This is a genomic window from Paenibacillus sp. 2KB_22 (genome assembly GCF_052115745.1).
Taxonomy (GTDB): Bacteria; Bacillota; Bacilli; order Paenibacillales; family Paenibacillaceae; genus Paenibacillus.
The window spans coordinates 1,095,601-1,556,973 of sequence record NZ_JBFRHG010000002.1 but is presented as its reverse complement, the minus strand read 5'-3'; the positions used below and the strand labels follow the sequence as shown (position 1 = coordinate 1,556,973).

Here is a 461,373-nt window from a genome sequence, read left to right as displayed (position 1 = left end):
TGGCACCATCAGGATTTGATTGAATATAGTCCAGGGCTTGCTCGATGGAGGTGACGAAGCGCTGGGTGAGGTCAGGATTCTCCTCAATGAAGCTTGCGGTTGTATTCATCGTTGCAAAGGCGAAGTCAGGATAATCCTTCGTGAAATCATGGACGATATGCAGCCCCTCTGCGACGCCTTGATCCAGTTGGGGTTCGTAAACGATAGCAATATCGGCTTTGCCGGCTAATACAGCACCAAGCTCGGAGCCATTCTGAACCTCGGTGATCGTCACGTCTTTGTCGATATCAATGTTGTTGTCAGCGAACAGCTTCCGCAGTAAGCTGTTGGAGCTTGTAGGTGCCAAACCTACAACAATGGTTTTACCTTTGAAATCCTCTGTTGAGTCCACCGTTACTCCTTCTCGTGCAACCGCCCAAACAGGAGCACTGCCGGACAGAAGGACCAGTGAGCGAGCATCGCCGCCCTTTGCATTCGCGAATGCGACATGCTCAGGACCGTGGAAGGAGAATGCAGACTCGCCTGAGATGACCGAAGACAATGCTGTTGGTCCACTTCCGGCAGCACGGATGGAGGTTAGCTCAATGCGATTCTCCTTTAGAAATCCTTGGTTATTCGCTACATAGAGCGGAAGGTAGAGCAGATTGTGATACACCTCGGACACCATGATTTTATCCACCTTCGTAGCATCTTGCCCCTCACTACTGGATGTACCTCCGCCACTCGCAGGTGTTGTAGCATTGCTTCCGCATGCACTGAGTAGTGTGGTCAATATCACCGTCATCGTTGCTAGGATAGCTATCTTTTTGAATGTACGCATTAGTCATCAGGCCCCTTTAATGGTCGTAGTTAAGTTAGTCGTTGTGGGTCAGCTTAGACAGATGTAGATTTGCTGCTGGTCTTGTTGTCATTCCATGGGAGGAGACGAGATTCGATATAACCGACACAGGTGTAAAGGAACATGGCAACCAGCATCAGCATGAACACGCCAACCCATACGGCTGGAAGGTTGAACAGGTTGCCTTCGACGAATACCATATGTCCGAGTCCTTTGTCAGAAGAGATAAACTCTCCGCCTACAACAGACACCAGTGCCAATCCGATATTGATCCGGAAGGCTGAGATAATCCATGGCAGAGAGGAGGGAACAATAATTTTGCGGAAAATCTGTGATTTCTTCGCACCGAAGGATTTCATCAGATTAATCTGGGATTCGTCGATCTGATGAGTCGCTTGGTAGGCGGATAATAGCGCTACGATAAACGTTGCGACAGAGGCGAGAGCAATCTTGGAGAAGATGCCTGAACCGAACCAGATAATAATCATGGGGGCAAGGGCAATTTTCGGGATACCATTCATGGCTACAATGAAGGGATCGAGTACACGGGCAACAGATTTGGAATACCACATGAGCAATCCTGCCAACGAGCCGATTAAGCTTCCGGCTACGAAGCCGATAACGGTGGCATTCACCGTTGCAAAAGCGTCTTTGAGCAGTTGCCCTGAGCTGGCCATCGTGATGGCGGCATCCAGAATGGCGCTCGGTGATCCCATGAGGAATCCGTTAACGAGCTTCAATCGAACGGCGGATTCCCAGATCACCAGGATGACTGCAACAATAATGAATCGCCACAGCATCGTGATCGCCCATTCTTTGGAGAATGTGGACTGTCTACGTTTACTCTTGTTCTTCGCAACTCCGGCAGACTTCCCGGCAAGGGCGATTTTAGGTGATGTGCTCTTCATTAACTGATCCTCCCCATTTGGATATCAAGCTCTGCCCAGATCGATTCAAAATACTGTTTAAACTTCTGGTCGGAGCGGGCTTTCAGTGCTGAACCGTATTTCGAGGCGAGACCAATGTCATACACCTGCTTCACGGTCGTTGGTCGTTTGCTCATGACAGCAATGCGGTCGGAGATGGCGATGGCTTCCTCAATGTCATGCGTGATAAGCACGCCTGTCTTGCCCTCGGATTTCAGGATGGACAAGATTTCATCTTCCAGAATGAGTCTGGTCTGATAATCAAGTGCGGAGAAGGGTTCGTCCAGTAGTATAGGTAACGAGGGTACGTATGAGGGCTACACGTTGGCGCATACCGCCTGATAGTGTGGAGGGATAGGCTTCTGCGAATGAGGCCAGGCCATAACGATCCAGATAATCCATGGCAATATCGCTGCGATCTTTTTTGGACATTCCCTTCACTTCCAAGCCTAGCGTGACATTGTCCAGGATGCTTCTCCAAGGCAGCAGCAGATCCTTCTGCATCATATAGCCGACATGCCCGGTGGTCTGATCAATCTCTTCGCCACAGACGATAACCTTGCCATTCGTTGGCTTAAGCAGACCCGCGATAATATTGAAGATCGTACTCTTGCCACAGCCGCTCGGTCCCACGATACTGAAGAACTCCTGCTTCTTGATTTGCATCGAAACCTCAGCGAGTACTTGAATATCTTCTCCGGTTGCACTGACAAATGATTTGGATACGCCTTGTATCTGTATAGCCATGATAGGTAGCCCCTTTCCTACAGCCTGATGATGGTTTGTTTCTTGATGTGAATTGATGTTAATTAAAGTGACATTGATTAATATATCCCTAATCATATAGACTGTGGGTTCTGTTGTCATTAGTTACTTTGAACATAAAAATACAATTAAATCAGTTAAAATGAACAATTGAAGTTTGGATATGAAAAGAAAAACAAAAGAACGTGTCATTATATATGACACGTTCTGGGTTCAAGACGTATGATTAACTTCACTGGGAGGTGGATTAAGCTTCAGAAGGGACTCAAGTGCAAAGGCAAGTCGAAAGCGAAGACTCTCCATCGGGTCCTTGATGTTTCTGCCGGTTAGTTTTTCACATTTCTCCAACCGATAGATCACTGTATTGCGATGTACAAACAGCTCTTTCGCTGTATCCACGATCTGGCAATGATTCTCATAGAAGGAGGACAAGGTCTTCATAAGCTCGCTGCGCTCGTTTGGATCTCGGCCTTCGAAGGGTTTAAAGGTTTCTTGATGAAACTGTAACATTTCATCGTGGGGAATCATACGCAGCAGGCGACTTATATCCATCGTCTGATAGGAATGGGCGAAGCGGGTCTTTCGCATCTGATAGCCGGATTGAAGTGCCTTGACTGCTTCCTTATAGGAAAGCCCGATATCCAGTACATTCGTGTAGGGATTGCCTATTCCAAAAGAAAGACTCAGCTGCGACTCTATATACAGATTGCCCGCAATCCACTCAAGCTGTTGAATAACGGTGTGTTCATCCCAAGACGATTCGGCCAAAAAGACGAGTATGCCGAACTGGTCATTCTTCGTGAACATGACAAAAGAAAGATCCAGTTTGGAGAACTCCTGCTTGATCAGCTCGTAATTAGCGTCTCGTTCCGAGATGAACCGCTCTTCTCCTGAGGGAGTGAGAATGTGATTAGGTTTGTTCGTTAAAGGTTCATCCATCTTGGCGATGATGAGAACGGAACTTCCTTTTGCCTGCAGCCCGTATTTCTTGCCGCGATGCAGCGCTTCTTGTTCCGAACGAATGAAGCCTTGAATGAGATCGGAGAAATATTCATTTTTGTAACGACGGGAACGCTCTTTGACCGCTTGCTTCTTGGTTAACTCCAGACCGATTACATTGACGGCTTGCTCCAGAGCCAGAGTGGAGAGCTTAGAGCTTGCGGAACTGTCGTATCGTGCGATCAAATAGCCCTCGTGTCGATCCGTGAAGATGGGATGAAACTCGGCATGTCGATATTTCTCAGCGGTAAGCAGACAGATTGAGATTGTGGTATGGAAGGAAGGGTGCTCATCTATAAATGTCAGTAAGGGTGCGGCGAGAGACTGGTCATCCATCTGTTCTGCATAATGGGAGCTAGCCGTAATCTGCTTCTTGGAGCCAAGCAGCAGTACAGGTGAGGATAACAACTGAGACAACGTATCTACGATAGAGGGGATGCCTTTTCCTTGCATCACCATCGTGGAAAATTGCTTATGAATAGACAAGGCATAGTGGAGCTCATGGGTTTTGTTCTGTAGGATAGCACTGATCGAATGTTGAAATATTTCACCGAGTGTATTGTCTATCTCAGACAGCTCAATGATCGGGAAGCCCAGCCTGTCGGCTGTCTCGAGCAGTTGCGGAGATAATTCAAGAGAGAAGCGCTGTGTCTTGACAGCAAGCGCCGCACAACCAATCGCATGCATGTCAGTAATGAATCCAAGATGAGCTTCGGGTCGGTCTTTCAGGATATAACCGTTGGTCAGCAGCATATCTCCGGGTTTCAGGAATTGTACAATATCTGGCGCGTCCATAATATTAATCGATTGCACCAAGCGATCGAGGCCACGATGTCCGGCAATAACCTTTGCTTTGGAGAGAATGGGGATAGTCAATAACTGTTGCAGATCCATCTTCAACCCACCGCTTTCGTCATAATATGTTATAAAATCTAACACTAAGTTAGGTGGGCGTAAAGAAGAGTTTGGATAAAGAGGCTAAGCCTTCGGAAATCCAATGCAAACAAATTTCTCATAAATATAAAAAATTTCCAATAATTCAATGCGTTATACTAAATAGATATAAAGAAAATTTGCTCACTATTACCAACTTTATCACTAAAAAGGAGTTCTCGAACCATGACAGGGAAAAGAATAGTATCGCTTTTACTTGCTGGTGTTATTACTGGTTCTATCTTAGTTGCATCGACTACAACTGCGGAAAGAGTCATAGCCCAAACTCCGATGGAAGCCGCAACTGAGTACTTTGATGCTTACATTGCTAAGGATGTAGAGGGGATGATGTTCTATGCTAAAGATACAAATTATTTGGATGAGAAGAGTCGTGAAGAAGGATATGTAAAGGACTTGAAGACCAATCCAACTACAGGGTATGAAATTGTGGAAACCAAACAAATCAACACGGATGAAGTTCAATTTTATGTAGTTCAAAAGTATGCAGGACAAGACTATGAACAGTCACCACCACTCCCGTATAAAATTTTCAAAAGCGAAAATGGATGGAAGGTTTTAGTAGAGCCACTAGAAATCAATACATTGACAGGTGAAGTCACGAAAGGTACACCGATTCACGCTTGGCAGTATACAGATCATTAGTTGTTTTATGAATGCATACTATAGAAATGATTGAGGAGTGAGTGACATTCAATGAAAAAATTATTGGTTAGCACGGCATTAATAATGACTGTTTCGGCAGTGACTGCTTTAAGTATTTATGCGAGTAATTATTATGATGATGCTAAAGCGGATAACCCAAACTATCCGGATTTTGGTCCTGCAGTACAATTATCAGAAGAGGAAATTAATAGAGCTCTAGAAAATGTAAGTAGTATAACGACATCTTTTGGAACATTTAATAGGGTACCCGAGAAAGACGCCTTCATTTCCGAAAATGAAACGGTTGATAACTTAGATCATTTAACGGCCGATACCAAACAGATTCTTTCTCACGGTAATTATTTTGTGAAAAGCGAATCAGAGGAATAATTTTGTCATAAAAGGAAGTTAGGAAAGGCGGTGTAAAAATGCCAGATACTTGGACATTTAGTGCAAATAGGACAAGAGACATTAACCCTTTTAAGAAACAATCTTAGACAAAGGGATGGTTGTACAATGAAAATTTCAGACCGACTATTAAGACAATATTTAGATCACGTTTATTGGATATGTGGAGGCCCTTGCGGCGGAAAAAGCACGATGACAAAGTTGCTTTCTTCAAAATGGAATATGAATTATTATTCTTCAGATGACCACACGTTCGATTATCAAAAAAAGGCTAATCCGCAGGATCATCCCGCCATATTACGACATTTCATTGATTGGGAATGGTTCTTTTTAGGACGAGGGAATGATAGAAGTCACTGGTTAAATTCCGTGTTTGACGAGAGTGTGGAATTTATCATCCTGGATTTGTTACAGATGGGGAAAGAGAAGCCGATCGTAGTAGATACTTTTATGGAACCTGCTTATCTAAGGGAGATTGCTGACCCCAACCGAGTGATTTATATGTTTGCAGAAGATGACCTCATTCGAGCAGATTATCTGGATCGAGATCATCTGAGAGGCATGGAGGGTTTGTTTCCTAGTTTATCAGATCCACAACGTGCACGGGACGAAACGTTAAACACGGTGGTTAGAGCATCGAATCATTACCTGCAACAAGCGGAGCAGTATCAATTAAAATGGTTTATGAGAACATCTCAATCCAATAAAGATCAGATGTTAATGGAAATTGAGAAGCACTTCGGTTTTTCGAGAGACTGAAGGGTTAAATTATATCAGTCGTCGTTACACTTAAGGAATACGATAGGTCAATAAACCACAGAAAGCAGCTGATCCATGTGATCAGCTGCTTTTTTTCAAATGGGCAGGTTAATTTATATAGAATGCAAAGTTAACTTGACACAAAATGCAAAGTGAACTATGCTAAAAATGCAAAGTAAACATTGCAAGGACGTGATTACATGAAGACAAGAATTGCAGAATTGCGTAAGCAGCATAGACTGTCACAGGAAGAATTGGGACAAATTGTTGGCGTTACCCGGCAAACCATCACTTCTCTAGAAAGGGGAAAGTATACGGCTTCCCTTATTCTTGCTTACAAAATTTCTAATTTTTTTGGACTCGCTATTGAAGATGTTTTTGATTTCAGCGAAGTGGAGGAGATATAAGTGGACAAGTACAAGATTAAAGTAGAAACTCGCAAAAACGCACTGTCCCTGGTAGCTGTTGTTACGATATTGATCTATGTAGGACTTATATTTTATAGAGGTGGACTACCCGATCTGCCTAGTTTTATAAAAGGATTTCATACTGGAGCTTTTATCGGGGTTGAAGTGGTCATCACTTATTTTCTCGTCAGGTATATAAAAGCCAGCAAAAATGAAGCCGAGCTGAAGAAGCAGTTTATTGAGGAGAATGACGAGCGGAGTGTTACAATACTCCAGAGTGCCGGCACACTCAGCGTAGCAATCATTCTTATTAGTCTGGGTATTGCCTCCGTGATTGCCGGTTTCTTCAATCCCATGATATTCTACACCTTACTAACTTGTTTGTTTTTTGTTTTAATCGTATTTTTGGCACTATGGATGTATTATGCGAGAAAAATCTAAGGGGCAGGTTCATGATAAAATAGAGTATCTTACTAAATTTGGAGGTGGTGGCGAGATGGCTGAAATTCTTGACAAAGGTCCTTTTTATCATGGGACACGAGCAGATTTGCAGATTGGAGACTTGCTCACAGCTGGCTTTCGCTCAAATTACAATCCGGATGTGGTGATGAATCACATTTATTTTACAGCTTTGCGTGATGGGGCCGGGTTAGCTGCGGAGTTGGCAAAAGGCGGTGGTGAACCGCGCGTGTATCTCGTTGAGCCGACTGGCGAATGGGAAAATGACCCAAATGTGACGGATAAGAAATTTCCAGGGAATCCGACGCGATCATATCGCAGCAAAGCCCCACTAAAAATTGTTGGCGAAGCGAAAGATTGGGTGCGACAAACGCCTGAACAACTTGCAGTTTGGCATAAACGCTTGGCGAAAATAGATAAAGGCGAGATTCTAAATTAGTCTAACAATTGAATAATCGGTAGACTTCTATATAAATACTATATTTGATGCTGATGTCCGGCATGGAACTAACGGGAAACGAAAGCTCAATAATACAAAAAAAGTAGCTGATCCATGTGATCGGCTGCTTTTTTTGAAATAACGGACAGGTTAGCGCAGCATAGTATAAAAGTAATTAAACAAGGGTTCTAATGGTTGGCGAAGTAAAGGCTGAATGGATATCTATCAATACACTAGTAAACAAGATGAATTGACTTATGCTAGACAGGGGTTAAATTCATATAAATAAAAAGACGAAACCATTTACGGCTTCGTCTTTTGTAGGTTTGCAACCTTTTTAATCCTAGATAAAAAGGATCTTTTTACAGCTGTACTATTGCACAGAAAGTACAGTCTCTAGCTCAGGGATGTATTTCTTGACCATACGTTTGTCTTCCCACCGCCCTATAACCCCAGCTGGGGCTTGACCTTCGGATACGACTAAGTACGGTTTGATGGTTACGGTACGCGGTAGCGTCTTGAAGGGTTCAAAGCGAATATTATAAGATTCGCTAATGGGGTGAGAACCGATGGGCTTCAGTTGAACGCCATGTTCATCCACAATATCATATTGAAGAGCGATGATGCCCCCGTTAGCACCCTTGTATTCCGAAGGGATAGAAGCGAGCATCTTCTCTATGCTCTGGCCCGGATTGGTTTTGTACTCAACGGATAACTGCGTTGTGATAGGGGTGATTTCCAGCTTACTGATCTGCAAGTTAATGTTATCATGATGCTTGGTCTCCTCTGAAGTGAGAACGGTAACGGGCGTAGTTTTTGTAACAGGCAGAACGAATTGGAACGGGACATCGTAACCCTTTAACGTTACATTTACATTCAAGTCAAACTGATCAGGGAACTGGACATTCTGGTCTGTGACAGTAGTGTTGGTAACCTGAACGATTAAGCTGGAAGCATTCTTACCGTCCATAAAATCGGAATTCCAGCTCAGAGGCTGGCCTTTATAGAGGACCTCTAACGTATCCACTGCCCCTCTATTGGCATCAGAAGACAGCGAATTGGGCTCCGAATCCAGGCGATTTCCAGGAGTGGTTACGTTCATAAGAATGCGGGTTCCGTCAAATAACAACGTTGGAATATTCATAGTCACGTTGCCATGGGTCACGCTTTGATTTACGTTTGTGATGAAATCATCAGCTTGTTGAAGACCGGGATCTAAGTTGTTTTTTCCCCATAATGAATAGATTTGCCCTAGGACCGGAATTTGCTTAAGTGCATCAGCCATTGCGGGCGATACAAAGCCGGAAGCAATGAGTGTCACACCAAGAATTGTAGCGGCTGCAGTGGAAACCCACCATTTATTAAAAGTTCTTGAACCCTTTGTTTTTCTCTCAATCGAGGAAACGGAATTATCGGTTTCTCTGATGATTTGGTAAGTCTCATTCATCTTGGAGCGGGCAACATCCGATAACTGATTGGGAAGTAGGCTTTGGCAGCTCCTTAATTGTTCTTCTAACTTAGTGTTCAAGATGTCGCAACTCCTTTTTCTTGATTGATTTGAGATAAATGTTTTAGCTTTTTACGGGCGCGATGCAGCCGGGTCTTCACGGCTACCTTAGAAATTTCGAGAATGTCTGAAATTTGGCTGATCGGCATGTCCTGCAGGTAATGAAGCAGAATCACAGTCCGTAGATTCTCCTCAAGATGTTGAACGGCATCCCACAATTCGATTTTCTCATAATCCTTGGAAGTGGAAGTGACTTCGGGAAGCTCTCCGTAAGGAAGCGTTCTGGAGCTGCTTTTGACCATTCTGTTGCATTCATTAATCAGAATCCGGAAGATCCATGTTTTGAAAAAAGCGGGCTCTCTGAGTGTGTGGATGGACTTAAAGGCTTTAAGCATTGTCTCCTGCAGGGCATCTGCACAATCTTCTTCATTGTTGACGATGGACCTTGCAGTTCTATATAAAGGTAACTCCATCTCTAGCATCAACTGCATGAATGCTTCAGGATCCCCAGCTTTGGCTTTGACGACAATAGAATCTGTATGCAAGGGTTCACCTGCTTTCTTACTAAAAGTATTAGAATGTTCGTAACGTTACTTATATATTAGATCGGGTAGGTAGCTAAAAGGTTACATGGAAAAAACGTATTCTAGTAATTCATCCCGTTTAGGAGACAGGTACCGAACAAGGGTTAGACAAGCAAAATTACGTCAAGTCTAAAACTTCCCCCCAAGCATGCTGCGATGCGGACATTGAACCAATGGTAAACGATATTTCAGGGAATCAATGAACGAATTGAGCAACCCTCTCCATATATCATTCGTTAGAGTATGAGAGAGGTGATTACTATTAATAAAATGAGTAATAGCATCTTAATGTTAATATCAGTGGTATTCATGATGTTATCTGGGTGTTCATCAACAGAGAAAATTGAAGATACAGTTACTGAACGTGTGGTAGCATCTGATTTTGTTCTCGAAGTCACAACACCAACTGTTATAGGCACGGGTGAGAAAATGAAAGTAAAAGGGACTTTAAAATATACAGGCATTAAACCCGTTGAAGTTGCCCATGGAAAACCAATCGTTCGTTTTTTCTTTTCCGGTGGTGACGAGGAGCGTAGTTATACGGATGTGGGATATGTAACTGAATTTAAGTCGGGTCAAGTGGTTGAGGTTGAAGATGAATTTTTGGTATCCAAAAAAGGGGCACAAAATCTCTATGTGGATATGACCGCGGATATCTCTTTAACCATGAATCCAATTGAAATTCTTGTGAAGTAATTTTGATAAGTACTATTAGCTGATGATAAATCCACAATTTCGCATACAAAGTACAGTATACAGACTGTTGAACCGTTGATAGACTTGGTTTATCTAAGACTAAGAATCAGCCTGAAAGTTAAAAGGCTTTTACCTCAGACGTATTAATGACGTGTTTTGGTTTTGAGGATATCATGCTTATGATCTGCATGATTGGAACCTGGATAAACTTTAAACGACAAAAAATTAATGACTGAATGAAGTATCATTAATAGAAATGGGTTAATATACCTATTTTTTCAGGCTGTGAAGTGGTAGAATATTCTTATTATTGACAAGTTTGATTGGGATTTAGGATCTGTAAGACCTATGCATAATAGAAAATTGAGTTATGAATTTCATAATCAAAGTTAATTCCAAAGAATACATAGCTGAGGTATTACAATACACGTGTAGAATTTGAATCATTTTCGGCCAGAGTGACTAAAGATACAACAGAAACGAAGTAAGTTTATGTGTTTAAGGATTGCACCGGTAACTGGGGTCGGATATCGTTATCCCTTAGATTTATTAACGTAAATAACGATTTATATATATATCCTTATTTGTTAATTAGGAATTTAGAGATTGACATAAAGGGAGAAACTGTATTCTTGCTTTATGTGAACTTCTAACTAGAAGTTTTCAGTAGGTTTACGCAAAACCATAAATGCGAAAATAGAAAAAGGGGATACCAGCAATATGAGGAAAGCGAAATTCAGTAAGTTATTATCATTAGTTTTATCAGCTAGCATGTTAGTAGCAAGTGTACCATTTGGGGAAGGGAAGGTTAGCGCTGCGGACACGAATACTGTCACTTCTGAAGGGGTGCTATTATCGAGCCCAGCTAACTTACAAGTAACAACAACAGATCATGAGATCAATGCCACCTGGGATGCAGTAGAAGGGGCGGAGCAGTATGTTATGACCATAGATGGAAACCCTGCTTATAAAGGTAAAGAACCTAGCTTCGTTACTTATATGGCTCCGGATACATCCTATGAAATCGCAGTTTGGGCCATCGATCATGCCGGCACACCAAGTGAAAAATCTATAGTGATCGTGAAAACTAAAGAAAAGTTAATACCTTCATCTCCGAAGTTTAATGTCACTACAGATGAAACATCCCTTACTGTAAGCTGGGAAGAGGCAGAAAGGGCAACAAGTTACGTGGTTCGTGTAGATAACAAGGAAGTTTATCGTGGAACTGATCTATCATACACACTTACAGGGTTAATACCAAAAACGAGCTATGTTGTAGATATATGGTCTGAAAATGAGCATGGAACTAGTGGTTCACAACGTAATACTGTAACAACAAAAGATCCAGACAAACTACCCGCTCCCAAAGGTTTGAAAGTGGAGTCAACTTGGAATACAATTAGACTTTCATGGGATCCCGTTGATGGTGCGAATACATACAGAGTAATTAAAAACAATACCTTCCTGTATGAAGGACCGAACACAACCTACACGATAACTGGTTTGGACCCGGATCATCCTTATTCCCTTTATGTGTACGGGTTAAAGAAATCCCCGTCAAGTATAACTATAGAGGGAGAGCAAGGCAGGATTATGGGGGTAACAAAGAAATTACCAGAACCGAATAATTTTGTAGCCATTCCTAAATCAACTTCAGTTGATCTATCTTGGGATGCTGTTGAAAAAGCAGACAATTACAAGGTCTTGCGTGGAAAATTAATCATTTATGAGGGTCCTTTAACTACATTTGTAGATACTGGTTTAAATGAAGGTGAAACCTACAATTACTCTGTCTTAGCAATGGATGATTTCACCTCTGGTTTACCTGCGTATACGAGTGTAAAAACATTGATTCCACCTCAACTTCCGTATCCTGAAAACTTTCGAGTGACGGAATTACAATATAATAAAATTCGTATTGATTGGGATGCTGTTGATGGAGCGGATGAATATGAGATCTCCCGTGACGGGATGACTATTGGTATTCCGATGGGTACATGGTGGACAGAGGATCTTGAAGACATCTGGTCTGGCGCAACTTATACCTACAGAGTCGCTGCTCTTAGAAAAGGTGTTAAAGGTAAAGTTGCGATGAAGGTCGTCACCATTCCGAATGAGCCAGTGCAAGGTCAAGCACCGAGTGGTGATCTGGCCCTGAAGGCGAATAGAGTCTACCATGATCGGGTTGGACTGAGTTGGGCTACAGTTACAGGCGCGACGTATTACGATGTACTTCAAGATGACACAAACAAAGTATGGACCGGTTCAATAAATTCAATGACAGTGGGGAATGTGGGTCCGGAAGAAAGCCACACCTATAAAGTAGTTGCTGGAAATGCTGATGGCACATTGGAATCGAACGTCATCGAAGTAACCACACCAGCAGCACCGCAGCCTATTGTCATCACGCCTTCGCAACCAATGGAAGGAACGATTACTTTTAACTTTAATGCCATCGAGGGTGCTGTAACATATGTAGAGCGAAACCCACAAACCACCTACACACCTCTAGGTGACGGGACCTATCGGAAAACATTTGTTAACTCTGCAACCGGTGAGAGCCGTGACGATGGAATTGTTTCCCCAGTCAATGGCAAGCTGAATTTTAGCGAGACAGACGTATATCCTAACAGGACATACAACTATGAGATCGTTGCTGTTGTGAAGAATGCTGATGGAACGGAATCTGTTGTAGCTAAAGAAGAAATCAGTGTAACCGCACCAGCAGATGGTGGTGGGGCGACTGTTCCTGGAACGATTGTCGATCCGGGTACTGGCACACCGACCAACCCAGGTACTGGTAATGGTGGTGGCACCACGCCGACTACTCCAGCAACACCAGGAACTGGTGGGGCGGTTACAAATCCACCGTCCGGAGGGAGTACGCCAAGTGGAACCAACGCCAATGTAGGAATTGAGGTTAATGGAACCGTAACAGTTCCAGGACCCCAAGGTGATAATGACGTTGAAGTTATTCCTGAAGAAGAAACAGAGCCTAAAACCTATTCTGATATAGATGGTAGTTATGCAAAGGAAGCAATTCTTTCTCTAACTTCCAAAGGAATTGTTAAAGGTTACGCCGACGGGACTTTTGGGGTCAAGAAGCAAGTAACCAGAGCTGAATTCGCAATCATCTTAAATCGTGCCATGGGATACACATCATCATCACCGTATGCTGGAACGTTTAAAGATATTGATCCTGAAGCTTGGTATGTGTCAGAGCTTAACTCGGCCATTGAACATAAGATTACTAAAGGGTTCGATGATAATACCTATCGTCCAAATGAGGTCATTTCAAGAGAGCAAGCTGCAAGCATGCTTTCGAACGTGTTGCTGAGAAACGGATCATCACTGTCGTCTGCAGGTCATTATAAAGATCAAGCAAACATTGCAACTTGGGCCAAGGAGAGTGTCGAACTTGTGACCCAAGAGTCCGTGATGAGTGGATACCCTGGTAACAAATTTATGCCGAAACGTTCCTTAAGCCGAGAAGAAGCGGCACAAATGATCTATAATTTGATTAGAATCACGAGCTAATAAAAAACCTCCCGTCCCGCAGAACATCTGGGATTGGGAGGTTTTAACTATAATGCTAATTCAACGTTTATCGTACAAACCATCCAGTGGGCTGAGGGGCAATGTCTGCGCTATCTCGTAAATCATGGACTTTGACATTGCTGCCGTAGATCATGGAATCACTACTCAGTCGGAACGAAGGGAAGCTGTGCTCGGATTGCAGACGCAGACAGGGTTCGAAGTAAATCTGCTGTTGTTTGTTGATTACAAAGGGAAGCGACCCCGCTTCTACGGTAACATCATCGCTATCCGGTTCGTTTAAGATCAGAAGTACCGCAATTCCGTCACAACCGCATCCATCGGTATCATAAAACAATTTGAAATAGCCTGGTCGATCTCCCAGCTTTTCAGTAAGTCTTGCTTCTGCCAGCGGACTGACTTGAATGATCATGACGTTGTTCACACTCCTCTAATCTCCAATGAATTCGCTTACAATTTAATATATGGACCATAAACGCAGATTAGAAGGTGAAATAAAGAAAAGCAAACATGTCCTATGACAATAATGACGCTAAAGCGTAAAGCATTCAACAACTCACGCATGATGTCATACCTGGAACTGCTATTGGTCCAGTATAAAATCATTCGCCCTTCAATGAAACCCATTTCATCGCCATTCCTTATCTGGTATGATAAGCAGGGAAAATAGGGAAAATTAGAGAAAAAGGAAGGTTCCGTTATGACACCGATCACCATATACGACATCGCCAAGGAAGCAAACGTATCTGTAGCGACAGTCTCCCGAGTGCTGAATGATACGGCACCTGTGCGTGCAAGCACCCGAGAGAAGATTATGTCCATCATCGAAAAACACCAGTTTCAGCCCAACGCGCAGGCGCGCAGTCTGATCAAGAAAGAGACGGGTACCATCGCCATCATCCTGCCTGACATTACGAATCCCTTTTTCCCCGAAGTCTTCTGGGGCGCGGAGAATGAGGCTCGCGGATTAGGGTATACATTCTTTCTGTGCAATACGGCAGGGGACTACAACAGGGAATCTGAATATTTGTCCATCCTGCGAGAGAAGCGGGTAGACGGGATTATTTTTCTTGGCGGGCGAATCAACATGCAGGTCTGTCCGGATGACATGGCGCAGGAATTGATTGATATGGGCAAACGCATGCCAATCGTGCTGGTCAATGGCAATATTGCCAAAGGTGGGTTCCACCGGGTGTACACGGATGAAGGGGCAGGGGCGGCCCTTGCAGCTGAGCATTTGCTTGAACTGGGGCATCGCGATATCGCCTTTGTCGGCGGGCTAAAAGAGTTATCCACCACCATGGTCAAGGTCAGAGCTGTGCAGAAGAAACTTCGGGAGCATGGGCTCGAAATACCGAAAGAACGGCAGCTGCTCGGAAGCTTCTCCATCGACGATGGCAAACGGGAAATGTCCAAACTGCTGGATCGGGACAATCCGCCAACTGCGGTCATATGTGTGAATGACAACACGGCCATTGGTGCGATCAAGTCAACGATTGAGCATGGGCTCTCGATTCCGAAGGATATATCCATTGTGGGTTTTGATGATACACCTCTCGCCAGTGCCGTTATACCGGAACTGACAACCGTATCCCAGAACACATACCAGCTTGGCAAACAGGCTGTGGACGTGCTGCATGAGCTGATTAACCAAGGCAAACCGAAGAAGCAGATTATTCTGCAACCGGAGCTGATTGTGCGTCAAAGTACAGGACCTGCTGCAAGATAAAGGGCCTGTAATTGGAAAAGAAAGCGTTGACATTTCCTCGAAGGGTGAAATATAATGAGTGCGTGAATGAAACCCCTTTCATAAAGTGGAACGGGTTTTATGTTTCAGCTTAATGAAACCCATTTCATGAAACGGGTTTCAGTGTGGTCATCCATTCATTAGTTCAAGGGGGCGTAACGTATGAGAAGAAGTTTAAAGGTCATTTCGTTATTGATGCTGGTCATGGTAATGGGTCTGACAGCCTGCAGCAGCGGGAGTAAAAGTGGTTCCTCCGGCGAGTCCGGTGGCAAGGTTGATTTGAGCATGACGATCTGGGGCTCGGAGGATGAGAAGAAAATTTATCAGGAGCGACTCGACATCGTGAAGCAGACGTATCCCGATATTAATGTGAAACTCAACGTGGTTGCAGGAGATTATGACCAGAAGGTACAGACCATGATCGCCGGAGGAACAGCACCGGACATCATGATGATTGCCGAGAACTATCAGGCCTACGCCTCCAAGAATCAGATTATACCGCTGGATGACATGATTAAGGCGAACAATGTGAACATGTCTGAGCGATATTCCGATGATATTGCGAACCTGATGAAGTATGATGGCAAGCAATTCGGGTTGCCGGATCGGGCAGGCGCAATGGTCCTCTTTTATAACAAAGATCTGTTTGACAAAGCCGGGGTGGAATACCCAACCAAAGATTGGACGCAGGACGATCTGATGGCGGCTGCTCAGAAGCTGACGGTGAAGGAGAACGGCAAAACGACTCAATGGGGCTACTACCCGGGTAGCTGGTGGCCACAATGGATGCAACTGATCTACCAGAATGGTGGCTCGATATTCGATGAGAGCGGTAAACCGACATTCAATACAGAGCCTGTGCGTAAAGCATTGCAATTCATGAATGATCTGACCTTCACCCACGGTGCAGGACCAACGCCAACCGAGATTGCAGACATGGGAAATATCGGAGCCGATCCGCTGTTTGCGCAAGGCAAGATCGCTATGGAAACAACCGGTTTCTGGAACATTGGTTCGCTTGCTAAGGTCGAAGGCATCAACTGGGATATCTCTCCGGTATGGGGCGAAACGAACGCATTCTTTAACGGTTTAACGATTACCAACGCTTCCAAACACAAGGAAGAGGCATTCAAAGTGATTGAAGCAATGACGACACCAGAAGCGCAGATGCCAATGGTCAAAGCCGGTCAGGATGCTCCCGCAACCAAAGCAGGTCTGTCCAGTGATGAATTCCTGAATGCCGAATATGGCGGCAAGAAAATCAACATGGCTGCGTTCAGTGAATCGACAATCTACGCAGAACCGTTCAACCCGCAATGGAATGAAATGATGAAGCTGATTAACGACAAGCTGGGTGTGTACTTCAACAACAAAGCTTCGCTTGATGATACCGTAACTGAAATCCAGAGTGGACTGGAAAGACTCTACAAATAGAGGTTGTTCAAATAGCATCGACAGGAGGACAGGTGGAATTCGGCATGATTGCGGGTTCCATCTGCTCTCTGCGTCATGGGAGGGCTTAACGTGAGAAAAAAGGACGGGAAATGGTTCTACATCTTCATCTCGCCTTGGCTGATCGGGTTCCTGGGGCTGACCTTGGGTCCGATCCTGTTTTCCATCTATATGAGCTTCACGAATTGGGATCTGTTCCAGTCCCCTGAATTCATCGGTATCGACAATTACAAAACGTTGCTGACCGATGATCCGATCTTCTGGAAATCCGTCGGCAATACCTTCTTCTATGCGCTGATATCCATTCCACTGGGCATGTCAATTTCGCTCTGGATTGCATATTACCTGAATAAGAAGATCAAAGGAATTACCTTCTTCCGGATTCTGTTCTACCTGCCTTCCGTCGTTCCAGTGGTTGCAAGTTCATTGCTCTTCATTCACTTGCTTGCACCGACGGAAGGATTGATCAACCAAGCACTCGCGATCTTTGGTATTGAGGGTCCTGCCTGGCTTCTTGATCCCAACTGGGTTAAGCCTGCATTGATTCTCATGTCCTTATGGGGTGTAGGTGGCGGCGTGGTATTGCTGCTTGCAGGGATGAAAGGCATTCCGCAGGAACTGTACGAGGCCGCAGCCATCGATGGTGCGAAAAGTACACAATCGTTCTTCCATATTACATTCCCGATGCTGACTCCCGTCATTTTCTTCAATCTCGTGACCGGTATGATCGGAGCGCTCCAGACCTTCGCGCAGGTCTTCATCGTCACTGCCGGCGGACCTGATAATTCAAGTCAGATGGTCGTTCCTTACTTGTTCCAGAATGCATTCCAGTTCTACAAAATGGGATATGCATCGGCGATTGCCTGGGTACTATTCATCATCATCATGGCGTTGACACTGGTTGTATTCCGTTCATCGGCGCTATGGGTGCACTACGAGGAGGGAAAAGCCAATGAGTAATCCATCGACTGTGGAGAAGACGATATCCTATATTTTTCTGATTCTGGTCGGGGTGCTGCTTGCTTCGCCTTTCCTGTACATGATCTCCATTGCACTGGCCAGTGACGCAACAACCGTCAAATCAGCTTTTACCTTCGTTCCAATGGAGTTCCAGTGGTCGAACTTTTATACGATTTTCACGAATAACAATCTCGGAACATATCTCAAAAACTCCGTCATCATTACCATCTTTACAATTGTTGGATCGGTATTGTCAGCTTCAATCGTGTCTTACGGCTTTGCCCGAATCAAGGCGAAAGGCAGTCGTTTCCTGTTTATCGTGTTGCTCAGTACGATGATGATTCCGGGTGAGGTGACGATGGTACCGCAGTTCATCATCTTCCGTCATCTGGACTGGATTAATACATTCTACCCGCTGATCGTACCGAGCTTCTTCGCCGGAGCGTTCAACGTATTCCTGATTCGGCAGTTCGTCATGAGTATCCCCAAATCACTGGATGAAGCCGCCATGATTGACGGTATGGGACACCCGGGAATCTACTGGAAGATTATCATGCCACTGACTTATCCGATTCTGGCCGCTATTGCCATTTTCTCGTTTTCCTATAACTGGGGGAACTTCATGGGGTCGCTCATCTATATCAATGATCCGGAGAAAATGCCGCTGGCACTTGGTGTGCAGCTGTTGACTACAGTAGGTGGCGGACAGATGCCGCCATGGAACCTCGTGATGATTGCTTCCCTGTTCCTCACCATTCCGATGGTACTGGTATATCTGTTCGGACAACGTTATGTCTATGAAGCGAACATTAGCGGCGGAAGCAGCGGAATCAAGTAACAGAAGGTGTGTAGCGTGTATGTATTGAACCTGTTGTTCAAGGCCAATGAAGTCATTAACGTACATGGAGAAAGGATTGTTTAGCCCATGGCGCATAAAGAACAACGCAGCAGGAGCAAACGGAGTTACATTCTCATGGGTGTGGCCCTGGTTGCCCTGCTGGCAGGAGGAGGAATTGTTATCAATCATTTTGCCAATGAATCATCCAAAACACTTGAGTTCCAAGGGGAGCCTGTACGTCTGAAGCTGGATCAGTCCTACGATCATTTTGAAGGCTGGGGCACGTCACTTGCCTGGTGGGCCAACGATCTTGGCTTATGGAAGGATCAGGCGAAGGTTAGTGAAGTGATGGATCTGGTCTTTGACCCGGAGAAAGGATTAGGTCTGAACATCGTTCGTTACAATATTGGCGGTGAGGAAAATCCGGAGATGAAGGCCCTTCGTCCCGGTGGGGATGTACCTGGCTTTCAGCCTGAACCTGGAGAGTGGGATTGGAATGCCGATGCAGGCCAGCGTGCTGTATTACAGGGCTCGATAGAGCGCGGCGTGAACATTGCCGAAGCTTTCTCCAATTCACCACCCTACTGGATGACGATTAGTGGATCGGTCACTGGAGCCGTAGATGGCGGTAATAACCTGCGTGACGACCAGTATGATGCGTTTGCCGATTATCTGACCGAAGTTGTGAAGCATTATCGGGACGAGTGGGGGATCACTTTCCGTACACTGAATCCGCTTAATGAACCTTCCTCCGACTGGTGGAAGAAAGGCAACATGCAGGAAGGCAGTCATTTTACCAATGAGAAACAAGCCGAGATTATCAAGAAAGTCGCTGCATCGTTGAAGAGCAAAGGACTGGATGGAACCGTCATTAGTGCCGCAGATGATAACAGCATTGATGAGACGGTGTTCAATTTCAATCTCTACGATCAGGACACACTGGACGTAATCCAGCAGATCAATACCCATTCCTATAATGGCAGCAAAATGGAAGAGCTGCGCACGTTGGCAGAACGCCATGGCAAGAAGCTGTGGATGTCCGAGTACGGAACAGGCGGTAGCGAGCCACACAGTCATGAGGATATGACCTCGGTCCAAGAGTTGGCGGAGCGCATCATGTTTGATTTAAAAATCATGCAGCCATCCGCCTGGGTATATTGGCAGGCCGTTGAAGATGAAGGCGCCAATAATAACTGGGGCTTCATTCACGCCAATTTTAACGGAGAAGAGCAGTATGAGATGACCAAACAGTATTATGGCATGGCCCAGTTTACGAAGTTTATTCGTCCTGGCGCTACGATTATTCCAACGGATGATGGTCGCACGTTGGCTGCCTATGACGCGGAACGTCAACGACTGGTGCTGGTGATTCGTAATGAATTGTCGGCTGGAACAACGGCGTTTGAACTGGAAGGGTATACGTACGGAAAATCATCCACCGCGCAGGTGTATCAGACTTCACCAGAGCGAAATATGGAGCAGCTTGAAGACATTCCGGTGTATGCCAACGGACTTGAAGTGCCTACGGCAGACAATTCCATTACAACAGTTGTACTGGAAGGCGTAACGTTGCAGAAGAACTGATGATTAAGGAATATGAATTCAACTACAGATTTACACAGAAACGGAGAGGACAGAAAAAACCTGAAAAAGCGAAGCGTTCGCCTTTATCCCCGGATTTTCCCTTTGAGAAAAGGGAATCAAAAAAATCTGGGGATAACAGCGATTGGAAGGTTATTCTGTCATCGAAGTGTCAGTGTAAATATTCATCAGTTGAACTTATATTTTTAAAAGAGTTATAGGACATATGAAACTATATAAATTGAATTAAACATTTACACCAAACGGAGAGGACAGAAAAAACCTGAAGAAGCGAAGCGCTCGCCTACAAGCTTTCTGCAAGAAAGCTACATCGGAAGCATACGCTATCCCCGGATTTTCCCCTTTGAGAAAAGAAAATCAAAAAATCTGGGGATAACAGCGATCGGAAGGTTATTCTGTCATCGAAGTGCGCAGTGTAAATAAGCTTTAGTTCAATTTATATAAATACAGAGAAGGAGGGGATATCTTTGACAGAGAAAGCATCCCTTTTGCTGCAGGAACAGGAGAAGAACATCGCCAGGGCTGAGAATGGTGTTCAATCCGAATTAACGTACGATGCACGCAGTTTTTTCCTGAACGGAGAGCGTGTATTTCTGAACAGTGCCACGATCCATTATTTCCGTATGCCGAAGGAGGAATGGCGTGAGGTTCTGCTGAAGGCGAAGTTGGCAGGCATGAACTGCATCGACACCTACTTTGCGTGGAACGTGCATGAACCGGAAGAAGGACAGTGGTCCTTTGAAGGGGACAACGATTGTGGGGCTTTTCTGGATCTGTGCGCAGAACTGGGCATGTGGGTCATCGCACGTCCGGGTCCGTTTATCTGTGCAGAATGGGATTTTGGCGGTTTTCCATATTGGCTTGGTACGAAGGAAGGCGTGAAGTTCCGGGAGAATAATGAGACGTATCTGCACTATGTGAACCTGTACTTTGACCGGATTGTGCCGATCATTCGGGAGCGTCAGTTATCTGCCGGGGGCACGGTCATTCTCGTTCAGGTGGAGAATGAGTATGGGTACCTGATGGATGACGCCGCGGCAAGTGACCATATGAATACGCTGAGGGATGGATTGTTGCAACGTGGCATTGACGCTACGCTGATTACTTGCGTTGGCGGGGCGGAAGGCACGATTGAAGGGGCTAATTTCTGGTCGGGTGCTGACGGGCATTATGAGAAACTTCGAGCCAAACAGCCGGACACCCCGAAGATGGTCACGGAATTCTGGACCGGATGGTTCGAGAACTGGGGAGGGCCTTCGGCTATTCAGAAGACGGCGCCTTTGCTGGAGAGACGCATCATGGAGATTCTGCGTGCCGGGTATACCGGAATCAGCCATTACATGTTCTACGGCGGCACAAATTTTGGTGGATATGGCGGCAGAACGATGGGTAGCAGTGACATCTTCATGATTACGTCTTATGACTATGATGCACCGCTAAACGAATATGGACGGGTGACACCGAAATATGCGGTAACCAAGAATCTGTCTTACTTCGTCCATGCTTTTGGGGCACTTCTGATGGAAACAGAGGAAATTCCAGAAGAACAGATCGTTGTACGTCATCCTGAAGGCATATCTGTACGAGGCAGACAGGCAGACAACCAGAAAATGTGGTTCCTAGAGAGTCACAAGGATGAACGCGAGACGATGCACATTACGCTTGAAGAAGGGCGTACTCTTCCCGTATCGCTGAATCCGGGCCAGATTGTTCCATTGCTGGATCGAGTACAGATTGCTGAACACGTATACCTGACTGCGGGTACGATGATAACGGGCAATGAAATGATCAATGGAGAATTGAATCTGTTCATCGTGGCCCCAGCAGGGCAGCGTTCCATAGTTGAACTGGAAGCCGTGGACTTGAACGTCATGGACAGTTCGGTGCAAGTGCTGGTCGAGCATGATTCATCAAGGAATGTACACCGCTTCGACCTGTTCCATTTCCAAGAGCCGGGAATGATCCAACTGGAAGCAAACGGCACACCGATCCGTTTCGTCATTCTGGATCAAGAGATGATGAATCGAACATGGCGATTGGAAGCAACGGATCAGAAGGGACTACGTTATGTGATCGGTTTCGATGACGTGGACGTGATGTCATCTGGTCAGGTCAAGGGCATGATCACGGATCCGGATCGCACGATTACGCTGCTTGGTGACTGGACAGATGGAGAACGGACATTAACAGGTCACGAATTCTTTGCCAGCGAGGAGTCTATTGCAGGTATGCAGAAGCAGCTTCCGTGGAGATCACCGAGTGCGCCGACGTTATCTGCTTCGCCTGAGCTGTCTCGTATTACGTTAACTGCGAAGCAACGCTCGGCGAGTGGACAACCGGAAGACTTTTCCCGGTATGGACAAGATTATGGTTATCTATTGTACGAATGCGATTTCGAGAGTGCAACCGAAGGAATCACCAGTCTCATTTTGCCTGATATTCAGGATACCGCCAGGATTATTGTCAATGGAGTACAACAGGTACTGGTTCGTCAGGTAGGTGCCGCAGGAGTTCAGTTACAAGTAGCCCAAGGGAAGAACACACTTCAGATTCTGGTGCAGCATATGGGCAGATTGAACTTCTCTCCGTATTTGGGTGAGAGTAAAGGTCTGGCTGGTGCTGTGTATCTGGATGGCAAGGTTCAGGATATTCGTCGGGATTGGCATACGGAAAGTGGACTTGTGCATCTGGATGAGGTGAACTCTCTCCAAGGATCGCCACTTCTGAGCAGAAGCTTTACGCTGGATCGTATGGATCGGGCGATTCTGGTAGGTGCCTTGAGTAAAGGCCTCCGTATCAATGGCATCGAAGTTCCGATGGAAGGATATCAGGATTGGTTTGCTTTCCAGACGCTAGACATTTCCTTGTATATCAAGCCTGGAGAGACGAATACACTGGAAATGCCGTATAGCCGTTCCTCACTGAATCGACTGGAACTGATTACGTATCCGAGTCAGGGAGAACTGAAGGATTGGCGTATGGCAGGAACGGACGCCTTACTCCCGGAACATTGGGAGAGCACCGAGACAGGGCAAGAACTGGCTCAACGTAGCGTACAGGGGTCAATCCTGCGTACGGCACAGCCCGATGTCGCCAAAAGTGGCAATTGGAATGCCAACCCGGTGGCCGATACCTCAGACGGTGGAGGCTCACGTGCTGCGGTGAGCGAGAAGTCTCAACCCACATCTAATGCTTTTCAAGCACAAGGCTCGCATGGTCATCCTGTCTGGTACCGCTGGCATTTCACCAAGCCTGTATTATCCGAGCATCATAAGGTGAACTTGATGCTTCGCCTGACTGGTATGAGCAAAGGAACCATTCACCTGAATGGACATCATCTGGGCCGTTACTGGCAGATTGGTCCGCAAGAGGATTACAAGATTCCAGTAGCATGGCTACAGGAAGAGAATGAATTACTTTTGTTCGATGAAGAAGGTAGAACACCAACACGTATACGTTTCCTGCTGGATGCATTATCCTGTTATCCGTGGGTTATGGTGGAGTAGTTCATGTATGAGTCGGTAGCTGTCTTACCAATATCCAACTATGGTTCGGAACGATAATTGAACCGGGAGAGTTCAAGTTGGAGCATTTTTTTGAAGAAATGGATTAGGACTAGAAATCAGCATCACATACCGCATAAGTTTACCTTTTATCGCAGCCATAACACCTCATTTTCTTAGCCAAATTGACCTGGGTTTGTGAGTCATCTGATTCAGTCCTTTGAATGAATTAGGCTAAGGGAATGGGGAAACTATGGTCATCAGGTTTTTACAATAAGCATAGGGAACATTTGTAGCAACATTTTTTGTAACCGTTTACATATAAGGTGGTTGTTCATCCATGATCTGTGAAGGGAGTGATGCTTCATGTAATTGGAATTTGAACAGGTAGTCGTAAGGTGTGCTTATAGAGGGATGACTCCAAGATAACGTTTAAATCGGCTGTAAGGTATGTTAAGTCTAATTCATTATTCCTTTCAATCCTGGATAAGGAGATGACCTGATGTTAACGAAGAGGAAAGACAGAGCAAGAGGACTCAGCGGTTTCAAGGCCGGAATGATCCTGCTGCTTGGAACATTGCTTCTATTAACCGTGGTATTCCCCAATACAGCCAGAGCAGCGACAAGTGTCTATACGATATCCGCCTTCACGAACACAAGTGAGTCCAATATGTATATCTATGAATCCTATAATGCGACACACTATGGTTTGCTAAAAGGGCCAACCTATACACCTCCGGCCAATCTGATCCGCGATCCAAGCATCATGAAGCACACAGATGGTCTATATTACGTCGTCTACACCACGAACTGGTCGGGTAACACCATCGGCATCGCCTCCAGCCCGGATAAGGTAAACTGGACATTTGTTCGTAACATTACATTATCCACACCTGCCACAATCGCACACACCTGGGCACCGGAATGGTTCAAAGACAGCAACGGCAGTCTGAACGTTATCGTGTCCCTCTCACCAGGCAACTATGAGAATTTCAAACCTTATGTCATTACCGCTTCAGGCAGCAATCTAACATCTACCTCATGGTCTGCACCTACTGAACTGGCAGGCATTGCTCCCAATTATATCGACACTTTTATTGTGAGGACAGGCTCAACCTATCATGCGTTTACCAAGAATGAGACCACCAAGTACATCGAATATGCGACATCCACTTCGCTAAAGGGTCCTTATACCTTCAAAGGTACAGGGGATTGGGCAGGTTGGGGATCCTGGGTAGAAGGTCCGGCGCTTGTTCAGCTGGATAATGGTTCATGGCGAATCTACTTTGACGGCTATGCGACACAAAAATATTATTACAGCGACTCTGCTGATAACTTCCAGACCTGGGGTGCCAAACAAGAGATTGCGGGTCTTACCGGACTGGTCCGGCATATGACCGTATTGAAAGAGTCCGGACAGCCGGGTGATATCCGCAAGTTGGAGTCATTCAATGTGCCGGGTAGCTTCATTCGTCACTACAACTATCAGGCACGGATCGATGCCAGTGTTAGTCCGGCGGAGGATGCACAATTCCGTATCGTTCCAGGGCTGTCGAATGCAACAGGAATTTCGTTTGAGTCCATGAATTACCCGGGTTATTTCCTGCGCAATACTAATGGCAACATCACACTCGTAAAAAATGACGGCAGCGCTACGTTCCGAAATGACGCCACGTTCAAACGTGTCAATGGACTTGCTAACACCAGTTGGACATCGTATGCCTCGTTTAGTAACCCAAACCTGTATCTGAGACATTACAACAATGTGCTGAAATTGGAGGCTGTCGTTACTGCACTTGATAAGTCAGACGCGACCTTCCGAGAGGTTGCACAATAATGGGTGTTCGTGTTCCGGAAAATACAAATATAAATTTACACGACAACGGAGAGGTCAGAAATAACTTGAAGAAGCGAAGCGTGCGCCTTTATCCCCGGATTTTCCCCTTTTAGAGAATAATTAAAAAAATCTGGGGATAACAGCGATCAGAAAGTTGTTCTGACATCGGAGTGCAAGTGTAAAATCACAAGGAGTGAAGCGGATGAAGTGGTTAAAACGAATGAGCTCGCTGCTGCTGGCAGGAAGTCTGCTAACAGGCAGCTTGGGTCTAGGCACAGAGGTATCTGCTGCAGGAGCATACACGGCTGTTGCCGATCCATCGAAGCAATATCAGACTATGGAAGGATGGGGAACATCCCTCGCGTGGTGGGGCAAAGTGGTTGGAGAATATTCCAATCGGGATGAGTATGTGGAGAAAATGTTCAACGCGAATACCGGACTGGGGCTGAACATCCTGCGGTACAACATTGGAGGCGGAGATAATCCCTCATCCAATGTCCTTGAATATCGCAAAGCCGTTCCTGGGTACCAGCCTTCTCCAGGCGTGTATGATTGGAATGCAGATGCAAACCAACGATATATGCTGCAGGCTGCCAAAGCGCAAGGCGTGAATATCATCGAAGCTTTTGCGAATTCCGCACCTTACTGGATGACGATCAGTGGCAATGTGTCCGGTTCGGCCAATGGTGGGAATAACCTCAAGCCCGATTACTACGATGATTTTGCCGATTATTTAACCGAGGTTGTGAAGCATTTTCGAGATAACTGGGGGATCACATTTGATAGTGTAACTCCGTTGAATGAACCGATCTCGACGTGGTGGAAGCAGGGCAATGATCAGGAGGGCATGCACTTTGACCGGGCGGATCAGAACACCATTCTGAGTCAGGTACAAGCTTCGTTGAATGCGAAGGGGCTGTCCACGAAGCTGAGCGCACCGGAAGAATACAGTATTGATGATACCAATGTGTCGTTTAACAGCTACAGCAATGCGGTTAAATCAGCGATTACTCAGATCAACACCCATACGTATGGCGGGAGCAATCGTACTGCTTTGCGCAACACAGCGACGTCTGCGGGCAAACATCTGTGGACCTCGGAATATGGGGATGGGGATGCAAGTGGACTTACGATGTCACGTACCATCCTCAAGGATATTCGCAATATGGGCGCAAGTGGATGGGTGTATTGGCAAGCCGTGGATAGTGCAGAAGGATGGGGATTCTTCAAGAACGTGTTGAACAATACGCAGACGTCCAGTTACACCGTGAACCAAAAATATTATGTCATGGGCAACTACAGCAAGTTTATTCGTCCTGGATACAAGATTATCGGTATGAGTGATGCCAATACCCTTGCAGCCTATGATGCAGCTTCTGGCAAAGTTGTACTGGTTACAACCAATTCGGAATCGACGGATACAACGGTAACCTATGATCTGAGTCGATTTACGAACACAGGCACGTCTGCTCAGGGATATCGGACCTCTTCGACGGAGAAGTTGCAGCAACTGACCAATATTTCCGTGCAAAATAAAACCTTTACCGCTACAGCCAAAGCCAACTCGGTTACAACTTACGTCATTTCAGGTGCAACCTACAATGGTAGCACGGGGTATGAAGCCGGGGCCATCTACAAATTAATCAACCGCAACAGTGGACTTGCACTTGATGTTAACGGTGCTTCTTCTACGGGTGGGGCAACGATCATTCAGTGGAATGATAATGGAGCAGCCAACCAGCAGTGGAAGCTGGAGTCGGCAGGTAACGGATATTACAACATCCGCAATGTAGGCAGTGGGCTTTTGTTAGACGTGAATTCGAGTTCCACACAAGGCGGAGCCGCTCTGATTCAGTGGCAGGATAACGGGGGCAACAATCAGCAATGGCTGCCCATTGATGTGGGAGGATATGTGGTACTTGCGAATCGTAATAGCGGCCTGACGGTGGATATCAATCAAGGGTCCCTGACCGCGGGTGCCTCCACCATTCAGTGGGCCGACAATGGCGGAGCCAATCAGCAATGGAGACTCGTCAAAGTGAATTAGGCTTGTGGACATGAAATAACGTTCTTATGTATCCTTCTTTCTTGGAGGTGCAGTGTTCTAAGTAACACTGCATCCTCTAGGAAAGTGGCTATTTTATACATATAATGTTCATCCATCTGGCGTGTACTTAACGAAAACGGGATAGGCTGAATCTGCTAATATCCTGATCCGTGTGCCCTGTTTGCACCAAATCGGACAGAATTTGCCCAATAGCACTTGCGAACTTGAAGCCATGACCGGAGAAACCGCCTGCGAGCCACACACGTTCATGGGCAGGGTGTCGGTCGATAATAAAATCTTCATCCGAAGTGAATTCATACTTGCACACACTGCCACGCTTCAACTCTCCAGCTGCTTGCGGCATATGAAGCTCAAGCAATCTTCGAAGATCACCCTCATCGGACTCTTCCGTACCAAAAGCAGCCATTGTACTTCCAGGTGTCCACACCTGACCTGTATCATGACGCCCCATCTTCAGTCCTGATCCGCCAATGCTCGGGAATCCATAATATGTACCTTCTTTTCCTGCCAATGTGAATCCGGGGAAATGTGTCTCACCATACAAAGCCTCTGGTACATCAAACCATCCAACCGTCTTGCGTACGGCCTGAATCGGGAGATCCACGAAGGGCTTCAACGTCTGGAACCAGGCACCAGCGCTCAGGATGATGTGATTCGCATGGTATGTCTCACCACTCGAAGTCTGAACTGCAACGGAATGTGATCCGCATTCAATATGCTCCACACGAGTGTGAGTTAACAAGGTTGCACCATGAGACTCGGCTGCTTTGCGAAAGGCACGAATACAGGGTTCACTATATAAATAACCTGCATCAGGCTCATACATGCCCTCGTAATGTTCAGGTACAGTAATCCCTGGCCAGCGTTTCATCACCTCGGCTGCATGCAATGTTTCATAACGAATGCCTGCATCATCTGCATGGCTCAATCGGTCGTGGAAGGAATGAATCTCCGGATCGACCACATTCAATACACCGGAAGGAACAAACAGTTGGTCCCCAGTCGTTTCCTCCAGCTCATGCCATAACTTCTGCGCAAGCAATGCCATAGCGATATAGTCAGGCCCGCCACTATACACATGGCGCATCAGTCTTGTATCTCCGTGATGACTTCCTTCCGTATGCGGAGGATCAAAGGCATCCAATAGTAAAGTTTTGCATCCACTGCGAGATAGATAATATCCTGCACTCATGCCCATGGAACCGGCTCCAACGATAATAACGTCATATGATGATGTGATGATAGCACGTCCTCTCCGTATGTATCCTTTTCTACAGCAATGCCTTAATAGAATATATTAATCGTAAAAGCTCGATGGTGGCAAGTGTAGTAAAATGGACTTCTATAATACATGTTGCAAAGGAGACCAGACATGAATGAACAATTTACATTTGATCTATTTCCATTAATTCATACAGAACGATTCATCCTCCGGTCGGCAGAGGCTAGGGACAACCATGATCTGCTCGCGTTATATTCGGATGAAGCTGTGGTTCAATATATGCCATTCACTCCCTTTGAATCCGTGGAGGATGCACAGGGTGAGATGAACTGGTATATGAAGATCTTTAAGGAACACACGGGTTTACGCTGGATGATTGAAGACCGTGAAACTCGTAAAGTGATCGGAACCTGTGGGTTCCTGAACTATGAAGATGTACATAACCGTGCTGAGATCGGATACGACTTGCGTTCGGCTTCCTGGGGCCGCGGAGTCATGACGGAAGTGGCTCATGCTGTGCTGCATTTTGGATTCATGAGCTTGCAGCTCAATAAGATCGAAGCGAAGGTCGAACCGGAGAACGAGGCGTCAATTCGCCTGTTACACAAGCTAGGTTTTCAGAAGGAAGGCGTACTTCGACAGCATGAGTTCGAGAAAGGCAGATATATTGACCTTGCGGTGTTCTCCAAGTTACGAAGCGAAATATAGGCAAACTTCATCTCATTTCCAGGTCGTGAACCTTGTCCCCTCGAATTCGTCCGTGCTATATTGGAGAGATGTGAGGAGATGAGGATATGAAGCTGGTGTCCTGGAATGTGAATGGCTTAAGGGCATGTGTGACCAAAGGATTCATGGATTATTATCAGGAGAGTCAGGCGGATATTTTCTGCCTTCAGGAGACCAAATTACAAGCTGGACAGATTGAGATGGACCTGGGGGAAGACGTTTATCAATATTGGAATTATGCGATCAAAAAAGGATATTCCGGTACAGCTGTATTTAGCCGAATCAAGCCTATATCCGTTCGTTACGGGATGGAGGAGGACAGCGAGCCGGAAGGGCGGATGATTACGCTGGAGTACGATGAGTTTTATCTGGTGAACGTGTATACACCAAATGCCAAGCGGGATCTCACCCGGCTGCCCTACCGTCTGGAATGGGAGGACCGATTCCGGGGTTATATTCTGCAACTGGAGCAGATCAAGCCGGTTATCATCTGTGGTGACCTGAATGTGGCTCATCAGGAGATCGATCTGAAGAATCCGAAGCCCAATCTGGGCAATTCCGGCTTTACCCTTGAGGAGCGTGGCAAGATGACCGATTTGCTTGCTTCCGGTTATGTGGACAGCTTCCGCCATCTGTATCCGGATCGTACGGATGTGTACAGCTGGTGGTCTTATATGCCGAAAGTCAGAGAACGGAACGTGGGCTGGCGGATTGATTATTTTCTCGTATCCAATCAATTGGCACCTAGGGTGGCGGATGCACATATCGACTGCCATGTGATGGGCAGTGATCATTGCCCGGTGGGTCTTACATTGCAACTATAGGTAAGGATCAGCGTGAGATGGATTGTGGTATTAAGCTTAGAATACAAGTATAGATGAACTGCAAGTTTCCTGAATGGGAGATTTGCAGTTTTTTTGCGTCACAGGTAGGGGAATGAGACTGGACTTTAGTTGGGGAAAGGACTGGACTCGGGATTGTTTCAATCCCGCTATTTCTTGGGTACGATTGAAGCATACATATACAGATGAACCTTGGGGATAAGGGGTAGAGAAGATGAAGAAGGGGTTACGGAGAGGGTTGAAGGTGCTGGGAGGCATGATGTTTGCCACAGGACTTTTGCTGCTGGCAGGTACAGCGTATGAAGCGTATCAATCCACGCAGGATATGAAGTCCTATCCCCCGCCAGGCAAGTATTATGAAGTGAGTGGTCGCAACATGCATCTCTACACCGCTGGCAAAGGAGAAGCTACGGTGGTTTTTGCCTCAGGCTGGGGTACACCCAATCCGTACGTGGATTTCAGTCCGCTGTATGACAAGTTGAAATCAAAGGTGAAAATTGCGGTATACGATCGGTTTGGGTACGGATACAGCGACTATACGGATGAACCCCGTGATGTCGATACGATCTCGGAAGAGATCCACCAATTGCTGCGAACATCCGGGCAACGTCCACCTTACATCATGGTAGGTCACTCTCTGGGTTCGCTGGAGACACTCCGGTTTGCGCAAAGGTATCCTGATGAGGTGGCTGGCATGGTCATGATCGATGGAGGCAGTCCTGAATATTACAGTACGGTGGAGATGGATACGCCCGAATGGTATTTTGCTTCAGCTCGATTCCTGGTGAAAACAGGCGTAGCGCGTGCACTGCTTCATTCGGATCGGATGATGGCAACGCTGGTCATTGACCCGAAGTTGGTTTCTACGCCAATGAAAAAAGCCGCCACTATCTCTACATTGAAGCATGCTTACAATGATAATGTAATGGATGAGATGCGTCACTCCAAGATCAATGCATCACGTGTGCTGGAGAACAAAAAGCAGTTTTCTTTTCCTCTGACAATCCTGACAGCAGGATCAGATCAACCAAGTGAGGGGAGTCGGGCATGGCAAGCAGATCAAGCAAAATTTGCTTCATGGTCAAAACAAGGAAACCAGCAACTTGTTCCTGACGCCGAGCATTATATTCATAACAGTCAGCCGGATATTGTTGCTGCCGAAATCATGAAATTAGTGCCAACGTCGAGTGACCTATGAGTAAGATGATCCCACAAACACATGATGAACAGGATGAGGAGGAGGGATGGATGAAAAAGTTTAGAGTGATCACCCGATTCCTGTCCATACTGGTAGCCAGCTGTCTATTGTCTTTAAGTGTATTATCTGTATCTGTGATATGGGTCAAGAATAACGTTCATGCGGTGCCTGTAATCCAGTCGTTTGAGCGTGATTAGCACATAAAGCGAACAAGAAGGAGTGGTATCGGATGGTGAAGAGGAGGAGTTATGTATTGGCCTGTGTGGCACTGGCGATGATGGTGGCCTTGAGTGCCTGCAGCAGCGCAGCAGACGAACCGACAGGTGAAACGGAGAAGGTGGACACCGAAGTTTCCTCCGGAACGGGTGAACAAGCGACTAATGAAGGTGCAAGTGAAGCAACAACAAGTGGAGTGACCGAAACGGAGGGTACAACTGCGCCAGCCGAATCGGATTCAGATAGCGGTGAGGAGGCCGCTGCTGGAACGAATGAATTGCCGGAGAACTTGCCAAGTGATTTCCCGTTGCCGGAAGATGCAACGATTCGTTTAGCCAATTCCGGTGAGAATGAAGGCAAGCAATCGGCCATGGTGATTTTCTCCACAGAACAAGATATGAAAACCGTATCCGAGCTGTATAAAGAGTACTTCAATGCCAAAAAGTTGACGGATGCGGGTCAGACGATCGATGACAAAAATATTATTATTCAGGGAACTGACCCGGATACGCAGGATGTCTGGTCCTTGATTGGAGGAACATTGGCTGGGCAGGAAGGCGTGATTGAACTGACGTTGACCTGGACAGAATCATAAGCACCAGATAAGGGCTATTGTTGATTCCTGCTTTCTTCCTTCCTAAAATAATGAATGAACGCCATAATACCTTGCATGCGGAGCCGCATTATTGCTGCACCGCTGCAAGGTATTTTTATTTCGAACTGGAAACCTGACAGGTTACATGGTATGTTATATCTTTATAATAGAGTAATAGACAACTATAGAAGAAGACAGGAGAGGATTGAACATGATTAGAGTGGGTATTGTTGGTTACGGTAACTTGGGTAAAGGTGTAGAAAAAGCCATTTCCCAGAATGAGGATCTTGAACTGATTGCTGTGTTTACACGTCGTAATCCGGAGCAGATGGTCGCTGAAAGTACAGAAGTTCGCTTTGAGCATATCTCTGCAGCGGAGCAATACATAGGCAAGATCGATGTTATGATCCTCTGTGGTGGCTCGGCAACGGACCTTCCGGAGCAGACACCAGCCATCGCCAAGTTGTTCAATACGGTAGACAGCTTCGATACACATGCCAAGATTCCTGAATTCTATAAGGAAGTGAATGCTGCGGCAGAGCAAGGCGGTCATGTAAGTGTCATTTCCACAGGTTGGGACCCAGGCTTGTTCTCGATGAACCGTCTGCTTGCACAGTCCATCCTGCCAGAAGGAAAAGAGTACACGTTCTGGGGCAAAGGTGTGAGCCAAGGTCACTCGGATGCGATTCGTCGAGTTCCAGGTGTTAAAGCGGGCGTACAGTATACTGTTCCTGTTGAAGAGGTTATCAACCGCATTCGTGCAGGGGAAACACCAGAGCTGTCTACACGTGAGAAGCATCTGCGTCAATGTTATGTGGTAGCTGAAGATGGTGCTAATCAGGATGAGATCCGTGAGACGATTGTGTCGATGCCTAACTACTTTGCAGATTACGATACAACGGTAACGTTCATTACCGAAGAAGAACTGAAATCCGAGCATGAAGGCATGCCGCATGGTGGATTTGTAATTCGCAGTGGGGTTACAGGTGCCGGTCAAAAGCAAATTATTGAATTCGGTCTGAAACTCGACAGCAATCCTGAATTTACAGCGAGTGTACTTGTAGCGTATGCCAGAGCCGCACAACGCTTGAGCGTGGAAGGACATAAGGGTGCAAAAACGGTATTTGATATTCCGCTCGGTCACCTGTCCCCGAAATCGGCTGAAGATCTTCGCCGCGACTTGTTATAATTCTGCTTCGTTCCTGTAGTTCGTTTCAATAAAAAAACAGCTCGTCCCTGGATATCCAGGCCGAGCTGTTTTTTTATGTTTTTGCTACACCCAGTGTGAGGGAATGTTGAGATGATCAGGTAACTTGGTATTCACATTACCTTTGGCTGCATTAATCTGCGATTGCGTCAGGAAGATGCCACCTCTCAGGTCTGCACCGCCCAGATCCGTATCCCGCAAGTCTGCACCGATCCAATCAGCATTTCGTATATCTGCATTTTGGAGATTGGCTGCGATCATTAAAGCCCCCCGGAAGCTTGCGCTCCGCAGGTCAGCTCCTTTTAAGTTGGCACCAAAAAAGTCACTTCCGCTACGTTTTTTACTCTTCTTCGACTTCCCTTGTCCATGAGCGGCGGGTGGCACATTCGCGCGTACCATTTCACTGGCCTGAACCAAGAGTTGATTCACCGAGGAGCGATAATGGGTGATGTCCAGACGGAGGAGGGCCGCAGGCTCCAGATTGCTCAAGCGTTCGATCTCCTCATATAACTCACTGAATGCGGAGTGAAGGGATGACGTCTCCGGTCTCATCATCATTTCCTTCATATAACTGAGCAACTCGTGAAGTTGTCGCAAGGCAGGCAGACAATCGAACATCTCCTTTGCAGACTCCGGATGATCACGCCAATCCTTGCCCGCGTAGGTTACTTGGGACAGCTTCTGTCCAGCTCCAAAACAGTCATATACGGTACAGCCTTTGAACCCTTTCTGCCGAAGCTGGGTATGGATACCGCAGCGATTGTCCGTGCGCAGATTGGGACAGGGTGTGCCGCTGGCCTTATCAAAAGCAAAGTCAGATGACTTGCCGTATGGCAAGGCAACACAGCACAGGCCAAAACATTGCTCGCAGTCTGCGCTCAGATGAGGACTCGCAGTGCTGGCAAATGGTTGGTTAGACAATGTAAACACTTCCTTTAATAGTACAAAAAGATGGAATTACGTCAGTACCACTTTACCATTGCCCTGCGATTAGAGCAATTGAAGATAATGAAAAAAGGGCGATTACCCAAATTAGATGGGAACGCCCTTTTTCGTGGAGAATCACGTATTTAAATCAGACTACACCTTGAGCGATCATGGAATCAGCGACCTTGAGGAAACCGGCGATATTTGCTCCGGCTACGAGGTTGCCTTCACAGCCATACTCTTCAGCAGCTTCTACACAGCTGTTGTAGATGTTCTTCATGATGTCATGAAGCTTGGCGTCTACTTCTTCAAATGACCAGGACAACCGCATGCTGTTCTGTGACATTTCAAGAGCAGACACGGCTACACCACCAGCATTAGCCGCTTTGGCTGGACCAAACAATACGCCCGCGCCGTGGAAGACGTCAATTGCAGCCAGGGTGGAAGGCATATTTGCACCTTCGCCAATGGCCTTCACGCCACCTTTGACCAGAAGGGCAGCAGCTTCTTCATCGATCTCATTTTGCGTCGCACATGGAAGAGCGATATCACAAGGAATAGACCAGATTCCTTCACAGCCTTCGGTATATGTAGCATGCGGATGTTCTTTGATGTATTCGCTGATGCGAAGACGATCAACCTCTTTCAGACGTTTCACGGTATCCAGGTTGATGCCTTGTGGATCGTATATATAGCCGCCTGAGTCACTGCATGCCACGACTTTGGCTCCAAGCTCTTGGGCTTTCTGAATAGCATAGATGGATACATTACCAGAGCCAGAGACAACGACTGTGCTGTCTTGGAAGCTGAGGTCTTTGGATTGCAGCATCTCCTTCACGAAGTACACACAGCCGAAGCCAGTGGCTTCCTTGCGTGCCAAGCTTCCTCCGTACAGCAGACCTTTTCCTGTCAAGACGCCTGCTTCATGCCCACCATGGATACGTTTGTATTGGCCGAACATGTAACCGATTTCCCTTGCGCCTACACCAATGTCACCTGCCGGTACATCGGTATCGGAACCGATATATTTGTACAGTTCTGTCATGAAGCTTTGCGTGAAACGCATAACTTCCATATCCGATTTTCCTTTGGGATCGAAGTCAGAACCGCCTTTACCACCGCCAATAGGCAGACCGGTCAACGCATTTTTGAAGATCTGTTCGAAGCCAAGGAACTTGATGATGCCCGAGTATACAGAAGGGTGGAAGCGAAGTCCGCCTTTGTAAGGACCAATGGCACTGTTGAATTGCACCCGGAATCCACGGTTAACCTGAACTTTGCCCTGATCATCTACCCATGGGACACGGAATGTGATTACACGCTCGGGTTCGACCAGCTGTTCCAGCAGACTATGGTTCCGATATTTCGGGTGTGCTTCAATAACAGGAATAAGGGAATCCAGAATTTCTTTGACAGCCTGATGGAACTCATCTTCGTGCGGATTTCTGGCGACAACCGACTCATAGACGGAATGAACATATTCTGCGGCAGTAACTTGAACGGACTCTGTAGTTTCTTTTGTTATCGTGGACACTTTTTCGATGCACTCCTTTATTGTGTTAAAGTCTGTAGATGCTTATTTGCATAAATTGAATAAAAGTTTGTAGTTAAATATACAGTAAAGCAAATAAAAATACGAGATAAAAAACCATAAAATGTTTTTTATGCAGTAATTAAAATGTTCTATGGATCTACCACATGATGTGAAGAATTAAGTTATTAAATGGAAGATATGACCACAAATGATAATAAAAAAGCAAGTTAGACGAATATACTGGATTAAAATATTAGTTTTGGTAAGATGGTAAGAAGGTCTCGTATCCCGGGGCCTTTTAACAATCAGAAGGAGGACAACAAGATGATGAAGAGAAACATGCCAATCAACATGGAGAACAAGGCTTGTATAGGGGGTGAAATCTATTATGAACCATAGGACTTCCCGCCATAATTGCAGAGAGAAGCTGGTGAGCCAGCTATTTACATTCGGTGAAGAGAAAAGAACATTTCTCGACGCCTATTTCGACGTGCGCGATCCAGAGCGAATACAAATGGAAAAACAACTGCTGGCATATACGGAGTATGTGGAAAAACTGCTTCTGGGCCCTGATGAAGATCTGGACTCAGCTGTATTGATCGGCAGTCATATTGATTTCGAATATATCGATTTTCATACGTCAGATTCATTCATGATTGTCATGCCAGAAGATACGGATCCGGATGAAGGTCGCATTTCCTTCCTCTCTCCAGTGGGGAGTCAATTGCTGCTTGGCCGCAAAGGGGAAGTTAGGTCTGTTCATACACCATCAGGTTCCATGAGGATACGCATCACAGGCATTGAACTACGGGGCGAAACCTTGAACGAGTCGGCCTTAGGAGGTGCAGATCATGCACTTTAAAGAGACAGACTTACCAGGGATTGGACGTAAATACTGGTTGCATACCCGTAGTGGTGAGCACTTGGTCATTGTGATTCATAATGACGAAAGGCGTGACCTGTTCCATATGGAGTCAGGGGATACACCTGAAGAGGTGGGCGATATGGTATCTCTTGTCACTCTGGACGATGATGAAGCCCGGGCGGTAGCCGCCATCGTTGGTGGTATGACCTATAAACCGAAGTTTCAAGATGAGCGTGAAGTGATGCTTGAAGGGTTGTTAATCGAATGGCTACGAATTGAACCTCACGCAGCAAGCGTAGGCATGACGATTGGTGAACTGGATATCCGTCAGGCTACGGGCGCTGTTATTCTTGCTGTGGTGACCAAGGATAAGGAGAAGCATTTTAATCCAGGTCCGGATTATGCTTTTACCGCGGGAGCTACAATTGTCGTTGCCGGTGAACGGAATCAGATTAAACACCTCAAACAATTGTTGACTGATGGACGGACTTAGCCTATGGATATGCTCATATTCGAAGTGGGAATTGCCGTTGCGCTGATTACACTTACTGGGCTGATATCTTCACGATTACGATTTTCGGTCATTCCTTTCTATATCCTGATTGGTATGGCTGTTGGACCACATGCACCACAGATCGGCATAGTGGACTTGCGTTTTATCGAAAGTTCGACCTTTATTGAATTTATGGGCAGGCTTGGAATTTTGTTTTTGCTATTTTACCTGGGTCTGGAGTTCTCGGTCTCCCGTCTATTAAAGTCTGGTAAAGCCATTCTGACCGGAGGCATGTTCTATGTAGGGCTTAATTTTGTCTCTGGATTACTGTTGGGGTGGTTCATGGATCTGCCCCTTCAGGAGACTCTCGTTGTCTGTGGGATCATGACCAGCTCTTCTACAGCCATTGTAGCCAAAGTGCTCGTTGATCTGAAACGCACGGCAAACCCTGAAACAGAGATCATTATGGGCATGATCATGTTTGATGACTTGTTCATCGCGATTCATATCTCCATCCTGACCGGGCTTGTGCTCAGCGGGGCAACCTCATTCTTAAGTGTTCTGTTGGTATCGCTGTCTGCCCTGCTGTTTATTGTGCTGTTCCTGATTATTGGCAGGAAAAGCATCAAATATATTGATAAGGCACTGAATATCAAGTCATCAGAGTTGTTCCTGCTTACCGTCATGACACTGCTCTTCCTGGTGGCTGGTTTCTCGGAGACATTGCATGTAGCGGAAGCCATTGGAGCGTTGATGATGGGTCTTGTGCTGGGCGAATCAAGACATGTCAGTCGGATTGAGCACCAGATCATGCCTTTCAAAGATTTTTTTGGTGCCATTTTCTTCTTCAGTTTTGGTCTGACCATCGAGCCGTCTTCACTTGGCGGAGCGATTGGCATGACGATCATTGCCGTTATTCTGACGATCGCTAGTAACTATGGTGCAGGCATGATCGCTGGCAGATTGGCTGGAATGAGCCCTAAGGCCTCGTTGAATGTGGGCTTCACCCTAGTCTCGCGGGGCGAATTCTCCATTATCATGGCGAATATTGGCAAGGCCGGAGGGCTGATGGCATCCATCCAATCGTTTGCCGTATTGTATGTGTTAATTCTGGCTGTGCTGGGGCCTATCCTAACGAAAGAATCTCCGCGGATCTACGCACAGTATGAGCGACTAAGGAAGCGGGTGAAACGAAGGGAGACAGGATGAGGCGGTGTAGCTGTCCTTGGACAGTCAGGGAATTCTGACCGCAAGGCCTAATAAGCGTCACACGGTTTGGAGTGAGAGATCACTCCAGGGTGTGGCGTTTTTTTATTAATGGAAATGGACCGAATATCGGCTTGTAATCGTGCTCAATTCACCAATTTATGGTATGTATCCATATCTTGTGCGTGGTCGTGAATGTTCAAGTCCAGAGGCAGGACTTTGGATGTGATTTGGCTGAAATGGATTGAAAATAAAAAGTTATTATGTAAAATAATGTTATATTTAAATCTAGCAGTTGAACGTACTTTTTACACGAGAACGTAGAGGACAGAAGAAAACTGAAGAAGCGGAGCGTTCGCCTTTATCAACAGATTTTCACCTTTGTAAAATTGAATCAAAAAATCTGGGGATAACAGTGATCGGAAGGTTATTCTGTCATCGGAGTGGCAAGTGTAAATATACTTTAGTTCAACTTATGTTTCAATGTAACAGAAGGTAGAATGACGAGGAGGAATAGCTCATGAACAAGAAAAGTAGATTTCAACGGTTAAAATGGGCCAGTACAGGGATTTTGCTCAGTCTCGTATTATTTGCTCTACCTGCATCTGCTGCATGGAACGATACATATCAGGGTTATGCGACGTATACAGGCTCAGGTTACTCGGGAGGTGCGGTGTTGCTTGATCCCATCCCGGCGGACATGAAGATTACTGCACTTAATCCGTTTCAGCTCAATTATAACGGTGTCAAAGCCGCTCTAGCGGGAGCTTACCTTGAAGTTCAAGGTCCTAAAGGCAAAACAACCGTCTATGTAACAGACCTCTATCCAGAAGGTGCCAGTGGAGCGCTCGACCTCTCCCCGAATGCCTTTAACCTGATTGGTGACCCAAAGGCAGGCAAAATCAATATCAGCTGGAAAGTAGTCAAAGCTCCCATCCAAGGCAATGTCTCCTATCGGATCAAGGAAGGCAGCAGTCAGTGGTGGGCAGCCATTCAGGTCCGCAACCATAAGTATCCGGTACTGAAGTTCGAAGTGAAACAGAAGGATGGTACGTGGCTCAATCTTGAAAAGCAGGACTATAATCATTTCCTCGGAACCGGATTGGGCAAAGAAAAACTAAATGTTCGTATTACCGATATTCGCGGTCAGGTATTAAATGACACGATCCCGGCTTTGCCTAATGATGGATCGGGTGGTGCGTACATCGTACCAGGCAATGTCCAGTTTCCGGATTGACAGATATACGAAGGTGTTATAAAAAGAAGTATGTTCATTGACGTATTCTTAACGAAAAGTCGTACATTGTACGGCTTTTTTGGGTACATGAAAAGAGGAGAATCAACCGTATGAAAAAAAGTTTGCCTTCATATCAGACAACACATCCCTATTGGAAGCAGTATCAGGGCTTTTTCCCGGAAGAAGTGAGACTAGGAGAGCATACAGCTCCTCAGGAAGAATGGTGGACGTTGAATGGGGTTCATCTGCATATGGATCGCTTACCTGCACCGGAGTCTTCAATCAAAATTCTGTTCATTCATGGCGCGGGAGGCAATGGCAGGTTGCTCGCTCCGTATGCCCGCATGTTGCAGCGACATGGATACGAGGTGGTATCGCCAGATCTTCCGCCGTATGGGTTAAGTTACGCAATGTCTGGTACACGTATCAACTACGAACTATGGATAGAGCTACTTGTGTCACTCATCGAACGGGAATACAAGAAAGATGGCAAGCCCATCGTTGTATTGGGAAGTAGCATCGGAGGTATGCTTGCCTACCATACCAGTGCACGTAGCAAGCTCGTTAAGGGTCTGATCACAACTACATTTGTAGACACGAGTAATCAGGAAATGCGTGATCAGCTTGCACCGAACCGTCTGGTGAGTCGTGTGGGAAAACGTATGATGGATCTGTTCCCTGGTCTACTGGACCATATACGTATTTCGGTCAAGCAGGTATCCCGGATGCAACTGATTACCAATAACCAGGACTTAACCCGGCTTATTATGGATGATCCACAAGCGGCAGCTACACGTATTCCGTTGGAATTATTAAGAACATTCCTTAATAAAGAACCGGAAGTAAGCCCGGAACAGTTCAGCCAGTGTCCGGTCCTGTTGGTTCACCCCGAATTGGACCCCATGATACCGATCAGGTTCAGCCAACCTTTTTTTGATCGTTTGGTGGTAGATAAGGAATGCATCATTTTGGAGGGTGCAGGCCATTTTCCTATAGAACAGCCAGGACTGAAGCAGTTGGAGGTAGCGGTGTTACGATTTTTACAAGAGATTGAATGATATAAGGTTATGATATGGCTTCAAAAATACATAGTTCTCATATCTTTAACACGCCAAACACCTCCCATTAAGGGAGGTGAATTTGAATGTTTTTGATATGAATTGCACGACCGCCAACCTGAATCTGTGTAATTTCATTGGAGCTGTCCAAAGTTAACCTGGCTCGGATTTCGGAGGGGCGGTTCATGGTGTACCCTTGTCTGATCGTATACGTGAGATGATGAGGATCTGTAAGCTGGTTGTAATGGTGTAAATAACAGAGCATGGCACCATTCGAGGTGCCCGTTGCACTCTCTTCCGGTATATCATACAGTGGTGCAAAATTACGACATTCGGTCAGAACGTCCATAACATCTGATTCGAGTGTAAACACGTGATAACCTATGGCATGATGAGCCTTGCTTATTTCAGTGATACGCTGGAAGTCAGGATCGATTTTGGTCAGAACATCAACATCTTTAACAGCTATCATGATATCAGGTAGCCCGGTAGACACAATCTGTACAGGAAGTTCGGCATGTAAATCCTCCGTAGAAATACGTAATGAATCGGCAATCTGCTGACGATCCACGATCTCCCCAAACTCCGGCAATGTCTGTGCCAGATAGACTTCTCCATTGACTTCAATAACGACTTTAAGAATTCCGGCGAGTGTCTCCAGTGTATATGTACCAACATCAACGAGGTGTTGTGTCTTCATTAGATAAAATAAAGCAATTGTGGCATGCCCACAAAGATCAACTTCATCACTTGGAGTGAAGAAACGTACTTTGAAATCAGCCTGATCCGATGGCATAACAAATGCAGTCTCTGAAAAACCGACTTGTCTGGCAATCTCCTGCATCTGAGATTCAGACAAATGCGCTGCTTGTAAAACAACACCTGCGGGATTTCCGCCAAGAGCCTTGTCCGAAAATGCATGTAATGTACTCACTTCAACTTCCATATCGTTACCTCGCTTGTTCAAGTATTGGATTAGGTATTGGATTAAGGTATAACATAATCGATAATCGACATTATATCACGATTGTTGAACTGGATAGTGAATCCCAGATTGCTATGATTTTTCGAATGAATAGGTCAAGTGAATGCTGGGAAAGGGTAATGAAGGGAGAGAGAGCATAATGATAATGCAATAGAAAGGCTGGGATCTCTAATGAAAGCAATTGTGATTGAGGAATTTGGTGGAGCGGAACAATTGAAGGAACAAGAAGTAGCCAAGCCAGCATGTGGAGTGAATCAGGTGCTGATCCGAACCCATGCCACGTCGGTCAATCCGGTGGATTTCAAAATCAGACAAGGTGATATGAAAGAAGCAGCGGGGAATTTTCCGTTAATTCTGGGCGGCGATGTTGCGGGTACTGTGGCTGAAGTAGGCTCGAATGTCACGCGATTCAGAGAAGGTGACCGGGTATTTGCACGTCCGCGCCAATTCGGAACCTATGCAGAATATGTTGCCGTCGATGCAGACATTATTGCCCGTATACCGGAGAGCTTGACCTTCGAGGAAGCAGCAGCGATCCCGCTGGCTGCGATGACGGCCTGGCAGGCCCTTGTGGATCATGGACGTTTAGCCAAAGGGCAGAAGGTACTCATCCATGCTGGTGCAGGTGGTGTGGGAACGTATGCCATTCAGATTGCCAAGTCTCTCGGCGCTGAAGTGGCTTCAACGGCCAGTGATTCAAACGAGGGGTTACTTCGCTCGTTGGGTGTGGATCATTTTATCAACTATAAAAAAGAAAATTTCTCGGAGATTCTCTCCGGTTATGATGTTGTACTGGACACCATGGGTGGTGATATTCAGCGCGACAGCTTCAAGGTGTTGAAGTCCGGCGGGCATTTGGTATCCTTGGTGGAGCAACCGGATGAGAAGCTTGCCAAGGAAGCTGGAGTAACGGCCAATGTCTTTATGATGGAGCCCAAAGGGGATCAACTGGATCAGTTGGCTGAACTGGCTGCGGAAGGCAAGCTCAAATCGGTTATTGATGGAACCTACCCGTTAACTGAGCAGGGAGTAAGGGAAGCACACGAGAAAAGTGAAACCCATCATACGCGTGGGAAACTCGTTATTCAGGTGCAATAGAGTTCATTAACTCATAGAAGTATGTTGACTCTTGAGTCCGATACAGATTGTACCAGGCCTGTAATGTTTCTGGTGCGAAGACATCGAGCTTCTTCAGTACATGCATCGTAAATTCTAACGGAGCTATTCCAGATGCAGTAACTACATTTCCATCGGTTACTGCTGGCTCCGTTTGATAATATGTTTCTCCGGTATAATCTGGACATATCATCTTCAGGTATTCCAGATCATTGCTTGTATGCTGTATGGAGTCTAGTAACCCCATCTTTGCAAGTCCCACTGTGGCACCACAAATTGCTGCGATAACCGTACCTTTTTCTATAGCGTCAGTAACTTTTTTCAATAGAGGATCATGGGTAGCTTCCATCCATGTATTTCCTCCTGGAAGAATGATGACGTCGTTATTTTTCAACGTACATTCATCAATCGAAATATGGGGAAGGATGTTCAATCCGCCCATGGTAGTTACCGGATGTTGATCTACACCTACTGTTACAACCTGTAAAGGCTCAATAGCTTTCTTAAAATATCTTCCCGAGTTCAGTTCAGCAGTTAAATAACCTACCTCCCAGTCTGACATCGTATTAAATACATAAAGATATATATTCTTCTTTTGCATTATACACACCCCTTTTGTTATTCATCATTGAATGGATTACTCTTGTATTATAAAAAAACTTCACTGACATTTACCGTCAGTAAAGTTTTCAAACTTGATAATAATCAATGAGGTCATGCAGAACTTCCACCATTTTTTGCTTCAAACTTATAGGTTCAATGACTTGAACAGATCTGCCATAGGGTAAAAGCAGGATAGGAACATATAGATGGATATCTTCTTTGTCGAGTGAGAAAGTTGCTTTTTCAGTCGTCCGTTCTTGGAGATGGTGTCCCAAAAACCAATGCAGGCACAGGCCATCCAGTGTGCTTGATTTACCTGTAAGCACCAGAGGAATAAATGATGTCGGATTTTGTGCTTCCGGAAGGAGGCTACTCCTGAAAAATTCACTTGCCGAAAAAAGTGGTGGTCGGTTGAACGTCATTTCTGTCTGGTTAGCACAAATGATTCGATCCACTCTAAAACTGCGAATGTCATTCCGAAAATGACAAAAGGCTATAACATACCAATGATGATTCCAATAGATCATTCCATAAGGGTCCACGATTCTACACTTGGATTGCTCTTCGTGACTGGTTAGGTAATCGATTTCTACAGACGACTTTTGGAGTACACTTTGCTCTAATGTCTTTAATATGATCTCAGTACTGGGCTCTATTCTTGGCTTCCCAAGGGAACCGATCACTTCAACCCCTTCAAATTGTTGCTTAATCATATTCTCCTGTTCTTGATTGGAGTGCATCATAAGCTTTGAAGTTGCGCTATCTAATGCCTCTCCTAAAAAATACCCAGCTTCTTTGGCGAATATGGCAGCATGAAGTAATGTCGTTTTCTCTCCTACATCCAAAAGAAGAGGACTTTTAATGAATTGATTCAAGAGAGTATACCCGCCATGATGACCCGTGTCAGATATTATCGGTACACCACTGGCGCAAAGTGCATCCATATAACGGTAAACGGTTCGTACATTCATTTCTAATTTTTCAGATATTTGATTGGCTGTAATTTTTCGGCCTGAGTTAAGCAGCCATAGGATGGCCAACATGTTATCCAGCTTAGACATTAATTTCACCTCAGAGATTAATCTATCATTTATTTTCTGGTGCAATAGGATATAATAGGAGAAATTTATTCCATTCTGTGCATGAGGTGATATGGATGTCCAACGAACTCATTCAAGCTATTCAATTGTTAAAAGAAAAGAAGTGGGTGGATCTGACCCATACATTTGGACCGGAATCTCCACATTTCTCAGCTTTTGAAGAAGCCCAATTTGATACGCTGTTTAATCACGATCAAGGTTTCTTTGCTCAGAGCTTCAAGTTCCCCGGTCAATACGGTACACATCTTGATGCGCCGATTCACTTTGTTCGGGATACCCGGTATCTGGATGAACTAGGTTTGAAGGAGCTTGTGCTCCCGCTTATCGTCATTGACCAGTCAGCCGAAGTGGCGAATAACCCGGATTTTACACTGGATGTAGAGCATATTCATGAATTTGAAAGAGAACATGGCATGATTGAAGCAGGAAGCTTCGTAGCTTTACGTACGGATTGGAGCAAACGTTGGCCGAGTCATGAAGCATTTGATAACAAGGATGATGAGGGCAACAGTCATGCACCTGGATGGTCGGTGAGTGCACTTATGTTCTTATTTGAGGAACGAAAAATAAAGGCTATTGGGCACGAAACCTTTGACACAGATTCAGCCGTAGATTATCAGAAGAATGGGGCACTCCTGGCAGAATATTATGTGCTTGCTCAGGATACATACCAGGTTGAGCTGTTAACGAATCTGGATCAGGTGCCAGCTAAAGGCGCGGTCATCTTCAATATTGTACCCAAGGCGGAGAAAGCCTCCGGCTTCCCGGTTCGATCTTTTGCCATTCTGCCGTGAAAAGGGGTAGATCCAAGCATCATTCCATCTTCTTGGTATTGAAAACCGACCGTTTTGAACGCGCACTAATAGATCAATCAGGTACTAACTAGATTAACTGATCCACATATGTAAGTAGCATGGGAGGCGTAATACGCCTCCTTTTTTATGTTGTTACTTTTGATCCGAGTGGGGATCTTGATTAAATCTTTGAGAGATTTTCTTCTCCGTTTTCTTACGCCGTATCCAGCGTTTGAGTACACCTTCTTCTTTGCGTTCTTGAAGTGTCTCCTTCAAACCTTGAATCATAAATTCCGATCTTCGTCTGTCATCCCGACTAATCTCGCGTAATTCTTTAATAAATTTGTCGTCCATATCTGCCTCTCGCTTATTCAGGATAACTCCATTATACCGAACGTACGTTCTTTTATCAAGTTTTACCATTATGAATGATTTTCGAGACCAATATAGTGAAAAGAAGCACAGGAACAATGCACGGCATGTGTGAGAATGGTACTAGAGGGTTTGATCATCATCCTTCTAAGAATGACTGTATGAGGCTGAGAAACGAGAGGAAGAAAGGAGCAATTCATGATGAAGCAGAGTGAAGGCAGATCGTGGTTACTCATTTTGATGCATGGAATTCTGGGAATTGGGGCGATCGTTGGAGGAAGCATTTTAATCATCGATCCAACTGGAAATATGGTGAATTTGCCTGAATCTTTGTTGCTGAATTCTCCGTTTTCCAGTTTTTTGTTTCCGGGAATCATCCTATTGCTGGTTCTTGGTGTGATGCCTATAATGATTGCTATTGCACTCATACGCTACACTCCTTGGGCGCCGGGTGAGAGATTGAATCTCTATCCTGACCGCTACTGGGCCTGGACTTTTTCCTTATACACGGGGTTTGCCCTCATCATCTGGATTATGGGGCAGGTGTATTGGATTCAGGATGTCTCTATCATTCACTTGGTCTATTTTGCATGGGGAGTGGGTATTCAAGTTGTGACTTTATTGCCTGCTGTACAGCGAACATATTCGAAATAAACTGCTTGTATATGTTATGGGCATCGAGCGGAAACGTGTTGTTGTAGTTGACAAAGAACGGATATCCTCGCATACTTACATAATAGACTTTATAAAGTTTATTTATTAATAAGGAATAAGCATATGTATGAGTCTTGCAAAGTCATAAATTTGCAGGAAACAGGGAGGTGTGCATGGATGGTATACGTTATTATGGCAGTTATAATATGGGCTGGTACCTATGCAAATATGGCCTTGTCAAAACAGCCAATTGAAGTGAAGCCTGTGAAATCGATGGATGATTTGTTTGAGTGAACAGAGCTGCTCTTCCGATTTCGATCCGTCCCGGCACGATGGAACTCATGTGTTCGAGTAAGGTATTATGTTGTGCTATGATATGGAGTGAAATGACATCCATACCATTGCTTTGGCTCCATTGAACCAGAGTGGAAACGAGAGGGTTATGAAAAAAGCCAATGCTACAATGATGAAATACATCAATTTGAATAATGTGCGTGAAGTCATGCAGCAGATCGAGACGGCAACCAAACCGCAATTAGCTAAATTAACTAATCTTAGTGTGGTTACCATCAATGCGCTGATCCAGGAATTATGTGATGGCGGAGAGTTGTTCCAGGATAAAGTGGTTCCCTCGAATGGCGGTCGTCCTGCTCAGGCATATCGATATAATTATAATTTCAAGCTTGCTTTGGTTCTTTACATCAAAGAGATGAAAGGCCAGGAGTTGATTTCGGCAACGGTCATGAATCTGGAGAATAAGGTTGTGTTGAAGGAAGAGAGCATCCTGCCTGCTTTTGATAAACAACATGTGCTGCAACTTATCGCGCGTTTCGTTGCGGAGTACCCCTCCATTGATATGATTGGCATCGGAATTCCAGGACAAGCCGTGGACGGGGACATCACCGTGAGCAGTCATGAAGAGCTTATCCATTCCCATCTGATTAGGGAGATCGAGAGCGAGTTCCAGCTGAAAGTTCTCGTGGAGAATGATGTGAATGCAGCGATTAGCGGGTACTGTGCACAGCATGCTGATCTGAAGGAACAGAGTGTAGCAGGAATTTATTTTCCTAACCGATACCCGCCGGGTATGGGCATGATGTTGAATGGACAGATGATCCGCGGGAAAAACGGGATGTTTGGTGAGGTTAAGTATCTTCCTTATTCACCAGATTGGAAACGTGACATGAGCAAAGACGACTTTGTAGTGCAGGTATGTCATATTCTGCAAACGATCAATGCCGTCGTTGCCCCGCACCAGATTGTCATTTATCAGGAACGTGTGGAGAGAGAAGAACTGGACTTGGCGTGGAAACAGTATATGGAGCATCATCCCATGCCGTCATTGCCCGAGATCGTACATCAGGACTCGTTTCAACATGATTTTGATGCTGGGTTAAGGGGAATGGTTCTTCAGGCGTTGAAATCAAGCATTCTATCAGAAGCTGTATAACCTCACAGGCCATGTCTGTGGCTTTTATTTGATAAGCTAACTCGTGTTGAGGAGGATTCATGATGCGTGAAGAAGAGAGGATCATGAAGGGCATATTGTTTAGTCCAAGTGATCCGGAATTAAAGACTATCAAAAGGCGGGCCCATAATCTCAGTCAGCGGTACAGTCAGACCTTTGAGGAACAGACGGAGGAAAGGGATCAGATATTGCAACAGCTGCTGGGTCAGATCGGTGAAGGTGGATTCCTGCAAGGCCCCATCTTCTTTCATTATGGTGTGCATACCCGGATAGGCGATCACTTCTTCGGTAATTACAATCTGACGATACAAGACGATGCGCAAGTGACGATCGGGGACTATACCAGTTTTGGTCCCAACGTTACGATTGTCACTCCTGTTCACCCCATGATTGCCCGTGAGCGGAGACAGATGGTGGATCAGAACGGTGATGTGAAGTCGCTATGTTATGCCAAACCTGTCACGATTGGAAACGATGTATGGATCTCGGCGAACGTCACGGTGTGCGGAGGCGTAACCATTGGAGATGGATGTGTCATTGGAGCAGGGAGTGTCGTGACTCGTGATATTCCACCGCATTCATTTGCAGCAGGCGTACCGTGCAGAGTTATTCGCAAAATCACAGAAGCGGACAGCATGCGAAATTACCCCGATGTTCTGGCAGATTGCCGTGTGCTGGAAGAATAAAAAGGCTGTCACCAGGATCGGTAGATGATCCAGTGACAGCCTTTTTGGTATACGTTTATTTGGAGGCGTTATAGTTGCTCAAGAATTCTTTTACTTTTGCAGGATCAGCTTTCAATTCATTCCCGGTCGGAACGAGCGGGCTTACTGTGGAGTATGCTTTGAGTTTGTTATTCTTGTAGAAACTCAAAATTTCATCCTGATTAATGGAGTACAGTACGGCTTTTCTCAAATCACTACTCTTGGCCACATCACGGTTGGCCGTGTTGAACAAGAGATAAGAAACGGCGTTGCTCGGAATGCTTTGCAGATGCAATTTGCTGTCATTTTTGATGATGTCATACTTGGTTTCAGGCACACCGTAGTATAAATGAATTTCACTGCTGCGAAGAGCAGAGAGGGCGCTGTCTGCATCCGCGATGAACCGGACATTGACCTGAGCAATTTTCGGTGCATATTCAGTGCCTTTGCGGTATCCCGGATTTTGCAAGAATACAGCTTCATAGTCATTTTTATAAGATAAAATATAAGGTCCGCTAGTATAAAGGGTGTTATTGTATGATGCGCCTTCAGTCACCGTGTTCTGATCACCGTAAGGAATATCTTTGTTTACATCAAAGGAAGCTACATCATAAGTGTTGATGCTCTCCACCTGTTTTTTGGACACGATCCCGGCAGATTGGTGAGCCAGGTAGTTCAGTACTTGTGGGAAAGGTTCCGTTGTTGTCAGTTTAACGACCTGATATTTACCTGCACTATTATCTGCTTTGGTTTTGTCAGTTACGAGTTCTGTAATTTTGCTGCCCAGTCCTTGTTCTAATGCTTCGAGGATTGTGCCGTTACCACTGGATTGTTTAATGGATTGCAATGCACTCAGATCCGTTACAACTTCAGCTTCTTTGATGTGTTCATGCAGACTGTATGTCCGGTGATCTGGAACGGAATCTTTGTTTTTCGCACGATCCAGGGAGAAGATGACATCATCTGCACCCACACGTTCGCCTGTATCTACCGCTTTTTTGTTATCAATCTTCGCAAAGTTGATGTCGTCTCTGAGAATGAAGTAATAGTCCGAATTACCTTCAGCAATGCTGAAATTATGGGACAGTGATCCTTCTGCTGTCAGCTGATCGTCATCCGTCAGGTTAACGAGACGTACATACATATTGGTGTTCAACTGGTTGATGGAACCGTCGTTTCCTTTGATTGGATCAAGGGAAGTCAGTACGGATGCGCTTTGCGTCAGAATCAACGGATCTTTGGCATTTTTGGAGCTGTCCTTGAACTCAATTGGTTCCCAAGCCATCGCGCGGGATTTGGAGAGACGGACGGTTTCGACATTCAGAATGTCTTTGTTCACAGCCTGACTTTTCAGGGAAATATACAGAGGAGCGATATAAGCCTGATCCGTTACCAAGCGATCTTCCAATTGTTTGTACGTGTCTTTGTATTCGTCTGGTGTTTGGGTAGCTGCCTGATCGATGAGCTTATCAATCTCCCCATCTGCGAGGATACTGTAATCTCCACCTGTTTTGAAAAGAGAACGTACGGCATAATCGGGATTTCCCGTTACCGTTGTCCAGCTGGACAAGGCAATGTCATAATTCCCTGCATCCTGCTGGGATTTGAAGCTGCCGTAATCTGGTTGCAGGTTCAGCTTCACATTGAAGCCGTTTTTGGTCAGCTGGTCGCGGATAATATTCACGTCATTTTCGGAAGAACTCATGGCAAGTAGCTCAATGTCTGCCGGTTTTTGTGCAGTTTCTGTTGTGTCTGATGGTGCGGTCTCCGCCTGTGATTCGGTTTTCGTTTTTACACTGCAGCCGGAAATCACAATGACGAGAATTAATAACAATGAGATCAGTGTACGTTTTTTCATGGGATTACCCTCCATATCTTGAATGTGTGATGTGTGATTTTTTTTTCTCTATATCATTCATTTCAACGAATCATTTAGGCCTTTTCCAGCTTGGGATCGAGCGCATCACGCAGACCATCACCGAGAAAGTTAAAAGAAAGAACCAGCAGAATAATAGCCAAGCCTGGATAAATCGCCAGATAAGAGTGAGTTTCCAGGTATGTACTGCCGAGCTTCAGAATGTTACCCCATTCCGGAATATGCGGCTCCACGCCGAGTCCCAGATAACTCAAACTGCTGGTAGCAATAACGGCTCCACCAATCGTGAGTGTAGACTTGATGATCATGGGCGCAAGGGAGTTGGGAATAATGTGTTTGAAAATAATCGTACGATTGTTGTACCCGAGTGCACGTGCAGCTTCCACAAATTCAAAAGTAGATACATAGAGTACACTGGCTCTCATGGTACGGGCGTACGTTGGGATGGAACCCAGACTCAGCGCCAGAATGAGATTGACCGTATTCGCTCCGAACGCTGCAATAATGGCAATGGCGAGCAGAATTCCCGGAATGGCATAGAGAATATCAAGCAGCCGCATGATGATGTTATCCGTATGCCTGCCGTAGAAGCCGGAGAGTGCTCCGAGGATTCCACCAATCAATACAGGAATGATTGTCGACATGCAACCTACGATCAAGGAGATCCGGGCACCGAATACAATCCGGGAAAATAAACATCGTCCGAAGTCATCCGTTCCCAAGGGATAAGCGAGGGAAGGGGGTTGAAGCAGAGCGGAATAGTTATTTTCCACAGCCATGCTGTAGTCAAAGGTAAAGAAGCTGCAGATCGATATCGAGAACAGAAAAATGATAAAAAACAAACCGGACATCGCAGTCATATTCGGAGCAAGGCGTTCCCACAGATCGTTCCAGAAGTTTGATTTTTGTTTCCCCTGTCTGCGAATGCGTCCAATAATGGAAACGCCGAGCAATAGTGCGAATACATTACCTGTGATCGAGGTCAACATCAGCACTACACTGACACCGATCATCCAGCGAGGAAGGATCGAGGTCGCGTTATATCGGGATACGATAATCAGTACGACCAGGTCGATGACCAGAATTAAGATCAGCACCGCCATGGCTGGCAGAAAGTTGTCAGCCACATAAGGTTTGAAGATATTTAACGCGGATACACCGATTACGAACAGCTGGGTTAACAGCATGTACACCGCAAAGGTATACTCCACGTTCCTGGATTTTCGAATCAGATGAAAGGCTGCCGTTACGATAAATATATTGCCTGAAATGATAGCAAGTAGCTGAACCCAGGCTAACCTGCGAGTCAGAGCAGAGACTGTACCGGTACGGATCAGGTCTTTTCGAATCCGAATGGTGATGACACTTTGGACCAGTGTGAAGAATAAGTAGATCCCAAGGATCGTTAGCAGAAATGGTTTGAACGTCCGCTCGCTCCAGTCATAGCTGTTGAACAGGAACAATGCAGTCAAGAGAAGGGACGTGACCCAGGCAAAACTGGCCTGACTGTATTCTCGAGAAGACTTAAGCCGAAAACGCATTTCTTGTGTTAAAGACGAGTTTGTCATAGTACACCTGCTTTAAGAGGTAGTTCAAAAAGTTCACACATTAATATTGTTTCATCTTGGAGCGCACTCTTGGATCAATAAAAGCATACAGCAGATCAACCGCTACATTAATAATGGAGATCGTTATGGCTGTGTAGATTACTCCGCCCATGATACTCGGAATATCGGGGATGAATTGTTTATCCACAATGTAGCTACCGAGACCGCTGATATTAAACACTTTCTCCGTTACCGCTGCTCCACCCAACATGGCTCCGAATTGAAGTCCAACCACCGTTACGATTGGGATCAATGCATTACGTACAGCATGTTTCAGCATGACTTGGCGTTCGCTTAATCCCTTGGCACGGGCGGTCATGACATAGTCCTCATGAATGACTTCCAGTGTAGAAGAACGGGTCATCCGAGCCACCGCAGCTGTGAGTCCCGTACCCAGCACAATGGTTGGCATAATGATCGACAGCCAGTTCTGCGGGTTGAAGGTGGCGGGAAGCCACTGCATTTTGATCGAAAAGTTCAGAATGAAAATAAGTCCTTGCCAGAAATTCGGGATCGATAATCCAATCAGAGCAATAAACATGAAGGTGTAGTCGAACCACGAATTAGGCTTAATTGCTGAGATAATGCCAATGGGTAATGCAATGACGAGTGCTAACAGCAGGGAAATGACCGCAAGCGTCAAGGTAATGGGAAACTTCCTTGCAATCGTTGCTGTTACGTCTTCATTTCCTGCAAAAGATTTGCCAAGATCGAAGAAGGCGACGCCCTTGATATTGTTCCAGAGCTGTGTAAGATAAGGCTGATCCAAGCCATACACCTGATTGAATGCGGCAATCTGTTCTTGTGTTGCTGTCTCTCCCAGAATGTTAGCTGCTGGGTTGAACGGAGACAGATACAAAATTGTAAATACGAGTGTAGCTACGCCTAGAATGACAAATACCGTCATCAGTATTCTTTCAAATATGTACTTTAGATAAGGATTACCATACAAAAACAGGATGCTGTACATTAGACAGCCTGGAATAATGGATATCGCCAAAAACCATGGTTTGTCGATCAGTGAGTGGAACGTATCGGCCATTGTAAGACGTTGATTTCCTTGTTCCTGAAGTATGCGGGATGTCCGCTCCTTCAACTCTGTCTGAACACTTTCCTCCAACCATTCCTCGGTCTGACGTTTGAATTCTCCATCACTGACCTGCTGCTGGAAAAAACGATGCTTGCGACGCAGTTGTTCTTCTACTTCCAACTTCAGCCTGTTCCGGTAGGAAGAAGCGAGCAGTTCTTGCTCAGCCGCCTGTCTGGCAGCTGCCCAGCCGTCATTTTTTCGATGTGAACGCCATATTAGAAACACGACCAGATTGATCGGTAATCCAAGAATGAACAAAACATATCGGTAGGAAGGATGAAGCAGCATTTTGCCATAAATAAAGCTTAAATTGTGTACCAACCGCGAGATTCTGCTGCCTTCTGCAAGATTCAAACCAAGCGTACCTCCTTTCATTCAGGTTTAAATTGCATTATTCCGATTGATATAGTATATATTATTTAGGGTCTAAACAATTGTCAAGGTAATAATTGTATACATATGGATATGTGAAAAAACGGATGAGAGCTGGTGATGGCATGGAACCTTTACTGAAAGTTAATGATCTATCTGTCTCTTTTCACTCAGGAGAGAGTGAGTTTCAGGCAGTGCGAGAAGTAAGTTTTGAAGTACGAAAAGGTGAGACGCTGGGCATTGTAGGAGAATCGGGAAGTGGAAAAAGTGTAACCGCACGTTCCATTATGAGGCTGCTTGCATCGCCGCCTTCACAGATGAAAAAGGGAGAGATTCTATTTAAAGGTGTCGACCTTGCCAATAAAACGCAGAAAGAGATGGAGAGCATCCGTGGACGTGATATTGGCATGATCTTTCAGGACCCGATGAGTTCTCTTAATCCGACAATTAAAGTGGGGAAACAGATTTCCGAGAGTCTGATCAAACACCAGAAGGTGTCCAAAAGGGAGGCCAAGAAGCAGGCGATTGCCATGATGGAGCGGGTGGGGATAACTCGCAGCGAAATACGCTACAACCAGTATCCGCACGAATTCTCTGGAGGCATGCGTCAGCGTGTCATGATCGGTATTGCACTCGCTTGTCGTCCTGAATTGCTCATTGCGGATGAGCCGACAACCGCTCTGGACGTTACGATTCAGGCACAAATTCTTCATTTAATGAAAGATATGCAGGACCAACTGGGCACATCGATTATCCTGATCACGCATGATTTGGGCGTAGTAGCAGGCATGTGTGATCGGGTTGTTGTTATGAAAGAAGGACAGATTGTGGAAACCGGAACGACGGCAGAGATTTTTGCTAATCCCAAACACCCGTATACGATCAGGCTTCTGAATGCATTACCACGTCTGGATCAGAAGAAAAAGCCAAAACCGGTATCCCTGGTCCCGAGAGATCTGGAAGACGATCAGCCATTGCTTGAGGTGAAGTCGCTCAAACAACATTTTAATCTGGGCAAAGGCAACACCTTAAAGGCTGTGAATGATATCAGTTTCCATATTCGGCAAGGAGAGACACTCGGCGTTGTGGGAGAATCCGGTAGTGGTAAATCGACCACGGGGCGTGCCATTCTGAGATTGCATGAGCCAACGGGCGGGGATGTCCTGTTTAAGGGAGTTCCGCTTAATCGTCTGTCAGCTTCGGAGATGAAAACGATGCGCAGACATATGCAGATTATTTTCCAGGACCCCTATGCATCTCTGAATCCCAAAATGAGAATTATGGATATCATTGGAGAAGCACTTGATATCCATCAGCTTGCAGGTAATGCCGCTCAGCGGGAGAAGCGGGTGGAGGAACTGCTGGAGATGGTAGGTCTTGATCCTACCCATGCGCAGCGTTATCCACATGAATTCTCGGGTGGACAGAGACAGCGGATCGGTATTGCACGAGCTCTGGCTGTGGAACCTGAATTCATCGTATGTGATGAGCCGTTGTCTGCACTGGATGTGTCGATACAGGCTCAGATCGTACAATTGCTTGAAGAGTTACAGCAGCGACTCGGATTGACGTATCTCTTCATCGCGCATGACTTGTCCATGGTTAAACATATCAGTGATCGAGTGGCTGTCATGTATAATGGGAAAATTGTGGAGCTGGCTGAGAGTGAAGAACTCTACTCCAACCCGCAACATGCTTACACCAAGGCATTGCTGTCTGCTATTCCTGTGCCTGACCCAGCGGTAGAAGCGAAGAAAAAGAGACATGTTGTCAAAGAAACAGCAAGAGAAAATGTTGAAGTAGAGGACCGTTATAATCTGGAACATTCCAAGTGGGTAGAAGTCACGGAAGGACATTGGGTCGCAATATCTAGTTAGTTAGTGCAAGATATAGTCTTTTTCAAATACAAAAGAACCCCGACGATGATCTCCACAGATCGTTATCGGGGTTGAGTTATATCTTCGTATAATGGCAGTAATCAAAAGCGATTATTTGAATTGAACCGATTTTTTGATGGTATCAATCTCGGCTTTGGTCTTATCATCCATGTAAGTGAAGATGAAGTTGAAAGCATATCCTTCAATAATTGTACTATAGTAATCTTGAGTAACGGTTGAACCGTCACCTGGATCCATCGTGATTTGCATCAGATCCATCTCTTTACCACCGATGGTTTCCGTTGTCATTTCTTTATAATCGTAAGGGAACTGGCTATCCACCATGAATTTTTTTGTTGCTTCCAGGTAGTCTTTACCTGTACGAATGCCTTGCAACAAGCTTACTTTCTCAGCAATGGCCATAGCGGATGGGCCAACTTGACCTCCGTCCAATGGGTACTTTGAAGCCATAAGCAGATTCAATGTTTTGGTCTGAGACAGTTCAATTTGTTTTTTCTTCGTTTCATCATCACCAGCAATCGCTTCGGATGAAGCACTTGTCAGCTCATTCATGCCTGCAGCATCCTGGAACTCCCATGCTTCCGGGAATTTCAGAGATACGCCGAAATAGTCATTGGTGTAAGAACCTTTTTCCGTAGTCCCCAGCTCAACGTCTTGGGAATTATCAGTTTCCTTGGACTCTTCGCTTGCTGGTTCTGTGTTCTCCGTTTCTTCTGTATTCGCTGGTTCAGAATCAGTACCCGTCGTTGTTTCTGTCGGGGTAGGCTCTTCTGTTGCGGCTGTGTTATCTGCTTTGTCACCGCAAGCGGCGGCAACCAGCATAATCATAATGAGCATGGCGAATAAAGAAACTTTTTTTGGAATTGTCATATTACCCTCCTGAAATGTGTGTGTGTTTGTTTTTCTCTCTCTACATGTTGCCTGTTTCCTAAATTGTAGCACAAACGTTCTCATATACTACCTATAGGAATCTATAGGGGTCTTCTATACATAAGACATTCGGCTGGCAATTGAAACAGCTTCTGTGCTGGATTGCACACCTAATTTGTTAAAAATCACTTTTTTGTGATGATTCACGGTGCATTCCTTGATCTTTAATTTCAAAGCAATGGCTTTTACCGTGAGGCCTCCGGCTATCATCTCCAGGATGGTTAACTGACGCTCGGTGAACTCCACTGCCGGTTTGTCGCACAGTTCAGCAGTCTGTTGACTCTGATAACAGTTCTGCATATATGCAGGAATCAACTTGGCAATAGCAATCAGTTCACCCTGCATATCCGCGTTAATGGTGGACACATCCAGATAACCAAAATGTTGCGATCCCATGGACAGAGGTGCGGCGTAACAATGCCAGCTTTGAAAATAAGGACTTTCATGCTGCTCGGGCAGCAGCAGTACAGGGTTATTGTTATCCATCGTTTCTGATATGGCGTTAACTCCACAGCTCTTTGCAGTGAAGAACATGCCCGGACGAATGGGGGAATGTTCTACTACAGCTTCAAGATCTGAACTGTAATCCATGGTGAGTAACACACCGTCCGTATCTGTGAGTAGAAAAAGATAAGTGCCCGTTAAATTCTCTTGGATAACCGAGATACTGTTCTGGAATGCATGAATCAGGAAATGATTGTTTTTACGAAGCCTGTCCAGACTGGATTTTGGTAAATAGTCGAACGGAGCCGTTCCTGCTGCATGCGAACAAGTCGGGGACTCTTCGTGTCTTGTAGAAAATCTAATGGCAGGCATTTTGTTCCTCCTTGCTGCACAGTCGTTAGATAGAAAGGTAGTTCTTATATCGAACTTGAGAATGTTCTCATCCAATCGTTTGAATGACGTGTCCTTCTTGGTCCTTGATTTCTGTTCTAACAATCTGAATGATAATATGATCCAATGAAGTTATCTCGAATGTTCCTTCAACCGGGCGAAGGTTCTTTTCCAGCTCCTCAACAATTTGTTTGTTCACCGTCAGGGTAACTTGTCTGTCCGATTCCAATACGGCTGGTTGTTCTCCTGCTTCAAACAGAATATTAGTATCAGGTCCGATCAAGGATAGAGAGGCACCTTTCGAAATTCGGCTACGAAGGATGGTGCCAACTAATACAGCTTGTTTGGCTCCGAGCTGGAGTTTGGCCGGAATCGCTTTTTGCAGCAATTTTTTGCGAGGAGACTCCCAGCCCAGTTGTTGTATGAATAAAAACGCTGTGCTGGACCCGTCCTGTTCAATTCCATCCTCAACCGCTTGTATAACCGAAGGAATATCTGCGTACGAATTTCTCATCAGATCAGTCACATATTTGGGCATGAACATGGAGGAGGCAGACAGGAATCCACGAGCATTCCAGCTTTGAATCATTTCCAGTTCCCGACTTGTAATGCCTACCATCTGAATAAATTGCACTGAACCATTAGGCGTAGAGATTGCGGGTAGATCCGGGTCTTCTATAAAGGAGAGCGCAGTCAGCAAAGTATCGGACTCCAGGCAGATGGGGCCATTAGCGTCCATGTAATCTCCTGGCTGAAAGATATTTCCACTGTTGAAGACGTATCGTCCTACATTCTGTAACAGATTCAGCGCCCAGGCTGGCGGTTCAGTTTCTTCTTCAGTGCGTGTAAGACGAAATGTGAGTTCGAATCCATACCCGCTTTTGGATGCATCCTGCATCTCTTTTTCATATAATTCAGAGAAACCATAGGTGACAAAATGCCAGTGAGGCATAGGTGTGTTCACTTCATAAACGCTAATGCCATCGAGTGGATCAGGACCACCGAGCATATACGGAAGGGCAGTGCCGTAGTGTTTTGGCTCTTGTTCCCCATACAATTCACGCATGGATTGATCAATCGCATCCCAACCAGCTGTGTTATCTTCATGAGTCATTATTGAATCCTCCTAGACTGTTCTTTCCCCCGAAAAACATTTAAAATTAAGTCTACCTGTTACTGAAGTGGTTTCAAGCGGCTTAAGGATGAATTGTGTTAAATAGGACCACAGGGTTACAAATGGCGATATGGGGAGTGAAATTACATGAGTATGAAAGGTATTTATTCAAGCGAGTTTGATCAGACAAGCTGGGACTCATTTTCCGAACTGTTTGAAGAACTTGGACAAAAGTTGGACCCCGCGTGGGTAGAACGTGCGCGATTACAAGGAATTCCGGCGGATATAAGTCGGGTGCTTTTGTGTGAAATGGGGGAGTACGCTTTTGAATGGATGGCGAAAGATATCCCGGCTTTAGGGGACCAAAGTCCCGCTGTTTACCTGGAAACGGAGGAAGGAGCGCAGGCATTAAGGGCAGCGATTATGCGTATGCCGCGTTGATTTTTTCGATGTTGAGAGTGTGCAAACGATCATATGATCCAGTGAAGTTGATTTTGCAAAATAGATATGTTACGCTTACATTACAAGAGCAAACACAACAGAATATGCAATAACATCTTTTGATGGATTGTAACTGTGAAGACAGGCAAAACCTAAACTGATGGTGAAATGAAGGCTCCTTTTTTTGGTGCTATTTTACCTTGAGTTTAGGTTTTTCTTGTTTTCTGCTCTAAATTACACAATGTTTTACCTGGAAAAACCAAAATAAATTTCGAAAAGAGGTTGTTGTTCATGACCACGGCAAAAAAAGGATTCCCCGAAAACTTCCTATGGGGCGGCGCTACAGCTGCCAATCAATTGGAGGGTGCATTCGATAAGGACGGCAAAGGCCTCTCCACAGCGGACATGATCGCTCATGTTCCCAAGGAGAAGCGTACAGGCGGACATGCCATGGAAATTTCCTCTTCCCGAATTGAAGAGATTCTCTCTGGCAAAATTGAAGAACGTTTCCCAAAACGTTTTGGTATTGATTTCTACCATCACTTTAAAGAAGATATTGCATTGTTCGCTGAGATGGGCTTCAAAGTATTCCGCTTGTCCATTCACTGGGCACGTATTTTCCCGAACGGTTATGATCAAGAGCCAAATGAAGCAGGTTTGAAATTCTACGATGAAGTATTCGATGAATTGTTGAAATATGGCATTGAGCCACTCGTTACATTGTCTCACTACGAGACTCCGCTTGGCTTGACGCAAAAATATAACGGCTGGGCTGGTCGTGAAGTGATCCAGCACTACGTTCGTTACGCAGAAACGGTATTTAATCGTTATAAAAACAAAGTGAAATACTGGCTGACGTTTAATGAGATTAATGTCATGCTGTTCAGCCCGTACACTGGCGGCGGCATTCTGATCGATAAAGTGGACAACAAGTTGCAAACAACATATCAAGCGCTTCATCATCAATTTGTAGCAAGTGCCATGGTTACGAAGCTTGCACACGAAATTATCCCTGGTTCCCAAGTCGGCTGTATGCTTGCTCGTATGGAAACTTATGCAGCAACTTGTAATCCGGTAGATGTTCGTCTGGCTCAGCACGAGAATCAGATTAACCTCTTCTTCACGGACATGCACGCTCGTGGTAAGTACCCGAACTACATGGCTCGTTATTTTGAAGAGAATAACATTGTCATTCAAAAAGAAGCGGGCGATGATGAAATCCTGCTTAACAATACGGTTGATTTCATCTCTTTCAGTTATTATATGTCCGTAACCAAATCGGCATCTGCCAGTGAGGAAGAAACCACAGGTAACCTGACTGGTGGCGTGAAAAACCCTTATCTGGAAGCGTCTGACTGGGGTTGGGAGATCGATCCGATCGGTCTGCGCGTAACCCTGAACAACTTCTGGGATCGTTATCAGAAGCCATTGTTCATCGTTGAAAATGGCCTGGGAGCGTATGACCGTGTTGAAGAAGATGGTTCAATCCATGACTCCTATCGTGTGGATTATCTGAAGAAACACATCGAACAGATGAAAGAAGCCATCAAAGACGGTGTGGATCTGATTGGATTCACAGCATGGGGCCCGATTGACCTTGTGAGCATGTCCACTTCCGAAATGTCCAAACGTTATGGTTTCATCTACGTGGATCTGGATGACGAAGGTAACGGAACATTGAAACGTTCCAAGAAAGATTCATTCGACTGGTACAAAAACGTAATCTCCAGCAATGGTGAGCAACTGTAATTCTCTCGTTCACAGGATTGTTACCGCACAGGAAGCGGGCAAAACCTAACACGAAAGTTGGCAAGCAGGGAATCTAATGTCCCTGTCGCCCTTTTGGTTAGAGATTGTCCGCTTTTTCCTGTCGGAAAAGGATAGAGGTAAGCATTTAAACAAAGAATGAAAATACCGTTAATTAGAGAGGAATGATTGACATGACAACACCATTTCCGAAGGATTTCCTATGGGGCGGCGCTGTAGCAGCCAACCAGCTTGAAGGAGCTTATAATACAGATGGCAAGGGCCTGTCTGTTCAAGACGTAATGCCACACGGGATTACAACGCCCAGAACGGAAGCACCTACAGAAGATAACCTGAAACTGATCGGGATTGACTTTTATAATCGTTACAAAGAAGATGTTAAACTGTTTGCTGAAATGGGCTTCAAAGTGTTCCGTACATCTATCGCATGGTCCCGTATCTTCCCTAAAGGTGATGAATTGGAGCCAAACGAGAAAGGTCTGCAATTCTATGACGACCTGTTCGATGAGTGCCATAAATACGGTATTGAACCACTCGTAACCATCTCTCACTATGAGACACCGCTGCATTTGTCCAAAACATATGATGGCTGGGTTAATCGTAAAATGATTGAGTTCTACGAGCGTTATGTAACGGTGTTGTTCAACCGCTTCAAAGGCAAAGTGAAATACTGGCTGACGTTCAACGAAATCAACTCCATTCTGGAGGAGCCTTTCATGAGCGGCGGGATCTATACGCCAAAAGCAGAACTGTCCAAACAGGATCTGTACCAAGCAATCCATCATGAATTGGTAGCCAGTGCGTTAGCAGTGAAACTGGGACATGAAATTATGCCTGAAGCCAAAATCGGCTGTATGGTACTGAGCATGCCTACGTATCCGCTGACTCCGAATCCGGATGATGTGGTTGCAGCGATGCATGCTGAACAGCGCAATGATATCTTTGCTGATATCCATGCACGTGGTTACTATCCGAAATACATTAATCGTTATTTCAAAGCCAATAATATTAATATCAAGTTTGAAGACGGTGATGCCGAAATTCTGAAGCATACCGTGGACTTTATCTCGTTCAGTTATTATGTAAGTATCTGTGAGACAGGTGATCCCGAGAAACGTATCGAAGGAAAAGGCAACTTGTTTGCAGGGGTACAAAACCCTTATCTCCAAGCGAGCGAGTGGGGCTGGCAGATCGATCCGCAAGGACTGCGCGTAACCTTGAACAAATACTGGGACCGTTATCAAAAACCATTATTTATTGTCGAAAATGGTCTGGGTGCAGTAGATGAGCTAATTACCGACGAAAATGGCAATAAAACGGTGAATGATGATTACCGTATTCAGTACTTGAATGACCACTTGGTACAAGTGGGTGAAGCTCTTGAGGATGGCGTGGAAGTGATGGGTTATACGTCATGGGGCTGTATTGACCTGGTGAGTGCTTCAACAGCAGAGATGAAGAAACGATATGGTTTCATCTATGTAGACCGCAACAACGACGGTTCGGGAACATTGGATCGTTACAAGAAAAAATCATTCCACTGGTACAAAGAAGTTATTGGTACAAATGGCGCAAGTCTTAAACGTAACACTAAGTGAATACTAGTTCTTCAGGCATGGTTGTTATGCACCTTCTTATGTCATATTAACGCACATTAACCGCTTTCACAAAAACATTGTCATATGGATAATTATATGGTAAGATGGGCCTAAGGCTAATGAATACTGGATTGTTACTGTTCAATCAGGCAAAACCAGAAGCGGGGCATATTTCGTGACCTGCTTTGGTTTTGCCTTTTACTACTTTGACGGTGCAAGGTGATGTGAAGAAATGAAAATTGAGAAGGTGCTGAACAACAACGTAGTCACTGTAATTGATCCGGGAGGAAACGAACTGGTCGTTATGGGACGTGGAATTGCCTTCAAAAAGCATACTGGTGAATCGATAGACGAGAGTCTCGTCGAAAAAATATTCTCGCTTGAAAGTAAGGAAGTATCACAGAAACTTAAAACGCTTCTGTCTGATATCCCGGTTGAATATGTCGAGTGCTCGGATGAGATTATCCGTTATGCCGAGACGGTGTTAGGTGAGAAGCTGCATGAAAGCATCTACATTTCACTGACGGATCATATTCATTTTGCCATTGATCGACATCGTCAAGGATTGCAGATCCGTAACGCATTGTTCTGGGAGATCAAGCGCATGTACCGGAAGGAATATGCCATTGGACTCAAGGCGCTACAGATTATCGAGGAAACGTTAGGTGTCCTGCTTCCCGAAGACGAATGCGCATTCATTGCGATGCATCTGGTTAATGCCCAGATGAACGGTGAGATGAGGGAAACGATCAGTATTACGAACATCGTTAAGGACATTCTTAATATCGTAAGACGTAGCTTTGTGATTGAACTTGATGAAGATTCATTGAGTTATTATCGATTTTTAACTCATCTAAAGTTTTTTGCCCAACGTGTGTTGCAAGGAACGGCGATTGAAGATAAAGAAGAAGATAATCCGCTTCATGACTTGGTGAGCAAGCAGTACCCTGAAGCACATGCATGTGCAGTAAGGATCAGTGACTATACGCGTAAGATCTATAATCGGGTGTTGTCCAAGGAAGAAATACTGTATCTGACCATTCATATTGAACGAATTGTCCGAAATGAACAAACAATTGAATAAAATTAGGATTGTTACTGCTAAAAAGGCAAAACCTAAACGTTGAATAATGATAAGCTTTTCTGCTTTGTCATTATTCAGTGTTTAGGTTTTTTTTTAACCTTCATTACACATAAAAGGAGCAAAACACAATGGATAAACAACAATTGTCCAAGGATATTTTGAAGCTTGTTGGTGGCGAAGAGAACATTGATCAAGTCACACACTGTATGACAAGACTCAGATTTAACCTGAATGACAACCAAAAAGCGGACAAAGCGACGCTAAAAAATACACCAGGCGTGATGGGCGTGATGGAGAACGGCGGACAGTTCCAGGTTATCATCGGTAACGATGTACCTGTCGTGTATAACGCACTTGTTGGCAACATGTCCAAATCACCAACCGCAGATAATGCATCATCAGCTGCTTCCACTGGAGAAAAGAAAAAGAGAAATCCAATAAGTGCGCTGTTCGACTTCATCTCAGGAGTATTTACTCCAATCCTGCCAGCCATTACGGGTGCAGGTATGATCAAAGGGATCGTGGCGATCCTTGTAGCCCTGGGCTGGTTGTCTGATACCAGCTCAACCTATATCATCTTGTCTGCAATCGGGGATGGTGCCTTCTACTTCCTGCCAATCATTCTGGCAATTAGTGCTGCACGTAAGCTGGGTAGTAATATGTATATTGCTGCAGCGCTCGCAGCGGGTATTATGCATCCGACGATTACAGCATTGCTTGCCAATGGTGACACCACATTTGTGGGAATTAAGGTTATAGCAGCGACATATTCTTCTACGGTAATTCCGATCATTCTCGCCATCTGGATTGCTTCTTATGTCGAGAAAGCTGTTGATCGTGTTACACATGCTTCATTGAAGCTTCTGATTGTTCCGACGGTTACCCTGTTGATTATGGTTCCACTGACGTTGATGACTGTTGGACCATTGGGTACGGTTCTTGGTAATGGTTTGTCCGGTGGTATTTCATGGTTGTTCGACAATATGTCCATCTTCGCAAGTATCCTGATTGGTGGTACGATGTCACTGCTGATCATCACAGGTATGCACTATGCACTGTTGCCGATCATTGTCGGTTCAATGACATCACTGGGTTACGACTTTATTATTCCACTGATGTTTGCAGCTAACTTGGCACAAGGTGGTGCAGCATTTGGTGTAGGTCTCAGATCGAGAAATAGCAAAACTAAATCCCTTGCCTATTCCACAGGTCTTACGGCTATTATGGGAATTACGGAACCAGCGATGTATGGTATCAACATGAAGTTCAAAAAACCATTTATTGCAGCTCTGATTGGTGGAGCTATCGCAGGCGGATTCATGGGGATCGTCAATGTTAAAGCTTATGTACTTACAGGTCTAGTGGGTCTGCCAAGTATCGCAGCATTTATCAGTCCGGCAATTAGCACACTGCTCTATGCACTGGCTGGTGGTCTGATTGCTATCGTAGCTGCGGCAGTTCTGACATATATTCTTGGATTCGAAGAAGAAAATGCATCGGAGCCAGCTGCACCAGTAGCTGAGCCTGCAACAGCAGCAACAACTACTGCTGGTGTAACTGAAGAAGCAAAAGCACAAGATGAGCAAATCTTCAGCCCAATAACGGGTGAAGTTAAACCGCTGAGCGAAGTGCCGGACCCTGCATTCTCTGAAGAGATTATGGGTAAAGGATTTGCGATTCAACCATCTGAAGGACGTGTGGTATCTCCAATCAACGGTACAGTATTCTCATTATCGAAGAGTGGACATGCCATTGGTCTGGTAAGTGATACTGGCGCTGAGATGTTGATTCATATCGGCATTGATACCGTGAAGCTGAAAGGTCAATTCTTCTCGCCTAAAGTACAAGCAGGTGCGAAGGTTACCGTAGGTGATGTACTGATGGAGTTCGACCGGGAACAGATCGAAAAAGCCGGTTATACAACGATTACACCCGTTATTATTACAAACATGCATCAATATGAGTCTATTGAGTCTGCTGGTCGCACGACGATCAAAGAAAAAGACTTGTTGTTCACAGCGAAAGCTTAATCAAAAGAATAAAGCAGCAACTTTACCGGATTCAAACCCGGGAAGTTGCTGCTTTTTTTTGTTCTACTTGTGTTACACCACAGGAAGCATACCCTGCACTAATTGCACAAAGTGTTGTGCAGGCTTGGACAGATAACGGTTCTGCAGCCAGACCAGCGCCGAGCCGACAGTTGAATGCTGATCCTGAAGGCGGTATACGTGGAAGGGGTGCTCTTGGTATAACTGCAGTACCGTATGAGGCACGATGGAACTGGCGAAGCCGAGTCGGACCAGCTCCAGCAACATATTAATGTCTGAGCACTCACCCATGATGGAGGGGGTGACCTGATGCTCACGGAATTTGTCCAAAATTAGCTCGAACATACCGAGTCCTTCTGTACTTGGAAGTAGTAGCGGGATTCCTGTAAGCCGCTCAAAATAAGTCCCCATCTCCGCTCCTGGGACCATCTCTGTCGGGCTATCCAGTGGTGTTGAAGAAATATAGAAAAGGGGCTCCTGTGGCAGGTGAAGCACCTCATAGCGTTCGGTCTGGACAGGCATGCGTACACAGGCAAGTTCAACTTTGCCATCTTCCAGCAATCGGCATAATTGCGCCGATTCATTTTGTTGAATTTTATAGGTAACCTGTGGATGGGTGGTGCGGAACTGCTGTAGTGCTTGCGGGATCAGACGATCCGATATGGTATTGATGCCGATGGCGAGTTTGCCGCGTATGCCGTGACGGAAACTTTGCATCTCCATGACAGCTTCCTCCATATATTTGGTCAAGGTGACCGCATAATCATAGAAGCTGCGACCAGCCTGCGTTAGTTCCATCATGCGCCCTTTGCGTTCAAACAACATGACGCCAAGCTCTTCTTCCATTAACTTAAGCTGCTGGCTTAAGGGCGGCTGAGCCATGTGAAGTCTTCGGGCTGCTGCTGTAATCTGTTTCTCCTCAGCAATGGCAATGAAATAGCGACATTGTTTGATATCCAAGTGGTTGTCTCCTTTGCCTTCAATCTATATGTAATTCGTATGGAAAGCCAACAAAACATGTATTTTTAATATACTACGTTCTTATGTTAACATACATTAGATTTGCATACCTGACTAAAAGCGCTTGGTTTCTCTAAGAAAGTTACTGCATGAGAAGACGTTGAATTGGAGGATGAAATAACGTGGTTAGAACAATACATGACGCCGCTCAAGCAGGGCATACCGATGAGGTTATTCGGTTTATCACCCAGGGTAGCCAGTTGAATGAACGGGATGCATTGGGGCGAACACCTCTGATGGCTGCCGTGCACGGTAAAAAGATGGACACGGCAAGAATGCTAGTGGACGCCGGAGCAGACATTAATCTCCAGGACAGACGATTGGATAACCTGCTGTTATACGCGAGTGCCGAGGGTATGTATGACATGGTTGAACTGGCCATTGAAGCAGGTGCAGATACAAGGTTAACAAATCGTTTTGGCGGCACAGCCCTTATTCCAGCAGCTGATCGGGGCCATGTGGACATTGTGGAGCTTCTGCTGACACGCAGTGATGTGGATGTGAACCATATCAACAATCTGGGATGGACAGCCTTACTGGAAGCAGTCATTTTGGGAGATGGCGGTCCACGGCATCAGCAGATTGTTGCCTTGCTTTTGCAATATGGTGCAGATCCAAAGATCGCGGATCGGGACGGAATTACACCGCTCGTACATGCGCGTCAGCATCACTATGCAGAGATGGAACGGTTATTAACCGAAGTCTAAAGGCACTTATGCGTTTATGATACAGAAGAGTGAAAGGATATTGCTAACAAATGAATAGACATCAAGAGCATTTTTCACAAAAGAATATGAAAGACGTATCTTCAATGATTTTAGCGGGCATACAGTGGTTTTTCTTCCTCTTTACCAATACTGTTGTGGTTCCGCTATCTATCGGACATAATTTTCATCTGTCCCCGGATGCTATTGCTGCCTCCATGCAGCACGCATTTATCCTTACCGGAGCGGTGTGTATTCTTCAAGCAGTATTTGGTCACCGCTATGCAGTCATGGATGGTCCTTCAGGACTATGGTGGGGATTGACGTTGAGCTTGACTGTATCTGCTTCATCGGCAGGTATGAGTCTGGAGCGCATTGGTGGTGGCCTGGCTGCAGGTTTTTTGTTAGCGGGGCTGACGATGATGATATTGGGCTGGCTAGGCGCGGCGCAAGTGCTCCAGAAGCTGTTCACGCCGATGGTGAAGAGTGCCATGCTGTTTCTGATGACCATTCAATTAACCATGAACTTTTTTAAAGGCATGATTGGATATACGGAGTTTGGTCGCTTCGATCTGCCGGTTGCCGCGCTATCCGTTGTCATTGCATTTCTGGTGGCATGGATTCAACTAAAGGGTAAGGGGAAACTGGGGAACTACGCGATCTTAATTGGAATTGTGGCAGGCTGGATTGCCTATAGTCTATTGTTTTCGGGGCAACATGGTGGACAGCCAAATCACACATCAACAGGCCTAACGCTGTTTCCATGGGGAGCACCAAGATGGGAACCGGGAATCGTCATTACTGCATTTTTTGTGGGACTGGTGAATATGACGAATTCGATCACCACATTAAGCACGGTAGAGAAACTTTATCAGGCAGAGACGACCAGTCAGCAATATCGACGCTCATACGCGCTAACGGGTCTGTTCTCGATGTTGTCAGCCTGTGTAGGTGTGCTGCCATTTGGTTTATTTGCATCATCAATCGGCTTCCTGGAGAGCACTCGCATTCTGCGTCGTGCTGCCTTTATTATTGGAGCGGGGTTGTTATGTATGATGGGGCTTACACCTTCGGTTACAGCCTTTTTTGCACAAATACCACCAAGCGTGGGTAGCGCCGTTCTGTTTGTAGCCTATCTGCAGATGTTCGGTACAGCATTAAGAACGCTTGAGGGCACGACGTTTAATTCTAAAACGATCTATCGTGTAGCGTTGCCGGTACTCACTGGAGTTGCTGTAATGAATATTCCTGCTGAAGCCTTTCAAAACTTGCCCATGTATCTTGTTCCGATTATAAGCAATGGTCTCGTTATTGGCGTATTGGTATCATTACTTCTCGAAAAAACCGTGAACTGGTCCAAAATGGAACAACCAGCGACAGTCAGTAAAGCGGCATAATGTGTTTCATCTCTTAACAGTCCAATTTGATTGGGCTGTTTTTTGTTTTGGTTACCAACCTATATGGCCACTCGCTATTTCACAATAATTTTGCCTTGTCCTGCAAGCATTCGCATCTCTCGGGAGAGACGGTCCTGGTTACCGTCCTGCATTTCGAGTTGGACACCGTAGTGCCATGAGGTATTTTTTTCTTGACCCCAGCGGAGAGTACCTTCCATATATAAAGGGTCTTCAAAGAGCAGCATATTCATGCCAATCCGAATATCGTTATTCTCGACAGGAAGGGATAGCGGAAATGATAGCTGACAGCCGGACCGACTGATATCACATAACTCAGCCTGAATGGGTTTCGGTGGTGCATTGACTCCGTTGATGCTGAGAATATAGATCTCAAAGTTGATTGGTTCCTTCAATGTGTAGCGAAAGGGTTCTTTTCTATTATTCATTGACATGGCTTGGCTTCCTCCATCAAGTTCAAAAAAGTCAGTTATGCTTATATCGACCGTTTGGAGCGAGAAATGAAGAGTTGCGAAAGCAGAGATGGTCCAAGGGTTCCTTTTACACGTGAATTAGGCTTGATATAATGATGGAATATATTTCTGAGGTCAGACCTTAATCTGACAGAAGGGACGGGGGAATATGAGAGGAACATTTCAAATGGTTACAGATACGGCAACATTGTGCCTGTATGATCTGGCAGCGTTAAAGCATCGTTTCGAGGATACTTCGGATTGGTGGTCCATTCCGGAAGATGAGCTGACTGAGGTGAATGCAGGCCATTGTCTGTTCCTGAATCTGGGTGCGGATGGAGTGTATGAGGTGGAATGGAGCTTGGAGGATGCAGAGGTGGAATCAGATTCAGATGACGTAGCTAAACGGGAAAAGGTATATCATCTGCAAGTTCCGTCAGGGCACGTCTATCTGGGAGCGGCTGATGATGTCACTGGTGGTGAACTGGAGCCGGATGAGACGTGTGAAGGGGTCCTGTTTCAGTTAAAGCCCGGAAACTATGCGTGTATCATCTCCAGAGAAGCCAGTCGGATCGCTATTGTCATGAAACCAAGTATTCAGGGGAAGAACACGTTGGATCAATTAATCCGGATATAGTGTACATAGGTGAACAGGAGGGATTCATATGCAGAATTGGAATGAGACAACGATGATGAGTGCAGATGCCCTGCGTAAACGGATGAGAATACTTGCCGCACTGGATATCATATTTTCGGAGGAAGACTGGCTGCGTGTACATCATTATGAAGAAGAACTTCAGCCAGGAGTGGCCTGGGGAAGCATCGATAACGGCGCAGGTGATCATCTGCATGTATTATTTACGAATTCAGGCACGTTGATCAAGGGATTCGATCATGAGTCACCTTTAAGTCCGCATGCTCGTGAGGATGGAGAGATCTACCCAGGCATGTACGATGAAGTGCCGAAGACATTGATGGCTGTTCTGCGGGATCATGAGGAGACATTGGATCTGGAGAATGTGACCTTTTGCCTATGGCAGGAAGGGAACGGCTTGTCATGGAAGGTTGGTAACTGGATTCAGATGGCGATGGCCGAGGAAGGTGAAGCGGACGCCAGAGGTGGTGCAGAATTTTTGCTGGAGTACTTGAATAAAGACTCGGAAGATTACGTGGATTGGGCCAAAGGGTATTACGATATCCAGGATGTGCCGTTGGAAGCTGTAGCTGAGATATATGAAGAAAAACCGGTGACCATGAGCCTGATTAAGCAGTTATGTCCTGAGCGAGATGCAGCAGCCGCACTGGATGAGTTGCAGCAACGCGGATATGCCGTGGAACAAACGTGATGAAGTGGCAAAGGAGGGAAGTAGGCCATGTACACTGAACAATTAGGACGTATGCGTGAAAAGTTGATCACTCTCCGAAGTATGGACTTGGATCTGGACCTGTTCGGCGCAGAGAACCATGAATATGAATTGGCATCTGTGTGGACGCAGAAGGATATTGCTCAATTTGAACAGAAATGGCGAATTGAGTTGCCAGAGAACTATAAGGTATGGCTTCTTCATATGGGTACGAGTGGTGCAGGGCCTTATTATGGTCTGGAGAACCCGGATGATGGTGTATACGCTGTGCTTGGTTATGATGATGAGCTGAATGCGATCTCGGACCCTTTTCAATTCACGGAAGCATGGAACTGGAACTATGACTGGTTTGATGACAGCAAGGAAGAAGAGGAATGGGAATTGTTGGAACATGAATATTTTGATCCGAAATGGTCAGCAGGCATGCTGCGCATCAGTGATTTTGGGTGTGGCATCTCCATGAATCTGATTGTTAAGGGAGCCTCCTACGGAGAGATCTGGGTGGATGACCGGGCTAACCGAAATGGAATCTATCCTGATCAGTATTGGGGCAATACGAATCGACTGCATTTTTTGGACTGGTATGAGTTGTGGTTGGATCGTTCGATCGATCAAATGCACGAACAAAAGCAACAATCTGGAGCGAACGAAGTCTGAAGGAGGTTGTACATATGGGCTGGGAATATGGGATTAGAACAACAGAGCCTGCCATTTTACCTGAAGTTGTGGAACGTCTGGCAGGTGCACTAACGTTTACCGAAGTATATAGTTTGGAACACCAAGCCAACGGCTTTGTATTAAAACGTGAAGATCCATCCTGGCCGAGAGCCCTGGAAGTGTGGGTAGAAGAGGCTTCCGGGTTAGAAGAGGTTGTGGATGGGGATTCGTATATCTACTGTTTGTTTCATATCTGGGGTGAAGAGGCACGGAGCTGGATGCAACAGATGGAGCGAGAAACCAGGCAGGTAGATGGCGTTTTAACCTGGTTTGAACTCTGATTAGTAGTGAAATTGCATGAACAGGAGTGACCCTATGGCTAAACAATCAAAGAGAACGATTCCTGCGCTCATCTATCAGTATCAGGGTCCGCAGCGAAATGTGGGTTTTGTATTGTCCCCTTTATACATACACGAATCGGTCGAAGTAGAGATGGAAGACATGCTGTTTATATATAATGAAGACTTTGACTACATTCGACCTGCATTGGATCGCATTTTTCCACTGATTGACCCGCGAACTGGAGAAGAGATGAAGGCACTTGATCCCTGCTGGGAGAATCCCATTATAAAGGATGTATGGACGGAGATTTTGTCAGCGCTGGATCAACAGCTGGTTACAGATCCTGAATTACGGATTTTTCTGAATCGGTTTACCGTGTGGGTGAGAAACCATCTGCAATGGGCTGACGGGATCGAAGTTATCGGTAATTTATAAAAGGGTTAATCTTGTTTGTATTGTTCATATGTGTACGTCATTCGGTATTTTGGCGATGAAACTCTTATGTAAAAAGCTCCCTCAGGTGATGGCGGAGCTTTTTTTGATGAGCCAATAATAAAACCGTTTGCTTCACTCACCCGTCTTATACCACAGAAAGAGAGAGAAGGAGGGATGCGGGGTGGAAACAAAAGCAGAGCTGAACCAGAGGATCTATGTACAGACCGAAGATGAGACGGTATTTGTGCAATCCATTATGGAACATCAAGATACGCTCATTTCCATTGCCTACAGTTATCTGCGTAACCAGCAAGATGCGCTTGAAGCGGTACAGGAGATGACGTGCCGGGCTTGGGTCAAACGTCGTACGCTGAACAATGAGAAGGCGTTCAAGTCGTGGATCATTCGAATTCTGATCTATATCTGCATCGATGAACAGAGGCGCCGTAAGCGGGCGACACCGCTGGCAAAGGAAGACATAGAGAACAGCATTCCAGCCTCTTGGATGATCAGTGTTGATGATAATCGAATTGCGATGGAATCTCTTTTGCAAAAGGTGAAACCGAAATATCGCCATGTATTATTGCTGAAATATTATAACGACATGACACTTACAGACATTGCCTCCATCCTCGGCAAACCGGAAGGTACGATCAAGACCTGGCAGCACAAGGGACTCCAGCAGTTGCGCAAGTTGATGAAGAACAGGAGGGATTGGCATGACCACTAACCCGGAGGAGAAAGCACTTCTTGCAGACGCATATCAGGTGAAAAGAGAGAAACAGCACTGGAATCCGGCGGACACAACTGCTGCCATTCAACGTGGTCTCGCGAAGGCCAGAACCAGACGATCAGGTTGGAGCGTTCGTATCAAATGGATTACGGGAGTGCTGGTCGCGGTCCTGGCTGCAGGATGGTTTCTTATGGGCCCGCTTGGGAGCTATGGGCAAGAACAGGCAACATATACTGAGCCTATAGCCAACTGGGGCGTACTTGAACCCTTTCGTGGCCTGCTAAATTCGGATATGGACAGTGCTACGATTACTTCAACGCTCAATAACGGTTATGTGCAACTTGTAGATCAGACGGTTACATCGGGCATATATGCGTTTACGGTGAATGCAGTTATGGCAGATGAGAATCGAATAACGGTATTGTATACCGCCAGAACGGATGCTTCGCAGCAGATGTATTCGACTGTCGATATGAAGATGATGGACGCTTCGACAGGAGACTTGCTTGACAATGGCGGTGCAGGAGGTATTCATCTTTCCAAGGATAAGCATACCATTTATGGCCGGAATACAATTGAGCGAAGTCGAAATAAACCGCTGCCTGAGCAAGTGAATCTACAATTCCAGTTGTCCTCAGTTGTACCAGATGTGGTGAATCATGCAGATAAAGGGGAGAAAGAACGAAAGTATAAATTTTCCAAAAAGATGAATATTTCTTTCCCACTGGACCCCAAGTTTTCTATCCCCAAAACGGAAATCATTAACGTTAATCGGACTTTTACTCTCGGAGGTTATGAGATCTTGTTGTCGGAGGTGGAGGTGTCTCCTCTAGTAACTCGGGTCAAATTTGTCCATGTACCTGATCAAGAGATTGATTACAAAACGAAGTTGTCGCTCAACGAGATCGTTCGGCCTATCGAGATCATTTCGATCTCCAGGAATGGGAAGCAGACCAAGTTATCCATGGTAGGCGGGAGTGGAACGGAAGACGGAATGATGTATTCTTTCGGCAGCAATCTGCTGGATAATCCGGAGTCGATGGTATTAAAACTTCATGGCAAACCAGGTAAGGTCTATGATGATTTGCAGGAAGCCAAGAAGGATGAACTGGGGATCAAAATCAAATAAGATAAGATCGTTTTGGTGAGATGAAGTCATGGCAATAGTCGTGGCTTCATCTCATTTTTTTGTTTTTTCACTATATCTGATCTGCTGTTGCATAAAAGTGAGATTTGTTGTCTTTTTGCAGTTTTTGTATTGTCACAACCAAAGTTACACGATATAATCGAGTTGTATTTCAGGATAATATTATAAAGGATGGTGAAATTTTGAAGAAATTTTCGATGCTTTTACTCGCGGTAACTCTATTGTTGTTAACGATCTCAACGGCTCCTTCTACCTATGGCGCGGCCAGTTATCCGAACACGGGTACGAACGGGTTGACCGGTTTTGCAGGCAGTGCCAAGAATGAAAATGGCGTATCCAAGTCAGCCACGACAGGTGGCAAGAATGGTCAGGTGGTTTACGTTAGTAATCTCAATGACCTGAGAACACATATGGCGGGCGCTACAGCCAAGATTGTCGTCGTTGAACAGAATATTTCTTCCTCTACGTTACAAAAGGTTGAATTCGGAGCGAATAAGACTCTCATAGGTTCCTTTGACAAACATACATTAACGAATATTCATTTCAGATCCACAAGCAGTTCAAGCAATGTGATTTTTCAGAATCTGACTTTTGAACACGCTTCCAATATTAATGCCAATGATGATATCCAGATGTATATCACTTCAGGCTCCAATTACTGGATCGACCATGTGACGTTTGCTGGTCACAGCTACAGCTCTGGCGGTAGTGATCTGGACAAACTGCTGTACATTGGTGATCGCGCCGATTATATTACGATTAGCAATTCCAAATTTGCAAATCATAAGTATGGCGTTATCCTCGGTCATCCGAATGATGGTAACAGCAGTTACAATGGCGTGCCTCATGTGACGATGTCCAACAATTACTTTGAAAATTTATATGTACGTGGTCCTGGACTTTTAAGATATGGTTACTTCCATCTCAAAAACAACTATGCAAACAACTTTAATCAGGCCATTACCATTGGTGAAAAAGCACGGATTTATTCCGAAAACAACTACTTTGGTGCAGGCGCTGAAAAGGGCGGCATCCTGGATGACAAAGGAAAAGGTGAGTTTACGGATACGGGCAGTACACCGGCCCTGAATAGCCCTACTTCTCCTAAAACGAACTGGAGACCAAGCTCCAATTACAGTTATCAGGTAGAGAGTGCCAGCTACGCGCGTGAGTTCGTCACCAAGTATGCAGGTTCCTCCAATACGACACTTGTGTTCGGTAAATAAGAGATTGTATTATGCATTCGCATTATGCCAAAAAGCCTGTCCTATACGCCAAAACGTATAAGACAGGCTTTTTGTTTGTAAAGTGATATGTCTGCATATCACTTTACAATTCATATTAATTTTTAACTAACAATACCGATATACATAAAGTAGCGCTGGTTTCATACTTATGAAGTCAATATGTACTATGTTAAGGCGCTGCACATTTGCGGTTTGCGCATAAGCAGGACCAAAGACTAATAGATGTAGTACAGAAAGGCCCTACAACACACATTTAACCTACAAAAAGGACGGGGTATGCATGGATCGTATGGACGAAATTATTTGGAAAAGGAATAAATTAATCGGTATCATTTTGTGGATTATTATTGCCATTGGTATGGGTCTGGCCTTTACGATGCCGAAGTTACTTGTGTCCAATGGTGTAGCTCTGATCTTTGTAGTTTGGATTACATACGCTAATGCGAAAAAGAAACATATTCATCTCATTCCATGGCTGATTACCGCATTACTGACAATATGTGGAGTCTATGTCGGTTGGGGAACAGTCAATTTTGCGTTAAGTTTGGTCATAACCGCAGTTCTACTGTTATTTCCTAACAAGAAATTTTTTGTGGTTGGATTTTCGGTATTACTAGTCAACAGTGTTCTTCAGTTATTTGTTATGAATACCGCTGACTCTGTTGAGCTAATAGGTAATATCGTCAATGTGGGACTATTTGCGCTCACGGGAGCCATTTTGATGCTGGTCTCACAGCTGAATCAAAGGCTCTTCCATGAAAGTGAAGTACGCCAGAATGAGGTGGAGCATTCTAAGCAAAGAGTGGAAACCATGCTGGAGCGTGTGAAGGAATCGGTCGAAGGATTATCTCGTTATACGGATCAATTGAAGCAAAAGGTGGATTCAACAGGTTCCATTACCAATGAGGTGACGCTTGGGTTCAGTGAAGTTGCCAAAGGCGTAGAGTTCCAGGCGACCAGTGTAGCCGAGATCTCGGAATCCTTGTCTGTGTCGGATCAGCATATCAAGGACGTTGCGTTGTATTCCCAACAGATGAAAGAGTTGTCCGCAAGTATGGCAACGAGCACGCGAACTGGAAGCACACAGATGGACCAACTGAATAGTCAGATGCAAGAGTTATATGAAACGATCAATACAACTGCTAATGACATGCGAAAGTTCAACGAGGAAAGTGAATCCATGACGCTTATGCTGAACAGCATAGCGGATATTGCAACTCAGACCAACCTGCTTGCGCTCAATGCTGCCATTGAAGCGGCTCGTGCGGGTGAGCATGGACGCGGGTTTGCCGTTGTATCCGAGGAAGTTCGCAAGTTGGCCGAGAGCTCGGGTCAGTCCGCAAGTGATATTGCAACCATCCTGTCTCGGTTAAAAGGACAAACGCAGGCACTGACGGATCGATTCGAACGTATTCGTCTTTCGTTACAACAAGGAAGAGACAGTGTGCAAACGGCAGAGGAAGTATTCCGTACGATTAACAGTAACTCTCAGCATGTATTGAATCAAGCGACTGATATCGAGACTAGTTCGGCGACCATGAAGGAATCTTCCACCAGAGTGGTGAATGAGGTTTCCGAGATTTCGAGTGTAACGGAGCAATCCAGTGCAGCGACAGAAGAGATTCTGGCAAGCATGGAAGAACAACGTAACTTGACAATGAAGATGGTGGAAAGTTTCGGAGAACTGGAGCAACTGATTGTGAACCTGAATGAGTTAGTCTCGGATCATCAGGCTTCTTCCGTTGAGAATAAACTTTAATACTATATCGATGAAAGTTCGTCTGTACGTATTTATCGTGCAGGACGGGCTTTTTTCATCTGCAATACAGCTTGATGCCGACATTTTTTTCCTATACAGTGTTGGGTAGAGTATGTAGAGAGTAGAACTGTAACTGTAAATAGTAGTTAAAAGAAGATGTTATCTCATGGGGGAGTAAGAGGTTGAAGAATAAAGTAAGGGAAGACAGATCGAGTTACGATGACCGTACATATCAGCATAGGAATGATAAATGCATTGAACGCGTGCGTCTTTATGATCAGCATTCGCTCAAAGACATGGACTGGCCCGATACGGAGGATGGCGTATATGCCAGAGCTTATCTGGAACCCATGATGCAGCAAGGGTCCCGGAGCTATATGTCCAACGTGGAAACGATATTGCTGCTCGCCCGGATCGATGATCTCGTTATTCCGCTAACGGTGAATGATACAGAGTATGATAATGCTTACGTCTGTTCGCCATATACGCATTACGTGAGTTACGCCAAACAGGAATTGAGCATGTTGCAGAAGCCCATATTGGAAAAAGGACTTTTTGCGCTGCTCAGTCTAATCGGTTGGGGAATGAAGCAATCGCAGATCAACAAAGTCGTGCATGTGAACAACTGGCTGTTGTCCACCAATCTCTATCCAGCCATGTCCGGTGAACAGGCAGAATGTTTGCTTGCAGCGGTACAAGAGCGATACCCAGAGCATGTCATTGTGTTTCGCTCCTTGTGTCCGGGACTTTATCCCGAACTGACGACGAGGCTAACCGAAGTGGGGTGTCGACTGATTCCGAGCCGACAAATCTATCTGTACCAAGCGTATGATCCGAATTTTGGCAACTCGAAATCGCGCTGGCTGTTGAAGCGGGATTACGAATTGTTGGCCAAGCACGACTACGAATTCGTTTCCGAATTAGATATGACAGATGCAGATATTCCGCGAATCGTGGAGTTGTACAAGCTGTTATACCTTGAAAAATACTCCTATCACAATCCCCAATTCACCGAACGGTTCATTACTGCTGCGCTGGCATCAGGAACACTTCGGCTGTATGGACTGCGAAAGGAGGGGCGCTTGGATGCGGTCATGGGTTATTTCTGCCGAAATGGAGTCATGACAACGCCACTGTTCGGTTACGATACAGCGGTGTCCCAGTCCGTCGGACTATACCGCATGTTATCCGCTTGTCTGATCAGACAGGCTCGCGAGAACGGCCATCTGTTGCATGAGAGCGCGGGGGCAGCGCAGTTTAAGCGGAATCGGGGTGCTGTGGCGGATTTTGAGTATTCGGCTGTGTATGAGCGCCATCTTCCATGGGGCAGACGCTGGTGCTGGCTGCTGCTTGATCGGTTGCTGAATCGCATAGGTGTTCCGCTGATGCGCCGTATGAAGCTGTAAACAGACATAATAACGTTTTACGCTGCCCTAGGAGGGGGTGTGCATACAGGTTTGACAACACACATGTACAAACAATTGGTTCTCGTGATACGCACACTCATTTCACAATCGCCTAATTAAACATGCTCTGCGAGTTGTACCTCGAAGCCGTCTGGATCTGTAATGTATATAAACCGCAGGTGCGGATTGGGCTGGATGGGGCCGCGTACTATCGGAATATTCAGCTCTGCTAGTCGTTCCATGGCTTCATCCAGCGAGTTCACCTCATAGCCGATCGACATGCCGGCCTCTGGTTTAAGAATGGATTCACTGCCCTCAATCAGTTCCAGCTTGGCTTCATTCTCCGTGCCGAGCATGGCAATCTGCCGTCCGCGGCTTTCGAATCTGCGCTGAATTGGAAGTCCAAGCATGTCGTGATAGAACCCGAGCGAAGCTTCCAAACTACTGACCCTCAGCGTGATCCAGTTTAATTTGATCAACATGGTTGATTCTCTCCTTTGTTGTATCCTATTCATCATCATTACGTTCATTATACGATAAGCGGGGACAGGCACCTACTCCTTATCAGTAAACAATAAAATAGCTGCCGAAATATTCGGCAGCCAAATCGTGTAATCTCCGGTCTTTCCGGTAGTTTTAATGAATGAGTTATTGAATGAGATCCACTGCACCTTGTGGAACAAATGCCTCTACACCGTTATAGACAATGACACCTTCCAAGGCTGTCTTTTTGCCGTTTACCAGAGCAATATTTTTGTAGATTTGCAGTTCCAGCTTGGTGTTGCCTTTGGTAACGAGGATCTTCGGATTTTTGGCGTCAGTGAGATCCAGCTTATATGTTGCGCCTTTGGCCGTAAATGCCTGTTTGGCAGGTACAAACAATTGTTTGTTCACGCTGTCCAGATCGAGATCCAGTACACGTGCCATATATTTGGCGACATCCGTGTTGTCGATTACCCCGAATGGACGGTCATTGTTGGGAGCATACGTGTACAGCACGACATCTCCACCTGTATGACCACCGGTTGTCCAACCAATCCCTGCGCGTTTGCTGATCATTGGACCGATTGCATAGTTAAGACTACCCGGCTCAGCCGTTTTAATTGTGGCAATCTCCTCAGAAGTCAGATCGGTAATGCCATAGTATTGTTTCATCACTGCTTTGATGTTTGTACGCTTGGCATTCAGCTTCGCTTCAACACCCTCACCTGTCAGCTTGGCTTTTTTCAAAGGTCCGATAAATGTAGACAACGGCTCTTTATCATATGTGCCAGTTGTGGAGGCATTACCAATCGTGAGTCCACCGTTCTGATGGTCAGTTACAGCGACAACGGCAGTCTCTCCATCTGCTTTAGCAAAATCAATGGCTACTTTTACGGCATCATCAAAAGCCAGCACATCACTGATAATACCAATTGGATCATTGGCATGAGCTGCCCAGTCTACTTTGCTGCCTTCAACCATCAGGAAGAATCCATCTTCGTCTTTGGACAGAACTTCAATGGCTTTGGATGTCATCTCAGCAAGACTTGGTTGCTTCGCAGGATCACGGTCCATATTGTAAGCCATGCCTGCTGGTGCGAACATACCCCATAGCTTGTTCGAATTCGATGCTTTCATTGCTGCTGGTGTAGTGACGTAATCGTAACCTAGTGCTTTGATAGACGAAACCAGATTCTCGCCGTCTTTACGTCCGGCTGGCTCAAGGTATTTGCTACCTCCACCCAACACAACATCCATGCCATTATAGACTTGTTGTTTACTGAGGGCATCATAGTTTTTGCGATCCGGGTAGTGAGCGGAGAAGTCGGCGGGTGTGGCGTGCATAATCTCGGATGTGGCTATAATACCTGTTGCTTTGCCAGCTAGTTTGGAAGCCTCCAGTACGGATGCGACCGGTTTTCTTGCATCTCCAGGTGCAATGGCCTTTTGCCCAGGCATTGTAGCCTTGTCCGGCAGTACACCGACGAATCCGGTATGCGATTTGTACCCTGTTGCAAAAGCGGTTCCAGCAGGAGCCGAGTCCGCAATCGGCGCATCTGCAGAGTGAGTACGAACCATGCCGCTTGCCATGGAGTCCAGCGTCAGGGACGAGCCCTTATACCAACGAGCCAGAGCAGTGGCATCGTTAGCCATGCCGTCGGGAATGAGGATAATCACATTTTTAATCGGTGATGCAGATGTCGTTGAGGTGGTGTCTTCCACAGCCCACGCTGCACTGCTTCCTCCGAGTGTAGCCGTAACAATTGTTGTCACCGCGAGCATCATTTTGGCTGCACGGACATTAAAACGGTTTAACATGAATGCATCCTCCTAGAAAATATGTATAGTTTGTTTTGTATCCTGAACCCAGTGTATACAACCAATGCTAAACCAATGTATGAAATGGATTAACTATATGTAAAATTTACGATTAAATGAAAAATGATAGACTTCAAGCAAACTGACAGGAATAGAGACCCATTTATTCAATAAGTGTGGTGCTTGCTAAGTCATGTGATAAGCAGTGCTGGTCGTAGATGAATCACCTGTGATCTGTTTTGTTATATCGTCGGTTCTGTATATAATTAAAACTTATAACCCACGGAACATTCGGAGCGATATGATCTATGTTGAATTGTGGAGTGAGAGAAGGAGGGGTGTAGATGTATCGGATCGGAATCGTAGGGCCAAGGCCATCCATTGAGCGAACCATGCGTGCGTTGCAGGGACACAATCTGGGGGCGAGCTACGAGCCATATGCCTATGAACATGCAAGAGAAACAGGAGACATCATTAGACGAAGTCGGGAGAAAGTACACGGATGGGTATTTACGGGACCGATTCCTTATCTGAGTGCCCAAGCTGAACTTTCGGAAAAAGAACATGCGATATACTGCCCTCCTACTGGGGCCAGCTTGTACAAGGCGATGCTTCAGGCCGTCTACACCTTGGACAGTCCGGTGAAAGATATCTCCATTGATATGACAGACAACGAGAGCTGGGGATTGATGGACAGTCTGGAAGAGCTGAATATCTCACAGGAGCAATTACGTAAATACGTGTTTTCCATCGATTACAATGTGGAAGAAATGATCGGGTTCCACGTGCGGCATTGGCAAGAGGGGATTACTAAAGCAGCGATTACCTGTCTGTATGCGGTGTATGAAGGTCTGGTGGAACGCGGGGTACCCGTCTTCAAAATTGATTCAACCAAGCAGGAAACGGTACAAGCCGTACGTATGCTGATTGAACAGATTCGCAGTTCCGCGTTCAAGGACAGTCAGATTGGTGTGCTCATGATCGAGATTGATCGATTGCATGAAGCGGGAGAACTGTCGACCGAGCGTTATCAGTTGCAGTATATGGAGCTGAAGATCAAGGGAGTGCTGCTGCGACACTGTGAACAAATCGATGGATCACTTCATCAGGACGGCACCGGAAGGTACCTGATGTATGGTTCGAGAGGTGTGATGGCTCGTAATATGGACTCACTGCATTCGACCATGCATCAGTTGGAGCTGGATACAGACTTGCCTTCCTTTGCCGGGATCGGGTTCGGGGAGACGGCGTTTGATGCCGAACGCCATGCACGTAAAGCTATTCAGTATGCCAAGGATGATGAGGCTGGACAGATCATTATCTATGAGACGGATGGAACCATTGTCGAGGCGGCAGGAGAAGACCACGAATTATCCTACGAAACTTATTCAAGTGATATTGAATTGCTGGAACAATTGAACAAGGCAGGCGTGAGTATTCGTACATTCCAGAAAATAAAGGCATACATACGCCGAATGGGCAAAGAAGAATTTACAGCCGGTGAGCTGGCTTCTGGGCTCTCCATGACCATCAGGCACGTACAACGTATTATGGGCAGCCTTACTGCTTTTGCGCTGGCCGAAATTGCTGGCAATGAGCTGAATACAAGGCGCGGAAGGCCTAGTAACCGTTATCGTCTCTTGCGTTAGGTTAAGGAACATAGAATAAAATTATAAAACCGATGATGCGACCTTATGTCTCATGTCCGTGTGGAGAGGACAAGATGACAAGGATGGCTCAGCGGTTTTTTTATTTCGAGTGTTAAAATACATAACACAGGTATTGAACTATGTGCGGGGATAATTATATAATGTCCTAAAATTACGACATTTTCGTTAAATGTACGTTAATGATCTGCTAACGGGGACAAGACCTTCATCAGACTTGTTCAGTCTATCCAGAGGCAGTTCCATCACAGTCAGGGGGTAGTTTGCATGGTCAAAGCGGACAGACAGGAGAACACAGGACTTTTTGGTTGGGTAGAGAAAGTAGGGAACAAGCTTCCCAATCCGTTTTTATTGTTTATCTATCTCATTGTCGCCCTGATGGTTGCCACACTGGTGTTATCGCTCTTTAATGCGACGGCACATAACCCGATTGATGGGGAACAGGTACATGTCAAGAACTTGCTGAGCAGGGAGGGAATTCAGTGGCTGTTGCCGAATGTGGTCAAGAACTTTGCTGATTTCAAACCACTGGCTTCCATCCTGGCTCTGGTGCTGGGCATTGGTCTGGCGGAGAAAGTGGGTCTTCTCGAAGCGGTTATGCGTAAAATGGCTGTTCGGGTACCTGCGCGTTACGCCAGTTATCTTGTCATTTTCATCGCTTTTTTCAGCCATGTGTCCTCGGATGCAGCGCTTGTAATCATGCCTCCACTTGGAGCGCTGATTTTTCTCGCGGTAGGCAGACATCCGGTTGCCGGATTGATTGCCGCCATTGCAGGGGTTGGGGCTGGTTTTACAGCCAATATGCTCATTGTGACCACCGATGTATTGCTGTCAGGCATTAGTACTGAGATTGCGACCTCTGTAGATCCCAATGTGGGCGTTACGGTTCTGGATAACTGGTACTTTATGTCCGCTTCGGTTATTGTGCTGACTCTCGTTGCCGGGTTCATAACGGACAGATTCCTGGAACCACGTCTGGGCCGTTACGAAGGGGAGCGGGTCTATAAGCTCGAAGCACCTACGCCTGAAGAAAACCGGGCACTACGTGCATCGGGGATTGCTGCATTGCTTTTTATCGCAGTCATTTCATTCATGGTGATCCCTTCGAATGGCGTTCTTCGTAACCCGGAAACGGGAAGTGTCATGGGTTCGCCTTTCCTGGCCGGGATTGTTCCTGTCATTTTACTGTTCTTCTTTACCGTAGCGCTGACTTACGGCATTAAATTGAAAGTGATCCAAAATCAGAACGATCTGCCGAAACTGCTCATTGAACCGATCAAAACGATGGCTGGTTTTATCGTGATGGTGTTCCCGTTGTCCCAATTCGTGGCGATGTTCAACTGGAGCAACATGGGCAAATTTCTGGCACTTACAATTACAGATTTGCTGGAAAAGACAGGCATTAACGGTATTCCGGTAGTGATCGGATTAATTTTCCTGTCGGCATTGCTGACGATGTTTATCGCAAGTGGATCAGCAATCTGGTCCATTCTTGCCCCGGTGTTTATTCCAATGATGATGCTGCTCGGATTCCATCCGGCATTCACTCAGGTTATTTTCCGGGTATCCGATTCGGTCATTATTCCATTGGCTCCGGTATCGCCTTTTGTACCGCTGTTCGTAGGATTTCTGCAGGAGTACCGTAAAGATGCGAAGCTGGGAACGTATTATTCACTGATTTTGCCATATTCGATTGCGTTCTTCTCGGTGTGGGTGGTTATGGTCATTCTATGGTACGCCTTCAACTTGCCGCTTGGTCCGGGAGTAAACGCAAGATTGTAGGAGATCAGCAGGAGCAAGCTTAGTGACGTATAAGGTTGAATGAGTCGTGTAGGACTGTATACAAGATCAAATAGATAGAGGTTGGAGAGAGGGGAAAAAACATGATGGATATTATCGCGCTTCGCCGGGACCTGCATGCACATCCTGAATTGGGATTTACGGAATTTCGTACTGCGACCAAAGTGGTGCAAATCCTGACGGAACTGGGGTATAGCGTCACTTACGGAAAAGATGCAATTGATGACACATCACGGCGGGGGATGCCGAAGCCCGAAGTCTTGGAAGATGCATATCAGCGTGCCCTCCGTGAAGGTGCAGATTCGGTGATCGTGGAGCAGATGCGAGGAGGATTCACCGCCGTTGTCGCTGAAATTCAAGGGGAGCAGGAGGGGCCAACGACGGCGTTCCGCTTCGATATGGATGCATTGCCGATCCGTGAGAGCGAGTTGGAACAACATGCGCCGCAAGCGGCACTATTTCGTTCCCGTCATGAAGGCATTATGCATGCTTGTGCACACGATGGGCATACAACGATTGGACTAGCGCTTGCAGAACGGTTGAGTAACCGGAAGTTTGCCGGCAAGATCCGGCTGTTATTCCAGCCTGCCGAAGAAGGTGTGCGCGGAGCATATGCTATGGTCGAAAAAGGAATGCTGGAACAGGTGGATCGCCTGTTCTGTATGCACTTGGGTACTGGTGTGCCATCCGGCCATATTAGAGGTGCGTCTGCCGGATTCCTGGCAACGACCAAGCTGGAAGCACATTTCACCGGTGTATCTTCCCATGCAGGGGCTACACCGGAGGAAGGACGGAACGCGCTGCTGGGCGCAGCGACCGCCATGCTCAACATTCATGCACTTCCCCGGTTCAGCTCGGCAGATACCCGGATTAATGTAGGCATTCTGGAAGGTGGGACAGGGGCCAATATTATTGCTGAGCATGCCCGCATGGTTATTGAGACACGTTCAACCAGTGAAGAGACGAATCGAGAGCTGGAGCGCCGCGTGCGGAACATCATTGAGCATAGCGCAGCCATGCACGAACTAACCGCTACCGTTGAGGTGGTCGGAAGTGCTATTCCGATTCGATGTGATATGGAACTTGCAGAGCTTGCGGTTCAGCAAGCAGAAGGCATCGCTGGGTTCACTGATGCGGAGGCCATTTCGGATAGTGCTGCTCTCGGCAGCGAGGATGCCAGCTATATGATCCGGCGAGTTCAGGAGCAAGGCGGCAAAGCCACGTATATGATTGTTGGCAGCGAGTTACCTGCCCCGCATCATCATCCCGAATTTGATATTGATGAAGCGGTATTGGCCCCTGCGGTGGAACTGCTGGAGAAGTTGGCACGTACGCTGTAAACAACAGATTTATAGAATGGTCGATATCCATGATTAAGAGTTAGCAGTCTGGATCATCATGATGGAAGTTAAGTTCAGGCCCGCATGAAAATGCGGGTTTTTCTGGTTAGTCCCTTCATGGAGAATATGAAGATAATTTAAAAAAAAGATATTGCGAACGCTTACATTATGTGCTAACATCACCATAACAACAGGATTGTAACCGTGTTTAGGGCAATACCTGTGTCAGTTCATTCGTTGGTTCTTTGTTCATCAGACGAATGATTGCGTTTACATTATTATATGGAATGAGCCTCATTCCTCAGGGTTGTTACTGATTGCAGGCAAAACCTGAATTGAGGGCAGCAGATCGCGCTAAAGCGATGTCTGTTTGCCTTCGGTTCAGGTTTTTTTATATAAAAAAATGCCTGATAGCATGACCGCAAGCGCCGTAGCACATATTTCAAGCAGAAAGGAGCGCAGCAGATTTAAGTTTTCCTAAATAGAGAAATAGACTCATCCAGACATTGGAATACTGATTCAAAGATGCACATTTCCAATGCAATTATCCCATCACACACTATTCGACAGCGAGGAGATTTATGACATGAAAACCATTAAACGTTCAATTGCCATTGCAACAATTCTGGGGTTATGTGTATCCGGGTTACCGGCATATGCAGCAGGCAATACAGCAACCTCTTCTTCAGCAGCGATGGACAAGCTGATCCAATCGGAGCTTATTCGTGGCAGTGGTCAAGGGGTTAATGCGGCTTATCTGAATAAAAAAGCTACACGTATTCAGGCCGCAGTACTTTACTTGCGTTTGTCCGGATTGGAGAAAGAAGCACTCGCTTATCAGGGATCGGAAACGTATGACGATGCAGCTCAGGCAGGCAAAGTATTACAACCGGTCGTTGGTTACTTGAAGCAGCATCCGTATGTGTCTGAGATTGTAACAGGAACGGAGAAGTTTGAACCTAATGCACCACTGACAGCGGAAGGTTATGCGGAAATGCTGCTGAAGGTGCTTGGCTATGAAGCGGGTACGGATTATGAGCAGGGAGCGGCGTCCACCTATGCGGCTGGGAAAGGAATCAAGGCACTTCAAGGGAAGGGTGCGAGTGAACTTACCAATCGCCTGATGGCGGAGGCAACCGCGCAGGCTTTGCAAGTGCAGCTCAAGAATGGCAGTGGAACCTTGGAACAGAACTGGTTGAAACATAAAGAAGCTGGTGCGTTCCAACCTCAAACGGTGCAACAGACCAAATATGGCACAATTGATGGAATAACCTATGAGCAATATGGCACGCTCGGCTGGCTTGGTGTTCCATACGCCGCACCTCCGGTAGGTGAACTGCGTTGGAAAGCCCCACAAGAACCAGAAGCTTGGACAGGAACGAGATCGGCTAAGGAATTTGCAGCGAACAGCTTGCAGATCTCTGGCAAGAATACAGCAGGCAGCGAGGATTCACTGTACCTCAATATCTGGCGTCCCGACACAACCAGTTCGAAACTTCCGGTGATGGTGTTCCTGCACGGCGGCGGGAATATGACCGGATCAGGCAAAGATTTTCAAGGTGAACAGCTTGCACGGAGCACCAACAGTATCATCATCTCCGTGAACTACCGTCTGGGAGCCCTTGGATTCTTCCAGAATGCAGCGTTGAAAACAGGCAATGCCCTGGATGACTCAGGTAACTATGGTCTGCTCGACGCATTCCGTGCATTAGAGTGGGTGCAGGATAATATTGAAGGTTTTGGCGGAGATACTGGCAATGTTACGTTAGCAGGACAATCTGCTGGTGCACGTGATGTGCTGGCAACACTGATCTCTCCACTTAACAAAGGACTGTATCAAAAAGCAGTTGCTTTCAGCGGAGGATTGACGACAGCATCACCGGAAGAAGGTGAGCAAAAATCTCAGGATGTACTCGTGAAGCTACTCGTACAAGAGGGGAAAGCGGCTAATGCAGAAGAAGCAAATGCGTGGATAAGCAAGCAATCTCCGGCACTGCTGGAGAGTTACCTGCGTGCACTGCCTGCGGACAAGCTGGTCACTGCGTTTGGTGCAACTGCAATCCGTATGGAGCCATTCCCGCATCTGTTCCGGGATGGTACAGTGATTCCAAAAGAAGGATTTGACGCCATCCTTAAAGGCAATTACAAGAAAGTACCTGTGTTGCTGGGCAGCCTGGAAACGGAGTTCTCCGGATTTGCCTTTGGTGATCCAAACTTCGCTCCAGCTATTGCGGATGGAACCCTGTTCACTGATAAAACCAAGGCGGAGCAATATGCTGCTGCTCTGAAATATGGTAGCGAAGCTTATGCAGGCTTTAATGCAGAGCGTGTAGCGGAGCAATTGACCAGTGAAGCAGGTCAGCCGCCGGTATATGCTTATCGTTTCGCTTGGGGAACACAACCTGGGGTCATCTCTGAGCGTTTGCTCACGTTACTGGGCGCACCACATGGTGCGGATATGGACTTCTATACAGGACACGCGGACGGAATTGCTGCCTATTTCCCTGAGGGGTACTTTAGCGAGACGAACAAACCAGGACGTGATGAGTTGTCCACCGCGATGGCAGCATACCTGAAACAGTTCCTGTACACAGGCAATCCAGGTACGGGTGGTTCCCCTGAGCTTGCGGCATGGACACCTTGGACGAAAGATGCACAAGCACCGATCATGCGTCTGGATGCAAGCAATACAACCGCAGAGATTGGCATGTCCACACAATATAATCAAGGCAAAGAAGCCGTAATGGCGAAGATGAAAAAAGAATTGCCAGAAGAAACATACAAACTGTTGACGGAAAAAGTGTTCGCAGGCCGTTTCTTCTGGGAATAAGGATCACCGGATAGGAAGGTATATATAGATAAAAGGTATATAGATAAATTGAAAGCCAAGGGAGCATATTCTCTTGGCTTTTGTACTGTTCGTCATGCTTAAATATGGTATTGTTGTAAATATAAATTAATAACATAGAGAGGGGAGCGTGTACATTATGAGTAGCTCTTATGGAATTGCGGGGATTATAACTCTATTGATTTTCTTCATCATGATGGGTCTCGTATTATATCTGGTGTTCTATCTTGTGATGAAGAGGTCTGGCGTCAAAGAGGAAGTATCTGCATTAAGGATGGAAGTACGAGTATTGCAAGAGGAGGTAGAGCGGAACAGGCGGGCTTTGGAGAATATAAAGTCTCGTTAACCGTCTGTACATACCATATGTGGATACGTGGAATAGCGTGTTCAACAGTATGAGAGGACAGGGGCTCTTCGCCCCTTCCTCCTCAATACAGCCTGAAACTGTTTATTTCAGCCTTTGCTGGCCATGGACACGCCATCTATTTCTTGGCAAAAAAACTAAGTGTTCCGGTGCTTTCATCAGCACTAACAAACAGGCTGCGTCCGTTAACCCGATGGATTCCTTCTGGTGATTCTCCGGCTGTAGGAATCAGACCCAGGTAGTTCGGATTGACCGGATCAGCAAGATCGAAGAACAGAATGGCATCTGCCCGTTCGGAAGCTACCGCTGCATATGTTGTACCGTCCACAGTAGCAACGGTCAGATTCTCCACTTCGCTGCCTTTGTTGGGACTGCGATCATCCGGGTACAAGCCAACCATGGCGGTTGCCGTGTCAATGAGGTTCTGGCTATCGTACATCCGCTTGCCTTGCAGATCCCAAACAGCAATATTGCGTCCGCCTGCTTTTACCCCATCCTCAAATTCATTCTTGCCCAAGTCTCCTTCATTAGCTGTCAGCAGGTATTTACCATCTGCCGAGAAAGCAATTCCATCCGGTTCATAACGAGCTGTCAATGTCTCTTTGAACTGAACCATACCGTCATCTTTCAGATCCGCTTGATGTGAGGTGGTACCGAGAGCGAAGATGGAGCTGATCTTTTTGGTCTCCAAATCTACGATGGCAACGACGTTGTTCTCCTGTAGCGTGATGGCTGCTGTTTTGCTATCCGGACTAATGGCAACATACTCCGGTTGTGGATCATGAGGATAGATGGCGCCTTCAACATGGTCCAGTGATACCGGCAAGTTCGTGATTTCACCCTCCAATACGTTCCCGCCAGCAAAAGATACAACCATAATGCTACCCGGACGTTTGGCGTTGGCATAGTCAATTTCATCGGTAGCTTTATTCAGTTCTTCGTCTTCTATGGCAATCACCGCATGCAGACCATCAGGTGACAGAGCAATCGAGTCAGGACCAATACCAAGTTCATATGTTTTTACAGTTTTGTAGGTTGTCAGATCCACTATGGCAAGCAATCCTTTATTTGCTTCACTGTCCGTATCCCCTGTACGAATAACAGCCAGACCGTATTGGCCATCTTTGGACACCGTTACACTGGTGACTTCAGCTTTGGCGGAGAGGTCATGGAAGCTGACCGTTTTCAATACGTTGATGTTTTTTAAGTCAGCAATATCCAATACAGAAATACTGCCATTGTCTGCTTCGGTGACGAGCAGGCGCTGTCCATCTGGCGTAGAGGCTGATATTTCTGCTTTGCCACCGGGCATCTGAAACGATGCGGTCCGCTCAAAACCGGTTTTATTTTGTTTCAGGATCAGTTGATCCGTAATTAATTTTAGCGTTTGGGAAGATACATACGTTGTACCTTTGGTGATATAGCTTTTACTGTCCAAAGGCGTTTTTACACCGTTGATGGTTGCTGAGGACGTTCCTATAGGAAGTTGGACTTTAGTATCTGCGATCTGGATATCAACACTGCGACTGCTTCCGTTCCATGTGACCGTACCTTGCATATTTTGGATGGCTGTACGCAGTGCAACATGATCGTTGGCAGGTTTAGTTGCGTCAGCGGCATGAATCATTGATGTGTAGCTGGTTGCTCCTGCACTAAGAATGGCGGTCATCGACAGAACGGCAAGCCATTGATTTCTCTTTTTCAATGTTCCAGATCCCCTTTATCGTTTCGTGTGTGATGGTGTGTGCAATTGTTTTAGTATAGAGATGAAATGTTAAAAAGAAATAAGAGAAGCCAGCAAGTTATGTAAAACATTCATTCGTTATAGTCAGACAAAGTCAGAAAGTCAAAAAAGGTCAAAATAAAAGAAAAAAAGGATCTATTTTAAAATAGTGAACCATGGTGAAAGAAAATCGTTTTTTTTCGTCTTTTACGGACTTTGAGCCTTATTTGCACGAGTATTATAATAATCCATGTAAGCAACACCAATAAACCAACCACACAAAAGGAGCTGATTTTCATGTTTGATCTGATTCCGTTTCGTAAGCGAAATGAAGACCCGTTCGGACACATGTTGAAATCCTTCAATGACATGGTTGAGAACTCATTCCTCTCCCCTTTTGGGACTGGCTCCCAGCCATTTCGTACCGACATTCGTGAGGAAGAAGACAAATATTTGGTAGAAGCCGAGCTTCCGGGCATTGCCAAAGAGGATATAGACATTCAAGTTGAAGGTAAAGAATTGATTATTCGTGCCAAACGTAATGAGGTGCTGGAACAGAAGGATGACTCCAATCGGATCATTCGGCAGGAGCGTCGTTCAGGCGAATTTATCCGGCGTTTCTATGTAGATCATATTGATGAAGAGCATATCAGGGCCAGATTGGAAGATGGTGTGCTGAAGCTTGAGATTCCAAAACGCCCTGGTGATGATCAATCTCGCAGACGCATTCAAATTAACTAAAAACCATAGGGAATAGAAAACAATTGTTTCCTTATATGGTGAAAAACATGCAGGAGACATCCATAAGGATGTTTTCTGCATGTTTTAATTTAGACTGAATTGGAAGAGGGATCGTTGAATATCAGATTTAATATCCATTTTGCTGATTCTAATTTAATTCTCGGCTGCGGCCTGCATTAGTGCATATATCTTACGTGTGGTATTCACGTTTCTTACGGTCATATAAGCATAGACTTTGGAACCCACAAGCTTGTTCATGCCACTTTTGGATGCATCCTCTCTGCTGACTGAATACAAAATGGCTCCGGGAACATAAATCAGTGTGCCGATTTCCGGTTTAATGGGCAATTGGTCCAGCACGGAGGGCTCATTGACCTCATCCCAGAGGAACATTACATCACTTTTGGCCGTGTCATCATTAGTCCATTCTTCCGGGATTGCTTCAATAACACTCTGAATTTCATCCATATTCCGCACCATCACCCTGATCTGTAAGCCGAAGTCGGCGGCGATAGCCTTTTCCAACACAAGGGATATCTCCCTATTCGCATCGGCACGTTCTTGATGATCAGCAAAAATAATATTGCCAGAGTTGATGTATGTAACGACATCCAACATGCCTGCTTGTTCAAACGTTTCTTTCAATTGCTTCATATTAATTTTGTTGTTCCCGCCTACATTAATACCCCGTAGCAAAGCCACATAGATCATAGGGATGCCCCTCCAATTTCTTCAATTCAACGGCTTAACAAAATGACAGATACTCGAAGAGATGCGCAGTATATTCCTCTCCCAATAGATCCTGCAATAAAGGCTCCACATGCTCCAGAACCTCGGGCTTGGTCTCATAGGTTTCTTCATCTTTCAATTCTCCGGCATAGGTGCGTGCCGCTTCAATCAGGAAGGTTAGTGCACTGAAAAAGTCTGACAGCGAATTAGCAACACGGTTTGGCTCTCCCCCTGTAAAGGCGGCATATACGGGAGAGTTCGGTGCATCCACATCTACAATTAACGGATCATCATTAAAGTTTGCGATGACGACGTGGTTTGTTGGCCAAGTGGAAGACTCCTCATAAGGTTCATTCATACCAATCCAGCGGTAACCCAATTGCTGACGATGCAGATGTTCAGGTGCGACAAAGAAGATCAATGCAGCATCACCGATCTCAACGGCGGCATTTTTCATTTTGAGTGTACCTTCAGCTTGGGCATCTACCATTTCATAGTGACTGTACAGATACTCAAGTTCTGGAGAAAGAGTTATTCGTGTATCTACTTCCACCTGGTGTTGTTGTTCACGAGGGCGCAGATCATGATTTTTGAAAAGTCCGTAAGCTTTATTATATAAATCCTGCTGTTCTATAAAACGGCTCAAGGCCGCATCCAGTTGTTGCATGATGGCTGATTCCTCCTGATAACATTATGTAGTATCATGCCAATTCGTTTGATTCTTTTGTTCGCTATAGGCATTATACAATATCAAAGATGAATTCAAAAACATTTGAATACGTTTACATTCATTGTTGAACATGATATACTTTCACTCAAATAAGGATTGTTACTGCTTCGGGCAGGCAAAACCTGAGTATCATTATGCGTGGACTTGATCCCATTCATAGTGATGTTCGGGTTTTTTTGCATTTTACGGTCCATATTAACGATAGAAAAACAGAGAACGTACGTATCCCAACACTTACAACACGCTTTACAGAAGAAAGGGGAGCATTATGAACAAGAAAACATGGTTAAAAGGATTGGCCGCAGGTTGTCTCAGTTTAATTCTGGTGATTAGTGGATGTGCATCCAAAGCACCAGAGACTGCGAGTGACACACGAAATCCGGCGACAGAGCAGACCGAAAATGAAACCCAGAAACCTGCAAATGACCAAGCTGCCAAAGGCAGAACGGTGATTACAACCGACGGTGAAGTGGATGATATGAACTCGGTTATTCGGTTCCTCTTGTATTCCAATGAGATGGACCTCGCCGGGATCGTACTGACCAGCTCAGTGTACCATTATGTAGGAGATGAGGAAGCAGGGATCAAACCGTTCCGCTGGACAGGTACACAGTGGGTGTACGACATGATCGATGCCTATGGCGAGATCTATCCGAACTTGTCCAAACATGCGGAGGGCTACCCGGAGCCGGAACAGCTTCGAGCGATGACCAAGATCGGTAATATCTCAGATAAAGGGGAGATGGATAAGGAAACCGAAGGTTCCGAGTTCCTCAAAACCCTTTTCCTTGACAATGATTCCCGAGACCTGATTGTTCAGACATGGGGTGGCACCAATACCACAGCCAGAGCGCTGAAATCAATTGAGGAACAGTACAAAGACACGGCTGAGTGGGAAACGATTCGCAAAAAAGTGAGCGACAAACTTGTCCTGTATATCATCCTGGATCAGGATGACAGCTACAACGAATACATTGCGAAAAATTGGCCGGATATCCGCATTCTCAACGACCAATCGAACTTCTGGCATTTTGCCTACGCATGGAAGATGCATGCCGAAGAAGTGAACAGCAAGCTTCATGGTGACTGGATGGTCAAGAATATCCTGAACGGACATGGCAAGCTGATGGATATGTATGCGTCGATGGGTGACGGCAAAATGATCGAAGGCGAACTAGCCGAAGAACAGCGGGGAAGTGCTGAATATCTCAAGAACAATCCGCAGTATGACAAATACGATTTCATATCCGAGGGTGACTCTCCATCCTTCTTTTATCTGATCGATAATGGGCTGCGCAGTATGGAAGACCCTTCCTACGGCGGTTGGGGAGGACGCTTTGGCGTTGTGAACGACAAGCTGTATAGAAACAATGTGCTTGATTACGATCCTTACACCAAACGATATGAAGCCGAATATTCTTTGATGAGATGGTTTGACGATATCCAGGATGATTTTGCAGCACGTGCAGATTGGGCAGTTGCAGACACTTACGAAGGTGCCAACCACAATCCATCCATAACAATTAAGGAAGGGCTGGATCTAAGTGTAAGTCCTGGGGAAGAAGTTACTCTTCACGCAGAAGGCACGGACCCGGATGGAGATCAACTGACCTATACGTGGTGGAGATATTTCGAAGCGGACACCTATAAGGATTCCAAAGTAGAACCGAACAAAGTTCAGCCCGAAATGGGGGGTGATCTGCAGCTTGGCTTGCATCGTGAACTTGCCAAGGGCGAGCAGGTGGATACGATAAAATTGCAGGGCAGTGATACCGAAACGGTGACATTCACTGTTCCTGACGATGCCAAATCGGGCGATACCATTCATATCGTTGCTGAAGTACAGGACGATGGAGAGCATCAGTTGAAGCATTATCAACGTGTGATCCTAACTGTGAAATAAAGAATTAGAGGGGCTGTCCCAAAAGTCATTAACATGGCTGACGGGGCACCCCTCTTATTTGTGTAGTCTCATCGTATCCATCGGTTAGCGTTGGATGCCTGACCAGAAGACATTCCAGGTGGTCGCCAGAGCTTGTTCATAGGATTGCCGTGTCTCATACACGAGCTGTACATCCAATCCATCCATCATGGTAACAAAGGCTACTGTGGCTTCTTCCGGACTCAGGCGTATATCGGGATGTTTGGTAAAGACGGCTGCTAACTCTTCCTTCAGTGTTCCGAGGTACGTTCGATATTGGGCCAACACAAAATCATGCACCTCCAGTGGTGTGATAAATGACAGGATATACATAAAAGCGACGTTCGGATGGGTCAGGAAACGATTTTTGTGTTCATGCAAAAAGGCATACAGTTGCTGATCCAGAGTTTGGGTAACAGACTCACTGAAAAATTGGCGTACAAACTGCTGTTCCTCCTGCACAACTTCCTCGTATAACTCCAGCAATAACGCTTTTTTGGATGAATAATGATAAGCCAGAGATTGCTTGCGAATGCCTGCTTCTTCGGCAATCTGCGCCATCTTGGTCCCCTCGTAACCCAGACGATTAAAATGTTGAATGGCAATTTCCTTGATTCGTTTTTTACTCAATGTCTACCTCCAGTTGGCGAGCGGTATACCTCTGCTGTTTTTGGGAGTATACCGAATGTAACAAGATATATACCACAAAAATACCTATAGAGATAGCATACACCACCGTATAGGAAAATGCAGAAGCCACCACGCCCAGGATCAACGAACCACCGCCAATCCCGAGGTCAAAAAAATTAAAGAAGGAAGCCATCGCATTTTCATGCTCATGTTCCTCGACAAGATTCACACACCAGGTCTGGATAGCCGGGAATATGGCACCAAAGCCAAAGCCGTATAACGCGCCAGCTGTCAGGAACTGCACATCATTCCGGGCGATCGTCAGAACGAGTAGTCCTGCGATTGCAAACACGGCAGAAGGCAACAACACGGAGCCTGGACCGTGTCGATCAAACATTTTCCCGGAGAACAATCGGACGGCGAAGCTGGCAATAGCGACGATAAAGAAAAACCAAGCGACATTGTTGAACTCTCTCTCGGCAGCAAATAAAGCCACAAAGGACATGATGGAGCCGGCAGCAATGCCAACCAGCATGATCAACAACGAAGGAAACAGTACTTTCTTTTCGATCAACTTAACGGTTGCGGCAGGAAGTTCAGCGTTTTCGTTATCAGGTAACCCCTTGGGCTTTCTGGATACAAACACTGCCATCAGGAGAGCTAGCAGCAAAATGCACATGCCTCCCATAAACAGGCTCTGATAGTCATACTTAAACAACAGACTGGTACCAATCAAGGGACCGATGGATATGGCGACGGTCTCGCCTACCCCAAAATACCCCATGCCTTCTCCTCGGCGATCTCTTGGAATGTTTTCTGTAGCAATCGTCGCAAAATAGGTTGTTGCCAAACCAAATCCGAATCCATGGATCACTCGAAATACAAGAATCATCCCAATACCTGACGATAGGTAGTATGCGCCTGTCATGAATGCACAGATGGTTATGCCGATAATTAACAGATACTTTTTATCTATTCGTGTCGCTAAAACGGACGTGAAGGGTCGAATCAAAATGGCAGAAAACATAAATATGCCGGTAACAAGACCGATCTGTGAAGCTTCTCCCCCCAAACTGGAAACGAACAATGGCAAGGTGGGAAGTAACATCTCAAAGGCCATAAACAATAGTGCGTTGGCTAACATGATGAAAATAAATGATCTTCCCCAGAGTTGCTGAGGTGTAGGGCTGGTAGTAGAAGTGCTCATAGGGTCCTCCGTGTATATTGATCTCTGTCGGCCGACATGTTGAAATGATCTTACCTGACGATAGTCAGATTGTAAAGTGCGTTTCGATATGCAATCATGATTTTTTTGGAGCAGGAGAGAAGTATTTATTAATTTTCAACCCCTATCCCAACATTTTCCGATATAATAATCTGATAAAATGATTCAAGTGAATACTACCTCGGAGAGGTGATATGAAATGACGGTTAATGTACTTGTAAGAAATAATGTTAAAGTGCTTGGCTCGGGTAGCCAAACGATTGTATTTGCTCATGGTTTTGGGTGCGATCAGGATATGTGGCGTTACATTGTTCCAGGTTTTATGGACAACTACCGTGTGGTGTTGTTTGATTATGTTGGATCTGGCGAATCTCAAATTAACTACTATGATGCTGTCAAATATAGCAACCTTCAAGGATATGCTCAGGATGTGCTGGAAATTATGGAAGCGCTTGAGCTAAGGGACACCATATTTGTCGGGCATTCCGTCAGCAGTATGATTGGTATGCTGGCATCAATTCAGAACCCCCAATATTTCAAACAAATCATTATGTTGGGGCCCTCCCCGCGTTACGTGAATGATCTGCCGAATTATTATGGAGGTTTTGATCGGAATGATATCGATGAATTGCTTGAGATGATGCAGATGAATTTTATTGGATGGGCGAGTTATCTGGCACCCATTGTGATGAACAATCCGGAACGGAAAGAACTGACGGAGGAATTGGAGAAAAGCTTCTGCTCCAGAGATCCGCATATTGCGAGACAATTTGCCGAGGTGACGTTTTTATCGGACTGTCGTATTGATCTGAAGCAGGCAACTGTGCCAACATTGATTCTTCAGTGTTCCGAGGACAGTATTGCCCCGGTTGAAGTAGGGGACTATTTACATGCTCATCTGAAAAATAGCAGGTTACAACAGATGACGGCCAAGGGACATTATCCGCATCTAAGTCAACCGGAAGAAACGATCCGAATGATTAAGAATTATTTGACTGGCGCATAAAATTCGGGAGAAAGGCTGTTATTAATGGATACTCAACTAGATTCAGCGCCCTGTGGATACTTCTCTATCTCTGATTCGGGCATTGTACAATCGATTAATCAAACTTTTCTGACGATGCTTGGATATGAACGCGATCAGCTTATAGGGCATCATATTGAGTCAACCATGTCGGTGAGCAATAAGGTATTTTTCCATACGTACTTCTATCCTTACATCCAGTTATACGGACATGTGGACGAGATGTATTTCACGTTTCGTACCCGTGATCAGCGGGCTGTTCCCGTGCTTCTTAACGGTGTTCGTCAGACACGTAACGGGGAGAGCGTGGTAGATTGTGTCGTGGTTGTCATGCGTAAGCGAATCGAACATGAGAAGGATATTTTGCATACCAAAACCAAGCTGCAAGAGCTGTATCAAGCGACGCAAGAAGCGAACAAGGAGCTTGAACGATTACACGAGGAATATAAGATCAAAGAGCAGGCGTTAATCAAAGTGAATGATCAGTTGGAGACACTGGCCTCCACAGACTTGCTGACAGGATTGAAGAACCGCAGGTTTTTCCAGGAAAAAATGCTTGAAAGTTTGGCATTGTTCCGTGAGAAACAACGTTATTTCTCCCTTCTGGTTGTGGACATTGATCATTTCAAAAGCATTAATGATACGTACGGGCATCCCATTGGAGATCTGGTACTCGGCAATTTGGCGGGGCTGCTGCAATCGTTGTCGCGAAGTACCGATGTGGTTGCACGTTATGGCGGAGAGGAATTTGTTATCATTCTTCCAGATTGTGAAGAGGAGCAAGGGATGGGTATTGCAGAAAGATATCGTTCACAGGTTGCTTCAGCCGACTGGGGTGAATATAACATTACCGTGAGTATCGGTGCGGCCACTGTCGTAGAGGAAGATACGGAACAGTCCTTGTTCCAAAAAGCGGACAACGCCCTGTATGCCTCCAAAACCGGAGGACGAAACCGGGTGACACATTCAGCCCAGATGGTAAAAAGTTAAGGATGGCTGAATTGCATCAAAAGAAACGAGAAGGAGCCTGTGCACAATGGGGGAAATGATCCCACATAACACAGGCTCCTTTTATTTGTGTGATAATAGGCGGGGCTAATTCCACCTGAATAGCATCAGAATAACTTTACCGCGGAGCAAGGTAGCCATACGACTTCACGGGAGAATTCGCCTGAAGACGGAAATCTTCGCTCGGTTCATTCATAAATGCCGGATTCACATATATGGAGTGCGCATCGTTGCCAGATCCCTTCATGTAGGCGGCGATGCCGGAGTAGGCTTTATTTTTCCAAACCCACAGGGCATCTTCCTGTTCTCCTGGTGAATAATAGACATTATGGTCAAACACATTGCCGGTATTGCTGGTATATTCATTGTATATCAGTACTTCCGAGCTGCCCGATACGAGAATGTTGCGCATGAACGTATTGTTCTTCGTCCGTGACTGTATGAATAACTGTCCATTGCCCGCATTCAGGGTATCATTCCCTACAAGCGTATTGTACATAATCTTGCTATCCTCGGTAGCTCCTCGTTCCTCGTCATAACCTCCCATGGCAATGCCCGTCAATCGGTTGGAATAAATCAGGTTATCACGCAAGGTAATGTTGCTGGTTGACCGCCCGGCATGCTCTGAGGCTATCTCAATTCCGATGTCGCTCCGGTATACCCGGTTCTGGTCGATGATATGATCTTTCCCGCCATCGACATAGATGCCACCAGCCGAGTTGCTATCATTGGGCAGGTCTGTTCCATAGGAAGGATTGTTATTGGACGTAATATCGTATACTTCGTTGCCTCGTACAATGCCGTTCCGAGCCTGATCGTATGTGTCGTCCTCGGACGTACCCTCGTACCCGATCAGATCAATACCAATATTGTCGGAATCATGGATGATATTGTTCTGTATGGCAAAGGTATCGACATTACCGTTGACTGCAAGTGACTCGCTGGAACCAAGGGTAAGATCATACAAATCATTATCCTTGATGATGATATCGCGTAATGCTTGAGGGTGCTCTGTGCCATATATGGCAATACCGTGGGCATCCCTGCCCATCAAATCGGGACCCTCAGGAGGTGCATAACTAGCGATCGCGTGTATGGTGTTACCCAACAGTTGAATATGCTCACCTGCCCCGTGGACATAGATCCCGGTTGGAACCTGGCCCCCCAGTGTGGTCGTGAAGTTACGAATTTCGAGATTTTGAATGGTGATATAACTGGCATTATCAATTTCAATCAGTCCTTCGATGCCACGGACAGCGAGGCCTTCACCATCAATGACGACATTCTCTTGCGGATAGCTGGAAAATAGGGTCGGATTACCGGAGGAATGGCCACTCCGGGTGATTTTGACTTTCTGATGATAGACACCTTCACGCAGATAGATCGTGCTTCCTGGCGAAGCATGGTCGGCAGCGTGCTGCAACGTTTTCCAAGGAGATTGAATGGTTCCTTTATTCGCGTCGTTTCCTTGGGGTGATATGTAATGGATGACCTGGGGATCAGACTTTTGAACAGAAACGGGTTCCTTCATGGCAGATGTATGATTCTGACAACCGGATACGAGCACCATCAGAATCGGAATCATAAGTATAACTACGCGAATCAAATCGTTTCCCCCTTGAATTTAGCTTTGAAGATAGATTATAGCAGATTTGAACGGGTTAATAAGCCATGATATGCTTCTTATCAAATCAGGGAGGAGACTGCTCATGAATACATTAACTGTAGCTGAATTAGTAGATCGGGAGAATCACGCATGGGAAGAACTCAAGGAACTTCTGGATAGCGGGCAAAATACATATGTGTATGTTCCAACAAAGCAGGAGATTGGAGAGGATGTCCTCTATCGTCTGCAAATAAGCACCAAATCCTATTTGGGAGTTGTTGCTTATGAGACAGAAGGTATTGTACTGGACCATGGCTGGATCACGCTGCTTGGTGCGGGTGGTGACAGTACATATGGAAGCCTCACCAGTTGGAATGGTGTGAGTGAGCAACCTTGGGTAGATGTTCTGGAAGGTATGATGGTCGTCGCATATGATGTGGCAGGTGGTTTCTTCGGACTGGATACAGGCAAATATGGCCGCACAGGAGAGGTCTATTATTTTGCACCGGATACATTGGAATGGGAATCGACAGAACTGACATATTCAGGTTTCGTCAACTGGCTCGCAAATGGTGACCTGGAGCAGTTCTATCAGACGTTTCGCTGGAAAGGTTGGCAGGAGGATATGGCACAGCTCCAGACAGGACAAGTATTCGCGTATTATCCACCACTTTGGACGCAGGAAGGTGGCGGGGAGAGCAGCAGCAAATCCCCAATTAGCATCATGGAGGCCTGGAAGTCAGCACTGGACGGGAAATAGTTGGCATGCTGCTTGAGAAGGATAAGGAGCGGTGGCGATTTCACGGAATGCATACTCATTTTTGAAACTGAAACCTCCTGTCCCAATTCGAAAAAAAGGCTCGCGCTAAGGCGCGAGCCTTTTACCTGTGGAACAATTTAACTACCGGATGCAAGATGTTCAATGCCTGAGCGTGAAGCTCTGCTATGCCAGACGGTCAGACCCAGTGAAACAATGCAGACGAGCAACAGACAAGCGTATACCACATGATAAGCTTCCTCTACTGATACTCCCGGAATGCTGTGCAACAGCAACCCGCACACGGCTACAGATACCGATCCACCGAAGAACTGAATCAATTGTAACATCCCCATTCCTGAACCAATCTGTGCCTTGGGCAGCACACGTGACGCTTCATTATTCAATGAAGCCATGGATGCCGAAAGTGCCGGTGAGAAAAAGAGATAACCACTGGTAATGATCAGGGCGGATTGATCAAGTCCGAGCATGAATAAGGCAAGTACCGCTGCGAGCAGAATGTGTCCGATGATCATAAACCGCATATTGCCATAACGGTCGATCCAGCGTCCGACGAAACGGGTGCAGAATGCTGCAACAATGGCTCCTGGAGCAATCAGCAAACCAATGGCGAGCGATGAGCGTCCATATAGATCTGCGAGCACAAGCGGCATCAAAAACAGATTGCCCAGATTCACGACCAGCACGCAGAATCCGATAAGGATTAAGCGGGTGTATCCTGGTGTTCGAAACACTTGTGGATTCACAAACGGAAGACTCGCTTTCCGAATATACAGGAGGTGTGCAACAAGTGAAATAACGCCAATGGCGAACCATAACCAGGACTGCTGGGTGATCGCGACGAGAAGTGTAGTGGCATTAATGACGGTTAGTATGGCACCAATAACATCAAATGGCTGATCCGTTTTGACGGATTCACGTGGGAGAAAATAGAGCAGGACAGGCAGGGCGAGCAGGACAAGCACGGTTATGGCAAAAAGCCCGTTCCAGCCCCAGTACTCGCTAATGAGTCCGCCGACAATAGGGCCAAGTCCAAAAGCCATGGCGCTGCCTGATGAGATGAGTGCGATGGCAGCTCCGCGCCGTTCCACAGGGATGTAACGACTCGCGATGACGAGACCAAGACCGGCCATCACCCCTGCACCTGCAGATTGCAGAATACGTGTGAGCAACAGGATTGCGAAGTTATGTGCGAACAACCCCAGCAATGAAGATAACCCAAGGATCAGGAGCCCGACCGTGAGCAGTTTGCGTACCGGAATACGGTCTGATAATCGACTGTATATCACCGTCGACAGGGCGTAACCAATGGAATAGCTTGAGATGACCCAAGAACCCAGGTCTGAGGTAATCTGTAGATCATGAATAATGACGGGCAACGAAACATTGAACATGGTGGTGTTCATCACAACGATGAACAAGCAGCACGTCCAGAGTGGCATGACAATTTTATCTTTCACGTGACCATTCCTGTCTTATCTATGAATGTGAATTCGGATAGTACTTTGATGAAAATGTGATGAAAAGCAATATATCATTTTACACTCCATTTTAATATATGGCAATAATGTCATACTGAATATCAGTTAAATTTAAGTGATGTAGAATTTTAATTTATAGACTAGTTTCCTGAAATTGGGTAAGATGATGGTTGGAATACATAACTAGTTTTGATTATATTCTAAGGAGTTTACAGGATGAATCACTTATTATTGATGTCCCACAGCGTATTTCCGACGCTGGATATGAAGCGAACCGCGCAGTTTTATGAAGAAAAGATAGGCTTTCGGGTCGTTGAATATCTCGATGCCGCGGAACCTCATATCTGCCTGTATCGTGATCTTACCGAGATTATTTTAACCCAAAGTAATGGACAGAAGGTCATTCCCAACAGAGAATTATATGGTTATGGATATGATGCATATTTTATTACCAAGAATCAGGAAGAGCTTCAACAGGAATTGATCAACGCAGATGTGAAGATTGTTCGTGCCCTCAATCATACAGATTATAATAACAAGGAGTTTGTGATCGAGGATATTGATGGACGATGGATCGCTTTTGGCATCAAACAGGGGTAATTAGATACAGTACAGAAAACGGACTTATTAAATGCTAATAATGCTCAAATTGATAGCGGAGTATGTGAGGGAGTTATCTACATGGTAGAAGGAATTTTGTTGTTGTTTGCCCAGATCGGTTTAATTATTGGAGTGGCGTTAATAGCATCCGGATTAACAAATGGTTCAAAAGGGAAAGAAAAGTTCAATTGGTCGGCGACCTTCCCCACGGTATCCTGGGGAATATGTATCCTGATCCTGTCCATCTGTTGGTTGGTATATAGATATCAACTTAATGCTTAGCAATTTCGAGGATGCCTTAGAAAACATAAACATCAGTATGGATGAGAAGTGTATTCTTTGACTGTGTAAAAAAATACGGTAAACAAACAGGCGCTCCGATAACGGGCGCCTGTTTGTGCATACGTACGATATCTGCAGATCTTATGCCGCAGTAACTTGTTTGCCGCGATTGCGAACCCACTTGATGACATCCATCAGAATGACGGCAGCAAGAGCGAGTCCACCTGCAATCAGGAACTCATTCCAACCGAATGTATCCGGGATGGCGAAGACGCCGCGTACACCTGGAATTAGTGTGATTGCATAGAGACAGAGACATACTAGAATGGAACCAAGCACGAATTTATTGGTCATGAAGCCTACCTGGAAGATGGTTTGTGTATTGGAACGTGCTGCAAAAGTTTGCAGACTGCGTGCCAGAATCAAGGTGGTGAAGGCCATAGCTACGCTGATTTCCTCTGAGATGCCAAGCCCGATATATTGAGATACGATAACAGCTGCACCAATCAGGACACCACGTGTAATTACAGCCTGCAGGGTTCCGCCTGCGAAGATTCCCTCGTTAATGTCACGTGGTTTACGCCGCATGACATCTGGCTCGGGCTTCTCTGTGCCCAAAGCGATGGCAGGCAGGGAGTCGTTCACCAGATTAATGAACAGCAGCTGAAGAGCCGTAAATGGATTAACCCAGCCGACGATCAAGGCAAATAAAATGGCGATAATGGCGCCGAGGTTACCCGCGAATAGGTAAGCAATTGCTTTTTTGATATTATCAAATACCATCCGCCCAACGCTGACTGCATTCACAATGGAGACAAAGTTATCATCCGTCAGAATCATGGCAGCGGCATCCTTGGCGACATCCGTTCCGCTACCCATCGCTACGCCGATGTCGGCCTGTTTCAGCGCAGGTGCGTCATTGACTCCATCTCCGGTCATCGCTGCAACCTTGCCTTTGCGTTGCCATGCACGCACGATCCGGATTTTATTCTCAGGTGATACTCTGGCGTATACCGAGATGTGTTCCAGTTTTTGATCCAGTTCCTCATCGGACATTTTGTCCAGTTCGGCGCCGGTAATGGCGAGATCATCCGGTTCGGCAAGGCCGATATCCACACCGATGGCCTGGGCCGTCGTTTTGTGATCTCCGGTAATCATGATGGTGCGAATGCCCGCTTTTTTGGACTCTTCAATCGACCCGTATACCGCTTCACGCGGTGGGTCAATCATCGCTGTCAGGCCAACTAGTGTCAGATCATGCTCGTCATCAATAGTGACCTGGTTTTTGTCATCAAATTTTTTGTACGCATAGGCCAGTACGCGGAAGGCACGTTTGGAGAAGGCCTCATTTTTCTCTTCAAATTGTGTGCGAATCTCGGGTGTGAGGGGCTGAACTTCACCATTGATAAACACATGACTACAGCGGCTGAACAGCACATCCGGTCCACCTTTAGTTAGCAAAGCCGTCTGTCCTTCAAATGTATGAACGGTACTCATGAGCTTTCGATCCGAGTCAAAAGGAAGCTCGGCTTCACGTGGGAACTGGTCACGGATTTCATTGTAATCCTTGTTTACCCGGTTGCTGAAGGCAATGAGGGCCACTTCGGTTGGATCACCCAATTCCTTGCCTTCCTGGTTAATATTCGAATCATTGCAGAGTACTGCAATATGTAACAAACGTCGTTCCTCTTCCGACCACTGATCGGGATCATCGGGGAATTCGTCTTTGGTACCATGGGGAATGTAATAATCGACGACAGTCATTTTATTCTGAGTAAGTGTTCCTGTTTTATCCGTACAGATGATACTGGCCGAACCGAGCGCCTCCACGGCAGGCAGTCTGCGAATGATCGCATGTTGTTTGGCCATCTTATTCGTACCAAGTGACAATACGATCGTCACAATGGAGGAAAGCGCCTCAGGAATGGCAGCAACCGCAACAGCTACAGCAAACATCAGTGCATTTACGATGGATGGCCCGATATTCTCCGTACCTTCGGTCAACCATACACGACCGGCTTCAATACCAAAGATGAGAATCGACAACCCCAAGATGAAAAAGCCCAATTTTTTGCTGAATGATTCCAACTTGCGCTGTAACGGCGTGTTCTTGGCTTCGGCATTTTCGATCAGTTCGGCAATTTTACCAATTTCCGTCTTGAGAGCCGTACCTGTAATAACAAGCATGCCTCGTCCATATACGACCAGTGAGCCACTGAAGGCCATATTGCGACGATCTCCGATTGGAGCTTCATCCGGGATGGTATCGGCGTGTTTCTCCGCAGCTTCGGATTCTCCGGTCAGCATGCCTTCGTTGATTTTCAGACTTCCTGACTCCAGGATACGCCCGTCTGCCGGGACATAATCACCTGCATCCAGCATAACAATATCACCGGGAACGAGTTCCCTCGCTGGAATGGTTTTTTTCTGCCCGTCACGAATGACTTTGGCTTCGGGTGCAGACATTTGTTTCAGCGCGTCAAGCGAACTCTCGGCTTTTTTGGTCTGAACTACGCTGATTACCGCGTTGAGCAATATAACCAGGAATATGATCAACGATTCAATCAGGTGTCCAAGTACAACCTGTACCGCGGCTGCAATCAGCAGCACGATGACCATCGGATCTTTGAAATTTTCGAGGAACAATTTCCAGACAGGTGTTGCATCTTTCCCTTTTAACTCGTTATATCCTTCCGTTTCAAGTCTCTTTGCAGCCTCGGAGGTCGTTAGTCCCTTGGAGGAACTCTGTACATCCTGAAGGGTTTCCTCCGCACTGTGTCTATAATGTTGCAATTGACCAGCTCCTTGAATATTAGATTTCTCTCTGTGTATTACCCTTACGGGCAAAATCTAGAATCGTTTCATTTCCATATCTTTTTAGATTATAGAATTTATATGTTTTCAGCGGAGCTGAAGGATTCGATAGTCGCAAGAATCGTAACTGCTAAACCACGAATTTATCACCATCGAAAGTGCTTCGATCAGAAGTTTTTCTTATGTACACAGTATTTTTCATAATGAGTCGAGATATGCTTCTTTTCCAATATTATTATTTCCAGTTTGGAGGATAGTCTCAGAGAACCATGATATAGATGTTTGATCAAAAACTGTGTGCACCATCACACTAGCGCATATCAGGGTCTGTTACGCTATTACATAACGAACGGCGTTTAATCTAAGTTTGGAGGGGAATCCATATGTTTTGTTATCAATGCGAACAGACGCCGAGTGGCGGGTGTACCGTGGTAGGGGTTTGCGGCAAAAACGAAACAATCGCAAGCTTGCAGGATACGATGATCTTTGCGTTAAAAGGCATCGCTGCTTATGCGACACACGCACGCCAGTTGGGATATTCTGATCCTGAGGTGGATCGGATTACACATGAAGCATTATATATGACATTAACGAACTCGAATTTTAATGTACAGGAACATCTGGATATGGCAATGAAGGTAGGTAATGCAGCAATCCGCATTATGGACGTGCTGGATCGTGCGCATACGGACCGCTTTGGTGTACCGCAACCGATTACGGTCAGCCAGAATCAGATCGAAGGACAGTGCATTGTGGTGACGGGACATAATCTGTATGCATTGGAGGAGCTGCTGCGTCAAACTGAAGGTAAAGGAATCAATATCTATACCCACTCGGAAATGTTACCTGCGCACGGTTATCCGGCACTGAAGAAATATGCCCATCTGAAGGGCAATATCGGTAAAGCCTGGTACGATCAAAGAAGACTCTTTGAACAATTCCCGGGTGCCATTCTCGCAACGACCAACTGTGTCATGCCGATCAAAGGCACATATGCAGACCGCTTTTTTTCATACGAAGTGGCGGGTCTGGAGGGTGTGGCCAAGATTATGAATGATGACTTCTCACCTCTGATTGAGCGTGCATTGTCACTGCCTGCGGCTGATGTACAGTCGGAGCAAGTCTTAACGACAGGATACCACCATGAGACCGTGATTGGGCTTGCGCCCGAGATTATTCAAGCGGTGAAAGACGGCCATATCCGTCGATTCTTCGTTATTGCAGGCTGTGATGCACCAGGCAAAGGCGGCAACTACTATCGTGAACTCGCGACATCATTGCCAAATGATACCGTAATTCTGACAACATCCTGTGGCAAGTTCCGCTTCAACGATGTGGATTATGGTACGGTTGGAGACACGGGTATCCCGCGTTATATCGATCTGGGTCAATGCAACAATTCCGGTTCTACGGTGAAAATTGCATTGGCTTTGGCGGATGCTTTTGGCTGCACCGTCAACGAGTTACCTGTCAGCATCGTCCTCTCCTGGTTTGAGCAAAAAGCAGTTGCGATCCTGCTCGGCCTGTTCAGCCTCGGCATTCAGGACATTCGGATTGGACCGAAACCGCCTGAGTTCATATCGGAAGGGGTCCTGGATGTACTCGTGGATATGTTCGGGCTGAAGTTAATTACAACAGCAGAAGAAGATATGAATGCCATGTTGGCACTGTCATAAGTGGATAAAATGGAACATATAGAAGACGTGTTAGAGCCTGCGCTTGTGCAGGCTTTTTTGCTACGTAAACAATGTCATAGGTCAATATACCTTGTATAAATAAACATGTAATGTCAGGGAAATTAGTTTTTTTATCCTATTGAAGTTTTTTCGTGGAAATGTGTATATAGATAGAGGCAGATTGGATCATAACACATCACAAAACACGGGTTTACCGTAACATGAGGAGATTGTACATCATGCATGACAGACAGATTGAAGATTGGTTGAAACTCGCAGGTGGCAAGGAGAACATCAAGCTTGTAGAACATGATAAGGGTACAACGACGCTGGTACTGAAGGACAGCACACGATTGAACCTGTCGGTTCTTACCACCACAGATGATATGGCAGATATTCGGGTAACAGGTGAGCAGTGTCATCTGGCAATAAGAGATGAATCTTTACTTATCTACAATACGTTACTGGGTGTGGGTATTGGGGAATCGACAGGGGCAGTTTTGCAGGAAGCAGGACATGCGAAGAAGAACAGATTCTCGATCTTACATTTTGTATCCGATGTATTCATGCCCTTGATGCCTGTAATTCTCGGAGCCGCTGTTATTAAAATTATAGTCGCCATTATTGCGTTAATGGATACGTACAGTTCTGCGGATTCTTCTGCTTTGATGGATAGCCAGACCTTTACGATATTCAGGATCATTGGAGACAGTGTATTTTATGTACTGCCTGTATTGGTAGCAATCAGCACAGCGTATCGGCTGAAGAGCAACATCTATGTTGCTGCATCTATTGGCGGACTCATGTTTTATCCGGAGATGACCATGCTGATGTCAGGGGAAAAAGAGGTTCATTTCCTGGGTATGCCACTGGTGTCCCAGCCTGCTTTTTACTCTACGGCCATCTGGATCATTCTCACGATCTGTGCAGCGGCCTACCTGGAAAGAATCGTTGATCGATGGAGTCCAAAATTCGCCAAAGGCATGCTTGCTCCATTCCTGACGTTACTGATTGTTGTTCCATTAGTATTGATGATACTTGGTCCAGTTGGAACCTGGATGGATGAATATCTGCCGGAAGCATTGGATTCACTAGTAGCTAATGCTCCAGTGATATCGGTGATGTTACTGGGGGCAGTCTTCTCCCTGATGATTATTATGGGGTTACACTACTGGATGCTTGCCATCATCATGAATGATATGCTCATGAATGGTTCCTCCATGGTGATTCCTGCTATGTTAGTGGCGATTGTAGGACAAGCCGGGGCCGCGCTCGCAACCGCTTTGCGTTCGAAAGAGTCAGCTTCCAGAAGAGTTGCTTTCTGGGCAACGGGAACAGCCCTCCTTGGAGTGGTAGAGCCTGCATTGTATGCAGTCAACATGAGAAAGAGATCCTCCTTCTATGCGACATTGCTGGGTGGAGCTGCGGGTGGACTGTATTTCGGTTTGTTATCTGTCAAGGCTTTCGCTATCGTTGGGAATCCGAGCTTGGTCAGCCTCCCGCTCTTCAGCGAAGAGGGTAGCCTGAATCTGTTACACACTTGCATCGGTGTAGTCATTTCTCTCGGTGTCTCAGGTGGACTGACGTATTGGATGGCAGGAAGAAAACTGAAACAGGGATAGACCTCGCCAAAAGCTAATTTTGAGTAAGACGTAGAAACGTAGTATTGAAGGAGTAGAAAGAGTAGAAAGAGTAGTGTTGCCGTTGTAAGAAAGAGCTTGTACCTGATGGTACGGGCTTTTTTTGTTTTTTTATCCCAATGATATATGTATGAAATGTATAATAGCTGTTTCATCATTTTATCATGCCATAAGTTGTTGGATATGTAGATGTCATGTATTTTGATATAGTGAAACGTAATAAATCAGGATGATAGATCCTTTAGAAAGGATAACGATATGTCTGACAACATGGAATGGATCGCTCAGTGGAAGTCAACGAAGGCATTAACCAATGCGTGGATAACGAAAAGCGAACTGCACCACTTTTTCAACCACACGTTGATATTTATTATTGATGGCAAAGCGACCTGGAATATCAATGGACACCGGGTACACGTCTCCTTTGGCGAATTAATTGCGCTTGAAGAGAACTCCGTAATGGAGGTCATTGAAGGTGGCAACCTGGATCTGGCAGGCTGGCATGTTCAGTTCGATACATATTCGGTGCTGCATGATCGACGGGAAGCTGAGAAGTTCGAATGGAGGTTACCGTCAGGCAAGGCGTACCAGAAAGTGCAACTGTCCGGTGGAGCTCTGGCAAGTATGATTCAGCATTGGAGTGAAGTGCATACAGCGGATCAGCGTGCAGGAAGGGTTGGTCATCAGCATTTGTTGTATGAGATGTTAAGTAATCTATATCGGAAACAGCCGGATAACGAGTTGAAGCCAGAACACGGTATACTTCGCTCCATTGACTACATGCAGCAGCACTATGATCAGGCCATTACACGTACGCAGTTAGCGCAGATTGCCGGTACGAGTCCATGGCATTATTCCCGCAAATTTAGTGAACGATATGGTAAGCCACCCCTGGATTATCTGGCCCACTACCGGATCTATCGCGCACAGGAAGAACTCATATTAACCGCAGCAACCTCTCAGGATATTGCCAAAAAGTCTGGATATGAAGATGCTCATTATTTCAGCCGACGTTTCAAACAATTGACTGGCGTATCACCCAAAATGTATAAACAGACGATGACGCAGCGAAAGATCGTGACATTGTCTCCCATTTGCGGTGAAATCATGATTCATCTGGGTGTCATCCCCCATGCGGTAGTGGTCACCCCGATCCTGTTGTCCCCACATCATCGGGAACAATTTATAGCGCATGGAGTAAAGATGCTGGAGGTAACACAGTATGAGGTGGAGATAGAACTTGTTCGGCAAGTTCAACCGGAGATGTTGATTGGAAATGTATTAACAGAAGAGGTCAAAAGGGAGCTGTGCACAATTGCACCGATTCTAACCGGACTTCATCAAGATGTGGAATCCATGCTCGATCAATTGGCAGCCTGGTTTCTTAAAGAAGAAGAGGCTCACAGACTGCATCAGCAGATGAAACACGAGGTCAGTGTCGCGAAGCGACAGTTGCAACCCATCATTAAATCTGAATCTACAGTTATGCTGCTTAGGGTAGAAGCATTTGGTTATCGATATCTGGGAGGGCATTCCCACGGGGTTTCCCACTTGTTATATGAACAGCTTGGATTAGCACTGCCGCAAGCCCTGGATTCAGGTGCAGCCTGGTTTAATCCTTGTTCGCTTGAACTGCTCACACAAGCCAATCCCGACTACCTCTTTGTGGAGAAGCGGATTATGCAGCACTTCAGTGCTGAAGAGAATATGAGGGAACTATGGGAGAGTCCACAATGGAATGACCTGAAGGCTGTGAAAAATAATCGGGTATTATACGTGGATACTAACCTGTGGGTGGACGGTCACGGAATTACGGGACATGCTTTGATTCTAGATCAGATCATTCGCCATCTTACGGAATCTCATCATGAGAGAGCACAATAATCCAACTGAATACGCACGATATGCTATGGAAGCGACACTTCTTATTTGATACTATTTGATAATAATTATCATTATCAATATACATAAGGGGCGAAGTATATCATGTTACGAAGATTCAAAGGATTAGGCATCATGCTATTGGTGATTAGTGTAATGCTGGCGGCATGTTCCGGTGGAACAAAAGAAGAAAATAATCCAGCTGGGATTGCAGAGAAACAGACGGAAGGCGCAGCAACTGCAACGGAAGAAGCAGGGGATGCGAGCGGAACTAAAGTGGTTCAGGATCAGTTTGGAGAAGTTACGATTCCTGCCAAGCCTCAAAATTTAATTGTGTTCGATTCGATCTATGCTGAGTATCTGATTGAGATGGGGGTTACACCCCAAATGGTTTTGTTAACTCCCGGAGTTGAAGCGGAATACCGTCCTGCTTATTTTAAAGAACATGGCGTTCAGGTCATCGAAGTGGAGCAATACCAATATAACTATGAGCAGTTGCTGGCGCTGTCACCGGATATGATCCTTACAGCTGGTGAAGGTATGGAACAGGGCGTATATGACGAGTTGTCCAAAATTGCTCCAACGGTGGCGTTGGATGCGAACAGTGAAATGAAACGTGCCATGCCGAAGCTGGCAGCCCTATTCGACAAGACCGAGGAATCTGCCAAAGTACTGGCTGAATTCGACGAGAAGGCAGCCCAAGCCAAAGAAAAAATTGCAGAAGTTCTTGGAGACAAGACCGTATTGGTTCTCCGTGTAGAGCACAATCGTTACCGTTTCATGGGTCCCAAAGGAGGAAGCAGCAGTGTTTTCTTCTATGATATCCTGGGTCTGAATAGCCCAGAAGCTATTAAAGATTCTACAGATTGGTTTAGCCAGTTCTCACTGGAATTCTTGCCTGAGATGAATCCGGATTATATTTTCCTAGAAGACAGAACCCTCGTAGGTTATGACACGAAGAAATCTATGGAAGATCTGAAAGCAAGTCAGGTATGGGCGAATCTGGAGGCTGTGAAGAATGATCATGTCTTCCCACTGAAGACGAGTGAATTTGTATCTGGTGTAGGCCCGATTGGTTCTGTGAAGTTAATGGATTATGTTGTAGAAAAGTTGGTGCCATAGATGACTACAGCAAAGATGATTACAGCGAATCAACTGGATATTTATGATATTACCATCGTTGGCGGGGGACCTGCTGGAATGTATGCCTCCTTTTATAGTGGCATGAGAGCCATGCGTACCAAGATCATTGAAGCCAAGCAGGAACTGGGTGGATTCATGCGTACGTATCCGGAGAAGCTGATCTGGGATGTGGGCGGGGTTGATCCGATACGCTGCGAGAAGCTGATTGATTCACTGGAAAGACAAGCGAGAACGTTCGATCCAACGATTGTGTTTGGGCAGGAGATAGCCGAGCTTGAACGACATGAGGATGGTGTATTTGAACTCATCTCCAAGACAGGCGAGCATCACTACACACGTACCATTCTGTTATGTGCGGGCAGAGGCATGACCCAGGTGCAAAAGCTGGATATCGAGGGTGCCAATCGGTATGAGCTGACGAATCTGCATTATACGATAACCGATCTGTCCCGATTTGCCGGGAAGCGTGTTCTGATCTCGGGTGGCGGCGATTCCGCAGTCGACTGGGCGAATGAACTGGGCAAGATAGCAAGTGAAGTTACGGTAGTACACAGACGCCATGAATTCACCGGACACGAGTCACCTGTTGCCCAGATGAAAGCTCAATCCACAGTCATGACACCATATAGCATCTCTCGCTTATACGGTACAGGTGACCAAATCGATCGGGTCGAGTTGGTCCATGTAGAAACCGATGAGATCATGCATGTTGAGGTGGATGAAGTCGTCGTAAGCCATGGGTATGATCGTGATTTTGGCAACCTCGTGCAATGGGGACTGGCGCGTGAAGACTACGGTGTATCCGTTGATCAGCGTATGCGTACCAATATTCCAGGCATATTCGGTGCAGGTGATTTCATCACCTATGGAAGCAAAGTCAGGCTAATTGCAGGTGCATTTAACGATGCGGTGCTCGCAGTCAACAGTGCCAAGATGTATCTTGAGCCTGCTGCTTCCGATATGGCAGGTGTATCTTCTCACAATGCACGATTCTATGAAAAAAATAAAGAACTATTGTAAAATAAGAAGAACCTGTGTGAAAGGGATAAGCATAGTAAAAGCCAGTCAAACATCGAGATTATCTCGTGTGTTCGACTGGCTTTTTTTAATAGTAAAGTAACCATGTCTTCCCTGTTATGCTTGTCCCGCTACAAGGGATGTTATCTTACTTTTTATGACTTTTTTATCTGCATTTTATATTGAAAATTGGTCTATGCATTCATGTTGTAGACCGGATTCAAAGACCAATTTTCTCATTATGGGCACTATAATTTTCTAATTTATAGTTAATAGTCTATGCCCCTCGTGATGGATACACATAGTATGGGGAGAAATATCACGGAGGTGAGTTCATTGTTAAATCGTCATGGAAAACGCATTTGTAGACGTAAATTTAAACATAGCATGCATTGTCGCGTTAAGGTTAAGGTGGTAAAGGTTAGACCTAAGGTTGTTGTTAATGCACCGCAAGGCGCTCAAGGAATTTCTGGACCAGTAGGACCGATAGGTCCAAAAGGGGCAACTGGCGCTCAAGGGATACCGGGACCACAAGGACTGCAAGGGATTCCGGGTATACAAGGGCCAGTCGGGCCAGCAGGGGCGCTCGGAGCAGTGGGTCCAGTAGGTCCAGTAGGTCCAGTAGGCCCAGTAGGCCCAGTAGGTCCAGCAGGAGCAACAGGAGCAACAGGAGCAACAGGAGCAACAGGAGCAACAGGTCCGGCCGGTCCAGTTGGGGCTGGAATATCCGATTTCCTAAGTGTTTTCCGAGCAGATCCTGGCACAGGCACAGACACAGTACCTGGCAACTCACCCATAACTCTAACCGGGGTTTTGGCTAATGTTGGAGGTGCATTCACATTCGTGCCGCCGTCCTCCACGATAACAATCAATGAAACAGGAAGTTACTTGATCTCTTTTAGCATTCATAATCAGGGCGATGCAGATTTCAACCTCACGGTAAATGGAACGCCCATAACACCTGTGCCTTTCACAGGTAATGGAGGAGGACCTATATCTGCTGAAGTTATTGTTACGGTAACAACGGTTCCGACGACGATCCAGCTGGTAAATGCGAATGCAACTCCTGCACAGTTGCATAACAATCTAAATACCACTATGACCATTCTAAAACTGACTCCTTAATTCCGATTCTCAATATAGTGTATGTAAGCATTAAAATAAGGTTTATGTCTTTTATCCAGTCAATAAGTCTTTTTATTCAAAAAAATAGTCTGATTTATCGGGGGCTTGAGAGTAGTTGGACGATGACATTAAAGGACATCGCCGCTACTCTCTCCGTTTTCGAAGCTAAGCCCCCAAAGTCTGGGTAAAAGAATCATGGTGCTAGTAGCTACCGAAGGTATGGGGGCACTAAGATTACGACTGTCTTTATGTTCAAGTTGGACAAGATACTTAAGCAAGAGGATAGTTACTTTACAGCTCTGCATAAGGACGGATACGACTTTTTCATCCAAATTGATGAGGATGGCATTTGGATGGAATGTTTGAAGAGTATGTCTTTGGTTATGGGGCACTGTACTTGCTTGCCAATTCAGTGAAGGAAGATGGACAGATCCCATCGCCGGATTTTGGCAGTACTCGTAGATTGAAAATAAAACCAACATAAGTTGTCCATGTTGTTGATTAACATCTGGTGAATAAACAGATCCATACTTAGCTATCGGTTATCCCACAAAAGCCTGTCCATTTGCTGATTGAAAGAGCTTTCATTTCATCCGTATACTAAAGGTGTTAGCAGGTTGGGTGTCATAATGAGGCATTCATTGTAATAGGAAAGGATGATATGGAATGGGCAGATTAACTGGAAAAGTTGCAATTATAACTGGAGCCGCAAGTGGCATGGGATTGGCAGGTATTCAATTATTTGCAAGAGAAGGAGCCAAGGTAGTGGCTACCGATGTGGCAATCGAAGCTTTGGAGGAACAGGTTAAACAGATTGTAGCTGGTGGCGGGGAAGCCATTGCGTTGAAGCTGGATGTGTCCAGTCCAGAGTCATGGAACGCTGTTGTGGAAGAAACCGTATCGAAATACGGCAAAATAGATATTCTGGTCAACAATGCTGGAATTCATATGGCCAAAGGCATTTTGGAAGCTGAGCTAGAGGATTGGGACAAGGTTATGTCCATTAATGGAACAGGTGTATGGCTCGGAATGAAGGCAGTTATTCCTTATATGCAGAAGAATGGACAAGGTTCCATCGTTAATACCTCTTCCATTGCAGCGATCATTGGTGGAATTGCGGATGCCCAGGGCGCCGCTTATAGTGCTTCCAAGGGATCTGTGCGTTCATTGACCAAACACGGGGCACAATGGTTTGCCAAAGACAATATTCGTGTGAACTCCGTACATCCGGGTGCTGTGTTTACAGGTATGGTGGAGAAAGCAGGCATCAAATCCCAGGTAGAGATGGGGGAGCATTACAAAAATCTTGCACCACTGCCTCCACATGCTGGTGAATCTATGGATATCGCTTACGCCTACCTGTTTCTGGCATCCGATGAATCCAAATTCATTACAGGTGTTGAGTTGCCTGTAGATGGTGGCTGGATCAGCAACTAATTAAAGTAAAATTTTCGACATAATAAAGAGGTACTGTATTTCAAGCTTCAAGGGAGACAGTACCTCTTTTTAAGATCAGATACCACAACAGAGTTATGGCGTAACATTATCTTGAAGGACTCGTTGCAGAATGGAGATTAGACCGATAAATCTCTTGGGATCGGTTCATGCGTGTAAATTCCAACAGTTGTTCCGCCATATAGGAGGCACTGTATTTGAAGTTGCTTTGCACCCAACCCGTAATTAAACCAAGAACGGCATTAGCCTGATAACAGGCGAGAAGTTCTTTATCCAACCGTGGATCAGGCGACAGATCGGTTACATCCTCCAGATACAAGTTCTTAAGTGTTACATAGAGTGTATCCCTGAAATCCAGTAGCACGTTAGAATGAACCAATATTGTATAGAAGGAGGCATGAGCCAGCACATGGTCGAAAATTTGAATTGCTGAGGCATTAAGGTCCTTAATATCGAAATCTCGGAAATGCTGATAGGGTGCTCGATAGGCTGATTTTAGATCGTCAATCACGTCATTTAACAATTCATCAAACAGGTCTTCCTTGTATACATAATGTTTATAGAATGTGCTGCGATTCAGATCAGCGGATTTGACAATATCGGTGATAGTTATGCTGGCCAATGGTTTTCGGGACATCCATTCCAGAAGGGCTTTTTTCAGAGCCAGTTTGGATTTATGTACTCTTCGATCAGTGTCAGATACGGATGGAGACTTAAGCATATATACACAACCTCCCTTACTTATCAATGATACAGTGCACAGTCTGCAGATAACTCGTACTACAATACAAAAATGTGAATATATGGTGACTTTGGTGTCGTAAACTGTCCGTATCACTGTGTTCTCCCTTATAATAAACCAAAACGGACGAGGAGATGAACTCCAGATGAGAAAACAAATATGGATTATTGCAAGTGTTGCAATCGTCATTGTGATCGGAACCTACCTGTTTGCAAGCAATACGGGCAAAGAAGAGGCAGGTACAGCCAATGCGCCCAATATCAGAAAATTGGTGGAAGATATCAGTACAGGAAAAGAGACGCCGGAATCTGCTTCCATTAATGCCAAACAGTTAATCGTCACCGATCAAGATAAACATACGACTACATATGATTTGCCTGAAAAAGAATTCTTCCTTTCCATTGCACCCTATGTGGACCAGACCCATCCCTGTGCAATTCATAGCTTGACCGGTTGTCAGGGGGAAATGAGCAATAAGGAATTCAGCGTTACCATTCACGATTCTCAAGGCAACACGTTTATGAAAGATGAAGTGATTAAATCTGGTGCGAACGGATTTATGGACTTTTGGGTGCCAAGAGACAGAACCTATCTGATTCGGATTGTTCGAGATGGAAAGGTTGCAGAAACGCAATTGTCTACATACGAAAATGATAATACGTGCATCACTACGATGCAGTTGAGTTAATGCAAACAGACAGTAATCGGAGGGAAGGATGGCCGTTGAGCTATCCTTTTCCTTTTTTTATTTCATAAAAGAGTTGAAATAAGGTACTTTTCATTGACAAAAATTCATTCCTACGGCATAATCCAATAGTGATAATGATAATTGTTATCATATAAATACATACAAACAGGGGAGATCAAGATATGAAAAAAGGGTTAAATGCACTGTTGATCATGCTGGCATTTGTGCTGGTTTTGGCGGGTTGTGGTAAAACCACGACTACAACAGACACAAGTCAAGGTACTAATTCGGGCAGTGCTCCCGCTGAAGAGACAGCAGGTCCTGTTACCGTGAAGCATAAACGTGGAGAGCTTAAGCTGGACAAGCCAGCAGAACGTGTCGTTACGCTTGAATGGACATATACGGAAGATGTTGTTGCCCTGGGGGTTCAGCCAGTAGGTAATGCAGATAACGCTAACTATAAAGTGTGGGTAACATCCGAAGCAGCACTGGATGACAGTGTAACGGATATCGGTACACGCGGTGAGCCGAACCTGGAAGCTATTGCTGCATTGAAGCCGGATCTGATCATTGCTAACGCAGATAATAATAATGCCGTCTACGATCAGCTTAATGCTATCGCACCAACCATTGAATTCGATCCGTATGATGGCGATGGCTATAATTATGACAAAATGACAGAGATCTTTAATACCATTGCAACAGCTCTTGGTAAAGAAGACAAGGCTAAGCAAGTGCTTAGTGATCTCGATCAGCACTATGTAGAAGCCAAAGAAAAATTGGCAGCTGCGGGTAAAGAGAACTTCAACTTTGCATTGACTCAGGCATTCACGTATCAAAATGCAGTCAGCCTGCGTATGTTTACGGATAATTCGGTTGTTATCGGTACATTGGACAAAATTGGTCTGGTGAACGATTGGAAGCCGGACAAACTGGAAAACTACGGCTTCTCGACAGTAGGAATTGAGTCGTTGACCGCTGTTAAGGACAGTAACTTCATTTATATTACTCAACCAGACGATGACGTTTTTGGCACAGCCATGAAAGATAACTCGGTTTGGAACGGACTGAACTTCGTGAAGGACAAACGCACCTATCAACTGGCCAGCACCACATGGACTTTTGGTGGACCGATCTCCTCCAAAGTATTGGTTGACGGAGTTGTTGAGGCGATTACCAAATGAGTTCGGTTCAAAGATCCAAGCCAACGATGAATTGGCGCACAATAAGCATATATGGGGGCGGTTTGACCGCTCTCATCGTGCTTTTTTTTGTAAGTCTAATTTATGGAGAGGCATCCATTCCTTTGCATGTCGTTTGGGACTCGCTCACAGGCAGACAGGATTCATTAGAGCATAATATGGTCTGGGATTTGCGGATGCCGCGTACGGTGATTGGTATTCTTGCAGGCGGTGCATTGGCTGTTGCAGGCGCTTTGCTTCAGACGATTACGCGTAATCCACTGGCTGCTTCGGATACGCTGGGCATTAATGCAGGAGCGTACTTTGTGGTGGTGTTGGGAGCTATCGCTTTTCCGGGTTTGTTAAGTCAGTCTCCGTTTCTTTTCGCAGCTCTTGGTGGTTTACTGGCAGCGTTTGCAGCTTATTTCATGGGCGGCGGACGAACATCAAGCCCGGTTCGACTGGCATTGTCAGGTATGATTGTATCGATGGTGCTCGGTTCATTTACAAGTGCATTACATATATTTTTCTCCATGGAGACACAAGGGTTATTTCTCTGGGGCTCTGGAACACTTGTCCAGAATGACTGGAGTGGTGTATCTTATGCGTGGCCTTGGGTAATTGGCATCATCCTTCTAGCGTTACTCTTGTCCAGACAGTGGGATATGCTGGAGCTGGATGAATCAACGGCTTCTTCTTTGGGGCAAAAGGTTGGTTTGGCTCGTACGGGTGGTTTAATTCTCGCCGTATTGCTGGCTGCAGTCATCGTCAGTGTTATTGGACCGATTGGCTTCGTGGGATTGGTAGCACCCCATCTGGTGCGATTGAGTGGCGTACGTTCCAACCGATTACTGTTACCCGGTGTGTTTATATGGGGAGCAGCGCTCCTTGTTGGGGCAGACGTCCTTGCCAAGATGGTGCATAACTCCAGTATGGAGTTGCCAACAGGTGCTGTTATGGCGATCATTGGTGCACCGTGGCTCATCTGGCTTGTGCTCAAACGAATGAAGGCTGCGAATGGATCAGGCATGTCCACTTCAATGAGCACGGGAGCAACTTCACGTCGCTTTGCATTCGGCCCCGTGGCCGTCTTATTTTCAATCATTACTGTCGGACTTATTTTGCTCAGTACAATGTTTGGCGGGATGCGGATTCCACTGGCTGATCTGTTGCCGAGTCTGTTCCAGTCGGATGGACTGTTCTCCGCCTTGGTTCAGCTTCGGATTCCGCGTACCCTTGTTGCCGCTGGAGCGGGTGCAGCACTGGCTATTAGCGGCGTGCTGATTCAAATGGCGGTTCGGAACCCGCTGGCGGATGCTTCAATTGTGGGTGTCTCCTCTGGTGCAGGTCTCGGAGCGATGATGGTCATTATTTTATGGCCGGGTCTTCCAAGTTACTTGCTGCCGATTGCAGCAATCATCGGTGCTGCCATTGCCGCAGTAGTTGTGTTCTCACTTGCCTGGAAGAAAGGGCTGAACCCGTCTGCAGTGGTGTTGCTGGGGATCGCGATGTCTGCCATTGCCGGAGCAGGTATTCAAATCCTGATTGTACGAGGTGCGGTATACGGTAGCAGTGGATATATCTGGCTGACAGGCAGTACCTATGCTCGTACCTGGGATCAGGTGAGGGTTATCGGATTATTTTTGGTGATTCTGGTACCGGTGGCTTGGTGGCTGGCACGCAGATTCGAACTGCTGGTATTTGACGATAACAGTGCATCCGGACTTGGTCTGGGTGTACGTCGTACACGATTATTGGCCATGGCAGTTGGTGTTTTGCTTGCAGCAGGTGCTGTTGCTTGTGTAGGAACCGTCGGTTTTATCGGTTTGATTGCACCCCATATGGTACGGCTATTGACGGGGAATAAATTAAGACGATCCATGTTCCTATCCGCATTAGCGGGTGCAGTCATGCTGGTGCTCGCTGATACCATCGGCAGAACCGTCATGGCACCGACAGAGATTCCATCAGGTATACTCATTGCGATCATAGGAACACCGTACTTCCTGTATCTTATGTATCGTTCTAACTGGCGCAAGTCTGTATAAACGGTTGAAGAATGAAGCCTGCTCCCAGAGCAGGCTTTTGCTATCGATTGGCAACATTTAGCTACCAGCTTAGAATTCCGTTGAACTGATAACTGATGTTCATCGATAATGGTTTTTCGGACCCTGGAAGGCAAGGCACAACACAAGTAGCATCATCCAATGAATATCTGGTCCCGCACCAAATGATAAAATCCCCTCAGGTCTACAAGAAGCAGAGATCACGTTATCAAACGTGAAGCTTATACTCCTTGTAGAACATGAGGGGATTTATGGTTAAACTCATGATAACGTTGTTCCTGTTAGCTGGATATCAGTATCCCGCTGTGATTGACTGATTCCACAGCTTGCTGCAGTACTTCAACATCCTGAACAAGCGCGAATCGAACGTAACCTTCGCCAGAAGGACCAAAGGCACTGCCTGGGGTTGCAATGACACCCGCATGTGTGACCAGATCCATGGCAAATTGCTCCGAGCTGTCGTAGTGAGCCGGAATGCGGCTCCAGACAAACATGGTTGCTTCCGGTTTGGCAATAGGCCAACCGAGTTGGCTGAAGCCCTCACAGAGGATGTCTCTGCGCTGTTCATATATAGCTCTGACCCGTTCAACCTCGGATTGATCTCCGGTAATGGCAGCAATTGCTGCTTTTTGGATGGGCAGAAACATCCCGTAATCCATATTGGATTTTAGCTTTTTCAGCATGGAAACCATGGTTGTATTGCCCACACAGAAGCCGATTCGAGCTCCGGCCAGGCCATAGGTCTTGGATAAGGAATTGAATTCTACACCGACATCAATGGCGCCAGGGAACGCAAGGAAGCTTCCACAGGACATTCCGTCAAATACGAGTTCACTGTACGCATTATCGTGAAGCACGATAATATCATACTTCTTGGCAAAGGCTATCAGGTCAATATAGAACTGATCCGGTGCCATCGCGGTTGTCGGGTTGTTAGGATAGGAGACCAGCATGAATTTCGCTCGTTGGGCGATATCTTCCGGTATATCCTGAAGTTGAATAACATACCCGTTTTCTTCTTTTTGCGGCATATAATACAGTTCAGCACCTGCCAGTAGCGGTCCATCCGCGAAGACGGGATAGCAGGGGTCAGGGACCAGCACCAGATCACCTTCATCTACAATGGAGAGGGATATATGTGCAAGCCCTTCCTGTGAACCGAGCAAGGAACAGATCTGTGATGCCGGGTCCAATTCGACCTGATAGCGCTGCTTGTACCAATCGCTAGCAGCTTGCAGCAACTCACTCTGATCATTCACAGCATATATATAATTAGCCGGATCTGCTGCGGCCTCGCATAGTGCAGTGATGATATGCTGTGCAGGTGGGATATTCGGCGTACCCACACTGAGATCAATAACCGGCTGTCCGTTCTCCAGTCTGCGGCGCTTGATCTCCAGCAACCGGGTGAAAATTCCTTCGTTGAAATGATCCATTCGTTTGGCAAAGTTCATGATGATGATTCAGCCTCCAATCCTCTTCGTACACATATTCATTAATAATAAATGGACAGCGACGAAAAGAGAAGAGCAGGGGAAAGCTTGTGGATCATGACTTCACTTTAAACTGGCTCAATTCGTCTTGCAGTTTGCCAGATAGCTGGTTCAACTGTTTCGACAGATCAGCTACCTGTTCAATACTATCCAGCTGTTCCTGCGTGCTGGCGCTTACTTCTTCCGTCGATGCCGAGTTTTCCTCTGTGGTGGAAGAAATAATCTCCAGTGCCTGGAATATCTCATCTTTGTGTTTGTGTACATTGGAGGTATTGTTGGTAATCTGCATCATACGCTGCTGCAGATCTTTCAGGTCTCTGTTAATGCTGAAAAATACATGCTTGGTATCTTCCACGGATTTGGCATTTTCCTCCGCAATCTTCATACCGCGCATGGTATGTTCAACCGACAGGGTTGTTTTCTCTTCAATCACATTCACTTTTTTGTTGATTTCTTCTGTTGCCTGAGCGGTCTGTTCTGCAAGTTTGCGGACCTCTTCGGCAACAACGGCAAATCCTCTTCCATGTTCGCCAGCACGTGCGGCCTCAATGGAGGCATTCAAGGCGAGCAGGTTCGTCTGAGAGGCAATCTGTTTGACCGTATCCACAAAACTGGATATTTCATTCCGGCTCAGATCAATCTCCTGAATAATAGAGGACACCGCTTGGGTGGACTGATGATTTTCCTCCGACCATTTCGATAATTGTTCCACGACCGCAAGCCCTTGGCTGCTCTGATCGGCAGATGTCTGTACGACTGATCCCATAGCCTGTGCATCGGTGGCAATTTCATCGATCTGGCTGGACAACGAGCCTGTTTTGCGTAAGATATTTTCCGTTTCGATGGACTGATAATTCGTTGCATTGGCAATCTCGTTAATCGCTGTCGATGTGTCATTCATGGTCACAGCCGTTCGTGAGGAGATGGCTTGCAGATCATTCGACGACTGGTTCAGGATTTGCGCCGAACTGCCAACCATTTGCAGCATAGATTGAATTTTCTGTACCATAGAATTCAAGCCTGTGGCGATCTGTCCAATTTCATTATTGGATTTGATATCCAGTTTGACAGTGAGGTCACCTTGTTCAATCTGTTTGATCTTGGCCAGCAGCTGTGGTATGGAGCGTAACAGACGGCGAAGGGTAATGTAACAGATAATCACAAGCAGAAGGGTGGCTGCAGCAAAGCCGCCAAGCGTAATCCACGTGAACGTTTTTAATTCACCCAGTACTTCTTTCTCTGTTATCGTCAGACCAACGGACCATCCCGTATCCTTGCTGGTAGCGTAGCCGATATAACGACGTTCCCCATTGTCGTTCATAAGCTGTATGCCGTGTTCACCGGCAAGCATTTTCTTGCCGATCTCTCCCATGTCCCCCGTACTGTCCAGGATGTTCTCCTTCAGCACCTTCTCTTGATCAGGATGGTACAGAATTTCCCCGCTCTTGGACAGCAGCATGGAATAGCCCGTGCTACCAAGCGAATAACTCTCCATGATGGCTGGAATATCCTTGAACGCAATATCCGCTGCAGCGAAGCCGATCATGTTATTGTTGTCGTCTTTGATGGGATAAAAGATCCCCATAAGTACGTCGCCTGCTGCAACGTCAATGTACGGATCGGAGAAATACAGCCCGTCTGCACCGGTAACAGGCTTGTAGTATGGACGTGACTGGATATCAAAGTCCGGTGCAGAGACGACACCATCATTCTGAATCCAAAAACCTTTTCCATCCAGACCCGCGACCCAAGCATCGGCAAATGAAGGCTCTGCCTTAACAATTTCAGCCAGTGTCGCCTGTGTTTCAGCAGCGTAGGTTGAACTTGCCGCATCTGCTGCAGAGGTTGTTGTTTCTATGTATTGCTTAAATAATGTGTTCGTGGACATTTGTTTGACCAGCGCGCCCTTTTCTTTGAATAGCGCATCAAATTCACTAACAATGGCCTGTGTCTTAGTCTGGAGCATGGATTCCTGCTGCTTTACCAGAATGTTTCGTGTGCTTGCAAACATAAATGTTCCCAGCACGGAAAAGACGACTACGATGATGACGAGCAGCACAATGGACAACGTATTTGCCATACTGGATGTCCGTGCTCCCTTTTTACCCCACTTATTCAACATGTTCGACATATTCCATCTCCCCAGATGAGTAATAAAAAGCTCAAAACGCCTAAGTTATATGTCGGTATATCCTATAGTTTTATGTAGATTTCTGTCGAATAATCATGGAAGCAACGGGAAGGAAAGGGACATGAGAAAAATGAAAGGAAGGGTTGAAAAGAGGATAGGAATGAAAAAAAACAGGGTTAAGTGGTGGTTCATCCAGGTCATGTTGTTTATAATGGAATGAATTGGAATTATAGGGGTATAAAAAGGGGGATTATCTGTGAGTGAGGTATGGCATGCTTCGATACAGGGGGCTCCATGGAATGCCGAAAAGATGCACCAGGCGGTGCATCTGTTGCGCCGCAGAGCAACGGTTCATTTTCGTGTTGGCGCGGATACATACGAGGACCTTGCCGAGCTAGATGCTAAAGTGTTCTTTGCCCGGCCGGATCTAATTCTACACATATCGCATGTGGACCCTAAAGGGGTATATTCATCGGGATTTTTGGGGCGACTGGCCCAGTTAAAGCATGTGTCTGCCTTGCAGCTTGATCTTTCGCAGGCACAGGATTTGACGATTCTGGGTGCCATGGAGCAACTGCAGTTTCTAAGATTGAATTCACCTGCAAAGGCAACCCGGCTCAATTTTATTGAACATTACAGACAATTGACCTTTCTTGAACTGCGTGGCAAATTCAACGGGTTGACTTCCATTGCAGCATGCCTCCAATTGCATACGCTCATTCTGAACTGCACGGTCGAAAGTCTAGATGTGTTAGCAGAACTGCCCATGCTTCAATATCTGTCCCTGGATCATGGCGAGTTAAAAGGTGGACTGGATGTATTGACAGAGTCGACCATCTCGATGTTGAAGCTAAGCTCTGTTCGCAAGCTGACGAGTGTTCAGGGACTCGAACAGATGCATGGGCTGGAATATCTGCATCTGTCCTTGCCCAAGCTGGAGCAGTTATGTGACTTTTCCCATATGTCCTCTCTCAGACAGCTCGAACTGGACTATATGAAATCATTGCGGGATATCGAATATCTATGGACAGCCCGCATGTTGGAGGCCATTGAGCTGAAAGAAATCAATACTGCGCTCAAGGCGGATTCTTTTGCTGGACTGACCGGGCTGGAGCACTTGCGCCAAATCGATTTTCGTTTTATTGATGTTAATAAAGGACGGATTGCAGCTATGCGTGATCACCTGGCCAAGGCAGGAAAGTCTCATTTATTATATGAAAATATCCCTGAGCATGAACGCATGAATTCCATAGGTATTGCGCACTTGTCGCATGTATTAATGTAGACGGTCTTCAGTCCAGCGTATGTATACATAGCGACCCCGCACTGAACGAACCGGTTGTGCGGGCAGATGTCATTACTATTTAAGTGTTCTTATCCGTTAATGCGGGTATGTTGATCTCTTTCACACAGGCCGCTTTGGACAAGCTGATAATACATCGAACGATGGCGACCATGTCCTGCAGGGGAATACGGGTCCCGTCATACTCGGCGAGTGCACGTTCCATTCCGTCTTCATAAGGGATTGCTGCCGCCAGTTCGCCCGGGTTGATACATGTCACTGCGATGCGGTCCTCTCTCGTATGCTCTCTTAGAGCTTCCGTAACACCCCGTATGGCAAATTTGGAGGCGACAAATGAAACCTGGCTGTTGCCTGCATTGCTCAAACCGGCTGTTGAACCGATCAGGATGATCTTGCCTGCCTCTGACTGGCGAAGATGAGGCAGTAAAGCCTGTATACATACAATCGTTGAGGTCACATTCACATGAATTAGCTGACTGATATCTGCGGGTTCATCCCGATCAAACGTATAGTGCTCTTCAAATCCTTCCTTCTCCCAGATCCCCACGTTACAAATAAGCACATCCAACGTCTCGCCTTGAAGCTGGTTGGCAATATGCTCCGCGGCTTGAAGTTCGGAAAGATCGGCCTGAATCCATATTCGCTGGACGCCATCCTCCACGTTCAGACTTTCCGGCTTGCTGCGGGAGACCACCCAGACTTTATCACCGGACTGTGGCACGCCTCTAACGAATGCGTCACCCAATCCTTTGCTCGCCCCGAAGACAATCATATTTTTCATAAGGAACCCTCCTTGTTGAATAGAATGTAGTGAAATTACATTAATCTATATCTTACTACAGAGGTGATATATGGAACATGAAGTTTGAATGAGCTTTGCTTCATCCTTGGCAATGAAAAACCACCCCTGTCCCGCAGGGACGGGAGAGAGGTGTTTGAACAGATCATGATGACATTAATGGTAAAGTTTTAACTCGGCAATGGACCACCACCACTCGGGAGTGTCCGCGGTCAAAACCAGTTTAATGTATCGCGCCGTTTGTTTGGAGAACGTATGTGAGATGGCTGGGCCTGTTCCCAGGACTTCCGTAACCCCATTCCAGTGCTCGCCATCATCAGAAGTGAAGAGCTTGAAACTGCGAGCATAATCGTTACTACTGCTGCCCGAGTCCATGGTCAAGCGGCTGAAGCTCTGCTTGCTTCCCAGATCAATCTGGACCCATTGATTGGCAAGTTGACCAGTTGAAGAGGTCCAGCGTGAATTCAGATCGTCGTCCAGCATTGCCGCAACATCTTCAGAGGAGGAGGCAGTCGCTGTCCATGATGTTCGATCCAGTTCAGCAGGTAACAGATGATCCTGTTCCCCGGATATCCAAGGTGTCTGATCAGTGGTATAGACCTCTAATTCAGCTACGGACCACCAATGAGAATCAGTACCCGTCTGTACGACCTTAATATAACGTGCCTCTTGCGTTGCAAAGGGGATAGAAACCAGCGAATCTGATCCTTTACCCGAAGCCAGGGCATCTCCCCAATGCTCTCCATCCAGAGAAGTAAATACTTCATAACCGCGAGCAAAGTCTTCCCGGCTGTGCGCGCTGTCCAGCACAATCCGATTCACTGACTGCGAGGTTCCCAGATCAATCTGAATCCATTCACCGCCTGTTTGAGCCTGACCGGAGGTCCAGCGTGTTTGGTCCGAGCCGTCGAGTATAGCGGCTGCATCATCTCCGGTGGAAGTGGTCACGGACCAGCCGTCTGCCAGCAACCGCTTTTGTTTGCCTGTTCCATTATGATGAACAAACAACTCGGAGATCGACCACCATTGATCGGAATCCCCGATCTGTACCACCTTCACATAACGTGCCTGCTGTTCAGGGAAGGTGATGGACATGTGTCCAGGCGTGCCTTCGCCACCTGCAATGGACGTGCCCCAGTGTTCACCGTCATCCGAGACATAAATCCGATACTGTCTCGGATAGTCTTCTTTCGCATGACCCGGGTCCAATTCTATGGCATCGAAAGAACTCTTTTGGCCGAGGTCAATGGTAATCCATTGTCCTTCGATTTGTTTCCTCCCATTAGTCCATAGGGTATCTGAACTTCCGTCCAGCATATTGGCCGTCACATCTGCTCCTTGAGTAGAGGAGGCGGTTACGATCCATGAAGAGCGATCTGGAAGCGGTACGGGCTGTGGGAGCTCCGGTGTTGCTTCAAGTTTGCCAAATCGGGCAAGCTTGAGTTCAGAGATCGACCACCAGCTGTCCGCAGAGGAAGTCAATACAATTTTGACATAACGGGCGGTTTGCATGCCCAATTCCACGGACAGACTTGGAGATGTTCCAGCGCTCTCTGCGATAGGCTGGCCCCAGTTCTCGTTATCTTTGGATACGTAGATTTCGTACCCGTGAGCATAATCACTGCCGTTGTTGCCGGAGTTCATGAATACCGTATCCATAGACTGTTCGCTACCCAGATCGATATGCAGCCAATCGCCAGGCTGCTGGAGCTGTCCGGATGACCAGCGTGTAGTCAGATCACCGTCGACCATGCGCTCTACCGGCTCTGAACTGGAGGATGCCGTAATGGACCATTGGCTCCGATCGAGATAGACTACTCCCTGAGAGGCATCCGGCTGTTTAACAACGGAATGTTCCAGCGGGTTAACCTTTACTTGCGCTTTGGCATAAACGGTAGCTGAACCCAAAGCGCCATTGGCATTGTAGAAATGCACTGTTTTGACAGTGTTGGACGGATTCCAGATTTGCGCTGTATAGACGCCGTCTTTTTCATACACGGTTGCTGCCGGATCATCTGCCCATATTTCCATCGTGCGTGTTCCCGTAGAAGCCATGCTGTGCATGAACCAGTACGCGTTAAAGACTTCATTTTGCTGCATCTCGCTCGTATTCCATTTGGCTAGAGCACCTTGCGGGTCTCCAATGGACTGGAACGGCCAGATAATATGCTGCCATGTGCGTTCTTGCTGACCGCCCAGATCCTTGATGAGACCATTGTAGAGAGCCTTAGTATTCTGCGGATCACGTCCATAATAGGTCATCCATTCCGCTGGCGGCAGCCAGTGAATACCGTAAATGTGCTCGGCCTCATTCGAGAAGTACGTTCCATACAGGTAGGCGCTGCCGTACACATGACCTACCGTAGCGTGTTGGTAATCCTCCAGCCAGTTATCCCCGTCATAGTTAAACCAGTATTGCTCGGCAGCCTTCTCTTCGGTCACGAAGCCCCAGATCCCGGTGTCGCGATAGGTTTTATTGCCTGTCACCTCACCCCACATATATTGGCCGACCCAACTAAAGAGGGCTTCACCTGCGGCCTCCTGGTTATTCCCGCTGCGATTATCGGCGTAACCACCTGCCCAGGAGTGACCTGCGTACGCATCGAAATTGCGAAGCCTTGGAAACTGTTCATCTGTCCGTGAAGGATTGGCGTAGTCCCGAATCAGAAGCTCAACCATGTCGCCGTAATCTTGCAAGAATGTCTGGTCATATGTGGCCAGTACAGCCGATGCAAAAACGTAATAGCCGTAGGTGAAATGATGATCTGTCAATCCGGTATTAACACCAAATCCGCTACCGTAAGGGAAAATGGTTCCCCATTCATCCGAATAATAAAAATAATACGAGTGCAAAGGTTCATCCGGCGAATAGGTATACCAATCTGTCAAAATGGTTCGAAGCAGGGACAGATAGTGGTCTCGTCGTACCGTATCTCCGATCTGGTCGCTGATGAGTACACCCAGTGCAAGCGGATGAAGCTTTTTCCCTTGCCAGTAAGGGTCCTCGCTCATCAGATTGCCTGCCGTATCCGCGTCAAGCTGATCCAGATAGCTGATTAATTGTGCACGCGAGTAGGTTGGATCATCCGGCTCCACAAATTGTGGGATAATGCCATAGAATCGATCCTGTGTCGTTAACGTATTGCCTTCACTTACTTTCATCATGCCGCGAATGGAAGGGTAAGCAAGCTCCGTTACGGGAGTAGTCGCCAGTTTCCATTGGTGCGGGAACAACGCCATCAGTGTCTCGGAGGAAAAGCCTGCCCGCTTCGTCTGGGTTACCGAGCTGAAGGTAGTCGTTACCAGTGAAGTGCTCTCGTTATAATTGTAGTCCACTTGTGTATCGGTAACAAAGGCGTAGGCATGCCGGTAATAAAAAGGCAGCTCTGCCGCGGACGGCAGGGTAGCCAGTGACAGATAGTTTCCGCTCTGGCCCAGCTTGATCTTGAGCGTATTGCCAAGTTTCATAAATACGGTTCCTTCAGGTGCATAGATCCCGTAGTTTCTTGTAAAGGTCTGAGGCGTGGGCGCTCTGTCCTGATTGGTTACTTCAACGCCGATATGATCGGCCGTCAGCGATTCTCCATCATTCAGAACAATTTCACGGTTCTGATCATCGAAGAGACGTGTGATGTTGGGAGAACGAACAATAATGGTATCCGGGTTATCGAAGGTGTTGTACAGGAAAGGGGAACCCTTCACAAAGGTGGTATTCATTTTGGCCGTGTCATCATCACTCATGATGATCGTGGCAGAATAATCCCCGTATCCCGCCACCTTGGTATTGACCTCCGCCGGGTTCATATTGCTGGTGGTCATGATCAGATCCGGTTCCCCGTCAGCGTCCATAGAACCGCCATCAGCCGAAACGTAACCAGCTCCGGGATTCAGAAGTTGAAGTCCTTGTTTGGTATATCTGCTTTTGAGCGGGAGTGTGACCAGACTGTTGCCATCCCCCAGATCGGATACAAGAATAGACTGCCACCAGTCATTGGAAGGGAGAGGCGCCGTAATATCAGCCGTACGATTTTTCGGGTTTTTCGGCTGCAGCATCGTGATGTCATTTACAGCGTAACTGCCGGAACCCACCTGTACCGAGGACGGTTCAGGGATATTCGGAATGGTATGCACAGGTTTGGCATCGCCTTCGATATACTCGTACACATCGAATGCGTACAGGGAGTATCCGTTGGTTGTTCCTCTGCCATGTCCGGCCAATTTCACATACCGTGCTTCGGCGTATACCGGAATTTCATCCCGTCCACCGTTGCTGTGCAGTTCCCGGTACAATGTAGTCCATTGCTGTGCATCATTGGATACTTGAATATCGTATGCACGTCCGAAAGCGTTTTCCCATTGCAGGGATACATTCCCGATTTTCCGGCTTAGTCCAAGGTCTACAACAATCCATTCCTGATCCTTGTAGATGGAAGACCAGCGTGTATCCGGATTACCATCCGTCACATTCCGGGCTTCGTAATTCTTTTTTTCCATTTTGGCTTTATCCTCGGCTGAACGGCTGGGCTCATCAATTTCTTCCGAGGACGCTGTAACCGGTTGTCCAAGTGCAAGGTTCATTGCTGCTGGTTTGGGAGGTGGATTTGCTCCGCCCGTCCCGTATACATTGAATTCGTATACAGAGATGCCATAGGCTGGCTGCACTCTTTGATGACTGAACAAGCGCACATATCGTGCCTCCGCTGTGACCTCAATTTCGGCCAGGCCGCCTTGCCCTTTTGTTGTGGAGTAAACAGACTGCCAATGGATCTCGTCGTTGGATACTTCCAGATCAAAGCTGGAAGCATACGCATTTTCCCACTGGATGGAGATGCTCGAGATGGAGGCAATTGCGCCTAAGTCAACATAGATCCACTGCGGATCTTGCTGCCATATGCTTTCCCAGCGGGTGTTTTTGTTACCGTCAACTACATGCTCTGCCGTATTGCCGCCCAGAGATGAGGAACTGTACACCGGCCGGTTCAGAGATAACAGATGATGTTCCTCATCCGCGGCATGCACTTTTGAGATCGGCCACAGCGGGATGCTGCTAATCAATAACAGAACAGATAACATCAAGTTGATGTAGATGTGGCGTGTTTTTCCTTTTTGACTCGTTCTTACCTTCATATGACTCTCCTTTGTTAGCCCTTTCCATCTCACCAGATAGAGCTTATCTTTTTCCCTTACTCGCTACCGTATGTATCATTCTGCTATCCCGTGTTGCCTTTGTGAGATGTGAATCCAATGCTCAACACGGGATATTTAGGTGTCCCATTTTGTATATCGATCATTTGGTCTGGAATATAAAGGTTTTTTAATCGTTTTCGTGGAAAAAGAGACATATGTCCTACATAATATTTGGGGGATGTGCAACTGTGAAATCAAGATTCGGGATGGTTGTTCTCCAACAATACAACGTCTTCGCCCCGCTGTTGTCTGAGAGCAATATTGTCCTTTCCCCAAGCACACATGACATCCACGATGGTGTTGGCGGTCACGCCATATTCTGTAAGCCCGTATTCCACTTTGGGAGGCATCTGCTGGTAGACATGTCTGGTGACAAGGCCGTCCCGCTCCAGCTCGCGCAATTGTTGAATTAACACTTTTTGTGAAATGCCCGGGATGCTTCGCTCTAATTCGCCCGTTCTCTTTACCCCGGACATCAATAAACAGATGATCAAGGCTTTCCACTTGCCACCTATAATTTCGAGCGTCGCTTCAATGCCCAGATTGTATTGTTTCATATCCTGATTCACCTCAAGTTAAATTTTACGTGTTATATAGGGTGTAACTATTTATTTTCTCACAGTTCTGACACGGAAGTCCATACACACTTTGAGGTAAGTATCTTACTTCATTGTGTGTATTTTCTTTTGAAAGGATGTAGTCGATAATGGTCCATATTCAAATATAGAAACTAACACCCTGGATGGGAAGAAAGGAACTTATGATGAAAACACTTGTTATTCTGGCACATCCCGATATGGAAAGTTCGAGAGTCAATCGTCGCTGGAAGGAGAAGCTGCTGCAGTATCCAGATGATATTGCTCTTCACGAATTATATACGACCTACCCCGATGGGAAGATTGATGTATCCCGAGAACAAGAGCTGCTGGAGACGCATGATCATATTATGTTGCAGTTCCCGTTATATTGGTACAGTTATCCACCCTTGCTGAAAAAATGGTTTGATGACGTGTTCACCCATGGATGGGCGTACGGATCGAAGGGCAATCAGTTGAAGGGAAAACGGATAGGACTAGCGATGTCCATAGGGGATAAGCAGGAGAATTATGCGAAAGATGGTTCTATCGGTTATAGCGTTGAGGAACTTGTGGCACCTTTCATAGCAAGCATGAATCATGTAGGGGCTCAGGCGCTGCCGCATTATGCAGTCTATGGTGCCTCGTTCCAGACTACGGATGAAGAGATTAACCGAAGTGCTGAAGGATACATGCGTTATATAAAACAGTTCCGGGCTTTTTGAAGTTACAAAGAGGAAGATCTTCATAAGAAATGTACTGAAAAGGACCTGGCTCCACACATGGTGAAGTTACAGGTCCTGATTAATAACCGAAAAATTAATAACCTAATAAAACCACATTTATTCTACGCGGAAATAATCAAAATCTGCATATCCTCCGGTAGCCTTCGTTGCATAATTGAATAGTGCAAACCGGTATCCCATAAAGTGTGGCAGGGTGTAAGACATTTGAAGTGTATTGCCAATGGTTGTCCAGTTGCTACCATCCAGACTATAAGCAAAGTAGGCTTTGTCAGTCTGGTTCGTAAAATCACAGATGACGCGAAGATAGATTCTGTTCTGGTTTAATGGCATAGTTGCTACTTCGGTCATGGTGCCGGAACTGGCATTAGCCATAACGATGGATTTGGTGCTGCCCGTCATCTTTACGCCGACAAAGCCATATCTGGCCTGAAAAGCAGCGAGTCCAGCATAATCACCATCCTTCATGCCTGCTGTATCCAAAGCGGTAATGCCCGTGCTTTTTGGACCAAAGGTTCGTTGTGTCAGTGTGTTGCGTGCTTCTAACAGGTTTTTACTGATTTTGCCGGCAGTTAACCGCATGAAACCGGGCCTCTGGAGCAGGGACCAGTTGGCAGCATCGGGGTTATGATTCCACTGCCAGAATGTGGCTAGTCCAGATGTGCCGGAAGGTGAATTACTTGTCAGGGAGACGTCATCCACATAAAACGCCATCAGATCATTGGTCGAGTCCGGATTCGAGTTATACGGTGTTTCCACAAAAATAAAGCTTTGGGACAGGTCTGCATTCGACGGAACGGTATACGTACCTTGAAGAGTGCCCCATTGTCCGCGGGTTAGCGTCGCACTGCCCATAATGGAAATTCCGGTATAACTTGTACCGTTCTGGATGCTAAGATTAAACGTTTTGGTTGCAGGACCAGTCGTGTATTTGATTTTTGCCGAAAAAGAGTACGTTTCTCCCGGTACCAGCTTGCCTGTAACCATCTGTTTGGCACCACCAGCTGTCTGTTGTCTGCCGCTGACGAGCAGGCTTTTGGTCCCGCTAAACGCTTCGGCATTCGTTAAGTTGATGGTTGCCGTATTGTTGCTGGACCACGGCTGAATGGTGCTCTCCTCAAAGCCCCCGTTCACTAACAGTTGCGTTACTGAGGGTGTGCCTGATGTGGTTGTGTTGAACTCATCGGACCCGTAGATTTTGGCAACAGGCTGACCTTCAACGGGCATATTCATGTTCAGGGGAACCTTGCCGTTCACCCCAAACACAGGCCAGTTATCCGACCACGTCACCGGAACAAGATAGGGGATGCGCCCGATGGCCCCGCTATCTCGAAACAGCAATCCGTACCATGCACCGGATGAGGTATCCACGATACCTCCTTGGGCAATGCCCGAGTCTCTGAGTACAACTTTACCTGTGTATGGCCCTGTCAATGTGTTTGCACGATAGGCAAGCTGAATGCGGCCATCACCCGAAGGCCAGGCAATCAGGAATACATAGTACATGCCATTGATCTTCTGAATATGTGCTCCTTCTGCCTTTACAATCATGTTAGAGCCAGCTATACTGCTCGCGTTTGGAATCAGGACCTGACTCAGCCCGCCGGACTTGACGGCCTTGGCATCAGGTGTCAGCTCGACGATACTGATGTTATCACTGCCATGAACAAGAAAGGTTCGATTCCCGTCAAACATAAGGGAGGGGTCATGGTAATAACTGTTCAATGTGTAAGGTGTCCATGGCCCTGTTTCAATATTGCTGGTCTGATAAATATACGTATTGCCCGTGGAAAGTGAGCCAAAGGCCACATAATATATCCCGTTGTTGTACCGCAAGCTGCTTGCCCAGGAACCGCGTCCATACTCGTTTTGTCCGTTGTTCAGATTTTGTATATCCCCGTTTCCAAGGGTATCGTACACATAGTTTACGATGCTCCAGTTGACCAGATCATAAGACTTCATCACAGGTACACCCGGATTCATATGCATCGTTGTACTGGTCATATAAAATGCATTGCCCACCCGGATGACATCACTATCAGGAACATCCGCATAAATGACCGGATTGCTGAACGTCGCTGCGGAAGCGGTAGGGCTTGTCGCAGACAGCGATGCCACAAGTAACGGAAGAGAGAGCAGAAGCGTACAGATTTTTTTCCACATATTCTATCCTCCCGATCGATCATGTCCTATGAATTAAAGCGAGTACTCCAGATAATCAATATAAGCATCCCAAGTGCCATTATCCGTTGTTACGACCAGCTTGATTTCCTGATTGCCTGTAGCGTGAGTGATGCCGGTAAGCGTTTGAACGGTCGGCTCTGTTCCCGTGAAGTAGAATGACCCTGCGGTTATACCCCCGATGACCAGATCAACACGGGCTGTATTATTGTTGTTGGAAGCACCGCGGACAGAGAATTGATGGGTTGGGAATGCAAAATATTGATTGTATGCTGCATAATCATTGTTCGCGTAAAGAGCGACTCCATTAAAAGGGGAACTGATTACGCCAGCGTATTGGCCGCCAAGCGTCATGTTATCGGCTTCGTAACGGGTGACGTTTGGATTGGGGTTGCCGCCCGAACCGGATGTAAACTGCCAGTAATCCAGTTTGAACAGGTTTCCATTTCCTGAGCCTGTAAACACCAGATACAAACGATGTACGCCCGTAGCGTTGGTTACATTGGTCTCCATCTCGCGCCACGTTTGCGAACCGCCGGTTGAGCTTACATTAAGTGTTCCAACCAGAGGACCTGTCGGACTGTCCAGTCGTACCTCGATGTTGCCATTTCCGGTAGAAGCGACATTAGCCTTGAACTTGGAGGCTCCAGCTGAGCCAAAATCAACATTGCCGACCGCGATCCAATCTCCATTATGAATATTAGTGACATTCTGATTGGCTACAGGTCCACCGCTCGCTTGACTCGGCTCGGTGTTAATGCCCGCTTGCCAGCCAATGGTCTCCGCTTCCACCCGGACATATGGGTTGAGGTTGGTCGTTTGGGATACACCAGTCATGTTACCCTGCACTTCCTGGATGGAGCCATCCGCGTTGTGGGTCAGCTTGTTGATGTGGGTGGAACGGTACCCTTTGCCATCCCCGAGGAATGCCTTACTTACCGTTTGTGCATGGTACGCCACATACCATTCGTTGTTGAACTGAAACACGGCATGGTGGTTATTGCCGCCTACCCCGAAGAACGTACCAGGATTTTTCAGAAAGTGTCCTTTATACGTAAAAGGCCCCATCGGGCTGTCGCTTACCATGTATCCGATCTCACCTTTTGGATATGCAGCGGGATGTGTTCCCGCGAAGTTGATGCAGTAGGAGTAGTAATATTTGCCGTTATACTTATGAATACCAGAATCTTCGAACATATAAGGAGAATCAATCGTAACGGCACTGCCCACCACGCTGACCATGTCGGCACCGAGACGAATGACGCGAGCTGTTTTGGGATTGGCAATGGAAGCAGCATTGGTATCATTCGGAATTCCGCCTCCAGCATACAAGTAAGCAGAGCCATCATCATCGACAAGTACAGCCGGATCAAAGAGCCAGGTTACACCAGACATACCCGGTGTTCCGTGTGTTAGAAGGGCACGTCCGATTGGGTCGGACCAAGGACCGATGGGAGAATCTGCTGTGAGTACCCCGATACCTCCGCCCGAGTTGGCAAAATACAGAAAAAACTTTTCTTTGCCAGCAATGGTTTTCTTCGCCATGGCAGGAGCCCAGGATTGGGTAGCCCATTTGGCAATACCTTGTCCATTATTGGCATTATTCGCACCCGCTACAGGGATGGAACCATGGTCTGTCCAGTTCACCATGTCAGCTGAAGAGATGACGTTAATTTTCCCGATGGTGCTGTACTGGTTCTCTCTGACAGAGCCGTCACTGTTGTACAGAAATGCATCACCTGTCATGTAGACATAGACCCTATTGTTATGGACGAGCACATAAGGGTCGGCTCCAAGTTTGTGATCGATGAGAGGATTAGAATTTCCAGGAAGTTTGGCAACGGCTGCATTGGCTGCATGGCTCGATTCTACGGGTAGGGTGACAAAGATTAGCAGACACGCCAACAACAAAACTAGCGGTTTACGGATCATACGTTTCGCCTCCATGAGATTGGATTAGTGGTGAATCGAAATTCAGAATAGCTGAGATGATGAAATGTCGAAAAAATGAAGAGTGTCCCTCATGTCACCCCCTTTTTGACTAGTTATTAGGTTGGCTGCTAGGTAAGTCTTCATGTTGTTTTATATGGTTTAAGCCAGGCGACCTCTACACCGTGTACGTGGTCACGGTGACAAGGGAGTGGCTATAACCCGAAGTAAGCCTGTATCTGTGTGTGGGATTAGAAAAGCTATAATCCGTCAGGTTTCTTTTTGTAATCGCTTTCAATAAAATAGGTTAGAACACTGGAAGTTGGCGAAGAAAGAGGTTTGGTCACATTTAAATGTAATTATTTTTCATATTTTCTTTTAAATGTTTATTAACTTGACGATATCATATCACAATTTTAAGATAATACAATCTTTTTCTCTTTGCTGGAGGATGAAGTAGATTACTATTTTATCGCTAACATTCAAAACGGTTGGTTCAGCATCAACTGTACTATTATGGGTGGATATGGAGATAAAGCTTCGTTCCAGAGCCAGAAGGGGTGAAGGGCTTAGAACGAATCATTATTTGGAGTTGGAGGTAGATGAGTTCCTGAACCTAAGCCCGTCATTCTGTTCATAACCTCATCAAATAAGCACGAATATAAACACGTCTTAAGCAGTGGCCGTTTCCCTGGGATCGAATGGGGGATCGGTCGTTTTTTTTTGCTGGAATCGAATTGGCTTTAAACCAAATACTCGCCTACTTGATACTCAACTTTCACTAGCATAATTTCTTCTCCCTGTTGTACATATTTCATTCATTGTATAGATAAGCACGGGTCGTACAAGGTTGTTGTTTATTGATAATGGTGAAATTGCCCCCTGTGTTTTGTCCACACCGTCGGTTGAGTTTTTGAATATTACTATCAAGTGAGCTTATGCCAAATAATGCTAGAGTATGAGTTTCATAAAAAGGTGGGATGGGGAAAAATGTCTATTTTATCAACAGGACCGATTGAAAACAATCCGGTTTCCGGAGTTAGACCAACACAAAAGGTAACGATTAAATTGGTAAGTCAGACTGATGTGGATTCTGTAACAGTATCCATTCAGGGTTATGTGCTAAGCACAACGAGAACGTTGTATGTCAGTGAAGTGATTAGTGTAGCCCCTAACGAAGCAGTGACCAGAGATTATTTTGCAGATTTAGATGCGTTTGAGTTTGTATTTGGAACAGATGTGGCAGGTGTGAAGGAAGTAGGGATTTCAGTGTGGGGCAAACAAGCCTCTGGACAATTGGTTGATGCACACCGGGTGGTGGAGCACGAAAATACAGTTAATAACATCTAGCAGATAAGAAATAACCAAAATAGGAGATGTAGCGATGAGCTTTTTATCAACAGGGCCGATAGAAAATAATGCTGTTAGCGGTGTAAGACCGACTCAGACAGTTACAGTCAGAATTGATAACCGTAGTGATGTGACAGCCTCAACCGTACAAATACAAGGGTATTACATGAGTGGTGGAATAAGAGTACTGTATGTCAGTGAGTCTTTTGACATCGTACCCAATCAAGTAATAACCAACAACTATTATGCCAATTTTGATGCCTTCGAGTTTACTTTTACAACACCAGCGGTAGTTAATGATCCTGCTCAAATATCCGTATGGGGAAAGAGCAGCACAGGAGCTTTGGTAACAGCCCATCGTTTGGTTTCTTCCGAATTGCTGGGTGAAATTCCAAGCATCACTGGGGCCACAGGTGCAACGGGAGCAACAGGCAACGCAGGTACAACCGGAGCAACAGGAACAACAGGTACAGCAGGTGTAACCGGAGTAACGGGAGCAACAGGCACCGCAGGTACAACCGGAGTAACGGGAGCAACAGGCACGGCAGGTGTAACCGGAGTAACAGGCACGGCGGGTGTAACCGGAGCAACAGGCACAGCAGGTGTAACCGGGGCTACTGGTGCGACAGGTTCTGGAGCAATTATTCCTTATGCATCAGGACTTCCGGTTGCGTTGACTACGGTATTGGGCGGCCTTCTGAATACCTCCAGTTTAGTTGGTTTTGGCAACAGTGCTACAGGGGTAAGTGTTAGTGGAGGAATTATTGATCTCACAGGCGCTGCTGGAACGTTGCTTAACTTTGCATTCTCCGCTTCGCGTACAGGAACGATTACTTCACTGGCTGCATATTACAGCACGACAGCCGGACTGAGCTTGGTTGGATCTACAGTAACCATAACTGCACAATTATTCCGCTCCACTACACCGAATAACTCCTTTACAGCTGTACCTGGTGCATTGGTCACTTTGGCTCCCCCACTCACCGGAATTCTGGCACTGGGCACAATATCCAGTGGATTGACTACAGGACTGAGCATTCCGGTAGCCGCAGGTGACCGCTTGCTTATGGTCTTCTCGGCATCAGTAACAGCTGGTCTTGATGTAGCTACAACCGTGGGCGGATATGCAAGCGGCGGTCTGACCATCACTTAACGGAAAATTATATATCAAGTTGTTAGACAGGGGCCCTTGCCAATATGACGAGAGGTCCCTGTTTATATGTGAGCACATCGGTAACGGGATAGCTACAAAATGCTATCATAGATTATTAAGACCGCTTTTTAAAAAAGGTTGGAAACAGTCTTTCACTCTTAACCTACCCCAAAGGATACGTATATAAAATTGGGTTGGGTAGGAGAACAGATAAGTCTGATGAGCGCCGTGTTCATAGTCTTCCAAAGGTTACGATCAATGCCAGAACTATAAAAAAGATATTCACGCCAAGCTCCCGATACTCTTTACGCCGAATATGAAACAGCATTCCAAGAATTACGACCGCTGCCAGAGCCATCGCCGCGATCGGCGTAAGCAACGGAGCTATGTTCAGCGCCGACGGCAAAACAAGGCCCAGCGCTCCGAGTAACTCCGCGATTCCGATCAGAACAACCAGACTTTTTGGCACATCATCGACCCAGGCCCACATCTTTCTTGATGACTCGATACGAATGGTTTTCATCCATCCCGAATATACGAAGCCTGCCGCTAATATGAATTGTACGATCCATAACGTTATATCCATCGTTTCTTTACCCCTCACTTGTTCAATTTTGATGTCTGCCTCTATACTAAAGTGAGAAAGTCCAATCAGGAAGTAGGCACTTAAACCTAACCAGGTAACCAAAAGTAAACCCTCGGATGACTAGAAAGTGAGGAATGCAAATGACGGTGTATTGCAAATTCGGAACGGCGCTGGATATCCTTACGGGCAAATGGAAATCTTTAATTCTTCTACGCCTGCTGAGCAACGGCACAATGCGGTTCAGCGAATTACAAAAAGCCATTCCGGATATTTCGAAAAAGATGTTAGCCCAGCAGTTGAAAGAACTGGAGTATCATGATATTGTGCATCGCGAAGTGTATGCACAGATTCCTCCTAAGGTTGAATACTCGATTACGGAGTACGGACAGCTCATGAAACCTGTGCTTCAGACAATGAGTGACTGGGGAGCCGGCCATATGCAGCATATGGAGAAGCTGTACGGTGAAGCAGCCGAAGCAGAGGCAGACCCTTCCGAATTTCGGGAAATCGATTCCTTGGGGTAAACATTCCGGTATGAAGCGCATGTTAAAAAAGCCCGCAAAGATCTCGGGCTTTTCCTTTTATACATATACAAATAACTAAAAAATGCTTAAACCTTCTACTCCTCCCCGGTAACAAACGGATTCTTCACTTACCTGATCCAGTTATTTCGGCTTTTTTTGCACCTTCTCATGTTTGCAGTCATCAGCAGTTGGTACTTCCAGACTAACCATTGATCATTCATCTACCTGTGAATCTCGCTAGCAGACTTGGCACCTTGATTCTCAAGCCACGGGATCAGTTCAACCCATAAATGTCGTTTGGCTGTGTCCAGTGGAGTCATTCCATCCCAGGTGGCTATCCAGTTCAGTTCGGCGCCTCGGTCAAGCAGGTATTCAGCTGTTTCTCTACGACCTCCATGGCAAGCACACCAGAAGGCAACGGTTACTGCATTGGGAGGAGAAGGGGAGCTGCTTGTTCCCCAAGGATAACGTTCCGGGAGTTTGGCTCCTTTAAAATGTTCTTGTATGGCGTGAATATCTCCAAGGGCGGCCGCATGCCAAAGGGCAAAGATCGCGCCGCGTTCAACCAAGCGCCGTGCTGCATCCCATTGTGCAAAAGCAATAGCATCGTCTAGCGGGGTGCCACCGGCGATGACTGCGCCAGGGGCTTCAATGTCTGCGCCAGCGTCAAGAAGGGCATCGAGCACTTGAACATCATTGGAGCTTGCAGCCCAATGCAAAGGTGTCTCGATGTTTGGACCGACAAAAGGAGCGTTCACTTCCGCACCGAACTTGGTCAATACTCGCACGGTATACGCTCCATTAGGGAAGTGCCCCGGCCAATCCGTCACCACGTGCAGCAGTGTTCGAGAGATAGTAGAGTCTGAATCTACGTTGTCAGGCTTTCTTTCCAATATTCTTATATTTGCCAATCCCGAATTCTCTGCCAGCAGTTGCTGTAACGATGGGATATCTCCAGTATGAATGGCTTGAATAACGCTCACGGCGAGTTGTTCATCTTCGTAAATAAATTCCATCCTCAAATCTCCTTCCAGAGTTATATCCATATTCATGTGTATGGTTCTTATCACATAAGCATCTGAACTGCGCATCTGGCATGATACTTCGCGAGACCTATAGCGAATTGCTGATCGGGGAATTGTCTGTGAAGCAGTTTCAATCCTCCTGATATCAGGGACAAATGATGGCAGAATCGATAAAATGTCATCCGCTCCGGGTCGAGATCGTTACTTTTCAAGTAATGATAAAAGTTTCCGAATCGAAACTCCAGAAAGCTATGCTCATGTTCGAGATCGAAAAATCCTGCGCCATCAATATCAATAAGGCATGGTTGCATCGCATGATCTATCCATATATGATCCGGACCTAGCTCTCCATGAATGAAACTATAGAGATCTCTCGGTTGAATGGCTGCTTCCAATTCGTAAAGTTTCTCAAGCAGCCTTTCGTCATTTTTCCTTATATCTGTCATGTGCTTGGATGCATAGGATAAGGCTGTTTCGGCATCCAACCGCTGAACTTTGTAGCAAGGTTCGGCCTTTTTTCTGTTATCGTTGGCATTACCATAAACATTTCTTTGGATGTTATGCATATGAGACAACATATTCTTGATCCGTTGAAACAACTCATTCCGATCTATGTGATTTTTATGCTGGAAATAGGCTTCGGCCTTCTGTCCATCCACATACTCAACAAGAGCAAAATCATAAGCGTACTGGTCTCTATCGTTATTCAGATCATATAAGGTTGGTGTTCGAATTCCATGTTGAGCGAGAAAGCGAGTGTTTAAAGAGAAAATTTCGCTGCCATAGGAACTATGGAAAGTGGCTTCATTCAATATTTCTTCCTGAAAATAATTGCTGGAAATATCCCAAACGTACAGCATACAAGTAAAACCATTCTTGAAGTCAATTTTGTAAATGACTTTTTGTGCGCCACCATGAATTCTTTCGCTCTGCGTTATATGGTAACTGGCACCAAATACATTGTACACATAATCCTGTAATTCTTCACGAGTAAGATGGTTGTTGGACATCATTGATTTATGCTCCGTTTCATCTGTAGTTTGCCGGCCAGCAACCTAAATATATAGAATATTCTTCCAAAAATATAGACTGTTTCTTTTCGATCTGTTAAAGTGTTGATTAAGGTCTGTATATTCATATGTATATTAAAGTAAGGGGCAGGGTACTCATGTTCATGAGTAACCCGGCCCCTAATTTGCATTTTGCATGCAAGTTAACATTGTATTGACATCAACTTAGACACTTCGAATGTAGCCACCGATTCTATACACTAAGTCCACCATCTACAGGCAAAACGACCCCGGTAACGAAAGATGAATAATCACTAAGCAACCAAGCGGCTGCGTTAGCGATCTCAACAGGTTCAGCTGGACGTCGAAGAGGTGTCTTAGCACTAATTTGTTCAACAATGTCAGGGTTAATAGAAACCCATTGCTGAATCATATCCGTCATTGTGGTTCCCGGAGCAATGGCATTAACACGGATACCCGCTGGCCCATATTCGACTGCAGCCGTTTGAGTCAGACTGTTTACCGCTCGTTTAGATGCCCCGTACGCCCCCAGCCCGGGATTCCCCTTCAGACTGCCCACGCTGCTGGTATTAACAATAGACCCTGACCCTGAAGTCTCCATCATAGCTTTAATCTGGGCTTTCATGCACAGCCAGACTCCTTTATAATTTACGGACTGAATCAGGTCGAAGTCTTCTTCTCTTTCATCCACCAGCGATGATACCGTGACTCCGATGCCTGCGTTATTAAAAGCAGCATCCAGACGGCCATATCGTTCCACTGTAGCCTTGACAGCTTCTTCAACATTGCTTACATCTGACAGATCAGCTGTAAAATATGCAGCATCTCCGCCCGACTTTACAATTTCATCCCTGACTTTACGCAACTCAGACTCTGTTCTTGCGACGAGCATCACAGAAGCTCCTTGTTGTACAAACAGCCTTGCTGCCTCAGCTCCAATGCCTCGCCCCGCACCTGTAATCATCACTACCTTGCCCGCCAACATTTGTCCTGCAATGGTTGTCATATTCATTCTCCTTGCCTGGAATTGTTGATCTCATCAACTGGCTTAAGTATACTTTGACTATTAATGGTCACGAGAACCTGCTTGATGGTGGGTTTGCAAGTGATAGGATAAGGGGGAGCTTTTACTTGAACGACAGTGAGCGCCGTTTAGCGCTAGGCAATTTCTTAAGAGATTTACGCTCCTCTCTATCTCCCCTTGATGTCGGCCTTTTGCCTGGGAATCGTCGTCGCACACGAGGTTTGCGGCGAGAGGAAGTCGCCGGGATCGCGAACATAGGACTTTCATGGTATACACGCCTTGAGCAAGGTCGTGATATCCGCCCATCGGTAGGTGTACTGGAAAGCTTGGCTTCGGCGCTCAAGCTGACACCCAATGAGCGCAGACATCTCTTTCTGCTTGCTGGAGAATCACTGCCTCCTCAATCGACTATAAGGGAAGAGAAAATCAACTCATCCATTCAGGACATGATGAATGAATTGAATCCTAATCCGGCTTATGTCATCGGGAAAAAGTGGGATTTTCTTGCTTGGAATAAAGCGGCAGATGATGTATTTACGATTAATAGGGTATCACCTCCGCATGATTATAATTTGATCTGGCGCCAATTTACGGATCCTGTGTGGAAAGAGGCATCGGAGGATTGGGAGAGTGTCTCACAGAGAATGATTGCCGAGTTTAGAACGTCAAGAGCACGCTATCTTAACGATGATTCATTCGACAAGTTAATCGAAGATTTGAAGAGGACAAGTGCTGATTTTACGAGGATGTGGCAGTATCATGAAGTGCCAGGTTCCCTTGACGGCTACAAGAGGCTTGTGCACCCCACTTTTGGAGTTGTTGAATTTGAGCATGTTACCCTTCAATTTCCCAATGAACCAGATCAGCGAATCATGATTTATATGCCTCATCCAGCAACAAAATCCCGTTTAGAGCATTACTTCACGCACGAGTAGACAACCGTAAAGATTGAGAGGCACTTCATCCGGAAAGGATACATCACTCTTTGAACTATTATTTTCTAGAATCTCAATATCCACGTAGAGGGTTTATTAGTGGTGGAACGATTTTCACTCCCCAATTAGATATGAATTATGTGGCGATAGAGAATCCGTTGCCAGAGGGGACAACCGCAGAGGTTGAGTTACTGTCCTCGGTGCGCAACCTGAATGTAGATTATTTTGAGACGATCACAGGCACAAGACACGTATCAGATCGTTTCAAAATACTGTTGGAGGAAAAGCAAACAAACATCCAGTTTATTCCGACAACGTTGTGTTACCACGACGGTCGTTCGGTTGAAAAAACCTATTGGACTGCACATCGGTTTGATCGTTTGGATGTTTTCGATTATGAACATTCGGAATATGGGCGCAAAGCAGTCATTGCTGCATCTGTAGAACAGCCTCCACGTAAGGTCGTCAAAGTTGTATCTCGAATCTGCTTTCATGAAGAGCGAATTGGCGAGCATGAATTTTTTATGCTGGATTATATCAATATCTTCAAACCCATTGTTTCAAAAGATTTTTACGAAATATGCCGAAAACATAAGCTGAATCTAAACGTTACAGAAGTCGGAGAGGTAAGCTCCTGAAATGCATGGATATAATTAAAGCAGAAAGAAGCCCGCGACAGACGCGGGTTCTTCGTCTTTATTTTCCCCCGTAGCCACCGGATTCTCCTCATAACTACTCCATTCGCTCCAGCTTCTGGAATACAACTTCACATTCGGATATCCCGCTTCTTCCAACGCAATCACGTGTGGACAGGTGTTTATGCCTTAACCGGAGTGCAGTAGTATTCCTACTGCGGGATCATACACATGCAAGAAATACATCATTTTTCTGCAACTTAATTTCGTTTGTTCAAATCTCTGAAGGAGGATCCTCACGTTTACTAAAATGTATTTAAGTTTTCCGTAACTTATGTATGATAGGTATATTGACATTTTTATTTATGGTTATAAGATTAATCTTGAAATCAAGCCCTATTATGTTACTTTTACTGACAAAAAAATATTGTTGTAAATGTATTTATATGTTAGTGTGTATTTATGTTAGGTAATGTTACATAGTATAAAGGGGGAACGTTATGTTTATTAACCGAACCATTAGAAGATTTGGGGTTTCACTAGGGATTATAGGTATGTTTACATTTGCTCTACCTTCATTGGGCTTTGGTATGCCGCTGCAACCAACAACCTTGGATAAGGTAGAAGGTGATTATTATGTAACGTCTGCGATTGAGAACATTCGCTGGGGATCACTGCCTAATCGAGACAGCTCTCCGATTCTCACTGTACCATCAGGAAGTGCGGTAACATTTGACACGGTATCGCATGAGGGACTGATGGAGGATCAAGGGAGAAATCCAGTGGAGTACTTCGGCAAATTTGGTATCTCATCCGATGGCGTGTTGGATGATGCGAAGGCAATTACAGCTTCTGAGATTAAGCATGATTTTGTAAAAGACGGACCTCATATTATCACTGGGCCAGTAGCGGTTGAGGGAGCAGAGCCGGGAGATGTTCTTAAAGTAGAAGTCCTTTCGTTGCAAACGCGAGTTCCCTATGGTGTCATTTCTAACCGCCATGGGAAAGGGGCCCTCCCTAACGAATTTCCAGAAAATACAGGCCCACAAGAGGGAGCTAGCGCAACAAAACCGGAATTATATAATAATGTATCTATATTTACACCTATAGAAGAAATCAACGGCAATTGGTATGGGGTATTACCAACAAAAGCCGGCAAAAATGTACGTTTCCCAATTAACCCGTTTCTAGGTGTGATGGGGGTTGCGCCAAATACCAGCGAGGTTGTGAGTTCGATCCCGCCGATCGAAACAGGAGGGAATATGGATATTAATGAGTTGGGTGTTGGTGCAACTATTTATTATCCAATTCAAGTTAAAGGCGGGTTATTTTATACTGGTGATCCGCACTTTGCGCAAGGAGATGGAGAAGTAGCGTTAACTGCATTGGAAGCTTCCTTAAGGGGCACAGTTCGGTTAACGGTGTTAAAGAAAGGTGATCCATCACTGCCACACAGCGGAGAATTCACGCAACCCTTTGCTGAAACAGAGGATTATTGGATTCCCATTGGTCTGGACCCTGATTTGGATGAAGCAATGAAAGAATCAGTACGTGAATCGATTCAATTCTTATCCGATAAGCTTGATATGGATAGAAGTGTAGCTTATGCGTACCTATCGGCCGCAACGGATTACGAAGTATCTCAGGTCGTGGACCGAACCAAAGGGGTTCATGGACTCATTCGAAAGACCGATTTCCTTGAATATGTTGACGTTGCCATGAATGTAGGGGGTACGACAATCAAACCGGTTGTTCATAACGAAGAGTTCTATGTACCGATTCGAACCATTTCGGAGCTATTGGGCGGCACAGTAGAATGGGATCATAAGACGCGTACCACGCAAATCAAATTAGGCACGAAAAATATAAGTGCTCAAATTGGTTCAGATGTGTATTCAATCAACGATAAACTGGTGTTCAATAGTAAAGTACCTAAGCTTTTAAATGGCGAAACTGTAGTTCCGGTTTCTGTTATTAATGAAATACTGGGTGCTTATGTAAACTGGACGACGATCGACAAGACGTTAACAGCAAATGTATCTTTAAGTAAAAAGCAATAATAGATTTCATATTCAATCGTGGTGGACGGACGTCCATCACGGTTTTTTCTGTTATCATAAATCCAAACATAGAAAAATACATCGCCAGGTGGCTTATCTGCCCCGGCGATGTACTCAATGTCGATACACTTCTATATGTCTTGGTGCTCTTCCGCATTACCTATAGCCACAGGATTCCCCTCATAGCTAATCCAATCGCTCCAACTTCCGGAATACAATCTTACATTCGAGAATCCCGCTTCCTCCAGAGCAATCACATTCGGGCAAGCCGAGACGCCAGAACCGCAGTACACGATAATTGCACCATCCTTGTCCAGCTTACTGAAACGTTCTTCTAACACCTCAGTACCTGTCCAACGTCCATCCCAATCCAACACATCTTTCCAAAAGTAGTTCAACGCACCCGGTATATGTCCGGCTTTGGCATCAATGGGTTCCTCCAGACCCGCATAACGGCGGGTATCGCGGGAGTCGATCAACACAGCGCTGCCAGTTACCGAGGCTTGTTGCACATCTTGCACACTTGCCAGCATCTGCGGCTGTAGGTTCACCTCAAAGGAAGACGGGATCTGCACGGGCACATCCTGGGTCACCGGGAACTTGGCATTTTGCCAAGCAGAGAAACCTTCGTCCATGATATACACCTGTTCATGACCGATATAGCGAAGCAGCCACCATAACCGTGAAGCATTCATCCCGCCTTGATCATCATAAGCAACGATTCGACTATTGGAGCCAATGCCCGCTTTGGCGAGACGATTTGCGAGCATATCCGGATCAGGGAGCGGGTGACGTCCTCCGTGCGCAGAGACAGGAGAAGACAGGTCTTTTTCCAAATCGAGATAGACAGCTCCTGGAATATGTCCAGCTTCATAAGCTTGTCTTCCGGCCTCCGGCTGACCGAGCAAGAATCGGCAATCGGCAATGACCACATCCGGTTCATACATTCTGGCGAGCAGCCAGCGCATGGATACAATATTTTTCATCAAAATACACCGCCTTAGGAGAGTGGTAGAGTCGTTTATAACTATGCATTACGAAAAAATACGTTATACCGTAGTAGGTTCAACAGGCCCTTTGCCAGCGATAGGAGCATCGGCAGGAATGGGTTGAGGTTTGGTTTTGCCATATCGAATGAAGATCCATACCCCGAATATGATGACGACCCCGGCAGACATCTGTACAGCACTGAGCGATTCGCCGAGCAGCATCCAGGCCAGTAATGAAGAGAATACGGGTTCCCCAAGTACGCCCATGGATACGGTCGTGGCATTCATATATTGAAGCAGCCAGTTGAAGAGATAATGTCCGAAGATCGTTGGTACAATGGCGAGCAGCAAGAAGATTCCCCACTCTGACGCAGCGTAACCCCCGAATGGGTGGCCCATAATCAGATTATATACCGCCAGCGTACAAGCAGCCACGAAGAATACCCAGAAGTTATACGAAAATGCACTAAGTCCCGCTCGCAAAAATTGACCCAGCAGCATATGAACAGCGACTGCAATTGTGCCAAGTAAAGACAGGATATCACCTTGCAGGGCAGTACCTGCCAACTGGAAATCTCCTGCACCAATGACAATTGAGCCAAGCAGGGCGATGCCCATGCCGATAATCATCATGCGGTTAATTTTGGCTTTGAACAGCCATACCGAACCTGCAAGAATCAGTATAGGCTCCAGTGCGAGAATGACTGTGGAACTGGCAACACTGGTGAGCCTAAGCGAACCCATCCATAGTAGAAAGTGCAGGGCGAGCATCACACCGGATGCAAGCAGCAAGCCCCACTGTCGTGCATTCAGACGCATCATCTCATGTCTATATTTCCAGACAAAAGGGAGCATCAGCAGGTTGGTCAGAAATAGGCGGTACATAGCAATGACCGCAACATCGGCGGTAGACCAGCGTACAAAGATCGAAGAGAAAGAAATAGCGATAATGCCGACAAAGAATAACAGATAGATGGATCTGCCGGCACGGTTCAAGCTTGTCATGGGTGTAGCTCCTTCTTGAAGTCTGATGGCGTAAATCACTTCATTATACAGGAGAAGGTAACCGCAGGAAAGATAAAGAGAACAAAGAGATAAGTAGATTGTAACCGGGCTTGTAACTATTCTGTCATTCTCCCGATCCACTTTTCTATTAATCTTCTATATAGAGACATGAAACGAGATAATATACCAATAATCGGGAAAAAATGAAAGTAAGGAAGTGGCATGACAGTGAGAGTCCAACAAGAGAGAGCGGGAGAACGTGGAAGTATTCCGCCCAGCACAAGTCGCACGAAAACACATAAACGAAGAAAAATCCGGTATGGAAGGATTAGTATAGCTCTAATGCTACTGGTATTGTTCGTTACCGGTATAACATATATATTCCTTGGCATGACGCATTGGATCAAAAGCGTTGTGGCGCCGCCTCCAATGACTGTAATCGAACAGCCCGCCAAGCTTGGCATGATACAAGTTACTCCGGATGCGAAAGAGGAGCCGGTACGGTTCCAGGGCCAGGTTCGCAAATTGGCATACATAACGTTTGATGATGGCCCGACGGAGTATACGGAACAACTGCTGGATATTTTGAAGCAACACGAAGCGAAGGCTACCTTTTTCATGATCGGACGACAGCTGAATCAGCATCCAGATGCAGTGAAACGGCTGTTGAAGGAAGGCAGTTATCCTGGACTTCATAGCATGACGCATAACTACAAAAAGCTGTATAAGAGCGGCAGTTCTGCAAACTTTGTGAAAGAGTTCAAAAAAGAGCAGAAGATGGTGCAAGACCTGATTGGTTTTACACCTCATCTGATTCGTGCACCTTATGGCAGCAGTCCACAGATCGGTGAGACGTTCAGAGGTGATATTGCTGCGGCCGGGTTCAAAATGTGGGACTGGACGACAGATTCACTCGATTGGAATCTTCCCGGTCAGCCAGACAAGATTGTGGCCCGGGTGAGCAAAAGTGTACATCGGGATAAGGAAGTGATTCTGATGCATGAGCGCGAGCAGACGGTTCAGGCTTTACCACGTATTCTGAAGTTACTCGAAGATCGGGGTTACGAGTTCGAAGTATACGATCCGGATGCACACTGGGTAGCCAATTTTAGCGGAGATACACGCTTGTAGTATAACAACAAGATGATGTAAGAGAGGAAGGGCTTGGGTGCTAACGAGTAAAAAAGTGGCGCTCGCAGCAGTTAGTGTATTGCTAATTTTGCTGGTGAGTGGTTGTGGAGATCCGCAGGAGCCTGCGGCAAATCAGGTAAACCAATTGGTGCTCAGCGGTCAGAAGATTGATCAGAGTTTGAACAATCTGACCAGTCATGAGCAGGAAGATATGAAGTTATACAAGTCTATTTTAGACAAAGGCAAGAACAAAAACAGTGATCTCGAAGCACTGCTGGATCAGGCGGCAGATCATATTCATGAACGAAGAACGTTGTTGGAACAGGCGGAAGGGGCCATGAAACAGACCAACGAGAAGACGGTAGCCCTGCGCAGTTCATTGAAAGAACTATCATTTGAAAACAATGAAACGTTGGCACAGGCTGAGAAGGTCCTGGATCAATATGAAGCAAGAGCACGCGCATTGGAGAATTTTGTTGCTTCGTATCAGCTGAGTCTGAGTGCTGATGAGCAGTTGTATGATCTGATGAGAGAAAATGCTGAACCTAATCTGGTTAAGATCAAACGAGCCATTCGGGTACGGAATAGCGAATATGCGAAGCTTGCTGAATTCCGCAAGCAATTTAACCTTCAGACCAAAGCATTTAACGTAGCCAATGCCAAACTGGTACAGATGGATCAGGCCAGTTAGGTTGGGGACCCCAATAATCGTTCAAATATTTTGCATGATTGAGCTGCCTTTCTCCCGTGTAAGTACTAGTATACAGCCAAGCCAATGGATGAGAAGCAACATGGACAAGCATCATTGCGTATAAGCTAACGGAGGTGTTCATATGCGAAAAGGAAATACAATGAAAGTCAGTGCATCATTCCTGGTTTTACTTATGGGATTCTCGCTTGTGGCCTGTGGGAACAGTAATCCTGCTGCACAGCCACCGGTGAATAATACGGAAGAACAGTCACCAGCACCGGAGCAACAACCGAATGAAAGTGCTGTAATAGAAGCGGAAGGTATTCTGACCGGCTGGGCTGATCCGCATACCGTTGAGATTCGAGTGAATGAGGAGCCAATGTCATTCCAGGTGAGCGAAGATCTGCAGAAGTCTCTGGATGATATCGATGACGAAGATTCCGTTCGTTTCAAATATGTAGAGAAAACGATTGATGCAACAACAAAACAGTTGGTACTTACAGAGATTGCTAAGATGGAATCGAGTGATAACAATAACGGTTCCAATGCAGGTGGTACTGTAACGTCAGATCGTCCGAAGACAGCAGAGCTGGAAGTGACGGTAGAAGGTATGACCGAGAAGCGACCAGTGACATTGGCACAAGCGAAAGGTTATTCGCTTTATGTGTTTGAACCGATGGCTTTTGACGCGGAAGACCATGAATTAACCATGAAGATTGATCCGGATTATGAGGTAGAGATTGAGAAACTGCCGGCGGATTACAATCTGGATGTGCTGAAGATGGATGCCAAGGAAGAGTTGTCCGAGACCGGAGAAGTGAAGCAATTGACGGCTGAACAACTCAGTAATGGGCCGATGAAGGACGCAAAATTGTACATGATGTCCCAGAATGATAAGAAAACAGAGTACTTTATTGTGAAAGAACTGGACGGTAATGGTTTCGTTTTCCATATTCATGCACCGATTGGTGAACCGTCTGAAGGTTTCCTGCCCATGGCATATGCATCCCTTAACTCCATCATGAATGAGTAGAGAATGGATGGGTTCCACAGTTTAGCTAGCCGAACGACTATGTAAATTAAAAAGATTCCCTAAACAGCGTATTTCCTTGAGAGAGGAGAGCGCTGTTTTATTAGCTATACTACAATATAGAGTGTACTGTGCCATGTGAAGACAAGAAGCCGGAAGAAACGATGCCCATGCATAGGTTCCTTCCGGCTTCTTCACCGTGTCTATATTCAGTTTGCGGGATCAAACCAATAACCTGAATAGGAATGATTGGCATAATCAGGTTAGTATAGTCGATTCCTTACGCCCTCTGAGTTCCTGATAGTTGGCGATTACATTCTGATGAACGGGATGTTCGTCGGGAATTCCCATGCGTTCACGGATGAAGGCGGACACGCCATCTTCGTGAATCATGTGTTGTAGCTGCATGGCTTCCTCGTCGCGCTTGTCATTGAACAACATTGCGGCCGCCATAGCAGAAGTTAAATGAGGAATTTCAATTCCGAATTCAATGGCCTGCAGCGCTGGGCGAACAAGCCGATCATGAGGCGAAAGCTTGCGAAGGGGGGAACGTCCGACCCGGGTGACCTGATCCGTCAGGTTGGGATTGGCGAAGCGCTCCAGTATGGTGTCAATATATTTGTTATGCTTCTGTGCGTTGAATCCATGCTTCTGGATGAGCATCTGACCCGTCTCTTCCATAACATGGCGTACCTTGGCCCGAAGGGTGGAGTTACTCATCACCTGGCGAATCGTCTTGAATCCTTCGAGATAGCCGAAGTATGCAGCGACACAGTGGCCTGTATTGACCGTAAACATTTTACGCTCGATATAAGGTTCAAGCGAATCCACATAGTGGACGCCGTTTATTTTCTTGAATCCATCCAGAAGTGCTGGACGATGAACGACCCATTCGTAAAAAGGTTCAACAGTGACCTGCAACGGGTCTTTGTGGTTTTGGGCCGGAACAATCCGATCCACAGCTGCATTGGGGAAAGAAACATAACGTTCGGCTTTATTGCGAGTCTGTTCATCCAGGAATGGATAGATGCGTTTCTTCAGCCGGGTGCTGCCACCGATGGCATTCTCGCAAGCGATGATATGCAGTTGCGCCTGATTATTGTTTTTCATGCGAAGTTGAATGCCTTTGGCGATAGGCTCCGCAATATCTCCAAGTGCAGATACACCCACGGCGGTTGTGATCAGATCGGCTGAAGCGATCTCTTCAGCAACCAGATTCTGCTCATTTACGTTGATCGCTGTCACGTTGTTGACAATCGTTGTATCCTGTTCGCTATTGGCAAGTGTAATCGGGTATTCCTGTCTTTGTTGAAGCATGGAGATTTTCTTCGGGTTACGTGCGACAAAGCAGACTTCGTAGTCGGAAGCGGACAACATATGACCGATAAAACCGCGGCCTATATTGCCCGCACCAAAATGTACAGCTTTCATGTGTGAACTCCCCCTTTAAGGATTGAATCGCGAAATTCGTGCAGACCTTAGACGGTAGTGACGAGTGGCTTCGAAATCAAATCGTTAAATGCAAGGTCAGTCAAGCAAGATAGCCGTTGGTGAGGCATATCGAATTCCAGTGTTCCAGTGATGGTATTCGAGATGACTACGCAGTGCATACCAGCCGCAGCAGCTGCACGCGCGCCGTTAGGTGAATCCTCAATCGCTACGGCTTCGTCTGCAGTTACTCCAAGGGCTTCAAGCGCTTGATTGTAGAGTTCCGGGTCTGGCTTCACATTCGCCACATCATCTGCTGTACGAATGACTTCAAAATAATCTTTCAGTTTCAGTTGTTCCAAATGCTGTTCAACCCACTCCCGTTTGGAGCTGGATGCTACAGCGAGTTTCAAACCGGCTTCACGTGCCTGCTCAAGATACTCCTGAATACCAGGACGCACCTTCTCTTTGTTCATCAATGCAGCGTGCTGCAACTGAACGGACTCCCTGAACGCTTCCCGATCGATCGGAAGATTCAAATCTGTGATGAGGTACTCATACGGATTAAATGTTTTCAGACTGGTCCCGATGCATTGTGAGTACATCTCCAGGGTTAGATCTACGCCGTGTTCCTTGTAGGCATCACGAAAAGCAATATACCATGCTGTCTCTGTATCAATAATCGTTCCGTCGAAATCAAATACCAGTGCCTTAATCATAAATTTGTTCCTCCTGTTTCAGAATTAGTTTGGGAATGAAATGAAAATTTTCTGCAAATTTATTTCTGTATATTCATTAACCTGCGGAATGTTATCTGACACATTTTATCGTTAATGAATATTAATTTGGGAAAAAATATGCTTTTGAAGCTAATAAAACCGTAACATAGGACAAACTTAGGGGTCAAGTACGTCATGATTGTTTACATTGAAAATTTTCACATGTATGACTTGTTTTCAGAAAAGAATGAACGTTGCAAACCGTTAACCCTTTTGCATGTAAGCGGTGTACTGAATAAACTGTTTTTACAGCTCAAAAAAATAAAACTTTTTTTATGAAAATGTGAGGATCTGGCCGTTCAACAGCTTTCGACACTTTTATAATAGAAGAAATGGAGCTTTATTGATTGGATTTTATTAGCTTTACGCCAGATCAGGCCCTGTGGGAGAATGGAAGAAAGATTCTGAAAGTATATGGACTAAGGGAGGAAGACAAGCATGCTGCAAAGAGACCGTTTCAATGGCTGCTTCATTGGGCTTGCAGTGGGTGATGCGCTCGGAACTACCGTGGAATTCAGCAGTCCGGGCACATTTGAACCTGTGACGGATATGCTGGGAGGCGGCGTATTCGGGCTAGAAGCAGGACAGTGGACAGATGATACCTCCATGGCTCTATGTCTGGCAGAAAGTTTGGTGCGCAAGGCAGACTTTGATCCTGCGGATCAGATGCGCAGATACACGAATTGGTACAAGGTCGGGTACATGAGCAGTACAGGCGATTGCTTCGATATCGGTGGGGCCACGCGAAGTGCCTTGGAGAGGTTTGAGATCACTGGAGAAGCCTACAGTGGATCAACTGACCCGATGACGGCGGGCAATGGCTCTATTATGAGGCTTGCACCGATCGCGATGGCTTATGGCAATCAACCGAACGAGGCGATCCGCTATGCCGGGCTGAGCTCTCGTACAACACATGCTGCAACGGAAAGCGTGGAGGCATGTGAAGTGCTGGCTGCCATACTTGTTGCTGGTCTGCACGGAGCGGACAAAAACGTCATGCTGATGCCGGAGACCTGCCGACAGTGGAGGGAGGAGGCTTCTTTTTCACCCGCCATTGAAGAGGTGGTTAGGGGTTCCTATCAGAGCAAAGAACCGCCCGAAATTAAGGGCAGTGGTTATGTGGTTCGTTCACTCGAAGCAGCATTATGGGCATTCCATAAGTCGGCTAGCTTTGAAGAAGGTGCTTTGTTGGCTGTTAATCTGGGTGATGATGCGGATACTACGGGTGCGGTGTATGGGCAGATTGCAGGTGCTTATTATGGACTGAGTGGTATACCGGTACACTGGCGGGACAAGCTGGCTATGCGTGAAACGTTCGAACAACTAACAGAAGCCTTGTGGTTGAAGGCGATAGAAAATCGTTGATTAAGAGACAGGAGAAGAGAACATCTATGAGCACGACTGGACACAAAACAGGACTAGAGGCTTCGCAGTCTGGTAAACGAGGGGCATTTCCATTGTCCCTGTTATGTCTGACGATTGGAGCTTTTGCGATTGGTATGACTGAATTTATTATTATGGGCCTGCTGCCCAATGTGGCAACAGACTTGAATGTAAGTATTCCACAGGCAGGACAACTCATTACGGGATATGCGCTTGGTGTAGCGGTAGGTGCGCCGATTTTGACCGTATTTACACACAAGATTCCGCAGAAAAAACTGCTGGTGCTGCTGATGTGTATTTTCATTATCGGAAACGCATTGTCTGTCATTGCTCCCACCTATGGGTTGTTAATCTCAGCACGAATATTGACGGCATTTGCCCATGGTACGTTCCTTGGTGTAGGTTCAATCATGGCAACGCGGCTTGTTGCGCCCGAGAGAAGGGCAGGAGCGGTATCGGTTGTTCTCGCGGGGCTAACGATTGCCAACATCATTGGCGTTCCGTTTGGTACGTTTATCGGGCAACAGCTTGGATGGCGGTCATCTTTTGGGGCAATTACGATCTTGGGCATTATTTCGTTGATTGGCATCATTCGTTTCATTCCCGTTCTCCCGCAAGGCGCACCTGCGAACCTGGCACAGCAATTTCGGAATTTGGTTCGTCCCCAAGTATTATTGGTTCTGCTTGTTGGCGCGATGGGCTGTGGAAGTCTGTTTGCCGTGTTTACTTACATCACGCCGATGCTTGTGGACATTAGTGGTTTTGCCGAGCAGAATGTGACCTGGATTCTGGTGCTCTTCGGATTTGGTGTTACGTTGGGTAACATGGCTGGCGGCCGTCTCGCGGATTGGAAGCTAATGCCTTCGTTGATCGTCAATTTTGGAGTACTGGCGGTGCTTCTGGCTGCACTTACGCTTACGCTAGAGAATCCATATCTCGCGGTGATCACGATATTCTTCTGGGGCGTTGCGGCCTTTGGTATTATGCCAGGATTGCAGATTCGAATCATGAATATGACCCGCGAAGCGCCGTTGCTGGCGACAACATCAAGTCACTCCGCATTTAACCTGGGGAATGCAGGTGGTGCCTACCTGGGTGGGTATGCAATTACCCATACGGGTCTTATTTCCGTGCCTTTATATGCAGCAGTTATTGCCGGATTGGGTTTGCTAGGACTGCTCTTCAGTCTGTACATGGAGCGTAAACATCATGGGCCAGAGGTTGCCCAAGTTGCAGAGGCAGCGTCGGCAAGCTGAACATAGAATACTTTCGCCTCAATTCTTCCGTTGAACACGGAGAGTTGAGGCTTTTTTATATCATGATGAGTACCGGAGCACGGAAGCAAATAGGGGGTCTGGTGGTGTGTAAAAGTATACTTTTTAAACGATAAGATATAGTTATTTAAGTTTTTTGATGATTTACAGGTCTTGTGAGGTGATATAATAAAGATGCAATTGGAATTGTTTGTAAATTATGGATCGCGGATATGTACTTCCGTATTGAGTAAGGGAAGGTAAGTGGTCCGTGTTCTTGCTTAGAAAGGAGGAACTTTACCTTAAAATGTAAGGGCTTTCAATTTGGGCTTGTTTGTATCTGAAAGACCTGTTATGAGGTTCGTACACGATTTAAAATCATATTCCAAAGGAGATTGATATTGATGAAAAAAGGTCTGTCCAAGATTCTGAGTCTCTCCATCACAGCAGCACTCCTTGTACCTACAATGGCGTCTGCAGCCGATATGCAGGAAACCGCAGCCCCTACCCCCATTCAGGCGGTGGTAGATCAGGGAACAACCGGTACCATGGATAATTCCGGGCAAAATGCGCTGGCTAACACTCCGGTTGTGCCTGCACCGCCGGGTTATGATGCCTATCGCAACAATATTCCGCACGGCATTACCAATCTGATCTCCTATTATTCCACAACGGTAGGCAATACACGGAAAGCGACGGTGTATACACCGCCAGGATATTCTCCGAATAAAAAGTATAACGTTCTGTATCTCCTGCACGGCATCGGCGGGGATGAGTATGAGTGGGTTAACGCTATGAAACCGAAGAATATTCTGGACAACCTGTATTCCGAAGGCAAGCTGTCAGATATGATCGTTGTTATGCCGAATGGCCGCGCCATGAAGGATGACCGTCCAGTGGGTGACATTTTTGCTCCGGATAAAGTGGCTGCGTTTGAACGATTCGAGCAAGACCTGCTCAAGGATCTGATTCCTCATATCGAGGCCAATTATCCGGTGTACAAAGACAAGAATAGTCGTGCGTTGGCCGGTCTGTCCATGGGTGGTGGGCAGTCGCTTAACTTCGGATTGAAAAATCTGAATACCTTCGCCTGGGTAGGGGCCTTCTCGGCTGCACCAAATACACAATCCGTATCGCAGCTGGTGTCCAATCCGGGACAAGTCGCTAGCCAACTCAAATTGTTGTGGATCTCCTGCGGATCGAGTGATGGCCTGTTATGGGTCAGCCAGAACTTCAAAAACGGCTTGAGCAGCATGAACATTCCGCATACGTTTTATCTGGATGTAGGTGGACACGAGCCATCTGTCTGGAACAGCGGATTGTATCAGTTCTCTCAACGCATTTTCAAGTAATTAACCGGTATTCCTAGGGGTTAGAGTTTAAAGGATATTTACTAGGAATCATATTGGATGAGCTGCAACCTCAGTTCTGTTTCATATAGAGCTGGGGTTGTTATGTTTTTATGATGAATCAAGTCATCTGAATGGAACATATAGGGTATTATTAATTTTGTAGTTGGGGTTAATGAGAGTGTAAGTATTGGTTTAATTTATTATTACATAGCTATAGGTACTGTGATGAAGGAGAGGAATATGATGTTTTATTACAAAGGTGCGTTCCGTGAAACGGACAATGTGATCTATTTTAAAAGCGATGTTTCATTAGCCCAGAATGATGTTGTCCTATTTGGTGAAAAGAAGTATTTTATCGAAAGTGTGGAAAAAGAATTTCTTCTGCTTCAGCGGGTTGGTTCCATTGTTTCTGTGAGCCTGTGAAATCTTCGCAAGATCATCCCCTTTTTCACGTGTACGTGCACTTCTGGGCCTCTGCCTACATACAATAGATCGACCCTGTTCCCATACGTGCTCAGGCCAGATCGTTGTAAAACTGCAGGAGGTGTCATCTGTGCCCGGATTGTTTACCGCAATTGCTCTGTTCATTAAAGAGTTAACGTTACTCGTCTCGTATGTCAAAAATAATGCGTTCCCCCAGCCACTGGCTGAGGATGATGAAGCCAAACATTTGCGCCTTATGGCTGAAGGCAATGCTCATTCCCGCAATCTGCTCATTGAACACAATCTGCGCCTCGTAGCGCATATTGTCAAGAAGTTCGACAATACGGGTGAAGATCAGGAGGACCTGATTTCCATCGGAACCATTGGTTTGATCAAAGCCATCGAAAGTTTTCAACAAGGCAAAGGTACTAAGCTTGCCACATTTGCGGCGAGATGTATTGAAAACGAGATACTTATGCATCTGCGTTCCCTGAAGAAAACACGCAAAGATGTATCCCTGCACGACCCTATCGGTACGGACAAAGAAGGCAATGAAATTACATTGATCGATATCCTTGGCACAGAAGCTGATGATGTCGTAGATCGGGTACAGCTCAAGATTGAGAAAAGCAAAATTTATCGCAATCTAGATATCCTGGATGATCGGGAGAAGGAAGTTGTCATCGGTCGATTTGGTCTGGAAGCAGGCGGGGAGGAACGAACTCAACGCGAAATTGCAAAGGAACTGGGCATCTCACGTTCTTATGTATCACGGATTGAGAAACGGGCGTTAATGAAGCTGTATCATGAGTTTTATAAGCAAAAATAGTTATTTTAATAAACCAGAGGGCGCCTTTATCGGGAGCCCTTTTTACTGTGAGGAAGCTTGAAATTTGGATCTAAATCGTATTGATTATTTGGGATTATGACCTAAATAAAGGAATTTATATCTACGTTGAAGAATATCTTCTACACAGACCGATTTAATATATAAGGAGTACATCATAATGAAGCAGCTTTTTCTGAAAATTCCACTTTGGTTTTGGCTCATCTGGATCGTAGGGATGATTATGATCGTGTTCAACTCATTTCATTCGTATTCGAGTGTTATTAATTTGATTGCGCTAGTGATGATTAGTGTTGCTAATGCGATTCGAATTTGGAAAAACGAACGACCATTAGCAATTGCCTTTTTATTCGTTTCCGTTCTATGTTTGGTTTATATTTTAATATATTTCATTAGGTATGTATGATAAATGGTTAACGAACCTACCGCACCTTAAATGGCAGATTATCAACGGTTGCAAGATTTAACGAACCTCAGTAACGCTATATCTTCATATAAGGGCTCCCAAACCTAAAAAATCTAGTGAATCGACGAAATAGCGTCTTTCTGATTCGTTAGTTTCAGATCTGGGCAAATGGGAGCGAATAGCGTGTGTCAGGTTCATTAAAACAAAATAACACAGCAAAGAGGGTGTCCCCCGTCATATCCATGACTTATGGGACATCCTCTTTGCTGTTCAAAAAAATATATAAAAGAGGGATATGTATTCTGGGCAGATTATTATATGATGATTAATATTATTTTTCATCGTAGAGAGCATGTGCAGAAAGAGAGTGGTGTTGATCATGCAGCAAGAAACGTTAACAAGGGGATTAAAGAACAGGCATGTGCAGTTGATGGCAATTGGTGGTGCGATCGGTACAGGTCTGTTTCTGGGAGCAGGCAAAACAATCCAACTGACAGGGCCATCCATCTTGCTGGCCTACATCATTACGGGTGTTGTGCTGTTCCTGATCATGCGTGCATTAGGGGAGCTGCTGTTAAGCAACTTGCAGTATCATTCCTTTGTCGATTTTGTGCGTGATTACCTGGGCAATATGGCGGCATTTATTACAGGCTGGACCTACTGGTTCTGCTGGATCTCCATTGCCATGGCTGATATTACGGCCGTTGGATTGTATACGCAGTTTTGGTTTCCAAATGTACCTCAGTGGATGCCAGGGTTAATTGCGTTGGTCATTTTGCTAATCATGAACTTGGCAACGGTCAAGTTGTTTGGTGAGATGGAATTCTGGTTTGCCCTGATTAAAGTGGTGGCTATTCTGGCACTTATTGTGGTGGGTTTATATATGATTTTCAAAGGTTTTACAACGGATCAGGGTCCTGCGAGCTTCACCAATCTGTGGAGTCATGGGGGATGGTTCCCGAATGGACTGCATGGCTTCATCATATCGTTCCAGATGGTGGTGTTCGCCTTTGTGGGCATGGAACTGGTGGGACTCACAGCGGGGGAGACGGAGAACCCGGAGAAGGTTATTCCGAGAGCAATTAACCAGATTCCGATCCGGGTACTGCTCTTCTATGTCGGTGCACTGCTGATTATTATGAGTATCTACCCGTGGAACGCCATTGTGCCTACTGAAAGTCCGTTTGTACAGGTATTTGCCGCTGTGGGAATTGCGGCTGCCGCAGGCATTGTGAACTTCGTGGTATTGACTTCCGCAGCGTCGGCGTGTAACAGTGCCATTTTCAGTACAAGCCGTATGGTGTTCTCCATGGCAAAGGATCGCAATGCACCCGAGTCATTTGCACGTCTGAATAACAGGAAGGTTCCTTCCAACGCGCTGTTTTTCTCCACGATTGTTATTTTGATCGCGATTGTTCTGAATTATATCATGCCGGAGGGCGTATTTACGCTGATCACGAGCGTGTCTACCGTGTGCTTTATCTTTGTCTGGGGCATCATGGTGATCTGTCATCTCCGATATCGTCGTACTCAGCCGGAACTTGCGAGTCGCAGCCGTTTCAAACTGCCACTTTATCCATTCTCGAACGTTTTGATTTTGGCTTTTCTGGCGTTTGTGCTGGTAGTACTGGCATTGGCCGAGGATACGCGAGTAGCGTTATTTGTCACTCCGGTGTGGTTTATCCTGGTCGCAGGGATTTACCTTTTTAAAAAGAGAAGCTAAAACCGTAACAGACCGTAGAACTTGGCTTTGTTAATAAGCAGACCCGCCCAATCCAATTGGGCGGGTTTTTATGTTTTTTATATTCTTGAAGCCTCTTTGCTTTCACGAATGCCTGCGTAGATGGCATCACAGATATCGGTAGTATACTTTCCCGACATCCCTTCAAGTGCCGTGTTGGTGAATGCTGCAACACTAAGTTCTTCTTTTGGATCAACAAACCAGGAATGGCCGTAAGTTCCACCCATCCGCCACGTTCCCGGGGATTCCGGTGTACCAGCTGCAACAGGGTCTTTAAGTACTGTAAATCCAAGGCCAAACCCTCTGCCTGGCCAGTATGGCATCACGAGATCACCGATTTGATTGGTAGACATCTCAGCCGCAACAGCTTCTGTAAGGAGAGGCTGTCCTCCTTGTCGCAATGCTTCAAGTAAAGTCAGAAAATCTCCGGTACTTCCAACCATACCCGCTCCGCCTGATGGATAAGCCGAAGGTTGATTTGCGCGATTGGGGGCAAGCCGGAAACCGGCAGTCCCTTCAATAAAAGGAACCTGCTCCAATTGATTATGGAGAAGACGCGGTTCTTCAGATCCATCAGCGTATGCAGCAGTCAATCGATCCGAATCCACTGCAACAAAGTCAGTGTCCGTCATGTGAAGTGGATGAGTAACCAGTAATTGAACAGATTCTCTTAAGGACATTCGGGTTACCTTTTCAATAACGGCTCCGAGTACATCTGTCGCGATGGAATATCTCCACATGTCTCCTGGCTCATATATAAGAGGAACAGAAGCAAGCCTTTGGAGATTCTCCTCCAGACTTAATTCAGATAAATCCATTCCATCCGAGACCCCTGCACGCTCATAGGTTCCTTGCTCTTCTTGGAAGAACCGATAGGTCAAGCCAGCGGTGTGCGTCATCAGCTGATGAATTGTTATTTGGGCGTCCTGACCATTGGCAAGCTTGGGTCGGAATGCAGGTAGCCAGCGAGTTACCGGATCATGCAGACTCAGCTTTCCTTGTGAGACCAATGCCAGAGCTGCTGTGGACACAATGGGTTTGGTTACGGAAGCAAGTCGAAACAGAGCGTTTTCTGCCATGGTACGCTTTTGCTCCCTGTCTGCGAAACCAGCAGCCCGGCTATATACCAGTTCCCCTCCTAATGCAACCTGTACAACTGTTCCTACGATTCTTTTTTCGCTTAGAGCGCGGTCAATTGCTTGATCCACATAAGTATGCAATGTTTTCATATTTTCTTTTTCCATTCCAATCTTCCTCTCTTCAGGTGAAGTGCTTGATTAATGATTGTGACTGTGTATATTATATAAATGATTTATCTTGTATCACATAAGGTGTTAAAGGTATTGTGATTAATTAGCGAATATATTTAAGGTAATATTTAATCCTATCTTATAGTTTTAAAGGAGTGCATTACATGGACGAAATTGATCAGCATATTCTATTTCACTTGGAGAATCAGGCGAGATTATCCATGACCGAATTAGGGAAATTAGTAGGATTATCTCAACCAGCTGTGACTGAACGAGTCAAACGAATGGAAGAAAAGGGGGTTATCGAGGAATATCGAACTGTGATCTCCCCATCCAAATTGGGCAAGCAGAACACGGCATATGTTCTTTTTCGTACACGGGATTGTTATCCCTTCCTGGATTTCTGCCGTGCGTCCCCTGAAGTCGTGGAATGTTATCGGATTAGCGGGGAGTACAACTACTTGCTGAAAATCCTTACAGACACGATCCAGGGACTTGAAGAGTTCGAGAACAAGTGTGACCCGTATGGCACTTATATGACCTTGATTACGATGTCTTCTCCGATTGCACATAAAAATCTCATGCAAGGACCGAATTTGCTGGCACAGACAGAATAAGACCACAGTCTATATAACTTTAAAATGAAATGCAGAAGAGGAGTTCACATCAAGTGAACTCCTCTTCTGTCCTATGCGTAACTCATGGTGTATCACATGCAAAAAATGCCTTCCTGTTATTTAGCTTTGGGAAATCCATATTTATAAGACCGCATCGTTATGAGTAATGCAGGAATGAGCAAGATAAACAGCGACCCGGCTAGGTATCCTGCTCCAAGTACTTCAAGAAGGATGCCCCCGATGATGCCTCCTCCGCCAATTGCCAGATTCCATGCTGTAACCAGCATCGATTGGGCGACATCTGTACTTTTGTCTCCGGCTTGAGCAATGGCAGTTTGCAGTAGTGTGGCAGCCCCGCCAAACGTGATTCCCCAGATCATGATGCCAAGGATAATCATCACAGGTTGATGAGTACCGATTCCCATCACGACAGACCCCAGAGCGAATGCTGCCAGACTGATAATCACTAATCTACGCAAAAATCGGTCAATGAGCATTCCGGTTAACCAGATTCCCACAATGGAAGTGATACCGAAAATGAGCAAAATCAAGTCTACTCTGTTTGCAAATACGGTCTGGGCAAGGTATGGGGAAATATAGGTGTAAAGGATATTATGGGCCAGCATCCAGGCTAGAACAACAAACAGAATGGGTCTGACTCCCGGAATTACAAATACTTTATGCAGGGGAAGACGTTCCCCGGCTGGCTCTCCTGCAAAATCCGGCATTTTCCAGAGAACCCATACGATTAAGGCTGCGGTCAGAAGCGATACAATCCCAAAGATGAGGCGCCAGCCGATATAAGAACTGAGAAAACTACCGATGGGGACACCCAGGGCTAACGCCACCGGAGTACCGACCATAGCCACCGCCATGGCCTTGCCTTTTAACGAATCCGGGACCATCCGACGAGCATAACCTGCTGTCATTCCCCATAACACACCCGCAGAGACCCCGGCCATAAAACGAGCAGCAAGTGTCAGGATATAATCTGAGGATAAGGCGGTAACGGTGTTAAAGACAAGAAAGCCGCCGATGCATACCAGCAGAAGAGGTCGGCGTCTCCATCCACGTGTAGCAGCAGTCAAGGGAATGGCTGCAATAAGTGAACCAATGGCATAAAGAGTCACCAACTGTCCAGTGAGGGATTCGGTGACCCCCAAGTCTTTTGCAATTTGCGGCAGCAGTCCCGCAGGCAGGCTTTCAGTGAGGATGCAAATGAATCCAGCCATGGCTAAAGCAAGTAGCCCCGCCCACGGAAGGCGTCTAGAAGATATGGAAGGCAGCTCCCTTTGCTTGGGGAGGGATGTGTTAATGGCCATGAATTAAAACCTCTTTTCTTATCATTTAATCCTATCCAGAACTATGCATATAAGCTTATCTAAAAAAAACAAACTTTTGCATACAGGATTAAAGGTAAGAAGGAGGTCTTAACATGGTATTTATTTTATTTTGTGAGTTTTTCCGTTAATTCAAAAGGGTGCTGTCTGTTCAACCATTCCAGAATGAGTTTGACAGGTTCCAAGTACCGTTGGCCTACCAGTAAACCCGTATGGGTTGTATCCCAAAGTCCGGCATATGCAGCGCCCAGCTGCTTGGCAGTTAATTGACCTCTTTGATCTTCGTCTTCACAGGAAACAGCCTTGATCACCAAGCTGGGGCAACGGATCAGATCGCCATTAATAGATACGCCATCGGCTCCTCGCAGGGCTGAAAAGGTAGCAAATGCCTTCGCAGACTCCGTTTGCAGATATTTACGCTGAAAAGCAATGTCTTCTGCCGTCTCATCGATGCTTGCAAATTCCTGCCGAACAGGTGCAGGCATGATGATGTCCGATACGGTTTCACGATCTTTTTCAGGATAAGGCACGGCGTCATGGACTTCCTTACTTATACTGGCATCAATGACAACCAGGCCTGCGAGAGTAACGGTTTCGGCAATCTTTTGACTGAGAATCCCGCCCATGCTGAAGCCAATAAGAACGGGAGGTTCGTTGATCCCGGCTAACACTTCACGAATATCCTCCAAATAATCGTCAAACGTAATCTTTGTCATGTCCATGACCCGACTCATGTAATGACTTCTCAAGTTCATGACATAACAGGTCCAACCATGCTGGACAAAGTGGGGGATGTATTTGCTCCACATCCAGCTGCCTGTGTAGGCACCGTGAAGGAACAGCAGAGGGGGCTTCTTGGTCACTGTTTCGGCATCATAAATCGGGGGTCCTTTGAATATTTCCAAGTGTAAATCATGTTCTCCGATCTTCTTGACCTCATGTTTCGGTAATAATTTTGTGTAATCTGTCATACTAAAAACCTCCTCCAAGATATTGGTTTGATATCAAACTATTTCTCCAAAAAAAATTAGAAGTTACCATGAATTTTCATTAAAATTCGAAGCAGTTCTTTTTTCTCCGCTTCCGTCACGTCCGCATAGAACGCGTCCAGCATGCGCTGCGATATCTCTTCAAAGACCGGCTTTAATTCTTCGCCTTTTGCAGTCAAAGCCACATGAACAACGCGTGAATCTGTTGCATCACGCTCTTTGACGACGTATCCTGTCCGCACCAATTTGTCCACAAGTGCAGTCACCGTGGATTTATCCTTGCCAATTTTTTTGGCGATTTCAGCCATGGTCATCCTGTGATTGTTATACAGGGCATAGATAATATCCCCATGGGACGTGGCGAGATCTTGGATTCCTTGCTCAGCCATCTCGGCCAGGATGAAGCGGTTGACCTTCTCTTTAATTTTGGATATGAGTGAAATAGCGTCTCTTGTTTTCATATGTGTAATATAGTTTGTTATCAAACTAATGTCAAGCTTTGATCCAGGATTTATTGCATGGGCAGTATAGTAAAAGAGCAGTGAGAACTTCTTCTCCTGCTCCTGTGCTCCAGTCACTACTTGATTGGATTAGCTTTAAGTTCCTGTCCCATTTTCTCTATACCATCCAGAATTTGATATCCATAACCCCAGAACTGGCTGAAATCTGTGACATAGATCTGTTTGTTCTTGATTGCATTCATACTTTGCAGGGCAGGATTGGCATACAGATTTTGAATCAGCTTGTCAATATCCGGTGAACCGGCATACGCAGACAAGAGCAGATAGTCCGGGTTCGCTGTGATCAATTGCTCAACACTTACCTCACCTTGCACGCCATCAAACGTATTTTTCAGCTTCAACAGTCCCAGTGCATCAAGCTGATACGTATCGTTTTGCATGCTGCTTACCGTAATGGTGTCTTCCGTAGCAGGTACGATGTAGGCAAAAGAATGTTCAGGCTGATCGGCTACACTTGCTTTAATGGCTTCAACACGAGTCTTCAGACTTTCGGTGAATGTTGCGGCATTTTCTTGAACGTCGAAGATCTGCCCAAGTTGTGCGATATCGCTATAGAGGCTTTCGAGTGTGCCTTTGTGATTCGTCGTTTGCAGGAATGTGCGGATATTCATGTCATTCAATCCATCGACGGTACCCACACCCCAGTCTGCATCAGCGAACAGGTCACCACGTCCGAGTACCAGATCCGGGCTTGCACCTACAACCAGCTCTTTACCTACGTAATCCTTGGACAATACCGGAATTTTGGCAAAATCATCAGCCACATCCGGTGTAACGGAACCGTATAGAGCAGCAACACCGACCATTTTATCGGTCAGACCCAACTTGATGAGCATCTCTGCCGCAGATTGGGTATTCGCAACCACACGTTCCGGTGCTTTATCGAATACTTGCACTTTTGGTTTCCATTCGCCGCCCTCACCCGAGATCGTGAAATTCTCAATGGTGAGCGGGTACGTCGTTTTATTTGTATTCTGCGCAGAAGTTGAGGTTTCTGTCGTGTTCGTGGTTGTAGTTGTTTCTTCGGCAGTGGAGGAGGTTGAAGCATTCGAACAGGCTACAAGCAGCAGTAACAGGAGACTTAGAGCAGCAATGCCAATCGTTCTGGATGTAAATTTCATGGAATGATGGACCCCTTTTCGATGTGTTTTAAATTGACAAAGATAATCATTCTCAATTATAATCCGATAAAATGCTTTGTAAATAGCTAAATTTAATATGATCTACATTTTACATGAATTGATGGGGGAAGAGATGGCACAGACGGTTAAGGTCCAGACGCAGCGTATGGGGAAAAGAGAGTCTCTGATTCATAGTAAATCCGGTTTTGCTTTACTGATTGCAGCTTTAATCATGATTACGCTTATTTCTGTAGGGATCGCGGTTTCCATTGGACAGGTTCGTATTCCGCTGGCGGAATCATATCGTATTCTATTGTACAAATTAACGGGATTTCAGTGGGGGACAACACCCATTGAGGCAGGTTCCTTTACCGATATCATCTGGCAGATTCGTTTCCCGCGTGTGCTGATGGCGATGTTTATCGGTGCAGGTTTGGCCTTGTGTGGTGCTGTTATGCAAGCTGCTGTGCAGAATCCGCTGGCTGATCCATACATACTGGGTATATCCTCAGGTGCTTCACTTGGAGCAACCTTTGCGATTCTCATTGGATTCGGTGCAATTGGGTGGCTTGGTCAGACCGGAGTTGCTTTCTGGGCTTTTGCCGGAGCGATGGGCGCGTCCTTACTGGTCCTGACTTTGGCAGGGATTCGTGGGAAAATGACATCGGTCAAGCTGGTGCTTGCCGGAATGGTAATTAACGCGCTCTGCAGCGCATTTTCGAACTTTATTATTTATTTTGCTAACAATGCTGAAGGCATCAAAACGGTGACATTCTGGACCATGGGCAGTCTGGCGTCTTCCGGATGGAACAAGCTTCCACTCGTAGGTATCGTCGTGCTGGTGGCGATTCTATTCTTCCTTTTACAGTCCAGAGTTCTCAATACGATGTTATTGGGGGATGAAGCAGCTGTCACACTGGGCATTAATCTGAGTGTGTACCGCAGGGTGTACATGCTGTTAACGGCTTTGGTGACAGGTGTCATGGTGGCGAGCTGTGGCATGATTGGTTTCGTGGGACTCATTATTCCGCATATCGTCAGAGGTCTGGTGGGTTCCGACCATCGTAAAGTGATGCCTGTATCCGTGCTGTTTGGAGCCATTTTCCTGATTTGGACGGATGTGATCGCAAGATCCCTGATATCTAGCGTGGAGCTGCCAATCGGTATTATTACAGCCATGATTGGTGCACCCATGTTTATGTATATGCTGGTCAAAAAAGGCTACGGTTTTGGAGGAAATTAAACATGAAGCTGAACGTAGAAAATGTATCCATCTCTGTGCTGAACACGGACATCATCAAGGACATATCTTTACAGGTGGAAGGCAAACAGTTCGTTGGACTGATTGGACCGAATGGTTGTGGCAAGTCAACGCTGCTCAAGAGCATCTATAAAGTGATCAAACCGCAGCAAGGCAAGGTTTTTCTGGACCATACCGATATTCTCAAATCCAGTCCGAAGGTTGTTTCCAGACATATGGGCGTTGTTGGCCAGTTTAATGAATTGAGTTTTGATTTTACGGTGCGCGAGATGGTCATGATGGGGCGTACCCCGCACAAAAAAATGCTGGAGACGGATAATGAACGGGACCACGAAATCGTGGAACAGGCTTTGGAAAAAGTACATCTGACTGGACATGCAGACCGCAATTACGTGTCTCTGTCGGGTGGAGAGAAACAGCGTGTCGTATTGGCGCGTGTCCTGGCACAGCAACCTCAATTCCTGATCCTGGACGAGCCGACGAACCATCTGGACATCAAATACCAACTTCAAATTCTAAATATTGTCCGTGGACTCGGCATTGGCATATTGGCAGCGCTGCATGATCTCGAACTCGCCGCAGAATATTGCGATTATCTCTATGTGGTGAAGAAGGGCCAGATTGTGGTCCATGGCAAACCGGCTGATATTCTGACTCGCGAGATGATTGGTGAGGTATTCGATGTAGACTGTGAAATCTATAAGAATCCGGTTACGGGTGGCCTGGGTATTGCTTACCTGAGTACACGATGATATGTCTAGTGTTCCAATGAACTGTCTTTCGAGCTGATTTTCAGCTTGAAGGCAGTTTTTTTGCGTTTAGCTTTCTCAGAGGAGGTTGGTCAAGTTAGCCCCGGCTCCTGAACAGACAGGTCAGGAATGAGGGGAGCGTGTATCCTGAGGCTGCGCGCCCATGGCCGTGTAGACACCTAGTCGGGCAAGACGGGTAAGCTGCAAAGCCATATGATGGGGAGAGTATACTTTGTTGTTTTCAAGCCATTTGTGAATAATTCCGCTGGTGGAGAAGCTGAGATGATCGAGTAGAATGTCCAGCGGTACCTGAACCTTCTGATCCATCCCGAGTTGGGTAATCCGTTGAAAAAAATAAGCTATAATCACTTCGTTCAGCCGGGTACTGAAGTTGCCAACAGGATTGATCAGTAGCATGACCCGGTAGAACTCATCATGCTCAAAGATGTGCTCAAACAGGACCGCAAAGATCGGGTCAGGCTCGGTAAAAGAAAGGGCCACATCCATGGCAGCGGAACGCTCACTGAGTACATGTTCCAGCAACTCCAATTTCTCGTTGACCATCTTGTCCAGTAAATCCTCTTTGTCTATAAAGTGGGCGTAGAAGGTTGAACGGTTGATGTTCGCTTGTTCAGCAATGTCCACGATGCTGATTTCCACGTAATCCTGCTTCTTCATCATTTTCAAAAAAGCTTCAGAGATCATGACACGGGTTCTGTAAATTCTTCGGTCGACACCTCGAGTTTCCTTCATTCCATATCACCTCAAAAACAACAGATTAGGATTCTTTGTTGGTTAAGCAACATCGTCTGGATCCGTATTTAATGCATCCATCGGAATGCGCTTAAGATGCAGGCACCTTCAAATCAAGCCGGATTGTAGTTTATTTTGACGTTGCCCGACAGATCAAGCATTTGTGTTTGTTAACCGTCAAATGTGGACTCATTGATTGTTGATATCCAATGGATATTAGCTATGATAAACAATAAAACATAGCAAATCAATCGGAAAAATAAAATTTAATTAAGGGGTGACATTTTGAGGGGAGATACTTTCATATCCAGTCTGGAGGATGGACGACGTGTCTGGCTGGAAGGGCAGCAGGTGAAGAATATTTCCGAACATGAGGCTTTTAAAGGCACACTATCCACCATCAGGCAGTTGTTTAATATGCTCGATGATCCTCTTCAACGGGAGCAAGTGGGCTATGTTCCCGAGGGACAGGAGCGATATGCACACAGCTCATTTCTTATCCCGCACACAGCAGCCGAATTGAGCAAACGCAGTCAGTCCTTTTCAGTCTGGTCTTCCAGCACCAATGGCATGATGAGCCGGTTATCCGACTATGCACGTTCCATGGTCACCGGATGGTTTGCTGCTCGGCACGAATTATCCGATTTAGATCCCCAATTTGCGGATAAAATCAGCACCTATTACTACGAGGCGAGAGACCGCGACCTCTTTCTGACGACAGCCATTATTGATCCCCAGATTGATCGTTCCAGCGGGCTGGATGATCAGCGGATCGCAGAGCGATTTCTGCATGTGGTGAAGGAAACTTCGGAAGGGATTGTGGTTAGGGGAGCCAAAATGATTGCGACAGGTGCACCGTATACACATGACTTTCTGATCTTTTCGTTCCTGCAATTTCAGACCCGACATCAGAAACATGCGCATGTCCTGATCGTACCCGCCAATTCACCAGGACTGCATATTGTGTGCAGGGAGTCGTTTGCTGATGGAAGAGAACGTAATCATCCGCTCAGTGCAAGGTACGATGAGATGGATGCCGTCCTTTTTTTCGATGATGTCCTGATTCCTTGGGAAAGGGTGCTTCTCTACGGCGATTCTGACAAGGTACTGAAGCTTCGCGGGAACCGTACAGCCAATGGACTGGCTTTCCACCAAAATGTCGTGCGTTTTGTAGCCAAGCTGGAATTTGTCACGGGTGTGGCGTTTGCGGTGGCTGAATCGATTGGCGTAACCGGATTTCTGCATATTCAGGAGAAACTGGGGGAGTTGCTGACACAGATTGACGTAATCAAGGCGCTGATCATTGCAGCGGAGGCCAAAGCCGTGCCTGATGCGGCAGGCGTGCTCGTTCCTGATCTGACGTATGTTGAGACGGCGCGAAGTTTGGGAACCAAATATTATCCACGGGCTGTTGAGATACTTCAACAAGTCGGCGCAGGTGGCTTTGTTCAGACCCCTTCCGGAATCGAGGATTTCTACGGTCCAATCTCCGAATTTATGCATTTGTATTTTGAGGGAGCTGCGGTAAGTGCAGAGAAAAAAGTGGAGCTGTTCAAGCTGGGTTGGGATCTCATCGGCAGTCCGCTTGGCGCAAGACATCTGTTATATGAAAAATTTTATGCAGGTGATCCAATCCGGGGGCTTGCATCCCACTACAGTCGACATGACAAATTGTCGTTAACAGGTCCTGTCTGGAAGCTGATTCAAGAGAACAGCAAGGGCAGAGTAGCTACCATATGAGCAGGAGGAGAGAGAAAAATGGAATTGTTCTGGTTTATCCCGACACATGGGGATGGAAGATTTCTGGGCACCCGAGAAGGTGCAAGGGCAGTGACCTATCATTATTGCAAGCAGGTTGCGCAAGCTGCAGATGAGCTTGGGTTTGCCGGGGCGCTGCTGCCTACGGGAAAATCATGTGAAGACGCCTGGGTCGTTGCTTCCTCGCTGGTGTCGGTAACGGACAAGCTGAAGTTTTTGGTCGCTGCACGTCCGGGCCTGATGCTTCCGACCACGGCGGCACGAATGGCGAGTACACTGGATCGCTTCTCCAAAGGAAGACTATTGATCAATGTCGTAGCCGGAGGGGACCCGATCGAGCTTGAGGGAGACGGGGTGTTCCTGAATCACGATGAACGTTACGCATTGACGGATGAATTTCTAACCATATGGCGCAAGGAGCTGGCGGGCGAAGAAGTCGATTTTGAGGGCAAATATTTAAAGGTCAACGGTGGATCGGTTCTGTATCCGACCATTCAGAAGCCTTATCCTCCGCTTTATTTTGGAGGCTCCTCTGATGCTGCCATGGAGGTGGCTGCCGAGCATGTAGACGTATACCTGACTTGGGGTGAGCCACCTGACCAGGTAGAGGCCAAGATCAACCGAATGCGAGATCTTGCTGCCAAAAAGGGAAGAAGTCTGCGCTTCGGCATCCGGCTTCATGTGATCGTTCGTCCAACCGCAGAGGAGGCCTGGCAGGCCGCGAATGACCTGATCGCTCATCTGGATGAAGAGACGATTGCTTCTGCCCAGAAGATCTATGCTCGCATGGATTCCGTTGGTCAACAGCGAATGGCGAGACTGCATAATGGGGAGCGTTCCAATCTGGAGATCAGCCCAAATCTGTGGGCAGGCATTGGACTGGTCAGAGGCGGTGCAGGTACAGCGCTTGTAGGTGATCCTGACCAGGTTGCAGCTAGAATGAGGGAGTACGAGGCACTGGGGATTGAGACCTTCATTATGTCGGGATACCCGCATTTGGAAGAAGCCTATCGTACTGCTGAGCTGTTGTTTCCGAAGCTCAATTATGCGCAATATGGCGACAACGGCGAGCGCTCGTTTATTAGCCCATTTGGCGAGATCATCGCCAATAATAACATTCCTGATCATATGGTAAAAGCGCCTGCGGCTTCCAAATGATGCTGTCTGCTTTTTACGATATCTCCATTGAAAACATCATACGTTCTTGCCGATTAGACGAACTAAAGGCACCTCAAACTTATAGGTTGTAGGTGTCTTTTTTAGTTGCATTCCACTCCGGTAGATAGGGCCTTGGCCCTTGCCTATACATCATTCCATTGAAGAGGTGGTTCAATATGTCCATGCAATTCGCTTATTGGGTTCCTAATGTAAGTGGGGGTCTGGTGATCTCCAACATCCCGCAAAAAACAGGCTGGTCATATGAGGATAACGCGAGGTATGCCAAGATCGCAGAAGATGTGGGCTTTGATTATGCGTTATTGCAAACCAGATTTATGGCCAGCTATGGGGCTGAAAATCAACTGGAAGCCATTGCTCTTGCCTCCGCACTGGCTGTGGTTACCGATCGCTTGAAACTGATCGCAGCCATATTGCCTGGATTATGGCACCCCGGTCCTGTAGCGAAAGCGATCACGACGATTGATCATATCAGCAAGGGACGAGCTGCCGTAAATATTGTCAGCGGCTGGTTCAAGGGAGAGTTTCAGGGATTTGGAGAACCGTGGCTGGATCATAATGAGCGTTATCGGCGCTCGGAAGAATTCATCCGTGTGCTGAAGGAGCTGTGGACGCAAGAAAAAGCCAATCACCAGGGAGACTTTTACCGTATTCATGAAGCCCCACACAAACCCAAACCGGTTTCCCTCCCCCCTGTGTTCCAGGGAGGAAATTCGGCGGCTGCACGCGACATGGCTGCACGAGTCTCGGATTGGTATTTCATGAACGGGAATAACATCGAAGGCTTCCGTACCCAGATCGAGGATGTGACCGGGCGGGCTGCGTCCTACAACCGTAAGCTGCAATTCGGAGTCAATGCTTTTGTCATCGTGAGGGATACGGAAGAAGAAGCATTGGAAGTGCTACGCCAGATTATTCTGCATGCTGACCCCGAGGCCGTGGAGGGCTTCCGCAGTCAGGTTCAATTTGCAGGCAAAGCTTCACCTGAACAGGAGGGCATGTGGGCGAATTCCAATTTCGACGACCTGGTGCAATATAATGACGGGTTCAAAACCGGCTTGATTGGTACACCGGAGCAGGTGGCAGACCGCATCATTGCATTGAAAAAGGTTGGAGTAAATCTCATTCTTACTGGCTTTCTTCATTACGATGAGGATATTCAGGCCTTCGGTGAGAAGGTGATCCCGCTGGTTAGAGAGAAGGAGGCTGCGCTAAGCCGGGTAGCGGCTACCTGATCAAACGATCGATCATCAATACACGGAATGGATTGGCATATCTGTATCACTGTTATTGAGGGATATATCACTATTCGAATCAGAGGAGAGATGACGCAATGAGTATTGAAGCAAATACCATTCACACCCAGCCAGACTATGAGCAATTGAGAGTTGAAATTCGGGGGATTGTCGACGAAGTCATTAAACCACATGCTGAGCTGATTGACCGTGAGGGCCGTTTCCCGCGTGAGAATCTGTCCGCCCTTGCTGAGGCTGGATGGAATGGGGTGCTGATTCCCGAGCGCTTCGGTGGACGCGGCCTGGATCATGTGGCCTTTGCGATTGCAGCAGAAGAAATTGCCAAGGGATGCCCTTCGACTTCCCTGGTGTATGTCATGCATATTGGAGCTGTTCAGACGATTGCCCTCTATGGAAATGAGGATCAGAAGGAGCGCTGGCTGAAGCCGGTACGTCATGGCGCTATCGGCACATATTCCACAAGTGAGCGTGCTTCGGGAGGTCACTGGTGGTTTAATTTCAGCGAGGCTTCCCGAGACGGTGAGGATTATATTCTCAATGCCGAAAAGTCGTTCACGACAAGCTCGGGACAGGCTGATTTTTATGTGACCCAGACTCGCACGCCAGGAGCGCAAACCCCGACAGATGTGAGTTTCTTCCTTGTCGATGGTCAACTGGAAGGCATTACTTCCGGCGTGTGGGATGCGCTCGGTGTTCGTGGTAATCACAGCGGACCCATTAAATATGAAGGCGTCCGAATTGCAGCTCGGGATAAGCTCGGAACCGAGGGGCAGGGTCGCGAAATTCTGGAGAGTGGTGTATCTCCCGTATATCTGATCGGACTGGGCTCGACCTGGCTTGGAGTTGCGGAGGCGGCACTTGAGGCTGCATCTGAATATGTGAAGGGCATGGTCCATCGGGATTTTAACAAGCGCTTAGCCGATTACCAGATTATCCGCCAGCAGTTGGCTGAAGTGAAGGTGCTAATCTCCAGCCTGAAGCCTTGGCAGTTATCACTTGCGCGGCAGCTGGACGAACTTCAGGCACAGGGGAGACCGCAAGTTGAGCTGTTCCTGCCGCTGGTTGAATTCAAAATTCATGCTGCCGAAGTCGCGAATAAAGCGACCAAAGCAGCGCTGGATGTTACCGGAGGTTATGGTTATAAAAAAGGCGTGTTTGAACGACTCTTCCGTGACGCGCGTGCAGGCATCGCCATGGGTCCCTCCAACAACATCGCCAGAGAGTGGATTGGCAAGTCTCTTGTCGGTCTGCCGCTGGAGCTATGGTACGAGGGAGGCGATTAATTCACACATAAGCTGAAAAAGGAAGAGGATGTCCCATAAGTCATGATTATGACGGGGGACATCCTCTTTGCTGTGTTATGTTGTTTTAATGAACCTGACACACGCTATTCGCTCCCATTTGCCCAGATCTGGTGCGGTAGGTTCGTTAGCCATTGGAACGAGGCGGAATTCCTTTTGAGACAGCCTTTTCTTTTTCTTTTGTCACGAGGGACAGGTGGTAGTTATTCAAGTTTGGAGTCCAGCGGACGAGAGTGTCCATCCTGGATGACCTCCTGGAACAGTCCTTTGGATTCCGTGGGCCACGTACCTTGCTTTAGGAGTGCTTCCAAATCGCCTATGGTTACTGGACGTGCGTGCCGTTTGAGCACATAACCGAGTTGCCCGTTTGGTTCCATCGTGGCTGTTTCCAGATCGGTAATACTTGTAATCCCTTTTTCCCGCAACTGCATCTCCAATTGGTCCACGGAAAAGCGCATATGTTTCAAATTCGATAGATTCAACTTCCCATCTTCCACGACAACCTTGGATTTTCCGCTCATCAATGTTTCAAACCAATTAAACTTCAACTGTAATTGTTCAACGATCAGAAGCATGAGGATAAATACCGCCGCTGACCCGATTGCTTTGCCTAACTCATGATTCGCAATTGGCTGCACGATCGTTGTTCCTATCGAGATAATAATGACCGTCGTGGCTACACTCATTTGCGAGATGGATTTACGTCCGGCTATCCGTAGCAGAATCATGCCAATCAGTACAAGCAAGATGGATTTCCATATCCAGTCCATTGGTTGTATTCCTTTCTGTACCAGTTCATGTATCGTATTGCTTAGCTTGGACGAACAACTTAACTTTCATTCACCCCTCCCGATCGTTTACAATAGGGTATTGATGAAGTAAACAAAGGAGCGGGTCAACGTGGCAAAACAGAAATACTATGTTGTCTGGGAAGGCAAGAAGCCAGGCGTGTACGGTACATGGGCAGAATGCAAAGCGCAGACGGATCAGTATACCGGAGCTAAATATAAATCGTATGAATCGAAAACGGCCGCAGAAGAAGCGTATCGTGCCGGATGGAAAGGGAACTGGGGTTCAAGTGCCGGCGGAGCGTCGAAGAAGAAGTCAACGGGTAGCGGAAGAAGCGCAGGCATGGAAACGTCGGAAGAAGTGGATTATGACAGTATCTCTGTTGATGTGGGCACACGTGGTAACCCCGGACCTGTAGAATACAAAGGGGTAGACACCCGCACCGGTGAGATTATTTTCTCTGTTGGACCTATCTCCAAAGGCACGAACAATCTGGGCGAATTCCTGGCCATTGTACATGCCCTTGCCCATCTGAAAAAAGAAGGCAGTACCAAAACGGTATATACCGACTCGGTCAATGCCATGAAATGGCTGAAGCAGAAAAAAGTAGCCACGACGTTACCAAGAGACAACTCCACGGAAGAGATCTGGCTGATGATCGACCGTGCGGAGCACTGGCTACAGACGAATACGTACAGCAATAAAGTATTGAAATGGCAGACGAAGCAGTGGGGCGAAATCAAGGCCGATTACGGCCGGAAATAACGATTTGTCCGTATCAATCTCATAATACCTTTAGCTGCTTCAATCCAGGCTAGATATAGATCATTGCGGTTCAAATTGTCTATATCTAGTTACAGAAATCCATTTTTAGAGAGTTTTGAAATTGATTTATACAAAGGATGCCTCCTTTATTTCTGGTCTATTAGAATCGTTATTTACAATTTCCAGTTTCCGCTCTATAATCATCTGAATATGATTAGTTAAACATATGGAGGAGCCTGTCATCTGCAGGCCCTCTTTATCTTTTTGGTCCATTGGTTAGCAAGTCCATTTGCTAGAATCAGTTATTTTGAGTATATATTGCAGGAGGCAGACATGAGTTCCATTTATAGAAGTGAAGAAGGCAAGAGCAGCATACTTGAAGAGTATGAGATTTATTTGAACGAGTTGGGTGAGGAATTTACTCGGGAGTATGTAGAGACACGTTTTGGAAAGACGCATGTTCTACTGACCGGTCCTCTGGATGGCAAGCCGTTATTTATTCTCCAAGGCGGTAACTGTGTGAATCCGATGACATTGTCATGGTTCTCTTCTTTATTTAAAGAATACCGGATTATTGCTCCTGATACGATTGGTCATCCTGGTTATAGTGAGGAAGCGAGCATCTCGACACGATTTGATAGTTTGGCATTGTGGGTGTCGGATCTGCTTGACCACTATGAGATTGAAAAGAGTGCGTTTATCGGCCCATCGTTTGGAGGAGGCATCATTCTCAGACTGGCTACCTATATCCCGGAACGCATCTCGTGTGCCGTGTTGGTTGCTCCTGCGGGTCTTGCGGTCAACTCCAAAATCAAAACAGCTCAGGATATCACGCTGCCGCTCGTCAAGTATCGTATGACGTCTTCACCATCTTCTTTGCAAAAAATTACGGACACCATGTCGTGCAACTGCATGAAAGAAATGGATAAAAACATTATCGGCAAACTTTTCAAATACGTCAGTATAGATCAGGATCTGCCCAAACTCGCAGAGCGGGAAGAACTGGTTAACTATACGTCTCCAACCCTGTTATTGGTGGGGGAGAAGGATGTATTTTTCCCTGCGGATAAGTGCATTGAACGTGCTCAAAAGATTATCGCGAATGTGCAAGCCATCAAATATGATACAGGACATTTTCCTTCACAGGACGTATTGGTGCAGATGAACGAGGAAATCGGGCGTTTTTTACAGAAAAATTATTAAATAAAGCTGCAATAGAAGGCTGAGAAATGTTTTTCTCTAGTTTAATAAAGTAATTACAACCATTTGTCGATACTGTATATACGAGAATCTTTATCTTCTATAGAATAGTGTAGATAAGGATTAGCAGTAGATCGTAGAAGGCTTGATATCATTTATATTTAAATATTTCGCGTTAAGGTGTTTCAAATTGCATCATTTGGTTTATATATATGGTTGGCGATGAATTGCTAACTGGTTGAACCAAATGATGCATTTACGCGGAAAGTCCTTCCGATCGACAAGGTTGAAAAGAGGTCTGTTATGAGAAAAGACAATTGCAAAATGGCATTGCAACGCAATGTGATTATAAATGATACATATCAGGTAAGACAGGTATTGGCCAGCAGTGAGTTGGCTATTGTATATGCAGGGCGAGATCGTAACACGGGGGCCAAGATAGCCATTAAGGAATTTTTCCCACAGAGACTGGCTGAACGTCAGGCAGACAAGCGTAAGGTGTTCTGCTCTTCACGAGGATACGGTGGGCAATATCAGGAGTTACTGGCTGCATTTCTGCTCGAAGGTGAATTGTTATCGAAACTGGATCATCCTCATATTGTGTCGTATTTGGATCATTTTGAAGCGAATGATACAGGGTATCTGGTTATGGAATATTGCACGGGAATCACATTGACCGAGTATTTGAATGAACACAATCATGCGCTTGATGCCGCCTTCATAACGGAGACGCTACTTCCACTGGTGGATACATTGGATTACATACATAAGCAAGGCATTCTTCACCGGGATGTGAAACCTTCCAACATTATGGTCATGGAGGACGGTACACCCAAGCTTCTGGACTTCGGCTCAGCTACCCGTTGGCCTATGCAATCCGGAGAGAAACAGGTGATATTTACCTCGGCAGGTTATTCTCCGCTGGAGTTCTATTCGGAGAAATCCAGTCAGGGACCAATGTCGGACATCTATAGTTTGGCGGCTCTGCTCCATTATTGGACTTGCGGGCAACCCCCTATGGACGTGAAACAGCGGTTGTTCCAGGATGAATTGCCATCTGTTCGTTCACATAATGAGTATGTGAATCCTTGGCTCGCTCGTGTTATTCATTGGGGGCTGACGGTTCGTTCCGAGAAACGCTGTGCTTCCCTGGCCTGGGTCAGAAGCTCGCTGCGAGTTCAAGCCTGGGTGTGGAAAGTGCGCAAGCCAGGTACAGTGGAATGGTCTTTAGCCGAGAATGAACATACGCAGGTCTATGAAGTGGAGTCGAAAAAGCAACATGAAACGGCGTAAGCAGTCATCACCTATGTTCATAAAGTAGAGACGCATCAATGAGAGCATAGCCGTTAAATAGGTGTAAAACATAAACAAGCCAGTTCGTACCCTCTCATCCGGGGCGAGCGGGCTTGTTTTTTATATTTTCAGAGAGGTGCCCCGTTAAAAATTGGTGTATCCAAAATCGTGACTTTCCGTTAGGGTGTGATCTTTCAAAATCTCAATCTCTCTGAGTTCATATTTGTTCAATTTCAGATTTAAAACTATATTTTCCCATGTTGGAACTCCAAACAAAGGCTCGAGTCTTTTTTGATCATACTCTCCAATTGTCATATCACTGTTGGTGTTCTTAGATGAAAATAATAAAAAATACCTTCCAGCAGGAACATTATCAATGTTATAAGAACCATAACCGTCAGCTTTAGCGGTGAAGATTCCATTAGTACCTTTTGAAGAGAACGTAATTCCGAAAATTGTGTCGTGAATTCTAGAGTATTTTGGTATGTCTCTTGGAATCAGAACAATTTTAGCATTTACATCGGGCTTAGTTCCTATGTATTTATTGTACTGCCAAATAAGAACACCTTTTATATTCCCGACGCTGGCCATATCATAATTCCCGAAATTGATAATTTTCTTGGATTCAGTAATTGAAAGTTTTTCTTCTGTAACTTCAGAAAAGAAAAGAGGAGTAATTAGTGTCTTATTATTAATGTAAATAGGAGGTTCTGTTGTTGTGTGTTTTTCAGAGTTTAAAGTATATTTTTTTTCTCCAGTTTTGAAACGAATTGTTTTTTGACCTGTATTGTAAGCTTTATCTATAATATATGTTTTTTCTTTAGTATCAAAATAATACTTATATTGGGCAGATTTAAAAACCTGTTTCGCATCGAAATAGAGTTTCCCTTTGTAGTTAATAGGGATGACATCAAGCTTAACTTGATTAAAAAAGATAGAATAAGTAAGAGGGGCAGCAGCTACATGGCTCACGGTTGTTAAAATTAAAAACGAAATAATTGCAAAAAAAGAAATAGCTTTTTTAGCCATAAAATCACTCCTAATATTTTTTTATAGGATAATAGTAACACCTTTAATAAAGTTGGAATAGTTAAAAATTACTAATAAATAGGAAGCTAAAATTTGATGTTCTTTCACAGATGTAAAATGGGAGTTTAATAAAATGGAATTAGTGAAGTTAACGCTTTTCTAAGAACATGACACGGGAAGTGATGTTAATTATTAAGATGCTTTGTTTTGGCAAGAGCAGCCAGAAGAGAATTTGAAACGAATACCCCAACTCCGATACAATGTTTTCATAGAGTTTAAGAGAATGGATCAAATACGGTGCAGAAATGGAGAAAACCAATATGACTGAATTTATTAACGCTGATGATATTAATGATGTAATTCTCGGTGCGGCGGCAAACGAACTGGAGCAGATGGTGGACAAAATGTGTGAGCTGATTGGCACCCCTTTGGAACAAACGAGTGAACTGGAGCGTCAGGTAATGGCTGCTTTTGGTTTTGGCGCGGTGTATGGCATCACTCATCGGGATCAGCTGGCGGAGCCACAGGCCCATGCCTTGAGCATTCGTATGCTGATCAAACCGTTTAATTACAGTGAGCAGCAGGCGGTTGATTTTGCCGATGATCTGATCCGGGTGGCTTCCGATCGTGAGGTTCATCCGGTGATGAATACCATTATCCAACGTGGGATTGATGGACACCGCCAGTTCAATCAGGAAGACGATGAAGGATTGGAACGTAACATACAGGAGATTTTAACAGCGGTTCAATCGTAAAATAACCGGTTTTATTAGATGTGGGAGATGATCACAATGGATCTGATGAAATTAAGCAAGGAACTCTCATACGCTCTGCGACATGCACCATGGGAGTATGAGCTGGAGCTGGACGAAGAGGGTTGGGTGGAAATCTCGCAATTGCTGGTGGCTTTACATGAAAGTCCGCAGTGGAAGGAAGTCACGCAAGTCGATCTGGAGCAGATGATTCAAGCCTCGGAGAAAAAGAGACATGAAATCCATTCTGGCCGCATCCGGGCATTGTATGGACATTCGACGCCACATAAGATATCCAAGATCGCTGCTGAGCCACCGGAAACCCTTTATCATGGGACACCCGCACGTGCTGTGAATTCGATTATGGAACATGGCTTACAGCCGCGGCAAAGGCAATATGTACATCTGTCTGCAGATATGGATACGGCCAATCAGGTGGGTCGAAGACGTGATGATCAGCCTGTCATTCTGAGAATCAACGCTGCACAAGCGTTCATAGATGGAATCCTCTTTTATCATGGAAACGAAAATATTTGGCTGGCCGATCATGTTCCCGCACGTTATATTCTTAAGCCATGATAAACACCCACATCGCATTGCTGCAGTCGCAGTGAATGGGTTGAGTGTGCAGTCATCCGTTCGTTCAAAGGGTATATCATTGTATTGATCGTTAGCTACACCAAAAAGGGACGCATCCAACATTCGTTGGTGCGTCCCTTTCTCATATCCAAAACTTACTTGCCTACAATCGCTTTAATACCTTCGCTAAGAGGCTGAGCCGGACGGCCAAGCAATTTCTCTAATGTATCACTCTCTACCGCCAATGCACCTTCACGAATAGCACTTTGCATATCAACGAGCATGGATACGACAAAGTCTGGTAGACCTGCACCTTTCATGATGTCAGCGTAAGCGGCATCGTCCACGTTTTGCACGTTGATTTCCTGTCCAAGCACTTCACCAACAATGGCAGCCAGTTCAGCTTGCGTGCGCAGCTTGCCGGACAATTCATACACGGTGTTCTCATGTCCTTCGCCTGCGAGTACAGCTGCAGCAGCATGGGCATAGTCACTGCGGGTAGCCCAGCCTACTTGGCTGTCATTGGTGGCATGAACCCAAGGTGCGCCTTGCGTAGCGGCTTGCACACTGCCTGCTTCATTTTCCAGGTACCAGTTGTTGCGCAGGAAGGAATACGGAATGCCGGATTCACGAATCGCTTTTTCTGTAGCGCGGTGAACTTCCGCCAGGGAAAGGGTGTTTTGATCTGCATTCACAACGCTTGTATAAGCGATGAATCCAACGCCTGCTTTCTTGGCAGCGTCCACGGCAGCCTGATGTTGGCGAATACGCGTTTCATTGTCACCATCGGTGGAGATGAGCAACAGACGGTCTACACCGGCAAAAGCTTTCTCCAACGTCTCCGGTTGATCGAAATCACCCTGACGCACGTCAACGCCTTGAGCGCGGAGTGCTTCCGCTTTTTCTGGATTACGTACACTTACAGTCAAATCCTTGGCAGAATCGTTTTTTAACAATGCCTCTACAACCAGTGAACCCAATTGACCTGTTGCGCCAGTAACCAAAATTTTCATCTTCTTTTCCTCCTATGATATGTGTTGTTGATTGGATACAACTTGCTTAACTCAAGCCGTATAGTCGTATACGGTTATTGCTTGCATATGGATGTAATCAAAAATGTTATAACAGGTGTGATTACAACGAGAGGATTAAAAAAAGCTCACAATGAGCTTTTTTATTCAGAGACATGAATCTGATCCATCATCTGCTGTATGGTTACACGATTCAAGCGCTGTTCCATGGCTGTCTGAGCCTCAATGAGTTCGGCACGCAAGGTGTGTTCAATCATGTTGCCGACCGGACATTTCGGATTCGGATGTTTGTGAAAGTTAAACAATTCCCCATCCTCCACGACCTCAAGCGCTCGATATACATCGAGCAGGGTAATGTGTGCCGGATCTTTCAACAGGGAAGCACCGCCCACACCGGGTCTGACGTCAATCAGACCAGCCTGTTTCAGCTTGGACATGATCCGCCGAATAATCACGGGATTTGTATTCACACTCTGCGCGATTACATCTCCGGTACATTCATTGGGCATAACAGCGATCAGGGACAGCGTATGAACCGCAATGGAAAAGCGACTGCTGATTTGCCTCATGGGATGATCACCACCGTTGTAACTATAATAGTTACAAAAGGATTTGTTGTCAACTATAACTTTTACCCCTTCACCGCCCCTGAAGTTAGTCCTCCTACAATATACTTTTGCCCAATCAGGAACACAATTAACACAGGCAATGACGTGAGCACAATATCGGCGCTGACCAGATTCCATTGGGCACTGAATTGTCCGAAGAAGTTATATACAGCAAGCGTCATCGGCCACATCTCGACTGTATTCAGCATATAGAGTGGGGCGGTGAACTCGTTCCAGATACTCAGAAAATTAAGAACAAATACCGTCACCAGCACGGACGTGAGCAGAGGTACAATAATTCTCAGGAACAGCTTGATTCCGTTACATCCGTCCATGATCGCGGCTTCATCCAGCTCCTTCGGGATGTTGGACACAAACGCATACGTAATGAACAGCGAGATCGGAATGCCCATGGCCGTATACAGCAGAATCATGCCGAGATGTGAATTGATCATGCCCATCGACTTCATGACTTCCATCAGCGGAATGTAGTTGAGCGGAAGTGTGATACCAAGAATCAGGAAGAAATACAGGAACTTGCTGAGCCTCGAATGATTGCGGGATAACGTGAAGGCCGAGAAGGCCACAACAAACACCAGCAGCAGGGAAGAGGCCCCGGAGTGCAGCAGACTGTTGAAAAAAGAACCGCCCAAATGTCCCTGTTCATAGACGATTTTGTAATTTTCAAAGATAAACTTCTCGGGCAGCGTCAGTTTAAGCACTTTGGCCTCGGCGTCCGACTTGAACGAATTCAGTACAATGACGACAAAAGGAATCAAGACCACCAGGCTAAGCAGCCAGGCGATTACATTTAATCCGATGGAAGCGAGTCTTTTTCTCAATCGCATGTTAGTATTCCACCTTTCGATTCATCAAACGAATGATGAAGAAGGAGATGATCGCCATGATGACAAACAGAATGGTAGATAGCGCACTCCCCAGTCCCCAATATCCTTTAGCAAAAGAGGAATAGACCGCGGTGTTAATGACATCTGTCGCGTTACCGGGGCCACCATTGGTTAGCACGTATACGGCATCGAATACTCTCAGCCCATATGTAATATTAAGCACCGTGGCGATGGTAATCGTAGGCATCAGCATCGGAATGGTAATTCGGAACAGCTTCTGCCCGAAGCCGGCGCCATCAATGGAAGCTGCCTCGTAATAATCGCGGGGAATCGCGAGCAGTCCGGCGATGAACAGCACCATGATGTACCCCATGCCTTTCCAGGTATCCACTGCCATGATGGATGGCATGGCCCAGGTCAAGGAGCCCAGCCAGTTCTGGGCCAGAACGTCCAGTCCCATGGAACGCAAGGTCACGTTAACGAACCCGTTGTTGGGGTCAAGCAGACTTTTGAACACAAGGCCAACAATGAGAAACGACAGCACCTGCGGGGAAAAAATGATCATCCGATGCAGATTGGCGGCCTTTACACCGCTGACCAGGAGCAGAGCCAGAAACAAACCCAGAATAGTCTTGGCAATGGACGTAACGAGGGTGAACAGAACGGTATTTTTGATAAAAAGAAGATAGGTAGGATCACCCGCCAGAATGGTACGGAAATGCTCCAGACCGATAAAGTTCTTCTCCGAACTATAACTGTTCCAGTCGGTGAAGGAATAATAGATGCCCAGCAGGGCGGGAGCGACGATAAACAGCAGATATAATACTATTGCTCCAGATGAGAAATACCAGGGATAGATTTTGTTCGCATTCATAACTGGTAACACCTTTCCTTCCTGCCAAAATACATGAGCGGGCAAATGCCCGCTGCATGTAACGCTGTTCAGCGTTTATGTTTATCTGCAATATGCGCTGTTACTGCCACTTCTCATCTTTCAGCACTTTGGCTTGTTCAGCACGGCGTTTATCAATGTTTTGCAGAATCTGATCCGGTGTCATGGCTCCGGCGAACATGCCCGACAAGTCTTTGCCAATATCCATCCATTGTGGATCAATATATTTCACAGCAGCCTGCATGACCGTACCTTTTTCATGGTTTTTCTCATAATCAATATAATCCTGTGTCAGCTTTGGTTCGATTTCCGGCCAGCAAATGGTCAGGTTACCTTCACCTTCATCGAACACACGTTGCAGATGATCATGCTCGGTAATCCAGCGGAAGAATTTCAGCACTTCTTCGGGATGTTTACTGTTTTTGTTACCGAACATCGCAGCTGAACCGCCCGGATTCACACCAATCGTCTGATTATCTCCCCACGGCATCACGAAGAACCCCATATTATCTTTCATTGCCGGGTACGCTTCAGAGACTTCTTTTTCCGTCCCTGGAACCCGCAGCAACATCGCTGCTTTCTCCTGACCAAACGCTTCAATTCCTGCTTCTACCGTATTGGACAAGAAGTCTTTGCCGAAATAGCCGAGATCCGCAAATTCTTTCAACTGTTCAATGACCGTCTTGAGTTGTGTCATATCTGCGATTTTCATCTCATTGTTGTTTAGTTTCTCGTAGGTTCCCGCTGCCGTTTGCTCATAGTTAGGCCCTGTTTCGAACAAAGGCAGAACCTGATACCACCCGCTGGCGGGTGCTTGATAGAACGGAATAATGTCTTTATCCTTAATTTTCTGGCTGATCGCCTTGAATTCGGCATAGGATGTAGGAGGCTCTATACCAAGCTCTTGGAAGATACGTTTGTTATAGTACACATACCAGATTTTCGTTGGCGCAAAAGAAACCCCGTACACCTTGTCATTGTGACTGACGGTTGGCAAAATCTCTTCGGACATCCGACCTGTGAATTCCTCATTGGTCAGGTCAATGGCATTTTCCTCCGGCCTTACGTTAGCCGGCATGCTCAGTGGGTCCACATCGACATTGAAAATGTCAGGTGCTTCGCCAGAGGCCAGCTTCACCTTGATCAGGTCACGCCACTGTGCGTCAGGTACGACCTGAAAGTCAATTTTGACACCGGTCTCCTGTTCATATTCCTTGGCCATCGTCTGCATGATGCCTGTACGTGGAATACCGGATTGGCTAGTTCCAAACGTAAGTGTAACCTTACCGGAACCTTCCGTACTTTTACCTGAGTTGCACCCGGCAAGCAGCAGAGTGGAGAGCAGGAGCACACTTGCAAGCGAAAATATAAATCGTTTTCTCATCATTGAACCTCCCGAAATATAAAGAAAATTGTCACTTGCTGAAACGCTTAATGTAAGCGTATTCTTATGTGGATAACTTTACTGTGAACAGCGAATACGCTCAATAGACAAAAACGTTCTGTTGGGTGGACATTTTCGAATGATGTGACAGATATCATCATAGGACGAGGTGTGTGGGGATTGCGGTATCGATTTGGAACGCTTCAGCAAAGTCTGTTTGCCTATTACTCTGCGGTATTTATTGTCTTTTCCCTCATTGTGGCAGGACTTCTGTATGTTTTTCTTGCGAGTGACATTCGTCATCGAAGTGAAGAACAGCAGAGACAACTGGGGGTATCGATCGTCAGTAATCTGGATCAGGAAGTCGTAAAAATGAACAACTTTTCCATGAATATTGTGTATTCCAATCTGGTAAAAGAACACTTCAGTCACTACTTGGCACCAGCGGAAGAGAGTGAGCAGACACTGACGAGTGATCCGGCATTGTATAAGGATACAACCACACTAATTGATGTCATTCTGGCGATTATCAGCAGCTCCAATACAGCCAAGCAGGCCAATATCTATGATGTGAACGGCAAGATGCTGGGAGCGGGGGCATTCAACGGTCAACTATCGGTAGACCTGACTCAGCGACCGTGGTACAAGGAAACCTGGGAGCGGAGTGGCTGGAGGGTGATCCAGTTGTTACAGGGGGGAGCTTTGCCCATGCCAACAGGTCAGGGGAAGTCAGATCAACCCTACATTTCCCTTACCCGGGTATACAAAGATGGTAATTATGTTAGTCAGGGCGTCGTTGAAATTTTGCAGGATGCCGGAACCCTGTTCCAGCATTTGAATGATTTGCAGGCGAGTAACGAGAATCTTCGCATCTATGTGATGGATGAGCAAAATACACGGCTGTATCCACTTTCACCGGATGGTGATAATTCTCAGGCAGTCCACTTCGATGATGTGGACTTGATTCAGAATCTTTCATTTCCACCGGATACGATGCAGGAGATCACCGATCCTTTGAATCATTCCAAACAGATGATGACGTACATGACGTCACAGGAGACAGGGTGGACCGTTGTTGTCATGCAGTCCAAACAGTCCCTTTTCGCGAGTCTCAACCGGATGGCAGTGATGTTTATCGGTGCCACGTTAGCTACGTTAATGCTGATTCTGGTTCTCTCATATCTGATTTCCAAAAGGGTCACTTTGCCGCTGCATCGCTTGCAGCGCATTATTCAGAAAACGGGTGAGAACGATCTGGTATCAGGCCAGGATTCGGCGCATTTGTTCAAGTTGGAGCATCCGGGTTCCATCCGGGAGATGGATGAGCTGAATGATACGTTTATTCGGCTGAATCAGCAGCTTGTGCAATCTTTTCAGGACAGACTGGCGATGAAATCCCAGGAGACAGAGGCGAGATTACTCGCACTGCAGTCCCAGATGAACCCGCATTTTCTCTACAACAACATCACGAATATCAGCATCATGGCGGAGGAAGGCATGAATGAGCAGATTGTCGCGTTCTGCGGTCATATCGCGTCCATGCTTCGTTATATCTCTACTCCCGGCAAAAACGGGGTTCCACTGTCTCAAGAACTGGATTATTGTGAGCGATATCTGGAGTGTATGAAGATTCGGTTTGAAGATGATCTGCACTACGAGTTTCATATTCCGGAAGAGATGCAGCATATCCATGTTCCGATGTTGATGGTACAACCACTACTTGAAAATGCCATGAAATATGGACTGGGTGATACCCCTCCGTGGAAACTGAATATTACTGGAGATATGGATGCGGTACAGCAGACCTGGCAGATCCATGTGGAAGACAACGGGCCTGGCATGGAACCCGAGGCACTTGCCAAGATCATGCATTACATCGAACAATCGCAGGAGTGGGAGCGTATGCCTGACCTCGAAATTAACGGGATGGGTCTCAAAAATATATGGGTCCGATTGAAATTATGGTATGGCCCGGCAGCCCGCATGCAGATTACGAACAAGCCTTCCGGCGGTGTCCAGATTACAATAGGTGGTTCCATTGGAAAGGAGCATAACTAACCCATGCCAATCAAATATAGAACGATTATTGTGGAAGATGAGGCCCTAATTCGCCGGAATGTCTCGCGCAAATTCAGAGAGCTGGACACCCGGTTCGAGGTGATTGGTGAAGCGAGGAACGGTCAGGAAGCGTTACAGCTCATTGAACATTCCGTACCTGATCTGGTTATAACGGATATACAGATGCCGGTGATGAATGGATTGGAACTCGCCAAACATCTGTACTTTGCCTATCCGCATGTGAAAATTGTCATTCTGAGTGGTTATCATGAATTTGAATATGCACGGCAGGCGATCAGTTACAAGGTGGAGGATTATCTGCTCAAACCATTATCGGAAGAACAGCTTCGCACACTGCTGGATGCGATGGAATTGAAGCTTGGGAGCGCTGTGGATTCGCTTGCCCATGTCAGTGCCGTGCTGGATGAGCAGGTGAAGCCGGAGGATATCGCAGAGGCTGTTAAGCTGTATTTGAAGCAGAATTACATGCATGAGATAACACTCCAGGACATGGCGGGACAGATGCATTTTAGTGTGGACTATCTAGGGAAGTGTTTTAAGAAAGTAACGGGGGAGACTCCGCTGAAATATATGACAGGTCTGCGAATGAATGAAGCGAAACGCATGCTCGTCACCCATGAGAATATGGATATCAAGACGATTGGTGGAGCTGTAGGGTATAGTGATTCCCACTATTTTAGCCGGATCTTCAAAAACAAAACGGGCATGTACCCTAGCGAGTACCGACTGCAATTGCTGGAACGCAAAAAAGCCCTGTCCATGGATGATGAGAACCATGTTGACTTGAGCTGATTACTGGGCCAGAGCTTCTTCGGTTATTTTGCGAATATCAAACGGGGAACGAATACCTTCTTCAATCATGTCGGGGAGAATCTGTTCCAGGAAATACTGCACACAGTGGAGGTCGATATTTTTGATTTTGACCAAGGCATAACGGTACATGACAATAAATTCTTTCTCCGTATTTCCACGTTGGAGTTCGGCAAAGGCTTCGTATACCTGATCCATTTTGTCTGCGACTTCCAGAATCAGTCCTTCGACCGATTGGTCTTTGCCTTCACGCAGCTGTCTGCGGAAGATAGACTGGAACTCCTCAGGAATATTTTCGTTAATAAAATGTTCAACCATGCCTTCTTCCACCTTTTGCAGCATCGATCGTAGTTCCAATGAATAATGTTTGACTGGTGTTTTAATATCACCGATGAAGATTTCACCGTAATCATGACTGCTCGTAATTTCGTATAACTTCTTCCAATCCACGGTGACTCCATGCTGCTCCTCAATATCTGCAAGCGTTTTGGCGTACTGTACCACTTTCCAGGAATGAGCGGAGACGCTGTGTTCTTCGAATTTGAATTTGCCAGGTGTACGAATAATACGTTCGAGATCATTCAGTGACCTGAAGTACGTATGGATTCCCATATAAGCGATCATCCTTTGCTGATTGAGTATAAGTGTGAGTATCCATCGACTATACACCAGTTATGTCAACTGTGGATTAACGCGGATAGCGACGAAGGTAAAATGAATTTTAATTCTCTATAGAAGGATGAGAGGGTGAAAGGGAACCATACGAGAGAGTACGCAGCTTATCGACAACATAAAAAGCCACGATGTATGACTGAACGTAAGTTCGGCATCCATCGTGGCTTTAATGTGTAGATGTTGTGTTACCTAGCACTACATAGTTGCTGTTGAATGAAGAATTATGATTTTTTACGTACCGGTGAAGTATACCAGTAAGCCATTCCGACAAAGAGGGCACCGCCGATGATATTACCAAGCGTCACCGGGATCATGTTATGAAACCAGCCTGCCAGCGTAATGGTATCCGGGTGGTTTGGCAACAGCCAAGACAAGGACAGCAAAGTCATATTGGCAACACTGTGCTCATACCCACTTGCAATAAAGGCGTACAGACACCACCAGATGAGCGCAATTTTGGCGATATCCTCTTTCGTGCGAGCAGCCATCCAGATCGCCAGACAGACGAGCCAGTTACAGAGAATGCCGCGAAAGAACAACTCCGATACGGGAGCGGCCATCTTTTTGGCAGAAGCGACGAATAACAGATGTTCAGGCGCAGCCGTTTTGAACAGGCCGCTGCCTACAATAAGCAGACTGAGCAGGATCGCCCCTAGCAAGTTGCCGAGGAAGACGAGTCCCCAGTTTTTCAGTGTATCTTTAACTGTGGTCCGGCCTGCGAGCGTGCTCATGGTGAAAAACATGTTGTTGCCTGTAAATAGTTCCGAGCCGGCAAAGATGACCAGCGTGAGGGCGAGTCCGAAGGACATGCCCATCAACATGGTTTGCAGTGGTGACTGTGCCGCAAGGAGCGGAGCACCGATACTGAAGATCAGCACGATGCCAAGTCCTACATAGGCACCCGCCATTAAGGCGGCAACCATGTAGCGTGAAAGATTGGAGTTCATCTGATCCCGTTTTTTAACCGCAGCTTCAATAATTCCCTCAACACTTGGTGTATACATCACGGTTCCCCCATTATTTGCATCAATCTATGAACGTTTCAATGGAGCTATATTTCGATCCAGACCTGGCCGTTCTCTACCTTCACCGGATACATCTGCACTTGCCCATTGTCCGGCGCTTGCACAACACCGGTAGTGAGGTCAATTTTCCAATCATACAGCGGATCGTACAGATAATGTCCTGACACGATGCCTTCTGCAAGCGGCCCACCCTTGGGGTGGGGATTGTGATTATCCACAGCGAAGATGGTGCCATCCGATGCACGAAAGACAGCAAGCTGACGGTCCTGAATCTCAACTACTCTTCCGATTCGTGGCAGGAATTCTTCAACTACTCCGGCAGGGAAGTAGGTGGCTGATTGTTTTGTCGTCATCTTAAACCACTCCTTATCTATTTAACATTCTCCAGTGTTATTCTTGCAAGCTTGCTTATGGACGAGCCGACACTTCGATACCATGGAACATTTTACTTTGGCCTTCCTCATTGCGAATCGCTTTTTGCCAAGGTTCTTCAACATGCTCAAGTGCGAATTCAATCCGCTGCATCAATGCTTTGCGTTCCTCAAGGTTATCCACGACAACCGAACGAATATCCTCCAGACCCATGCGTTCCACCCACTCCGAAGTCCGTTCCAGGTAGTTACCTGTCTCGCGGTAATATTGCATGATCGCTCCGCACAGTTCAATCAACTCTTCATCCGTTTTCACTTTGCATAGGGAATCAGCCAGTCTTGCTTTAATACCGCCGTTACCACCGATGAAGATTTCCCAGCCGCCGTCGTTACCAACAATACCGATATCTTTTGTACATGCCTCTGCACAGTTCCGTGGACAACCGTTGACGGCATATTTAAACTTGGCTGGCAGATCGAGGCGTTCAAATTTACGTTCGATGCGAGCGCCCATTGCCATGGAATCCTGTGTACCGAATCGGCAGAATTGGGAGCCGACACATGTTTTGACCGTACGCAGCGATTTGGCGTATGCATAACCTGAAGGCATATCGAGTTCTGCCCAGACTTTGGTCAGATCTTCTTTTTTGACACCAATCAAGTCGAGGCGCTGACCGCCGGTAACTTTAACTGCTTTAACATCATATTTGACTGAAACATCAGCAATGCGTTTGAGGTCCGCTGGTGTAGTCACCCCGCCATACATCCGAGGTACAACTGTATAGGTCCCATCTTTTTGAATATTTGCGTTCATGCGTTCGTTAACAAAACGGGATTCCTTCTCATCTTCATGTGTGTCTGGTGCAATCATGCCAAGATAATAGTTGATTGCCGGGCGACATTTGGAGCAACCCTCAGGCTGACTCCAACCCAGTACATTCATAACTTCTTTGGTCGTTTGCAGTCCTTTTTGACGAATCTCGGCTACAATCTCATCCCGTCCCATGGAAGTACATCCGCATATGCCTTGTTTGGCTCCACTGCTGAAGTTATCACCAAGTACATATTGCAGAATCTGTTCCACAACCGGTTTACATCCGCCGCAAGAGCGGGTTGCACCCGTACAGGCTTTGATTTCATCTACGCTGGTAAGTCCTTGGTTCGTGATGACATCGACAATCGTGCCTTTAGTTACACCGTTACATCCACAGACAATCTCGTCTTCCGCCATCGTTTCTACAGAGGTGGTTTTCTTATGACCGCCGCAGCCTGTCCCCATGAGTGAGCTATACAATTCTTCGGTCATTTCGGTCTGTTGTTTGATCAGTTTCTGCAATTCGGCAGAATCCGTAATGTCACCGAATAGAACGGCACCGACCATTTTATTATCGCGGAGCAGAATTTTTTTGTAGGTCCGTTTCCAGTCGTCTTTGTGTGAAATGACGGTGTGTTCCGGACTGTCGATGAATTCACCAGTTGAAAAGACGTCCACACCCGAAATTTTCAATTTCGTGGATACTACTGAACCTTCATAAGGAGCCGTCTCTACACCACAGATATGTTTCGCGAGAATCATGCCCTGCTCGAACAATGGGGCAACGAGGCCGTAACATACACCGCGGTGCTCTGTACATTCCCCAACCGAATACACATTGTCAAGTGAAGTCTGCATATAGTCATTTACGACAATACCCCGGTTTACTTCCATACCGCTTTCGCGAGCTACAGCCGTATTGGGTTTAATGCCGACAGCCATGACAACAAAATCAACATTCAGTACAGAATCATCGGCAAAACGAATTCCTTCAACCCGTTCGCCGCCCAGCAGTTCGGAAGTCTGTGCACCCATTTTGAAGCGGATACCCTGACGTTCAAGTTCCGCCTTCAACATGGCTGAAGCTTGCGGATCAAGCTGACGCTCCATCAGATCCTGCATCAGATGCACTACGGTAACTTCCATGCCGAGTTGTACCAGACCTTTGGCAGCTTCAAGACCAAGCAGTCCGCCCCCGATCACGGCCGCTCTTTTGTACTGTTTGGCAGCGTCCAGCATGACATTACAATCGGCGATGTCGCGGAAACCGACTACGCCTTGCTTGTCATGTCCCGGTACGGGGAGAATGAAGGAGTTGGAGCCTGTTGCAATGATAATTTTGTCGTAAGGAACACGAGTCCCATCTTCAGTCACAACTTCGTGTGTCTCGGCATCGATTCGTGTAACTGTTGTGCCTGTGTGCAGCGTAATACCGTAATCTTCATACCAGTGTAGGTCGTTCAGGACGATGTCGTCGAGCGTTTTGCTTCCTTCCAGTACGTAAGACAACATAATGCGGTTGTAGTTGGGATAGGGCTCTGTGCCAAAAACGGTAATATCAAATCGCGTAGTTAATTTTAGAATTTGTTCAACGGTACTGATTCCTGCCATACCGTTACCAATGATAATGAGGTTCTCTTTTTTTCCGTTCATGTGTGTATGCCTCCTTGATTAGACGCTGTACAGTACCCAAAATTTTAATGGTTTATATTTGAAATTATACAAGTAGTTAACGATAGTTTATGTGATTTAATTCACTAATAAAGATAGTTCAGTCATAAATTCTTTGGTGTGAGCCCCATCACAGAATTTTATTTTTATTTTCAAACAAATAAGAAATACGAACTATTGTTCTTGTTTTGGTTTCGTTGTACTATCAAAAGTGGGCTATGTATGTTCCCTATCTCTTCGAAAGGACGTTTTTGCATCATGATGGGAAGATCCCACCTTATTATCGGGACAGGCGTATCGCTATCTTTGCTGCAGTTGGCTGGTATGCCGGTGACTGCACCGGCAGTTACGGTTGCTCTGATTGGTTCATTATTGCCTGACATCGATGAGCCGAATTCGCTGCTGGTATCGAAAGCCTTGCCTAACAGTCTGATCAGGTTGTTACAGACGATTCTGTTGCCTACAGCTGTCTTCGTGTATTTCTATGTTCATGCCAAACCATGGAACCTGTTGCTTGCGATCCTCATTGCGCTCGTGTCATTCCTGCCTTCGCGTTCGCTTCGCAAAGTGTTGATGTTCGCCATTGGACTCGGTCTGGTGTTCTACGGTCACGCATTTGCCCCCTGGAATCTGATTGCAGGCAGCCTGCTTATGCTGTGCACCACGCTAACGCATAGGGGATTAACGCATACCCTATACGGCACTGCGATATGGGCTGGTTTACTCTACAGTACGACCCAGCAGCAGGGACCGGAGATCTGGGTAGCGGGAGGTACAGCGTATGCGATGCACCTGTTGGCCGATTCATTAACCAATCGGGGCATTCGTCCGTTACCACCGCTTAAATGGCGTATACGGGTGAATCTGATGAGTACAGGAACCAAGCGTGGGGCTGTCGTAGAGAATGTCTGCATTGTGCTTACCCTTATTTTGGCCTGGATTGCATTCTCACCGTTATTTCTGTAATGATCAAAGGGGCTGTCTCAAAAGGAATTCCGCTTTGTTCCAAGCGCTAACGAACCTACCGCACCTTAAAAGGCAGATCTTCAAATGTTGCAAGATGTAACGAACCTCAGTAACGCTATTTCGTCATAAAGGGCTTCAACACCTAAAAAATCCAGTGAATCGACGAAATAATGTCTCTGTGATTCGTTAGATCTCAGATCTGGCAGATGGGGCGATTAGCGTGTGTCAGGTTCATTAAAACAAAATAACACTAAATGAGGATGCCCCCCGTCATATTCATGACGTATTGGGCATCCTCTTTATCTTTTTTTGTTTTTACCTTTGAGCCATGAGAAGAGAAAAGAGTTACAGAATCAAGTTGCTGTTGGAGTGCTGGATAAACTTTCAATATCTGAGGAACCAAACACAAATAAAACAACAAGAATAAGAACAATTAACAGTTCCGCAAACCCGGCTCCGTCAAACTCGGACATGATGTCCACCTCATTTCTTGGCGATTAAGAATTGATTCTCTGTTGAAATGCCTGTATAACATCATTTAGCGTCATATCGCCGCCAGTTTCATCCAGGAATTGTACCAGTTTGTCTGAATTGGAGGGTGTGACCTTTTGAAGTGTTTTATATTGACCAACCAATTCTACTACCAATGTAGCCTCGCGAAACAACGTGACAGCATCCACTCTCAACTTTCCGCTCACCAATAGCGCTGCTACAATCAGTTCGAGATTTTTCCCTTTGAGGCTTCCGTTAAGGAGGGTATTAGCAGCGTTTGGTTTTTTGTTAGAACCTTTATTTGATTTTCCGTTCCTTCCCACTGCCATAACAGATCCCCCACTAGTTGGTGTTTGGTTATTGATCTTCCATTATCCTATATCTTATGTGGCGTTCGCCATAATGTTCGACCTATTAATCTAGTTGATTGAACCAAAAAAAGAGACATCCCGGTCTAACGGGACATCTCTTTCAGGCATAAATATTTAAGGACTTTCCATTTAACCAAACTACGCGTTATCAATAATGGTATTCATCGTTGTCCGATCAAGACCTTTAACCAGTTTAACAATCAGTTCTTTGGCCGCATCGTAGTCATCCGTATGAATGATGGAAGAAGAGGTGTGGATATAACGTGCACAGATACCAATAACTGTTGATGGTACACCGATACCGCTCAGGTGAACTTGACCTGCATCAGTACCACCTGGTGAGATGAAATACTGCATTTTGATCTGATTGGATGAAGCCGTATCTTGAACATATTCCACCATTCCGCGATGAGTGAACATACCCGGGTCAAAAATACGTAGTAATGCTCCTTCTCCGATATGTCCAAATGACTGTTTGTCACCTGTCATATCATTCGCCGCGCTACAGTCAAGTGCGAAGAAGATATCAGGCTGAATCAGATTGGCCGCCGTACGTGCACCGCGAAGCCCTAGTTCTTCCTGAACCGTTGCACCAGCATAAAGTGTGTTTGGCAGCTTTTCCTTGTGTAACGCTTCAACCAGTTCAAGTGCAAGACCTACGCCGTAACGATTATCCCACGCTTTGGCCATGATTTTTTTCGGGTTCGCCATCGGCGTGAATTCACAGATTGGCACAATCTGCATCCCTGGATGAATGCCCCAGGATTCTGCTTCGGCACGGTTGTCTGCTCCAATATCGAGATACATGGAATTCAGATCAACAGGTTTGTTTCGCTGGGACTCTTCCAGCAAGTGTGTAGGTGTAGAACCAACAACTCCGGTAATCCGACGATCAGGTGTGATGATTTCCAATCGTTGAGAAAGTACAGCCTGACTCCACCATCCACCCAGTGGACGAAATTTGACCATACCTGTTTCGGTAATGCCCGTAGTCATAAAACCAACTTCGTCAAAGTGTCCGGCTACCATAACTTTAGGACCGGATTCCTCTCCCCGTAAAACACCAAATAGACTCCCCAGGCGATCCTGGACGAACTCATCCGTATAAGCGGAAAGCTGCTCTTTCATCCAGCCGCGAAGCTCACGTTCAAAACCGGATGCGGAGGGAAACTCCGTCAAAGTGCGAAACATTTCCATCGTTTTTTCATTCATGTGTCAACAACTCCTCTGTTGGTATGTATTTCAGGTCACAGTAGAACGGCTACCTGCCTGTTGTCCTTTTAGATGTAGTTCAAAAAGTCGACTATCTTCATCTCAACTTCTCGGTACTGAAAACCAGATTTTTTGAACACGCACATTAATATGTTGAGGACTTGTTATTTAACCACTGGTCACATTACAGTATGAACCTTGCGCAAGTGATTGTCCATGTTTATGTCACGTATTTAAGGCATGTTTTGGACGCTTGCCTTATCCATGTTCCATGACTTTATCCGCTGTAGCCGCAGTCCCGATGCTACTTCAATGAATATGAATATACAGAGGGAATGTCATCATTTTATGACGTTTTTTGTACTCCATATTTCCTTGTCTTCACACAGGAAGGAGCTAAATATCAAATGAAGCCTCCAGAAGAGGGCACGGAAAAAGTACTTTTCATCGTTCTTTTTATCTTGCTCGTGATTGTTCTTCTTTATTTATAGAACGTATCTATGAGCCCGCAGATCCGGCGTATTCCCAACCTGTTTCCACCGTATGAGCTTGTTGGAAACATATGCTGTTCGTCGCCGGATACATAACCTTCCGATGATTAACAAACAATGAATATAGGATTACACACATTGGCATTCAGCCGTAGCTTTGAACCATTTTGACATAGAGGAGGTCTTGTATCTTGCCAGCTCAATCTGCATCCGGAAGCGAAAAGAAATCGTCGTCCCTGTCCATGGATGAAAAGGAGTACAAAAAAGTTGCAAAAAAACATGAGCCGCCTCGTCCAATCCTGAAAAACTGCCTCAAGGCATTTTTGGTAGGAGGTACCGTCTGCTTGATTGGACAGGCCATTCAAGAGGCTTTCATGGCCGGTTTCGACATGACATCGAAGGAAGCTTCTAATCCTACGGTGGCGGTCTTGATTCTCATATCGGTTATTCTGACTTGCCTTGGTGTATACGATAAAATGGCTCAATGGGCAGGAGCAGGAACGGCTGTGCCGGTAACCGGATTTGCCAATTCCATGTGCTCTGCTGCACTTGAACATCGTGCTGAAGGGCTGGTACTTGGTGTTGGGGCCAACATGTTTAAACTTGCTGGTTCCGTTATCGTATTCGGTGTCGTGGCAGCCTTTATTGTAGGCATCGTGTACGCCTTTTTGGGATTTGGAGGTGGGCACCTGTGAAGCGATTGGGTCGCCAAACGTGGCAATTTGAGAATCGTCCGCGAATTATCGGCAGGGCGGCAGTAGTAGGACCTGATGAAGGCAAGGGTCCCTTGTCATCTGATTTTGATTACATCTATGACAACCTTGAGATCGGCGAGAAGACGTGGGAGAAGGCAGAACGCAAACTTCTCGAACAGGCCTCCCAGCTAGCTTTGATTAATGCAAATATCACCAAGGAAGAACTTCACTTTTTTGTGGGTGGAGATCTGATGAATCAGATTATCAGCAGTTCCTTTTCCGCGAGAAAATTGGGTGTGCCTTACCTTGGTGTCTTTGGAGCTTGTTCAACTTCTATGGAAACGTTGGCGCTGGCGTCCATGATTGTAGACTCGGGAGCTGGCGATTATGTCCTTGCAGGTACGGTAAGTCACAACTGCACGGTTGAGAAACAATTTCGTTATCCGACTGAATATGGCTCTCAGAAGCCACCTTATGCGCAATATACCGTTACGGGTTCAGGGTGTAGTGTGGTGTCCCGTACGGGTGATGGTCCAGTAGTTACCAAGGCCACCATTGGACGAATCATGGATTTGGGAATCAAAGATCCCTTCAACATGGGTTCAGCGATGGCACCGGCAGCAGCCGACACCCTGATCTCTCATTTCAGGGATACGGGGCTGGAGCCTGGATATTATGATCTCATTGTGACCGGGGATCTGGCTTCTGTCGGTCTGCCAATTACGAAAGAAATTTTGCAAAAAGAAGGCCTTCCCATGGAACAGACGGTATTCAATGATTGTGGCCTGATGATCTATGATCGGGAGAAACAGCCTTATGTTGTTGCCGGGGGAAGTGGCTGCGGGTGTTCTGCCACGGTAACCTACGGTCACATTTTGAATCGGATGCAGAAGGGTGAACTCAAACGGGTGCTCGTGGTTGCTACTGGAGCGCTCTTGTCTCCGCTCTCGTACCAGCAGGGTGAAACTATTCCCTGTATCGCACATGCCGTAGCTATAGAAAAGGAGGGATAAATGAAATGCAGTTCTTGTGGGCATTTATCGTTGGTGGTTTGATCTGTGTTGTAGGACAGCTTCTAATGGATGGTGTCAAGCTTACACCGGCACATACCATGAGTACACTTGTTGTGGCAGGGGCGGTTGCGGATGCACTCGGTCTCTATGATCCATTGGTCAAGTTTGCAGGTGCAGGTGCTTCCGTGCCCATCACAAGTTTCGGTAACTCTTTGGTGCATGGAGCATTGACTGAACTTGAGAAAGAGGGATGGATTGGAGTTATAACCGGGATCTTTGATCTGACAGCGGCGGGAATATCGTCAGCGATCATCTTTTCTTTTCTGGCGGCATTGGTGGTTCGTCCAAAAGGCTAACATCATATGGCAAATTCATTTGAACATAATTTTGATTCACCAAAGGCTTCGGATTACTTCTATCCGGGCCTTTTTTGTCGTATTCATGCGTGAACTGCGGTGAATCTGACGGGTTGGAAACAAATTGTGAGTTCCTTCGAGTGTACTCACGCCCTTGGATCATGTACAATAAAAGGAAATCTGTATGCTTTTTTAGGAGGTTAGACCACATGCCTGTGCGCAAAGAGTCGATCCAAATCATATCCGCAGTTCGTTCGAATCTGGAATCCTGTATTATGGGGAAATCCTTTGAAATTCAACTTTTACTTACAGCTTTGCTTGCAGGCGGGCACGTTCTGATTGAAGACGTACCGGGAACTGGCAAAACGCAGTTGATCAAGGCATTATCGAAATCCATGCGCGGAGAGTACCGACGCATTCAATGTAATCCTGATATTTTACCCAGTGATATTACGGGCGTATCCGTGTTCCACCCGAAGGATGAACGTTTTTATTTCCGTCCAGGTCCCGTGATGACCAACATCTTGCTGGCTGATGAGATTAACCGGGCCACAACGAAAACTCAGTCGGCGTTGCTTGAAGTCATGGAGGAGCGCAGTGTAACCGTGGATGGCGATACGTATGATCTGCCACATCCGTTCATGCTCTGTGCAACTCAGAATCCGATTGATTTTGAAGGCACATACACATTGCCGGAAGCACAATTAGACCGATTTATGTTGAAAATAAGCCTTGGTTATCCGGATAAAGAGATTGAGAAAACCCTGCTGAAAACGCATCAGTCGGGTCAACCTGTTGATCGTCTCGAATCCGTAACCCATATGGACCAGATCTCGGCAATCCAGCAGGAGATCAAGGAAGTCTTTATCGGTGATCCGGTCATGGACTATCTGCTGGATGTTGTTCGCCAAACCCGCTCCCACCCATCTGTATTGCTGGGTGCCAGCCCACGGGCAGCCATATCCTTCATGATGGCGGTAAAAGCCTTTGCTTTCTTACAGGAACGTGATTATGTGCTTCCGGATGATGTGAAGACGATGGCCCCTTATGTGATCTCTCATCGTATTGTGCTTCGTCCCGAATCGAGACTGGACAGTATGAGTTCCGAAGCTGTTCTGAATGCCGTACTGCAGCAAGTGCGCGTGCCCGTCTCCATGGGGCAATAGTTCATGAAGCCGCTTTTGAGTACAGTCAATAAAGGGCTGCGCCACCCACGCGTATGGAGCATCGCAATGGTGTGGATGTGCTGCCTGGCTTATGTTTTGTTTCAGGGCGGGAAGACATCACTTATGTTACTTTCGATGGTGACCCTGCTCTGTGTGTATCTTGCTATCGCTGGATTCAGCGGAGTACGACGTGCTCAGGGAGTGCGTAGGCTATCTTCTGGTCCGGACCATGAAGAACTGCTTCATGCAGGGGATCAGGTTCAAGTACAGTTGAGTCTGACCATTCCGGGATTCCTCCCGCTTCCCTATGTGGTTGTACGTGAAATGCTGCATCGGCATAATGGAGAATCGTGGTCGTTCAAGGAAAGTTTGATTCCCAATATGCGAGGCAATGGCGAGTTGTCATTTCAGACACCGCCTCTTGAGCGGGGGAAGTATGTTTTTTCAGAAACGGAATGTGCCAGTGAGGACATATTTGGACTGATTGAACATCGAGGAAAGTTTAAGGCCAAAGGTGAGTTTCGCGTACTGCCAAGAACGGTATTTATTCCATATTGGCAGCTCTACGACCGCAAATCACGGTTATCCGGTCCTCAGACGGCGTTAACCCGTTCACGAAGAGAGACCACTCAGATCAATGGTGTCCGTGACTACGTTTACGGAGATCGACTTTCCCGCATTCACTGGAATGCAACGGCAAAGACAGGGAACTGGAAGTCCAAGGAGTTTGAACATGAGTCTGTGCCCAAAACCATTCTGGTTCTGGATGCGCTGGCATCAAGTTATGAACATGGGGATGCATTCGAAATTGCCGTGTCCACGGCTGCTTCTCTGCTAGAGTATGGTGCCAGGGAACGAATGGGAATGGGATTGTTGACATTGTCAGACGAGACCTCCTACATGGCCCCCAGTGAAAGTCAGCTGGAACGACAGAAGATGATGCATCATCTGGTAGACATTCAATACAACGGTCAGGATACTCATCTGCTGCCTGGCGTGGAAAAAATCGCACGTCAATTGCCTCAGGGAGCTTACTTTGTTGTGATTTCTCCCCAGAAGGATGAAAAAATATTGGAACTGTTGCGCTGGGCCGATACGCGGGGCATGACGCCATGTCATATTTTGATGGATACCAGTGAATCCCGCCGGAGTGCGGAGTGGAATGCCATGTTGCGTGGAAGAGGCACGAGGTCATTCACTGTTTCTCATTTGCAGGAGCTTCCAACGGTGATGGGGGGAGGTTCTGTATGAGTACAAAAGGAAATGAAAGTGTTGCAGGCAAACGATCCTGGTATCATGCAGCGTCATTGCTCTGGATTTTCCTGATTGGAATGCAGTGGATTTCATTTACGCAGGAAACGTGGTACACGGAGACAACTTCTCTGGTGTTATGGACACTTGCAGCGGTCAGTGTGCTGGAGGTTATTCTGCCCTTCAAAACAATGTATCGGGCGATCATCAAGGCGGTCGTTGTTGGTTACATTTTGCATAAAACGCTGATCGATTATACGGTGTACATCCCTTACGGTTCATTAACGGACCGAGCGGAGCAATTCATATTGCATATGACGCCGTACATCTGGTTCTCCCTGTGTGCATGGGTGATGCTTGAAGCTGCGCTTCGACTCGTGACCACAACACGTCGAATTCTTGTTTTTCTGGGTGTTAACATCATTTCGATGGGGATTCTCGATTCTTTCACTCAGATTCCACTCTGGATTGAAATCGCGTGGGTGATGTTTGCGGGAATGGGATGGCTCGTATGTCAGCATTTCCGTAACTATCAGCTACAGTATCCACAAGGTTGGAAACGAATCATCCGTTATCCTTATAAAGTCCTGGCCAATATTGCCATTATCTTTTCTTTGATTATTGTAGCCAGCGTCAATATGCCGGAGATTCCACCCACCTTGACGGACCCGTATACGGCGTGGCGTAACTATACCGGAACTTCCACAAGTCAGGCTGGTAACGGAAACCTTGATATCCCGGCGGCTACCGAATCGGGATACAGCAGGGAAGACAATCAGCTTGGTGGAGGATTCAACTTCGACTATACCCCTGTCATGTCTGTCACGACCAATGAGCGTAGTTACTGGCGTGGTGAGACACGTGCAGAGTATACAGGCACAGGCTGGGATGACCGTGGACGGGGTGCAACAGAGAATGTTGCAGCCGGACAGCCTCTGGAGAACGTTGAATCCGGAAATGTGAATACCAAACAAGTGACTCAGAACGTAACGATGCTGAATGACAATGTCTATCCGATTCTCTTTGGTGCTTATTCGATCTCGGAAGTGAGCTCGATTAATGGTGAGGACAGAACAGAACGGATGTTGTGGAATGCAGAACAGGCTGAACTACATGTGGTGACAAACCGTCAGCAACCGCAGTATCCGAAGACGTACACCATTGTCTCTGAAGCGCCTGTAATTGTGGAAGATGAGCTTCGTACAAAGTCTTTTGAAGATCTGTATAACAGTAACCCCGCAGATGATATGTACTTGCAGTTACCATCCCGTTTCCCTGACAGGGTTTCGAATCTGGCAGCCGAGATAACGGCATCTGCTAATACTCCGTATGAAAAAGTGGCATTACTGCAAAACTATCTACAAACTAATTTTGAATACACGAACAATCCGGATTTATCTCGAAAAGTAAGCAGTGACTTTGTGGAAGGCTTCCTGTTTGATATTATGGAAGGCTATTGTGACTACTTCTCCACTGCACTGGTGATGATGGCGCGCTCGGAGGGCATTCCTGCAAGGTGGGTTAAAGGTTATGCGCCTGGACAACTGTCCCTGAATTCGGACATGCAGGCTCCGCGTCAACCCGGTGCGGAGATTGAGACGACCTACACCGTTACCAATGCAGATGCACACTCCTGGGCAGAGGTCTACTTTGGCGAGTATGGCTGGATTCCTGTTGAAGCAACACCGGGCTTTGATATGCCGCTGCTCACGGAACAACCTGATGTACAGCCTGTAGATGAGCCTGAAAAACAGCCAGAAGAGGAGCCGGTCCAAGAGGAAGAGCAGACCCCTGCACCTGAGCAGACATCGTCTGCCATCCCGACATTTGTCATCTGGGCTGCAGGAGCCATCATCGTATTGTGGGTAGCATACATGTTCTGGCGTAATCGTTTCTCCATGAGATTCTTCCTGCTTCGTCTACGTACAGGTGGACCACTCACTCCTGAACAGAAGGTGGTAGCGGAGACTGAGCGTTGGATTCATTATGTGAAACGCAAAGGACTGACCCGGAGCGGAGACGAGACACTTCGTGAATCGGTAGCCCGCTGGAGCCAGGCCAAACCTGCTGCAGAAGCTACATTGTATGAGCTTCTCACGAAGTTTGAACAGACTCGCTACAGTCCGGCGTCCGTAACTGCCGACGACTGGAAGGGCGTCTACCAGACTGCCTTGAAGCTGCGAAAAGAACTGAAAGCGGAACGGGCATAGTTGTTGCCCGTCCCGTTTTTCCTTTTTTCCTATGCCATCAGGCACTGTATGCATTTTCAGGAAAGACGGATTTGTGATATAGTGTGTCGTATGAAACTGAGGTGACTTCTTTGTTTAAAATGTTAATGCCCAAGCTGCGTGTAGACACGGTTTTTGACATTAATCTGGAAGAGCTGTACGCTCAAGGCTACCGTGGAATTATAACTGATCTGGATAACACACTCGTTGGAGCCAAAGCCCCTGACGCTACGCCCGAACTGATTGAATGGTTTGCACGTGTGAAAGAGGCCGGTTTCAAGCTGATGATTGTGTCCAATAACAATTTGAATCGTGTATCCCTGTTTGCGACCCCGCTGGATATCCAGTTTGTGCATAGTGCACGCAAACCATCGAATGTACCGTTTCGTAGAGCAATGAAAATGATGGAGTTATCTCCTGAAAACACGATTGTAGTAGGCGATCAGATGCTTACGGACGTCTATGGAGGGAACCGAATGGGGTTATATACCGTTCTGGTACTGCCAATCTCCATTGGTGACGAAGGATTTATGACCCGCTTCAATCGGCGCGTGGAACGGATTGCTCTAACGAGTTTACGCAGGAAAGGCTTATGGCTTGAGGAGGAAAAGAAGAAATGACAGAACCGCATAACGGCAATCTTGCCGTAAGGTGCAGCGGATGCGGCGTGCATCTGCAAACAGAAAATTCGGAATTACCAGGGTTCATCCCCGAGAAGGCACTGGATCGTGAACCGGTTATATGCCAGCGCTGTTTCCGCATCAAAAACTACAATGAGTCATCATCCGTTACGGTGGATCAGGACGAATTCCTGGCGCTGCTTAGCAAAATCGGGGATAAGGATGCGCTTGTCATCCATATCGTTGATTTGTTTGACTTTGATGGCAGTATTATCTCCGGTCTGCAACGTTTTGTAGGCAACAATCCGGTATTGCTTGCTGTGAACAAAACGGACTTGCTTCCAAAAGTAACCAACTGGAACAAGGTCCGCAACTGGGTGCAGAAGCAAGCCAAAGAACAAGGTTTGCGCACAGTGGATGTCGTCTTGTGCAGTGCGAAGCAAAATCAGGGCTTCGACCGACTGCTTGAGCTTGTGGGAACGTATCGCGAAGATCGTGACGTGTACGTGGTTGGCGGTACCAATGTGGGTAAATCCACACTGATTAACCGTCTGATCCGTGATTACAGCGATCTGGAGCAGGAACTGACCACATCCCGTTATCCGGGAACAACGCTGGATATGGTGAACATTCCGTTGGATGATGGGAAGTATATTATAGATACGCCCGGAATCGTATATCCATGGCGTTTCAGCGAGATTGTTTCACGTAAGGATCTCGCTGCCATCATGCCGGAAAAACCGCTTAAACCGGCTGTCTATCAGTTGAATTCCGGTCAGACGCTGTTCTTCGGCGGCATGGCTCGATTTGACTTTTTGGAAGGTGATCGCCAGTCGTTCACGTGTTTTATCAGCACTGCGCTTGATATTCACCGGACGAAGCTGGAGCGTGCAGATGACCTGTACCGCGATCATCTGGGAGAATTGTTATCTCCGCCAACCCGTGAGAATGCAGCTGAGATGGCTGAATGGACCAGACATGAATTCCGCATCAAACGCGGCAGTCAGTCGGATGTTTTCATCTCTGGTCTGGGCTGGATTAAGGTCAATGGTGATATTGGAGCGCTGGTTGCTGTTCATGCTCCAAAAGGCATTCGTGTACAGATCCGTCCATCATTGATCTAACAAATTCTCAGAACCTGTACATCAGATGGATCGGAGGCGGACCTATGTCTGAGCAGAAAAAGTTCAACCCTTCACTTCCCGTGTTGCTTGGTGTCATGGGTGATCCTATTACTCACTCCAAGTCTCCGGCAATGCACAATGCGGCTCTGCTGGCTGCAGGAGTGAATGGAATGTATATGCCACTGCATGTTCATCCGGATCAACTGGAAACGGCAGTTCGGGGAATTGTGGCACTTGGCTATCGTGGAGTCAATGTCACCATCCCGCACAAAGAACAGGTAATGCAATATCTGGATGTGATCGATGAAAGTGCTCAGCTGATTGGTGCGGTGAATACCATCGTCAATGAAGGTGGAACACTGACAGGGTACAATACGGATGGGATAGGCTATGTCCGATCCCTGAAGGAAGAGGCTGTACCTGAGCTTGCGGGCAAACGTATTGCTGTACTGGGAGCAGGTGGAGCAGCAAGAGGTGTCATATACGCCCTTGCACTGGAGAAGCCTGAGCAGATCCACATTCTGAACCGTACAGCGGACAGGGCTATTGCACTTGCTTCGGATTTACGGGGCCATGGTCTGGGAGAAATCTCGTGCAGTGGCATGGAAGACGTTGCAAGGGTACTGGCTACGGCTGATATCGTTATTAATACAACGTCTGCCGGAATGCATCCGCATGTTGATGACGTACCGGTTGACCCTTCATTGATTCGTGAAGGTGCAGCGGTAAGTGATCTGATTTACAATCCGCTGGAAACCCGTCTGCTTCGGGAGTCACGGATGCGTGGATGTACGGTGCACGGTGGTCTGGGTATGTTTGTATACCAGGGCGCAGTGGCCTTTGAACATTGGCTCGGCATTCCGGCTCCAGTGGAGACGATGAGACGAGCGGTACTAAACAGTTTTGAAGTGTAAATGATATTAAGAGTACATGCAGACGACGAGTGCAGAACCAATCTGAAGAAACGGAGTGGTCGCTTAAAAGCTTTCTGCAAGAAAGCTGCTTCGGAAGCATAGGCTATCACCGGATTTTCCCTTTGTGAAAGGGATCAAAAAAATCTGGGGATAACAGCGATCGGAAGATGGTACTGCAATCGGAGTCACCTTGTGTACTCAGTGATCATTTTCACCATTGAAAAATAATAATTGAACGGTCAGGTCCGGACAGTCTTTGAGCTGTCGAAGGGCCTGCTCAACATAAGGAGTATGGAGTATTCATGTTAAACGGTAAACAAAAGCGCTTTTTGCGGTCACAGGCACATCACCTGACCCCTGTATTTCAGATTGGTAAAGGTGGAACGAATGAACACCTGTTCCGTCACATCGAAGATGCGATTGAGAAGCGCGAATTGATGAAAGTGCAAGTGCTCAACAACAATGACGAGGACAGAAAAGAGATGGCCGAAGAAGTTGCCCGTGAAACGGGTAGTGAGCTTGTACAAGTCATCGGTAACACAATCATCCTGTACAAAGAATCGCGGGATAACAAACAAATCGAACTACCTAGATAAGGGAGCGTGACGCGGGTGAAGATCGGTATCATGGGTGGTACGTTTGATCCGATCCACATGGGACACCTCCTGGCAGCTGAAGCGGCAAGGGATTCGCATGCACTGGATGAAATCTGGTTCATGCCTTCCCATGTTCCACCTCACAAACGTGGCGCCGGAGCTTCGGGACAGCAACGTCTCGATATGACGGAAGCGGCTGTGAAGGGTGTGCAGCAATATGAGGTGCTGGGTATCGAGATGGAACTTGGCGGAGTGTCTTATACCATTGATACGATGAAGGAACTGTGGCGTCGCCATCCTGAACATGAATTTTATTTTATTATCGGGGCGGATATGGTGAACTATCTTCCCAAATGGGAGCAGATTGAAGAACTTGCAGAACGCCTAACCTTTATCGGGGTTGGTCGGCCAGGTTTCCAGTTACATCTGGATGATCTACCAGACGAGTTACAGGATCGGGTCCTGCTGGCCGAGATGCCCTTGGTGGATATTTCATCGACAGCCGTACGCAGACGTCTTGCCAAAGGTCATTCGGTACGTTTCATGATTCCTGATGAGGTGCACCAATACATTGTAAGGAGCGGTTTATATGGGACTAAGCCGTGAGAAACTAATTCAAGCCGTATCCGGGCAAATGCCGGAGAAACGCTGGAAACATACACTTGGCGTGATGGAGTCGGCCGTGATGTTGGCTGAAAAATACGGTGCGGATCCTGTAAAAGCGGATCTGGCAGCGATATTGCATGATGTGGCGAAATACTGGCCGGTAGCGGAGATGGAAGCTGTCATCCGCGATAACGGATTAAACCAGGAACTTCTGCAGCATGACAAACAGCTCTGGCATTCCGAAGTCGGTGCTTTTGTAGCCGAGCGTGATTACGGTGTAGAGGATTCCGAAGTTATTAATGCCATCCGGTGGCATACCTCGGGTCGGGTAGGCATGAGCCTGCTGGACAAAGTGGTATGTCTTGCCGATTACATTGAACCGGGACGAGATTTCCCGGGAGTGGATCACATTCGCGAACAGGCTGAACGTAGTCTGGAGGAAGGTTTAATTGCCGGATTCGATTCGACGATCAGCTTGCTGATTTCGCAGCGCCGTGTTATTTATCCTTTGACCATGCTTTCGCGGAATGACTTGATTGCACAATTATAGAGGTTATTCAAAAAGTCCACTTTTGATTACGAAGGATCTTTTTGAACACACAATTATAGATTATGGAGGTTGGTTCATGACAGTATCATCGAAAGAACTTATGAATATGGCGGTTGCTGCCGCTGACGACAAAAAGGCATCCAATATTGTAGCGTTGGATCTAATTAATGTTTCCCTGGTGGCAGATTATTTTGTTATTTGTCACGGGAATTCCGATACACAGGTACAGGCCATTGCCACTGAGATTCGCAAACAGGCTCATGCAGCCGGAGCGACGATCAAAGGTATCGAAGGTATGGATTCCGCACGTTGGGTACTGATGGACATGGGCGACGTTGTTGTTCATATCTTCCACCGCGACGAGCGTGAATACTACAACATTGAGCGTCTATGGTCTGATGCCAAAGTGGTGGAAACTGTATGAGTTTGATTGCTGGAACAGTCGTCTCTTTGCCGGTTTCACGTGAAGTGTCTCCGTTTGGTTTCTTTTTGACGACAGGATCGGAAGATGTACTGCTTCACTACACCGAGTTAACGCGGGATATTAAGATTGGCGAGACGCTTGAAGTATTTGTATTCTTTGATACGGAAGATCGTCTGGCCGTAACGATGAAGAAGCCTTATCTCATGCTTGGCGAAATGGCACGACTGGTTGTGGCTGATGTTCACCCAAGACTGGGTTGTTTCCTGGAAATGGGACTTGGGCGGCAATTGCTGCTTCCTATTCGTGAACTGCCTGAACTGGAAGAACTGCGTCCTCAAGTGGGGGATGAAGTCTTTGTAATCATGGAACATGATAAGCAAGGACGTCTGCGTGCCAAATTGGCCGGGGAACGTGAACTTTCACCATTGGCTTTCCATGCGCCAACTTCATGGTTAAACGAGTGGGTTGAAGCGACGGTATACAAGCCACTGCAGATGGGTACTTTTGTACTTGTAGAGGGCGGTGTACTTGGCTTTGGGGCGATTGGTATGATTCATTCATCTGAACGTAGTCATATGCTGCGTCTTGGTGAGAAAGTGAAATGTCGAGTGACACTGGTACGTGAAGACGGACGTGTGAATCTGGCCATGACTCAGCTCAAACAAGTTGGACGTAACGAAGATGCAGACAAGCTTCTCGCCTTTATGAAAGAGCGTCCTATGGGCGGCATGCCTTACTCGGATGCAACTCCGCCGGATATCATCAAGCAGCGCTTCGGCATCAGTAAGTCTGCGTTCAAGCGTGCCTTGGGTAAATTGATGAAGGACGGATTGGTGGTTCAAAAGGAAAGCTGGACGTATCTGTCCGAATCTGCTCCTGCGAATCAGAATGAAGATAAGTAATTTTCTTGATTGAATATTTCGTAATATGGAACGCGGAGAAGGCAGGGCTAGGCTGGGTAAATACCGGATGCCCCTGCTTTTTCTTTTGTTAGCTCAGGATTGGAAAATGAAATTGAAAGTGCGGTGCCTGACATGTCTTACCGGAAATTTGCCTATGTCTACGATGAATTAATGGAAGATATGCCTTATCCGGACTGGATAAGGTTTGCAAGAACAGCATGGGAAAAACATGGAATGCCCAAAAGTGTCGCTGAACTTGGCTGTGGAACGGGCTCTATTACAATCCCGCTCGTGAACTCCGGTTTCGAAGTTACGGGCATTGACCTGTCAGCAGATATGCTGTCGGTTGCGCGCAGCAAGATGGAGGCTACGCCTCAGGGTCATCGCTTGTATCGGGAAGGCAGCGTACGTTGGGTGCAGCAGGATATGCGAGACTGGCGAGTTCCGGAACCTGTGGATTCGGTGATATCATTCTGTGATTGTGTCAATTATCTGCTCGAACAAGAAGATGTTGTTCGAACCTTCCAGCGGACCTATGAGATGCTGAAGCCTGATGGAACGTTTTTGTTTGATGTGCATCATCCCAATACGCTTATCCGTTATGATGAGGAGCAGCCTTTTGTGCTGGATGAGCGCTCTGTATCTTATATTTGGACTTGTGATTTGGACCAGGATCGCTGTGAAATTGAACATCATCTCAGTATTTTTTCGCGTGTGGATGATGGCAGCAAGGATATGTACCAGCGGTTTGAAGAAGTTCATGTCCAGCGTGCATACAACCCAGACTGGATGAAGCTGGAGTTATCCAAGGCAGGCTTTAGAGATGTGAAGGTATATGCGGATTTTGAATGGAAAGAGGCCGGAGACAGCGCACAGCGCTTGTTCTACGTTGCTGTGAAGTAAGAATGATAGATCAAAACTGTCCCTTATGTTGCATAAGGGCAGTTTTTTTAATTTTCCATAAAGATTAGTTGACTTGTTCCTGTAATCGGGCAAGGAAATGCTAGGAAAGACTCAATAGCGTGACAAAAAGTATTGCCAGCTGAAGTAAAGGAGGCGATAATAGTCGGATGGAAAGCGTTTTCTATGAAAACCAATAGTCGAGGTGAGGTGTAGAAGTGGAAAGTACATATAAAACAAGACTTACGTCAGAACAACTAAATGCCATAATAGACCAGAATTTCTCTGCAAAAATACAGGACTACAAGGAAATGGTGGATGGCTGGGCCAATCATGCATATCTCATTACATTGAGTGACGCACAGCAAGTGGTACTCAAAATTGCCCCTTCAGCTTCGACAAATCTGATGCGCTGTGAACAGGACCTGATGATTGCCGAGGTTGAGGCACTTCGTCTCATCAGCGAGCTGCAGGATGTTCCCGTACCCAAAGTTCTGGTTTATGATGATTCGTTAACCATGGCTTCAGCCCGGTATTTTATCATGGAGTACATGTCTGGAACACCCTATAATCAGGTCAAGGATCAGTATTCTGCGGAAGAGCAGGAAGCCGTTGAACAACAACTGGGGTGTTACAATCGTCGAATTAATGAAATCAAGGGCGAGAAGTTCGGATATTTCTCGGAGCAAAAACAGCGTTATTCCACTTGGAAAGAAGCATTTATGAATCTGATGGATGACATTCTTGCCGATGGGGAAGAAGCCGGGATTACATTTTCGATGGATTACCCTGAATTGAGACGCTTGATTGAAGAGAAATCGGATGTGTTGGATGATGTAAAAGAACCTGTTCTTGTCAGCTGGGATCTATGGGATGGCAATGTTCTAGTAGACAAAGGTCGCATCACAGCGATTATTGATTTTGAACGTTCACTGTGGGCAGACCCTCTGATGGAGCACTTTTTCAGTCATTTTAACTATACACCCGGTTTTGTGAAAGGTTATGGGCATGCGATTACGACTGAAAGTGAGCTAAAAAGAAGAAGTCTGTATGACTTGTACTTTGATCTGGTGCTGCGCATTGAGTGCGCTTATCGTCAATATGATCATCAGGAACATGTGAATTGGACCATTCATAACCTGGAGGAAGGCATTGAGCGTTTTCGGTTATCCTGAACAGCAACCAGCGTTATGAAGGGTACAAACTGTGAGCTTCAAGATGGCGATTATAACATGTAATATTGACTTTGGGCTTGCTTTTTTATATAATGGTCCCGATATTGTATACATATTTCGATGATAAGGATCAGTAGTAATTCCTGTACATAACAGAGAGCCGGCGGTTGGTGCAAGCCGGTTGACAGTGATTTGCGAACTCGCCTTGGAGAAATGCGGTGATTACACCATTTTTGTCTAACCTGCTTAGTAGAAGCTGGAATTCAGGAATGGAAATCCGCATCGGTTAACCGCCGTTACAGGTCCAAAGGGAGTGGATGACGAAGCACGTTCGTCCGCTAACTAGGGTGGTACCACGGGAATTCAACCTCTCGTCCCTAGCGCTGCAAACGCTACGGGATGCTGAGGTTTTTTTGTTGCAATTAAAGCTAAAGCGAATACCTGAAGGAGGAACAATAGATGAGTGAGAATAACCAGCCGAAACACGGCTATCAGCCACAAGTCATGGAAAAAAGTTGGCAGCAATACTGGGATACAAATAAAACGTTTAAAACGGGTGAGGACCCTGCTAAACCGAAATTTTATGCACTGGATATGTTCCCTTATCCATCCGGTTCAGGTCTGCACGTAGGTCACCCCGAAGGATATACGGCAACGGATATCGTTTCCCGTTACAAACGTATGCGCGGTTACAACGTATTGCATCCGATGGGTTGGGATGCTTTCGGTCTGCCTGCTGAGCAGCATGCATTGGATACTGGTGAACATCCACGGCATATTACATTCCGCAATATTGACAATTTCCGTCGCCAGATCAAGTCGCTTGGTTTCTCCTATGACTGGGATCGTGAGATCAGCACAACGGACCCTGAGTACTATAAATGGACACAATGGATCTTTATCCAGTTGTACAATAAGGGCCTCGCTTATGTGGATGAAGTCGCAGTTAACTGGTGCGAAGCACTTGGAACGGTACTGGCTAATGAAGAGGTTATTGATGGCAAGAGTGAACGTGGTGGACATCCGGTTGTACGTAAACCGATGCGTCAGTGGGTCCTGAGAATTACCGAGTATGCAGAGCGTCTGTTGGAAGACCTGGAAGAGCTGGATTGGTCTGAAAGCATCAAGGATATGCAGCGTAACTGGATCGGTAAATCGACAGGTGCAGAAGTTGTTTTTGCCATTGAAGGTCGTGAGGAAGTTATTAAGGTGTTCACTACCCGTGCGGACACATTGTTCGGTGCAAGCTTTGCAGTACTTGCTCCGGAACATGAATTGGTAGAAGCAATTACAACGGATGACCAACGTGAAGCTATTCAGGCTTATCAGGAACAGGCTTCTCGTAAGAGTGATCTGGAACGTACGGATTTGGCGAAAGACAAAACAGGTGTATTCACTGGCGCTTATGCAATCAATCCCGTTAATGGTGCAAAACTGCCGATCTGGATCGCTGATTACGTTCTTGCAGGTTACGGTACAGGTGCGGTTATGGCTGTTCCGGGTCATGATGCACGTGACTGGGAATTTGCGAAGCAGTTCGGTCTGGATATCATCGAGGTTATTCAGGGTGGCGACGTTACACAAGAGGCATATTCCGGTGATGGCGCGCATGTGAATTCCGATTTCCTGAACGGACTGAACAATGAAGAAGCGGTTGCCAAGATGATTGCTTGGCTGGAAGAGAACGGTAAAGGACAAGGGAAAGTGACCTATCGTCTGCGTGATTGGCTGTTCAGCCGTCAGCGTTACTGGGGTGAGCCAATTCCGATTCTGCATCTGGAAGACGGAACGATGAAGACCGTACCGGAGGATCAGCTTCCACTGCTGCTGCCTGATATCGATCAGATCAAACCTTCGGGTACTGGAGAATCACCACTGGCGAATGTTACGGAGTGGGTGAATACGGTAGATCCGGAAACGGGAATGAAGGCACGTCGTGAGACCAACACCATGCCACAATGGGCGGGTAGCTGCTGGTATTACCTGCGCTTTATCGATCCGCACAATGACAAGGAACTGATCTCCAAGGAGAAACAGCAGCAGTGGCTGCCGGTGGATCTGTACATTGGCGGAGCAGAGCACGCGGTGCTTCACTTGCTGTACGCTCGTTTCTGGCACAAAGTGCTGTATGATCTGGGTGTAGTGGATACAAAAGAGCCGTTCCACAAACTGGTGAACCAAGGTATGATTCTGGGCACGAATAATGAGAAAATGAGTAAATCCCGTGGTAATGTCATTAACCCGGATGAAATCGTGAATGAATTCGGTGCAGATACATTGCGTCTGTACGAGATGTTCATGGGACCATTGGAAGCGACAAAACCGTGGAATGCTAACGGGGTTGAAGGCATGCACCGCTTCCTGTCACGTGTATGGCGTCTATTCATTAACGAAGACACAGGAGCCATCAATGACAAGATTACGGTGGACGGTGGAACGGATGAGTTCAAGCGAACTGCTCACAAAACGATCAAAAAAGTGACGGAAGATCTGGAACACCTGCGCTTCAACACATCCATCAGCCAGCTGATGATTTTCATCAACGATGCATACAAAGCCGATACATTGCCTCGTGAAGCAATGGAGAACTTTGTGCAACTGTTGTCACCACTGGCACCGCATATGGCAGAGGAGCTGTGGAGCCGTTTGGGTCATGAAGGTGGAATCTCTTACGTGGCTTGGCCTGAATATGATGAGTCCATGACAGTGGATGCAGAAGTAGAAATCGTTGTTCAGGTAAACGGTAAAATCGTAACTCGTGCTACGATCGCGAAGGATCTGGATGCACAGGGGATGCAGGACTTTACGATGGAGCTGGCACCTGTTAAGCAGGCGCTGGAAGGCAAGACCATTCGCAAGGTCATTGCCGTTCCAGGCAAACTCGTTAATATTGTTGCCGGTTAATCTCACCGGCTCGGAATAGTTCATCCAGCTTTAATAAATCTTCATCATATTTGTCATGTGTTGTGCGGATCAGGCTGTCGAAAACACCGTCGAGACTAACCTTCAGCAGTGCAAGTGCCTGAGCGGTAATACCGCCAGGTACAGCGACACGAGCTTGAAGCTCTTGCGGCGTGTATCCTCCTTCGGTGAGCAGCTTGCCTGTTCCCAGAAGCATTTCGCCAGCCAGAGCGCAGGCATCTGCCCTTTTGATGCCTGTCAGCTTCACGGCACTTTCGATCCACTGTTCCAAAAAGAACGATATGAATGCAGGTCCGCAGCTGGAGAAGTCGGATGTGATTCGTGTACAGGCTTCGTCCACTTGGTACGGCCTGCCTATATGACTAAGAAGACTTTCCAACACAGCGCGGTCTTCACTGGTCATTCGTTCGCCGTGTATACACAGGGACGCGCCGCTGCCAACCTGGTGTGTGACGCTGGGAATAACCTTGGAGACTTTGCAAGGAAGTGAAGATTCCAGATGGCGCAGCTGCACGGGACTGGTGATCGAGACAATTATATGATTGGGATTCACGACAGGCAGGATGTCGTCAATGACATGTTTGAATTCAAGCGGCTTCACGCACAGGAAGATGATATTACTTCGGATCACCGTTTCCCGATTGCTCTGGGATTCATGCAGACCGGGGTAACGGAGGGATAACTGTCGTACTTTGGACGGGGTTCGATTGCTGGCCGCGATCTGACGGGGCTCGAGTGCACCCGATTGAATCAGGGCATAGATCAGCAGGCTGCCCATGCTGCCGGTTCCGATAAATCCAACCTTCATTGTTTCAGGCCTCCTTTCATGCTTTACGGTACTGGCGCAGTTCATTCCCTCTATTCTATGCGTGTGGACCTGGTTCACATGACATCAAAAATACACAACTTGTTTCATCAAGGAATTTTAACGGTTCGGAAGCACCGCCCGTGTTCGGAATGAATGATTTTGAATTAAGGGAGAGGTGTGGAAGAAATGAGATGGAACAAAGGAATGACCATTGCTGCTGCGGTGGTTGGAAGTATACTCATATTATGGTCGGGCAAAAGTGAACAACCACCTAGTGGCTGGGAACCCTTGCAGCTCGGCACCGAGAAGCCGACGATAGAGCAGGAACTCCCTGCTGTACAGTCGGCTACTTCGGTTCAGGGCAATACAGGAACATCTTCGGGAACGGATGCAAATGGGATGCAGACTGGGAACGATGCAAAGCCAGGAGAGTCTAAAGAGATCTTGAGTGGTGCAGTTGAAGGTGATCCAGTAGCCCAAACTCCAAATCAGACGAACGATATTCCATTGGTTACTGCTGCTTCGACTGAACCGGTAGTGCGAGATACGAAATCCAATCCTCCGGTTACCTCCGAGACGGCATCAAGTAGTAATTCATCTATAGTTCGTGAGGAAGCAAGCGATAATGGCAAGATTGATGTGAATACTGCATCTGTCTCCAAGCTTACAGAGCTTCCTGGAATCGGGGAGAAGAAGGCTCAGGCTATTGTGGACTATCGGAATACACATGGTCCTTTTGCGAAAGTTAGTGATCTGACAAAGGTCAAAGGAATCGGAATGAAGATGCTGGAGAAGATGGCACCGTATGTGCAGATCCGGTAATATGAGAATAAAAAATGTGTTGAGCGGGAGGAAAGCAGCATGAGTACAGTAGAGGTACGCAAGGACTGGGATACGTATTTTATGGACATCGCGTATATGGTTTCCACCCGTTCCCGCTGTTCGCGTCGTCATGTGGGTGCCGTGCTAGTTCAGGGAAAGAAACTGCTGGGAACAGCCTATAATGGCGCACCCACAGGCGTCCCGGACTGTTCTGAAGCAGGTTGCATGATATCGGAAGAATACGAGTTGGTCGTGACCGAGGGGTTAGAAGAAATGGTTAAAAAGCAACGTTGCATTCGCACAATCCATGCGGAGCAAAATTTGCTTTTATTCACAGATCGAATCGACCGCGAAGGCTCGTCTGTGTATGTGACCGATGAACCTTGCTGGACATGTGCCAATATGCTGGCGAATAGTGGTATTACAGAAATCGTGTTTCATCGTTCTTATCCTAAAGATACCGGCAAGGTTACGAATATGATGGAACAGAAGGGCATAACGTTCCGCAGGCTGGAGAATTACCAGCCCCCGCGGGAAACGATGATGACTGTGAGCAATTAATATGAATAGGATTTAATACGCGAGGAAGAACCTCCGGCAAGCCTGAACTGGCTTTCCGGGGGTTTTTCTGCGTTCAACGGGTGACATGAAGGAGGGAGACGGATGAAAGGCAGACCTTTGTTGACTTTTACGATTTGCTGGTTATGCGGTAGCGGGATGGCCTGCGCGTTAACAGGCTGGACGTTAATCTGGGGAATGATTGGAATGCTGGCATGTCTGCCACTTCTACTTCGTTTCATAGATATACGTGGGTGGTCTATTTTATTTTTACTCGCTGCCTTTATTGGAGGTGCTGCACATTGGGATTGGAATGACGCACGCAATCATAGCGGACTGCCCGAGACTACCCATATCGCTACTAAAGAGTTTGACGGTTTGGTAGCCGAAATTCAGGGTGAGCTTGTGTCAGATGTACGTATTGATGGAGATCGGGCTGACTTTAAGATGCAGATGTCTGCAATATTGCCCTTATCGGATTCATCAGCAGATACAGATCTGGCAGCATCATCAGCATTCCAAATAGATGAACAATTGATGGTACAAGTTAGACTATTAGAGGAAGAAGAGCAACAGGTAGCAGCGGACTGGAAGAGGGGCGATGCAATCACGCTTAATGGTTCATTTGCCCTTCCTGGCGAAGCAAGGAACTTTGGCGGGTTTGATTATCGCAGTTATTTGCGAACCCTGCATATCCACTGGTTGTTCAAAGTGAAGGGAGCCGGCTCGGTTACAGCTACGCCTCCAGAGGGGGTTGGACAATTTAACGTACTACGGTGGACGGATTGGACGAGGCATACGTTGGGTTCGGCGGTCGAGCAGTTATTTCCTGAGCCCCATGCAGGGTATATGAAGGGCCTGATTATCGGGATGGCTAATGATATTGATCCAGGTACCTATGGTCAGTTTTCACAACTGGGTCTAACGCATATCCTGGCGATCTCCGGAACTCATGTCGCTGTATATGTAGCCTCTCTTCTCCTTATTTTATCCTGGTTAAAGCTTACCAGAGAGACGGCACTCACGATTGTTCTGACCCTGGTGCCAGCTTATGTACTGTTGTAGGTCACCACACGAAATGATAATAGCTCCATAGGAAATGATAAAAAAAACAGCGCAAAGCCTTATAAATCAAGGGCGATTCCCACATGAAATGATAAAACGTATATTTAAGAACTAATGTTCCTGTTTTTGAAAAACCATTATCACCATTCATTTTGATAAACGCCGAATTATGGCGTTTTTGCTTCTTATCATTACCATGGAAATGATAATGGTCAAAGAGTCACTGAAATTCTCACATTTAATGATAAAATATCCATAGTAAATGATAATGAACACTCGAAAAAAGCTTGATACCTCAAGCTTTTTCTTTAATTAATGATAAACAGCGATCTGAATTCTCTTATTTGTTGATAAGCAGGAATATCTGATAAATGAACCTTATGTAGATTTAAGAAGTCGTCGGTAAGGAAAATGTTGATAATTCTTACAGAACCTATTGACAATAGCGGAACAAACAGCTTACGTTCTTCGTAACAAAGAATATGGAGGAAAGTACATGACGTCTAACAAAGTAATCAACCAGCATACCGTATCCCAAAGCTATCTTCGTTTTTTTGCTAATAAGCAAGAACAGACTTATGTTTTTGATAAGTTGCAGAGTAAAGCCTTCCCTACTCATATTCGTAACGTTGCAAGTGGAAGGTATTTCTACGATTTTCCCGAAGGGATTTCACCAGATGAAGAAGTGAAACTTCCGGATCAATTTATAGAGAAGCTTTTCTCCGAAATCGAAGGGGAGTACCCAAAGAAGATAAGAAAAATAATCTCATCGTACTACATGTCGCATCCCGAAAAAGTATACACACTTCCCGTCTTTAGCGGGGATGATAAATTGGAGATGGCAGAACTAATGGCTCTCCAAATCCTTCGAACGAAAGAATATAGAGCTGGCATTATAGAACTATATGAAAAATTTAATAAGTCTCTGCTGGATGAATTTATACAGGAAGAAGATCCCGATTTCGATCATAATAGTTATGAATTGAAATTCAATGACGAGTTTTCATCAGTACTACATGCAACGCAACTGTTGAATCCAGAGTTCATAGATAACATGGCTCAGATATTGGAGAAACATATTTGGTTAGTTTTGGTGAATAAAACTGAGTTGCCTTTCTATACTTCTGATACTCCGGTTGTAAAGCGAGCTAACATTGAGAATGAATTCATTAGCTACGGGGGATATGCTTCAGAGGGAATTGAGATTCATTATCCACTGAATAGTAAATTCACATTATCTTTGGTAGAGAGAAGTCATTTTAAAGACTTAGAATCAAAGGAGAATTGCTTTATTCCTTTAGACGACGTTGAAACGATAAAATATCAAAATAGTCTGCAAATATCGCAAGCTTATCGCCAGGTATTTTGCGCTGAAAACAAATTTGATATGGCGTTTGATTTCTGTAGAGAGTATCCAGATATCTGCAATGATAAAAATCAACAACGTGTAGATGTACATGCTTTTGGACGAAAGTATTGAGATGAATGCGAATGATCTTAGAATGTGGTTTGTTTTCCTTGAAAAAGAGAGACGGCTGTGTACCTGTATCTGAAGATATAGTCGCAGACTGCCACTTTTTTTGAAGTGATATAGTTGTAGTATCAAATTATCAAGATTAGGGAGACAAAGAGTGTGATATTATCTATAAATCGAATGGAGAAAATCCCTGAATTTGGGTTTATAAAGATTTCCCAATATCGTGGATACGATGTGATTATATGTGATGAGATTGAACATGAAGCCATGTTATTAACATTTAATGATGGAAAGCCTCCGAGGATTGTAGTAGGAAAGTCATTCTTTACATATCCTGATGAATCTCAGGAATTTATGTTACTCCATGAGATGGGACACGATGTTTATAAGCACAGTAGCACGTCGGCAGACGGACTTGGTTATTCGTCAGAAGAATTGATAGCAATATACGAATATGAACGTCGTCTTGGTAAAAAATTGCCTGATGAGTTTGAAGCGGATCAATATGCAATAAGCATAATTGGAAAAGAAGCAGCGCTACTTACATTCAATTTGTTTGCAGATAAATATAAGCAAAAATCATTTGATGCTAAAGATACTGATGCTATTGAAGCTTTACAAATTACATTGGATGAAATAAGCAAGAGATCTGAGGGTGTAAGTAAATAGAATAAGAAGGAATGAGAAATTTGTGAGCTGTTCGGTTTATCTAAGCAGCAGCGCTTTTCATCGCCATACTTTTGCCCTGTTCATGAGCTAGTAAATACGTTAAAGTTGCTTTAACAATATGAGGCTGAAGGGATGATATGATGAATAAATATAGAGTTGTACTTACCACTATTTCAAGCATTAATATTGCACATGACGGAAAAGTAGTTAACAATTTGTCTTTTCCCTCAGAACATAGTCACGTAAAACTGCGTAGAATCCAGACAGAGGAAGATATAAAAATCACTGGGGAGAAGTTTGGTTGGTTGATAGAGATTGATATCGAAGAAGTTGATATTGATCATGCTATTAGTCAGGCGTATCAGATGTCTGAGCTTTTCATTACCATGATGTGCCTTACGTCGGGAGTGGAAGCTTCTCCATCTAAGATCATTCTGTCCTATGATATAACAGAGGGAAAAATGGAACGGGAATTTGTGCAATATTTTTATGATCTCCCAATAACACGACCGCAGACTGTTGATATTCAAATATTTGCTAATACTCTGGAGAATGTTGTAGGTATAGACAGTGATAAGAAAGATCGATTAGCACGTTCAATTGGATGGCTAAGAAAAGGTATTAACGAAAAAGATTCGCTAGATCAGTTTCTCAATCTATGGCAGGGTCTTGAAACTTTAAACCCGCTTTTAGCTAAACACTTTAATTGCGAAAGCAGTGGCAAAGAGGTTGTTGAACAAAAATGTGTAAAATCAGGGGACACATTTTATGTGGAAAGAACCACGAAGCAGGGTCTTGAACGTTTGGTTGAAGAGACGGGTGTAACCAGAACAGAGTGGAAAAAACTCACCAATACTCGTAACGGGATTTCACATGGTTACCAAAAGATGAACACTCTTTTAGCTGAAACGTTGCAGTACTCTCCCGAAATTGCAGTATTACTTTACAAAGGTATATGTCTTATTGTTGATCTGCCAGTAGATAATGCGGTTGTAAAGCATTTAAATAATGTAGCACCTGTAAAGGTCGGGGAAAACAGTTCTAGTCGGCATATATTGGTGGAAGAGGACGTGAGTAAACTGGCTAAGCAACCAGCGCTATACCCTTACTTCATATCAGAGATTAAAACAAAGTCTCTTCCTGATCAGAATGGGTTTGAGGTAGAACACAAATTAATACCAGTTATGGGATGCAAAAAATATGGTTCACACGAGATAGGTGTCGCCGGACGCGAATTGAAAATAGAATTGGTATCAGTAGAATAATAATGCATTGATATGCTAAAAAAAGAAGTACCCGATTATTTTAATCGGCTACTTCTTTTTAGGCTTTAACCGGTGAAGTAATTAATTATATCGGCGAGTACAAAAATCTTAAATTTAGGAATTATTTCCCACAAAACAATTGTTTTCTTGATATAATCGAAATGGAATCGAGGTGATGGGTATGGAAGCGACACAAGAAGTTAAAATCCTAGATTGTGCTATAAATCAAATTTATTATGACAAAGAAAAGGGACAAACTTTCGTTTTGCTCCATGCCGAAATTATACTACATTCCAATCGGAGGTTGAGGAAAGTAAAACTTGTTAAGACTGATTCCGAATTCGAAATTTGCTCAATTATTAATTTCGGCACAAAACGAAACGTACTGCCCCAAATGAAAGATAAGTGGGTAAACGAGGTTCTTAAACAGCTTCTTAATTATCCACGAATTCGAATCAAATTGATTTTCATCTAAATTTAAATAAGTGAGGTTTATTTGATGGCGAAAACTGAATACACAAAAGTCAATCTTCCAGATAACTTAAAAACAATGTCCAATCTTAGCGAAGAAGGGCTTGAAATTCCAATAAACTTGGCGCCTTCAGGTTTTTTGAAAGTTACATTTCTTGGTAAGGAGTGGTTAGAACCCGTTTATGAGGTTGAATCATGCATCGTCAAAAGCATTGAAACACTAACTCTCAACAATGTTGGTGAAGCATTAATGAGATTAGTAAGTATGCTCGATGACAAGACTTTAGATCAAAATGCCCGACAAGAACTGACTGATTTAAAAGCTAAAGTATTTGAGAAGCTTTTCGCCAACGGGCAGACAGAAGTGTTAGGACTCAAAAAGAGTGGCACTTCTACTTCAAATACACTTAGCTTTAAAGTTGGGTATTTTGCTTTCGAACGCCCCGCAACTGATTTAGAAGTGAAGGAGTACAGTAACACTCTCGCTAGAATTGTTACCCCTGTTCGTGGACACGAGCACCTATTATATACGCTGGAACAAGCTCACAAGTTATTACAACGTTACCTAATGGATTAACAAAAAGTTCGCCTATGATCGGCGAGCTTTTTGTTTTTCTAATGCTGATACTCCTTATCTGTTGGATATTAATTCGATTGAGACACCCGTTTTATCTGTAATAATACTCGTGTATCTGAGCTCTTAATACAGGTCAGACATTGTTTGAGTTTTTATTGAACCACATCAATCTTATCTAAAAAAGTTAATCCCCTATTATTTTCATAAAAGGTAATAAGGATAGACACAACTAATTCTGCTAAAATAGTGATTGAAAGATTTTCCAACACTTAAAAAACAAAGGTGAGGTTATTATGTCTTTTTAACGATCCATAAAAGCAAAGGACTTGCTTTTAATAATGTCTTTGTAATCGGTGTACATGACGGGGCATTACCTTCTAATCGTGCAGTAGCATTGAGCAGCGTAGATATGAATGAATGCAAGGAAAAGGCAGAACCGCCGACCACACATGAGGAAGAACGAAGATTAATGTATGTGGCTGCAACCAGGGCGAAGAATAATCTCTATGTTACGTTCCCAAAAACGATTCAAGACAAACCAAGTAAGAGGTCTATTTTTATTAAAGAGTTAAACAAGCCGTTAAAGAACGGCTAAATTTCCATCAATCATGGATATGGGTCCTGCAGTTTTCACTCGTCAGACAGTGAGGGGAATATTGAGTATGAATAAGAAAATTAAAGTATCACATGCAGTAATTGTGCTAATTTTAGCCATTGCCGTCGGATACGGCATTGCTGCAAATAAAGAAGAGACATCTTCCCATGTATCCAGCACATCCGCAGTAACGCCTTTCAAATTTACCGCCAGTGCCATGAAGAAATCATTGATTGATGGCGGCTATGAAGTTCGTAATGAGCGTTTAGAAACGCTTGATGCGTACGTTGGGATCTATAAGCAAGACAAGCTTGAAGTTCGATTCGATATCTACCATACTCGCGATAATGATCAGATTGATTGGGTAGAAGTTCTTGTGGATGCATCAGGGTATATTGATCTAAACAATCTTGACGCACCGATGAACCCAAAAGTAGTTGAAGCAACGACAAAAGCAGCTGCGGAAGTTTAATAAGTTCCCTTTCTTTAGTAAGGATTCAGAAGAGTTTAAAACTTTGACTGCGTGGGTGGATTCGAATGTTTCAAAAGCAACAAAGCAAGGCAAAATCGTTGAAACGAAGATAGGGGACTTATACTTCACGATGTATGGACAACCGTATATGCGATTTTTAGAAATTACAACAGAACTGAAAGAATAAAATAGGATGAGAACTTGGAACTTAAGTTAAAAATAATCCAGATTTAGGAGGGTAATTGTGTTGCTTATCATAAATTCAAGCAATTCAGATGGTGAGCCATTTAATAAGCTCTTAGAAAAGGTTATGGCTACTTATAAACTCTCAACGCAAACTTTGAGTAAAATGTCTAATTGTAGTGAAGATATGATTTTAGGTTTATTAAATGACACTTTAGATATAACGAAATATTCCCAAAGTGTGATCTCAGAATTTCAGCAATTCATAGTATTGTTATCTGTAGGTTTCGAAAGCATAGGATCTAATGAAAGAGTCAGGGGAGTAGTAGACCATTTAATTCAAAATATGAATTTTTCTGCGGATACCCTGGCTCTATTTTCAAAATTAGAAACACAAGATGTTCACCATTTTCTCGAGAATCCAGAGTCTCTTTCATTTGAGAAACGTTATAATTTAGCGACCACTACTTTGTTTCTTCACTATGTATGTAAGCCCTAAATACAAATAAGTGATAGTGGAATCTTGTTCCACTATCACTTATTTTAGTTTATACAGGTTTGATGTGCGTTTTTTTCATCAATTATACTCACAACCGTCTAGTAGGTGGCAAGGACTCTTGTTGGTCAAACTGGGATAGTCGAAACGTCAGCTTCTGGAGAAGAAAATCTGTCAATTACAATTAGCAAGCGTTGGTCAATGTTGCACTTGTTTTATTTGATCCTGGCACAGTTACGAAAAGTGGGTACTAATCAAATGGGGTTAAGGATTGTCCGATCTTAACCATGTACTCTATTGCTTTATCTTTACCGATAACACTGACTGAATTAACATTATTGATTGATTTAACATTCTTCTTTTCAATAAGAATCATGTAATTTCTACCTCCTTTATCAAAATTCAATGAATAAAGGAAGTTGTTTTCCTTATACTCAGCCCTTGTTTTATCATTTATGATTATCGTCCTACGCTTGCTTAAATCTGACCGGTCTATTTTTGGATTAACATGAATTCGAACTTTCAGATCTTCTCCTACGTATACCGTTGTTAGAACATCACCACCAAGAATGCGTATGCTTTCCAAATATGATTCACTGGGTAACCATTTTGGTATTAATACAGAATTTGTAGATGTTAGATTTTGATATTCTTTAACTGCTTCATTTAGTGAATCAAAATACGTTATCGGATAGTAGCCATCCTTATCAACTTTAGGTAATACAGCTTCAGAGTATGCGCTAATGTAAGGGATTATCCCTGTGATCCCAAGCCCAATAAGTACTAATAGGCACTTCATCATTATTATTTTCATAAATAGCCTCCTTGAAACTACTCAAACCTTATTTAACTTAGTTATCTACTTTTCTTGACTCTTTATTCAGGGCGCTAAAAAAGGATTAAGTATCTGAAACCCGTTCCGGAGGTAATGCCACCGGCTCACGTCTCCACAAGTATCACCGGTAAGAAGTCAATTAAGCATATGGAATAAATTCCACATTCCCTGCTTATTTCAAGGTACCGATGCTCTCACAATCAAGGCAGAGGATTTGATTCACACACTTAGTAATGAGTATCCAATGGTAGGAGACGCTGATCCATGAACTGGATTTTCTTTTGCAATTCCCGAACTTGAATTGAGCTTCTGGCGGGAAGGCATAATGAATGATGACATCATAAATGATCCAGTTTTTCTGGAAATGAGCGAGGAAAATCAGGAGCTGGAGAAGCGGTATTTCTATTTTACGACCGTCTCGATTGGAGCACCGGGATATTTTGATTTCATGAGTTTAATGCTAGGTTATAATTTAAGCAATCAGAAGAAAAAGGAGATAGAGAAACGAGCCATGATAAAAAAAATATTACAATTAACTATACTATCAACATTAGTGTTAACCCTTGTTACTTGTTCTGTTAAAAAAGAGGGTGAACAACTATCAAGCGAACAAGGTCAAACATATGAAAATGTAGCCGCTACGGATTATACGAGGCTTTTCAAAGGTAGAGGACAGACTGTTGTCTTTGCTAATGGAACCTCTCTGCACTATGAAATTGCAGAAAACCATACAGACGCCATGGGTAGCGAAAACGATGGCGATTGGGTAGTCAAAGAGTCCTCAGAACAGCTCATTGTAAGTGTCAACAGCGAAGAAATCAATATTACGGATGATCTGAAGGGAAAAGGGTATTTTTACTATGGCTATCGGGATGCCGATAACATTCTGCATCGACTATATATCGTTAGAAATGCAGGCGGTACCAAAGATTATGCAGAACGCTGGTATTCTCAAGCTGAGCTGCTACCTGAGCTTGGTATGAGTGGGGGTTCAAGAGGACTCAGCGGACCTTTAGGAACGGCAATCATGTCTGCCGAAGTTGAAGTGGAACATGATAATGCTGATCTTGATTTTGCGCTACAAAAGCATTTAAAGCAGTATTGGAATGAATATGGGCAAGACTCATTGTAATCCATAAGTACTTCAAAGGAATCTCTATTAAGCTAACGGGCAGGTTAGTTTCGGTATGTGGTATTATTTGTTTGATGGAGTAAACTAAAGGGTGAGACAAACATGAGTCAGCGTTTGCCAACAAAGGTAAGCATAACGATCAAAGGCTTAAAAGGGGAGTGAACTATATTGAATATACAGCATCCCTATTTACGACAAATTCAGCTTAAAAGGCAACAAGTACCTACCTATACTCGTTATCCCTTTGATTTGGCGGTCATTCGAAACCTAAATACTCTTGATTTTCACTCTAAGGTAACCTATATTGTAGGTGAAAATGGAATGGGCAAATCAACACTGATGGAGTCCATTGCTGTCGCATGGGGATTTAACCCGGAGGGCGGGACGGTCAACTTTTCTTTCTCAACCCAGGCTACTCACTCGAGTTTATATGAATATATACAATTGATCAGAGGTTCGCGACGCCCGAAGGATGGCTTCTTTTTCCGGGCAGAGAGTTATTATAATTTAGCCACGACGATCGATGAATTGGACAGCCAACCTTCATTCGGTCGCCTTATTCCCCCTATCAAAGATTCGTACGGCGGCAAGTCTTTGCATGAGCAATCGCACGGAGAGTCGTTCTTTTCCACTTTCATTCATCGGTTCGGGGAGAATGGATTATATATTCTGGATGAACCTGAGGCAGCATTGTCTCCCCTTCGCCAAATGGCGATGCTGACACGAATCCATGAACTTGTTTTGCAAAACTCCCAATTTATAATTGCGACCCATTCCCCGATCCTTATGGCATATCCAGATTCGATTATTTACAATCTAACGCCAGATGGTATCGAGGTACAAGTAATGGAAGAAACCGATCATTTTATAATTATGAAAGAGTTTGTGAATAACAAGGATAGAATGCTCAAAGAGTTGTTCGAAGAAGCTGAAGATTAAACTAACGGGCAGGATAGCATAATAAATTCTCTTCATTTAGTGAAAACTACCCTTAAAAATGCTGAAAATGAGGGGTATAGAAATGAAAAGATTTATTGGATCGTTGCTAACAGTCATCATTTTCTTGATGGCAATCGAGCCTGTTTGTGCAAAGCCAAACGATGAACCATTGAAACGGTTAGTACTTACTTTGTTAACTCCAAAAATACAGGAACAGATTAACCATTACTACAAAAATAAATTAACTGTATTACCTACGTTTACGCCTTTTTTGGATGGAACTGATGTAGATGTTAAATATCATTCTTCACATATTGATGTTAAGGTTAAAACAATCCCTTACGTAGGACCTCATTTGGATGTCGGACTCGACTCGATGAGGTTTAGTATAAATAACTCCGGATCAGTAGTGGTTCTTGACTATCAGCACATTAAGGATTATGACTTGCCTCCTAATTGGCAAGAAATTATTAAAACTCGTTAAACTAAAGTGAAAGGTTAGCTCAATAAAACAAAAAAAGCAACTTGTTTTGGAAAAGGAAAGGGATAGATCACATTAGAGAACAACACGACGATACTTCTGCTACAATAATTAATTTTTTTGAAAATAATTTTTCAATATGTTGATGTGCAAGAACGATAATTGAAGTGTTCATTGGAGGATGGAGCGAATGAAACGTGTTAAAATTACCCTGTTTGGAGTTCTTGTCATTATCTTTGTTTTATTATTGGGGATTACGTTCATAGGTTTTCCGGTCCCCATAGTTATTGAACATTCAAATATCCCAGTAGAGAACGAAATAAAGTATTATGAGGAAGGAAACTCGAAGGCTCAAATAATCTGGTGGGGAGAATAGCCGATATATCAAGGACACTAGATACTGCTGCTGTTTCAATTTATGTGGTAAGATATTTTTAGGGTTTTAATAGGGAATATACATAATGAAAGAAGTACATTTAAAAAAGTGGCTGGTTCTACTTCTAGCATTGCTTATTGTTCCAAAGAAGAGAAATCATCGGAACCTAAAAATGAAGAGGAGGGGTAATGTAACTATCGAATTTTCAATTAGAGTGGATCTCATATAAATGATAAGAATATGGCGAATTAAAATTTTATATGCCGATAAGCAACAGATAAATCTCAGAGTAACTTACTCTGAGATTTTTTGTATTTATCCAGTAGCTAACGGTCAAATATTGATTATTTCAATGGCTCGATTCTCAAGGTGTGATTCATTCTTTTCAGTGGTTATACGAAATTCCGTTATCATGTTGATGGAAATAATAACAGTCATAAAATAAAAAAAATTTATATGTGTGATGAAAAACTTCCTGAAATTATATTACATATGCTGTGATATGAATTGTTAATTTTAATGAAGTGCATATAATCTATTTGTATATAACCATTATTAATGAGTTGAGAAATATTAATGATAATTTGCTACTTAACAAAAAAAATTACAATAAATTCTTTACATAAATAGTTACGTATGTTACTTTATACATAGATAATGACTTGTATTAATATGGATCTGAAAAGATTAATTAACTCAGATAGGAGGTTAATGGGATAACGTTATCTAGAATATAATCTACATAATTCCAGGAGGTTCAATTTACTATGAAAAGAAACGTAAAAAAACTATCAACTATGTTATTAACTTCAGCTTTGATGCTATCATTTGCTATTCCTGCAAATGCAGCGACAGAAACTGAACCTTTAAGTGTGGTACGTGAAAGCTCAGTTAGCTCAATAGTGTTAACCCCATCTCATGATATTCAAAACAAAGAAGATTGGAACCCAACAACTGAACTTTCAACTAATAATAGCGAAAATGTATATTCAACTATGGCGCTTCTTCCTGATCAAGTAAGAAATCTTAGCAATTACAACACTGATGGAAAAAAAGCTAGTGCTCAATTAGCAACAACAGTTACTGCACCTTATTTTGAAACTAAAGCTACTTTTGTCGGAAACTCTCAAGTTAGATTTTTAGGAACATCACCCTTATATGCTGATGAACTCTCAATCGGAGAGACTTACCAAGTCAAGGGTCTTTCAATATCAGCTGGGTTCCCCAGTGGTGTTGGTTTTAGTGGAGCCAATGAGACAGTGACTTACAGCAAAAGTTATAAACATGAGTGGGCTATTAACCACAGCTTTAATGGAATCACTTTTACAGGTGCTGTAATTTACAGCGTTAATCAATCTGTTAATGCTACAGCTTCAGTTGGAACTAACATTTACACAGCTGTCGCATACGACTCTTCAACAATATAATTAACAGGGGATAACATTATAAAATGTTATCCCCTAACTTTAACTTCAAAGAAGTTCAGTCTAAGGAGTTGCGATAATTGAGAAGCAAAGTAACTTGTTTGATAATTTGTATGATTTTTGTACTTGTTGCATGTAGCACACAAAATAATGATAAAGAAGTAGATAAAAGTATATTATCATTTATAGATGGTTATAAATCTTATGTCGAAGAAGATACTCTAAAACTATATTCCTTATCCAAAAATGATAAGATTGATCCTAGTACAACTTATTGGTTTCAGGAAATTAGTGCTTTAGTAAACAATCAGATTCCAAGAATTCAAGATCTTAATTGGTTAAAGCAATATCGAAATCCGCATGGTTATGACTTTTCTGGAAATAAAACATTAAATTTAAATGATACTTTGTTGGCTACTAATTTTTATTCTGTAGTAGATGAATCAATTCCAGAAAAGGAAAAAATAATTGATAGTGTCCTGTCCATTAAAGATAAAAATGGCAGGTTTAATGATGAGGTTTATAGTGATTATATATACGCAACAAATATTGCATTAAGTATTCTAACAAATTTAGACTATAATCTGGATGAATTAACAAGCACAAAAAATCAGTTGATCAAAGACTTTGAAAACATTAGAGACGAAGATAAGAATCTATCGAGTAATGATAAAGATTATCTAAGAACTTTAATTCTTATTCAAAATCTTCAATATTTTAAATATTTTGATGAAAATTCTGAGGTTGATAAGTCAGCATATATAAGGAAACTAGTAGATGGTTTCGATTTGACTCTAGATCTAAATCTCACAAATCTTAATCAACTTTATAATTTGGTGTCTATAGATAACAAATTAAAGTTGAATCTTGATTTCACCGAAATAAAATCAATGGTTAATCAAAGTAAACCAAAGGATGGAATATTTTATTTTAATAATGCGATTTCAGCTCAAGGGACATATGAATATACGTATATTGACAACAAGCTGATGCTTAACAATCAAAATGCTAGTAAGGATTTATTAAGTGTATTAAATGATTATAAACTTGACTATGGATGGAAAAAGCCGGTTAATAATTCACCTAGTTATGAAGCAACATACTATGCTTTAGATACGATAAGAATCACGACAGATGACAAGACTACGAAACCTGATGTAAATAATGTGGATCTTATAGAAATAAACTCGCTTAAAGAATATTATTATTACTTGGAAAATTTGAGAATTTTAAATATAGATAACAAAGCTCCTCAGAATTTTACTATGGAGCAAATAAGTAACGAAGCCTATTGGTTTGTCGAAATTTCGAAGATATCAAACGTCGAAAATAATGATTTCATTAAAGATGAACTGAAAAAAATATACAAAAAGGAAATCTTTAATGAAGTAATTTCTAATGATAAAATTGATTTAGTTTCTTTATATAGAATATGTGAAGTATATGATTTCTTATACGGTAAATGGTATGAAAGTCATTCGGAAAAATTAATTAATTTATTAAATAATTACCTTAAGAAAGACGGCGGGTATAGTATTCAAAAGGGAACAGATGAATTTGATGTAATTGGTTGTTACTATATGACTAAATTTAATGAAAAATTAAACTTGAAGGGTTACAATAAAGAGAAAGTAAAAGATTTAGTTATGTCCGTTCGAAATACTGAGGGAGGGTTTAGTTATACAAACGGATTGGATCCGGAATTGCAGTCTACATGGATGAGTTTGACTTTATTGAATGGAGCGATGGAATGAACAATCTCATTTTAATATTATTAATTTTCATTGTATTACTTGTAGTGCTTATCATTAAATCTAAAAGTTTAAAGGTAATATCACCTATATGTCTTGTAGTATTGTTACTGTTTATAATTTTAGAATTTCCCACCTACTTAAATCTACTAATGTTATTTGTTTACATGATTACACTCATTCTCAACAAAAAAAATAGATGATTTGGGAGTATCATAGAGAAATTTCCCGACGGACCAATCACTTCTAAGGAAAGTGGCGCATCAAAATAAGCCTTCACAAAACAAAAGACTATATGTCTAAATAATTTTTCACTGAAAGTCGCTAATTTAGCGACTTTTTTGTTTTAATTTTGGTTAAGTTACTCTGAAGTTGATTGCGATCTAATGTTCTGTATAAGGGGACTATCTTGGTTTAGGTTTGAAGAAACCGAAGAAGAATGCCAATACAATCAACGACAATAGTAAACGATACTTAACTTCTTCTTACAGTCACTCATCATTTGCATAGATACCGTACAGAAACCTCCGTATATCAAGCGTCGAGGAGATGAAATTAATTCATCGAAGTAAGGAATTCATTTTCAATCCATGGCTCGATCTCCCCTGAATTCTTAAATACCTTCTTGGGCATATCATTCACGAGTAGGTAAAATTCATAATCCAAATCATTAATTTTTATATCAATGATTTTTTCACCAATCGAAAGTCTTATCTGGAATCGGTGTAATCTTTGATAATCAAATCCATGTCTTCTTGCCCAAGTATTTAAGTGCAAGAAATACGATTCTGCTACTTCCATTGACTCAGACCCGAGTTCGGCTAGGTTAGCGCAGAAAGCTTCATAGATAGAAGGATCTCCTTGGTTTTTCCACCAAGAAAAATTAAGGCGCACTAGCTCATTAACCATTTTGCCTATATCTTTTTTCTTTTTATCAATCGGACCTAAATTAAAATCCATGTAACTTTCTCCTTCCATATGGGCATTTTATTTTTTGGAAACTATCAAAATCAAACTTCCGTTTTTATCCTGATAATTTTAGTATGTGCTATTTGTGTGGAATATATTTCAATTTCACTATAATAGTTTAAACATGTTTAATTCATTTGCAGAAAAGTGGATAGTATACGTGGAACTTCTATATAAAGCTTCGCATTTTGAAAAAGCCATTCAAAGAATATGGCATATTATCGTCTATCAGCAAGATGAGGTTCTGGATGAAGGGGCAATCATTGAACGTCAGACATTGAAAACGGTTGTTATTGGTGGGAATCACTACATCAAAGAAAGTTGTCAGTTTATTGTTAGAAGTTAGCTAAAATGTACCTAATGGATAATTCTACGATAACGATATAACATTGTTGAGAACAAAAAAGAGCCGCAACCGCGGCTCAATTCAATTAGAAATTAAGATGTATTAATGGTTTAATATGCTCAGAAGCTTTACTAAACTGATCCGAAAATTCTTTCGAATTCTCGTATTCGTTTGGCAAGTCAGTCAAGAATAATTTGACCTGTTTGACCACTTTCATGAGAACTTCAGAATCTGCACGACTACCTTTTAATTGATCTCTTACAAGATAACCGTATTCACCCCTGAAAATTAAAAAGTCATTGATAAGAACATCTAATTCGGGAAAAGTTTTAGTATTTTCTTTCAAGAGAGTTAATTGGTCATTCACTAAAATAATGGATGTATACACTTCAAACATTTGCTCAACTTCAATCTTAGTCTCTATCTCACTGGTTTGAGAAAGTGTATCATCCAATTTCTGTACTCTCGCAACAAAACCAGTATAATACTGCGAATTAACCTCAACTTCTTTCTTACTAATTGAGTTTTCAATTAAAATAAAAGTTGAAACAATAATCAAGAGAACGACAACAACTATCATGATTTTAGAGTATTTTTTCTTCATCATTAATTCAACGTGTGGTTCACGTACGCATAGTTTGACCACAATTTAATAGGAATTATGGTGTTGGTTGTATATAATCCATACTGTACGCGAGCTTGAGGTGCAACGTTAATTTGATTACCATTTGCCACAGTGAAGTGGAATTCTGCTGCTGCCCCAGAATTCTTTTTGGAGCCTATAACCTGGTTAGCATCTTTCCAACTAATATTGTTAGACAAACTAGCATTAGTTGGATTTAAAAACGTTAAGGTGCCGTTTTTGGGGTTTTGAAAATTTTGTTCTGTACCCGAAGTAAAACCATTGGCATAGTTCTCCGCTAATTTACCCACTAAACTTACTCCTGGAATTCGATAATCAATCAAGTCAAAAATAAATGAATCCACCGAATGTTTACTGATTTTATGACCAGGATTCGTTTGGAGCAAATAAAAGTCTCTATCGCTACTTGTTGTCGTTGTTTTCATCTTGGTTTCAATGGCAACCACTGTTGGTGCATAGTAAGGGCTGTATTGAGCGTTAAGAGTATCAAGTCTTGCCCACGCTTGTATCGATGTATACCCTAGACTGCCTTGACTAGCCATTCTGGAGGAAGTAGCCATAACAACCGTACTCCAACCATTAATGGCTTGATTTCCACTGTCGTAGTAACTGCTGTACGCATTCCCTTTATGGTAGTACTCCCCCATATCTTGAGCGTGTGCAGGTGCGGAGGAGATGGCAGTGAAAATGATCAATGCTATAACAATTGCAATAGTGGATTTGTTCTTATTTTTCATTAGAGAGCATCCTCCTCAAAGTTGGCTTGCCCTCTGATGATGTCACGAATTTCTTGCGTTGCAAAGCTATCATCACCAAACATTAGCACAACGGGTCCATCTTCAATGGTACCCATTGTTACGCTGTAAATTCCTTCCCCGGTTTCGACAATACTTGTGAAACTAACAGTGGATGGAATGAGAGTACCATCATCTTGTTTGATTTCAGTTTCGAAACTTCCAGTTAACAGATGCGTGCCATTTTTCAATTCAAAATGAGAGACCAAAGAACTTATAATGGATAAGTTATGTTTCTGACCATCCATATTAAGGTCAATACTACCACCGCTTCCAACAAGGTAGTCTCCATCGCTTGTAAGCTCTTGATTTACCGTAATAGAATCTTTATTGAAAGCTGCCCGCAATTTTTTACTGAAGCTGGTTGCTTCGCTTTGCGCTGACTTTACATCAATGCCTAATTTATTGCCGGTTTCAATATTTTCTTTCTTGTCAAAACCAGGTGGGACTTTTTTGGCATTAAAGTCTTCTTTCGTATTAAATGTAATCGGAGTTGAAGTATCAAATGTAACTGGTTTAGAAGCAGCACCCACCTCTGCAAATAAACTTAAGCTAGTGATGAGGACAAATAATCCTCCGAGTGAAATTAAAACTTTCTTTTTCCGCAATTAAGTAAACCCCCAACATGTTTTTGTTATGTACACAACATTAGCGATACTATCACAAATAAAGGGAATAGATCCATCAGTACAATTTACCAATTATATGGATAATAGTTACAAGTATCTATAATGTAGTGTAATGGTCATAGAGTTTGGAGCTCGATATGTACAACTCTACTTTGCTGAATTTAAAATCATGAATATCTCATAGTTTAGATGGATATAATCTTTCTTATGAGCCTAAGCAGCGGGGGGATAACATGTTTACAAAAATACTAGTAAATGCTTTTGTAGTAATGATGATTTTAGGATTAGTACAGCCTGAAAATTTAAATGTTGAACAACAGAATGTCCAGTCTACTCACATCACTTCAGCACTTGAGCCTACAGAGGATAAAAATGACTTTGAAACGAAATTATCGTATTTTAGTAATCCGGTGCAAGATCCGGATCTCAGTCCAGACTTAGATCCAGATACATTCAGATATAATGGTATGATTCATACAGAACACGGAACTTTTGAATGGGTAGAGAAGCAGACAATTTTTGACGAATCTAAAATAGCCCGCCAGTTAAATCAAGTCAACGATAAAACTGAACAATTAATGATTCCGATGTTCGGATCAGTATACCTTCGGGTAGCGGATGACGAGGAGTAGAGACAGAGGACTCATATGTTAGGTTGATAAAGTAACCGAATTCTAAAAATTGAAACTTTAAGCATGCTAAAAAAAGCTTCTCCATACGGAGAGCTTTTTTATTAACGTTTCAAATATTTATAACCAAAGATAAATGTTCCAGATGATTAGGACGATAGTTAAGATGATAAGTGCTGATATGTTCCAGGCATTCCTTTGTTTATTCGTTGTAAAAATCATTATACCGAACAAAATGATACTAAAAATTAAAACTGATATATTATTCCGGAAAAGGAAGATTAGCAATAACAAAGCAGTTACCAGAATATTTGATTTCAAATTGCTCAAGCCTCCAATAATATTTCTTAAGATCGCTCCATCATACTTTCCGATTATTAAGAGAGTTCTGTGTTTTTATTAGGAAAATGAAAAAATGCGAGAAAATAAGAACGAATAAAACTCACAGCAAGGTCTCTAAAAGAATCCTTAAAAGACCCATGCTATAAGTTTCACTTTGAAAAAGTCAATAAAATTATTCAATGAATAGCTATTACATAATTAAAGAGGACCATTCGGACCCCAACCTGGAGTGTAATACTCTCTAGTCACTGGATCACCAACTTGATTAGTTCGAGCGCTATCACTATAAACGTATACTGTTCTCCTATCAGCAATTTGTGTAAGAGGAGAAGCTAGGAGATATCTTCCCCAGTTAAATTGAGTGTAATAGATGGTAGATGTATTTCTTAAGTATATGGCTGCAGCAACTGTATTCAACCATTTTGCTGGTGCCCAAGGAACTGTATTGGCTATCAAAGCAGATATGGCAATTACAGTGTAAGCAACAATATTGTTAGTATAATTGGTGGAGCCATCTGATTTCCATCCAGTTAAGTAAGAATTATTTATTGTAATGCTACCGTTGTCTTGTTTTTGTGTTCTAGATGGGGATGAAGTAGAAGAAACGGATACAACCTCTTGACTCGTTGAATTATTCTCAGTTGTTGTGACAATTATTTCACCATTTTGATTGGACTCGAAAGTCATTTCTCTTTCAATTATCAATTCGAAATTGCCTTTAGTATCTTTTTTATAAATTGAACTGTTGACTTTTTTGAAACTTGAGTCTGTGTTTTCGATAACTTTAAACATTTCGCCATTTTGTTCATACGTGTATTCGTAATTATCAAGACTTTCATTGATGAGAACAAAGTCAGTAATATTGTTATTATTAAGTACAAACTCAACATTTGAATCTAAAACAGGTTGGGCGTTAGCAGAACCACCAAAACCAACAAGGGATGTAGCCAACATACTCAAGGCAACTGAAGCGGTTATTAATTTAAACTTTGTATTCACTTAAATACCTCCTTTGTTTTATCTTTATATGGTAAACAATGGCTGTAAAATGCAATCAATGTATATGTAAGAATGAGGTTAATTATAGATGATAAGGTTTTAATAGAAAGAATAAAAAATGAACAGCGTATGAAATTCGAAAACATGTAGTGATATAAAACGAAATATTTTCATATAATAGCTCTCATTAATTGAAAAAGAGAGGTAGATATGAAATGAACATTGTACCTAATATTGAGAAGGATGAAAGTTTGATAAGTTATGTATTACGTTTTATTTACACGAATGGGTACACAAACATCAGAGGCTTTGCGAAGGATTGGGATGCGAGCGTTTCGGATATTCGAAACAACATTTTTAACCGGAAGGTACTGGGGACGATAACAGCATGGACGGGCATCCCCGTTTTCACATTAGAAAGCCACTCTCATAATAAATGGGGGAGAGCGCCTAAACTCATCAATCGAAATTCGGTTAAATATTGCCCATCTTGCGTCAAAGAACGAGGAGTATATCATCAAAGTTTGTGGAATATTGAACCGGTAACTATTTGCCTGGAACATAATGAGCTACTGCTTGATTATTGTGTTCGTTGTAAAGAGAAGATCTCAATGGATCATTTTATCATTGATGTCTGTCCCCACTGTGAAGGAGTATTTTCTTATGCTGAAGGACTGACAATATCAGATCCTCTAAGTTTGCAGGCGCAGGAATGGATTCAATCTTTGATACGCTCTGGGATAGCAGAATCGGATCAATTGTCCATTTTAAAAGGCATTAAAGTGAAGGAGTATCTTACGCTGGCTAATCGGCTGAGTCATCTATTACAAGGAAATCAGAGTGTCGCTAACCACAGCTATGTTTTAAATGCATTTAAAAACACAAAAAAGTATCGCTCTAACAATGAAAGTGCCTATCATCTTCACACAAATGTATATCATTTGCTGGATGCTTTCCCGGTTAACTTCAAAAATACAATGGAACGCATAAGTGATCTATCACCTAAAATAAGAAACATCAAAATCAAGGCATGTCTTCAACTCCAGTATGACGCCGGACTAAAACCAGTTTTCAAGCTTCTCGCTCCTCTGCTATACATCCCTTCTCACTGTACTCACAAACCCTCTAATCTTCGGATGGTACCGAATACGTTGCAGAAGCATTCTCGTAAAGCATCCAAGGTGGCTTGTGCAGCGAATCATTATATTATTTTGGATCAAGAAGTTCCGGCAGAAGGATTTATACGCCGGTCAGAGGCAGCGAGTAGATTGGGGATAAGTGACAAAGTTCATCTCAATGAATTTATCAATAACAAGTTATTAACCCTGTACCAGTTCAAGAGAAGCCAATATTACATCAATGAAAGTGAGTTTGAAGTCTTTCTTGAGAGAATTCGTGGAACGTATCAGGCGGATAGTCAAGGAAGAACCTTGCATGAATTCTTAATGCAATTTAGGTCATATAAATTAAAACTTGTAGAACTCATAGAAATGATTTTACAAGGAAAAATTAAACCAACGTGCCCGGTGAAAAATGGGAAACTCTCGGACGTAGTCTTCTCGCATGAGGAATTACTGTCTTGCCGTACGCTTCTGATCCATCGAAGACGTGATCAAAAAGGGTATACGAAAGAGCAAGTGGAGCGATTGTTAAAAGTGGATTATGCTACTCTCTTAGGTCTCGAACGCTTAGGGATACTTCAGCCGAAAGAGGAATTGTTCTATACATCTGGAAAGCGAAGAATATCGTATTATGATCCAGAGTGTATAGAACGTGTACAGCATCGATATCTGACCATTGATCAAACTTGCTCTTTGTATGGTATATCCAAAACAGCCATTCAAAAGTGTTTCAGAGAGGGAAAGTTACATGATAGTTTTCATGGGCTTACCAAAAAATATATTGTTGATCGCCACGAAATTGAGCGTTGCTTAGAAAATCGAGATCTCTGTTAAGGGGTCTTTTTTTGTCATTGAACATATAAAATTTGCAAAAGGTGATAGAGATAAACGTATCACAAATAATTTAATGCATATTCCATTATTGTAAAATGCTATAATACAGATAAAGATACGAGCATTTAAAGTGCGAAAAGGAGAGATCTCTTTATGAATGCAAAGTCCAAAATTATCTTCAAACTAAGTTGTAATAATAATGAATGTTATATTTTCTTTTTGTATGGACAAGGAATTAAACGGCAAAGTGAAATACCTGTTCATATATTGGAAGATGCAATAGAGGAATCTAATCGGTTTATTGATTTCTATTATGTAAAGAAGTCACAGAACAATTCTTCCTTTACACCTTCTCGGAAAGTTGAAGTTCAGAACCGCGCAAATATAAAGTACTTTAAAATTTCTCAGGCAAACCTTTTAAGTAAAAATCACATAATTGAAAATGATACCTTTACTCTTTTAATCCACCGGATTGAGCCGAATGAAATATAAGAAATTTCTTTACATATCCAATGAGTACAGCATAATTTTCAAAAAAGGAATCCTCTTGAAAATTGACCTCTGCTCTTTTTAAAGTTGTTCCTTGTAAGCTTTTTAGTTCACAAGTAAAGGTTCTATGGTCTACTGAAATGAAGATAGTTGATTCATCATAATCTTTTTGAAAGTGATAAATTTGTCCTGTTTTCGTGAAACCTTCCTTGATCAGAATAGTTTCCATGCTAAACTCTCCGTTATTAGTGATTAAATGAATAAAACTCATGGTCAGTCACCTCGTCTATTATTTCTTATTAATATGAATATTGTTCATATTCGGAATTACCTCCTTTGAACTTTTGTAATAATGGAGTTACATAAATCACTTTGTTTAAATTAATGGGATTAACCATACTGGAGTGAGACAGATGAAAGAAGAACAAGATTGGAGCACCATTCCTTTCTCCGAATTTAAAAAGGTACTTGAGGAAATAGAAGATGAATTGTATATCATGTACCCTCATTCGATTAAAGATCATATAACAACTGGACCTCAACAATTGAGAGTGTTTCGCCAGCACAATAAAAGACAGCACATCATAGGAGACATGAAGGTGTTACTTTCTGCTGTATCTGCTGTAAATGAAGAGATGAGAAGAAGCAATTCAGAAGTGTTTTCTTTCGGATCCTATCCGGAACTACAGCGGAATGTCGGAAGAAATTTAAAACAACAACTGGCAGACCAGGGTATAACGCAAAAAGAAGCAGCACAAAGATTAGGAATAACGGATTCAGCCATGTCTCAGATTATCAATGGACAAGTCTCTCTAAACATAGAGAGCTTATTAATGATTCAAGCAAAATTGGGTATCTCACTTGAAGATATCACTCAAAACATCAAGTGGGATATGGATAGCTTTGCGGCTTCCAATCCATTGTCAGTGCCAGCTAATCAATCCGAATTGATGGATTGGTCGCCGTTCAGAAAAATTATGAATGATCTCCTAAAACAATATTCTGAAACTGAACTCAAAAGTTTACTGCGTAAGCTAGCTAAGTTGTCAGATAAAATCGACAAAGATTACATTTCAAAACCCATTAAAGAATTAGACACACTTCTAAAGCAAGATTCGCTTCACCAGGAAGACCAAGATAAGGGATTTAAGGTCGATGATTCATTACTGGAAACGTATCAGCATATCATTGAACAACTCCGAAAAGCACTCACAAGTTATCCCGCAGGTATAGAAACGACACTCAATGATATTTCAGTGTACCTTGATTTCATCATCAAACGAAATAAAAATCATAAACAAGCAGATTAAGAGATGCTTAACTGAAAACACGAAAAGGCGCTGTTGTAGCGCCTTTTTTTTGTGATGTTATAAAAACAAAAAAGATTCAAAAGTCGAAAAAGAAAGTTTCCAAATTATGATTAACTTGTGGAAAGCAACAACGATTGTCCTCATGATCAGTCATAATTTTTTTTACTCTGAATATAGTAGGAGGGTTACGATGTTGCTTCAATTTTTACCTGCTGTAAATGCAGACGAAAGTTTTATGAGTTTGGCACTTCGTATGGCAAAAGAGAATGGGCATCAGACGTTGCAAACACTTATAAATAGAGGGGAGAGATGGTTTGATTACCGTGCGAACTTGAATTATTTCAAAGAAAATACACTTTGGAATCAGCCGCTTGTCCAGTTGTTACAAGAGCACGGGTACTCAAGTTTAGAGAGGCATATGCTAAACCAATTTGATGCCGTCTTATTTGATGGAGCGTCACCGACAAAACGTCAGTTCTGGCAACATTACCATCAAACAAAAACCAAGTACTGCCCCAGATGTTTAGAGGAAGGTTGGTATCACCGGCTCTGCTGGGATGTTTCTCTTTTCGGCGTTTGTTTAAAGCATAAGGTGCAGCTCGTAGAGCATTGTCCTTGCTGTAGCCGCGTTATTCGCTTGGACAATCTCATTGGAAGAGGATGTAATTGCGGATTTGGTTATGCTGACTTGATAACTACGGAGGTTCCACCTCCCCGAGTCTTAGCGGCGCAAAAGACCATTCAAGATGCTTTACATGGCAAGCTCAGCTCAGTCCCCATTGAAGGTGGACATACATTATCACCACAACAATATTTTGAAGGGCTTCACTTGTTCATGAAAATGCTGGACAACATGCCAGTGCAAGTGCTCCCATGTCCGGATCTTAATTTAGATGTTCAGCGTCTAAATTACAATCTGGTCAAAGGGGAAAAAATGAGCAGCCGAATGTTCACGGTTTTATCTACACTTGCACATGAACTGCTCACTACACCCTCCAAGTATTTTAAGGATGTTGTTTATCAAGTGGAGCTTGCAAAAGTAGCACACCGTACAAGATCCACCACACGAGCCAAGCGAGAGATCTTTGACAAACTTATTGGCAACGAAAAATTCTATGTACACCGGAAACTTTATGTAGATGTGCATAACGACCACCACAATGAGTTTGTTCGTATGCTTACCGCGACCAAGGAAAACGAGCGAAAATATTGTTCTCTTCTTCACGCCAGGCAAAAAATCTTACACTGTGATGATATTCGTCTGCATCAGTTTAAAGAACTTGGGCTTCTAACTTTTATAGAAAAACGCTTTGGTGAGAAGAAAATTACACTGGTAGAGCGAGCCGAGGTCGAAGCCTTAGCCCAAAAACGGTCGCAATTACTCACAACCGGGGAGGTAGGAGAACAACTTGGTATTTCCGTAAAAATGGTGGTCAAGCTGGCACAGTCGAACCTGCTGATCATGGACCATGGTCCTGAAAAGGATGGCTACGGCAGACGAGTATTTATGCCAAAAGCAGTGGAAGATTTGCTGGTACGTTTGAATACGGCTTGTTCTTCAGTGAAGGACAAGACAAAGAAATGGATGCCACTTGCTCAGCATGACATTACGGCATTGTATTACCATGCAAGTTTTAGTGATGTGGTACAAGCGGTTTTGAGTGGTCGAATTGAAGGAGCAAAGACAAGTTCTGTTGTTAAGTCATTTGAAGATGTTGTTATTTTATCTTCAGATCTTGCACATTTTTACAAACTGAAATCAACGAGCCGAAAGAAAGGAGCATAAAACATGCAAACGATTAGCCTCATCAGAGGAACTCGTTTTCAGAAAGAAGACGTAGTCTTCGAAATACAAAAAGAAACACTGCCAGGTCATTTTATTATCAAGAACTTAGCGGAGAACAAGGAGATCACGATGGATCAAAGTGAATTGATTGCTTTATATGGAAAAGGCATCATTCGCTTTGAAGTGATCGGCTCCTCCACACAACTTATGGAGCTAGGTCTTCGTGAAAACCGGATCATTGATTTTTCCATGCTGCGAGAGGATCACAAAGAAATAGCGCGGACACGGTACCATGCTATCCAGCCATTTTTATCGGAGTCACGTAAAAACATTCAGCCTAAACTTGAGCATCGCGTTAAGGAGCTCAAATTAGAAGGCGTAAATATCGAGCCTTTGACGCTGAGAAGATGGCTATATGCTTTCTTAGATAGTGGACAAGATATAACGTCACTTGTTCCTAATACGCTTCAAAAAGGGACAGGTAAGAGGCTTTTCCCAGAGGTCGAAATGATTATCGATGACTGCATCGATAAGGTGTATGCGAAAAGAGAGCGCATTACAGCTAAGGAATTACATGCAAAAGTTCTTGTGGAGATTGATAAGAAAAACAGGTTTCGAGAAGAGCGAGATAAAATGGAAATACCATCGTATAACACGATCACTAGACGCATTAAAGACAGAGATCCGTATCAGATGATGGAAAAACGAGAAGGGGAGAAATATGCTTTTGACAAGCTGGGCGGTGTAGCCGTTCTTCATAAGCCGAAACAGCCCTATGATGTTCTCGAAATCGACCACACGAAGATGGATCTGTTTGTTGTAGATGACGAAACAGGGCTTCCGCTCGGAAGACCATGGCTTACCCTTGCCGTTGACAAGATGACGGGTGCGATTGCAGGCATCTACGTTGCATTTCATTCTCCATCGTATGTCTCCGTCATGAAATGCTTGCTACATGCCATGACACCGAAGACGTATGTAAAAGAGCTGTATCCAGATATCAAAAACGAGTGGGATATGTTTGGGGTTCCTAAAGTGCTGCGAATGGACAACGGCAAAGAATTTCAAAGTCGTTCGCTCAAAGATACATGTGTGCAGTTAGGGATTATTCCAGACTACTGTCCTCCTCGTAAGCCTTGGTACAAAGGAACGGTGGAGCGCACGTTTCGTACGATCAATCAGCAATTGCTTCATAAAACGCCAGGAACAACATTTTCAAATGTGATGGACAAAAAGGATTACAACCCAGAGAAAAACGCGATTGTGGGTTACCATACCTTTTTGAAGCTTCTTCATCAGTGGGTCATCGATGAATATCTGCAGCAGATACACCGCGGCGTGAAAGGTATCCCCAGTGAACTGTGGCAATCCGGCATTGCTCAGTGGGGAACACCACCACTATTATACGCTATCCCTGATTGGCACATTATTTTTGGTAAACTTCGAGAAAACGCAAGCATTCAGCGTACGGGGATTCAGTACAAGCATATGTTCTATAACTCGGCTGAGCTCCAAAACCTGAAATTTCAATTACTTAAAAAAGGAGCTGCCCATGTACGATTTAAGTATGATCCGTATGACATGTCAAAAATTTTTGTGTATGACGAACGGGGCAAACGGTATCTGGAGGTATTCAATAGCGATCAGGAATACTCCAAAGGTTTAACCGAATTTAGTCATGACTGTATTTTAAAACGGATTCGTCAGGCAAACAGCAAAGTCAATCAACTTGCCCTCGCTCAAGCTAAGGAGCGTTTCATGGAGGAACTTGCAAAGGAAATGAGGCTGACCAAAGGGGCTCGGGCAGCAGCGCATACACAGCTTTCTTCTGCTCAAATCATCGAGAAGAAACTAAAGGAGAACGTGGATAAGGAGCGCCAAGCTGCAGTGGAGGAGAGAAAGGCGTTTAAGATGCTGGATGAAGCAAATGATTCCGATTGGGAGGTAATCAGTAAATGAAAACCATTGATCATGACAAGCTTAAATTTATAGATAGCATCCGGGTGATTCATCCAAGATTTAAAAAGGCAATGGATGCAATTGAAGAGATTCACCAGGAATCTCTATACTCCGATGCCCCAAGTTCCCTTCTTATCCATGGAGATACAGGTAGTGGAAAGACAACGTTACTCAAAACGTATATTGATAGACACATGCATGTGAGCAGCGATGTCGTCGAGGGCATACGTTATTCGACTCAAAATATTCTTCACTTGAGCCTTCCTTCTCCAGTCAAGTACACGATATTAACAGAACGTTTGCTTCAGGAGCTGAAAGATCCGTATCCCAATAAAGGGACTGTTGCACAGAAAGGAGATCGCTTAGTCAAGTTGATCCGAAAAAATCGGGTTGAGTTAATTATGCTTGATGAGTTTCAGCATTTCGTAGATCGTGATCGCCGTAAAGTCATGTTAGGGGTGACGGATTGGTTTAAATCACTTATGGTTCAAACCCAGATACCGGTTATATTTTTTGGGCTAAGTGAAGCAACGGAAGTCCTTGACCTGAATCCTCAACTCAACCGCCGGGTGATTCGAGAAGAGATCCGACCATTCAGTCTTGAAACGGAAGAGGATCGCACCGAGTTTCAGCGTTTGATGTTTGAACTTGATAAAAAGATAACAACGGTATTTGAAACGACCTCCAATTTAGCGGATGAAGAGTGCTGTGAACGATTCATGTATGCGACAAACGGAGCTATGCACTCCATCATGTTATTGCTTCGTCAAGCTGCTAAGAACGCGCTGTCTCGAGCTGCAGATTGTATTGAACTCGTTGATTTGGCAAGAGCCTATGAACGTATTAGTCACATCAATGATGGTAAAGATTTAAATCCATTCGCTATGAGAGACGTACACTTGCTGAGGAAGCAAGCTGAATAAAACAAGCGCCAATGGCGCTTGTTATACATATTATTCATAGCTTCAACATAAGTGAAGTTGGCTACTTCGTTTTCGTCTATTTCTGTCCGAATATTCTTCATAGATGTATCCGAATTTATTTTATTTTTAACTTGTTTAAAATAAAATAATATCGGAAGTGGGTCTTGAGGAACTCTGCTTCATTCATATTCTTCACCGTAAGAAGATCGACTTCTAAATCGGTGATGAATTTGCTTTTCAAAATATTATAATTATTGTTTTGAAGATTGCTTAGCATGTCCATTTCCATATTTGAGGGTTGATTGAGGCTGTCGAAAAGCTTCTCATACGAATTAACTTAAATTTTTAAATAACTTAACGTTTGAGTATCTCATGTAATAAGTGAATAAGTATTCCTTTTGTGTATTTTCATATGTAACAAAACATAGGAATCCGAATTCCTACGCCGTAATCTGAAAATGTAAAATTTAATGTTTTTTTGCTTTCCTAAGAATGAAATTGTATCCGTTACTGGCTACAATGCTACCATCAATAGTAGTTCCTCCACTAATCTCCCAGCTGTTTAGCTCACTTGTATCATTTAATAAGCTTTTTATTTTGTCACAATACTTAGGTTTTTCGACTAAAGAAATTACTTTGTGATCTATTTTATTATCATTGAATTTCTTGACAATGTTTGCTATTTTATTTTCTTTAATAAAGTGATGATATTTAACATTTGCTGTTTTCTTGATATCATGAAGTTTTTGAAGCGACTTCGTATCTAATTCCTCTAATAAGATTATGTTAGTGGATTCTATGTGAAAAGTATATTCTCTTTTGTCATTAAATTTTGAAAACTTCATCTTGATGTAATTAATCATTTTTGAAATACCACTTGGGTATGGGGTTTTTGTATTTGAATAGCGCATATAAGGAGAAATCAAAGCAAAATTAAGACAACGTTCATCATCTTTTCCATAGAATACCTCAAAATCTTCATCCTGAAAATTGTCGTATAATGTTAGTACATGAAGTGCTAGTAATTTTAATAGATCCTGTTCATTTTGGTAAGAGATGATTGTGTCTCGCATGTCAAACTGACTGATTAACTCACTTTTTTGATAATCTTGATTTATTATTGTTCTTATGGTGTGCTCTTCTTTCGATAAGTTCCAGATAATTTTCTGAAGTGAAACTTGAAATAAATACGATTTTAGGTTGAAGAGATACTCATCAGTATACTGAAGATCTTCTTCAATTTGTTGTATATATACCTCTTGCATGAAAACAAATCCTCTACATAAATATCCTATTTCTATGTCTTCCTTGTTAATCTCCTTAATTAATTTTTCAATCTCATTGAATAAGTGTTGAACATGGATGTCTGATTTTTGGAATAATTCTAAAAATGATGTGATATTGTTTTCTTCGAAATACTCTTTGATGTCATAGGAGTTGAAATAAAGTTTCTTAAATACGCTAATGCGGTATGAAATGTATTCGATTAGTTTGTTTACTACAAAATCGAATTTTTTTCTTGCATTATCATTATGTTTTTGTGTAACAATTATTTCATGTAACTCTTTGAGTTGAATTAAGGGCTCTATGTCGAATAATTGATTATAAACGTCAACTTGCCTCATAGTATATAATATTGTGCTTTCGTTCATAATTTCTATTTCGATATTAAATTCTGCTTCCATTTGAATTTTCCACTTGTCCCACCATTTTAAATCTTTTAATGTAAGATCTTTAGGCACTATTAGTGTCCAAGACTTCATGGAGAATTGATGATTATTTGCAGCGCGTAAAAAAGACTCTTTTATCTTTTGGCGATTGAGCTTTGTCATGTAAAACTTACATTGATACACTTCGATTTTTTTGGTGATGTTCCCTATATAGATATCAATACCTTCATCTCCAGGATGAGCTTTTACTGGGTGAACATTTCTTTTGAACTTAGCTTTCAACATTCTAAAACATGCCTCTTCAAATTTTATTCTAGCTCCTGCCTCTCCATACTTATAGATATAATAATTAAAATCCCGTTCCTGATTCATTATAAAGTGAGCCTCCATTAAACTGTTTGAGTTGTTACTGTATATAAAATATATCGGATACGATACTGAAAAATTAAATTTAGAGTAACATAAAATAAAAGGTTCAGCTGCTATTCAACTTGATTTAAGACAAAAGTATCCGAGTTTTTATTAGGCTCAGAAAACTGAAGTTTTCAGTTTACTGTAGGAGGTGCTTCGTTTACAGGACAAATTAAGAGAGGATTGGAAGGTTTCATAATTATCATCAGGAAGAGATATGTATTTGCGATATGGTTACTTTTATTATAAAGTAAGGGTTAGAAATCTTATTTATAGAATGTTGTAAATAAAAACCAAGGAGCTGTTCAACATTAATGGAAATTCTTATTCTCGCAACAAATGACAAAAGCAGGGCAAATTGGAGTAATAATTCAGGTGTGGCAAGCTTTCCGAGTCCTAAAGAACCTTACATAAGTGATAATCAAAAGGTATTTGATCAAGTTAAATCTCTGCTTGATCAAAATCAAGTAGTATATGCTATTGGTCATTATTTTAAAAATGATGAGCTCCAAAATGAGGTCCTAAATTTATTAGTAATTAAGAGAGTATGGAAAGAGAGGAATACCTTCTACTTTGAGTTCATGAGAACAAGATCCACTTCTGTTACTTCCAAAGATTTAACAGCAATTAAAAATAGACCATCCTATTTGATTGACACTCTAAATGTAGATCGTTTGAAAAGTTTAAATTTGAGTATCGATGATTGGAAACCTAAGGTATTTATTGGAGGAGCTACTGAATCAAATGATGAAGTAAATATAATTGCTTCTATAGTTCATAGTAACTCGCTAGTTCCAAAACCGTGGTTTGACCAATTTAATGTCGGTGATACAACAATGCATAGATTATTATCAATAGCAAAAGAAGTTGACGCGGCGATTTTTGTATTTGGGGAAGACGATCACGTATCTTATCGGGATAAAAATGTAGTTAAAGCTAGAGACAATGTAATTTTTGAATTTGGATTATTTGTGGCTATTCTCGGACTTGATCGTGTTGCTGTATGTATTAACAAGAATGTTACTAGTCCCACAGACATTGAAGGAATATTTAAAATTTTCTATTCTGGATCAATAGATTCAGATTATACTGCACGAGCTACAATTATTGATTTTGCTAAAAGACTGAAAACAAACTTCTGAAAAATATTTTAATTGTCTCAATTTGTTTAGTTTACATTGTATTGTATTAGCTCTTGTATAAACGCAAAAACAGCTCAGGAAATCATCCACTTCAAAATTTCAGTCAACACACAAAACGGATCTTGATTCCACATTGTTGGAATCAAGATCCGTTTTAATTTTCAGATGATTATTGAATGAATTTAGCTTCAAGAAGTCCTAATTCGCTGTCTTCTTGGTTTTGTTTGAATTCAACTTTTAAGTTTAAAACACCAGTTAAGTCGACATTGATGTTAATGGGAGCTTTAATATCCGAAGCAACAGCCCCACTTGTGTATACCAGTTTGTCATCCGCATAAATTTTTATGTTGCCGAGGTTATCATTTTTGGCAAGAGTGTTCCATTTAGAAGATGGAGCTAGAAGGGCTTCAAAGGTTTTGTAATTACCATCCAAAAGATATGTATTTACGAGATAGTTCCCTTTACCGTAACCATACCCGTTCGAATCACTACCACCAAAAGCGGAACCTGTAAGATAAATGCCGTGATTGAACTGGGTTCCTAAATTGGTTGTAAAAGTGTTCACAGTTTTCGAACCTTGGTTATCAGAGGCATGAGTTGTCATTTGTTCAAGGTAGGTGATAGAGCCTTCTTTAGGCTTACCAACATATACCGAGTAGGACGGAGCGTCGTATCCCACGTTTTTACCAAGAGATTCCGAAACAAAACGGAGAGGAACGTACGTTGTTCCTTTATACACAAAGCCTTGTTGACCTTCCGGCATACGTTTCTCCACGCCGTCTACGAAGAATTTTAGCGGTAAAAAACTGACACCGATATTGGCTGTCGTAGCTGCGTACGAAACTCCCGTAAATAGCACGCTTCCTAAAACGATACCACTGGACAAATACTTAAGCTTTGTTAATTTGTTTGTTTTCATTTCAATGACCATCTCCCTATGAACAAGATAATGTAATCCATAGCTTACATTATCTATAAGTGTTACTGATTAGTCAAGTAACACTTATAAAGTGTTAATGTGAAACCTTCCCTCTATTAAGCTTGTCATAAAGAGGGCGGTGAAGGGTAAATGAATCTGGTTCAAAAATTGGGCGAACGTATTCGTTTTATTCGCAAAGAACAAGGGCTTAGTCAGGAAGTATTAGCGGAGCGGGCTGGTTTACATACTAACTATCTTGGTGCTGTTGAACGGGGAGAGAAAAACGTCACGGTGGAGAGCTTAGAAAAGATATCACACGGTCTAGGCGTCACGTTAGATGAGTTATTCCGTTATATTGATCCAATGGACCACAAGGACGATATAGCAAATATTGTGGAGCTGCTTAGTGCACGAACCGATGCGGATCGTAAAATGGCATTGACTATTCTGCTGAGTGTGTTTAATTGGGAAGAAAACAAATATCAAGCATAATAAGGATTTAACTATAATTGGGGGGATAGACATGTACCGCTTGTATGATCCAAAAACGAATGGTTTTGCACTTGCTGAATTTAATCCGAATACCAGCACCAAACATATGCATATTACAATTAAACCTGGTTCGCAACTGGCAACTAATGAAGTGAATTCAGGATTTATTGCTAATCAACGTGCTATTTTGCTGGAAGAAGGTAAGATTGTTTTGAGAAATAACTTCTACGTTGTATTAAGTGACATTTCTTTTACGCTAAGCGGAAGTGCAGCGATGGTAATGGGAAGAAATCCAGGATCTGGTGCCGACCGTTGGGAGAATATCCAAACTGGAAAATCACTAAGAACGATGTCTGACGAACAAGGACAACATTTTGAGGATGACGAAACAGAAATTGAAGGATAAAATGCATAAGGAACGCTGGACAATGACAATGTCCGCCGTTCCTTATGCATTTTTATAGTATGATAAAGTTTGAAAAATAATTGGTAGTATTTTTTTATTGCAGTCGTTTCACTATTCATAAATTATGAGATGTAACCCTTTATATGTTACTCCAGATTTTAAGAACATCCTCTGTGATTTTCTCAGTTCGTTTTCGTATTTTGATTTCGTCCCACGAACGGTCCCCTGTTTCGTAATGGGTGACTATATCCAGCTTGGTTATTCCTAGTTCAGCATAATGCTTGATCCCGCGTTTTCGTCCTTCACCTTCAACTTTACGTTGAAATTCATAATTACGTAGTGATGAGTTAAGTGAACTTTTTAACAGAGTCATGTTACCTATACTGTAGATGAGCTTATAACGATATTTCTTGGCTTCTTCCCAATCTGTTATCGATTGTCCATCTTCGTCGATGATCGGCACATTTCTCCAGTGCTCTTCCCACTTCTGAGGGAGTAGATGCTCCAAAGTGTAAGTGTATTTTAACTCATCTCTATCATAGCGATTGTCGTTTTTACGCCGGAACAACTCGACCCAGAATAACAATAATGCTGCGTGCTTATTACTGATGGACATCAGCCCGTTACTTACATCATTATCAGTTACTTCTGCTAACAGAATATCTATTTTAGAGGAGTCCGAAATTAAATCTTTACATATCTTGTTGTAATTTTTCGTTTCTAATTTGCAAACTGTTCTGCGTATAACGAGTGTCTCTAACTTTTTCAGTGAAATTGCAAGTTTAGTTTCATTGCCCTCATACTTGCGATATAGGAAAAGAATATAAGGATGGAACGTAGATACATCACAGACACTAAGAACATGAAAGAGTCGTTTGTTATAATCTGTGAAGCCAAATAAGTCACTATTTTCAAATACGATAATTTTCTCTCTGTAAAGTTTAGCAAATTCTGAAATGGTTCTTATAAACTTTGTTAACTCATTCTTATCAAGCCTTCTAATATGCTCTTTATATATGTTAGAGAGATCAGACAAGGAGTGTTTCTCGGGATCGAAGAAGCCTTCTATCACAGCAATGGAGTGAAGTAATAATTCAATATTATCACGCATCATACGTCCAGTTGAGCGAGCCGTATCCCAGAATGTAATAGATTGTTCATCGTTTGCAAATACAGATTCCCAAGAATCCTGGTATAAAGCTTCTACATATTCTTGGTTACCGATTAGCTCAAACGCGCGCTGGAAGAGGACATTTTTTACAATGTCGGCACTGCTCAGACGCATGCCTGCGCTATTAATTGTATCAAAAATTGCTTGTTCATCATCATCTTCTGTTAGGTCAATAACAACCAGAATACTGTTGGTTGAGCTCAGTAAGTCGTTGAAAAGTGTTTGCCGATCTTTGAGTGAGACATTAACGAGTCTATCAACAAAGAATTTATAGCATTTCAGGATATTGCTGTTGCAAGTATGTAAGTCGATAGCATCTGCTACAATCTCGCCTCTAATAACCTGTTGATAATACTTTTTATCAACTTTGGAATGTTCAATCTTAACGAGTAGGTCATCATCAAACATATCTTTTTTGTAAAAAAGACAAGCGTCAAATTTTCCATCTTGCTGACATTTTTCCTGCAATAATGTGTCAAAACTGTCGAATAGCGCTCGAAGAAGAATACTCAAAGTTGTTAGACGTTGTTGCCCGTCAATTACGAGTACTTGCTTTGTACTTCCACTTTGTATTTCTATTTGTTTAAGAATCAGCGATCCCAAGAAGTGACTTTTGCTACTTTGCAATAGCTCGGAAATGAGCTCTTCCCAATTAGTTTTGTCCCATACATATGCACGTTGGAAGAATGGAATCTTAACCTCCCCTTCATTTGCCAGGAAAGTAAGCGATCGTGCTTCGGCTTTCATATATTACCTCCTAAGTATTTTGTAATATTCAGAATTTTTTGACTTTGTTTGATGATTTAACCTGATGCTATCATAAAACGAGTTGAATACTACTATCAAGTTAATATCTTCTTGTTGATAAATATGAACAAGTCAACTAGCAAAGATGATTTAATTGCTAGCTAAACGGTTCTGTTAATCATATGAAATATATTGGTTTAGGCAGGATATTGTTGGAAAATAGCAGATCTGATATAATTTAAAATATCATATTTGCTTAACATATCAATTGTTTGTAGCATACGAGAAGTCAATTGAAAGGGGAGTATATTAATGGCATATAACGTTGAGGCAGAAGAATTTCAATCGTTAGATGAAGAGGAGTTCGAACATGAAGATGATGATGGGGCAATTCGGGTATCCCGTAAAGGAACTCTTTCAAAATTTGTTCGTACAAAAACATCATCGCGAGTAACTAATGGTGCTAAGGATATGTTAATGGCACAATTAGAACAAATAACAATCATGCTAGTGAAACGAGCTGAAGAGGTATGTGCAAGTCAGGGGCGGTCGACAATCTATGATTCTGATTTGCAAACCGCTTATGAAGAATTGATGCAACCACATGAATTCATAGATAAGATCATCCTTGAATTAGATAACCAAAAGGAGCAATTAAAAATTGTCGCTCAAGCCTCTTTGGTGCGGCATATGGAGGTTTAAGTAATGTCATCCAGAACGTTTTTCTTCCGATCAGAATATTCAGTGAAAGACATGTATGAACGAATATATGCTCCAGATTTTATTTCTGTATTCAAAGAATACGCTAATAGTTTAGACGAGGATGATACTGAAAACGTGGAGGCGAATAAAAGTAATTGCTATACAGGTTTATCTCAGGCATATCAACTAGATATTGATCGCTTACATACCGTTATACGACCGGTGTTTGATGAATACGGACGTAAAGGGGATAGAATGAATATAAAGCTGTATCGATCTAAGGCAGCTCCTTTAACAGTAACTGACGAAATTCGAAGTCGTATTAACAGTTTAATTAACCGGAATATAACTGAAATCGATAGTTTCAATCCAAACTTGAAATATGATTTATTTATTGAAGAAGTAGCATATAGAGAAGCATACCTTGACTTTAAATTTCGTATAGAAGACTCAATAATTGTACACGAACCAGTGCCTATTAGGGAAATTAACGCTGAATACGTCGAAGCACGCTATTATTTCGGCTCGGGAATTATAGCGCTTTTTAATCCAAACGGTACAGCCCGCCAGTCCAAGGATTTAGTTAAAGTAATTTATTTACTTTTTATACCATACGATCCAAAAATTGAAGAGGTATTATTAGACGAGGCTCAATTGATTATGATTCAATTAAGATTAAAGGGTCTCGTGTCTTCCCCAAGATATAGATCTGATGATGATCTTCGATTTATCATTCACGGTCTTAATGAAATAAATTATGAGAATCCTTTGGTGAAGTCCATACAAAGCAATGACTCACTTACAATTAGTGAACTTAACACAACTTGTGTAGTGGAAGGTCACAGAGTGAATTTAAAAATATCCGAGGATGGTAAGTTAATTATTGATACCTTTGTCTTACCGGATGTACTGGATCGGATTATTTTGGATATTGAATGGGTTGTATTGTCCGAAAAATATTATAAAGATATGTCCACACAAATAGAAGCTCTATATAAAAAAATTTCTCCTGCAGCATTGCCTTCGCATCGCACAAAAAGAGTTGCGGCAATAAAAGATGACTTATCGAGAGTAGTGAATGAGTACAGAGGAAAGCCAATGGATCACCGGGAAATTAAGTTGGTTAGCACGGTGATATTTAATATTGGATGTTTATTGAATGATGAGAAGAAGACCCTGCCTGATGAATATTTACAAACATCTTCCAGTAATTACTCCGACTTATGTGCATATTACACAAACTACTTTACAGTAATTAAAAGAATGAATCGATCAAAAGGCGAGACTATTGCACGGAAAACTGTTCAGATTTTGCAGTATTTAGCTGCCCAATCAACCGGAGATGCAGTGGATTTAATTGGTCAATACGAGCATCTTCAGAAGGATGAATAGTATGTTTATTGATGATTTTATATTGTCGGAATCGGAAATAGAGTATCTCGACAATATTTTGAATGAATTTGGAAAACATCAACAGTTTCGAGATATTTCATCGTTGAAAACTCCTTGGACTCAATTGATGAAAATTGAGCCTCGAGAGGCTTTAGAACCACTTCGCGTTAAGGGGATTTTGAATGAGCAGGAAATGGAAAAGACTGAAATCATCATAGATGAGAATGAAAATGAACGTGTGGAACAAACAAAATTGCTCGTAGGAACAATTGATACAAAGGCGCTTGTATTATGTTGGATGGTCACCATCTACCACCGCTCAGGAAAAACATTACAACCAGATGATCTCAACAAAATGGAAAGACAATCTGATTATTATCACTTTCCAATAGATATTGGTATGGACACAGTTAAGATTAACTTGATCGTTAAAGATATAGAAGATTCAGACTATCAGCAAGGTCAATCAGATTCAATATACGTTTCTTTTATTGGAGAACTACCTATTAAAGAGCAAAGCTATATAATGTGGTCGGTACCTCTGCAGGAGCAGTCAGCTGCAGTCAGATTTTTTAATTGGTTAAATGAACACAGCAAGCCAATTATATCTAAGTTATATGCTTATATAAACATTCCCTCAGACTTAGAGAAAAACTACCGAGAAGAAGTGTATAGACTCGTTGGTATGTATTTAGTGGAGCTTGGTTATATCCGAATTAACCAACAAGAGTTATTTCGACCTGAAAGTACAGAATACTTATTTCCTGAAAATATAATCAAAGACTGTTTCATAAATGAAACTGAAAACAAAAAAGTGTTTCAAGTGATAAATGGAGATCGTATTGAAATGCACTCCTTTCAGGACGGTATAAAATCTTTAGATAGTAAGTTATCCTATCATTTAAATCATTTGCAAATATGGATTGATAAAAAGGCAGCTAGGCACCGCATTTTAACTCAAAAAGTTAAAACATCTCTAATTAATGAAGTAATTAAAATCGTGCCTATCATAATTGCAGTTATATTGTCTGCTTATGCATCACTTAAGTTAATCTTCATAAATAACTCGGCTATGAAAAATTTTCCTCAAACTAAGGCTTGGTTTATTACACATATATCAATCAGTGTCATATCGCTTCTAGTTCTCATATTTTTTGGAGTTTTCCCTCAATTCCGTTTGTGGATTTTTTCTTGGGATCGCAGAATAAAAAAATATGTAAGAAGAAAAAATCGGCATTATGAAGATTAAAGGTATAAGTGTCTTTAGCGATGATTGGTCGTTCAACTACTTATTAAGTAAAACAATTAAGGAGGAGTAGCTTTGTCCGAAGCTAGAAAGCTATATAATTTAGTTCATGTCGAACCCAAAGGTTATATATATATTTTAGGTAGTCACCGTTATGGACTGGAGTTTCGCCTTAAAAATAAAAAGAAAAAAAAGAAAAAGAGTGTTGCAGTGATTCAAATGAATGGTTCTTCCACAAATTGGACTGACATTACTAAACAAGGACAGTGGAAAGCGGATTCTACAATCGGAAAAGTGCTCTGTTGGTGCGGAAAGCACGAATATGATGTTGTTCATTGCCTAAATTTGTGGTCTTATGTAGATAATAATCCATCTAATTTAACTGGGAATTCAAATGATATCTTAAATAAATTAGAAAATGATCTTTGGATTGAGCAGGTTTTAGAGAAAGTGGATATAATTATACTTGCTTATGGTGATTGCAAAGGAGTAGATGAGACTACTTTTAAAGAGCGTAAAATGAAACTGAAAGAGATGTTGCTCTCAAAAAAATCAAAAATTTTCTGTGTTGGGGGATTGAACGAGAGTGGGAATCCAAAACATGGTAGAGTCTGGAATAATGGACCTAAATTAAATAAATTTAATATAAATAATATATGAGGAGGATGATATTAAACCAGGAACCAGTATCCATATTCCCCTTTGTGCTAGATATGATACTATAATCACCATTTGAAAGGATGATATTCATGGGGTTCTTAGGAAATCACATAAATGAAATGTTAGTAAACGAAATAATTGAAAGTGAGAGTTTTAATGATTTTGTATTATTCGTGCGGAACGAACTGAATATTGAGGGTACAAGAGATCAATATCCAATTGTTCCAAACGATTATCAACAAGGCGATGAAGGTTACATAGTACAAAATACTTTTGGAGCTTTATTGTTAACTTCTTCATACAGGAGAATAAACAGGATTGATTTATATGTTAGTTCAATAGTTACTAGAATAAATGATGTTTTTTCTCATCGTATTCATAGGTCCCATGATATGGAATTAATCTCTAGAATTTATGTATTCAATGCACTCGCTCATGAATATGTACATATAAAACAATTTGAAGAAGGTAGAATAACAGCAGAGACAATGGAAATTCAAAATCAATTGAATTACGAGGAAAGAGAAATTGAAATAGAAGCGGCTAGATTAGCCAAAGAACTGCTGATCCAATATACCAGTATGGAAGGTGCAAGATTAAATCAAATACTTAGTGGAAATATTGATAATGATTCAGCAAGAGAGCTTTCTAATTATTTTTCGGAATGGGAAAATGAAAGAAATTAACTTTACAAACACACACTGAGTTAATGATGAGTTTCAAAATCGTTTCTGAATAGAGACCATATACTGACTTGAGCAATAAGAGTTGTATCACATTGCAGAGGAATTACAGAATTCCTGTTTATGTAAATGATTCTAATAGCAAAGCATTTTGGAGCAAAAAAGACTTGTGGATGACGGAACTGGAACAGAAATATATTGTTACGGGTGTAATTGATTTCTCAAGCGATTACAATATGTCTTGACTGTTAGATGATATAAGATAGTGCTCTCATTTCACATTATCAAAGATTAGTGTTGAAAGTTCGCCTGGGGGAATATTGCATCTAAACTAACAAAACATTAGCACATTAAGTACAAATAAGCAGCCGATTAAATAATCGGCTGCTTATTTGTATGCTTTTAGTAGGTGTCTTGAACGAAAAAACTTGATAAATCAGTTTTTTTTATTTAAGGATAATAATTAGGTGAATTCCCTATTCCTTTCTTCGTTCTCGTTTATTCACTTTCTTCAGGAGTCCGAAAGAACCCAATCCTGAGGTATGTAACCCAGGTGGTAAGCTTCCGTTTTAAGGAGCAATTTTATTTGGATATTGATTTGAGTTAATTGAATATACATTTGATCTAACTTGTTCTCATCATCATGGTTATATCCACTTCGTTGAAATCTTTGTGTTTTTAAATATTGATTAAGTGTATTGGCTTCATGTTCTAAAATCTGATAATTCCTTCTTAACGCCTCGATCGCTTTTGTGGTATCTTCAGTAATCTTACCCTTTGGAATAACCACATCAACTGCTGCTCCTATAGAAGGAATGTGTAACTTGTCAGCAAGATATGGTCGATGATTTCCACCTGAGCAAACTGTGTATTTGCCTTCTGGTATTAAATACAAATGCAAATCTATAGGCGATTCATCTTTCCAACCCTTTATAGCCACGGATTGCCTAAGTCGTTTCATTTTATTATCATTTGCTATATCTCTTGGTCGTAAACCGAGTCCGATAATATCCTTTGTGTGTACTGTCTGGATTCCAACATGACATACCTCATACGTTCCATCCGGGTACTTCTTCATAATTTTTTCAAATGGTAACCAACGGTTTTTTTTTAGAAAACCAAGGATATTCAACACCACCTTTGTCATATTTCTTCTAGTATATGATTAGTGTGCAGTTGACAGCACATCGTTAGGAGTACCTTTGAACAGGATAAGTGATATACAAAGTAACGACTCAGTGGTTCAACGCCATATTATTAACAAGCTTATTTTCTCTACTTTGAACAATGGGATTCTTATTAGAATGATTGTGAGGGTTGTTATTTCTATAGTCACGGCTATGTTCCTGTGCTTAATTAATATACTTCATAGGGCTATCTATGGTAAAATAATCTTCTTATTGTTTTTCAAAGATAATGTAGGTTAGCCAATATATTGATCTGGCTCCATAAAATTTAGATGGTTAGGCGGTTTGTAATGAGTCTAGATGACAAAAAAAGAATTCTGAATGAAGAGTTAGAAAAGGTAAGAAAAAAAACAAATGATCTAGTATGGCAACTTCAGGGCGAACCAGATGAAGAACACTATGAAGAGCCGAATCTGAGTGAGAATCCAAACGCTTATCTCGACGAACTAAGTCGAGAAGCTGATCTTATAAAATCAAAAATTAGAAAACTTGAAATACAGGAAGAGAATGAAAACAAAATATCCAATTTCTCTAGCGATTTAGAGCTGGAAGCGGCTCTTATTGACAAGGAAAGTGAAGTGGATTTGTTAGATAGAAACTCCAAAGCTAATGTCCTTGCTCGCCTTATTGCTAATAAACAGACAATTGCTCCTTTAGCTATCGGAATATATGGAAAATGGGGGCGGGGGAAGTCTACATTTGTTGGTCTAATTGAGAAGAATTTGGATGAGATTAACCGGAGAATAAACCGAAACATTCCCAACCATGAAGTCAAATATAAGAAGTCGTATATTGTTAGGCTTAATCCAACTGAATACGACGATCATAAAATGATTTGGTTTTCAATATTAAAAGAATTGTATATGAAATATGATGCGGAAACAAAGTTTCGTGGACGAATCAAGTTTGCTTGGAACAGTATGTTTCCATCATTTGAAAACAATAAGGGGATGTATATATTTAGTGTCCTGTTAGTAATCGCATGCACTGTGGCTTACTCATTATGGTTTAGCAACTATGATTCTTTAGTCGATACTATAGAAAACACAGAACTCTACGTGTATCTTGTTTCAGCTACGTTACTCGTGGGCAGCTTTTATCAATTCATTGTTCCATTCGTTAAGAAGCTCATGTTCATAATTAAACCATTATCTAATAAAATGTTACATCAAATTCTTGTGCCTGACTTTAAAGCAAAGTTAGGGACACGAGAAGAGGTAAAACATTCTCTTGATAAGTTAATAAAAATTTGGTTGAGAGAAGATGAAAATATTGTCCTTATTGTTGACGAACTCGACCGTTGCTCAGAAAAAACAATCGTTGAATTTTTTTCTGCACTTCAATTGTTTATATCATCAGACTCAATTATCAAAGTCATTTCAATGAATGAAGAATTAGTCGCACTCGCATTGGCGAATAACAATCAATTTTATTTAAAAGACGCAGCTACTCGAGAGGATAAGCTGAACTTTGGGTATGATTATCTTCAGAAATATATATCGATCCCGGTTTATTTAAATCGACATTCAGATTATAAAATTCTTTTAGAGGCACTCATGGATCAGGATACAAACTTCTTTAGCATAGAGGAGAAACATATAATATCAACGATGATCCATGATATTGCAAAGAAGAAGGATATTACCCCTAGAGAGATAAAGCGAATCTTAAACTTTTTGGTGCTGTCAAAAGAGAGTGTATTGACTCATTTTGAAGTAATTGAACACAAAGTAACCTTTGTTGAATATATAAAATGGTTCCTCGTGTATTACTTTAACCCCGAAGAATCTAATTTTCTTATCTCAAATATGAAACGTGGGAGAAACAAAAAGAAGTTTGAATATATGGAATACAGCATTATGTATCCTTTATTCCTGTCTTCTTTTGAAAATAATTCTTATAAAAAGATTCAATACTTAGATAAATACTTAAAAGATATGAGAATTGAAGTAATTGTTGCAGCTGACTCACTTATCGATAAAAGTTTAATACGCTGAGAAGCAGAATGATTTTTATAAGTCATGCTGTTTTCTTGCACAATAATAATGAGAGACCAGGTTAAAATGATTTATCTATTGGAGCTTAACAACTCATTCTGTTAAAAGAGATGTTCACCCACAGATTGTGGGTTTAATTAATGGAGTATTTGCCAAAAGCTATGTACTGGCAAGAAGATGTGCATTGAAGCTGCCCCAGATATATTAAAGAGCATTTAAAATATTTAATTAATCTTACCTATAACCAAAAGTAATGAAAATCAGCAACATTACTCTTTCAGTCGCTATTTTAGCGACTTTTTTAATTTTGTTTGTACAAATTATATTCCTTGGCGTGGGTTACAAACCTGTGCTGATTAACTAAATGTATATGAAATTCAAAAAGGCATAATGGAGGTACCAAAGGTTGAGTGTTTGGTAAGATGATTTTTAATGAATAGCTACTTGTAAATTGTGAAACGTGTATGTCTATAGTATCGTATAACAACTATAACTAACTATTAGGAGTGAACGATTATACTAAAGCGAGACAGAAGACGTTACTTTTCGAATTCAGAAAATATTTCACGGATGAGACGATTATCTGAATCAATGAAAGATAATAAATTGAGTTCAGGAGAGAGAACAACCAGATTGGTTCTTGTGCTTACTATCGTCGGAGGTGGTTGGGGATTATTAATTAATTATTACTTGAAATTGTTTGCTTCAGCTTTTTCCACAAACATGTACTCAGTATTCCCGTTCGGATTAGAACATCTTTTGTTTATATGCGTTGGAGTAAGTCTATGCATGGTAATGGGGAATGTGCTTATTTTTATTTGGAAGGAGTTAAATAGCTATGATGTGAGTGTGTCGAATGTATCCGAAAGAATTGGAGATGCCAATAAAGCATTTCACAATATTTTTAGAAGCATCAAGGTGAACACAATTGTTGGTTTAATGATTTATCTGGCTTTTATAATTATTCTAAATATTTACAAACGAGATCAAGTAATGATTTGGTTTACATACTTTATGGCTTTCGTTATTGGTTTAATTCTAGTTCTAATCTTTATCGTATTAAAGCGAAATAAAGAAAAGTTTTTTATAATGGATCATATTAAAAAAGTATTTACATTAAATTCTGCATTAAGATTTTCTGCATATGTTGTATTATTTATAATTTGGTTGGTCTTAGGTTTAGGGATTATGACACCGAAACACTCTGTACAGGTTAATATTCATGACGATAGACTAGTGATAACTAGTACAAATGCTCTTCCAGAAGAAGTATTGATAGAATTTCTTCAACCTACTGAAAAGGAAGAAATATTATCACATTCGATTACTCTAGATAAGAATAGCTTCTTGGAGTCTTATCAAAGAGTTGTATACTATCCTGATAAGGAAGCAGATATTTTTTATTCCCTTCGTAATGTTTCTAAAGAGAACGAAATGGTTTACCAACTTGATCAGACTGAGCAATTATACTCCTACGAATATGACTTTAGTCAGTATATGATGGATGGGAATAATGAAATACGAATTACTATAAAATCAAATGACTCAGGTGATAAGTTAACTGTGATTTCTACTCCAGTTATTCACGAAAAAGGCGAGAATAAAGTGTTGAAAAATGAATTCCTTATTAGATAAGAATTTTAGGGGCAGCCTTCAGGCTGCCTTTGTTGTTTAAGTATTGATTTCAATTGTTATTATTTCGAATTAAACGATGCAATGTTCTATTATTAGTCTGTCACTGTTAAAATTATTGATATTTAATTTTTTGAAGCGGTTGACTGCTTCGATAGTACAATAGGTGTTTGATACTTCGTCCAATTCGATCAGATTTCCATAGAAAAGGTTTTGCCAGTCTTAATATATGAAAGGAGCTTTAAGCTCTGAAAGGTCCTTTTCAGAAACTATATAGAGAGTTAAATATAAGAACATTTTGATTTCTGATTATGAGATGTATTCACTTGAAGATGAGCGTTAAGACATATCGTCATACTTTTGCCCTGTCCGCTTCAATTAATGTGATTTAGAATTGTTTTGAGAACGTTACTTCAAGGAGTTTATGATACAATAAATGTTATATAAAAGTGTTCAGTTACAGCAGAATTAGAGAGGGGATCAGGTAATGAGTCAAGTATCCATATCCTTCACGATACAAGGTGACAGTGAAGGTTTTTTAGCTCTTGAATGCCCTTTTTGTGAATCCGAATTTAAAGTCAATGCAGGTGAATTTCAAAGTGAAGATGAACCTATCTCTAATCTGTTCTGTCCATATTGCGGGCTGACGAAAGATAAAAGCGACTTCTATACCAAAGAAACTGTGGAACAAGTAGAAGCATTAGCCACCAATTATCTTTATGAACAATTAAATAAGGCTTTCGGAAACATGGCTAAGAAAATCAACAGAGGAAATAAAAGTGTAATTAAAATGAGTTATAAGCCATTAAAGAAAATAAATGTACAAGAATTGAAGAATAAAGACACTGTCGAGGAGATATTTGTTTGCTCATGTTGCGAAAAACAAGAAAAAGTATTATTTCTCTCAGGTGTCTCAAAAATATATTGCACGTATTGTGGGGTTGATCTTCCGTGAATTTAATGGAATATAAAACATTAAGCTTGGATTTTAGAAGAAACTCTAGTTATTTATTGACTGCTGATGCAGACAATGCTTTTATAAAACTTAAAAGGTTCAAATTATTTATTGATTCATCTCCTATCATTACTAAGATTATTCAGACACGTATATCTGATCTGGAATTCGACTTTAAAGATTGTTTTCTGATAGACTCTGTACAAGGTCATCATCAGATTATTCCTCCAGTTGATGAAGATCTTCATTTAAAAGCCCAATATGATTATCTATCTTATTTGTGTTCTCAGGATATAGATATTAGAGGTGTGGCATTTCAATTTGTATCTAAATCAAGGCAATGGAATGACATTGTAAGAGAATTTTTGGACAAAGCATTTAAACCGCTTATTGATTTTATTGTGGATTCATTAGGAAAGGAAATAATGATTCTGGGGGGAGACAGATCTATGGGGAACAATATAACTCAACATATAGCGAACAACTACGGGAACGTCAACGCTGCAGGTAGAGATGCTACTATCAATTCAAATTTAAAAGCAGATGATATTGGTGAGATAAAAGCATTAATTGAAAAACTTTTACCTACCATTGCCGATACTCAATTAACAGATGAAGAAAAAGAATTCTTAACTGATGATATGGAGACCATAACTGAACAACTTGAATCAAGTAAGCCAAAAATGGCAAGGTTGAAAAAGGCATACGAAGGTATTAAAAAATTCGTTGGTTATGCTACGACGGGAGTCACATCCGCAACCATTCTGTTATCTGACTGGAATACACTTGTGGAAAAAGTAGACGAATTGATTGGAAAGTCATAGGGGACGAATAGAAAATTTCACTATCATTAGTCGCCACCAGGCGGCTTTTTTTTATTATAGCTCAGTTAGTAACTATTTTTAGCTGTTTTTCTGAGTTGGTAAGCCTAGGAGACAGTGGGGAGATTCAATGGTGTTCGACAGATTTGAAAAACGTCCAGTTTTGAATTTATTTCTTGCTTTATAAGGTTGACTTTTTAGATGAAATCATGTACCAAAATTTTAAAAAGAGGTGGGTAAAATGACTTGGATTGAAGGGGATACATACGAGCCAAATGATTTTCAAATGTGGATGATCGCAATTTTAGAAAAATTAGATTGGATTGGTTTGCCAACAGACAAATGGATACTAAAAAATATTGATTTATTTCCGACTCGGTTTGCTAATGTCATTAAGATCTATGAATTTCAATATATTGCTGTTTCGGACTCAGTTGTGAACATAAACGTTTATGTTGAAATTTGGGAATCAGGCATACGAATTGACGCCGGCTTCCCTGATGGAGCGCCTCAATTTGATAATGATACGCTTAAAAGCTTATTAAAACAAGGTGAAAACATGAGAAAATACATGTACGAAGCTTTTCAATATTTTATTGAGGCAGAAGACATTTTAAAAAAAGGATTTGATTCGAGTAATTATCGATTAGAAATTGATAATACCAACTTATTTAGCTCTCTGATAAGATAGAAAGAAACAAAGGTGTGATAAAGATGGTTTTTTCGCAAAGGCTATTAAAAATTGTCAGCCTAGAAACCAATGAAGTGGATGGTAACGATCAGCAAGAAGCACTTGTTTCATTTGAATATGATGGTAAGGGTTATTTTGCTGTCTGTTCAAAAGAAAAAGGAGATGAATGGATTAACAAAGGGATATTGCATAACGCAGATGACTGCCCTTGCTTTATTCAGTCATCAACAATTGTATGTGAACTTTTTGACGAGTCCTCACGGAGAATTATCATGAGGGAAATAAAGGTGAAGTATAATCTCAAATTTATTTTTCCAACATCTAAGAAACTGCTACCTGATAATTTAGCGCAATGGATCGTTGATGTACTGGAAGGAAATTGAAAAATAAATAAAAAGGAATCAATCGCATATATTTATGATTGATTCCTTTTTATTTGTACCTCGATTATTCACTTTTTTCTAAATTAGACTGAACCCAATCTTCAGGTATGTAACCCAAATGGCAAGCTTCCTTTTTTAGGAGCATCTCTACTTGATTATGAATTTGAATTAATTGATCAAACATTGCAGTTAACATATTTTCATTTACATCTTCATATCCACCTTGTCGGTATCTTTGCGGTTGCAACAATTGATTAAGTTCAGTGGCTTCCTTTTCTAGAACTTGATAATCTCTTCTCAACGTATCGATCGCTTTTGTTGTATCTTCAGAAATTTTACCCTTTGGAATAACTACATCAACTGACGCTTCAATTGTAGGGATGCGTAATTCATCAGCAAGATACGGTCGATGATTTCCTCCCGTCCAAACTGCATATTTGCCGTCTGGTGTTAAATACAGGTGCAAATCTATAGGTGATTCATCTTTCCAACCTTTTGTAGCCACTGATTGCCTAAGTCGTTTCATTTTATTGTCATTTGCTATATCATTTGGTCGTAAACCGAGTCCTATAATGTCCTTTGTGTGCACCGTCCGAATTCCAACATCACATACCTCATACGTCCCATCCGGGTAGTTCTGCATAACTTTTTCAGATGGTAACCAACGAGCTTTTTTTAGAAAACCAAATATAACAACCACCTGCCTTTATCATATTTCTTCTAGTTTATGATAAATGGATAGATTAAAGCACATCGTTGGGAGCAGTTATGAATAAGATTATTTCGTACCAAAGAAACTGGACTGGGATTAGAATATGATAAAAGAGCCTCAAGGGAATGAAGTATTTGATAGGCAACCCCAATAAGCTTGGACTTATTCAATCTTCTGTTTGTTTCTCCAAACTCATATTTAGATAAAGCCAATTGCCCTCATGATACCATTCAAATCCAACATCTTTCTTGAAATGCAATGTTCGATCTCTATTTGTATTCTTCCATTTGCCTGCCCAACCGGGCAGGATGGGCTTTTCATTGAGGTAAAGTGTGCCATGACTAATGCTTACAGAATCAGCATGACCAGAGTGTCGACCATCTTTATAGTACGGATTATCAGTAAGGCATAAAAATCGTTTGACTGAAAAGTCCTCAAAATTCAGAAGTCGTTCGATATCCTTTAAAACATCATACATATCGGTATCTGTTGCGCGATTCGATGATTTTTTAAAACATTTTAGTTCGATCGCTGCTTTGATATTGTTATAATAACAAACGATATCTATATTTTTTCCTTGAAAAGAATGCTCTAACTCAATTGAAAATACGTCATTCTTATCGATGCACAGTATTTCACCCAAACTATTAATCAATGATGCATAATGCAACTGCATGGAGGATTCTTTGTTAACTTGAATGCGTCCTAGGGCAAGTCTTTTGATAAAAATACTCCAGGCTAAGTCGATTACATAATTTAAACGATCCACATGATTGATTGGAACACTAATCATAACAATCTCCTTTACATTTTAAGATAGCTGAGAATTCTCAATTTATCAGAAGCACAACATAAATCTATTATACGATCCTTTGTAGATCTATAAAATAAACTATATATTTACCGATAATACAATAGACTACCATAAGCCGTATTCCGATACATACGATCTTAATTTCATGAATGAATAATGATTAGGAATTGAATTCCTAAAACGGCTCTATTCAATTTATAAGGAGAGGTAAATAGTGGCAGAGTGTGAATACTTTCAACCAAGTTGCACGGGTTGCACAAGTAAGCTTTATGATGGAGGTACTGTTGTTCCTTCAAAACGATTCAAGAACCTTAGAACAGTAACACCGACTCAATCTAGGCAGTTTTGCAGAAAAGAACCACAGAATTGTGTGTTTCATCCAAGAGGGCTAGCGTTTGCTTCTAAATCCAATCAACAAGTAGCTGTCCGTAGAGCTATTGAAAAAGATAATAAGGAAATGCGAGGGGGCAACAAGGAGAGTTCAGTAGGAATTATTACATATGTTATACTTGCTCTGATTGCTTTTCTTATATTTAAAGCCATTCAAGCAGGATATTGATTATTATTTGTTAACCAAGATTGATATAAAGATGCCTGTATCATTTTCATTTAGAATGATACAGGCATCTTTATGTTTTTCATAATTGAGATATTATACCCAGTCATTAATTTTCCAAAATCAACCCAATTCTGTTACAGATGCATAACATAAGCCATCATCATTTTCAATAAACTAAGCAGTTTATTCAGTTGTGAAGGTGTTTTTAGTTTTCGTCTTATTTGAATGCAATATAAGACGTTATCAGTGACTGGATATTTGAAAATGGAAATTTAGACTTTCTATGTTATTTACACCTAAACAGAAATGAAAAGTTGTTATCCTTCTGATAAAAAATCAAATGGTGATAGTGAAATTAAGGAAACAGAAATATCACAATGTTTCATTCTTCATAATTCGACATAATATTCGTTGTTGATAGCGTATAGTAATAATTACCTATATAAGATGTGGAGGAGAAAAAAATGAGGTCACCATACATCTCAAAAGTAAAGATTAAAAATTTCAGGAATTTTGTTGAGGAAGAAGTGTCTTTAAATCATAAACAAGTGATTATTGGCGAAAACAATGTCGGGAAGACAAATTTTATTAGAGCTCTGCAACTAATTTTGGATCCACAATTATCAGACGAAGACAGAACTTTACAAGAATCAGATTTTAATGAACGATGTATCGACCCAATGAAATCAGGAGAACAGATCGAAATTGTTATTGAGATAAGAGGATACGAGCATAACAGGAACATTTTAGCTGCTCTTAGTGACGCAACAGTGTCGACTACTCCTCATACTTTAAGATTAACGTACAAATATTACCCAATACCTAGAGTTGATGGTAGCAACTCTTATGAATATAAAATTTTCCAAGGTAGTGATGAAAATCAATATTTTTCTCATCAGCAAAGAAAGTTTCTAAATTTAAAAGTAATTAAAGCGCTACGAGATGTAGAAATTGAAATGAAAAGTACCAGGCATTCCCCAGTTCTTCAATTATTACGACAATATGAAATTGAGAAAGACGAACTCGACGTAATTGCAACTGCTATGAAACAAAATAGTGATCTTTTATTATCATTGGATGAAGTAGATGATTTAGAAAAACGTATTAATAACCGTTTTGATGAAATTATCAAAATAGAAAAAGGATCTGAGATTAAGTTTGAAACCCTTGACGTAAATACACAGCGATTAATTAATAGTATCAAAACAATGGTGGGACAAGAAAGATACAGACGTCCAATTAGCGAAAGTAGTCTTGGACTTAATAATATTTTATATATCACATTAATGCTTTTATTGATCGAAGATAAAACTGTTCCAAGGTTTATAAAGGGAAGCTTGTATGACGAACTTTTAACGAAGGAACGTAGTCAAATTATTGCGTCTTGCTATGAAGTAAACGACAAAGGTAAGTATGTATTAAAACAGGGAATTCAACCAAATGTCATGCGTGCTCTTTATAATTTTATGGACTTGCATAATCCTCCTCTAAAAGGTTTTACATTTTTAGCTATTGAAGAACCCGAGGCTCACTTACATCCAACACTCCAGCGTGTACTGTATCAGGATGTAATGAGGGGCTCATCATCAATTTTGTTAACAACACATTCAACACATATTACTTCAGTTGCGCCAATTGAATCAATTGTTCATTTGTTAAAAAGTGAGAATGGTACTAAGATCAAAGCAACGTCTGATTTACAGATGTCGCCACAGGAAAAAAGGGACATAGAAAGATATGTGGATGTTAAGCGGGGAGAATTATATTTTGGTAAAGGGATTATTTTAGTCGAAGGGATAGCTGAGGAATACTTAATTCCTAAATTTGCTGAATTGATGCAGCTTTCATTGGATTCAAAAGGAGTCATTGTATGTAACATTAACTCCACTAATTTTAAACCATATATCAAATTTTTAGATGCACTTGGAATTCCATTTGTAATTATTACAGACGGGGATTACTATATCTTGACACCTGATAGCGATGGTAAAGAAACACGAAAATATCATTTGCTAAAGGATCCCTGGCACTCAAACTATGGTTTTTTAGGTTACGAATTAGCATTTGGAACGTTAATTGATTTGGGGAAAATCGCAGAAAGGGAGATCCCTGTAACAACTCAATTACAAAATGAAAAGCTGAATGAGTTTGGAATCTATGCTGGTGAATATACATTGGAAGTTGAAATAATGAATGCATGCGGTGAGGATAATGACTTAAAAACAATAATTTCCGATGTTTACGAAGGGCTGACTCTTGGTGGAGTACAACAAAAAAGTAATTTTAAGAATGAGTTAGCTCAAAAAGATTTTTGGAAGTGTCTTTCGAAGATTGAGGCAAAAGGTATTGGGAAAGGGAGGTTCTCGCAACAATTTGCAGATGTAACCAAAGAGGGACATGTGCCGGAGTATGTAAGAGAGGCGATTAGAAGTATTATTACTAAAGCAGGGGTTAATGAAGGCTGATGACAACATTCTACCAACAAAAAATTGAAGAAATGATGCAGGATGAACAGCAAGTAGAAGCATATAATTCTGACACCAATACTGTTGTAATCGCTGGACCAGGGAGCGGAAAAACAACTGTATTAACACTTAAAATTATAAGAGTATTACAAGGAATTAAAGAGCCAAGAGGACTGGCATGTATTACTTACAGTCGAGCAACAACTTCCGAGCTAGAGGAAAGATTAAGGAAATTGGATTTCAATCAATCGCGACAGAATGTATTTGTTGGTACGGTTCACTCTTTTTGTATTGCGGAAATAATTAGCCCTTTTTCTCGTTTGTATCCTGATTACGAAATACCTGAGACGTTCGATATTATTTCCGAAGAGAATAGAAAAGTTCTTTTTTATGAAATCAAAAATCAATTAGGGTACGGTGAAATAGCAACAACAATTGAAGAAATGGATAAGGAAAGAAATTTGAATATTGAAGGTCTAAGCGAAGTCGAGATTGAACCGTTTGAAATCGCTTTACATATTGCACGGGAATATGAAAGTGCACTCAAAAGGGTAGGTAAGATCGACTTTATAAATATAGTTAATTTTGCAACTACTTTGATCCAAAAAGAGGAATATGTAAGAAGGTGTTTAGAAGCGAAATTCCCTTGGATATTTGTGGACGAATATCAAGACTTGGGTAAGCCTCTGCATGAAATGATACTGTCGCTCTTCAATAGAACAAGTATTAATTTTTTTGTTGTTGGAGATCCGGATCAATCCATTTATGGATTTACTGGTGCTATGCCAGAGTATCTTAATGAATTAGCCAACAAGTCGCAATTCAAAGAAGTAAGATTATTGTCAAATTATCGTAGTACCCAAGAGATTGTAGATGCAACGGAATTTGTGTTAGGTAAGCAGCTTGGAAGAGAAGCAAAGTCAAAATTTGAGAAGCAAACAGAATTCCATTTTGTTGTGTGTAATTCGGAGTTCATTGAGCAATTTAATGAAGTTGTTAGAAACATTATTCCGAATTGTGTATCGCAAGGTATTCCTTATGATGAAATTGCTGTACTTGTTCCTAATAATCCCACTGCAAGAGCACTCAGTGAATTTTTTAAATTCAATAATATTCCTTACTATCTCAATAAACAAGACTATGAAAGAACTGAGGTGGTGGTTTGGTTAGAAAGATGCGCTATGTGGACTTCCGATCACGAGAAACAATCGTTTAGTTCATTATTTGATTTTTGGATCCGGCTCTTACAAAATCATAGTTTGGTTCTAGATGTAAAAGAAAAAGCATTGGCTAGAATCAACTTAATGGAGACATTACAAGGTAGCTCTGTACATGCAGGCACTTTGTCTGAGTGGTTGCAATACATGATTGACAATTTAAAATTGTACGAATTGTTAGAAAACTATAAAGTGAATTGTGATGAAAAGGAAAACCTAGAGAAAATTTACGGTTTAGCTTCCACTGGAGAATTTGTAGGTTTTGACATAACTCAATTTGGGCAATTAGGTAAACCAGATAATCAAGTTACGATCTCAACAAGACATAGCTCAAAAGGATTAGAATTTGAGGTAGTCATTCTATTGGGGATGGAAGAACAACATTTTCCAAATTATTATGCTTTACAAGAGCCCAAAAAGTTAAGCGAAGAATATCGTGTGTTTTTCGTGTGTATCAGTAGAGCAAGAAGAGTTTGTTATCTCCTTAGAAGTGAACATCATACGAAAAGTACAAGATTTGGAGAGAGGAGATTTCCATATGACCCATCAAGGTTTTGGTTAATGCTACATTCATATCACGGACAGAATTAATTTTACTTTGTTTTCAACTATAAGATGGGGGATGACTTGCTATGACTAGAACAGTGCTATTTGTAGATTACGATAATGTAAACATTACATTATCCGAAAACTACGAAAGATATGACCGTAAGAACATACAAGAAGAAATAGTTCCTAGGATTATTGCTGAATACGATAATGATCAGGTACTATTCACCAGAGCTTACCTTGATTTTAACAATATCAAGATATCCTCCGAGGGATATCAAATGTTTATGGAAAAGTTAGTTCAGCTAGTGCATGTTTATAAAGGAAAGAATACATCGGATATCAGTCTAATTATAGACGTTTTAAAATCAATTTATTTAGAAAAAATTGAAGCAGATAAATATGTTATTGCATCGTCTGATAGTGACATGCTCCCGGTAATTAAAGAACTAAAAACACTTGGCAAGGAAATTGAGTTATTATACTTTGAAGTAAATACAAATGTTGAGTATGCAAATTTACTTCCTAAATTTGGTGTGAATGCTAGGTCTATAGAGAGTTTACTTGGAATCAATAAATATGAATCCAACGACAATTCACAATTCAATGAAATTGACACATTCAGTAATATTCTGGAACTAATTAATGAAGTGATTATCAAAGCGCATAAAGAATATAAACGTGATGGTAGATACTGTGGAACATGTAACAAAAAAATACTCAAAGATCAATGTATAAGTGAGAAAATATTTATCAAACAAGATATTACTGATGGATTTGCAATCGATTATTTAGTGAATAATGGAATTATTTATGAATATGAGACGCCTAATGGCTATAAAACAATTCTTATTAGTTCAGATCCAAATAAATTTAGAGGTATCGAACTAAAAGATAAAATTGTCGAAGAAAACTTTGCATTCCTCCTTGACAAAGTGTGAGTTGTGTGGTATAAATAAAATATTAATAAGATTTTCCGTTTGATACAATTAAGATTTAACGTATTTCCAATAAGATTTGCCTGAATAATTAAGAATTAGATAGAAAGAACCCACTCAGATTTGAATGGGTTCTTTCTTAGTTTGTAAATTTTTTTTACTTCTAATTTTTATCCTATGACTTAATTTTCTGCTGTTGAGTCTTTCCCCTTCAGTCGTCCAAGTGTTTTAAGAATACTTCCACCACTGCTTGCTGCTTTTTCAACACCTTCTGTTAACTCAGCAATTCGTTCGTCTTTTTCCGCGAGGGCTACGTTCTGTTTACTTATTCCTAAATTTTTAGCTTCTATAAGATCGTTTTTTGATGCCATAACATTGGCGTTATCTGCTATCGTTTTATACAGCTTAGTATTTTCTTCTAAAAGAGTTTTGTTTTCTTCAATAACTTGTTTATAGTGTTCCACAGTGAATTTTGTTATGTCCAAAAGTTTCACTCTCCTTTTTCTTTATTATGTGTAATTTATTTCTTGAATATGTAGTTGTTCTTTTACTGTATTGATAACCTAATTCATTTTTGAAAGTTGACTCAATCACTATTGAAGAAGCTATTGTCTGCGAAGAACTAGGCAAATTTCTTGAAAAGAATATTGCTAAAATTCATCCAAAAGATTGAAGACATTTTCGTTCAGCATTATGAACAGAATTGGAATTAAGAATACAAACACTAAGAGCAACCAATAAAGCAGCCTGCTTCATTGGTTGCTCTTCTTTAATATATCGCCGTTATCATTCTCACGGTAATGATAACGGCATTATCACGTATGACTTCCTCATGTACTATTACCGGTGATTTGACATCTTATGATACCTGTAAAATGGATTGAAGCGTTGAAACGTTGGATATGATGGGGATATAAAGGAGTGACGTAAAATGACTATATTGTTTAGTGTTTTGTTAATGTTCACATGCTACCTCGTGTACAAGTACCATAATCAAAAACAAATGTTAGAAGACTATCGTAACAATGCTCTTGAGGCATTCTCATCCCATGAAGATATGAAGGAGACTCTTCGAATCGGTTTGTATAACCGCTTTAAACGGGACCTGGAAGAGGACAAGGAGGAGAATCCATTAATGTTCGAACATTTTGTCAAAGAAATTATGTCTTCTGTCCGAGGTGGTGTGACTTATGTGACCAAGAGTTCGGGAGACTTCGGCATCGATATTGAAGAACAAACCGAAGAGGGGTTATACCTCGGTCAAGTGAAATGTTATAACGATATGAATATGGTCGGTTTTGGTCCAATTGCGATTATTCACTCCCAAATGGTTAAGCAGAATGCTGTAGGCGGTTATGTAATAACAACGAGCGACTTTACGAACAATGCACGTAACTATGCTGAAGGGTTGGATATTGAACTGATTAATGGCACACAGTTGGTGGAACTATGGCTTGAGCATCTAGAGACCAAGAATGAACGTGTTGCGGCATTGATTCCTATCCCGCAGATGTAATTGTTCAAAGTGTCATTATTTCATGGCTGAGTTGGAACATAGCTGTATGCCATAATTCAGATTAAGTTTCTCATCAGCAGATTTTGCAACATCATTTGAAGGAGGTTACAAGGGGTGAACTTTAGTCTGAAAGCTTCTGATGGCACCTGTCATTGAATCCTATGGGGAAGATTATAAGGCATTAATTCGTATTGCCAGCTTGGAATATGAAGTGTATAGCCCCGGCGTGTGGAACAGAAGATAGTCACTGTGGGCACATTGATGCCGTACCGTAAGTACCGCAATACGTATTATTGTATTGTGGATCGAGACATTGTATCTTACAAACTGATGGACAAAGTTGAACGACATGTGATCACTTTATTCTGGCACGGAGCCATTAAGTGCAGGCTTATATATTGATTATGAACCGATTCCAAGAAGGGATCGGTTTTTGTATGCATTGCTTTAAGAACCTTTGCTGAACTAACGCAAGGTAGTCGGTTTTATTCTGATCATTAAATATTGTTAGATCTTAAGAGACGGATTATTTAAGTTTGCTCACTGAATTGTTATACTCATAGTGGTAGACAAAATGCGACCATCAAAAATTTGATGGTCGTAATCATTATTGTAAAGGAATGGGTTTAAATGACTTCTACGAACAATCCTACTGCGGGTATTGGGGACCCGTACTGGTATGAATGGTCTGTTGGTTTGACTTATGTAGTAGATATGCTTAATCCTGATTCTGGAATTGAATTTGTAACTTTACAGTCAACTGAAGCACAAGGGCTCGATGATGTGGTAGTGTCATACGCTGATGGAGTTAAAGAGTGTATACAAATCAAACATACCCGTATCGAAGATACTCTCACATTTGGTGATATGATAAGTAAAGAAGAGGGTAAGAAATCTTTGCTTCAGAGTCTCGCTGGTGCATGGAAAGAATCCAAGAGGAAATGGGGAGAAGTGACACCGGTTCTTTTTACTAATCGAATATCTGGTGAGAGAACCTCGACAGCCAAAAGCCAAAATGGTTTGAATTACACAAGACCTGTTTTACATAAGTTTTGGGATCATATACAAGCTCAAGCATCAATCTCAGTTAAATTTTCAGATATTATCATACCCGAAGAATGGACAATTGCTTGGGAAGAATGGCTTGGTCAAATGGATGTTCTTGATAATGAGGAAGAGAAACTTGAATTTATTAAATTGTTAAGAATAGAGATGGAGCAACCAGGTTTAACTGAGTTGACAAGAGAACTTCTACAAAAGATTTCTAACACTTTTGCAATTACAATTGATCAAGCACAATCGCTTCTAAGTTTGCTTGATACCTCGCTGCGAGAGTGGGGTACGACTATGCGTGGGACAAGAGAGGCAATAACAAGAGAACGTGCTTATACAGCACTAAGTTTGCCATCATTTGGTACAATCGGAGATCATAACCTTGTCCCTGAAGAGCCTTTTTTCCCAAGTCGTAAACAGTTCGTTGAAACTCTTGCAGATAAGTTGTTGAACGGTGAGGAGCCTATTATTTTTCTTAGTGGCATACCAGGAATCGGTAAGACTACTATTGTTAGTGCTCTTGCTAACCGTCGAGATCCTGTAATAGATTTACGGTATCATGCATTTCGCCCAATTACTCCACAAACCACCGTATTGCCTGCAGATGCAGGTGAGACTACTAAAGCAGAAGTATTATGGAGTGATCTGTTGTCACAGCTCCGCACTATCTTTAAAGGGCGTCTCGCTCATTTTCATGTACCAGTGCGCAATGATTTTTTGACCACTGAGAAACTACGAGATCATGTTCTTAGGCTAGCAAACGAACTTGGAAAAGAACGTGGTCGTCCAACGGTCATTGCAATTGATGGTATAGATCATGCTGCGCGTGCTGGATTAGATAATTACACTTTTCTTGAAACCTTAATTCCACCAGAACATGTTCCAAGCCATGTTCGTTTCCTTATAGTAGGTCAACAAGCAGAGGCATACGAGAAATATCCTTTCTGGATAAAAGATGGGACGGAAAACGTATCACATGTGACCGTTGAGGGAATGAAAGATGAAGATATTGAAAGTCTCTTTTCTTCTATAGCTACTTTATTTCCCATTGAAGAAAAAGATGCAGCTGTTCGTCTCATTGGAAGTATAGCACAGGGCAATACACTTGCTGCTATATTTGCTATTCATGAAGCCACATACAGTGCAAATATTGCTGAACTTGAAGGACGGTTAGAGAATAGACGGCTGACACACGGATTGTTTACATACTACGATCAAATTTGGTCGGCTGCTCTGCAGCCCTTACAAAGGACATTTCCTTTTCTTGGTTTTCGAATTGCGGCGTGCCTTTCTTTAATAAATGAAAGAATCACTGGGTTCGATCTTAGCAGAATATTACCAGAAATGAATATTAGCGCTTCAATATGGACGGATATCTTGCGTGCACTTCGACCATTACTTATTGAAGAAGAACTAGGATTTCGTGTAGCACATAATGACGTACGCGTTCAACTAACAAAACAAGCAGCGAACCAACCTAAGAAGATAATGGAAATAGCCAGCAGTATGGCAGATTACTATATGGATGATACCACTAAGGGAATTGCACGGCATAATGATTTATTTAATTTACTTAGATTGAGTGGACGACATGTAGATCAAGCAAGAGTATTTACGCCTCAATATGTAATGGAGGGCTACGCTCTTAATCGCCCAATAATTGAAATGATAGAGCAATGTAAAAATGCATTAATTATTGTTACTGAAACAAAGGAATGGACGTGTGTGCATAAGTTAGTTTGTGCAGCAACGACTCTAAATCAAATAATTAAAACAGTTGATTGGACCGGCAATACAATTGAGTTTTTATCTGATATTCCTCCTGTGTTGTTTTCTGAGGGGAGGGTTTCAAATAAGGAATCATGGACACTTGATACTATAGATAATACGTTGAATGATGCATTGCGGTTAGTAAATTCAGGACAGTTGCATCGTGCACGGGGACTCATGAGCCGTTGGTTTAATCATCTTTCTCCATCAAATTTAATTGAATTATTGTCATCCGATCAAATTTATGATGAATGGTATGATGAAAAACGACTTGGCGATAGAACAGCTACTATGTTACGAACATGGGGAACCGTTAGTCAGCATACAGGGATTACATGGGAAATTAAAGATGACGGAGCATCGGATGAATTGCTACCGTTGTTTTTCGGGGGTTATCTTAGTGAAGCACTTGAAAATGGAGAGATTTACAGTTGGTTGAGGGCGTTAAGGAGGTCTGAAACATTTTACTGGGATGACCTTGAGATATGCTTAGACGAATTAGTTGTTAACCGAAGATGGGTAGAAGTTTCTATGACCCTTTTAATGTTAGGAGAAGATAGAGAAGAGTGTCCAATATCATTTCAAATAAAAGCAGCTACTTATGCTTTACTCTCCGGGCGTGTTGAATTAAATGAAATTTGGGCGCAACCCATAGCCGATGCAGGATTTGATTTACTTACTGATTATGATGATCGTTATACGGATAAGTATGCAATGCTTTTCTCTGCGATTAGTTTTGTGATTAGTTGGATTTATCCTCATCGTGAAAATGGTGGTATCAGTAGTGAAGGAACAAGTTTTTATTTCCGAAACGGTGGAGATACTCGACAAAGGGAACACCTTGCTATTTTACTTAACGCAAGCGCATTTGTAGGAAAATGGTTTGGAGTTTTATCAAGAAAGGGTCCAGAAGCAGCTGCAAAAATTGTCACTGTGGATGAACTTGAATTGGTTCTAAATGCACTCGTTTCACAAAAGAAACCGTGGAAAACCATTCACGGTTATGGAAAACTAACAAAGAATATTTTAGAGATATTTGTTTTTTGCACTGATCGAATAGGACTATCCTTTGAAAGATCATTTTTCAAATTTATTCAGGATAAAAGCAGTGGATATCCTGCAAATTATATGTTGGAGGTAGGTTGGGACTATTTATCTATACGAGGGGAAGAAAAACTACTTAAGTCATGGTTCGATTATTGGTGTGGACCAAATGGGAAGGCTTGGCATGTGGACATTGCCAGTCGTGTAGATATAGTGAATCGTTTTATACAAGCTGCTGCAGCGTCTAACTTTGAAGATAAAGTCACTTCTGCGAAGAAACTATTACAATGGGGCATGATAGGTTATACCAGTCACAAGGAATATGTTCTTGAAAATCCACTTGCTTGGTACCAATCACTTCTTAAAGTTAACCCAGTTCTCTGGAAAACCGAAGGAAAACGTCTTATTGAATTGTCACAGGAGGCTTCTAAAACAGGTGATAATCGTATTTCTTCTATAATAGAAGCCGCAGTTTCAGAATCAGTTGCGTTAAGTGGTGTCTCTGATATGTGGATTTTTTATAATCTGCAGAACCGAGACACATTATTACTAGAAGAGCCAGGCACCGTTTTTGATGGGCTAATCGCAATGCTTGAAACTAATAGCTTATCGGAGAATGAATTATTGGGGCTGTGGGGATTTGGACTTGGTGCGTTTATGTGGCAAGCGGGAGAAGATCGGGGTTATTTGCATGATCTAAGAGTTGCAATTTTGCTCGCAGCAGAGAGGGAAGGCTTAGATTCTTTTTCGGATAAAATGGAGGACTTGGGTAAAACGGAAATTAAGGTAACAGTTGATAATGTCCGTTATAGATATCCTGATAGATGGTTTAATCAAATTGAAAGTAATACCAATTATGAGTTACAGGATCTTCACGAACTGTCAATTGAAGATGCTATTGAGCGGGTGAGCCAAATGTATACGGGTGACACACAGTATTCATCGCAGTCCTTGGAACAGTCCATTTCTTTAGTCACAAAAAGAATTAAAAAGGAAAAAACTATAAACTTTCAAATGCATGTTGATCGATTACTGAAAATAATAAATCAACGTTCATCAAAAAACGTATGGGGTAGTGCGCACCTTTTGTTATTCGGAGAGTTAATGAATTTACTTTCTGAGGATTCGATTTTTGAAACCCTAAAGAGATTGATTTTAAGTCTAGATTTAGAAAGTAATGATAATTATTGGATCGGACATGTATTTGATAATCTAGATACCATCTGTAGATATAAGGCAATGGCAGAGGGGGAACAAGCGTTACTGGAAGGATTTCGCAGGCATGTTGATACACAAGAAATGTGGGTTAATGGAAATGGATTTTTACCGGAATTGCAAAGGTGTATTATTCCTGTGGCTGAACAAATCGATGAACCTCCCACGTCTTGGAATCAATTTGCGGTCCGATACCTGTTTCATGTCTTAAAATCTGATAATGGATCGCGTATAGAAGCTGCTCTTCGTGGTCTTTGGGCTCTAACTAAAATAAATCCGTCCGATATGAGCTATATCATTATCAAGTGGGAAGAATTATCCTCTCGTACTAAAGAATGGGTTCTGATAATTGTTGAAAGAGTTGCAAACTGCATACCCGAGGCTTTCAACTTTTTCTCTGAAGTCGTTTCACTATGCTATAACGGCACTGACCTAAGACTGAAACTTCAGGCATGGGTGGTCTTACAAGCATTGCAGAGAAGTAAAGGAGTTGAATGTGAAGTTTGGAATGTTCATAAGCATCCACAGTATGAACAATTGATCTCCTCAATTACAGGGCACTCAGGGGGAGTATTGAAAGTGCCTAGTACTGCCAATGGCTCTATTTCAACCATAGGAGGAATTCAAACTATTCATAGTATTCTTCATCTATTAAGTGCTGCAACACTTGATGATGTTGATGATGTTGAAAGAAAATACGCTCTTTACAAACAAAGCAATGTAACTTCATCACATCATTACCATATGGAGAGTTTGAGGAAAAATGATGGTGAAATGAAAGTTCCGGAATCACCTGAAGCAGACTTGCTAATGGATATTATTTACTCTGAGGTCTATCATGACAGGTGGGATTATGTACCGATTGTGAGGCTGGCACAAGCATTAACTACAGGCGACGACCCATTTATTCTTTTGAGTAGTCCACAAGAAGCGATGGATGCAGATAATTGGGTTATCGATGAAGAGTTAGATTCACTGATAAAAGAGCAGGAGACACTGAAGCAAAAACTTATTCAAAATATAAATGCAGGTCTGTCAGAAGATGAAATTGTTTTATCTGCTGTATTGTTAACATATAGTAGATCAAATGATGTGAAAATGGTTTATAACGTAGCTATCGAGGACGAGCGATTCTTTTCAAACTCTGAAAAAAATAAAAGTACATTTAATGGTCGGAGTTTTGCAATGTATGACATAGAACGTTTCGACCCACTTATTAGTATGGAACCTGTTATGACGATGGGCTATGAATCTGGAGGAATTGGGAGTTTTGTTAATCAAAGTTTTTTAACTTATCCATCACACATATGGACTACCCTCTTCGGGTTTGAGCCTAGTCCCTCTGACCCAACGATATGGCTTTATAACAATGAACCAATAATAAGGTTTGACTATTATCATGGACAGATCCGTGACCTGATACGTGATAGGTTGTATCGTCAACCAATATTACAACGGTGGGTATGTGATCGTAAAAAGTTTGAAAATTTATTGGAGCAAATGGGGTTAGGTAGTTCCCACTTTTCAACACTAAAGGTCGATAAAATAAGTAATATATAGCATCATAAAAAAATCATCGGTTACCTTAACTCTGAGGTAGCCGATGATTTTTTTATGATTTCATTAGTTGCTCTTCTATAAATAGAATGCCGTTATCATTCTCACGGTAATGATAACGGCATTATCACGTTTTCTGGAGACGAAAAACGCTCTTTATCATTTATTCTGCCAATTGTCGCTATTTATCAAAGTGACTGGTAATTTGTGCGGTGCTTATCATTAGGAGTCGTGACAGCTTATCAATTTCTGTGGAGACGGTGTTGATTTGACGCGGTTTTTCGATATGCGTTTTATCATTTAATCTGGTGGCTTACATTCCCTATTCCTTTTTTCGTTCTCGTTTATTCACTTTCTTCAGGAGTCCGAAAGAACCCAATCCTTAGGTATGTAACCCAGATGGTAAGCTTCCGTTTTAAGGAGCAATTTTATTTGGATATTGATTTGAGTTAATTGAATATACATTTGATCTAACTTGTTCTCATCATCATGTTTATATCCACTTCGTTGAAATCTTTGTGTTTTTAAATATTGATTAAGTGTATTGGCTTCATGTTCTAAAATCTGATAATTCCTTCTTAACGCCTCGATCGCTTTCGTGGTATCTTCAGTAATCTTACCCTTTGGAATAACCACATCAACTGCTGCTTCTATAGAAGGAATGTGTAACTTGTCAGCAAGATATGGTCTATGATTTCCACCTGAGCAAACTGTATATTTTCCTTCTGGTATTAAATACAGATGCAAATCTATAGGCGATTCATCTTTCCAACCCTTTGTAGCCACGGATTGCCTAAGTCGTTTCATTTTATTATCATTTGCTATATCTCTTAGTCGTAGACCGAGTCCGATAATATCCTTTGTGTGTACTGTCTGGATTCCAACGTCCGAAAGATCTACAACGAAAACCGATACTCTTAGTTGAATATCGATTTTCGTTGTGACCTGCTTATTCCTGTCTTTTCAAAAGTTCTTTTAATAATTCATTAATCTCAGTTTCTAAACGACCTCTGCTCATTTTTTCAGCAAGCTTGTCTAATTGTTTTGCAACTTCGGGTTCAACTAAGAAAACACGTGTGACAAGCTCTATAACTGTTGATTTTGGAATGAATGGATGACTGTGTATGTGGTAGTCAATTTGATTGTGGTCGGTGATGTCTTTCTCTATGGCTAAACTTTTCTTTTTAAGTTCAACTTCTTGAAGTGCTTTCTCCATGTTGTCCCATTCTTTTTCGAAATTACTTTTGCTATTGTTTGACATGAAATTCTCCTTTTCGAAGGAATTAAACTGAAATTATTATAACAATAGTTAGAGGTGATCTAATGTATTCTTATAATAACATAACCTTTTTTATTGAACGTCCAGGCTTAGCAGAATCCATTATTCAATGGGAATCCAATGGGTACGAGACTCTTTATACTCTTGATGCTCGCGAAAGCAGAGTTAACACTGAAAATTATATTGTGACTTTTGGTAGAATTGATACTTATTATTATCTTGGCTCCACATCAAAAAATCAAGTTGTTTACAGTGCTTTTCCCAATCTGCCAATGTTTTTTGATTTTTTACATTATGGGTGGTTCACAAGGATCGAAGGCACCGAAGAAGGTCTTACATTTGTGAAGTCAATTATTCAAGGTTTATAGTAATCATTAGGGCAAAGTATGCTCGAGTAAACGGTTTTGCATAAATGGACCGCTACTCCATTAGCTCCATTAGTGTTTGTGAAATAATTCATTGAGCAGTATTATGAACAGAATTGGAATTATGAATACAATTACTAAAAGCAACTAATGAAGCAGGCTGAGATTAAGCAGCCTGCTTCATTAGTTGCTTTTCTATAATATAATGCCGTTATCATTCTCAAGGTAATGATAACGGCATTATCAGGTTTTCTGGAGACGAAATACGTTATTTATCATTAATTCTGCAAATTGTCGCTATTTATCAAAGTGACTGGTAATTTGTGCGTTACTTATCATTAGGAGTGGTGACAGCTTATCATTTAATCTGGTGGACTACATCAAAGCAAAAAATAAAATTATTGAAAAAAACCTTGGATTCCTTCTTGACAAATTTTGAATTTTGTGGTATAAATAAAATATTAATAAGATTTCCCGTGCAATTCAATTAAGATTCAACGTATTTCCAATAAGATTTGCCCGATTAATAATTAAGAAATGGATAGAAAGAACCCACTCAGATTTGTGTGGGTTCTTTCTTAGTTTGTAAACATATTGTAGGCTACCACTTACTGTAATTTCCATCACGATCGTCAATTCTTTAGCCAAAGCATTAGCAAGTATTGTTAAATTCTTATCGTCCATATTATCCTCTCAAAATTATATATTCATTCCATTATAAACGAATGAGGAAGGGTGATCGACAGAGAACTCAAATTAGATGAACAAGAGCGAATGATTTCAGTTTCCTTAATTAAACATATATCTTCTAATTCATGCGCAATATAATCTGCAATGTGAACAGCATGCATAGCGTGACGATTTCTTCTTGCGTGTGCCTCGGGACTAGATATTCCTCCGTCTCCGCCTGATTCTATAACTATTTTTCTGATTTTGTGAGAATTAGCATAAATATTTACGCTATACTCTATGGTAGGAAAATCAGAATATGTATATAATCCAACTTGTACTTGAACACGAATTATACCTTTATCAGGAATACAATCATTTGAGAAGTTAAAATAGTTTAGTTGTATTTCCTCCAATGCATAACACCTCCCATTTTTTAATTTCTTCTATGTCAGATGTCCACCTTTGTTGCAAATATCATTAAATTGTTGGATGAATCAAGTCAGGAAAAAAGATAATATCATTATAAGCATTGAAGTGACATCTCTAAACGATGTCCCGAAGTAAAATTACATGAAGCTTTCCTTTAATTAATGCCGTTATCATTCTCAAGGTAATGATAACGGCATTATCATGTTTTCTGGAGATGAAAAACGCTCTTTATCATTAATTCTGCAAATTGTCGCTATTTATCAAAGTGACTGGTAATTTGTGCGTTACTTATCATTAGGAGTGGTGACAACTTATCATTTATTATGGGAGCGGTGTTGATTTGACGCGGTTTTCCGATATGTGTTTTATCATTTAATCTGGTGGCTTACAACTGTTATCCGGTGGTTCACCTTCAGTGATTCGGGCAGGCATTATGTCCATGATTGGTTTGTATATGGCGCGCCGTGGCCTCGCGAGAGATGGTCTGCAGATGATCAGTGCAGCAGCATTACTGATGATGTGGTGGGACCCGTACTTTTTACTAAGCGTGAGCTTCCAGTTATCCTTTCTCGTGACCGCAGGTTTGATGATCTACATGCCATTGATTAACCGACTGTTCGGCAGCTGGCCGAAATCTCTTGCTGCAACAGCATCGGTTACGGTGACCGCTCAGTTAATTTCGTTCCCAGTAACCATTCTGTACTTCAACCAGTTTTCATTACTCTCATTTGTAGCCAACTTTCTGCTGGTTTCTCTGATTAGCGCTATTGTATTACCTTTGGGAACGGTCGCCATGTTATTGTCATTCATATGGGTTCCTTTGGCGAGACCTCTCGCGTGGATTGCGATTCAACTGAATCAACTGACTTTTGTAAGCGTGGAGTGGATGAACAGCCTGCCAGGTTTTGTGTTGATCTGGGCAACACCTTCCCTGTTGTGGATAGCCGCATATTATGCCGTTTTGTATGCCTTACTCTATCTGTTGCATCGTGGCAATGGTGAGCAGCGAGAAACAGCGTTTATTGAGGAGGATACGGCTCCTCTTGTGAGGAGACTACCTCCAGTTTCCATGGGGAATGTGGGCATTCGCTCTTCGATGTCTAACGTGGCACAGGATCAAGGTAAGAAACGTGTAGATGGAAAAGAAACTTCATTAACGACATTAGGAGCCAGTATTGCCTGGCCGGAGTATACAAGTGCATTTACCGCACGAGGTGCAGGTTATTATGCGCATGAACGAATGAGTAAAGTTCAGCGATGGTTGTGCGGTTTACTCGTGATCAGCTTTGTTACTGGATTGTGGTGGGCATATCAGACTCCCAAGCCTGCTGGAACCGGCATTGTGCAGTTTTTGGATATTGGACAAGGGGACAGTGCATTAATTACAACCCCGGAAGGCAAACATATTTTGGTGGATGGCGGGGGAACAGTTAACTTTGGAAACACAGAGCAATCGTGGAAAACAAGACGTGATCCGTATGAGGTAGGAGCCAAGGTAGTTGTTCCTCTATTGAAAAAAAGAGGCATCCATCAACTGGACGCTGTCATTGTAACGCATGCCGATCAGGATCATGCCGGAGGACTACAGGCTGTGCTGGAACAGATTCCGGTTAAACGGTTCATGTTTAATGGCACGACCAGCGGTAAGGATAACTTTGATAAGTTACTGAATACAGCCATGGAACGAAAAATTCCTCTGTATGCCATTCAGCAGGGTATGACTTATAAGGCTGATAAAGAGACAAGTTTACATTTTATAGCTCCAGATCTGGCGCATATGGATGTAAATGCATCCGGCAATATGCCTGTGTCTGAACACCAGAATCATGATTCCGTTGTCTTTTTGCTGGACATGGCTGGTACTTCCATGTTGTTCACTGGGGATATGGATGCAGCAGCCGAGCAGGATCTGCTCTATATGATTCAAGATGGCTCGTTGGCTACCCAGTTTGAACAGAAAGGAGCAGATTTTGGAGTTACAGGTGGAGTTGTACAACGTGTACTTACACATCCGTTGCAGGATAATTCAAATGATGTTTCAGCATCTATCTCCATAGACGTGTTAAAGGTCGCTCATCATGGTAGTAAAACGTCGTCAACCGAAGCCTGGCTCCAATACTGGAACGCCAAAACCGCTGTGATATCTTCCGGTGTTAACAATACATATGGGCATCCCAACCCGGGAGTGATGGAACGGCTGGAAGCTACCGGGTCAGAGATTTATCGTACAGATCAGATGGGAGAGGTTCAGATGAGAGTGAAAGATGGGAAGATTGATATTCGGTACAAGTTGGTCGGTGTTGAGTGACGGCACGCGATCTATTTATCGGTGTGAAGATGAGTGAAGAAAACTCCGATTGAATACCAACTGGAAGGCAAAAAAGACAAGAGAACATACAACAATGTGGATAGTCTGACCAGAAAAAGTATTGAAGTTACGTGTAAATATCGAGAAGATGATCCCACCTATGAATCCTAATAGAGCATATGCGGCTATAGCAACTAGCAAGCTCATATACGTATGATCTTTTTTTCTGTATAAAAGTAATCCATCCACCAATATGGAAAGTGGCATAATTAAGAAAAGTAAAATAGCGAGGTTAATCAATAATCCAACCGCAAATGTATAGCCGAATGGATAATAGTAAGTATTTTCTAATCTTTCATCTATAGGGACATAGTGATAAATCCCCATTGCAAGTGAAATGAAAATTGCAGTTAATACAGCTGCAAGTATTTTTCCGCGCGGCCCATTGATTTTATGAGTGTTTGTCATTTAAATATTGACCTCCATCTTAAATAACTATATTTAACAAGAGATTGACTAAGAGATTTACTATATTTTAACATACAGAGGTTGGAGGGAAATAATTAAACGATTTTATTCTGATCTTAGATGACAGTGATTCCTCACTTCATTTGATCGCAAGTTACAGCAAAGCACAAAAAAGCCCGCTTTCCGTTACACTCCACGAGGGAGAATATCGGAAAGCGGGCCATTTTTTCAAAATGTAGAAGAAATATAAGAACTACTCCACGCCATCCTTAAAGTGTTTGCTCCAGTGTTTGTCGCCCTTGTGCAACAGATCTTCTACCGTTTTCTCAAGAGTCATCAACAGCTGTGCTCTGACATCAAGTACGGTTTCTCTGTACAAGCGTTCTTCCGATCCAACGATTTTATCGCCGTATAATGCCTGTGCAGCTACGTACTTCCGATGTTCCTCGACCAGAGTATCAATGGACTCCAGTGCATGTTCCACAAAGTGGGAAATACTTTGGTATTCTTTGGGCATTTGTTCTTTTAAAGCTTGAATTTTCGCTAGAGCTGGCATGCTCATCACCTCGTGTTTATGAATGTAAATTTACAATACACCATTTTCATGAAAATTGCATTAAAAACAGCTTAAATTTGGACAAATTTCGACTTTTTTTTATTTTCAGAACCAAAAAGTGCTTAGCTATAATGTATGCCATTGCATTTGAATTGAGTCGTGTAAGTAATGGAATCCCTTTTGGATACGTTTGGTGACTCGTTATGCAATTTCTGTTATTCTAAGAGAAGATTTCAGCGGCCCAAATACATACGCCGTTATTTTGTTATGGCAAATTAAAAAATACTTAACTTTGCAACAATTTTATTGATGATCACGTCTGTAAGGTTGCAGGGAGAGGGGGATCCTTTGTGGTAGAGCCGGAACTCATCAGAGCCGCTCAATCGGGCGATCGCGACGCTCTAATTACCCTATTGCGGGAGATTGAACAACACGTCTATCGGACCGCATATTACATTCTAAATAATGAACAGGACGCTTTGGATGCTGCTCAGGAAGCGTTGATCCGAATTTACACCAAAATCAACTCATACGAAGAAAAGGCCCAATTTAAAACCTGGGTACAACGCATCGTCACGAACATCTGTATTGATAAATTCAGAAGAACCAAACCGTCCGTCTCCATTGACGAACATGACATGGTTTTTCAGGATAATCAGGATGTGGAGTACGAGGTCATGTCTACATATGTGGCCCAAGACATTCAGGATGCGATCAACAAGCTTCCCGAGCATCATCGTACCGTTATTGTTCTAAGATATTTGCAGGACTTATCCTACAATGAAATTGCGGATTGTCTCGATCTTCCATTGAATACGGTGAAATCTTATTTATTTAGAGCTAGGCAGCAATTACAGAATCTACTACAGGAATATCAGAAAGGTGGTGTGACAGGATGAAATGCGAAGAGGTGGTGGAATGGATGCACCGCTATCTGGATCATGATCTGGGCGAGGCGGAAACCGCGCAGATGCTACAGCATGTGGCGAAGTGTCCGGAGTGTGCCGAGAATTTTAGTTTACTCAGAGCTCTTTCCAGAGAACTGGAAGAATTACCGCAAGTAAGCCCGAGATTCAGTCTGGTTGATGCGATTATGCCACAACTTGATGCCATTGACGAAGCGCGGAAGGAACAAAGTAGCACCATACAGGAAATGAATCCTGTCCCCGCTGCATTTGAGAATTTACAACGTTCAAGTGAGCGGAAAACGAAACAAAAATGGCTTAACTCGATGGCAGGACGTATGTCTATGGGGGCAGCGGCTGCGGCAGTTGTATTGGGATTCGCCATCTGGGGATATCAGCCTGACCAGATTGAGAATGCCGATTCCATGCTGATGAGCTCAGGAACTTCTCAAGAGAGTGGCAATGTGGATGAGAATCCTTTAAGCAAAAGTATTGAAAATTATGATCCAGCCACTTCGTCCCAACCAAGCAGCAACGATGTTTTTGTGGATGAGTCGAATGCTTCCTCAACGGAAGGGGATAACCTGGGAACAGAAACAATACCTGAAGAGAATGGTGGAGATGAGGTACAGAAGAATGAAGTTCGGACAGATCCGACACCTCAACAGCCAGCTACTGAATCAACACCTGCTCCGAATAAAGGAACTCAGGATCATTCGTCCAAAACACCTACGACCGATAATCAGAATAATCAGGTTCAGAACCAAGATGCTGAGCAGCGAAATCAAGAACCAGGAGATGCTACCAAATCTTCTGCAGATGGGGAAGAGAATGGAGTAACAGAAACAGAAAATGGAGATTCCTTTACTTCTCAGACAATCGTACCGAATGTAAATGAAGATGCTCCGGTAGAAGGTAATTCTGCTCCTGATTCCGCTGCAGGTACAGACGCCTCTGGAGGAAGCAAAGGATTCGCAGCAGGACCGGATCAGGAGATGGCTACAACGTCAGCACCAAAAGAATGGAAATCACCTGACGGTTCTTACGTAGTTATGCTTCTTGGTGATCAGATCAGCATCTACTCCAAACCTGTGGGCGAACCGGATGTTCTAAATTTGGTTGAACAACGCAGTATAGAGGGCACACTGAAGTCAGCGAGTTGGTCGAAGGATGGTACCCTATTTAATTACGAAACGGACAAGGACGGAACAACGGCGAAGAACTCGTTTAATGTGCCTGCTGTTTCAGGTGGAGCTTCTGCGAAATAATTAAAATTGGGGAGTGCGCTCCTCTCAACGAAAGAACATTTTCAGTATGACAAGCATATATTGGAAGTAACAAAACGTCCTATCTCAGTTCAAACAACTGACGTCGTATGACCGCGCACCGGCTTTTTCTAGAACTGCTGGTGTCTGCGTTTATATAGATGTAGGACAGGGGACCTTCATCCATAACAGGATGTAAGGTCCCTTTGTTGTCTTGCATGTTTTCTGGTAGGATAAGAGGGATAAGGAGGCGCCGTGAATGGATGTAAAAAGTGCAACAAAGGCAATACGTAATGGAGAAACGGCACCGATCTATGTGCTGTACGGAACGGAGAAGTACCAGATACAGCAATTTACGGATATGTTAAAAGAACAGGTTATTGAAGAAGAACATCGTGATTTTGCGATTATTCCATATGATTTGTCTGAGACGGCTGTGGAGGTCGTAATTGAAGAAGCAGAGACTGTACCTTTTCTGGTTCCACGCAAATTAATTATTGTAAGGGACTCGAGCCTGTTCACTGCAGGTAAAGAATCCAAGATTGAACATCAGGTTGATCGTCTGCTTACATATATGGAAAATCCGGCAGATTACAGTACGATTGTTTTCCTGGCCCAAGGGGATAAGCTGGATGAGCGTAAGAAGCTGGTGAAGGCTGTCAAGAAACAGGCAGTGGTTCTTGCTTTTGCTCCACTTAGTGGAGATGAGCTGTTGAATTGGATTGTGAAACTGGCGAAACAGCGGGATGTTTCCTTGGAGACGGGCGCGGCGGAAACACTAATCAGCTACGCAGGAACAGGTCTCCAGACCCTGTCTGCTGAAGTAGACAAGTTATGTTTGTTTGCGGGTAATGGTGGGACAATTAAGCGTGCTGATATTGAATCGCTGGTTGCCCGCAGTACAGAGCAGAATGTATTCTCATTGGTGGAAGAACTCGCTAATTTGCGACTGGAGAAGGCATTGGCTCTGTTCTATGAGTTGCTGAAGCAGCGGGAAGAACCGATTAAAATTGCGGCTTTGATCGCTCGGCAGTTTCGGATTATGATTCAAGTTAAAGAGCTGGGCCAACAAAGCTACTCTCAACAGCAGATCGCCAGTCAACTTGGTCTACATCCATATGCTGTTAAGATTGCGGGAGAACAAGCTCGCAAATTTCAGGCGGATCGTCTGAGAATGATCCTGAGTCACCTCAGCGAACTGGATTACCAAATGAAAACAGGAGCGGTGGATAAAGTACTTGGTCTGGAGCTGTTTTTATTGAGACTTGGTGCGTGAAGAATATGTAACGTAATAGATTACTAGTGTAAATAACAAACAAAGCGACCTTTGCTCCATGATGGTTAGATCATCGGAATAAAGGTCGCTTTGTCTGTGTCTTATACTTATCGAATCAGATACTAAAAAATCCTGAAAGCCTATGCTGTTCAGGATTTTTCCATTGGATCGTATAAGTAACGCTTCTTACGCTTGTGCGGAAAGAGCGTTCAGTTTTTTCGCCAAGCGAGACTTTTTGCGTGCTGCAGCATTTTTATGAACCAGACCTTTAGTTACAGCCTTGTCCAGCTTTTTGGAAGCAGCTTGAATCGCAGCTTTTGCAGTATCAACTTCGTTACTTACCAGAGCAGCATCAGCAGCTTTAACAGCTGTACGGAGTGCAGACTTCTGGGAAGCGTTGAGTGCGCGGCGCTTGTCGCTCGTTTTTACGCGTTTAACAGCGGATTTGATGTTTGGCATTACATTCACCTCCTGTAAGGCATTTGCATGAATACAAACGTTTCACAACTTAAAATATTCTATCACGCTAGCATGTAAAATGCAACAGATATTCCTACGATGTTCGACATGCTGCATAAAGAAACTCTTTTTCCCACACAATATGCTCAAATGCGGTAAGGGAGGCAGGGACAGAATGACACTGGATTTGCAAAACTATACAGTTCGTACCGATTTGGCGATCGACTCCAAGGAAATGGCGCAAGGGGGACAGAAACAGACGATTCCCGGATTACGGGAAGATGTAGAAAAAAAAGAAGGCATTACGATTACACGTATTGATGTACTTAATGATGAAGCAGCCACAGCCATTGGCCGGGTGAAAGGCCATTATGTCACGTTGGAAGTACCCTCCCTACGGAATGGGGATACGGATTTACAGGAACGTGTTGCTGCCGAGTTCACACGCGAGATGGAAGATTTTATGGTCAAGGCCGGAATCAACAAAACATCCAAGGTCTTGATTGTTGGTCTGGGCAACTTGAATGTCACCCCGGATTCACTCGGTCCACTTGTTGTGGAAAATCTGATGGTAACCCGTCAGTATTTCGAATTGGTGCCCGATCAGGTTGCGCCAGGATATCGGGAGGTCAGCGCAATTGCTCCTGGTGTATTAGGAACAACGGGCATTGAATCCAGTGACATTGTACAGGGGATTGTAGACCGGACCAAGCCAGATGCCATTATTGCGATTGATGCCCTGGCCTCCCGTTCTCTGGAACGTGTAAATACAACCATTCAGGTAGCCGACATTGGTATACATCCTGGTTCCGGTATTGGAAACAAACGGCGTGGCCTGACTCGTGAGATATTAGGTGTGCCTTGCATCGCCATCGGAGTACCTACCGTATGTTATGCGTCCACCATTGTGAACAATGTGATTGAGATGATGCGCTCACACTTCCGCCAGGAAACGGATCAGACAAAACAGATCATGGGCATGCTGGACGACATTGGTGAGCAAGATCGCTTGAGTCTGGTCAAAGAGGTACTGGAGCCACTGGGTCATGACCTCATTGTTACTCCGAAGGAAATCGATGAGTTTATTGAAGGAATTGCCAACGTTATCGCTACAGGACTTAACGCCGCACTCCATGATGCAGTGAATCCGGATAATGTAGCCGCTTATACACATTAAAACTTAAAACTGCTGAGAAGGAGGTCCGAATCTATCGGACTTTCTTTTTTTGTTTCTGGAATCTTTCATTTTCCTGTTCTATCAGATTGGGCGGGCTCATAGAGTTGAAGTATAAGAGTTGTCCAGCAGGGAAGGAGACAGCAGAATGAACAAGATATTGGCCTGGAATATTGGAAAGTGGAAAAAAAGATGTCTGCACGTGCTGGCCATGGGCCGTACGTTGTTGTTGCTTATGATCATATCTGCCTTGTTTTTTGTCGTACTTGGTCTTGGGGGCATGGCAGAGAAACGCTTGAATAATTCCCCCGTTTCTTCGATGAAAGGATTTGCGAGTGCTGTATCAAGCCGCTTTTTCGTCGATATGCTCGGTATGGAGATGCCCCATCTCACTCAGAAAGAACAGACCTCTGCCATATCCGGTGAGAATCTCACTTCATTTGTTTTCCAATTACTGACGAATGTAAACCCTCAAGATCCCAAGAGCCTGATTGCGAGAGAAATGCCGGGCATGGGTTCCAACCAACCTGTTCTGCTCCGTCCTGGATCTGGTAACGAAAAAGCAGAGGCTCCCGAAGATTATCAGCCCGGTCCCGGTCTTACGGATACAGCATCCGCAGGTGGAGGGAAACCCGGTAGTGAGCTGCATGTTCCACCAGGACAGGACAATACGGATCCGCCTGATTCGAGCGAGCCTGGGGATGGAGAAGGTAGGGAAGATCCCCCAGCGAAGAATGGCGAGAAAGACAATTCAGGCTCACCGACAATAGGTGAAAAATCAATTCTTATCTATCATTCCCATCCACGGGAAGGATACAATCCATTGCTAGGTACGAAAAGTGATAATCCATCATCAGGCAAATCAACCGGCAATGTGTTTCAAGTGGGAACCTATCTTTCAGACAGTCTGGAGAAGCTGGGAATCGGCGTAGAGCACGCCAAGGATGATTACCCGACTAAAGTAAAGGATTATAACTGGAACTATTCCTATAAATATTCTCGTCAAACGGTAAAAGCGGCACTTGCTCAAAATGACGATCTGACGTATCTCATAGACATTCACCGCGATTCACAGCGTCATGGCAAAACAACAACCACAATTAATGACTTGGGCTACGCCAAAGTATATTTCATAATTGGACATGAAAATCCAAATTGGCGGCAGAATGAAGCCTTTGCAGCAAAAATTCATAAGAAACTGGAAGCCAAGTATCCTGGGGTATCGCGTGGTGTGTGGGGTAAGGATGGCGGAGGCGCCAACAATGGAGAATATAACCAAACACTTTCACCCAACAGCATTCTAATTGAGATAGGCGGCATCGACAATACAGGAGCTGAGTTACAACGGACATCGAAGATTCTCGCAGACATGATTGCCCAAGTGTATTGGGAAGATCAGAAGGTGGACAAAGCAAGTGCGGAAACCTCGTCGCAGGGTGGGTAGGGACTATACATGTAAGAAGATGAAAATAGTAGAGAGTGACAGGAGGCTAAGCATATGTCCAGATTCGGTAAAAGACTGTTATCCATGGCTGTATTAATGTTGCTGGGTGTTCTGTTTGGAATGCAGCTGGCTGGCGGCAACTTTCAGATTGGCAATCCATCAGGAGGCACGTCGACCGTGGTAACAACTGAGCCAACTTCCTCGGTTACCGAATCTGTTCCAGCTGCACCTGTGCAAAAGGAAATCAAAGAACCGCCATTTGTACCTGTTCAGTCACCAAGCCAAGTGCTTGGGGCAGATCAGAGTAAGGCTCCGGTCGATGTGTTGGCAGACAAAACGGCTGGACTATTGCAAAATCTCTCACATAGTGGAATCAAGTGGGTAGTCTCTCTTTTTAGCGGCGTTGCTGAATAAAATACCATGGATTAAAGGTACAATATAACCTCTAGGAGTGTATGATCACACTTTATTGTAAAGTTGAGACATCACGGGATTGATGCACTGTGCTTCAACTGTTATAATGAAGTGATTGACACTAGGCTGTTTCTGGGGGTAAGGAATGACTGACATTCGGGCAAGACAACGTAAAATTCGTAACTTTTCTATCATTGCACATATAGATCACGGCAAATCAACACTTGCGGACCGGATCTTGGAGTACACAGGTGCGCTCACTTCACGTGAAATGCAGGAACAAGTTCTGGATAAGATGGACCTTGAGCGTGAACGTGGAATAACGATTAAACTACAAGCAGTAGCCTTGAGTTACAAAGCGGATGACGGTGAAGAGTATTTATTGAATCTGATTGATACTCCGGGACACGTAGACTTCACGTATGAAGTATCACGCAGTCTTGCTGCATGTGAAGGTGCTCTGCTGGTTGTGGATGCGGCTCAGGGAATTGAAGCCCAAACACTTGCCAATGTGTATCTTGCATTGGATAACAACCTTGAAATTTTACCGGTTATTAACAAAATTGACCTTCCAAGTGCTGATCCTGAACGAGTGAAGCAGGAAGTGGAAGATGTTATTGGTTTGGACACAAGTAATGCGGTTTTGGCTTCGGCCAAATCAGGAATTGGAATCAAAGAAATTTTGGAGCAAGTGGTGCAAAGTGTTCCTGCACCAACCGGTGATCCTGATCAGCCTTTGAAAGCGCTGATTTTTGACTCGCACTATGATCCGTACAAAGGTGTAATCGTATATGTACGTGTTGTTGACGGCAAAATCAAATCCGGTTCCAAAATCAAAATGATGGCAACAGGTAAATCATTTGAAGTCATTGAAGTTGGTGCGTTCAAACCTCGCATGACCATCGTGGACGAGCTAAACGTGGGTGATGTTGGATTTATCGTTGCAGGTATCCGGCATGTTGGCGATACACAAGTCGGGGATACGGTAACGGATGCCAAAAATCCAACACCGGAACCTTTGCCGGGTTATCGTAAAATTAACCCAATGGTGTATTGTGGTCTCTATCCGATCGAAACATCCGACTATGTTGATCTGCGTGAAGCATTGGAGAAATTGCAGTTGAACGATGCGTCTCTGAGCTTTGAACCGGAAACATCCAGTGCACTCGGTTTTGGATTCCGTTGCGGATTCCTTGGACTGCTTCACATGGACGTTATCCAGGAGCGGATCGAGCGGGAGTTTAACATTCCGTTGATTACAACGGCACCAAGTGTAATCTACCACGTCACTTTAACGAATGGTGAAGTGATGAAAATCGACAACCCATCCAACTATCCTGAGGTGGGACGGATTGATTACGTCGAGGAACCATACGTTAAGGCAGATATTATCGTACCGAATGATTATGTAGGTACCATTATGGAACTGTGTCAGAATAAACGCGGTGAATATGTGAATATGGAATATCTGGACACGACCCGGGTTACCATTACCTATGAGATTCCGTTGTCCGAGATTGTATATGACTTCTTCGACCAGTTGAAATCCGGTACCAAAGGATATGCGTCTCTCGATTATGAGCTGTCCGGTTACCGTCAGTCCAATCTGGCGAAAATGGATATTGTACTCAATGGCGAACAGGTTGATGCTCTGTCCTTTATCGTTCACCGTGACCGTGCTTATAACCGCGGACGCGTTGTCTGTGAGAAGCTGCGCGAGCTGATTCCACGGCAAATGTTCGAGGTGCCAATTCAGGCATCTGTAGGTACCAAGGTCGTTGCTCGTGAAACGGTAAAAGCCATGCGTAAAAACGTACTTGCCAAGTGTTATGGTGGTGACATCTCGCGGAAACGGAAACTGCTTGAGAAGCAGAAGGAAGGTAAGAAGCGGATGAAGCAGGTTGGTAACGTTGAGGTGCCGCAAGAGGCATTTATGGCGGTACTGAAAATTGATGACTAAACAATCTATTTTGAGGTACAGCACAGAATGTGTGTATTCAAATTAGATTAGGACGTTTGCTTGCAAACGTCACGTGAATCCATTTGGTACATCAATAAATTGCGTATAAAAGGATAAACGAAAGTTTGTCTCGGGTACAACACAGAGCGTGTGTACCGAAATTGAATTGTAGGACGTTTGCTTGCAACATGGTTACAACACAGAATATTAAATAACTAAGCTGAAAGGGAAGCCGGATGGCTTTCCTTTTTTCAAATAGAGGGGGACTTGCCATGACATTGGCAGCACACAGCCGGAAGACAGGTGCACCCCAAGCGGTGTATCTTCACATTCCCTTTTGCACGAATAAGTGTTTTTATTGCGACTTTAACTCCTACGTTCTGAAAGATCAGCCCGTGATGCAATATCTCGAAGCGCTGGAACGGGAGATGGAACATACAGTTAAGGCAAATCCACCGGGTGAGATCAAGACCATATTTGTAGGTGGTGGTACGCCAACAGCTCTGAAACCGGATGAGATGGCGGTATTTCTTCGTTCAGTGAAGACGTATTTCCCCAATTGGGCCGACGATATTGAATTTTCAATGGAAGCGAACCCAGGGACAACAGATGCGGAGAAACTCGCTGCAATGAAAGAAGGCGGTGTAAACCGTGTCAGCTTTGGCGTGCAGGCTTTTCAGAATGATCTGCTGACAGGCATTGGCCGTATTCATAATACGGATGATGTATATCGGAGTCTGGAGAACGCTCGAAAAGCGGGACTGACTAATCTGTCCATTGACCTGATGTTCGGGTTGCCGAACCAGACTGTAGAGATGTTGAATGAGAGTATCGACAAAGCGCTGGAACTGGATCTGCCGCATTACTCCATCTACAGCCTGAAAGTGGAAGAGAATACCCTTTTCCATACACTGTATCAGAAGAACCAACTACCTCTTCCTCATGAAGATGATGAGCTTGAGATGTATCTTCTATTAATGAGACGTATGAAAGAAGCGGGCTATGGACAATACGAGATCAGTAACTTTGCCAAGCCGGGCTTCGAGAGTCGTCACAATATTACGTACTGGCGCAATGAGGACTACTACGGTCTGGGTGCAGGTGCACATGGATATGTAGGCCGTGAACGGCATATGAATATTAAAGGTATAAATCCTTATGTTGAAGCTTCACGAGCAGGACTGCCTCGTCTGGATCATTTTGAGATTGCTCGCCCGGAAGCTATGGAAGATTATCTGATGGTTGGACTGAGAATGTTGGAGGGGGCTTCAGCTTCACGGTTTAGCGAACAGTTCGGAGAGTCCATGGAAGAAGTGTTTGCGAAGCCTTTGAGCAAAATGTTGAACGCAGGGTTGCTTGAGCGGACGGCAGACGGCTTCCGACTGAGCGAGCAGGGTATCCTGTTCGGAAATGACGTTTTTGCGGAGTTTATCGGGTCCATATCGCTGAATTCGTAGCTTGAAATTCTATACGCTCTGTTGTATATTTATTCATATTGATTTTACAGAGCGTGTTAATTTAACAACTACGAAGTCAGCTTTCCTCTGGAAAGCTTGGTAATAGGAGGAGAGCAGGATGTCGGTAATATGCAGAAAAGCCGTGCCGGAAGATGTTGAACCACTGTATGAAATGATTAAGGGCTATGCAGAGCGTGGGATCATGCTTCCGCGATCACGGGAAATACTGCACCGGCAGCTGGAGCACTTTGTTGTAGCCGAAGTTGATGGTGAAGTGGTGGGTTGCGGATCGCTTTGTCGTCTGGGGAATGATTTGGTAGAAGTCAGATCACTCGGTATCTCGGAAGGGCACAAAGGGCTTGGTATTGGCTCCCGATTGCTGGATCGACTGGTAGAAGAGGCGGAGAAACAACAGATTCCTAAGGTGATGGCGTTGACATATGAAGTATCCTTCTTCCTCAAAAACGGCTTTGCCGTGGTGGAAAAAGAGATTTTCCCCGAGAAAGTATGGACCGACTGTGTTCACTGCAGCAAGCAGGATTGTTGTGATGAGATCGCGGTATTGAAAGAGCTTAACGTTTCAGCCTAATAACTGAATGGACTGCATGGATCGAGCCGAGTCAGCCTCTGCCCTACATGCAGTCCTTTTTTTACTTCAAAGTATGTTCAATAAAGTTTGTTAGGACTCGTCGACATTGGTCTATACTATAAATAGATGAGCCCACTCATCAAACTCACTTGACAATGTTCACGTCAGTTTGGTATTTTTGTATTACCGCTTAGCACTCATCTAACCGGAGTGCTAACGACATGGGACAGTACAGTCAGAAGGAGGGAATACTCACCATGTTAACAGAGCGTCAACGAATGATTCTGAACGCTATAGTGGATGACTATATCCGTTCAGCTGAGCCCGTAGGGTCCCGGAGCATTTCCAAAAGGGGAGATGTTGGATACAGTCCGGCGACGATCCGTAATGAAATGGCGGACCTTGAAGATATGGGCTTTCTGGAACAGCCGCATACATCAGCTGGACGCATTCCATCCCATAAAGGCTATCGATATTATGTCGATCATTTGGTTCCCTGGAATCAGGTGGAGCCTCAGGAGTTGGATGATCTGAAGTCGTTCTTCGCTGAAAAGTTGAACGTCATGGAGCAAGTTATTCAGCATGCATCCAATATTTTGTCACATATGACGAATTATACTTCGATCCTGCTTGGGCCTGAAGTATTCCATACGTCCCTTCGTCACTTTCAATTGCTTCCGCTGAACGAAAGTGAAGCTGTGGCAATCATTGTGACCAATACAGGTCAGGTGGAGAACAAGACGGTCCAGATTCCACCAGAAATCTCGGTAGCCGAGATGGAAAATGTGGTTCGTTTGTTAAATACCAAGCTTGTGGGCGTACCCATCTACAAATTGAAATCCCGTCTTTATACCGAACTTGGGCAAGAGATGGAGCGGCATATTACACGTTATGAGGAAGTTATGCAGGTGCTGAACAGTGCCTTTGATAACGAACATGATAATCGTTTGTTCCTCAGTGGTGCCACCAACATGTTGACTCAACCGGAGTTTAAAGATATCGAAAAGGTAAAAGATATTCTTGACCTGCTGGAAGAGACACCAACACTCATGAAATTGATGATGCCCGTGCCGGGTGGATCTGGTATTCAAGTGCGAATCGGCACTGAGAATGATCATGAAGCCTTTGCCAACTGCAGCCTGATTACAGCCTCTTATTCATTGGACGGTGAGGCTTTGGGTTCGATTGGTATTCTAGGACCCACGCGGATGGATTATGCACGTGTCATTCATATTCTAAATACACTATCCCGTGACTTGACGGCGATGCTGACGCATCGTTTCAAATAAGGTTCGGGAATGAACCATTTCATTCGTATAAGGAGGTGAACATCTTGAAAGAGGAGCAATCATTTACAGAAGAACAAGAGGTAACAACAGCTGAGCAGGAGCCTATTAATGAAGCTGGCGCTGCAGAAGCACAAGCTGAAGAGATCGCTGATCAGGAGCAGGATGAGCTTGCACGTCTGAAGGCAGAAGCTGAGGAGCAACAGCAGCGTTATGTCCGTGCACAGGCTGATTTTGACAACTTCCGTCGTCGTACGCAGAAGGAAAAAGAAGAATTGGCTAAATATGCTTCGATGAAGCTGGTCACCGAACTGGTACCGGTTATTGATAACTTCGAGCGCGCCATGGCTACTGTACCGGAAGGAGCAGAGGTCGAATCTTTCTCCAAGGGCATCCAAATGATTTTCCGTCAATTGGAAACCGTGATGAATAATGAAGGTCTGACAGCGATGGAAACGGTAGGACAACCGTTCAATCCTGAATTCCACCAAGCTATTATGCAAGTGGAGAGCGACGAGTACGAAGAAGGTATCGTTGTTGAGGAAGTCCAAAAAGGCTATATGCTGAAAGATAAAGTGCTTCGTCCAGCTATGGTTAAAGTCAGCTCATAATTTCCTTATAGGAAGGTATGAGTCGGCTCCTTGGTTGAACAATGTGGGCGAAGTTTAATATAAAGGTTTGTACACATAGAGCACGATTAGCAACATGAACATCTAATAGGGGTCAGATCAGACCCATTCATTTTAAATTGTTGAGGGAGGAAATTTTCGGATGAGCAAAGTAATTGGTATTGACTTAGGAACAACAAACTCATGCGTAGCAGTAATGGAAGGCGGCGAGGCTGTCGTAATTCCAAATCCGGAGGGCGCACGTACAACTCCATCCGTAGTCGGTTTCAAAAAAGATGGAGAGCGCGTTGTTGGTGAAACAGCAAAACGTCAAGCGATCACCAATCCGGATCGTACCATCATGTCGATCAAACGTCACATGGGAACTTCCCACAAGGAAACAATCGATGGCAAAGACTACTCTGCACAAGAGATCTCTGCAATCATCCTGCAAAAATTGAAAACTGATGCTGAAGCTTATCTGGGTCAAACGGTAACTCAAGCAGTTATCACAGTACCAGCTTACTTCAATGACAGTCAGCGTCAAGCGACTAAAGATGCGGGTAAAATTGCAGGTTTGGAAGTTCTGCGTATCGTCAACGAGCCTACAGCAGCAGCTTTGGCATACGGTATGGAGAAATCCGAAGACCAAACGATTCTCGTATATGACCTGGGTGGCGGTACGTTCGACGTATCCATTCTTGAACTGGGTGACGGCTTCTTCGAAGTTAAAGCAACTAGCGGGGACAACCAACTGGGCGGGGATGACTTTGACCAAGTGATCATTGATTATCTCGTAAGTGAATTCAAAAAAGATCAAGGCATTGACTTGAGTAAAGATAAAGCAGCGGTTCAACGTTTGAAAGATGCAGCGGAAAAAGCGAAAAAAGAACTTTCCGGCGTATTGACTACTACGATCTCCTTGCCGTTTATCACGGTTGCTGATGGCGTTCCTCAGCATTTGGAGTTGAACCTGAGCCGTGCGAAATTTGAAGAAATTTCAGCAGGTCTGGTCGAGCGTACGCTTGAACCAACTCGTCGTGCATTGAGCGATGCGGGTATGACAGCTAACGATATCGACAAGATCGTATTGGTTGGTGGTTCCACACGTATTCCTGCAGTTCAAGAAGCAATCAAAAAACTGACTGGTAAAGAGCCTCACAAAGGCGTTAACCCGGATGAAGTTGTAGCTTTGGGTGCTGCTGTACAAGCGGGCGTACTGACAGGTGACGTGAAAGACGTTGTATTGCTCGACGTAACTCCATTGTCCCTGGGTATCGAAACAGCGGGTGGCGTATTTACAAAAATGATCGAGCGTAACACAACGATCCCTACAAGCAAATCTCAAGTATTCTCCACGTATGCAGACAATCAACCAAGCGTTGAGATTCATGTTCTGCAAGGTGAGCGTGAGATGGCAGCGGGTAACAAATCACTTGGACGTTTCATGTTGGGTGATATTCCACCAGCTCCACGTGGTGTTCCACAGATCGAAGTTAGCTTCGATATTGATGCCAACGGTATCGTTAACGTATCTGCAACAGATAAAGGTACGAACAAAACTCAAAAAATCACAATCACTTCTTCCAGCGGTTTGAGCGATGCTGAAGTTGAGCAAATGATGAAAGATGCTGAGTTGCACGCTGAAGAAGATAAAAAACGCAGAGAACTCGTTGAAGCGAAAAACAGTGCAGATCAATTGATCTACTCTGTTGACAAAACGATCAAAGATCTTGGCGAAAAAGCAGATGCTGGCGAAGTTGAAAAAGCGAATGCTGCCAAAGAAAAACTGCAAGGCGTTCTCGCTTCCGACAACCTGGAAGATATCAAAGCTGCTACAGAAGAACTGACAGAGATCGTTCAACAACTGTCCGTGAAACTGTATGAGCAAGCTCAGGCGCAAGAGCAAGAAGCGCAAGGTGCTGAAGAGCCACAAGGTTCCGCTAAACGTGATAACGTCGTAGACGCTGATTACGAAGTTGTGGATGAAGATAAAAAACAAAACTAATTCGTAGTTCTACGCGAATTAAACATCGGTGACGTTCGAATTAGAGGGAAAGTCATAGCCGGGGCTCCCGTGCTTTGGCTTTCCTTTTGTCACGATGTGCGATAAGGTGAATGATATGGGGGTGGAAGAGTGGCTGAAAAGCGTGATTATTATGAGGTGCTTGGCGTTAGTAAAACGGCTAACGACGATGAGATTAAAAAGGCTTACCGTAAGCTTGCCCGTCAGTATCACCCTGACGTAAACAAGGCTGCTGATGCGGAAGCTAAATTTAAAGAAGTTAAAGAAGCTTACGACGTAGTGAGTGACGGTCAGAAGCGTGCACAATATGATCAATATGGTCATGTCGATCCGAATCAAGGTGGATTCGGTGGTGGCGGTGATTTTGGCGGCGGCGGATTTGGCGACATCTTCGACATGTTCTTTGGCGGCGGTGGCGGTGGACGACGTGATCCAAATGCTCCGCAACGGGGAAATGATCTGCAATACACAATGACGATCGAGTTCAAGGAAGCCGTATTCGGTAAAGAAACCGATATTACGATTCCGCGTACCGAAGGCTGTGATACCTGTCATGGCTCAGGTGCCAAACCTGGAACGAAACCGGAAACCTGCTCGGTCTGCCAAGGTAGCGGTCAGCAGGAAGTCGTGCAAAATACACCGTTTGGTCGTATGGTTAATCGTCGTGCATGTTCGAATTGTAGTGGTTCGGGCCAAATTATCAAAGAAAAATGTACAACGTGCAGTGGTAGCGGTAAAGTCCGCAAGCAACGCAAAATCCATGTTCGCATTCCAGCGGGTGTAGATGACGGCGCGCAACTGCGTATGACAGGTGAGGGCGAGGGAGGCCTGCGTGGCGGACCAGCGGGAGATCTGTATATTGTCATTCGCGTGAAATCACATGATTTCTTCGAGCGTGAAGGGGACGATATTTACTGCGAAATCCCACTTACCTTTGCTCAGGCAGCTCTGGGAGATGAGGTTGAGATCCCGACATTGACTGAGAAAGTGAAGTTGAAAGTACCAGCCGGTACACAAACGGGAACGTATTTCCGTCTCAAAGGCAAAGGCGTACCACGTCTGCGCGGTATGGGGCAAGGGGATCAACATGTGAAAGTGGTTGTAGTTACACCTAGTAAGCTGAATGACGAGCAGAAAGATCTGCTTCGTCAAATTGCTGCGCTGGATGGGGAGCAAACACATGAGCATGAACAATCTTTCTTTGATAGAGTGAAACGCGCCTTCCGCGGCGACTGAGAATAAAATTAAGCAAGTCAAAAGGACACCACAGCGGTTTTTACCGCAGGGTGTCCTTTTTTTTACGTCTTTTTTTTAGTGGTTCAGTGGTTTTGGCAAAATCCATGGATATATGCTAAGAAGAACGACAGCAATTTGTGGGAGCATTTCGGTATATTCTGAGCGGTCTTGCGGAAAGATAGCATGGCGAGAATGATATGCATAGCTGATATGCGAGAAATTAGGGAAGCAGGTGAAGCGGATGACCGAGAAAAATATTTTGGCGTATTTTCACAGCCCGGAGCAGGCCCAAGGGGCAGCCAAAAAACTGGAGGCATTGCGAGTGGAGGACCTGTCCATTAATCGATTCAGCCGATATGCGGGTGTAGGACCAAGTGGGGCTTCCTACAAGCCGGGCGTTTCCGGCAGTTTTTCATCATGGGTACCCGATTCGATGCAAACGAATGCCAGTGCTGGAATCATGGCTGCGGCGGACCCTTCTGCAAGCGGCATGAGTGATGGTGGACAAGGTGGACCTACAGGAAGGGATGTATTACTTACTGTCATCGTAGATGAATCGGTACATCACCGCGCCATGTCCATAATCGAACAAGCCGGTGGAATGATCTAGTTTCAAGAAATCTCTGTATATAGACCAACAATATAAGATTCAATCTAAACATTTACACAATAACGGAGAGGGCAGAAAAAACTTGTAGAAGCGAAGCGTTCGCCTAAAAGCTTTCGCAAGAAAGCTACTTCGGAAGCATACGCTATCCCCGGATTTTCCCGTTGCAGAGGGATTAAAAAAATCTGGGGATAACAGCGATCGGAAGGTTGTTCTGTCATCGGAGTGTCAGTGTAAATACGATTTAGTTGAACTTATACATTTATGAAGGAGGAGCATTACAATGGCAGAACATGAACGTCCAGGCAAAATTCTAACGAAAACGGAAAAGATGAAACGGATGCAATCCGCGAAAAATGAAGACGTGGAATTCAGCGCTGAAGCTGCGGATCATGAAGATATAGAAGCATTACGCCGCAGTGAAGCAGCTGATCGACGTCAGGGACGGGAGCTTCATGACTGAAGATCGCTCGGCAGTGACCCTCGAAGCTGTTTTTACAAGCTGGACTGAGGCCGAGTCTGCACGCAGAGCCCTGGAATTGTTGCACCCGAACCAATTGAGTATCGAGAGCCTTGGCAATGAAGCGTCTGCATTGGACTCACACGATGTTACGGGCTCTGATAATTCTCCTACAGCCATTGTCGGCGGATTCAGTGGTGAACTGAATGTACTTGCTCTGATTAGTGATGAAACGGAAATGCTGTCCAATGGTCAGGTGTACGATACACCCGAAGAGGAATCGACAAACAGGTTAAAACAAGAAATTTTGCTGACCGTGTCCGTATCCAACGATTCGCTCCCGCAAGCCGCAGAGATGATTACGCAGAATGGTGGACGTTTTTGCTAAATGAGATTCGAATGCTGCAAAATGCTGAAGTAAATGAAACAGATATGTATGATTAGACGACAGGATATTCGAGCAGTCAGACTGCGGATATCCTGTTTTGTTTTTCTTTTACTGTTGCGGCTTTGTACTCCGGCTCGCTTGTGTAGTACAATAGTTGGGATGTTTGAAAAATGAGGAGGAAAAACCAAGTATGTTATGGCATGAACTAACAATACATACCACAGAAGAAGCCGTGGAGATGATTTCGAATTTTTTACATGAAGCGGGTGCTGGAGGGGTTTCGATTGAAGAGTCCGGTACTTTAAATAAAAAACGGGACACCACATATGGTGAGTTATACGACGTTCCTTTGAATGATATTCCTGAAGGCTTTGCGGTCATCAAAGGGTACTTCTCCGAAGGTACGGATATGGTTGCACTCCAGTCTGAAGTTAATCCTAGAATTGAAGAACTCTCTGAATTCGGAATTGATACAGGTGAGGTTCGTTATGAGACGCGTACAGTGGATGAAAATGACTGGGCAACAGCCTGGAAGCAATATTTCAAGCCAGTACGTGTATCGGAACGTCTGACGATTAAACCAACGTGGGAAGAGTATACGCCAGAAAGTCCGGATGAGAAAATCATTGAGCTTGATCCAGGCATGGCCTTTGGTACAGGAACACATCCAACGACCTCCCTCTGCTTGCGCACACTGGAAACGGTTATTCAGGGCGGCGAGGAAGTCATTGATGTAGGTACAGGTTCTGGTATCTTGGCTATAGGCGCCATTAAACTCGGGGCAAAACATGTGCTGGCACTCGATCTTGATCCGGTTGCGGTAATCAGTGCCAGGGAGAATGTGGAACTGAATGGGCTGGAGCAACAAATTACGGTTAAAGAAAGTGATCTGTTGTCCGTCCTCGGAAGTCAGGACCCTGCACTTGGTGTACAACTGCCAGTTAAGGTTGTTGTAGCAAACATTCTGGCTGAGATCATTTTGTTGTTCGTGGACGATGTGTACAATGCACTTGAGTCGGGTGGCATCTATATTGTTTCGGGTATCTGGAAGAACAAAGAGCAAGTGGTGCATGATGCTCTGGTAGCCTCCGGGTTTGAAGTGAGTGCGATCCACCGTGATGAGGATTGGCTGGCGTATGTAGCCAGAAAGGGGTAACGTATGGACTTTTGGAATTCGTTCTTTCGTTATCCAATCGATCAGCTTCCGTTTTTCCTGCTGACTATCCTGATCGCATTTACGGTGCATGAATTCTCGCATGCGTACTTTGCCAACAAATTCGGTGATCCGACAGCCAAGCTGTTGGGTCGAGTCACGCTGAATCCGGTTGTACACTTTGACTTGTTTGGGGTGCTGTTGCTCATTATTGCCGGCTTCGGATGGGCGCGTCCGGTTCCGGTTAATCGGGCTAACTTCGACAAGCCAAGGTTAATGGGCATCATTGTATCCGCAGCAGGGCCTCTGAGTAATCTGTTGCTGGCGATCATCGGTACAATCATCTATGCTTCACTGGTTGGTTCGGGAGCACTCGGCGGTATAGATAATGAGCGGTTGCTGACAGCAATCACGACGTTCTTCGCTATTTTTAACCTAACAAACTTTTTCTTGTTCCTGTTTAACTTGATTCCGTTGCCACCTCTGGATGGTTATCGGATTCTAGAAGATGTACTGCCACCTTCACTCAGCCGCAAGCTGCAAGGGGTGGAGCAATGGTCCATTTTTATCTTCCTATTAATTCTTGTTATTCCTCCGTTGCAGGCTGTAACGATTCAACCTTTGTATGAGTTTGCGCAAACGATGTATGTGGACTTGGCAAAGCTGGTTATTGAACTATATCGCTAAAAGCATATCTTGTATTGGACCGGAATACTGGTCAGAAACACGTAAAAGTTGTATGATCATCTGTGGCGATTGGTTTCACGCCTGTCATTAGGCGGGGTGAATTCCAGTCATAACAGGACAGAATGGGTGGATTGACTAATGCAGCGATATTTTGTATCTGCAGAACAGTTTAATGAACACGCTGTGATCATCACAGGTGATGATGCACGCCATATCGGCAAGGTCATGCGTGGTAAGCCTGGAGATAAACTGATTGTCAGTGACGGAAACTCCAGAGAAGCACTCGTGGAAATTGAGACCATTGAAGTTGGCCAAGTGACAGCGAATATTGTGGAACCTCTCGAGATGGACCGTGAAGCACGGATTCGTGTAACTGTGGCACAGAGTTTGCCCAAGGGCGACAAGATGGAAACAGTCATCCAGAGATGCACTGAGATTGGGGCGGTATCCTTTGTACCCTTCCTATCAGAACGTACAATTGTGCAATATGATGCCAAGAAAGAAGGCAAACGGTTGGAACGGTGGCGGAAAATTGCCAAGGAAGCTGCCGAACAGAGTCACCGGAATCGCATTCCATCCGTCGAGCAGCCGCTTTCCTGGAAAGGGCTGTTATCTTCTTTTGAGGGCTACAGCCTGGTATGTTATTGTTATGAGAAAGAAAACGGTAAACAGCTGAGAGATGCACTGAAGCCGTTTGTAGAGCAGCTTGCACCTGATGCAAGTGCAGAAGTGCTGATCGTTGTTGGACCGGAAGGTGGATTTTCTGAGAAGGAGACGGCAGAGGCTGATCAGGCAGGTGCTGTATCTGTTGGACTGGGCAAACGCATTTTGCGTGCTGAGACAGCTGGAATGGCAGCACTAACTTGCGTGCTATATGAATCCGGAGAAATGGGAGGAATGTAATTATGCCATCCGTGGCGTTTTACACCTTAGGCTGCAAAGTTAATTTCTATGATACAGAGGCGATTTGGCAATTGTTCAAAAACGAAGGTTACGATCAAGTGGACTTTGATGAACAGACAGCGGATGTATACTTGATTAATACTTGTACAGTAACCAATACCGGCGACAAAAAGAGCCGTCAAATTATTCGTCGTGCCATTCGGCGCAACCCGGAGGCGATTGTGGCCGTTACAGGCTGCTACGCGCAGACTTCTCCGGCAGAGATTCTGGATATCCCAGGGGTGGATCTGGTTATCGGTACACAGGACCGTGACAAGATTTTGCCATATGTTAATGAAATTCAGGAGTCCCGTCAACCGGTTAACGCGGTACGTAATATTATGAAAACCCGTGTATTTGAAGAAATGGACGTACCGGATTTTGCTGACCGTACCCGCGCATTCCTGAAGATTCAGGATGGTTGCAATAACTTCTGTACATTCTGCATTATTCCGTGGTCTCGGGGTCTCTCACGCAGCCGTGAGGCAAACAGCATTATTCAACAGGCTCATCAACTCGTACACGCCGGATACAAGGAGATTGTTCTGACGGGTATTCATACAGGTGGGTATGGCGATGACATGGAAAATTATGATTTGACCGATCTGCTGTGGGATCTGGACAAGGTAGAGGGTTTGGAGCGTATTCGAATCAGCTCGATTGAAGCCAGCCAGATCGATGACCGCATGCTCGACGTGATCCAACGTTCGGATAAACTCGTTCGTCACTTCCATATTCCGCTGCAAGCGGGGGATGACACGGTGTTGAAACGCATGCGCCGCAAATATACGACAGAAGAGTTTTATAATAAGATGCTTCGCATTCGGGAAGCAATGCCGGATGTGGCGATTACGACAGACATTATTGTTGGATTTCCGGGTGAGACCGATGAGATGTATCGTAATGGCTATGAATTGATGCGTAAGATCGGATTTTCCGAAATGCATGTATTCCCTTATTCCAAGCGTACAGGTACGCCAGCAGCGCGCATGGAAGATCAGGTGGACGAAGAGGTCAAAAATGCACGTGTGCATGAACTGATTGACTTGTCTGAGCAGATGCAGCTGGAGTACGCTAAGCAGTTTGTCGGACAGGTACTGGATGTTATTCCCGAAGGTGAAGCGAAGGGCCGCGAAGGAAGCGGCAAGCTGCACGGTTATAGCGATAACTACATTCAACTGGTCTTTGATGGAACCATGGATATGGTCGGTAAAGTGTGCCGAGTCAAAGTGGTTGAAGCTGGTGTCAACGAGAGTCAGGCTACGCTGGTACGGGTGTTGGAAGAGAATCTTAAGTCCGCCGCGATGTGATCGTGGCGTCAGAAACAAGGATTTCATTTCCTTGGGGAGCTTACCCGGGGAGATGAGGTCCTTCTTTTGCAAAAAATAAGATAAAGATATTGAATTCGATGGGGGAGAGCACGATGAACAAAAAAGAAATTTCAGCAGGCGGAGTTGTTTATAGAACAGGGGAAGACGGACGTCTTCAGATTCAGCTTATCGTAGATCGTTATGGTAAAACAACTCTCGCCAAGGGCAAAATGGAAGATGGAGAAACAATCGAACAGACGGCACTACGCGAGATTTTGGAAGAGACAGGTATGGTGGGTCGCATTGTAGAGCCAGTTGATATCATTGCTTATACGTACCAACATGCAGATTTTGGCCCGGTGGACAAGGAAGTTCATTATTATCTCGTTGAAGCGGAAAGTGGTGATCTGCAGCCTCAGATTGAAGAAATCAAGGGTGTGGATTGGTATGCTCCGGAAGAAGCATGGTCCAGACAGCAGCAGAGCGGATATGATAATAACGATGATATCCTGCGTGTAGCACTGAACAAGTTAGGCATTAATGTATAACGCACTATAGTTCTAGTCTTGGTCAGTTAGCCGCGCGTTCTGTGGGTCTGGATAGACAGATCATCAAGCCACGGGTGGCTTCGCCGCAGGGGCGTGGACCGGTGGTTTTTTGTGCCAGATGGGCAAGTAACAGAACGGTAAAGCAAGCAGTGAGCTAGTGATGTTAAAAAGGGTCTGGGCATGCGCAATCTGTGCCCCGTTGTCCGCTGACAGCCAGGCCGAAGCTGCATGCAGCTGGCCGATCAGCGGCATAAAGAGCAGCGCTCCCGCAATGTTTAATACAACATGGGAGGCTGCGACAAACTTGCCTGCGGATGCTCCGCCCGCGGCAGCGATCACAGCGGTGATGCAGGTCCCCACATTGGACCCGATCACAATGGCGATGCCGATCTCCACAGGTAGTACGCCTGTGGCTGCGAGCGTAATCGCCATGCTAATGACAGCTGCGCTGCTGTGAATGAGCGCTGTCAGGCAGGCACCTGCCAGGAAGCCCCACCACAAGCTGTCCGCCGAGCGGTCGAGAAACCATTGAAATACGCCCATGCTCCGCAGCGGCAATGCAATGGATTGCATCACCTGTATGCCTGTCATGACAAGTGCAAATCCCGCAGCTGCCAGGAAGCTGTACTGGATGTTAAACAGAGTCCGGCGCGTGTGCTCAGGAGCGGCCAGATTGCGTTCACCAAGTACAACAAACATAGCCCAGCCCGTCAGCGACAGGACAAGCAACGGCAGGGAAGCACGTCCGATCTGCAGTCCCACCAGCTCCGTTGTCAGACAGGTCCCGATGTTGGTGCCGAGGATGATGCCGAGTGTGCGTCCATAGGTGATTAATCGGGCATTAGCCAGTCCAATAGTGAGTACGGTGACCGCCGTACTGCTCTGTAACAAGGCCGTTGCACCTGCACTGAAGGCCATGCCTTTCCATGGAGCAGAGGTGGCGCGATTGAGCCAACCTGCCAACAGGGGCCCTGCCATGCGCTGCAAAGCCGTTTCCATCAGCTTCATGCCACCAAAAAAGATAATAAGCCCATAGAGTAGGGGCAATATCACATCTCTAAACATAGAAACATCATTCCTTCCGTCCGGGTTCCTTAACTCATCCTATGAGTAAGAAAAGACAACCATGACAAGCCTAAAGGAATTCAGAGGGAAACCAACCTCCCACAATTCAAGTATTTCAATTGCCTCACCCCAATTCGAAAGATACGGTGATTCGTGCAACCGTAGCGAAGAAGACGAAATTGTTACCGAAGAAGCGAAGCGCTCGCCTAAAAGCTTTCTGAAGGAAAGCTACATCGGGAGCATATGCTGTGTCCGGATTTTCCCTTTAAATAAGGGAATCAAAAAAATCTGGAGACAACAGCGATCGGAAGATCGATTCGTAACCGAAACGCCACCAAGTTGCTGCACCCCAATTCGAAAGATACGGTGATTTGTGCAAACGCAGCGAAGAAGACGAAATTGTTACCGAAGAAGCGAAGCGCTCGCCTTTATCCCCGGATTTTCCCTTTAAAGAAAGGGAATCGAAAAATCTGGGGATAACAGCGATCAGAGGAACAATTCGTCGCCGTAGCGTCTCCTTTGCACTAAACCTATCTTTTCAACTAACTATGAAAGAAGTGGATCTACCTTGCCATCAGTTACACTCGAACGCAGTCGCAAAAAGCGGCTTGAACATGCACATCCATGGATATTTAACAATGAAATTGCCTCTGTTGACGGAAACCCGGAGCCGGGAGATCTGGTCAATGTATTGAATCATCAAGGTCGCTATCTGGCGACAGGATATTATAATCCCGCATCTCAGATCACAGTAAGGGTCGTAGCTTATCAACCCTTGGAGTTTGAACAGATGGATACGGCGTTCTTTGCAGCGCGTTTTCGCGATTGCTTGCGTCATCGGGAACGTTTTATCCAAGATGGAGAGGCGTACCGTCTCGTTTACGGCGAAGCTGATTTTCTGCCAGGATTGATCGTTGACCGATTCGGCAGCATTCTCGTTGTACAGTTGCTTACACTTGGTATGGATCGTTGCCGTGAAGCTATCGTTCAAGCACTCATTGAAGTGATGCAACCTGAAGGAATATATGAGCGCAGTGATGTCTCAATTCGTGAACTGGAAGGTTTGGAGCAGACCAAAGGTCCACTGTATGGAGAATGCCCGCGACATGTCACCGTTACAGAGAATGGACTACTCATTAAAGTGGACATTGTGGAAGGACAGAAGACAGGTTACTTCTTCGACCAACGTGAGAATCGTGCAGCGATCGAACCGCTTATGAAGGGATGGGGCTACAAGAGTGGAATCACACTCCAAACGACCGAGCAGGACGGCACAGAGCAGCTCTTGCCTGTGAATAAAAGCGGTAAGGTAGTTACATTCCCTTATTGGGATGGTGCCACCGTATTGGAGTGCTTCTCACATACGGGCAGCTTCACGTTGAATGCTTGCAAGTATGGAGCCAAGAAAGTGACTTGTCTCGATATTTCAGAGCACGCCATTGAGAGTGCACGAACAAATGTGGAGCTGAACGGTTTTACCGACCGTGTCGAATTCGTAGTTGCTGATGCATTCCAGTACTTGCGTGAACAAGTGAAAGGACTGGATGAACGTACTGCACGTGCGCGTGCTGGCGAACAAAAAGTAGATACTTCCAAAGCGCTTGCAGCTGGCGGTAAAACATTTGATGTCGTCATCCTCGATCCCCCGGCGTTTGCCAAGACGAAATCAGCAGTTAAAGGTGCATGCCGTGGATATAAGGATATCAACCTGCAAGGAATGAAACTGGTCAATGAGGGCGGGTACTTGGTAACCGCCAGCTGTTCGTATCACATGCGTCCAGACCTCTTCCTGGATACGATTGCTGATGCAGCGGAAGATGCTGGCAAAGTGCTTCGTCTGATCGACTGGAAGGCAGCCGGTAAGGACCACCCGCAAATTTTGGGCGTGGATGAAGGACATTACCTCAAATTTGCTATTTTCGAAGTGCGCAGTAAAAAGAATTAGAGGAGTCCCTTTTCACTTTTTTAATCTTTCGTGAGATAAAGTGAAGTTTAAATGAATGATACTTTCGGTTAAAAGTCCACAGTGTGAACAGCTGCGGGCTTTTTGCCGTGTTAACGGAGAGAATCTCCGGTTTTACCGGATAGTGGCAAACGTATGTTCCGAACCAAGTCAGATATGTTATACTGGGAATTAAAATCTTGTACGTGTGGTTTGGAGGATTAGACATGTCCGTTCGTTTTGTTATTGGCCGGGCAGGCAGCGGCAAAAGCTCGCTGATTACCCGGGAAATTACATCCTTGCTTCAAAAGGAGCCGCAAGGTAAACCTTTGATTTTACTCGTTCCCGAACAGAGTTCTTTTCGAACAGAGCAGGCATTGGTGTCTTCTGGAGCAATTAAAGGTACCATGCGTGCAGAAGTGCTCGGCTTTCGCCGTTTAGCCTATCGTGTAATGCAGGAAGCAGGCGGTTCTGCTCGTATTCCGATCGGAGCCGAAGGCAAAAAAATGCTACTTTATAAAGTCATCCAGCGCCGTAAGGAAGAATTGAAGCTCTTTGGTGCATCCGGCAGCCAGCTGGGTTTTATAGGGGAATTAAATGACTTATATAGTGAATTGAAACGTTATGAAGTTGATCCATCATTGCTGGAAGAAGGGCTGTCTGGAGGGTATACCTCATCCTCTTCACCAATTCTGGAGGACAAGTTGCATGACTTGAATCTGATATATCGTGACTATGAACAGGAATTGACTGACTTATATATTGATGATGAAGATACGTTGACCGAGCTGACAGAGCGTTTGTCGGAAAGTACGTTGCTGCAGGATGCTCAGATCTGGATTGATGGTTTTCAGGGATTCACGCCACAGGAGATGAGTGTGATCGGTCGCCTGATGTTGCAGTGCTCTTCCGTGACGATTGCACTGACATTGGATCGTCCTTATGATCACGGGGCTCTGCCTGGAGAATTGGAACTGTTCTATCCCACGGCGAGTGCTTACGCGCGTCTCAAAGGAATGGCTGAAGAACTGGGTGTACCGAGCGATACAACCGTGCTGGACTCAGAGATTCCACCGAGATACAAGGATCGTGCGGGACTTGCTCATCTGGAGTCTGGTTTCGACCGTCGAATTCGGTGGAAAGATGATGGCCTTGATTCTGGAATCCGACTGGTTGCAGCGGAGAACCGACGAGCTGAGATGGAGGGAGCACTTCGTGAGATGCGGCGCCTGGCGCAAAACGAAGGTGCGCGTTATCGGGATATGGCTGTACTTGTTCGTCAGCTGGATACCTACGCTGATATAGCTGAACCGTTATTCAGGGATTATGGCGTACCTGTCTTTCTGGACCGCAGAAGAAATGAGCTTCATCATCCATTATCCGAATTTATCCGTTCCGCACTGGATATTGTTCGGCGCAACTGGCGTTATGAGGATGTATTTCGCTGTGTCAAAACGGATCTGCTGCTTCCGCGTGATGGTTCCATCACTCGTGAAGATATGGACCAGCTTGAGAATTATGTACTGGCTTGTGGTATTCATGGGTATCGCTGGACTGACGGCAAACCGTGGAAGTATGTACCAAGCCTGTCGCTGGAAGACAATGGTCAGGAAGGCCGTAGTCGAGGACGGGACCAAATGCTTTCTTTAATGGAGAGCTGCCGAACAGTCATTACAGATTCTCTGGGTGCTTTTGAGAAACGAATGAAAAAGGCAAAGACAGCCAAAGCTCAATGCGAGGCACTATACAGACTGCTCGAAGATGCCGAAATCCCATGGAAGCTGGAACATATGTCTGCTGAAGCTAAGGTTCAAGGTGACCCTGAACGGTCGAGAGAACATCGGCAGATGTGGGGAGCTGTGCTGGATCTATTGGATCAGATGGTAGATATGATGGGGAATGAACGGTTGGATATCACTCTGTTTGCCGGGATGATTGAGACCGGATTGACGGAACTGAAGCTGGGTCTAGTACCACCCGCACTTGATCAGGTATTGGTTGGTTCCATGGACCGTACACGTCTTCAGGACATCAAATATGTATTTATCCTTGGTGCAGTTGATGGTGAATTGCCAGCTGTACCTCAGGATGATGGCGTATTAACGGAACTGGAGAGAGCGTTACTGACGGAAAGAGGTGTGACGCTTGGACCAGGAGCAACGAGGCAAATGTTGGATGAACGTTTTCTGATCTATACGGCACTTACAGCGGCAAGCAGCCAGTTGTGGCTGAGTTACCCGGTTGCTGATGATGAGGGAAAAGCATTGCTTCCTTCTGAGATTGTCCGCCATGTACGGAAAATGTTTGGTCTGCAAGAACAGCCATTGCTTGCTCAACCACCGGTCGCGAACTCGGAAGAAGCGCATTGGTCCTATGTCACCCATCCGGGTCAGAGTCTGTCTGCGCTCATTGGACAATTGCGTAAATGGCGTCGCGGAGAAGACATCCCTGAAATGTGGTGGGCGGTCTACAATTGGCATGTATCTCAGGAGACAAGTAGACCTCAACTGGAGCGGTTGATGGGATCAATCTTTTATCGTAATCGGGCATTGCCACTACGTACAGCCACCAGTCGCAGACTGTATGGCACAGAGGTAAGGACGAGTGTCTCACGAATGGAGCGGTTCGTAGCTTGTCCATTTTCCCATTTTGCCTCGCACGGGTTGCGCCTCAAAGAACGGCAATTGTACCGCCTTCAGGCTCCTGATATCGGACAACTGTTTCATGCTGCACTAAGCCAGCTGGCTATGCGGTTGCGTGAAGAAAATCGTAGTTGGGGCAGCCTGACCCCAGACCAATGCCGCAAGGAAGCCGAGCAAACCGTGGAGCAGATTGCACCACAGCTGCAAGGGGAGATTTTGCTAAGCACCAAGCGATACGGTTATATTTTCCGCAAATTGAAGGACATTGTTAGTCGGGCATCCGTTATTCTCGGGGAACAATCGAGACGGGGAAGTTTTGAACCGATTGGGTTGGAGCTTGATTTTGGACCGGATAAAACACTGCCACCACTGCGTTTTGAACTGGAGAACGGCTGTGTAATGGAGATCGTGGGTCGTATAGACCGTGTGGATGTGGCAGAAGGCGAGAATGGTCTGCTCCTCCGTGTCATTGACTATAAATCGAGCCAGACGGACCTCAAGCTGCATGAAGTGTACTATGGTCTGTCATTGCAGATGCTCACCTATCTGGAGGTGCTACTTAGTGCTGCCGAGGAATGGCTTGGGGAAACGGCGATGCCGGGAGGAACGCTGTATTTCCATGTGCATAACCCGCTGTTGCAATCCGCAAACGGCATGACATCGGAGCAGGCGGGACAAGAACTGCTGAAACGGTTCAAAATGAAAGGTTTGCTGCTGGCAGATCGAGATGCAATCGCTCAAATGGACAACACTCTGGATAAGGGGTATTCAGCCATTATTCCAGTTGCCCTTAAGGCGGACGGAAGCTTTTATAGCAGCGCCGCTGTAGCCACGCCAGAGCAATGGGATACGCTGCTTGCTTCGGTTCGAAGTAATATCCGCGAGATTGGTACCCGAATTACGGATGGGGATGTGGCCATTGAGCCTTATCGTATTCAGCAGGAAGTGGCATGCACGTTCTGTCCATATAAGCCTGTTTGTCAGTTTGATGAGAATATAGAAGGAAATGAATATAATTTGCTTGCCAAACCGGGCAAACAGCAAATCTGGGATATGTTATCTCACACCAAAGGAGGGGAAACATCATGACGAATATGCCTAAACCGGAAGGAAGCTTCTGGAGTGACGATCAGTGGAGTGCGATCTCGGAAAGCGGAGAAGATATTCTGGTTGCTGCTGCGGCGGGATCGGGCAAAACAGCCGTATTGGTTGAACGTATTATTCGCAAGATCGCAGATCCCTCCCAAGGATTCAGTGTGGATCGTTTGCTTGTAGCTACGTTTACCAAAGCCGCCGCCGCCGAGATGAAACAACGGATTCGGGAAGCGCTGGAACGTGCGCTTGAAGAACAGCCTGGAGAAGAACATCTGCGTAAGCAGTTGTCTCTGCTTGGGCGGGCATCCATTACAACATTACATTCATTCTGTATGGAAGTCATTCGCCGGTACTATCAGCAGATTCCGTTGAATCCGGCTTTCCGTATCCTGAATGAAAATGAAGCGGAAATCATGCGGCAGGAACTGCTCGAAGAACTCTTCGAGGAGAAGTATGGCGAAGAAGATGAAGGCAGTACATTCCGCGAATTGGTGGACTGGTTCAGTGGAGAACGAAACGATGATGCCATGCATCGACTGGTGCAACGCTTGTATGATTTCTCCCGCAGCCATTCCTGGCCGGATCATTGGCTCTCAGAGATGGCATCCGCTTTTCAGGTGGAGAGTGTGGAGGAGCTGGGGCATTCAGCATGGGTTCAGAGTATTATGCGTGATGCTGCTCTTGCTTTGAGTGGTGCAGCAGGACTGCTCCGTCAAGGCATCCATATTTCCATGCAACCTGAAGGCCCTGCACCGTATGCAGATACGTTAAAAGAAGATCTGATGATGGTGGAGGAGCTGCTGTCTGCGATCCAGGTTATGCCGTGGGAAAGGTTGCCCGAAGTGTTTCAACCCGCTGCATTTGGCAAACTGAAACCCTGCAAAAAGGATCAAACGGACCCGGCTTTACAGGATCAAGTGAAGGAACTCCGGGAGGCTGCGAAAAAGGCAGTTTCCGATCTGAAAGGCTCATTGTTCGGAAGAAGTGCGTTTTCGTTCTGGCAGGAGCTGGAGCAGGCGGCACCACTCATGCAGGAGTTGGCGAGGTTGGTTAGTACATTTGGAGAACGTTATCGACAGGCTAAACAGGAACGTGGGCAAGTTGACTTCAGTGATCTGGAGCATTACTGTCTTCACATTTTGCGACATGAGGATTCAACGCCTGAGCTCTCGATGCCTTCCGATGCGGCTATGGAATATCGTTCGCGATTCGATGAAGTGTTGCTTGATGAATATCAGGATACCAACACGGTTCAGGAAGATATCGTGAAACTGATCTCCAGAGAAAACCCGGGTAACCGATTCATGGTAGGTGATGTCAAACAGAGTATCTACCGGTTCCGGTTGGCTGAGCCAGGTCTGTTTATGAACAAATATCGCCAGTACGGAGCGAACACGCATGAGGACAGAAATGGTGAAGATCGCCTGAATCGTACAGGTCAACGTATTGATCTGGCACGTAATTTCCGCAGTCGTGCGGAAGTCGTGCATTCGGTCAATATGATATTCCGGCAACTCATGAACGAAGGTGTGGCAGAGATTGCTTACGATGAACGAGCACAACTGGCATATGGGGCCACGTTCCCGTCAGAAACGCTTGGGGATGAGGCGTATACACCTGAACTCATGCTGATCGATCGTCAGGGCGGCGGTCCTGATCTGACAGAGAGTACGGATGAGAACGGGGATGCAGCGGTCTCCGCAGAACTGGAGAGTGCCGAACTTGAGACAGCGCAGTTGGAAGCACGGGCGATCGCAAGGCGTATTCGTGAGATGGTTGGAGATACGGACAAACCTGCCCTCCATGTGTATGACAAAGCCCTGCAAACGATGCGCCCGGCACGTTACGGTGACATGGTCATCTTGCTGCGTTCAACCTTGATGTGGGCTCCGCTCATGATTGAGGAATTCAGACAGCAGGGAATTCCTGCTGGCGGAGAACAGAGCAAGGGTTACTTCCAGGCTACGGAAGTGGAAATCATGATGTCTCTGCTTCAGCTTGTTGATAATCCAAGGCAGGATATTCCGCTTGCTTCCGTACTCCGTTCCCCGATTGTTGGACTGGATGAAGAAGAACTGGCACAGATTCGGCTTGGTGACAAAAGACAGTCTTTCTACGATGCAGTTATAACGGCTGCTGGAGAATGGGGCGATTCCTCCACTAATGCCGGACAACAATCTGGGCAGGACAATCATCCTGACTCTAATATCGTCCAGTTGCAGTGGCCGGAAGCCTGGTCAGAGATGAGACAGGGACAGCGGGAGACAGCAGCTTCTGTCGAGGCAGAGATTCTTGACCATGGATATGAATTCGATGTGCATACAGATGGAATTCAAGATGCTGGTTTTACTGGAGCTTCAGGCGAGGGTATGGGTGATAAGGAGATTTCAGGCTCAGAGTTGCAGCAAAAGTTAATTCGCTTTTTGCGTCAATTGCAGCAGTGGAGACTTGAGGCAAGACAAGGCAGTCTGAGTGAACTGATTTGGCGTATGTATCGGGAAACCGGGTATTTGGACTGGGTTGGTGGTCTTCCCGGAGGACTGCAACGTCAAAGTAATCTTAAGGCATTGTATGATCGCGCACGGCAATATGAGGAATCAACTGCAAATCGCGGCTTGTTCCGTTTCCTGACCTATGTCTCAAGATTGCGGGAAAACGGGGGAGACCTGGGGACTGTAGCGGGTAGTTCCGGTGAGCAGGACAACGCTGTACGTATCATGACGATTCACCGGAGTAAGGGTCTGGAGTTTCCGATTGTCTTTGTCGGAGGCATATCCAAGATGTTCAATCAGCAGGATCTGAACGCACCGTTTCTAATGCATAGAGAACTGGGATTTGGTCCGAGGTTTGTGGATCGTGAGAACCGGGTTGCCTATCCTACACTAGCCAATCTGGCGATTCGTCGTCGTGCGCAATTTGAATTGCTTGCTGAAGAGATGCGTGTGTTGTACGTTGCGTTGACCCGTCCCAAAGAGAAAATGATTCTGCTGGGTACTGTAAAAGATGCAGCGAAAAAAGCGCTGGCGTGGTCTCAGGTCAAGGATAGTCCTGAACTGGCATTGCCAGATTATCTGCTTGCAGCAGGACGGAGTTACCTGGACTGGATTGGACCATCCCTGATGAGACATCCAGATGCGGCTGTGCTGCGTGAACTTGCTGGAAGTCATGATTCGTTCTCAGCCTGTCTTGCAGATGATCAATCACGATGGGTGATTTCTATTATTTCCGCCGATCAGGTGTCCCGTGACCATGTGGTGGATCAGACACTCGGAGAAGAAGACGGGATGACTGTGGTGCGGAAAGAACGAATTGCTGCGCTAAAAGCGGTTCAGCCCGTCAAATTGGTTACATCCTCAACTGTAGAAGAGCTGGCGAAGAGTGCACAAGATACGGCGAACCAAAACATTGCAGATGCAGGTGCAGATACGGTAGCTCTTCAACAAGAGGAGACACGGCTGATCCATGAGGTTGATCAACGGCTTTCATGGACATATCCCTATGAAGCAGCAACTCAAGTGGCAGCCAGTACATCTGTCACGGAGTTGAAAACGTTACTTGCGATGCAGGACATCCAGTCCGTAGAGGTGATGGAGGAACTGGGAGAGCAGTCCGAGACATTATTGGCTCAAAACACCCCAGGAATCAATTACATCAAGGATGAGGCAGGTTATGAACAACGTGGCACATCCAGTGAACCTAACGAGCAGGAGACTGGATCAGGCTCAGATTCAACCGGTACGATGAACGTTTCGGATGCGGGATCTGCTGGTACATCTTTCAAATTACATCTGCGTCGTCCCAAATTTATGGGAGAGAAACAACTGACAGGGGCAGAACGGGGGAACGTGTATCATACGTTGATGCAGCATCTTCCTGTGGATGGATCAACAACCGTTGACTCACAGCTTGTTGAACAGACAATTGAGCGGTTGATTAAGCTTCAGATTCTGCTGCCCCAACATGTTGAGGCGATCGAACCCGAAGAACTGACCGGATTTTTCAATACAGAACCAGGGGAAGAATTATTGCGTGCAGATTGGGTAAAACGGGAGATCCCGTTTGTATATGGACTTCCGGCACATCAGTCTCCTGTGGAATGGTTACATGAACGGGCGTCGAACTCAGATATGCAGGCATTAAATATAGATAACAAAATGAAGGCAACGATTGAAAATGAAACAGTGCTTGTACAGGGGATTATTGACTGTTTGTATGAGGTGGACGGCGAGCTTGTCTTGCTTGATTACAAGACTGATCGGGTGTTGGAGCATCGTGGTGGTTTGGATGAACTTACCAAAAATTATCGCTTCCAGCTGGATCTGTATGGACGGGCGATTGAAGATATATTAGGTCGGAAAGTTGACCGGAAATGGCTGTACTTTTTTGATGGTGGACATGCAGTGAAACTGTAAAAGAACTTGATCGGAATCAGAACCATGGATATCACATGGGAGAGGGGTGGAACGGACGATGCGTATTTTGCACACAGGGGACTGGCATTTGGGAAAAACGCTGGAAGGACGAAGCCGACTGCGTGAACAGGAGGATTTCGTTGATGAACTCGTCAGACTGGCGGATGAGCAGCAGGCGGATGCCATATTGATGGCTGGAGATGTGTATGATTCGGTGAATCCTCCCGCAGCGGCGGAGCAGCTTTTTTACGAAGCTGCAGCGCGTCTGACAGCAGATGGAAGACCTCTCGTGGTGATTGCAGGAAATCATGATCAGCCAGAGCGTGTAGCTTCTGTTACGCCACTTGTGAACAGGCAGGGCATTACACTCGTAGGTATGCCTACTTCAGAAGCAGTGACTATCTATGCAAAGCGGACCGGGGAGACTGGACAGATTGCGGCATTACCTTATCCTTCTGAAGCAAGATTGAATGAATTGCTGACAACGGATGGGGACGAAAATGTGCTTCGTCAGGCATACAGTCAACGGGTGGGCATGTTAATGCAGCGTCTGGCAGCTTCTTTTCGCCCGGATACCGTGAACATGGCCATGAGTCATATCTATGTGCTCGGCGGACTTGAGAGTGATTCGGAACGTCCGATTCAGATCGGTGGGGCCTACACAGTGGACCCTTCATCTTTATCGACTGGTGCGCAATACACGGCGCTTGGGCATCTTCATCGGGCACAGGCTGTCAAAGGAGACGGTGTGATTCGATATAGCGGTTCTCCTCTCGCCTACAGCTTCTCGGAAGCGGGGCAGAGCAAGTCTGTCACGATGGTTGATCTCGCACCGGGCGGAGCAGCAAAGGTAGAAGAAGTTTTGTTAACGTCCGGGCGTCCGCTTGTGCGCTGGCAGGCGCGTGGTGGTCTGGCCGAAGTATATCGCTGGCTTGACGAGGGACGTGATCCGCAGGCTTTTATCGACATGGAAGTGTGGCTGGACGAGGCGATGTCCCTGAAGGAGATTCAGCAGCTTCGGAAATCACATGAGGGTATCATTCATATTCGCCCGGTGTATCCCGAGATGGCTGCAGCAGGACTTTTGGAGCAACGATCCGAGCTGCCGGTTCACGAACTTTTCCGTAAATTCTATCAGCGTCAGACAGGCGGTGCACAACCGGAAGACAGCCTGGTACAGCTTTTTCTGGAACTTGTGGATGAAGACGAGCCGGGTGTGCGTGAGGAGGTCGAGGGAAGATGAAGCCAGTTCTATTAAAAGTTGCCGGACTTCAAAGCTATCGGGAGATGCAGGAGATTGATTTTACCGTGCTGACGGAGACGGGTCTATTCGGTATTTTCGGTCCAACGGGTAGTGGTAAATCTTCCTTGCTTGATGCCATCACACTCGCCATGTATGGCAAAGTGGAACGTGCAGTGAACGGGACGCAGGGCATTATGAATCATGCAGAGGATTCGTTGTCGGTTGCTTTTACATTTGAACTGATGTCGGCGGAAGGCACTCGAAGGTTCCGGGTAGAGCGACGTTTCAAACGAAATAATGAAGTGTCGGTGAGTAACACGATCAGTAAATTCATAGAGACGGTCAATGGCGAAGAGCAGGTGCTTGCCGACAAATTGGCAGATGTGAATCGCTGTGTTGAAGATGTGATCGGTTTGAAGATGGATGACTTTACACGGGCAGTGGTGCTTCCGCAAGGGAAGTTTGCCGAGTTTTTGTCACTCAAAGGCAGTGAACGTCGCCAGATGCTGCAACGATTATTCCATTTGGAGAAGTATGGGGACCAGTTGGCCATCAAATTAAGTCGACGGGTCAAGGATAATGATATGGTTCACCAATCCCTTGCTGCGGAGCAACAGGGACTTGGCAATGCCAGCAAGGAAACGTTGGATGAGACGAAACGTCTTCTTCAAGCCGCTGTACAGCAGTCTGAATTGTCCCGCAAAGCGCTGGATGAAGCTGCAAAGGAAGCCGAACAACTGGGCAAAATTCGTGAGTTAAGTCACGAACGGCAGGCCCGTACAGAGGAACAGCAAAAGCTGAAAGCTCTGGAACCACAGGTTGAGGCGGGCGAACAACGGCTAAAACAATCCGTTGCGGCAGATGCCATACTGCCTGCGTTGCAGACGGTTCGAGATGCTACAGCTACACAGAAGCAGCGGCAGGATATTGCCGAGACAGCTCATCAGCAAGCCCTGGAACATGAGCGTCTGGCTGTTCAGGAAGCGGAGAAGGCCGAGGCGGCACGTAAGCAAATGACTGAGGAAGAACCGAAACTTTTGCTGCGTCTGGAGCAGCTCGAACAAGCGAAAGAGCTGCAACGGGAACGGGACGGGCTTCAAGCCGATTGCTCGCGCCTTGCTCAGTTTCTGGAACAGGGGCAGGGCGAACAGACTGCGCTGGGACAGCAACTTGAGAAAGAAAAGGAGCTGCAGCAGCGCGGGCGCAAGCGGCGTGAGGAACTACAGGAGAGCCTCAAGCCGAATGAGGTGAAGTCAGAGGAACGCAGGCAACTTCAGGCTGCGCTTGAACTGAAGCATCGTGTCGATACTGCTGCGGAGCAATTACAGCAAAACAAGGCTGACATGCAAGCCTATAAGCAGTCGGCAGAACAGGGAGCCGACAAGCTGAAGGCGGCGGCTGAGGAAGAAAGACGCCTGAGTGATCAGCGTCAGCATCTCGTAGAACAGGCGTCAGCAGGTCTTGAGGCCTTGCTTGCCTGTGAGCAGGACATCAGCCGCGAACAGAGCCTGCTGGCCCTTGCGGAGGAACAGCTGCGTGGCACGATGCGCGAGCAGGAGCTGCACCGGCTGTCCTCCGCCTTGCGCGCCGAGCTGCGCGATGGCGAGCCATGCCCGGTGTGCGGCTCGCCGCATCACCCACTCCCGGCTGCGCCGCAGGGAGAAGGTCCGCACGCAGGCGATGCGGACCTGGAACTGCTGCGCAGCCTGCACGCGGAGCTGCAGGAGCTGCGCTTTGGGCTGCGCCAGCAGCTGCACGAACGTCGCAGCCTGCTGACGCAGCTTGGCGCTGCGGCCGGCGAAGCTCCTGCCGCAGCCGAGGCCGCGCCTGCGGCAGCGGAGCCCGAGCCCGCCGGGTCGCCCGAATACGGGCGCTCCCCGGCAAGCTGGGCATCGCGTGCCGCTGCGCTGCGCGAAGCCGCGCAGGCGCTGGCTGCCGCAGCAGCGCCGCTCCAGGCCGAAGCCGCCGCGTTGCAGCAGGCGGCTGTGGGCGCGCAGCAGCGCCGCATGGAAGCGGCAGCTGCGCAAGAGGCCAGCCGTGCCGGGCTCGCCCAGGCGGAGCGCAAGCTGGCCGAGAGCGAGGCTGCAGCGGCTGCCTTGCAGGGCCGCTGGGCCGCGGAACTGCCGGGCATCGCTCAGGAGGAGGCCAAGGCCCTCTATCAGGCGATGCAGGAGCGCGATGCGCGCGCCGAAGACATCAAGGAACGTCTGAACAAAAGCGTGACGTTCCTTGAGGAAAAAGATCAGATCATTCAATCTCTCCAGCAGAAGCTGGTGGAATTGGACAAACAACTGATCCAGTGGCAAACGCAGTGGCAGGGCAATAACAAGCTTCTCGCCGAGAAGGAAGAACGCTTGCGCCAGTGGGTTGGGGAGCAACGGGTAGAAGACCTGATTGCTGCGGCTCAGGCTCGTCTGGATGGACTGCGGAAAGAAGCTGAGGAGTCGGCACAACGCTTCAAAGAAGCGGATCATCTGAAACAGGAATCAGCCAAGAAAGATGTCATGGCTCAGCAGGCTGCCGCCTCGGCAACAGAGCATCTGCAACAGGCACAGGAACGGTGGAATCAATTGCTGAAACAATCCCCGTTCGACTCGGATGATGCCGTTGTGTCCGCGGCGATGCCTTCCCAGGAAGCAGAACGACTGGCAGGGGAGATCCAGCAGCACCGTGAACGTGAGCGTGAACTGGCATCCCAATTGCGTGAACTGGAACAAAAGCTGGGTGGTGCAGTTGTATCGGAGGAACAGTGGTTAGCCTGCACTGAACGATTACAGCTGGTCCGGACTCAGGATGAGGCTGCCCTTCGTGCCAAAGCACGTGCAGAACGTGATCTGGAGGATGTGGAGCAGCGACATGTTCGCTGGACCGAACTGGAGAACAAGCGGTTGGAGGTAAGCCGTCAAGGCGAACTGCTCAGCAAACTTCAATCAGCGTTCAGAGGTAATGCTTTTGTTGAGTATATTGCCGAGGAACAACTGATGCAGGTCAGTCATGCGGCATCTCAGCGTCTGCGCTTCCTGACCAAACAACGTTATTCACTGGAGGTGGATTCCGGTGGTGGTTTTGTGATCTGTGATGATGCCAACGGAGGAGTCAAACGACCGGTTTCGACGTTATCCGGTGGCGAGACGTTTTTGACTTCGTTGTCACTGGCCTTGGCACTGTCGGCCCAGATTCAGCTGCGAGGTCAGTACCCGCTTCAATTCTTTTTCCTGGATGAAGGGTTCGGTACACTTGACCCTGAGCTGTTGGATACCGTCATTACGTCTCTGGAAAAATTGCATGACGACCGATTGGCTGTTGGTGTAATCAGTCACGTGCCTGAACTGCGTGCACGCTTGCCGCGCAAGCTTGTGGTGATTCCGGCAGGGGAGGCTGGAAACGGCTCACGGGTGGTCTTGGAGACCCTGTAATGGGAAACAGGATGGTGGATATCCGCTTACAATCCGGGCTTGGGCCAGAATGCCGAAATTATAGTGCGGATATATGTCTGTCTGGAGAAGTGACCTGTCACCGATTGAACGGCAGACGTGGAGAAAAGAGGGAAGCACTAAGCTTCTCTCTCCCCCAAGTCTCAGCAAAATAAATGATAGAAGCTCCATAGTCCAAGTAACTTAATATTACCGAAATTATTATTGTAAAAATATTTCTTTTCTTGCTTGGATAACATAGCGGAGTGAGTTTCATCACAGATACAGGTTCATCCCGCTGTTATACTACAGTTAAGCCGACAAACTTGTTTTAAGTACCCCGGCGGACATCTGATCAGGACGTTTCCTGAATAGATGTCCGCGCAGCAGACTTCCCAGGAAGCCGCTCACGGGGTGCTTCTTTTTTGTGTTTTCTCCTCGTTAGTGTCAATTCGCCCAGTTCTGAATACCATGAAAAGGTGATCAAGAACAGAATCAGGGAGGCGTTGGCAAGTGGAAAAAGTGGAAGCGAAGAAATTATGCAAGGAACACATGCACCGTTATGTATGTGTACAGATGAATGACGGTATGCATTACGATGGCATCATGGAAAATGTGGATGACGAAATGATCTACCTGGCTGTTCCCGTTGGACCGGAAGCCATGGTGAATCATGCGAACTGGGCTCCAAATGCAATGCCTGGAGGGAACTATCCAATAGGTCATACTCGCGGATTTTATCCAGGTTACGGCTACCCTACGCCTTATCCGTATTATGGTTATGGCCGTAGACGTTTTAACCGTCTGGTGCTCCCGTTATTTGCGCTAACAGCATTAACCCTTTTACCGTACTATTGAAATTGAAAAATACAGGCATAACTACAGTGATTCATTCTCATGAATCTTATGAAAGTTTTTGAAAAGAACAAACTGAGGATGGATGTTTCATTCAAAGGTACCGTACAGTATGAAATAGGGAAGTCTTATCACATACGGAGTCTCAGCCTAATGTATCGCGACCATCATTGCAATACAACAGGCAACATACCGAACATCCAAAAGGTCATGCCTGTGCAGAAGCGAATTTCTGTAAGGCATGCCCTTTTTTTGAACCTAATTAGTGTAAGGTCGATGATGAACGGATGGCACACCGCATGTAGTTAAACCTGCTGAAAGCAGAAGCGAGCCTTAACGTGTTCGTAGCAGCAAACGGCGAATCGTATTCTGAATATACGAAAAGAGAGAATATGCCCATGTGTAAGCAAACAATCAAGACACCGCATGGCTTTAATTCTCTATTTAATTCTCTATTCCGATAAGAAGTTCGCTTCGGGTGGAATTGAGGCTTTTCTCTTGCTCACGGTTGGAGGACAGAGCATGATGTGAGCGCTGACGAATCTGAGGCATCTTATTCAAGGTTTTGAAGCGTCAGCGGCAATCTAACGAATCTGAGACACGCTATAACCGGATAAACAGCCATTTTCAGCATTGTTGTGAGGTTATTTTGGGAAATAACGTGTCTGATGTTCCTTATAATTTGAAATGAGGGCCTGAACCCGAATTAAGACGTCCTGTGTTCCTTAGAACATCGTCAACTTCCCATTCGCTGTATCAGCCAGCATGGGACTTCAAAATGCCCTTAACTTAATGCAGATTTCAAATCCTCAAGTAAATCCTCCACATCCTCGATCCCAACGGAGATACGAATCAAACCATCCGTGATCCCCAATTCTTGCCGACGTTCATAGGGAATGGAAGCATGTGTCATTCGGGCAGGTACAGATATTAGACTTTCCACCGCACCCAGGCTTTCAGCCAATGTGAAATAACGGACTTTGCTTAACACATCATCTACTTTTTCAGCACTACCTACATCAAAGGAAACCATACCGCCATATCCTCTTGCTTGCGTGGAAGCGAGCTTGTGCTGCGGATGGTCGGGCAACCCGGGATAATAGACTTTGCTCACTGTCGGGTGCTGATTCAAAAATGTCACAATCTGCTCTGTATTACGTTCTTGCGCTTCCATGCGCAATCCCAACGTTTTCAGACCGCGCATTAGTAGCCAGGAATCCATAGGTCCCAGGACTGCGCCGATTGCATTTTGGATAAAATGCAGATCTTCTCCAAGTTGCTCGCTGTTAACAACCGCAAGTCCTGCCACGACATCACTATGACCACCGATATATTTCGTTGCAGAATGCAGTACAATATCTGCCCCTAGAGCCAGCGGGTTTTGCCAATAAGGCGTACTAAACGTATTGTCCACGATGAACAGCAGTTCATGTTGTTTCGACCAGTTCGCTACAGCAGCAATATCGGTGACCTTGAGTAACGGATTAGTAGGTGTTTCTACATAAATGGCCTTTGTATTGGTTTGCAAAGTCTGCTCCAGTGCTTTTAGTGATGTTGTATCTACAAAGGAAGACTCGATCCCCAGACGATTCAGCACCTTGGTGAAAATGCGATAGGTCCCGCCGTATACATCATCCGTCAGAATGACGTGATCTCCAGTTTTCAACAGCGACAATGCAGCGTGAATTGCAGCCATTCCCGAACTAAAAGCAAAACCTCGAACGCCATCCTCCAGCTCTTTAATGACTTCTTCCAACGCATGACGGGTAGGGTTCCCTGTACGTGAATACTCGTATCCTTTGTGTACACCAACCGATTCCTGCTCATACGTGCTTACTTGATAGATCGGTACACTCACTGCACCAGTATGTGGATCACCAACAATTCCTGCATGAATCAGCTTTGTTTTGGATCTCATTTTATTGTCCTCCATTATAGATATTTTGGCTTAAATACCGTTCGCTGCTATCCGGGAAAATAACGACGATGTTACTTCCAGGAGCTGCGTGAACGGCTTCGTTTAATGCGGCTTGCATAGCTGCACCTGAGGAACTTCCTACCAGTAGTCCTTCCAACAGGGCTAGATCCTTGACCCGCTCAAAGGCATCTTCATCTGAGATCGTATGAATGGCATCAAAATAATTCACATCCATAAAAGGAGATAACGTTTCGACGCCTATTCCTTCTGTACGATGAGGTCCCGAGGGACCTCCTGCGAGAATCGAACCTTCGGGTTCTACGATACATGTTTTGATTAACGGGTTTTGCTCCTTCAAATAGCGAGATCCTCCCATAAAGGTTCCGCCAGACCCGGCTCCGGCGACATATATATGCACCTGTCCGTTCAGATCACACCAAATCTCAGGGCCCAGATGTTCATAATGTGCGAGCGGGTTATCCACATTGGAGAACTGACCTGGAATATACGAACCCGGTATTTCTCTCGCAAGCGATTCCGCCTTACGTATGGCACCGGTCATTCCTTCTGAGGTGGGGGTGTTCACGACCGTAGCTCCGAGGGCTTTCATCAATTGCTGCTTCTCGACGCTGAACTTTTGAGGTACCGTGAAAATGACATTTAGATTTAGGCCTACAGCTGCCATTGCAAGACCAATGCCTGTATTGCCGGCAGTAGCTTCAATCACCGTTCCACCTGGCTTAACATCTCCTCGTGCCAAGGCCTGCTCCAATAAAAACTTGCCGATCCGGTCTTTCACACTTCCTCCAGGATTCATGAATTCCAGTTTGGCGAATAGGCGGATTCCTTCCGGTAATGGATAACGGGTTAATTCAAGTAGCGGCGTATTACCTATAAGTTCCTGTACATGTTGATAAACGGTCAAATTAACCAAACTCCTTTTTTACATTCATTAATTATACATATTGGTTTACTCGGAAAAAGTGCGTATTAAAACCATATTTCGATAAAATGGTCTGTAATACATACCTCTTTATTTGACTGATTATGATGAATTCCTATTGTTGTCTCATCACCTGCAATCTATGGAAATAGATCATTGAGAGGCAGGGGAATGGAGAGTTGACCTAGATTACCTGATTGTGTGCTAGAGATTGGACGTGGGTTTTTACTTCTAGTATGATAGAAGGGAATACATACATTGGAATACAAAGGAGGGTATGAACTATGGATTGCTTATTTTGCAAAATTGTAGAGGGCACCATTCCCTCCAATAAAGTACTGGAGAATGACCATGTTATCGTGTTTCACGACATCCAGCCCGCTGCACCGACACATGTGCTTATCATTCCGAAGAAACATATTGCTTCCATGAATGAAGTTACTGCAGAAGATCTGCCTTTGATCGGTGAGATTCATCTGGCTGCTCAAGAAGCAGCCAAGCGTCTTGGCGTGGAGGAAACAGGATATCGCCTAATCAACAATTGTGGTAAGGATGGAGAACAAACTGTTCATCATCTGCATTATCATTTGTTGGGTGGTACAAGACTTGGCGTGTTGACAAGTCTGTCGGATTCTCACCAATAAACGAGCTAATGGGTACTACTATTGAGGATTTAGTCATATGCATGAAGTCCATGGATATGTGACCAAACGCTCATATAAATAAGTGATCATTACATTGAGGTTGACACCTTTATTACCTTTCGCCTATAATGAAAGATGATGAACCGTGTTATTGCTCTTGGACGGTCTGGTCGGAGGGAGGGAAAACTGGTGTCTGAAACTAAAGTTCGCAAAAACGAGACTATTGATGCTGCACTTCGTCGTTTTAAACGCTCCATCGCTAAAGATGGCGTATTGGCTGAGGTGAAGAAACGTAAGCATTATGAGAAGCCAAGCGTAAAGCGCAAGAAAAAGTCCGAGGCTGCTCGTAAGAGAAAGTTTTAGGAGGATTTTAACTACATGAATCTTAGCGAACGATTGAACGAAGATATGAAGCAAGCGATGAAGAGTAAGGACAAGTTCAGACTCTCCAACATTCGGTTGATTCGTTCGACGATCAAGAATCTTGAAATAGATTTGAAAAGAGATTTGGATGACAACGAAGTGCTTGATATTCTGAGTCGTGAAATCAAACAGCGCAAAGATGCCCTCCAAGAATTTGACAAAGCGGGCCGTGAAGACCTCGCGGCAAATGCAAAAGCGGAAATTGAAGTACTCATCCAGTACCTTCCCGCACAACTTTCCGAAGAAGAAATTAAAGTTATTGTACAGCAGACCATCCAGGAAACCGGTGCTTCTTCGAAAGCCGAGATGGGGAAAGTTATGGCGGCCCTTATGCCGAAAGTTAAAGGCAAAGCGGACGGCAAACTGGTGAATCAAGCAGTTCAACAATTTCTGCAATAAAGCAAATCAATAAACACCTTCTGACCTGTCAGAAGGTGTTTTTTCCATTTACCAGAAAGCATGATGTCCTTTTTGATAGAGAAATTTCTTTTTAATGGTTAATATATATTATTATGGTTTTATATTCTTGCAATTGATCAAGTTTTCAAATATAATTTTAAGATTTTGAAACGAAATGTTGCATTGCACGTAATAAATACCATAAGCTGGACAGTATAACATTAATGGAAAAGGGGGGACTATTGTGAAGGGAAAGCGCCGGAAGAAGCTTACGGGGCCATTGATGCTCTTAATGCTGCTGACGCTGTTGCTTCCTGTCTGGATTGGATCACCGTCAGCGCATGCAGCTGAGAAGAGTGGCGCCGTATATATTATTCCGGTTGATAAACCAATCGAGCAGGGACTTGGCAAGTTCATGGAACGCGGGTTCAAGGAAGCGGAAAAGATGAACGCTGGCCTGATCGTTCTTGATATCAATACGCCGGGAGGCCGTGTCGACACTGCGGAAGCGTTGGGTACCCTGATCAAGGACAGTCCGATTGAGACTGTTGCATTTGTCCGTGGAGATGCTGCTTCAGCCGGAAGTTTTCTGGCCCTGAATGCAGATAAGATCGTAATGTCACCAGGCAGTATGATCGGTGCGGCAGCTATGGTGGACAGTACGGGTAAACATGTTGATGATCCAAAGCTTGTTGCATTCTGGAAAAGCAAAATGCAGGGAGCAGCTGAAATCAGTGGTCGTGATGGCAAGATTGCAGCTGGAATGACGGATGTTAACATCGTTGTTGAAATGCCAGAGATCAATAAAACCAAGCAAAAAGGTGAAATTATTGCTCTCTCGGCTGAAGAAGCGCTGAAAGTTGGTTATGCCGACCACATCAGCAACACACCGGAAGAGGCCGCATCTTGGCTCGGTTACAGTCAGGATGACGTATTTAAGGTAGAACGAACAACAGCGGAGAATATCTCATCGTTTCTTACCAATCCGGTTGTCATGACTGTGCTATTATTTCTCGGAATCGCAGGTGTGATCATTGAATTGATTGTTCCTGGGTTTGGAGTTCCTGGTATTGTAGGTATCGTATGTTTCGTGTTGTATTTCTCGGGTAATTACATTGCGGGATTTGCCGGAGCAGAGACATGGGTGCTATTTACCGTCGGACTCATCATGATGATTCTGGAGATGTTTATTCCAAGCTTAGGTATTCTGGGGATTTTGGGATCCATTGCACTTGTTGCCGGTGTTGTAAGGGCTGCTTATGATACGAGTGATGCATTTGTATCTTTGGGTATTGCTTTTGGAGCGGCGCTGGTAGTCATCGCGATTATCTCAATTATCTTTAAGGATCGAGGAATATGGAATCGGTTCATCCTGAGTGACAGTATGTCTGCGGATCGGGGTTATTCATCAGCCACAGAGCGCAAAGAGCTGGTTGGTCTGCAAGGAATCAGCTTGACACCGCTTCGTCCTTCTGGAACAGCAATGTTTGAAGGGGAGCGAATTGACGTTGTATCTGATGGAGACTTCATTCCGGTTGACACACCGATTATTGTGATTAAAGCGGAAGGTACCCGGATTGTCGTTCAACAAGCATTGCCGGTGTAACTCGCTTTGTTGTCGAAGCGGATTAACGCTTCGGCAATGTACATAACCACTTGAGCTGAAGCTGCCAGTGTGGTGAAGCAGTTGAATACAGCAGCAGTTTCATGAAATTATGCTATGACATGTTTTTAAAAATTTAAATTGCAAATGGAGGAATTATCACATGGACACATCTACAATCACGATTTTGCTCATTGCGGTAGTGGGTATTATCGTATTGAGCGTATTCTTCAGCTTTTTCCCAGTTATGCTCTGGGTTTCGGCGATTGCATCCGGCGTACGTGTAAGTATTATTACACTGGTTGCGATGAGACTGAGACGTGTGACGCCTAGCCGTATCGTTAATCCAATGATCAAAGCTACTAAAGCAGGTCTTAAACTCTCAATGAACCAACTGGAAAGTCACTTCCTGGCTGGTGGTAACGTTGACCGTGTTGTAAACGCTCTGATTGCTGCACAACGTGCGAACATTCCACTCGAATTTGAACGTGCTGCTGCCATTGACCTCGCAGGTCGTGACGTATTGCAAGCCGTACAAATGAGTGTAAATCCTCGTGTAATTGAAACTCCAGTCGTTTCTGCAGTAGCCAAAGATGGTATTGAAGTCAATGTTCGAGCAAGAATTACAGTTCGTGCCAATATTGACCGACTTGTCGGTGGTGCTGGTGAAGAGACGATTATTGCCCGTGTCGGTGAAGGTATCGTAAGTACGAATGGTTCCTCCAACTCCCACAAAGACGTTCTTGAAAATCCGGATATGATCTCTCGTACGGTCTTGTCCAAAGGACTGGATTCAGGGACTGCTTTTGAGATTTTGTCTATTGATATTGCAGACGTTGATGTAGGTAAAAACATTGGTGCCTTCTTGCAGACAGAGCAGGCAGAAGCCGATAAGCGCATCGCTCAGGCAAAAGCAGAAGAGCGCCGTGCGATGGCTGTGGCCCAAGAGCAAGAGATGAAAGCACGCGTTGTAGAAATGAGAGCACGCGTAGTTGAATCAGAATCTGCAGTGCCACTTGCAATGGCAGAGGCTTTGCGTAATGGTAAAATTAGTGTTATGGATTACATGAATCTCAAAAATATTGAAGCGGATACTCAAATGCGCAATACATTGGGAAAACCTGGTGAAGGTTCGAATTCCAACGATCAGGGTGATTCCAAAAACGGAAGATAGGCGGTGAGTGCATATGGGCCTATTTGAATGGATTTTTAATAATCTGTATATTGTAGCTGTTATCGGTTTTGCCCTCTTTTCCTTCTTGGGAAAAGCTGCCAAATCGGCTGATCCGAACAAAAAGCGACCTGGAAACGGGATGCCAACCTTCGGTGGCAGTGGCGACTCCCACCGTTCACCCGCGCAGACCTCTAAGCAACAATCTTCGCGGACTGAGGCTGCGGGTGAGACTCGTTACGATGAAACCTATGACAATCAGTATGATGAACCTTATGAAAACCAGTATGATGAAGCTCCTCACAATCAGCCTAATGTAGGACCTGTAACTTCTTCACGTACTTTAGATGAGGTAGGTAGTCGAGATTTCAGTGGAGCAATGGAACGTTCACTTGACCAACAGAACAAAGAATTTGAAAAGCAACAACGTTTGATTCATGAAAGGCTAAATCGCTTTTCTCCTTCGAACAAACCAGTTGTGTCTGATTCTAGTTGGGATCAAGTTGACACAAGCGATTCGGGGAATTCCCAACTTCGTCCTGGAGATATTCGTACGGGCGTCATATGGGCAGAAGTATTGGGTCCACCCCGTTCCAAGCAACCGTTTGGTACAAGAGGGAAACTGTAAACAAGTTAAGTTGTTGGACGGAAATAGAGCCGTCTCTGGTGAGCATAAAGCCGCCGGAGACGGCTTTTTCTGTTTTCTATCCATTTTTCTCAACATTCGTATCTAACACGCCCCGGAATTTTCATAAATTCATGAATCTGCGCATAAGTTGAACTGTAGAGGAAGGGGGAAGACCTTCGAATGACCCGGATCAGCCGCAAGCTGCGCAGATGGACGAGTGAAGTGTTGGATCTGCCGCAGGATGTGCTTTATGATATGCCACGGTTAACCCTGATCGGCAGTAAGCAACTGTATATAGAGAATCATCGCGGTGTCATCCATTTCACCCCGGATCGCATCGTGTTGGCTCTTTCCCAAGGCCAATTGGAGATCAAAGGAAATGCCTTGGTGATACGTAACATTTTGCCGGATGAAGTAGCTGTTGAAGGAACGATTCTGGATATTCATATGAATGGAGTGGAGGGGAACGGATGAAGCAGCCCAGTCTGTATAAACTGCGGGGAGCAGTCCGAATCACGGTCACTGGGGGAGACATTGAAACATTGATCAACACAGTGGCAGAGCAGGGACTGGAAGTGTGGAACCTGCGTGCTCACGATGGACGCGTGGCAGAGATGAACATTCTGCTGCCGCATTTTTTCAGGTTGCGTCCTGTGTTGAAACGGACAGGCTGCAGGGTGAAAGTGACCCATCGCAGCGGTTTCCCTTTTTTTGCAGCTCGACTATTACGTAGGAAGTTCTTTCTTGGGGGAATGCTGTTTTTTGTGGCAGCTTTGTTTGCGTTGTCGTCCATGGTATGGGATGTGGAGGTCAAGGGTAACGTTACCATTCCTACGGACGAGGTGCTCGCAGCAGCGAAGAAAGAGGGGATATATCCTTTCCAATGGGGGTTCCGCTTACCAAGCCAAGACAAGCTCTCCAGACAGCTTGCACTCGCTCTTCCGGATGTAACCTGGATTGGTGTGAGCAAAGAGGGGACAACCATTACCATTCAGGTCGTGGAATCGGCGCAACCTAAGCGCGAGCCGTTACTGAATCCCAGACATCTGATCAGCAAGTCAGATGCTGTCGTCATTCAAATCTACGCGGAGCAGGGGCGCCCTGTTGTTCAGAAGGACATGCGTGTCAAAAAGGGCCAGGTATTAATCTCGGGGATTCTCGGGGATGAGGAGAACACCAAAACCATCGTTGCCAAAGGCGAAGTTCGTGGTCTGGTATGGCGTGAGTATCAGGTAGAGGTCCCGTTGGTGCAAAAACATAACACCATGACAGGTGAGAGCAAAGAACGTTTTTACATGGTACTGGGAAAATGGGCGATCCAACTGTGGGGGTACGGAAGTACACCGTTCAGTTCATTTGATACCGAGAGTAATCACAGACCATTGACGTGGCGATCCTTCACACTTCCGATGGGTTGGCTGACAGAGAAAGATCTGGAGACCCGAGAGCATGAGGAACAGCAGACGATAGAATGGGCCAGAACGAAAGGATTGGAAGGAGCAAGGAACGACATTATCGCCAAAAACGGTAAAGGAACGAAAATTATAAGTGAAAAAATTTTGCATGAGAAGAAAGAGAATGGTAAAGTTTATATGAAAGTCTTATTTGAAGTAGAAGAAAGCATTGCGGAGGAACTTCCGCTAGTCCATAGTCAAGGAGAATGAGGATATTTGTCAGAGCAAACACGCAGCATACAAATCTCGCTCCAGAGTGCGGGAGAGGGTCAGTCTCTTTTTGGACCCCAAGATACTTTTCTTAAACTGATTGAATCCGAGATTCCCGCCCAGATTGCATCCCGTGAAGCGGAGATTGTGATTTTCGGCAACGCACAGCAAGTGGAATCGCTTGAACAATTATTTGATGTGTTACTGCAATTGATACGCAACGGATATGTGTTAACTGAAAGAGATGTGAAGTATGCGATTGAACTTGCCAAGGATATGCGGGCAGACCAGCTATTGGATCTGTTCAAGGGCGAGATTACGACGACATACCGAGGTAAACCAATCCGTGTTAAAACCATTGGACAGAAGCACTATGTAACTACAATTAAAAAACGTGATATTGTATTTGGCATTGGTCCTGCCGGTACGGGTAAAACCTACCTGGCTGTTGTACTGGCCGTTGCCGCAATCAAAGAGGGCAGCGTCAAACGCATTGTACTCACACGGCCTGCTGTTGAAGCAGGAGAGAGTCTTGGGTTTTTGCCAGGTGATCTTCAAGAAAAGGTAGACCCGTATCTGCGACCGCTGTACGACGCCCTGTATGACGTTATGGGACAAGAACAGACCGCGAAGGCACTGGAGCGTGGGTTAATCGAAATTGCACCACTCGCCTACATGCGGGGGCGTACCTTGGATGACTCGTTCATCATTCTCGATGAAGCACAGAACACAACGCCGGAACAGATGAAGATGTTTCTGACCCGTCTTGGTTTTGGCTCCAAAATGGTCATCACCGGAGACGTGACACAGATTGATTTACCGCGTGGTAAGAAATCCGGGCTTGTGGAAGCGAATACGATCTTGAACGAAGTTGAAGAGATCGGATTTGTGCATTTTGCCGAACAAGATGTTGTGCGGCATTCTCTCGTCCAGAAAATTATCGTGGCTTACAACCACGCCGCAGAAAATCAAGCATAGAAAGGGATTGTCTAAAGTGACCTCGAAGGAAACGTCAAAAGGCAAATCTTTTCAGAATAAGGCTACAGGATGGAAGTATAGCGTGTGGGCACGCTATCTTCTGTTTTTGTTTCTGGTGATTCTTTTCTACGTGAGTCTGGCTTCCAAGCTGCTCCCTGAGCGGTATGATATTCAGGAAGGAACACGGAGTGAAGTGGATATTGCTGCGCCCATGCAGATTCCGAACAACAAGGCCACACTTAAAGCACAGGAAGAAGCTGCTGAACGGGTACAGCCGATATTTCAGATTGTGCAGATGCGAAATGAAAATCTGATGACGACCCTGCTTGATCGTGTAGATCGATTGAATCAGGATGATCAGATTTCAAGTCAGGACAAGATTGATATTTATCGGGATGAAATTCCGCAGCGTCAGAAGGACTTTGTGACCAACTATATCAATAATAATCGGAAAGCCGGTACATACTCCGAGACTCTGTTAGAAGAGATCAGAAACGTGGTACAGGAGCAAAGCTACCGTATTCCCGAAGAAACTTACATCAAAATCTCGCGTCTGACATCGGATGATATCCAGGAGATGAAACCAGTTGCGAGGGATATTGTTGCCCGTTTAATGACGGATCAGATTAGCGATGCAACCACTGCCCGTGCCAAAGTAGCTGAGATGGTGAGTGTCAGCTCTCTTAGTAAGCGTACGCAACGTGAGGTCGTGCAAGAACTTGCCCGCCTCGTAGTGACCGCTAACCGCTTCTACGATGAAGAGGGAACCAAGGAAGCGAAAGTTCAGGCGCGTGAGAACACGCAAACCGTCTTTATCAAGCAAGGGGACACCTTAGTAGCCAAAGGTGAGATGATCACCCCGGAGATGTATACGTTGCTGGATGAGAATGATTTGCTGAAAAATGAAGTGAACTACTGGCCACAGCTTGGTCTTCTTATGTTTTCCTGCCTGTTGTCGGCAGCAATTCTGATGTATATTCAGCAATGCAGCGGAACGCATTTCAAATATAATAATGCGCAGCTATTGATGCTTGTTCTCATTTTTATTATTACGATAGTGGTTATGCATGTGACGGCGATTATTCAAACCAATGAGAGGTCGTATGTGGGCTTCCTTGCACCTGTTGCGGTAGGGGCGATGTTAATTGCGCTGTTGCTGGATACGTCGCTTGCCTTTGTATGTTCGATATTAATCGGTATGTTGTCTAGTATCATATTGAACACGCATCAGGGTCAGCTTTTTGACTTCGAACTAGGGTTCTTCGCCGTAGTCGTTTCGTTTGTTGCGATCTTCGCAACCCATAAGGCTAGTCAGCGATCAACGATCCTGAAAGGGGCCATTATGGTCTGCCTGTTCGGGTCGATAGCCGTCTTCACCCTGGCTTTGATTGACTCAGGAGACTGGAACCGAACCACGACACTGTATGGCGTTGGGTTTGCATTTGCAGGTGGCGTATTAACTGCCATATTGGTCATTGGGCTGATGCCGTTTTTCGAAACTTCATTTGGCATTTTGTCAGCGCTCAAACTGGTGGAACTGTCTAATCCGAACCATCCGCTTTTGCGCAAGTTGCTTACGGAGACCCCGGGTACCTATCATCATAGCGTTATGGTAGGGAATCTGTCCGAAGCTGCAGCAGAAGCCATTGGAGCTAACGGATTGCTCTGCCGAGTGGGTTCATATTATCATGATATTGGCAAGACGAAGCGCCCCATCTATTTTATTGAGAATCAGAACAATATGGAGAATCCGCATGATTCAATTGATCCCAAACTGAGCAAATCCATTATCGTTGCCCATGCGCGCGATGGGGTGGAAATGCAGAAGGATTACAAGCTGCCAAGACCTATTCGGGATATTGCGGAACAGCATCACGGAACGACTTTTCTCCACTATTTCTATCACAAAGCACTGCGTCAGGCGGAAGAAGCAGGCGTTGAACCTGATTTCACGGAAGAAGATTTCCGTTACCCTGGGCCGAAGGCTCAGTCCAAGGAATCAGCTATTGTTGGCATTGCCGATAGTGTGGAGGCTGCTGTGAGATCTTTGCGCAAACCGACTGTGGAGCAAGTGGAGTCCATGATTGAGAAGATTATTAAAGGTCGGTTGGACGATCATCAATTCAATGATTGTGACCTTACGATGCGCGAACTGGATATTGTTGCCAGAACATTGAAGGAAACGGTGATGGGTATCTTCCACTCCAGGATAGAATATCCCGAGGAGATTAAGAAACCAAAGCCGACTTCACCCGAAGCGGGTTGATTTCACTTTTTGAACAACCTCTAATATTGAGCAGACAGGAGTTATGAAAGAATGAGTCTTAATCTGGCATGGAATAATGAACAACAGGATAAAGAAATTACAGAACCGATGATTGCAATGCTGGAACAGTTGCTGAATCTCGCCGGAGAAGCGGAAGGTGTTGCAGACGGGGAAGTGGCTCTGACTTTTGTGAACGATGAGCAGATCCATGAGTTGAACCGTGATTATCGTGGTATTGACCGTCCTACAGATGTATTGTCTTTTGCGATGAACGAAACGGTGGATGAAGAGCTTGATATTATCTATGAGCTTGACGAAGATGAAGAAATGGAAGAGATGCCGGATGTTCTTGGAGACATCATCATTTCCGTACCACGGACCATCCTGCAAAGTGAGGAGTATGGACACTCATTTGAACGTGAACTTGGTTTTCTGTTTGTCCATGGTTTCTTACACCTGCTCGGATATGACCATCAGGATGAAGCAAGTGAGGCTGAAATGATGGGTAAACAAGAAGCGGTATTGGCCCAGGCCGGGTTGACACGATAATGAAAAGGCGCTCCTGGGGTCTGGTATTCCGCAATGCTGCGGAAGGAATCGCATATGGGTTGCGGACTCAGCGTAATGTGAGAGTTCACACGGGAGTGGCTATTTTGATGTGTGCAGCCGGCTTTTTTTTCAAAATCTCAAGAACGGATTGGATGTTTGTGCTGACCGCTGTCTTTTTGGTCCTGGTGACTGAACTGATGAACACGGCTGTAGAGGCAGCAGTTGATTTGGCACATCCCCATATCCATCCGCTGGCAAAAGCGGCGAAGGATACCGCGGCCGGGGCAGTTCTGCTGGCTGCGGTATTCGCCGTCATCATCGGTTGTATTGTTTTTATGAAGCCGGTGATGAACTGGTTAGGTTTGTACTGATTTTGTATTAACTTTGTTTTGATTCGTTTTGTTTTGATTTTAATACTACACAACTTTGTAAAGTTAGACCTTTTTTAAGTTGAACTTGTAGACATTACACGATAACGAAGAGGACAGAAATAAACCTGTAGAAGCGAAGCGTTCGCCTTTATCCCCGGATTTTCACTTTAAAAAAGTGAATCAAAAAATCTGGGGATAACAGCGATCGAAGGGTTATTCTGGACGCGGAGTGGCTAGTGTAAATTTGGCTTTGGTTGAACTTAATTCCTAGGTAGTAACTTTATATTGCACCCTAAGGGAGAGAATAATAATGGATAATGGTTTGCTAATGCAGGAGGCAATTAAGGCACGTACGAAGGCGTACACGCCTTACTCCCATTTTGGTGTAGGTGCAGCTTTGCTTGACAGTGAAGGACATGTGCATCATGGTTGTAATATTGAGAATGCTGCGTATACCCCAGGCAACTGTGCTGAGCGTACAGCGATGTTCAGTGCCATTGCAGGTGGGCAGAAGCCTCGCAGCTTCAAAGCGATTGCCATTGTGGGAGATACAGATGGTCCGATTGCTCCATGTGGTGTATGTCGTCAGGTTATGTACGAACTATGTGAACCCGATATGAAAGTTATCTTGGGAAACATGAAAGGTGATCTGCAAGAGACCACCGTTGCTGAACTGTTACCTTGGGCTTTTGGGCCTTCTGATCTGAATTCTGCCAAAAAATAAACCAATATTCCAGGCCTAGGCGCCTGAGGAGGAACATATGAAAAAACAAGCATTTAAATCCGGTTTTGTAGCTATTATTGGACGTCCGAACGTAGGTAAATCCACATTGATGAACCAGGTTATCGGACAGAAAATTGCTATCATGTCGGACAAGCCGCAAACGACTCGTAATAAAATTCATGGTGTGTATACATCCGAACATCAGCAAATCGTATTCCTCGACACACCGGGGATTCACAAACGTCAATCCAAGCTTGGCGATTACATGAACCAGACTGCTCTGAACACGCTCGGAGAAGTGGAAGCAGCACTGTTCCTGATTGACGCTTCGGAAGGTATGGGTGGCGGTGACCGTTACATTGCGGAACAGTTGAAAAATATCCGTACACCTGTCATTCTTGTCATGAATAAAATTGACAAAATCGAGCCGGAAGCGCTGCTTCCTCTTATCGAGGAGTATCGTAAGTTACATGATTTCGCTGAAATCGTGCCTGTTTCTGCCATGCTCGGCAGTAATGTAAGCACCTTATTGGAACAGCTCGGCAAGTATTTGCCAGAAGGTCCACAGTACTATCCTGATGACCAGGTTACTGACCATCCTGAGCAGTTTGTATGTGCGGAATTGATCCGTGAGAAAATTTTGCAGATGACTCGCGAAGAAGTACCACACTCGATTGCTGTAACGATTGAGGATATGAAAGTACAAGATAACGGTGTCGTTTATATCTCAGCCGTCATTTTTGTGGAACGGGATTCGCAAAAAGGGATCATCATCGGGAAACAGGGTGCCCTCTTGAAAGAAGTGGGTAAACGAGCTCGTCATGATATTCAAAACCTGCTTGGCTCCAAAATTTTCATGGACCTGTGGGTTAAAGTGAAAAAAGACTGGAGAAATCAGGATCGAGTTCTGCGTGACCTTGGCTTTGGCCGCGAATAATCACCGGAATTGTATCCAGTAATTGCAACACATAGTTTACCTTGTAAGACTCCATCCTATTTGGTAGATGCAGACGTCATTTCCGAAGAGAGGATGAAATTCCGATGCGAGATTTTTCGTGGAAGGTTTTTGCGATGACGGGGGATGTGGAGTCCTATTTGTTATATACCGAGGCGTGTAACTCGTTAGGACAGGAGTCGGATCATGCAAGGGAAGTGATTGAAGATGAAGAAGCCGAAGGATAATTGGCTGATTCGGGAATGGTTAGGTGACGAGGCATGCTATACAGGGTGGAAGGGATTGTCATCCGCAGCATGGACTACGGCGAAGGGAACAAAATCATTACGCTTTGCACCGAAAGCGGCGGGAAAGTAGGGGTACTCGTCCGCGGTGCCAAAAAGCCCAAGAGCCGACATGCTGCACTGGTGCAGCCGTTTACGTATGGTCAATATGTATATTTTCGCAATACTGGTCTAGGCACACTGAATGCTGGAGAAATTGTTGAATCCTATCATGAGTTGCGTGAAGATCTGGTCAAGGCCTCTTATGCCTCTTATGCGTGTGAACTATTGGATCGCGTGCTTCAGGATGAAGAGACAGGTACATTTTGGTTCAAACAATTAAAGGCGTGTCTGCAGGCATTGAAGGAAGAGAAAGATCCGGTTGTTATTACAAGTCTGTACGAAATGAAAATATTACAGGCATCCGGATATGGTCCGCAGTTCGATGAGTGTATCTCCTGCAATCAGGAGCGGCCAGATGAGCAGTTGTTTATAAGTCCAAGACTTGGTGGCGTCTTGTGTCGTGCATGCAAACATTTCGATCCTCCAGCGATGTCAGTAAGTCCAAAGGCTCTGAAATTGTTATGTTTGTTCGCACAGTTGGATCTGCAGCGCTTGGGAAATATATCAGTGAGTGAGTCTACCCGTGATGAGATCAAAAAGCTGATGCGTGCTTTTATGGATCATCAGCTTGGTCTGAATCTTAAATCCCGTTCTTTCCTCGATCAGATGGAGAAGTACGGGATTTGAGGCGTTTTTGTGGGAGTGAAACTATATCTTGACTTCATACTAGATTTTATATATTATGAAATATAATTTCTCTTTATGAGACATGTATTGAACGAGAGAGTAAAAGACTGGATTTATTGCATTTATGGAGACAAGTCGTTGTATAACACTTGCGAATCATGAGTGAGCGAGCCGGGGATGGTGGAAGCCTGGCTAAATCGGTCTTTGAAACGGCACTCGGGAGCATGAATGGACACGGAAAAGTGGGCTGGAACGAACAGGATCATCCTGTTTGATCCAAGCCAAGTAGGGTGGAACCGCGGGAATAGCTCTCGTCCCTACGTCTGTACAACAGGCGTAGGACGGGGGCTATTTATTGTTGTCTGCGCCGTTCTAAGCTTGCTATCAAACCATTGAAAAGGAGCATGATTATGAATTTTCAGCAGATGATTCTAACGCTGCAACAATTCTGGGCCGAGCATAACTGTATTATTGTCCAGCCATACGATACGGAAAAAGGGGCAGGTACGATGAATCCAATGACCTTTTTGCGTTCGCTTGGACCCGAACCTTGGAAAGTGGCCTATGTGGAGCCTTCCCGTCGTCCTTCGGACGGACGTTATGGTGAGAACCCTAACCGGCTGTACCAGCATCATCAGTTCCAGGTAATCATCAAGCCTTCACCGGACAATATTCAGGAAATTTATCTGGAAAGTCTGAAGCGTCTGGGTATTGATCCGCTCAAACATGATATTCGGTTTGTCGAAGATAACTGGGAAAATCCTTCCCTTGGTTGTGCAGGTCTTGGTTGGGAAGTATGGTTGGACGGAATGGAAATTACGCAATTTACGTATTTCCAACAGGTTGGTGGAATCGAGACGAATCCGGTAGCTGTTGAAATTACGTATGGTATGGAGCGTTTGGCTTCTTACATTCAGGAAAAAGAGAATGTGTTTGATTTGGAGTGGGTGGAAGGTATCACTTATGGTGATGTATTCCGTCAGCCAGAATTCGAACACTCTAAATATACGTTTGAAGTATCTGATGTCAAAATGCTGTTTACACTCTTCAACATGCATGAAGAAGAGGCAAACAAGGCCATGGCACAGCATCTGGTATTCCCGGCTTATGACTATGTGCTGAAATGTTCCCACACATTCAACCTGTTGGATGCACGGGGAGCCATCAGTGTAACGGAACGTACGGGTTACATCACACGTGTCCGTAATCTGGCTCGCCAAGTCGCTGCAACATATATGGAAGAGCGTGAGAAGCTAGGCTTCCCGCTGATCAAGAAAGGGGGAGCCGAGCATGTCTAAGGATCTGTTGTTTGAAATCGGACTGGAAGAAGTACCTGCACGTTTCATGCGCGCAGCGATCGCACAGCTGCAAGAGCGTGTCGTGAAATGGCTTGATGCATCCCGCATTGCTTATGGTGAAGTGAATGCGTATGCCACACCGCGTCGACTGGCTGTTTTGATCCAGAATGTGGCTGAAAAGCAGGAAGATATAGAGGAAGAAGTAAAAGGTCCTTCACGCAAAATTGCCCTGGACGACAGTGGCAATTGGAGCAAGGCTGCACTCGGATTCGCGCGCAGTCAAGGTGTTGAACCGGACCAGTTCACATTTAAGGAATTGAACGGTGTCGAATATATCTATGCAATGAAGTCCAGCAAAGGTGTGGAGACGGCTTCTGTGATTGGCGAAGGATTGCTCTCTGTATTACATGCCATGACGTTCCCGAAATTCATGCGTTGGGCTTCCTATGATTTCAAATTTGTTCGTCCAATCCGCTGGATTGTGGCTATGCTGGGCAGTGATGTCATCGATCTGGAAGTGACAGGTGTTAAGTCGGGTAATGTAACTCGCGGACATCGTTTCCTCGGTAAGGAGGCCGTGATCTCCACTCCGTCTTCTTACGTGGAAGTGCTGCGTTCAGAACATGTCATTGTTGATATCCAGGAACGTGAACAGATGATTGTATCTCAAATTCAGGCATTGGCTGCTGAGAAAAAATGGGATATTGCGATTAAGGAAGACTTGCTGGAGGAAGTCCTGTTCCTGGTGGAAACACCTACCGTATTGTTCGGGACATTCGACTCTTCATTCTTGAATATTCCACAAGAAGTATTGATTACTTCCATGCGTGAGCATCAGCGTTATTTCCCTGTATTGGACAATGAAGGACAATTGTTGCCATTCTTCGTGACAGTACGTAACGGTGGAAGTGATTCACTGGATGTTATTGCAAAAGGGAATGAGAAAGTACTGCGTGCACGTCTGTCTGATGCCAAGTTCTTCTATGAGGAAGACCAGAAGTTACAGATTAAGGATGCATTGTCGAAGCTGGAAAGTATCGTCTTCCAGGAAGAGCTGGGAACGGTTGGAGATAAAGTACGCCGTATTCGCAAAATTGCCGATGGAATTGCTGCTAAACTGCAAGTATCCGGTGATGTTGCTGAATCCGTTAGCCGCTCAGCAGATATCTGCAAATTCGATCTGGTGACACTGATGGTGGGTGAATTCCCTGAACTGCAAGGTGTGATGGGTGAGGATTACGCTCGTAAAGCTGGCGAAAAAGAAGAAGTGGCCAAGGCGGTATTTGAACACTATCAGCCGCGTTTCGCTGGAGATCAATCCCCTGTGTCTCTTGTCGGTGCCATTGTAAGTGCTGCAGACAAAATGGATACAATCGTAGGTTGTTTCTCCATTAACATCATTCCAACGGGATCTCAAGATCCGTATGCGCTGCGCCGTCAGGCTGCAGGTATTGTACAGATTTTGCTCGATCACAAGCTTCCGCTGACATTGTCAGATGTGTTCGGAGTAGCGCTTCAAGTGCATGCCCAGATGAACCTGTTGAAACGTGCAGATGAAGAGGTTCGTAAAGATCTGCAAGACTTCTTTGGTCTTCGTGTGAAAAAATTGCTGTCCGAAACCGTTCGCTACGACGTAGTGGATGCCGTAATCTCTTCCGGATTCGATGATATCAGTGCTGTGGTTCCAAAAGGTGAAGCGTTGATGGCGGCTGTTCTGACAGGAGACGCATTCAAAACAACGGTTGAATCATTCAACCGTGTGGGTAACCTGGCTGCCAAAGCATCCAATGCTTCTGTACATCCAGAACTGTTCACAGAAGATGGAGAGCGTCAGCTCCACGAGTCATGGAGCAGAACCAATGCAGAATATCGTCAGGCGTTGACTCAGCATAAGGCTGCTGAAGCGCTGGCTATTGCTTCTGCTTGGAAAGATGGTATTACCTCGTTCTTCGATTCGGTCATGGTAATGGCTGAAGATGAGGCCGTCCGTGCGAATCGACTTGCCTTGCTTGCGGCAATTGATCGTGACTTGAAAGGATTTGCTAATTTTTCCAAGTTGGTATGGTAATTAGGCGTATTTCATGAGTCCTTTTCCACAGACTTGGAGCAAAGCTAAAATTCAGTATTAAAGAAGGATATATGAGGGTATAAATATACGGAACGGGTTGTGAAATGTATTTTTGACAACCGCTCCGTATTTTAGCCTTTGATTTCCCTTGTTGTGGCAGAAGGATTTTGCCTGGCCGGGGTCGTATATTACAATATGCAGCTATTTTATGAAACCGGGTGGTCTGGGTTTGAGTGAGTTAAATATACGTCATATTGTTGTGGATGGTGATGCTTGCCCGGTCAAAACCGAGATTGCGCAAACCGCTCGCCTTTTCAACATCCCTGTACTGTTAGTCTCTTCATTTGATCATTTGCTTCAAGGAGGAGAAGGGGTGCGTACTGTGCAAGTGGATCGCAGCGATCAGAGCGCAGACCTCTATATTGCTAATCATATTAAGCCATACGATGTGGTTATCACTCAGGACTATGGACTTGCGGCACTTGCGCTCGGCAAACGTTGTTATGTTTTATCCTTTCGTGGTCGTGAGTTTAACGATCGTGACATTGATTTCATGTTGGATTCTCGTCATACTGCGGCCAAAGCACGAAAAAGAGGCCATTATGGGAAAGGCCCAAAGCCTTTCACAGAGCAGGATCGTGAAATTTTTCAACATAAACTGACAAAACTTTTAAAAGATTTGCAGGAGAATGTGTAAGTTTATCGAATTATATTTACGTGTTGAAGAGATGAAGGTGGCCAGAGATGAGTACCGGACAAGGCGGTATACCCGAAAGTATTATTGAATCGGTGTTACAGCAGAATGATATTGTCGATACGGTGAGCCGATTTGTGCATCTGACCAAGCAGGGGAAGTATATGAAAGGCCTCTGTCCTTTTCATTCCGAGAAGACGCCTTCGTTCACCGTTACACCTGAGAAACAGATTTTCTACTGCTACGGTTGCGGCACGGGTGGAAATGCCATCAAATTCAGGATGGAAATCGAAGGGTTATCCTTTCCCGAGGCTGTCAAAACGATGGCGGAAGAAAGTCACATCTCTATGGGGGACTGGCAAGGGCGTGAATCTGCTCATGTGAATCCGGAGACTGAACGTCTGTTGGAGGCTTATGAGCTTACCGCGAAGCTGTATCATTTTTTGTTGAAAAATACAGAGCACGGCAAGTCAGCCATGGAATATTTACGCTCCAGAGGTTTTGGAGACAAGTTGATTGACCAGTTCCAGATTGGTTTCGCACCAAATCGTTGGGACACATTGGTACAATTTCTTGAAAAACGTAATTATCCGCTCGAAGAAATGGAAAAGGGTGGACTTCTATCACCGCGAAATGAAGGTCAGGGATATGTGGACCGATTCCGAGACCGGATTATGTTCCCGATTAATGGCAGGAGCGGTAAGCCAATTGCATTTGCAGGACGCATATTGGGAGATGGGCAACCGAAATATCTAAATTCACCGGAAACCCGGTTATTTAACAAAAGCCGTGTTCTCTATAATCTGCATCAGGCCAAAAATGCAATTCGCAAACAAAGACAAGCCATTTTGTTCGAGGGATATGGTGATGTCATCTCCGCATGGGATCAGGACATCCAGAATGGTGTAGCGGCAATGGGTACTGCGCTAACCGAGAATCAGGCACTGATGCTCAAAGGCATGTGCGACGAAGTCATCATATGTTATGACGGCGACAAAGCAGGACAGGCTGCTGCACTCAAAAACTTCCCCATTCTTGAGGAAGCCGGATTGCAGGTCAAAGTGGCTCTCATTCCCGAGGGACTTGACCCGGATGACTTTATCCGGAAGCATGGTGGTGAACGGTTCCGAAACCAGATTGTGGACGGTGCCGTGACAACTACAAAATTTAAACTTATAAACTTAAAAAAAAGCCATATACTGCTAGAGGGTGGCGGACAAATCGCCTATTCGAAAGAAGCAGTAAAATTGATTGCCCCCTTACCTTCTCCAACAGAAAGGGAAGTGTATCTTCGTGAACTGGCTGCAGAAGTGGACGTATCCTTCGAAACATTGAAGCAGGAGTGTAATGAAGAACGGGAGGCGATGAAAAATAACCTCCAGTATGGGGATAATAACCCGAAAAGGTGGAATAATGGTAGGCAACAAAATAGGCAGGTGCCTACACCTAATCTGTTGCCGGCTTATCACGCTGCTGAACGCAAACTGATTGCCTGGATGTTGCAGGATGATGAGGCTGCCCAGTACGTGAATGAGCATCTTGGTGAAGCTTTTAACTTGGATGATCATGCAGCTATTGCTGCTTATCTATATGCCTACTATGCGCAAGGCAAACCGTCGGATACAAGCCGTTTTATGTCTTCACTGCATGACGATCGCTTGGAAAAAACGGTCAGTTCAATCTCGATGATGGATGGTCCAGGTGAATGGAGTATTCAAATGCTCGATGATTGCATCAGGGAAGTGCTGAAGTATCCACGTAAGAAAGAGTACGATTTGAAAAAAGAAGAAATGATTGCTGCAGAGCGGGCAGGTGATTCTGTACGCGCGGCACAGATTGCAATTGAAATGATTGCCCTAGAGAGACAGTGAACGTCTGATGATTAGATGTTTCTAGGGAGGAGGGAGTCAAGTTATGGCGAATGATCAGCATACTGAACTAGAAACAGAATTGACACTGGATCAGGTTAAAGATCAATTGATTGAATCAGGTAAGAAAAGAGCTTCGCTGAATTACAAGGAAATTATAGAGAAACTCTCTCCTTTTGAGCAGGATGCAGAGCAAATGGATGAGTTCTATGAGCAACTGAGCGATCTGGGTATCGATGTAGTGAATGAAAATGATGAAGAGGTTACACTTCGTCCTAGTGAAGATTCCGAGAACAATACCAGAGAGGGAGAGGACGAATTCCACTTTGATGATGATCTGAGCTTGCCGCCAGGAATCAAAATTAATGACCCTGTCCGTATGTATCTCAAGGAAATTGGTCGTGTGCCATTGTTGTCGGCAGATGATGAAGTACAACTGGCTAAACGGATTGAGAACGGGGATGAAGAAGCCAAGCGTCGTCTGGCTGAAGCGAACCTTCGACTCGTAGTCAGTATCGCCAAGCGTTACGTTGGACGTGGAATGTTATTCCTTGATTTGATCCAGGAAGGTAATATGGGCCTGATCAAAGCGGTTGAGAAGTTCGACCACAAAAAAGGATATAAGTTCAGTACGTATGCCACATGGTGGATCCGTCAAGCGATCACTCGTGCTATTGCTGACCAGGCGCGTACAATTCGTATCCCTGTGCACATGGTGGAGACGATTAATAAGCTGATCCGGGTATCCCGTCAGCTGTTGCAGGAACTTGGGCGTGAACCGACACCAGAAGAAATCGCTGCTGAGATGGATCTGAGTGTGGAAAAAGTTCGTGAAATTACGAAGATTGCACAGGAACCGGTTTCTCTGGAAACACCGATCGGTGAGGAAGATGATTCCCATCTGGGTGACTTCATTGAAGATCAGGAAGCACTTGCTCCGGCGGATGCTGCTGCGTATGAGTTGCTGAAAGAACAGCTCGAAGATGTATTGGATACACTGACTGAACGTGAAGAGAACGTGCTTCGTCTACGTTTCGGTCTGGACGATGGACGGACGAGAACGCTGGAGGAAGTCGGCAAGGTATTTGGTGTTACGCGTGAGCGTATTCGTCAGATTGAGGCCAAGGCTCTTCGTAAATTGCGTCACCCAAGTCGTAGTAAACGACTCAAAGATTTCCTCGAATAATTGAACTACGGGAGACTTTCCGCAAGACGCATTAGCGGCGGCGGGGTCTCCTTTATTTTTAATTTGAACGTCTTGATTTCTTGGTTTTGGAAATTCATCCTTGAAATGTTTGATTGGATTTTATTTTATCGCTTTTCCTTGTTCAATGCAAATCAATAAATTAAATGAATGGTGTAGGTGCTTCATGAAACTTTCGAATCGATTACAGCGAATACATGATCAAATTCCCGATGGCAGCCGTATGGCTGATATCGGTTCAGACCACGCGTTACTGCCAGTAGCCGCGATCCGCAGTGGGAAAGCCGCAAATGCAGTAGCCGGGGAAGTCAATCCTGGCCCTTATGATGCTGCATGCAAACAAGTCAGTGATGCTGGCCTGAAAGAAAAAATAACGGTACGCCGTGGAGACGGATTGGATGTAATCTCTGCGGGAGAAGTGGATGTCATCACCATAGCAGGTATGGGTGGTGCTCTGATTGCCTCCATCTTGGACCGAGGTTTATCCAAACTGGATGGAGTCCAGTTACTTATTTTGCAACCCAATGTGGGAGAAGATATTCTCAGACGCTGGCTGCTGGAGCATCACTGGGTGGTTGTGGCAGAACAGTTGCTCGAAGAAGATGGCAAGATCTATGAGATTATAACGGCGATGCCACAATCCGTAAGCCCGATTGCAAATGAAGAGGTGTATCGTGCACGTCCGCTTCAAGGCGGGGCAGAATTGACGGAAGATTTGCTGCTGCGGATGGGGCCATATTTGGTGGATCGTCCAACGGATGTATTTTTTGCCAAATGGGAAAGTGAGATCATCAAACTGCAAGGGGTTGTAAACTCCATCTCCAAATCCGATCAGGATTCTTCCCGGGACAAGGCGGCTGAAGTAGAGCGTCTTATCGCAAACTTGAAGGAGGTTTTGGCATGTTTGCCAAAGGTCAAACTGTAATTCAACTGATGGAGCAGCTCGCTCCGAAACATCTGGCTGTACCGGATGACCGGATTGGTCTACAGCTCGGCAGTTTGCAAAAAGAAATCAGCCACGTGTTAGTTGCTTTGGATGTGACGGATGAAGTGGTGGACGAAGCGATTCGCATCGGTGCCAACCTGATTATCGCTCATCACGCCATCATTTTCCGACCAGTTAAGTCCCTGAATACAGATACACCTATGGGTAAATTGTATGAAAAGCTGATTAAGCATGATATTGCTGTCTATATCAGTCATACGAATCTGGACGTGGCCGAGGGTGGTATGAATGACTGGATGGCCGAGGCACTTGGCATCGAGAGTAAAGAATCGCTGGAAGATGTACACACAGATCATCTCTACAAGCTGGCTGTATTTGTACCACGTACGCATCATGAACAGGTGCTTCAAGCGGTACTCGAAGCCGGAGCGGGGAGTATCGGTCAATACAACAAGTGCAGCTTCAACACGGAAGGTACAGGAACGTTTGTACCCGGTGAGGGCACTCAACCTTTTATCGGTACCCAAGGGCAGATGGAACGGGTGGAAGAAATGCGGATTGAGACCATCGTACCCCAAAGTCTGAGAAGTAAGGTCGTTCAGGCGATGCTTAAGGCTCATCCGTATGAGGAAGTGGCCTACGATCTCTATGCAATGGATTTAAAGGGCCGTACGCTCGGTTTGGGACGCTTGGGACCCCTTAGGGAGCCTAAGACATTAGGTGAGCTCGTGGAGGTCGTGAAGACCCAATTCAATGTGCCTCATGTGCGTGTTGTCGGAGATCTGAACAAGCAGATCAAAAAAGCAGCGGTTCTTGGCGGCTCTGGCAGCCGTTATGCGCTCACTGCCCGCTTCAAAGGTGCGGATGTTATTGTGACTGGAGATATTGATTATCACACGGCTCATGATGCGTTAATGGCAGGTATGTGTATCATCGACCCTGGACATAATTCCGAGAAGATTATGAAACCAAAAACGGCCGATTGGCTTCGTTCCCGTTTGGAAGAGAAACGATATGATACGCAAGTTACAGCTTCAGAGGTCAATACGGAGGTATTCCGGTTTATCTAAAAAGACAGTTGCTGTGTGATTCCCAGTAATATTAAGCTTGTCTGGGAACCCAAATGCCTGTATACTATGTAATGTTGTTCGGAAAGCTTGACAGACAATCGCTGGTGGCCTTTGTTGCCACGAGAGGAAAGTCCGGGCTCCACAGGGCAGGATGCTGGATAACGTCCAGTCAGCGCGAGTTGAAGGATAGTGCCACAGAAATGGACCGCCGATGGCCGGATTTTCCGGCACAGGCAAGGATGGAACCGAGGTGTAAGAGACCCCGAGGAACGCTGGTGACTTCGTTCCTGGTAAACCCCATCTGGAGCAAGACCTAATGGGACACAGTCGCCTCTTCGGAGGAGGCAGCCTTAGCCCGAGGTGTGTCTAGGTTGGTCGCTTGAGCTGTGCAGCAATGTATGGCCTAGATAGATGATTGTCGCTTCTGGTGGGAGGGTAGTTCCCGTATGAACCACGAAGAGCACAGAACCCGGCTTACGGTAAGCTTTCCTAACTGCAACAACATAATAGTGTAGTCCACCTATCAGTCGAGGACAATCCGTGTGATTCACCGATGGCCTGACTGATCAGAAGGACCCATGAACATCTGAAAAAACATAACTCCTGTTAATGACAGGTTCTATAAAAAAAGGCGGCAGTTCCGATATTCTCGGGCCTGCCGCCTTTTTTTGTTGCTCATATCAAGTTTTGGACGTGCCTGGTGTTTTCAGACACGCCCTAGTCAACCTCATACGCTAATATATCACGAAACGTTTATGACAGTTCATTACAGTGTAACAACACTGTCCGATGTTAACGAAGCATGCCAGCGTTGGATGGCGCGATCCATTCTTTCCACGGCTTCAGGAAGAAGCTCAGGGTCCGTATGAGTAAAGTTGATTCGCATGCGGTTTAACTCTGGTGTACCTGCATAGAAGGAATCACCCGGAACAATGCACACTTTCTCCTGGATACCGTAAGTGAACAGATTGCTTGCCAGCATGCCTTCAGGTAGTTGCAGCCACAAGAACATACCACCTTGTGGTGAATTCCATGAGATGCCTTCCCATGATTTGGCTGCCATGAGTGTGGTCAGGGTGTTCATCCGTTGTTCGTAATCCTCTGAAATATGGCGAATATGCGCATCCAGATCGAAAGATTCAAGCAGCGCATGAAGCGCTCTTTGGTCAATGCTGCTGGAATGCAAGTCGGCACCTTGTTTCGCTCGTGCGGCCATTTTTACAATATCAGGAGCAGCCAGTATCCAGCCAGTACGCAGGCCGGGTGCTACCGTTTTGGAGAATGTACTGGTGTAGATAACATTGGAAGGGCCGTCATAGGATACTGCATCCAGTTCTGCGAGAGCAGGGACATCCAATTGCTCCGGATTGAACCGGATTTCACCATAAGGATCATCTTCCAGAATAAGTACACCGTACTTGCGGCACAGATCTACAGCCTGCTGTCTTCTTTCTCGGGACCATACTTTTCCCGTAGGATTGGAGAACGTTGGGTTAATATAGACGAGTTTTGGACGATGCAACTGGAGCTGTTCTTCCAGAGATTCAGGCAACATTCCGTGATCATCACAGGTTACGCCGTGAGATTCAGCTTGATAAGAATGAATGACTTGCAGAGCAGCGAGGTAGGTTGGTGATTCAACCAATACGCTGTCACCCGGGTCGAGAAGGATGCGGCAAACCAAGTCAATGGATTGCTGTGAACCGGTAGTGAGAAGCATGTGATCGGGTGAAGCGGGAATGCCCTTGGATTCGAGACGTTCGGCGATTTTGGCGCGAAGAGGACGGTAACCCTCAGTCTCCGCATATTGAAGAGCGGCTGCTCCGCTCATAAATACTTTTTCATACGCAACGCGGATGGCTTCCAGCGGGAAAGAAGTCTGGGCTGGTAATCCACCGGCTAGTGAGATCATTCCAGGTGCCTGAGCGGCCTGGAGCATGTCGCGAACGACAGAGGACGGGGTGTTTTGTGCCATTTTGGACCAAGGGATACTCATGTTATTCTCATCTCCTGTTATTCACTGTTATACTGATATTATAAACTATAATAGACGGACTGCACTATAACAGTAAAATGAAGATCATAACAGTTGGGGGAGCAACCATGCATATCGAATTAAAAAGGGGAAGCAGTACCAAATTGTACGTGCAGATTGCGCTAACGATTGCCGATCGCATCAGATCAGGACTCATTGAACCGGGAACCCGACTTCCTTCTGTTCGTAAAATGACCGCGGATTTGGGTGTTAGCCTGGTCACTGTCTCCAAAGCGTATGCTGAACTCGAAGCGATTCAATTAATCACCTGCTCCCAGGGGAAAGGTTGTTATGTAAGAGGTACATTAAACGAAGATCCGATGGAGGATGTAGATCGAGCCAAGCGTAACCATGGCAACAGTGAATCCAGTACATCATGGAATTGGCAGATGGCACTCGTGGATTATTTACCGCGAGCGCAGCTCTGGAGACATTTTGATACGTCCCCTCAAGTGCGGTATGAACTTCATATGTCAGCGATTCAGCCTGAACTGCTGCCTACACGCGAGATTATTGACAGTGCCTACCGGCTTTCCTCTGATCATGCTGAGCGTATGGCGGCGTATGGATCTTTTCAGGGAGATCGGGAGCTAAGACAGATCTTCGCCGAACATTTTGCCGAGCGTGGACTACAGGTGGCACCTGAACGCATGCTAATTACAAGTGGTGCTCAGCAGGGAATTGATCTTGTGGCACGGACTTTTGTTGGACCTGGGGATGTTGTATACATGGAGGCACCAAGCTATACCGGCGCCATTGATGTATTTACGAGTAGAGGCGCGAAGATCATTACGGTCCCGATGGATGACGAAGGCATGCGTATTGATCTGTTGACCCGGTTATGTGATACCTATCCGCCCAAGCTGATCTATACGATCCCGACCTACCACAATCCAACAGGTATTACGATGAGTGCAAGAAGGCGAGCACAGCTTCTGAATCTCGCGCAAAGCTACCACTGCCTCATTCTGGAAGATGATCCGTTTGCAGATCTTTATTTTCGGGACCCTCCACCGGCCTCCATTAAATCGATGGATGGGACAGGTCATGTCGTATATATCAAAAGCTTCAGCAAGGTGCTCTCTCCTGGTTGCCGTATAGCCTGCGCCATCGCAGATGGAAGTGTATTGACCCGGCTTGTGGCTGCGAAATCTACGGCGGATTTGGGCAGTCCGCTGCTTACACAAAAGGCTTTGCAATCTTTCATTCAGAATCAGTACGGTGCTTATGTATCCCGATTGAGGGATGAATTGTATTCTCGTTTGTGCGCAGCATCTGAAGTGCTGGAAGAGCATGCTCCTATGGGAATGCAATGGCGCTTGCCTGAAGGAGGCCTCAATCTTTGGCTCCAACTCCCGAGTAACTTGGACATGCGTGAGTTGCATCATCAATCACTTGCTGCAGGGGTTTCGTTCCTGCCAGGTTCCGCCTGTTATGTCGGAGAGACGGATACACCAAGTCTGCGCATCTGCTTCACTGTAACGAGCGTTGAGCTTTTGTGTGAAGGCCTTCGTGTACTGTGCGGAGTCATTGACAGCGTAACACCTGGGCAGGGTGGGACAGTGGCGGACAGGCTACCGCTCATATAATTTTTCGGAGTATGGACATACATCCAATCCACTTTCGACCTGCTGCAATAGGTTATAGTATCACCAGAAAGGGAGTTGGTTTTGAAATGAACCATTACTGTCCACCGCTTTGCCCGATTGTCTGTGACCCGATCCAGGTTGTTGAGGATTACTACATCCCACAAATCGTGCCTGTAATCCACCCGATTGAAGTGATCAAAAAACATCACTGTGTTCCGATTCATCACCACATGTACCCTGTAGTTGTCAAAGAAGAGGACCCTTGTTATGTATCCAGTCACAATGCGAAGAAAAAATCCGTGAAAAAATCAAGTAAAGCCCGCACATCTTCTCGCAAGCGCTAATCGCAGCGGGTGCCCCGGGGAAATTGGATATAAACCAAAGAGCAGCGTACGCCCCGGGGCGCAGCTGCTTTTGTATTTTTACGGAGTAGAGTCATAACGGTTACTGGGTATACTTTTTCATTGTATTATCCATTTGTTGTCTGACATGTTGCGGCCAGAACTGCAAAGGAGCGCTGTTGCCTGATGCGGCTTGCAGTGCCTTATAGACATCGATTTGCCCATAGCCGAAATACTTATCGTGACCCGGATCACCGAGGTCAATAACACTTTGTCGCATCAAATCCATCACTTCCGTATTGGTCAAATCCGGGTTTAACGAACGAATCAAACCTGCAAGTGCGGCTACATGGGGGCTAGCCATGGACGTACCAGACAAGGCCGCATACTGATTGTTTGGATAGGTACTGGCGATACTGGACCCCGGGGCCATCACATCCACATAATCCCCGTAGTTGGAATAGGAAGCTTTGCTCATATCCGGGTCCGTAGCAGATACGGCAAATACTTCGGGATAAGCAGCAGGGTAACCTGGACGCTCTGTATTATCGTTCCCCGTTGCTGCAATCAGGACGATATCCCGGTCAAAAGCATATTTAATGGCATCATGAAGAAATTGTGCATCAGCATAATTGCCCAGACTCATGTTGATCACTTTGGCTCCATGATCGGCTGCCCAGATGATGCCTTCGGCAACGGCATACGTGGTACCAGAACCCGAGTTGTCGAGTACTTTAACCGGTAGTACCTTGTTATACCAGCTCATGCCTGCCACGCCTTCATTATTGTTGACAATAGCGCCGATAATGCCTGCGACGTGTGTGCCATGTCCCACATCATCCATCGGTTTGCTTCCCGGCTCGACCACATTATAACCCTCAAGGAGCTTGCCCTTCAGGTCAGGGTGATTCATATCAACCCCCGTGTCGACCACTGCAACGATGACATCTTTGTTTCCTCTGGTAATATTCCAACCTCTGTTTGTCTCAATTGCAGGCAGGTTCCACTGATAATCGGAGAACAAAATGTCATTGGGTATCGTTACATCGGTTTGTTCAGTTACGATATCATTGGTTAAATACATGTAGTGGGGCTCCATATAGAGTGGATTCCATTTGCTTTCGAAATAGCTATGCAATTGCTTGTAACTCATGTTTTCTGACCGAAAAACATACGTGTATCCGAGCTTGCGTATTGAGTTAGACCTTAGATCAGATTTAATGATACGCATATCACGTTCACCGGGATCCTGGCGAAAACGGATGACAATTTCATTTTCGTAAAAATGACTGGCGTTGGCGTTATCATGTCCGGTTTTCACTGTGATTTCGTTAAGTGTATCCGGGTGAACAGACTCAATTTTGAATTTACCCTCACGCGGATAAGGAATCATGCGCAGATTTTTGCGCTGATGTTGTTCAACAGCATTTAATACGTTCTGGCTGAACAAGGCAATTACCGCTCTTTTGCCATCTTTGGAGGGTTGCCCCATCACAAAATATTTTTCTTTTCCCAAAGGAAAAGAAGAGGATTCGAAACTTTGACGTTTGATTACCGCTTTTTTGGCAAGGTTCAGCGCATGTTGAAGCTTCTGTTGTTCCAACTTGCTTCCTTGTGTGGAAGCTTGATCAAACGGCTTGTTGAAGGAGCCATTGATATTCATGAGATGAATGGATCTGATATGTTCATGTGAACCTTGGAGATCATTCACATATCGACTCACCTGCGCAGCATTCATTGTGGCGGTTTTCTCCAGCATGATACTGAGATGTTGTTTGGCGTCCATGCGGGTCAAGAGATCTGTTGCTTTGACATCCTGCACTTTCAGACGATGCTTATTTGTGTGCTCTTCATGAGCAGAGTCAGACAGAGCACTTGGCTTAGGTTCTTGACGATTGGATGTTGGAAGCAAAAGCGTCAAGGCAAGTGCTCCCGCACCAGCTGCAAGGGCCCAGTTAATCCATTTCGGTCTGGACATGGTGGATGGAACCTCCTTCGTTCATTATGGACAATCATTAACAGTGCTTCATCGTTGTCACTGGTTATATCTATCGTTAGAAAAAGCGGAACGTTTTATGCAAGCGAGTTCGAGTCTGACTGCTTATAATAGGCATGTTTAATGGCAGAAACGGAAAGCATGATTAAAGGATACCGCTCGTCATCTTTTTATGGTAGGATTATAGCTGAGAATTCAAAGGTCAGGGGAAAACCACCGTTGGCCGACCTATATGTAAGGACTTATTTAAGGGGGAGCTACCTTTATGTCAGCAGCCAATGTACAGAAAACATGTGAGTCAACTAGGGAAAAGTTAAAACCGGCTATCGATCGGATTGAAAAATTTTTGAATGAGAATGCTTTGCCTGAACTGGATCAGAATCAGACGGAAGAATCAACAACCTTCTACAAAGGATTTCTTTCAGATCTCCGTCATTTGCTCGTTTTTTCTGAAGTTTCTTACGAAAAACTTGGCGTTGTGCTGCGTCGTGCCAACTTTGATGTCGATTTTGCCGAAAAGGCTCTTTATAATACGTATCACCAATGCGTAAACAGCTTTTTCTATCCCAAAAATGAATGTTATTCTGAAGACGGAAGATATGCTTACACAGGACAAGATGCCATTCGTTTTCGTGACAAGCCAATTCGTGCAGTGCGGGATGTCATTCTTGAGATTTCCAAAACTTACGAGGAATTGCGCGATGACCTGGCATATTATGAAAGTGACTATTTGACTCAGCGCCGTATGCAAAATCAACGGAATCACGCTTAATTCATGATTTAAACCTTAATATGATATTGGACGAAACCGCCCTTGTGGCGGTTTTTTTGTGTTTTCAGTGAGAATCAGACGAGGTGAGATCATGTCATCATCTGGCATTTTAGCGGAGAATATCGGGTTTGTGGCGGGGAGACAATAGTAGTCGAGGTGATAAAAAATGAGCCAAGACAAACCAATTGTCAAATGCAGCGTCTCCAACTGCAACTTTTGGGGAGAGAACAACTTCTGCCAAGCTGATGCCATCATGATTGACATTGACCAACATGCCACCCGTCGTCTGCATGAGGAATTTGCCGGTGAGACATTCGACTCGGACCACCATGATCATGCACGTACATCCTCTGCAACCTGCTGTCACACGTTCAAACCCAAGTGAGCAGTCATCCCTATTCATAATGGAGGTGCTTCCAAATGAAAAATGACGATAACAACATTCATTCTACTGATCGCCCTGAAACCAAGGGTGAAGTTGAAAAACAGCGTAAGCGTGTGGATTATCCAAGAAAAGTACATCGGGAAGAGTATGGGGCAGAGGTCGCTCCTCCGACTGTTGTAAGAACTGGAGGGACCGAACGTTCAGAACCTGTAGTTGAGAAACATGAGGCAGACCGTGTCATGGAGTCAACAGGTAAGGTCGCAGGTTATATGGGGCTGGCTTTCGGTATTGCGTCCTTGTTTATGTGGTCAATCATACTTGGACCAGCGGCAGCTGTTCTGGGTTACTATGCTTACGTAAATGGTCGGAAAACAGCGGGAGCTTGGTCCATTGGACTGGGTATTGTAGCCACGCTGAGTTATTTTTTCATGATCCCATTTGCGCGCTAAGTGTAAAATATGCTTCACCAAGCCTTCTGTTTTCACCCATGTGTGGTGACTTACAGGAGGTTTTTTTTTCGTATATACGCAGGTTAGACCGTGGCATTCAACTATTTTTTTGAAAACAATGGAACCTTGCTGTAAAACGATGTAGAATAAGGTCATAATACGCTTAATTATACGGGAGTGGGTATAACTCATGCAGATTGATCCAACCGGATCGCGGCAGTTGTTGGAACTGCAGTTGTCCAATGTGAATAACCAAACCAGTGGATCACAACCAGATGCTGGTTCAACAGTGGATTTCGCCAATGTGATGGACGGGCTGTTAGGTGCGGGTGCCAATTCGACGAGCAATACGGATTCCACCGCCACGGTCTCCAAAAGATCCAGTGATGGATTGTTGTGGTTGCAACTTGGAAGCACGTACAATCCGGATATAAATACCGCAGGATCGTCTTCTGTCTCCAATAACATCGTTGAGTCTTTATTATCTTCATCCAATACAGGAATCGTGGATTCCGGTGCATCCGTACCTACGGATTTTGAATCATTGATTGCGGAAGCAAGTGCGAAATATGGTGTGCCTGAATCATTGATTAAAGCCGTCATTGACACAGAGTCCAATTTTAACCCAAATGTTGTGTCCTCTGCCGGAGCCAAGGGGCTCATGCAATTAATGGATGGCACGGCTGCAGGGCTGGGTGTGAGTAATTCATTTGACCCTGCCCAGAACATTGATGCGGGTACGAAGTATCTTTCCCTTCAGCTCCAGCGTTTCGGTGGAGAAGTGAAAATGGCGCTTGCTGCATATAATGCAGGACCAGGCCGTGTTTCACGTCTGGGTGTGTCGAGTGATAGCGAACTGATGAGTGTACTTAACCGTCTGCCTTCAGAAACACAGAATTATATCTCCAAGGTGGAGAAGGCACGGTCTAAATATGTGATCTAAACTCACAGAAAACATTTGCGATAACACATGATAGGCAGGATGAGATCCAATGTGGGAGCAGTAGCGCTTGAAACGCCTGTTCCCGGTTGGTCTTTTTGTGTTGTATGGGTATCGTGTTACAATGCTCACTGTAGGTTCATGAACGAAGAGATAAGGGAGGTCTAACCTCATTTGAAATATTTTGATTATGCTGCAACCACGCCTCCCCATCCGGATGTAGTTCGTACGATGGCCGAAATTATGGAGACACAATTCGGTAATCCGTCCTCTATTCATGGATATGGAGAGCGTGCTCATCAATTGCTGCGTCGTGCACGATCCGGCTGTGCTGCGGCGATAGGCGTTAAGCCTGAGGAGATTGTATTTACTTCTGGTGCGACCGAGAGCAATAATCTTGCGATAAAAGGTACGGCATTACGTTATCAGTCACGAGGCAGACACATCATCACTACGGCTACCGAGCATGCCTCGGTGTACGAAAGTTTTATGCAATTGCAGCAGTGGGGATGGGATGTAACGCTAATTCCTGTCGATTCCGCTGGTGTAGTGAATGCTCAGCAGGTTATAGATGCGATCAGACCGGATACAGTGCTAGTAAGTCTGATGCATGTAAACAATGAAACAGGAGCCATCCATCCGATTGCAGAGATTGGCAAACAGCTCAAAAAGAAAGCACCACGAGTGCTCTTCCATGTGGATGGTGTTCAGGGTTTTGGAAAAATGGAGGCTACACCTGCCGCTTGGGGCGCAGATCTGTACAGTCTTTCTGCTCACAAGATTCGTGGACCGAAGGGAGCAGGTCTCCTGTATGTGCGAAGTGGGGTGGAGCTTACGCCACTATTGTCAGGGGGATCACAGGAGCAGGGCCTAAGAGCAGGCACGGAAAACGTGGCCTTGCTGGTAGGCATGGCAAAGGCTATGCGGATGGCGGCAGAAGATCAGGTTGATTTTGCCCGGCGTACAACGGTGCTCCGTGATCGACTGATGGCAACGATACGTGTTATTCCTGAATTTGAATTGAACAGTCGCACAGAGGGTGCACCTCATATTGTGCACTTCTCCTATCCCGGGATGAAGGCAGAAGTGGCGCTGCACACCTTGGAGCAACTTGGCGTAACCATATCGACCCAATCTGCCTGTTCTTCGCGTTCGGCTGAACCGAGTCGGGCTCTACTTGCGATGGGCAGAGATGCAGCTTGTGCTGCTGGCGGATTGCGTATTAGTCTTGGAGATGAACATACAGAAGAAGATGTAGCCTTGCTTGAACAGGCTTTACATCAGATGGTGGCGCAGTTGCGACCCCTCGAAAGGCGGATGTGAATGGATATGAAATATGATATGCTGCTTCTCCGTTTCGGAGAGTTTATGTTAAAAGGGAAAAATCGTGCCCGATTCGAAAAAACGATCATTACACAGGTGAAAGCTTTGCTTAAACCTTATCCAGGAGCGAGCCTTCGCAAAGAATATGGCCGTGTCTATGTGGATCTTGGCGGTGAATCACATACTGAACTGATTAAGGTGCTAAAGCGGGTATTCGGCGTGATGTCGATTAGTCCGGTTAAAGTTACTCCATCCGAGCTTGATGAGATTGTAAAAACAGCAGTTGCGTTTATGGACGAAAGGGAAGACGAATTCAAAGAAGGCACCACATTTAAGGTGAATGTAAGGCGGGTATGGAAGGAGTTCCCGCACTCTTCCCATGAAATGAACCATTTGGTCGGTTCCCCGATCCTTCGGAATTTCCAGCAATTGAGTGTTGATGTTCGCCAACCTGACATTGAGCTGCGAGTGGAAATTCGGGATCAGGGCACCTATATTTTCAACGAAACCATTCCGGCAGTAGGTGGGTTTCCGCTGGGCACAAATGGCAAAGCAATGGTACTGCTATCAGGTGGAATAGACAGCCCGGTTGCAGCCTGGTCTTCCATGCGCCGTGGACTCGAAGTGGAATGTGTACATTTTTACAGTTATCCGTTCACAAGCCAGCGTGCCAAAGAAAAAGTCATTGATTTGGCGCGTGCTCTTGCTGATCATGCAGGAACAATCAAGCTGCATCTGGTTCCATTTACGGAGATCCAAACGGCATTTACCCAGCTGGGTCAGGATAATCTGATTATTACGCTGATGAGACGTTCAATGCTGCGAATTGCATCCAAACTTGCCGAGCGAGAGCGCGCACTAGCACTGATCACCGGGGACAGCCTGGGCCAAGTAGCGAGTCAGACTCTTCCGAGTATGAATGTCATTGGTCGTGCGACGGATCTACCACTGTTGCGACCACTGGTGATGATGGATAAACAGGAGATCATAACCCTGTCCAAACAAATTGGAACGTATGACATATCTATTTTGCCATATGAGGATTGCTGTACTCTCTTTGTGCCAAAGTCACCTTCAACCAATCCCAATCTTCGGATTGTGGATAAAATTGAATCAACAATGAGCCATCTGCCAGAATGGGTGGATCAAGCGGTGGAATTAACAGAAACAATCACTCTGCACGCCGGGGAAACTTCTGTGGTAACGAATCAGACAGACGATAATGGCATGAAGGATGACTGGTTCTAAACTCAATAAAAATTAGCATGGCTGACATAATAAGGGCTATGTTAACTGCAAAAAAGGACTGTCCGATGAAATATCGTTCAGTCCTTTGCTGTATTCAGATGAATTTTTTAGTTTAAATTAGCCTACGAATAGGAGCGTTGCTGTTCCCCGCCAGATCCCTTGTGGCTAGAACTGCTGGAGCGTTTGCGATAACCTGCAAAGACTACACCTGCAATAACGACAACGATGAAGAGAATACGCAATGCTGGATGCTCAGTAAAGTAAGGCAAAAGTCGCTGTTCCTCAGTGATCATATTGGAAGCCGTATACCCGAGAACAATGGCTCCGACATAGATGATCCAAGGAAAGTGATTAATTAGCTTGATAAACAGGGTACTGCCCCAGACGATAATAGGTACACTAATCAGGAGTCCAAGGATGACAAGCACGAGATGCTGCTGCGCAGCTCCAGCAACTGCAATCACGTTATCGAGTCCCATGGCTGCATCCGCAATCACGATGGTACGAATAGCGGTCCACAAGGAAGTTCCCGCCTGGACATCATTGTGTTCATCTCCCTGATCCGCCAATAATTTATAGGCAATCCAGATCAGAAGTATGCCTCCCACAAGCAAGAGCCACGGAACTTTAAGCAACCATAAAACAACAACTGTTGCTAAAATTCGAATCAAAAGTGCGCCGCCAGTTCCATATAGAATCGCCTTTTTCTGCACGGAAGGGTGCAAATTTCGAGCTGCGAGACCAATGACGATGGCATTATCCCCCGCCAGAATTAGATCAATAAAGACAACGTTCAGCAAAGCCAGCCAGAATGTGGGACTAAATAGCTCCATGAGATATGTCACTCCTTATATACGGTTCAATCATTAAGAATAGCATGGACAACTCTGACATACAAGTTAATGTGGGGGGATGAGGACATGGATACACTATGGCTGTTAACTGAAATTTTAATGATCAATCTGGTATTGAGTGGAGATAATGCGGTGGTTATTGCGCTTGCCAGCAAGGATCTGCCACCAATACAACGTAAAAAGGCGGTATGGTGGGGGGCTTTTGGTGCGGTAGTGTTACGCTGCGTATTAACCTTTGTAGCGGTATTATTGCTCGGGATTCCCTTTATCCAAGCGGCAGGTGGGCTATTGCTACTTTGGATTGCAGTGAAGCTGCTGCTTCAAAATGAGGATGAAGTACATATTCGAGAAGCTTCTACGACGTGGAAAGCCATTCAAACCATTTTGATTGCCGATTTTATAATGAGCCTGGATAACGTTTTGGCCATAGCGGCTTTGGCAGATGGAGATTTGGCTTTGATCGTCATCGGGATTGCAATAAGTATCCCCATTGTCGTATGGGGGAGTGGGCTAATTGTTGGTTTGTTGAAGCGATTCCCGATTCTGGTATTCGCGGGATCAGGCATTCTGGCTTTCACAGCCGGCGAGATGGTGATGAAAGACCCCAAGTTAGGAGAATGGCTAGGAGGTATGGCATCAGAGGTACACACGCTACTACCCGCAGCAATGGCTTGTCTTGTAATTGCGGTTGGAGGAGCCCATAAATTTGTGCGGAAGAACGCATAGTTTAACTATGGATAAAAGCTTGAACAAATGACCGTCTGAACCGTCCGGTTTAGGCGGTTTTGTGTTGAGAGAGTACTCTTGTCATGGCAACTCCCATTGGGCTAGTCATAAGTTGCACATTTTAGGGTAATACAGGTAAAGAGCACATGCAAAGTGCGACATAAAGTATAGTTTTTTGCCGAAACTTCGGATACACTAGAAGCAGGATTACAGGTATTAAAATCAACAGTCAAACTGGAATGCGTATTGTTTGTTAAGAAATAAAGTACATAGCCATGGTATAAGAGGTGATTGCAGATGAGGATGAGAAATGAAAAAGCGATTGGACTATTTATTGTAGTTGCAGGAATTATCATTCTGCTTGGCAAGTTTGGTGTGTTTGGCTTCATTGGTCGTAATTTCTGGCCTTTGCTGATCCTGTTACCAGGTATCGCCCTTCATGCGTTATATTATGCGCGTATTTCACCATCGTGGTCACTTGTTCCTGCCGGGATACTAACGGTGTATGGTGTTTTATTCAGTATAACGAATACATGGGGCGCTGGACTGATGAGCAGGCTGTGGCCAGCATTCTTGCTTGGGATTGCCATAGGGTTACTCGAATATGGAATGGCTGAACGGCGAAGACCCGAATATGTGTTACCTGCAGCTTTGATCCTTGGTGCGGTGTCTATCATATTATTCGGATTTACCTTGCTGCAAACGGGAATAATCTATGTACTTGCTGTCCTTTTGATCCTGGGCGGAGTCTGGTTATTGCTGGGACGAGGACGTCAAGGGAGAGGCTGGTAACATTCCCAGTGGTCTTTTCGTGCGAAATATCTTGATTTTTACCTATAATAAACTATAATATAAGGGATATAGACATGCGTCGGGATATCACCGACGCTTATTTTGTGAGTAACCTGCGAAATTGCGGGAAGTTTAGTAGATAAGAATTGAAATTGGAAAGGATATGGATACAAACCATGCATTCAAGAGAACACATTCGCAATATTGCGATTATTGCCCACGTCGACCACGGGAAAACTACGCTCGTCGACAAGTTGCTCCAGCAATCCGGTACTTTCCGTGATCACGAAACGGTACAGGAGCGCGCAATGGACTCCAACGATTTGGAGCGTGAACGCGGTATTACGATTTTGGCCAAAAACACGGCTATAACTTATAAAGATTACCTGATCAACATTGTGGATACACCAGGACACGCCGATTTCGGTGGCGAAGTGGAACGTATCATGAAAATGGTTGACGGCGTATTGCTCGTTGTTGATGCTTATGAGGGCTGTATGCCACAAACGAAGTTTGTACTTCGTAAAGCACTGGAGCATAACCTGACACCTATCGTTGTTGTAAACAAAATTGACCGTCCAGCGGCTCGTCCGACTGAGGTAATTGATGAAGTATTGGACCTGTTCATTGAACTGGGTGCCAACGATCAACAACTTGAATTCCCTGTTGTATATGCTTCCGCATTGAACGGAACATCCAGCATGGATAATGATCCTGCGAATCAGGACGACAACATGATGGCGATCTACAATACCATCGTTAGTCATATCCCACACCCTACCGAAAATGTTGAAGAACCACTTCAATTCCTCGTTACTTTGATGGACTACAATGAATACCTTGGCCGTATTGCCATTGGTCGTGTTAACCGCGGTGTGATCCGTCAAGGACAATCGGTAACGGTTATTATGCGTGATGGTAAGAGCAAAACTGCACGTATCGAGAAACTGTTCGGTTTCCAGGGTCTCAAACGTATTGAGACGGAAGAAGCAGGAGCAGGTGACATCGTTGCCATTGCAGGGATCAAGGACATCAATATTGGTGAAACCATTGCCGACCCTAACAATCCAGAAGCACTTCCAGTTTTGAAAATCGATGAGCCTACACTGCAAATGACGTTCCTCGTGAACAACAGTCCATTCGCAGGTCGTGAAGGTAAATGGGTAACTTCCCGTAAACTTCGTGAGCGTTTGTTAAAAGAATTGGAAACAGACGTTTCCCTTCGTGTTGACGAAACGGAAAGCCCGGATGCATTTGTCGTTTCCGGACGTGGTGAGCTTCACTTGGGTATCCTGATTGAGAATATGCGTCGTGAAGGATATGAATTGCAAGTATCTAAACCGGAAGTTATCATCAAAGAAGTTGACGGTAAGAAAATGGAGCCGGTTGAGCGCTTGTTGATTGATATCCCTGAAGAGAGCATGGGTTCCGTAATGGAGAGCCTGGGCGCACGTAAAGCAGAGATGGTTAACATGGTCAACACAGGTAGTGGTCAAGTTCGTCTGGAGTTCTTGATTCCAGCACGTGGTTTGATCGGATATAGCACAAACTTCCTGACATTGACTCGTGGTTATGGTGTAATGAACCATGCATTTGACAGCTACGCTCCAGTAGTATCCGGTCAAGTGGGTGGACGTCACCAAGGTGTACTGATCTCTACTGAAACGGGTACATCTACGTTCTACGGAATGATGGGTGTTGAGGATCGCGGTACGCTCTTCTTGGAGCCGGGTACTGAGATCTACGAAGGTATGATTGTTGGTGAACATACACGTGACAATGATATCGTTGTTAACATCTGCAAAGAAAAACAACTGACTAACGTTCGTTCTTCGGGTAAAGATGATACGGTTAAAATTAAAACTCCGATTATCTTCTCATTGGAACAGGCGCTTGAATATCTGAATGAAGATGAATATTGTGAGATCACACCGAAATCTATTCGTCTTCGTAAGAAGATCCTGAATAAATCCGAGCGTGAACGTGCAGAAAAACAACGCAAAATGGCTTCCAAAGCCTAATAACAACAAAATAATTTATATAAGTTAGCATTTGATGGGCCCCGCAAGTAACGAGAACTTGTACAGCTAAAGTAGTGTAGGGATCAGAATCGATTCTGAAGAAGCGAAGCGTTCGCCTTTATCCCCGGATTTTACCATTGAAAAATGGATCAAAAAAATCCGGGGATAACAGCGATCGGAAGAACGAGCTGATACCGAAACGGTCACGAGGCACGTACGGGTTCTCTAAGTTGCTAGAAGAGTCCCATCAACCAGTTAACTTATACTCTAGCATGAACACGAAAGGAGCTGGCTGTGCATGCAAGCATGGTTCGCATCACACCCGATCGTAGCCTACATCGTCATCTTTGTATTGATTACTTACGTATATAACAAGGTGTTTCGGGTACGTCAGAAATTGCCGCTTGGTAAGGAAATCGTTCTCTATATATTGATGGCGATGGGCACATTCATGCTTCTTATTTTTCAGATCGACAAGCTTCCCATCATTCAATGTTTGTTGGTCGCGGTTGGTTTGATGTTGTTAGTGAGAGTGCGTTATTTTATCGAAGGCCGTCAAAAGAAAAAAGCGGAAGCTGCCGCTCGAAACTCATAAATCCTGTCTTGTACAGACCATCCGTTTTCCTTAGGGAAAGCGGTTGTCTTTTATTTAGACAAAAACAGATGTGATAAAGGTGTTGAAGATATGAACTCAAATTCGAACGGACTGCCTCCACGGAGACAGGCACCAACGCAATCCGGTGCTTCTGGATCGAAGAATGGCAAGGGCAAGCAGCCTAAGAAGAAAAAGAGAATGAATGCTTTTGGCAGAATCCTTTTAAGTCTATTGGTTATTGCCATTGTGGTAGGCGGCGGATATACGTACTGGGTATACAATCAAGTCGTGGATACAGGCATCGATAAGCCGGTACCTCCCGGGATGTCAGCCACAACCAAACCGATCACGATGCTGTTATTAGGCACAGATAACCGTCCTGAAACGGGCACATATCTCTCGGATGTCGTTATGGTGGCTTCGTTAAATCCGGAGACCAAGACGGCAACTATTGTATCTTTGCCACGAGATACGCGCATTCAATTGGATGGGTACAAATCCAACAAGCTGAATTCCTATTATCCGAGGTTCAAAGCACAGGAAAAAACCACTGGCAAAAATGCAGAGGATCAGATGAAAGAAATGATGGGCAAGTATTTGGATGTAGATATTAATTATACAACCGTCCTGAATTTCCAGGCATTCCGTGATGCTGTTAATGCCGTGGGTGGCGTGGATGTGACTGTGGATAAAAATATGTGTTATAGAGATACAGCCGATGGGACAGATATCAATCTGGTCGCAGGCGCACAACATCTCGATGGTAAAGCGGCACTGGATTTTGTTCGTTACCGCAAATCCAATTGTAATCCGAAGACTGCTGAATCCAATGACTTTGACCGTAACAAACGTCAAAACCAAGTACTGAACTCCATGCTGGATCAGATGAAATCTCTTGGGGGGATTACGAAGATTAGCAAAGTGATTGGTGCAGTTGACAAGAACATGACGACAGATGTGGAATCGGAACAAATGAAAAACTTTATCTCGACGTATTGGAACATTTCCACCTCGGATGTGCATTATACTCCGGTTACCGGAGAGTGGAGAAGTCCTTATGTGTATATTAATGAAACGGAACTTGCCAATGCGAAGCAGGCATTACAAGATACACTTTCAGGCAAGGTAACCACTTCAACTTCGAGTGAATAACCTTCATTCTTTTGGGATTGGAAGCACATTAATTCGTATGCTATAATAATATAAACCAAGTTTAAGAATTGCATAAAGAAGGTTAGGGGGCTGGTTGAATGTCCGAAGCCGTCACACAATTAACTGAATCTCTTTTACAGCAATTCAAGAATGAGACCTTTGTGCTGCTGAGCACAGTGGATGTAGAATCCGGAGGTCCGACTTCAACAGCCATCTCCTGGATTTATGCGGAGAATGCTTCTACTTTTCGTGTAGCGATCGATCATCGTTCACGTTTAGTGAATAACATGATGACTAATCCGCTCATTACTGTTACTGTCTTTGGAGAAGAGACAGTGTACGCAGTGAACGGACGTGCTGCGGTACGACAAGATCCGCTGCAGGATGTTCCATTTAATATGTGCTGTTTCGACATTACAATTGAAGCGGTGAGGAATGCTCTGTTTTACGGCGCTCAACTGTCCTCTGTGCCTCAATATGTCAAAATATATGATCAGCGTGCTGCTGAAAAATTAGATGGGCAGGTTTTTGCTGCCATGAAAAAAGCCTAGTGAGAGATCACTGGGCTTTTTGTTGTCTTTTGTCAGATGAATGCAGCTGCTGCATTTGTTGTTTTTGATTCACGTGTTCATCCGGATTTTGACGGACTTTGACGTCTTTCGGGAGTTGGGGGATAATTCGTCCCACCATATCAGCGAGTTCTGAAGCAAAACCGGATATGGGATGACCTTGACGAATATGTTCACCGATCTCTTTAATTCGTTCAGTGACATCGGCATCAGCAGTAACAATGGAATCTACACCTTCGGGGTCTTTACGAAGCGCTTCGGCAACAGAGTATTTAATGGTACCTACCCGAGCACGTTCCAGTTCACCATCAACATCAATACCAACTACGGCTGTATTGCCGAGTATAACGCAGTTCGCATCTTTAACACCCTCCACTTGCTTGGCAAGTGCTTTAAGGTGATTGATTCGTTTTTCATTTGGCATCCGGCCACTCTTTGCATCATCCGCAATGTTGGTATCGTGGACTTCACCTGTATTCTCATTAAGACGGTCCAAACCTGAAGGATTCATCCGATCTTCCTGTGCATTGAGCATGTGAGATCCTTTCCTTTGATCTTGCTGAGTTGTTACATTACCTCCGTAACCTTTCGCATGTGTACCCTGATTCGGCGAAGCGTTGCGTGTGGAACTGTTGCAACCTGTAAGTATAAAGATCAGAAGCAGCGTGCAAACCCATATTTTCATAAATGTTCATCCTTTCTTGGAGTTTTTCAGAATGGTTGACAATTATTTTGCCCTAGTCGAATACATTTATGTATGGGATCATGATTGTCCATGCCGCTGCTGAAAGATCACACTATCCATGCCTTTAACGACGCCGCTTTGGAGGGGATTGAATGAAAAAGATTTTTGTATTGGATACCAACGTGCTTCTGCATGACCCCAATGCCATATTTGCCTTTGAGGAACATGAGGTAATCATTCCCGCGGTTGTATTGGAGGAGATCGACTCCAAAAAAAGAAATGCCGATGAAATTGGGCGTAATGCCCGTAATGTATCCAGACTGTTGGATGGATTACGTGAGCTGGGTCACCTGCACAGTGGGGTGCCTTTGGCTAATGGAGGTAACCTGAAAGTAGAGCTGAATCATCGGAGTTTCGTTAAAGTTCAGGAAATGTTTGGTGAAGTATCCAACGATAATCGCATTTTGGCTGTCGCACTGAATTATCAGATCGAGGAAAATGAAAAGGAAGTAGTCGAGCGTCAGGTCGTGCTTGTCAGTAAAGATGTGCTTGTGCGTATCAAAGCGGATGTACTTGGTCTGTTCACACAGGATTACTTATCAGATCGGACGGCAGGACTCAGTGAGTTATATCCAGGTTATACGGCCCTAAAAGTTCATCCGTCAGTGATTGATGAGTTTTACACATATCGTTTTTTACCAATCAAACCGTTACAGTTGTCTTATTCGTTGTATCCGAATGAATTCGTCATTCTCAAGGATGAGATGGGAACCAATAAATCGGCTTTACTTAAAGTAAATACAGAGGGAACAAAGTTGGAGCCGCTTTTCCTCAGTAATGATAATGTCTGGGGCATTAGCGCACGTAACGCACAACAACGCATGGCACTGGAACTGCTTTTGAATGACGACATCCCGCTTGTTACCATTACCGGTAAAGCTGGAACAGGGAAAACCTTGCTAGCACTTGCAGCAGGTCTGCTTAAGGTAGAGGATGATCATAAATATAAAAAACTGTTGATCGCTCGTCCTGTCGTTCCGATGGGGAAGGATATCGGTTACTTGCCTGGTGAGAAGGAAGAAAAACTTCGTCCATGGATGCAGCCGATTTATGATAATCTGGAGTTTTTGTTCGACACCAAAAAAGCCGGGGACATCGATAAAATTCTAATGGGGCTTGGCAGTATTCAGGTGGAGGCATTAACGTATATTCGTGGAAGATCGATACCTGGACAGTTTATCATTATTGATGAGGCTCAGAATCTGTCCCGCCATGAAGTGAAGACCATTGTATCAAGGGTCGGTGAAGGCAGTAAAATTATTTTGATGGGAGACCCGGAACAGATTGATCATCCTTATCTTGATTCCGCCAGTAACGGTCTGACGTATATCGTGGAACGGTTCAAGCAAGAGGGAATCAGCGGACACATCATGCTCGAAAAAGGAGAACGGTCCAAGCTGGCACAGCTTGCGGCTGATTTATTGTAAAATCTAGGGGATTTATTTCCCGGAAAATGTTGTTATTGAAGCCGGCTCTTGGAGTCGGCTTTTTTGCTGAAAAAATAAGAAAGCGTTATTGCACAGAACTCGATATGCTCGTATTATGCAAAAATCCGAAAAAGTGTTTTTCGGCAGGGTAGGACAAGAGTACTACTTATTTGTTACAATAATTGCTGCAGGAAAAAACTAGGTGAACAAGGAGGGAAGTTAATGAAGCGTAAACATCAGGTTGTTTTGTTCGCGGTATTGCTGCTCTCATTAACGATCTTGTCACCGAGTTTTGACTTTAGAGGTTCGCAGCTCAATCAGGAACACGACCAGGAGAAGGATGCCTTTCCGGGTACTTCGTCCCGTAATGAAGATGCACAATCTCCGCTGGAGATTGTGGTTGCCATGTCGGATGAAGAGTTCCAAGCCTTTCAAAAGATATCCAAAGAAGTTGCTGCTTCCCAGCTGGTAGAGATTAATCTTCGGAATGAGAAGCCGGATACATATAAGCGTGTTTTGGATCTTGAATTTTCACTAGGAGAGAACGGGGATGTTGTTCTGCTTGATAGTGAGGAAGTGCAATACTATGCTCAAAAAGGGTACCTGTATCCGTTAAACGGAACAACATTATCGAAGTCGCTTGGAGATACGGTAGTAGGATTACGGGGAATGACAGAGTGGAATGGTTATCAATGGGGGATGCCTTTTGATTTTGATCCGTATATTCTGGCTGCACAATCTTCATTTCTGAAGAGAGCCGGTCTGGAGTCATTACCTCACAATAAAGATCAGTGGATCAAACTTACTCAACAAGCCATTGCTGAAGGCATCCCTTTAATTACGATGAACATAAATGATATGTACGGGACAAATGCATGGTTAAATCATTTGGAACCGAGAATGGCACCTGATGAAGTTAATCAAACGCAATTAGATTCGCAACCAGGGAATCTCCAGCAGGGCATTCAATTGATGAATCACATTCAACCTCATATAATGGCCCAGTCTACCTATCCGATGTTCTCATCAACTGCTGAAGAGAATAACATACCGATGGTTGTATCCTTGTTATCTCAATTATTAAGTGCAGATCAAGCAAGTACAGTTAATAAAGATTCTTTGGAGCGGATTTCTTTCGAATCCTTGGAAACTGGAATCTCGAGAAGCCTTGTCATTACTGCGGGGTCAGTTGAGGCAGAGGAGGCCAGTAGATGGATTGAAGGAATGACGTCTGCTACGACACAGCTAAAATGGTACCAGCAGGTCAACCGTTTGCCTGCAAAGCAACAGGAACTGGATTTGGAGACTGAGAAACTTGCTGGACGTTATGAAATGACAAAGAGACATTCCTGGTTCTCAACAACCCAAGATGATCCCGCTGCAACGACCGAAAGGCATGCTCTAATAACTCGTTTTCATAAAAAGGTACAACAATTCTTAAAGGGAGAGATTACAGCGAATCAATACGTAAATAGTATTAGAACGAGGAACTAACCCTTAAGTTCGTGTTCTCAAAGTCTGAATTTTAACTTTAATGCTAGGGATGCCAATTAGGCACCCTTTGTAATTAAAGCGGACTTTTTGAACAATCCCATTAAAATGATATAGCTAGTTTTACTTCCAGTATGCCTTCACTTGTTGAAACATCTGTTGCTTTGACGAAAGACAGGATTTTCTGTGGATAGAATCCAAGATCGAATTCTCTTTCCAGCATTCGGCGGGTTGTATCTGGCAATTCAAGCTGATTGAATACTAGTTTGTCCACATGAAAACGAATGGAGTTTTGAGGTTCATTTTCTACCGTATAATGTCCTTCAATGCTTAATTGCAACTGATCCCGCTGGCCGGAAGCTATAATCTTATCCTGATTAAACTGAAAAGCAAAGTCTTCAAAAATGGAATTTTGGGAACGTAGAAATGCGTTAAGCTCATCCTGGCCAATTCGGATCGTATACGTTGTTCCAGTTGTGGATATGCCCCCGTTTTGTTTTTGGATAAAATCAGGCAGGTTCTGCATGGCAGATGCCAATGCTTTGAAATATCGTTTTACCTCATAGATACCGATATTCTCCCAATAAAGGGTCAGTTCATCCATCAGTTTCTGAATCGCTGCCGCATCTCCGCTGGTGGCTATTTGGGCGTCTACTTCTTTTTGCAGGGCAACTACACGTTCCCGCTGGTTTTGAAGATTAGTCTTCATTTCGGTTAATTCTGCTGTAGTCTGACGAATCTGAGTGGAAGTCTGTTGCATGTTGCGATACCGGTCCTGATACTTGTCCAGCACAGCCTGATCCCGTCCAATAATAATCTGGTAATAATCATACAGTACGAACAGATCTTTGAATGACCGAGCTCCCAGGACCGTCATGAGAAGACTATCGCGTTCCCCAGTATAGTAGGACCTTACTACAGCTCCGGCCCGATCTTGCTGAATATGTATCTGCTCTTCCTGTTCCTGAAGCTGGACGGATAATGTCTCGTATTGTTGAGCCAGCTGCTTCTGTCTTTCTGCGATGCGTTCAATTTCATGATCGATTTCGACGATGGATAGACTTTTTTGCAATATCTCACGTGTATCCTCAGATGAAGACTCTCCATAGGCATAGGTTGAGGGTAGTTGCAGGAATACGATGATGCATAATATAAAGGCGGCAATGCCGTTATGACGTCTCACCGATCATTCTCCTTTCCACTTCTTAAATGACAATCGTACAGGCTTGTTGTCTTCCAGACAATATATGAAACAAATACGTGAATTATCCTTAGTGGTTACATAACACCATGAATAACCATTTAATCTGAACACAACAAAAAAGCAACCCGACAGATATCGGATCGCTTTGATGCCGCAGGTGGATTAGAGCGGCAAACCCATTTCGAATACGGTCCAGTAGCTGAACCCCGTGAATGTTACGATCATATAACCCCAGAAGAGCAATATGTACGTTCGCTCGGTAAATTTCAAGTATCCCAAAATGACAAAAAATGCAGTCTGCAGGAAAAAAAGCAAAGCCATTTCGACCAGATCTCCCGCAAATGCCATCAGGCCAATTGCAAGCGTGAAGAACCCGAGTACCCGAAACATGCGTGCCACGGTAAATCCTCCTCTCTAAGTACGATCATAGATTGTCTACACAACATTATACCGGGAAAGGAAAAACGTGTAAACAAATTTGGATATGAAAGCGAATTCTTTTTTTGCCCAAAGTAAGTGTAGCGGGATATGTTTTACATGTGTCACGTATGAGCAAGCCTGAATGTGGAAATACATTTTAGTATGAAATCAATTCTATGAACTCTATGAGAGGCATAAGAATGAATGAAGCAGCTTTTATACCTAATTCACATACCGGGCTTCCGGTCATGCGGACGGTTATTTTAGGATGTTGTTAGGAGGGTATTATAGCATGACTGCAGTGAGACAGGATGCTTGGAGTACAGAGGACGATTTGATATTGGCTGAGGTTACTTTGCGTCATATTCGAGAAGGCAGTACACAATTGGCCGCTTTTGAAGAGGTAGGCGAAAAAATAGGCAGAACATCTGCCGCATGCGGTTTTCGCTGGAACAGTTGTGTACGTAAAAAGTATGAGTCTGCCATCAGTAACGCCAAGGCACAACGGCAAAAACGAAGTTATCTCAGAAAGCAGCCAGCTATGCTTGGACCACAGGTTGCAGCATTGTCTACACTGGACACTGAAGAACATCTGTACAAATCAGATGGGATTTCAGACGAATCATTATCGATGGATGCAGTAATCCGCTTCCTGCGACAATGGAAGGGAACAGTGCAGGAGAGCAATCGTCAACTCAAGATGCTGGAGAAGGAGCTTCGGGAGAAAGAAGATGAGTTGCTTGAACTGCGTCTTGAGAATGACCGTCTCTCCAAGGAAGTGAATGAAGTTCAAACGGATTACCGCGTGGTGAATGACGACTACAAAGCTTTGATTCAGATTATGGATCGGGCTCGTAGACTCGCATTTTTGTCCGAAGAAGAAGAAGAACTCAAAACACGTTTCAAGATGGATGCCAACGGGAATCTGGAACGAATTGAATAGCAAGTACAGACGTCTGATTTGTGAGAGTCAGGTATGAACCCGCCACACCTCCGTTACACAACGGCAGGTATGACGGGTTTTTAGTTTATTGTTTTTGTTCTATTATAGATAAGAGAAGCGTAACTACTGAAGCGGATAGGAGTGCATCATATGATCATTGACATCGTAGGAGCAGGGGCACTGGGTCTTTTGTATGGCGGGAAACTGTTGATGGCAGGTAACCAGGTCAGATTTTGGACTAGAACAACGGCTCAGGCAGATCTCCTCAGCCTTGATGGAGTAACCATTATGGAACGAGACGAGGAGATCCATATTCTACCGGATCAAATACAGGCGAAACCAATAAGTGAGCTGACTGACACATGGAAGAACTTGCCAGGAGAATGGTTGCTGCTTATGGTTAAGCAGACAGGCATTGATGATTTCATTCATGAGATTAGTCCATTACAAGATCATATGCTGAATATCGCTTGTTTTCAAAATGGGATGGGCCATCTGGAAAAACTTCAAGCAGCTTTGTCTAAGTCGCTTCTTTGTAGTGCGGTTACTACAGAAGGTGCGAAGCGTGCACAGAGTCAGGTGACTCGTGCAGGGGCGGGTGAAACCAGGTTAGGAAGTCGTAATATACATATAGGAGCTTCTATCTCTATAGAGGAAGAAAGAATATATACTCTTTCAAGACTCCTGCAGCAGGCAGGATTTGACTGTACAGTGTCGAATGAAATCGATAAGCTGATATACAGGAAACTGTTGATCAACGCAATCATTAACCCGCTTACAGCATTATGGCGAATTCCCAATGGAGAACTGATCATCAATGAAGATCGTAAGAAGCTTATGCGCAAGTTATATGATGAGATATTGGTAATCTTTTCTGCCAGTGAAATAAAGCTAGATGAGGATCTGTGGGAACAACTGATATCGGTCTGTCGTTCTACTGCCACGAATACTTCTTCCATGCTTGCAGATGTTCTTGCTGGACGCGGTACAGAAGTCGGATCAATCAACGGACATATAGTAAGGATGGCACAAAAGTCGGGACTTGCTGCACCTACACATGAAATACTGCTTCACCTGATTCAAGGAATGCAGTCGGAAGGAGTGAGTTAATGGGACTTTTTATTGTGTTGAGTATATTACCTTTTTTTCCGTTCTTTCTCGTCTATTGGGGAATGTACATTTGGAAAAAAGACAAGCGCACAGCATTGCGGACAGCAATGGATGTAACCACCTTTTTTCTTGTATTTTCAGTATCGGCGTTATTCAACTTAACATTTGATTCGAATTTTGGTTTTTATCTGACATTATTACTCATACTACTAGCACTTGGGTTCATCGGAGGAGCGCAAAATCGACTAAAGGGGAAGGTTGATGGGGGTAGAATGTTCCGGGCCGTTTGGCGCATGGCTTTTGTAATTATGAGTTTCGGGTATGTTTTGTTTACTTTATTTGGATTAATTAGATACTTCATGCAACAGATGTGAGGATACATAACGTAAAAGGGCTAAAAAATGTGTCGATTTTGTCGAAAACTGAAAAAAACATTACTTTCTGAAAAAGTAATGTAGATTTTTTTGACCGGTGGTTGTATAATCTATAAACATATAAACCATATCAATTTAGGGGGAACGTGTTAGATGAAAAGGAAAAGTCTATTAGTCCTTTTGACGCTGATTTTGGCGTTCGGTACCGTACTTGCAGCGTGCGGATCGAAAAACGAAGGCACAGGTAACACCGATACTGGTTCTGCAAGCGAAGGAAATGGTCTTGCTAAAGATCAAATTCTGAAAATCAACCTGTCAGCTGAACCTCCTACGTTGGACCCGGCTCAAGCAAAAGACAGCCAAACCAACACAGTTCTGAAATTCTTGTATGAAGGTCTTGTACGCATCGATGCTGATGGTAAAGAAGCTCCAGGTGTTGCTAAAGACTGGACAATCTCCGAAGATGGTTTGAAATATGTTTTCAACCTGAACCCGGATGCCAAATGGAGCAATGGTGATGCAATCACTGCCGAAGACTTTGTTCGTTCTTGGGAACGCGCTTTGAAACCGGAAACAGCTTCTCCATATGCATACCAATTGTACTACATCAAAGGTGCTGAAGGTTACAACCTGAGCAAAGACGAAACATATAAAGGTACTAAAATCACAGACTTCTCTCAAGTAGGTGTTAAAGCTACTGATGAGCACACGCTTGAAGTAACGTTGGAAAACCCAACACCTTACTTCTTGGGTCTGACAGCATTCTACACGTACTACCCAGTACATGCATCTGCTGATACAAATGACAAATTCTTCACTGACTACAAAAACATGATCGTTAACGGACCATTTGTAATGGATCAATACGCTAAAGGTCAAAAAATTGTTGTGAAGAAAAACGATGGTTACCATGCAGCTGCTGACATCAAACTGGCTCAAATCGATATGTCTCTGACAAACAGCAGTGCTTCCGAACTGCAAGCGTACAAATCAGGACAATTGGACTACACTGGTGCACCTAACGGTGAAATTCCATCCGACCAAATTCCTTCTGTAAAAGCGGAATTGCCGGACGAGTTCAAAGCTACTGGTATTGCAAGTACGTACTACTACCAGTTCAACGTAAACGAAGCACCATTTAACAACGTTAAAATCCGTAAAGCATTTGCAATGGCAATTCAACGTCAACTGATTGTTGACAAAGTAACACAAGGTGGTCAAATTCCAGCATTCGGCTTTGTACCTCCAGGTATCCGTGGTGAAAACGGCGAATTCCGTGATGAGCACAAAGACGATTACTTCACAGAAAATGTGGATGAAGCTAAAAAATTGCTTGCTGAAGGTATGAAAGAAGAAGGTTACACAACATTGCCAGCTGTTACTTTGATCTACAATACTAGTGACGGTCACGCGAAAATCGCTTTGGCGGTTGCTGACATGTGGAAACAAAATCTTGGTGTTGATGTGAAAACAGAGAACCAAGAGTGGGGCGTATTCCTTGAGAACCGTCAAAACCAAAACTTCCAAGTAGCTCGTGCAGGCTGGTCTGCTGACTACAACGATCCATACAACTTCTTGGAAATGTGGACTACTGGAAACACAAACAATGATTCCAAATTCAGCAACGAACAGTATGACAAAGATGTTAAAGAAACTGTAAAATCCGCTGATCCAGCTGCACGTATGGCTGCATTTGCTGACGCTGAGAAAATCCTGATTCAAGATGAAATGGGCGTTATGCCGATCTATTACTACACTAACGTATCTTTGACTAAGCCTTACCTGAAAGGCGTACAACTTGATTTCAGTGGAGCTATTGACTTCACTCGTGCATATCTGGAAGAGAAATAAGTTGTTCTGAAGTCTAATATGATTACTTCGGGATATATATGTGGAATTCCATATATATCCCGATTTTTTTGTATGTGCACCGATTTTCCTTATAATTCTTGAAATTTCCGATAAATGGATTGGACTTTATTTCTGTCTAATTCTACAATCGATTTGTATACAAAATATTGTTTGTGGAGGTGTGCAAGGGTTGGTTAAGTATGTGTTGAAAAAACTATTATTTATGCTGCTATCGCTTTTCATACTCGCATCGCTGACTTTCTTCCTAATGAAGGCCATTCCTGGTGACCCGTTTACAGCAGAAAAGAAACTATCGCCAGAAATTCGTGCGCTCTTAGAAGTTAAGTACGGTTTGGATAAACCGATGTATGAACAATACCTGAAGTATATGGGTGGAATCCTTAAAGGGGATTTTGGCGTTTCTATGAGGTATCTGAACCAGGATGTAACGGACATGATTACTCAAACATTCACAGCTTCACTGAAGCTTGGAATTTTTGCAATCCTTATCTCCATCGTTGTTGGTGTGTTGTTGGGTCTTCTCGCAGCAGTTTATCACCGCAAATTGATTGATGATGTCACCATGGTCGTTGCTGTCATAGGTATTGCTGTTCCGAGCTTCTTGCTTGCATCGTTATTGCAATATGTATTTGCTTTCAAATTGGGATGGTTCAATGTTATGGGCTTCGACGGTCCACTTGACTATGTTCTCCCTGTTGCAGCATTGTCTGCATCACCAATTGCCTTTATCGCACGTTTGACTCGTTCCAGTATGCTGGAAGTTCTACATGCAGATTATATCAAAACAGCTAAAGCCAAAGGTTTGAAATGGCCTGCTATTATGTTTAAACACGTTGTTCGAAATGGTATTTTACCGGTAGTAACTTATGTTGGTCCAATGACAGCAAACATCATTACAGGTTCCGTTGTTATTGAACAGATCTTTAACATCGGGGGAATTGGTAAAGTATTCGTAGAAAGCATCACTAACCGGGATTACACCATGATTATGGGAATCACGATTTTCTATGGTATTCTCCTCATGTTGGCACGCTTCCTGACGGATATCGCTTATGTACTAATTGATCCTAGAATTAAGCTGGAAAGCCGGAAGGGGGCATAACGTTGTCTGGCACGAATAATAAAAAGAATGAAACGGCGAACACGAACCTGACTAGTCAGGCAGCGGTTAAACCGCAAGAAAGTGTATCCCTTTTTAAAGATGCCATGTACAGACTTGCAACCAATAAGGCTGCAATGATCAGTCTGAGTGTGTTGGTTCTTGTCGTGATTTTCGCTTTGATTGGTCCAACTTCTTTGTTTACAAGTTATAATTATTATTCCAATGATTTGATGAATGCCAACGCGGCACCTAGTGCCGAACACTGGTTTGGTACAGACGACTTGGGTCGTGACGTGTGGGTAAGAACATGGGTTGGTGCTCGTGTATCCCTTACTGTCGGTTTGGCAGCAGCTCTGATTGACCTTGTTATAGGTGTAATCTACGGTGCAATTATGGGTTACTACGGCGGACGTGTTGATGGAATCATGAACAAGTTCTCTGAAATTTTGTACTCCCTGCCTTACATGCTCGTTGTTATCTTGTTGCTGGTTGTATTGGAACCAAGTCTGACAACCATCATCATTGCCCTCACCATTACGGGCTGGATCAGTATGTCCTGGATTGTACGTGGTGAGATTATGCAACTTAAAAACAGAGACTTCATTCTCGCGGCCCGCTCCATGGGGGCAAGTACAGGACGTCAATTGTTCCGCCACTTGTTGCCAAATGCGATTGGCCCGATTATCGTAACGTTGACATTGTCAATTCCTAATGCGATCTTTGCTGAGGCGTTTCTGAGCTTCCTCGGACTTGGTGTATCTGCACCGAGATCATCCCTGGGATCCATGATCAATGACGCACTCACAGGCTGGACGCTGTATCCTTGGCGGATGTGGTTCCCTGCAGGTCTGATGGTTCTGACGATGCTTGCATTTAACTTGCTCGGTGACGGTTTGCGCGACGCGCTTGATCCGAAATTACGTAAATAGAAATAGGAGGTGGGATTATGGAGCCGATTTTAACAGTCAAGGACTTGAGCGTATCATTCTCAACGCGCTCTGGTGAATTTGATGCCGTTAAAAATGTGAGTTTTGAAATTGGCAAAGGAGAGACGCTGGGGATCGTAGGTGAATCTGGTAGTGGTAAGAGTGTTACCGCCCAAACCATCATGAAATTGATTCCCTCCCCGCCTTCGAAGGTCAAAAGCGGAGAAATTACTTTTCACGGGCAAGACCTGCTGAATAAGACAGACAAACAAATGGAAGCGATTCGTGGTAAAGATATCGGTATGATCTTCCAAGATCCAATGACTTCTTTGAATCCTACCATTAAAATTGGTAAACAAATTACCGAAGTATTGCGCAAGCATCAGAACATGTCCAAACAAGCGGCGGATAAAGCTGCTTTGGAAATGCTGGAACTTGTAGGAATTAAAAATGCGGCAATCCGCATGAATCATTACCCACACCAATTCTCTGGTGGTATGCGTCAGCGTGCCATGATTGCAATCGCGCTTGCATGTCGTCCATCCCTTCTGATTGCGGATGAGCCGACAACTGCACTTGACGTTACAATTCAGGCTCAAATTCTGGATGTAATGAAAGACATGCAGCAAAAGCTTGGAACATCAATTATGCTGATTACGCATGACCTTGGTGTCGTAGCGGGTATGTGTGACCGTGTTGTTGTTATGAAAGAAGGCGAAGTTGTTGAAACAGGAACAACTGCTGAAATCTTCAGTAACCCACAACATCCATATACGATTAAATTGCTCAATGCTTTACCTCGCCTGGACGAGCCCAAAAAGGAAAAACCAGCTCCAGCTGGTATTATCAAAGGCAGCAACAAGCCGCTGGTACAAGTGAAAAACTTGAAACAGTACTTTAATTTGGGTAAAGGTAACATTCTCAAAGCGGTCAATGATGTAAGCTTTGATATCTTTGAAGGTGAAACACTTGGCGTTGTAGGTGAGTCCGGTTGTGGTAAATCCACAACAGGTCGTACTATTCTGCGTCTTTATGAGCCAACGGGCGGAAATGTTAACTTTAACGGAACGGATATCTATAAGTTGTCCCCGCGCAAAATGAAAGAAATGCGTAAAGATATGCAGATGATCTTCCAAGATCCATATGCATCCCTTAACCCTCGTTTCAATGTTATGGATATTATCGGAGAGTCCCTTGATATTCATGGTCTGGCTTCCAGCTCTAAAGAGCGCAAGAGAAGAGTGGAAGAGCTGCTTGACCTGGTAGGTTTGAATCCAAGTCATGCACTTCGTTATCCACATGAATTCTCCGGTGGTCAAAGACAACGGATCGGGATTGCGCGTGCACTTGCTGTAGACCCTAAATTTATCATCTGTGATGAGCCATTGTCTGCACTGGATGTATCCATTCAAGCGCAGGTCGTTAAATTGCTTGAAGAACTCCAGCAACGTCTCGGCTTGACATACCTGTTCATTGCGCATGACTTGTCGATGGTTAAACATATCAGTGACCGTGTCGCTGTAATGTATATGGGGAAAGTGGTTGAGCTCGCAGAAAGTGAAGAATTGTATGCGAACCCTGTCCACCCTTATACGAAAACGTTGCTCTCAGCGATCCCTGTACCTGATCCGGAAGTGGAAGCGAACAAACGTCGCATCTTGCTGCCGGAAGAGCATATGAGCCCGATTCAAAATGGATCCGGTGGTCCTGCAAATGACCCGTACAATCTGGAAAATGCTCAATTGATTGAGGTTTCCAAAGGTCACTGGGTTGCAGAACCTTACGTATAATAGGAATATTAAAGCGATATGCTATTATTGATGTATTAAGTGCCGCCGACTCGTTCGGCGGTTTTTTTCGTATTTTAATCACTTTCTTTTGACGAAGCGGCCTTGAATTCGGTACAATCAAGAAAGGCTCTTTGAAGCAGAATAGGAGGCAGACCTCATGAACGGTATTACCGAGGCACTCCGCAGCGGATCAAAACTTGCAGAAGATTATATCTGTTCAAGAGATGCTGCGCGTGGCCTTTACGAGTATGACATTCGCTGGGAATCAGGACTTCAGTCGCGTGCCGAATGGCTGGACCAATCGGAAAACACACGTATTGATCGGCGTGATCTGGCAGAGTATTTACGTATATATAACAAGCGGGTGAACGACCATGGAGAGGTTCATGCGTCCATCACACGTCTTGCAGAACAAGATGCACTAGTGGTAACAGGAGGACAGCAGAGCGGTCTGCTCACCGGACCACTGTTCGTCATATACAAAGCCGCCAGCGTAGTGGCAGCTGCGCGTGAAGCGGAAGAAAGACTTCAACGCCCGGTAGTCCCAGTATTTTGGATTGCTGGTGAAGACCATGACTGGGATGAGGTTAACCATACGTATCTACCTGATCATCAGGGAGATATGAAGAAGGTCAAGTTACAAGGACGATTCGCAGGAAGGGATTCTGTGAGTAATGTTCATGTGGATACGCAGCAGTGGATGAATGTAATCGAACAGGTGGAACATCTGTTACCTGATACGATACATAAACCAGGATTGATGAAATGTATCAGAGAGATCCATCAATCCAGTTCAAATCTGAGTGATGCATTTGCCCGCATGATATCTGCCTTGTTTGCCAGCAGTGGACTTGTTCTAATGGATGCATCCGATCCAGAGTTACGCAGGTTGGAACAGCCCGTGTTTGAGCGGTTGATACGCAAAAATGAAGTGCTGCGCAACGCGTATACACAAGGAGCTTCGTTGGTACAACAAGCTGGTTATGCTATGCCTGCCGAAGTAGCGGAGGATGGAGCGAATCTGTTCTACATTCATGAAGGTACGCGTCTGCTCCTGTTGTTGAAGGACGGTTTATATAGTGATCGCAAAGGTTTGGTTTCTTTCACGGAGGAGCGTTTGCTTCAGGAACTGGAAGAACATCCGGAGCGCTTCAGTAACAACGTATTGACGCGACCTTTAATGCAGGATTCCGTGCTGCCTGTAGCCGCTGTTATTTTGGGGCAAGGTGAAATTGCATATTGGGGTTTGACTCGGGAAGCATTCTGTCAGTTCGGACTGCAAATGCCCATTTTGTTGCCGCGGTTGTCCTTCACCATTATCGAAGATATTCATCACAAACATATGAAACAATATGGACTTTCTTTTCAGGATGTACAATATCATATGGAAGAAAAGAAGGAGCAGTGGCTCGCACAACAGGAGACGTTCCAGGTAGATGAACAGTTTGACAAGGTTCAGGAAGCGTTTCTTGATCTGTATGGACCATTGCTAGATGAGATCGCGGAGATTCATCCGGGACTGGAACGAATTGGCGATACCAATTTGAGTAAAATCAACGAGCAAATGCAGTATCTGAAACAGCAGACTCACAAAGCCATCGAAGATAAACATAATGTGAGTCTAAGGCACTGGAACGGCATTCAAAACTCCTTATTTCCAACGGGCAAACCACAGGAACGAGTACATAATGCACTCTTTTACCTGAATCGTTATGGCACCGAGTGGATCGATGAACTGATTAAGGCCTCAAGCGAATTCCTTGGAGAGCACAAGGTAATTGCACTATAGAGCCCTTTATAATAGAAGAAACACATAAACGAGGAGGATATGGAATGACTACACCTGCGTTGCAAAACAGTATTGTTAAAGATATGGGACTCGCTTCAGAGGGTCATCTGAAAATTGATTGGGTAGAGGCACACATGCCGGTACTGAACCGCATTCGTCGCCAGTTCGAACAGGATATGCCTTTCAAAGGTTTGAAGGTGGCGATTTGTCTTCATCTGGAGGCGAAAACAGCTTACTTGGCAAAAGTGATCCAAGCCGGTGGGGCGGAAGTAACGATTACGCACAGCAACCCGTTGTCTACACAAGATGATGTCTGCGCAGCATTAGTGGAAGACGGCGTTACCGTGTATGCGAAGTACAATCCGGAACCTGCGGAATTCAAATCACTGCAACTTCGTGCGCTTGAGGTGAAGCCTGATCTCATTATTGATGATGGTGGAGACTTTGCAACCATTATTGCATCCGAGCGTCCTGACCTTGCAGCAACAATTCGCGGCGGAGCAGAGGAAACGACAACGGGTATTATTCGTTTGAAAGCATTGGCGAAAGAAGGCCAATTGAAGTTTCCAATGGTTGCGGTTAATGACGCATACTGCAAGTATCTGTTCGATAATCGCTACGGTACAGGACAATCTGCATTCGACGGAATTATTCGTACAACCAACTTGGTTATCGCTGGTAAAAACGTAGTGGTAGCAGGTTATGGCTGGTGTGGTAAAGGTGTAGCTATGCGCGCCAAAGGTCTTGGAGCGAATGTGATCGTAACCGAGATCGATCCAATCAAAGCGGTAGAGGCACACATGGACGGGTTCCGGGTCATGACGATGGTGGAAGCCGCCAAATTGGGCGATTTCTTTATCGCAGTTACAGGAAATAAGGATGTTATCACGGGTGAGCATTACGATGTGATGAAGGACGGAGCAATCCTGAGTAATGCTGGTCACTTTGATGTTGAAGTGAATAAACCTGAACTGGCAAAACGTTCGGAATCGATTCGCACAGTTCGCCGTAACATTGAGGAGTATCGTTTCAAAGATGGTCGTAAAATGTACCTTCTTGCAGAAGGTCGTCTTGTGAACCTGGGTGCAGCAGATGGTCACCCTGCCGAAATCATGGATACGACGTTTGCTCTGCAGGCTCTTGGTTTGCGTTATGTGAGTGAGAACTATGCTGAGTTGGGTAAAAACGTTGTTAATGTACCGTATGATATTGACCAACAGGTTGCCAGCTATAAACTTGAAAGTTTGAATATTGGTATCGACTCTTTGTCTCCCGAGCAAGAAAAATACCTGGATAGCTGGAAATTTTAAGAGTTATCCAATAATTACAAGCTGATGAAATGATTCAAAGGGTATAGAATGGTTTATTGATGATATGGCTCATGTGCGTGTAGACATACGATTGCCCGTTTACGGGAAACGTCTTTGATCCTGAGTGACAGGATCAAAGGCGTTTTTTTATGCTGAAAAATTAAAAAATCAAGTAATGCAAGAAGGGTTTTGATTTTTTTGTGCGAATCTATTATGCTTAGGTGGTGGAAAGTGGGGCAAAGTGGGAGAAACGGGTGAGGAGTGAGTGGGCCAATGTTTATGGGGGAGTTCCAACATAGCATTGATGATAAGGGTCGGGTTATCATTCCGGCCAAATTCCGCGAATCTCTGGGATCGTCTTTCGTTGTCACACGGGGTTTGGACCAGTGTCTTTTCGTGTACCCCATGGAGGAGTGGGGGGTCATGGAACAGAAGCTCAAAGCACTGCCATTGATGAAATCTGATGCACGTGCGTTTACCCGGTTTTTTTTCTCGGGTGCAACCGAATGTGAACTGGACAAACAGGGCAGGGTAAATCTGCCGGGCAATTTAAGAGAGTATGCCAAGCTGGACAAGGATTGTGTTGTTCTTGGCGTGTCGAACCGGGTGGAGATTTGGAGCAAAGGCATATGGGAGAGTTATTTCAATCAATCCGAAGAAGCATTCAACGACATTGCCGAAAAGCTGGTCGATTTTAATTTTGATTTATAAAGTCAGGAGGGGTGCAGGTTGTTTCACCACATAACCGTACTCAAAGAAGAGGCAACAGAGGGATTAAACATCAAGCAGGACGGTATATACGTGGACTGCACTTTAGGCGGTGGCGGACACAGCTCCGTGATTGCGTCCAAACTCGGTCCAGGGGGACGTCTGATCGCACTTGATCAGGATGATTGGGCTTTGGATAATGCTCGCGAGAAGCTCGCTGCCTATGGAGATCGTGTAACATTGGTGAAAACCAATTTTCGAGATCTGGAACAGGTACTTAAGGATCTGGATGTACCAATGAAGGATGGTATACCACAGGTCGACGGTATTTTGTACGACTTGGGTGTGTCATCTCCGCAATTTGATGAAGGAGAACGTGGATTCAGCTACAATCACGATGCTCCGCTCGATATGCGAATGGACCAGGATGCAATGCTGACGGCCAAAGAGATTGTGAATGAGTGGCCAGAAGAAGAGATTGCTCGAATTCTGTATCGCTATGGTGAAGAGAAGTTTTCGAGAAGAATCGCGCGTGTTATCGTCGGAAAACGAGCGCAGTCCACCATTGAGACGACAGGTGAACTCGTGGAACTGATCAAGGAAGGCATCCCGGCGGCAGCTCGCCGTACTGGTGGACATCCTGCCAAACGCAGCTTCCAGGCTTTACGTATTGCCGTTAACGATGAGTTGGGTGCGTTTGAAGAAGGCTTGCATCAGGCTGTTCGTTGTCTGGCACCAGGAGGACGTGTATCTGTTATTACCTTCCACTCCCTTGAGGATCGGATATGTAAACAGATTTTCAGCAGTTATCTGGAAAAATGTACATGTCCACCCGATTTTCCGTTGTGTGTATGCGGCGGCAAGGGTACCCTGCGTTTAGTTAACAGAAAACCGTTGAGTCCAACGGAAACGGAATTGGCCGAAAATTCACGTGCTCGTTCAGCCAAGCTGCGCGTAGCCGAGAAATTGTAGATCAAGAGTGGAGGAGAGAATCGGAGTATGGCATATACACGTGGTAATCTCGCTGTAAAAGAAAAAGCGTCCCAGGAACGTGTGACCCAGCAACGATACAAAGAAACCACCAAAGTGGTGACCCGTCGTACGGGTCTTCCGGCACGCGAGAAGATTTTGTATCTGATTACCCTGGTTGCAGTTATCCTTGTTGGTGGAGCTTTAATGTCTCGTTATGCTCATATCTATGATCTGAACAAACAGGCACAGGCTACTATTTCGGAAGTCAAGGGATATGAGAAGACGATAGCAGACTTGCAGGTGGAAAAAGAAACATTGAATAACCAGGTCATCGAAAATGCAAAACAACTTGGTTACGTTGAAGCTTCCGGTAAGGATGTCATTTTTGTACCTCGCTCAACAAGTACGAAATCAACAGGTACTGAATCGTCCTCAAATACATCTAGCAGTAAGTAGAGAGGTGTTCCGATGGTAAAAAGAATAAAGATGCGCACGTTGCTTATAGGGGGATGTATTACCCTCTTTTTTCTTGTACTCGTAACCCGAATCTTTTTCATTCAAGTTGTGAATGGCGGTGTATGGCAGGAACGGGCAGCCGGTTTGGTAGAGCGGGAACAGACGATTAAAGCAGCACGTGGGACGATTACGGACCGCAATGGTAACGTTCTGGCTACTGATTCGCCTGCATATACGGTTTCCGTGAATCCTCTATTAATTAATGAACTTGGGATTCAGGATGTAGTGACGGAAAAGCTCTCAGCCCTTCTGGGGAAAAATGAGAGTGAGATGCGTGCTCTGGTCACAGCCAAAAATGCAAAGGGTAAGTTTTTTCAGCAGCGTGAAGTACGCAGTGAAGGATATAAGATAAGTCCTGAGCTTGCAGAAAAAGTCAACGAACTGCGAGAGGAATTACAAGAAGAATACAAGGCTCGTAATGCCATTGTCATGGCTCAAGAGTCGAAGCGTTTTTACCCTGAAGAAACACTTGCTTCTCACCTCTTGGGATATATGAGCCGTGACGGGAAAGCTGTCAATGGACTTGAAGTCTCATATGATGAAGCACTGACTGGTACAGATGGATATCTGAATTATCAGAAGGATGCCAAAGGCATTAAACTTCCGGATTCACAGGATAACTATCTGCCACCTCAGAACGGGAAAAACCTTACGCTAACCATCGATGATACGATCCAGTTCTACATTGAGGATGCAATGAAAGAAGCCGTTGCCAAGTATAACCCACTGAGCATGACGGTCATTGCTGCGGACCCAAGCACGATGGAGATTCTAGGGATGGCGAACTGGCCAACCTTTAACCCTAATTCGTATGGGAGTACACCTGATCAAAAGAATTTTATCAATCATGCTACTCAATCCATCTATGAGCCAGGTAGTACATTCAAAATAGTTACGCTAGCAGGGGCTGTAGAAGAAAAACTTTTCGATCCCAATGCAAGTTTCGAATCCAAACGCATGTATATCGGTGGTTTCCCAATTAGTGACAATGGACATGCCTATGGTTGGATTTCTTATCTCGAAGGTGTCAAACGGTCAAGTAACATTGCCTTTGTTAACTTGGGTTATAACATGCTTGGTGGCGAACGACTGCGTCATTACATAGACCAATTCGGTTTTGGTAAAAAGACAGGTATTGATCTGCCGAATGAGTCAGCGTCACCGATCAAGCCACTTGTATACAAATCCGAGATTGCAACGGCAGCTTATGGTCATGGTCTTGTACAGGTAACACCAATTCAACAGGTCGCAGCAATCTCTGCGATTGCTAACGGCGGCAAATTGCTGGAGCCACATCTGGTGAAGGAAATCAAGAACCCGAATGATGGGACCACGGAAGTGATCAAACCCAAAGTTGTTCGTCAGGTGATTTCGAAGGAATCTTCCAAGCTGGTGAGTGGTTATCTGGAACAGGTGGTTGCAGACCAAACGATTGGTACTGGTCGTAATGCCTATATTGAAGGTTACCGTGTAGCTGGTAAGACGGGTACGGCAAGAAAGGTCGTTAACGGAGAATACAGCAAGTCAAAAGACGTTGTATCGTTTATTGGATTCGCACCGGTCAATAATCCGAAGATTGCTATACTTGTTGTCATTGACCAACCGGATGGAACCAACATTGGGGGAGGAACCGCGGCTGCCCCGGTATTCAAAAAGATTGTCAGCCAGACTCTTCAATACATGGGAATACCCAAAGATACAGCCAAAACTTCTGACAAAAAGTCAAAAGAAGTCTCTGTCGTGCAAGCGAAGGCGCCTGACCTGAGTGGCAAGACAGCCAAACAGGCTAGAAGCCAGCTTCTAAGCGCAGGTATTGCTTATGTGACTCTTGGTCAAGGTGATAATGTAATTCGGCAGTATCCGGTTGCTGGCGCCTCTATGAATCCAGGCCAACGAATCTATCTGCTAACGGAAGAAAGCAGCAAGATGAAGATTCCTGATCTAACGGGTGAATCTCTCCGTGATGCCCTTGAAGTACTTTCTCTTATGAAAGTGGGGGTAACAGTCAAGGGTGAGGGCTATGTCGTGAAGCAAACCGAGCAGGTCGCAGGTGAGCAGAGAACCGTGCAGTTGAACTTGCAAACTGCCAAAGCTGCAGTGACTGGTATAGCCGATGAGGCTCCAATCTCTTCTGACCCGTCGTCAGAAGCTGAAGTGAAGGAACAAGAGGCTTCGGGTGGAGAAGGTAAAACGGACGGAATAGATGAAACAGATAACAACAAGGCTCCTGCCAATGAATCGGAATCTTCTTCTGATGATCCAGCAACAGACGGGGCTTCGCTACCATAGGGAGCTCTGACAGCTTGTTCTAACCCCCGGTTGTCCTGAATATTCATGAAGGGAACGAATGTCATGATTTTGGGACGAGTGGGGGGATCTTTTCGTGAAGGGATCAAGTGTAAATCTGCGGCGCAGGTTGTTATGGAGTTTAATGATTTTAGTTTTGTTATTTTCGGCCCTGATGATCAGGCTTGCTTATGTACAACTCGGGAAAGGCCCGGAATTGTCAGCAAAAGCAGAAGAATCTTGGCGGCGTAATATTCCTTATTCAGCCAAGCGAGGGGAGATCCTGGATCGAAATGGAACCTCTCTGGCCTATAATGTGACAACACCGACCATTATGGCCATCCCGGCTCAGGTCAAAGAAGCTGAAACGACAGCTAAAGCACTGGCACCATTGCTTGGAATGACGGAAGAAAAAGTGCTGGCAACCATCAAGAAACGAGAACTGATTGTACGACTACAACCCGGCGGCCGCAAAATTACGATGGAGAAAGCTCAGCGCATCCGTGATTTGAAGCTTCCGGGTATCGTTGTTGCTGAGGACAATAAACGTTTTTATCCCTATGATGATTTGGCTGCCCATATTCTTGGTTTTACGGGTATTGATAATCAGGGTTTAACGGGTGTCGAGAAGAAATATGATGATAAGCTGAATGGTCTGAATGGCAGTGTGTCCTACTTGTCCGATGCGGCCGGAAGGCTAATGCCGGGCTCATCCGAGAAGTATGTGGAACCGAAGGACGGCCTTAACCTCAAGCTGACCATTGATAAATCCATTCAGTCCATCATGGAGAGAGAATTGGATCAAGCCATGGTGAAGTTCCAGGCGAACTCAGCATTGGCCATAGCGATGAATCCCAAAACGGGTGAAATTTTGGGCATGTCCAGCAGGCCGGGATACGAACCTGCCGATTATCAGCAATATCCCGCAGAGATCTACAATCGTAATTTACCGATCTGGATGACCTACGAGCCGGGCTCCACATTTAAGATCATTACTTTGGCAGCAGCGCTTGAAGAGAAAAAAGTCAATCTGCAACAGGATCAATTTTTTGATCCCGGATATGTTGAGGTGGGTGGAGCCCGTCTGCGTTGCTGGAAAAAGGGCGGCCATGGAAGTCAGACCTTCTTGCAAGTGGTAGAGAACTCATGTAACCCGGGATTTGTGGCTTTGGGGCAGAGGCTGGGGAAAGAATCACTCTTCTCCTATATTAAAGACTTTGGCTTCGGCACCAAAACAGGGATCGACCTCAGCGGAGAAGCCAGTGGAATTCTGTTCAAACTGTCCAGAGTTGGCCCTGTTGAGCTTGCAACGACAGCTTTTGGTCAAGGTGTATCGGTAACCCCCATTCAGCAAGTAGCAGCTGTGTCAGCGGCCATCAATGGGGGTAAACTTTACAAGCCTTATGTTACAAAAGCGTGGGTTCATCCGGTCACGGGAGAAGTCATGGAAGAAGCCAAGCCGGAACTGGTTCGTCAGGTGATCTCGGAGAATACGTCCAAGCAAGTACGTGAAGCACTCGAGAGTGTTGTCGCCAAAGGCACAGGACGTCCAGCGTTCATTGATGGATACCGGGTCGGTGGCAAAACAGGTACAGCCCAGAAGGTCATCAACGGACGTTATTCCTCAACCGAGCATATCGTATCCTTTATCGGATTTGCACCTGCAGATGACCCTCAGATTGTGGTCTATACCGCTGTGGATAATCCCAAAGGAATTCAGTTCGGAGGCGTGGTTGCCGCCCCGATTGTGCAGAACATCCTTGAAGATGCGTTGCATTATATGAATGTCCCTGTGCGGAAGGATCAGGTCGCCAAAGAATACAAGTATGGTGAGACCAAAATCGTGACAGTCCCAGACCTGACAGGAGCTACTGTCGAAGATCTGTACGAAGATCTGAATATGAATTTTATGCTAGCCAAGTCTGGCAGTGGTAAATACGTAATCAATCAGGCACCCAAGCCTGGGGCAAGGGTAGAACAGGGATCAACCATCCGCATTTATATGGGGAATGTACTGAACGATGCACATGATCACACGAAGGATGAATAACTTGAGCACTGGAGCAGTTTCGGTTTCAAGCGCAACAAAATTCATCCAGGTGCGTTTCATTATTTGGTTGTATTGACGATATTAATAAATACAGACATATGCTAAAACAGAAGTATAATTGGAAAAGTGAGGTTATTCATGTGCTTTTAAAACAATTTGCATCGATGCTGACCACCGCCCGTCTCGTGGGCGAACCAAATACAGAATGCCAAAACCTTCAGACAGATTCCCGGCAGGTAAAACCGGGTGATCTGTTTATCTGTCTTCCGGGACATACGGTAGATGGTCATGATTATGCTGAAAAAGCGGTCAATGCCGGTGCAGTCGCATTGGTGGTTGAACGACAACTGGAACTGCCTGTACCACAATTGCTGGTGAAGGACAGCCGGTTCGCAATGGCTGTTCTGGCAGATTTCTTTTTTGACTCGCCAAGCCAGAAGATGAATATGATTGGTGTTACGGGAACGAACGGAAAAACAACAACCACGTATTTGATTGAAAAAATCATGAGTGATTATGGACGCAAGACAGGACTGATCGGTACCATTCAAATGCGGTATGACGGTCGAACCTACCCAATGTCAGGAACGACACCAGAAGCGCTTGATCTGCAGCGTAGTCTGCATGATATGGTTCAGAAGGGTACGGACTGTTGTGTCATGGAAGTTTCTTCTCACGCATTGGAACAAGGGCGAGTAAAGGGAACCAACTTCCGTACTGCGGTATTCACTAACCTGACGCAGGATCATCTGGACTACCATCATTCCATGGAGGAATATCGCGGGGCGAAAGGATTGTTCTTTGCACGGCTGGGTAACGGCTATACGCAAGATGCTTCACAGCGTAAATTCGCGGTCATCAATGCAGATGATCCAGCTGCGGATTATTTCATCTCTGTGACGGCTGCTGAAGTGATTACATATGGCATGGGTGAAGAGGCGGATGTGCGTGCATCCCAAATCTCAATCACTTCTCAGGGAACTTCTTTCCACGTGGATACATTTGCGGGCAGCACAGATATTCGCTTGCGCATGGTAGGCAAATTCAATGTGTATAATGCCATGGCAGCAATCTCTGCTGCGCTGGTGGAAGGTATTCCGCTGGAAGAGATCAAGCGCAGTCTGGAGACGGTTCCGGGCGTGGATGGACGTGTGGAAGGAGTGGACGAAGGACAGCCATTTGCTGTTATTGTCGATTATGCCCATACACCGGATGGACTGGAGAATGTGTTACGGACGGTGAAGGAATTTGCCGAAGGACGTGTAATCTGCGTGTTTGGCTGTGGTGGTGACAGAGACCGTACCAAACGCCCTCTCATGGGGAAAATTGCTGCGAAGTATAGTGATTTTGTACTGGTTACTTCCGATAATCCACGGACAGAAGATCCGGATCTGATTCTCAAAGACATTGAACAGGGCCTGATTGAAGAATCTGTTCCTGCTGAACGTTATACGATGATTGTGGATCGGCGCCAGGCGATTCATGAAGCTATTGAAATGGCAAGCCCAGCCGATGTAGTATTGATTGCGGGCAAGGGTCACGAGACCTATCAGATTATCGGCACAACCAAAACCGATTTTGATGACCGAATCATAGCCAAAGAAGCGATAAGGGGCAAATCCAATTGATAAAAAGAACATTGGCACAATTGGCCGAGATGTGTGGAGGAACACTAAGTGACGTTGCTGCTCATGGCAATGTAATAGTTGAAGGGGTGTTTACCGATTCGCGTAAACCCCTGGAAGGCAGTTTGTTTATCCCGTTAGTGGGTGAAAGGTTTGACGGGCACGAGTTTGTGCAAGCCTGTTTAGAGAAAGGCGCTGCAGGGGCGATCTGGCAAAAGGATCATGGTATTCCGCCACAAGGAGCTGTCATTGTGGTTGATGACACACTTGTCGCACTGCAAGCACTAGCATCTGCTTATCTAAATGAGAATAAAGCGGCTGTTGTCGGCATTACAGGCAGCAACGGCAAGACAACAACGAAGGACATCGTGGATGCCATTCTCTCAACTACATTCAAAGTGCATAAGACGCAAGGTAACTTTAATAATCACATTGGTTTACCACTGACTGTATTGAGTATGGACCCGGATACGGAAATTATCATTTTGGAGATGGGTATGAGTGGTCGCGGGGAAATTAACGATCTGTCGGTTATTGCTCAGCCGGATGTAGCGATCATTACCAATATTGGTGAATCTCATCTGCTTCAGCTGGGGTCCAGACTGGAGATTGCCAGAGCCAAAGCCGAGATTGCCGCGGGACTGAAGCCTGGCGGGTTACTGATCTACAACGGAGACGAGCCTTTAATTGCACAAGTTCTAAAAGAGCCCGCAACGAAACAACCCGATGGATTGCAGCGGTTTACATTTGGTCTGCAAACCGATAATGATGATTATCCTACCGGGCTTATGAATGCGCAGAGCGGAGTCGTTTTCACCACCAAACAGTCTGGAGAGCATGCATTTACGCTACCTCTGTTGGGAACGCATAATGTCGTTAACTGTCTGGCTGCTTTGGCTGTAGCCCGTCATTTTGGAGTGACAACGGAGCAGATTTCCGCGGGATTGTCTCACTTGAAACTGACAGGCATGCGTATTGAGGTTACTCAAGGTGTTAGTGGTCTAACCCTGCTTAATGATGCATACAATGCAAGTCCTACCTCCATGAAGGCCGCAATCGATGTACTAGAAGGTCTGAAAGGATACCGGATGAAAGTGGCTGTGCTTGGTGATATGCTTGAACTTGGTCCTCAGGAGCAGGACCTGCATTTTGGGATTGGTGAGTATATTACATCTGCCAAAATGGACATGGTGCTCGTATACGGCTCGCTATCAGCGCATATTGCTGAAGGAGCAAGAAAGCATATGCCGGCAGAGGCTGTGCATGCTTTTATAGATAAAGAAGAAATGACCCGTTATCTACTGGAGAAACTACATCCCAGAGACGTTGTCTTGTTCAAAGCCTCAAGGGGCATGAAGCTGGAGGACGTGGTCGAAGCACTACAAATAGCAACATTACAGAATCGAGTAGACTAGAGGGGTGAACCCATGGATTTTCAGGTATTACTGTTAACAATCGGCGTTTCATTTATTCTGGCGGTGATTGCCGCACCGCTCCTGATTCCGCTGTTACGACGCATGAAATTCGGACAGCAAGTTAGGGAAGATGGGCCTCAAAGCCATTTGAAAAAAAGCGGAACACCTACAATGGGTGGAGTCGTCATTTTAGTTGCGTTCACATTGGCCTTTTTGAAATTTTCGGCAGTCAAGAATACAGACTTTTATGTTTTGCTTGTGGCTACGCTGGGATTCGGGCTGATTGGCTTCCTGGATGATTACATCAAAATTGTGTTCAAACGTTCGCTGGGATTGACGGCCAGACAAAAAATGCTGGGCCAATTGTTCTTCAGTGCAGTGATGTGTTTCTTGCTGATCCAGAATGGACACAGCACAGCCATCTCTATTCCGGGTACGTCATTCTCGTTCGACTGGACCGGATGGTTCTATTATCCGTTTGTCGTATTCATGATGCTTGCCATTACCAATGCGGTTAACTTTACTGACGGTCTGGATGGGTTGCTGTCAGGGGTAAGTGCGATTGCCTTTGGCGCGTTTGCCATCGTGGCGATGCAAGCCACGTCGATGCCGGCGGCAGTGTGTGCAGCAGCGATGATCGGAGCCGTGCTCGGTTTTCTGGTATACAATGCACATCCGGCCAAAGTGTTTATGGGAGATACAGGTTCTCTGGGGATTGGCGGTGCGATAGGTGCGGTAGCGATTGTAACCAAAACTGAGCTTTTATTTGTCATCATTGGTGGTATTTTTGTCATCGAGATCCTGTCTGTTATTATTCAAGTGGTGTCATTCAAGACTCGTGGCAAGCGTGTATTCAAAATGAGCCCCATTCACCATCACTTTGAATTAAGTGGTTGGTCAGAATGGCGGGTTGTTATTACCTTCTGGGCGGTAGGCGCAATTTTGGCCGCTCTTGGACTTTATCTCAACAAGGGGTTGTAGATCATGAACCATCCTGAATCATATCGCGGACAACAAGTAGTCGTACTCGGATTGGCCAAAAGCGGCGTACAGGTCGCCAAAGTGCTGGATCGCGCCGGAGCCAAGGTTACAGTAAATGATAAAAAAGAAAGAGATCAATGTCCCGAAGCTTCCGAATTGGAGGCTTTGGGAATTTCTGTTGTATGCGGAGGACATCCGGATGATCTGATTCACAGTGATGTGAAGCTGGTCGTCAAAAACCCGGGTATTCCATACCGTGCAGCTCCTGTACAGCAAGCTTTGGCATTGGGCATTGAAGTGGTGACCGAAGTAGAGGTTGCTTATCATCTATGTGCTGCACCCATGATCGGGATTACAGGCTCCAACGGCAAGACAACAACGACCACTTGGGTGGGAAAAATGCTGGAACATGCCGGTCTCAAGCCAATTGTTGCCGGTAATATTGGGACACCTCTCTCTGAAGCGGCAGAGCAAGCTTCTCCAGATCACTGGATGGTTGTCGAACTTAGCAGTTTCCAGCTCAAAGGAACGGTTGATTTCCGTCCCCGTATCGCCAGCTTGCTTAACGTTACAGAGACGCATCTGGACTATCATGGGGATCTGGATGATTATGTGGCTTCCAAAGCCAAACTGTTCGCCAATCAGCAACCTGACGACGTAGCCATTCTGAATTGGGATGATGCGGTATGTCGTGGTCTGGTTCCTTACATCAAAAGCAGATTGCTTCCCTTCTCCATGATAGAGAGATTGGATACAGGTGTGTATGCAGATCCTCCTTATGTGGATGGAGAAGAGGATGATGTGAAGCGCCAGATTATCTACGCGGATGAAAACGGAGATCAGCACATGATCATCGATATTGAGGACATTGGCATAGCTGGACGATTTAATGTGGAAAATGCAATGGCTGCTGTAGCTATTGCCGTAGCTGCAGGAGCTGATCCAGCGGTACTGGCTGCGCCGCTTGCAGACTTCAAGGCGGTTGAACATCGACTTGAATATGTACTAGATCATAATGGCGCTGCGTATTACAACAACTCCAAAGCGACCAATTCGAAGGCTACGGTTATGGCTCTGAACTCGTTCAAGGAGCCGGTTGTATTAATTGCTGGAGGGTTGGATCGCGGGTCAGACATGATGGAGTTGTTGCCCTTGTTCCAGGAACGGGTAAAAGCTGTCGTTGCAATTGGAGAGACACGCATGAAAATTGCCAAAGTCGCGGAACTTGCCGGATTAAAGCAAATTAAGGTCGTCGATAATGAGGAGGACGCTGCCCGGACGTTAACCGTTGCTGTGCAGGAAGCATCGAAGCTTGCCAGTGCCGGTGATGTCGTTTTGTTATCCCCGGCATGTGCAAGTTGGGACATGTTTGCTTCCTTTGAAGAGCGGGGACGCATTTTTAAAGAGGCGGCGCATAACTTGTAAGTAGGGGGGTGGAAAAGCCCCTACTTCCATGCAAGGGGTGGCCTCCTGATGAAACAGACGCGACCGGCACCAGATATTTGGTTGCTGATTTGTATTTTGGCATTGCTTGCCATCGGCATTATTATGGTATACAGTGCGGGCTCGGTGCTTGCCTTTCATGACTATGGCGATTCATTTTATTTTGTGAAAAGACAGGCCCTGTTTGCAGTGCTTGGGCTTGTGGCCATGTTCGTTACCGCTAACGTAGACTACCGGGTGTGGAGGAAATATGCCAAGCCTATATTGATTGCCTGCTTTATTATGCTCATTGCGGTGCTCATTCCTGGCATCGGTGTGGTTCGCGGCGGTGCACGAAGTTGGCTGGGCATAGGATCGTTCGGTATCCAGCCCTCAGAATTCATGAAGCTGGGCATGATTCTGTTTCTCGCTCACTGGCTGAGCAAGGAACCGGGCAAAATCAAGACCTTCACAACGGGGCTTCTGCCACCGCTGGGATTGATCGGTTTGGCTTTTGGTATTATTATGCTCCAGCCTGATTTGGGGACAGGCACGGTGATGATGGGTGCATCGATGCTTATTATTTTCACAGCCGGAGCGCGAATGAAACATCTGAGCTTGCTTGCTCTTGGTGGCGTAGCCGGGTTTGCAGCATTGATCGCTGCAGCTCCTTATCGGTTACAGCGTATTACAGCGTTTTTGGACCCGTGGTCCGATCCGCTGGGTGCCGGATATCAGATCATTCAATCCTTATACGCGATTGGTCCTGGTGGACTGGCGGGATTGGGACTGGGTATGAGCCGACAGAAGTACAGTTATGTACCTGAACCGCAAACTGACTTTATTTTTAGTATTTTGGCCGAAGAACTCGGCTTTATAGGTGGAATGATTGTATTATTGTTGTTCCTGGTGCTGGTGTGGAGAGGAATGCGTGTAGCCATGACCGTTCCGGATGCCTTCGGCAGTCTGCTTGGTGTTGGTATCGTAGGTATGGTCGCCGTACAGGTCATTATTAACATTGGTGTTGTCATTGGCATGATGCCTGTTACAGGCATTACATTGCCTCTGATCAGCTACGGCGGATCATCATTGACCCTCATGCTCACAGCACTGGGCATATTAGTGAATTTATCCCGTTATGCGAGGTGACTATGCGATGCGAGTCGTTCTAAGCGGTGGCGGTACGGGTGGACATATCTATCCGGCCGTTGCCATAGCAAGACAATGCGAGGCGGAGAACCCGGACTCGACATTTCTATACATTGGAGGAACCAGAGGGTTGGAAAGCAAGTTGGTTCCCCAGGAAAATATTCCTTTTAAATCCATTGATATTACCGGCTTTCGACGGAAATTGTCCATCGACAACCTGAAAACGGTCATGCGTTTCATTCAAGGTGTACGCAAGTCCAAAAAAATGCTGAAGGAATTCAAACCGGATGTTGTGATTGGTACAGGTGGATATGTGTGTGGACCTGTGGTATATGCAGCAACAAAACTGGGTATTCCGAGTATAATTCATGAACAGAACGCCATCCCTGGTCTAACGAACAAATTTTTGATGCGGTACGTCGACACGGTTGCAGTTAGTTTTGAAGGTTCTGAAAAATCGTTTTCCGGCGCGAAAAAGGTGATCTACACCGGTAATCCACGGGCGACTACGGTAGCCCAGGCTAGCCGTGATCGTGGTTTTGCCACGTTAGGTGTACCGATGAACAGCCGTGTTGTTCTTGTGGTTGGTGGCAGTCGCGGGGCAAAAGCAATCAATCAGGCCATGGTGGACATGGCTCCAATGCTGGAACAACTGGACGATGTACATGTGGTTTACGTGACAGGGGATACCTATTTTGATGAAACGCGTGAAGCCATTCGCAGCTCATTGGGTACGATGCCAAACCACCTGCATGTCCTGCCTTACGTGCATAATATGCCTGAGGTGCTTGCCTGCACATCCTTGATTGTAAACCGCGCAGGTGCATCATTCCTTGCGGAGATTACATCACTGGGTATTCCTTCGATCCTGATTCCGTCACCTAACGTGACCAACAATCATCAGGAAGCCAATGCACGTACGCTTGAAGGTGGGGGCGCATCACTCACGATGCTGGAGAAGGATCTTACAGGCAAAGTCCTGTATGAAGCCATCGCCAAGATCATGAATGATGAATTGGGACGCAAACGAATGGCTGAAGCCTCCCGGAAATTGGGGAAACCCGATGCTGCTGAAGTGCTTGTTCATGAAATTCAGCGTCTTGCTGCACGCCGATAAAGTGCGTTTGTGGGCGATTGTCACACACAAGACGGGGCTGACATAAGATACCGTATAAATCGTGACCATCGTTCCATGGCACCAGAGCACGTTCTGTAGCAACAGAACATACTGTGCTCATCGGTTTTGAAGCAAAGGAGGAAGGAAACATGCACCAGTGGATGTCGTTACTATCCCAGAATAATGTTGGCAGAGTTCTTGAAAACGAATCGCTAGCCAAATACACCACATGGAAAATCGGCGGTCCTGCGGATGCACTGGTCATTCCCGAGAATAAAGAGCAGATGATGAATCTCGTTCAATTGCTTCACAAGTTCCAGATTCCGTGGATGCAACTTGGACGGGGCTCAAACATGCTGGTGTCAGACAAAGGAATACGTGGTGTTGTTGTGAAACCAGGCGATGGCTTTGATTATGCCGAATTTCACGAAGGTGGTGTAACTGCCGGAGCTGCACATTCTTTTGTTAAACTCAGTGTGGTTGCTGCCAAAAAGGAATGGGCCGGTCTGGAATTCGGCAGCGGTATCCCCGGCACTGTCGGTGGAGCCGTATACATGAATGCAGGTGCTCATGGATCGGATGTGTCACGGATATTCAAATTCGCTGAGATTGTACTGGAGACAGGGGAATTGGTACGTTACAGCAAGGAGGACATGGATTTTGCCTACCGCCACTCTGTTCTGCATGATCGGAGAGGCATCGTGCTGGAAGCTGCATTTGAACTCCAGCATGGAGAACGCAAAGTCATTTCGGAAACCATGGCGGCTTACAAAGATCGCCGGCGACGCACACAGCCACTGCAGATGGCATGTGCAGGTAGTGTATTCCGAAATCCACCGGGTGATCATGCAGCCCGTCTGATTGAAGCGGCAGGGCTGAAAGGAATGACTCAGGGAGGCGCACAGGTATCCACCATGCATGCCAATTTCATTGTCAATACAGGCCAAGCAACAGCAGAGGACGTTATCACCCTAATGCAGCTGATTCAGAGCACTATATCATCTCAAAACGGTATTAACCTGGTACCGGAAGTCTTCGTAGTGGGTGAACGGTAAACCCCGGAGGTGATACATTGGACAAATTGGTGATTGAAGGCGGGAAACCCCTCTCAGGATCCATACGCATCCATGGAGCAAAAAATGCCGCTTTACCGATCATGGCCGCAAGTTTGTTGGCAGATGGAGAAGTTACACTGCATAACGTTCCACACTTGCTGGACATTGAAGTGATGCTGTATATCCTGGAACGGCTTGGATGCACGTGTCGGCATGAACAGGGAACAGTGACGATTAATACCTCGCAAATCCGGTCATATGATGTGCCAGAAGATCTAATGAAGCAGATGCGCTCTTCCATTTTTTTGATGGGACCATTGCTGGCTAAGTTTGGGCAAGTGTCAGTGTATCAGCCAGGAGGCTGTGCCATCGGAGAACGCAAAATTGATCTTCACCTCCGGGGCCTGGAAGCGCTCGGAGCTTTGATTGAAGAGCAGGACCAACAGATTATCTGTCATGGACGCAATCTGGTGGGTACAGATATTCTTTTGGATTTCCCGAGTGTTGGAGCGACAGAGAATATCATGATGGCAGCCGTTCTAGCTAAAGGGACGACAACCATTTGCAACGCGGCAAGAGAACCTGAAATACAGGATCTGCAAAACTTTCTGAATGCTATGGGTGCAAGCATTATTGGGGCAGGAACTGATACAATTACGATAAATGGCGTTGAGGAACTGAAGCCTTGTTCCTATGAGATTATACCGGATCGAATTGTTGCCGGAACCGTGATGATTGCAGCAGCAGCAACACGTGGCAATGTTACGCTTACACACTGCAATCCTGCTCATCTTACTTCACTTATACATGTATTGAAGCGCACTGGTGTTCAAATCACAGTCTGCAATGATATAATGACGGTGAGCTGTATGAGCCGTCCCAAATCAGTAGACCGTATTGTGACTTCTCCGTATCCTTCGTTTCCGACAGATTTGCAATCGCAAATCATGGTGCTGCTAAGTCTGGCAGACGGATTCAGTGTGATGAAGGAAACGGTATTCGAGGGCCGGTTTAAGCATGTGGATGAACTGAATGTGATGGGGGCTGATATTTCAGTCGATCTGAACGCAGCATTTATCCGTGGTGTTCCCCGTCTGTACGGGGCTACAGTAGAAGCAACCGATCTTCGTGCAGGTGCAGCTCTGGTCATTGCTGGTCTGGCTGCTCAAGGCAAAACGGTTGTGGAACAAGTGCATCATATTGACCGGGGCTACGATCAGATCGAGAAGTTATTCCAAAGTCTTGGAGCATCGGTTGAGCGACAGTCGCCCGTTTCGAAACAGTTGGATTTTGCCAATTAACGTCCTTGGAGTCCCCTTCTTGAAGGGAGGGGACCTGAGGCTTTGTGGAGCGCTACTTATGCCTAAAAGTCAAATTCCGGTTCTGAAGAAGAACCGGCCAAAAGGAAACACAAGCCGCAAAATTGTAATTATTCTCTTATTATTATTTATTGTATTGCTGGCTGTATTATTCTTTCGTTCTTCCATGAGTCGGATTTCGGCAATTGAAATTACGGGTAATGTATATACAGCGACTTCAGAGCTGCTGGAGAAAAGTGGTCTGAGAGAAGGCGATCAATTTTTTGGGACAAGTACTGCCGAGGTTATTGAGCGTCTCAAGACCAACAAGGCCATTTCAACTGTTACCGTGGACAAGCAATTTCCGGGTATTATCCATATCAAGGTTCAGGAATATGCCACGGTTGCGTATGAGCTTGGTTCTGACGGTACACTTAAAGCGATTTTGGCCAGTGGGACAAGCTTGACGGTTCCAGCTACAATTGGTGTTGCTGTGGAGAAGCCCATATTGACTCAATGGAAGGCTGATGATCCACTCAAAGCCAAACTGAGCCAGACACTGGCTAAAATTCCGAATGAATTGACGACGGATATTTCGGAAATTATTCCGAACCCAACGCCTTCATTTCCGGATCAGATTCGGATGTATACCAAATCACAGTTTGAAGTGATTACAACCGTCTCTCTTTTATCGGATAAAGTGGAATATCTAAATCAGGTGATTGAGACCGAACGGCCTGGGAAAATCACCATGCTTGAGGCAGATACCTATGTCCCTTTCATCCCGGATGACCCGGAAGATGATGCTGAACCAGGAGCAAGCCCCTGATCTTTGCCATGATGAGGCTGAACTGAATATGAAAGCCTAGGCTGGTCGGGGTTTGGCCCCGTCAGAGCAATGAAACTTGTTCTTTCTGAGATGAAGAAAAAATGATACACTTGAACTTATGGCACATGAGTTGCCTCCTTCTTTTTTCTTCAAGGTTTTATGTCTCGCAACCAGATTTTGACACCCAAAAACATTGTAGAAAAAAGAGGGAAAGCCTGAAGTGTGTTGAATATGTTTTAAGAGTGTTTAAATTCGAACGTATTTTACTATTGGAGTCAGGAGGTGCCACAGACTTGAGCAACAATGACATCATTGTTAGTTTGGACATCGGTACATCCAAAATTCGCGCTATTATTGGGGAAATGAATAATGGAACCTTTAATATTATAGGAGTTGGATCTGCCGACTCGGAGGGAATTCGCAAAGGTGTAATCGTAGATATCGATCAGACGGTGCAGTCGATTCGCAACGCAGTGGATCATGCAGAACGTATGGTGGGTATTCAAATATCCGAAGTGTATGTTGGAATCTCGGGAAATCATATCGGACTGATGAGCAGTCACGGCGTCGTGGCTGTGTCTAACGAGGATCGTGAAATCGGAGAAGAAGACATGGAACGGGTGTTGAAAGCAGCCGAAGTAATTGCAGTTCCGCCGGAACGGGAAATTATTGATGTTGTCGCCAAGCAATATGTAGTAGATGGCTTGGAGGGCATACAGGACCCCCGTGGAATGATTGGTGTTCGTCTGGAAGTTGAAGCAACGATCATTACGGGTGCAAAAACCGCGATACATAATCTTTTGCGCTGCGTGGAAAAAGCGGGTCTGAAAGTAAGCGATCTGGTTCTCATGTCGCTTGGAGCGGGTCAACTGGCTTTGTCCAAAGATGAAAAAACGATGGGTTCAGTGCTTGTTGATATTGGAGCAGGTGCAACAACCATCGCCATTTTTGAAGAAGACAGTCTTGTTGCAACATCAACATTGCCTATTGGTGGGGAATTCGTAACGAATGATATTGCCTATGGCTTACGCACGTTGACGGATCAGGCGGAGAAGGTGAAACTGAAATACGGCTGCGCCTGGTTGGATGATGCTGCTGCGGATGTGATGTTCAAAGTAACCCGAATTGGCAGTAATGTAGACAAGGAATTTTCACAGGAGGATCTGGCGGCTATTATTGAACCTAGGGTTCAGGAAATATTCCAGATGATCTCTCAAGAAGTGAAGCGTCTTGGTTACAACGAGCTTCCTGGAGGTTATATACTAACGGGAGGTACGGTCTCTATGCCGGGGGTTCTGCAGGTTGCTCAGCATGAGCTTGCTGCTTCGGTACGAGTTGCAGTTCCGGATTACATTGGTGTGCGTGACCCTGGCTACACAAGCGGAGTTGGCATATTGCACAGTGTAATTCGCAGTTTGCGCATTCGTCCCTCGATCAATAACGGCGGTGGAAATAACAACAATAATAATAATAATAAGAAACCGACCAACCGTCCGAAGCCAAATACGGCACAGGAATCGGAGCAAAAACCTGGTCTGTTCGAACGGCTGAAGAATATGTTCAGCGAATTTATATAACAGGTTGGATCCATTTCATACATTCTTGAAGCCGTCTGAATGCGCTGGTACTAACATAAACGCTTTCGTTCGTCGATATATGAAATTGATTCGGTTCAAATCAAAAATTGGACGGGCCATCCATGCACATTGAGGGGGAGATGGAATAATATGTTGGAATTTGATTTCGAGATGGAGAGCTTGGCTCAAATTAAAGTCATCGGTGTAGGCGGCGGCGGAAGCAATGCAGTCAACCGTATGATTGAAAATGGTGTACAAGGTGTTGAATTTATTACGGTAAACACGGATGCTCAGGCGTTACACCTGGCGAAATCCGAGCATAAATTGCAAATCGGTGATAAATTGACTCGTGGTCTTGGCGCGGGCGCCAACCCGGATGTAGGTAAAAAAGCAGCGGAAGAGTCCCGTGATCTGATCATGAACACGTTGAAAGGTGCAGACATGGTATTTGTTACAGCCGGTATGGGCGGTGGTACAGGTACAGGTGCGGCTCCGGTTATTGCTGAAATTGCCAAAGAGTGTGGTGCACTGACAGTGGGTGTCGTAACTCGCCCATTTACATTCGAAGGACGCAAGCGTTCCAGCCATGCGGAGCAAGGTATTGAAGCTCTTAAGGAAAAAGTGGACACGCTGATCGTTATTCCTAATGATCGTTTGCTCGAAATTGTAGACAAAAAGACACCGATGCTTGAAGCATTCCGTCAAGCGGATAACGTACTTCGTCAAGCGGTACAAGGTATCTCGGATTTGATCGCTGTACCGGGTCTAATCAACCTTGACTTTGCTGACGTCAAAACGATTATGCATGAACGAGGATCTGCCCTTATGGGGATTGGTGAATCAACAGGCGAGAATCGTGCCGCAGAAGCAGCGCGCAAAGCCATTATGAGTCCTTTGCTTGAAACATCCATTGAAGGTGCTCGCGGCGTAATCATGAACATTACGGGTGGCGTTAATCTGTCCCTGTATGAAGTGAACGAAGCGGCAGAGATCGTAACTTCTGCTTCCGATCCGGAAGTGAACATGATCTTTGGTGCCATCATCGATGAAGACCTGAAAGAGGAGATCAAGGTTACAGTTATCGCAACTGGTTTCGAAGACAAACCTGCTCCACCTCCACAAGGACGTAAGCCAGCTCCGGCAACAACGGAGACAACAGATACACGTTCGCCGAATCTGCGTCCGTTCGGAAATCAGCCGAGCAATGATCAGCTGGATATTCCGACATTTTTACGCAATCGTTCACGCAATAATAATAACGATTAATACCCAAATCAAATTATGGATAACCCGGTACTCCTTATGGAGCGACCGGGTTTTTCTGTTTTCTTAGATATCATAGCATACAGCATTGAACAAATTCTGAACAAAGGGCCTGAGAAATTCCGACAAAAAAAGTTGGGAACACACCCCCATGATTAGACAGACTTTGAACAGGGGGCTCCGTATACTTGTGAATATGCTCATGAATATCAGGATATCGGATTCCGGTATTTCGATATGTTGCGCGCAGGCAGGTGAAGAGTTTGGTTGTGTATGTGGATCTTATTTTTTTGACAAACCTGTGTATTGACGGTGCACTCATCGGCATGACCGCCTGGATGCGAAAAACAAAGCTGGTTTGGTGGCGATGGTTGCTGTCAGCCATTGTGGGCGCATTATACGTGGTCATGATGTTTGTACCGGAGTTTGATTTTATGTTCACTTTTTTGATCAAGTTCGGGTTCTCGCTGGTCATGCTTACGATTGCTTTTGGTTTTAAGGGTCTGCAGGCTTTTGCGAGGACGCTCGGTACCTTCTATGTGATTAATTTTGTCGCTGCCGGAGGTATTCTGGGTGTGCATTACATGCTTCAGAGCTCCGGTGAGTTGTTTAACGGCATTTGGTTCACCGCTTCTGGCGGTATGTCATTTGATCTGAAGATTGCCTTCTGGTTCACGTTTATCGTATTTTTTGCTGTCCTGTTTTTATTCAAAGCTGTGCAGAGCTCAAAACGGAAAACGGATCGCATGACGACCTATTTGGGTAAAGTTGAGGTCTGCATCGATGAGGTAGTCATTTCTTGTACAGGCCTTCTGGATACGGGCAATCAACTTACAGATCCCTTATCGCGCATGCCAGTCATGGTGATGGAGGTTTCGTTATGGCAAGACATGTTACCTGCTTCATGGAAGGGTAGACTCAAGGACGAGGCGCCGGACAACCTTATTCTGGAGCTTGATCAGGAAAGTTTTCAGTGGCAGGATCGACTGCGGCTAGTGCCCTATCGGGGCATTAACAAAGGGACTGCGTTTATGCTGGCAATGAAGCCGGACCGGGTGAAGGTGACGATGGAGGAAACATGTTATGAGACGACAAGGGTACTCATTGGGCTGGATGGAGGTGTTTTGTCGTCGGATGGGAAATACCAGGCCGTGATTCATCCTGAACTTGTGCAAGACGCTGCTTCTGCGCAGTCTACGGCTCTCTCTGCGGGAGCAACAGAAAAGCCGCTGAATGTGGTATAGGAGGAACGTACATGCTTGTGAAATGGAAACTGGTGGCGCAGCTGCAATATTACCGTCTGTTATTTTTGTTGGGACTCAAAAGTGAAGAAATCTATTATATTGGGGGAAGTGAGGCACTTCCGCCGCCTTTGACAAGGGAAGAAGAAGAATACTTACTGCAAAAATTATCTTCGGGAGACTCGGCCATTCGCGCGATGCTCATTGAGCGCAATCTGCGTCTGGTGGTATACATCGCACGAAAATTTGAGAACACAGGAATCAATATTGAGGATCTGGTCTCCATTGGAGCCATCGGACTGATTAAGGCAGTTAATACATTCGACCCGGAAAAGAAAATCAAACTGGCAACATATGCTTCACGTTGTATCGAAAATGAAATTTTGATGTACCTGAGACGTAATAGTAAGATCCGAACTGAAGTTTCTTTTGATGAACCCCTCAACATTGATTGGGACGGAAATGAACTATTATTATCTGATGTACTGGGTACAGAAAACGATACAATCTATCGGAATATTGAAGAGCAGGTAGACCGAAAACTTTTGCACAAGGCACTGGAAAAATTAACGGAGCGTGAGCGAATGATTATGGAGCTTCGTTTTGGCTTGACGGATGGGGAAGAAAAGACACAAAAAGATGTAGCGGATCTACTTGGAATCTCCCAATCCTACATCTCTCGTCTCGAAAAAAGAATCATTAAAAGACTTCGCAAGGAGTTCAATAAAATGGTCTGAAATACATCAATGCTCAGAATGGGTATTACTGGCAAGGGTGCCAAGTACGAATAAAAAAGCCTGCCCCGGAGATAATGTACATTAATGTTTCTCCTTGGGAGGTAAATCACGATGACCCGAAACAAAGTCGAGATTTGTGGCGTGGACACCGCAAAATTGCCTGTCCTCACCAACACTGAAATGCGGGAATTGTTTCATTCCCTTCAGCAACACCATGATCGCTCAGCAAGAGAGAAATTAGTGAATGGCAACCTGCGTCTGGTACTCAGTGTCATTCAGCGTTTTAACAATCGGGGGGAGTTTGTCGATGATCTGTTCCAGGTTGGTTGCATTGGCCTGATGAAAGCCATTGATAATTTTGATTTATCCCAGAATGTCAAATTTTCAACCTACGCGGTGCCGATGATTATCGGTGAAATCCGTCGATACCTGCGTGATAATAACCCGATTCGGGTATCTCGCTCCTTGAGGGATATTGCTTACAAAGCGCTTCAGGTCCGTGACAGCCTGACGAATAAAAATTCCCGGGAACCGACGATATTCGAAATTGCGGAAGTACTGAATGTGCCGAAGGAAGATGTTGTTTTTGCATTGGACGCCATTCAGGACCCGGTCTCGCTCTTCGAACCGATTTATCATGATGGTGGAGATCCGATCTATGTTATGGATCAGATCAGTGATGACAGAAACAAGGATGTGTCGTGGATCGAGGAAATTGCGCTCCGTGAAGCGATGCATCGTCTTGGTCAGCGGGAAAAAATGATTTTGTCCATGCGGTTTTTCGAAGGGAAAACCCAGATGGAAGTAGCTGATGAAATTGGCATTTCCCAGGCTCAAGTATCACGTCTGGAGAAATCAGCGATACAACAGATGCAAAAACATGTGAAGTCGTAACACGATGCAAGGGCAGGAGGACGATCAATCGGGGCAGTGTATACCGTTGGTCGTCTTTTTGTGTTAAGTCGTTTCCACATTCGATGAAAAACAGGACATTTTTCGCCCCTGAAACATATATTGTATAGAAGCGTGAGGAACGGGCAGAAGAGGAATAACAGGGGGCGGGAATGAATGAAAGTAAATACGAGCGAAGTTGCGGCACGAGGCATGAAAATCTCGGATTTTCAGACTAAGGATGTCATTAACATTACGGATGGTAAACGTCTGGGTCAGATCAGTGACTTGGAGCTTGATCTGAAGCAGGGGCGAATTGAAGCGATTGTTGTGCCGGGGTACAGCCGGTTTATGGGTCTTTTTGGCGGGGGAACGGATCTCGTGATTCCCTGGAGAAATATTGTGAAGATTGGTTCAGATGTGATTCTTGTGAAGATGGATGAGGTGAAGGAGAACACGTATGACGAGCGTGATCGCGAAGCGCGCCTGTATGATGAACAGCAGCATAACCGCACAGAGCGTGTGGAACGCATTGAACGATCAGACCGCAATCAGCGTCGAACGATATAAAGGAGACAGAATGTGGCTCATTTGGTACACTGGAAGTGGTGAGGTGAGAGAATGGAACCCTTTGTATTGAATAAGGAATTACTTGAACGGACAGAGAACCCTAATTCAGATTTCGGTTCTGACCCGTTATTATTATATGTTGAGCCCTGGAGACAGCAGTTTGATAAGTTATCGGTCGGATTTACGACAAGACATGGTGGAGTCGGAAGTGCACCCTATGCTACGCTTAACTGCGCTTATCATGTGGGGGATGATCTTGAAGTTGTGCTTAACAACCGCAGGCTTGTAACCGGGAAGCTTGGCTTTGCAGCGGAAGCCTGGACCTGTGGAGAGCAGGTGCATGGCAAACATGTGGCTGTAATTAAAGCTGAAGATCGGAGCAGGGGATTACTTGATCGTCAGTCAGCGTTACAGGATACGGATGGATTGGTCACAAATGTGGCGGGTGTGCTGTTGACTTCTTTCTATGCAGATTGTGTCCCACTTTATTTCTATGACCCTGTGCAACAGGCCGTTGGTCTTGCTCATGCCGGTTGGAAAGGTACAGTCGCAGGTATCGCTGTATCCATGGTGGAGACGATGGAACGGGAGTACGGAAGTCGCAGACAGGACATTCGAGCTGCAATCGGTCCGTCTATTGGGGATTGCTGTTATGAAGTAGATGAGGCGGTTATGCAGCATGTACGGGTTTGGTTTGATGATTCCCCGGTTAATGATGAATACAAGGATTCTGCTTCTAAAAAAGCATATCGATCCGTAGATAACGGTAAAACGATGTTAAACTTGAAAGAATGTAATCGACACATTATGATGAAAGCAGGAATATTGCCGGATCATATCGAATGTACAACATGGTGTACAAGTTGTCATCCCGAATTGTTTTTCTCCTATCGGAAGGAAAATGGTGTTACAGGGCGGATGGCGAGCTGGATTGGGCTGGAAGAGAGGTGACCCTCTGTGTCATTTGAGGAGCGTATACAACAGGTAAATCAGAAGATCGAGGATGCATGTCAGCGCAGTAACCGTCATCGTGATGATGTGAATGTGATTGCGGTCACGAAATATGTCTCACTGGAAACAACGGGATCGGTGCTGAATCATGGTCTTGAGCATATTGGAGAAAATCGGTGGCAGGATGCACAGGCCAAATGGGAAGCTTTTGGTCAACAGGGTACCTGGCATTTTATTGGTCATTTGCAGACGAACAAGGTGAAAGACGTGATCGGCAAGTTTCGTTACATACATTCACTGGATCGTTTGTCATTGGCGAAGGAGTTGGATAAGAAAGCAGCTTCACTTGGCATCCAAGTGGAAACGTTTTTGCAGGTGAATATTTCGGGTGAAGAGAGCAAGTATGGCTTACAGCCTGAACAGGCAAGTTCTTTTTTGCGTGATATTCGTTCGTTCAACAATCTCAAGGTCGTTGGCTTGATGACCATGGCACCTCATGAGGAAGATCCCGAGCTGACACGTCCCGTATTTCGTGGATTGCGTGAGCTGAGAGATCAATTGAATGGACAAGCTCTTACAGCAGAACCATTAACGGAGCTGTCGATGGGGATGTCCAATGATTTTGAAGTGGCCATTGAAGAAGGGGCAACCTGGGTACGGCTGGGATCGATTCTCGTAGGAAAAGAGGAGGGTTCACGATGGGCGTAATGAATAAATTTATGAATTTCCTCGGACTTCAGGAAGAGGAAGAGATTGTGGAACGTGAACGGATGGCATCGCAGGAGGAAAATGAGGCTGATCAGCAGGAAGCTGAAACCTCCAGTCTCGATAAACGTAGAAACCAAAGGGGGAATAATGTGGTGAGCATTCATTCCCAGAAAAATGTTAAAGTTGTCCTGTATGAACCGCGTTCTTATGACGAGGCTCAGGAGATTGCCGACCATCTGCGTTCGCATCGTACCGTTGTGGTAAACCTGCAGCGGATACGTCAGGACCAAGCGCTGCGCGTTATTGATTTTTTGAGTGGCACGGTATACGCATTGGGTGGCGGTATTTCCAAAATCGGCGGAAACATTTTTCTCTGTACGCCAGATACGGTTGAAATTCAGGGATCAATTACGGAAATACTGGCTGACAGCGAGCAAGATTACAACAGAATGAGGTGAGCCACTTTTGTATCAGATTGAAAGCGTGCTGTACACGTTATACCAGATTTACTTTTACATGGTCATCGTCTACATATTGATGTCTTGGCTTCCCAATGCGCGGGAGAGCTTTATCGGTGAATGGTTGGGCAAATTAGTGGAACCATATCTAAGACCATTCCGCCGATTTATACCTCCTTTGTTCGGTGTGCTGGATATTTCCCCGATTGTAGCGCTGATCGTTCTGCAACTCGCGCTTAACGGGCTGATCTCCATACTTCGGTATTTTGTATATTAGAGGTTGTTCAAAAAGTCCGCTTTTGATTACGAAGGATGCCTAGTGGCATCGTCAGCATCGAATATGGAATTCAGCCGAAATAAGTGGGAGGCTTACGAAGTATGTTTCCTTCGGAAACATTGTGGTTGCTCACGTAGTTTTCTCTACGCTCTGCTACTCCATTTCTAGCTTTATCCCATCTTCTCGGCACTGAAAACCGGTCTTTTTGAACACGGACTATTAGGGTAGGGTGACATAGATGAGCGGTGAAATTTACGAACATTTTAGCCATGATGAGCGAGATTTCGTAGATAAGGCTTCAGACTGGGTTGAGGGTGCAGGCAAGTATCATGACATGAAGCTAACTGACTTTCTTGACCCAAGACAGGTGTTTATCTTACAAACTCTTGCCAATCGACGTAATGACGTTCAGATTCGTCTGGATGGTGGTTACGAGGCTGCTGAGCGCAAGCGTGCGCTGGTTGCACCTGATTACATGTATCTGGATGATGAGGATATGGGTATGCAGGTGCTCAGCATCACGTCCGATGATCAGAAAATCTCGGAGCTGGAGCATGGGGACTATATGGGTTCCCTGCTCGGGCTTGGGATGAAACGTGGAAAGATCGGGGATATCCAAGTGCTGGAGGACGGTTGCCATACAGTGGTGGCGGCGGAAACCGGCGCTTTTTTATCGCTTCAACTGAATCAGGTGCATCGGTTACATGTGTTCACAGAGTTACTTCCTTTGGATCAGATGCGATGGTCAGAGAACAAACTGGAGATGATGGATATTACGGTCGCTTCGCTTCGTTTGGATGGAATCTGTGCAGATGTGTATCGGCTTAGTCGCAGTAAAGTGCTAGTGCCAATCAAAGCTGGGCGCTGCCGTGTGAACTGGAAGGTTGAGGAAGATCCATCCAAATCGCTAAAAGCGGGGGATGTTGTATCCATTCAGGGATTTGGCCGCTTCAAGGTTATTGAACAGGATGGGATGACCAAAAAAGGGCGCTGCCGAGTGAAAATCGGCAAATTTGCCTGATTCTGTTGCAGGAAAATCCGCTTTCTTGTCGAAATGTTTATCATAAAGGTGTAGAAAATACGCGGTGTATCCGATATACATTAAGTCAAAGATTTATGCTGCAAACCTTCTCTGGACGGGAAGGAACTTTTACAGGAGGTGGACAGCATGCCATTAACGCCGCTGGACATACACAACAAGGAATTTTCCCGACGTTTGCGCGGGTATGACGAGGATGAAGTCAATGAATTCCTAGACCAAGTCATCAAAGATTACGAAGGCGTCATTCGCGAGAACAAAGAGCTGAGCAATCAGTTGCTGTCCGTTCAGGAAAAGCTGGATCATTTTGCCACGATTGAAGAAACGCTCAGCAAAACGATCATTATTGCGCAGGAAGCTGCTGATGATGTGAAGAATAATGCGAAGAAAGAAGCGCAGTTGATCGTGAAGGAAGCAGAGAAAAATGCAGACCGGATCGTGAACGAATCGTTGGGCAAATCGCGTAAAATTGCTTTGGAAGTGGAAGAACTGAAAAAGCAGGCATCAATTTATCGTGCCCGTTTCCGCACGCTTGTTGAAGCGCAGCTTGAACTGTTGACTCAGGATGGTTGGGAAGTGCTGGAGAGCCGGGAGCAGGAAGTGCGTGACCGTGAGCGGGAGATGAAAGAAATTTATTAGTCTGTCGCCTGGTTGACTTTTGTCTGCAAAGAGGCTATAACTATATTCATAATGAATAGTGATTCCATGACGGGTTCAGTACGTTATGATCTCATCCCTCAGAGAGTTGGTGGTTGGTGCAAACCAATGGATGAGTTATAGCCGAATATCTCCCCGGAGAAGTGACGCTGAAGCGGTGATCGTGATTGCCGTGTGTAAGCCGAACCGTAAGCCGTACGTTATAACGGCACCCTGCGGTAGTTTAGCGGGGCATAAGCGCTGTTGATGACAGAGCATACCCAGACTTACCTGGATGTGGTTTGTGATGAACAGAATTAGGGTGGTAACGCGAGTATAGTCTCGTCCCTTTCCAGGGATGGGGCTTTTTTTGTTTTCAAAAAAAGGGCGAACGCCCATGAGGCCCGAAGGGACCTCAAGGAGAGAGCCGCTCGCCGGGGAAGCGAAGCACCCTGCAGCCGGGGTTTCGCCAAGGCGAACGTCCATGAGGCCCGAAGGGACCTCAAGGAGAGAGCCGCTCGCCGGGGGAGCGAAGCACCCGGCACACAGGGTTCGCTAAGGCGAACGCCCATGAGGCCCGAAGGTGCCTCAAGGAGAGAGCCGCTCGCCGGGTGAGCGAAGCACCCTGCAGCCGGGGTTTCGCCAAGGCGAGCGTCCATGAGGCCCGAAGGGACCTCAAGGAGAGAGCCACCCGACGGGTGAGCGAAGCACCCGGCAACACCCGCCTCGCGGTAAGGCCATGCGGCGTTCACGCAGGGAACAGCCTCAAAATGGCCGCCACTACGCACATAAACCCTCGCCCACAAGCGGCGCAACTGTTCCCCAATCGACAACCGATTCCGGGTGTCCAGAGGGCGGAGCGCCTATGGGGTCCCCCTTGGCAAGGGGGATTTAGGGGGATTGAAACGCTTTTTGTGGACGGTCCACAATCTAACCAAAGAAAGGGAAGATGATCATCATGCAACGAGTTGACGTCAAAGAGAAGGCACGTGCCAGAGAATTACGCGTGTTAGATAAATGGAAAACGGAGAATACATTCAAAAGATCCATCGAAAACCGCGAGGGCAAGCCAAACTTCGTATTTTATGAAGGGCCGCCTACAGCGAACGGAAAACCGCATATCGGTCACGTTCTGGGACGCGTAATCAAGGATTTTGTTGGTCGTTATAACACGATGAAGGGTTACCGTGTTGTTCGTAAAGCGGGTTGGGATACACACGGTCTGCCAGTAGAACTGGGTGTACAGAAGAAGCTTGGCATCTCCCACAAGTGGGAAATCGAAGATTACGGCGTGGAGAAATTCATTAACGAATGTAAAGCGAGCGTATTCGAGTACGAGCAACAATGGCGTGATTTGACAGAAGGTATCGGATATTGGACGGATATGGATAACCCATATATCACCCTTGATAACAACTACATTGAGAGTGTATGGAACATCCTGGCGACAATCCATGAGAAAGGCCTGTTGTATCGGGGCCATCGTGTGAGCCCGTATTGCCCATCTTGCCAGACGACACTGAGTTCCCATGAGGTTGCACAAGGGTACAAAGACGTCAAAGACCTGAGCGCTACAGCAAAATTCAAGCTGAATGACAGCGGAGAATTCGTGCTTGCTTGGACAACGACACCTTGGACGCTGCCTTCACACGTAGCACTTGCCGTGAATCCGGAAATGGACTACTCCCGTGTACGTCAAGGGGATGAAGTGTACATCATGGCAACCAATCTGGTGGAGAAAGTGATGAAAGATACCAAGGGTGAGTATGAGATCATTGGTGCACTGAAAGGTGCCGACCTGGTTGGCAAAACATATGATCCTCCGTTCAACTACGTACAGGCTGAGAAAGCTAACATCATTCTGGGCGCAGGCTTTGTAACGGATGCAAGTGGTACGGGTATCGTACACATGGCTCCTGCCCATGGTGAAGATGACTACCGTGTATGCCGTGAGAATGGTATCAGCTTTGTGAACATGGTGGACCTGGAAGGTAAATTTGTCGCTGAGGTTACTGACTTTGCCGGACGTTTCGTGAAGGATTGTGATATTGATATCGTGCGATATCTGTCTGAGAATGGACGTTTGTTTAGCAAAGAAAAATATGAACACAGCTATCCATTCTGCTGGCGTTGTGATACACCACTATTGTACTATGCAATGGACAGTTGGTTTATCCAAACAACAGCCATCAAGGACCAATTGATTGCCAACAATAGTGAAGTGGATTGGTACCCTGGCCACGTTCGTGAAGGACGTTTCGGTAAATTCCTTGAGGATCTGGTGGATTGGAACATCAGCCGTGATCGTTATTGGGGAACTCCGCTGAACATCTGGGTGTGCGAGGAGACTGGCGAACAATTTGCTCCACACAGCATTGCAGAATTACGTGCCCGTGCGGTAGGTGATGTGCCTGAGAATCTTGAATTGCATAAACCGTATGTGGATGACGTTAAAGTCATGAGCTCTTGTGGCAAATATGAAATGAAACGTACACCGGAAGTGATCGATGTCTGGTTCGACAGCGGCTCCATGCCGTTTGCCCAGCAGCACTATCCATTTGAAAATAAAGAAGTATTCGAACAGCAGTATCCTGCTGATATGATCTGTGAAGGGATTGACCAGACACGTGGCTGGTTCTACAGCTTGCTGGCGGTTTCTACCCTTTTGACAGGCAAAGCGCCTTACAAAGCAGTTATGGCTACAGGACACGTTCTGGATGAGAACGGACAGAAGATGTCCAAATCCAAAGGTAACGTTATCGATCCTTGGGAAGTGATTGAAGAATACGGTACAGATGCATTCCGCTGGGCTTTGTTGTCTGACAGTGCACCATGGAACAGCAAACGTTTCTCCAAAGGTATCGTAGGCGAAGCAAAATCCAAAATGGTGGATACACTGGTTAACACCCATGCATTCCTGACGCTATATGCTACCATCGATGGATTTGATCCACAGGAGCATCCGTTCCAACTGTCCGCACACAAGCTGGATCGCTGGATTCTGTCGAGGCTGAACAGTCTGATCCTGGTTGTAGAAAAAGCGTTGTTGGTTAACGACTATCTGAACTCCTCCAAAGCGATTGAAGCATTTGTCGATGAGCTGAGTAACTGGTATATCCGTCGTTCCCGTGACCGGTTCTGGGGAAGTGGCCTGACAGAGGATAAACTGGATGCTTACCGCACATTGACCGAGGTATTGGTGACTACTGCAAAACTGGTTGCTCCGTTTACACCGATGCTCGCAGAAGATATCTATCTGAACCTTGCAACAGGCGAGAGTGTGCACATGGAAGATTATCCGGTAGCCAATGAATCGCTAATTGATGCAGGACTGGAACAGGATATGGAGACGGCACGCCGTGTGGTTGAACTTGCCCGTAATGTTCGTAACGAAACAGGCATCAAGACACGTCAGCCGCTGTCCGAATTGATCGTTTCTCTGGATAAAGGCTTTGACCTGGCAAGTTATGAAGAGATCATCAAGGAAGAGATCAATGTAAAAGGAATCCGTACGGAGCATAACGATGCGGAATTCGTTGACTTTACATTGAAGCTGAACCTGAAAGTTGCAGGTAAGAAATACGGTAAAAATGTAGGATTCCTGCAAAACTTCTTCAAGGGAATGTCGGCCGATGAGACACGTAAAGTCGTTTCGGAGGGTGTGCTGAACATCGTTTCTCCGGAAGGCGAAGAGCTGCAGGTGACGAGCGAAGAATTATTGGTTGATAAACAGGCAAAATCAGGTTTTGCTTCTGCATCGGGTTACGGTCTGACGGTTGCACTCAATACCGAAATCACGCCAGCATTGGAACAGGAAGGCTGGGTTCGTGAAGTGGTTCGTGCTGTACAGGATACCCGGAAACGACTGGACCTGCCGATTGAGAAAAGAGTACGTCTGACTTTGGATGTGGATGCATCCCTTCAGGAAGCTATTCAGGCGTTTGATGATGTGTTGCGTGAGAATGTTCTCGTAACCGAAGTGACATTTGGCTCAAATGAGTCCATGGAACGTGTTGAAGCCGGAGGCAAATCGATCGGTATTTACATCGAAGCATAATTCGAAGCATTTCCCATTCAACAGGGAGAGCATATAGAGCATAAACAAACGAGCCGCAGAGGCAGGGACATTTTCCCTGGTTCTGGGCTCGTTTGTTTTTTAAGCAAAAAGGAAATGATTCTATAGTGCAGTCAATCTATATTGATCAAAGGAACTGACCAAAACATGAGCGAACATGACAAGCAAACAGCAACTGCTACACCATCAACATCAGATCATCTGAATTCGCATGACAAAATTGAAGAGCTACATACCCTGACGAACCGTCTGGCGAATGAACTGGAACGTTCACGCATTGCGCAATACACAGAATTGCTGAACAGGCCATGGAAATTAATCGGGCTTAACTTGTTGTCTGGAGCCGCACGAGGTGTGGGGATCGCGATTGGTTTTACCTTTTTTGCAGCAACGATCATTTACGTTTTACAGCTACTCGGGGCGCTCAATCTTCCCATTGTTGGAGACTACATCGCTGATATTGTGCGCATTGTCCAACGTCAGCTTGATATGAACACCTACTAAGCGATTAAAGGTGAATGATATCAAAGTGCAGTTAGTAAATGTCATCCGTCTCCATATCCGGTTCTAACAGACCCTCGCCCTCACGGTTCTCCAGATACTGGCGATATTGCCGATTGCGCACGATGGATACGTCATGACCATAGATGTCCGTTGCAACGAAGCTTTCGTACGCTTCAACGCAGCCTTCCACTTCATCGGTGGCTTCAATGGCCATAACGTCATAGCTATCGATATCGCGTCCCTCAGCCATGGCTGGTGAGTTCGATGTGCCCCAGCTTTCAACAATTTGCCAGGCGTCCTCACCATCGAAGCCGTTTTGATCATCACGCTCGTCCAGACTTGTTCGACCGAATGCCGGGGCGAGGAATTCTTCCTCTACAGGGCGGTTTTCAGAGACGACGGTTTCCGGTTGATGTTTTTTGCAATATTTAGTATAGGGAACAGCTTCCATACGTTCATAAGGGATGGGTTGCTGGCAGACCGCACATGTACCATAATGTCCTTCTTCGATGGAGTGCAGTGCAGAATCGATTCGCTCCAATTGGAATTCATCATGTTCCAGTAGGGAAATATCTTTCTCGCGTTCATACACCTCCGTAGCTAAGTCGCCAGGATGGTTATCAATTGGTGATAGTTCACCTGTCTGAAGTTTAAGGGAGTCTCCAAGGCCATAATGCTCGTTTTCCGACAGTCTATGTTCAATATCGCGCTTATCGGACATCAGTTGGGAACGTAAAAATTGCAGTTGTTCAGTAGTGAAATGTGACATGATTTTCCCCTTTCTGCTTCATGCTGGAATCCGGATTTTGACTCTATTGTAGGATGTGCCATTATGGGCAAGATTACAGAAGGGAAATGTTATCGCTTTTGCCATAAGCATTGTGATGTAGCGCGTCGTGGACGATTTCCAAACAGCTGTGCTACAATAAACAAGCCTGGCGTAAGCCTGGTATCGTTTGGAAAAGACAAGAACGGAGTGACAAACAAACGTGGTGTATTATATCCTCGCTTTTATCGTATTTTTATTGGATCAGGGAACCAAGTATCTGATTGCAACCCGGATGGAACTCAGAGAAGAAATTCCGGTAATCGGCAATTTCTTTGTCATCACATCACATCGTAACTCAGGAGCAGCTTTTGGCATTCTGCAAGACCAGCGTTGGTTCTTTATCGTGGTTACGTTGATTGTGGTCGTTGCCTTGATTTGGTATTTGCAAAAGGTAAAAGATACCCCGCACAAATTGCTGCCTGTGGCGCTTAGTTTGGTGCTTGGTGGAGCAATTGGCAACTTCCTTGACCGGGCATTGACCGGAGAAGTTGTGGATTTTGTACAACTTAATTTTGGAAGCTATACGTTTCCCATTTTTAACATTGCAGACTCGGCAATCTGCATCGGTGTAGCGTTGATCATTGTGGAGACGTTACTTGAAGGACGGCGCGAAAAAGCAGCCGCGAAGATTGAAGGGAATGAACATCATGAGTAATCCTAACAAGGAACAGATTAACGACGAAGAACTAATGAATGGCAATGAACGTATGGAATGGACCGTTGCCGCTGAACATAAAAAAGAACGAATTGACAAATATATTACGGAAGCGGTAGATAACGTATCTCGCTCCCAAGTTCAATTGTGGATCGGAGACGGAATGGTTACGGTAAATGGTGCTGTAGTTAAAGCCAATGCCAAGTTATCCGAAGGGGATCTGGTCGAGTTACAGATTCCAGAACCAACTGCTGTTGAGATCGTTGCCGAAGATATTCCACTGGAAGTGGTATACGAAGACAGCGACTTGATCGTGATTAACAAACAGCGTGGTCTTGTGGTGCATCCAGCACCAGGACATACGTCCGGTACCCTCGTTAATGCACTCATGTATCACTGCAAAGACCTCTCGGGTATTAATGGGGAGTTGCGCCCTGGTATTGTGCATCGTATCGATAAGGATACCTCCGGCCTGATCATGGCTGCCAAGAACGATCGTGCTCATGCATCACTGGCTGCTCAGTTGAAGGATCATACGGTGAATAGACGTTATATTGCGCTCGTTCATGGACATCTTAACCATGATCAAGGGACCATTGATGCACCGATTGGACGAGATACCAATGACCGCAAAATGTATACGGTCACGGAACGTAACAGTAAACATGCCGTTACGCATTTTACCGTTACAGAGCGGATTAAAGATTACACCTTGTTGGAATTGAAACTGGAGACAGGACGTACTCACCAGATTCGAGTTCACATGAAATTTATTGGTCACCCGCTTGTAGGAGATCCAACTTATGGACGGAATAAAGGCATCAAAATGCAAGGACAGGCTCTTCATGCGGCCATTCTTGGATTTGTGCATCCAACAACGGGAGAATACCTTGAATTCTCAGCTCCGCTTCCTCAGGATATGGAAGACGTTCTTGCCTCACTACGCAGTCGGTAACCGTTCCAAGAAAGTACAAATGTTCGGATACTTTGTCCATGGCTTTGATCACGCAAATGCTTCATATTAAATTGTAGAAATTTGCGTCAAATGAGGAGATGAACAACGTTATGAGTATCGATAAATACCAAGAAACTTACATTCAGACTAATTTTGCCGACCGTATCGGTGGCTCCAACTATGGTAAAGACACGAACATTTATAAATTCGAGAAAATCAAACGTGCCAAAGCTTCGGCCAAAAAAGATTTTCCCGATGTGGAACTGATTGACCTTGGTGTAGGTGAACCGGATGAAATGGCGGATGCAGGCATTGTAGCTGCACTTGCTGAAGAAGCTTCCAGACCTGAGAACCGTGGTTATGCCGACAATGGTATTCCTGAATTCAAGGCTGCTGCTGCTTCTTACCTGAAAAACGTATTTAACGTAGACGGTATCGATGCTGATACTGAAATCGTGCACTCCATTGGTTCCAAACCGGCTTTGGCAATGATGCCTTCATGCTTCATCAATCCGGGTGATGTGACAATCATGACCGTTCCAGGGTACCCGGTTATGGGTACACACACAAAATATCTGGGTGGAGAAGTGTTCAACATCCAATTGACGAAAGAGAACAACTTCCTGCCTGATCTGACGGCTATTCCGGAAGACATCGCAAAACGTGCGAAGTTGCTCTACCTGAACTACCCGAACAACCCGACAGGCGCAAGCGCAACGGTGGAGTTCTTCACTGAAGTCGTTGAGTGGGCTAAGAAATACAACGTTGTGGTTGTACATGATGCTCCATACGCAGCATTGACGTATGATGGCAAAAAACCGTTCAGCTTCCTGTCGGTACCTGGAGCGAAGGATGTCGGCGTAGAGCTGCACTCTTTATCCAAGTCCTACAACATGACGGGGTGGAGAATCGGATTCGTAGCGGGTAACCCGCTTGTAGTCAAAGCATTTAGCGACGTGAAGGACAACAATGACTCCGGTCAGTTCATCGCGATTCAAAAGGCTGCTGCTTATGGATTGAATCACCCAGAAATTACGGAGAAAATTGCAGAGAAATATTCCCGTCGTCACGACATGCTCGTTGCCGCATTGAACGAACTGGGCTTCCAGGCTGAAAAACCTAAAGGTTCATTCTTCCTGTATGTGGAAGCACCAAAAGGTGTGGTTGGCGGACGTCGCTTCGAATCCGGTGAAGATTTCTCCCAATTCCTGATCCGTGAGAAACTGATCTCATCCGTACCTTGGGATGATGCTGGTAACTTTGTTCGTTTCTCCGTAACCTTTGAAGCTAAGGGTGAAGAAGAAGAGAAACGCGTTATTGCTGAGATCAAACGTCGTCTGAGCGACGTGCAATTCGAATTTTAATTGTAATACCCTATAGATTAATCATGTGTTAAAACGAAGAGACCGGTAACGGTCTCTTTTTTATGTTCTATTAGATTTTTTTCATTTACTCCCTTTACAAAATTATACAAGCAACATATGATTAGATCTTTACGTTATTTGTTATATACAGAAGTTGTTTTTGAAGGGAGTTATTACAATTGTTATCATCACGAACAAGTACGGTGTCCTCACCGGCTACAGGAACAGGCAGTACAGCGTCAGGATTAATCAGATTGTTAAGACCCAAACAGTGGACTAAAAATCTGCTGTTATTTGCTGCGTTACTATTCTCTTTTGAGGAGATTCGGACAGAAACCATTCTTGCGACTTTGCTTGGTTTTATTCTATTTAGCCTCGTTGCAGGCTGTGTTTATATTTTAAATGACTTTGTAGACCGGGACAGGGATCGACAGCATCCGGTGAAAAAATATCGTCCCATGGCATCTGGGCAGGTGAATCCGAGTCATGCTTTGTTGTTTGGTATTATTCTGTTAATCCTTTCCGTCGGAACGGCCTTCATAATGAACCCTCTATTCGGGGTGTTATGTATCGTCTATTTCCTGTTGAATGTGTCGTATTCATTTGTGCTGAAACATCTCGTCATTCTGGATATGATGACCATTGCAGCCGGATTTGTACTTCGTGCCATTGCAGGTGGTGTGCTGATCCATGTACCATTCACACCGTGGTTTTTGATCTGTACCATGCTGTTGTCATTGTTTTTGGCCATTGGCAAACGCAGAAATGAACTTACGCTGCTTGAGGGGAATACGGGCTCACACCGTAAGGTTTTGGATAACTACTCCATTACGTTGCTGGATCAATTCAATACAATTGTGACGACAGCTACGATTATCAGTTATTCCCTGTTCACATTTACTTCAGATCGGACCATTCACCTGATGTGGACCATTCCACTGGTCATATATGGCATGTTCCGTTATCTCTATCTGATCCACATGAAGAACCAGGGCGGGTCGCCTGATCGTGTACTGTTTGAGGACAAGCCCATATTAATTACGGTGATTTTGTATGTGATCAGTGTTGTTACCATTTTTACTATCTTTGAATAAAGGCTGAGGGGGATCAGGGTGAAAAGCACGAAAGTCGCAATTTTTGATATTGATAAAACGATCATACGCAGTGATTCCATGTTCCAATTTGTGCATTACGGTGTTCGCCGTTACCCGTGGCAGGTATGGAGACTACCTGTCATTGCATTACATACCGTGTTATTCAAGGCAGGCATCATGACGGTTGAACAAGTCAAACGATCCTACTTTCAAGAAATTGAGCGTATGTCTGAAAAAGATCTAGAACATTTCTTTGATACTCGCTTGCGTACGTCCATATTTGCCGAGGCCAGTGTAGAGATGCAGCATCGCAAAGAAGCAGGATATCATGTCTTGCTGGTCACTGCTTCTCCGCATGCCTATATGAAATACTTTAAAAACTTTCCCTGGGTGGATCATGTCATTGGAACTGAACTTGTCCGTCATGCGAATGGTTACACATGCAGAATTGATGGCAGCAATTGCAAAGGGGAAGAGAAGGTCCGCCGAATTCAGGCTTATCTAAACGAGAAGAATATGGTCATTGATTATGACCAGTCATGTTCCTACTCGGACTCTTTATCCGACCTTCCTGTCATGCAGCTAGTGAGTCAACGATACTTTATTAACAAGCGTGTTCCGGACATGGAGGCATTAACGTGGGGGAAATAAAATCGCGTCATACCGGTAAATGGTTGATGCTCGTTTCTGCTTTTCTGACAGCAACAGGTCAATTGTTCTGGAAATGGGGACTAACCGAGTGGATCTACCTTGGTGTTGGTTTTCTGTGTTATGGACTTGGAGCCATTTTGATGATTAAAGCTTATGCTCTGGAAAAACTCTCTGTTGCTTATCCTTTGATGTGTGCCAGCTACGTATTTGCCTTAATCTATGGATATTTTTTGCTTGGGGAAGAAATTACGGTGCAGAAGCTGGCAGCAGTCGTACTGCTTGGAATCGGGGTGACATTAACCAGTGTTGATCGATAGCTGGATGGTTGCCGTATTAATTGTCATGACGTTGTGTGGTGCACTGGGCGGGGCCGGACTGAAAGCTTATGCATCTAGTCGCAATCGTCTGCATCTACTCATGGGACTCGGATTCTATGGAACCGGTGCGTTGCTGAATATTGTATTGTTGAAGTTTCTTCCATTAACCGTTGTACTGCCTGCGAACGCGTTAACCTATGTCTGGACCCTGATCATTGCGATGTTGGTATTTAAAGAGACGGTGGGCCCTTTACGCTGGATCGGTGTGGCATGTATTATGGGTGGCCTATGTTTATTGGTGTTCTAATTTGAACTATCCATTATTTACACGAACACTGCGATGACAGAATGACCTTCCAATCGCTCAAATTATGATGGTTTTTTATAAAATTTATTGGATGTGAATGATAGCATGAAATTTTTGGACTACTTATTTTATAATCGCAGAGCCAACTGGACAGCCTTTTACCTGTTTGCAGGATTTGCTCTATTCTATGGTTTAATGAACGGCTCGTACGTTCTGTACATTGAAAATAATGCAGAACTGCTTGGAAAGTATACCCCATTTAATACAACGCTGTTTCCACTCAATTTATTCAACTTTGATCCTTCAATGTATTATGGGGACAACAGTTCTTCCGTTATCCATCCACTGATTTCCTTTCTCGCAGTCGCTCTTGCGGCTGTAGCGAAGCTGCTGGGAGGTAACTGGTTCTTTCTAGTCCTGCAATCTCTGGTAAATGCGGGTTCGGTGGTGCTGGCGTATCTGTTCCTAAGTCAAAAAGAAGATAAACCGACCATTGTACCGTTGCTGTTCGCCTTACTGTTTGGTTTCAGTTCCTACCTGATGTATACCGCATTGATTCCGGATTCGTATCCTTATGTACAGTTCGTTATTCTGTTCTCCGTGGTATACATGCAGTACACTCGTGAGCGTCAGGACGTACGTTATGTACCTAATGCATTGATTGCGTCCATTAACTTCGGACTAACCTCGACCAATATCGTACCGTTTGCTGCTGCCACTTTCTTCAATATGCATGCATGGCGTAAGGCCAATTTTAAAAAATACATCGGCATCATGGCCTTGGCGGTTCTGTTTATTGCTGTATTAACAGGTGTTCAATATGTTGCATTTGGAGGTCGCAGCTGGGTTAGTAATTGGCTATTGGGCATTCAAAATGGTGGAACTAGCTATGCAACACCATTCCAGTTCGCTATCCACTGGAAAGCATTGAACATGCTAACCATCAATCCGATGATGACACCGAAGATGCATTTACTGGACCCGGGCATGGCAGCCTTTGTTACGGATCTATCCCGTTCCAATCCAATCGTTGTACAGATTACAGGTATCTTTATTTTATTACTGGCACTCATGGGCTTCATTAAGGGCATTCGTGAACGTGAAGTATGGACCCTTGTGCCATATATTCTGTTTGCCTTTTTGCTTCATGTAGTCGTGGGCTTTGGTCTGGCTGTATTTCAATATGATATGTACCTGTATGCAGGGCACTATCTGTTTGCGTTCTTCCTGTTGGGTGGAGGTTTCGTCATCAGCCTTCGTCCGGGATTGGGGAAAAAAGCGATTATAGGCTTAATCATGTTATGTGTTATCGTTTCGGCAAGTAACAATATCTATCGCCACGTAGAAACATTAACAACAATCAAGCAATCCTATGATCAATTGGAACAGGAGCGGTCAGTGAAATAATCAAAACGTATCGATTCATATAAGGAAATAAGATAAGGCCATTGGATGGAAAGTCCAATGGCCTTATCTTATTTAGTGTCCAGCTAATGAGTTAAGCGATAATTTTGGTCTTCTTGGCATTCTCGGCTGAACGTTTGGTGAGACTGCTGAGTGGGCGTTTCAAAGCGAGAGCAACAATGAGACTCAGCGCGATGAACATACACAACCACAGAATATCCTTAATGGCAGTAGACCACAATATACCGCCCACCGACTCACGCAGCAGACTGATCGCATACGTGAAGGGCATGAACGGATTCAATGCCTGGAAAAAGGGTGATGTCATGCTGATTGGGAACGTACCGCCAGAGCTGGAGAACTGGAACACCATAAAGATGATGGCGATCCCTTTTCCGATATTTCCAAAAACGGACAGCAGGGTGTACGTGATGGTGACAAATACGGCACTCGCCAGCATGGCAAACAGGACAAACCACAGTTTATCGGCGACATAGGTACCAAGGATTAAGATATCTCCCAAGGTGACGCATACCGCTTGGAGCAATCCAATGGTTAGAAAAGTAGCAAGACGTCCGAGATACAACTCGTATCCCCGGAACTTGCCATCCGGATTCTCGGCTTCAGCACGAAGCAGGGAGATCAGCAGTGTTGAACCGACCCACAAGGACAGCACGCCATAAAATGGCGACATGGCCGATCCATAATTCGGAATCGGGTAAAGCTGCTGTTCCTTGATTTGCACTGGACTTGCAAGGAAGGCACTCTCTTCTTCGATATCACCGCGCAAAAGTTTGGCGAGCTCGGCAAACTGGTTATTACCTTCGACTTCCCTGAGCTTGTCAGCAGCTTTGCTGATGGCACTTTCCAATGCTGGCAGATCATCACGTACCAGTGTAGCAACACGATGGACCCCTTTTTCGACCTCTGGAAGCTGGTTCTGAACAAAATCGGCTGCTTTGCCTATCTGTTTCTCGGCATTAGGCAGATCATGACGAACAAAATTAGCGGCTTCGTTCAGTTTGGTTTCCAGCTTGGGCAGATCGTTTCGAATTAATGAAGACACTGTGTTCAAAGCTTGAATAAAACTTTCACTTTTGCTCGCGAGTGTCTCTGATATCTCGTGGATCCTAGATTGTATTTGGGGCAGTTCGCTCTGGATTTTCGTCAACTCGGTCTGTCCAAACGTAATCCCTTCTTTGGCAGATGCAAGAATGTCCGCAATATCCGGAATTCGATCTCTTGCTCCTTGCAGTGCACTTGAAGAAGTGGAGAGGATGGACCGCAATTTATCCACGCCAGCCGATAGAGCCGGTGATATTTCACTTTCGTAGGTAGTTAAGAAATTGCCAATGCCACTGCTAATCTCCTTGGACAGAGTATTTAATTGAGCAATGATGTCTGCGGGCGGCGTTGTATTGCGACTCATGGCATCACTGATGATTCCAGCCAGACGGATTTGTAACTGAAGTTTATCTGAAACGGAGTTCAGCTGATTAATTTGTTCGGCAAGTGGATGGCTTGGAAGCAAGTTGTCTATTTTGCCCAGCAGTTCTGCCATACTGTCAACAAGTTTTACCGCAATGCCCAAGCGTGCAGCAACCCGGTCCAGATCTTCTTCTGTTGGCAGGTGATTAAGATCCGAATTTTGCAGTTGTGCAAATACGTCTCCAGCAGCGTTAGTAATTTGCTGCACCAGCAGCAGATTTTGGCGGATCGTCGGACCAATAGCCTGGAACGCTTCTTCACTTGAATCTACAAATTGATTCAAGCTTTCGGCCAGCTCAATCCCGTTGCCCGCGATTTGTGATACCTTGTCCAGATCCTGCTCTGCGGCGGTTACGATAGAGAGAGCCTTGTCGGTTTTATCCAAGGCCGTTTGGATGACAGCGGATACCTGACCAAAGTTTGCATCCACTTCTCGAATGCGTTCTACAGCTTTTTGTATATCCGGTATTCGCCCTTGAATAGCCAGCACTTCCGAAGCCGCATCATTAATTTGTGGCCAATATTCCTGCACCTTGAGCACATACTGTGCCGCTTCATTGATTTCAGGTAGTTTTTTTTCGATTTCGACGATCTTTTGAGCATCTTTTACAATCTCAGGCATGGCTTTTTCCACTTCCAGTACCTTTTGACCCGCCGCTTGGATGGCCGGAAGATTTTTCTCCAGGGTGAAAATGCCATTCTCCATCTTGCGCAAAGTTGGAAGCTGGGCGTTAATTTCAACCCCGGCTTCCTTCAACTTGGTAAGAACGGCCTCACTGACGGCTTCAGTGAAATTCTCATTGATTTGTGTTGTTATGGCAGATACACCAGAGCCTGTGATTTTAGGAGCAATGGCATTCACTTTCTCATTAACGGTATAGATTACCTCTGGACGCTCCAGCTTTCCGTCAACAATACCTGTAATTTTGGACGAAAAGTCTCCGGGAATGAGCAGGCTTGCATAGTACTCTCCAGTTTGTACACCTCGACTAGCCTCAGCCCGATCTACAAAAGTCCAGCCCAGCTTTTCGTTGTGTTTGAGGCTGGATACCAGTTCGTCTCCGATATTAACATGGGTTCCTGCAACAGTCGCACCCGCGTCCTCGGTTGTCACTGCAATTTTGATCCCTTGGGTGTTACTGTACGGGTCCCATACGGACTTCACGTTGACCCAGTCATACACTCCGGGCAGTAAAATGATAGCCACAATTAGAAATATACCTGTGGGAACCTTCAGAATATGCAACCAGTCTGTTTTGTAAACGTGCCAAATGTGACGCATGACTTCCTCCTAAATGTACATAAATGTAGGGCGTATCTTATTTCCATCTCGCATATTTGCGAATCTTATGTATATCGGCATTACAGCAGCATCTATGAATGGGTTTATGTTTATAAACTGTACCCATTTCACTTGGTACTAATTCAGAGCCTTCATTTAATGCGTAAATTGAAACTTACCGTTTGTTCTATAAAGAAGTGTTATGTCTCTACTTAAGCATAGTCAGTGGTTTATTTTGGTTATCTCGAATTTCTCATTTTTTCTATGGATAAATATGCAGAAATGTTGTATAATTATGAATAACCAATGAGATGTATTGTGCATGGATGTTTTTCAGGCTAACTGCTGATTCTAAGAAGAATGTAGCAGAGGGTTTTCACCTGCGATGGTGAGGTGTTGACAGGGGGTTGTCTTTCTGTCATAATTCATGAAGACAAACGGACATATTGATTACAGAACCCTGTGAGGTCCTGCAATATGAACGACATGAATAGCACCTTTAAATCAGTCCCGTGAGACTGGCAAGGTAACGTGAACGATACATCGTTTTTTTGCTGCGGCAAATGAAGCGATGCATCCCCGAGAGTAAACTTTCTTCAGAGCGGTCTGAAGTTCGGAGACTCCTTGCCAATAAACACGGCAAGGAGTCTTTTTTGTTCTCCTCGTCACGGGGCCATGATCTGAAGGGAAATCCTGAGGAGGCTGAACGCATGAGCACAGAGACACATGTCATTATGGATGAGACGGCGATCCGCCGCGCATTAACACGGATTGCCCATGAGATATTGGAGAAAAACAAAGGAATCGACGATTGTGTGCTGGTCGGTATTCGTACACGCGGGGTTTACCTCGCAGAACGGATTGCCGCGAAGATTGAAGAAATCGAAGGCGCTAAAGTCCCCTGGGGAGAACTGGATGTGACTCCTTACCGCGATGATCGCTTGGACGAAAACAAAGCGAATCGCAAGGAAATGTTGATTATGACACCTGAATCACTTTCGATCCATAACAAAAAAGTGATTTTGTTCGATGATGTGCTCTATACCGGACGGACGATTCGCGCAGCGATGGATGCCCTGATGGACTGTGGAAGACCACAGAACATTCAGCTGGCGGTGCTCGCAGACCGCGGACACCGGGAACTTCCGATTCGACCTGATTTTATCGGCAAGAATGTGCCGACTTCCAAATCAGAGGAGATCGAAGTTGCACTCATGGAAACGGACGGACAGGACGAAGTCAAAATCACTCAGAACCGGGGGGAGCAAGCATGATGATTACACAGACAGCATTGAGAGACCGGAGCTTGCTTGGACTGAAGGAACTTAGCCGAGGAGAGATCGAGTCCATTCTGAACAGGGCGGCTCACTGGGAAGCGCAGAAAGCGAAACTGGTTCCTGTACTTGAATCACGCTTCGTTGCAAACATGTTCTTCGAGAACAGCACACGTACCCGCTTCTCCTTCGAAATGGCAGAGAAACGCCTGGGCGCACAAGTTCTGAACTTTACGGCAGCCGCATCCAGTGTGGAAAAAGGAGAGTCCATCTACGATACGGTGCGAACACTTGAGTCGATGGGCATTGATGCAGGCGTGATCCGGTTGAAACCGGCAGGCGTTCTGCAACAGCTGGCTAAAAAAGTGAGTGTTCCGCTCGTGAACGCCGGAGACGGCAACAATGAGCATCCCACACAGGCGTTGCTGGACCTCTACACGATGCGGAAAGCATTTGGCGAACTGAAAGGCTTGCGTGTCTCCATCATAGGTGACATTCTGCATAGCCGCGTAGCGCGCTCCAACCTGTGGGCACTGCAAAAGTTTGGCGCAGATGTACGCTTCTGTGCACCGCAAACGATGCAGGCACCGGAACTCGCAGAGCATGCTCCTTATGTCGGTCTTGAAGAAGCGCTGGATGCAGATGTAGTCATGATGCTCCGTGTTCAACTGGAACGTCATCAACATGGCTTAATTACTTCAGCTGAGGATTATCGCGAACACTACGGATTGACGGAAGAACGGGCGTCTCGCCTAAAACCAAGCACGATTATCATGCACCCTGCTCCAGTGAATCGCAACGTCGAGGTAGATGACGCGGTTGTGGAGAGTGAAGCATCGCGGATCTTCCCGCAGATGGCAAACGGCGTTCCAATCCGCATGGCGGTTATGGAACGTGCGATGAAACTGTAACAGGGTCTGGCTGTGGGTCATAGGCTGACGAAGATGGCGGTTCTTATAGAGCAATAAGAGAGTAAACGATAAAAAAATCATCCGGCTTGCCTGGTAAGCCGGACAGAACCGAAGCGGAGGGCAATTATGCTACAGATTATAAAGAATGCGAACATCTTGAATCAACAAGGGGAACTCGAACGGAAAACCATCATTATAGATGAAGGTAAAATTAAAAAGATCGCTGGCCTGGAAGATCAAGCCGTATTGGATGCCGAAAAGTCAGCGCATCATGTGACAGACGCATCAGGCAAAATGGTCATTCCAGGATTGATCGATATGCACGTGCATCTGCGTGAACCTGGATTCGAACATAAAGAGACGATCGAGACAGGTGCCCGTTCAGCAGCACAAGGTGGTTTTACAACGATTGCCTGCATGCCAAACACAAGACCAGTAACTGACAGCCCGGAAGTTGTGAAGCTGGTACTGGATAAAGCCAAAGAAGCCGATCTGGTAAAAGTGTTGCCTTATGCAGCCATTACCAAAAACGAACTGGGTCGTGAACTTACCGATTTTGCCGCTTTGAAAGAAGCAGGGGCTATCGGATTCACGGATGACGGTGTCGGCGTACAAAACGCTCAAATGATGAAAGATGCCATGAGCCTCGCAGCAAGCATGGATATGCCAGTGATCGCTCACTGTGAAGATGACTCACTGGTTGTAGGTGGATATGTGACGGAAGGCGAGTTTTCCAAACGTCATGGTATCAAAGGCATTCCTAATGAATCCGAGGCTATCCATGTAGGCCGTGATATTCTGCTCGCAGAAGCAACGGGAGTTCATTACCACGTCTGCCACGTAAGCACAGAGCAATCGGTTCGCCTGATTCGTCTGGCGAAATCCATCGGCATTAAAGTAACTGCTGAGGTGTGTCCGCACCATCTGGTGTTGTCGGATGAAGATATCCCGGGCATGGACGCCAACTGGAAGATGAACCCTCCGCTACGCTCACCACGTGATGTGCAGGCGTGTATCGAAGGTTTGCTGGACGGCACGCTGGACATGATCGTAACTGATCACGCGCCACACAGTGAAGAAGAGAAAGCCAAAGGCATGGAGCTGGCACCATTCGGAATCGTTGGATTCGAAACAGCCTTCCCGTTGCTGTACACGAAGTTTGTGGAAACAGGACTTTGGAGCTTGGACTTCCTGGTGAAACGCATGACAGCTGATCCGGCACGTGTATTCCGACTGGATACTGGCAAACTGGAAGAAGGAGCACCAGCGGATATCACAATGATTGATCTGAACGAGGAAAAAGCGGTTGATCCTGCAACGTTTGCAACCAAAGGAAGAAACACACCGTTCACAGGCTGGAAGCTGAAAGGCTGGGCCGTACAAACATGGGTGGATGGCAAAAGCGTGTGGGATAACACGGTACAACAGTAAAACGGCAACTCATCAAATTAATAAAGTTTCTATCATTAACTCTTTATAACATCAGGTCTTTATAACTCTAAATTCTACAACTTTTATACCAGTAACATCTTAAAGTTAACTCGAGGCAATCTTGCCGAGAGTCCAATATACGAAACAAGCAAAGTTGAATGTCATGATTTTGAATTTGTGCGCCACATTAGCTTACGAAGTGGACAGAAAGGACCCTGAAAAGCGAAGCGTTCGCCTTTATCACCGGATTACACCATTTGAAAATGGATCAAAGTAATCCGGGGATAACAGCGATTGAAGGGTTTTCTGTCCACGGAGTGCCACGCTACTGTATGCTAACGTTCAACCCAAATGCATTCAACGTTGATAAACACAGAGGAGTGAAATGGGATGCAGGCACAGGCAAGATTATTGTTGGAAGACGGCACACTGTTCACCGGGAAAGCATTCGGTGCTGAAGGTGAAACGACAGGTGAGGTCGTTTTTAATACGGGAATTACAGGCTATCAAGAGGTGCTTTCGGATCCTTCCTATTGCGGTCAAATCGTAACCATGACGTATCCGCTGATCGGAAACTACGGCATTACGCGTGATGACTTTGAGTCGATTCGTCCATACGTGCACGGTTTCGTTGTACGTCGTCATGAGCCAACGCCAAGCAACTGGCGTGCGGAATATAGCGTAGACAATCTGCTTAAGGAATACGGTATCGTAGGAATCAGCGAAATTGATACACGCATGTTGACTCGCCGGATTCGTCACCACGGCACAATGAAGGGAATTCTCACAACAGGATCGAAGCCTGTGGAAGAACTGCTGGAGATGATGGGAGACACTACCATTGCCGAGCTGCGTAACCAAGTGCCAATGACTTCTACAGAGCATGTCTACAACAGCCCGGGAACGGCTGAGCGTATTGTGCTCGTGGATTACGGTGCTAAAACAGGAATCTTGCGCGAACTCAGCAAACGTAACTGTGACGTTGTTGTTGTTCCACACGATGTAACAGCAGACGAGATTCGTCGCCTGAACCCGGACGGCATTCAATTGTCCAACGGCCCTGGGGACCCGAAAGACGTACCTCACGCAGTTAACATGATCAGTGAATTGCTTGGCGAATACCCGATCTTCGGTATCTGTCTGGGTCACCAGTTGTTCGCACTTGCAGCAGGAGCAGACACCGAAAAACTCAAGTTTGGACATCGCGGAGGAAACCACCCGGTGAAAGAACTGGAGAGCGGACGTTGCTTCATCACATCCCAGAACCATGGATTTACCGTAAACGAGGAGTCTGTGAAGAGCACGGACCTGGAAGTTACACATATCAACAATAACGATAAGACCATTGAAGGTCTGAAACATAAATCCTTCCCGGCATTCTCGGTTCAATATCACCCAGAAGCAGCCCCGGGTCCGTACGACAACAGTTATCTGTTCGACCGCTTCATCGAGATGATTCGCGAGCACAAAATCACTAACCCGCAAAAGCCGCGTCAAGCCGTATTGGCAGCCGCAGTGAAAGGAGCACAATAACATGCCGATTAACAAAGATCTCAAAAAAATCCTGGTGATTGGTTCCGGTCCAATCGTCATCGGTCAAGCGGCCGAGTTCGACTATGCCGGTACACAAGCTTGCCAGGCTCTGAAAGAAGAAGGCGTGGAAGTTGTACTTATCAACAGCAACCCGGCGACCATTATGACGGATACCAACATGGCTGACAAAGTCTACATTGAGCCAATCACACTGGATTTTGTAACCCAAATCATTCGTCAGGAGCGTCCAGACGGCTTGTTGCCAACACTGGGTGGTCAGACAGGTCTGAACATGGCTGTGGAACTGGCACGTGCAGGCGTGTTGGAACGTGAAAATGTAAAATTGCTCGGAACGCAGCTGACATCCATCGAGAAAGCGGAAGATCGTGATCTGTTCCGTGACCTGATGCGTGAACTTGAACAGCCTGTACCTGAGAGTGTGATTGTAACGACACTTGAAGAATCACTTGAATTTGCAAATGAGATTGGTTATCCAATCATCGTGCGTCCAGCGTATACGCTGGGCGGAACAGGCGGCGGAATCTGTGCGAACGAAGAAGAGCTGCGCGAAACTGTGGCAGCGGGAATTCGTTACAGCCCAATTGGGCAATGTCTGGTCGAGAAGAGTATTGCAGGCATGAAAGAAGTCGAGTATGAGGTTATGCGGGACAAAAACGATAACTGTATCGTTGTCTGCAACATGGAAAACTTTGACCCGGTAGGTGTTCATACAGGCGACAGTATCGTCGTAGCACCAAGCCAAACCCTGTCGGACCGTGAATATCAAATGCTGCGCTCAGCTTCCCTGAAAATCATCCGTGCCCTCAACATCGAAGGTGGATGTAACGTACAGTTCGCACTGGATCCACACAGCTTCCAATACTATGTTATCGAAGTTAACCCACGGGTAAGCCGTTCATCGGCTCTGGCTTCCAAAGCAACGGGTTATCCGATTGCGAAAATGGCTGCAAAAATTGCCATGGGTTACACACTGGACGAAATCGTGAACCCGGTAACAGGCCAAACGTATGCTTGCTTCGAGCCTACACTGGATTATATTGTGAGCAAAATCCCACGCTGGCCGTTCGACAAGTTCATCTCGGCGAACCGTAAACTGGGAACTCAGATGAAAGCAACAGGCGAAGTGATGGCTATTGGCCGGACATTTGAAGAGTCGATTCACAAAGCAGTGCGTTCCCTGGAGATTGGCGTACACCGCCTCTACCTGAAGGATGCCGAAACGCTGGATGAAGCTACGCTGAACGAGCGTCTGATCAAAGCGGATGATGAGCGTATCTTCCTGATTGCCGAAGCATTCCGCAGAGGTTATACGTTGCAACAGCTACAGGATCTGACCAAGATCGACTGGTGGTTCCTGGACAAAATCGAAGGTCTGATCGCATTCGAAGATCGCATTCGCGAAGAATCCGAATTGTCTTCCGATATCCTGTATCAAGCGAAACGCCTTGGATTCACGGACCGCGCCATTGCCGAACTGCGTGCGCAAGGTCAACCTGGCGGCACATTAACAACTGAAGCGGAAGTTAGAACTCGTCGTGAAGAAGAGAATCTGCGCCCAGTCTACAAAATGGTAGATACGTGTGCAGCCGAGTTTGAAGCAACAACGCCATATTACTACTCAACATACGAGACAGAGAACGAAGTGATCCCTTCCGACAAGAAAAAAGTTGTGGTACTGGGTTCAGGACCAATCCGGATCGGTCAAGGTATCGAGTTTGACTACTCTACTGTACACGCAGTATGGGCTTTGCAAAAAGCAGGATATGAAGCAGTCATTATCAATAATAACCCGGAGACTGTGTCGACGGACTTTAATACATCAGATCGTCTGTACTTTGAACCGCTCTTCTTCGAAGATGTCATGAACGTGATTGAACAGGAGAAGCCAGTAGGGGTTATCGTGCAGTTCGGTGGTCAAACGGCCATCAACCTGGCAGCACCACTGCGTAATGCAGGTGTAACGATTCTCGGAACGGATCTGGAAAGCATCGATGAGGCGGAGGACCGCAAGAAGTTTGAGCGTCTGCTCTCCCGTCTGGAGATTGCACAGCCGAAAGGTAAAACGGTGATTTCCGTTGATGATGCTGTAGAAACAGCTCAAAGTCTGGGCTACCCGGTACTGGTTCGTCCTTCCTATGTACTCGGCGGTCGTGCGATGGAGATTGTATACTCCGATGCAGAATTGCTCACGTACATGGAGCAGGCGGTTAAAATCAATCCGGAGCATCCGGTACTGATCGACCGTTACATGATGGGTAAAGAAGTTGAGGTTGACGCCATCTGTGATGGTGAAACGGTATTGATTCCGGGCATCATGGAACATATCGAGCGTGCAGGGGTTCACTCTGGTGACTCCATCGCGGTATATCCTCCTCAACATCTGTCCCAGGACATGAAAGAGAAAATTGTAGAGATTACAATCAAAATTGCGAAAGAACTGAAAACGGTAGGTTTGGTCAACATCCAGTTTGTTATCCATGATGGCCAAGTATACATTATCGAGGTAAACCCGCGTTCATCCCGTACCGTACCATTCCTGAGCAAAGTGACCAACATTCCGATGGCGAACCTGGCAACACAAGCCATTCTGGGTGTAAAACTGAAAGATCTTGGTTATGTTGACGGGCTGTGGCCTGAGTCGGACCATGTATCTGTCAAAGTTCCGGTCTTCTCCTTCGCGAAGCTGCGTCGTGTTGAACCAACCCTCGGACCTGAGATGAAATCCACAGGTGAGGTTATGGGTCGTGACCCGAATTACGCTAAAGCGTTGTTCAAAGGTCTCATCGGGGCAGGAATGAAAATTCCAGCAACCGGAGCCATTGTTGTGACTGTAGCAGACAAAGACAAGGACGAAGCTGTACCATTGCTCGAAGGTTTCTACAGACTGGGGTACAAACTCATGGCAACCGGCGGAACTGCAGCTGCGCTTGAAGCAGCGAACATTCCGGTAACGACGGTGAACAAATTAAGCGAAGGTTCGCCGAACATTCTGGATATGATTCGCAGCGGCGAAGCAAACTTTGTCTTCAACACACTCACCAAAGGCAAAACACCACAGCGTGACGGATTCCGTATCCGTCGTGAAGCGGTAGAGAACGGCATTGTATGTATGACTTCACTGGATACGATTCGTGCGCTGCTGATCATGCTGCAAACGATCAACTTCTCTTCAGAAGCAATGCCTGCCTTTGTAAAATAAATATTCACTGATGAAGGACATCAGTCAGCCTGCGGGCTGGCGGGATGTCCTTTATATCGGGCAAAAACGGAAAAAATGAGCAAGTGGAGGGAGCGCTGGTGATGAATCACGCGAGTTTCAATGAAATGGCTGGCCGTCTGATGGTGGCACTTGATTATCCTGGAGCGGAAGAAGCGAAAGCATTGGTACAAGCTCTTGAAGGCATTCCCTGTTATCTCAAGGTAGGAATGCAGCTGTTCTACGCAGCAGGACCGGACTTCATTCGAGAGCTGAAATCCAAAGGTTATTCCGTTTTTCTGGATGTGAAAATGCATGACATTCCCAACACCGTTCGTGGCGGTGCTGAGAGTATCACGCGTCTTGGGGTAGACATGTTCAATGTGCATGCAGCGGGTGGAACGATCATGATGCGTGCTGCACGTGAAGGTGCTGAGGCAGCTATAGCCGCTGATCCTTCCTTACACAGACCCGAGATCATTGCGGTCACCCAACTGACCAGTACAAGTCTGGAAACGATGAACAACGAGATTGGCATCCCGGGCAGCGTGGAAGCTGCTGTGGTCCGTTATGCAGGACTGGCCCAAGAGGCCGGACTGGATGGGGTTGTTGCTTCTCCACTAGAAGTGCCCGCAATTCGGGCAGCGTGTGGCAGTGCGTTTCACACCGTTACACCAGGAATTCGTCCAGCGGGTAGTGGTCTGGGAGATCAGACACGTGTCTTGACGCCGGGTGAAGCCATCGCCAGAGGAAGCCATTACATTGTTGTAGGCCGACCGATTACAGGCGCTCCCAATCCGCGAGAAGCGGCAGAAACCATTTTGAAGGAGATGTTGAACGCATGATCGAACTAAATGAGATTCCGAACCATATTGCTTCCCAACTGTTGAAAATTAAAGCCGTGGCATTGCGTCCGCAGCAACCATTTACATGGACTTCCGGTATCAAATCACCAATATACTGCGATAACCGCTTAACGATGTCCTATCCCGAGATTCGCAACGATATTGCTGAAGCCTTCGCAACGATTATTCGTAATCAATACCCGGAAGCAGAAGTCATTGCAGGTACGGCAACCGCAGGTATCCCGCATGCTGCCTGGGTGGCTCAGAAGCTGAATCTGCCGATGGCCTACATTCGTGATAAAGCGAAAGGACATGGCAAAGAGAACTTGATTGAAGGTCTTATTGCTGAAGGACAGAAAGTAGTTGTCATTGAAGATCTGATCTCTACAGGTGGCAGTTCGATCAAAGCAGCAGAAGCTGTACGCGTAGCAGGTGCAACACCGCTCGCCGTGCTTGCCATCTTCAGCTACCAGCTTGATAAGGGTGTTAAAGCATTCGAAGATGCTGGAATTCCGCTTCAGACGCTGTCCAATTACACGGCGCTGATGGATGTGGCTTTGGCTCAGGGGACGATTCAGGAGAGTGACTTTGAGTTGCTGAAATCCTGGCGTGAAGATCCTTCTTCATTTGGTAAATAATATCATTGATAGCTCAAAAAAGTGTTCATGAATGAACGGTATCAAAATTGTAATGATTGCCGTCATAGCGGCAAAACCATCGAATATGCAATAGGCATCCCATACCTTGGGGTGCTTTTTTCGTTTGTTCATCAAAATATTAACTTTTTCCCTCTACCGTTGTAAAAAGCTTGTAACTTTTAGTTGTGATCGGTCGTTTATAATTCAGTGTAGGTTGGAACAGATTTCTAATTTTAGGTTTTTTGAAGAAGTGAACGGGATATCAAGAAAGGATGAGCGTGATTGCTGGCATGAAGAATTTATTTCTCAGAAAAAGACCTGCCAAGAGCCAGTCAGGCGATGAAAATCAACAGGGGGAAGCGCAGCTGGAGGCATCGACGGTTTCGGGAGAAAATACATACAACAATGAACACGATCACCCGACGAGTGGATCTCCAGTACTTGAAACTGAAATCGCTTCAGATGAAGTGGCTGCAGTTGCTGTCACTACCGTTGATAAACCCCCGAAGAAGATCAAACCGAAGAAGGATATATTGCCTCCATATGATGGACCTGTACTGGAGGTGCGTAACGTGCATCGCAGTTTCCAGACAGGCAGTCGTATCATCCATGTGCTCAAAGGCATTGATATGGAAGTGAATCCGCAACAATTGGTCATGCTGAAGGGGCGATCGGGCTCAGGCAAAACAACACTACTGAATATGCTCGGTGGATTGGATCAGCCTTCAAGTGGAGACATTCTGTTCTCCGGCCAGCCTCTTCAGGATTGGGGAGACCAGCGGCGGACCGCTTTGCGGCGCAAAGAGATCGGTTTTATTTTTCAGGCATATGCACTCATGCCCTTATTGTCTGCTTGGGAAAATGTAGAACTGTCGCTGCGAATGGCGGATGTTCCGCGAGCGGAGTGGAAGGACAGGGTTGGGCACTGTCTGGACCTGGTTGGACTATCCAAACGGGTGAAGCACCGACCTTTCGAGATGTCCGGGGGAGAGCAACAGCGGGTAGCTATAGCCAAGGCTATTGCCCACAGACCCAGATTGTTGCTTGCGGATGAGCCTACAGCCGAACTGGATTCCAAAATGGGCGCTCAGGTCATGGCCGTATTCCGCAATATTATTGAAGTAGAACAAGTAACGATATGTATGACTACACACGATCCTACAATTTTGGAGGTTGCGGACCATGTTTATGAAATGGCGGACGGCAGATTTATCAAGTAAAGAGGCCGCTCCGAAGAGGGGGAAACGCGCAGCACTTATTGTACTTGGTGCGATAATGGTTGCAACGATGTCTGGCTGCTCATTGCTGCCGTCAGAAACAGAGGAAGAAGTGCTTCCGCCAATTACACCACCAACCATCTCCAAGAAACCGGAATATGAAGTCCGGACAGAAACGCTGGAGAAAAGAGTAAGTGGCAGCGGCAAGATGATGAGTCAGCGGGAAGAGAAGGTGTATTTTACGCTCGATGGCATGCATGTCAAAGAGTTAAATGTTAAACCAGGGGATAAAGTGAAAAAGGGTCAACTTCTGGCCGTGCTCGATGTGGAAAGTGTGGAGAAGGAGATCCGTGGCAAGAAACTGGCTATTCGCAAATCCGAAGTTCAAATGAAGGAAACACTCCGCAAAAAAGATGAGATGGACCCGGTAGAGTTCGAAGAGGCAACAATTGCGTTTGAAGAACTGCGTCAGGAGCTTGCTGATCTGGAGGAACAACTGGGAAAAGCCACGTTGACTGCTCCGTTTGGAGGCACTGTAATTGCTGTGCAGGTAGAGAAGGGCGCAGCTGTGAAAGCGTATGATCCGATTGCTACGATTGCGGATACATCGAATCTGGTTGTGGCAGCTACCTTTGCCAAGGAAGATCTGGAGAAGTTCTCAGCCGGTATGAAGGCAGAAGTGGATATTAATGGAGCCGGTAAAGTCGCTGGCAAAATTAAAGTCATGCCTCTGGCTGAAGCATCGGGAAGCGGCAGTGGCGAAGGAACGGGGGAAGGCGGGACGCCTCCAACCAAGGAAACGCTGGATAAGTATGTTATCGTTACACTTGCAAAAATGCCAAAAGGCGTGGAACGTGGCACACCACTATCGGTCTCGATTGTAACGCAGCGTACCGAGAACGCGATTGTGATTCCAGTATCTGCTTTACGCTCCATCGGTTCAAGAACGTACGTGCAAGTCGTGGAGAGTGATGGCAGCAAGCGTGAAGTGGACGTTGAAGTTGGCCAGCAGACGTCGACAGATGTCGAGATTCTGAAAGGTCTGACCGTAGGCGAGAAAGTAGTGGGACGCTAATGGGGCTGCCATTGCTTCGGCTGCTGTTCCGCAAAATGTGGAACACGCGCTGGATGACCTTCAGCACATTAATCGGATTAATTGTGGCGGTTGCGTTCACCGTCAGTATTCCAATGTATGCCGATGGTGCACTGAAACGGGTCGTCGCGCAGACGTTACAGGATAACAGTGAAGGATTGCCAGCGGGTTCGTTGCTAATGAGTTATCAGGCACCTGGTGGTGTGAAGACAGACACAAGGGGTCTGGACGAAGTAGATCGTTATATTCGTGAGGATGTCCCTCGCGAAATCGGTTTTCCATTCCATACGTATGTGAATTCCAGATCCATTCGCAGCACAGAGGTGAGCCCTGAAGATCCAACCAAAGTGGACGCCAGCCGGGTGCGCAGTATGAGTATGGGCACGATGAGTGGACTGGATGCACAGGTGAATTACTCTGCCGGAGTGAAACCTGGCAACCAGGTCAAGGACGATATTATTGAGGCAGTCATGTTGGAAGAAGGCATGTACCGTAACGATCTGCATATCGGCGATATTCTGGAATATCCGGTGTATAGCGGTCTTGATATCACGTTGCGTGTGAAGATTACAGGGTCCTTCAAGGCAGATGATCCAAACAGTCCGTACTGGGTACAAGGATTTGACGGCATGATGAATGGACTTTATGTGGATGAATCGGTTTTTAATGATGTTTTACTGAAAGAAAAAGGGATTCCGCTTCAAAATTCACGTTGGTATTATGCCTTTGATCTGAAGGAAATTCAAACCAGCCAGTTATCAGGTCTGACCTCCATGCTGGAAAGGCTGGATATCGATCTGTACCAGCGGCTGAAAGATACAAAAGTGGACATTACCTTCGGTGATCTGCTCAAGCAGTTCCGCAGTCAGAGTCTGCAATTGCAGACGATGTTGTTTACCTTGGCAGCACCGATGATTGCGATGGTCTTTTATTTTATTGCAATGAACGCCAGACAGTCATTACAGAAGCAAGAGAGTGATATTGCGGTATTGCGCAGCCGTGGAGCTTCAGCTCGGCAGATCTTCTCTCTCTACCTGCTTGAAGGTATATTTTTGGGCGCTATTGCGCTAATTATCGGGCCGTTGCTCGGTTACTTTATGGCCAAGAGTATTGGTTCAGCGAGTGGATTCCTATCCTTTGTTGATCGGAAGTCGATTCCGATTGGCGTATCCAAAGAAGCCATTCTTTTAGGCGTAGCAGCGGTCCTTGTTGCGATCATCGCATCACTTATCCCTGCGATAACCTATGCACGGGCAACCATTGTCTCTGCCAAACGGCGGCAAGCACGTACAGACCGTGCTCCAGTATGGCAACGCTGGTTCCTGGATGTTGTGTTACTGGGTCTGGCTGGATATGGATACTACCTGTTCTATGAACGTCAGATGTTGACCTTCCAGACGGGAATGACAACCGATCAGTTGCAGGTACAGCCGTTTCTGTTCTTTGTACCCGCACTTGCGATCTTTGCGCTCGGACTATTCTTCCTGCGCTTGTTCCCGTGGATATTGAAGCTTATTCAGTTGATCGGTCGCAAGTTGCTCCCGGTCCCGTTGTATCTGACATTAACACAGTTATCGCGTTCATCTTCTTCCTATTATCCGCTGATGATCCTCCTTGTACTGACACTGGGACTTGGGGTGTACAACTCGGCTGCGGCTCGGACAATTGATCTGAATTCCACTGAGCGCACCTTGTACCGTTATGGTTCTGATGTGATTATGCAGACGGTGTGGGAAGGAACACCTGAGGTTAAACCCGGTGGTTCCGGACAGAATGGCGGTACGGGTGGAGGTCAACAAGGTGGTGGCAATGCAGGAGGAGGTTCTGCCGGGGGTGGTGCTTCTGGCGGAGGTAATGGCGGTGGAGGTGCTCCAGGTGGTGGCGGTGGTTCCTCGCAGCCATCCAAAGTCATCTACTCCGAACCTCCATTCGAAGTGTTCCGCAGATTAGATGGTGTCGAACATGCAGCAAGAGTACTGCAGACCAAAGGCAATATTATCGTCTCAGGTAAATCGGGCGGACAGGGGATGCTGGTTGGAATTGATAATGTAGACTTCGCTCAGGTGGCTTGGTTCCGCAACGATCTATTCCCTGCACATCCCTATAAGTACCTGGACTTGCTTGGTAAATATGAAGGGGCTGTACTGATCTCTTCCAAATTTGCTGACAAGTTCAAACTCAAAACGGGAGATCTCGTCTCGATGGGTGTACAGGGACAGGCGATTGAATTCGTAGTCTTCGGAATCATTCCTTATTGGCCATCCCAGTATCCGGATCAGATGCCATTCTTCGTGGCCAATCTGGATTATATCTACGATCAGGTGCCTCTAATTCCTTATGAGGTATGGCTGAAAATGGAACCGGATGCCAAAGTGGCTCCATTAATGGAGAAACTTGCAGCAGAAGGTATTGAGTTATCTTCTGTGCGTGACGTACGCACCGAATTGGTATCACAGGGTAAACACCCGTCACGAGGTGGCGTCTTCGGAATTCTGAGCCTTGGTTTCCTGGTATCGGTGATTATCTCGTTGATCGGATACGTGCTGTACTGGTTCTTCAACCTTTCGGGACGTGTTGTGCAGTTCGGTGTATTACGTGCCATGGGATTATCTCGGGCGCAACTGAGCGGCATGCTGCTGCTGGAGCAGGTATTCACAGCGGGGCTATCGATCCTATTAGGTATTGGTATTGGTCAGGTATCCAGTCGTTTGTTCCTGCCATTCCTGCAAACGACGGATAATGTATCTGCTCAGGTACCTCCGTTCCGGATTGTCTTTGAGCAGCAGGATATGTTGCAACTGTATGGGGTTACTGTGGTGATGCTGGTCATTGGTGCAACGATGTTGCTCTGGCAGATTCGCAGACTGCGTGTTCACCAGGCGGTCAAAATGGGAGAGGAGAGGTAAACGTGATCCAATGCGAAGGACTTGTCAAAATTTTTAAATCCAGCGATGTGGAAGTCGTTGCCCTTCAGGGTCTCAACCTGACTGTCAATCAAGGTGAAATGATGGCCATCATCGGTAACAGCGGTAGCGGTAAATCCACGCTGCTGAATATTCTGGGTGGACTTGATCGTCCTACGGCGGGTACGGCTGTTGTGGGAGACTGGGATTTGCTGAAGATGACAGATGCCCAATTGGTCGAATACAAACGTCATACGGTAGGTTTTATCTGGCAAAATAACGGTCGTAACTTGCTGCCTTATCTCACTGCACTGGAAAATGTGGAGACTCCCATGATTCTGGGAGGCAAGCGTGATCGTGCATACGCGAAACAATTGCTCGAATGGGTAGGCCTTAAGGATCGGATGAATAACAAATTGCATCAATTGTCAGGAGGAGAGCAGCAACGGGTAGCGATTGCGATCTCCTTATCCAATCGTCCAAAAATTCTGCTTGCAGATGAACCAACTGGTTCGGTCGATTCCGAGACATGTGATACAATCATGGGCATTTTCCGAAGAATGAACAAGGAACTCGGCGTTACGATCGTCATCGTTACGCATGACTTGACGCTAGCTGGCAAGGTAGACCGGATCGTTGCGATCCGGGATGGCCTGACCAGTACCGAGTTTGTGAAGCGCAACCCGAATTTGGACGATGAGCATAGCTTATCCGAAGCGGGTATGCCGGACATTCACGAAGCATTCGTCATTATTGACCGTGCAGGGCGGCTTCAGGTGCCAAAAGAGTATCTGGAGGCCTTATCCATTGATAACCGGGCTACATTGGAATTTGACGGTGAACGCATTGTCATTACACCGCCAAGATAATTAATGAGGGGGAATTGGGAGATGAAGAACAGGTTGTGGGGAAAACGTGTGCTGGCTGTCATGGCTACTGCAACACTAGCATTGCCGCTGATTGCTGGCTGTACGGCAAGTGAGGCGAAGGATACAGAGCAACGTGTATTACGTGTGGCTACAATGTGGGGAGGGCAAGACGACAGTTATTTCCGTCAACAATTTACTGATGCTTTTGAGCTGACCCATCCCAATGTAACCATTGAAATTGTAGCTGCCGTTGATCAGAGCAGCATGTATGGGTATGGCAACACCGAAGAACAGCAGGAAGTTCCGGATACGATGGAAAGTCTGAAGAAGATTATGACTGGCGATAACCCGGTTGACGTCATCGTGGCAGATACCTCTACAGTCAAATCATTAATTCAGGAGAATCTGGTGAAACAGTTGGACCCATTAATGCAAGAAGACAAGTTTGATACGACAGACATTGTTCCTAGTGTGCTGGAGGGTATCAAAGATCTGGGGGATCAGAGCATCTATGCATTGACACCAACGTTCTCATCTTCGGCTTTGTTCTATAACAAAGGCATGTTTGAAAAAGCAGGCGTGGAACCGCCAACGGACAATATGACTTGGGACGATATTTTCAATCTGGGTACCCGACTAACTAAAGGCGAGGGTAAAGATCACGTATTTGGTTTTACCTTCACGACATATCAGGGTGGTTCGCCGTACTACTCCATGCAGCAGTACTACAGCGCGTTGCAGCTGAAGACGTTTGATGACAAAGCAGAGAAGATGACAGTAGATTCTCCTCAATGGGAGAAAGTGTGGAGCACCATCAGCAAACTTGCCATTGACAAAGTTATCCCTAAAGGAGACGAACCGCAGGATCAGAATCCGAGTGGACGTTATGATCCAATACAGGGTGACCTATTCCTGAGCGGCAAGGCAGCCATGGCTATTGGTGATTACAGCTATATTAATCAATTAATTGATGCCAATAAAAATGCGGATAAAATGAAAGACTTTACGAAAGTGGATTGGGATGTGGTAACACCTCCAGTTCACCCGGAAGCTCCTGAAATTGGAGGCAGCATCTACCTGAGCAATCTCATGGCGATCAATAGTGCGGCTCAGAACCCGGATGATGCGTGGGAACTGATCAAGTACATGAACAGTGAAGATTGGGCTAAAATCAAGGCGCGTAGCAGCTATGAGATGGTATCCCGGAAGAGCTTCATCAAGCCAAAAGATGGCTTGGATTACAACATTCAAGCATTCTATTCTTTGAAGCCGATTCCGCCAACCAATACCAACCTGGATAAAATGTATCAAAAATCCCCAGGCTTATGGCAAGTAAATGAAAAAGGCATGGAATATTTCAATCAGGTACTTGAGAACAAGAAGACACCAAAAGAAGCGCTTGGTGAGTGGGCAGCGAAAGGAAACGAGATGCTGCAGAAATTGAAAAAAGACCCTAAAGCCACGTTTGAATGAGATTTGATCAAGTATTCCTATCATAAGTTAAGGATAGCCGCTGAAGATTTTAATCTTGGGCGGCTATTTTTATGAAAATGGGGTATTCTACAAAAAGCAGGAATAAATGACGACTCCGGAAAGGACGAGCGGTATGCACTGGGTATATTTCAGCAAGTTGTATGCAACCAAATTTCAGGCAGGATGTCTGGCCAAGCGGATGGAGCAGGATGGATGGATTTATGGTCATAATGAACCGGCGGAAGTGGAAGTTTATCGATCACGCAAAGGTCGTTACGGTGTACGATTTATTCCCTGACATTACCCCTTGACTTATAGGGTATCAATAGTGTATATTAATTAAGTCGCTGTTTTAATATTTCTTACTGACGCGGGGTGGAGCAGCCCGGTAGCTCGTCGGGCTCATAACCCGAAGGCCGCAGGTTCAAATCCTGCCCCCGCAATTTAGTTTCACTTGGATGATTTACAGCCATCATCTGCACGTTATACATTATGTCTAGGGCCCTTAGCTCAGTTGGTTAGAGCGGTCGGCTCATAACCGATTGGTCACAGGTTCGAGTCCTGTAGGGCCCATACTCTTGAAACCCTTGCCTAGCAAGGGTTTTTTTCTGTCTTCAAATAGGTGCTAGAGCAAATAGGTAACTTGTAAATGGTTATCTTTCTAATATGCCTTTTTTTGCGAATGTCAGTGTATGTCCATGCCATATCTCAAATCTCGCATATACTACCTTATCTCAACCCATAGGAGGTAGATTTCATGAGTCAATTTATTGATGCAAGAACTTCGCAGAATGCGAGTTTGGCTAACTCTATCGCCATTCCAATCCTTGTAATTAACACACCTCAATTATTTGGACAGATTGGTTTGGTGTCCACAGCTGGTATCGGAGCTAACCCGCGTGTACAATTCAAGGGAACGGTCTCTGTCCAGCTTCCATTAGCACTTGTCGGAATTACGATTACTATTGTTAGGGGGACTTTAGCAACAGACCCAGTTATTTATTCCGCCACTTCCACATTTAATCTGAGTGTTCTCGCACCTCAGGTTATTACATTCTCTGCGGATGACTTCAATCCACCAATTACACCACAATTGACGTACACTGCATTTGTCAGCTCCAACTTGTTGGGCACAGTCCGTGTAGGCCCTGAGAACTTTGACGGAGTATTATACTCCGACTAATGTTGAGCTTCCTTGTCAAATGAATCAATTCATCCATCTTCTTAATATGAAAGAATGTTATGAGCCTGCCCTTAAAAGCAGGTTTTTTCTTGATGAAGGGGCAAACGGAGCGTTCGTCGAGTAGACAAGGTTCTATGATATAATACATTACAGAGATTGGAACGGTATTTACGAATAAAGTAAAACATGAATTTTTGAGAATCTTACGAAATTAGTGATAGAAAGCAGGTTTACCTTTAATGACGCAAAATGAAAGTCAACGTTTTCGTTACAGTGAAGCTCCAGTCTGGGATTGGCAGCGAGCTTATTATGAACAGAAAGGGCTAGAGGCTTGGACAGAGAATCAGGTCCCTCAGTATATTACCAGTAATCCGGTGATTGCAGCGGCGTACGCAGAGATGATTTTTGGTTTTCTTCAGGATCTCGCGAACCAGGGACAGATCACGGAGACTGTGACCATTCTGGAACTTGGAGCGGGCGTAGGGCGGTTGGCACACCAAATTCTCCTGAAGCTGCTTGAGTTAAAGGAATTTGCTGGAATACAATTACCACCTTTCAGATATGTAATGACCGATCTCGTAGCAGAGAATGTGCTGGGTTGGCAGGAGCATCCATCCATGCAATCCTTTATTCAACAAGGTATAGTGGATTTTGCACGTTTTGACGCTGTAAAGGACACGGAATTGAATCTGGTTGTCGCAGGCACGGTTATTCGGCCTGGTGATCTGAAACAACCGTTGTTGTTGATTGCCAATTACTTTTTTGACAGCATCCCGCAGGAATTAATCTATATTGGGTCCGGCGAGATATATGAGTGTGATCTGCTCCTTCAGTCTCCGGATCGTCGTCTTAATCTGGAACCCGCTGAGATGTTGAAGAACATGACGCTGAGTTATGAGTATCGCAAAGCCCCTGAATACAGTGCAGACAACTATCCGTATTCGGAACTGATTACGTTGTACAAAGAGGAACTGGAGGATTCACACATCCTTTTCCCAGCAATTGGCTTGTCCTGTCTTGAACGGTTGAACAAGCTGTCGCAGTCAGGTTATGTGTTGATTACCGCTGATAAAGGGGATCATCGTCTGGATAACTGGAAGTTCGCAGAGCCGCCTGAATTCGTTCTTCACGGGAGTTTTTCTTTAACAGCCAACTACCATGCGATTCAATATGTTCTGGAACAACAGGGAGCACATACTCGATTCACAACACATCATTATAAAGATCTGAATGTTGGATGCATGTTGATGGTGGATGAACCGATTCGTTATGTGAACACGAGACTGGCCTATCATCGATTTGTGGAACGTTTTGGACCGGATGATTTTTTCAGCATGAAGCAATGGGTAGACCAGCGGATAGAGAGCATGGAGTTGAAGCATATTTTGCCGTTTTGGCGTCTGGGCGGGTATGATGCCGAGTTCTTGATTCACAGTGCGACGCACATCTCCAGTCTTCTTCCTGATGCAAGTGATGAGGAAATGCTCGATATTCAGTCAGGGATTCATACAATGTGGTCGTCCTATTATGTGATGGAGCAGCAAGGGGGGCTGGCATTTTTGGCAGGGCAGCTATTATATGAAATGTATATGTATGAGGATGCTAAACGGTTTCTGGAGATATCGTTGGTTGCAGATCCGAGTAACCATAATCCAGCCGTCTTGTACGATTTGGCTGTGTGCTGTTATGAACTTGAGTTGGAAGAAGAAACCCTGTCATATACCCATAAAGTCTTGGCTCTGGAACCTGATCATGAAGAGGCAACAGCGTTACTCCAGAGTTTTGAGTTGAGCTGAAGGGAACAATTTTAGTTTGTCTCCTATATGTAAAAAGTTGGTGATGGTTGTATATAAAATTGAAACTTAATTGGGTTGTAATCGTATTAATGGGATATTCAACCAATCAACTATATCAACAAAAAAGGAGACAAAGATATGAAAAAAGCCTTATCCGCTGCATTATATCCATTAATGTGGGTTTTAGGTGCGTTTAGCGTGCTGTCTGTTAATGCGAATAGTGCCGCAGGCAACGCCCTCTTTGTGAAAGATATCGCTACAGATCGAAGCTATGATGGGCAGGCTATATATGATAGTATTGAACGTAGAAATGCCTAACTACATAGCACTGAACTGTAAAGGTAATTGTGTCATCGAACAATAACATGAGCACCAATTACTCTTGAAGCGAAGTACGATGCGCGGGAACACTGTTCGTACAACCTTTGAGCCGGTTTCGTACCTTATTCAGGTATGAACCGGCTTTTATTATTGAACGGGGGATACCGAATGAAGATTATTATTGGACAACCCAGGCTGGAACAGCATCTGCTGCAGCTTGAAGCCGAACTTAAGCAACACCCAGATGCGGATATAATATTCTATCCTGAAGGTTATCTGAACCAGAATGTCGAAGACGCTTGCCGCCTGGCGGCTGAATATGGAACCATGATTGTATCAGGTCATCGCAGGTTGCACGAACGTCCGAAGGACCGATCAATCATCATCAGTAAGGCTGGAGAGATTGTATTGGAAAAAGCTAAATATACACCTGCTGAGACGGTTGTGGAACAGGGATGGGTAATAAGCACATTGTTGTGTGATGAGCTTGTCCTGCAAGGATTTTGCAACGAGAATATAGGAAATGTTGACATTGTGATGCATTCCATTGGTGTGGGTATGTTCAGTGAAGAGCAGTACAGTGAGTGGGTTGAAGAAGCACGTAAGATTGCCTTACAGCATCAATGTATTGTCATGGGGACAAGCCATGCGGATGGTTCATACCGTGACAGCGAGATCTCCATTCCGATCGCCTATTGTATAACACCTGATGGAGAGGTTGTTCTGGAATCCCGAAGTGATACACGTACTCGTACAATCCTTCTGGACAGAGAAAATACAGACCGCTTACCTCAGGAGTCCCAAGAAAAACAACTGAAAATCTCCATCGTCCCATCCGGTTAAATCATCAGGAATAAATTCCAGATGAATGGGCTGATGAACGTGCCGATTCGCCCGGTCACTTGCGGGGAATATGCATATGTTATGGCATACCTTGAAATTCAAAGGAGGCCAATCAAATGAGTCAAGTTGGATACGGTTGTGGCAATGTTGGTGGATTCGGCGGATGGACTTCTACAAGTGCAATTCTCGTACTTTTCATCCTGCTCGTAATCATCACAAAATCTTTCTGGCTGTAAGTCACGTATAGAAACGTGCAGGCAATGGCTCCGCTGAGACTTCAGCGGGGCTTTTCCCTTTTATAAGTAGCAACCTATGCCATCCATGACATTTGACAACTGAAAACAATGTGCTTAAAATCACATAAGAGACTATTAACAGAGATTGAAGGGATAGCAATGCCGTTTATTCGCTTTAAAGGATTCACAGGTCCTCAGCTAGAGGAAGTTGTACCCCAAATTACAGAGAAGATGGCCCTAATTACTCATATTCCACGGGAGAGAATGAAGGCAGAGCGTCATGATGTACAAGCGCTAACACCTTCTCCAGCTTCTATAGAGATTCTGATGTTTCAACGTGATCAGGAGATTCATAATCGGATTGCATCGTCGTTGCAGGCTATTCTGGAAGAAGCGTACATGCCGGATGTGCATATTTTCTTCAATATATTGTCACCCACTTTGTATTATAAACAAGGCAAGCCGCTGACAGATTATCGATTGGATTGAGATTGAGATTGTGAGGGACGAGCAGAGGTTGCTCGTCTCTTTGATTTACATATTTTTCGTATGTTTAGCAATGGACTGGTGCCTGTGAACCCTGCTCAATAATAATGAGCATATCGCAGACGCAATAAACAAGGCTCCACCAATAAGGTATACCCATTGAACGCCCAGTTGATCGGCGACTAGACCGAAGATCACTATGGATACACTCAAAACCGTGGAAATCAGGACGCCATGTGCGGCGTGTACCCTGGATAGGGATTCGACCGGCACGCTTCTCAGAAGCGCTATCTGCTGAGCCGCATCACGAATCTGATGAACTGGACCCATAAGTATGCATAACACCAGAGCGAGCCATGGCAGGTTGTTTAGGCCATAAAGGATGGTCAACAGGCTGAAGAGAAGAGAAGCCATGGTCATACTAGCGATTAGATGCTTCTGAATCCGTTTGGCCAGTGCAAGAGCCAGAATACCACCAAGCATGGTTCCAGCAGCGTAACTCGAGTTCATGAGTCCCCACCAGCCTTCTCCTCGTCCCAGAACTTCTTTTGCAAAGGCCAACGTAACAGCTCCAATCCAGATCGAACCCGCAAGTGTCTGGGCAATGTCCATAAGCGTGATCAGTCGTAATGATGGATTCTTCCAAAGCATACTCCAGCCTTCCCTCAATACATTACGCGATACAGTAGATTTCTGGAATTGTTCTACACCTCGTGTGAGCGAGCCAAGGGCAATTAGGAAGATTAGAACGGCCCAGGACAGGCTTGTAGCTGCCCAGAAGGTCTGTGACGCCCCCCAGTTCATCACGGCGAATCCCGTCATGGCGTACCCGACAATGGTTACAGTCTGATTGGAGAAAGAGAGGAGGCTATTGGCTTTCACAAGATCTTCTCCCTGAACCAATCGTGGCGTTAAAGCATTCAGTAGCGGAGATTCCAATCCATCCAAAAAGGATAATATGACCACTCCAATCAATAGAAGCGGCAGCTGTGAAATCAAGTGATTCAACGAAATGGCTATACAGGTCATGATGAATGTTTTGGCTATGGAAATGCTGATCAATAGTCTGGAGAATGGGAAACGGTTCACAAGTAATGGCAAAGTGAAACTTGCTGTTATACGTGCAATGATCTGAATAAGTGGAAACATTGCAGCAGAGAGTACCGATCCAGTGTGACTGTAAATAAACGTAGTAATGACCATGATATATATGACATTAATAAGCGAGAGCAGCGTTTTGGCGGCCCAATAGGGATAAAATGCGATGTTCATGCCAATGATGTCCTTTCCGAAACGATATATCTATATTACGGGCATTGTCATCATTGCACCACAAACAAAGTTATCATTTTCCCATCATTTCAGCACAAAAAAAGAAACTGCCCAACAGGGCAGTCATCTTCTAATGGCTATAGTTCATGCCAAAGTGAGTGTGAAGGCGATAAGCAACATCAGCAGGCTGGTCGTTCTGACCATCGTCATATAAGGCCTGCTGGGTTCGGCCTCACCGCGGAAAATCCAGCCATAGCGCAGATACCAGCCGAATTTTGGGAAACAGAAATTGATGATACAGAGTACCATGAATATAAAAAAGAGGGTTCTCATACCCATCTTCCTTTCTTACTTACATAACGGATCTCATCTTAACGTTTGCGTCTGGTAAAAAAGACTACAATCAAAATAATAATGATGATAATTAACAGAAATTTCATGTGTATTCCTCCTGATGACAGTTAGGTTATTGTCGAATGTTAGTTATCAACTATTACCCATAAAACACACGACTTGAATAACTATGTTACAATTAAAATATATTGTTTCTATATCAACACATACCATCTGGTTAGTTGTATCTCCATATAATGTACAAATGCAGACTATATAAACATTAACGTGTGAGAGATGAAGGAGGAAGGCATGAGCCAACATAATCAACTCCCATTACAATGGGAATTTATCATCTCGAAAGTGAAATCCTCCGTGACGGTGGTCGATGCAACCTTGCCTGAGCTTCCGCTCATGTATGTAAACGAACACTTTACCCGGCTGACAGGATACACGTATGAAGAGTCTGTCGGACAGAATTGCCGATTTTTGCAAGGACAGGACACAGACCCCGAAACGGTAATGCAGATTCGTGATGCATTAAAGAAACAACAGTCCATTAAGATTGATATCTTAAATTATACAAAAAGTGGTCAGAAGTTCTGGAACGAACTGAATATTGATCCGATCTTTAATGAATCCGGAGAGTGTTTATATTTTGTAGGCATTCAATACGATATTTCAGAACGGAAGTATGCCGAACAACAGTTGAAGTTCGCAACTTCCATGGCTGAGATGAACAGCAGAGGGCAATTGGAATTCATCGGAAAGCTGAATCACGAGCTTCGTACCCCGCTCAACGGCATTATGGGTATGATCGAACTTGCCAGCATGGGTGAAACTACGGATGAACAGAAAGAATACCTGGAACTCGCACGTCAATCGGGTGAGGCACTACTTAACATCGTTAACAATAGCCTGGATATGGCGAAGCTGGGTAGAGGCAAAATGGATGTTGAAAACATTGAGTTTCAACCTCTGAAGCTGATTCAACAGATTGTAAAGACACATGAGCCTGCGGCACAGAATAAACACATACGTTTGCTCTGTCATGCGGATCTGAATGTTCCTGATGTACTTATTGGTGACCCGCTAAGACTTCGGCAGGTACTGGATAATTTGCTGAGTAATGCGATCAAGTTCACGGAACAAGGTGAAGTGCAGTTACAGGTGGATGTGAGGCAACAAATCATGGATACTGTAGTTTTGGTATTCTCTGTGCGTGATACGGGAATTGGCATTCCTCCGCATCAGATCGAACAATTGTTTGATGCATTTACCCAGACCGACATCTCCCATGCGCGCCGATTTGGCGGAAGCGGGCTTGGGTTGACCATCTGCAAAGAACTGCTGGAACTGATGAATGGTCAGATTTCGGTGGAGAGTACCGAGGGGATAGGTACACAGTTTGAGGTGACACTGCCCTTGCTGCGCCAACATGCCATTCCCAATGTGGGATAATCAAACAAGCAGGACAGCCGGATGGTCTCGGCTGTTTTTTTTATTTTATTGTTTTACGAACGGGCGTTCTGTTATAATTGCAAGTGTTGAATGGGGGAGACACAGCATGAGTAAGAGACGCACAGGACGAAAACGGAAAAGTAAACAAGGCTTCAAAAAGCAGATACTGACGCTGGTAGCGATGCTGCTGGTAGCCCTCTACGCCTGGGCAGGGGGAGAATGGCCAGAGGAGATACCTAATCCATTCGGAGGGACGAATAAGAGTGTAGACCATACGATTACTTTCCCTTCAGAGCGCTATCCGGAAACAGCCAATCATATTAAAGCTGCCATCAAGGCAGGGCATTCGGATGTATGCACCATTGATCGTAGTGGAGCTGAAGGCAATCGGGATCTATCACTCAAGGGTGTTCCGGTCAAAAAAGGTAAGGATCGTGACGAGTGGCCTATGGCGATGTGCGCTGAGGGAGGAACAGGTGCAGATATCCAGTACATTACCCCAAAGGATAATCGCGGTGCAGGTTCATGGGTAGGGAATCAGTTAATTACATATCCGGATGGAACACGAGTGAAGTTTGTAGTGAAGTAACAAGAAGAGAAAAACCAGACGTGCATGCGTCTGGTTTTTTGGTATGATGTGTTGGCATAAATAGTTCTAGTTAACGTATTTTTTAATACGGGAACTGAGTTTCTAGGATTACAGATCCGACTATACGAGTTGCATTCCGCTTAAATGATGAGACCGGATGCTTAACAGACGCGTAACATGTTCAACCTCATCAAACGGTATCCACAGACTTCCGTGAACGGTTCGTAAGGAGAGAATGGATGTATCAGCGGTGCGCTCGGGAAAACCGGTTACTGTCTGACCGCTTGTATTACGAACCATGATCTGTTGTTTGCGCCGGATGGCAATTTCTACCTCTTTTTTCATAAGTCATTGCTCCTGATTATGAGATGTTAAATCCATATGTCAATGTTTTCAATGGTTAATTTGTCTTCTTTATCTAGTCTATCAGAACTAGGTGTAGATTTCCAGAAGAGAAATAAACAATGTTCTAGGTGATTTGTCATGGCTGGCGATTATCCGTTTTTGAATGGTCATTACGGGGTTATATTAGGGTAAAAGGAGGGGAACGGAATGACACAATTGATTATTGGGCTGGCCCGTACCGAGAACGAGGCTATAATTATGCTGAATAAGGCTAAAGAGGAAGGCATTAAGGATAAATATTTGGGAGCGGTAGCGAAGGAACAGCTTAATCTGGAGCTGGTGAGCGAGAAGACGGGGCTGCCCAAACCATTAAAAGGTGCAGGAACAGATGGTGCCTTTGGCGCGCTAAAAGGGATATTGGCTGGTCTGGGGAAACGGATGGATCAGACGATGTCGATCGGGAAAGCAGTGCGCAGACTCGCCGGCAATGAGATCGGGAGTGATACCGATGATTTGGTGCTTACACTGACTGAAGCGGGGATCTCGGAAGAAGACGCACGGTATTATGAAGATTGGCTGTTAAAGGACCACATCTTGGTAATCGTGGAGTGCAGTGAGGAAGAGGCAGCTCGTGTTCGACCCATTTTACTTTTTTAGTTTAATTTAAGGCTGATTTTAGGTTTCTTTAATGTTGGGGAGGTATTCTTATCTCACACCTCCCTTAATATAGATTGGTTTACCGGAAGTCCGGGACCGCAACTCGGACTTTCTAGGCACTGTAAGCTCACGCTTGCAGTGCCTGTTTCATTTCTTAATTATTTTTAATAAAAGGTGTTGCAAAGTTAATTAGTTCATGGTAAGATATTTCTTGTCGCCAAGAAATACATAATCCTGCCGGGGTGGCGGAATTGGCAGACGCACAGGACTTAAAATCCTGCGGTAGGTGACTACCGTACCGGTTCGATCCCGGTCCTCGGCATCTTAAAAAGAAAGATCGCATGACGCTTGTTAACCAAGCTGCATGCGATCTTTTTTTTGTTCTTTAATATGAATGTGATATCATACCTGACCACTTCACCTGCAGTTCATAAACATAAACGCTGCATAATACATATCAGAAGGTACATTTATCTGACTTTTATGAAGAGACGGAACAATGGTGTATACTATCCATAGGCATATATTACCTTTACCTTGCTGAACGATATAAGTTCAACTACACATTTACACGATAACGGAGAGGACAGAAATAACCTGAAGAAGCGAAGCGGGCGCCTTTATCCCCGGATTTTCCCTTTCAAAAGGGAATCAAAAAAATCTGGGGATAACAGCGATCGGAAGGTTGTTCTGTCATCGGAGTGCCCGTGTAAATAACCATATTTGAACTTATGTAGAGTCACAAAACCAATAAAACAATCTTATGGACGGAGGACTCAAGTTTATGTTGAAACAGCTTAAGCCATACAAGGTGTTACAGGAACGCAGAATCGAAGAACTGAAATCGGATGCGTATCTGTTGGAGCACCAGAAATCCGGAGCCAAAATTGTACTTTTGTCCAATCAGGACGACAACAAAGTATTCAGTATCGGTTTCCGCACACCTCCGGAAGATGATACAGGGGTAGCCCATATCCTCGAACACTCCGTGCTCTGTGGGTCCAAGAAATTTCCGGCCAAGGATTCTTTTGTTGAGTTGCTGAAAGGTTCATTGAATACATTCCTTAACGCCATGACGTATCCGGATAAGACGATCTACCCGATCGCGAGTCGTAATGATCATGACTTCCATAACCTGATGGATATTTATCTGGATGCGGTATTAAATACGAATATTTATGTGAATGAAAAGATATTTTTGCAAGAGGGCTGGAACTACAACCTGACCTCGGCCGATGATGAGTTAACCTACAACGGAGTTGTATATAACGAGATGAAGGGTGCCTTTTCTTCACCGGAACGAATGGTACGCAGAGAAGTGCTGAACTCCCTTTTCCCGGATACCACATACTCCTCCGAGTCTGGCGGGTTCCCGGAAGCTATACTGGATCTAACGTATCAGGGACTGCTGGATTTCCACACGAGATACTATCATCCTTCCAACAGTTACATCTATCTCTACGGGGATATGGATATGGAAGAGAAGCTGCAATGGCTCGATGAGAATTATCTGAATGCATATGATCGAATCGAGATCGATTCGGCCATTCAACTTCAACCTGCCTTTGCAGAACGGGTAGACACAGTTAAGACTTACTCTGCGGGAAGTACGGAATCCGAAGTGGATAACAGCTTCTTGACCTATAATGCGGTGATTGGCACAAGTCTGGACAAGGAACTGAACATCTCGTTCCAGATTTTGTTATACGCCTTGCTGAACGCTCCGGGAGCGGTATTGAAACAGGCTTTGCTTGATAAAGGAATTGCCAAGGACGTCTACGGTTCGTATGATGACAGCTTATATCAGCCTGTGTTCACCGTCGGATTGAAGAAGAGCAATCTGGCGAGCAAAGAGGATTTCCTGGGAACGGTCCAAGAAGTGCTTGAACGTGTGGTGAAAGAAGGTTTCGATCCTAAAGCGTTGCTTGCTGGAATTAACTCGTATGAGTTCAATCACAGAGAAGCGGACTATGGCAGAATGCCGAAGGGTCTGATCTACGGATTCTCCTCCCTGCAAAGCTGGCTGTATGATGATGAGGCACCTTTCACCCATTTGGAGGCCAATGACGTATTTGCTGAGCTGCGGACAAAAATGAACGAAGGTTACTTTGAGCAGCTGATTGAAAAGTATTTATTGCAAAACACACATACTTCCTTTGTGGCCCTGACACCGGACAAAGGGTTGAATTCACGTAAAGAAGAAGCGCTGAAAGCACGTCTGAAAACCATTCAGGCCGGGCTTAGCGAGGAAGAAGTTCAGACGCTGATTCAGAAAACGGAAGCACTCGCCGAATATCAGAATACACCTTCAACCAAAGAGCAGCAGCAGGTCATTCCGACGTTATCGATTGAAGATATTGAACCGAAGGCCTCTACGTTGCATCAAACGGTGAACCAGGTCGACGGCACAACCATTCTCCACCATAACCTCTACACCAACGGAATTGGTTATCTAAGATTGCTGTTTGATATCAAAGAAGTCCCACGTCATCTCCTGCCGTATGCAGGGTTGCTCAAGAATGTACTAGGTTACGTGGATACTCAAAACTACTCGTTCAATGAACTGTCCAATGAAATTCATATCCATTCGGGCGGAATTCATAGCGGGATTGGATCTTATGCCAACGCGCATAAGCACAATGAATTCAAGGCTACCTATGAGTTCAACGCAAAAGTGTTATATGACAAGCTTGGATTTGCCTTTGATATGATCAAAGAAATTGTGTTCACATCCCAATTCGATAATTCGAAGCGATTATATGAGATCATCTCTCAGATGAAAGGTAATCTGCAACGTAATCTGATCAACAGCGGACACTCTGCGGGAATTGGCCGGTCTTCGTCCAAACATTCAGCGGTTGCGGATTTCAGAGAAGCGGTAAGTGGTATCGCCTTTTACCAGTGGCTTGAGGATCTTCAGGCGAATTTTGAGGCCAGAAAAGAAGAGTTATCTTCCAGCCTGCAAGAGTTGACGGGCTATATTTTCAGACCGGAGAATTTGCTTGTTAGTTACACTGCCGATGAGCAGGGATATGAAGGACTGGAGCAACAGGTATCCGATCTGAAAGCGAAGCTGTTCACACATGAGGTTGCCAAGGAAGAGTTTACGTTCACACGGGCTACGCATAAGGAAGGATTCCGTTCCCCGTCAGAAGTGCAGTACGTGGTGCAAACGGGCAATTATATTGACAAAGGATATCAATACACTGGTTCACTACGGGTCTTGCAGGGCATCCTGTCCTTGGATTACTTGTGGACCAATATCCGCGCCAAAGGCGGAGCTTATGGCTGTATGTCAGGTTTCAGACGGAACGGAGACAGCTACGTTGCATCGTACCGTGATCCGAACCTGGATAAAACGTACAAAGTATATGAAGAGATACCGCAATATTTAACCGATTTCCGGGCAGACGAGCGGGAAATGACGCGCTATATCATTGGTGCGATCCAGGATCTGGATACGCCGAGAACACCTTATGGCGAAGGGGCATTCTCTCTGGAGTGTTATCTGTCGAATGTGACTGAAGCAGATCTGCAACAGGAACGTGACGAAGTGTTAAGCACGAAGGAAAGCGACATTATCGGTTTTGCTGAGCTCTTATCGGCCGTACTTGAACAGCAACAGCGCTGCGTGATCGGTAATGAGAACAAGATTGAGGAACAGAAGCAAATGTTTGACGAGACGCTGGATTTAATCAAAAACTAAACGTTAGTCTCGCTGATTTTCGATTCAATAAACGTCAAATGCGAAAGGCACTTTATGAGCTGGTTTCAACAGCTTATAGAAGTGCCTTTTTTAATGAGGAGGAATGTGGAGCAACTGTCGCCGACCCATAATGAGAATGGGTGACACGCTGCGTTGTTCAAGTGACAGCGAGCATGTTGTATATTTTCAGTGTCCGCAGATCTTCCTTTGAGATTTTCAATTCATTATACAACTCCTGATTCTCGGGCAGCGGGGTTCTGGAGAATAACATTTTGAGCGCGATCGGCATGAAAGGTCTGAAGGAGACACCAGCCATCAGTCCCCACTTTTTCTCCGATTCCTGGAAAGATGCCAGAATATTAATATATAGATTCTCCAGCGGCGTGGCCTGATTTTTCAAAATTAGCGTGGTAAGTGTATCGTAATGCTCGGTGTGGCCCCAATACATATTCTCGCATTCCTGGTAGTTCTCAAAATCCTTCACATTCATATACATCACGGTGCGATAACGGTTGGCATCCGATTGAGCCATCATGTCAATGACACATCGAATGAGACTGTTGTTACGCCCATCATAGAAGTAGGAATAGAAGCGGGTGGAGTTCTTGAAAAAGCTGGACGGGACCGCATTCATCAGGGGAGATGCATGCCTCGGCTCTTGGTACAAGAGTTGCTCCACCTGAATGTTGAGCGCGTTCGCAATATGATGTAACGTGACCAGATCAAGTGTAATATCTCCGCTCTCATATTTGGACAGGGTACCCTTGCTCTTGAAGATCTGATCCGCAAGCTGTTGAATGGTCAGTCCCCGCCACTTCCGAAAGTTTCGTATTTTCTTGCCAACTTCCTGATTGATATTGTTCATAACTGGTTCTCCTTATGCAATGTTTCTTGAGAGTACGTGAAAATGATGAAAGTCATTCATAAAAATGATGTTATATGAAAAATATATCACTTTCTCACCGAAAAACCTATTCTGGGGAAACAATAAACTTTATTTGTTTCGTCAGGATAGATTGTATTGCATTTGATGCAATTTCTACGTCATGGAATAATAGATCTCATACGATATGAACCGACAATGAAAAGTTGAGCAGACAGAGGAGCAGAAGCTACTATGAAATATAACTTTGATGAGATTATAGATCGCACAGGTACGAATGCCATGAATACGGATGGATTCCGTCAATATATTTTTAACGCCTCAGAAGATATGACATTTCCATTTAAGGACGAAGAATTCATTCGCATGTGGATTGCAGATATGGAGTTCGCCACACCTCCCGAGATTCTGGATGCAGTGAAAGAACGTTTGGACCGCAGAATTATGGGTTACTCCCAGGTGTTTGATCCGGCATACTATGAAGCTGTCTCGAATTGGATGAAAAGGTATTATGATTGGTCCTTCCCGAAGGAGCATTTGGAGACCTCAAACGGGATCATCCCCGCTTTATATGAACTGGTGGAGTATATTTGTCAATCGGATGAGAAAGTACTGATCGTGACCCCGTCTTATGGTTTCTTCAAGTCAGCTGCAGAGCATAATGATCTTGAACTGGTATGTTCGGATATGCTTAATGAGCAGGGGCGGTACTCGATTGACTTTGAGGATTTTGAAGCCAAGGCCAAGGATGAGAAGGTAAGGGTATGTATTTTCTGCAACCCCCATAATCCGTCTGGACGCGTCTGGACAACGGAAGAGTTACAGCGTGTGGGTGAGATCTGCCTGAGGAACAATGTATGGGTCATTTCGGATGAAATTCATTGTGATCTGCTGCGGACTGGCAAAAGACATACGCCACTTGCGAAGCTGTTCCCGGATACGGATCGAATCATTACATGCATGTCCCCGAGCAAAACATTCAATATGGCTGGACTGATGTTCTCCAATGTCATCATTCCGAATAAGGAACTTCGAGACATCTGGCAGGCACGCCATTATGGTTTCAAAAACCCACTGAGCATTGCTGCCACTCAAGCAGCTTATGAAACGGGTGATGAATGGCTGAAACAATTAAAGGCTTATCTCGACGCCAATTTTGCCTGTGTAGAACAATATGTGAAGCAACATCTGCCGCTGGCTGTCTTTCATATTCCGGAAGCCACATACCTGGCCTGGATTGACATTTCAGCCTATGCTCCCCAACATGTAAGTTTACCGTTATTCTTCGCTGAGCAAGCAGGTGTGCTTCTGGAAGATGGCCATATGTTTGTAGCGAATGGTGAGGGTTGTATTCGGTTGAATCTGGCTTGTCCGCGTTCTGTCCTTCAGGAAGGATTACGGAGAATCAGTAGTGTGCTTGTAAAAGAAGTCGAAGAGGTACCCGTTCAAGTGTAAAGTCATCAAGTCATCACGCAACAGCGTGGTGGCTTTTTCGGATGAGTACACGGAATGCAGCAAGAACAAGTTTTATTTCGAGGTGAACATACCCTGATGCGTAATTCTGGTCTGCTGCCCCCGGTTATGTTAAAATGGTGGATAGTCTATGAGTTGCATGACATGCGGCTCTCAGAAGGAAGAGCCCGGTAGTTGGGCTACACGTAACTGCATTCATCAGGGGAAAGGAGCCTATACATATGTTTGGAAACGATTGGGACAAGGTGCTTCAGGAAGAGACAGAAGCCGAGTATTTCAACAAGATTCGTTACACCCTAGCCGCCGAGTACAAAACACAGACGGTCTTTCCGCCCAAAGAAGACCTGTTCTCCGCACTGAAGCTGACGCCATATCATCAGGTTAAGGCCGTTATTATTGGTCAGGACCCTTATCACGGTGCGGGACAGGCTCATGGATTAAGCTTTTCGGTTAGACCGGGGGTACGCGTACCTCCTTCTCTGAAAAATATATATAAGGAACTTCAGGCCGATCTGGGCCTGCCAATTCCGAATCACGGATCTCTGGTCCACTGGGCTCAGCAGGGGGTTCTGTTATTAAATGCTGTTCTCACGGTCCGTGAAGGTCAGCCGAACTCCCATCAGGCATTGGGCTGGCAGACGTTTACGGATGCTGTCATTCGCGCGCTGAATGAACGTTCAGAGCCAATGGTATATATGCTATGGGGCAGTCATGCCCAGAAGAAAGGTGCGTTTATTAACAGG

409 protein-coding genes, 3 tRNA genes, 1 other RNA gene and 2 other annotated features (2 of these 415 cut by a window edge) are annotated in these 461,373 nt (G+C 44.9%); of the genes, 309 read left to right on the top strand and 104 right to left on the bottom strand.

Annotated elements, in window-relative coordinates; all coding sequences use genetic code 11:
- The 5 genes from AB4111_RS17940 to AB4111_RS17920 all read right to left on the bottom strand — a co-directional run.
- A protein-coding gene (locus tag AB4111_RS17940) for an ABC transporter substrate-binding protein (protein ID WP_442032610.1) crosses the window boundary here: on the bottom strand, positions 1-820 show its 5' portion. Its footprint begins 209 nt before the window's first position; the window shows 820 of its 1,029 coding nt (coding positions 1-820); the start codon lies at positions 818-820; its stop codon lies beyond the left edge, outside the window.
- A gap of 53 nt (positions 821-873) precedes the next feature.
- Positions 874-1,746: an ABC transporter permease gene (locus AB4111_RS17935; RefSeq protein WP_442032609.1), complete on the bottom strand. Its 873-nt coding sequence runs from the start codon at positions 1,744-1,746 to the stop codon at positions 874-876.
- Complete coding sequence (locus tag AB4111_RS17930; protein ID WP_442032608.1) at positions 1,746-1,991, bottom strand: hypothetical protein; 246 nt, start codon at positions 1,989-1,991, stop codon at positions 1,746-1,748. The genes AB4111_RS17935 and AB4111_RS17930 overlap by 1 nt, the downstream gene beginning before the upstream one ends.
- 34 nt (positions 1,992-2,025) lie before the next feature.
- Positions 2,026-2,511, bottom strand: a complete 486-nt coding sequence (locus AB4111_RS17925; protein ID WP_442032607.1) for an ABC transporter ATP-binding protein — start codon at positions 2,509-2,511, stop codon at positions 2,026-2,028.
- Between the two features lie 231 nt (positions 2,512-2,742).
- Positions 2,743-4,422 carry a PucR family transcriptional regulator gene (locus AB4111_RS17920; RefSeq protein WP_442032606.1) on the bottom strand — a complete coding sequence of 560 codons (1,680 nt, stop codon included), beginning with the start codon at positions 4,420-4,422 and terminating at the stop codon, positions 2,743-2,745.
- Between the two features lie 225 nt (positions 4,423-4,647).
- Here AB4111_RS17920 and AB4111_RS17915 point away from each other — a divergent pair, with 225 nt between their 5' ends.
- From AB4111_RS17915 to arr, 6 genes are all read left to right on the top strand, one after another.
- Positions 4,648-5,124 carry a hypothetical protein gene (locus AB4111_RS17915; RefSeq protein ID WP_442032605.1) on the top strand — a complete coding sequence of 159 codons (477 nt, stop codon included), beginning with the start codon at positions 4,648-4,650 and terminating at the stop codon, positions 5,122-5,124.
- A 51-nt stretch (positions 5,125-5,175) separates the two neighbouring features.
- On the top strand, positions 5,176-5,514 hold the full coding sequence (locus tag AB4111_RS17910; RefSeq protein ID WP_442032604.1) for a hypothetical protein: 339 nt from the start codon (positions 5,176-5,178) through the stop codon (positions 5,512-5,514).
- Positions 5,515-5,640: 126 nt separating this feature from the next.
- Entirely contained in the window at positions 5,641-6,291 is a 651-nt protein-coding gene (locus tag AB4111_RS17905) for a hypothetical protein (protein WP_442032603.1), read from the top strand.
- A gap of 200 nt (positions 6,292-6,491) precedes the next feature.
- Positions 6,492-6,698, top strand: coding sequence for a helix-turn-helix transcriptional regulator (locus AB4111_RS17900; RefSeq protein ID WP_253439763.1), 207 nt, complete (start codon positions 6,492-6,494; stop codon positions 6,696-6,698).
- Entirely contained in the window at positions 6,699-7,139 is a 441-nt protein-coding gene (locus AB4111_RS17895; protein ID WP_442032602.1) for a hypothetical protein, read from the top strand. It begins immediately after the preceding gene.
- Between the two features lie 55 nt (positions 7,140-7,194).
- Positions 7,195-7,596 carry an NAD(+)--rifampin ADP-ribosyltransferase gene (gene arr / locus AB4111_RS17890; RefSeq protein ID WP_442032601.1) on the top strand — a complete coding sequence of 134 codons (402 nt, stop codon included), beginning with the start codon at positions 7,195-7,197 and terminating at the stop codon, positions 7,594-7,596.
- Positions 7,597-7,969: 373 nt separating this feature from the next.
- Here arr and AB4111_RS17885 read toward each other — a convergent pair whose 3' ends face one another.
- Positions 7,970-9,124 (bottom strand): DUF4179 domain-containing protein, encoded by a 1,155-nt coding sequence (locus tag AB4111_RS17885; RefSeq protein WP_442032600.1) that lies wholly within the window; start codon positions 9,122-9,124, stop codon positions 7,970-7,972.
- Positions 9,121-9,648, bottom strand: coding sequence for an RNA polymerase sigma factor (locus AB4111_RS17880; protein ID WP_442032599.1), 528 nt, complete (start codon positions 9,646-9,648; stop codon positions 9,121-9,123). Before AB4111_RS17880 ends, AB4111_RS17885 begins: the two co-directional genes overlap by 4 nt.
- A 291-nt stretch (positions 9,649-9,939) precedes the next feature.
- Here AB4111_RS17880 and AB4111_RS17875 point away from each other — a divergent pair, with 291 nt between their 5' ends.
- Both AB4111_RS17875 and AB4111_RS17870 read left to right on the top strand, forming a co-directional pair.
- Positions 9,940-10,383: a hypothetical protein gene (locus AB4111_RS17875; RefSeq protein WP_442032598.1), complete on the top strand. Its 444-nt coding sequence runs from the start codon at positions 9,940-9,942 to the stop codon at positions 10,381-10,383.
- A 720-nt stretch (positions 10,384-11,103) separates the two neighbouring features.
- The gene (locus tag AB4111_RS17870; protein WP_442032597.1) at positions 11,104-13,920 is read left to right on the top strand and encodes an S-layer homology domain-containing protein; all 2,817 of its coding nucleotides are present in this window, start codon (positions 11,104-11,106) and stop codon (positions 13,918-13,920) included.
- A 67-nt stretch (positions 13,921-13,987) separates the two neighbouring features.
- Here AB4111_RS17870 and AB4111_RS17865 read toward each other — a convergent pair whose 3' ends face one another.
- The gene (locus AB4111_RS17865) at positions 13,988-14,362 is read right to left on the bottom strand and encodes an iron-sulfur cluster biosynthesis family protein (RefSeq protein ID WP_442032596.1); all 375 of its coding nucleotides are present in this window, start codon (positions 14,360-14,362) and stop codon (positions 13,988-13,990) included.
- Positions 14,363-14,638: 276 nt separating this feature from the next.
- Here AB4111_RS17865 and AB4111_RS17860 point away from each other — a divergent pair, with 276 nt between their 5' ends.
- From AB4111_RS17860 to AB4111_RS17825, 8 genes are all read left to right on the top strand, one after another.
- On the top strand, positions 14,639-15,667 hold the full coding sequence (locus AB4111_RS17860) for a LacI family DNA-binding transcriptional regulator (RefSeq protein ID WP_036617286.1): 1,029 nt from the start codon (positions 14,639-14,641) through the stop codon (positions 15,665-15,667).
- 180 nt (positions 15,668-15,847) lie between these two features.
- A complete protein-coding gene (locus AB4111_RS17855; protein ID WP_442032595.1) occupies positions 15,848-17,119 on the top strand; it encodes an ABC transporter substrate-binding protein in 1,272 nt (423 codons plus the stop codon).
- Between the two features lie 90 nt (positions 17,120-17,209).
- Positions 17,210-18,097, top strand: coding sequence for a carbohydrate ABC transporter permease (locus AB4111_RS17850; protein WP_307542940.1), 888 nt, complete (start codon positions 17,210-17,212; stop codon positions 18,095-18,097).
- On the top strand, positions 18,090-18,935 hold the full coding sequence (locus AB4111_RS17845) for a carbohydrate ABC transporter permease (protein WP_442032594.1): 846 nt from the start codon (positions 18,090-18,092) through the stop codon (positions 18,933-18,935). The genes AB4111_RS17850 and AB4111_RS17845 overlap by 8 nt, the downstream gene beginning before the upstream one ends.
- An 87-nt stretch (positions 18,936-19,022) precedes the next feature.
- Complete coding sequence (locus tag AB4111_RS17840) at positions 19,023-20,519, top strand: glycoside hydrolase family 30 protein (protein ID WP_442032593.1); 1,497 nt, start codon at positions 19,023-19,025, stop codon at positions 20,517-20,519.
- Positions 20,520-21,004: 485 nt separating this feature from the next.
- Positions 21,005-24,043 carry a beta-galactosidase gene (locus AB4111_RS17835; protein WP_442032592.1) on the top strand — a complete coding sequence of 1,013 codons (3,039 nt, stop codon included), beginning with the start codon at positions 21,005-21,007 and terminating at the stop codon, positions 24,041-24,043.
- Positions 24,044-24,542: 499 nt separating this feature from the next.
- Complete coding sequence (locus AB4111_RS17830) at positions 24,543-25,877, top strand: AbfB domain-containing protein (protein WP_442032591.1); 1,335 nt, start codon at positions 24,543-24,545, stop codon at positions 25,875-25,877.
- Between the two features lie 202 nt (positions 25,878-26,079).
- Positions 26,080-27,924, top strand: a complete 1,845-nt coding sequence (locus AB4111_RS17825) for an RICIN domain-containing protein (protein WP_442032590.1) — start codon at positions 26,080-26,082, stop codon at positions 27,922-27,924.
- A gap of 127 nt (positions 27,925-28,051) precedes the next feature.
- Here AB4111_RS17825 and solA read toward each other — a convergent pair whose 3' ends face one another.
- A complete protein-coding gene (gene solA, locus AB4111_RS17820; RefSeq protein ID WP_442032789.1) occupies positions 28,052-29,185 on the bottom strand; it encodes an N-methyl-L-tryptophan oxidase in 1,134 nt (377 codons plus the stop codon).
- Between the two features lie 132 nt (positions 29,186-29,317).
- On the opposite strand from solA, the gene AB4111_RS17815 reads away from it, so the two are divergent.
- The 6 genes from AB4111_RS17815 (at position 29,318) to AB4111_RS17790 (ending at position 33,933) form a co-directional block, all read left to right on the top strand.
- Positions 29,318-29,875: a GNAT family N-acetyltransferase gene (locus AB4111_RS17815; protein ID WP_442032589.1), complete on the top strand. Its 558-nt coding sequence runs from the start codon at positions 29,318-29,320 to the stop codon at positions 29,873-29,875.
- Positions 29,876-29,961: 86 nt separating this feature from the next.
- Positions 29,962-30,717, top strand: coding sequence for an exodeoxyribonuclease III (locus AB4111_RS17810; protein WP_442032588.1), 756 nt, complete (start codon positions 29,962-29,964; stop codon positions 30,715-30,717).
- 232 nt (positions 30,718-30,949) lie between these two features.
- Complete coding sequence (locus tag AB4111_RS17805; protein WP_442032587.1) at positions 30,950-31,933, top strand: alpha/beta fold hydrolase; 984 nt, start codon at positions 30,950-30,952, stop codon at positions 31,931-31,933.
- Between the two features lie 50 nt (positions 31,934-31,983).
- Complete coding sequence (locus AB4111_RS17800; protein WP_165980244.1) at positions 31,984-32,130, top strand: hypothetical protein; 147 nt, start codon at positions 31,984-31,986, stop codon at positions 32,128-32,130.
- Positions 32,131-32,162: 32 nt separating this feature from the next.
- Entirely contained in the window at positions 32,163-32,744 is a 582-nt protein-coding gene (locus tag AB4111_RS17795) for a hypothetical protein (protein WP_442032586.1), read from the top strand.
- Positions 32,745-32,955: 211 nt separating this feature from the next.
- Complete coding sequence (locus AB4111_RS17790) at positions 32,956-33,933, top strand: diaminopimelate dehydrogenase (protein WP_405170367.1); 978 nt, start codon at positions 32,956-32,958, stop codon at positions 33,931-33,933.
- Between the two features lie 84 nt (positions 33,934-34,017).
- Here the strand turns inward: AB4111_RS17790 and AB4111_RS17785 are convergent, their stop codons facing one another.
- The gene (locus tag AB4111_RS17785) at positions 34,018-34,872 is read right to left on the bottom strand and encodes a pentapeptide repeat-containing protein (protein WP_442032585.1); all 855 of its coding nucleotides are present in this window, start codon (positions 34,870-34,872) and stop codon (positions 34,018-34,020) included.
- Between the two features lie 154 nt (positions 34,873-35,026).
- Positions 35,027-36,412: an NADP-specific glutamate dehydrogenase gene (gene gdhA, locus AB4111_RS17780; protein ID WP_442032584.1), complete on the bottom strand. Its 1,386-nt coding sequence runs from the start codon at positions 36,410-36,412 to the stop codon at positions 35,027-35,029.
- Between the two features lie 388 nt (positions 36,413-36,800).
- Here gdhA and AB4111_RS17775 point away from each other — a divergent pair, with 388 nt between their 5' ends.
- The 5 genes from AB4111_RS17775 (at position 36,801) to AB4111_RS17755 (ending at position 41,271) form a co-directional block, all read left to right on the top strand.
- Positions 36,801-37,274 carry a GreA/GreB family elongation factor gene (locus AB4111_RS17775; RefSeq protein WP_339236567.1) on the top strand — a complete coding sequence of 158 codons (474 nt, stop codon included), beginning with the start codon at positions 36,801-36,803 and terminating at the stop codon, positions 37,272-37,274.
- On the top strand, positions 37,264-37,770 hold the full coding sequence (locus AB4111_RS17770; protein ID WP_036617317.1) for a cation:proton antiporter regulatory subunit: 507 nt from the start codon (positions 37,264-37,266) through the stop codon (positions 37,768-37,770). The genes AB4111_RS17775 and AB4111_RS17770 overlap by 11 nt, the downstream gene beginning before the upstream one ends.
- A 3-nt stretch (positions 37,771-37,773) precedes the next feature.
- A complete protein-coding gene (locus AB4111_RS17765) occupies positions 37,774-38,979 on the top strand; it encodes a cation:proton antiporter (RefSeq protein WP_091028012.1) in 1,206 nt (401 codons plus the stop codon).
- 517 nt (positions 38,980-39,496) lie between these two features.
- Positions 39,497-40,213 (top strand): expansin EXLX1 family cellulose-binding protein, encoded by a 717-nt coding sequence (locus AB4111_RS17760; protein ID WP_442032583.1) that lies wholly within the window; start codon positions 39,497-39,499, stop codon positions 40,211-40,213.
- A gap of 110 nt (positions 40,214-40,323) precedes the next feature.
- Complete coding sequence (locus AB4111_RS17755) at positions 40,324-41,271, top strand: alpha/beta hydrolase (RefSeq protein ID WP_442032582.1); 948 nt, start codon at positions 40,324-40,326, stop codon at positions 41,269-41,271.
- A 67-nt stretch (positions 41,272-41,338) separates the two neighbouring features.
- Here the strand turns inward: AB4111_RS17755 and AB4111_RS17750 are convergent, their stop codons facing one another.
- A complete protein-coding gene (locus AB4111_RS17750; protein ID WP_442032581.1) occupies positions 41,339-42,217 on the bottom strand; it encodes a PhzF family phenazine biosynthesis protein in 879 nt (292 codons plus the stop codon).
- Positions 42,218-42,427: 210 nt separating this feature from the next.
- On the opposite strand from AB4111_RS17750, the gene AB4111_RS17745 reads away from it, so the two are divergent.
- Entirely contained in the window at positions 42,428-43,354 is a 927-nt protein-coding gene (locus tag AB4111_RS17745; protein ID WP_442032580.1) for an NADP-dependent oxidoreductase, read from the top strand.
- Here AB4111_RS17745 and AB4111_RS17740 read toward each other — a convergent pair.
- Together AB4111_RS17740 and AB4111_RS17735 are read right to left on the bottom strand one after the other, a co-directional pair.
- Entirely contained in the window at positions 43,338-43,973 is a 636-nt protein-coding gene (locus AB4111_RS17740; protein ID WP_442032579.1) for a type 1 glutamine amidotransferase family protein, read from the bottom strand. The two genes, AB4111_RS17745 and AB4111_RS17740, sit on opposite strands and share 17 nt — an antisense overlap.
- Before the next feature lie 88 nt (positions 43,974-44,061).
- The gene (locus AB4111_RS17735) at positions 44,062-45,036 is read right to left on the bottom strand and encodes a helix-turn-helix transcriptional regulator (protein ID WP_442032578.1); all 975 of its coding nucleotides are present in this window, start codon (positions 45,034-45,036) and stop codon (positions 44,062-44,064) included.
- Between the two features lie 95 nt (positions 45,037-45,131).
- Between AB4111_RS17735 and AB4111_RS17730 the strand changes: the two genes are divergently transcribed.
- The gene (locus tag AB4111_RS17730) at positions 45,132-45,869 is read left to right on the top strand and encodes a cyclase family protein (RefSeq protein WP_253439702.1); all 738 of its coding nucleotides are present in this window, start codon (positions 45,132-45,134) and stop codon (positions 45,867-45,869) included.
- A 153-nt stretch (positions 45,870-46,022) separates the two neighbouring features.
- Here AB4111_RS17730 and AB4111_RS17725 read toward each other — a convergent pair whose 3' ends face one another.
- Positions 46,023-46,223, bottom strand: a complete 201-nt coding sequence (locus AB4111_RS17725; RefSeq protein ID WP_253439700.1) for a hypothetical protein — start codon at positions 46,221-46,223, stop codon at positions 46,023-46,025.
- 216 nt (positions 46,224-46,439) lie between these two features.
- Here AB4111_RS17725 and AB4111_RS17720 point away from each other — a divergent pair, with 216 nt between their 5' ends.
- The 3 genes from AB4111_RS17720 (at position 46,440) to AB4111_RS17710 (ending at position 49,049) form a co-directional block, all read left to right on the top strand.
- A complete protein-coding gene (locus AB4111_RS17720; protein ID WP_442032577.1) occupies positions 46,440-46,895 on the top strand; it encodes a hypothetical protein in 456 nt (151 codons plus the stop codon).
- Positions 46,896-47,337: 442 nt separating this feature from the next.
- Positions 47,338-48,345 (top strand): ROK family protein, encoded by a 1,008-nt coding sequence (locus AB4111_RS17715; protein WP_442032576.1) that lies wholly within the window; start codon positions 47,338-47,340, stop codon positions 48,343-48,345.
- A 59-nt stretch (positions 48,346-48,404) separates the two neighbouring features.
- Complete coding sequence (locus AB4111_RS17710) at positions 48,405-49,049, top strand: sugar O-acetyltransferase (RefSeq protein WP_442032575.1); 645 nt, start codon at positions 48,405-48,407, stop codon at positions 49,047-49,049.
- Between the two features lie 55 nt (positions 49,050-49,104).
- On the opposite strand, the gene AB4111_RS17705 is transcribed toward AB4111_RS17710, so the two are convergent.
- The 3 genes from AB4111_RS17705 to AB4111_RS17695 all read right to left on the bottom strand — a co-directional run bounded on the left by AB4111_RS17705 (position 49,105) and on the right by AB4111_RS17695 (position 53,994).
- Positions 49,105-50,925, bottom strand: coding sequence for an ABC transporter substrate-binding protein (locus AB4111_RS17705; protein ID WP_442032574.1), 1,821 nt, complete (start codon positions 50,923-50,925; stop codon positions 49,105-49,107).
- A gap of 74 nt (positions 50,926-50,999) precedes the next feature.
- On the bottom strand, positions 51,000-52,511 hold the full coding sequence (locus tag AB4111_RS17700; RefSeq protein WP_442032573.1) for an ABC transporter permease: 1,512 nt from the start codon (positions 52,509-52,511) through the stop codon (positions 51,000-51,002).
- 40 nt (positions 52,512-52,551) lie between these two features.
- The gene (locus AB4111_RS17695) at positions 52,552-53,994 is read right to left on the bottom strand and encodes an ABC transporter permease (protein ID WP_442032572.1); all 1,443 of its coding nucleotides are present in this window, start codon (positions 53,992-53,994) and stop codon (positions 52,552-52,554) included.
- A gap of 143 nt (positions 53,995-54,137) precedes the next feature.
- Here AB4111_RS17695 and AB4111_RS17690 point away from each other — a divergent pair, with 143 nt between their 5' ends.
- Positions 54,138-55,889, top strand: a complete 1,752-nt coding sequence (locus AB4111_RS17690) for an ABC transporter ATP-binding protein (protein ID WP_442032571.1) — start codon at positions 54,138-54,140, stop codon at positions 55,887-55,889.
- Positions 55,890-56,000: 111 nt separating this feature from the next.
- Here AB4111_RS17690 and AB4111_RS17685 read toward each other — a convergent pair whose 3' ends face one another.
- From AB4111_RS17685 to AB4111_RS17675, 3 genes are all read right to left on the bottom strand, one after another.
- Complete coding sequence (locus AB4111_RS17685; RefSeq protein ID WP_091028047.1) at positions 56,001-56,780, bottom strand: hypothetical protein; 780 nt, start codon at positions 56,778-56,780, stop codon at positions 56,001-56,003.
- 114 nt (positions 56,781-56,894) lie between these two features.
- Positions 56,895-57,656: a LuxR C-terminal-related transcriptional regulator gene (locus AB4111_RS17680; protein WP_442032570.1), complete on the bottom strand. Its 762-nt coding sequence runs from the start codon at positions 57,654-57,656 to the stop codon at positions 56,895-56,897.
- A 67-nt stretch (positions 57,657-57,723) separates the two neighbouring features.
- Positions 57,724-58,788, bottom strand: a complete 1,065-nt coding sequence (locus tag AB4111_RS17675) for a suppressor of fused domain protein (RefSeq protein ID WP_442032569.1) — start codon at positions 58,786-58,788, stop codon at positions 57,724-57,726.
- 147 nt (positions 58,789-58,935) lie between these two features.
- On the opposite strand from AB4111_RS17675, the gene AB4111_RS17670 reads away from it, so the two are divergent.
- From AB4111_RS17670 to AB4111_RS17650, 5 genes are all read left to right on the top strand, one after another.
- Complete coding sequence (locus AB4111_RS17670) at positions 58,936-59,229, top strand: MbcA/ParS/Xre antitoxin family protein (protein WP_289390025.1); 294 nt, start codon at positions 58,936-58,938, stop codon at positions 59,227-59,229.
- A gap of 291 nt (positions 59,230-59,520) precedes the next feature.
- Entirely contained in the window at positions 59,521-60,978 is a 1,458-nt protein-coding gene (locus tag AB4111_RS17665; RefSeq protein WP_253439678.1) for a glycoside hydrolase family 1 protein, read from the top strand.
- Positions 60,979-61,169: 191 nt separating this feature from the next.
- The gene (locus AB4111_RS17660) at positions 61,170-62,594 is read left to right on the top strand and encodes a glycoside hydrolase family 1 protein (RefSeq protein ID WP_442032568.1); all 1,425 of its coding nucleotides are present in this window, start codon (positions 61,170-61,172) and stop codon (positions 62,592-62,594) included.
- A 232-nt stretch (positions 62,595-62,826) separates the two neighbouring features.
- Positions 62,827-63,678, top strand: coding sequence for a BglG family transcription antiterminator LicT (gene licT, locus AB4111_RS17655; protein WP_253439676.1), 852 nt, complete (start codon positions 62,827-62,829; stop codon positions 63,676-63,678).
- 128 nt (positions 63,679-63,806) lie between these two features.
- A complete protein-coding gene (locus tag AB4111_RS17650) occupies positions 63,807-65,708 on the top strand; it encodes a beta-glucoside-specific PTS transporter subunit IIABC (protein WP_442032567.1) in 1,902 nt (633 codons plus the stop codon).
- A gap of 72 nt (positions 65,709-65,780) precedes the next feature.
- Here the strand turns inward: AB4111_RS17650 and AB4111_RS17645 are convergent, their stop codons facing one another.
- Complete coding sequence (locus AB4111_RS17645; RefSeq protein WP_442032566.1) at positions 65,781-66,686, bottom strand: LysR family transcriptional regulator; 906 nt, start codon at positions 66,684-66,686, stop codon at positions 65,781-65,783.
- Positions 66,687-66,868: 182 nt separating this feature from the next.
- Between AB4111_RS17645 and AB4111_RS17640 the strand changes: the two genes are divergently transcribed.
- Positions 66,869-67,453 (top strand): ankyrin repeat domain-containing protein, encoded by a 585-nt coding sequence (locus AB4111_RS17640; RefSeq protein WP_442032565.1) that lies wholly within the window; start codon positions 66,869-66,871, stop codon positions 67,451-67,453.
- A 50-nt stretch (positions 67,454-67,503) separates the two neighbouring features.
- Entirely contained in the window at positions 67,504-68,847 is a 1,344-nt protein-coding gene (locus AB4111_RS17635; RefSeq protein WP_442032564.1) for a uracil/xanthine transporter, read from the top strand.
- 74 nt (positions 68,848-68,921) lie between these two features.
- Here AB4111_RS17635 and AB4111_RS17630 read toward each other — a convergent pair whose 3' ends face one another.
- Positions 68,922-69,299: a PilZ domain-containing protein gene (locus AB4111_RS17630; RefSeq protein ID WP_253439666.1), complete on the bottom strand. Its 378-nt coding sequence runs from the start codon at positions 69,297-69,299 to the stop codon at positions 68,922-68,924.
- Positions 69,300-69,486: 187 nt separating this feature from the next.
- On the opposite strand from AB4111_RS17630, the gene AB4111_RS17625 reads away from it, so the two are divergent.
- The 10 genes from AB4111_RS17625 (at position 69,487) to AB4111_RS17580 (ending at position 78,407) form a co-directional block, all read left to right on the top strand.
- A complete protein-coding gene (locus AB4111_RS17625; RefSeq protein ID WP_442032563.1) occupies positions 69,487-69,954 on the top strand; it encodes a DUF6386 family protein in 468 nt (155 codons plus the stop codon).
- Positions 69,955-69,982: 28 nt separating this feature from the next.
- Entirely contained in the window at positions 69,983-70,663 is a 681-nt protein-coding gene (locus AB4111_RS17620; RefSeq protein ID WP_442032562.1) for a hypothetical protein, read from the top strand.
- A gap of 27 nt (positions 70,664-70,690) precedes the next feature.
- A complete protein-coding gene (locus AB4111_RS17615; RefSeq protein ID WP_442032561.1) occupies positions 70,691-71,338 on the top strand; it encodes an SMI1/KNR4 family protein in 648 nt (215 codons plus the stop codon).
- 14 nt (positions 71,339-71,352) lie between these two features.
- Positions 71,353-71,679: a hypothetical protein gene (locus tag AB4111_RS17610; protein WP_442032560.1), complete on the top strand. Its 327-nt coding sequence runs from the start codon at positions 71,353-71,355 to the stop codon at positions 71,677-71,679.
- A 34-nt stretch (positions 71,680-71,713) separates the two neighbouring features.
- Positions 71,714-72,115 carry a hypothetical protein gene (locus tag AB4111_RS17605; RefSeq protein WP_442032559.1) on the top strand — a complete coding sequence of 134 codons (402 nt, stop codon included), beginning with the start codon at positions 71,714-71,716 and terminating at the stop codon, positions 72,113-72,115.
- 256 nt (positions 72,116-72,371) lie between these two features.
- Positions 72,372-72,845: a sigma-70 family RNA polymerase sigma factor gene (locus AB4111_RS17600; RefSeq protein WP_442032788.1), complete on the top strand. Its 474-nt coding sequence runs from the start codon at positions 72,372-72,374 to the stop codon at positions 72,843-72,845.
- Positions 72,835-73,977 (top strand): DUF4179 domain-containing protein, encoded by a 1,143-nt coding sequence (locus tag AB4111_RS17595; protein ID WP_442032558.1) that lies wholly within the window; start codon positions 72,835-72,837, stop codon positions 73,975-73,977. The genes AB4111_RS17600 and AB4111_RS17595 overlap by 11 nt, the downstream gene beginning before the upstream one ends.
- Before the next feature lie 200 nt (positions 73,978-74,177).
- Positions 74,178-75,221 (top strand): pectate lyase family protein, encoded by a 1,044-nt coding sequence (locus AB4111_RS17590; RefSeq protein ID WP_442032557.1) that lies wholly within the window; start codon positions 74,178-74,180, stop codon positions 75,219-75,221.
- 301 nt (positions 75,222-75,522) lie between these two features.
- Positions 75,523-77,001 (top strand): methyl-accepting chemotaxis protein, encoded by a 1,479-nt coding sequence (locus AB4111_RS17585; protein ID WP_442032556.1) that lies wholly within the window; start codon positions 75,523-75,525, stop codon positions 76,999-77,001.
- A 182-nt stretch (positions 77,002-77,183) separates the two neighbouring features.
- Entirely contained in the window at positions 77,184-78,407 is a 1,224-nt protein-coding gene (locus tag AB4111_RS17580; RefSeq protein WP_442032555.1) for a GNAT family N-acetyltransferase, read from the top strand.
- Positions 78,408-78,523: 116 nt separating this feature from the next.
- Here the strand turns inward: AB4111_RS17580 and AB4111_RS17575 are convergent, their stop codons facing one another.
- The gene (locus AB4111_RS17575) at positions 78,524-78,889 is read right to left on the bottom strand and encodes a VOC family protein (RefSeq protein WP_442032554.1); all 366 of its coding nucleotides are present in this window, start codon (positions 78,887-78,889) and stop codon (positions 78,524-78,526) included.
- A gap of 166 nt (positions 78,890-79,055) precedes the next feature.
- Positions 79,056-80,708, bottom strand: a complete 1,653-nt coding sequence (locus AB4111_RS17570; RefSeq protein WP_442032553.1) for an alkaline phosphatase — start codon at positions 80,706-80,708, stop codon at positions 79,056-79,058.
- A 344-nt stretch (positions 80,709-81,052) separates the two neighbouring features.
- Between AB4111_RS17570 and AB4111_RS17565 the strand changes: the two genes are divergently transcribed.
- From AB4111_RS17565 to AB4111_RS17545, 5 genes are all read left to right on the top strand, one after another.
- The gene (locus AB4111_RS17565; RefSeq protein WP_442032552.1) at positions 81,053-82,357 is read left to right on the top strand and encodes a hypothetical protein; all 1,305 of its coding nucleotides are present in this window, start codon (positions 81,053-81,055) and stop codon (positions 82,355-82,357) included.
- A gap of 285 nt (positions 82,358-82,642) precedes the next feature.
- Entirely contained in the window at positions 82,643-84,157 is a 1,515-nt protein-coding gene (locus tag AB4111_RS17560; RefSeq protein WP_442032551.1) for an AbgT family transporter, read from the top strand.
- A gap of 101 nt (positions 84,158-84,258) precedes the next feature.
- Positions 84,259-85,515 (top strand): amidohydrolase, encoded by a 1,257-nt coding sequence (locus AB4111_RS17555; RefSeq protein WP_442032550.1) that lies wholly within the window; start codon positions 84,259-84,261, stop codon positions 85,513-85,515.
- 586 nt (positions 85,516-86,101) lie between these two features.
- Positions 86,102-88,345, top strand: coding sequence for a carboxylesterase/lipase family protein (locus tag AB4111_RS17550; protein ID WP_442032549.1), 2,244 nt, complete (start codon positions 86,102-86,104; stop codon positions 88,343-88,345).
- A 157-nt stretch (positions 88,346-88,502) separates the two neighbouring features.
- Complete coding sequence (locus AB4111_RS17545) at positions 88,503-88,709, top strand: hypothetical protein (protein ID WP_442032548.1); 207 nt, start codon at positions 88,503-88,505, stop codon at positions 88,707-88,709.
- 136 nt (positions 88,710-88,845) lie between these two features.
- Here the strand turns inward: AB4111_RS17545 and AB4111_RS17540 are convergent, their stop codons facing one another.
- Positions 88,846-90,432, bottom strand: a complete 1,587-nt coding sequence (locus tag AB4111_RS17540; RefSeq protein ID WP_442032547.1) for a choice-of-anchor I domain-containing protein — start codon at positions 90,430-90,432, stop codon at positions 88,846-88,848.
- A gap of 315 nt (positions 90,433-90,747) precedes the next feature.
- Between AB4111_RS17540 and AB4111_RS17535 the strand changes: the two genes are divergently transcribed.
- Complete coding sequence (locus AB4111_RS17535; RefSeq protein WP_442032546.1) at positions 90,748-91,191, top strand: Hsp20/alpha crystallin family protein; 444 nt, start codon at positions 90,748-90,750, stop codon at positions 91,189-91,191.
- A 153-nt stretch (positions 91,192-91,344) separates the two neighbouring features.
- On the opposite strand, the gene AB4111_RS17530 is transcribed toward AB4111_RS17535, so the two are convergent.
- A complete protein-coding gene (locus AB4111_RS17530; protein WP_442032545.1) occupies positions 91,345-91,902 on the bottom strand; it encodes a DUF1697 domain-containing protein in 558 nt (185 codons plus the stop codon).
- Between the two features lie 34 nt (positions 91,903-91,936).
- Entirely contained in the window at positions 91,937-92,587 is a 651-nt protein-coding gene (locus tag AB4111_RS17525; protein WP_442032544.1) for a hypothetical protein, read from the bottom strand.
- A 331-nt stretch (positions 92,588-92,918) separates the two neighbouring features.
- Here AB4111_RS17525 and AB4111_RS17520 point away from each other — a divergent pair, with 331 nt between their 5' ends.
- Positions 92,919-94,553, top strand: a complete 1,635-nt coding sequence (locus AB4111_RS17520) for a nucleoside hydrolase-like domain-containing protein (protein WP_442032543.1) — start codon at positions 92,919-92,921, stop codon at positions 94,551-94,553.
- Between the two features lie 84 nt (positions 94,554-94,637).
- On the opposite strand, the gene AB4111_RS17515 is transcribed toward AB4111_RS17520, so the two are convergent.
- Positions 94,638-95,201 carry a TetR/AcrR family transcriptional regulator gene (locus AB4111_RS17515; RefSeq protein ID WP_442032542.1) on the bottom strand — a complete coding sequence of 188 codons (564 nt, stop codon included), beginning with the start codon at positions 95,199-95,201 and terminating at the stop codon, positions 94,638-94,640.
- Positions 95,194-96,408 carry an MFS transporter gene (locus AB4111_RS17510; RefSeq protein ID WP_442032541.1) on the bottom strand — a complete coding sequence of 405 codons (1,215 nt, stop codon included), beginning with the start codon at positions 96,406-96,408 and terminating at the stop codon, positions 95,194-95,196. Before AB4111_RS17510 ends, AB4111_RS17515 begins: the two co-directional genes overlap by 8 nt.
- A gap of 217 nt (positions 96,409-96,625) precedes the next feature.
- Between AB4111_RS17510 and AB4111_RS17505 the strand changes: the two genes are divergently transcribed.
- Positions 96,626-97,432: an alpha/beta fold hydrolase gene (locus tag AB4111_RS17505; RefSeq protein ID WP_442032540.1), complete on the top strand. Its 807-nt coding sequence runs from the start codon at positions 96,626-96,628 to the stop codon at positions 97,430-97,432.
- A 24-nt stretch (positions 97,433-97,456) separates the two neighbouring features.
- The gene (locus AB4111_RS17500; RefSeq protein WP_442032539.1) at positions 97,457-98,440 is read left to right on the top strand and encodes a sensor domain-containing diguanylate cyclase; all 984 of its coding nucleotides are present in this window, start codon (positions 97,457-97,459) and stop codon (positions 98,438-98,440) included.
- Positions 98,441-98,576: 136 nt separating this feature from the next.
- Here AB4111_RS17500 and AB4111_RS17495 read toward each other — a convergent pair whose 3' ends face one another.
- On the bottom strand, positions 98,577-100,064 hold the full coding sequence (locus AB4111_RS17495; RefSeq protein WP_442032538.1) for a DUF5123 domain-containing protein: 1,488 nt from the start codon (positions 100,062-100,064) through the stop codon (positions 98,577-98,579).
- A gap of 103 nt (positions 100,065-100,167) precedes the next feature.
- On the opposite strand from AB4111_RS17495, the gene AB4111_RS17490 reads away from it, so the two are divergent.
- Positions 100,168-100,824: a DUF2625 domain-containing protein gene (locus AB4111_RS17490; protein ID WP_442032537.1), complete on the top strand. Its 657-nt coding sequence runs from the start codon at positions 100,168-100,170 to the stop codon at positions 100,822-100,824.
- A gap of 137 nt (positions 100,825-100,961) precedes the next feature.
- Here the strand turns inward: AB4111_RS17490 and AB4111_RS17485 are convergent, their stop codons facing one another.
- Positions 100,962-102,302: an MFS transporter gene (locus AB4111_RS17485; RefSeq protein ID WP_442032536.1), complete on the bottom strand. Its 1,341-nt coding sequence runs from the start codon at positions 102,300-102,302 to the stop codon at positions 100,962-100,964.
- Between the two features lie 237 nt (positions 102,303-102,539).
- Here AB4111_RS17485 and AB4111_RS17480 point away from each other — a divergent pair, with 237 nt between their 5' ends.
- Together AB4111_RS17480 and AB4111_RS17475 are read left to right on the top strand one after the other, a co-directional pair.
- On the top strand, positions 102,540-102,923 hold the full coding sequence (locus AB4111_RS17480; protein ID WP_253439615.1) for a VOC family protein: 384 nt from the start codon (positions 102,540-102,542) through the stop codon (positions 102,921-102,923).
- Positions 102,924-103,004: 81 nt separating this feature from the next.
- Positions 103,005-103,205: a hypothetical protein gene (locus AB4111_RS17475; protein WP_105599858.1), complete on the top strand. Its 201-nt coding sequence runs from the start codon at positions 103,005-103,007 to the stop codon at positions 103,203-103,205.
- 141 nt (positions 103,206-103,346) lie between these two features.
- On the opposite strand, the gene AB4111_RS17470 is transcribed toward AB4111_RS17475, so the two are convergent.
- Positions 103,347-105,998 carry a cation-translocating P-type ATPase gene (locus tag AB4111_RS17470; RefSeq protein ID WP_442032535.1) on the bottom strand — a complete coding sequence of 884 codons (2,652 nt, stop codon included), beginning with the start codon at positions 105,996-105,998 and terminating at the stop codon, positions 103,347-103,349.
- A gap of 404 nt (positions 105,999-106,402) precedes the next feature.
- Between AB4111_RS17470 and hcp the strand changes: the two genes are divergently transcribed.
- From hcp to AB4111_RS17430, 8 genes are all read left to right on the top strand, one after another.
- A complete protein-coding gene (gene hcp, locus AB4111_RS17465) occupies positions 106,403-107,695 on the top strand; it encodes a hydroxylamine reductase (RefSeq protein WP_442032534.1) in 1,293 nt (430 codons plus the stop codon).
- Positions 107,696-107,934: 239 nt separating this feature from the next.
- Positions 107,935-109,317 (top strand): PTS transporter subunit EIIC, encoded by a 1,383-nt coding sequence (locus AB4111_RS17460; RefSeq protein WP_442032533.1) that lies wholly within the window; start codon positions 107,935-107,937, stop codon positions 109,315-109,317.
- A 276-nt stretch (positions 109,318-109,593) separates the two neighbouring features.
- A complete protein-coding gene (locus tag AB4111_RS17455; protein WP_442032532.1) occupies positions 109,594-111,219 on the top strand; it encodes a helix-turn-helix domain-containing protein in 1,626 nt (541 codons plus the stop codon).
- 102 nt (positions 111,220-111,321) lie between these two features.
- Entirely contained in the window at positions 111,322-112,338 is a 1,017-nt protein-coding gene (locus AB4111_RS17450) for an ABC transporter substrate-binding protein (RefSeq protein ID WP_442032531.1), read from the top strand.
- Complete coding sequence (locus tag AB4111_RS17445; RefSeq protein ID WP_442032530.1) at positions 112,339-113,379, top strand: NAD(P)/FAD-dependent oxidoreductase; 1,041 nt, start codon at positions 112,339-112,341, stop codon at positions 113,377-113,379.
- A 333-nt stretch (positions 113,380-113,712) separates the two neighbouring features.
- The gene (locus AB4111_RS17440; protein ID WP_442032529.1) at positions 113,713-114,501 is read left to right on the top strand and encodes a collagen-like protein; all 789 of its coding nucleotides are present in this window, start codon (positions 113,713-113,715) and stop codon (positions 114,499-114,501) included.
- Positions 114,502-114,850: 349 nt separating this feature from the next.
- Positions 114,851-114,985, top strand: a complete 135-nt coding sequence (locus tag AB4111_RS17435; protein ID WP_442032528.1) for a hypothetical protein — start codon at positions 114,851-114,853, stop codon at positions 114,983-114,985.
- Positions 114,986-115,167: 182 nt separating this feature from the next.
- The gene (locus AB4111_RS17430; RefSeq protein ID WP_442032527.1) at positions 115,168-115,938 is read left to right on the top strand and encodes an SDR family NAD(P)-dependent oxidoreductase; all 771 of its coding nucleotides are present in this window, start codon (positions 115,168-115,170) and stop codon (positions 115,936-115,938) included.
- Between the two features lie 106 nt (positions 115,939-116,044).
- Here AB4111_RS17430 and AB4111_RS17425 read toward each other — a convergent pair whose 3' ends face one another.
- Positions 116,045-116,677: a TetR/AcrR family transcriptional regulator C-terminal domain-containing protein gene (locus tag AB4111_RS17425; protein ID WP_442032526.1), complete on the bottom strand. Its 633-nt coding sequence runs from the start codon at positions 116,675-116,677 to the stop codon at positions 116,045-116,047.
- Positions 116,678-116,843: 166 nt separating this feature from the next.
- Here AB4111_RS17425 and AB4111_RS17420 point away from each other — a divergent pair, with 166 nt between their 5' ends.
- The 3 genes from AB4111_RS17420 (at position 116,844) to AB4111_RS17410 (ending at position 120,615) form a co-directional block, all read left to right on the top strand.
- On the top strand, positions 116,844-117,386 hold the full coding sequence (locus AB4111_RS17420) for a CueP family metal-binding protein (RefSeq protein WP_442032525.1): 543 nt from the start codon (positions 116,844-116,846) through the stop codon (positions 117,384-117,386).
- Positions 117,387-117,568: 182 nt separating this feature from the next.
- Positions 117,569-118,570, top strand: coding sequence for an ABC transporter substrate-binding protein (locus AB4111_RS17415; protein ID WP_124115888.1), 1,002 nt, complete (start codon positions 117,569-117,571; stop codon positions 118,568-118,570).
- Positions 118,567-120,615 carry an iron ABC transporter permease gene (locus tag AB4111_RS17410; RefSeq protein ID WP_442032524.1) on the top strand — a complete coding sequence of 683 codons (2,049 nt, stop codon included), beginning with the start codon at positions 118,567-118,569 and terminating at the stop codon, positions 120,613-120,615. Before AB4111_RS17415 ends, AB4111_RS17410 begins: the two co-directional genes overlap by 4 nt.
- Positions 120,616-120,914: 299 nt before the next feature.
- Here AB4111_RS17410 and AB4111_RS17405 read toward each other — a convergent pair whose 3' ends face one another.
- Together AB4111_RS17405 and AB4111_RS17400 are read right to left on the bottom strand one after the other, a co-directional pair.
- Positions 120,915-122,087 (bottom strand): aminotransferase class I/II-fold pyridoxal phosphate-dependent enzyme, encoded by a 1,173-nt coding sequence (locus AB4111_RS17405; RefSeq protein WP_442032523.1) that lies wholly within the window; start codon positions 122,085-122,087, stop codon positions 120,915-120,917.
- Between the two features lie 94 nt (positions 122,088-122,181).
- Complete coding sequence (locus tag AB4111_RS17400; protein ID WP_442032522.1) at positions 122,182-124,257, bottom strand: methyl-accepting chemotaxis protein; 2,076 nt, start codon at positions 124,255-124,257, stop codon at positions 122,182-122,184.
- A 256-nt stretch (positions 124,258-124,513) separates the two neighbouring features.
- Here AB4111_RS17400 and AB4111_RS17395 point away from each other — a divergent pair, with 256 nt between their 5' ends.
- Complete coding sequence (locus AB4111_RS17395) at positions 124,514-125,542, top strand: hypothetical protein (protein ID WP_442032521.1); 1,029 nt, start codon at positions 124,514-124,516, stop codon at positions 125,540-125,542.
- Positions 125,543-125,621: 79 nt separating this feature from the next.
- Here the strand turns inward: AB4111_RS17395 and AB4111_RS17390 are convergent, their stop codons facing one another.
- The 3 genes from AB4111_RS17390 to AB4111_RS17380 all read right to left on the bottom strand — a co-directional run bounded on the left by AB4111_RS17390 (position 125,622) and on the right by AB4111_RS17380 (position 132,103).
- On the bottom strand, positions 125,622-126,341 hold the full coding sequence (locus AB4111_RS17390) for an SDR family oxidoreductase (RefSeq protein ID WP_442032520.1): 720 nt from the start codon (positions 126,339-126,341) through the stop codon (positions 125,622-125,624).
- Between the two features lie 174 nt (positions 126,342-126,515).
- Positions 126,516-131,486 (bottom strand): discoidin domain-containing protein, encoded by a 4,971-nt coding sequence (locus AB4111_RS17385; RefSeq protein WP_442032519.1) that lies wholly within the window; start codon positions 131,484-131,486, stop codon positions 126,516-126,518.
- A 254-nt stretch (positions 131,487-131,740) separates the two neighbouring features.
- Positions 131,741-132,103 (bottom strand): winged helix-turn-helix transcriptional regulator, encoded by a 363-nt coding sequence (locus AB4111_RS17380; protein ID WP_278298771.1) that lies wholly within the window; start codon positions 132,101-132,103, stop codon positions 131,741-131,743.
- Between the two features lie 206 nt (positions 132,104-132,309).
- Here AB4111_RS17380 and AB4111_RS17375 point away from each other — a divergent pair, with 206 nt between their 5' ends.
- Positions 132,310-132,846 carry an NAD(P)H-dependent oxidoreductase gene (locus tag AB4111_RS17375; RefSeq protein WP_442032787.1) on the top strand — a complete coding sequence of 179 codons (537 nt, stop codon included), beginning with the start codon at positions 132,310-132,312 and terminating at the stop codon, positions 132,844-132,846.
- A gap of 117 nt (positions 132,847-132,963) precedes the next feature.
- Here AB4111_RS17375 and AB4111_RS17370 read toward each other — a convergent pair whose 3' ends face one another.
- Positions 132,964-135,027, bottom strand: coding sequence for a family 43 glycosylhydrolase (locus tag AB4111_RS17370; RefSeq protein WP_442032518.1), 2,064 nt, complete (start codon positions 135,025-135,027; stop codon positions 132,964-132,966).
- 33 nt (positions 135,028-135,060) lie between these two features.
- On the bottom strand, positions 135,061-136,977 hold the full coding sequence (locus tag AB4111_RS17365; protein WP_442032517.1) for a carbohydrate-binding protein: 1,917 nt from the start codon (positions 136,975-136,977) through the stop codon (positions 135,061-135,063).
- 987 nt (positions 136,978-137,964) lie between these two features.
- Between AB4111_RS17365 and AB4111_RS17360 the strand changes: the two genes are divergently transcribed.
- The gene (locus AB4111_RS17360) at positions 137,965-138,324 is read left to right on the top strand and encodes a hypothetical protein (RefSeq protein ID WP_442032516.1); all 360 of its coding nucleotides are present in this window, start codon (positions 137,965-137,967) and stop codon (positions 138,322-138,324) included.
- A gap of 34 nt (positions 138,325-138,358) precedes the next feature.
- Positions 138,359-139,477, top strand: coding sequence for an exosporium glycoprotein BclB-related protein (locus AB4111_RS17355; protein WP_442032515.1), 1,119 nt, complete (start codon positions 138,359-138,361; stop codon positions 139,475-139,477).
- 232 nt (positions 139,478-139,709) lie between these two features.
- On the opposite strand, the gene AB4111_RS17350 is transcribed toward AB4111_RS17355, so the two are convergent.
- On the bottom strand, positions 139,710-140,165 hold the full coding sequence (locus AB4111_RS17350) for a DoxX family protein (RefSeq protein ID WP_442032514.1): 456 nt from the start codon (positions 140,163-140,165) through the stop codon (positions 139,710-139,712).
- A gap of 38 nt (positions 140,166-140,203) precedes the next feature.
- Here AB4111_RS17350 and AB4111_RS17345 point away from each other — a divergent pair, with 38 nt between their 5' ends.
- Positions 140,204-140,587 carry a winged helix-turn-helix transcriptional regulator gene (locus AB4111_RS17345; protein WP_442032513.1) on the top strand — a complete coding sequence of 128 codons (384 nt, stop codon included), beginning with the start codon at positions 140,204-140,206 and terminating at the stop codon, positions 140,585-140,587.
- Between the two features lie 221 nt (positions 140,588-140,808).
- On the opposite strand, the gene AB4111_RS17340 is transcribed toward AB4111_RS17345, so the two are convergent.
- The 3 genes from AB4111_RS17340 to AB4111_RS17330 form a co-directional block, all read right to left on the bottom strand.
- Positions 140,809-141,603, bottom strand: a complete 795-nt coding sequence (locus AB4111_RS17340; RefSeq protein ID WP_442032512.1) for an ankyrin repeat domain-containing protein — start codon at positions 141,601-141,603, stop codon at positions 140,809-140,811.
- Between the two features lie 50 nt (positions 141,604-141,653).
- A complete protein-coding gene (locus tag AB4111_RS17335; protein ID WP_442032511.1) occupies positions 141,654-142,625 on the bottom strand; it encodes a phosphotransferase in 972 nt (323 codons plus the stop codon).
- 250 nt (positions 142,626-142,875) lie between these two features.
- Entirely contained in the window at positions 142,876-143,649 is a 774-nt protein-coding gene (locus AB4111_RS17330; RefSeq protein ID WP_442032510.1) for an SDR family NAD(P)-dependent oxidoreductase, read from the bottom strand.
- Between the two features lie 125 nt (positions 143,650-143,774).
- Between AB4111_RS17330 and AB4111_RS17325 the strand changes: the two genes are divergently transcribed.
- From AB4111_RS17325 to AB4111_RS17315, 3 genes are all read left to right on the top strand, one after another.
- Positions 143,775-144,602, top strand: a complete 828-nt coding sequence (locus AB4111_RS17325) for a helix-turn-helix transcriptional regulator (RefSeq protein WP_442032509.1) — start codon at positions 143,775-143,777, stop codon at positions 144,600-144,602.
- Positions 144,603-144,652: 50 nt separating this feature from the next.
- The gene (locus AB4111_RS17320; protein WP_442032508.1) at positions 144,653-145,240 is read left to right on the top strand and encodes an imm11 family protein; all 588 of its coding nucleotides are present in this window, start codon (positions 144,653-144,655) and stop codon (positions 145,238-145,240) included.
- A 497-nt stretch (positions 145,241-145,737) separates the two neighbouring features.
- Positions 145,738-147,297 carry an acetamidase/formamidase family protein gene (locus AB4111_RS17315; RefSeq protein WP_442032507.1) on the top strand — a complete coding sequence of 520 codons (1,560 nt, stop codon included), beginning with the start codon at positions 145,738-145,740 and terminating at the stop codon, positions 147,295-147,297.
- Between the two features lie 131 nt (positions 147,298-147,428).
- On the opposite strand, the gene AB4111_RS17310 is transcribed toward AB4111_RS17315, so the two are convergent.
- Together AB4111_RS17310 and AB4111_RS17305 are read right to left on the bottom strand one after the other, a co-directional pair.
- A complete protein-coding gene (locus tag AB4111_RS17310) occupies positions 147,429-148,283 on the bottom strand; it encodes a sulfurtransferase (RefSeq protein ID WP_442032506.1) in 855 nt (284 codons plus the stop codon).
- 63 nt (positions 148,284-148,346) lie between these two features.
- On the bottom strand, positions 148,347-149,291 hold the full coding sequence (locus AB4111_RS17305; RefSeq protein ID WP_442032505.1) for a DMT family transporter: 945 nt from the start codon (positions 149,289-149,291) through the stop codon (positions 148,347-148,349).
- A gap of 222 nt (positions 149,292-149,513) precedes the next feature.
- Here AB4111_RS17305 and AB4111_RS17300 point away from each other — a divergent pair, with 222 nt between their 5' ends.
- From AB4111_RS17300 to AB4111_RS17290, 3 genes are all read left to right on the top strand, one after another.
- Entirely contained in the window at positions 149,514-150,422 is a 909-nt protein-coding gene (locus tag AB4111_RS17300) for a polysaccharide deacetylase family protein (protein ID WP_442032504.1), read from the top strand.
- Positions 150,423-150,459: 37 nt separating this feature from the next.
- On the top strand, positions 150,460-151,113 hold the full coding sequence (locus AB4111_RS17295) for a YkyA family protein (protein WP_442032503.1): 654 nt from the start codon (positions 150,460-150,462) through the stop codon (positions 151,111-151,113).
- Between the two features lie 142 nt (positions 151,114-151,255).
- On the top strand, positions 151,256-152,146 hold the full coding sequence (locus tag AB4111_RS17290; protein ID WP_442032502.1) for a hypothetical protein: 891 nt from the start codon (positions 151,256-151,258) through the stop codon (positions 152,144-152,146).
- A 255-nt stretch (positions 152,147-152,401) separates the two neighbouring features.
- On the opposite strand, the gene AB4111_RS17285 is transcribed toward AB4111_RS17290, so the two are convergent.
- Together AB4111_RS17285 and AB4111_RS17280 are read right to left on the bottom strand one after the other, a co-directional pair.
- Positions 152,402-153,574, bottom strand: coding sequence for a mannitol-1-phosphate 5-dehydrogenase (locus AB4111_RS17285; RefSeq protein WP_442032501.1), 1,173 nt, complete (start codon positions 153,572-153,574; stop codon positions 152,402-152,404).
- 47 nt (positions 153,575-153,621) lie between these two features.
- Positions 153,622-154,290 (bottom strand): HAD family hydrolase, encoded by a 669-nt coding sequence (locus tag AB4111_RS17280; RefSeq protein WP_253439552.1) that lies wholly within the window; start codon positions 154,288-154,290, stop codon positions 153,622-153,624.
- 498 nt (positions 154,291-154,788) lie between these two features.
- On the opposite strand from AB4111_RS17280, the gene AB4111_RS17275 reads away from it, so the two are divergent.
- The 6 genes from AB4111_RS17275 (at position 154,789) to AB4111_RS17250 (ending at position 161,737) form a co-directional block, all read left to right on the top strand.
- Entirely contained in the window at positions 154,789-155,715 is a 927-nt protein-coding gene (locus AB4111_RS17275) for an ADP-ribosylglycohydrolase family protein (RefSeq protein ID WP_442032500.1), read from the top strand.
- A gap of 26 nt (positions 155,716-155,741) precedes the next feature.
- Positions 155,742-156,989 carry an MFS transporter gene (locus tag AB4111_RS17270; protein WP_442032499.1) on the top strand — a complete coding sequence of 416 codons (1,248 nt, stop codon included), beginning with the start codon at positions 155,742-155,744 and terminating at the stop codon, positions 156,987-156,989.
- Between the two features lie 401 nt (positions 156,990-157,390).
- Positions 157,391-158,338, top strand: a complete 948-nt coding sequence (locus AB4111_RS17265; RefSeq protein WP_442032498.1) for an alpha/beta hydrolase — start codon at positions 157,391-157,393, stop codon at positions 158,336-158,338.
- 240 nt (positions 158,339-158,578) lie between these two features.
- A complete protein-coding gene (locus AB4111_RS17260) occupies positions 158,579-158,761 on the top strand; it encodes a hypothetical protein (protein ID WP_249912092.1) in 183 nt (60 codons plus the stop codon).
- 130 nt (positions 158,762-158,891) lie between these two features.
- The gene (sigK, locus tag AB4111_RS17255; protein WP_090915017.1) at positions 158,892-159,590 is read left to right on the top strand and encodes an RNA polymerase sporulation sigma factor SigK; all 699 of its coding nucleotides are present in this window, start codon (positions 158,892-158,894) and stop codon (positions 159,588-159,590) included.
- An 803-nt stretch (positions 159,591-160,393) separates the two neighbouring features.
- Positions 160,394-161,737, top strand: a complete 1,344-nt coding sequence (locus AB4111_RS17250) for an amino acid permease (protein WP_442032497.1) — start codon at positions 160,394-160,396, stop codon at positions 161,735-161,737.
- Positions 161,738-161,814: 77 nt separating this feature from the next.
- On the opposite strand, the gene AB4111_RS17245 is transcribed toward AB4111_RS17250, so the two are convergent.
- Entirely contained in the window at positions 161,815-162,999 is a 1,185-nt protein-coding gene (locus AB4111_RS17245) for a serine hydrolase domain-containing protein (RefSeq protein ID WP_442032496.1), read from the bottom strand.
- A gap of 170 nt (positions 163,000-163,169) precedes the next feature.
- Between AB4111_RS17245 and AB4111_RS17240 the strand changes: the two genes are divergently transcribed.
- Positions 163,170-163,622, top strand: coding sequence for an Lrp/AsnC family transcriptional regulator (locus AB4111_RS17240; RefSeq protein WP_442032495.1), 453 nt, complete (start codon positions 163,170-163,172; stop codon positions 163,620-163,622).
- Between the two features lie 116 nt (positions 163,623-163,738).
- Here the strand turns inward: AB4111_RS17240 and AB4111_RS17235 are convergent, their stop codons facing one another.
- From AB4111_RS17235 to AB4111_RS17220, 4 genes are all read right to left on the bottom strand, one after another.
- Positions 163,739-164,944, bottom strand: a complete 1,206-nt coding sequence (locus AB4111_RS17235) for an MFS transporter (RefSeq protein ID WP_442032494.1) — start codon at positions 164,942-164,944, stop codon at positions 163,739-163,741.
- A gap of 125 nt (positions 164,945-165,069) precedes the next feature.
- Positions 165,070-165,933 (bottom strand): alpha/beta fold hydrolase, encoded by an 864-nt coding sequence (locus AB4111_RS17230; protein WP_442032493.1) that lies wholly within the window; start codon positions 165,931-165,933, stop codon positions 165,070-165,072.
- A gap of 56 nt (positions 165,934-165,989) precedes the next feature.
- Positions 165,990-166,436, bottom strand: coding sequence for a MarR family winged helix-turn-helix transcriptional regulator (locus AB4111_RS17225; RefSeq protein ID WP_442032492.1), 447 nt, complete (start codon positions 166,434-166,436; stop codon positions 165,990-165,992).
- Between the two features lie 92 nt (positions 166,437-166,528).
- A complete protein-coding gene (locus tag AB4111_RS17220; RefSeq protein WP_442032491.1) occupies positions 166,529-167,593 on the bottom strand; it encodes an ABC transporter substrate-binding protein in 1,065 nt (354 codons plus the stop codon).
- A 166-nt stretch (positions 167,594-167,759) separates the two neighbouring features.
- Between AB4111_RS17220 and AB4111_RS17215 the strand changes: the two genes are divergently transcribed.
- Together AB4111_RS17215 and AB4111_RS17210 are read left to right on the top strand one after the other, a co-directional pair.
- Complete coding sequence (locus AB4111_RS17215) at positions 167,760-168,836, top strand: FecCD family ABC transporter permease (protein WP_218780896.1); 1,077 nt, start codon at positions 167,760-167,762, stop codon at positions 168,834-168,836.
- A 2-nt stretch (positions 168,837-168,838) separates the two neighbouring features.
- On the top strand, positions 168,839-169,606 hold the full coding sequence (locus tag AB4111_RS17210; RefSeq protein WP_442032490.1) for an ABC transporter ATP-binding protein: 768 nt from the start codon (positions 168,839-168,841) through the stop codon (positions 169,604-169,606).
- Between the two features lie 120 nt (positions 169,607-169,726).
- Here the strand turns inward: AB4111_RS17210 and AB4111_RS17205 are convergent, their stop codons facing one another.
- Entirely contained in the window at positions 169,727-170,356 is a 630-nt protein-coding gene (locus AB4111_RS17205; protein ID WP_442032489.1) for a TetR/AcrR family transcriptional regulator, read from the bottom strand.
- A gap of 285 nt (positions 170,357-170,641) precedes the next feature.
- Between AB4111_RS17205 and AB4111_RS17200 the strand changes: the two genes are divergently transcribed.
- From AB4111_RS17200 to AB4111_RS17185, 4 genes are all read left to right on the top strand, one after another.
- A complete protein-coding gene (locus AB4111_RS17200) occupies positions 170,642-172,096 on the top strand; it encodes a 4-hydroxyphenylacetate 3-hydroxylase family protein (protein ID WP_442032488.1) in 1,455 nt (484 codons plus the stop codon).
- Between the two features lie 18 nt (positions 172,097-172,114).
- Entirely contained in the window at positions 172,115-173,272 is a 1,158-nt protein-coding gene (gene ssuD, locus AB4111_RS17195; protein ID WP_442032487.1) for an FMNH2-dependent alkanesulfonate monooxygenase, read from the top strand.
- A 176-nt stretch (positions 173,273-173,448) separates the two neighbouring features.
- On the top strand, positions 173,449-174,525 hold the full coding sequence (sfnG, locus tag AB4111_RS17190; RefSeq protein WP_442032486.1) for a dimethylsulfone monooxygenase SfnG: 1,077 nt from the start codon (positions 173,449-173,451) through the stop codon (positions 174,523-174,525).
- Positions 174,526-174,623: 98 nt separating this feature from the next.
- On the top strand, positions 174,624-175,829 hold the full coding sequence (locus tag AB4111_RS17185) for an acyl-CoA dehydrogenase family protein (RefSeq protein WP_442032485.1): 1,206 nt from the start codon (positions 174,624-174,626) through the stop codon (positions 175,827-175,829).
- A 221-nt stretch (positions 175,830-176,050) separates the two neighbouring features.
- Here the strand turns inward: AB4111_RS17185 and AB4111_RS17180 are convergent, their stop codons facing one another.
- Positions 176,051-176,617 (bottom strand): DUF421 domain-containing protein, encoded by a 567-nt coding sequence (locus AB4111_RS17180; protein WP_442032484.1) that lies wholly within the window; start codon positions 176,615-176,617, stop codon positions 176,051-176,053.
- A gap of 130 nt (positions 176,618-176,747) precedes the next feature.
- On the opposite strand from AB4111_RS17180, the gene rnhA reads away from it, so the two are divergent.
- The 3 genes from rnhA to AB4111_RS17165 all read left to right on the top strand — a co-directional run bounded on the left by rnhA (position 176,748) and on the right by AB4111_RS17165 (position 179,894).
- A complete protein-coding gene (gene rnhA, locus AB4111_RS17175) occupies positions 176,748-177,401 on the top strand; it encodes a ribonuclease H (RefSeq protein ID WP_253439519.1) in 654 nt (217 codons plus the stop codon).
- A 333-nt stretch (positions 177,402-177,734) separates the two neighbouring features.
- Positions 177,735-178,604: an alpha/beta fold hydrolase gene (locus AB4111_RS17170; protein ID WP_442032483.1), complete on the top strand. Its 870-nt coding sequence runs from the start codon at positions 177,735-177,737 to the stop codon at positions 178,602-178,604.
- Positions 178,605-178,904: 300 nt separating this feature from the next.
- Positions 178,905-179,894 carry a serine/threonine protein kinase gene (locus tag AB4111_RS17165; protein ID WP_442032482.1) on the top strand — a complete coding sequence of 330 codons (990 nt, stop codon included), beginning with the start codon at positions 178,905-178,907 and terminating at the stop codon, positions 179,892-179,894.
- A 144-nt stretch (positions 179,895-180,038) separates the two neighbouring features.
- Here the strand turns inward: AB4111_RS17165 and AB4111_RS17160 are convergent, their stop codons facing one another.
- Positions 180,039-180,923 (bottom strand): stalk domain-containing protein, encoded by an 885-nt coding sequence (locus AB4111_RS17160; RefSeq protein ID WP_442032481.1) that lies wholly within the window; start codon positions 180,921-180,923, stop codon positions 180,039-180,041.
- 320 nt (positions 180,924-181,243) lie between these two features.
- On the opposite strand from AB4111_RS17160, the gene imm48 reads away from it, so the two are divergent.
- Positions 181,244-181,678, top strand: a complete 435-nt coding sequence (imm48, locus tag AB4111_RS17155) for an Imm48 family immunity protein (RefSeq protein WP_442032480.1) — start codon at positions 181,244-181,246, stop codon at positions 181,676-181,678.
- Positions 181,679-181,714: 36 nt separating this feature from the next.
- The gene (locus AB4111_RS17150) at positions 181,715-182,254 is read left to right on the top strand and encodes an RNA 2'-phosphotransferase (RefSeq protein WP_442032479.1); all 540 of its coding nucleotides are present in this window, start codon (positions 181,715-181,717) and stop codon (positions 182,252-182,254) included.
- A gap of 155 nt (positions 182,255-182,409) precedes the next feature.
- On the opposite strand, the gene AB4111_RS17145 is transcribed toward AB4111_RS17150, so the two are convergent.
- The 5 genes from AB4111_RS17145 to AB4111_RS17125 form a co-directional block, all read right to left on the bottom strand.
- Entirely contained in the window at positions 182,410-183,267 is an 858-nt protein-coding gene (locus AB4111_RS17145; RefSeq protein ID WP_442032478.1) for an SDR family oxidoreductase, read from the bottom strand.
- 161 nt (positions 183,268-183,428) lie between these two features.
- Positions 183,429-183,854, bottom strand: a complete 426-nt coding sequence (locus AB4111_RS17140) for an Rrf2 family transcriptional regulator (protein ID WP_442032477.1) — start codon at positions 183,852-183,854, stop codon at positions 183,429-183,431.
- Positions 183,855-183,916: 62 nt separating this feature from the next.
- The gene (locus tag AB4111_RS17135) at positions 183,917-184,741 is read right to left on the bottom strand and encodes a carbohydrate ABC transporter permease (protein WP_442032476.1); all 825 of its coding nucleotides are present in this window, start codon (positions 184,739-184,741) and stop codon (positions 183,917-183,919) included.
- 1 nt (position 184,742) lies between these two features.
- Positions 184,743-185,615: a carbohydrate ABC transporter permease gene (locus AB4111_RS17130; RefSeq protein ID WP_210108947.1), complete on the bottom strand. Its 873-nt coding sequence runs from the start codon at positions 185,613-185,615 to the stop codon at positions 184,743-184,745.
- 100 nt (positions 185,616-185,715) lie between these two features.
- Entirely contained in the window at positions 185,716-187,020 is a 1,305-nt protein-coding gene (locus tag AB4111_RS17125; RefSeq protein WP_253439493.1) for an ABC transporter substrate-binding protein, read from the bottom strand.
- A 177-nt stretch (positions 187,021-187,197) separates the two neighbouring features.
- Here AB4111_RS17125 and AB4111_RS17120 point away from each other — a divergent pair, with 177 nt between their 5' ends.
- Both AB4111_RS17120 and AB4111_RS17115 read left to right on the top strand, forming a co-directional pair.
- Positions 187,198-189,075, top strand: a complete 1,878-nt coding sequence (locus AB4111_RS17120; protein ID WP_442032475.1) for a sensor histidine kinase — start codon at positions 187,198-187,200, stop codon at positions 189,073-189,075.
- 3 nt (positions 189,076-189,078) lie between these two features.
- Positions 189,079-189,888 carry a response regulator transcription factor gene (locus AB4111_RS17115; RefSeq protein WP_442032474.1) on the top strand — a complete coding sequence of 270 codons (810 nt, stop codon included), beginning with the start codon at positions 189,079-189,081 and terminating at the stop codon, positions 189,886-189,888.
- Here the strand turns inward: AB4111_RS17115 and AB4111_RS17110 are convergent, their stop codons facing one another.
- The 4 genes from AB4111_RS17110 to nirB form a co-directional block, all read right to left on the bottom strand.
- The gene (locus AB4111_RS17110; RefSeq protein ID WP_442032473.1) at positions 189,889-190,518 is read right to left on the bottom strand and encodes a YfbR-like 5'-deoxynucleotidase; all 630 of its coding nucleotides are present in this window, start codon (positions 190,516-190,518) and stop codon (positions 189,889-189,891) included.
- A 284-nt stretch (positions 190,519-190,802) separates the two neighbouring features.
- Positions 190,803-191,585, bottom strand: a complete 783-nt coding sequence (locus AB4111_RS17105) for a formate/nitrite transporter family protein (protein ID WP_338588039.1) — start codon at positions 191,583-191,585, stop codon at positions 190,803-190,805.
- A 47-nt stretch (positions 191,586-191,632) separates the two neighbouring features.
- Positions 191,633-191,959 (bottom strand): nitrite reductase small subunit NirD, encoded by a 327-nt coding sequence (nirD, locus tag AB4111_RS17100; protein ID WP_253439484.1) that lies wholly within the window; start codon positions 191,957-191,959, stop codon positions 191,633-191,635.
- Between the two features lie 55 nt (positions 191,960-192,014).
- On the bottom strand, positions 192,015-194,444 hold the full coding sequence (gene nirB / locus AB4111_RS17095; protein WP_442032472.1) for a nitrite reductase large subunit NirB: 2,430 nt from the start codon (positions 194,442-194,444) through the stop codon (positions 192,015-192,017).
- 276 nt (positions 194,445-194,720) lie between these two features.
- Between nirB and AB4111_RS17090 the strand changes: the two genes are divergently transcribed.
- On the top strand, positions 194,721-195,428 hold the full coding sequence (locus tag AB4111_RS17090) for a metal-dependent hydrolase (protein WP_442032471.1): 708 nt from the start codon (positions 194,721-194,723) through the stop codon (positions 195,426-195,428).
- A gap of 497 nt (positions 195,429-195,925) precedes the next feature.
- Here the strand turns inward: AB4111_RS17090 and AB4111_RS17085 are convergent, their stop codons facing one another.
- Positions 195,926-196,249 carry a hypothetical protein gene (locus tag AB4111_RS17085; protein WP_074095924.1) on the bottom strand — a complete coding sequence of 108 codons (324 nt, stop codon included), beginning with the start codon at positions 196,247-196,249 and terminating at the stop codon, positions 195,926-195,928.
- A gap of 180 nt (positions 196,250-196,429) precedes the next feature.
- On the bottom strand, positions 196,430-197,503 hold the full coding sequence (locus AB4111_RS17080) for a M42 family metallopeptidase (protein ID WP_442032470.1): 1,074 nt from the start codon (positions 197,501-197,503) through the stop codon (positions 196,430-196,432).
- Positions 197,504-198,185: 682 nt separating this feature from the next.
- On the opposite strand from AB4111_RS17080, the gene spoVAC reads away from it, so the two are divergent.
- From spoVAC to leuS, 17 genes are all read left to right on the top strand, one after another.
- A complete protein-coding gene (gene spoVAC / locus AB4111_RS17075) occupies positions 198,186-198,689 on the top strand; it encodes a stage V sporulation protein AC (RefSeq protein ID WP_442032469.1) in 504 nt (167 codons plus the stop codon).
- A complete protein-coding gene (spoVAD, locus tag AB4111_RS17070; protein ID WP_442032468.1) occupies positions 198,686-199,702 on the top strand; it encodes a stage V sporulation protein AD in 1,017 nt (338 codons plus the stop codon). Before spoVAC ends, spoVAD begins: the two co-directional genes overlap by 4 nt.
- 5 nt (positions 199,703-199,707) lie before the next feature.
- Positions 199,708-200,058 (top strand): stage V sporulation protein AE, encoded by a 351-nt coding sequence (gene spoVAE, locus AB4111_RS17065; RefSeq protein ID WP_091028336.1) that lies wholly within the window; start codon positions 199,708-199,710, stop codon positions 200,056-200,058.
- Between the two features lie 209 nt (positions 200,059-200,267).
- On the top strand, positions 200,268-201,224 hold the full coding sequence (locus AB4111_RS17060; RefSeq protein WP_253439472.1) for an AAA family ATPase: 957 nt from the start codon (positions 200,268-200,270) through the stop codon (positions 201,222-201,224).
- Between the two features lie 3 nt (positions 201,225-201,227).
- Positions 201,228-202,475 (top strand): DUF58 domain-containing protein, encoded by a 1,248-nt coding sequence (locus tag AB4111_RS17055; RefSeq protein ID WP_253439470.1) that lies wholly within the window; start codon positions 201,228-201,230, stop codon positions 202,473-202,475.
- Positions 202,472-204,685: a DUF4129 domain-containing transglutaminase family protein gene (locus AB4111_RS17050; RefSeq protein ID WP_442032467.1), complete on the top strand. Its 2,214-nt coding sequence runs from the start codon at positions 202,472-202,474 to the stop codon at positions 204,683-204,685. Before AB4111_RS17055 ends, AB4111_RS17050 begins: the two co-directional genes overlap by 4 nt.
- A 110-nt stretch (positions 204,686-204,795) precedes the next feature.
- A complete protein-coding gene (locus AB4111_RS17045; RefSeq protein WP_036615148.1) occupies positions 204,796-205,323 on the top strand; it encodes a YqeG family HAD IIIA-type phosphatase in 528 nt (175 codons plus the stop codon).
- Positions 205,320-206,447, top strand: coding sequence for a ribosome biogenesis GTPase YqeH (gene yqeH / locus AB4111_RS17040; RefSeq protein WP_442032466.1), 1,128 nt, complete (start codon positions 205,320-205,322; stop codon positions 206,445-206,447). The genes AB4111_RS17045 and yqeH overlap by 4 nt, the downstream gene beginning before the upstream one ends.
- Before the next feature lie 44 nt (positions 206,448-206,491).
- Positions 206,492-207,361, top strand: a complete 870-nt coding sequence (aroE, locus tag AB4111_RS17035) for a shikimate dehydrogenase (protein ID WP_442032465.1) — start codon at positions 206,492-206,494, stop codon at positions 207,359-207,361.
- A 302-nt stretch (positions 207,362-207,663) separates the two neighbouring features.
- Positions 207,664-207,957, top strand: a complete 294-nt coding sequence (yhbY, locus tag AB4111_RS17030; protein ID WP_063567269.1) for a ribosome assembly RNA-binding protein YhbY — start codon at positions 207,664-207,666, stop codon at positions 207,955-207,957.
- Between the two features lie 15 nt (positions 207,958-207,972).
- Entirely contained in the window at positions 207,973-208,563 is a 591-nt protein-coding gene (locus AB4111_RS17025; protein WP_074095918.1) for a nicotinate-nucleotide adenylyltransferase, read from the top strand.
- Complete coding sequence (yqeK, locus tag AB4111_RS17020; RefSeq protein WP_442032464.1) at positions 208,547-209,113, top strand: bis(5'-nucleosyl)-tetraphosphatase (symmetrical) YqeK; 567 nt, start codon at positions 208,547-208,549, stop codon at positions 209,111-209,113. The genes AB4111_RS17025 and yqeK overlap by 17 nt, the downstream gene beginning before the upstream one ends.
- 76 nt (positions 209,114-209,189) lie before the next feature.
- The gene (gene rsfS / locus AB4111_RS17015) at positions 209,190-209,537 is read left to right on the top strand and encodes a ribosome silencing factor (protein WP_036615136.1); all 348 of its coding nucleotides are present in this window, start codon (positions 209,190-209,192) and stop codon (positions 209,535-209,537) included.
- Positions 209,534-210,439: a CvfB family protein gene (locus tag AB4111_RS17010; RefSeq protein ID WP_442032463.1), complete on the top strand. Its 906-nt coding sequence runs from the start codon at positions 209,534-209,536 to the stop codon at positions 210,437-210,439. The genes rsfS and AB4111_RS17010 overlap by 4 nt, the downstream gene beginning before the upstream one ends.
- A 132-nt stretch (positions 210,440-210,571) precedes the next feature.
- On the top strand, positions 210,572-211,342 hold the full coding sequence (locus AB4111_RS17005; RefSeq protein WP_253439458.1) for a class I SAM-dependent DNA methyltransferase: 771 nt from the start codon (positions 210,572-210,574) through the stop codon (positions 211,340-211,342).
- 215 nt (positions 211,343-211,557) lie between these two features.
- Positions 211,558-212,514: a phosphotransferase family protein gene (locus AB4111_RS17000; protein WP_442032462.1), complete on the top strand. Its 957-nt coding sequence runs from the start codon at positions 211,558-211,560 to the stop codon at positions 212,512-212,514.
- A 111-nt stretch (positions 212,515-212,625) separates the two neighbouring features.
- Positions 212,626-212,896: a binding site (T-box leader), on the top strand.
- A gap of 77 nt (positions 212,897-212,973) precedes the next feature.
- A complete protein-coding gene (gene leuS, locus AB4111_RS16995) occupies positions 212,974-215,418 on the top strand; it encodes a leucine--tRNA ligase (protein ID WP_253439454.1) in 2,445 nt (814 codons plus the stop codon).
- On the opposite strand, the gene comER is transcribed toward leuS, so the two are convergent.
- A complete protein-coding gene (gene comER / locus AB4111_RS16990) occupies positions 215,399-216,244 on the bottom strand; it encodes a late competence protein ComER (protein ID WP_442032461.1) in 846 nt (281 codons plus the stop codon). The genes leuS and comER overlap by 20 nt on opposite strands.
- A 186-nt stretch (positions 216,245-216,430) precedes the next feature.
- On the opposite strand from comER, the gene AB4111_RS16985 reads away from it, so the two are divergent.
- The 10 genes from AB4111_RS16985 (at position 216,431) to AB4111_RS16940 (ending at position 224,897) form a co-directional block, all read left to right on the top strand.
- A complete protein-coding gene (locus tag AB4111_RS16985) occupies positions 216,431-217,066 on the top strand; it encodes a ComEA family DNA-binding protein (protein ID WP_442032460.1) in 636 nt (211 codons plus the stop codon).
- Positions 217,067-217,105: 39 nt separating this feature from the next.
- Positions 217,106-217,627 (top strand): deoxycytidylate deaminase, encoded by a 522-nt coding sequence (locus AB4111_RS16980; protein ID WP_442032459.1) that lies wholly within the window; start codon positions 217,106-217,108, stop codon positions 217,625-217,627.
- Positions 217,628-217,729: 102 nt separating this feature from the next.
- Positions 217,730-218,689, top strand: a complete 960-nt coding sequence (locus tag AB4111_RS16975; RefSeq protein WP_442032458.1) for a ComEC/Rec2 family competence protein — start codon at positions 217,730-217,732, stop codon at positions 218,687-218,689.
- Between the two features lie 496 nt (positions 218,690-219,185).
- Positions 219,186-220,169: a DUF4238 domain-containing protein gene (locus AB4111_RS16970; RefSeq protein ID WP_442032457.1), complete on the top strand. Its 984-nt coding sequence runs from the start codon at positions 219,186-219,188 to the stop codon at positions 220,167-220,169.
- 153 nt (positions 220,170-220,322) lie between these two features.
- On the top strand, positions 220,323-220,835 hold the full coding sequence (locus tag AB4111_RS16965) for a hypothetical protein (RefSeq protein WP_442032456.1): 513 nt from the start codon (positions 220,323-220,325) through the stop codon (positions 220,833-220,835).
- Positions 220,836-220,972: 137 nt separating this feature from the next.
- Entirely contained in the window at positions 220,973-222,100 is a 1,128-nt protein-coding gene (locus AB4111_RS16960; RefSeq protein WP_442032455.1) for a hypothetical protein, read from the top strand.
- Positions 222,101-222,599: 499 nt separating this feature from the next.
- Entirely contained in the window at positions 222,600-223,148 is a 549-nt protein-coding gene (locus tag AB4111_RS16955) for a hypothetical protein (protein WP_442032454.1), read from the top strand.
- Between the two features lie 307 nt (positions 223,149-223,455).
- Positions 223,456-223,743 (top strand): 3'-5' exonuclease, encoded by a 288-nt coding sequence (locus tag AB4111_RS16950; RefSeq protein ID WP_442032786.1) that lies wholly within the window; start codon positions 223,456-223,458, stop codon positions 223,741-223,743.
- Positions 223,744-223,810: 67 nt separating this feature from the next.
- The gene (locus tag AB4111_RS16945) at positions 223,811-224,215 is read left to right on the top strand and encodes a hypothetical protein (protein ID WP_442032453.1); all 405 of its coding nucleotides are present in this window, start codon (positions 223,811-223,813) and stop codon (positions 224,213-224,215) included.
- Positions 224,216-224,459: 244 nt separating this feature from the next.
- Positions 224,460-224,897, top strand: coding sequence for an HTH domain-containing protein (locus AB4111_RS16940; RefSeq protein ID WP_442032452.1), 438 nt, complete (start codon positions 224,460-224,462; stop codon positions 224,895-224,897).
- Between the two features lie 247 nt (positions 224,898-225,144).
- Here AB4111_RS16940 and AB4111_RS16935 read toward each other — a convergent pair whose 3' ends face one another.
- On the bottom strand, positions 225,145-225,708 hold the full coding sequence (locus AB4111_RS16935) for a hypothetical protein (protein WP_442032451.1): 564 nt from the start codon (positions 225,706-225,708) through the stop codon (positions 225,145-225,147).
- Between the two features lie 346 nt (positions 225,709-226,054).
- Here AB4111_RS16935 and AB4111_RS16930 point away from each other — a divergent pair, with 346 nt between their 5' ends.
- The 6 genes from AB4111_RS16930 to AB4111_RS16905 all read left to right on the top strand — a co-directional run bounded on the left by AB4111_RS16930 (position 226,055) and on the right by AB4111_RS16905 (position 231,835).
- On the top strand, positions 226,055-226,861 hold the full coding sequence (locus AB4111_RS16930) for a hypothetical protein (RefSeq protein ID WP_442032450.1): 807 nt from the start codon (positions 226,055-226,057) through the stop codon (positions 226,859-226,861).
- 165 nt (positions 226,862-227,026) lie between these two features.
- On the top strand, positions 227,027-227,800 hold the full coding sequence (locus AB4111_RS16925) for an AAA family ATPase (RefSeq protein WP_442032785.1): 774 nt from the start codon (positions 227,027-227,029) through the stop codon (positions 227,798-227,800).
- Between the two features lie 82 nt (positions 227,801-227,882).
- Positions 227,883-228,284: a DUF3888 domain-containing protein gene (locus AB4111_RS16920; protein ID WP_442032449.1), complete on the top strand. Its 402-nt coding sequence runs from the start codon at positions 227,883-227,885 to the stop codon at positions 228,282-228,284.
- A gap of 187 nt (positions 228,285-228,471) precedes the next feature.
- Positions 228,472-228,657, top strand: coding sequence for a hypothetical protein (locus tag AB4111_RS16915; RefSeq protein ID WP_442032448.1), 186 nt, complete (start codon positions 228,472-228,474; stop codon positions 228,655-228,657).
- 767 nt (positions 228,658-229,424) lie between these two features.
- Positions 229,425-230,084 (top strand): hypothetical protein, encoded by a 660-nt coding sequence (locus AB4111_RS16910; RefSeq protein WP_442032447.1) that lies wholly within the window; start codon positions 229,425-229,427, stop codon positions 230,082-230,084.
- A gap of 77 nt (positions 230,085-230,161) precedes the next feature.
- A complete protein-coding gene (locus AB4111_RS16905) occupies positions 230,162-231,835 on the top strand; it encodes a prenyltransferase/squalene oxidase repeat-containing protein (protein WP_442032446.1) in 1,674 nt (557 codons plus the stop codon).
- A gap of 552 nt (positions 231,836-232,387) precedes the next feature.
- Here the strand turns inward: AB4111_RS16905 and AB4111_RS16900 are convergent.
- The gene (locus AB4111_RS16900; RefSeq protein ID WP_442032445.1) at positions 232,388-232,792 is read right to left on the bottom strand and encodes a hypothetical protein; all 405 of its coding nucleotides are present in this window, start codon (positions 232,790-232,792) and stop codon (positions 232,388-232,390) included.
- Positions 232,793-232,961: 169 nt separating this feature from the next.
- On the opposite strand from AB4111_RS16900, the gene AB4111_RS16895 reads away from it, so the two are divergent.
- Complete coding sequence (locus tag AB4111_RS16895) at positions 232,962-233,147, top strand: hypothetical protein (protein WP_442032444.1); 186 nt, start codon at positions 232,962-232,964, stop codon at positions 233,145-233,147.
- A gap of 85 nt (positions 233,148-233,232) precedes the next feature.
- On the opposite strand, the gene AB4111_RS16890 is transcribed toward AB4111_RS16895, so the two are convergent.
- The 3 genes from AB4111_RS16890 to AB4111_RS16880 are packed head-to-tail and all read right to left on the bottom strand — an operon-like array spanning position 233,233 to position 235,192.
- Positions 233,233-233,754, bottom strand: a complete 522-nt coding sequence (locus AB4111_RS16890; protein WP_442032443.1) for a hypothetical protein — start codon at positions 233,752-233,754, stop codon at positions 233,233-233,235.
- A complete protein-coding gene (locus AB4111_RS16885; RefSeq protein ID WP_442032442.1) occupies positions 233,754-234,527 on the bottom strand; it encodes a hypothetical protein in 774 nt (257 codons plus the stop codon). Before AB4111_RS16885 ends, AB4111_RS16890 begins: the two co-directional genes overlap by 1 nt.
- Positions 234,527-235,192, bottom strand: coding sequence for a hypothetical protein (locus tag AB4111_RS16880; protein ID WP_442032441.1), 666 nt, complete (start codon positions 235,190-235,192; stop codon positions 234,527-234,529). Before AB4111_RS16880 ends, AB4111_RS16885 begins: the two co-directional genes overlap by 1 nt.
- A gap of 254 nt (positions 235,193-235,446) precedes the next feature.
- On the opposite strand from AB4111_RS16880, the gene AB4111_RS16875 reads away from it, so the two are divergent.
- Positions 235,447-235,845: a hypothetical protein gene (locus AB4111_RS16875; protein ID WP_442032440.1), complete on the top strand. Its 399-nt coding sequence runs from the start codon at positions 235,447-235,449 to the stop codon at positions 235,843-235,845.
- 537 nt (positions 235,846-236,382) lie between these two features.
- Here AB4111_RS16875 and AB4111_RS16870 read toward each other — a convergent pair.
- Complete coding sequence (locus tag AB4111_RS16870; RefSeq protein ID WP_442032439.1) at positions 236,383-237,183, bottom strand: hypothetical protein; 801 nt, start codon at positions 237,181-237,183, stop codon at positions 236,383-236,385.
- 215 nt (positions 237,184-237,398) lie between these two features.
- On the opposite strand from AB4111_RS16870, the gene AB4111_RS16865 reads away from it, so the two are divergent.
- On the top strand, positions 237,399-239,138 hold the full coding sequence (locus AB4111_RS16865; protein WP_442032438.1) for a TniQ family protein: 1,740 nt from the start codon (positions 237,399-237,401) through the stop codon (positions 239,136-239,138).
- A gap of 451 nt (positions 239,139-239,589) precedes the next feature.
- On the opposite strand, the gene AB4111_RS16860 is transcribed toward AB4111_RS16865, so the two are convergent.
- The gene (locus tag AB4111_RS16860) at positions 239,590-239,856 is read right to left on the bottom strand and encodes a hypothetical protein (RefSeq protein ID WP_442032437.1); all 267 of its coding nucleotides are present in this window, start codon (positions 239,854-239,856) and stop codon (positions 239,590-239,592) included.
- Positions 239,857-240,040: 184 nt separating this feature from the next.
- Between AB4111_RS16860 and AB4111_RS16855 the strand changes: the two genes are divergently transcribed.
- The 4 genes from AB4111_RS16855 (at position 240,041) to AB4111_RS16840 (ending at position 245,605) form a co-directional block, all read left to right on the top strand.
- Entirely contained in the window at positions 240,041-240,937 is an 897-nt protein-coding gene (locus AB4111_RS16855) for a helix-turn-helix domain-containing protein (protein ID WP_442032436.1), read from the top strand.
- A 190-nt stretch (positions 240,938-241,127) separates the two neighbouring features.
- A complete protein-coding gene (locus AB4111_RS16850) occupies positions 241,128-242,723 on the top strand; it encodes a TniQ family protein (RefSeq protein ID WP_442032435.1) in 1,596 nt (531 codons plus the stop codon).
- 3 nt (positions 242,724-242,726) lie between these two features.
- The gene (locus AB4111_RS16845; protein ID WP_442032434.1) at positions 242,727-244,682 is read left to right on the top strand and encodes a Mu transposase C-terminal domain-containing protein; all 1,956 of its coding nucleotides are present in this window, start codon (positions 242,727-242,729) and stop codon (positions 244,680-244,682) included.
- Positions 244,679-245,605 carry a TniB family NTP-binding protein gene (locus AB4111_RS16840; protein ID WP_090914867.1) on the top strand — a complete coding sequence of 309 codons (927 nt, stop codon included), beginning with the start codon at positions 244,679-244,681 and terminating at the stop codon, positions 245,603-245,605. Before AB4111_RS16845 ends, AB4111_RS16840 begins: the two co-directional genes overlap by 4 nt.
- Positions 245,606-246,072: 467 nt before the next feature.
- Here the strand turns inward: AB4111_RS16840 and AB4111_RS16835 are convergent, their stop codons facing one another.
- On the bottom strand, positions 246,073-247,647 hold the full coding sequence (locus AB4111_RS16835) for a hypothetical protein (RefSeq protein WP_442032433.1): 1,575 nt from the start codon (positions 247,645-247,647) through the stop codon (positions 246,073-246,075).
- 353 nt (positions 247,648-248,000) lie between these two features.
- On the opposite strand from AB4111_RS16835, the gene AB4111_RS16830 reads away from it, so the two are divergent.
- Positions 248,001-248,828 (top strand): TIR domain-containing protein, encoded by an 828-nt coding sequence (locus tag AB4111_RS16830; protein ID WP_442032432.1) that lies wholly within the window; start codon positions 248,001-248,003, stop codon positions 248,826-248,828.
- A 169-nt stretch (positions 248,829-248,997) separates the two neighbouring features.
- Here the strand turns inward: AB4111_RS16830 and AB4111_RS16825 are convergent, their stop codons facing one another.
- Positions 248,998-249,747 carry an NPCBM/NEW2 domain-containing protein gene (locus tag AB4111_RS16825; RefSeq protein WP_442032431.1) on the bottom strand — a complete coding sequence of 250 codons (750 nt, stop codon included), beginning with the start codon at positions 249,745-249,747 and terminating at the stop codon, positions 248,998-249,000.
- A gap of 150 nt (positions 249,748-249,897) precedes the next feature.
- On the opposite strand from AB4111_RS16825, the gene AB4111_RS16820 reads away from it, so the two are divergent.
- Positions 249,898-250,239, top strand: coding sequence for a helix-turn-helix domain-containing protein (locus AB4111_RS16820; protein WP_442032430.1), 342 nt, complete (start codon positions 249,898-249,900; stop codon positions 250,237-250,239).
- Between the two features lie 31 nt (positions 250,240-250,270).
- Positions 250,271-250,645, top strand: coding sequence for a DUF4357 domain-containing protein (locus tag AB4111_RS16815; RefSeq protein ID WP_442032429.1), 375 nt, complete (start codon positions 250,271-250,273; stop codon positions 250,643-250,645).
- A gap of 139 nt (positions 250,646-250,784) precedes the next feature.
- Here the strand turns inward: AB4111_RS16815 and AB4111_RS16810 are convergent, their stop codons facing one another.
- Positions 250,785-252,563: a DUF262 domain-containing protein gene (locus AB4111_RS16810; protein WP_442032428.1), complete on the bottom strand. Its 1,779-nt coding sequence runs from the start codon at positions 252,561-252,563 to the stop codon at positions 250,785-250,787.
- Between the two features lie 312 nt (positions 252,564-252,875).
- On the opposite strand from AB4111_RS16810, the gene AB4111_RS16805 reads away from it, so the two are divergent.
- The 5 genes from AB4111_RS16805 to AB4111_RS16785 all read left to right on the top strand — a co-directional run bounded on the left by AB4111_RS16805 (position 252,876) and on the right by AB4111_RS16785 (position 257,249).
- A complete protein-coding gene (locus AB4111_RS16805) occupies positions 252,876-253,265 on the top strand; it encodes a histone-like protein (RefSeq protein WP_442032427.1) in 390 nt (129 codons plus the stop codon).
- Between the two features lie 3 nt (positions 253,266-253,268).
- On the top strand, positions 253,269-254,657 hold the full coding sequence (locus AB4111_RS16800; RefSeq protein WP_442032426.1) for a hypothetical protein: 1,389 nt from the start codon (positions 253,269-253,271) through the stop codon (positions 254,655-254,657).
- Position 254,658: 1 nt separating this feature from the next.
- Complete coding sequence (locus tag AB4111_RS16795; RefSeq protein WP_442032425.1) at positions 254,659-255,906, top strand: hypothetical protein; 1,248 nt, start codon at positions 254,659-254,661, stop codon at positions 255,904-255,906.
- Between the two features lie 72 nt (positions 255,907-255,978).
- Positions 255,979-256,563, top strand: coding sequence for a DUF1643 domain-containing protein (locus AB4111_RS16790; RefSeq protein ID WP_442032424.1), 585 nt, complete (start codon positions 255,979-255,981; stop codon positions 256,561-256,563).
- An 89-nt stretch (positions 256,564-256,652) separates the two neighbouring features.
- Positions 256,653-257,249 (top strand): hypothetical protein, encoded by a 597-nt coding sequence (locus AB4111_RS16785; RefSeq protein ID WP_442032423.1) that lies wholly within the window; start codon positions 256,653-256,655, stop codon positions 257,247-257,249.
- A 508-nt stretch (positions 257,250-257,757) separates the two neighbouring features.
- Here the strand turns inward: AB4111_RS16785 and AB4111_RS16780 are convergent.
- On the bottom strand, positions 257,758-258,393 hold the full coding sequence (locus tag AB4111_RS16780; protein ID WP_442032422.1) for a hypothetical protein: 636 nt from the start codon (positions 258,391-258,393) through the stop codon (positions 257,758-257,760).
- Positions 258,394-258,723: 330 nt separating this feature from the next.
- Here AB4111_RS16780 and AB4111_RS16775 point away from each other — a divergent pair, with 330 nt between their 5' ends.
- The 6 genes from AB4111_RS16775 to AB4111_RS16750 all read left to right on the top strand — a co-directional run bounded on the left by AB4111_RS16775 (position 258,724) and on the right by AB4111_RS16750 (position 264,912).
- The gene (locus AB4111_RS16775; RefSeq protein WP_442032421.1) at positions 258,724-260,430 is read left to right on the top strand and encodes a KAP family P-loop NTPase fold protein; all 1,707 of its coding nucleotides are present in this window, start codon (positions 258,724-258,726) and stop codon (positions 260,428-260,430) included.
- Positions 260,431-261,219: 789 nt separating this feature from the next.
- Positions 261,220-262,065: a hypothetical protein gene (locus AB4111_RS16770; RefSeq protein WP_442032420.1), complete on the top strand. Its 846-nt coding sequence runs from the start codon at positions 261,220-261,222 to the stop codon at positions 262,063-262,065.
- A 484-nt stretch (positions 262,066-262,549) separates the two neighbouring features.
- On the top strand, positions 262,550-263,017 hold the full coding sequence (locus AB4111_RS16765; RefSeq protein WP_442032419.1) for a hypothetical protein: 468 nt from the start codon (positions 262,550-262,552) through the stop codon (positions 263,015-263,017).
- The gene (locus tag AB4111_RS16760; RefSeq protein WP_442032418.1) at positions 263,014-263,841 is read left to right on the top strand and encodes a hypothetical protein; all 828 of its coding nucleotides are present in this window, start codon (positions 263,014-263,016) and stop codon (positions 263,839-263,841) included. The genes AB4111_RS16765 and AB4111_RS16760 overlap by 4 nt, the downstream gene beginning before the upstream one ends.
- A 238-nt stretch (positions 263,842-264,079) precedes the next feature.
- Positions 264,080-264,529 (top strand): hypothetical protein, encoded by a 450-nt coding sequence (locus AB4111_RS16755; RefSeq protein ID WP_442032417.1) that lies wholly within the window; start codon positions 264,080-264,082, stop codon positions 264,527-264,529.
- A gap of 23 nt (positions 264,530-264,552) precedes the next feature.
- A complete protein-coding gene (locus AB4111_RS16750; protein ID WP_442032416.1) occupies positions 264,553-264,912 on the top strand; it encodes a hypothetical protein in 360 nt (119 codons plus the stop codon).
- Between the two features lie 64 nt (positions 264,913-264,976).
- On the opposite strand, the gene AB4111_RS16745 is transcribed toward AB4111_RS16750, so the two are convergent.
- Complete coding sequence (locus AB4111_RS16745; protein WP_442032415.1) at positions 264,977-265,612, bottom strand: hypothetical protein; 636 nt, start codon at positions 265,610-265,612, stop codon at positions 264,977-264,979.
- Between the two features lie 178 nt (positions 265,613-265,790).
- Positions 265,791-266,417 carry a hypothetical protein gene (locus tag AB4111_RS16740; protein ID WP_442032414.1) on the bottom strand — a complete coding sequence of 209 codons (627 nt, stop codon included), beginning with the start codon at positions 266,415-266,417 and terminating at the stop codon, positions 265,791-265,793.
- A gap of 235 nt (positions 266,418-266,652) precedes the next feature.
- Between AB4111_RS16740 and AB4111_RS16735 the strand changes: the two genes are divergently transcribed.
- The 4 genes from AB4111_RS16735 to AB4111_RS16720 all read left to right on the top strand — a co-directional run bounded on the left by AB4111_RS16735 (position 266,653) and on the right by AB4111_RS16720 (position 272,169).
- Positions 266,653-266,997, top strand: coding sequence for a hypothetical protein (locus AB4111_RS16735; RefSeq protein ID WP_442032413.1), 345 nt, complete (start codon positions 266,653-266,655; stop codon positions 266,995-266,997).
- Between the two features lie 464 nt (positions 266,998-267,461).
- Positions 267,462-269,462 carry an ATP-dependent nuclease gene (locus AB4111_RS16730; protein WP_442032412.1) on the top strand — a complete coding sequence of 667 codons (2,001 nt, stop codon included), beginning with the start codon at positions 267,462-267,464 and terminating at the stop codon, positions 269,460-269,462.
- Positions 269,462-271,270, top strand: coding sequence for an ATP-dependent helicase (locus tag AB4111_RS16725; RefSeq protein ID WP_442032411.1), 1,809 nt, complete (start codon positions 269,462-269,464; stop codon positions 271,268-271,270). The genes AB4111_RS16730 and AB4111_RS16725 overlap by 1 nt, the downstream gene beginning before the upstream one ends.
- 41 nt (positions 271,271-271,311) lie before the next feature.
- Positions 271,312-272,169 carry an NYN domain-containing protein gene (locus AB4111_RS16720; RefSeq protein ID WP_442032410.1) on the top strand — a complete coding sequence of 286 codons (858 nt, stop codon included), beginning with the start codon at positions 271,312-271,314 and terminating at the stop codon, positions 272,167-272,169.
- Positions 272,170-272,348: 179 nt separating this feature from the next.
- On the opposite strand, the gene AB4111_RS16715 is transcribed toward AB4111_RS16720, so the two are convergent.
- Positions 272,349-272,651: a hypothetical protein gene (locus tag AB4111_RS16715; RefSeq protein WP_442032409.1), complete on the bottom strand. Its 303-nt coding sequence runs from the start codon at positions 272,649-272,651 to the stop codon at positions 272,349-272,351.
- A 446-nt stretch (positions 272,652-273,097) separates the two neighbouring features.
- Here AB4111_RS16715 and AB4111_RS16710 point away from each other — a divergent pair, with 446 nt between their 5' ends.
- Both AB4111_RS16710 and AB4111_RS16705 read left to right on the top strand, forming a co-directional pair.
- Positions 273,098-273,682, top strand: coding sequence for a restriction endonuclease (locus AB4111_RS16710; protein WP_442032408.1), 585 nt, complete (start codon positions 273,098-273,100; stop codon positions 273,680-273,682).
- 630 nt (positions 273,683-274,312) lie between these two features.
- Positions 274,313-280,324, top strand: a complete 6,012-nt coding sequence (locus AB4111_RS16705; RefSeq protein WP_442032407.1) for an ATP-binding protein — start codon at positions 274,313-274,315, stop codon at positions 280,322-280,324.
- A gap of 354 nt (positions 280,325-280,678) precedes the next feature.
- On the opposite strand, the gene AB4111_RS16700 is transcribed toward AB4111_RS16705, so the two are convergent.
- Both AB4111_RS16700 and AB4111_RS16695 read right to left on the bottom strand, forming a co-directional pair.
- Positions 280,679-281,107 (bottom strand): hypothetical protein, encoded by a 429-nt coding sequence (locus AB4111_RS16700; protein WP_442032406.1) that lies wholly within the window; start codon positions 281,105-281,107, stop codon positions 280,679-280,681.
- 163 nt (positions 281,108-281,270) lie between these two features.
- Positions 281,271-281,582, bottom strand: coding sequence for a hypothetical protein (locus AB4111_RS16695; RefSeq protein WP_442032405.1), 312 nt, complete (start codon positions 281,580-281,582; stop codon positions 281,271-281,273).
- A 62-nt stretch (positions 281,583-281,644) separates the two neighbouring features.
- Here AB4111_RS16695 and AB4111_RS16690 point away from each other — a divergent pair, with 62 nt between their 5' ends.
- Positions 281,645-281,968, top strand: a complete 324-nt coding sequence (locus tag AB4111_RS16690; RefSeq protein ID WP_442032404.1) for a hypothetical protein — start codon at positions 281,645-281,647, stop codon at positions 281,966-281,968.
- Between the two features lie 704 nt (positions 281,969-282,672).
- On the opposite strand, the gene AB4111_RS16685 is transcribed toward AB4111_RS16690, so the two are convergent.
- Positions 282,673-283,050 (bottom strand): hypothetical protein, encoded by a 378-nt coding sequence (locus AB4111_RS16685; RefSeq protein WP_442032403.1) that lies wholly within the window; start codon positions 283,048-283,050, stop codon positions 282,673-282,675.
- 407 nt (positions 283,051-283,457) lie between these two features.
- Between AB4111_RS16685 and AB4111_RS16680 the strand changes: the two genes are divergently transcribed.
- On the top strand, positions 283,458-285,374 hold the full coding sequence (locus AB4111_RS16680) for a ComEC/Rec2 family competence protein (RefSeq protein WP_442032784.1): 1,917 nt from the start codon (positions 283,458-283,460) through the stop codon (positions 285,372-285,374).
- A 15-nt stretch (positions 285,375-285,389) separates the two neighbouring features.
- Here AB4111_RS16680 and AB4111_RS16675 read toward each other — a convergent pair whose 3' ends face one another.
- Positions 285,390-285,842 (bottom strand): hypothetical protein, encoded by a 453-nt coding sequence (locus tag AB4111_RS16675; RefSeq protein WP_442032402.1) that lies wholly within the window; start codon positions 285,840-285,842, stop codon positions 285,390-285,392.
- A 253-nt stretch (positions 285,843-286,095) separates the two neighbouring features.
- Complete coding sequence (locus tag AB4111_RS16670; protein WP_017687204.1) at positions 286,096-286,398, bottom strand: hypothetical protein; 303 nt, start codon at positions 286,396-286,398, stop codon at positions 286,096-286,098.
- A 350-nt stretch (positions 286,399-286,748) separates the two neighbouring features.
- Here AB4111_RS16670 and AB4111_RS16665 point away from each other — a divergent pair, with 350 nt between their 5' ends.
- The 3 genes from AB4111_RS16665 (at position 286,749) to holA (ending at position 289,844) form a co-directional block, all read left to right on the top strand.
- Positions 286,749-287,297: an RNA polymerase sigma factor gene (locus tag AB4111_RS16665; protein ID WP_017687205.1), complete on the top strand. Its 549-nt coding sequence runs from the start codon at positions 286,749-286,751 to the stop codon at positions 287,295-287,297.
- Positions 287,294-288,571: an anti-sigma factor family protein gene (locus AB4111_RS16660; protein WP_442032401.1), complete on the top strand. Its 1,278-nt coding sequence runs from the start codon at positions 287,294-287,296 to the stop codon at positions 288,569-288,571. Before AB4111_RS16665 ends, AB4111_RS16660 begins: the two co-directional genes overlap by 4 nt.
- Positions 288,572-288,827: 256 nt before the next feature.
- Positions 288,828-289,844: a DNA polymerase III subunit delta gene (gene holA, locus AB4111_RS16655; protein ID WP_442032400.1), complete on the top strand. Its 1,017-nt coding sequence runs from the start codon at positions 288,828-288,830 to the stop codon at positions 289,842-289,844.
- Between the two features lie 186 nt (positions 289,845-290,030).
- On the opposite strand, the gene rpsT is transcribed toward holA, so the two are convergent.
- Positions 290,031-290,303: a 30S ribosomal protein S20 gene (gene rpsT / locus AB4111_RS16650; RefSeq protein ID WP_024628504.1), complete on the bottom strand. Its 273-nt coding sequence runs from the start codon at positions 290,301-290,303 to the stop codon at positions 290,031-290,033.
- A gap of 175 nt (positions 290,304-290,478) precedes the next feature.
- Here rpsT and gpr point away from each other — a divergent pair, with 175 nt between their 5' ends.
- The 18 genes from gpr (at position 290,479) to AB4111_RS16560 (ending at position 308,592) form a co-directional block, all read left to right on the top strand.
- The gene (gpr, locus tag AB4111_RS16645; protein ID WP_442032399.1) at positions 290,479-291,480 is read left to right on the top strand and encodes a GPR endopeptidase; all 1,002 of its coding nucleotides are present in this window, start codon (positions 290,479-290,481) and stop codon (positions 291,478-291,480) included.
- A gap of 145 nt (positions 291,481-291,625) precedes the next feature.
- The gene (locus tag AB4111_RS16640) at positions 291,626-292,921 is read left to right on the top strand and encodes a stage II sporulation protein P (protein ID WP_442032398.1); all 1,296 of its coding nucleotides are present in this window, start codon (positions 291,626-291,628) and stop codon (positions 292,919-292,921) included.
- Positions 292,922-292,975: 54 nt separating this feature from the next.
- A complete protein-coding gene (locus AB4111_RS16635; protein ID WP_442032397.1) occupies positions 292,976-293,335 on the top strand; it encodes a hypothetical protein in 360 nt (119 codons plus the stop codon).
- A 145-nt stretch (positions 293,336-293,480) separates the two neighbouring features.
- Complete coding sequence (gene lepA, locus AB4111_RS16630) at positions 293,481-295,295, top strand: translation elongation factor 4 (protein ID WP_442032396.1); 1,815 nt, start codon at positions 293,481-293,483, stop codon at positions 295,293-295,295.
- 272 nt (positions 295,296-295,567) lie between these two features.
- Positions 295,568-296,752: a radical SAM family heme chaperone HemW gene (hemW, locus tag AB4111_RS16625; protein ID WP_442032395.1), complete on the top strand. Its 1,185-nt coding sequence runs from the start codon at positions 295,568-295,570 to the stop codon at positions 296,750-296,752.
- Positions 296,753-296,870: 118 nt separating this feature from the next.
- Positions 296,871-297,341: an N-acetyltransferase gene (locus AB4111_RS16620; RefSeq protein WP_017687214.1), complete on the top strand. Its 471-nt coding sequence runs from the start codon at positions 296,871-296,873 to the stop codon at positions 297,339-297,341.
- 257 nt (positions 297,342-297,598) lie between these two features.
- Positions 297,599-298,630, top strand: coding sequence for a heat-inducible transcriptional repressor HrcA (hrcA, locus tag AB4111_RS16615; RefSeq protein ID WP_036615092.1), 1,032 nt, complete (start codon positions 297,599-297,601; stop codon positions 298,628-298,630).
- Between the two features lie 44 nt (positions 298,631-298,674).
- Positions 298,675-299,238, top strand: a complete 564-nt coding sequence (grpE, locus tag AB4111_RS16610) for a nucleotide exchange factor GrpE (RefSeq protein WP_442032394.1) — start codon at positions 298,675-298,677, stop codon at positions 299,236-299,238.
- 160 nt (positions 299,239-299,398) lie between these two features.
- On the top strand, positions 299,399-301,243 hold the full coding sequence (gene dnaK / locus AB4111_RS16605; protein WP_442032393.1) for a molecular chaperone DnaK: 1,845 nt from the start codon (positions 299,399-299,401) through the stop codon (positions 301,241-301,243).
- A gap of 129 nt (positions 301,244-301,372) precedes the next feature.
- Positions 301,373-302,497 carry a molecular chaperone DnaJ gene (gene dnaJ, locus AB4111_RS16600; protein WP_062835521.1) on the top strand — a complete coding sequence of 375 codons (1,125 nt, stop codon included), beginning with the start codon at positions 301,373-301,375 and terminating at the stop codon, positions 302,495-302,497.
- 241 nt (positions 302,498-302,738) lie between these two features.
- Complete coding sequence (locus tag AB4111_RS16595; RefSeq protein ID WP_017687219.1) at positions 302,739-303,107, top strand: hypothetical protein; 369 nt, start codon at positions 302,739-302,741, stop codon at positions 303,105-303,107.
- A gap of 280 nt (positions 303,108-303,387) precedes the next feature.
- Entirely contained in the window at positions 303,388-303,567 is a 180-nt protein-coding gene (locus AB4111_RS16590) for a YfhD family protein (RefSeq protein WP_017687220.1), read from the top strand.
- A complete protein-coding gene (locus AB4111_RS16585; protein WP_442032392.1) occupies positions 303,560-303,952 on the top strand; it encodes a hypothetical protein in 393 nt (130 codons plus the stop codon). Before AB4111_RS16590 ends, AB4111_RS16585 begins: the two co-directional genes overlap by 8 nt.
- Before the next feature lie 190 nt (positions 303,953-304,142).
- Positions 304,143-305,108 (top strand): 50S ribosomal protein L11 methyltransferase, encoded by a 966-nt coding sequence (gene prmA, locus AB4111_RS16580; protein ID WP_442032391.1) that lies wholly within the window; start codon positions 304,143-304,145, stop codon positions 305,106-305,108.
- 3 nt (positions 305,109-305,111) lie between these two features.
- A complete protein-coding gene (locus AB4111_RS16575) occupies positions 305,112-305,792 on the top strand; it encodes a site-2 protease family protein (RefSeq protein ID WP_366348873.1) in 681 nt (226 codons plus the stop codon).
- Positions 305,793-305,930: 138 nt separating this feature from the next.
- Positions 305,931-306,695 (top strand): 16S rRNA (uracil(1498)-N(3))-methyltransferase, encoded by a 765-nt coding sequence (locus AB4111_RS16570; protein WP_124115969.1) that lies wholly within the window; start codon positions 305,931-305,933, stop codon positions 306,693-306,695.
- Positions 306,696-306,697: 2 nt separating this feature from the next.
- Complete coding sequence (mtaB, locus tag AB4111_RS16565) at positions 306,698-308,044, top strand: tRNA (N(6)-L-threonylcarbamoyladenosine(37)-C(2))-methylthiotransferase MtaB (RefSeq protein WP_442032390.1); 1,347 nt, start codon at positions 306,698-306,700, stop codon at positions 308,042-308,044.
- A 113-nt stretch (positions 308,045-308,157) separates the two neighbouring features.
- Positions 308,158-308,592: an NUDIX hydrolase gene (locus tag AB4111_RS16560; protein WP_442032389.1), complete on the top strand. Its 435-nt coding sequence runs from the start codon at positions 308,158-308,160 to the stop codon at positions 308,590-308,592.
- A 63-nt stretch (positions 308,593-308,655) separates the two neighbouring features.
- On the opposite strand, the gene AB4111_RS16555 is transcribed toward AB4111_RS16560, so the two are convergent.
- On the bottom strand, positions 308,656-309,657 hold the full coding sequence (locus AB4111_RS16555) for a Na/Pi cotransporter family protein (RefSeq protein ID WP_442032388.1): 1,002 nt from the start codon (positions 309,655-309,657) through the stop codon (positions 308,656-308,658).
- A 568-nt stretch (positions 309,658-310,225) separates the two neighbouring features.
- On the opposite strand from AB4111_RS16555, the gene AB4111_RS16550 reads away from it, so the two are divergent.
- The 7 genes from AB4111_RS16550 (at position 310,226) to AB4111_RS16520 (ending at position 325,262) form a co-directional block, all read left to right on the top strand.
- Positions 310,226-311,602: a class I SAM-dependent rRNA methyltransferase gene (locus AB4111_RS16550; RefSeq protein ID WP_442032387.1), complete on the top strand. Its 1,377-nt coding sequence runs from the start codon at positions 310,226-310,228 to the stop codon at positions 311,600-311,602.
- A gap of 224 nt (positions 311,603-311,826) precedes the next feature.
- Entirely contained in the window at positions 311,827-315,330 is a 3,504-nt protein-coding gene (gene addB / locus AB4111_RS16545) for a helicase-exonuclease AddAB subunit AddB (RefSeq protein WP_442032386.1), read from the top strand.
- Positions 315,327-319,748, top strand: coding sequence for a helicase-exonuclease AddAB subunit AddA (gene addA, locus AB4111_RS16540; protein WP_442032385.1), 4,422 nt, complete (start codon positions 315,327-315,329; stop codon positions 319,746-319,748). Before addB ends, addA begins: the two co-directional genes overlap by 4 nt.
- Before the next feature lie 58 nt (positions 319,749-319,806).
- Positions 319,807-320,991, top strand: coding sequence for an exonuclease SbcCD subunit D (locus tag AB4111_RS16535; protein ID WP_442032384.1), 1,185 nt, complete (start codon positions 319,807-319,809; stop codon positions 320,989-320,991).
- A complete protein-coding gene (locus tag AB4111_RS16530; protein ID WP_442032383.1) occupies positions 320,988-324,407 on the top strand; it encodes an AAA family ATPase in 3,420 nt (1,139 codons plus the stop codon). The genes AB4111_RS16535 and AB4111_RS16530 overlap by 4 nt, the downstream gene beginning before the upstream one ends.
- Positions 324,407-324,580, top strand: a complete 174-nt coding sequence (locus tag AB4111_RS16525) for a hypothetical protein (RefSeq protein WP_442032382.1) — start codon at positions 324,407-324,409, stop codon at positions 324,578-324,580. Before AB4111_RS16530 ends, AB4111_RS16525 begins: the two co-directional genes overlap by 1 nt.
- Positions 324,581-324,917: 337 nt before the next feature.
- Positions 324,918-325,262, top strand: a complete 345-nt coding sequence (locus AB4111_RS16520; protein WP_442032381.1) for a hypothetical protein — start codon at positions 324,918-324,920, stop codon at positions 325,260-325,262.
- A 781-nt stretch (positions 325,263-326,043) separates the two neighbouring features.
- Here the strand turns inward: AB4111_RS16520 and AB4111_RS16515 are convergent.
- Together AB4111_RS16515 and AB4111_RS16510 are read right to left on the bottom strand one after the other, a co-directional pair.
- Positions 326,044-327,177, bottom strand: coding sequence for a bifunctional cystathionine gamma-lyase/homocysteine desulfhydrase (locus tag AB4111_RS16515; protein ID WP_442032380.1), 1,134 nt, complete (start codon positions 327,175-327,177; stop codon positions 326,044-326,046).
- 1 nt (position 327,178) lies between these two features.
- Complete coding sequence (locus AB4111_RS16510; RefSeq protein ID WP_442032379.1) at positions 327,179-328,102, bottom strand: PLP-dependent cysteine synthase family protein; 924 nt, start codon at positions 328,100-328,102, stop codon at positions 327,179-327,181.
- 302 nt (positions 328,103-328,404) lie between these two features.
- Here AB4111_RS16510 and AB4111_RS16505 point away from each other — a divergent pair, with 302 nt between their 5' ends.
- The 24 genes from AB4111_RS16505 (at position 328,405) to rnpB (ending at position 351,148) form a co-directional block, all read left to right on the top strand.
- The gene (locus AB4111_RS16505) at positions 328,405-328,764 is read left to right on the top strand and encodes a histidine triad nucleotide-binding protein (protein ID WP_442032378.1); all 360 of its coding nucleotides are present in this window, start codon (positions 328,405-328,407) and stop codon (positions 328,762-328,764) included.
- 189 nt (positions 328,765-328,953) lie between these two features.
- Positions 328,954-329,127, top strand: a complete 174-nt coding sequence (gene rpsU / locus AB4111_RS16500; protein WP_005547957.1) for a 30S ribosomal protein S21 — start codon at positions 328,954-328,956, stop codon at positions 329,125-329,127.
- A 15-nt stretch (positions 329,128-329,142) separates the two neighbouring features.
- A complete protein-coding gene (locus AB4111_RS16495; protein WP_062835503.1) occupies positions 329,143-329,586 on the top strand; it encodes a GatB/YqeY domain-containing protein in 444 nt (147 codons plus the stop codon).
- 283 nt (positions 329,587-329,869) lie between these two features.
- On the top strand, positions 329,870-331,192 hold the full coding sequence (locus tag AB4111_RS16490) for an NfeD family protein (RefSeq protein WP_442032783.1): 1,323 nt from the start codon (positions 329,870-329,872) through the stop codon (positions 331,190-331,192).
- A 160-nt stretch (positions 331,193-331,352) separates the two neighbouring features.
- Complete coding sequence (floA, locus tag AB4111_RS16485; RefSeq protein ID WP_442032377.1) at positions 331,353-332,363, top strand: flotillin-like protein FloA; 1,011 nt, start codon at positions 331,353-331,355, stop codon at positions 332,361-332,363.
- A gap of 13 nt (positions 332,364-332,376) precedes the next feature.
- Entirely contained in the window at positions 332,377-332,988 is a 612-nt protein-coding gene (locus tag AB4111_RS16480; protein WP_442032376.1) for a hypothetical protein, read from the top strand.
- A gap of 180 nt (positions 332,989-333,168) precedes the next feature.
- Positions 333,169-333,462 carry a sporulation protein YqfC gene (gene yqfC / locus AB4111_RS16475; RefSeq protein ID WP_253439401.1) on the top strand — a complete coding sequence of 98 codons (294 nt, stop codon included), beginning with the start codon at positions 333,169-333,171 and terminating at the stop codon, positions 333,460-333,462.
- A complete protein-coding gene (gene yqfD / locus AB4111_RS16470) occupies positions 333,459-334,652 on the top strand; it encodes a sporulation protein YqfD (protein ID WP_442032375.1) in 1,194 nt (397 codons plus the stop codon). Before yqfC ends, yqfD begins: the two co-directional genes overlap by 4 nt.
- A gap of 6 nt (positions 334,653-334,658) precedes the next feature.
- A complete protein-coding gene (locus tag AB4111_RS16465) occupies positions 334,659-335,630 on the top strand; it encodes a PhoH family protein (RefSeq protein WP_215077563.1) in 972 nt (323 codons plus the stop codon).
- Positions 335,631-335,646: 16 nt separating this feature from the next.
- A complete protein-coding gene (locus AB4111_RS16460; RefSeq protein WP_442032374.1) occupies positions 335,647-337,896 on the top strand; it encodes an HD family phosphohydrolase in 2,250 nt (749 codons plus the stop codon).
- Positions 337,897-337,947: 51 nt separating this feature from the next.
- Positions 337,948-338,445, top strand: a complete 498-nt coding sequence (ybeY, locus tag AB4111_RS16455; RefSeq protein WP_036674804.1) for an rRNA maturation RNase YbeY — start codon at positions 337,948-337,950, stop codon at positions 338,443-338,445.
- Positions 338,445-338,816, top strand: a complete 372-nt coding sequence (locus AB4111_RS16450) for a diacylglycerol kinase family protein (protein WP_442032373.1) — start codon at positions 338,445-338,447, stop codon at positions 338,814-338,816. Before ybeY ends, AB4111_RS16450 begins: the two co-directional genes overlap by 1 nt.
- Before the next feature lie 310 nt (positions 338,817-339,126).
- Positions 339,127-339,540 (top strand): cytidine deaminase, encoded by a 414-nt coding sequence (locus AB4111_RS16445; RefSeq protein WP_076211616.1) that lies wholly within the window; start codon positions 339,127-339,129, stop codon positions 339,538-339,540.
- Positions 339,541-339,577: 37 nt separating this feature from the next.
- Positions 339,578-340,477 (top strand): GTPase Era, encoded by a 900-nt coding sequence (gene era, locus AB4111_RS16440; RefSeq protein ID WP_145151051.1) that lies wholly within the window; start codon positions 339,578-339,580, stop codon positions 340,475-340,477.
- A gap of 104 nt (positions 340,478-340,581) precedes the next feature.
- A complete protein-coding gene (locus tag AB4111_RS16435; RefSeq protein WP_091013993.1) occupies positions 340,582-340,722 on the top strand; it encodes a YqzL family protein in 141 nt (46 codons plus the stop codon).
- A 33-nt stretch (positions 340,723-340,755) separates the two neighbouring features.
- On the top strand, positions 340,756-341,508 hold the full coding sequence (gene recO, locus AB4111_RS16430) for a DNA repair protein RecO (RefSeq protein ID WP_442032372.1): 753 nt from the start codon (positions 340,756-340,758) through the stop codon (positions 341,506-341,508).
- A gap of 410 nt (positions 341,509-341,918) precedes the next feature.
- Positions 341,919-342,806, top strand: coding sequence for a glycine--tRNA ligase subunit alpha (gene glyQ / locus AB4111_RS16425; RefSeq protein WP_145323243.1), 888 nt, complete (start codon positions 341,919-341,921; stop codon positions 342,804-342,806).
- Complete coding sequence (glyS, locus tag AB4111_RS16420) at positions 342,799-344,874, top strand: glycine--tRNA ligase subunit beta (protein ID WP_442032371.1); 2,076 nt, start codon at positions 342,799-342,801, stop codon at positions 344,872-344,874. The genes glyQ and glyS overlap by 8 nt, the downstream gene beginning before the upstream one ends.
- Before the next feature lie 229 nt (positions 344,875-345,103).
- The gene (locus AB4111_RS16415; protein WP_440131283.1) at positions 345,104-345,571 is read left to right on the top strand and encodes a YaiI/YqxD family protein; all 468 of its coding nucleotides are present in this window, start codon (positions 345,104-345,106) and stop codon (positions 345,569-345,571) included.
- Positions 345,572-345,618: 47 nt separating this feature from the next.
- Positions 345,619-347,439: a DNA primase gene (dnaG, locus tag AB4111_RS16410; RefSeq protein WP_339236006.1), complete on the top strand. Its 1,821-nt coding sequence runs from the start codon at positions 345,619-345,621 to the stop codon at positions 347,437-347,439.
- 43 nt (positions 347,440-347,482) lie between these two features.
- Positions 347,483-348,622 carry an RNA polymerase sigma factor RpoD gene (gene rpoD, locus AB4111_RS16405; protein ID WP_062835490.1) on the top strand — a complete coding sequence of 380 codons (1,140 nt, stop codon included), beginning with the start codon at positions 347,483-347,485 and terminating at the stop codon, positions 348,620-348,622.
- 184 nt (positions 348,623-348,806) lie between these two features.
- Positions 348,807-349,565 carry a tRNA (adenine(22)-N(1))-methyltransferase gene (locus AB4111_RS16400; protein WP_442032370.1) on the top strand — a complete coding sequence of 253 codons (759 nt, stop codon included), beginning with the start codon at positions 348,807-348,809 and terminating at the stop codon, positions 349,563-349,565.
- Positions 349,541-350,656, top strand: coding sequence for a Nif3-like dinuclear metal center hexameric protein (locus AB4111_RS16395; RefSeq protein WP_442032369.1), 1,116 nt, complete (start codon positions 349,541-349,543; stop codon positions 350,654-350,656). Before AB4111_RS16400 ends, AB4111_RS16395 begins: the two co-directional genes overlap by 25 nt.
- Positions 350,657-350,738: 82 nt before the next feature.
- Positions 350,739-351,148, top strand: an RNA gene (gene rnpB / locus AB4111_RS16390) — RNase P RNA component class A.
- A 274-nt stretch (positions 351,149-351,422) separates the two neighbouring features.
- Here the strand turns inward: rnpB and AB4111_RS16385 are convergent.
- Positions 351,423-352,652: an aminotransferase-like domain-containing protein gene (locus AB4111_RS16385; protein ID WP_442032368.1), complete on the bottom strand. Its 1,230-nt coding sequence runs from the start codon at positions 352,650-352,652 to the stop codon at positions 351,423-351,425.
- Between the two features lie 107 nt (positions 352,653-352,759).
- Here AB4111_RS16385 and pdxR point away from each other — a divergent pair, with 107 nt between their 5' ends.
- The gene (gene pdxR, locus AB4111_RS16380) at positions 352,760-354,280 is read left to right on the top strand and encodes a MocR-like pyridoxine biosynthesis transcription factor PdxR (RefSeq protein ID WP_442032367.1); all 1,521 of its coding nucleotides are present in this window, start codon (positions 352,760-352,762) and stop codon (positions 354,278-354,280) included.
- A gap of 86 nt (positions 354,281-354,366) precedes the next feature.
- On the top strand, positions 354,367-354,624 hold the full coding sequence (locus AB4111_RS16375) for a hypothetical protein (RefSeq protein WP_339235994.1): 258 nt from the start codon (positions 354,367-354,369) through the stop codon (positions 354,622-354,624).
- 100 nt (positions 354,625-354,724) lie between these two features.
- Here AB4111_RS16375 and AB4111_RS16370 read toward each other — a convergent pair whose 3' ends face one another.
- Complete coding sequence (locus AB4111_RS16370; RefSeq protein ID WP_442032366.1) at positions 354,725-356,599, bottom strand: S8 family peptidase; 1,875 nt, start codon at positions 356,597-356,599, stop codon at positions 354,725-354,727.
- Between the two features lie 283 nt (positions 356,600-356,882).
- On the opposite strand from AB4111_RS16370, the gene AB4111_RS16365 reads away from it, so the two are divergent.
- From AB4111_RS16365 to thiI, 6 genes are all read left to right on the top strand, one after another.
- Positions 356,883-357,389, top strand: coding sequence for a YpuI family protein (locus AB4111_RS16365; RefSeq protein WP_253439372.1), 507 nt, complete (start codon positions 356,883-356,885; stop codon positions 357,387-357,389).
- Between the two features lie 166 nt (positions 357,390-357,555).
- Positions 357,556-357,774 carry a DUF1540 domain-containing protein gene (locus AB4111_RS16360; protein WP_076211597.1) on the top strand — a complete coding sequence of 73 codons (219 nt, stop codon included), beginning with the start codon at positions 357,556-357,558 and terminating at the stop codon, positions 357,772-357,774.
- Positions 357,775-357,809: 35 nt separating this feature from the next.
- The gene (locus AB4111_RS16355) at positions 357,810-358,223 is read left to right on the top strand and encodes a hypothetical protein (RefSeq protein ID WP_442032365.1); all 414 of its coding nucleotides are present in this window, start codon (positions 357,810-357,812) and stop codon (positions 358,221-358,223) included.
- 190 nt (positions 358,224-358,413) lie between these two features.
- Positions 358,414-359,166 (top strand): lytic transglycosylase domain-containing protein, encoded by a 753-nt coding sequence (locus AB4111_RS16350; protein WP_442032364.1) that lies wholly within the window; start codon positions 358,414-358,416, stop codon positions 359,164-359,166.
- Between the two features lie 171 nt (positions 359,167-359,337).
- Complete coding sequence (locus AB4111_RS16345) at positions 359,338-360,486, top strand: cysteine desulfurase family protein (protein ID WP_442032363.1); 1,149 nt, start codon at positions 359,338-359,340, stop codon at positions 360,484-360,486.
- A 6-nt stretch (positions 360,487-360,492) separates the two neighbouring features.
- The gene (gene thiI / locus AB4111_RS16340) at positions 360,493-361,734 is read left to right on the top strand and encodes a tRNA uracil 4-sulfurtransferase ThiI (RefSeq protein ID WP_442032782.1); all 1,242 of its coding nucleotides are present in this window, start codon (positions 360,493-360,495) and stop codon (positions 361,732-361,734) included.
- Positions 361,735-361,856: 122 nt separating this feature from the next.
- On the opposite strand, the gene AB4111_RS16335 is transcribed toward thiI, so the two are convergent.
- Positions 361,857-362,567, bottom strand: a complete 711-nt coding sequence (locus AB4111_RS16335; protein WP_047843768.1) for a TerC family protein — start codon at positions 362,565-362,567, stop codon at positions 361,857-361,859.
- An 87-nt stretch (positions 362,568-362,654) separates the two neighbouring features.
- Between AB4111_RS16335 and AB4111_RS16330 the strand changes: the two genes are divergently transcribed.
- The 6 genes from AB4111_RS16330 (at position 362,655) to AB4111_RS16305 (ending at position 368,425) form a co-directional block, all read left to right on the top strand.
- Positions 362,655-363,314: a TerC family protein gene (locus AB4111_RS16330; RefSeq protein WP_253439364.1), complete on the top strand. Its 660-nt coding sequence runs from the start codon at positions 362,655-362,657 to the stop codon at positions 363,312-363,314.
- 297 nt (positions 363,315-363,611) lie between these two features.
- Complete coding sequence (locus tag AB4111_RS16325) at positions 363,612-364,106, top strand: hypothetical protein (protein ID WP_253439362.1); 495 nt, start codon at positions 363,612-363,614, stop codon at positions 364,104-364,106.
- Between the two features lie 176 nt (positions 364,107-364,282).
- Positions 364,283-366,127, top strand: coding sequence for a translational GTPase TypA (gene typA, locus AB4111_RS16320; protein WP_442032362.1), 1,845 nt, complete (start codon positions 364,283-364,285; stop codon positions 366,125-366,127).
- A 298-nt stretch (positions 366,128-366,425) separates the two neighbouring features.
- The gene (locus AB4111_RS16315) at positions 366,426-366,722 is read left to right on the top strand and encodes a YlaH-like family protein (RefSeq protein WP_036614990.1); all 297 of its coding nucleotides are present in this window, start codon (positions 366,426-366,428) and stop codon (positions 366,720-366,722) included.
- 90 nt (positions 366,723-366,812) lie between these two features.
- The gene (locus tag AB4111_RS16310; protein WP_442032361.1) at positions 366,813-367,874 is read left to right on the top strand and encodes an LCP family protein; all 1,062 of its coding nucleotides are present in this window, start codon (positions 366,813-366,815) and stop codon (positions 367,872-367,874) included.
- Positions 367,875-367,972: 98 nt separating this feature from the next.
- Positions 367,973-368,425, top strand: coding sequence for a pyridoxamine 5'-phosphate oxidase family protein (locus AB4111_RS16305; RefSeq protein WP_253439356.1), 453 nt, complete (start codon positions 367,973-367,975; stop codon positions 368,423-368,425).
- Positions 368,426-368,432: 7 nt separating this feature from the next.
- On the opposite strand, the gene AB4111_RS16300 is transcribed toward AB4111_RS16305, so the two are convergent.
- Complete coding sequence (locus tag AB4111_RS16300; RefSeq protein WP_442032360.1) at positions 368,433-369,128, bottom strand: YhcN/YlaJ family sporulation lipoprotein; 696 nt, start codon at positions 369,126-369,128, stop codon at positions 368,433-368,435.
- A 152-nt stretch (positions 369,129-369,280) separates the two neighbouring features.
- On the opposite strand from AB4111_RS16300, the gene AB4111_RS16295 reads away from it, so the two are divergent.
- Entirely contained in the window at positions 369,281-370,615 is a 1,335-nt protein-coding gene (locus AB4111_RS16295; RefSeq protein WP_024628438.1) for a PhoH family protein, read from the top strand.
- 222 nt (positions 370,616-370,837) lie between these two features.
- A complete protein-coding gene (locus AB4111_RS16290) occupies positions 370,838-372,109 on the top strand; it encodes an extracellular solute-binding protein (protein WP_442032359.1) in 1,272 nt (423 codons plus the stop codon).
- A gap of 100 nt (positions 372,110-372,209) precedes the next feature.
- On the opposite strand, the gene AB4111_RS16285 is transcribed toward AB4111_RS16290, so the two are convergent.
- Entirely contained in the window at positions 372,210-373,289 is a 1,080-nt protein-coding gene (locus AB4111_RS16285) for a hypothetical protein (protein WP_442032358.1), read from the bottom strand.
- Positions 373,290-373,472: 183 nt separating this feature from the next.
- Positions 373,473-373,709, bottom strand: coding sequence for a DUF2626 domain-containing protein (locus AB4111_RS16280; RefSeq protein ID WP_017687281.1), 237 nt, complete (start codon positions 373,707-373,709; stop codon positions 373,473-373,475).
- Positions 373,710-374,022: 313 nt separating this feature from the next.
- Here AB4111_RS16280 and AB4111_RS16275 point away from each other — a divergent pair, with 313 nt between their 5' ends.
- The 37 genes from AB4111_RS16275 to AB4111_RS16095 all read left to right on the top strand — a co-directional run bounded on the left by AB4111_RS16275 (position 374,023) and on the right by AB4111_RS16095 (position 417,296).
- The gene (locus AB4111_RS16275; protein WP_442032357.1) at positions 374,023-374,673 is read left to right on the top strand and encodes an RsfA family transcriptional regulator; all 651 of its coding nucleotides are present in this window, start codon (positions 374,023-374,025) and stop codon (positions 374,671-374,673) included.
- A 150-nt stretch (positions 374,674-374,823) separates the two neighbouring features.
- The gene (locus AB4111_RS16270) at positions 374,824-375,783 is read left to right on the top strand and encodes a ketopantoate reductase family protein (RefSeq protein ID WP_442032356.1); all 960 of its coding nucleotides are present in this window, start codon (positions 374,824-374,826) and stop codon (positions 375,781-375,783) included.
- The gene (locus tag AB4111_RS16265) at positions 375,783-376,157 is read left to right on the top strand and encodes a DUF3397 domain-containing protein (protein WP_253439346.1); all 375 of its coding nucleotides are present in this window, start codon (positions 375,783-375,785) and stop codon (positions 376,155-376,157) included. The genes AB4111_RS16270 and AB4111_RS16265 overlap by 1 nt, the downstream gene beginning before the upstream one ends.
- Positions 376,158-376,310: 153 nt before the next feature.
- A complete protein-coding gene (locus tag AB4111_RS16260; protein WP_442032355.1) occupies positions 376,311-378,008 on the top strand; it encodes a peptide ABC transporter substrate-binding protein in 1,698 nt (565 codons plus the stop codon).
- A gap of 190 nt (positions 378,009-378,198) precedes the next feature.
- The gene (locus tag AB4111_RS16255; RefSeq protein WP_442032354.1) at positions 378,199-379,131 is read left to right on the top strand and encodes an ABC transporter permease; all 933 of its coding nucleotides are present in this window, start codon (positions 378,199-378,201) and stop codon (positions 379,129-379,131) included.
- Positions 379,132-379,178: 47 nt separating this feature from the next.
- Complete coding sequence (locus AB4111_RS16250) at positions 379,179-380,060, top strand: ABC transporter permease (RefSeq protein WP_405173030.1); 882 nt, start codon at positions 379,179-379,181, stop codon at positions 380,058-380,060.
- A gap of 17 nt (positions 380,061-380,077) precedes the next feature.
- Positions 380,078-381,847 (top strand): ABC transporter ATP-binding protein, encoded by a 1,770-nt coding sequence (locus AB4111_RS16245; RefSeq protein WP_442032353.1) that lies wholly within the window; start codon positions 380,078-380,080, stop codon positions 381,845-381,847.
- A 157-nt stretch (positions 381,848-382,004) separates the two neighbouring features.
- The gene (gene bshC, locus AB4111_RS16240) at positions 382,005-383,636 is read left to right on the top strand and encodes a bacillithiol biosynthesis cysteine-adding enzyme BshC (protein ID WP_442032352.1); all 1,632 of its coding nucleotides are present in this window, start codon (positions 382,005-382,007) and stop codon (positions 383,634-383,636) included.
- Positions 383,637-383,680: 44 nt separating this feature from the next.
- Positions 383,681-384,946, top strand: coding sequence for an adenosylhomocysteinase (locus AB4111_RS16235; protein ID WP_442032351.1), 1,266 nt, complete (start codon positions 383,681-383,683; stop codon positions 384,944-384,946).
- Positions 384,947-385,219: 273 nt separating this feature from the next.
- Positions 385,220-385,657, top strand: a complete 438-nt coding sequence (gene mraZ / locus AB4111_RS16230; protein WP_091014054.1) for a division/cell wall cluster transcriptional repressor MraZ — start codon at positions 385,220-385,222, stop codon at positions 385,655-385,657.
- An 18-nt stretch (positions 385,658-385,675) separates the two neighbouring features.
- On the top strand, positions 385,676-386,626 hold the full coding sequence (gene rsmH, locus AB4111_RS16225) for a 16S rRNA (cytosine(1402)-N(4))-methyltransferase RsmH (RefSeq protein WP_442032350.1): 951 nt from the start codon (positions 385,676-385,678) through the stop codon (positions 386,624-386,626).
- 27 nt (positions 386,627-386,653) lie between these two features.
- A complete protein-coding gene (locus AB4111_RS16220; RefSeq protein ID WP_442032349.1) occupies positions 386,654-387,082 on the top strand; it encodes a hypothetical protein in 429 nt (142 codons plus the stop codon).
- 12 nt (positions 387,083-387,094) lie between these two features.
- The gene (locus tag AB4111_RS16215) at positions 387,095-389,431 is read left to right on the top strand and encodes a penicillin-binding transpeptidase domain-containing protein (RefSeq protein WP_442032348.1); all 2,337 of its coding nucleotides are present in this window, start codon (positions 387,095-387,097) and stop codon (positions 389,429-389,431) included.
- A 94-nt stretch (positions 389,432-389,525) separates the two neighbouring features.
- Positions 389,526-391,478 carry a stage V sporulation protein D gene (locus AB4111_RS16210; protein ID WP_442032347.1) on the top strand — a complete coding sequence of 651 codons (1,953 nt, stop codon included), beginning with the start codon at positions 389,526-389,528 and terminating at the stop codon, positions 391,476-391,478.
- A 140-nt stretch (positions 391,479-391,618) separates the two neighbouring features.
- Positions 391,619-393,106 carry a UDP-N-acetylmuramoyl-L-alanyl-D-glutamate--2,6-diaminopimelate ligase gene (locus tag AB4111_RS16205; RefSeq protein WP_442032346.1) on the top strand — a complete coding sequence of 496 codons (1,488 nt, stop codon included), beginning with the start codon at positions 391,619-391,621 and terminating at the stop codon, positions 393,104-393,106.
- Positions 393,106-394,518 (top strand): UDP-N-acetylmuramoyl-tripeptide--D-alanyl-D-alanine ligase, encoded by a 1,413-nt coding sequence (locus tag AB4111_RS16200; RefSeq protein ID WP_442032781.1) that lies wholly within the window; start codon positions 393,106-393,108, stop codon positions 394,516-394,518. The genes AB4111_RS16205 and AB4111_RS16200 overlap by 1 nt, the downstream gene beginning before the upstream one ends.
- Before the next feature lie 12 nt (positions 394,519-394,530).
- Entirely contained in the window at positions 394,531-395,499 is a 969-nt protein-coding gene (mraY, locus tag AB4111_RS16195; RefSeq protein WP_047843751.1) for a phospho-N-acetylmuramoyl-pentapeptide-transferase, read from the top strand.
- A gap of 3 nt (positions 395,500-395,502) precedes the next feature.
- Positions 395,503-396,924: a UDP-N-acetylmuramoyl-L-alanine--D-glutamate ligase gene (murD, locus tag AB4111_RS16190; protein WP_442032345.1), complete on the top strand. Its 1,422-nt coding sequence runs from the start codon at positions 395,503-395,505 to the stop codon at positions 396,922-396,924.
- 48 nt (positions 396,925-396,972) lie between these two features.
- Complete coding sequence (gene spoVE, locus AB4111_RS16185) at positions 396,973-398,070, top strand: stage V sporulation protein E (RefSeq protein WP_062835457.1); 1,098 nt, start codon at positions 396,973-396,975, stop codon at positions 398,068-398,070.
- Positions 398,071-398,077: 7 nt separating this feature from the next.
- Entirely contained in the window at positions 398,078-399,187 is a 1,110-nt protein-coding gene (murG, locus tag AB4111_RS16180) for an undecaprenyldiphospho-muramoylpentapeptide beta-N-acetylglucosaminyltransferase (RefSeq protein WP_442032344.1), read from the top strand.
- Positions 399,188-399,336: 149 nt separating this feature from the next.
- Complete coding sequence (gene murB, locus AB4111_RS16175; protein ID WP_442032343.1) at positions 399,337-400,242, top strand: UDP-N-acetylmuramate dehydrogenase; 906 nt, start codon at positions 399,337-399,339, stop codon at positions 400,240-400,242.
- A gap of 17 nt (positions 400,243-400,259) precedes the next feature.
- Positions 400,260-401,543: a UDP-N-acetylglucosamine 1-carboxyvinyltransferase gene (murA, locus tag AB4111_RS16170; RefSeq protein WP_442032342.1), complete on the top strand. Its 1,284-nt coding sequence runs from the start codon at positions 400,260-400,262 to the stop codon at positions 401,541-401,543.
- 58 nt (positions 401,544-401,601) lie between these two features.
- Positions 401,602-402,369: a cell division protein FtsQ/DivIB gene (locus AB4111_RS16165; RefSeq protein WP_253439315.1), complete on the top strand. Its 768-nt coding sequence runs from the start codon at positions 401,602-401,604 to the stop codon at positions 402,367-402,369.
- A 293-nt stretch (positions 402,370-402,662) separates the two neighbouring features.
- Entirely contained in the window at positions 402,663-403,946 is a 1,284-nt protein-coding gene (gene ftsA, locus AB4111_RS16160) for a cell division protein FtsA (RefSeq protein ID WP_253439313.1), read from the top strand.
- A 150-nt stretch (positions 403,947-404,096) separates the two neighbouring features.
- Positions 404,097-405,212, top strand: coding sequence for a cell division protein FtsZ (gene ftsZ / locus AB4111_RS16155; protein WP_253439311.1), 1,116 nt, complete (start codon positions 404,097-404,099; stop codon positions 405,210-405,212).
- A 260-nt stretch (positions 405,213-405,472) separates the two neighbouring features.
- On the top strand, positions 405,473-406,453 hold the full coding sequence (gene spoIIGA, locus AB4111_RS16150; RefSeq protein WP_091014080.1) for a sigma-E processing peptidase SpoIIGA: 981 nt from the start codon (positions 405,473-405,475) through the stop codon (positions 406,451-406,453).
- Between the two features lie 11 nt (positions 406,454-406,464).
- A complete protein-coding gene (sigE, locus tag AB4111_RS16145) occupies positions 406,465-407,187 on the top strand; it encodes an RNA polymerase sporulation sigma factor SigE (protein ID WP_442032341.1) in 723 nt (240 codons plus the stop codon).
- Positions 407,188-407,298: 111 nt separating this feature from the next.
- Complete coding sequence (gene sigG / locus AB4111_RS16140; protein WP_017687309.1) at positions 407,299-408,081, top strand: RNA polymerase sporulation sigma factor SigG; 783 nt, start codon at positions 407,299-407,301, stop codon at positions 408,079-408,081.
- Between the two features lie 174 nt (positions 408,082-408,255).
- A complete protein-coding gene (locus AB4111_RS16135; RefSeq protein WP_251035120.1) occupies positions 408,256-408,648 on the top strand; it encodes a YlmC/YmxH family sporulation protein in 393 nt (130 codons plus the stop codon).
- A gap of 51 nt (positions 408,649-408,699) precedes the next feature.
- Positions 408,700-409,599 (top strand): peptidoglycan editing factor PgeF, encoded by a 900-nt coding sequence (gene pgeF / locus AB4111_RS16130; protein WP_442032340.1) that lies wholly within the window; start codon positions 408,700-408,702, stop codon positions 409,597-409,599.
- A gap of 6 nt (positions 409,600-409,605) precedes the next feature.
- Complete coding sequence (locus tag AB4111_RS16125) at positions 409,606-410,307, top strand: YggS family pyridoxal phosphate-dependent enzyme (RefSeq protein WP_442032339.1); 702 nt, start codon at positions 409,606-409,608, stop codon at positions 410,305-410,307.
- The gene (locus tag AB4111_RS16120; RefSeq protein WP_442032338.1) at positions 410,298-410,765 is read left to right on the top strand and encodes a cell division protein SepF; all 468 of its coding nucleotides are present in this window, start codon (positions 410,298-410,300) and stop codon (positions 410,763-410,765) included. The genes AB4111_RS16125 and AB4111_RS16120 overlap by 10 nt, the downstream gene beginning before the upstream one ends.
- 7 nt (positions 410,766-410,772) lie before the next feature.
- Entirely contained in the window at positions 410,773-411,042 is a 270-nt protein-coding gene (locus tag AB4111_RS16115; RefSeq protein WP_260632824.1) for a YggT family protein, read from the top strand.
- Between the two features lie 238 nt (positions 411,043-411,280).
- Positions 411,281-412,063, top strand: coding sequence for an RNA-binding protein (locus AB4111_RS16110; RefSeq protein ID WP_442032337.1), 783 nt, complete (start codon positions 411,281-411,283; stop codon positions 412,061-412,063).
- 147 nt (positions 412,064-412,210) lie between these two features.
- A complete protein-coding gene (locus AB4111_RS16105) occupies positions 412,211-412,720 on the top strand; it encodes a DivIVA domain-containing protein (RefSeq protein ID WP_062835445.1) in 510 nt (169 codons plus the stop codon).
- Between the two features lie 57 nt (positions 412,721-412,777).
- Positions 412,778-413,070: a binding site (T-box leader), on the top strand.
- A gap of 605 nt (positions 413,071-413,675) precedes the next feature.
- Positions 413,676-416,774, top strand: a complete 3,099-nt coding sequence (gene ileS / locus AB4111_RS16100; protein WP_442032336.1) for an isoleucine--tRNA ligase — start codon at positions 413,676-413,678, stop codon at positions 416,772-416,774.
- Between the two features lie 165 nt (positions 416,775-416,939).
- Positions 416,940-417,296, top strand: a complete 357-nt coding sequence (locus tag AB4111_RS16095; protein WP_253439297.1) for a DUF5665 domain-containing protein — start codon at positions 416,940-416,942, stop codon at positions 417,294-417,296.
- Positions 417,297-417,327: 31 nt separating this feature from the next.
- Here the strand turns inward: AB4111_RS16095 and AB4111_RS16090 are convergent, their stop codons facing one another.
- A complete protein-coding gene (locus AB4111_RS16090) occupies positions 417,328-418,065 on the bottom strand; it encodes a TraR/DksA C4-type zinc finger protein (RefSeq protein WP_442032335.1) in 738 nt (245 codons plus the stop codon).
- Positions 418,066-418,285: 220 nt separating this feature from the next.
- Here AB4111_RS16090 and lspA point away from each other — a divergent pair, with 220 nt between their 5' ends.
- The 8 genes from lspA to AB4111_RS16050 all read left to right on the top strand — a co-directional run bounded on the left by lspA (position 418,286) and on the right by AB4111_RS16050 (position 424,875).
- A complete protein-coding gene (lspA, locus tag AB4111_RS16085; RefSeq protein ID WP_091028497.1) occupies positions 418,286-418,780 on the top strand; it encodes a signal peptidase II in 495 nt (164 codons plus the stop codon).
- Positions 418,773-419,735 carry an RluA family pseudouridine synthase gene (locus AB4111_RS16080; protein WP_442032334.1) on the top strand — a complete coding sequence of 321 codons (963 nt, stop codon included), beginning with the start codon at positions 418,773-418,775 and terminating at the stop codon, positions 419,733-419,735. The genes lspA and AB4111_RS16080 overlap by 8 nt, the downstream gene beginning before the upstream one ends.
- Before the next feature lie 110 nt (positions 419,736-419,845).
- Entirely contained in the window at positions 419,846-421,099 is a 1,254-nt protein-coding gene (locus tag AB4111_RS16075) for an LL-diaminopimelate aminotransferase (protein ID WP_253439293.1), read from the top strand.
- A 203-nt stretch (positions 421,100-421,302) separates the two neighbouring features.
- Positions 421,303-422,193: a decaprenyl-phosphate phosphoribosyltransferase gene (locus AB4111_RS16070; RefSeq protein ID WP_442032780.1), complete on the top strand. Its 891-nt coding sequence runs from the start codon at positions 421,303-421,305 to the stop codon at positions 422,191-422,193.
- Positions 422,194-422,211: 18 nt separating this feature from the next.
- Entirely contained in the window at positions 422,212-422,844 is a 633-nt protein-coding gene (locus tag AB4111_RS16065; RefSeq protein ID WP_442032333.1) for an HAD family hydrolase, read from the top strand.
- Positions 422,845-422,870: 26 nt separating this feature from the next.
- Complete coding sequence (locus tag AB4111_RS16060) at positions 422,871-423,161, top strand: EamA family transporter (protein ID WP_442032779.1); 291 nt, start codon at positions 422,871-422,873, stop codon at positions 423,159-423,161.
- Positions 423,148-423,468 carry an EamA family transporter gene (locus AB4111_RS16055; protein WP_442032332.1) on the top strand — a complete coding sequence of 107 codons (321 nt, stop codon included), beginning with the start codon at positions 423,148-423,150 and terminating at the stop codon, positions 423,466-423,468. Before AB4111_RS16060 ends, AB4111_RS16055 begins: the two co-directional genes overlap by 14 nt.
- Positions 423,469-423,573: 105 nt before the next feature.
- A complete protein-coding gene (locus tag AB4111_RS16050; RefSeq protein WP_442032331.1) occupies positions 423,574-424,875 on the top strand; it encodes a DUF6080 domain-containing protein in 1,302 nt (433 codons plus the stop codon).
- Between the two features lie 91 nt (positions 424,876-424,966).
- On the opposite strand, the gene AB4111_RS16045 is transcribed toward AB4111_RS16050, so the two are convergent.
- Positions 424,967-427,642, bottom strand: a complete 2,676-nt coding sequence (locus AB4111_RS16045; RefSeq protein WP_442032330.1) for a YhgE/Pip family protein — start codon at positions 427,640-427,642, stop codon at positions 424,967-424,969.
- A 710-nt stretch (positions 427,643-428,352) separates the two neighbouring features.
- On the opposite strand from AB4111_RS16045, the gene pyrR reads away from it, so the two are divergent.
- From pyrR to AB4111_RS15940, 21 genes are all read left to right on the top strand, one after another.
- Positions 428,353-428,916: a bifunctional pyr operon transcriptional regulator/uracil phosphoribosyltransferase PyrR gene (gene pyrR, locus AB4111_RS16040; RefSeq protein WP_017687330.1), complete on the top strand. Its 564-nt coding sequence runs from the start codon at positions 428,353-428,355 to the stop codon at positions 428,914-428,916.
- On the top strand, positions 428,916-429,827 hold the full coding sequence (locus AB4111_RS16035; RefSeq protein WP_442032778.1) for an aspartate carbamoyltransferase catalytic subunit: 912 nt from the start codon (positions 428,916-428,918) through the stop codon (positions 429,825-429,827). Before pyrR ends, AB4111_RS16035 begins: the two co-directional genes overlap by 1 nt.
- Before the next feature lie 126 nt (positions 429,828-429,953).
- The gene (locus AB4111_RS16030; protein WP_442032329.1) at positions 429,954-431,258 is read left to right on the top strand and encodes a dihydroorotase; all 1,305 of its coding nucleotides are present in this window, start codon (positions 429,954-429,956) and stop codon (positions 431,256-431,258) included.
- 390 nt (positions 431,259-431,648) lie between these two features.
- Positions 431,649-432,791: a glutamine-hydrolyzing carbamoyl-phosphate synthase small subunit gene (gene carA / locus AB4111_RS16025; protein ID WP_047843735.1), complete on the top strand. Its 1,143-nt coding sequence runs from the start codon at positions 431,649-431,651 to the stop codon at positions 432,789-432,791.
- A 1-nt stretch (position 432,792) separates the two neighbouring features.
- On the top strand, positions 432,793-436,011 hold the full coding sequence (gene carB, locus AB4111_RS16020; RefSeq protein ID WP_442032328.1) for a carbamoyl-phosphate synthase large subunit: 3,219 nt from the start codon (positions 432,793-432,795) through the stop codon (positions 436,009-436,011).
- A 101-nt stretch (positions 436,012-436,112) separates the two neighbouring features.
- The gene (gene pyrF / locus AB4111_RS16015) at positions 436,113-436,853 is read left to right on the top strand and encodes an orotidine-5'-phosphate decarboxylase (protein WP_442032327.1); all 741 of its coding nucleotides are present in this window, start codon (positions 436,113-436,115) and stop codon (positions 436,851-436,853) included.
- Complete coding sequence (pyrE, locus tag AB4111_RS16010; RefSeq protein ID WP_442032326.1) at positions 436,850-437,491, top strand: orotate phosphoribosyltransferase; 642 nt, start codon at positions 436,850-436,852, stop codon at positions 437,489-437,491. Before pyrF ends, pyrE begins: the two co-directional genes overlap by 4 nt.
- A gap of 272 nt (positions 437,492-437,763) precedes the next feature.
- Positions 437,764-438,711 carry an ABC transporter ATP-binding protein gene (locus AB4111_RS16005; RefSeq protein WP_442032325.1) on the top strand — a complete coding sequence of 316 codons (948 nt, stop codon included), beginning with the start codon at positions 437,764-437,766 and terminating at the stop codon, positions 438,709-438,711.
- Positions 438,674-439,783 carry an efflux RND transporter periplasmic adaptor subunit gene (locus AB4111_RS16000; protein WP_253439273.1) on the top strand — a complete coding sequence of 370 codons (1,110 nt, stop codon included), beginning with the start codon at positions 438,674-438,676 and terminating at the stop codon, positions 439,781-439,783. The genes AB4111_RS16005 and AB4111_RS16000 overlap by 38 nt, the downstream gene beginning before the upstream one ends.
- The gene (locus AB4111_RS15995) at positions 439,783-442,707 is read left to right on the top strand and encodes an ABC transporter permease (protein ID WP_442032324.1); all 2,925 of its coding nucleotides are present in this window, start codon (positions 439,783-439,785) and stop codon (positions 442,705-442,707) included. The genes AB4111_RS16000 and AB4111_RS15995 overlap by 1 nt, the downstream gene beginning before the upstream one ends.
- Positions 442,708-442,709: 2 nt before the next feature.
- On the top strand, positions 442,710-443,573 hold the full coding sequence (locus AB4111_RS15990; RefSeq protein WP_253439270.1) for an ABC transporter ATP-binding protein: 864 nt from the start codon (positions 442,710-442,712) through the stop codon (positions 443,571-443,573).
- Between the two features lie 21 nt (positions 443,574-443,594).
- Positions 443,595-445,046: an ABC transporter substrate-binding protein gene (locus AB4111_RS15985; RefSeq protein ID WP_442032323.1), complete on the top strand. Its 1,452-nt coding sequence runs from the start codon at positions 443,595-443,597 to the stop codon at positions 445,044-445,046.
- Positions 445,047-445,152: 106 nt separating this feature from the next.
- Positions 445,153-445,344 (top strand): hypothetical protein, encoded by a 192-nt coding sequence (locus tag AB4111_RS15980; RefSeq protein ID WP_047843730.1) that lies wholly within the window; start codon positions 445,153-445,155, stop codon positions 445,342-445,344.
- Between the two features lie 71 nt (positions 445,345-445,415).
- A tRNA-Met gene (locus tag AB4111_RS15975) sits at positions 445,416-445,489 on the top strand.
- Positions 445,490-445,545: 56 nt separating this feature from the next.
- Positions 445,546-445,619, top strand: a tRNA-Ile gene (locus tag AB4111_RS15970).
- A 184-nt stretch (positions 445,620-445,803) separates the two neighbouring features.
- Positions 445,804-446,229, top strand: a complete 426-nt coding sequence (locus AB4111_RS15965) for a hypothetical protein (protein ID WP_442032322.1) — start codon at positions 445,804-445,806, stop codon at positions 446,227-446,229.
- 239 nt (positions 446,230-446,468) lie between these two features.
- Complete coding sequence (locus AB4111_RS15960; protein WP_442032321.1) at positions 446,469-448,025, top strand: tetratricopeptide repeat protein; 1,557 nt, start codon at positions 446,469-446,471, stop codon at positions 448,023-448,025.
- A gap of 138 nt (positions 448,026-448,163) precedes the next feature.
- Positions 448,164-448,343, top strand: coding sequence for a hypothetical protein (locus tag AB4111_RS15955; RefSeq protein WP_442032320.1), 180 nt, complete (start codon positions 448,164-448,166; stop codon positions 448,341-448,343).
- A gap of 171 nt (positions 448,344-448,514) precedes the next feature.
- Complete coding sequence (locus tag AB4111_RS15950; RefSeq protein ID WP_442032319.1) at positions 448,515-449,189, top strand: hypothetical protein; 675 nt, start codon at positions 448,515-448,517, stop codon at positions 449,187-449,189.
- 116 nt (positions 449,190-449,305) lie between these two features.
- Positions 449,306-449,425 carry a YjcZ family sporulation protein gene (locus AB4111_RS15945; protein ID WP_253439256.1) on the top strand — a complete coding sequence of 40 codons (120 nt, stop codon included), beginning with the start codon at positions 449,306-449,308 and terminating at the stop codon, positions 449,423-449,425.
- A gap of 159 nt (positions 449,426-449,584) precedes the next feature.
- Positions 449,585-449,914 carry a DUF1904 family protein gene (locus AB4111_RS15940; protein WP_253439254.1) on the top strand — a complete coding sequence of 110 codons (330 nt, stop codon included), beginning with the start codon at positions 449,585-449,587 and terminating at the stop codon, positions 449,912-449,914.
- 45 nt (positions 449,915-449,959) lie between these two features.
- Here AB4111_RS15940 and AB4111_RS15935 read toward each other — a convergent pair whose 3' ends face one another.
- Positions 449,960-451,183 carry an MFS transporter gene (locus AB4111_RS15935; RefSeq protein WP_442032318.1) on the bottom strand — a complete coding sequence of 408 codons (1,224 nt, stop codon included), beginning with the start codon at positions 451,181-451,183 and terminating at the stop codon, positions 449,960-449,962.
- Between AB4111_RS15935 and AB4111_RS15930 the strand changes: the two genes are divergently transcribed.
- A complete protein-coding gene (locus AB4111_RS15930) occupies positions 451,176-451,397 on the top strand; it encodes a hypothetical protein (protein ID WP_442032798.1) in 222 nt (73 codons plus the stop codon). The two genes, AB4111_RS15935 and AB4111_RS15930, sit on opposite strands and share 8 nt — an antisense overlap.
- Here the strand turns inward: AB4111_RS15930 and AB4111_RS15925 are convergent.
- Positions 451,328-451,492 carry a DUF6199 family natural product biosynthesis protein gene (locus AB4111_RS15925; RefSeq protein ID WP_442032777.1) on the bottom strand — a complete coding sequence of 55 codons (165 nt, stop codon included), beginning with the start codon at positions 451,490-451,492 and terminating at the stop codon, positions 451,328-451,330. The genes AB4111_RS15930 and AB4111_RS15925 overlap by 70 nt on opposite strands.
- Positions 451,493-451,828: 336 nt before the next feature.
- Here AB4111_RS15925 and AB4111_RS15920 point away from each other — a divergent pair, with 336 nt between their 5' ends.
- Both AB4111_RS15920 and AB4111_RS15915 read left to right on the top strand, forming a co-directional pair.
- Positions 451,829-452,977 carry an ATP-binding protein gene (locus AB4111_RS15920; RefSeq protein ID WP_442032317.1) on the top strand — a complete coding sequence of 383 codons (1,149 nt, stop codon included), beginning with the start codon at positions 451,829-451,831 and terminating at the stop codon, positions 452,975-452,977.
- A 106-nt stretch (positions 452,978-453,083) separates the two neighbouring features.
- On the top strand, positions 453,084-453,566 hold the full coding sequence (locus tag AB4111_RS15915; protein WP_442032316.1) for a NucA/NucB deoxyribonuclease domain-containing protein: 483 nt from the start codon (positions 453,084-453,086) through the stop codon (positions 453,564-453,566).
- A gap of 120 nt (positions 453,567-453,686) precedes the next feature.
- Here the strand turns inward: AB4111_RS15915 and AB4111_RS15910 are convergent, their stop codons facing one another.
- On the bottom strand, positions 453,687-453,911 hold the full coding sequence (locus tag AB4111_RS15910) for a hypothetical protein (RefSeq protein WP_017687353.1): 225 nt from the start codon (positions 453,909-453,911) through the stop codon (positions 453,687-453,689).
- A 207-nt stretch (positions 453,912-454,118) separates the two neighbouring features.
- Here AB4111_RS15910 and AB4111_RS15905 point away from each other — a divergent pair, with 207 nt between their 5' ends.
- From AB4111_RS15905 to AB4111_RS15895, 3 genes are all read left to right on the top strand, one after another.
- The gene (locus AB4111_RS15905) at positions 454,119-454,568 is read left to right on the top strand and encodes a hypothetical protein (RefSeq protein ID WP_442032315.1); all 450 of its coding nucleotides are present in this window, start codon (positions 454,119-454,121) and stop codon (positions 454,566-454,568) included.
- A 236-nt stretch (positions 454,569-454,804) separates the two neighbouring features.
- Positions 454,805-454,890 (top strand) — tRNA-Leu (locus tag AB4111_RS15900).
- A gap of 462 nt (positions 454,891-455,352) precedes the next feature.
- A complete protein-coding gene (locus AB4111_RS15895) occupies positions 455,353-458,274 on the top strand; it encodes an insulinase family protein (protein WP_442032314.1) in 2,922 nt (973 codons plus the stop codon).
- A gap of 157 nt (positions 458,275-458,431) precedes the next feature.
- Here AB4111_RS15895 and AB4111_RS15890 read toward each other — a convergent pair whose 3' ends face one another.
- Positions 458,432-459,139, bottom strand: coding sequence for a helix-turn-helix domain-containing protein (locus AB4111_RS15890; RefSeq protein WP_017687366.1), 708 nt, complete (start codon positions 459,137-459,139; stop codon positions 458,432-458,434).
- 252 nt (positions 459,140-459,391) lie between these two features.
- On the opposite strand from AB4111_RS15890, the gene AB4111_RS15885 reads away from it, so the two are divergent.
- A complete protein-coding gene (locus tag AB4111_RS15885; RefSeq protein WP_442032313.1) occupies positions 459,392-460,612 on the top strand; it encodes a MalY/PatB family protein in 1,221 nt (406 codons plus the stop codon).
- A gap of 239 nt (positions 460,613-460,851) precedes the next feature.
- On the top strand, positions 460,852-461,373 hold the 5' portion of the coding sequence (gene ung / locus AB4111_RS15880; protein ID WP_433745353.1) for a uracil-DNA glycosylase. It continues 147 nt past the right edge of the window; only the first 522 of its 669 coding nucleotides appear in the window; the start codon lies at positions 460,852-460,854; its stop codon lies off the right edge, out of view.

Coding starts and splice junctions, on each gene's coding strand:
- AB4111_RS17935 (WP_442032609.1), bottom strand. CDS start 1,746: ATGAAGAGCACATCACCTAAAATCGCCCTTGCCGGGAAGTCTGCCGGA.
- AB4111_RS17925 (WP_442032607.1), bottom strand. CDS start 2,511: ATGGCTATACAGATACAAGGCGTATCCAAATCATTTGTCAGTGCAACC.
- AB4111_RS17920 (WP_442032606.1), bottom strand. CDS start 4,422: ATGGATCTGCAACAGTTATTGACTATCCCCATTCTCTCCAAAGCAAAG.
- AB4111_RS17915 (WP_442032605.1), top strand. CDS start 4,648: ATGACAGGGAAAAGAATAGTATCGCTTTTACTTGCTGGTGTTATTACT.
- AB4111_RS17910 (WP_442032604.1), top strand. CDS start 5,176: ATGAAAAAATTATTGGTTAGCACGGCATTAATAATGACTGTTTCGGCA.
- AB4111_RS17905 (WP_442032603.1), top strand. CDS start 5,641: ATGAAAATTTCAGACCGACTATTAAGACAATATTTAGATCACGTTTAT.
- AB4111_RS17900 (WP_253439763.1), top strand. CDS start 6,492: ATGAAGACAAGAATTGCAGAATTGCGTAAGCAGCATAGACTGTCACAG.
- arr (WP_442032601.1), top strand. CDS start 7,195: ATGGCTGAAATTCTTGACAAAGGTCCTTTTTATCATGGGACACGAGCA.
- AB4111_RS17870 (WP_442032597.1), top strand. CDS start 11,104: ATGAGGAAAGCGAAATTCAGTAAGTTATTATCATTAGTTTTATCAGCT.
- AB4111_RS17860 (WP_036617286.1), top strand. CDS start 14,639: ATGACACCGATCACCATATACGACATCGCCAAGGAAGCAAACGTATCT.
- AB4111_RS17855 (WP_442032595.1), top strand. CDS start 15,848: ATGAGAAGAAGTTTAAAGGTCATTTCGTTATTGATGCTGGTCATGGTA.
- AB4111_RS17845 (WP_442032594.1), top strand. CDS start 18,090: ATGAGTAATCCATCGACTGTGGAGAAGACGATATCCTATATTTTTCTG.
- AB4111_RS17840 (WP_442032593.1), top strand. CDS start 19,023: ATGGCGCATAAAGAACAACGCAGCAGGAGCAAACGGAGTTACATTCTC.
- AB4111_RS17830 (WP_442032591.1), top strand. CDS start 24,543: ATGTTAACGAAGAGGAAAGACAGAGCAAGAGGACTCAGCGGTTTCAAG.
- AB4111_RS17825 (WP_442032590.1), top strand. CDS start 26,080: ATGAAGTGGTTAAAACGAATGAGCTCGCTGCTGCTGGCAGGAAGTCTG.
- AB4111_RS17815 (WP_442032589.1), top strand. CDS start 29,318: ATGAATGAACAATTTACATTTGATCTATTTCCATTAATTCATACAGAA.
- AB4111_RS17810 (WP_442032588.1), top strand. CDS start 29,962: ATGAAGCTGGTGTCCTGGAATGTGAATGGCTTAAGGGCATGTGTGACC.
- AB4111_RS17805 (WP_442032587.1), top strand. CDS start 30,950: ATGAAGAAGGGGTTACGGAGAGGGTTGAAGGTGCTGGGAGGCATGATG.
- AB4111_RS17800 (WP_165980244.1), top strand. CDS start 31,984: ATGAAAAAGTTTAGAGTGATCACCCGATTCCTGTCCATACTGGTAGCC.
- AB4111_RS17795 (WP_442032586.1), top strand. CDS start 32,163: ATGGTGAAGAGGAGGAGTTATGTATTGGCCTGTGTGGCACTGGCGATG.
- AB4111_RS17790 (WP_405170367.1), top strand. CDS start 32,956: ATGATTAGAGTGGGTATTGTTGGTTACGGTAACTTGGGTAAAGGTGTA.
- AB4111_RS17775 (WP_339236567.1), top strand. CDS start 36,801: ATGAACCATAGGACTTCCCGCCATAATTGCAGAGAGAAGCTGGTGAGC.
- AB4111_RS17770 (WP_036617317.1), top strand. CDS start 37,264: ATGCACTTTAAAGAGACAGACTTACCAGGGATTGGACGTAAATACTGG.
- AB4111_RS17765 (WP_091028012.1), top strand. CDS start 37,774: ATGGATATGCTCATATTCGAAGTGGGAATTGCCGTTGCGCTGATTACA.
- AB4111_RS17760 (WP_442032583.1), top strand. CDS start 39,497: ATGAACAAGAAAAGTAGATTTCAACGGTTAAAATGGGCCAGTACAGGG.
- AB4111_RS17755 (WP_442032582.1), top strand. CDS start 40,324: ATGAAAAAAAGTTTGCCTTCATATCAGACAACACATCCCTATTGGAAG.
- AB4111_RS17750 (WP_442032581.1), bottom strand. CDS start 42,217: ATGGAAGTTGAAGTGAGTACATTACATGCATTTTCGGACAAGGCTCTT.
- AB4111_RS17745 (WP_442032580.1), top strand. CDS start 42,428: ATGAAAGCAATTGTGATTGAGGAATTTGGTGGAGCGGAACAATTGAAG.
- AB4111_RS17740 (WP_442032579.1), bottom strand. CDS start 43,973: ATGCAAAAGAAGAATATATATCTTTATGTATTTAATACGATGTCAGAC.
- AB4111_RS17735 (WP_442032578.1), bottom strand. CDS start 45,036: ATGTCTAAGCTGGATAACATGTTGGCCATCCTATGGCTGCTTAACTCA.
- AB4111_RS17730 (WP_253439702.1), top strand. CDS start 45,132: ATGTCCAACGAACTCATTCAAGCTATTCAATTGTTAAAAGAAAAGAAG.
- AB4111_RS17725 (WP_253439700.1), bottom strand. CDS start 46,223: ATGGACGACAAATTTATTAAAGAATTACGCGAGATTAGTCGGGATGAC.
- AB4111_RS17720 (WP_442032577.1), top strand. CDS start 46,440: ATGATGAAGCAGAGTGAAGGCAGATCGTGGTTACTCATTTTGATGCAT.
- AB4111_RS17715 (WP_442032576.1), top strand. CDS start 47,338: ATGAAAAAAGCCAATGCTACAATGATGAAATACATCAATTTGAATAAT.
- AB4111_RS17710 (WP_442032575.1), top strand. CDS start 48,405: ATGATGCGTGAAGAAGAGAGGATCATGAAGGGCATATTGTTTAGTCCA.
- AB4111_RS17705 (WP_442032574.1), bottom strand. CDS start 50,925: ATGAAAAAACGTACACTGATCTCATTGTTATTAATTCTCGTCATTGTG.
- AB4111_RS17700 (WP_442032573.1), bottom strand. CDS start 52,511: ATGACAAACTCGTCTTTAACACAAGAAATGCGTTTTCGGCTTAAGTCT.
- AB4111_RS17690 (WP_442032571.1), top strand. CDS start 54,138: ATGGAACCTTTACTGAAAGTTAATGATCTATCTGTCTCTTTTCACTCA.
- AB4111_RS17685 (WP_091028047.1), bottom strand. CDS start 56,780: ATGACAATTCCAAAAAAAGTTTCTTTATTCGCCATGCTCATTATGATT.
- AB4111_RS17680 (WP_442032570.1), bottom strand. CDS start 57,656: ATGCCTGCCATTAGATTTTCTACAAGACACGAAGAGTCCCCGACTTGT.
- AB4111_RS17675 (WP_442032569.1), bottom strand. CDS start 58,788: ATGACTCATGAAGATAACACAGCTGGTTGGGATGCGATTGATCAATCC.
- AB4111_RS17670 (WP_289390025.1), top strand. CDS start 58,936: ATGAGTATGAAAGGTATTTATTCAAGCGAGTTTGATCAGACAAGCTGG.
- AB4111_RS17665 (WP_253439678.1), top strand. CDS start 59,521: ATGACCACGGCAAAAAAAGGATTCCCCGAAAACTTCCTATGGGGCGGC.
- AB4111_RS17660 (WP_442032568.1), top strand. CDS start 61,170: ATGACAACACCATTTCCGAAGGATTTCCTATGGGGCGGCGCTGTAGCA.
- licT (WP_253439676.1), top strand. CDS start 62,827: ATGAAAATTGAGAAGGTGCTGAACAACAACGTAGTCACTGTAATTGAT.
- AB4111_RS17650 (WP_442032567.1), top strand. CDS start 63,807: ATGGATAAACAACAATTGTCCAAGGATATTTTGAAGCTTGTTGGTGGC.
- AB4111_RS17635 (WP_442032564.1), top strand. CDS start 67,504: ATGAATAGACATCAAGAGCATTTTTCACAAAAGAATATGAAAGACGTA.
- AB4111_RS17630 (WP_253439666.1), bottom strand. CDS start 69,299: ATGTCAATGAATAATAGAAAAGAACCCTTTCGCTACACATTGAAGGAA.
- AB4111_RS17625 (WP_442032563.1), top strand. CDS start 69,487: ATGAGAGGAACATTTCAAATGGTTACAGATACGGCAACATTGTGCCTG.
- AB4111_RS17620 (WP_442032562.1), top strand. CDS start 69,983: ATGCAGAATTGGAATGAGACAACGATGATGAGTGCAGATGCCCTGCGT.
- AB4111_RS17615 (WP_442032561.1), top strand. CDS start 70,691: ATGTACACTGAACAATTAGGACGTATGCGTGAAAAGTTGATCACTCTC.
- AB4111_RS17610 (WP_442032560.1), top strand. CDS start 71,353: ATGGGCTGGGAATATGGGATTAGAACAACAGAGCCTGCCATTTTACCT.
- AB4111_RS17605 (WP_442032559.1), top strand. CDS start 71,714: ATGGCTAAACAATCAAAGAGAACGATTCCTGCGCTCATCTATCAGTAT.
- AB4111_RS17600 (WP_442032788.1), top strand. CDS start 72,372: ATGGAACATCAAGATACGCTCATTTCCATTGCCTACAGTTATCTGCGT.
- AB4111_RS17595 (WP_442032558.1), top strand. CDS start 72,835: ATGACCACTAACCCGGAGGAGAAAGCACTTCTTGCAGACGCATATCAG.
- AB4111_RS17585 (WP_442032556.1), top strand. CDS start 75,523: ATGGATCGTATGGACGAAATTATTTGGAAAAGGAATAAATTAATCGGT.
- AB4111_RS17575 (WP_442032554.1), bottom strand. CDS start 78,889: ATGTTGATCAAATTAAACTGGATCACGCTGAGGGTCAGTAGTTTGGAA.
- AB4111_RS17570 (WP_442032553.1), bottom strand. CDS start 80,708: ATGTTAAACCGTTTTAATGTCCGTGCAGCCAAAATGATGCTCGCGGTG.
- AB4111_RS17565 (WP_442032552.1), top strand. CDS start 81,053: ATGTATCGGATCGGAATCGTAGGGCCAAGGCCATCCATTGAGCGAACC.
- AB4111_RS17560 (WP_442032551.1), top strand. CDS start 82,643: ATGGTCAAAGCGGACAGACAGGAGAACACAGGACTTTTTGGTTGGGTA.
- AB4111_RS17555 (WP_442032550.1), top strand. CDS start 84,259: ATGATGGATATTATCGCGCTTCGCCGGGACCTGCATGCACATCCTGAA.
- AB4111_RS17550 (WP_442032549.1), top strand. CDS start 86,102: ATGAAAACCATTAAACGTTCAATTGCCATTGCAACAATTCTGGGGTTA.
- AB4111_RS17545 (WP_442032548.1), top strand. CDS start 88,503: ATGAGTAGCTCTTATGGAATTGCGGGGATTATAACTCTATTGATTTTC.
- AB4111_RS17535 (WP_442032546.1), top strand. CDS start 90,748: ATGTTTGATCTGATTCCGTTTCGTAAGCGAAATGAAGACCCGTTCGGA.
- AB4111_RS17530 (WP_442032545.1), bottom strand. CDS start 91,902: ATGATCTATGTGGCTTTGCTACGGGGTATTAATGTAGGCGGGAACAAC.
- AB4111_RS17525 (WP_442032544.1), bottom strand. CDS start 92,587: ATGCAACAACTGGATGCGGCCTTGAGCCGTTTTATAGAACAGCAGGAT.
- AB4111_RS17520 (WP_442032543.1), top strand. CDS start 92,919: ATGAACAAGAAAACATGGTTAAAAGGATTGGCCGCAGGTTGTCTCAGT.
- AB4111_RS17510 (WP_442032541.1), bottom strand. CDS start 96,408: ATGAGCACTTCTACTACCAGCCCTACACCTCAGCAACTCTGGGGAAGA.
- AB4111_RS17505 (WP_442032540.1), top strand. CDS start 96,626: ATGACGGTTAATGTACTTGTAAGAAATAATGTTAAAGTGCTTGGCTCG.
- AB4111_RS17500 (WP_442032539.1), top strand. CDS start 97,457: ATGGATACTCAACTAGATTCAGCGCCCTGTGGATACTTCTCTATCTCT.
- AB4111_RS17490 (WP_442032537.1), top strand. CDS start 100,168: ATGAATACATTAACTGTAGCTGAATTAGTAGATCGGGAGAATCACGCA.
- AB4111_RS17480 (WP_253439615.1), top strand. CDS start 102,540: ATGAATCACTTATTATTGATGTCCCACAGCGTATTTCCGACGCTGGAT.
- AB4111_RS17475 (WP_105599858.1), top strand. CDS start 103,005: ATGGTAGAAGGAATTTTGTTGTTGTTTGCCCAGATCGGTTTAATTATT.
- hcp (WP_442032534.1), top strand. CDS start 106,403: ATGTTTTGTTATCAATGCGAACAGACGCCGAGTGGCGGGTGTACCGTG.
- AB4111_RS17460 (WP_442032533.1), top strand. CDS start 107,935: ATGCATGACAGACAGATTGAAGATTGGTTGAAACTCGCAGGTGGCAAG.
- AB4111_RS17455 (WP_442032532.1), top strand. CDS start 109,594: ATGTCTGACAACATGGAATGGATCGCTCAGTGGAAGTCAACGAAGGCA.
- AB4111_RS17450 (WP_442032531.1), top strand. CDS start 111,322: ATGTTACGAAGATTCAAAGGATTAGGCATCATGCTATTGGTGATTAGT.
- AB4111_RS17445 (WP_442032530.1), top strand. CDS start 112,339: ATGACTACAGCAAAGATGATTACAGCGAATCAACTGGATATTTATGAT.
- AB4111_RS17430 (WP_442032527.1), top strand. CDS start 115,168: ATGGGCAGATTAACTGGAAAAGTTGCAATTATAACTGGAGCCGCAAGT.
- AB4111_RS17425 (WP_442032526.1), bottom strand. CDS start 116,677: ATGCTTAAGTCTCCATCCGTATCTGACACTGATCGAAGAGTACATAAA.
- AB4111_RS17420 (WP_442032525.1), top strand. CDS start 116,844: ATGAGAAAACAAATATGGATTATTGCAAGTGTTGCAATCGTCATTGTG.
- AB4111_RS17415 (WP_124115888.1), top strand. CDS start 117,569: ATGAAAAAAGGGTTAAATGCACTGTTGATCATGCTGGCATTTGTGCTG.
- AB4111_RS17410 (WP_442032524.1), top strand. CDS start 118,567: ATGAGTTCGGTTCAAAGATCCAAGCCAACGATGAATTGGCGCACAATA.
- AB4111_RS17405 (WP_442032523.1), bottom strand. CDS start 122,087: ATGAACTTTGCCAAACGAATGGATCATTTCAACGAAGGAATTTTCACC.
- AB4111_RS17400 (WP_442032522.1), bottom strand. CDS start 124,257: ATGTCGAACATGTTGAATAAGTGGGGTAAAAAGGGAGCACGGACATCC.
- AB4111_RS17390 (WP_442032520.1), bottom strand. CDS start 126,341: ATGAAAAATATGATTGTCTTCGGGGCGAGCAAAGGATTGGGTGACGCA.
- AB4111_RS17385 (WP_442032519.1), bottom strand. CDS start 131,486: ATGAAGGTAAGAACGAGTCAAAAAGGAAAAACACGCCACATCTACATC.
- AB4111_RS17380 (WP_278298771.1), bottom strand. CDS start 132,103: ATGAAACAATACAATCTGGGCATTGAAGCGACGCTCGAAATTATAGGT.
- AB4111_RS17375 (WP_442032787.1), top strand. CDS start 132,310: ATGAAAACACTTGTTATTCTGGCACATCCCGATATGGAAAGTTCGAGA.
- AB4111_RS17370 (WP_442032518.1), bottom strand. CDS start 135,027: ATGTGGAAAAAAATCTGTACGCTTCTGCTCTCTCTTCCGTTACTTGTG.
- AB4111_RS17365 (WP_442032517.1), bottom strand. CDS start 136,977: ATGATCCGTAAACCGCTAGTTTTGTTGTTGGCGTGTCTGCTAATCTTT.
- AB4111_RS17360 (WP_442032516.1), top strand. CDS start 137,965: ATGTCTATTTTATCAACAGGACCGATTGAAAACAATCCGGTTTCCGGA.
- AB4111_RS17355 (WP_442032515.1), top strand. CDS start 138,359: ATGAGCTTTTTATCAACAGGGCCGATAGAAAATAATGCTGTTAGCGGT.
- AB4111_RS17345 (WP_442032513.1), top strand. CDS start 140,204: ATGACGGTGTATTGCAAATTCGGAACGGCGCTGGATATCCTTACGGGC.
- AB4111_RS17340 (WP_442032512.1), bottom strand. CDS start 141,603: ATGGAATTTATTTACGAAGATGAACAACTCGCCGTGAGCGTTATTCAA.
- AB4111_RS17335 (WP_442032511.1), bottom strand. CDS start 142,625: ATGATGTCCAACAACCATCTTACTCGTGAAGAATTACAGGATTATGTG.
- AB4111_RS17330 (WP_442032510.1), bottom strand. CDS start 143,649: ATGACAACCATTGCAGGACAAATGTTGGCGGGCAAGGTAGTGATGATT.
- AB4111_RS17315 (WP_442032507.1), top strand. CDS start 145,738: ATGTTTATTAACCGAACCATTAGAAGATTTGGGGTTTCACTAGGGATT.
- AB4111_RS17310 (WP_442032506.1), bottom strand. CDS start 148,283: ATGAAAAATATTGTATCCATGCGCTGGCTGCTCGCCAGAATGTATGAA.
- AB4111_RS17305 (WP_442032505.1), bottom strand. CDS start 149,291: ATGACAAGCTTGAACCGTGCCGGCAGATCCATCTATCTGTTATTCTTT.
- AB4111_RS17300 (WP_442032504.1), top strand. CDS start 149,514: ATGACAGTGAGAGTCCAACAAGAGAGAGCGGGAGAACGTGGAAGTATT.
- AB4111_RS17290 (WP_442032502.1), top strand. CDS start 151,256: ATGCGAAAAGGAAATACAATGAAAGTCAGTGCATCATTCCTGGTTTTA.
- AB4111_RS17285 (WP_442032501.1), bottom strand. CDS start 153,574: ATGAAAGCTGTACATTTTGGTGCGGGCAATATAGGCCGCGGTTTTATC.
- AB4111_RS17280 (WP_253439552.1), bottom strand. CDS start 154,290: ATGATTAAGGCACTGGTATTTGATTTCGACGGAACGATTATTGATACA.
- AB4111_RS17275 (WP_442032500.1), top strand. CDS start 154,789: ATGCTGCAAAGAGACCGTTTCAATGGCTGCTTCATTGGGCTTGCAGTG.
- AB4111_RS17270 (WP_442032499.1), top strand. CDS start 155,742: ATGAGCACGACTGGACACAAAACAGGACTAGAGGCTTCGCAGTCTGGT.
- AB4111_RS17265 (WP_442032498.1), top strand. CDS start 157,391: ATGAAAAAAGGTCTGTCCAAGATTCTGAGTCTCTCCATCACAGCAGCA.
- AB4111_RS17260 (WP_249912092.1), top strand. CDS start 158,579: ATGATGTTTTATTACAAAGGTGCGTTCCGTGAAACGGACAATGTGATC.
- AB4111_RS17250 (WP_442032497.1), top strand. CDS start 160,394: ATGCAGCAAGAAACGTTAACAAGGGGATTAAAGAACAGGCATGTGCAG.
- AB4111_RS17245 (WP_442032496.1), bottom strand. CDS start 162,999: ATGGAAAAAGAAAATATGAAAACATTGCATACTTATGTGGATCAAGCA.
- AB4111_RS17240 (WP_442032495.1), top strand. CDS start 163,170: ATGGACGAAATTGATCAGCATATTCTATTTCACTTGGAGAATCAGGCG.
- AB4111_RS17235 (WP_442032494.1), bottom strand. CDS start 164,944: ATGGCCATTAACACATCCCTCCCCAAGCAAAGGGAGCTGCCTTCCATA.
- AB4111_RS17230 (WP_442032493.1), bottom strand. CDS start 165,933: ATGACAGATTACACAAAATTATTACCGAAACATGAGGTCAAGAAGATC.
- AB4111_RS17220 (WP_442032491.1), bottom strand. CDS start 167,593: ATGAAATTTACATCCAGAACGATTGGCATTGCTGCTCTAAGTCTCCTG.
- AB4111_RS17215 (WP_218780896.1), top strand. CDS start 167,760: ATGGGGAAAAGAGAGTCTCTGATTCATAGTAAATCCGGTTTTGCTTTA.
- AB4111_RS17210 (WP_442032490.1), top strand. CDS start 168,839: ATGAAGCTGAACGTAGAAAATGTATCCATCTCTGTGCTGAACACGGAC.
- AB4111_RS17205 (WP_442032489.1), bottom strand. CDS start 170,356: ATGAAGGAAACTCGAGGTGTCGACCGAAGAATTTACAGAACCCGTGTC.
- ssuD (WP_442032487.1), top strand. CDS start 172,115: ATGGAATTGTTCTGGTTTATCCCGACACATGGGGATGGAAGATTTCTG.
- sfnG (WP_442032486.1), top strand. CDS start 173,449: ATGTCCATGCAATTCGCTTATTGGGTTCCTAATGTAAGTGGGGGTCTG.
- AB4111_RS17185 (WP_442032485.1), top strand. CDS start 174,624: ATGAGTATTGAAGCAAATACCATTCACACCCAGCCAGACTATGAGCAA.
- AB4111_RS17180 (WP_442032484.1), bottom strand. CDS start 176,617: ATGGACTGGATATGGAAATCCATCTTGCTTGTACTGATTGGCATGATT.
- AB4111_RS17170 (WP_442032483.1), top strand. CDS start 177,735: ATGAGTTCCATTTATAGAAGTGAAGAAGGCAAGAGCAGCATACTTGAA.
- AB4111_RS17165 (WP_442032482.1), top strand. CDS start 178,905: ATGAGAAAAGACAATTGCAAAATGGCATTGCAACGCAATGTGATTATA.
- AB4111_RS17160 (WP_442032481.1), bottom strand. CDS start 180,923: ATGGCTAAAAAAGCTATTTCTTTTTTTGCAATTATTTCGTTTTTAATT.
- imm48 (WP_442032480.1), top strand. CDS start 181,244: ATGACTGAATTTATTAACGCTGATGATATTAATGATGTAATTCTCGGT.
- AB4111_RS17150 (WP_442032479.1), top strand. CDS start 181,715: ATGGATCTGATGAAATTAAGCAAGGAACTCTCATACGCTCTGCGACAT.
- AB4111_RS17145 (WP_442032478.1), bottom strand. CDS start 183,267: ATGAAAATTTTGGTTACTGGCGCAACAGGTCAATTGGGTTCACTGGTT.
- AB4111_RS17140 (WP_442032477.1), bottom strand. CDS start 183,854: ATGAGGCAAATCAGCAGTCGCTTTTCCATTGCGGTTCATACGCTGTCC.
- AB4111_RS17135 (WP_442032476.1), bottom strand. CDS start 184,741: ATGCGATTGAGAAAAAGACTCGCTTCCATCGGATTAAATGTAATCGCC.
- AB4111_RS17130 (WP_210108947.1), bottom strand. CDS start 185,615: ATGAATGCGAACAAAATCTATCCCTGGTATTTCTCATCTGGAGCAATA.
- AB4111_RS17125 (WP_253439493.1), bottom strand. CDS start 187,020: ATGATGAGAAAACGATTTATATTTTCGCTTGCAAGTGTGCTCCTGCTC.
- AB4111_RS17115 (WP_442032474.1), top strand. CDS start 189,079: ATGCCAATCAAATATAGAACGATTATTGTGGAAGATGAGGCCCTAATT.
- AB4111_RS17110 (WP_442032473.1), bottom strand. CDS start 190,518: ATGGGAATCCATACGTACTTCAGGTCACTGAATGATCTCGAACGTATT.
- AB4111_RS17105 (WP_338588039.1), bottom strand. CDS start 191,585: ATGTATACACCAAGTGTTGAGGGAATTATTGAAGCTGCGGTTAAAAAA.
- nirD (WP_253439484.1), bottom strand. CDS start 191,959: ATGACGACAAAACAATCAGCCACCTACTTCCCTGCCGGAGTAGTTGAA.
- nirB (WP_442032472.1), bottom strand. CDS start 194,444: ATGAACGGAAAAAAAGAGAACCTCATTATCATTGGTAACGGTATGGCA.
- AB4111_RS17090 (WP_442032471.1), top strand. CDS start 194,721: ATGATGGGAAGATCCCACCTTATTATCGGGACAGGCGTATCGCTATCT.
- AB4111_RS17085 (WP_074095924.1), bottom strand. CDS start 196,249: ATGGCAGTGGGAAGGAACGGAAAATCAAATAAAGGTTCTAACAAAAAA.
- AB4111_RS17080 (WP_442032470.1), bottom strand. CDS start 197,503: ATGAATGAAAAAACGATGGAAATGTTTCGCACTTTGACGGAGTTTCCC.
- spoVAE (WP_091028336.1), top strand. CDS start 199,708: ATGCAGTTCTTGTGGGCATTTATCGTTGGTGGTTTGATCTGTGTTGTA.
- AB4111_RS17060 (WP_253439472.1), top strand. CDS start 200,268: ATGCCTGTGCGCAAAGAGTCGATCCAAATCATATCCGCAGTTCGTTCG.
- AB4111_RS17055 (WP_253439470.1), top strand. CDS start 201,228: ATGAAGCCGCTTTTGAGTACAGTCAATAAAGGGCTGCGCCACCCACGC.
- AB4111_RS17050 (WP_442032467.1), top strand. CDS start 202,472: ATGAGTACAAAAGGAAATGAAAGTGTTGCAGGCAAACGATCCTGGTAT.
- yqeH (WP_442032466.1), top strand. CDS start 205,320: ATGACAGAACCGCATAACGGCAATCTTGCCGTAAGGTGCAGCGGATGC.
- aroE (WP_442032465.1), top strand. CDS start 206,492: ATGTCTGAGCAGAAAAAGTTCAACCCTTCACTTCCCGTGTTGCTTGGT.
- yhbY (WP_063567269.1), top strand. CDS start 207,664: ATGTTAAACGGTAAACAAAAGCGCTTTTTGCGGTCACAGGCACATCAC.
- yqeK (WP_442032464.1), top strand. CDS start 208,547: ATGGGACTAAGCCGTGAGAAACTAATTCAAGCCGTATCCGGGCAAATG.
- rsfS (WP_036615136.1), top strand. CDS start 209,190: ATGACAGTATCATCGAAAGAACTTATGAATATGGCGGTTGCTGCCGCT.
- AB4111_RS17010 (WP_442032463.1), top strand. CDS start 209,534: ATGAGTTTGATTGCTGGAACAGTCGTCTCTTTGCCGGTTTCACGTGAA.
- AB4111_RS17005 (WP_253439458.1), top strand. CDS start 210,572: ATGTCTTACCGGAAATTTGCCTATGTCTACGATGAATTAATGGAAGAT.
- leuS (WP_253439454.1), top strand. CDS start 212,974: ATGAGTGAGAATAACCAGCCGAAACACGGCTATCAGCCACAAGTCATG.
- comER (WP_442032461.1), bottom strand. CDS start 216,244: ATGAAGGTTGGATTTATCGGAACCGGCAGCATGGGCAGCCTGCTGATC.
- AB4111_RS16985 (WP_442032460.1), top strand. CDS start 216,431: ATGAGATGGAACAAAGGAATGACCATTGCTGCTGCGGTGGTTGGAAGT.
- AB4111_RS16980 (WP_442032459.1), top strand. CDS start 217,106: ATGAGTACAGTAGAGGTACGCAAGGACTGGGATACGTATTTTATGGAC.
- AB4111_RS16975 (WP_442032458.1), top strand. CDS start 217,730: ATGAAAGGCAGACCTTTGTTGACTTTTACGATTTGCTGGTTATGCGGT.
- AB4111_RS16970 (WP_442032457.1), top strand. CDS start 219,186: ATGACGTCTAACAAAGTAATCAACCAGCATACCGTATCCCAAAGCTAT.
- AB4111_RS16960 (WP_442032455.1), top strand. CDS start 220,973: ATGATGAATAAATATAGAGTTGTACTTACCACTATTTCAAGCATTAAT.
- AB4111_RS16955 (WP_442032454.1), top strand. CDS start 222,600: ATGGCGAAAACTGAATACACAAAAGTCAATCTTCCAGATAACTTAAAA.
- AB4111_RS16945 (WP_442032453.1), top strand. CDS start 223,811: ATGAATAAGAAAATTAAAGTATCACATGCAGTAATTGTGCTAATTTTA.
- AB4111_RS16935 (WP_442032451.1), bottom strand. CDS start 225,708: ATGAAAATAATAATGATGAAGTGCCTATTAGTACTTATTGGGCTTGGG.
- AB4111_RS16930 (WP_442032450.1), top strand. CDS start 226,055: ATGAATGATGACATCATAAATGATCCAGTTTTTCTGGAAATGAGCGAG.
- AB4111_RS16920 (WP_442032449.1), top strand. CDS start 227,883: ATGAAAAGATTTATTGGATCGTTGCTAACAGTCATCATTTTCTTGATG.
- AB4111_RS16915 (WP_442032448.1), top strand. CDS start 228,472: ATGAAACGTGTTAAAATTACCCTGTTTGGAGTTCTTGTCATTATCTTT.
- AB4111_RS16910 (WP_442032447.1), top strand. CDS start 229,425: ATGAAAAGAAACGTAAAAAAACTATCAACTATGTTATTAACTTCAGCT.
- AB4111_RS16900 (WP_442032445.1), bottom strand. CDS start 232,792: ATGGATTTTAATTTAGGTCCGATTGATAAAAAGAAAAAAGATATAGGC.
- AB4111_RS16890 (WP_442032443.1), bottom strand. CDS start 233,754: ATGATGAAGAAAAAATACTCTAAAATCATGATAGTTGTTGTCGTTCTC.
- AB4111_RS16885 (WP_442032442.1), bottom strand. CDS start 234,527: ATGAAAAATAAGAACAAATCCACTATTGCAATTGTTATAGCATTGATC.
- AB4111_RS16875 (WP_442032440.1), top strand. CDS start 235,447: ATGTTTACAAAAATACTAGTAAATGCTTTTGTAGTAATGATGATTTTA.
- AB4111_RS16865 (WP_442032438.1), top strand. CDS start 237,399: ATGAACATTGTACCTAATATTGAGAAGGATGAAAGTTTGATAAGTTAT.
- AB4111_RS16860 (WP_442032437.1), bottom strand. CDS start 239,856: ATGGAAACTATTCTGATCAAGGAAGGTTTCACGAAAACAGGACAAATT.
- AB4111_RS16855 (WP_442032436.1), top strand. CDS start 240,041: ATGAAAGAAGAACAAGATTGGAGCACCATTCCTTTCTCCGAATTTAAA.
- AB4111_RS16850 (WP_442032435.1), top strand. CDS start 241,128: ATGTTGCTTCAATTTTTACCTGCTGTAAATGCAGACGAAAGTTTTATG.
- AB4111_RS16845 (WP_442032434.1), top strand. CDS start 242,727: ATGCAAACGATTAGCCTCATCAGAGGAACTCGTTTTCAGAAAGAAGAC.
- AB4111_RS16840 (WP_090914867.1), top strand. CDS start 244,679: ATGAAAACCATTGATCATGACAAGCTTAAATTTATAGATAGCATCCGG.
- AB4111_RS16835 (WP_442032433.1), bottom strand. CDS start 247,647: ATGAATCAGGAACGGGATTTTAATTATTATATCTATAAGTATGGAGAG.
- AB4111_RS16830 (WP_442032432.1), top strand. CDS start 248,001: ATGGAAATTCTTATTCTCGCAACAAATGACAAAAGCAGGGCAAATTGG.
- AB4111_RS16825 (WP_442032431.1), bottom strand. CDS start 249,747: ATGAAAACAAACAAATTAACAAAGCTTAAGTATTTGTCCAGTGGTATC.
- AB4111_RS16820 (WP_442032430.1), top strand. CDS start 249,898: ATGAATCTGGTTCAAAAATTGGGCGAACGTATTCGTTTTATTCGCAAA.
- AB4111_RS16815 (WP_442032429.1), top strand. CDS start 250,271: ATGTACCGCTTGTATGATCCAAAAACGAATGGTTTTGCACTTGCTGAA.
- AB4111_RS16810 (WP_442032428.1), bottom strand. CDS start 252,563: ATGAAAGCCGAAGCACGATCGCTTACTTTCCTGGCAAATGAAGGGGAG.
- AB4111_RS16805 (WP_442032427.1), top strand. CDS start 252,876: ATGGCATATAACGTTGAGGCAGAAGAATTTCAATCGTTAGATGAAGAG.
- AB4111_RS16800 (WP_442032426.1), top strand. CDS start 253,269: ATGTCATCCAGAACGTTTTTCTTCCGATCAGAATATTCAGTGAAAGAC.
- AB4111_RS16795 (WP_442032425.1), top strand. CDS start 254,659: ATGTTTATTGATGATTTTATATTGTCGGAATCGGAAATAGAGTATCTC.
- AB4111_RS16785 (WP_442032423.1), top strand. CDS start 256,653: ATGGGGTTCTTAGGAAATCACATAAATGAAATGTTAGTAAACGAAATA.
- AB4111_RS16780 (WP_442032422.1), bottom strand. CDS start 258,393: ATGACAAAGGTGGTGTTGAATATCCTTGGTTTTCTAAAAAAAAACCGT.
- AB4111_RS16775 (WP_442032421.1), top strand. CDS start 258,724: ATGAGTCTAGATGACAAAAAAAGAATTCTGAATGAAGAGTTAGAAAAG.
- AB4111_RS16770 (WP_442032420.1), top strand. CDS start 261,220: ATGGTAATGGGGAATGTGCTTATTTTTATTTGGAAGGAGTTAAATAGC.
- AB4111_RS16765 (WP_442032419.1), top strand. CDS start 262,550: ATGAGTCAAGTATCCATATCCTTCACGATACAAGGTGACAGTGAAGGT.
- AB4111_RS16755 (WP_442032417.1), top strand. CDS start 264,080: ATGACTTGGATTGAAGGGGATACATACGAGCCAAATGATTTTCAAATG.
- AB4111_RS16750 (WP_442032416.1), top strand. CDS start 264,553: ATGGTTTTTTCGCAAAGGCTATTAAAAATTGTCAGCCTAGAAACCAAT.
- AB4111_RS16740 (WP_442032414.1), bottom strand. CDS start 266,417: ATGATTAGTGTTCCAATCAATCATGTGGATCGTTTAAATTATGTAATC.
- AB4111_RS16730 (WP_442032412.1), top strand. CDS start 267,462: ATGAGGTCACCATACATCTCAAAAGTAAAGATTAAAAATTTCAGGAAT.
- AB4111_RS16725 (WP_442032411.1), top strand. CDS start 269,462: ATGACAACATTCTACCAACAAAAAATTGAAGAAATGATGCAGGATGAA.
- AB4111_RS16720 (WP_442032410.1), top strand. CDS start 271,312: ATGACTAGAACAGTGCTATTTGTAGATTACGATAATGTAAACATTACA.
- AB4111_RS16710 (WP_442032408.1), top strand. CDS start 273,098: ATGACTATATTGTTTAGTGTTTTGTTAATGTTCACATGCTACCTCGTG.
- AB4111_RS16705 (WP_442032407.1), top strand. CDS start 274,313: ATGACTTCTACGAACAATCCTACTGCGGGTATTGGGGACCCGTACTGG.
- AB4111_RS16695 (WP_442032405.1), bottom strand. CDS start 281,582: ATGTCAAACAATAGCAAAAGTAATTTCGAAAAAGAATGGGACAACATG.
- AB4111_RS16690 (WP_442032404.1), top strand. CDS start 281,645: ATGTATTCTTATAATAACATAACCTTTTTTATTGAACGTCCAGGCTTA.
- AB4111_RS16675 (WP_442032402.1), bottom strand. CDS start 285,842: ATGACAAACACTCATAAAATCAATGGGCCGCGCGGAAAAATACTTGCA.
- AB4111_RS16670 (WP_017687204.1), bottom strand. CDS start 286,398: ATGCCAGCTCTAGCGAAAATTCAAGCTTTAAAAGAACAAATGCCCAAA.
- AB4111_RS16660 (WP_442032401.1), top strand. CDS start 287,294: ATGAAATGCGAAGAGGTGGTGGAATGGATGCACCGCTATCTGGATCAT.
- holA (WP_442032400.1), top strand. CDS start 288,828: ATGGATGTAAAAAGTGCAACAAAGGCAATACGTAATGGAGAAACGGCA.
- rpsT (WP_024628504.1), bottom strand. CDS start 290,303: ATGCCAAACATCAAATCCGCTGTTAAACGCGTAAAAACGAGCGACAAG.
- gpr (WP_442032399.1), top strand. CDS start 290,479: ATGACACTGGATTTGCAAAACTATACAGTTCGTACCGATTTGGCGATC.
- AB4111_RS16640 (WP_442032398.1), top strand. CDS start 291,626: ATGAACAAGATATTGGCCTGGAATATTGGAAAGTGGAAAAAAAGATGT.
- AB4111_RS16635 (WP_442032397.1), top strand. CDS start 292,976: ATGTCCAGATTCGGTAAAAGACTGTTATCCATGGCTGTATTAATGTTG.
- lepA (WP_442032396.1), top strand. CDS start 293,481: ATGACTGACATTCGGGCAAGACAACGTAAAATTCGTAACTTTTCTATC.
- hemW (WP_442032395.1), top strand. CDS start 295,568: ATGACATTGGCAGCACACAGCCGGAAGACAGGTGCACCCCAAGCGGTG.
- AB4111_RS16620 (WP_017687214.1), top strand. CDS start 296,871: ATGTCGGTAATATGCAGAAAAGCCGTGCCGGAAGATGTTGAACCACTG.
- hrcA (WP_036615092.1), top strand. CDS start 297,599: ATGTTAACAGAGCGTCAACGAATGATTCTGAACGCTATAGTGGATGAC.
- dnaK (WP_442032393.1), top strand. CDS start 299,399: ATGAGCAAAGTAATTGGTATTGACTTAGGAACAACAAACTCATGCGTA.
- AB4111_RS16595 (WP_017687219.1), top strand. CDS start 302,739: ATGACCGAGAAAAATATTTTGGCGTATTTTCACAGCCCGGAGCAGGCC.
- AB4111_RS16590 (WP_017687220.1), top strand. CDS start 303,388: ATGGCAGAACATGAACGTCCAGGCAAAATTCTAACGAAAACGGAAAAG.
- AB4111_RS16585 (WP_442032392.1), top strand. CDS start 303,560: ATGACTGAAGATCGCTCGGCAGTGACCCTCGAAGCTGTTTTTACAAGC.
- prmA (WP_442032391.1), top strand. CDS start 304,143: ATGTTATGGCATGAACTAACAATACATACCACAGAAGAAGCCGTGGAG.
- AB4111_RS16575 (WP_366348873.1), top strand. CDS start 305,112: ATGGACTTTTGGAATTCGTTCTTTCGTTATCCAATCGATCAGCTTCCG.
- AB4111_RS16570 (WP_124115969.1), top strand. CDS start 305,931: ATGCAGCGATATTTTGTATCTGCAGAACAGTTTAATGAACACGCTGTG.
- mtaB (WP_442032390.1), top strand. CDS start 306,698: ATGCCATCCGTGGCGTTTTACACCTTAGGCTGCAAAGTTAATTTCTAT.
- AB4111_RS16560 (WP_442032389.1), top strand. CDS start 308,158: ATGAACAAAAAAGAAATTTCAGCAGGCGGAGTTGTTTATAGAACAGGG.
- AB4111_RS16555 (WP_442032388.1), bottom strand. CDS start 309,657: ATGTTTAGAGATGTGATATTGCCCCTACTCTATGGGCTTATTATCTTT.
- addB (WP_442032386.1), top strand. CDS start 311,827: ATGTCCGTTCGTTTTGTTATTGGCCGGGCAGGCAGCGGCAAAAGCTCG.
- addA (WP_442032385.1), top strand. CDS start 315,327: ATGACGAATATGCCTAAACCGGAAGGAAGCTTCTGGAGTGACGATCAG.
- AB4111_RS16535 (WP_442032384.1), top strand. CDS start 319,807: ATGCGTATTTTGCACACAGGGGACTGGCATTTGGGAAAAACGCTGGAA.
- AB4111_RS16530 (WP_442032383.1), top strand. CDS start 320,988: ATGAAGCCAGTTCTATTAAAAGTTGCCGGACTTCAAAGCTATCGGGAG.
- AB4111_RS16525 (WP_442032382.1), top strand. CDS start 324,407: ATGGGAAACAGGATGGTGGATATCCGCTTACAATCCGGGCTTGGGCCA.
- AB4111_RS16515 (WP_442032380.1), bottom strand. CDS start 327,177: ATGAGATCCAAAACAAAGCTGATTCATGCAGGAATTGTTGGTGATCCA.
- AB4111_RS16505 (WP_442032378.1), top strand. CDS start 328,405: ATGGATTGCTTATTTTGCAAAATTGTAGAGGGCACCATTCCCTCCAAT.
- AB4111_RS16495 (WP_062835503.1), top strand. CDS start 329,143: ATGAATCTTAGCGAACGATTGAACGAAGATATGAAGCAAGCGATGAAG.
- AB4111_RS16490 (WP_442032783.1), top strand. CDS start 329,870: ATGCTCTTAATGCTGCTGACGCTGTTGCTTCCTGTCTGGATTGGATCA.
- floA (WP_442032377.1), top strand. CDS start 331,353: ATGGACACATCTACAATCACGATTTTGCTCATTGCGGTAGTGGGTATT.
- AB4111_RS16480 (WP_442032376.1), top strand. CDS start 332,377: ATGGGCCTATTTGAATGGATTTTTAATAATCTGTATATTGTAGCTGTT.
- yqfC (WP_253439401.1), top strand. CDS start 333,169: ATGACCCGGATCAGCCGCAAGCTGCGCAGATGGACGAGTGAAGTGTTG.
- yqfD (WP_442032375.1), top strand. CDS start 333,459: ATGAAGCAGCCCAGTCTGTATAAACTGCGGGGAGCAGTCCGAATCACG.
- ybeY (WP_036674804.1), top strand. CDS start 337,948: ATGAGTCTTAATCTGGCATGGAATAATGAACAACAGGATAAAGAAATT.
- AB4111_RS16450 (WP_442032373.1), top strand. CDS start 338,445: ATGAAAAGGCGCTCCTGGGGTCTGGTATTCCGCAATGCTGCGGAAGGA.
- AB4111_RS16445 (WP_076211616.1), top strand. CDS start 339,127: ATGGATAATGGTTTGCTAATGCAGGAGGCAATTAAGGCACGTACGAAG.
- era (WP_145151051.1), top strand. CDS start 339,578: ATGAAAAAACAAGCATTTAAATCCGGTTTTGTAGCTATTATTGGACGT.
- AB4111_RS16435 (WP_091013993.1), top strand. CDS start 340,582: ATGCGAGATTTTTCGTGGAAGGTTTTTGCGATGACGGGGGATGTGGAG.
- recO (WP_442032372.1), top strand. CDS start 340,756: ATGCTATACAGGGTGGAAGGGATTGTCATCCGCAGCATGGACTACGGC.
- glyQ (WP_145323243.1), top strand. CDS start 341,919: ATGAATTTTCAGCAGATGATTCTAACGCTGCAACAATTCTGGGCCGAG.
- glyS (WP_442032371.1), top strand. CDS start 342,799: ATGTCTAAGGATCTGTTGTTTGAAATCGGACTGGAAGAAGTACCTGCA.
- dnaG (WP_339236006.1), top strand. CDS start 345,619: ATGAGTACCGGACAAGGCGGTATACCCGAAAGTATTATTGAATCGGTG.
- rpoD (WP_062835490.1), top strand. CDS start 347,483: ATGGCGAATGATCAGCATACTGAACTAGAAACAGAATTGACACTGGAT.
- AB4111_RS16400 (WP_442032370.1), top strand. CDS start 348,807: ATGAAACTTTCGAATCGATTACAGCGAATACATGATCAAATTCCCGAT.
- AB4111_RS16395 (WP_442032369.1), top strand. CDS start 349,541: ATGTTTGCCAAAGGTCAAACTGTAATTCAACTGATGGAGCAGCTCGCT.
- AB4111_RS16385 (WP_442032368.1), bottom strand. CDS start 352,652: ATGAGTATCCCTTGGTCCAAAATGGCACAAAACACCCCGTCCTCTGTC.
- pdxR (WP_442032367.1), top strand. CDS start 352,760: ATGCATATCGAATTAAAAAGGGGAAGCAGTACCAAATTGTACGTGCAG.
- AB4111_RS16375 (WP_339235994.1), top strand. CDS start 354,367: ATGAACCATTACTGTCCACCGCTTTGCCCGATTGTCTGTGACCCGATC.
- AB4111_RS16370 (WP_442032366.1), bottom strand. CDS start 356,599: ATGTCCAGACCGAAATGGATTAACTGGGCCCTTGCAGCTGGTGCGGGA.
- AB4111_RS16365 (WP_253439372.1), top strand. CDS start 356,883: ATGTCAGCAGCCAATGTACAGAAAACATGTGAGTCAACTAGGGAAAAG.
- AB4111_RS16360 (WP_076211597.1), top strand. CDS start 357,556: ATGAGCCAAGACAAACCAATTGTCAAATGCAGCGTCTCCAACTGCAAC.
- AB4111_RS16355 (WP_442032365.1), top strand. CDS start 357,810: ATGAAAAATGACGATAACAACATTCATTCTACTGATCGCCCTGAAACC.
- AB4111_RS16350 (WP_442032364.1), top strand. CDS start 358,414: ATGCAGATTGATCCAACCGGATCGCGGCAGTTGTTGGAACTGCAGTTG.
- thiI (WP_442032782.1), top strand. CDS start 360,493: ATGAAATATGATATGCTGCTTCTCCGTTTCGGAGAGTTTATGTTAAAA.
- AB4111_RS16335 (WP_047843768.1), bottom strand. CDS start 362,567: ATGGAGCTATTTAGTCCCACATTCTGGCTGGCTTTGCTGAACGTTGTC.
- AB4111_RS16330 (WP_253439364.1), top strand. CDS start 362,655: ATGGATACACTATGGCTGTTAACTGAAATTTTAATGATCAATCTGGTA.
- AB4111_RS16325 (WP_253439362.1), top strand. CDS start 363,612: ATGAGGATGAGAAATGAAAAAGCGATTGGACTATTTATTGTAGTTGCA.
- typA (WP_442032362.1), top strand. CDS start 364,283: ATGCATTCAAGAGAACACATTCGCAATATTGCGATTATTGCCCACGTC.
- AB4111_RS16315 (WP_036614990.1), top strand. CDS start 366,426: ATGCAAGCATGGTTCGCATCACACCCGATCGTAGCCTACATCGTCATC.
- AB4111_RS16310 (WP_442032361.1), top strand. CDS start 366,813: ATGAACTCAAATTCGAACGGACTGCCTCCACGGAGACAGGCACCAACG.
- AB4111_RS16305 (WP_253439356.1), top strand. CDS start 367,973: ATGTCCGAAGCCGTCACACAATTAACTGAATCTCTTTTACAGCAATTC.
- AB4111_RS16300 (WP_442032360.1), bottom strand. CDS start 369,128: ATGAAAATATGGGTTTGCACGCTGCTTCTGATCTTTATACTTACAGGT.
- AB4111_RS16295 (WP_024628438.1), top strand. CDS start 369,281: ATGAAAAAGATTTTTGTATTGGATACCAACGTGCTTCTGCATGACCCC.
- AB4111_RS16290 (WP_442032359.1), top strand. CDS start 370,838: ATGAAGCGTAAACATCAGGTTGTTTTGTTCGCGGTATTGCTGCTCTCA.
- AB4111_RS16275 (WP_442032357.1), top strand. CDS start 374,023: ATGACTGCAGTGAGACAGGATGCTTGGAGTACAGAGGACGATTTGATA.
- AB4111_RS16270 (WP_442032356.1), top strand. CDS start 374,824: ATGATCATTGACATCGTAGGAGCAGGGGCACTGGGTCTTTTGTATGGC.
- AB4111_RS16265 (WP_253439346.1), top strand. CDS start 375,783: ATGGGACTTTTTATTGTGTTGAGTATATTACCTTTTTTTCCGTTCTTT.
- AB4111_RS16260 (WP_442032355.1), top strand. CDS start 376,311: ATGAAAAGGAAAAGTCTATTAGTCCTTTTGACGCTGATTTTGGCGTTC.
- AB4111_RS16245 (WP_442032353.1), top strand. CDS start 380,078: ATGGAGCCGATTTTAACAGTCAAGGACTTGAGCGTATCATTCTCAACG.
- bshC (WP_442032352.1), top strand. CDS start 382,005: ATGAACGGTATTACCGAGGCACTCCGCAGCGGATCAAAACTTGCAGAA.
- AB4111_RS16235 (WP_442032351.1), top strand. CDS start 383,681: ATGACTACACCTGCGTTGCAAAACAGTATTGTTAAAGATATGGGACTC.
- mraZ (WP_091014054.1), top strand. CDS start 385,220: ATGTTTATGGGGGAGTTCCAACATAGCATTGATGATAAGGGTCGGGTT.
- AB4111_RS16220 (WP_442032349.1), top strand. CDS start 386,654: ATGGCATATACACGTGGTAATCTCGCTGTAAAAGAAAAAGCGTCCCAG.
- AB4111_RS16215 (WP_442032348.1), top strand. CDS start 387,095: ATGGTAAAAAGAATAAAGATGCGCACGTTGCTTATAGGGGGATGTATT.
- mraY (WP_047843751.1), top strand. CDS start 394,531: ATGGATTTTCAGGTATTACTGTTAACAATCGGCGTTTCATTTATTCTG.
- murD (WP_442032345.1), top strand. CDS start 395,503: ATGAACCATCCTGAATCATATCGCGGACAACAAGTAGTCGTACTCGGA.
- spoVE (WP_062835457.1), top strand. CDS start 396,973: ATGAAACAGACGCGACCGGCACCAGATATTTGGTTGCTGATTTGTATT.
- murG (WP_442032344.1), top strand. CDS start 398,078: ATGCGAGTCGTTCTAAGCGGTGGCGGTACGGGTGGACATATCTATCCG.
- murB (WP_442032343.1), top strand. CDS start 399,337: ATGCACCAGTGGATGTCGTTACTATCCCAGAATAATGTTGGCAGAGTT.
- AB4111_RS16165 (WP_253439315.1), top strand. CDS start 401,602: ATGCCTAAAAGTCAAATTCCGGTTCTGAAGAAGAACCGGCCAAAAGGA.
- ftsZ (WP_253439311.1), top strand. CDS start 404,097: ATGTTGGAATTTGATTTCGAGATGGAGAGCTTGGCTCAAATTAAAGTC.
- sigE (WP_442032341.1), top strand. CDS start 406,465: ATGCTTGTGAAATGGAAACTGGTGGCGCAGCTGCAATATTACCGTCTG.
- sigG (WP_017687309.1), top strand. CDS start 407,299: ATGACCCGAAACAAAGTCGAGATTTGTGGCGTGGACACCGCAAAATTG.
- AB4111_RS16135 (WP_251035120.1), top strand. CDS start 408,256: ATGAAAGTAAATACGAGCGAAGTTGCGGCACGAGGCATGAAAATCTCG.
- pgeF (WP_442032340.1), top strand. CDS start 408,700: ATGGAACCCTTTGTATTGAATAAGGAATTACTTGAACGGACAGAGAAC.
- AB4111_RS16120 (WP_442032338.1), top strand. CDS start 410,298: ATGGGCGTAATGAATAAATTTATGAATTTCCTCGGACTTCAGGAAGAG.
- AB4111_RS16110 (WP_442032337.1), top strand. CDS start 411,281: ATGAGCGGTGAAATTTACGAACATTTTAGCCATGATGAGCGAGATTTC.
- AB4111_RS16105 (WP_062835445.1), top strand. CDS start 412,211: ATGCCATTAACGCCGCTGGACATACACAACAAGGAATTTTCCCGACGT.
- ileS (WP_442032336.1), top strand. CDS start 413,676: ATGCAACGAGTTGACGTCAAAGAGAAGGCACGTGCCAGAGAATTACGC.
- AB4111_RS16095 (WP_253439297.1), top strand. CDS start 416,940: ATGAGCGAACATGACAAGCAAACAGCAACTGCTACACCATCAACATCA.
- AB4111_RS16090 (WP_442032335.1), bottom strand. CDS start 418,065: ATGTCACATTTCACTACTGAACAACTGCAATTTTTACGTTCCCAACTG.
- AB4111_RS16080 (WP_442032334.1), top strand. CDS start 418,773: ATGAGTAATCCTAACAAGGAACAGATTAACGACGAAGAACTAATGAAT.
- AB4111_RS16075 (WP_253439293.1), top strand. CDS start 419,846: ATGAGTATCGATAAATACCAAGAAACTTACATTCAGACTAATTTTGCC.
- AB4111_RS16060 (WP_442032779.1), top strand. CDS start 422,871: ATGCTCGTTTCTGCTTTTCTGACAGCAACAGGTCAATTGTTCTGGAAA.
- AB4111_RS16050 (WP_442032331.1), top strand. CDS start 423,574: ATGAAATTTTTGGACTACTTATTTTATAATCGCAGAGCCAACTGGACA.
- AB4111_RS16045 (WP_442032330.1), bottom strand. CDS start 427,642: ATGCGTCACATTTGGCACGTTTACAAAACAGACTGGTTGCATATTCTG.
- pyrR (WP_017687330.1), top strand. CDS start 428,353: ATGAGCACAGAGACACATGTCATTATGGATGAGACGGCGATCCGCCGC.
- AB4111_RS16035 (WP_442032778.1), top strand. CDS start 428,916: ATGATTACACAGACAGCATTGAGAGACCGGAGCTTGCTTGGACTGAAG.
- AB4111_RS16030 (WP_442032329.1), top strand. CDS start 429,954: ATGCTACAGATTATAAAGAATGCGAACATCTTGAATCAACAAGGGGAA.
- carA (WP_047843735.1), top strand. CDS start 431,649: ATGCAGGCACAGGCAAGATTATTGTTGGAAGACGGCACACTGTTCACC.
- carB (WP_442032328.1), top strand. CDS start 432,793: ATGCCGATTAACAAAGATCTCAAAAAAATCCTGGTGATTGGTTCCGGT.
- pyrF (WP_442032327.1), top strand. CDS start 436,113: ATGAATCACGCGAGTTTCAATGAAATGGCTGGCCGTCTGATGGTGGCA.
- pyrE (WP_442032326.1), top strand. CDS start 436,850: ATGATCGAACTAAATGAGATTCCGAACCATATTGCTTCCCAACTGTTG.
- AB4111_RS16005 (WP_442032325.1), top strand. CDS start 437,764: ATGAGCGTGATTGCTGGCATGAAGAATTTATTTCTCAGAAAAAGACCT.
- AB4111_RS16000 (WP_253439273.1), top strand. CDS start 438,674: ATGTTTATGAAATGGCGGACGGCAGATTTATCAAGTAAAGAGGCCGCT.
- AB4111_RS15995 (WP_442032324.1), top strand. CDS start 439,783: ATGGGGCTGCCATTGCTTCGGCTGCTGTTCCGCAAAATGTGGAACACG.
- AB4111_RS15985 (WP_442032323.1), top strand. CDS start 443,595: ATGAAGAACAGGTTGTGGGGAAAACGTGTGCTGGCTGTCATGGCTACT.
- AB4111_RS15980 (WP_047843730.1), top strand. CDS start 445,153: ATGACGACTCCGGAAAGGACGAGCGGTATGCACTGGGTATATTTCAGC.
- AB4111_RS15965 (WP_442032322.1), top strand. CDS start 445,804: ATGAGTCAATTTATTGATGCAAGAACTTCGCAGAATGCGAGTTTGGCT.
- AB4111_RS15960 (WP_442032321.1), top strand. CDS start 446,469: ATGACGCAAAATGAAAGTCAACGTTTTCGTTACAGTGAAGCTCCAGTC.
- AB4111_RS15955 (WP_442032320.1), top strand. CDS start 448,164: ATGAAAAAAGCCTTATCCGCTGCATTATATCCATTAATGTGGGTTTTA.
- AB4111_RS15950 (WP_442032319.1), top strand. CDS start 448,515: ATGAAGATTATTATTGGACAACCCAGGCTGGAACAGCATCTGCTGCAG.
- AB4111_RS15945 (WP_253439256.1), top strand. CDS start 449,306: ATGAGTCAAGTTGGATACGGTTGTGGCAATGTTGGTGGATTCGGCGGA.
- AB4111_RS15940 (WP_253439254.1), top strand. CDS start 449,585: ATGCCGTTTATTCGCTTTAAAGGATTCACAGGTCCTCAGCTAGAGGAA.
- AB4111_RS15930 (WP_442032798.1), top strand. CDS start 451,176: ATGTTCATGCCAATGATGTCCTTTCCGAAACGATATATCTATATTACG.
- AB4111_RS15935 (WP_442032318.1), bottom strand. CDS start 451,183: ATGAACATCGCATTTTATCCCTATTGGGCCGCCAAAACGCTGCTCTCG.
- AB4111_RS15925 (WP_442032777.1), bottom strand. CDS start 451,492: ATGGTACTCTGTATCATCAATTTCTGTTTCCCAAAATTCGGCTGGTAT.
- AB4111_RS15920 (WP_442032317.1), top strand. CDS start 451,829: ATGAGCCAACATAATCAACTCCCATTACAATGGGAATTTATCATCTCG.
- AB4111_RS15915 (WP_442032316.1), top strand. CDS start 453,084: ATGAGTAAGAGACGCACAGGACGAAAACGGAAAAGTAAACAAGGCTTC.
- AB4111_RS15910 (WP_017687353.1), bottom strand. CDS start 453,911: ATGAAAAAAGAGGTAGAAATTGCCATCCGGCGCAAACAACAGATCATG.
- AB4111_RS15905 (WP_442032315.1), top strand. CDS start 454,119: ATGACACAATTGATTATTGGGCTGGCCCGTACCGAGAACGAGGCTATA.
- AB4111_RS15895 (WP_442032314.1), top strand. CDS start 455,353: ATGTTGAAACAGCTTAAGCCATACAAGGTGTTACAGGAACGCAGAATC.
- AB4111_RS15890 (WP_017687366.1), bottom strand. CDS start 459,139: ATGAACAATATCAATCAGGAAGTTGGCAAGAAAATACGAAACTTTCGG.
- AB4111_RS15885 (WP_442032313.1), top strand. CDS start 459,392: ATGAAATATAACTTTGATGAGATTATAGATCGCACAGGTACGAATGCC.